The sequence below is a fragment of the Pseudomonas sp. Marseille-QA0892 genome, from assembly GCF_054950135.1.
Window position 1 is genome coordinate 3,993,203 of record NZ_CM143104.1, and the last position, 457,120, is coordinate 4,450,322.

The 457,120-nt window shown below is 61.1% G+C and carries 411 protein-coding genes, 1 tRNA gene and 7 pseudogenes (2 of these 419 cut by a window edge); 219 read left to right on the top strand and 200 right to left on the bottom strand.

The genetic code is table 11. The annotated features are described in order from the left end of the window. The 3 genes from ACY8D3_RS18500 to ACY8D3_RS18510 all read left to right on the top strand — a co-directional run. Window positions 1-671: the 3' portion of a carbonic anhydrase gene (locus ACY8D3_RS18500; RefSeq protein WP_462384442.1), read on the top strand. It extends 25 nt beyond the left edge of the window; only the last 671 of its 696 coding nucleotides appear in the window; its start codon lies off the left edge, out of view; its stop codon occupies window positions 669-671. Window positions 672-988: 317 nt separating this feature from the next. Then, the gene (locus ACY8D3_RS18505) at window positions 989-1,234 is read left to right on the top strand and encodes a hypothetical protein (protein WP_462384444.1); all 246 of its coding nucleotides are present in this window, start codon (window positions 989-991) and stop codon (window positions 1,232-1,234) included. An 87-nt stretch (window positions 1,235-1,321) separates the two neighbouring features. Next, window positions 1,322-1,951 carry an SCO family protein gene (locus ACY8D3_RS18510; RefSeq protein WP_462380286.1) on the top strand — a complete coding sequence of 210 codons (630 nt, stop codon included), beginning with the start codon at window positions 1,322-1,324 and terminating at the stop codon, window positions 1,949-1,951. 52 nt (window positions 1,952-2,003) lie between these two features. Here the strand turns inward: ACY8D3_RS18510 and ACY8D3_RS18515 are convergent, their stop codons facing one another. From ACY8D3_RS18515 to ACY8D3_RS18525, 3 genes are all read right to left on the bottom strand, one after another. Continuing rightward, window positions 2,004-2,228: a DUF1161 domain-containing protein gene (locus ACY8D3_RS18515; protein ID WP_462380287.1), complete on the bottom strand. Its 225-nt coding sequence runs from the start codon at window positions 2,226-2,228 to the stop codon at window positions 2,004-2,006. Between the two features lie 68 nt (window positions 2,229-2,296). Beyond that, entirely contained in the window at window positions 2,297-2,512 is a 216-nt protein-coding gene (locus ACY8D3_RS18520; protein WP_462380288.1) for a dodecin, read from the bottom strand. A 93-nt stretch (window positions 2,513-2,605) separates the two neighbouring features. After that, window positions 2,606-2,866, bottom strand: a complete 261-nt coding sequence (locus ACY8D3_RS18525; RefSeq protein WP_462380289.1) for a DUF1652 domain-containing protein — start codon at window positions 2,864-2,866, stop codon at window positions 2,606-2,608. 349 nt (window positions 2,867-3,215) lie between these two features. Between ACY8D3_RS18525 and ACY8D3_RS18530 the strand changes: the two genes are divergently transcribed. Continuing rightward, window positions 3,216-5,129: an alkaline phosphatase D family protein gene (locus ACY8D3_RS18530; protein WP_462384446.1), complete on the top strand. Its 1,914-nt coding sequence runs from the start codon at window positions 3,216-3,218 to the stop codon at window positions 5,127-5,129. Window positions 5,130-5,206: 77 nt separating this feature from the next. On the opposite strand, the gene ACY8D3_RS18535 is transcribed toward ACY8D3_RS18530, so the two are convergent. After that, window positions 5,207-6,784, bottom strand: a complete 1,578-nt coding sequence (locus ACY8D3_RS18535; protein ID WP_462380290.1) for an aldehyde dehydrogenase (NADP(+)) — start codon at window positions 6,782-6,784, stop codon at window positions 5,207-5,209. Between the two features lie 266 nt (window positions 6,785-7,050). On the opposite strand from ACY8D3_RS18535, the gene ACY8D3_RS18540 reads away from it, so the two are divergent. Beyond that, window positions 7,051-7,191, top strand: a complete 141-nt coding sequence (locus ACY8D3_RS18540) for a hypothetical protein (protein ID WP_462380291.1) — start codon at window positions 7,051-7,053, stop codon at window positions 7,189-7,191. A gap of 298 nt (window positions 7,192-7,489) precedes the next feature. Then, window positions 7,490-9,451: an AAA family ATPase gene (locus tag ACY8D3_RS18545; RefSeq protein WP_462380292.1), complete on the top strand. Its 1,962-nt coding sequence runs from the start codon at window positions 7,490-7,492 to the stop codon at window positions 9,449-9,451. Window positions 9,452-9,521: 70 nt separating this feature from the next. On the opposite strand, the gene norR is transcribed toward ACY8D3_RS18545, so the two are convergent. Continuing rightward, window positions 9,522-11,078, bottom strand: coding sequence for a nitric oxide reductase transcriptional regulator NorR (gene norR, locus ACY8D3_RS18550; RefSeq protein ID WP_462380293.1), 1,557 nt, complete (start codon window positions 11,076-11,078; stop codon window positions 9,522-9,524). Between the two features lie 142 nt (window positions 11,079-11,220). Here norR and hmpA point away from each other — a divergent pair, with 142 nt between their 5' ends. Then, complete coding sequence (hmpA, locus tag ACY8D3_RS18555) at window positions 11,221-12,402, top strand: NO-inducible flavohemoprotein (RefSeq protein WP_462380294.1); 1,182 nt, start codon at window positions 11,221-11,223, stop codon at window positions 12,400-12,402. A gap of 493 nt (window positions 12,403-12,895) precedes the next feature. On the opposite strand, the gene ACY8D3_RS18560 is transcribed toward hmpA, so the two are convergent. After that, window positions 12,896-14,134, bottom strand: coding sequence for a CaiB/BaiF CoA transferase family protein (locus ACY8D3_RS18560; RefSeq protein ID WP_462380295.1), 1,239 nt, complete (start codon window positions 14,132-14,134; stop codon window positions 12,896-12,898). 140 nt (window positions 14,135-14,274) lie between these two features. Beyond that, window positions 14,275-15,456 (bottom strand): acyl-CoA dehydrogenase, encoded by a 1,182-nt coding sequence (locus tag ACY8D3_RS18565; protein ID WP_462380296.1) that lies wholly within the window; start codon window positions 15,454-15,456, stop codon window positions 14,275-14,277. A gap of 150 nt (window positions 15,457-15,606) precedes the next feature. On the opposite strand from ACY8D3_RS18565, the gene ACY8D3_RS18570 reads away from it, so the two are divergent. Continuing rightward, window positions 15,607-16,512 carry a LysR substrate-binding domain-containing protein gene (locus ACY8D3_RS18570; protein WP_462380297.1) on the top strand — a complete coding sequence of 302 codons (906 nt, stop codon included), beginning with the start codon at window positions 15,607-15,609 and terminating at the stop codon, window positions 16,510-16,512. A 453-nt stretch (window positions 16,513-16,965) separates the two neighbouring features. Here the strand turns inward: ACY8D3_RS18570 and ACY8D3_RS18575 are convergent, their stop codons facing one another. The 4 genes and pseudogenes from ACY8D3_RS18575 to acpA form a co-directional block, all read right to left on the bottom strand. Next, window positions 16,966-17,742: a MetQ/NlpA family ABC transporter substrate-binding protein gene (locus ACY8D3_RS18575; RefSeq protein ID WP_462380298.1), complete on the bottom strand. Its 777-nt coding sequence runs from the start codon at window positions 17,740-17,742 to the stop codon at window positions 16,966-16,968. Window positions 17,743-17,773: 31 nt separating this feature from the next. Continuing rightward, window positions 17,774-18,451, bottom strand: a complete 678-nt coding sequence (locus ACY8D3_RS18580) for a methionine ABC transporter permease (RefSeq protein WP_462380299.1) — start codon at window positions 18,449-18,451, stop codon at window positions 17,774-17,776. Continuing rightward, window positions 18,451-19,464: a methionine ABC transporter ATP-binding protein gene (locus ACY8D3_RS18585; protein WP_462384448.1), complete on the bottom strand. Its 1,014-nt coding sequence runs from the start codon at window positions 19,462-19,464 to the stop codon at window positions 18,451-18,453. Before ACY8D3_RS18585 ends, ACY8D3_RS18580 begins: the two co-directional genes overlap by 1 nt. Before the next feature lie 571 nt (window positions 19,465-20,035). Continuing rightward, window positions 20,036-21,689, bottom strand: a pseudogene (gene acpA, locus ACY8D3_RS18590) (acid phosphatase). A 213-nt stretch (window positions 21,690-21,902) separates the two neighbouring features. Here acpA and ACY8D3_RS18595 point away from each other — a divergent pair. The 3 genes from ACY8D3_RS18595 (at window position 21,903) to pnuC (ending at window position 25,086) form a co-directional block, all read left to right on the top strand. Then, window positions 21,903-23,132: a phospholipase D-like domain-containing protein gene (locus tag ACY8D3_RS18595; RefSeq protein WP_462380300.1), complete on the top strand. Its 1,230-nt coding sequence runs from the start codon at window positions 21,903-21,905 to the stop codon at window positions 23,130-23,132. Window positions 23,133-23,336: 204 nt separating this feature from the next. Further along, a complete protein-coding gene (locus ACY8D3_RS18600; protein ID WP_462380301.1) occupies window positions 23,337-24,473 on the top strand; it encodes a phosphotransferase enzyme family protein in 1,137 nt (378 codons plus the stop codon). Window positions 24,474-24,498: 25 nt separating this feature from the next. Beyond that, window positions 24,499-25,086, top strand: coding sequence for a nicotinamide riboside transporter PnuC (gene pnuC / locus ACY8D3_RS18605; protein WP_462380302.1), 588 nt, complete (start codon window positions 24,499-24,501; stop codon window positions 25,084-25,086). A gap of 46 nt (window positions 25,087-25,132) precedes the next feature. Here pnuC and ACY8D3_RS18610 read toward each other — a convergent pair whose 3' ends face one another. Further along, complete coding sequence (locus tag ACY8D3_RS18610) at window positions 25,133-26,626, bottom strand: DASS family sodium-coupled anion symporter (protein ID WP_462380303.1); 1,494 nt, start codon at window positions 26,624-26,626, stop codon at window positions 25,133-25,135. Window positions 26,627-26,793: 167 nt separating this feature from the next. Between ACY8D3_RS18610 and ACY8D3_RS18615 the strand changes: the two genes are divergently transcribed. Next, on the top strand, window positions 26,794-27,261 hold the full coding sequence (locus ACY8D3_RS18615) for a hypothetical protein (protein ID WP_462380304.1): 468 nt from the start codon (window positions 26,794-26,796) through the stop codon (window positions 27,259-27,261). A gap of 95 nt (window positions 27,262-27,356) precedes the next feature. Here ACY8D3_RS18615 and ACY8D3_RS18620 read toward each other — a convergent pair whose 3' ends face one another. From ACY8D3_RS18620 to ACY8D3_RS18670, 11 genes and pseudogenes are all read right to left on the bottom strand, one after another. Beyond that, on the bottom strand, window positions 27,357-28,112 hold the full coding sequence (locus ACY8D3_RS18620; RefSeq protein ID WP_462380305.1) for an SDR family oxidoreductase: 756 nt from the start codon (window positions 28,110-28,112) through the stop codon (window positions 27,357-27,359). Between the two features lies 1 nt (window position 28,113). Further along, a complete protein-coding gene (gene hepT, locus ACY8D3_RS18625; RefSeq protein ID WP_462384450.1) occupies window positions 28,114-28,545 on the bottom strand; it encodes a type VII toxin-antitoxin system HepT family RNase toxin in 432 nt (143 codons plus the stop codon). Continuing rightward, window positions 28,535-28,930: a type VII toxin-antitoxin system MntA family adenylyltransferase antitoxin gene (gene mntA / locus ACY8D3_RS18630; protein ID WP_462380306.1), complete on the bottom strand. Its 396-nt coding sequence runs from the start codon at window positions 28,928-28,930 to the stop codon at window positions 28,535-28,537. Before mntA ends, hepT begins: the two co-directional genes overlap by 11 nt. Before the next feature lie 17 nt (window positions 28,931-28,947). Then, a complete protein-coding gene (gene ppnN, locus ACY8D3_RS18635; protein ID WP_462380307.1) occupies window positions 28,948-30,321 on the bottom strand; it encodes a nucleotide 5'-monophosphate nucleosidase PpnN in 1,374 nt (457 codons plus the stop codon). A 130-nt stretch (window positions 30,322-30,451) separates the two neighbouring features. Next, window positions 30,452-31,897: a cardiolipin synthase gene (cls, locus tag ACY8D3_RS18640; protein ID WP_462380308.1), complete on the bottom strand. Its 1,446-nt coding sequence runs from the start codon at window positions 31,895-31,897 to the stop codon at window positions 30,452-30,454. A gap of 200 nt (window positions 31,898-32,097) precedes the next feature. Next, window positions 32,098-33,024 (bottom strand): CHAD domain-containing protein, encoded by a 927-nt coding sequence (locus ACY8D3_RS18645; protein WP_462380310.1) that lies wholly within the window; start codon window positions 33,022-33,024, stop codon window positions 32,098-32,100. Window positions 33,025-33,164: 140 nt separating this feature from the next. Beyond that, entirely contained in the window at window positions 33,165-33,767 is a 603-nt protein-coding gene (locus tag ACY8D3_RS18650; protein WP_462380311.1) for a nitroreductase family protein, read from the bottom strand. Between the two features lie 81 nt (window positions 33,768-33,848). Continuing rightward, window positions 33,849-35,165 (bottom strand): NTP/NDP exchange transporter, encoded by a 1,317-nt coding sequence (locus ACY8D3_RS18655; RefSeq protein WP_462380312.1) that lies wholly within the window; start codon window positions 35,163-35,165, stop codon window positions 33,849-33,851. A gap of 6 nt (window positions 35,166-35,171) precedes the next feature. After that, window positions 35,172-36,097, bottom strand: a pseudogene (locus ACY8D3_RS18660) (aldo/keto reductase). A gap of 132 nt (window positions 36,098-36,229) precedes the next feature. Continuing rightward, a complete protein-coding gene (locus ACY8D3_RS18665; RefSeq protein WP_462380314.1) occupies window positions 36,230-37,024 on the bottom strand; it encodes an SDR family NAD(P)-dependent oxidoreductase in 795 nt (264 codons plus the stop codon). 96 nt (window positions 37,025-37,120) lie between these two features. Beyond that, on the bottom strand, window positions 37,121-37,543 hold the full coding sequence (locus tag ACY8D3_RS18670) for an HPF/RaiA family ribosome-associated protein (protein ID WP_462380315.1): 423 nt from the start codon (window positions 37,541-37,543) through the stop codon (window positions 37,121-37,123). A 153-nt stretch (window positions 37,544-37,696) separates the two neighbouring features. On the opposite strand from ACY8D3_RS18670, the gene ACY8D3_RS18675 reads away from it, so the two are divergent. Together ACY8D3_RS18675 and ACY8D3_RS18680 are read left to right on the top strand one after the other, a co-directional pair. Continuing rightward, window positions 37,697-38,293: a LemA family protein gene (locus ACY8D3_RS18675; protein ID WP_462380316.1), complete on the top strand. Its 597-nt coding sequence runs from the start codon at window positions 37,697-37,699 to the stop codon at window positions 38,291-38,293. Window positions 38,294-38,302: 9 nt separating this feature from the next. After that, on the top strand, window positions 38,303-40,180 hold the full coding sequence (locus tag ACY8D3_RS18680) for a M48 family metallopeptidase (RefSeq protein WP_462380317.1): 1,878 nt from the start codon (window positions 38,303-38,305) through the stop codon (window positions 40,178-40,180). A gap of 297 nt (window positions 40,181-40,477) precedes the next feature. Here ACY8D3_RS18680 and ACY8D3_RS18685 read toward each other — a convergent pair whose 3' ends face one another. Both ACY8D3_RS18685 and hslO read right to left on the bottom strand, forming a co-directional pair. Then, window positions 40,478-42,013, bottom strand: coding sequence for a phosphoenolpyruvate carboxykinase (locus ACY8D3_RS18685; RefSeq protein WP_462380318.1), 1,536 nt, complete (start codon window positions 42,011-42,013; stop codon window positions 40,478-40,480). A gap of 223 nt (window positions 42,014-42,236) precedes the next feature. After that, window positions 42,237-43,124 carry an Hsp33 family molecular chaperone HslO gene (gene hslO / locus ACY8D3_RS18690; RefSeq protein WP_462380319.1) on the bottom strand — a complete coding sequence of 296 codons (888 nt, stop codon included), beginning with the start codon at window positions 43,122-43,124 and terminating at the stop codon, window positions 42,237-42,239. Between the two features lie 221 nt (window positions 43,125-43,345). On the opposite strand from hslO, the gene ACY8D3_RS18695 reads away from it, so the two are divergent. Continuing rightward, window positions 43,346-44,152 carry a phosphatase PAP2 family protein gene (locus ACY8D3_RS18695; protein WP_462380320.1) on the top strand — a complete coding sequence of 269 codons (807 nt, stop codon included), beginning with the start codon at window positions 43,346-43,348 and terminating at the stop codon, window positions 44,150-44,152. A gap of 129 nt (window positions 44,153-44,281) precedes the next feature. Here ACY8D3_RS18695 and hslR read toward each other — a convergent pair whose 3' ends face one another. Next, window positions 44,282-44,698 carry a ribosome-associated heat shock protein Hsp15 gene (gene hslR / locus ACY8D3_RS18700; protein ID WP_462380321.1) on the bottom strand — a complete coding sequence of 139 codons (417 nt, stop codon included), beginning with the start codon at window positions 44,696-44,698 and terminating at the stop codon, window positions 44,282-44,284. Between the two features lie 196 nt (window positions 44,699-44,894). Here hslR and rimB point away from each other — a divergent pair, with 196 nt between their 5' ends. From rimB to ACY8D3_RS18715, 3 genes are read left to right on the top strand one after another with little or no spacing between them, the layout of a single operon-like run. After that, the gene (gene rimB, locus ACY8D3_RS18705; RefSeq protein WP_462380322.1) at window positions 44,895-45,362 is read left to right on the top strand and encodes a retropepsin-like aspartic endopeptidase RimB; all 468 of its coding nucleotides are present in this window, start codon (window positions 44,895-44,897) and stop codon (window positions 45,360-45,362) included. Further along, entirely contained in the window at window positions 45,359-46,264 is a 906-nt protein-coding gene (rimK, locus tag ACY8D3_RS18710; RefSeq protein WP_462380323.1) for a 30S ribosomal protein S6--L-glutamate ligase, read from the top strand. The genes rimB and rimK overlap by 4 nt, the downstream gene beginning before the upstream one ends. After that, window positions 46,264-47,166: a S66 peptidase family protein gene (locus ACY8D3_RS18715; protein WP_462380324.1), complete on the top strand. Its 903-nt coding sequence runs from the start codon at window positions 46,264-46,266 to the stop codon at window positions 47,164-47,166. The genes rimK and ACY8D3_RS18715 overlap by 1 nt, the downstream gene beginning before the upstream one ends. A gap of 14 nt (window positions 47,167-47,180) precedes the next feature. On the opposite strand, the gene ACY8D3_RS18720 is transcribed toward ACY8D3_RS18715, so the two are convergent. From ACY8D3_RS18720 to ompR, 3 genes are all read right to left on the bottom strand, one after another. Next, window positions 47,181-47,927: a SapC family protein gene (locus tag ACY8D3_RS18720; protein ID WP_462380325.1), complete on the bottom strand. Its 747-nt coding sequence runs from the start codon at window positions 47,925-47,927 to the stop codon at window positions 47,181-47,183. A gap of 175 nt (window positions 47,928-48,102) precedes the next feature. Beyond that, window positions 48,103-49,419, bottom strand: a complete 1,317-nt coding sequence (locus ACY8D3_RS18725; RefSeq protein ID WP_462380326.1) for an ATP-binding protein — start codon at window positions 49,417-49,419, stop codon at window positions 48,103-48,105. Window positions 49,420-49,498: 79 nt separating this feature from the next. After that, on the bottom strand, window positions 49,499-50,233 hold the full coding sequence (ompR, locus tag ACY8D3_RS18730) for an osmolarity response regulator transcription factor OmpR (RefSeq protein ID WP_462380327.1): 735 nt from the start codon (window positions 50,231-50,233) through the stop codon (window positions 49,499-49,501). 270 nt (window positions 50,234-50,503) lie between these two features. Between ompR and ACY8D3_RS18735 the strand changes: the two genes are divergently transcribed. From ACY8D3_RS18735 to gshA, 3 genes are all read left to right on the top strand, one after another. Then, window positions 50,504-52,828 carry a Tex family protein gene (locus ACY8D3_RS18735; protein ID WP_462380328.1) on the top strand — a complete coding sequence of 775 codons (2,325 nt, stop codon included), beginning with the start codon at window positions 50,504-50,506 and terminating at the stop codon, window positions 52,826-52,828. Between the two features lies 1 nt (window position 52,829). Beyond that, window positions 52,830-53,222, top strand: a complete 393-nt coding sequence (locus tag ACY8D3_RS18740; RefSeq protein WP_462380329.1) for a PaaI family thioesterase — start codon at window positions 52,830-52,832, stop codon at window positions 53,220-53,222. A gap of 200 nt (window positions 53,223-53,422) precedes the next feature. Next, entirely contained in the window at window positions 53,423-55,006 is a 1,584-nt protein-coding gene (gene gshA / locus ACY8D3_RS18745; RefSeq protein WP_462380330.1) for a glutamate--cysteine ligase, read from the top strand. An 80-nt stretch (window positions 55,007-55,086) separates the two neighbouring features. Here gshA and ACY8D3_RS18750 read toward each other — a convergent pair whose 3' ends face one another. The 5 genes from ACY8D3_RS18750 to ACY8D3_RS18770 form a co-directional block, all read right to left on the bottom strand. Continuing rightward, a complete protein-coding gene (locus ACY8D3_RS18750) occupies window positions 55,087-55,245 on the bottom strand; it encodes a DUF3309 family protein (RefSeq protein ID WP_462380331.1) in 159 nt (52 codons plus the stop codon). A gap of 127 nt (window positions 55,246-55,372) precedes the next feature. Continuing rightward, complete coding sequence (argA, locus tag ACY8D3_RS18755; protein WP_462380332.1) at window positions 55,373-56,674, bottom strand: amino-acid N-acetyltransferase; 1,302 nt, start codon at window positions 56,672-56,674, stop codon at window positions 55,373-55,375. A 127-nt stretch (window positions 56,675-56,801) separates the two neighbouring features. Continuing rightward, window positions 56,802-57,941: an acetylornithine deacetylase gene (gene argE / locus ACY8D3_RS18760; protein ID WP_462380333.1), complete on the bottom strand. Its 1,140-nt coding sequence runs from the start codon at window positions 57,939-57,941 to the stop codon at window positions 56,802-56,804. A gap of 110 nt (window positions 57,942-58,051) precedes the next feature. Beyond that, window positions 58,052-59,317 (bottom strand): inorganic phosphate transporter, encoded by a 1,266-nt coding sequence (locus tag ACY8D3_RS18765; RefSeq protein ID WP_462380335.1) that lies wholly within the window; start codon window positions 59,315-59,317, stop codon window positions 58,052-58,054. A 37-nt stretch (window positions 59,318-59,354) separates the two neighbouring features. Continuing rightward, window positions 59,355-60,032 (bottom strand): TIGR00153 family protein, encoded by a 678-nt coding sequence (locus tag ACY8D3_RS18770; RefSeq protein WP_462380336.1) that lies wholly within the window; start codon window positions 60,030-60,032, stop codon window positions 59,355-59,357. Between the two features lie 248 nt (window positions 60,033-60,280). Here ACY8D3_RS18770 and ACY8D3_RS18775 point away from each other — a divergent pair, with 248 nt between their 5' ends. Both ACY8D3_RS18775 and ACY8D3_RS18780 read left to right on the top strand, forming a co-directional pair. Continuing rightward, on the top strand, window positions 60,281-61,648 hold the full coding sequence (locus tag ACY8D3_RS18775) for a CYTH domain-containing protein (protein ID WP_462380337.1): 1,368 nt from the start codon (window positions 60,281-60,283) through the stop codon (window positions 61,646-61,648). Window positions 61,649-61,670: 22 nt separating this feature from the next. After that, a complete protein-coding gene (locus ACY8D3_RS18780; RefSeq protein WP_462380338.1) occupies window positions 61,671-62,381 on the top strand; it encodes a DUF502 domain-containing protein in 711 nt (236 codons plus the stop codon). 60 nt (window positions 62,382-62,441) lie between these two features. On the opposite strand, the gene ACY8D3_RS18785 is transcribed toward ACY8D3_RS18780, so the two are convergent. Continuing rightward, a complete protein-coding gene (locus ACY8D3_RS18785) occupies window positions 62,442-62,918 on the bottom strand; it encodes an Lrp/AsnC family transcriptional regulator (RefSeq protein WP_462380339.1) in 477 nt (158 codons plus the stop codon). A 129-nt stretch (window positions 62,919-63,047) separates the two neighbouring features. Here ACY8D3_RS18785 and ACY8D3_RS18790 point away from each other — a divergent pair, with 129 nt between their 5' ends. Continuing rightward, complete coding sequence (locus ACY8D3_RS18790) at window positions 63,048-63,395, top strand: hypothetical protein (RefSeq protein WP_462380340.1); 348 nt, start codon at window positions 63,048-63,050, stop codon at window positions 63,393-63,395. 240 nt (window positions 63,396-63,635) lie between these two features. On the opposite strand, the gene ACY8D3_RS18795 is transcribed toward ACY8D3_RS18790, so the two are convergent. Then, entirely contained in the window at window positions 63,636-64,565 is a 930-nt protein-coding gene (locus tag ACY8D3_RS18795; RefSeq protein WP_462380341.1) for a LysR family transcriptional regulator, read from the bottom strand. Window positions 64,566-64,649: 84 nt separating this feature from the next. On the opposite strand from ACY8D3_RS18795, the gene ACY8D3_RS18800 reads away from it, so the two are divergent. Beyond that, window positions 64,650-65,735, top strand: coding sequence for a tartrate dehydrogenase (locus ACY8D3_RS18800; RefSeq protein ID WP_462380342.1), 1,086 nt, complete (start codon window positions 64,650-64,652; stop codon window positions 65,733-65,735). A gap of 273 nt (window positions 65,736-66,008) precedes the next feature. On the opposite strand, the gene znuB is transcribed toward ACY8D3_RS18800, so the two are convergent. From znuB to ACY8D3_RS18815, 3 genes are read right to left on the bottom strand one after another with little or no spacing between them, the layout of a single operon-like run. Continuing rightward, a complete protein-coding gene (gene znuB / locus ACY8D3_RS18805; protein WP_462380343.1) occupies window positions 66,009-66,794 on the bottom strand; it encodes a zinc ABC transporter permease subunit ZnuB in 786 nt (261 codons plus the stop codon). Beyond that, window positions 66,791-67,564 carry a zinc ABC transporter ATP-binding protein ZnuC gene (gene znuC / locus ACY8D3_RS18810; protein WP_462380345.1) on the bottom strand — a complete coding sequence of 258 codons (774 nt, stop codon included), beginning with the start codon at window positions 67,562-67,564 and terminating at the stop codon, window positions 66,791-66,793. Before znuC ends, znuB begins: the two co-directional genes overlap by 4 nt. Next, window positions 67,561-68,058 carry a Fur family transcriptional regulator gene (locus ACY8D3_RS18815; protein ID WP_462380346.1) on the bottom strand — a complete coding sequence of 166 codons (498 nt, stop codon included), beginning with the start codon at window positions 68,056-68,058 and terminating at the stop codon, window positions 67,561-67,563. The genes znuC and ACY8D3_RS18815 overlap by 4 nt, the downstream gene beginning before the upstream one ends. Before the next feature lie 61 nt (window positions 68,059-68,119). On the opposite strand from ACY8D3_RS18815, the gene ACY8D3_RS18820 reads away from it, so the two are divergent. Then, window positions 68,120-69,022 (top strand): zinc ABC transporter substrate-binding protein, encoded by a 903-nt coding sequence (locus ACY8D3_RS18820; RefSeq protein ID WP_462380347.1) that lies wholly within the window; start codon window positions 68,120-68,122, stop codon window positions 69,020-69,022. Window positions 69,023-69,060: 38 nt separating this feature from the next. Here ACY8D3_RS18820 and ACY8D3_RS18825 read toward each other — a convergent pair whose 3' ends face one another. Beyond that, window positions 69,061-70,011: a homoserine kinase gene (locus ACY8D3_RS18825; RefSeq protein WP_462380348.1), complete on the bottom strand. Its 951-nt coding sequence runs from the start codon at window positions 70,009-70,011 to the stop codon at window positions 69,061-69,063. Window positions 70,012-70,023: 12 nt separating this feature from the next. Next, window positions 70,024-70,308 (bottom strand): DUF2782 domain-containing protein, encoded by a 285-nt coding sequence (locus ACY8D3_RS18830; protein WP_462380349.1) that lies wholly within the window; start codon window positions 70,306-70,308, stop codon window positions 70,024-70,026. A 72-nt stretch (window positions 70,309-70,380) separates the two neighbouring features. Here ACY8D3_RS18830 and polA point away from each other — a divergent pair, with 72 nt between their 5' ends. Continuing rightward, complete coding sequence (gene polA, locus ACY8D3_RS18835; protein ID WP_462380350.1) at window positions 70,381-73,122, top strand: DNA polymerase I; 2,742 nt, start codon at window positions 70,381-70,383, stop codon at window positions 73,120-73,122. Between the two features lie 504 nt (window positions 73,123-73,626). Here polA and ACY8D3_RS18840 read toward each other — a convergent pair. The 4 genes from ACY8D3_RS18840 to ACY8D3_RS18855 form a co-directional block, all read right to left on the bottom strand. Beyond that, window positions 73,627-74,046, bottom strand: coding sequence for a hypothetical protein (locus ACY8D3_RS18840; protein ID WP_462380351.1), 420 nt, complete (start codon window positions 74,044-74,046; stop codon window positions 73,627-73,629). 23 nt (window positions 74,047-74,069) lie between these two features. Beyond that, a complete protein-coding gene (locus tag ACY8D3_RS18845; protein WP_462380352.1) occupies window positions 74,070-74,525 on the bottom strand; it encodes a hypothetical protein in 456 nt (151 codons plus the stop codon). A 235-nt stretch (window positions 74,526-74,760) separates the two neighbouring features. Next, window positions 74,761-75,684: a D-alanyl-D-alanine endopeptidase gene (gene pbpG / locus ACY8D3_RS18850; RefSeq protein WP_462380353.1), complete on the bottom strand. Its 924-nt coding sequence runs from the start codon at window positions 75,682-75,684 to the stop codon at window positions 74,761-74,763. 205 nt (window positions 75,685-75,889) lie between these two features. Further along, complete coding sequence (locus ACY8D3_RS18855) at window positions 75,890-76,756, bottom strand: EamA family transporter (RefSeq protein WP_462380354.1); 867 nt, start codon at window positions 76,754-76,756, stop codon at window positions 75,890-75,892. A gap of 128 nt (window positions 76,757-76,884) precedes the next feature. Here ACY8D3_RS18855 and ACY8D3_RS18860 point away from each other — a divergent pair, with 128 nt between their 5' ends. Both ACY8D3_RS18860 and ACY8D3_RS18865 read left to right on the top strand, forming a co-directional pair. Next, window positions 76,885-77,202, top strand: a complete 318-nt coding sequence (locus ACY8D3_RS18860; RefSeq protein ID WP_462380355.1) for an ElaB/YgaM/YqjD family protein — start codon at window positions 76,885-76,887, stop codon at window positions 77,200-77,202. 6 nt (window positions 77,203-77,208) lie between these two features. Continuing rightward, the gene (locus tag ACY8D3_RS18865) at window positions 77,209-78,342 is read left to right on the top strand and encodes a lactonase family protein (protein ID WP_462380356.1); all 1,134 of its coding nucleotides are present in this window, start codon (window positions 77,209-77,211) and stop codon (window positions 78,340-78,342) included. On the opposite strand, the gene ACY8D3_RS18870 is transcribed toward ACY8D3_RS18865, so the two are convergent. Further along, on the bottom strand, window positions 78,300-79,214 hold the full coding sequence (locus tag ACY8D3_RS18870; protein WP_462380357.1) for a choline sulfate utilization transcriptional regulator: 915 nt from the start codon (window positions 79,212-79,214) through the stop codon (window positions 78,300-78,302). The genes ACY8D3_RS18865 and ACY8D3_RS18870 overlap by 43 nt on opposite strands. Window positions 79,215-79,371: 157 nt before the next feature. Here ACY8D3_RS18870 and betC point away from each other — a divergent pair, with 157 nt between their 5' ends. The 3 genes from betC (at window position 79,372) to choX (ACY8D3_RS18885) (ending at window position 82,947) form a co-directional block, all read left to right on the top strand. After that, window positions 79,372-80,880 carry a choline-sulfatase gene (gene betC / locus ACY8D3_RS18875; protein WP_462380358.1) on the top strand — a complete coding sequence of 503 codons (1,509 nt, stop codon included), beginning with the start codon at window positions 79,372-79,374 and terminating at the stop codon, window positions 80,878-80,880. A 49-nt stretch (window positions 80,881-80,929) separates the two neighbouring features. Further along, the gene (gene choX / locus ACY8D3_RS18880) at window positions 80,930-81,856 is read left to right on the top strand and encodes a choline ABC transporter substrate-binding protein (protein WP_462380359.1); all 927 of its coding nucleotides are present in this window, start codon (window positions 80,930-80,932) and stop codon (window positions 81,854-81,856) included. 164 nt (window positions 81,857-82,020) lie between these two features. Further along, window positions 82,021-82,947 (top strand): choline ABC transporter substrate-binding protein, encoded by a 927-nt coding sequence (gene choX, locus ACY8D3_RS18885; RefSeq protein WP_462380360.1) that lies wholly within the window; start codon window positions 82,021-82,023, stop codon window positions 82,945-82,947. Window positions 82,948-82,997: 50 nt separating this feature from the next. Here the strand turns inward: choX (ACY8D3_RS18885) and ACY8D3_RS18890 are convergent, their stop codons facing one another. From ACY8D3_RS18890 to hemF, 3 genes are read right to left on the bottom strand one after another with little or no spacing between them, the layout of a single operon-like run. Then, window positions 82,998-83,360, bottom strand: a complete 363-nt coding sequence (locus tag ACY8D3_RS18890) for a DOPA 4,5-dioxygenase family protein (protein WP_462380361.1) — start codon at window positions 83,358-83,360, stop codon at window positions 82,998-83,000. Then, window positions 83,360-84,187, bottom strand: coding sequence for a shikimate dehydrogenase (gene aroE, locus ACY8D3_RS18895; protein WP_462380362.1), 828 nt, complete (start codon window positions 84,185-84,187; stop codon window positions 83,360-83,362). Before aroE ends, ACY8D3_RS18890 begins: the two co-directional genes overlap by 1 nt. A 33-nt stretch (window positions 84,188-84,220) precedes the next feature. Beyond that, complete coding sequence (gene hemF, locus ACY8D3_RS18900) at window positions 84,221-85,138, bottom strand: oxygen-dependent coproporphyrinogen oxidase (protein ID WP_462380363.1); 918 nt, start codon at window positions 85,136-85,138, stop codon at window positions 84,221-84,223. A gap of 151 nt (window positions 85,139-85,289) precedes the next feature. Between hemF and ACY8D3_RS18905 the strand changes: the two genes are divergently transcribed. Then, on the top strand, window positions 85,290-86,267 hold the full coding sequence (locus tag ACY8D3_RS18905) for an NADPH:quinone reductase (protein WP_462380364.1): 978 nt from the start codon (window positions 85,290-85,292) through the stop codon (window positions 86,265-86,267). A 78-nt stretch (window positions 86,268-86,345) separates the two neighbouring features. On the opposite strand, the gene tsaC is transcribed toward ACY8D3_RS18905, so the two are convergent. The 3 genes from tsaC to ACY8D3_RS18920 form a co-directional block, all read right to left on the bottom strand. After that, window positions 86,346-86,897 (bottom strand): L-threonylcarbamoyladenylate synthase type 1 TsaC, encoded by a 552-nt coding sequence (gene tsaC / locus ACY8D3_RS18910; protein WP_462380365.1) that lies wholly within the window; start codon window positions 86,895-86,897, stop codon window positions 86,346-86,348. 42 nt (window positions 86,898-86,939) lie between these two features. Continuing rightward, window positions 86,940-88,031: a DNA-processing protein DprA gene (gene dprA / locus ACY8D3_RS18915; RefSeq protein ID WP_462380366.1), complete on the bottom strand. Its 1,092-nt coding sequence runs from the start codon at window positions 88,029-88,031 to the stop codon at window positions 86,940-86,942. 70 nt (window positions 88,032-88,101) lie between these two features. After that, entirely contained in the window at window positions 88,102-89,127 is a 1,026-nt protein-coding gene (locus ACY8D3_RS18920; protein ID WP_462380367.1) for a LysM peptidoglycan-binding domain-containing protein, read from the bottom strand. 153 nt (window positions 89,128-89,280) lie between these two features. Between ACY8D3_RS18920 and def the strand changes: the two genes are divergently transcribed. The 5 genes from def to ACY8D3_RS18945 all read left to right on the top strand — a co-directional run bounded on the left by def (window position 89,281) and on the right by ACY8D3_RS18945 (window position 93,896). Next, window positions 89,281-89,787, top strand: a complete 507-nt coding sequence (gene def, locus ACY8D3_RS18925) for a peptide deformylase (protein WP_462380368.1) — start codon at window positions 89,281-89,283, stop codon at window positions 89,785-89,787. 57 nt (window positions 89,788-89,844) lie between these two features. After that, window positions 89,845-90,777 (top strand): methionyl-tRNA formyltransferase, encoded by a 933-nt coding sequence (gene fmt / locus ACY8D3_RS18930; RefSeq protein WP_462380369.1) that lies wholly within the window; start codon window positions 89,845-89,847, stop codon window positions 90,775-90,777. After that, window positions 90,774-92,087: a 16S rRNA (cytosine(967)-C(5))-methyltransferase RsmB gene (gene rsmB, locus ACY8D3_RS18935; protein ID WP_462380370.1), complete on the top strand. Its 1,314-nt coding sequence runs from the start codon at window positions 90,774-90,776 to the stop codon at window positions 92,085-92,087. The genes fmt and rsmB overlap by 4 nt, the downstream gene beginning before the upstream one ends. 99 nt (window positions 92,088-92,186) lie before the next feature. Then, window positions 92,187-93,560: a Trk system potassium transporter TrkA gene (gene trkA / locus ACY8D3_RS18940; RefSeq protein WP_462380371.1), complete on the top strand. Its 1,374-nt coding sequence runs from the start codon at window positions 92,187-92,189 to the stop codon at window positions 93,558-93,560. A 12-nt stretch (window positions 93,561-93,572) separates the two neighbouring features. Next, window positions 93,573-93,896, top strand: a complete 324-nt coding sequence (locus ACY8D3_RS18945; RefSeq protein ID WP_462380372.1) for a tetratricopeptide repeat protein — start codon at window positions 93,573-93,575, stop codon at window positions 93,894-93,896. Window positions 93,897-93,928: 32 nt separating this feature from the next. On the opposite strand, the gene gyrB is transcribed toward ACY8D3_RS18945, so the two are convergent. From gyrB to dnaA, 4 genes are all read right to left on the bottom strand, one after another. Next, window positions 93,929-96,349 carry a DNA topoisomerase (ATP-hydrolyzing) subunit B gene (gyrB, locus tag ACY8D3_RS18950; RefSeq protein ID WP_462380373.1) on the bottom strand — a complete coding sequence of 807 codons (2,421 nt, stop codon included), beginning with the start codon at window positions 96,347-96,349 and terminating at the stop codon, window positions 93,929-93,931. After that, a complete protein-coding gene (recF, locus tag ACY8D3_RS18955) occupies window positions 96,346-97,449 on the bottom strand; it encodes a DNA replication/repair protein RecF (protein ID WP_462380374.1) in 1,104 nt (367 codons plus the stop codon). Before recF ends, gyrB begins: the two co-directional genes overlap by 4 nt. A 135-nt stretch (window positions 97,450-97,584) precedes the next feature. Further along, a complete protein-coding gene (dnaN, locus tag ACY8D3_RS18960) occupies window positions 97,585-98,688 on the bottom strand; it encodes a DNA polymerase III subunit beta (protein ID WP_462380375.1) in 1,104 nt (367 codons plus the stop codon). 28 nt (window positions 98,689-98,716) lie between these two features. Further along, complete coding sequence (dnaA, locus tag ACY8D3_RS18965; protein WP_462380376.1) at window positions 98,717-100,201, bottom strand: chromosomal replication initiator protein DnaA; 1,485 nt, start codon at window positions 100,199-100,201, stop codon at window positions 98,717-98,719. A gap of 552 nt (window positions 100,202-100,753) precedes the next feature. On the opposite strand from dnaA, the gene rpmH reads away from it, so the two are divergent. The 27 genes from rpmH (at window position 100,754) to ACY8D3_RS19100 (ending at window position 128,565) form a co-directional block, all read left to right on the top strand. Then, complete coding sequence (gene rpmH, locus ACY8D3_RS18970; protein ID WP_003290924.1) at window positions 100,754-100,888, top strand: 50S ribosomal protein L34; 135 nt, start codon at window positions 100,754-100,756, stop codon at window positions 100,886-100,888. A 14-nt stretch (window positions 100,889-100,902) separates the two neighbouring features. Next, entirely contained in the window at window positions 100,903-101,310 is a 408-nt protein-coding gene (rnpA, locus tag ACY8D3_RS18975; protein WP_462380377.1) for a ribonuclease P protein component, read from the top strand. Beyond that, window positions 101,303-101,548 (top strand): membrane protein insertion efficiency factor YidD, encoded by a 246-nt coding sequence (yidD, locus tag ACY8D3_RS18980; protein WP_462380378.1) that lies wholly within the window; start codon window positions 101,303-101,305, stop codon window positions 101,546-101,548. The genes rnpA and yidD overlap by 8 nt, the downstream gene beginning before the upstream one ends. A 2-nt stretch (window positions 101,549-101,550) precedes the next feature. Then, window positions 101,551-103,293: a membrane protein insertase YidC gene (gene yidC / locus ACY8D3_RS18985; RefSeq protein WP_462380379.1), complete on the top strand. Its 1,743-nt coding sequence runs from the start codon at window positions 101,551-101,553 to the stop codon at window positions 103,291-103,293. Window positions 103,294-103,351: 58 nt separating this feature from the next. Next, window positions 103,352-104,716, top strand: coding sequence for a tRNA uridine-5-carboxymethylaminomethyl(34) synthesis GTPase MnmE (gene mnmE, locus ACY8D3_RS18990; protein ID WP_462380380.1), 1,365 nt, complete (start codon window positions 103,352-103,354; stop codon window positions 104,714-104,716). A 467-nt stretch (window positions 104,717-105,183) separates the two neighbouring features. Then, complete coding sequence (mnmG, locus tag ACY8D3_RS18995) at window positions 105,184-107,076, top strand: tRNA uridine-5-carboxymethylaminomethyl(34) synthesis enzyme MnmG (protein ID WP_462380381.1); 1,893 nt, start codon at window positions 105,184-105,186, stop codon at window positions 107,074-107,076. Then, on the top strand, window positions 107,076-107,732 hold the full coding sequence (gene rsmG / locus ACY8D3_RS19000; RefSeq protein ID WP_462380382.1) for a 16S rRNA (guanine(527)-N(7))-methyltransferase RsmG: 657 nt from the start codon (window positions 107,076-107,078) through the stop codon (window positions 107,730-107,732). The genes mnmG and rsmG overlap by 1 nt, the downstream gene beginning before the upstream one ends. A 2-nt stretch (window positions 107,733-107,734) precedes the next feature. Next, window positions 107,735-108,523, top strand: coding sequence for a ParA family protein (locus ACY8D3_RS19005; protein ID WP_462380383.1), 789 nt, complete (start codon window positions 107,735-107,737; stop codon window positions 108,521-108,523). Between the two features lie 9 nt (window positions 108,524-108,532). Next, window positions 108,533-109,405 carry a ParB/RepB/Spo0J family partition protein gene (locus tag ACY8D3_RS19010; RefSeq protein ID WP_462380384.1) on the top strand — a complete coding sequence of 291 codons (873 nt, stop codon included), beginning with the start codon at window positions 108,533-108,535 and terminating at the stop codon, window positions 109,403-109,405. 154 nt (window positions 109,406-109,559) lie between these two features. Further along, window positions 109,560-109,967, top strand: coding sequence for a F0F1 ATP synthase subunit I (locus ACY8D3_RS19015; protein WP_462380385.1), 408 nt, complete (start codon window positions 109,560-109,562; stop codon window positions 109,965-109,967). A gap of 14 nt (window positions 109,968-109,981) precedes the next feature. After that, window positions 109,982-110,848 (top strand): F0F1 ATP synthase subunit A, encoded by an 867-nt coding sequence (gene atpB / locus ACY8D3_RS19020; protein ID WP_462380386.1) that lies wholly within the window; start codon window positions 109,982-109,984, stop codon window positions 110,846-110,848. Window positions 110,849-110,950: 102 nt separating this feature from the next. Further along, entirely contained in the window at window positions 110,951-111,208 is a 258-nt protein-coding gene (gene atpE, locus ACY8D3_RS19025; RefSeq protein ID WP_003097235.1) for a F0F1 ATP synthase subunit C, read from the top strand. Between the two features lie 57 nt (window positions 111,209-111,265). After that, window positions 111,266-111,736, top strand: a complete 471-nt coding sequence (locus ACY8D3_RS19030) for a F0F1 ATP synthase subunit B (RefSeq protein ID WP_462380390.1) — start codon at window positions 111,266-111,268, stop codon at window positions 111,734-111,736. A gap of 11 nt (window positions 111,737-111,747) precedes the next feature. Continuing rightward, complete coding sequence (locus ACY8D3_RS19035; RefSeq protein WP_462380391.1) at window positions 111,748-112,284, top strand: F0F1 ATP synthase subunit delta; 537 nt, start codon at window positions 111,748-111,750, stop codon at window positions 112,282-112,284. Window positions 112,285-112,305: 21 nt separating this feature from the next. Further along, the gene (gene atpA, locus ACY8D3_RS19040; protein WP_462380392.1) at window positions 112,306-113,850 is read left to right on the top strand and encodes a F0F1 ATP synthase subunit alpha; all 1,545 of its coding nucleotides are present in this window, start codon (window positions 112,306-112,308) and stop codon (window positions 113,848-113,850) included. A 50-nt stretch (window positions 113,851-113,900) separates the two neighbouring features. Further along, window positions 113,901-114,761: a F0F1 ATP synthase subunit gamma gene (gene atpG, locus ACY8D3_RS19045; RefSeq protein WP_462380393.1), complete on the top strand. Its 861-nt coding sequence runs from the start codon at window positions 113,901-113,903 to the stop codon at window positions 114,759-114,761. Window positions 114,762-114,789: 28 nt separating this feature from the next. After that, entirely contained in the window at window positions 114,790-116,166 is a 1,377-nt protein-coding gene (gene atpD, locus ACY8D3_RS19050) for a F0F1 ATP synthase subunit beta (protein ID WP_462380394.1), read from the top strand. A 48-nt stretch (window positions 116,167-116,214) separates the two neighbouring features. Further along, a complete protein-coding gene (locus ACY8D3_RS19055; protein WP_462380395.1) occupies window positions 116,215-116,640 on the top strand; it encodes a F0F1 ATP synthase subunit epsilon in 426 nt (141 codons plus the stop codon). A gap of 136 nt (window positions 116,641-116,776) precedes the next feature. After that, window positions 116,777-118,141: a bifunctional UDP-N-acetylglucosamine diphosphorylase/glucosamine-1-phosphate N-acetyltransferase GlmU gene (gene glmU / locus ACY8D3_RS19060; protein ID WP_462380396.1), complete on the top strand. Its 1,365-nt coding sequence runs from the start codon at window positions 116,777-116,779 to the stop codon at window positions 118,139-118,141. Between the two features lie 69 nt (window positions 118,142-118,210). Beyond that, window positions 118,211-118,981 (top strand): DeoR/GlpR family DNA-binding transcription regulator, encoded by a 771-nt coding sequence (locus ACY8D3_RS19065; protein ID WP_462380397.1) that lies wholly within the window; start codon window positions 118,211-118,213, stop codon window positions 118,979-118,981. Between the two features lie 11 nt (window positions 118,982-118,992). After that, entirely contained in the window at window positions 118,993-120,828 is a 1,836-nt protein-coding gene (gene glmS, locus ACY8D3_RS19070) for a glutamine--fructose-6-phosphate transaminase (isomerizing) (protein ID WP_462380398.1), read from the top strand. 334 nt (window positions 120,829-121,162) lie between these two features. Next, the gene (locus ACY8D3_RS19075) at window positions 121,163-122,935 is read left to right on the top strand and encodes an ATP-binding protein (protein ID WP_462380399.1); all 1,773 of its coding nucleotides are present in this window, start codon (window positions 121,163-121,165) and stop codon (window positions 122,933-122,935) included. Beyond that, a complete protein-coding gene (locus ACY8D3_RS19080; protein WP_462380400.1) occupies window positions 122,932-124,275 on the top strand; it encodes a sigma-54-dependent transcriptional regulator in 1,344 nt (447 codons plus the stop codon). Before ACY8D3_RS19075 ends, ACY8D3_RS19080 begins: the two co-directional genes overlap by 4 nt. A 232-nt stretch (window positions 124,276-124,507) precedes the next feature. Beyond that, entirely contained in the window at window positions 124,508-125,464 is a 957-nt protein-coding gene (locus tag ACY8D3_RS19085; RefSeq protein ID WP_462380401.1) for a TAXI family TRAP transporter solute-binding subunit, read from the top strand. Window positions 125,465-125,568: 104 nt separating this feature from the next. Further along, window positions 125,569-127,596: a TRAP transporter permease gene (locus ACY8D3_RS19090; protein WP_462380402.1), complete on the top strand. Its 2,028-nt coding sequence runs from the start codon at window positions 125,569-125,571 to the stop codon at window positions 127,594-127,596. Next, a complete protein-coding gene (locus ACY8D3_RS19095) occupies window positions 127,593-127,982 on the top strand; it encodes a DUF1850 domain-containing protein (protein WP_462380403.1) in 390 nt (129 codons plus the stop codon). The genes ACY8D3_RS19090 and ACY8D3_RS19095 overlap by 4 nt, the downstream gene beginning before the upstream one ends. A gap of 52 nt (window positions 127,983-128,034) precedes the next feature. Continuing rightward, on the top strand, window positions 128,035-128,565 hold the full coding sequence (locus ACY8D3_RS19100) for a DUF3617 domain-containing protein (RefSeq protein ID WP_462380404.1): 531 nt from the start codon (window positions 128,035-128,037) through the stop codon (window positions 128,563-128,565). Between the two features lie 22 nt (window positions 128,566-128,587). Here ACY8D3_RS19100 and ACY8D3_RS19105 read toward each other — a convergent pair whose 3' ends face one another. Beyond that, entirely contained in the window at window positions 128,588-128,941 is a 354-nt protein-coding gene (locus tag ACY8D3_RS19105) for an NADH:ubiquinone oxidoreductase (protein ID WP_462380405.1), read from the bottom strand. Window positions 128,942-129,016: 75 nt separating this feature from the next. On the opposite strand from ACY8D3_RS19105, the gene ACY8D3_RS19110 reads away from it, so the two are divergent. Further along, window positions 129,017-129,985 carry a CobW family GTP-binding protein gene (locus tag ACY8D3_RS19110; RefSeq protein WP_462380406.1) on the top strand — a complete coding sequence of 323 codons (969 nt, stop codon included), beginning with the start codon at window positions 129,017-129,019 and terminating at the stop codon, window positions 129,983-129,985. Between the two features lie 19 nt (window positions 129,986-130,004). Further along, entirely contained in the window at window positions 130,005-130,916 is a 912-nt protein-coding gene (locus ACY8D3_RS19115; protein WP_462380407.1) for an alpha/beta fold hydrolase, read from the top strand. A 59-nt stretch (window positions 130,917-130,975) separates the two neighbouring features. Here the strand turns inward: ACY8D3_RS19115 and ACY8D3_RS19120 are convergent, their stop codons facing one another. The 11 genes from ACY8D3_RS19120 to glyQ all read right to left on the bottom strand — a co-directional run bounded on the left by ACY8D3_RS19120 (window position 130,976) and on the right by glyQ (window position 143,360). Beyond that, window positions 130,976-131,422, bottom strand: a complete 447-nt coding sequence (locus ACY8D3_RS19120; protein ID WP_462380408.1) for a DUF3301 domain-containing protein — start codon at window positions 131,420-131,422, stop codon at window positions 130,976-130,978. A 104-nt stretch (window positions 131,423-131,526) separates the two neighbouring features. Continuing rightward, complete coding sequence (locus tag ACY8D3_RS19125) at window positions 131,527-132,012, bottom strand: acyl-CoA thioesterase (protein WP_462380409.1); 486 nt, start codon at window positions 132,010-132,012, stop codon at window positions 131,527-131,529. A 131-nt stretch (window positions 132,013-132,143) separates the two neighbouring features. Beyond that, the gene (locus tag ACY8D3_RS19130) at window positions 132,144-133,511 is read right to left on the bottom strand and encodes a glutamine synthetase family protein (RefSeq protein WP_462380410.1); all 1,368 of its coding nucleotides are present in this window, start codon (window positions 133,509-133,511) and stop codon (window positions 132,144-132,146) included. 37 nt (window positions 133,512-133,548) lie between these two features. Continuing rightward, window positions 133,549-134,931: an aspartate aminotransferase family protein gene (locus ACY8D3_RS19135; protein ID WP_462380411.1), complete on the bottom strand. Its 1,383-nt coding sequence runs from the start codon at window positions 134,929-134,931 to the stop codon at window positions 133,549-133,551. Window positions 134,932-135,102: 171 nt separating this feature from the next. Then, the gene (locus ACY8D3_RS19140) at window positions 135,103-135,510 is read right to left on the bottom strand and encodes an SMI1/KNR4 family protein (RefSeq protein ID WP_462380412.1); all 408 of its coding nucleotides are present in this window, start codon (window positions 135,508-135,510) and stop codon (window positions 135,103-135,105) included. A 124-nt stretch (window positions 135,511-135,634) separates the two neighbouring features. Then, window positions 135,635-136,504: a Tim44 domain-containing protein gene (locus ACY8D3_RS19145; protein ID WP_462380413.1), complete on the bottom strand. Its 870-nt coding sequence runs from the start codon at window positions 136,502-136,504 to the stop codon at window positions 135,635-135,637. A gap of 226 nt (window positions 136,505-136,730) precedes the next feature. After that, on the bottom strand, window positions 136,731-138,920 hold the full coding sequence (gene uvrD / locus ACY8D3_RS19150) for a DNA helicase II (protein WP_462380414.1): 2,190 nt from the start codon (window positions 138,918-138,920) through the stop codon (window positions 136,731-136,733). A gap of 71 nt (window positions 138,921-138,991) precedes the next feature. Continuing rightward, complete coding sequence (locus ACY8D3_RS19155; protein WP_462380415.1) at window positions 138,992-139,765, bottom strand: lysophospholipid acyltransferase family protein; 774 nt, start codon at window positions 139,763-139,765, stop codon at window positions 138,992-138,994. After that, window positions 139,762-140,304 carry a D-glycero-beta-D-manno-heptose 1,7-bisphosphate 7-phosphatase gene (gene gmhB / locus ACY8D3_RS19160; protein WP_462380416.1) on the bottom strand — a complete coding sequence of 181 codons (543 nt, stop codon included), beginning with the start codon at window positions 140,302-140,304 and terminating at the stop codon, window positions 139,762-139,764. Before gmhB ends, ACY8D3_RS19155 begins: the two co-directional genes overlap by 4 nt. A gap of 54 nt (window positions 140,305-140,358) precedes the next feature. After that, window positions 140,359-142,413 (bottom strand): glycine--tRNA ligase subunit beta, encoded by a 2,055-nt coding sequence (glyS, locus tag ACY8D3_RS19165; protein ID WP_462380417.1) that lies wholly within the window; start codon window positions 142,411-142,413, stop codon window positions 140,359-140,361. Beyond that, entirely contained in the window at window positions 142,410-143,360 is a 951-nt protein-coding gene (gene glyQ / locus ACY8D3_RS19170; RefSeq protein ID WP_462380418.1) for a glycine--tRNA ligase subunit alpha, read from the bottom strand. Before glyQ ends, glyS begins: the two co-directional genes overlap by 4 nt. A gap of 189 nt (window positions 143,361-143,549) precedes the next feature. Between glyQ and ACY8D3_RS19175 the strand changes: the two genes are divergently transcribed. From ACY8D3_RS19175 to ACY8D3_RS19185, 3 genes are all read left to right on the top strand, one after another. Next, on the top strand, window positions 143,550-144,107 hold the full coding sequence (locus ACY8D3_RS19175; protein ID WP_462380419.1) for a DNA-3-methyladenine glycosylase I: 558 nt from the start codon (window positions 143,550-143,552) through the stop codon (window positions 144,105-144,107). Window positions 144,108-144,177: 70 nt separating this feature from the next. After that, window positions 144,178-145,065 (top strand): lysophospholipid acyltransferase, encoded by an 888-nt coding sequence (locus tag ACY8D3_RS19180; RefSeq protein ID WP_462380421.1) that lies wholly within the window; start codon window positions 144,178-144,180, stop codon window positions 145,063-145,065. 312 nt (window positions 145,066-145,377) lie between these two features. Further along, window positions 145,378-146,037, top strand: coding sequence for a 7-cyano-7-deazaguanine/7-aminomethyl-7-deazaguanine transporter (locus ACY8D3_RS19185; protein WP_462380422.1), 660 nt, complete (start codon window positions 145,378-145,380; stop codon window positions 146,035-146,037). Between the two features lie 63 nt (window positions 146,038-146,100). Here ACY8D3_RS19185 and ACY8D3_RS19190 read toward each other — a convergent pair whose 3' ends face one another. Together ACY8D3_RS19190 and ACY8D3_RS19195 are read right to left on the bottom strand one after the other, a co-directional pair. Further along, window positions 146,101-147,003: a D-hexose-6-phosphate mutarotase gene (locus tag ACY8D3_RS19190; RefSeq protein WP_462380423.1), complete on the bottom strand. Its 903-nt coding sequence runs from the start codon at window positions 147,001-147,003 to the stop codon at window positions 146,101-146,103. Between the two features lie 194 nt (window positions 147,004-147,197). After that, window positions 147,198-147,605 carry an acyl-CoA thioesterase gene (locus ACY8D3_RS19195; protein WP_462380424.1) on the bottom strand — a complete coding sequence of 136 codons (408 nt, stop codon included), beginning with the start codon at window positions 147,603-147,605 and terminating at the stop codon, window positions 147,198-147,200. A gap of 315 nt (window positions 147,606-147,920) precedes the next feature. Here ACY8D3_RS19195 and ACY8D3_RS19200 point away from each other — a divergent pair, with 315 nt between their 5' ends. Then, the gene (locus ACY8D3_RS19200; RefSeq protein ID WP_462380425.1) at window positions 147,921-149,210 is read left to right on the top strand and encodes an MFS transporter; all 1,290 of its coding nucleotides are present in this window, start codon (window positions 147,921-147,923) and stop codon (window positions 149,208-149,210) included. A 75-nt stretch (window positions 149,211-149,285) separates the two neighbouring features. Continuing rightward, window positions 149,286-150,569, top strand: a complete 1,284-nt coding sequence (locus tag ACY8D3_RS19205) for an MFS transporter (protein WP_462380426.1) — start codon at window positions 149,286-149,288, stop codon at window positions 150,567-150,569. A gap of 751 nt (window positions 150,570-151,320) precedes the next feature. On the opposite strand, the gene ACY8D3_RS19210 is transcribed toward ACY8D3_RS19205, so the two are convergent. Next, a complete protein-coding gene (locus tag ACY8D3_RS19210) occupies window positions 151,321-151,584 on the bottom strand; it encodes a glucosylglycerol 3-phosphatase (protein ID WP_462384452.1) in 264 nt (87 codons plus the stop codon). 196 nt (window positions 151,585-151,780) lie between these two features. On the opposite strand from ACY8D3_RS19210, the gene ACY8D3_RS19215 reads away from it, so the two are divergent. The 6 genes from ACY8D3_RS19215 (at window position 151,781) to ACY8D3_RS19240 (ending at window position 159,912) form a co-directional block, all read left to right on the top strand. Then, window positions 151,781-152,752 carry a PstS family phosphate ABC transporter substrate-binding protein gene (locus ACY8D3_RS19215; RefSeq protein ID WP_462380428.1) on the top strand — a complete coding sequence of 324 codons (972 nt, stop codon included), beginning with the start codon at window positions 151,781-151,783 and terminating at the stop codon, window positions 152,750-152,752. A 126-nt stretch (window positions 152,753-152,878) separates the two neighbouring features. Continuing rightward, window positions 152,879-155,164, top strand: a complete 2,286-nt coding sequence (locus ACY8D3_RS19220; RefSeq protein WP_462380429.1) for an ABC transporter permease subunit — start codon at window positions 152,879-152,881, stop codon at window positions 155,162-155,164. Between the two features lie 83 nt (window positions 155,165-155,247). Beyond that, window positions 155,248-156,909 (top strand): phosphate ABC transporter permease PstA, encoded by a 1,662-nt coding sequence (gene pstA / locus ACY8D3_RS19225; RefSeq protein ID WP_462384453.1) that lies wholly within the window; start codon window positions 155,248-155,250, stop codon window positions 156,907-156,909. 52 nt (window positions 156,910-156,961) lie between these two features. Further along, the gene (gene pstB, locus ACY8D3_RS19230; RefSeq protein ID WP_462380430.1) at window positions 156,962-157,798 is read left to right on the top strand and encodes a phosphate ABC transporter ATP-binding protein PstB; all 837 of its coding nucleotides are present in this window, start codon (window positions 156,962-156,964) and stop codon (window positions 157,796-157,798) included. A gap of 302 nt (window positions 157,799-158,100) precedes the next feature. After that, window positions 158,101-158,838 (top strand): phosphate signaling complex protein PhoU, encoded by a 738-nt coding sequence (phoU, locus tag ACY8D3_RS19235; RefSeq protein ID WP_462380431.1) that lies wholly within the window; start codon window positions 158,101-158,103, stop codon window positions 158,836-158,838. A 165-nt stretch (window positions 158,839-159,003) separates the two neighbouring features. After that, on the top strand, window positions 159,004-159,912 hold the full coding sequence (locus ACY8D3_RS19240; RefSeq protein ID WP_462380432.1) for a response regulator: 909 nt from the start codon (window positions 159,004-159,006) through the stop codon (window positions 159,910-159,912). Window positions 159,913-160,071: 159 nt separating this feature from the next. Here the strand turns inward: ACY8D3_RS19240 and ACY8D3_RS19245 are convergent, their stop codons facing one another. Then, window positions 160,072-161,565, bottom strand: a complete 1,494-nt coding sequence (locus tag ACY8D3_RS19245; protein ID WP_462380433.1) for an acetyl-CoA hydrolase/transferase family protein — start codon at window positions 161,563-161,565, stop codon at window positions 160,072-160,074. 319 nt (window positions 161,566-161,884) lie between these two features. Here ACY8D3_RS19245 and ACY8D3_RS19250 point away from each other — a divergent pair, with 319 nt between their 5' ends. From ACY8D3_RS19250 to ACY8D3_RS19265, 4 genes are all read left to right on the top strand, one after another. Further along, window positions 161,885-162,796: a peptidoglycan DD-metalloendopeptidase family protein gene (locus ACY8D3_RS19250; RefSeq protein WP_462380434.1), complete on the top strand. Its 912-nt coding sequence runs from the start codon at window positions 161,885-161,887 to the stop codon at window positions 162,794-162,796. A gap of 169 nt (window positions 162,797-162,965) precedes the next feature. Beyond that, a complete protein-coding gene (locus ACY8D3_RS19255) occupies window positions 162,966-164,027 on the top strand; it encodes an HlyD family secretion protein (protein WP_462380436.1) in 1,062 nt (353 codons plus the stop codon). Beyond that, on the top strand, window positions 164,027-165,043 hold the full coding sequence (locus ACY8D3_RS19260; RefSeq protein WP_462380437.1) for a DUF2955 domain-containing protein: 1,017 nt from the start codon (window positions 164,027-164,029) through the stop codon (window positions 165,041-165,043). Before ACY8D3_RS19255 ends, ACY8D3_RS19260 begins: the two co-directional genes overlap by 1 nt. A gap of 75 nt (window positions 165,044-165,118) precedes the next feature. After that, window positions 165,119-165,802, top strand: a complete 684-nt coding sequence (locus ACY8D3_RS19265) for a YoaK family protein (protein ID WP_462380438.1) — start codon at window positions 165,119-165,121, stop codon at window positions 165,800-165,802. A 33-nt stretch (window positions 165,803-165,835) separates the two neighbouring features. Here ACY8D3_RS19265 and ACY8D3_RS19270 read toward each other — a convergent pair whose 3' ends face one another. From ACY8D3_RS19270 to phoB, 3 genes are all read right to left on the bottom strand, one after another. Next, entirely contained in the window at window positions 165,836-167,212 is a 1,377-nt protein-coding gene (locus tag ACY8D3_RS19270) for a hemolysin family protein (RefSeq protein ID WP_462380439.1), read from the bottom strand. 213 nt (window positions 167,213-167,425) lie between these two features. After that, window positions 167,426-168,727: a phosphate regulon sensor histidine kinase PhoR gene (gene phoR / locus ACY8D3_RS19275; protein WP_462380440.1), complete on the bottom strand. Its 1,302-nt coding sequence runs from the start codon at window positions 168,725-168,727 to the stop codon at window positions 167,426-167,428. Window positions 168,728-168,739: 12 nt separating this feature from the next. Further along, entirely contained in the window at window positions 168,740-169,429 is a 690-nt protein-coding gene (phoB, locus tag ACY8D3_RS19280) for a phosphate regulon transcriptional regulator PhoB (protein WP_462380441.1), read from the bottom strand. Window positions 169,430-169,580: 151 nt separating this feature from the next. Here phoB and ACY8D3_RS19285 point away from each other — a divergent pair, with 151 nt between their 5' ends. From ACY8D3_RS19285 to ACY8D3_RS19315, 7 genes and pseudogenes are all read left to right on the top strand, one after another. Next, window positions 169,581-170,363 (top strand): IclR family transcriptional regulator, encoded by a 783-nt coding sequence (locus ACY8D3_RS19285; RefSeq protein ID WP_462380442.1) that lies wholly within the window; start codon window positions 169,581-169,583, stop codon window positions 170,361-170,363. Then, complete coding sequence (locus ACY8D3_RS19290; protein ID WP_462380443.1) at window positions 170,360-171,295, top strand: 2-dehydro-3-deoxygalactonokinase; 936 nt, start codon at window positions 170,360-170,362, stop codon at window positions 171,293-171,295. Before ACY8D3_RS19285 ends, ACY8D3_RS19290 begins: the two co-directional genes overlap by 4 nt. A 14-nt stretch (window positions 171,296-171,309) precedes the next feature. Continuing rightward, window positions 171,310-171,933, top strand: a complete 624-nt coding sequence (locus tag ACY8D3_RS19295; RefSeq protein WP_462380444.1) for a 2-dehydro-3-deoxy-6-phosphogalactonate aldolase — start codon at window positions 171,310-171,312, stop codon at window positions 171,931-171,933. Window positions 171,934-171,974: 41 nt separating this feature from the next. Beyond that, a complete protein-coding gene (gene dgoD / locus ACY8D3_RS19300; protein WP_462380445.1) occupies window positions 171,975-173,123 on the top strand; it encodes a galactonate dehydratase in 1,149 nt (382 codons plus the stop codon). A gap of 733 nt (window positions 173,124-173,856) precedes the next feature. Beyond that, window positions 173,857-175,176, top strand: a complete 1,320-nt coding sequence (locus tag ACY8D3_RS19305; protein ID WP_462380446.1) for an MFS transporter — start codon at window positions 173,857-173,859, stop codon at window positions 175,174-175,176. Between the two features lie 312 nt (window positions 175,177-175,488). Continuing rightward, window positions 175,489-176,265, top strand: coding sequence for a transporter substrate-binding domain-containing protein (locus ACY8D3_RS19310; RefSeq protein WP_462380447.1), 777 nt, complete (start codon window positions 175,489-175,491; stop codon window positions 176,263-176,265). Between the two features lie 142 nt (window positions 176,266-176,407). Then, window positions 176,408-177,037, top strand: a pseudogene (locus ACY8D3_RS19315) (amino acid ABC transporter permease); the annotation flags it as partial. A gap of 57 nt (window positions 177,038-177,094) precedes the next feature. Here the strand turns inward: ACY8D3_RS19315 and ubiA are convergent. The 3 genes from ubiA to glcC form a co-directional block, all read right to left on the bottom strand. Next, window positions 177,095-178,039: a 4-hydroxybenzoate octaprenyltransferase gene (gene ubiA / locus ACY8D3_RS19320; RefSeq protein ID WP_462380448.1), complete on the bottom strand. Its 945-nt coding sequence runs from the start codon at window positions 178,037-178,039 to the stop codon at window positions 177,095-177,097. Between the two features lie 13 nt (window positions 178,040-178,052). Continuing rightward, window positions 178,053-178,595 carry a chorismate--pyruvate lyase family protein gene (locus ACY8D3_RS19325; protein WP_462380449.1) on the bottom strand — a complete coding sequence of 181 codons (543 nt, stop codon included), beginning with the start codon at window positions 178,593-178,595 and terminating at the stop codon, window positions 178,053-178,055. Window positions 178,596-178,673: 78 nt separating this feature from the next. Continuing rightward, the gene (gene glcC, locus ACY8D3_RS19330; protein ID WP_462380450.1) at window positions 178,674-179,447 is read right to left on the bottom strand and encodes a transcriptional regulator GlcC; all 774 of its coding nucleotides are present in this window, start codon (window positions 179,445-179,447) and stop codon (window positions 178,674-178,676) included. 240 nt (window positions 179,448-179,687) lie between these two features. Between glcC and glcD the strand changes: the two genes are divergently transcribed. From glcD to glcF, 3 genes are read left to right on the top strand one after another with little or no spacing between them, the layout of a single operon-like run. Further along, a complete protein-coding gene (gene glcD, locus ACY8D3_RS19335; RefSeq protein ID WP_462380451.1) occupies window positions 179,688-181,187 on the top strand; it encodes a glycolate oxidase subunit GlcD in 1,500 nt (499 codons plus the stop codon). Further along, window positions 181,187-182,263: a glycolate oxidase subunit GlcE gene (gene glcE, locus ACY8D3_RS19340; RefSeq protein WP_462380452.1), complete on the top strand. Its 1,077-nt coding sequence runs from the start codon at window positions 181,187-181,189 to the stop codon at window positions 182,261-182,263. Before glcD ends, glcE begins: the two co-directional genes overlap by 1 nt. Window positions 182,264-182,270: 7 nt before the next feature. Then, window positions 182,271-183,494, top strand: coding sequence for a glycolate oxidase subunit GlcF (gene glcF / locus ACY8D3_RS19345; protein WP_462380453.1), 1,224 nt, complete (start codon window positions 182,271-182,273; stop codon window positions 183,492-183,494). Between the two features lie 13 nt (window positions 183,495-183,507). On the opposite strand, the gene ACY8D3_RS19350 is transcribed toward glcF, so the two are convergent. The 3 genes from ACY8D3_RS19350 to ACY8D3_RS19360 all read right to left on the bottom strand — a co-directional run bounded on the left by ACY8D3_RS19350 (window position 183,508) and on the right by ACY8D3_RS19360 (window position 186,823). Further along, window positions 183,508-184,458, bottom strand: a complete 951-nt coding sequence (locus ACY8D3_RS19350; RefSeq protein WP_462380454.1) for a hypothetical protein — start codon at window positions 184,456-184,458, stop codon at window positions 183,508-183,510. Between the two features lie 75 nt (window positions 184,459-184,533). Continuing rightward, window positions 184,534-185,490 carry a hypothetical protein gene (locus tag ACY8D3_RS19355; protein WP_462380455.1) on the bottom strand — a complete coding sequence of 319 codons (957 nt, stop codon included), beginning with the start codon at window positions 185,488-185,490 and terminating at the stop codon, window positions 184,534-184,536. A 433-nt stretch (window positions 185,491-185,923) separates the two neighbouring features. Further along, window positions 185,924-186,823, bottom strand: coding sequence for a LysR family transcriptional regulator (locus ACY8D3_RS19360; protein ID WP_462380456.1), 900 nt, complete (start codon window positions 186,821-186,823; stop codon window positions 185,924-185,926). A 102-nt stretch (window positions 186,824-186,925) separates the two neighbouring features. On the opposite strand from ACY8D3_RS19360, the gene ACY8D3_RS19365 reads away from it, so the two are divergent. Beyond that, the gene (locus ACY8D3_RS19365) at window positions 186,926-188,203 is read left to right on the top strand and encodes an MFS transporter (RefSeq protein WP_462380457.1); all 1,278 of its coding nucleotides are present in this window, start codon (window positions 186,926-186,928) and stop codon (window positions 188,201-188,203) included. Here ACY8D3_RS19365 and ACY8D3_RS19370 read toward each other — a convergent pair. Continuing rightward, a complete protein-coding gene (locus ACY8D3_RS19370; protein ID WP_462380458.1) occupies window positions 188,148-189,056 on the bottom strand; it encodes a LysR family transcriptional regulator in 909 nt (302 codons plus the stop codon). The two genes, ACY8D3_RS19365 and ACY8D3_RS19370, sit on opposite strands and share 56 nt — an antisense overlap. A 163-nt stretch (window positions 189,057-189,219) precedes the next feature. Here ACY8D3_RS19370 and ACY8D3_RS19375 point away from each other — a divergent pair, with 163 nt between their 5' ends. The 7 genes from ACY8D3_RS19375 (at window position 189,220) to ACY8D3_RS19405 (ending at window position 196,384) form a co-directional block, all read left to right on the top strand. After that, window positions 189,220-189,624, top strand: coding sequence for a heme-binding protein (locus ACY8D3_RS19375; RefSeq protein ID WP_462380459.1), 405 nt, complete (start codon window positions 189,220-189,222; stop codon window positions 189,622-189,624). A 24-nt stretch (window positions 189,625-189,648) separates the two neighbouring features. Next, on the top strand, window positions 189,649-191,820 hold the full coding sequence (locus ACY8D3_RS19380; RefSeq protein WP_462380460.1) for a malate synthase G: 2,172 nt from the start codon (window positions 189,649-189,651) through the stop codon (window positions 191,818-191,820). A 290-nt stretch (window positions 191,821-192,110) separates the two neighbouring features. Next, window positions 192,111-193,814: an L-lactate permease gene (locus ACY8D3_RS19385; protein WP_462380461.1), complete on the top strand. Its 1,704-nt coding sequence runs from the start codon at window positions 192,111-192,113 to the stop codon at window positions 193,812-193,814. 114 nt (window positions 193,815-193,928) lie between these two features. Next, window positions 193,929-194,096 carry a rubredoxin gene (locus tag ACY8D3_RS19390; protein WP_462380462.1) on the top strand — a complete coding sequence of 56 codons (168 nt, stop codon included), beginning with the start codon at window positions 193,929-193,931 and terminating at the stop codon, window positions 194,094-194,096. A 5-nt stretch (window positions 194,097-194,101) separates the two neighbouring features. Then, complete coding sequence (locus ACY8D3_RS19395; protein ID WP_462384455.1) at window positions 194,102-195,262, top strand: FAD-dependent oxidoreductase; 1,161 nt, start codon at window positions 194,102-194,104, stop codon at window positions 195,260-195,262. Window positions 195,263-195,520: 258 nt separating this feature from the next. Beyond that, window positions 195,521-195,793: an HU family DNA-binding protein gene (locus tag ACY8D3_RS19400; RefSeq protein ID WP_462380463.1), complete on the top strand. Its 273-nt coding sequence runs from the start codon at window positions 195,521-195,523 to the stop codon at window positions 195,791-195,793. A gap of 201 nt (window positions 195,794-195,994) precedes the next feature. Continuing rightward, window positions 195,995-196,384: a helicase gene (locus tag ACY8D3_RS19405; RefSeq protein ID WP_462380464.1), complete on the top strand. Its 390-nt coding sequence runs from the start codon at window positions 195,995-195,997 to the stop codon at window positions 196,382-196,384. Window positions 196,385-196,386: 2 nt separating this feature from the next. Here the strand turns inward: ACY8D3_RS19405 and ACY8D3_RS19410 are convergent, their stop codons facing one another. The 6 genes and pseudogenes from ACY8D3_RS19410 to exbB all read right to left on the bottom strand — a co-directional run bounded on the left by ACY8D3_RS19410 (window position 196,387) and on the right by exbB (window position 203,231). Continuing rightward, on the bottom strand, window positions 196,387-197,787 hold the full coding sequence (locus ACY8D3_RS19410; RefSeq protein ID WP_462380465.1) for an HDOD domain-containing protein: 1,401 nt from the start codon (window positions 197,785-197,787) through the stop codon (window positions 196,387-196,389). 85 nt (window positions 197,788-197,872) lie between these two features. Beyond that, the gene (gene recG / locus ACY8D3_RS19415; protein ID WP_462380466.1) at window positions 197,873-199,948 is read right to left on the bottom strand and encodes an ATP-dependent DNA helicase RecG; all 2,076 of its coding nucleotides are present in this window, start codon (window positions 199,946-199,948) and stop codon (window positions 197,873-197,875) included. Beyond that, window positions 199,945-200,877, bottom strand: a complete 933-nt coding sequence (locus ACY8D3_RS19420; protein ID WP_462380467.1) for a LysR substrate-binding domain-containing protein — start codon at window positions 200,875-200,877, stop codon at window positions 199,945-199,947. The genes recG and ACY8D3_RS19420 overlap by 4 nt, the downstream gene beginning before the upstream one ends. A gap of 110 nt (window positions 200,878-200,987) precedes the next feature. Beyond that, window positions 200,988-201,849, bottom strand: a pseudogene (locus ACY8D3_RS19425) (energy transducer TonB). Further along, window positions 201,846-202,268, bottom strand: a complete 423-nt coding sequence (gene exbD, locus ACY8D3_RS19430) for a TonB system transport protein ExbD (protein ID WP_462380469.1) — start codon at window positions 202,266-202,268, stop codon at window positions 201,846-201,848. The pseudogene ACY8D3_RS19425 and the gene exbD overlap by 4 nt, the downstream one beginning before the upstream one ends. Before the next feature lie 3 nt (window positions 202,269-202,271). After that, entirely contained in the window at window positions 202,272-203,231 is a 960-nt protein-coding gene (gene exbB, locus ACY8D3_RS19435) for a tonB-system energizer ExbB (RefSeq protein ID WP_462380470.1), read from the bottom strand. A 185-nt stretch (window positions 203,232-203,416) separates the two neighbouring features. Between exbB and ACY8D3_RS19440 the strand changes: the two genes are divergently transcribed. Beyond that, the gene (locus tag ACY8D3_RS19440) at window positions 203,417-204,280 is read left to right on the top strand and encodes an SDR family oxidoreductase (protein WP_462380471.1); all 864 of its coding nucleotides are present in this window, start codon (window positions 203,417-203,419) and stop codon (window positions 204,278-204,280) included. A gap of 34 nt (window positions 204,281-204,314) precedes the next feature. Here ACY8D3_RS19440 and ACY8D3_RS19445 read toward each other — a convergent pair whose 3' ends face one another. The 5 genes from ACY8D3_RS19445 to ACY8D3_RS19465 all read right to left on the bottom strand — a co-directional run bounded on the left by ACY8D3_RS19445 (window position 204,315) and on the right by ACY8D3_RS19465 (window position 208,917). Beyond that, window positions 204,315-204,695 (bottom strand): RidA family protein, encoded by a 381-nt coding sequence (locus ACY8D3_RS19445; RefSeq protein ID WP_462380472.1) that lies wholly within the window; start codon window positions 204,693-204,695, stop codon window positions 204,315-204,317. A gap of 150 nt (window positions 204,696-204,845) precedes the next feature. Continuing rightward, on the bottom strand, window positions 204,846-206,951 hold the full coding sequence (gene spoT, locus ACY8D3_RS19450) for a bifunctional GTP diphosphokinase/guanosine-3',5'-bis pyrophosphate 3'-pyrophosphohydrolase (protein ID WP_462380473.1): 2,106 nt from the start codon (window positions 206,949-206,951) through the stop codon (window positions 204,846-204,848). A gap of 48 nt (window positions 206,952-206,999) precedes the next feature. Further along, the gene (gene rpoZ / locus ACY8D3_RS19455) at window positions 207,000-207,263 is read right to left on the bottom strand and encodes a DNA-directed RNA polymerase subunit omega (protein ID WP_462380474.1); all 264 of its coding nucleotides are present in this window, start codon (window positions 207,261-207,263) and stop codon (window positions 207,000-207,002) included. Window positions 207,264-207,427: 164 nt separating this feature from the next. Continuing rightward, complete coding sequence (gene gmk, locus ACY8D3_RS19460) at window positions 207,428-208,048, bottom strand: guanylate kinase (protein WP_462380475.1); 621 nt, start codon at window positions 208,046-208,048, stop codon at window positions 207,428-207,430. 5 nt (window positions 208,049-208,053) lie between these two features. Beyond that, the gene (locus ACY8D3_RS19465; RefSeq protein ID WP_462380476.1) at window positions 208,054-208,917 is read right to left on the bottom strand and encodes a YicC/YloC family endoribonuclease; all 864 of its coding nucleotides are present in this window, start codon (window positions 208,915-208,917) and stop codon (window positions 208,054-208,056) included. A 200-nt stretch (window positions 208,918-209,117) separates the two neighbouring features. Here ACY8D3_RS19465 and rph point away from each other — a divergent pair, with 200 nt between their 5' ends. Further along, window positions 209,118-209,840, top strand: a complete 723-nt coding sequence (rph, locus tag ACY8D3_RS19470) for a ribonuclease PH (protein ID WP_462380477.1) — start codon at window positions 209,118-209,120, stop codon at window positions 209,838-209,840. 17 nt (window positions 209,841-209,857) lie between these two features. Next, a complete protein-coding gene (locus tag ACY8D3_RS19475; RefSeq protein WP_462380478.1) occupies window positions 209,858-210,223 on the top strand; it encodes a DUF4870 domain-containing protein in 366 nt (121 codons plus the stop codon). Window positions 210,224-210,406: 183 nt separating this feature from the next. Here the strand turns inward: ACY8D3_RS19475 and ACY8D3_RS19480 are convergent, their stop codons facing one another. From ACY8D3_RS19480 to oscA, 5 genes are all read right to left on the bottom strand, one after another. Continuing rightward, window positions 210,407-211,375, bottom strand: coding sequence for a sulfate/molybdate ABC transporter ATP-binding protein (locus ACY8D3_RS19480; RefSeq protein WP_462380479.1), 969 nt, complete (start codon window positions 211,373-211,375; stop codon window positions 210,407-210,409). A 53-nt stretch (window positions 211,376-211,428) separates the two neighbouring features. Continuing rightward, window positions 211,429-212,283 carry a sulfate ABC transporter permease subunit CysW gene (gene cysW / locus ACY8D3_RS19485; protein ID WP_462380480.1) on the bottom strand — a complete coding sequence of 285 codons (855 nt, stop codon included), beginning with the start codon at window positions 212,281-212,283 and terminating at the stop codon, window positions 211,429-211,431. A 10-nt stretch (window positions 212,284-212,293) separates the two neighbouring features. Then, the gene (cysT, locus tag ACY8D3_RS19490; RefSeq protein WP_462380481.1) at window positions 212,294-213,106 is read right to left on the bottom strand and encodes a sulfate ABC transporter permease subunit CysT; all 813 of its coding nucleotides are present in this window, start codon (window positions 213,104-213,106) and stop codon (window positions 212,294-212,296) included. A gap of 209 nt (window positions 213,107-213,315) precedes the next feature. Then, entirely contained in the window at window positions 213,316-214,320 is a 1,005-nt protein-coding gene (locus ACY8D3_RS19495; RefSeq protein ID WP_462380482.1) for a sulfate ABC transporter substrate-binding protein, read from the bottom strand. Window positions 214,321-214,399: 79 nt separating this feature from the next. Then, entirely contained in the window at window positions 214,400-214,576 is a 177-nt protein-coding gene (gene oscA / locus ACY8D3_RS19500) for a sulfur starvation response protein OscA (RefSeq protein ID WP_462380483.1), read from the bottom strand. A gap of 192 nt (window positions 214,577-214,768) precedes the next feature. Here oscA and ACY8D3_RS19505 point away from each other — a divergent pair, with 192 nt between their 5' ends. The 5 genes from ACY8D3_RS19505 (at window position 214,769) to ACY8D3_RS19525 (ending at window position 219,590) form a co-directional block, all read left to right on the top strand. Next, complete coding sequence (locus ACY8D3_RS19505; protein ID WP_462380484.1) at window positions 214,769-215,344, top strand: RBBP9/YdeN family alpha/beta hydrolase; 576 nt, start codon at window positions 214,769-214,771, stop codon at window positions 215,342-215,344. A 463-nt stretch (window positions 215,345-215,807) separates the two neighbouring features. Further along, window positions 215,808-216,698 (top strand): TauD/TfdA dioxygenase family protein, encoded by an 891-nt coding sequence (locus tag ACY8D3_RS19510; protein WP_462380485.1) that lies wholly within the window; start codon window positions 215,808-215,810, stop codon window positions 216,696-216,698. Window positions 216,699-216,739: 41 nt separating this feature from the next. Then, window positions 216,740-217,606 (top strand): ABC transporter ATP-binding protein, encoded by an 867-nt coding sequence (locus ACY8D3_RS19515; protein WP_462380486.1) that lies wholly within the window; start codon window positions 216,740-216,742, stop codon window positions 217,604-217,606. Window positions 217,607-217,618: 12 nt separating this feature from the next. Next, window positions 217,619-218,485: an ABC transporter permease gene (locus ACY8D3_RS19520; RefSeq protein WP_462380487.1), complete on the top strand. Its 867-nt coding sequence runs from the start codon at window positions 217,619-217,621 to the stop codon at window positions 218,483-218,485. Between the two features lie 91 nt (window positions 218,486-218,576). Then, complete coding sequence (locus ACY8D3_RS19525; protein WP_462380488.1) at window positions 218,577-219,590, top strand: ABC transporter substrate-binding protein; 1,014 nt, start codon at window positions 218,577-218,579, stop codon at window positions 219,588-219,590. Window positions 219,591-219,742: 152 nt separating this feature from the next. Here ACY8D3_RS19525 and ACY8D3_RS19530 read toward each other — a convergent pair whose 3' ends face one another. Then, window positions 219,743-220,168, bottom strand: a complete 426-nt coding sequence (locus tag ACY8D3_RS19530; RefSeq protein ID WP_462380489.1) for a VOC family protein — start codon at window positions 220,166-220,168, stop codon at window positions 219,743-219,745. Window positions 220,169-220,280: 112 nt separating this feature from the next. Here ACY8D3_RS19530 and ACY8D3_RS19535 point away from each other — a divergent pair, with 112 nt between their 5' ends. Together ACY8D3_RS19535 and ACY8D3_RS19540 are read left to right on the top strand one after the other, a co-directional pair. Continuing rightward, window positions 220,281-221,138 carry a LysR family transcriptional regulator gene (locus ACY8D3_RS19535; protein WP_462380490.1) on the top strand — a complete coding sequence of 286 codons (858 nt, stop codon included), beginning with the start codon at window positions 220,281-220,283 and terminating at the stop codon, window positions 221,136-221,138. A gap of 133 nt (window positions 221,139-221,271) precedes the next feature. Beyond that, window positions 221,272-222,909: a Na+/H+ antiporter gene (locus tag ACY8D3_RS19540; protein ID WP_462380491.1), complete on the top strand. Its 1,638-nt coding sequence runs from the start codon at window positions 221,272-221,274 to the stop codon at window positions 222,907-222,909. 65 nt (window positions 222,910-222,974) lie between these two features. Here ACY8D3_RS19540 and ACY8D3_RS19545 read toward each other — a convergent pair whose 3' ends face one another. Continuing rightward, the gene (locus ACY8D3_RS19545) at window positions 222,975-223,856 is read right to left on the bottom strand and encodes a prohibitin family protein (protein WP_462380492.1); all 882 of its coding nucleotides are present in this window, start codon (window positions 223,854-223,856) and stop codon (window positions 222,975-222,977) included. 266 nt (window positions 223,857-224,122) lie between these two features. Between ACY8D3_RS19545 and ACY8D3_RS19550 the strand changes: the two genes are divergently transcribed. From ACY8D3_RS19550 to ACY8D3_RS19560, 3 genes are read left to right on the top strand one after another with little or no spacing between them, the layout of a single operon-like run. Then, the gene (locus ACY8D3_RS19550) at window positions 224,123-224,962 is read left to right on the top strand and encodes a MetQ/NlpA family ABC transporter substrate-binding protein (protein ID WP_462380493.1); all 840 of its coding nucleotides are present in this window, start codon (window positions 224,123-224,125) and stop codon (window positions 224,960-224,962) included. After that, the gene (locus tag ACY8D3_RS19555) at window positions 224,959-226,053 is read left to right on the top strand and encodes a methionine ABC transporter ATP-binding protein (protein ID WP_462380494.1); all 1,095 of its coding nucleotides are present in this window, start codon (window positions 224,959-224,961) and stop codon (window positions 226,051-226,053) included. Before ACY8D3_RS19550 ends, ACY8D3_RS19555 begins: the two co-directional genes overlap by 4 nt. After that, on the top strand, window positions 226,046-226,714 hold the full coding sequence (locus tag ACY8D3_RS19560) for a methionine ABC transporter permease (RefSeq protein ID WP_462380495.1): 669 nt from the start codon (window positions 226,046-226,048) through the stop codon (window positions 226,712-226,714). The genes ACY8D3_RS19555 and ACY8D3_RS19560 overlap by 8 nt, the downstream gene beginning before the upstream one ends. Before the next feature lie 11 nt (window positions 226,715-226,725). Here ACY8D3_RS19560 and gntR read toward each other — a convergent pair whose 3' ends face one another. After that, a complete protein-coding gene (gene gntR, locus ACY8D3_RS19565; protein WP_462380496.1) occupies window positions 226,726-227,751 on the bottom strand; it encodes an HTH-type transcriptional regulator GntR in 1,026 nt (341 codons plus the stop codon). Window positions 227,752-228,000: 249 nt separating this feature from the next. Here gntR and ACY8D3_RS19570 point away from each other — a divergent pair, with 249 nt between their 5' ends. Together ACY8D3_RS19570 and ACY8D3_RS19575 are read left to right on the top strand one after the other, a co-directional pair. After that, window positions 228,001-228,522, top strand: coding sequence for a gluconokinase (locus tag ACY8D3_RS19570; RefSeq protein WP_462380497.1), 522 nt, complete (start codon window positions 228,001-228,003; stop codon window positions 228,520-228,522). Between the two features lie 61 nt (window positions 228,523-228,583). Continuing rightward, window positions 228,584-229,960 (top strand): GntP family permease, encoded by a 1,377-nt coding sequence (locus ACY8D3_RS19575; protein ID WP_462380498.1) that lies wholly within the window; start codon window positions 228,584-228,586, stop codon window positions 229,958-229,960. 148 nt (window positions 229,961-230,108) lie between these two features. On the opposite strand, the gene ACY8D3_RS19580 is transcribed toward ACY8D3_RS19575, so the two are convergent. From ACY8D3_RS19580 to ACY8D3_RS19595, 4 genes are read right to left on the bottom strand one after another with little or no spacing between them, the layout of a single operon-like run. Beyond that, window positions 230,109-230,921 carry a MetQ/NlpA family ABC transporter substrate-binding protein gene (locus ACY8D3_RS19580; protein ID WP_462380499.1) on the bottom strand — a complete coding sequence of 271 codons (813 nt, stop codon included), beginning with the start codon at window positions 230,919-230,921 and terminating at the stop codon, window positions 230,109-230,111. A gap of 12 nt (window positions 230,922-230,933) precedes the next feature. Then, complete coding sequence (locus ACY8D3_RS19585) at window positions 230,934-232,349, bottom strand: LLM class flavin-dependent oxidoreductase (protein WP_462380500.1); 1,416 nt, start codon at window positions 232,347-232,349, stop codon at window positions 230,934-230,936. Beyond that, window positions 232,349-233,560, bottom strand: coding sequence for an SfnB family sulfur acquisition oxidoreductase (locus ACY8D3_RS19590; protein ID WP_462380501.1), 1,212 nt, complete (start codon window positions 233,558-233,560; stop codon window positions 232,349-232,351). Before ACY8D3_RS19590 ends, ACY8D3_RS19585 begins: the two co-directional genes overlap by 1 nt. 3 nt (window positions 233,561-233,563) lie before the next feature. Beyond that, window positions 233,564-234,799, bottom strand: coding sequence for an SfnB family sulfur acquisition oxidoreductase (locus ACY8D3_RS19595; protein WP_462380503.1), 1,236 nt, complete (start codon window positions 234,797-234,799; stop codon window positions 233,564-233,566). A gap of 286 nt (window positions 234,800-235,085) precedes the next feature. On the opposite strand from ACY8D3_RS19595, the gene ACY8D3_RS19600 reads away from it, so the two are divergent. Together ACY8D3_RS19600 and ACY8D3_RS19605 are read left to right on the top strand one after the other, a co-directional pair. Next, window positions 235,086-237,533 carry a membrane-bound PQQ-dependent dehydrogenase, glucose/quinate/shikimate family gene (locus ACY8D3_RS19600; protein WP_462380504.1) on the top strand — a complete coding sequence of 816 codons (2,448 nt, stop codon included), beginning with the start codon at window positions 235,086-235,088 and terminating at the stop codon, window positions 237,531-237,533. A 203-nt stretch (window positions 237,534-237,736) separates the two neighbouring features. Then, the gene (locus tag ACY8D3_RS19605) at window positions 237,737-238,660 is read left to right on the top strand and encodes an NADP-dependent oxidoreductase (protein ID WP_462380505.1); all 924 of its coding nucleotides are present in this window, start codon (window positions 237,737-237,739) and stop codon (window positions 238,658-238,660) included. A gap of 74 nt (window positions 238,661-238,734) precedes the next feature. Here ACY8D3_RS19605 and ACY8D3_RS19610 read toward each other — a convergent pair whose 3' ends face one another. Next, window positions 238,735-241,221 carry a PAS domain-containing protein gene (locus ACY8D3_RS19610; RefSeq protein ID WP_462380507.1) on the bottom strand — a complete coding sequence of 829 codons (2,487 nt, stop codon included), beginning with the start codon at window positions 241,219-241,221 and terminating at the stop codon, window positions 238,735-238,737. 275 nt (window positions 241,222-241,496) lie between these two features. Here ACY8D3_RS19610 and ACY8D3_RS19615 point away from each other — a divergent pair, with 275 nt between their 5' ends. From ACY8D3_RS19615 to ACY8D3_RS19650, 8 genes are all read left to right on the top strand, one after another. After that, window positions 241,497-242,135, top strand: coding sequence for a peroxiredoxin (locus ACY8D3_RS19615; RefSeq protein WP_462380508.1), 639 nt, complete (start codon window positions 241,497-241,499; stop codon window positions 242,133-242,135). Between the two features lie 66 nt (window positions 242,136-242,201). Then, window positions 242,202-242,786 carry an NADPH-dependent FMN reductase gene (gene ssuE, locus ACY8D3_RS19620; RefSeq protein ID WP_462380509.1) on the top strand — a complete coding sequence of 195 codons (585 nt, stop codon included), beginning with the start codon at window positions 242,202-242,204 and terminating at the stop codon, window positions 242,784-242,786. A gap of 111 nt (window positions 242,787-242,897) precedes the next feature. Beyond that, a complete protein-coding gene (locus ACY8D3_RS19625; RefSeq protein ID WP_462380510.1) occupies window positions 242,898-243,863 on the top strand; it encodes a sulfonate ABC transporter substrate-binding protein in 966 nt (321 codons plus the stop codon). A 16-nt stretch (window positions 243,864-243,879) separates the two neighbouring features. Then, the gene (ssuD, locus tag ACY8D3_RS19630) at window positions 243,880-245,028 is read left to right on the top strand and encodes an FMNH2-dependent alkanesulfonate monooxygenase (protein ID WP_462380511.1); all 1,149 of its coding nucleotides are present in this window, start codon (window positions 243,880-243,882) and stop codon (window positions 245,026-245,028) included. Window positions 245,029-245,072: 44 nt separating this feature from the next. Beyond that, window positions 245,073-245,867 carry an aliphatic sulfonate ABC transporter permease SsuC gene (ssuC, locus tag ACY8D3_RS19635; RefSeq protein WP_462380512.1) on the top strand — a complete coding sequence of 265 codons (795 nt, stop codon included), beginning with the start codon at window positions 245,073-245,075 and terminating at the stop codon, window positions 245,865-245,867. Next, window positions 245,864-246,664 carry an aliphatic sulfonates ABC transporter ATP-binding protein gene (gene ssuB / locus ACY8D3_RS19640; RefSeq protein ID WP_462380513.1) on the top strand — a complete coding sequence of 267 codons (801 nt, stop codon included), beginning with the start codon at window positions 245,864-245,866 and terminating at the stop codon, window positions 246,662-246,664. Before ssuC ends, ssuB begins: the two co-directional genes overlap by 4 nt. 30 nt (window positions 246,665-246,694) lie before the next feature. Further along, the gene (locus ACY8D3_RS19645) at window positions 246,695-246,910 is read left to right on the top strand and encodes a TOBE domain-containing protein (protein ID WP_188983059.1); all 216 of its coding nucleotides are present in this window, start codon (window positions 246,695-246,697) and stop codon (window positions 246,908-246,910) included. Window positions 246,911-247,448: 538 nt separating this feature from the next. Beyond that, window positions 247,449-248,150, top strand: coding sequence for an HAD family hydrolase (locus tag ACY8D3_RS19650; protein ID WP_462380514.1), 702 nt, complete (start codon window positions 247,449-247,451; stop codon window positions 248,148-248,150). 40 nt (window positions 248,151-248,190) lie between these two features. Here the strand turns inward: ACY8D3_RS19650 and ACY8D3_RS19655 are convergent, their stop codons facing one another. Further along, window positions 248,191-250,569: an outer membrane protein assembly factor BamB family protein gene (locus tag ACY8D3_RS19655; RefSeq protein WP_462380515.1), complete on the bottom strand. Its 2,379-nt coding sequence runs from the start codon at window positions 250,567-250,569 to the stop codon at window positions 248,191-248,193. Window positions 250,570-250,635: 66 nt separating this feature from the next. Continuing rightward, window positions 250,636-251,733: an aminopeptidase gene (locus ACY8D3_RS19660; RefSeq protein WP_462380516.1), complete on the bottom strand. Its 1,098-nt coding sequence runs from the start codon at window positions 251,731-251,733 to the stop codon at window positions 250,636-250,638. Window positions 251,734-251,798: 65 nt separating this feature from the next. Between ACY8D3_RS19660 and ACY8D3_RS19665 the strand changes: the two genes are divergently transcribed. The 4 genes from ACY8D3_RS19665 to ACY8D3_RS19680 all read left to right on the top strand — a co-directional run bounded on the left by ACY8D3_RS19665 (window position 251,799) and on the right by ACY8D3_RS19680 (window position 255,508). Then, window positions 251,799-252,221, top strand: coding sequence for a PA0061/PA0062 family lipoprotein (locus ACY8D3_RS19665; RefSeq protein WP_462380517.1), 423 nt, complete (start codon window positions 251,799-251,801; stop codon window positions 252,219-252,221). 110 nt (window positions 252,222-252,331) lie between these two features. Next, complete coding sequence (locus ACY8D3_RS19670; protein WP_462380518.1) at window positions 252,332-252,754, top strand: PA0061/PA0062 family lipoprotein; 423 nt, start codon at window positions 252,332-252,334, stop codon at window positions 252,752-252,754. A gap of 78 nt (window positions 252,755-252,832) precedes the next feature. Then, window positions 252,833-254,188, top strand: coding sequence for a cation:proton antiporter (locus ACY8D3_RS19675; protein WP_462380519.1), 1,356 nt, complete (start codon window positions 252,833-252,835; stop codon window positions 254,186-254,188). A gap of 318 nt (window positions 254,189-254,506) precedes the next feature. Continuing rightward, window positions 254,507-255,508: an LLM class flavin-dependent oxidoreductase gene (locus ACY8D3_RS19680; RefSeq protein ID WP_462380521.1), complete on the top strand. Its 1,002-nt coding sequence runs from the start codon at window positions 254,507-254,509 to the stop codon at window positions 255,506-255,508. A 132-nt stretch (window positions 255,509-255,640) separates the two neighbouring features. On the opposite strand, the gene adhP is transcribed toward ACY8D3_RS19680, so the two are convergent. After that, on the bottom strand, window positions 255,641-256,669 hold the full coding sequence (gene adhP / locus ACY8D3_RS19685; protein WP_462380522.1) for an alcohol dehydrogenase AdhP: 1,029 nt from the start codon (window positions 256,667-256,669) through the stop codon (window positions 255,641-255,643). 161 nt (window positions 256,670-256,830) lie between these two features. Next, the gene (gene exaC / locus ACY8D3_RS19690) at window positions 256,831-258,351 is read right to left on the bottom strand and encodes an acetaldehyde dehydrogenase ExaC (RefSeq protein ID WP_462380523.1); all 1,521 of its coding nucleotides are present in this window, start codon (window positions 258,349-258,351) and stop codon (window positions 256,831-256,833) included. 296 nt (window positions 258,352-258,647) lie between these two features. Here exaC and ACY8D3_RS19695 point away from each other — a divergent pair, with 296 nt between their 5' ends. Then, the gene (locus ACY8D3_RS19695; protein WP_462380524.1) at window positions 258,648-260,567 is read left to right on the top strand and encodes a sigma-54-dependent Fis family transcriptional regulator; all 1,920 of its coding nucleotides are present in this window, start codon (window positions 258,648-258,650) and stop codon (window positions 260,565-260,567) included. Window positions 260,568-260,663: 96 nt separating this feature from the next. Next, window positions 260,664-262,091, top strand: a complete 1,428-nt coding sequence (locus tag ACY8D3_RS19700; RefSeq protein ID WP_462380525.1) for an O-antigen ligase family protein — start codon at window positions 260,664-260,666, stop codon at window positions 262,089-262,091. A gap of 434 nt (window positions 262,092-262,525) precedes the next feature. Here the strand turns inward: ACY8D3_RS19700 and ACY8D3_RS19705 are convergent, their stop codons facing one another. The 21 genes from ACY8D3_RS19705 to ACY8D3_RS19805 form a co-directional block, all read right to left on the bottom strand. After that, window positions 262,526-263,560, bottom strand: a complete 1,035-nt coding sequence (locus ACY8D3_RS19705) for an acyltransferase family protein (protein WP_462380526.1) — start codon at window positions 263,558-263,560, stop codon at window positions 262,526-262,528. Between the two features lie 387 nt (window positions 263,561-263,947). Further along, a complete protein-coding gene (locus ACY8D3_RS19710) occupies window positions 263,948-264,907 on the bottom strand; it encodes a phosphoribosyltransferase family protein (protein ID WP_462380527.1) in 960 nt (319 codons plus the stop codon). Between the two features lie 181 nt (window positions 264,908-265,088). Continuing rightward, the gene (locus tag ACY8D3_RS19715) at window positions 265,089-265,871 is read right to left on the bottom strand and encodes a WecB/TagA/CpsF family glycosyltransferase (protein WP_462380528.1); all 783 of its coding nucleotides are present in this window, start codon (window positions 265,869-265,871) and stop codon (window positions 265,089-265,091) included. Between the two features lie 7 nt (window positions 265,872-265,878). After that, on the bottom strand, window positions 265,879-266,646 hold the full coding sequence (locus ACY8D3_RS19720; protein ID WP_462380529.1) for a glycosyltransferase: 768 nt from the start codon (window positions 266,644-266,646) through the stop codon (window positions 265,879-265,881). After that, window positions 266,618-267,901: a hypothetical protein gene (locus ACY8D3_RS19725; RefSeq protein WP_462380530.1), complete on the bottom strand. Its 1,284-nt coding sequence runs from the start codon at window positions 267,899-267,901 to the stop codon at window positions 266,618-266,620. The genes ACY8D3_RS19720 and ACY8D3_RS19725 overlap by 29 nt, the downstream gene beginning before the upstream one ends. Before the next feature lie 76 nt (window positions 267,902-267,977). Then, window positions 267,978-268,448, bottom strand: coding sequence for a GDP-mannose mannosyl hydrolase (locus ACY8D3_RS19730; RefSeq protein ID WP_462380531.1), 471 nt, complete (start codon window positions 268,446-268,448; stop codon window positions 267,978-267,980). 3 nt (window positions 268,449-268,451) lie between these two features. Continuing rightward, window positions 268,452-269,426: a GDP-L-fucose synthase gene (gene fcl / locus ACY8D3_RS19735; protein WP_462384457.1), complete on the bottom strand. Its 975-nt coding sequence runs from the start codon at window positions 269,424-269,426 to the stop codon at window positions 268,452-268,454. Then, window positions 269,426-270,550: a GDP-mannose 4,6-dehydratase gene (gmd, locus tag ACY8D3_RS19740; protein ID WP_462380532.1), complete on the bottom strand. Its 1,125-nt coding sequence runs from the start codon at window positions 270,548-270,550 to the stop codon at window positions 269,426-269,428. The genes fcl and gmd (ACY8D3_RS19740) overlap by 1 nt, the downstream gene beginning before the upstream one ends. Window positions 270,551-271,319: 769 nt before the next feature. Further along, window positions 271,320-272,618: a glycosyltransferase family 4 protein gene (locus ACY8D3_RS19745; RefSeq protein ID WP_462380533.1), complete on the bottom strand. Its 1,299-nt coding sequence runs from the start codon at window positions 272,616-272,618 to the stop codon at window positions 271,320-271,322. A gap of 75 nt (window positions 272,619-272,693) precedes the next feature. Beyond that, window positions 272,694-274,058, bottom strand: coding sequence for a lipopolysaccharide biosynthesis protein (locus ACY8D3_RS19750; RefSeq protein WP_462384458.1), 1,365 nt, complete (start codon window positions 274,056-274,058; stop codon window positions 272,694-272,696). 615 nt (window positions 274,059-274,673) lie between these two features. Then, complete coding sequence (gene gmd / locus ACY8D3_RS19755; RefSeq protein WP_462380534.1) at window positions 274,674-275,798, bottom strand: GDP-mannose 4,6-dehydratase; 1,125 nt, start codon at window positions 275,796-275,798, stop codon at window positions 274,674-274,676. 153 nt (window positions 275,799-275,951) lie between these two features. Beyond that, complete coding sequence (locus ACY8D3_RS19760; protein WP_462380535.1) at window positions 275,952-277,190, bottom strand: glycosyltransferase family protein; 1,239 nt, start codon at window positions 277,188-277,190, stop codon at window positions 275,952-275,954. Window positions 277,191-277,238: 48 nt separating this feature from the next. Next, window positions 277,239-278,594 carry a lipopolysaccharide biosynthesis protein gene (locus tag ACY8D3_RS19765; protein WP_462380536.1) on the bottom strand — a complete coding sequence of 452 codons (1,356 nt, stop codon included), beginning with the start codon at window positions 278,592-278,594 and terminating at the stop codon, window positions 277,239-277,241. 19 nt (window positions 278,595-278,613) lie between these two features. Then, window positions 278,614-279,960 (bottom strand): UDP-glucose dehydrogenase family protein, encoded by a 1,347-nt coding sequence (locus ACY8D3_RS19770; RefSeq protein WP_462380537.1) that lies wholly within the window; start codon window positions 279,958-279,960, stop codon window positions 278,614-278,616. A gap of 103 nt (window positions 279,961-280,063) precedes the next feature. Beyond that, window positions 280,064-281,455: an undecaprenyl-phosphate glucose phosphotransferase gene (locus tag ACY8D3_RS19775; RefSeq protein WP_462380538.1), complete on the bottom strand. Its 1,392-nt coding sequence runs from the start codon at window positions 281,453-281,455 to the stop codon at window positions 280,064-280,066. Then, on the bottom strand, window positions 281,452-282,183 hold the full coding sequence (locus ACY8D3_RS19780; protein WP_462380539.1) for a hypothetical protein: 732 nt from the start codon (window positions 282,181-282,183) through the stop codon (window positions 281,452-281,454). Before ACY8D3_RS19780 ends, ACY8D3_RS19775 begins: the two co-directional genes overlap by 4 nt. A 295-nt stretch (window positions 282,184-282,478) precedes the next feature. Next, complete coding sequence (locus ACY8D3_RS19785) at window positions 282,479-284,695, bottom strand: GumC family protein (protein ID WP_462380540.1); 2,217 nt, start codon at window positions 284,693-284,695, stop codon at window positions 282,479-282,481. Then, a complete protein-coding gene (locus tag ACY8D3_RS19790; RefSeq protein WP_462380541.1) occupies window positions 284,695-285,231 on the bottom strand; it encodes a polysaccharide biosynthesis/export family protein in 537 nt (178 codons plus the stop codon). The genes ACY8D3_RS19785 and ACY8D3_RS19790 overlap by 1 nt, the downstream gene beginning before the upstream one ends. Window positions 285,232-285,330: 99 nt before the next feature. Continuing rightward, window positions 285,331-286,542: an outer membrane beta-barrel protein gene (locus ACY8D3_RS19795; protein WP_462380542.1), complete on the bottom strand. Its 1,212-nt coding sequence runs from the start codon at window positions 286,540-286,542 to the stop codon at window positions 285,331-285,333. 51 nt (window positions 286,543-286,593) lie between these two features. Continuing rightward, window positions 286,594-287,061: a hypothetical protein gene (locus tag ACY8D3_RS19800; protein ID WP_462380543.1), complete on the bottom strand. Its 468-nt coding sequence runs from the start codon at window positions 287,059-287,061 to the stop codon at window positions 286,594-286,596. Between the two features lie 209 nt (window positions 287,062-287,270). Further along, on the bottom strand, window positions 287,271-287,765 hold the full coding sequence (locus ACY8D3_RS19805) for a transcriptional activator RfaH (protein WP_462380544.1): 495 nt from the start codon (window positions 287,763-287,765) through the stop codon (window positions 287,271-287,273). A gap of 519 nt (window positions 287,766-288,284) precedes the next feature. Between ACY8D3_RS19805 and ACY8D3_RS19810 the strand changes: the two genes are divergently transcribed. Then, a complete protein-coding gene (locus ACY8D3_RS19810; RefSeq protein ID WP_462380545.1) occupies window positions 288,285-289,301 on the top strand; it encodes a glycosyltransferase family 2 protein in 1,017 nt (338 codons plus the stop codon). Window positions 289,302-289,414: 113 nt separating this feature from the next. Here the strand turns inward: ACY8D3_RS19810 and rfbC are convergent, their stop codons facing one another. From rfbC to ACY8D3_RS19835, 5 genes are all read right to left on the bottom strand, one after another. Further along, entirely contained in the window at window positions 289,415-289,963 is a 549-nt protein-coding gene (rfbC, locus tag ACY8D3_RS19815) for a dTDP-4-dehydrorhamnose 3,5-epimerase (RefSeq protein ID WP_462380546.1), read from the bottom strand. A gap of 25 nt (window positions 289,964-289,988) precedes the next feature. Next, entirely contained in the window at window positions 289,989-291,299 is a 1,311-nt protein-coding gene (locus ACY8D3_RS19820) for an NAD(P)H-dependent oxidoreductase (protein WP_462380547.1), read from the bottom strand. Window positions 291,300-291,494: 195 nt separating this feature from the next. Then, complete coding sequence (gene rfbF / locus ACY8D3_RS19825) at window positions 291,495-292,274, bottom strand: glucose-1-phosphate cytidylyltransferase (RefSeq protein ID WP_462380548.1); 780 nt, start codon at window positions 292,272-292,274, stop codon at window positions 291,495-291,497. Between the two features lie 81 nt (window positions 292,275-292,355). Beyond that, window positions 292,356-293,399 (bottom strand): NAD-dependent epimerase/dehydratase family protein, encoded by a 1,044-nt coding sequence (locus ACY8D3_RS19830; protein ID WP_462380549.1) that lies wholly within the window; start codon window positions 293,397-293,399, stop codon window positions 292,356-292,358. A gap of 284 nt (window positions 293,400-293,683) precedes the next feature. Beyond that, a complete protein-coding gene (locus ACY8D3_RS19835; protein ID WP_462380550.1) occupies window positions 293,684-295,573 on the bottom strand; it encodes a sigma-54-dependent Fis family transcriptional regulator in 1,890 nt (629 codons plus the stop codon). A 280-nt stretch (window positions 295,574-295,853) separates the two neighbouring features. Between ACY8D3_RS19835 and ACY8D3_RS19840 the strand changes: the two genes are divergently transcribed. Beyond that, a complete protein-coding gene (locus ACY8D3_RS19840; protein ID WP_462380551.1) occupies window positions 295,854-297,683 on the top strand; it encodes an NAD(P)/FAD-dependent oxidoreductase in 1,830 nt (609 codons plus the stop codon). Between the two features lie 201 nt (window positions 297,684-297,884). Here ACY8D3_RS19840 and ACY8D3_RS19845 read toward each other — a convergent pair whose 3' ends face one another. The 3 genes from ACY8D3_RS19845 to ACY8D3_RS19855 are packed head-to-tail and all read right to left on the bottom strand — an operon-like array spanning window position 297,885 to window position 301,795. Then, entirely contained in the window at window positions 297,885-299,255 is a 1,371-nt protein-coding gene (locus ACY8D3_RS19845) for a c-type cytochrome (protein ID WP_462380552.1), read from the bottom strand. Window positions 299,256-299,266: 11 nt separating this feature from the next. Further along, window positions 299,267-301,036, bottom strand: coding sequence for a GMC family oxidoreductase (locus tag ACY8D3_RS19850; protein ID WP_462380553.1), 1,770 nt, complete (start codon window positions 301,034-301,036; stop codon window positions 299,267-299,269). Between the two features lie 39 nt (window positions 301,037-301,075). Next, window positions 301,076-301,795, bottom strand: coding sequence for a gluconate 2-dehydrogenase subunit 3 family protein (locus ACY8D3_RS19855; RefSeq protein WP_462380554.1), 720 nt, complete (start codon window positions 301,793-301,795; stop codon window positions 301,076-301,078). Between the two features lie 562 nt (window positions 301,796-302,357). Here ACY8D3_RS19855 and ccmA point away from each other — a divergent pair. The 9 genes from ccmA to ccmI are packed head-to-tail and all read left to right on the top strand — an operon-like array spanning window position 302,358 to window position 309,302. Further along, complete coding sequence (ccmA, locus tag ACY8D3_RS19860) at window positions 302,358-302,990, top strand: cytochrome c biogenesis heme-transporting ATPase CcmA (protein WP_462380555.1); 633 nt, start codon at window positions 302,358-302,360, stop codon at window positions 302,988-302,990. After that, a complete protein-coding gene (gene ccmB / locus ACY8D3_RS19865; RefSeq protein WP_462380556.1) occupies window positions 302,987-303,658 on the top strand; it encodes a heme exporter protein CcmB in 672 nt (223 codons plus the stop codon). The genes ccmA and ccmB overlap by 4 nt, the downstream gene beginning before the upstream one ends. 58 nt (window positions 303,659-303,716) lie before the next feature. Continuing rightward, on the top strand, window positions 303,717-304,472 hold the full coding sequence (locus ACY8D3_RS19870; RefSeq protein WP_462380557.1) for a heme ABC transporter permease: 756 nt from the start codon (window positions 303,717-303,719) through the stop codon (window positions 304,470-304,472). After that, complete coding sequence (ccmD, locus tag ACY8D3_RS19875; RefSeq protein WP_462380558.1) at window positions 304,469-304,645, top strand: heme exporter protein CcmD; 177 nt, start codon at window positions 304,469-304,471, stop codon at window positions 304,643-304,645. The genes ACY8D3_RS19870 and ccmD overlap by 4 nt, the downstream gene beginning before the upstream one ends. Beyond that, window positions 304,642-305,109, top strand: a complete 468-nt coding sequence (gene ccmE / locus ACY8D3_RS19880; RefSeq protein WP_462380559.1) for a cytochrome c maturation protein CcmE — start codon at window positions 304,642-304,644, stop codon at window positions 305,107-305,109. Before ccmD ends, ccmE begins: the two co-directional genes overlap by 4 nt. Then, window positions 305,106-307,079 carry a heme lyase CcmF/NrfE family subunit gene (locus ACY8D3_RS19885; protein WP_462380560.1) on the top strand — a complete coding sequence of 658 codons (1,974 nt, stop codon included), beginning with the start codon at window positions 305,106-305,108 and terminating at the stop codon, window positions 307,077-307,079. The genes ccmE and ACY8D3_RS19885 overlap by 4 nt, the downstream gene beginning before the upstream one ends. Further along, on the top strand, window positions 307,076-307,612 hold the full coding sequence (locus tag ACY8D3_RS19890; protein WP_462380561.1) for a DsbE family thiol:disulfide interchange protein: 537 nt from the start codon (window positions 307,076-307,078) through the stop codon (window positions 307,610-307,612). The genes ACY8D3_RS19885 and ACY8D3_RS19890 overlap by 4 nt, the downstream gene beginning before the upstream one ends. Continuing rightward, complete coding sequence (locus ACY8D3_RS19895; protein ID WP_462380562.1) at window positions 307,609-308,091, top strand: cytochrome c-type biogenesis protein; 483 nt, start codon at window positions 307,609-307,611, stop codon at window positions 308,089-308,091. Before ACY8D3_RS19890 ends, ACY8D3_RS19895 begins: the two co-directional genes overlap by 4 nt. Continuing rightward, window positions 308,088-309,302 (top strand): c-type cytochrome biogenesis protein CcmI, encoded by a 1,215-nt coding sequence (gene ccmI, locus ACY8D3_RS19900; RefSeq protein WP_462380563.1) that lies wholly within the window; start codon window positions 308,088-308,090, stop codon window positions 309,300-309,302. The genes ACY8D3_RS19895 and ccmI overlap by 4 nt, the downstream gene beginning before the upstream one ends. Window positions 309,303-309,347: 45 nt before the next feature. On the opposite strand, the gene ACY8D3_RS19905 is transcribed toward ccmI, so the two are convergent. After that, window positions 309,348-311,114 carry a sodium:solute symporter family protein gene (locus ACY8D3_RS19905; RefSeq protein ID WP_462380564.1) on the bottom strand — a complete coding sequence of 589 codons (1,767 nt, stop codon included), beginning with the start codon at window positions 311,112-311,114 and terminating at the stop codon, window positions 309,348-309,350. A gap of 10 nt (window positions 311,115-311,124) precedes the next feature. Further along, a complete protein-coding gene (locus ACY8D3_RS19910) occupies window positions 311,125-311,391 on the bottom strand; it encodes a DUF4212 domain-containing protein (protein WP_462380565.1) in 267 nt (88 codons plus the stop codon). Window positions 311,392-311,824: 433 nt separating this feature from the next. Between ACY8D3_RS19910 and ACY8D3_RS19915 the strand changes: the two genes are divergently transcribed. Continuing rightward, the gene (locus tag ACY8D3_RS19915; protein ID WP_462380566.1) at window positions 311,825-313,507 is read left to right on the top strand and encodes a flavin monoamine oxidase family protein; all 1,683 of its coding nucleotides are present in this window, start codon (window positions 311,825-311,827) and stop codon (window positions 313,505-313,507) included. 5 nt (window positions 313,508-313,512) lie between these two features. After that, window positions 313,513-314,295: a carbon-nitrogen hydrolase family protein gene (locus ACY8D3_RS19920; protein ID WP_462380567.1), complete on the top strand. Its 783-nt coding sequence runs from the start codon at window positions 313,513-313,515 to the stop codon at window positions 314,293-314,295. Window positions 314,296-314,318: 23 nt separating this feature from the next. Here the strand turns inward: ACY8D3_RS19920 and ACY8D3_RS19925 are convergent, their stop codons facing one another. Next, window positions 314,319-314,771 (bottom strand): Lrp/AsnC family transcriptional regulator, encoded by a 453-nt coding sequence (locus ACY8D3_RS19925; RefSeq protein WP_462384460.1) that lies wholly within the window; start codon window positions 314,769-314,771, stop codon window positions 314,319-314,321. 464 nt (window positions 314,772-315,235) lie between these two features. Between ACY8D3_RS19925 and ACY8D3_RS19930 the strand changes: the two genes are divergently transcribed. The 6 genes from ACY8D3_RS19930 to ACY8D3_RS19955 all read left to right on the top strand — a co-directional run bounded on the left by ACY8D3_RS19930 (window position 315,236) and on the right by ACY8D3_RS19955 (window position 318,635). Continuing rightward, window positions 315,236-315,382: a hypothetical protein gene (locus ACY8D3_RS19930; protein WP_462380568.1), complete on the top strand. Its 147-nt coding sequence runs from the start codon at window positions 315,236-315,238 to the stop codon at window positions 315,380-315,382. Between the two features lie 94 nt (window positions 315,383-315,476). Continuing rightward, a complete protein-coding gene (locus ACY8D3_RS19935) occupies window positions 315,477-316,094 on the top strand; it encodes a LysE family translocator (RefSeq protein WP_462380569.1) in 618 nt (205 codons plus the stop codon). Window positions 316,095-316,138: 44 nt separating this feature from the next. Then, the gene (locus ACY8D3_RS19940; protein ID WP_462380571.1) at window positions 316,139-316,594 is read left to right on the top strand and encodes a GNAT family N-acetyltransferase; all 456 of its coding nucleotides are present in this window, start codon (window positions 316,139-316,141) and stop codon (window positions 316,592-316,594) included. Window positions 316,595-317,065: 471 nt separating this feature from the next. Beyond that, complete coding sequence (locus ACY8D3_RS19945) at window positions 317,066-317,647, top strand: hypothetical protein (protein WP_462380572.1); 582 nt, start codon at window positions 317,066-317,068, stop codon at window positions 317,645-317,647. A 2-nt stretch (window positions 317,648-317,649) separates the two neighbouring features. Beyond that, a complete protein-coding gene (locus tag ACY8D3_RS19950; RefSeq protein ID WP_462380573.1) occupies window positions 317,650-317,778 on the top strand; it encodes a hypothetical protein in 129 nt (42 codons plus the stop codon). A 578-nt stretch (window positions 317,779-318,356) separates the two neighbouring features. After that, window positions 318,357-318,635 (top strand): DUF2218 domain-containing protein, encoded by a 279-nt coding sequence (locus ACY8D3_RS19955; RefSeq protein WP_462380574.1) that lies wholly within the window; start codon window positions 318,357-318,359, stop codon window positions 318,633-318,635. 94 nt (window positions 318,636-318,729) lie between these two features. Here ACY8D3_RS19955 and ACY8D3_RS19960 read toward each other — a convergent pair. Further along, window positions 318,730-318,806: transfer RNA gene (locus ACY8D3_RS19960), tRNA-Arg, on the bottom strand. Between the two features lie 349 nt (window positions 318,807-319,155). Here ACY8D3_RS19960 and gabD point away from each other — a divergent pair. From gabD to ACY8D3_RS19975, 3 genes are all read left to right on the top strand, one after another. After that, on the top strand, window positions 319,156-320,604 hold the full coding sequence (gabD, locus tag ACY8D3_RS19965; protein ID WP_462380575.1) for an NADP-dependent succinate-semialdehyde dehydrogenase: 1,449 nt from the start codon (window positions 319,156-319,158) through the stop codon (window positions 320,602-320,604). A 233-nt stretch (window positions 320,605-320,837) separates the two neighbouring features. Next, window positions 320,838-322,118: a 4-aminobutyrate--2-oxoglutarate transaminase gene (gabT, locus tag ACY8D3_RS19970; protein ID WP_462380576.1), complete on the top strand. Its 1,281-nt coding sequence runs from the start codon at window positions 320,838-320,840 to the stop codon at window positions 322,116-322,118. A gap of 130 nt (window positions 322,119-322,248) precedes the next feature. After that, window positions 322,249-323,448, top strand: a complete 1,200-nt coding sequence (locus tag ACY8D3_RS19975) for an HDOD domain-containing protein (RefSeq protein ID WP_462380577.1) — start codon at window positions 322,249-322,251, stop codon at window positions 323,446-323,448. Between the two features lie 36 nt (window positions 323,449-323,484). Here ACY8D3_RS19975 and ACY8D3_RS19980 read toward each other — a convergent pair whose 3' ends face one another. After that, window positions 323,485-324,264: an exodeoxyribonuclease III gene (locus ACY8D3_RS19980; RefSeq protein ID WP_462380578.1), complete on the bottom strand. Its 780-nt coding sequence runs from the start codon at window positions 324,262-324,264 to the stop codon at window positions 323,485-323,487. An 83-nt stretch (window positions 324,265-324,347) separates the two neighbouring features. Here ACY8D3_RS19980 and pyrE point away from each other — a divergent pair, with 83 nt between their 5' ends. Together pyrE and ACY8D3_RS19990 are read left to right on the top strand one after the other, a co-directional pair. After that, on the top strand, window positions 324,348-324,989 hold the full coding sequence (gene pyrE / locus ACY8D3_RS19985; RefSeq protein WP_462380580.1) for an orotate phosphoribosyltransferase: 642 nt from the start codon (window positions 324,348-324,350) through the stop codon (window positions 324,987-324,989). A gap of 14 nt (window positions 324,990-325,003) precedes the next feature. Then, window positions 325,004-325,591 carry a DUF4124 domain-containing protein gene (locus tag ACY8D3_RS19990; protein WP_462380581.1) on the top strand — a complete coding sequence of 196 codons (588 nt, stop codon included), beginning with the start codon at window positions 325,004-325,006 and terminating at the stop codon, window positions 325,589-325,591. A 41-nt stretch (window positions 325,592-325,632) separates the two neighbouring features. On the opposite strand, the gene argB is transcribed toward ACY8D3_RS19990, so the two are convergent. From argB to coaBC, 4 genes are all read right to left on the bottom strand, one after another. Next, window positions 325,633-326,547: an acetylglutamate kinase gene (gene argB, locus ACY8D3_RS19995; protein ID WP_462380583.1), complete on the bottom strand. Its 915-nt coding sequence runs from the start codon at window positions 326,545-326,547 to the stop codon at window positions 325,633-325,635. A 195-nt stretch (window positions 326,548-326,742) separates the two neighbouring features. After that, window positions 326,743-328,134, bottom strand: coding sequence for a phosphomannomutase/phosphoglucomutase (algC, locus tag ACY8D3_RS20000; protein WP_462384462.1), 1,392 nt, complete (start codon window positions 328,132-328,134; stop codon window positions 326,743-326,745). A 1,238-nt stretch (window positions 328,135-329,372) separates the two neighbouring features. Beyond that, on the bottom strand, window positions 329,373-329,828 hold the full coding sequence (dut, locus tag ACY8D3_RS20005) for a dUTP diphosphatase (RefSeq protein WP_462380584.1): 456 nt from the start codon (window positions 329,826-329,828) through the stop codon (window positions 329,373-329,375). A gap of 3 nt (window positions 329,829-329,831) precedes the next feature. Further along, window positions 329,832-331,046, bottom strand: a complete 1,215-nt coding sequence (coaBC, locus tag ACY8D3_RS20010; protein WP_462380585.1) for a bifunctional phosphopantothenoylcysteine decarboxylase/phosphopantothenate--cysteine ligase CoaBC — start codon at window positions 331,044-331,046, stop codon at window positions 329,832-329,834. 191 nt (window positions 331,047-331,237) lie between these two features. Between coaBC and radC the strand changes: the two genes are divergently transcribed. Beyond that, window positions 331,238-331,912, top strand: a complete 675-nt coding sequence (gene radC / locus ACY8D3_RS20015; protein ID WP_462380586.1) for a RadC family protein — start codon at window positions 331,238-331,240, stop codon at window positions 331,910-331,912. A gap of 22 nt (window positions 331,913-331,934) precedes the next feature. Here the strand turns inward: radC and ACY8D3_RS20020 are convergent, their stop codons facing one another. Further along, window positions 331,935-333,512 carry an ABC transporter substrate-binding protein gene (locus ACY8D3_RS20020; protein ID WP_462380587.1) on the bottom strand — a complete coding sequence of 526 codons (1,578 nt, stop codon included), beginning with the start codon at window positions 333,510-333,512 and terminating at the stop codon, window positions 331,935-331,937. Between the two features lie 452 nt (window positions 333,513-333,964). On the opposite strand from ACY8D3_RS20020, the gene rpmB reads away from it, so the two are divergent. Together rpmB and rpmG are read left to right on the top strand one after the other, a co-directional pair. Then, a complete protein-coding gene (gene rpmB, locus ACY8D3_RS20025) occupies window positions 333,965-334,201 on the top strand; it encodes a 50S ribosomal protein L28 (RefSeq protein ID WP_462380588.1) in 237 nt (78 codons plus the stop codon). Window positions 334,202-334,213: 12 nt separating this feature from the next. Next, a complete protein-coding gene (rpmG, locus tag ACY8D3_RS20030) occupies window positions 334,214-334,369 on the top strand; it encodes a 50S ribosomal protein L33 (protein WP_131649089.1) in 156 nt (51 codons plus the stop codon). Between the two features lie 43 nt (window positions 334,370-334,412). Here rpmG and ACY8D3_RS20035 read toward each other — a convergent pair whose 3' ends face one another. Continuing rightward, complete coding sequence (locus ACY8D3_RS20035; protein WP_462380589.1) at window positions 334,413-334,763, bottom strand: cupin domain-containing protein; 351 nt, start codon at window positions 334,761-334,763, stop codon at window positions 334,413-334,415. 179 nt (window positions 334,764-334,942) lie between these two features. On the opposite strand from ACY8D3_RS20035, the gene ACY8D3_RS20040 reads away from it, so the two are divergent. From ACY8D3_RS20040 to ACY8D3_RS20050, 3 genes are all read left to right on the top strand, one after another. Continuing rightward, window positions 334,943-336,436 (top strand): aldehyde dehydrogenase, encoded by a 1,494-nt coding sequence (locus ACY8D3_RS20040; RefSeq protein WP_462380590.1) that lies wholly within the window; start codon window positions 334,943-334,945, stop codon window positions 336,434-336,436. Window positions 336,437-336,516: 80 nt separating this feature from the next. Beyond that, window positions 336,517-337,659, top strand: coding sequence for an MFS transporter (locus ACY8D3_RS20045; RefSeq protein ID WP_462380592.1), 1,143 nt, complete (start codon window positions 336,517-336,519; stop codon window positions 337,657-337,659). Between the two features lie 130 nt (window positions 337,660-337,789). Beyond that, complete coding sequence (locus ACY8D3_RS20050; RefSeq protein WP_462380593.1) at window positions 337,790-338,221, top strand: DUF1810 domain-containing protein; 432 nt, start codon at window positions 337,790-337,792, stop codon at window positions 338,219-338,221. A 12-nt stretch (window positions 338,222-338,233) separates the two neighbouring features. Here ACY8D3_RS20050 and ACY8D3_RS20055 read toward each other — a convergent pair whose 3' ends face one another. Then, window positions 338,234-339,046 carry an OBAP family protein gene (locus tag ACY8D3_RS20055; RefSeq protein ID WP_462380594.1) on the bottom strand — a complete coding sequence of 271 codons (813 nt, stop codon included), beginning with the start codon at window positions 339,044-339,046 and terminating at the stop codon, window positions 338,234-338,236. 136 nt (window positions 339,047-339,182) lie between these two features. Here ACY8D3_RS20055 and ACY8D3_RS20060 point away from each other — a divergent pair, with 136 nt between their 5' ends. Beyond that, on the top strand, window positions 339,183-339,347 hold the full coding sequence (locus ACY8D3_RS20060; protein ID WP_462380595.1) for a hypothetical protein: 165 nt from the start codon (window positions 339,183-339,185) through the stop codon (window positions 339,345-339,347). 54 nt (window positions 339,348-339,401) lie between these two features. Further along, window positions 339,402-339,842: a YqaA family protein gene (locus ACY8D3_RS20065; RefSeq protein ID WP_462380596.1), complete on the top strand. Its 441-nt coding sequence runs from the start codon at window positions 339,402-339,404 to the stop codon at window positions 339,840-339,842. Here the strand turns inward: ACY8D3_RS20065 and queD are convergent, their stop codons facing one another. Then, window positions 339,843-340,199, bottom strand: coding sequence for a 6-carboxytetrahydropterin synthase QueD (queD, locus tag ACY8D3_RS20070; protein WP_462380597.1), 357 nt, complete (start codon window positions 340,197-340,199; stop codon window positions 339,843-339,845). It abuts the gene before it with no gap. 190 nt (window positions 340,200-340,389) lie between these two features. Here queD and queE point away from each other — a divergent pair, with 190 nt between their 5' ends. Then, on the top strand, window positions 340,390-341,025 hold the full coding sequence (queE, locus tag ACY8D3_RS20075) for a 7-carboxy-7-deazaguanine synthase (RefSeq protein ID WP_462380598.1): 636 nt from the start codon (window positions 340,390-340,392) through the stop codon (window positions 341,023-341,025). A gap of 90 nt (window positions 341,026-341,115) precedes the next feature. Here the strand turns inward: queE and sstT are convergent, their stop codons facing one another. The 3 genes from sstT to ACY8D3_RS20090 all read right to left on the bottom strand — a co-directional run bounded on the left by sstT (window position 341,116) and on the right by ACY8D3_RS20090 (window position 344,035). After that, complete coding sequence (sstT, locus tag ACY8D3_RS20080; RefSeq protein ID WP_462380599.1) at window positions 341,116-342,372, bottom strand: serine/threonine transporter SstT; 1,257 nt, start codon at window positions 342,370-342,372, stop codon at window positions 341,116-341,118. A gap of 125 nt (window positions 342,373-342,497) precedes the next feature. After that, window positions 342,498-343,097: a LysE family translocator gene (locus tag ACY8D3_RS20085; RefSeq protein ID WP_462380600.1), complete on the bottom strand. Its 600-nt coding sequence runs from the start codon at window positions 343,095-343,097 to the stop codon at window positions 342,498-342,500. Window positions 343,098-343,189: 92 nt separating this feature from the next. After that, the gene (locus ACY8D3_RS20090; protein ID WP_462380601.1) at window positions 343,190-344,035 is read right to left on the bottom strand and encodes an AraC family transcriptional regulator; all 846 of its coding nucleotides are present in this window, start codon (window positions 344,033-344,035) and stop codon (window positions 343,190-343,192) included. 393 nt (window positions 344,036-344,428) lie between these two features. Here ACY8D3_RS20090 and ACY8D3_RS20095 point away from each other — a divergent pair, with 393 nt between their 5' ends. Then, window positions 344,429-344,728 carry a hypothetical protein gene (locus tag ACY8D3_RS20095; RefSeq protein WP_462380602.1) on the top strand — a complete coding sequence of 100 codons (300 nt, stop codon included), beginning with the start codon at window positions 344,429-344,431 and terminating at the stop codon, window positions 344,726-344,728. 303 nt (window positions 344,729-345,031) lie between these two features. Here the strand turns inward: ACY8D3_RS20095 and ACY8D3_RS20100 are convergent, their stop codons facing one another. The 7 genes from ACY8D3_RS20100 to ACY8D3_RS20130 form a co-directional block, all read right to left on the bottom strand. Next, window positions 345,032-346,414: a nucleobase:cation symporter-2 family protein gene (locus ACY8D3_RS20100; protein WP_462380603.1), complete on the bottom strand. Its 1,383-nt coding sequence runs from the start codon at window positions 346,412-346,414 to the stop codon at window positions 345,032-345,034. 232 nt (window positions 346,415-346,646) lie between these two features. Then, complete coding sequence (locus ACY8D3_RS20105; protein ID WP_462380604.1) at window positions 346,647-347,090, bottom strand: DUF2846 domain-containing protein; 444 nt, start codon at window positions 347,088-347,090, stop codon at window positions 346,647-346,649. 217 nt (window positions 347,091-347,307) lie between these two features. Beyond that, window positions 347,308-349,146, bottom strand: coding sequence for a dihydroxy-acid dehydratase (ilvD, locus tag ACY8D3_RS20110; RefSeq protein ID WP_462380605.1), 1,839 nt, complete (start codon window positions 349,144-349,146; stop codon window positions 347,308-347,310). Between the two features lie 314 nt (window positions 349,147-349,460). Next, window positions 349,461-352,034, bottom strand: coding sequence for a TRAP transporter permease (locus ACY8D3_RS20115; RefSeq protein ID WP_462380606.1), 2,574 nt, complete (start codon window positions 352,032-352,034; stop codon window positions 349,461-349,463). Window positions 352,035-352,116: 82 nt separating this feature from the next. After that, window positions 352,117-353,091, bottom strand: a complete 975-nt coding sequence (locus ACY8D3_RS20120) for a TAXI family TRAP transporter solute-binding subunit (protein ID WP_462380607.1) — start codon at window positions 353,089-353,091, stop codon at window positions 352,117-352,119. A 164-nt stretch (window positions 353,092-353,255) separates the two neighbouring features. After that, window positions 353,256-353,612, bottom strand: a complete 357-nt coding sequence (locus tag ACY8D3_RS20125) for a RidA family protein (RefSeq protein ID WP_462380608.1) — start codon at window positions 353,610-353,612, stop codon at window positions 353,256-353,258. 34 nt (window positions 353,613-353,646) lie between these two features. Next, the gene (locus ACY8D3_RS20130; RefSeq protein ID WP_462380610.1) at window positions 353,647-354,888 is read right to left on the bottom strand and encodes a D-amino acid dehydrogenase; all 1,242 of its coding nucleotides are present in this window, start codon (window positions 354,886-354,888) and stop codon (window positions 353,647-353,649) included. 121 nt (window positions 354,889-355,009) lie between these two features. On the opposite strand from ACY8D3_RS20130, the gene ACY8D3_RS20135 reads away from it, so the two are divergent. Further along, window positions 355,010-355,903: a LysR family transcriptional regulator gene (locus ACY8D3_RS20135; RefSeq protein WP_462380612.1), complete on the top strand. Its 894-nt coding sequence runs from the start codon at window positions 355,010-355,012 to the stop codon at window positions 355,901-355,903. Window positions 355,904-355,978: 75 nt separating this feature from the next. On the opposite strand, the gene ACY8D3_RS20140 is transcribed toward ACY8D3_RS20135, so the two are convergent. Beyond that, entirely contained in the window at window positions 355,979-357,172 is a 1,194-nt protein-coding gene (locus ACY8D3_RS20140) for a class I SAM-dependent rRNA methyltransferase (RefSeq protein ID WP_462380613.1), read from the bottom strand. Between the two features lie 336 nt (window positions 357,173-357,508). Between ACY8D3_RS20140 and tfpB the strand changes: the two genes are divergently transcribed. Beyond that, window positions 357,509-359,293 carry a type IV pilus assembly ATPase TfpB gene (gene tfpB, locus ACY8D3_RS20145; RefSeq protein ID WP_462380614.1) on the top strand — a complete coding sequence of 595 codons (1,785 nt, stop codon included), beginning with the start codon at window positions 357,509-357,511 and terminating at the stop codon, window positions 359,291-359,293. 210 nt (window positions 359,294-359,503) lie between these two features. Here the strand turns inward: tfpB and ACY8D3_RS20150 are convergent, their stop codons facing one another. From ACY8D3_RS20150 to yrfG, 4 genes are all read right to left on the bottom strand, one after another. Then, the gene (locus ACY8D3_RS20150) at window positions 359,504-361,828 is read right to left on the bottom strand and encodes an FdhF/YdeP family oxidoreductase (protein WP_462380615.1); all 2,325 of its coding nucleotides are present in this window, start codon (window positions 361,826-361,828) and stop codon (window positions 359,504-359,506) included. Then, a complete protein-coding gene (fdhD, locus tag ACY8D3_RS20155) occupies window positions 361,825-362,679 on the bottom strand; it encodes a formate dehydrogenase accessory sulfurtransferase FdhD (RefSeq protein WP_462380616.1) in 855 nt (284 codons plus the stop codon). The genes ACY8D3_RS20150 and fdhD overlap by 4 nt, the downstream gene beginning before the upstream one ends. 235 nt (window positions 362,680-362,914) lie before the next feature. Then, entirely contained in the window at window positions 362,915-363,802 is an 888-nt protein-coding gene (locus ACY8D3_RS20160; RefSeq protein ID WP_462380617.1) for a LysR family transcriptional regulator, read from the bottom strand. Between the two features lie 100 nt (window positions 363,803-363,902). Further along, window positions 363,903-364,568, bottom strand: coding sequence for a GMP/IMP nucleotidase (gene yrfG / locus ACY8D3_RS20165; protein WP_462380618.1), 666 nt, complete (start codon window positions 364,566-364,568; stop codon window positions 363,903-363,905). Between the two features lie 69 nt (window positions 364,569-364,637). On the opposite strand from yrfG, the gene nudE reads away from it, so the two are divergent. The 4 genes from nudE (at window position 364,638) to ACY8D3_RS20185 (ending at window position 368,898) form a co-directional block, all read left to right on the top strand. Continuing rightward, window positions 364,638-365,204 carry an ADP compounds hydrolase NudE gene (gene nudE, locus ACY8D3_RS20170; RefSeq protein WP_462380619.1) on the top strand — a complete coding sequence of 189 codons (567 nt, stop codon included), beginning with the start codon at window positions 364,638-364,640 and terminating at the stop codon, window positions 365,202-365,204. A gap of 8 nt (window positions 365,205-365,212) precedes the next feature. Continuing rightward, window positions 365,213-366,031, top strand: a complete 819-nt coding sequence (cysQ, locus tag ACY8D3_RS20175) for a 3'(2'),5'-bisphosphate nucleotidase CysQ (protein ID WP_462384464.1) — start codon at window positions 365,213-365,215, stop codon at window positions 366,029-366,031. Between the two features lie 218 nt (window positions 366,032-366,249). Then, window positions 366,250-366,933: a cysteine protease LapG gene (lapG, locus tag ACY8D3_RS20180; protein WP_462380620.1), complete on the top strand. Its 684-nt coding sequence runs from the start codon at window positions 366,250-366,252 to the stop codon at window positions 366,931-366,933. 9 nt (window positions 366,934-366,942) lie between these two features. Then, entirely contained in the window at window positions 366,943-368,898 is a 1,956-nt protein-coding gene (locus ACY8D3_RS20185; RefSeq protein WP_462380621.1) for a bifunctional diguanylate cyclase/phosphodiesterase, read from the top strand. Here ACY8D3_RS20185 and ACY8D3_RS20190 read toward each other — a convergent pair whose 3' ends face one another. Together ACY8D3_RS20190 and ACY8D3_RS20195 are read right to left on the bottom strand one after the other, a co-directional pair. Next, a complete protein-coding gene (locus ACY8D3_RS20190; RefSeq protein WP_462380622.1) occupies window positions 368,899-370,284 on the bottom strand; it encodes an ATP-binding protein in 1,386 nt (461 codons plus the stop codon). Then, window positions 370,281-371,009, bottom strand: coding sequence for a response regulator (locus ACY8D3_RS20195; protein ID WP_462380623.1), 729 nt, complete (start codon window positions 371,007-371,009; stop codon window positions 370,281-370,283). The genes ACY8D3_RS20190 and ACY8D3_RS20195 overlap by 4 nt, the downstream gene beginning before the upstream one ends. 444 nt (window positions 371,010-371,453) lie before the next feature. Between ACY8D3_RS20195 and ACY8D3_RS20200 the strand changes: the two genes are divergently transcribed. The 9 genes from ACY8D3_RS20200 (at window position 371,454) to ACY8D3_RS20240 (ending at window position 380,962) form a co-directional block, all read left to right on the top strand. Next, a complete protein-coding gene (locus ACY8D3_RS20200; protein WP_462384465.1) occupies window positions 371,454-372,533 on the top strand; it encodes an ABC transporter substrate-binding protein in 1,080 nt (359 codons plus the stop codon). A gap of 122 nt (window positions 372,534-372,655) precedes the next feature. Then, window positions 372,656-373,627 (top strand): FecCD family ABC transporter permease, encoded by a 972-nt coding sequence (locus tag ACY8D3_RS20205; RefSeq protein WP_462380624.1) that lies wholly within the window; start codon window positions 372,656-372,658, stop codon window positions 373,625-373,627. Further along, window positions 373,624-374,397, top strand: coding sequence for an ABC transporter ATP-binding protein (locus tag ACY8D3_RS20210; RefSeq protein ID WP_462380625.1), 774 nt, complete (start codon window positions 373,624-373,626; stop codon window positions 374,395-374,397). Before ACY8D3_RS20205 ends, ACY8D3_RS20210 begins: the two co-directional genes overlap by 4 nt. Window positions 374,398-374,475: 78 nt before the next feature. Next, window positions 374,476-375,378 carry a formate/nitrite transporter family protein gene (locus tag ACY8D3_RS20215; RefSeq protein ID WP_462380626.1) on the top strand — a complete coding sequence of 301 codons (903 nt, stop codon included), beginning with the start codon at window positions 374,476-374,478 and terminating at the stop codon, window positions 375,376-375,378. Between the two features lie 304 nt (window positions 375,379-375,682). After that, window positions 375,683-377,749 (top strand): carbon starvation CstA family protein, encoded by a 2,067-nt coding sequence (locus tag ACY8D3_RS20220; RefSeq protein ID WP_462380627.1) that lies wholly within the window; start codon window positions 375,683-375,685, stop codon window positions 377,747-377,749. A 12-nt stretch (window positions 377,750-377,761) separates the two neighbouring features. Then, complete coding sequence (locus ACY8D3_RS20225) at window positions 377,762-377,965, top strand: YbdD/YjiX family protein (RefSeq protein WP_462380628.1); 204 nt, start codon at window positions 377,762-377,764, stop codon at window positions 377,963-377,965. A gap of 87 nt (window positions 377,966-378,052) precedes the next feature. Beyond that, window positions 378,053-379,030, top strand: coding sequence for a GTPase (gene yjiA / locus ACY8D3_RS20230; RefSeq protein WP_462380629.1), 978 nt, complete (start codon window positions 378,053-378,055; stop codon window positions 379,028-379,030). Between the two features lie 170 nt (window positions 379,031-379,200). Then, window positions 379,201-379,419, top strand: coding sequence for a hypothetical protein (locus ACY8D3_RS20235; protein ID WP_462380630.1), 219 nt, complete (start codon window positions 379,201-379,203; stop codon window positions 379,417-379,419). A gap of 349 nt (window positions 379,420-379,768) precedes the next feature. Then, complete coding sequence (locus tag ACY8D3_RS20240; RefSeq protein WP_462380631.1) at window positions 379,769-380,962, top strand: MFS transporter; 1,194 nt, start codon at window positions 379,769-379,771, stop codon at window positions 380,960-380,962. A gap of 35 nt (window positions 380,963-380,997) precedes the next feature. Here ACY8D3_RS20240 and ACY8D3_RS20245 read toward each other — a convergent pair whose 3' ends face one another. Both ACY8D3_RS20245 and ACY8D3_RS20250 read right to left on the bottom strand, forming a co-directional pair. Further along, window positions 380,998-382,890 (bottom strand): PhoX family protein, encoded by a 1,893-nt coding sequence (locus ACY8D3_RS20245; RefSeq protein WP_462380632.1) that lies wholly within the window; start codon window positions 382,888-382,890, stop codon window positions 380,998-381,000. 110 nt (window positions 382,891-383,000) lie between these two features. Then, a complete protein-coding gene (locus tag ACY8D3_RS20250; protein ID WP_462380633.1) occupies window positions 383,001-383,453 on the bottom strand; it encodes a methyltransferase family protein in 453 nt (150 codons plus the stop codon). A 343-nt stretch (window positions 383,454-383,796) separates the two neighbouring features. Here ACY8D3_RS20250 and ACY8D3_RS20255 point away from each other — a divergent pair, with 343 nt between their 5' ends. Next, on the top strand, window positions 383,797-384,342 hold the full coding sequence (locus ACY8D3_RS20255) for a DNA-binding protein (RefSeq protein ID WP_462380634.1): 546 nt from the start codon (window positions 383,797-383,799) through the stop codon (window positions 384,340-384,342). On the opposite strand, the gene ACY8D3_RS20260 is transcribed toward ACY8D3_RS20255, so the two are convergent. The 3 genes from ACY8D3_RS20260 to ACY8D3_RS20270 all read right to left on the bottom strand — a co-directional run bounded on the left by ACY8D3_RS20260 (window position 384,321) and on the right by ACY8D3_RS20270 (window position 386,008). Next, window positions 384,321-384,893, bottom strand: a complete 573-nt coding sequence (locus tag ACY8D3_RS20260) for a xanthine phosphoribosyltransferase (protein WP_462380636.1) — start codon at window positions 384,891-384,893, stop codon at window positions 384,321-384,323. The two genes, ACY8D3_RS20255 and ACY8D3_RS20260, sit on opposite strands and share 22 nt — an antisense overlap. Before the next feature lie 62 nt (window positions 384,894-384,955). Then, a complete protein-coding gene (locus tag ACY8D3_RS20265; protein ID WP_462380638.1) occupies window positions 384,956-385,630 on the bottom strand; it encodes a class I SAM-dependent methyltransferase in 675 nt (224 codons plus the stop codon). A gap of 168 nt (window positions 385,631-385,798) precedes the next feature. Then, window positions 385,799-386,008: a cold-shock protein gene (locus tag ACY8D3_RS20270; RefSeq protein WP_462380639.1), complete on the bottom strand. Its 210-nt coding sequence runs from the start codon at window positions 386,006-386,008 to the stop codon at window positions 385,799-385,801. A 339-nt stretch (window positions 386,009-386,347) separates the two neighbouring features. On the opposite strand from ACY8D3_RS20270, the gene ACY8D3_RS20275 reads away from it, so the two are divergent. Then, entirely contained in the window at window positions 386,348-388,138 is a 1,791-nt protein-coding gene (locus ACY8D3_RS20275) for a thiamine pyrophosphate-requiring protein (RefSeq protein WP_462380640.1), read from the top strand. 101 nt (window positions 388,139-388,239) lie between these two features. On the opposite strand, the gene ACY8D3_RS20280 is transcribed toward ACY8D3_RS20275, so the two are convergent. The 3 genes from ACY8D3_RS20280 to ACY8D3_RS20290 all read right to left on the bottom strand — a co-directional run bounded on the left by ACY8D3_RS20280 (window position 388,240) and on the right by ACY8D3_RS20290 (window position 389,926). Then, window positions 388,240-388,608 carry an RcnB family protein gene (locus tag ACY8D3_RS20280; RefSeq protein ID WP_462380641.1) on the bottom strand — a complete coding sequence of 123 codons (369 nt, stop codon included), beginning with the start codon at window positions 388,606-388,608 and terminating at the stop codon, window positions 388,240-388,242. Window positions 388,609-388,698: 90 nt separating this feature from the next. Further along, window positions 388,699-389,190 carry a UPF0158 family protein gene (locus ACY8D3_RS20285; protein ID WP_462380642.1) on the bottom strand — a complete coding sequence of 164 codons (492 nt, stop codon included), beginning with the start codon at window positions 389,188-389,190 and terminating at the stop codon, window positions 388,699-388,701. A 202-nt stretch (window positions 389,191-389,392) separates the two neighbouring features. Continuing rightward, window positions 389,393-389,926, bottom strand: a complete 534-nt coding sequence (locus ACY8D3_RS20290) for a Dps family protein (protein ID WP_462380643.1) — start codon at window positions 389,924-389,926, stop codon at window positions 389,393-389,395. A gap of 260 nt (window positions 389,927-390,186) precedes the next feature. Here ACY8D3_RS20290 and ACY8D3_RS20295 point away from each other — a divergent pair, with 260 nt between their 5' ends. Further along, complete coding sequence (locus ACY8D3_RS20295; protein ID WP_462380644.1) at window positions 390,187-392,082, top strand: ATP-binding protein; 1,896 nt, start codon at window positions 390,187-390,189, stop codon at window positions 392,080-392,082. Here ACY8D3_RS20295 and rep read toward each other — a convergent pair. Continuing rightward, window positions 392,072-394,081, bottom strand: coding sequence for a DNA helicase Rep (gene rep / locus ACY8D3_RS20300; RefSeq protein WP_462380645.1), 2,010 nt, complete (start codon window positions 394,079-394,081; stop codon window positions 392,072-392,074). The two genes, ACY8D3_RS20295 and rep, sit on opposite strands and share 11 nt — an antisense overlap. A gap of 388 nt (window positions 394,082-394,469) precedes the next feature. Between rep and ACY8D3_RS20305 the strand changes: the two genes are divergently transcribed. After that, complete coding sequence (locus ACY8D3_RS20305) at window positions 394,470-396,143, top strand: putative bifunctional diguanylate cyclase/phosphodiesterase (protein ID WP_462380646.1); 1,674 nt, start codon at window positions 394,470-394,472, stop codon at window positions 396,141-396,143. A gap of 14 nt (window positions 396,144-396,157) precedes the next feature. On the opposite strand, the gene ACY8D3_RS20310 is transcribed toward ACY8D3_RS20305, so the two are convergent. After that, a complete protein-coding gene (locus tag ACY8D3_RS20310) occupies window positions 396,158-397,486 on the bottom strand; it encodes an NAD(P)/FAD-dependent oxidoreductase (protein WP_462380647.1) in 1,329 nt (442 codons plus the stop codon). A 339-nt stretch (window positions 397,487-397,825) separates the two neighbouring features. On the opposite strand from ACY8D3_RS20310, the pseudogene ACY8D3_RS20315 reads away from it, so the two are divergent. Then, a pseudogene (locus ACY8D3_RS20315) lies at window positions 397,826-398,815 on the top strand (Cache 3/Cache 2 fusion domain-containing protein); the annotation flags it as partial. Window positions 398,816-398,998: 183 nt separating this feature from the next. Then, on the top strand, window positions 398,999-399,721 hold the full coding sequence (locus ACY8D3_RS20320; RefSeq protein WP_462384467.1) for a methyl-accepting chemotaxis protein: 723 nt from the start codon (window positions 398,999-399,001) through the stop codon (window positions 399,719-399,721). A 114-nt stretch (window positions 399,722-399,835) separates the two neighbouring features. Here the strand turns inward: ACY8D3_RS20320 and ACY8D3_RS20325 are convergent. After that, window positions 399,836-400,486 (bottom strand): annotated as a pseudogene (locus ACY8D3_RS20325) (ATP-binding protein); the annotation flags it as partial. A gap of 114 nt (window positions 400,487-400,600) precedes the next feature. Here ACY8D3_RS20325 and ACY8D3_RS20330 point away from each other — a divergent pair. The 8 genes from ACY8D3_RS20330 (at window position 400,601) to ACY8D3_RS20365 (ending at window position 413,413) form a co-directional block, all read left to right on the top strand. Then, entirely contained in the window at window positions 400,601-401,296 is a 696-nt protein-coding gene (locus tag ACY8D3_RS20330; protein WP_462380649.1) for a TnsA endonuclease N-terminal domain-containing protein, read from the top strand. After that, window positions 401,289-403,223 carry a transposase gene (locus ACY8D3_RS20335; RefSeq protein ID WP_462380650.1) on the top strand — a complete coding sequence of 645 codons (1,935 nt, stop codon included), beginning with the start codon at window positions 401,289-401,291 and terminating at the stop codon, window positions 403,221-403,223. Before ACY8D3_RS20330 ends, ACY8D3_RS20335 begins: the two co-directional genes overlap by 8 nt. Next, a complete protein-coding gene (locus ACY8D3_RS20340) occupies window positions 403,220-404,110 on the top strand; it encodes a TniB family NTP-binding protein (protein ID WP_462380651.1) in 891 nt (296 codons plus the stop codon). Before ACY8D3_RS20335 ends, ACY8D3_RS20340 begins: the two co-directional genes overlap by 4 nt. 68 nt (window positions 404,111-404,178) lie before the next feature. Further along, the gene (locus ACY8D3_RS20345) at window positions 404,179-405,174 is read left to right on the top strand and encodes a TniQ family protein (RefSeq protein WP_462384469.1); all 996 of its coding nucleotides are present in this window, start codon (window positions 404,179-404,181) and stop codon (window positions 405,172-405,174) included. A gap of 584 nt (window positions 405,175-405,758) precedes the next feature. Next, window positions 405,759-406,616 (top strand): hypothetical protein, encoded by an 858-nt coding sequence (locus tag ACY8D3_RS20350; RefSeq protein ID WP_462380652.1) that lies wholly within the window; start codon window positions 405,759-405,761, stop codon window positions 406,614-406,616. A gap of 833 nt (window positions 406,617-407,449) precedes the next feature. Then, the gene (locus ACY8D3_RS20355) at window positions 407,450-410,434 is read left to right on the top strand and encodes an N-6 DNA methylase (protein WP_462380653.1); all 2,985 of its coding nucleotides are present in this window, start codon (window positions 407,450-407,452) and stop codon (window positions 410,432-410,434) included. Next, complete coding sequence (locus tag ACY8D3_RS20360; RefSeq protein WP_462380654.1) at window positions 410,431-411,171, top strand: hypothetical protein; 741 nt, start codon at window positions 410,431-410,433, stop codon at window positions 411,169-411,171. The genes ACY8D3_RS20355 and ACY8D3_RS20360 overlap by 4 nt, the downstream gene beginning before the upstream one ends. 760 nt (window positions 411,172-411,931) lie before the next feature. Next, complete coding sequence (locus ACY8D3_RS20365; protein ID WP_462380655.1) at window positions 411,932-413,413, top strand: P-loop ATPase, Sll1717 family; 1,482 nt, start codon at window positions 411,932-411,934, stop codon at window positions 413,411-413,413. 515 nt (window positions 413,414-413,928) lie between these two features. Here ACY8D3_RS20365 and ACY8D3_RS20370 read toward each other — a convergent pair. From ACY8D3_RS20370 to ACY8D3_RS20385, 4 genes and pseudogenes are all read right to left on the bottom strand, one after another. After that, the gene (locus ACY8D3_RS20370) at window positions 413,929-415,722 is read right to left on the bottom strand and encodes a hypothetical protein (protein WP_462380656.1); all 1,794 of its coding nucleotides are present in this window, start codon (window positions 415,720-415,722) and stop codon (window positions 413,929-413,931) included. A 121-nt stretch (window positions 415,723-415,843) separates the two neighbouring features. Beyond that, window positions 415,844-416,689, bottom strand: a pseudogene (locus ACY8D3_RS20375) (YifB family Mg chelatase-like AAA ATPase); the annotation flags it as partial. Between the two features lie 344 nt (window positions 416,690-417,033). Next, window positions 417,034-417,180, bottom strand: a complete 147-nt coding sequence (locus ACY8D3_RS20380) for a hypothetical protein (RefSeq protein ID WP_462380657.1) — start codon at window positions 417,178-417,180, stop codon at window positions 417,034-417,036. A 363-nt stretch (window positions 417,181-417,543) separates the two neighbouring features. Further along, on the bottom strand, window positions 417,544-417,816 hold the full coding sequence (locus ACY8D3_RS20385) for an accessory factor UbiK family protein (protein ID WP_462384471.1): 273 nt from the start codon (window positions 417,814-417,816) through the stop codon (window positions 417,544-417,546). A gap of 382 nt (window positions 417,817-418,198) precedes the next feature. Here ACY8D3_RS20385 and glnK point away from each other — a divergent pair, with 382 nt between their 5' ends. The 5 genes from glnK (at window position 418,199) to sutA (ending at window position 422,267) form a co-directional block, all read left to right on the top strand. Continuing rightward, complete coding sequence (glnK, locus tag ACY8D3_RS20390) at window positions 418,199-418,537, top strand: P-II family nitrogen regulator (protein WP_165664257.1); 339 nt, start codon at window positions 418,199-418,201, stop codon at window positions 418,535-418,537. Between the two features lie 31 nt (window positions 418,538-418,568). Beyond that, complete coding sequence (locus ACY8D3_RS20395; protein WP_462380658.1) at window positions 418,569-419,888, top strand: ammonium transporter; 1,320 nt, start codon at window positions 418,569-418,571, stop codon at window positions 419,886-419,888. A gap of 94 nt (window positions 419,889-419,982) precedes the next feature. Beyond that, window positions 419,983-421,236: an ammonium transporter gene (locus ACY8D3_RS20400; protein WP_462380659.1), complete on the top strand. Its 1,254-nt coding sequence runs from the start codon at window positions 419,983-419,985 to the stop codon at window positions 421,234-421,236. Window positions 421,237-421,462: 226 nt separating this feature from the next. Beyond that, a complete protein-coding gene (locus ACY8D3_RS20405; RefSeq protein ID WP_462380661.1) occupies window positions 421,463-421,888 on the top strand; it encodes a secondary thiamine-phosphate synthase enzyme YjbQ in 426 nt (141 codons plus the stop codon). A gap of 61 nt (window positions 421,889-421,949) precedes the next feature. Further along, window positions 421,950-422,267 (top strand): transcriptional regulator SutA, encoded by a 318-nt coding sequence (gene sutA, locus ACY8D3_RS20410; RefSeq protein WP_462380662.1) that lies wholly within the window; start codon window positions 421,950-421,952, stop codon window positions 422,265-422,267. Window positions 422,268-422,498: 231 nt separating this feature from the next. Here the strand turns inward: sutA and ACY8D3_RS20415 are convergent, their stop codons facing one another. From ACY8D3_RS20415 to lptM, 6 genes are read right to left on the bottom strand one after another with little or no spacing between them, the layout of a single operon-like run. Continuing rightward, window positions 422,499-423,191, bottom strand: a complete 693-nt coding sequence (locus tag ACY8D3_RS20415) for an HAD family hydrolase (protein WP_462380663.1) — start codon at window positions 423,189-423,191, stop codon at window positions 422,499-422,501. Then, window positions 423,188-424,099 carry a tyrosine recombinase XerC gene (gene xerC / locus ACY8D3_RS20420; RefSeq protein ID WP_462380664.1) on the bottom strand — a complete coding sequence of 304 codons (912 nt, stop codon included), beginning with the start codon at window positions 424,097-424,099 and terminating at the stop codon, window positions 423,188-423,190. The genes ACY8D3_RS20415 and xerC overlap by 4 nt, the downstream gene beginning before the upstream one ends. Before the next feature lie 29 nt (window positions 424,100-424,128). Further along, the gene (locus tag ACY8D3_RS20425) at window positions 424,129-424,812 is read right to left on the bottom strand and encodes a DUF484 family protein (protein WP_462380665.1); all 684 of its coding nucleotides are present in this window, start codon (window positions 424,810-424,812) and stop codon (window positions 424,129-424,131) included. After that, a complete protein-coding gene (dapF, locus tag ACY8D3_RS20430) occupies window positions 424,809-425,639 on the bottom strand; it encodes a diaminopimelate epimerase (protein WP_462380666.1) in 831 nt (276 codons plus the stop codon). Before dapF ends, ACY8D3_RS20425 begins: the two co-directional genes overlap by 4 nt. Window positions 425,640-425,648: 9 nt before the next feature. Further along, window positions 425,649-426,896: a diaminopimelate decarboxylase gene (gene lysA, locus ACY8D3_RS20435; RefSeq protein ID WP_462380667.1), complete on the bottom strand. Its 1,248-nt coding sequence runs from the start codon at window positions 426,894-426,896 to the stop codon at window positions 425,649-425,651. Between the two features lie 13 nt (window positions 426,897-426,909). Then, entirely contained in the window at window positions 426,910-427,044 is a 135-nt protein-coding gene (gene lptM, locus ACY8D3_RS20440) for an LPS translocon maturation chaperone LptM (protein ID WP_462380668.1), read from the bottom strand. 181 nt (window positions 427,045-427,225) lie between these two features. Between lptM and cyaY the strand changes: the two genes are divergently transcribed. Then, window positions 427,226-427,558 (top strand): iron donor protein CyaY, encoded by a 333-nt coding sequence (cyaY, locus tag ACY8D3_RS20445; protein ID WP_462380669.1) that lies wholly within the window; start codon window positions 427,226-427,228, stop codon window positions 427,556-427,558. A 230-nt stretch (window positions 427,559-427,788) separates the two neighbouring features. Beyond that, window positions 427,789-428,196, top strand: coding sequence for a nucleoside diphosphate kinase regulator (gene rnk, locus ACY8D3_RS20450; RefSeq protein WP_462380670.1), 408 nt, complete (start codon window positions 427,789-427,791; stop codon window positions 428,194-428,196). 31 nt (window positions 428,197-428,227) lie between these two features. Here the strand turns inward: rnk and ACY8D3_RS20455 are convergent, their stop codons facing one another. Further along, the gene (locus tag ACY8D3_RS20455; RefSeq protein WP_462380671.1) at window positions 428,228-428,497 is read right to left on the bottom strand and encodes a hypothetical protein; all 270 of its coding nucleotides are present in this window, start codon (window positions 428,495-428,497) and stop codon (window positions 428,228-428,230) included. Window positions 428,498-428,600: 103 nt separating this feature from the next. Here ACY8D3_RS20455 and ACY8D3_RS20460 point away from each other — a divergent pair, with 103 nt between their 5' ends. Next, window positions 428,601-429,572, top strand: a complete 972-nt coding sequence (locus ACY8D3_RS20460) for a CorA family divalent cation transporter (protein WP_462380673.1) — start codon at window positions 428,601-428,603, stop codon at window positions 429,570-429,572. Between the two features lie 47 nt (window positions 429,573-429,619). On the opposite strand, the gene ACY8D3_RS20465 is transcribed toward ACY8D3_RS20460, so the two are convergent. The 4 genes from ACY8D3_RS20465 to ACY8D3_RS20480 form a co-directional block, all read right to left on the bottom strand. Next, entirely contained in the window at window positions 429,620-429,862 is a 243-nt protein-coding gene (locus tag ACY8D3_RS20465; RefSeq protein WP_462380674.1) for a DUF4282 domain-containing protein, read from the bottom strand. 84 nt (window positions 429,863-429,946) lie between these two features. Then, window positions 429,947-430,423 (bottom strand): N-acetyltransferase family protein, encoded by a 477-nt coding sequence (locus ACY8D3_RS20470; protein WP_462380675.1) that lies wholly within the window; start codon window positions 430,421-430,423, stop codon window positions 429,947-429,949. Window positions 430,424-430,536: 113 nt separating this feature from the next. Then, a complete protein-coding gene (gene argH, locus ACY8D3_RS20475; protein WP_462380676.1) occupies window positions 430,537-431,931 on the bottom strand; it encodes an argininosuccinate lyase in 1,395 nt (464 codons plus the stop codon). An 85-nt stretch (window positions 431,932-432,016) separates the two neighbouring features. After that, a complete protein-coding gene (locus tag ACY8D3_RS20480) occupies window positions 432,017-433,909 on the bottom strand; it encodes a putative bifunctional diguanylate cyclase/phosphodiesterase (protein ID WP_462380677.1) in 1,893 nt (630 codons plus the stop codon). A gap of 167 nt (window positions 433,910-434,076) precedes the next feature. On the opposite strand from ACY8D3_RS20480, the gene desA reads away from it, so the two are divergent. Together desA and ACY8D3_RS20490 are read left to right on the top strand one after the other, a co-directional pair. Further along, a complete protein-coding gene (desA, locus tag ACY8D3_RS20485) occupies window positions 434,077-435,270 on the top strand; it encodes a delta-9 fatty acid desaturase DesA (protein ID WP_462380678.1) in 1,194 nt (397 codons plus the stop codon). Between the two features lie 126 nt (window positions 435,271-435,396). Next, complete coding sequence (locus ACY8D3_RS20490; protein ID WP_462380679.1) at window positions 435,397-436,401, top strand: GGDEF domain-containing protein; 1,005 nt, start codon at window positions 435,397-435,399, stop codon at window positions 436,399-436,401. 160 nt (window positions 436,402-436,561) lie between these two features. Here ACY8D3_RS20490 and ACY8D3_RS20495 read toward each other — a convergent pair whose 3' ends face one another. Next, window positions 436,562-436,750 (bottom strand): hypothetical protein, encoded by a 189-nt coding sequence (locus tag ACY8D3_RS20495; protein WP_462380680.1) that lies wholly within the window; start codon window positions 436,748-436,750, stop codon window positions 436,562-436,564. Here ACY8D3_RS20495 and ACY8D3_RS20500 point away from each other — a divergent pair. Then, entirely contained in the window at window positions 436,749-438,068 is a 1,320-nt protein-coding gene (locus ACY8D3_RS20500) for an OprD family porin (RefSeq protein WP_462380681.1), read from the top strand. The two genes, ACY8D3_RS20495 and ACY8D3_RS20500, sit on opposite strands and share 2 nt — an antisense overlap. A 171-nt stretch (window positions 438,069-438,239) precedes the next feature. On the opposite strand, the gene ACY8D3_RS20505 is transcribed toward ACY8D3_RS20500, so the two are convergent. Both ACY8D3_RS20505 and denD read right to left on the bottom strand, forming a co-directional pair. Then, the gene (locus ACY8D3_RS20505; protein WP_462380682.1) at window positions 438,240-439,646 is read right to left on the bottom strand and encodes a GntP family permease; all 1,407 of its coding nucleotides are present in this window, start codon (window positions 439,644-439,646) and stop codon (window positions 438,240-438,242) included. Window positions 439,647-439,694: 48 nt separating this feature from the next. Further along, window positions 439,695-440,651 (bottom strand): D-erythronate dehydrogenase, encoded by a 957-nt coding sequence (gene denD, locus ACY8D3_RS20510; RefSeq protein WP_462380683.1) that lies wholly within the window; start codon window positions 440,649-440,651, stop codon window positions 439,695-439,697. Window positions 440,652-440,805: 154 nt separating this feature from the next. Here denD and ACY8D3_RS20515 point away from each other — a divergent pair, with 154 nt between their 5' ends. Genes ACY8D3_RS20515 through otnI form a run of 5 tightly spaced genes read left to right on the top strand, consistent with a single transcriptional unit; the run spans window position 440,806 to window position 445,159 of the window. Continuing rightward, window positions 440,806-441,516 (top strand): FadR/GntR family transcriptional regulator, encoded by a 711-nt coding sequence (locus tag ACY8D3_RS20515; protein WP_462380684.1) that lies wholly within the window; start codon window positions 440,806-440,808, stop codon window positions 441,514-441,516. A 45-nt stretch (window positions 441,517-441,561) separates the two neighbouring features. Next, on the top strand, window positions 441,562-442,458 hold the full coding sequence (gene ltnD, locus ACY8D3_RS20520) for an L-threonate dehydrogenase (protein WP_462380685.1): 897 nt from the start codon (window positions 441,562-441,564) through the stop codon (window positions 442,456-442,458). Between the two features lie 2 nt (window positions 442,459-442,460). Next, window positions 442,461-443,741, top strand: a complete 1,281-nt coding sequence (gene otnK, locus ACY8D3_RS20525; RefSeq protein WP_462380686.1) for a 3-oxo-tetronate kinase — start codon at window positions 442,461-442,463, stop codon at window positions 443,739-443,741. Beyond that, window positions 443,731-444,372: a 3-oxo-tetronate 4-phosphate decarboxylase gene (otnC, locus tag ACY8D3_RS20530; RefSeq protein WP_462380687.1), complete on the top strand. Its 642-nt coding sequence runs from the start codon at window positions 443,731-443,733 to the stop codon at window positions 444,370-444,372. Before otnK ends, otnC begins: the two co-directional genes overlap by 11 nt. A 4-nt stretch (window positions 444,373-444,376) precedes the next feature. Continuing rightward, a complete protein-coding gene (otnI, locus tag ACY8D3_RS20535) occupies window positions 444,377-445,159 on the top strand; it encodes a 2-oxo-tetronate isomerase (RefSeq protein ID WP_462380688.1) in 783 nt (260 codons plus the stop codon). 169 nt (window positions 445,160-445,328) lie between these two features. Here otnI and ACY8D3_RS20540 read toward each other — a convergent pair whose 3' ends face one another. Then, the gene (locus ACY8D3_RS20540; protein ID WP_462380689.1) at window positions 445,329-446,705 is read right to left on the bottom strand and encodes a glutamine synthetase family protein; all 1,377 of its coding nucleotides are present in this window, start codon (window positions 446,703-446,705) and stop codon (window positions 445,329-445,331) included. A gap of 276 nt (window positions 446,706-446,981) precedes the next feature. Here ACY8D3_RS20540 and ACY8D3_RS20545 point away from each other — a divergent pair, with 276 nt between their 5' ends. The 8 genes from ACY8D3_RS20545 (at window position 446,982) to ACY8D3_RS20580 (ending at window position 456,022) form a co-directional block, all read left to right on the top strand. Then, a complete protein-coding gene (locus tag ACY8D3_RS20545; RefSeq protein WP_462380690.1) occupies window positions 446,982-447,734 on the top strand; it encodes a gamma-glutamyl-gamma-aminobutyrate hydrolase family protein in 753 nt (250 codons plus the stop codon). A gap of 98 nt (window positions 447,735-447,832) precedes the next feature. Further along, complete coding sequence (locus tag ACY8D3_RS20550; protein ID WP_462380691.1) at window positions 447,833-449,191, top strand: glutamine synthetase family protein; 1,359 nt, start codon at window positions 447,833-447,835, stop codon at window positions 449,189-449,191. 76 nt (window positions 449,192-449,267) lie between these two features. Continuing rightward, window positions 449,268-450,620: an aspartate aminotransferase family protein gene (locus tag ACY8D3_RS20555; protein ID WP_462380692.1), complete on the top strand. Its 1,353-nt coding sequence runs from the start codon at window positions 449,268-449,270 to the stop codon at window positions 450,618-450,620. A gap of 137 nt (window positions 450,621-450,757) precedes the next feature. Further along, window positions 450,758-451,855 carry an extracellular solute-binding protein gene (locus ACY8D3_RS20560; protein ID WP_462380693.1) on the top strand — a complete coding sequence of 366 codons (1,098 nt, stop codon included), beginning with the start codon at window positions 450,758-450,760 and terminating at the stop codon, window positions 451,853-451,855. Between the two features lie 126 nt (window positions 451,856-451,981). Then, window positions 451,982-453,049: a polyamine ABC transporter substrate-binding protein gene (locus tag ACY8D3_RS20565; protein WP_462384473.1), complete on the top strand. Its 1,068-nt coding sequence runs from the start codon at window positions 451,982-451,984 to the stop codon at window positions 453,047-453,049. Window positions 453,050-453,096: 47 nt separating this feature from the next. Then, window positions 453,097-454,251, top strand: coding sequence for an ABC transporter ATP-binding protein (locus tag ACY8D3_RS20570; RefSeq protein ID WP_462380694.1), 1,155 nt, complete (start codon window positions 453,097-453,099; stop codon window positions 454,249-454,251). Window positions 454,252-454,253: 2 nt separating this feature from the next. Continuing rightward, a complete protein-coding gene (locus ACY8D3_RS20575) occupies window positions 454,254-455,159 on the top strand; it encodes an ABC transporter permease subunit (RefSeq protein WP_462384475.1) in 906 nt (301 codons plus the stop codon). Next, window positions 455,156-456,022, top strand: coding sequence for an ABC transporter permease subunit (locus ACY8D3_RS20580; protein ID WP_462380695.1), 867 nt, complete (start codon window positions 455,156-455,158; stop codon window positions 456,020-456,022). Before ACY8D3_RS20575 ends, ACY8D3_RS20580 begins: the two co-directional genes overlap by 4 nt. A gap of 24 nt (window positions 456,023-456,046) precedes the next feature. On the opposite strand, the gene ACY8D3_RS20585 is transcribed toward ACY8D3_RS20580, so the two are convergent. After that, on the bottom strand, window positions 456,047-456,331 hold the full coding sequence (locus ACY8D3_RS20585; RefSeq protein WP_462380696.1) for a hypothetical protein: 285 nt from the start codon (window positions 456,329-456,331) through the stop codon (window positions 456,047-456,049). A gap of 125 nt (window positions 456,332-456,456) precedes the next feature. Between ACY8D3_RS20585 and ACY8D3_RS20590 the strand changes: the two genes are divergently transcribed. Continuing rightward, on the top strand, window positions 456,457-457,120 hold the 5' portion of the coding sequence (locus ACY8D3_RS20590; protein ID WP_462380697.1) for an alpha/beta hydrolase. Its footprint extends 263 nt past the window's final position; only the first 664 of its 927 coding nucleotides appear in the window; it begins with the start codon at window positions 456,457-456,459; its stop codon lies off the right edge, out of view.

Consider the following 457,120-nt stretch of genomic DNA (forward strand, 5'->3'; position numbering starts at 1 on the left):
CGATGCAGATCATCGTCGACGGCTTCCTGAAGTTTCAGCACGAAGTCTTTCCCGAGCAGGAAGCGCTCTTCAAGCGACTTGCCGGCGCTCAGACTCCACGCGCCATGTTCATCACCTGTGCCGATTCGCGCATCGTGCCCGAACTCATCACACAGAGCTCGCCAGGCGACCTGTTCGTCACGCGCAACGTCGGTAACGTCGTACCTCCCTATGGCCAGATGAACGGCGGCGTATCGACCGCGATCGAGTACGCGGTAACCGCACTGGGCGTGAAGCACGTCATCATCTGCGGCCACTCCGACTGTGGTGCCATGAAGGCTGTTTTGAATCCGGCATCCCTGGAGCGGATGCCAACGGTCAAGGCCTGGTTGCGCCATGCCGAAGTGGCCAAGACCGTCGTCGCCGACAACTGCCCGACCTGCAACAACAGCCATGAAACGCTGAGCGTGCTGACCGAGGAAAACGTGGTTGCCCAGCTCGATCACCTTCGCACGCACCCTTCGGTCGCGTCTCGCATCGCCAGTGGTCAGCTGTTCATCCACGGCTGGGTCTACGACATCGAGAGCAGCCAGATCAAGGCGTACGACGCCGAGAAGGGTGAGTTCCGCCCTATCGATGGCAAGCAGCCGCTGCCGATGGCTACGCCCCGCCCCCGCTATACCCAGCTCTGAAACACCTGCAACATCCGGGAGGCGGCTCATTGGCCGCCTCCAACCTCGCGTCGAATCCCCGCCGATGTCGAGGCCCGGCTTGATAAACGAAACGCCTCACTGCTGATACCACCCCGGACCTTACATCTCGTCTGTATCAGCAAAGCACCGCGCCGGCACGCTGATCTTCAGCATCACGGTATATCCAGCTTTGAGCACCCGCGACTCGCCGCCTAGCGCTCGGCATGAACCTCGGGGCGCTCCGGGGACCCCAACAGGAAAGCACTCGCAGAGAGGGGTTTCGCGTGGATTTCATTGACTGGCTGCAGTGGCCAGCCATGCTGGCGACCGTCATCGCGGCGTGGCTCGTCGGCTCATTACGAAAAGGGCGCCGATTGGCCGGCTTTTACTGCTTCCTGTTTAGCAATGTGCTGTGGGTGATCTGGGGTTGGCATGCCAGTGCCTGGGCATTGATCGTCCTGCAGATCTGCCTCGCGGGCCTGAACATCCGTGGGGTCTTGAAGAACGATGAGCCAGCTGCCGGAGGCGAACACTCGGCGATGGATACGCGACATGGGGCGTGACAACACGCCCCATGCAGCGACTTCCGGCATGGTTTACGCTTGCATGCCGTACCGTCTCGACGTGTCCTGCCTGCAGAACGGAACCTCATGAGCCGCACCCAGAAGTTGCTTTTTCCCCTGATCGCCCTTCTTCTTGTACTGATGGGCGCCGTCCTTTACCAGGTCCTGTCTGGAAACGACGCCGATGAGCGCTCGTCATTGCTCGAGGCCGGCATTGTGTTATTGCCTCAGCCACGCGATCTGCCTGCAATGGAAATGATTGATCAGGATGAACGTCCGGTTGCCCTAAATGAGCTGAAGGGGCAATGGAGCCTGCTGTTTTTCGGCTATACGTTCTGCCCGGATATCTGTCCGACGACGCTGGCGGAATTAAGGCAACTCGACGAGCGCTTGCCAGCCGATGTGAAGGATCGCCTTCAGATGGTTCTGGTGACGGTCGACCCCGAGCGGGACACGCCCCAGCAATTGAAAGAGTACCTGGCTTACTTCAGCCCCGACTTCGTTGGGCTGAACGGCTCGATGGAGCAAATAACTGCGCTCGCATCGCGAGTGAGTATCCCCTTCATCCCGCCAGATACGTCAAAACCGGGCTACACCGTTGACCACAGCGGCAACCTGGTGGTCATCGGACCGGATGGTACTCAGCGCGGATTCATACGCTCGCCACTCGACGTCGACAAGCTCACGGAGCAGCTTCCACGTCTGATGGCTCAGTAGCCGTGCAGGCCAATTTGCAGCCCGCCTTGTTAATCGGGCTGCCAACTACGTATCAGCCGCGCTGATAAACGATTACCCGCTGGCCACCGTCGCAGCTCCCGACAACCTGCAAGCCGGACTCGCCGCCTTTTTCAACGATCTCCAGCGTGTATTGCGTCACACCGTTGGCCTGGATCTTCGCTTCAATTTCGTCCTTGAGTTCCTCGCACGGCTTGACTTGGGCCAGGCTGGTCATTGCGAAGCCCATCAGGGCAACTGCCATAAACACCTTTTTCATCGCTGACACTCCCTCGTTTGGCACGACAAAGGGGCGACGACTGCCGCCCCGGTTCTGACAACCTGCTATCAGCTGTTGGCGATACGGAAACCAACTTTCAGGGTCACCTGGTAATGGGCAACCGCACCATTCTCGATATGGCCGCGAAGCTCACCCACCTCGAACCATTCCATGATCTCGATGCTCTTTGACGCCTCCGCGAGCGCGTTATTGATGGCGTCCTCGATGCTGGTAGTGGAAGAACCGACCAGTTCCACTTTCTTGTACGTGTGATGATCTGACATGCACATCTCCCCATCGTGACGACCGCCCTATGCGGCCTCTCATGACATTGAGGCCGTCCATGCGCAACGGAAGTTCAGCGTGACGCGCCTATCTCATTCGTTGCTCTGCTTGAGCATTGCCAGGGAGGTAGGCGAGACGGCAGCGAGGTCGGCCTCGAGCGAACGGATCAGACCGCGCAACTGCGGCATGGTGGGATTATGCGGGCAGCGCAGCCCACGGACAGCAATCAGGGTTTCGCCACTCACCGGGTCACTGAGTTCGGCCTGGAACGCACCCGCACCGTCCTTGCGAACGTCCAGTCGAAACGGCTCGAAATAAATATTCAATAATTCACACGCGCGCGGAAAATCCATTGCCTTCGGCCTCCCCCTTCCAACAGGCTCGATTCATTGTCGACCAACACGCGAACTGCACAGGCGGACCGCCGGCTCTTCTCGAGCGTACGGGCGCTTCAGTGCCCGCCGGACCATTGGTTTTGCTGTACGAAGATCTCCCCTGACCACAACGCACGCAAACCTTTATCGTGCGAATGTGCCGCAGCCGTCTCGTTCGCGCAACCGGCTGCATGTCCCATTCGCGACCTGTTCGACGGACAGTCGAAAAACACCGCCGGCAGCCTTGTCCAATACAGGTAGACGGAACGGCGATCAGCCGCCGGGGTCATGTGGAGATTCGATGCCAGCTTCGCATGCAGCGCACTCAATGCCGTCTACGCTCGACTATCAGCCCCATTGCCTACCGCCCGTACTGGCCGGCCCCGTTTTGCGCCGTGTCGAGACGACACGGCTCTGCATCTGGCTCGTAGGCTCCCGACCGCTCTCGCTAACCCTGCGCCTGGACAAGGCCGAATCGCACGAATGCCCGCTAGGCCCGTCGGCGCTGCGCGTAGTGCCCCTTGGGCGACATGCCTACCTGCACCTGATTGACGTCAGGCTCACGCAGCCGCTGCCGACGGACTGCTACATCGGCTACGACCTTGTCATAGACGGCGAAGGCGGCATATGCCGATGGGCACCCCACCTGCTCTATACCGGGGAAGACGTACCTCGCTTCGTCATACGCCATCGTTTCGATAATCTGCTCTATGGGTCATGCCGCAAGCCTCATCACGCCGCACGTGATGGTCTGCTTCGAGTCGATGATCTGCTGGCAGACGAAACCGAACCCCAGGCACGTCCGGCGGCTTTGCTCATGGCCGGCGACCAGATCTACGCCGACGATGTCGCCGGCCCGACCCTGGTTGCGATCCATCAGCTCATTGACCGCCTTGGCCTTTTCGGAGAAAGCCTCGAGGAAGCCACGGTAAAAGACAGCGACGAGCTGTACGCGCATCCTTCCAGTTACTACCGGCGCGAAAATTTGTTGCCGGCCATTCGCGCCAACCGGGATCTGCGCGAACGCTTCTTTGGCGGCAAGCAGAAGCCCATCTTCACCAGTGCCAGCGCGCATAACCACCTGGTCACCTTTGCCGAGGTGATGGCCATGTATCTGCTTGTCTGGTCGCACACGCCATGGCGGCTCGTGGAAATGGACATGCCTGCGGTCACGGCAGATCTGCAGGAACGCTTCAAGGCCGAACGCCATTGCATCGAGGCCTTTCGCGACGGTCTTCCACGGGTAGCGAGGGCCTTGGCTCATCTGCCGACGCTGATGATCTTCGATGATCACGACATCAGCGACGACTGGAACCTGTCAGCGCAATGGGAAGCAACGGCTTATGGTCACCCCTTCTCGCGCCGCATCGTCGGTAATGCGTTGGTGGGGTACCTGCTTGGGCAAGGCTGGGGCAACCATCCGGAGCTGTTCGACGAACTTCTGGATGACTACACCGCACTGGCAAACACGGCCAAGGACGCCGGCAGGCTGCCTTGCGCGCCGCAGAACGCACTGATCGATCGGCTGATGCAATTTGAAGGCTGGGGCTACGTGATCGACGGCTCGCCCGCGCTCATCGTGCTAGATACCCGCACGCGTCGCTGGCGCAGCGAGTTTCATCCGAACCGGCCGTCGGGGCTCATGGATTGGGAAGCGCTCGTGGAGTTGCAGCAGGCGCTGCTGGACCAGAAAGCCGCTGTTATCGTCTCGCCCGCGCCGATGTTCGGGGTCAAGCTCATCGAGGCGGTGCAACGGGTTTTCACGTGGACCGGCAACCCGCTACTGGTAGACGCCGAAAACTGGATGGCACACCGGGGCTCGGCGCAGGTCATGATGAACATCTTCCGGCACTCCCGCACACCGGGAAACTACGTGATCCTCTCCGGTGATGTGCATTACTCGTTCGCCTACGACGTCCACGTCCGCCACCATGACCGGGGCCCGAACGTTTGGCAGATCACCAGCAGCGGCCTGAAGAACGAGTTTCCCAAACGGCTGCTGGACACCTTTGACCGCCTCAACCGTTGGCTCTACGCGCCCTGGTCGCCGTTGAACTGGCTCACCAAGCGCCGCGATTTGGAAATCGTGCCCAGGGTGCCGAGCCGGGCAAAAGCCGGAGAGCGCCTCTGGAACGGCGCAGGTATCGGGCAGGTGTACCTGAATGCATCCGGCGAACCGGAGGCGATCCTGCAGCACAACGCTGACGGCACGCCAAGCGTGCGCTTCGAACGGCGCCCCTGACTCATCCCATGCTTTCTCGACCGCAATAAAAAACCCCGAACGGCGCAACCGTTCGGGGCTTCTCTTGTGCCGACGTATTAGATCGCGTCAGTCGTGCTCTTACCGTCAACCAGACGCTGGATGCCCAGCGGGTTGCCGTTCTTCAGAGCGTCCGGCAGCAGCGCATCCGGGTAGTTCTGGTAGCAGACCGGGCGAAGGAAGCGATCGATCGCCAGGGTGCCAACCGAGGTACCGCGCGCGTCGGAAGTGGCCGGGTATGGGCCGCCATGGACCATCGCGTCACATACTTCAACACCCGTTGGGTAGCCATTGAGCAACAGACGACCAGCCTTCTGCTCCAGCACCGGCACGAGGTTGGCAAAGGCTTCCAGATCGGCAGGCTCGGCGATCAGGCCGGCAGTCAGCTGGCCGTGGAGGCCATGAAGCGCCTGCACGAGTTCAGCCTGGTCGGCCACTTCGACCACTACCGTTGTCGGGCCGAAAACTTCTTCCTGCAGCAGTTCATCACCTTCGAGCAGCAGGCTGACGTCCGCCTGGAACAGTTGAGGCTTGGCCTGGTTGCCTTCCTGAGTCTGGCCGGCCAGGTGCTTCACGCCGCTGTGAGCATGCAGTGCCGAAAGGCCCTTTTCATAGCTCTTGAGCGTGCCGGCATTGAGCATGGTCTGCGCAGGTTGGTCACCCATCGCGCCGCTCAGTTGCTCCAGGAAACGGCTGAACTCAGGCGAGCGGATACCGATGACCAGGCCCGGGTTCGTACAGAACTGGCCGCAGCCCATGACAACCGATGCAGTCAGCTCGTTGGCGATGACGTCACCGCGCTGCTTGAGCGCTTCCGGCAGCACGATCATCGGGTTGATGCTGGACATCTCGGCAAACACCGGGATGGGCTGCGGACGTGCAGCAGCCATGTCGCACAGCGCACGGCCGCCCTTCAACGACCCGGTGAAGCCTACGGCCTGGATCGAAGGATGCTTGACCAGATTCTCACCGACGCCGCTGCCGTAGATCATGTTGAACACGCCTTTTGGCATGCCGGTCTTTTCGGCTGCGCGGATGATCGCGTCCGCCACGCATTCGGCAGTGGCCATGTGGCCGCTGTGCGCCTTGAAGACGACCGGGCAGCCAGCCGCCAGCGCAGCGGCAGTGTCGCCACCGGCGGTAGAGAACGCCAACGGAAAGTTGCTCGCACCGAACACGGCGACGGGGCCAACACCGATACGGCACTGGCGCAGGTCGACGCGCGGCATGGGCTTGCGATCAGGCATGGCGGTGTCGATACGCGCACCGTAGAAGTCACCCCGGCGCAGGACCTTGGCGAACAGACGCATCTGACCGCTGGTACGGCCGGTTTCACCCTTGATGCGGCCGTTCGGCAATGCGGTTTCGCGGGTTACCAGCGCTGCGAAATCGTCCCCAAGGGCGTCGAGTTCGTCTGCGATGGCTTCGAGGAATTCAGCACGCTTGGCCGCGGGCAGCGCACGGTAAATAGGGTAGGCCGCTTCGGCGGCACGGGCTGCGGCGTCGACTTCAGCAGGGGTTGCCTGAGCGAAGTCATAGGACAACTTCTCACCCGTGGTCGCATCGTAGCTGTAGACGAACTTGCCGCTTTCGCCGCTGCGCTCGCCACCGATGTAGTTCTTGCCGGAAATCTGCATTGTTCTACTCCTCTACCTATAAGGTTTTCAGGACATGTCCGGGGTCTGGGATGACTAATACTCGGGCACCCAGCCGATGCCGTGGGATACCCAATGTAACAGCACCTTCGACTGAAGTCATCGTACAACCTTATGAATCTGCGTTTGGCCTCGCGAAGCCCGTGTAGTTCGGTCGGATTACCTGAACGTTATCGCGTTGGCAGGTACGAACTTGCTACCGGCCTTCATCTTTCATCCGCACGCGATCTGACGTGCCTGGAGTCTTCATGGCTGCACCACCGGATGAACCAACCCAAGACACCCCCGACACCGACCAGGACAAGACGGTATTGCCCGACGACGTCGTGGAGAACCTGGAAGAACTCACGCCGGTACCTGATCCCGTTCCGGATCCGGGGCCGCTATAGGTCACGACGGCGAGCCTCGAGCAGTTTCGTCCGGCATTTTCCGGGAGGCTAATCAACCAGCGGCGCGCGTCAGTGGCGAACGACCCGCGTGAGTGCAACATTCGGTAGTGACCTGAGTTCCCGATTACCGACGAGTGGCGTTTCCGTTCATCCCGGGATGTTTTAACAATGGCGGGCTGGGCCGATACGTTGGACGTAGGCAATCACGTATCGGCCCACCTTCGCCACCGTGCGCCGAAACGACACCGCCTTGCTGCCCTGCTGCCGCGGGGTGCCAGAAGTCTTCGCCGGAACCGTCATGAAAAAACCTTCTCTCGACCGCACCCGCCGCCTGGTCTGTGGCCTCTCGCTTCTACTGGCGCTCGCCGCACCCGTGGCCGGCTGGTATGTGATGAATCCAGCGTCGGCCCCGGCCGATGCCGGCATGCTTGCCGAACTCCAGCATTCGACACAGCCGTGGCGCGAAAACCGCCGCGACCTGTCCACGCTCATGGGCGACCTGCGTGACCAGCGCATCGAAAGCGCCGCACTGAGCACCGACGCCGTCTACGTCACGACCAGGGACGGCAGCCGTTACTGGCTGGCCGACCAGGCTGGGCGCGTCGGCGACATGCTTCTGCGCGACTATGGCCAGTCACAAGACGCGCTGTTTCCCGTGACTCTCTTCGATACCGACGGCGAAGCACCATGGTACCGGGGCGCCTTCGCCCAATGGCCACTGCTGTTGATCCTGCTTGGCGGTATCGCCTACCTCTTCTACCGCTACCGCCCGCTGGACAGTGGGCGTGCCAGCGAGACCGGTGTCTCCTTCGAAGACGTAGTCGGTGCCAGCGAAGCCAAGCTGGCGCTGCAGGACGTCGCGGCGTACCTGCGTGACCCGAGCGCCTATTCGGCGCTGGGTGCGCGGCCGCCGAAAGGCGTGTTGCTCACGGGCGAACCCGGTACGGGCAAGACCCAGCTGGCCAAGGCCTTGGCCACCGAGTGCAACGCGAACTTCATCCAGGTGACAGGTAGCGACTTTTCGTCGATGTATTTCGGCGTCGGCATCCAGAAGGTGAAATCGCTCTTTCGCAACGCGCGTCGTCAGGCGCCTTGCATCATCTTCATCGACGAGATCGACGGCATCGGTCGCCGTGGCGAACAGAACCGTTCCAGCGACGCCGAAGGCAACCGCATCGTCAACCAGTTCCTCACCGAACTCGACGGCTTCACCGCGGATACCGGGATCCTCGTGCTCGGGGCGACCAACTTCCCCAATGCACTGGACCCGGCACTGGTCCGCGAGGGCCGCTTCGACCGCAGCATCTCGGTCGGCCTGCCCACGCTGTCCGAACGTGAACAGCTCTTCACGCTCTATGCCGGCAAGCTCAAATCGGTCGGCGAAATCGACATTCCACAGCTGGCACGCAACTGCGTCGGCCTGACGCCTGCCGCAATTGCCTACATCGTTAACCATGCCGCACTGCTGGCCGCACGTGAGAAGGCGTCGACCGTCCTCATGCAGCACTTCGTGGACGCGATCGAAACCTGCCGTATCGGTGAATCACCGGTCGGCGTCACCGCGCTGTCGCCGAACGACCGTGTGCGTATTGCCGTGCACGAAGCCGGCCACGCAATTGTTGCCGCCGCGCTCAACACTGGCCGTGTCGAAAAGGTCACCATCCTGCCTCGCGGCCAGGCGCTGGGTGTTACGCTCGTCACGCCGGTGGAAGACAAGCGTCTGCACCTTGAATCCGAGCTGCGCGCGCGCATCAAGATGCTGCTGGCCGGTCGCAACGCTGAACAGCTGTATTTCCATGAGGTGTCTTCAGGGGCCGGCCAGGACCTTCAGGAAGCGAGCAAGCTGGCGCTGTCCATGGTTGGGCAGCTTGGCATGGGGCCCAAGGGCTCGCTGCTGAGCCTGCAGGCCATCCGCGATGCGCATCTTGAGAGCGACCCGCGCGAAGCGCTCGAGGCGGCCGACACCCTGCTGCAGAATCTCAACCAAGAGTGCTACGCCCTGCTGCAACGCCTCAAGCCGGCGCTCGATAAAGTGACCGAGCGGTTACTGGAATCCGAAACCGTCCCAGGCAGCGAAGTGCTGGAGGCTGTTTCCGCCCTGCCTTCCGAGCTGCATCCGCATCCACATGTCATCCCGGGCGGACGTCATCTGGAACGCGTAGCGGCCAGTGCATACGATCAGTTCGATCCGCTCTATGACCTTTCACTGCCGGACGCACCGGAGGAAGACGAGCGCGACTGCGGGCCTGGAATGGCCTGATCGACCGCGTGCTGACGTGGCTACGGCACGCTCAGCACGCTTACCGCCTGATATTTGCTCTCCTTCCTACCTATCCGCGCACACCGAGCCGCTTCGCCAGGCGGCTCAGGTTGGCGCGATCCATCCCCAGTGCACGGGCGGCCTCGCTCCAGTTATCAGAATGGCTCGCCAAGGCTGTTTCGATAAGCTGGCGCTGGTAGGCATCCACTGCGCTCCGCAGATCAACGGCCGCGTCCGGTATCGCGGGTAACGGCGTAACTGCCGCCTCGGGTTTTGTACTCAGCGGCAATTGCAGATCCGTCTCAGCCACCGCGAAGAGCTGTGAACGCGCGTTACCGTGGGCGGACAATGTCTTGAGCGCAGCACGCGCCATCAGATGCTCCAGCTCGCGCACGTTGCCCGGCCAGTCATGGCTGAGCAATGCGGACTGAGCACCCGCAGTCAGGCGCAATCCACGAAGGCCGAGCCGCACCCTGTTTTCCTCCAGGAAATAGCCCGCCAGCAGGAGGACATCCCGTGCCCGCTCGCGCAGCGCGGGCACGCGGAGCGGGTACACACTCAACCGGTGGTAGAGATCGGCACGGAAGCGCCCAGCGCGAACTTCCTCGGCAAGATCGCGGTTGGTCGCCGCCAGGATGCGGACATCGACCCGGTGTTCCCGATCCGAGCCCACGCGTTGAAGCTGTCCGTTCTGCAGAACACGCAACAGCGTGGCCTGGACCGGTAGCGGTAATTCCCCCACCTCATCGAGAAACAGCGTGCCGCCGTCGGCCAGTTCGAATTTGCCGGCCCGCGCCTGATGCGCGCCAGAAAAAGCGCCGCGAACATGGCCGAACAGCTCGCTCTCAACCAACGTGTCAGGCAATGCCGCACAATTCACGCTGATCAGAGGTTTGCGCGCACGGGGCGAAGCCGCATGGATCGCCTGCGCGACGAGCTCCTTTCCGACGCCTGTCTCACCTGTGATCAATACCGCGAGATCGCTCCCTGCGACCAGCGCGATCTCTTCACGCAGGGCGTTCATGGTCGTGCTGTGCCCAATCAGTTCCCGCGGCGCCTGGTGCCCCGCCGCCTGCCGATACACGTCAGCCAACTGGCGCTCGTCCTCGACGCGGCGGGTCAGGCTGTCAATACGCTCGGCCGCTCGAACAGTTGCCGCTGCAAGCGTTGCGAACGCCTCCAATAACTCCACATCGACCGTATCAAAGCGCGCTGGGTCGAGGGCATCAAGGGTCAACAATCCCCAGAGTTGGTCGTCGATATACAGCGGGCAACCCATGCAGTCATGGACCTCCAACGGCCCCTCTGGCGCCTGGATCAGGCCGTCATACGGATCTGGCAAATCGCAATCGGCTTCGAATCGTGTAACGCCACGGCGCGCCAGCAGCCGTTCCAGCCGCGGGTGCTCGCCGATACGAAACCGCCGGCCCAGCGTGTCCGGGCTTAGCCCTTCCACGGCCATGGGTACGAGTACGTTGCCTTCCAGACGCAGCAGGGCTACGGCGTCGCTAGGCAGCCATGCGCGCAGCGCAGCCAAGAGCCGTGCATAGCGCTCCTGTTCCGGCATCTCGCGAGACAGGTCCGCAACCAGTGGCAGCAGTGCCTTGAACAATGGGCTATGTGTCATTCTGACCTCATGCTTGGTCAATCTGACTCGTCAGTCGCCGAGTCGAAATGACTCTATACGCTGCAAACCCCTGATTCGTAAAGGCCCTATTGTTGGCATGGAATATGGATTGATCCCTTTATCTTCCATGGGAGCACCTCACATGCTTACTTCTGCCCAGCGCGACATCATCAAAGCCACCATTCCGCTGCTCGAAACAGGTGGCGAGACCTTGACCGCTCACATGTACCAGCGGATGTTCGCCCGGCATCCCGAGGTCAAGGCACTCTTCAACCAGACGCACCAGGCCGGTGGCAATCAGCCACGCGCGCTGGCACTGGCTGTACTGGCTTACGCCCGCAATATCGACAAGCTGGAGGCCCTGGGTCCCCTGGTAGGCCAGATCGTCGCCAAGCACGTATCGCTGAACATCCTGCCGGAGCACTACCCCATCGTGGGCGAGAACCTGCTGGCTGCCATCCGCGAAGTACTCGGCGAGGAGATCGCGACCGATGCCGTCATCGATGCGTGGGGTGCTGCATATTGGCAGCTTGCCAACCTACTGATCGATATCGAGGAAAAAGCCTATTCCACCTTCGAGGATGAAGCTGGCGGCTGGCGTGGCGCGCGGGCGTTCCGGGTTGCTCGCAAGGTGCGCGAGAGCGGTGAGATTACGTCCTTCTATCTGCAGCCTGCCGACGGGGGCCCGGTCGCTGACTTCAAACCAGGGCAGTACATTGGCCTGCGTCTGATGATCGACGGCCAGGAGGTTCGTCGTAACTATTCGCTGTCTGCCCTGGCCAATGGCCGTGAGTACCGGATCAGCGTCAAGCGCCAACCCGACGGTATTGCCTCCAACTTTCTACATGACAAGGTCAATGAAGGTGACGTCATCGATCTCTTCCCACCGGCAGGCGACTTCACGCTCGAGAACTCTGACAAGCCGTTGGTATTGATCACCGCTGGCGTCGGCATCACACCGGCGGTCACGATGCTTGAAGCAGCAAAGGACACCGGAAGGCCGATCCACTTCATCCACTGTGCGCGAAACGCCGACGTCCATGCGTTCGATAGCTGGGTCAAGGAACGCTGTGCGGAAGCCGCGAATATCCGCTATCACGTGTGCTACAGCACACCGCAGGCGGGCGATCGGTGCGATGCCGAAGGGTTCCTCGACAAGGAGCGGCTGGCGGAATGGCTACCCGAAGACCGCGACGTCGACGCCTATTTTCTTGGCCCCAAGCCTTTCATGGCCTGCATGAAGCGCTCTCTTCGCGAACTGGGCGTGCCAGACGCGCAAGCACGCTACGAGTTCTTCGGGCCGGTGGATACGCTGGACGTCTGAAGGGCCACGCGCACGGCTTATAAGCAACGAAGCCCTGCGCCAACTCGCGTATTTAGCCTTCGCCATCTCTCATCCGCTCTTCTTCCGGCGCAGCCTGCTACGCTGCGCCGTGTTCCACGTGAAACATTCCTGCAACGGATGTGAGCCGCCTGCACACGCGGCGCGCTTCCCTATGGCGCCGCCGGAGCCGCGATTTCGTTTGGCTAGCGCACCGTTACCTGCGTCGCCTCGGCATCGAAGAGCGGGTTGTAGGTCGCCTGCGTCGAGGCATTCTTCCATACTTACAGCCGGATGCAGTGACCAAAGAAGAACTGCACTAGACGGTCCCAATTCCCGGTGTCTACGCGGGTAAGTTCGGGCAACATCCGCGCCTGGTCATTGAAACGTCTGATCGAGCAGCGAAAGACTGCACTTATCCCCGACTCGCCGCCTACGGATCAGGCGGCAGCGCGCCTCTACGGCTTTGATCACCGAATGCCATCGCGATAACAGGTTATCCGTCACCCTTGGTTAGGCCACCCTGCGTGTTCAGCTCAGCGATCCCTGACTCATCGAGCCCCAACCAGTCGGCCAACACCTCGGCGGTATGTTCACCGAGCAGTGGCGGCGCCTGGCGGTAGTCAACTGGCGTCTTGGAGAGTCGGATCGGGCTGGCCACGCCCGGCGCGACACCACCGGTCGAATGCGGCAGTTCGATCTTCAAGCCTCTCGCCTGGACCTGGGCATCCTGAAAGACCTGCGCCACGTCATTGATCGGTCCGCAGGGCACGCCGGCTTCCTCCAGTGCTGACACCCACTCTGCGGTACTCCGAAACACGGTCGCCTGCCGGATCAGCGGCACCAGCACTTCGCGATGGGCCACACGCGCCTTGTTGCTGGCGAAGCGTTCGTCGGCAGCCCATTCCGGATGCCCAGCCACCTCGCAGAAACGTCGGAACTGGCCATCATTACCGACCGTCAGGATCATGTCGCCGTCAGCGGTGGGGAAATCTTGATACGGAACGATATTGGGGTGTGCGTTACCCAGGCGTCGCGGCGCGACGCCCGTCGTGAGGTAGTTGAGCGCCTGGTTTGCCAGGCACGCGACCTGAACATCCAGCAGTGCCATATCGATGTGCTGGCCGTCGCCGGTGCGATCTCGGTGGTTAAGCGCGGCAAGGATCGCCGTGCTGGAGTAAAGCCCAGTGAGGATGTCGGTCAGCGCAACGCCGACCTTGACCGGGCCAGCGCCTAACTCCTCTTCGGCCCTGCCCGTCAGGCTCATGAGTCCGCCTAGGCCCTGGATGATGTAGTCGTAGCCTGCCCGCGTCGCATAAGGGCCGGTTTGCCCGAAACCCGTGATCGAGCAATAGATAAGCCTGGGATTTACCGCTTTGAGCGAGGCATAGTCCAGGCCATAGGCGGCAAGCCCGCCCACCTTGAAGTTCTCGATCAGCACATCGCACTTCTCAGCCATGGCGCGCACGATGGCCTGCCCTTCCGGCTGAGTGAAGTCAATGGTCACCGAACGCTTGTTGCGGTTGGCACAGAGGAAATACGCCGCCTCGCTGGTGTTTTGGCCGTCCCGATCCTTGAGATACGGCGGGCCCCAGTGACGGGTGTCATCGCCCGTTCCGGGGCGCTCGACCTTGACCACGTCGGCGCCGAGGTCGCCTAGAATCTGGCCGGCCCAGGGGCCGGCCAGGACACGCGACAAGTCCAGGACGCGGATGTGGGAAAGCGCACCTGCCATGTTCTTCGCTCCAGGTTGGGTGAGGCATCCCACCTATCCGGCGGGGGATCATCGGGAATGCGTCAGCAGCAGAGCTCAGCCGCCAATGACTACAATGAGCGCTACGTCAGCAGCATCGGGAGGTGCCGCTGGCGATACGGTCAGCAGAAGGCTTGGATACCGGTCTGGGCGCGACCGAGGATGAGCGCATGCACATCATGCGTACCCTCGTAGGTGTTCACGACCTCCAGGTTGACCAGATGGCGCGCGATGCCGAACTCGTCACTGATACCGTTACCGCCAAGCATGTCGCGCGCCAGGCGGGCAACGTCCAGCGCCTTGCCGCAGCTGTTGCGCTTCATGATGGAGGTGATCTCGACCGCAGCGGTGCCTTCATCCTTCATCCGGCCCAGGCGCAGGCAGCCCTGCAAGGCGAGTGTGATTTCCGTCTGCATGTCGGCCAGCTTCTTCTGGATCAGCTGGTTCGCGGCCAGCGGGCGGCCGAATTGCTGACGATCCATCGTGTACTGACGGGCCGTATGCCAGCAGAATTCGGCTGCACCGAGTGCACCCCAGCTGATGCCGTAGCGAGCAGAGTTAAGGCAGGTGAATGGGCCCTTGAGGCCACGAACGTCTGGGAAGATGTTCTCGTCCGGAACGAACACGTTGTCCATCACGATCTCACCGGTGATGGAGGCGCGCAGGCCCACCTTGCCGTGTATCGCCGGTGCGGTGAGGCCCTGCCAGCCCTTCTCGAGTACGAAGCCACGGATGTCACCGGCATCGTCCTTGGCCCAGACGACGAACACATCGGCGATCGGCGAGTTGGTGATCCAGGTCTTGCTGCCGGTCAGACGATAGCCGCCGTCGACCTTTTTTGCGCGGCTCGCCATTGAGCCCGGGTCGGACCCGTGGTTTGGCTCGGTCAGGCCGAAGCAGCCAATCCATTCGCCCGAGGCAAGCTTGGGCAGGTACTTCTGCTTTTGCGCTTCCGAGCCGAATTCGTTGATCGGCACCATGACCAACGAGGACTGCACGCTCATCATCGAGCGATAGCCCGAGTCGATGCGCTCGACTTCACGGGCAATCAGGCCATAGCAGACGTAGTTGAGGCCGCTGCCACCGTACGCTTCAGGGATCGTCGCGCCCAGCAGCCCGGTCTCGCCCATCTCGCGGAAGATCGCCGGGTCAGTCTGCTCGTGACGAAACGCCTCGAGGACACGCGGCGCAAGCTTGTCCTGGGCGAAGCTGGCCGCGCTGTCGCGCACCATGCGCTCTTCTTCGGTCAACTGAGCATCCAGAAGAAGGGGATCGATCCAGTTAAAGCTAACTTTGCCCGCCATGTCCGGTTCCTCAGAGAGAAGGTTTTCAGCAAGGCTAGCCAAGCCGAAACGGGCAGACAAACGATAAATATGCACGCTATTGTGCGCTTTGCTCACTTCAGATAGCTCAATATCCGCCTTTATGACGTGGACTGATGAGGATTTCGCATCATGCGTCGCAAAATTCCCAGCACGGCTGCGCTGGTTGCATTCGAGTCATCTGCTCGCCACGAGAGCTTTACACGGGCAGCCGAAGAGCTCTCGCTGACACAGAGCGCGGTTTGCCGGCAAATCGGTGCGCTCGAGCAATTTCTAGGTGTAGAGCTGTTCCGCCGGTCTCGGCGCGGCGTGAAGCTCACCGAGGCGGGCATGTCTTATGCGCGACGCGTCTCGAGCCAACTGGACGCCGTGGAGCGCGACACGCTCTCGATCATGGGCCTGCAAGGCGCCCAGGCCATCGAGCTGGCGCTGGTGCCAACATTCGGCACGCAGTGGTTGCTGCCTCGGCTAAAGAGCTTTCATCAGGCGCATCCGGGCGTAACGGTGAACCTGACCGACCGAACACGCCCATTTCTCTTTGCTGATACCGAGTTCGACGCGGCGATCTACCATGGAGACGCCGTCTGGTCAGGCACCCAGGCGTATTTCCTCATGAAGGAAAACCTCATGCCGGTGTGCAGCCCTGACCTGCTGGGGGCTGAGCCCGTGACAGCGGCGCGCATCGCCCAGATGCCGCTCCTGCAACAGACAACACGGCCTTACGCCTGGCGACAGTGGTTCGCCTCGCAGGGACTGGACGTGGCCCGCGACATGACCGGGCCGCGGCTGGAGCTCTTCTCCATGCTGGCCCAGGCGGCCTGCCATGAAATGGGGGTCGCACTGATTCCGCCGTTTCTGATTCAGCGTGAGCTGGCTGAGGGCAGTCTCGTCATCGCGCTGGAAGCCCCGACACCGAGCGACCGGGCGTATCACCTGATGGTGCCCGAGCGGAAGGTCGAATCTGCCGCGCTCAAGGCTTTCAGGGATTGGCTACTCGCCGAAGCGGCGTCATACCGAGAAGCGACCGGGGAGGATTGATACGCGCGCACATCGACCCGGTAGCCAACCCGATTCGGAGCGGCAAAGCGATAGGATGGGCCAAGCCTGACCACAGTTTGCGGCATGACAAAAACCTCGCGCCGTAAACCACCGACGATCCACCCTGGCGAGGTAAACGGTGGAAGCCCTTCGGGATTCCACCTTACCCGGTTGCCCTACGAAGGTAGGGTGGGTTAGGCGCAAACACTGCCTTACGGCATCACGAACACATCGCGCCGTAACCCACCGGCGGTATTCGTGCGAGGTGAACGGTGGAAGCCCTGCGGGATTCCACCCTACCCGGTTGCCGTACGAAGGTAGGGTGGGTTAGGACTTCACCCGACTATTGACGCCCAAACACCGTACGCTCCGCACCCAGCGCATCGAGACGCCACGCAGAATTCCGGACAAAAAAAGCGGCCCGAAGGCCGCTTTTTCGCGTGATAGCCTGGCTTAGAACGCCGGGACGACCGCGCCCTTGTACTTCTCTTCGATGAACTGCTTCACCTCGGCGCTGTGCAGCACTTTGGCCAGCTTCTGGATGGCGTCGCTGTCCTTGTTATCGGGACGGGCCACGATGAAGTTCACATAAGGCGACTCGCTGCCTTCGATGACCAGCGCGTCCTGAGCAGGGTTCAGGCCGGCTTCCAGCGCGTAGTTGGTGTTGATCAGAGCGAGGTCTACCTGGCCCAGAACACGCGGCAGGGTCGCGGCTTCAAGCTCGCGGATGCGGACTTTCTTCGGGTTCTCGGCGATGTCACGCGGCGTGGCGGAGATACCTGCGTCCGGCTTGAGCTTGATTACGCCAGCCTTTTCCAGCAGCAGCAGCGCGCGGCCACCGTTGGTGGCGTCGTTGGGGATTGCGATCTGCGCGCCTTCTGGCAGCTCGTCCATGGATTTGACCTTCTTGCTGTAGCCGCCGAAAGGCTCAACGTGGACGCCCACGACGCTCACCAGCTCAGTCTTGCGCGAGGCGTTGAACTCGTCGAGGTAGGGCTGGTGCTGGAAGAAGTTGGCGTCCAGCTTCTTCTGGGCCACCTGCAGGTTCGGCTGCACGTAGTCGGTGAAGACGCGAACGTTGAGTTCCACGCCTTCCTTGGCCAGCATCGGCTTCACGAATTCCAGGATCTCGGCATGCGGTACGGGCGTAGCTGCAACGTCCAGTTTCTCCGCAGCGTGGGCGGTGGTGATGGCTGCAGCGGCAGCCAGGGCAGCGAACAGTTTTTTCATGAGAGCAGTCCCTTTCGGAGAGTTGTTTGGGTCACTTGCGGGAGAAGAACACGACCAGCCGGTCGCCAACAGTCTGGAGCACCTGCACCAGGATAATCAGCAGCACGACGGTGATGAACATCACATCGGGCTGGTAACGCTGATAACCGTAGCGCACCGCGAGATCACCGAGGCCACCGCCGCCGATCAGGCCGGACATCGCGGTGTAGGAGACCAGCGTAATCGCAGTCACCGTGATCGCTGCAACGAGGCCAGGCATGGCCTCGGGCAGCAGTGCTCGGAAGATGACTTGCCAGAGGCTCGCACCCATGGCTTGCGTGGCTTCGATGATGCCCCGCTCGACCTCGCGCAACGCCGTTTCGACCAGGCGTGCGAAGAACGGGGCCGCCCCCACCACCAGTGGCGGGATCGCGCCGGCAACGCCAAGTGACGTGCCGACGATCATTTCGGTCAGCGGAATCATGAGAATGAGCAGGATCACGAACGGGATCGAGCGCAGCACGTTGACGATAAACGACAGAACGCCGTAGAGCGCCGGCTGCGCCAGCAGTTGGCGTGGCCCCGTCAGGAACAGCACGATGCCCAACGGCAGGCCGATCAGTACCGTAAACGGCATGGAGCCGGCGATCATCCAGAGGGTGTCGGCCGTGCCTTGCCAGATCTCGTCCCAATACACGTTCGGGAAGAAGCGTGTCAGTAGTTCGTCCATCAGCGCAGTACCTCCACATGCACATCCGCCGCATGGAACATCGTCATGGCCGCCTCGATCTGGTTGTCGTCGCCGGTCAGGGCGAGGGTCAACTGGCCGTAGGGGTCGTCCTTGATGCGGTCGATCCGGCCGGCCAGGATGCTGTAGTCGATACCGCTTTCTCGCGAGACACGACCCAGCAATGGCGAATAGGTGGCTTCACCCCGGAACGTGAGGCGCAGGATCCTCCCTTCCACATGGGCGAAGTCGTCGCGTTGCGAATCCTCGTCGATGTGTTCGGACTCCATGACGAAGCGCTGCGTGGTCGGATGCTGCGGATGCAGGAACACATCCGCCACCGTGCCCTGCTCGACGATCTCGCCAGCGTCCATCACCGCAACGCGGTCGCAGACACGGCGGATCACGTCCATCTCGTGGGTGATGAGCACAATGGTCAGTTTCAGCTCACGATTGATTTCGGCCAGCAGCTGCAACACCTGCGATGTCGTTTGCGGGTCCAGTGCGCTGGTCGCCTCGTCACAGAGCAGGATGCGCGGCCCGGTCGCGAGCGCGCGGGCAATGCCGACGCGCTGCTTCTGGCCACCGGACAGCTGCGCCGGGTACTTCATGGCCTGGTCGGACAGCCCGACACGTGCCAGCAGCTGCGCCACCCGCTCGGCGATTTCGGCGCGCGAGTGCTCACCCGCGAGTTCAAGCGGCATCGCCACGTTGCCCGCGACCGTCTTGGAAGACAGCAGGTTGAAGTGCTGGAAGATCATGCCGATGCGGCGGCGATAGGCGCGCAGGCCCGTGGAAGACAGCGCCGTGACGTCTTCGTCATCGACGACAATGCGACCACCGGACGGGTCTTCCAGACGATTGATCAAGCGAAGCAAGGTGCTCTTGCCAGCGCCGGAATGGCCAATCAGGCCGAAGATTTCGCCATCGTTGATGGTCAGGTCAGTGGCCTTGAGCGCGGGGATCTCCCGGCCATTGGCCCTGTAGGTCTTGTGGACGTGATGAAACGCGATCACGAGGGTATCGAAGCTCTCGGTAAAAGGGTCGTGGCGGTAGGCCACAGGGGCCGCGCATTCTAACGGTTTTAGGGACCTACGCTTAGTGTTTGTTGTTCACCGGTCCCGCGAATTGGGCATAAGACGGCCCGCAACGCCCCTCGTCGGCCGCTTGGCTTTCGGGCCTCCAAAGCGGAACGACGCCGCCTCGTATCAGCCCCCTTGTACGCACAACGAAGCGCCGATGCCCCAACGTCGATGCCTTCCCCGAGACGAGGTACACCTGATGAACGATTTGAAGAATCCGGCCAGAGCGAAATGGCGGGGCTGGCACGCCCGATCAATAGAACGTTACGTCCAAGATCGAACAGCTGGTGCAGTACCGCTCCGATGCCACTGGTGAAGCGCTGCGCACCAATCACGGCGGGAAGATCGCCAACAATCGATACACCCTCAAGGCAGGTTCGTCCCCGCCTGACGTGGTTGGCCCGGACCTGTATCAGGCCCTGGGTATGCAAGCGCTGAACACGGCATCCAAACCGTGTCGCCTCCGGTCCGGAAATGGCGACACGGTGCGGAGAATGCAGCAGCTTCAGCCCAGATCCAACGCGCCGGTAAGGTCACCAAGCGGTGCGAGGCCCTGCCCAGCTCTGGCTGCGTCCCGATCGGCAAGCCCCTCAAGCAGGGGCAGATCATGCAGGCGGGTGATCAGCCTGAGGATCGACGTGGTGTCGTAAAGCGAATGGTCGACCGAGCCGCGCTTGGCGAGTGGCGAAATGACCAACGCCGGGATACGAGTCCCCGGCCCCCAGCGGTCGCCCTTGGGTGGCGCGACGTGATCCCACCATCCACCGTTTTCATCGAACGTAACGATCACGACCGTATCGTCCCAGTGCGGGCTCCTGCGCAGATGGTCGATGACGGTGCCGATGCGCATCCCCCGAAGCCACATCGGCATACCCCGCATGCAGGTTCAGGTTGCCCTGGGGCTTGTAGAACGTCACAGGTGGCAAGCGACCGGCATCGATGTCAGCAATGAACCGGTTCGTGGACGGATCATTTCCAAGGCCACCGTCGCGCAGATGGCGGGCACGCGCGGCGGTACCCGGTGCGAACTGCTTGAAGTAATTGAAGGGCTGATGATGGCTCTGGAAAAGGCTTTGTTTCCCCTCGCCGTCCAGCGCCGCCTGCCAACCGCCGGCATACCACGCCCAGTCCACGCCCTTGGCCGATAGCAGATCACCAATGGTGGCATGCGTCTGGGGCGGAAGCGTGGCCGGACTGCCCGGATCGGCCGACGCCGGGTCAGCACCTTCGGCTGGCGGGATTGGCGATGGCTGATAGGCCGGCATCAGGGTGTTGACCGCGTATCCGTCCGGGCTCAACGCGCCCGGATTGACGTAGGCGGGTTTGCCGCCGAGGGCCGACGGGGGGGACGTTTCCGCCGTCGCCAGACGAAAGCCTCTTGGGTCATCCCCTTCGAGCACAGCGACCCTGCCCTTCGCCGGACTGTCACGAAACCCAGGATAGATCGGCGCGCGCCCGGATATCAGGAACTGGTGATTGAGGAACGAGCCGCCGAAGGCGCTCATGAAGAAGTTGTCGCAGAGGGTGAACTCCTCTGCGAGCTTCCAAAGCCTGAGCGCAGGTGCATTGGAATACTGCCCCATGACCAGCGCGCCGGAATCACCCCACGCAACGAAACCGTCGTTCAAGCCGCCATTGATTTGCATCTGATTCTGGTAGAACGCATGAACCAGATCCCGCGTAATCAACCCCGGATGGAGCGGCTCGCCGCGGCCGTCCTTGAGGGGAAACGGCGCATTGGGAATCCCCGTGATCTGTCCTTCCGTTACATGGAAATCGCGCCCCGCTACCGTTTGAGGCGTTGGCACCAGTCCACCCCAGATTGGCGGTAGCAGCGATAACGGCCGTCCATCGCGATCGCGCTGTAGGTAGTGTTCTGGCGAAAGCGCGGAGAGCGGTTGCGCCAGCCCTGGAAAATGGCCGAACAGGTTATTGAAGCTGCGGTTTTCCGCGTAGATCACCACCACATTCTTGACGCGCTGCTGCAGCGGGTCCCCGCCGGTGCGTGCGGCGGCGTTTGCGTTGCGCGGTGCATCGAGGCCACCCAGTCCCAACCCGAGCCCCAATACGCTCGCACCAATCAGAAACTGCCGCCTCGAGGGCGCCCGCTCGTTATCGGAGCTGTCCTTGGAGATCGCGTCTTCTTTCTCGTCCTTCACGGGTCGTCCTCTGCAGAAACAAGGCCATTACCCTAGTAACGCTCTGTTACGCCTTCGCTACGCCTGCAGTCGTCAGCAGAGACAAGATCCTGAAAATCACTATCGCAGCACCTTCAACAGCGCTATCGAGTGATGTTAACGCAGGTGTCAAGATTGGCTGTCAGCCTGCATAGCGCTCAACCTCGAGCGATCCCAAGAAGGAATGCCCTGCTGATGACGTCCATCATTTCCCGCCATGCATTGGGCGGTCTCGCCCTGCTTTTGGGCAGTTCCACGAGCTTTGCCGCGTTTCAGATACCGGGGATCGAGTTGATCCATACCGTCCCTCGGGAAACCACACTGCAAACGCCGGATCTGCGGACCGCGACTGAGGCGTGGGTAGAGCTGTTCGACAAGGCGAAGACGTCGATCGACATCGGCCAGTTCTATGCCACCAGCGCCCCCGACTCCTCGCTCGAAACCGTTCTGCGCCACCTTGAGGCTGCCGGTGAACGCGGGGTCCGGATTCGCTTCCTCATGGAGGAAAAAGGCATTCACCTCTCGGATGCGGCCACGCTGGACCGCCTGCGGCAGGTACCCAACCTGACATTCAAGACGCTGCCTTACGGGAAGGTCGGCGGCGGTATCATCCATGCCAAGTACATGGTCGCGGACGGACAGCGCGCGTTCGTGGGCAGCCAGAATTTTGATTGGCGAGCGCTGGAGCATATTCATGAAACAGGCGTGCTCATCGACGACAAGGCCATCGCAAGCCAGGTACAGGCCATCTTCGACCAGGACTGGCGCGCCCTTGCAGCCATCGAGAAGGGCGATCCCATACCCGAGCCTGCCAGAGCCAATGAGCCGTCACACGTGGCGCACGGTGGCAATTACCTGGTAGCGAGCCCCGCCCGGTTCAACCCCGAGGGGGTAATGGACTCTCAGCGCGAGCTGCTTCGCTTGCTCGGCGAGGCAAAGCGGGAAATCAGGGTGCAGCTACTCGACTATGCGCCGCTGTCCCACGGACCGGACCATACCCGCCCGTTCTACGCGCCGATCGATAACGCGCTGCGCGCGGCTGCCGCGCGTGGCGTCGAGGTTCGGCTAATGGTGTCGGACTGGAATACCAAGGCACCGGACGTGGACTACCTGAAGAGTCTGGCGGTTCTCCCAAACGTACAGGTTCGCATCGTGACGCTGCCGCAGGCCTCCAGTGGTTTCATTCCGTACGGACGCGTCATTCACAGCAAGACCATGGAGATCGATGGCCAGGTCGCATGGGTAGGAACGAGCAACTGGCTGGGTGGCTACATGGATCAGTCGCGAAACCTGGAAGTCGTCATGCATGACTCGAACATGGCCGGCCGCATCCGCGCGCTCCATGAGCAGTTATGGGCAGGGCCCTACGCGCAACCGATCGCGCTCAACCACTCCTACCCCGAGCCTCACCCCGGCAGGCCCTGAGTAGGAAACGGCCAAGAGCATACGCCCATGCGAGACGCGAGCAGCATCGTAGGTCCCCCACCGGCCTGCGCATAGGCGCGTTGCCCTTTTACATCGGACGTCGAACGCGGTGGGCCGAGCTGAGGGCGAAAAGCGGCTTTTGAGCCTTCGCGCCACAGGTTCGCTTGAGGGAGAATGGACGCCTTTCCTCCAAGCGGACCCGACATGAGTGACGACCGCCACATCGCCCATGGCATGGGCCTCGACCCTGTCGAGCCGGACTGGCCACCGCTCGAGACCGACGAGGTTGAACGGCTGCTGGCGCGTTTCCCCGCTCTGGGGCCGGTGAAACACCTCGCTTGGCATAGCCCGCGTCCGTTTTCGGCCGCTGCCCACGTTTCGACTGCTGCGGGCGACGTTATCGTCAAACGGCATCATGGTCGTGTGCGAACGCGGGCATGGCTTGAGGAAGAACAGGCATTCGTTCGACATCTCCATTCCCGTGGTGCGCCAGTCGCCGCGCCCTTACGGGACAGCCACGGCCAGCATGCGATCGAGCTGGGCGAGTGGACGTATGAAGTCCTGCCCATGGCGCCCGGCCACGACCTTTATCGGCACGCGCTGTCGTGGACACCCTTTCAAAGCCTCAAGCACGCCGAAGCGGCTGGAGCTGCGCTGGCACGCCTCCATCGCGCCTCGGAGGGCTTCAGCGCTCCGGCTCGCCAGACGCCAGTACTCATCGCCAACCTGAAGGTGTTCGGCGAGGCCAAACCACTCGCCGCCGTGGCTGACTGGGCCAGCGGGTACCCGGCGGTTGAGCGCTACCTGACAACGCAGGCGTGGCGGGCCGATCTCGAAGAGGCCCTGCTGCCCTTCCAAAGACGGCTGCAGCCGCGCCTGGGCCAATTGAAACCCCTCTGGACACACAACGACTGGCACGCCTCGAACCTGCTTTGGCAGGGTGACGAGGTGGCCAGCGTTCTGGATTTCGGCTTGGCTGACCGCACCTTTGCCCTCTTCGACCTGGCGACCGCCATCGAACGCAACACGGTGCCGTGGCTCGAGCTGGACGGCACGCTTTCCGTATCCGCGGACCTCGACGCGGTGGACGCACTTCTGGCCGGCTACGCGCGTATCGCACCGCTCGATGCCGATGCCGTGGCGCTGCTGGCAGATCTGCTACCCGTCGTGCATGGGGACTTTGCGTTGTCTGAGTTGCTCTACTTCGAAGACGTGGTAGGGTCACGCGCCAACGCGGATCTCGCCTATGCCTATCTGGTCGATCACGCCCGCTGGTTCAACGCAGCAGAGGGCAGGCGTTTGCTGGATCACCTTCATCGCTGGTCTTCGGCACACGCTTAAGGCGCTCGCCGCTACAGGAACCCTCATGTCGCCTCTGGAAATCCTGGCCGTAATCGTCAATATCGCGGGCGTCTGGCTGACCGCACAGCGCATACGCTGGTGCTGGCCGGTCAGCATCGTCGCGGTGCTGCTCTATGCATGGATATTCTTCGAGGTGAAGCTGTACTCGGACATGCTGCTTCAGCTTGCCTTCGTCGGGATGCAGGCCTACGGCTGGTGGCAATGGAGCCGGGGCATGGACGATGAAGGCCGCGTCCATGTGCAACGCCTGCCGGGCGCCACCGCACGGGCATCACTCACCCTTGGGCTGATTGGCGGCCTGCTATTGGGCGCGGCCATGCACACGTTGACCGATGCGGCCGTGCCCTGGCTCGATGCGCTGCTGGCCAGTTTCAGCCTCGTCGCCAGCTTCTGGGCCGCACGCAAGTACCTGGCGAGCTGGTGGCTGTGGATCGTGCTGGATGTCATCTACGTCGGCCTTTTCGCCTACAAGGACCTGTATCTCACCGCCGCGTTGTACGGCGGTTTCATCGCCCTCGCTGTCTACGGCCTGCGCGCCTGGCAGCTCGACCTGCGTCGTAACGCCTCGACTGGCCCGGCAGCGGCCCACTAGGTTCTGTAGGAAAAGTCGTCGAGCGCAGGCACTTTTCGTACAGAGCCTAGATCCAGCCCAGCCAGGCCCACCAGGTCTTGGCAAATACCAGCATAAGCAGGTAGCCGATGACGGTGACGACAATGCCTACCTTCGCGAACTGGCGGGCGTTGAACGTATCGGTGCCCAGGCAGACCATGTTCTGCGGCGCGTTGATCGGCAGGATGAATCCATAGCTGACGACGAATCCCAGCAGCATCGTCATGCCGAGCCGATTGAAGTCGCCCGGCAGCGTCTGTAGGACCGACATCAGGATCGGAATCAGCGCGGACGTTAGCGCCGTTGCACTGGCGAAACCCAGGTGAATGAGGATGAGGAAGGCCGACAGCACGGCGAAGATACCCAGCGGCCCGAGACCGTCCAGCCCGGTACGGCTGACGACCTGCGTGCCAAGCCACTGACCGGCCTGCGTGGTCAGCAGCACCGTGCCCAGGCTGATGCCCACCCCGAAGACGATCACGGTCCCCCACGGAATCCGCGACTGCACATCTTTCCAGGCCATCACCCCCACGTGGGGAAGCATCAGAAGGACCAGCCCGGCATACGCCGTGGTCGTGGTATCGAGACTGTGAAGCTTGCCTTCGGTCGCCCAGAATGCCAGCAGGATCAGCGAGACGGCCAGCAATCGCTTCTGCGGCCCTGTCATCGGGCCCAGTTCGCGGAGCTGACCGGCGATCGCGTCCTTGCCGCCAGAGACGCCGTCCTGCTCGGGTGGCAACAGTTTCAGAACCACCACCAGCAGCACGCCCGACATCAGCACCGCCCACGGCGCGCCGGCGATGAGCCAGTCGATCCAGCTCACCCGTTCACCGAGGATCTTGTCCATGAAACCCACCGTCAGCAGGTTCTGCGCAGCCGCCGTCTGAATGCCAATGTTCCAGATGCTGGTGCCCTGCGCGACGACAATCATCATGGCGGCCGCCAAATTGGAGCGGCGGTCAATTCCGAAGGCCAGAATGACACCGAGCATGATCGGCACCACACAGGCGCTGCGCGCCGTCGCGCTCGGGACGACAAGGCTGAGCAGGATCGTGACGACGATGGCGCCAATCAGGATGTTGCGGGGGCGTGTGCCCACGCGGGACAGCGTGACCAGGGCGATGCGCTTGTCCAGGCCGGTATGGGTCATGGCCGCCGCGATGAACAGGGCGCCGGCTACCAGCGCAAGGGCCGGGCTGGAAAAGCCCGTGAGCGCCATGCCGATGGCCGCCGATGTGCCGTAGACGTGATCCGGCTGGCCAATGACGGGCGCCGTGCCCACCAGGAGCGCGATCAAGGTCGTGATGATGATGGCGCTGGCTTCGTACGACACGGCTTCGGTGATCCACACGATCACCGCGAAGACCAACACGGCAAGGACGCGCTGCCCGGCTACGGGAAGGTCTGCCGGTAAGGGCAAACACAGCACGGCGATCAGGCCGGCTACCCCGAACATCAGGCCGATGGGCAATTTGAAGCGAGTACCTTGCGGGCCGATATTGGCGGGCGTTTGCGTGGCCATGACGGCGCTCCTTTGGATCCGGACGTGATCAGCATAGGAGGTCGCGGGCGGCATAGCCTTGACTTGCATCAGACCGCGGCTGAATGGTCACCGAGCCGGTCGCTGCCAGCCGTTTTGTGCCGCATGGTAGGATGGCGCGTTTTCTGTCCTACCTTCCGAGGTCCGTGATGAGCTCGCCTTCGAGTCGTTCCGTGTGCGTCATCGCCTTCACCGTTCTTCTTTCCGCCTGCCAGCTGAGCCCAAAGGAAGCGCCCGATCCCTTGGCTGCCGACTACGCCCGTGTTGAGCAAAGCCTGGCGGCTGGGCGTTATGGCGAAGCACAGATTCGCCTGAACGCGATGCCGGCCGAAGCCGAGCACGATCCGCGCAACGAGCAATATCAGCGCCGTCTCTATGACGCGTATCTGCAGCAGGGTCGCCGTGCGCTGCAAGCGGGTGATATGGACGGCGCGACCAAGGCGCTCAGCCATGCCCGTAGCCTGAGGCCGAGCGCACCTGCCCTGACGACCGGCCTGGACGGCGCGCTGGAACATGCACGTAACGCACAGAAGGCGCAGTTCGAAGCGGACCGGGCACGCGAAGAAGCCGAGAAGGCCGCGGCAGATGCGGCCGAGGCCTCGCAGAACACGCCCTGACCTGCCGGGCGGTTCCCCCAAGGCCCTACGTCAGAAGCGATCGGACCATGCCGGTCCGGCCGTTTCCAATCACAGCTTCGATTGCCGCCTCGGGACTATCCCCGCCCTACGAACGGCATCTTCGTCGCCATCACTGTGAGTGTCTGAACGTTGGCGTCGAGCGGCAGGCTCGCCATGTAGCGCACGGCATCGGCGACATGCTTTAAATCGATCCGCGGCTCCACGGCCTTTTCACCGTTGGCCTGGAGTATGCCGGCAGCCATGGCTTCGGTCATTTCGGTTGCCGCGTTGCCGATGTCGATCTGCCCACAGGCGATATCGAATGCGCGCCCATCGAGTGACAGCGCCTTGGTGAGCCCGGCCACAGCGTGCTTGGTTGCGGTATAGGGCGCGCTAAATGGCCGCGGCGCGTGTGCCGAGATCGAACCGTTATTGATGATGCGTCCGCCCTGCGGCTGCTGCCGCCGCATGAGACGAAATGCAGCGCGGCTGCACAGGAATACGCCCGTGAGATTGGTATCGACTGCCCGGAACCAGGCGTCAAGCTCCAGCTCATCGATGGGAACGGCCGGGGCACCGACACCGGCATTGTTGAAGAGCAGGTCGAGCCGCCCGTAGGTATCGCTTATCCGGTCGAACAGCGCCTCGACGCTGCCCTCCTCGGTGACATCGCAGGCCACCGGCAGGATGTCATGCCCCTGCCCCGCTGCTTCGGCAGCCAGCGCCTGCAGCGGCTCGAGCCTGCGCGCCGCGGCCACCACGGTGTAGCCATCTTCGGCGAGCGCCAGTGCGACGGCCTTGCCGATACCCTGGGATGCGCCGGTTACGAGAGCGATTTTTGAACGTGCCATATCAGTCCTTCTTATTGTTCTGATTCCCCTGCTGGAGCAGAAGACGGGAATAGGTCAAAAAATCGTCCAGATGCCGCGTGATGATGGCGACGGTGATCGGCAGCTGCAGATCCTGGTACTGGTGCACCGCGATGTTGCGAAATCCCACCATGCGTTTGAGGGATTCACTCAGCGGCTCAGGGATATGACCTGCCCGTGCCAGTAGGCCAAAGACGTCACGCGAACTCTGCGGCAATCCCAAACGTTCGCGACGGATCAGATGCTGCCCCATATCCAGCGCCGCCTCGCAGGCGCGCTGAACATTCAGTATGGCCGCGTCCTGCCGTGTGTAGTCTTCTCCAAAGCGTGCGGGATCATGCGCATATTCCTCTCGCGCCCGCGCAACGCAGCGCTCGATGGACGCCGCCTTGTTCAACAACACATCATCGACCATATACATGTCCTTCCCGCTGAATGTCGTCGAGAAGACCGGCACGCGCTCGGTCGAGCTCGAGCTTCTCGCTCAACATGGCGCATTCGAAGAGGCCCGCCTCCACACCGGATGCCCACCAGCGCTCGCCGGTGGTCAAAACCTGGTATTGCATGACAGTGGAGGCGCGACGCAAGTCGAGCAGATCGACCGGACATCCCGTGATCTGCGCCAGATCACCCGCCAGCATCCACAGTTGCATGGGGTCCGCGTAACCCGCGACCAGGACGGCAAGGTCCAGGTCGCTGGCCGCGTTCGCATCGCCGGAAATCCGACTGCCGAATGCATAGATCCCAAGCAAATCCGATACCTCGCGGCGCAGCACATCGACCAGGGTCTGTCTGTCCATGGGAAGGTCCTGTGTACTCAGCTCACCACGCGGTAGCACGGCACGTAGGCGGAGCCGCCAGGCAGCTTCATGCGGTGCTGCTCGACGAACGCCTGCAGGAGGCGATCGAGCGGGTCCATGATGCGCTTCTCACCGCGCAGCTCGTACGGCCCATGTTCCTCGATCAGGCGGATGCCGTGTGCCTTCACGTTACCCGCCACGATGCCGGAGAAGGCGCGCCGCAGATTGGCGGCCAGCTCGTGCACGGGCTGGTTGCGGGTCAGGTTGAGGCTTGCCATGTTTTCGTGGGTGGGCTCGAACGGGTGCTGGAAGCTCTCGTCGATCTTCAGCAGCCAGTTGAAGTGGAACGCGTCGTTACGCTCGCGGCGGAATTGCTTGACTGCCTTGATGCCGGCGGCCATCTGCCGGGCAACTTCGGCGGGATCGTTCGGGATCAGCACGTAGCGCTTCTGTGCTTCGTCACCCAGCGTTGCGCCGATGAAGTCATGCAGCTGCTGCAAGTAGGGTTCGGCGCTCTGCGGGCCGGTCAGGATCAGCGGGAATGGCAGATCCTGGTTGTCCGGGTGCATGAGGATACCCAGCAGGTAGAGGAATTCCTCGGCCGTACCGGCGCCGCCCGGGAAGATGATGATGCCATGACCGACCCGAACGAACGCCTCGAGGCGCTTCTCGATGTCCGGCAGGATCACCAGTTCATTGACGATGGGATTCGGCGCCTCGGCCGCAATAATGCCGGGTTCGGTCAGGCCCAGGTAGCGAGCGCCTGTGATGCGCTGCTTGGCGTGAGCGATAGTCGCGCCCTTCATGGGCCCCTTCATTACGCCCGGACCGCAACCGGTGCAGACGTCGAGCGCGCGCAGGCCGAGCTCATGGCCGACCCGCTTGGTGTACTTGTATTCCTCGGTGCTGATGGAATGACCGCCCCAGCACACCACCATTTTCGGCTCGGCCCCTGCGCGCAGGGTACGGGCGTTGCGCAGGAGGTGGAACACATAGTCGGTCAGCCCGTTCGAGGACTCGGTATCGACGCGTTTGTTTTCCAGCTCGCTCTGGGTATAGACGATGTCACGCAGGGCGCTGAACAGCATCTCGCGGGTACTGGCGATCATCTCGCCGTCGACGAAGGCATCGCCCGGCGCGTTCAGCAGCTCCAGCCGGATACCGCGATCCTGCTGATGGATCTTGACCTCGAAATCCGGATACGCCTCAAGAATGGTCTTGGCGTTATCGCTGTGCGAACCCGTATTGAGGATAGCCAGCGCGCATTGGCGGAACAGCGCATAGACACTGCCGGATCCTGTTTCGCGCAGCTGTTGGACTTCACGCTGTGAGAGGGTTTCGAGGCTGCCTTTCGGCGATACGGATGCATTGATGGTGTTACGTAGGGGCATTGGCTATCTCGTGATCGTGACGATTGGGGGGCCACGGGTTGATCGAGCCGGGCCGGCAAGGGCGCCCGACGGTATATGGAGCCATTCGACTCCTTCGGCGCCCGGGATGCAACCGGCGTGCAACGCGGCGTCACAGCACCGGCGCAACGAGCCGCGCAACCCGCATGCCCAGCTGCTGGATACGCGCAGGCTTGGTGTCGTGGTCGGGGTCGACCTCGATCGAATCCTGGAAGTCCGCTTCGAGCATGCGCGTCACCTGATCCGCGAAGGTCGTATCGGCCGTGAGCACCATCACTTCGAAGTTCAGCCGGAATGAGCGGTTGTCCAGATTCGCGCTGCCTACGGCCGCGATCTCGTCGTCGACGAGCACCACTTTCTGATGCAGGAAGCCCGGCTGATAGCGGAAAACGCGAACCCCGATGCGCGCCGCTTCGAGTGCATACAGGCTGGACGCGGCATAGACGATGCGGTGGTCCGGGCGCGACGGCAGCAACAGGCGTACATCCACGCCGCGAAGCACCGCCAGCCGCATCGCCGAGAACACCGCTTCATCCGGGACGAAGTAGGGGCTGGTGATCCAGATGCGCTCGCGCGCCGAATTGAGCGCCTGAACGAAGAACAGCGAGCCGGTTTCAGCGGGATCCGCCGGGCCGCTGCACACGACCTGGCAGACCATGTCGTGCTGCTCGGCGTAGGCTTCGGGCAGCAGCAGCGGTGGCAACTCACGCGCGGCCCAATACCAGTCCTCCGCGAAGGATTCCTGCAGGCAGGCCAGTACCGGCCCTCGCAGTTCGATATGGGTGTCGCGCCAGGGAGATAGCTTGGGCTTGCCGCCGAGGTATTCGTCGCCCACGTTGTGCCCGCCCACGAAACCCACCTGGCCGTCGATGACGACGATCTTGCGGTGGTTGCGGAAGTTGAGCTGGAAGCGATTGATGACACCACCGCGCGCCTTGAAACCACGCACGCGTACCCCAGCTGCTTCCAGCTCTGCCACGTAGGCCCGCGAGAGCGCATGACTGCCAATGCTGTCGTATAGCAGGTACACCGCCACGCCAGCCGTTGCGCGTTCGAGCAATGCGGCTTGCAGGCGACGACCGATGACGTCGTCATGGATGATGAAAAACTGCACAAGGACCACGTTCTCTGCCTTCCCGATTGCCTCGATGATGGCGTCAAACGTTTCGGTACCATTGACCAACAGGCGCACGCTATTGCCGGCAAGGCTCGGCATGTTCGTCAGACGCGCATAGGGGCGAAACGGGTGAGGCTGTGCATCCGCATCCGGTACAGCGAGCGCCTCTTCGATCCAGGGCCGCCAGTCGAGCGCCGTCATCGCTTCGCGCATCTCGCGGTTGGCGCGACGACGCGAGCGGATATACGCATCGAATTGGCTGCGCCCGAAGACGAGGTAAGGCACCAGCGTCAGGTAGGGCATGAATACGAGGGAAATGGCCCAGGCGATTGCGCCCTGGGACGTGCGGACGGTGAAGACCGCGTGTACGGCTGCTACCAATCCCAACAGTTGGATGCTGGCGGCGAGGTAGCCCAGCAGATAGAAACTCTCTTGCACCATTCAGGCTCGGGTCCGGACAGTCGAAAGCGTGGATTGCGTACGAACCGGTGCAGATGACGCAGGCTAAGCGGCGCTCAACCCGGCCCGATCACCTATCGCCGGCCATGCAGAATCCGGTCACTGTCCAGTATGAGACCCGTTCCGTCGACAGGGGTGCTGTAACAAGTTGCAGCGGGCGCGCGCCCGCTGCGATGGGTGGATCAGACGCTATTTTCGTCGTGCCGCTCGGCCTTGTCCTGCCGGGCCTGTTCCTGTGCAATCGACCAGTAACGTGACCACCGCTCCACAAGCGCCTCGGGCCGATCCGCGTAGAGGCGATGGCCGAGCCTGACGGCGTCCACGTAGATCTCACGCTGGCGTTGAGCGATGGTTTCGCCGATGGCTTGGCGCGTATTGGGGGCGCCGAACAAGGCCGGCTGCTCGTCGATCAACGTCCTCAGCACGAACAGGTCGTGGTCCTCGCCCAGGTATTCAGCCAGCTCGTCCAGAGAGGCCTCCCAGGCATCAAACTGTGCCGGCCAGGCATCTCGCAGCAGGCGAACCTGGTACCAGTGATCCTTCACGCGCTTGCGCCAGTCGTGACGCACCTCATCGTGGTCCGGCGCCTTGCATACCGCCTTGAGCGCCTTGCGACCATCCCGATAGCTCTTCTCGACACCTGCCGCGAACAGCTTGAACCCGGAGCGCTTGAGCGACCAATCCCTGAGCCGGACGCGCATCACCTCCAGCGCCTCGGCGGTCTGTGCGCGGCTTTCTTCCGCCTCGGGCGCCGCCTCGACACGCTGCACCAAGCGCTCGCGGATACGCTTCATGGCAGGAGAGGAAAAACGACGTCGGTCCACCTCGGCAAGACGATCCCATGCCTCGACCATCGCCGCTGCGTCACGCTGCGCCGAGAGCTGTCGGCCGAGATCACGCAGATCGGTGTTCCAATCTGAAAAGGATTGCCCAAGGGGTTGGCGAACGAGACGCAGCAGGGCGCGCGTTTCCTTCAATCGCTTGCGCGCATCGTGGACGCCTTTGGGCGTATCCGTGCGGAGGGACTGTGCAGCTTTGGCAAGTCGCTTGTCAGCGACACGTACGACTTCACGGGCAGCCTTTTTGCCCGCGCGAATCCGAAACGACATGGCAGGACATCCGAAGCAAGTTAGCATACGAGCGTAACGACCCCTCTCGCCGCGAGCTAGAGGGGTTCGCCCGGTTTCATAAAAACTTCATGATTGTTACATGAAGTCTTCACGCTGCTGCGCTTCGTGTTCCCGTCGATTCAGAACGTATTGCGCAGCACGACTTCGTCGTAAGGCAGCTTACCCACGCGAGGCTTGGCCTCAACAGTACCTTTGCCTATTGCGACCATCAGACCGATCACATGGTTTTCGGGCAGCTTGATAAGTTTCGCTACAGCATCGAAATCAAAACCATCCATCGGGCAGGAATCCAGCCCCTTGCCGCATGCGGCCAGCATCAATGTCTGAGCTGCCAGACCGCAGCTGCGCATGGTTTCGTCACGCTGAACCTGCGGCTTGCCACGATAGTAGGTATCGATGGCGCCAGCCATGTAGTCCTGAACCTCCGCGGGTGCGCCTTCCCACACGCGGCGGGCATTCTTTTCCCAGCTGTCGACCTGCGCGCAAATCACGACCAGCATCGAGGCATCGGTCATCTGGGGTTGGCCCCAGCCCACTTCGCGGATCTGCGCACGCAGTTGCGGGTCGCTGACTTCGACCAGTCGTACGTGCTGCAGGTTGAATGCCGTCGGCGCATACAAGGCGGCCTTGAGCAACTCATCCTTCTCGGTCTCGCTTAGCGTGAAGGCGGGATCGTACTGCTTGATGGCGCGGCGGCTGACGATCGCTTCATCAACGGTCATAGGGCAATTCTCGGTTGTTTAGAATGGTGCGCATGCTAAGGGAGACGCCAGAAGGCGAATATTAAGATTTCGCGATGATCATCATCGATGCCGATGATCAATTGGCGTCGCGGTACGTGACTGTCGGTCCGCCCGGGCACCCAGATACCAGCCCAGCGCACCCCATAGTGCCGCGCATAGCGCGCCTACTACCGCAACGAGCCAGGCGCCCTGGCCCAGCATGTCGAGGAAGCTCTTGGCCCAACCGCTGATAGCGTCGCCCGCGCGGTAGACCACCGTATCGATGAAGTTCTTTGCCTTGTACTTGCTCTCGGCGTCCAGCGGTGCGAACAGCATTTCGCGTCCGGGCCTTACGAAGGCATATTCGCCGATGCGCCGAATGATCATGAGGCCCGCCAGCATGGCGAACGTCGGAGCCAGTGCAAGGGCTACGAAGCCGAGGCACACCAGCGCCGGGACGACGGCAAGCAGCACACGCACGCCCATGCGCTGCGCGATTCTGCCGGTGAGGAAGATCTGTGACAGCAGGGCGCCGGCCTGGACGACGACATCGATAGTGCCGAAAACCCTTACCTGCGCTTCGCGGTCAGGAAACCGTTCGGCGACGAGCCGGGCCTGCTCGAAATAGAGGAACGTACTGACCGTCGCCAGCAAGATGACGAACGCGGCGATGCCCAGCAGGTAGGGTGAGCGCAGCACACGCGTGAGCCCACTGAACGGATTGCCAGCAATGGGCCGCCTGGGACTTTCGGCCTGCGCAGCGCCGGAACGCCCTGCTCCGCCCTCTTCCCGCCAATTCATGAGGTATTGCTTGAGGCCGAGCGCTGCGAGCAGCAACGCGGCGGATATCATGACCAGGCCGCCGTTGCCGAGCACACCCACCAGTGCCGCACTCATGGCTGGCCCGACGAGCCCACCGACGCTGGCACCTGCCGCGATGAAGGCAAAAAGCCGCTTGGCCTGCGGGGCATCGAAGACGTCCGCCATCAGGCTCCAGGCGACCGAAACGACAAACAGGTTGTAGACGGAAAGCCAGACGTAGAAAACCCGTGCGATCCACACATTTTCTTCGTGCAGAAAAAACACTGCTGCAAAAACAAGGAGGTTGAGGCTGAAGAAGCCGTACACCCAGTCGATCAGCCGGGCTCTCGGGACACGCGAGCTCAGCCAGGCGAAGACCGGCACCGCCGCCAGCATCACGAAGAAGGTCGCGGTGAACAGCCACTGCAGATTGTCGACACCGCCCATGATGCCCATCGATTCGCGAATGGGCCGTAGCATGAAATAGCCGGCGAACAGGCAGAAGAACAGACCGAAGCCGGCCAGCGCGGGCGCGAACTCACCCTGCCCCGCATTAACGGCGCTGGCGAGGCGCCCGGCGAACGTTCTGGATGTCATCGGCGGTCAGGCGAAGAGCTGCGCGATACGTTCCCGCTGCTCTTCATCAGGCATGCGGCCCTGACCAGCCATGATGTTGTCAGCCATGTAACGTGGATTGGAGGTCGCCGGGATCGCTACTGTAACGCCGGGCGCAGATACCACGAACTTGAGCATCAACTGCGCCCAGGTGGTGACGTCGATCTCGGACGCCCAGTCCGGCAACGGCTTCTCGCGCACCTTGTTGAACAGGTCCCCCGCAGGAACGGCCGGTTGATGAGGGTGGCGATGCCATTATCCACACAGTAAGGCAGCAATCGCTTCTCGGCATTACGCGCGCCTACGGAATAATTGAACTGCACGAAGTCGACCTTATCGCGCTCCATGGCCTCGATCAGGTCCTCATGGGCAGAATCGACGTAATGCGTGATACCGATATAGCGGACGCGCCCTTCTTGCTTGAGTTCGCGCAACAGTGCCAACTGGTTGGCCGTGTCCTGAAGATTGTGGACCTGGATCAGATCGATCGTATCGGTACGCAGTGCCTTGAAGCTGGCTTCGATCTGGGCAGCGCCACGCTGCCTGCCCTGCGAGGATACCTTCGTGGCAAGGAACGTGCGCTTGCGCAGGCCGCCATCGGCCACCAGCGCGCCGGTCACCGCTTCAGCACGGCCATAGCTCGGCGCGGTATCGATGAGCCGTCCGCCGCCATTGACCAGCGTACGCAAGACATCACGAAGCGGGCTCATGGCTTCCTTGTCGTCCAGACCCACATTGAAGCTGGAGGCAGTGCCCAACCCGATGATCGGCAGCGCTTCATCGGTGCCCGGAATCGTGCGTGTAATCAGCCCATCAGCCGGTGCTGCCCAGACCCGGGCGGGCAGCAGCTGCGACATGGCCGCCAATGTGGCAAGGGATGCGGCCGATCGTACGAATTGGCGACGCGTCTGCATCGAAGGGTCTCCTGTCTGGCAAATCATTGCGGCGGCCAGGTTGACCGCGAACCCTGTCTCAACGTGGTCGACCCGCCACCATCTGTCTAGCCATGCGGGCCGTAAAGCCCACCAACGGATGACGGTTATGTTTCAGACAATGTCGTCGACTACGCCCCCATCCACGCGCAGCGCGGCACCTGAAGTAGCCGAAGCCTGCATGGAACACACGTAGACGATCATGCTGGCGACTTCTTCGGGCCGCGCGGCTCGCCCGATAACGGAGCTTGGCCGATTGGCTTTCACGAAATCGGTCGCGACGTCTTCCACGTCGCGGCCTTCCTGTTCGGCCTGGTCCTTGAGCATGCTACGCAGCCCTTCGGACAGTGTAGGCCCGGGCAGGACCGCGTTGACGGTGACGCCCGTGCCGGCCATGCGCTTTGCCAGGCCGCGCGAGAGGCTGAGCTGGCCCGTCTTGGTAAAACCGTAATGGATCATGTCCGAAGGGATGTTGCGGGCCGACTCGGAAGAGACGAAGACCACACGGCCCCAGCCGCGCGCCTCCATGGCCGGCAGATAGGCCCTGGCCAGACGAACCCCCGACATGACGTTGATCTGGAAGAAACGCTCCCAGACATCGTCGCCGGTCTCGAAGAAGTCCTGTGCGCCGTAGATGCCCGCGTTGTTCACGAGAATGTCCAGCTCGTCTATCGCCTCACGAATCCTGGCGACGCCGTGGGCGTCACTAAGGTCTGCGACTACACCGATGAAGTCAGCACCAGGAACCGCGTTCGAAAGGCGCGACACCGCATCGTCTACCGAGGCCTGGGTTCGCCCGTTCACTGCAACGCGAGCACCGGCTTCGGCCAGCCCCTGAGCCGTTGCGAAGCCGATACCAGCCGTCGAAGCCGTGACCAGCGCGGTCTTGCCGGAAAGGTCGATTTTCATGGTTGGATTCCACCTGTCTCGAGACCGCATGCGAACGCGTGCGGACGCTGTACAAAAGGGAGCCAGGCGGTCATGCGCCTGGCTCCGGTGACAAGGTCACTCCTTGCCCAGGGCTTCCTGCTTCTCGAGGAATTCCTTCTGCAGCAGGGCATCTGCTTCTGCGCGGCTCTCCTCGGCAAGTGGATCGTTGAGTTCGCCCGACGACATCGGTTTGGCATTGAGCCGTCCCATCATGTGCTCGAGGGCGTGATGCATCTTGTCCGCCGCGCCAGCCACGGCCAGGTCGACCGATTCAGCCTTGTGCGTCACCGAAACGGGCTGATGATTGCGCGGGCGCGCTTCGATCTGGCATCGCTTGTCATCCGCACCCGCCTTCTGGGCGTTCTCGTCGCCGATATGCACCTCCACCCGGGACAGCAGGTCGCTGTAGCGCTCAAGACGATCCGCCACGACACCACCGACCCAGGCCTGGAGGCTCTCTCCGCCTTCCATCTGAGGGCTGTTAACAAGAACCTGCATAGTGACTACCTCATTGGGGACATGTGTACATTCGAGAATCACAGCCCGCCCAAGGTTCAGCCCGGCATGTCGCAATGCGTGCCAGATCCCTCACGGGCACTGCGCGTTTTCGTTAACATCGGTGCCGCTTCGTCCAGATAGGGAAATTGTCCGATGAGCCTTACCTCCATTCTCGTGCTGGTTGCGATCGCCGCGGCCGCGCTCTATGTCATCAGCCTCTACAACCGCCTGGTGACCTTGCGGGCACGCTATCGCAACGCGTTCGCCCAGATCGAGGTGCAACTCAAGCGCCGCTATGACCTCATCCCCAATCTGGTGGAAACGGCCCGTGCCTACCTGACGCACGAGCGCGAAACCCTCGAAGCGGTAACCGCTGCGCGGGCCGGCGCGCTGGCCGGACTCGGCGCAGCCGCCGCACGCCCAGGCGATGCCGCCGCTCTGGGGCAACTGGCCACGGCCGAAGGCGCCCTGCGCCAGAGCCTGGGCCGGCTGAACGTGACGATGGAGGCCTATCCCGACCTCAAGGCATCCGAGAACATGGGGCAGCTATCGGAAGAGCTGTCGAGCACCGAAAACCGAGTGGCCTTCGCACGCCAGGCGTACAACGATGCAGTGATGGAGTACAACACCTATCGGCAGAGCTTCCCTCCCGTGGTTTTCGCGAGCATCTTTGGACATGGTGAAGATGCGGCGCTGCTGACCTTCGAAGAAGGCCAGGCGCTGCAGCAGGCGCCTCGCGTCAGCTTCTAAAGGCCCGACATGGATTTCTTCGAAGAGCAGGACCGGGCGCGTCGCAATACCGCCCGGCTGATCCTGCTGTTGGTCGCGGCCGTCGTCTCGCTGGTGCTGGTTTCGTCCGCGGCGGTGCTCTGGGCGTTTCCGTCGGCGCGGTACGACCCGCTGTTCGTCGTGTCCCGGGTGGGCGGCCTCGTAATAGCCGTCGTACTCATCGGCTGGGCCTACAAGGCTTTCCAGCTCCGACACGGCGGGCACGCGGTGGCGAACAGGCTGGGTGGGCGGCCCATCGTTTCACCGGAGACACTCGCCGAGAAGCGCGTGATTGCTGTTGTCGAGGAGATGGCCATCGCTGCCGGGATGCCGGTGCCTTCGGTGTACGTTTTGGACGATGATGCGATCAATGCTTTCGCCGCAGGCCGCTCGTCCGGCGATGCGGTTATCGGCGTGACGCGCGGCGCCATCGAATACCTGTCCCGGGACGAACTGCAGGGCGTCATCGCTCATGAGTTCAGTCATATCTTCCACGGCGACATGCGCCTGAACATGCACCTCATCTCGGTGCTCCACGGGATTCTGCTGCTGGGCCTCATCGGCCGTGTCCTCGCCGACGGAGGGCGCCATGCTAGCTTGCCCACTTCCCGGCGCAGCGACAGCAAAGACAACCCGGCGGCCTTCATCCTCCTGCTGGGTATTGGCCTGATCGTCGTCGGCTATGCCGGCACGTTGTGCGGCCACCTCATCAAGGCCGCCGTAAGCCGCCAGCGCGAGTATCTCGCTGACGCCTCAGCTGTTCGCTATACCCGGAACGCAGACGGCATCCTGGGGGCGCTGAAACGTATCGGAGGCTTCGCGGGCTCTGTGCTTCGCTCACGCCATACGGCCGAATACAGCCATCTCTATTTCAGTAATGGCGTGCCCATGCGCTTCGGTGGCTGGCTCGATACCCATCCCGCCCTCGAGGAGCGAATACGCCGGCTGGAACCTGGCTGGGATGGCTCCCTGGATGACTACCGCCGGGGCCACGGAATGCTGCCGCCTTCGAGCCTCGCGCCTGGTTTCACGGGGCTGGCGGCCGCTGTCGAGAATGTCGGTCAACCGGATGGCCTCCAGCTCGAAGCGGCCCGCGAAACCCTGAGCGGGCTACCCGAAACCCTGACCAGCGCAGCTCACCATTTGGAGGGTGCCCAGGCGCTGCTATACGGCGTGTTGCTGGGTGCGAACGCCGAGCACCGCCAGCACCGTAGGGCTCGGCTTGCGACGCATGTCGACGGTTCACTGCTCACATGGCTCGATCGGCTGGAACCGGCACTGAGCGGGCTCGACACGTTGCAGCGGTTGCCGCTGCTCGAGATGACGTTTCCCGCGCTGCGTCAGATGGAGCCATACGCACGGCAAAAGCTCGCCGCTACGCTGCGCACGGTCGTCATCGACGACGGTGACGTTGGGCTGCTCGACTGGACCCTGTTGCGCATCCTCGAACGCAATCTGGGGAGGCGCCAGCGCCTTCCCCGCCACCTACTGTCACTGACCGCACTGGAACCCGAGGTCGCTGTTGTGCTCGCTGCGCTTGCGCGCAAGGGAAATCACAGGAACACGTCGGCCGAGGGCGCGTTCCAGGATGGCTGGACGGTGCTTCCTTATCCGACAAGAAGCCTCAAGGGGTCTGATGCCCTTGATATCCGTGAGTTGGATCGTGCTGCGCAGCGCCTGGAGCGGCTCAAGCCCTTGGATAAACCCAGACTCCTTAAAGCGATGGCGCGGTGCATCGAGCATGACGGCCAGGTGAACGCATCAGAAGCCGAGCTATTCCGCGCGATCGCCGACATGCTGGACTGCCCCATGCCTCCTCTTCAGGTACCGCTCGCCCACGTCCCAACAAAGCGGACTACTACGGCTTGAGACAGCGCCGCGTATCCACCGGAGTACGCGGTGTTGCATAGGCAGCGTCATCGTCGCTGCAGATAATGTCGACCAGCCCAGGGCTAGGTCCTGACGGGTTGATGAGACAAAGCGCTACAAGCCCTGCCTGGCCCTCGGCGCCGTCTCAAAGCGCCCAGCACGCCAGCCTGCACCCTTTAATCCGTATGTTTGCTTGAGCGCGCCCATCCATTGGGTGGCATATCAGGACGTATAGAGAATGACGAGGACTAGAAACGAAAAAGCCGCCCGAAGGCGGCTCTTTCACGACGTTGCGGCTTACAGCTGCGGACCGGCGGCCTTGATAGACTCGGATACGTCGAACTTCTGGAAGTTGTCGATAAACAGCTTGGCGAGGCCTTTGGCGGCTTCATCGTAGGCGTTTTTGTCTGCCCAGGTGTTACGTGGGTTGAGCAGCTCGGTATCGACACCCGGGACTGCTTTTGGCACGTCCAGATTTATGATTGGCAGGTGTTCGGTTTCTGCACCGACCAGCGCACCGCTCTGGATGGCAGCGATGACGCCACGAGTGGTCGGGATGCTGAAGCGCTTGCCAACGCCGTAACCACCGCCGGTCCAGCCGGTGTTCACGAGGTACACCTTGGAACCGAAGGCCTGAATACGCTTGATCAGCAGCTCGGCATAGACACCCGCCGGGCGGGCGAAGAACGGCGCGCCGAAGCAGGTGGAGAAAGTGGACTTGATACCAGCGCCCGAGCCCATTTCCGTGGAGCCAACCAGCGCGGTATAGCCCGACAGGAAGTGGTAGGCAGCCTGCTCGTTATTCAGGATCGACACAGGAGGCAGAACACCGGTCAGGTCGCACGTCAGGAAGATGACAGCGTTAGGCTCACCACCGAGGTTCTTGTCCGAACGCTTCTCGACGAACTCCAGCGGGTAAGCCGCACGGCTGTTCTGGGTCAGGCTGTCATCGGCATAGTTCGGGACGCGGTTTTCATCCAGTACGACGTTCTCAAGAACGGCGCCGAAGCGGATGGCATTCCAGATGACCGGCTCATTCTTCTCGGACAGGTCGATGCACTTCGCGTAGCAACCCCCTTCCATGTTGAAAACGACGCCCGTGCCCCAACCGTGCTCGTCGTCACCGATCAGGTAACGGCTCGGGTCAGCGGAGAGGGTGGTCTTGCCAGTGCCCGACAGGCCGAAGAACAGCGTGACGTCGCCGTCTTCGCCAATGTTCGCGGCACAGTGCATCGGCAGGACGTCGGCGTCGGGGAGCAGGAAGTTCTGGACCGAGAACATGGCCTTCTTCATTTCACCGGCGTAGCGCATGCCGGCGATGAGGACCTTCTTGGCCGCGAAGTTGATGATGACGCAACCGTCGGAGTTGGTGCCGTCACGCTCGGGAACGCATTCGAAGTTGGCGACGTTCAGAACCTGCCACTCTTCGTTACCGCGCGGGTTGTAGGTCTCGGGGTTGATGAACAGGCAACGGCCGAACAGGTTCTGCCAGGCAGTCGCGGTAGTCATCTTGACCGCGAGGTAGTGATCTTCGGAGGAACCTACATGCACATGGGAGACGAAGTGCTCCTGAGCATCATTGAACGCCTTTACGCGGTCCCAGAGCGCATCGAACTTCTCGGCGGAGAAAGGGCGGTTGATGCTGCCCCAGGCGATCTGCGACTGGGTGCCGGACTCTTCGACAATGAAGCGGTCGGCAGGCGAACGGCCGGTACGGTGGCCTGTTTCCACGACCAGCGAGCCATTGGCGGCAAGTTTACCCTCGCCGCGACGGATCGCCTCTTCGGCGAGCTGGGCGGCGCTGATGTCGGTATACACGGTGGCTTGCGTCATGTGAGTTCCCCATCGGCTAACGGCCGATTTTTTAAGCGAGCTGTAGCCAAGACAGCGCCGGGCTACAAGCACAAAAGTGCGCTGGATTATGCCAGAAATGGACGTGATGGGTAGGAGCCTATGAATCGACAAAAGGTTCCGATGCCCGCAGCGCTTTTTGAAGCGCGTCACACCACAGTGCCATCTGCCCAAGCAGACAATCATCTGGGCGCGACGCGAGCGGTCAATGACGTGTCTGGGATGGGGCCTGGCTGCCGCCGCCGGCGAACAATTGGGCGACATCCGCCGCATCGAATTCATAGCGCTGGTTACAGAACTGGCAGTCAATCGTGACGGTGCCGCCGCTCTCTTCCACCAGCGCTTCAGCGTCGGCCTTGCCCAGGCTGACGAGCGCATTTGCCGATCGCTCGCGCGAGCAGCTGCATTCGAAGCGCAGCGCGAGCGGATCGAAGAGCCGCACCGCTTCTTCGTGATAGAGACGATGGAGGATCGTCTCGTTATCCAGACCGAGCAGCTCTTCCGTTGTCAGCGTGTCGGCAAGCGTGGTCAGGTGCTCCCAATTGTTGGCGCGCTCCTGTGGATCCTTCTGACGGTCCGCTGGCAACGCCTGTAATAGAAGACCGCGCGCCTGACGACCGTCAGCCCGCAACCAGAACCGCGTCGGCAGCTGTTCGGAATTCGCGAAATAGCCGGTCAGGCACTCAGAGAGGTCATTCCCTTCCAGCGGCACGATGCCCTGATAACGCTGGCCATCGCGCGGATCGACCGTGAGGGTCAGTACACCTTCGGGCATCAACTGACGCATGCCCGCATCGGGCTCGATCTGCTCGGCGTGGTAGCGCGCGATCCCGCGAACCTCCCGGTCGCTCGAGCACTCCACCATGATCAATGGCACAGCGCCTGAAGAACGCGCCTGCAGCACGAGCAAGCCGTCGAACTTCAACGTCCCGACAAGCAACGACGCTGCTGCAAGCAGCTCGCCGAGCAACTGCGCAACCGGCTCCGGGTAGGGATGCTTGGCGAGTACATGCCGATAGCTTTCGCCGAGGGTGGCCAATTCGCCACGGACATCGGTCTCGTCGAACAGAAAACGTTGGGTGATATCGGACATGCCGGTCTCGCTGGCTATTTGAAATAGCGGCCAATTTTAGGCGCAAAGCGGGCCCCGACCAAGCACCGGGTATCTTCTGCAGCAATGGTTTTCGTATCCCGAAAAAGGCCTTGTGTCGGGCATATCTGAACGGCGCCTGAACAGGCGAAACAGCTGACCTGAACGTGGATCGTTAGCTCCCTATCATGGCCGGCTCAGTTTTGTTCAGGCAGGACCGCTCAATGTTACAAACACCCGATTCGCGCTGGCGCCCCGCGTCGTGGCTGGCGCTTCATGCCCTGGCCGTCCTGGTCATGGCCAGCTGGCTCTGGTCGCCGACTCGCTCTCTGTGGGACGCCGCCGACGTGGGCGCATTCCACCTGCTGAACGGATCACTGGGCCACAATGACGCCTGGGACGTCACGTGGGCACTTGCCAGCACCCGCGTCTGGGACGTGGTCGTTGGCGGATTGATGCTGCTGCTGTTCATTCGCGAGGACTGGGTCTTTCCCCGCAGCGGCGTTCGCCGTGCCCTCTTCATTTTCCTCGGCGTGCTGCTGGTCCTTGTCGTGGTCCGTGTAGTCTTCACGAAAGTCGGCGAAGCCGTAGGTTGGCAGCATGCGAGCCCGTCAGACCAGCTTCCCGGCGCACACTTCCTGAGCCAACAATTTCCGATGTTCGAGCGCCTGCTCGAGATCAAGGATCGTTCCAGCAAGAGCTTTCCGGGCGACCATGCATCGGTGCTGCTGACCTGGGGCCTGTTCATGGCGATGTTCTGTCAGGGCGGCAAGCGCATGCTGTTCATCATGCTCGCCCTGTTGTTCTGCTTGCCCAGGCTTGTCGCAGGCGCGCACTGGTTCAGTGATGACTTCGCCAGCGGTCTGACCATCGCGCTGCTCTCTGTGGCCTGGGGCTACTTCACGCCAATCGGCGCATACGTCGCCAATGGCCTTGAATGGTGTGCAAAGCCCTTCGTCGCCTTGGCTGGCTATATTCCCGGCATCCGCGCCATGGCTGTCTTCGAACAAGAGCAAGCCACCGGCCGCTAAGCCAAAGCGCCGATAGCGACAAGACAAGAGTGCCGGTCGCTTTGACGACACGCGGGGCTCATCCGAAGACGCCCCGCTTTGCTGCGACCCATTCAACTGTTGCCACGTTACCGTTTCATGACAGACACGCTACGCCTCGTCGTCCTGCCATTCGCCGGTGCCGCCCCGCAGGTAGTAAAGCTGCCGCCGCTGCTTCTTGGTCGGCCTGCCTTCGGTCTGCACGCCGATAGCGCCCGCCTTGCGCATGGCCGCGGCCTGCTCGCGCTTGCGAATGCTCTCTTCAGTCTCTTCGTAGAGTGTCTGCGCCTCGGGCGCGCCACGCCTGACGGACGATAGGGCCTTGACCACGACCCTGCGTTCATCGAACCCGGTCCGCAGCGTCAACTCTTCGCCGATTCTGGGCTCCTTGCTGGGCTTGCAACGGTCCCCACCACAGTGCACCTTACCGCCTTCGATTGCCTCTTTGGCCAAGGCACGCGTCTTGTAGAAGCGCGCCGCCCATAGCCATTTATCGAGGCGAACCTTGCCATCGCTCTTTTCGCTCATGCAGCATCCCGTGACGTGATATATGCGCATCGCAGCACGAAACGCGCGCCGCCGCAAACGGCGAACGCCGACCGGAGCGGACGCATCCTGATCCGCCGTGATGGTCAGAGGCATGAGCGTGAATGTAGAACCGTCACGCAGCCTGCACAGGATCGTGTTTTGGCCCGTATGACAAATAGCCCGACGGAACCTTATCGTGAAGACTTTCGACCATCTGTCCGTGATCGGGCTGCGCGAATGGATCAACCTGCCTGACCTGGGCATGGTGGGCCTACGGGCCAAGATCGACACCGGGGCCAGCACGTCAGCGTTGCACGCCAGCGATATCGTGGAATTCGAACGGGACGGTCGAGCCTGGGTGAGATTCACCGCCTACATCGGTACGCAAGTGCAGCGGCGTCACCGGTGCGAGGCGGAGCTGGTTGCGGTCAAAACAATCAAGAGTTCCAACGGCCACGCCCAGAAACGTCATGTGATCCGAACATTGTTGACGCTCGGTGATCGAAGCTGGCCCGTAGAGTTTACGCTCGCGAGCCGAAAGACTATGCAGTACCGCGTTCTGCTAGGCTCGAAAGCGCTGATTGCGGGCCAGTTGGTGGTCAATCCGGCCCTCAAATACGTACAAGACAAACCTCTGCTCTCCACTCCGTCCGGTGCCCAATGAAGATCGCCATTTTGTCGCGTAACCCGCGCCTGTATTCCACGCGCCGCCTCATCGAGGCCGGCGAACAGCGCGGCCATGAAGTGCGCGTCATCGATACGCTGCGCGCCTACATGAACATCGCGAGCCACAAGCCGCAGATCCACTATCGAGGCAAGCCGCTGGAGGGCTTCGATGCGGTGATCCCGCGCATCGGTGCATCCGTGACCTTCTATGGCTGCGCTGTATTGCGGCAGTTTGAAATGATGGGCGTTTTCCCCCTGAACGAATCGGTCGCGATCAGCCGTTCACGAGACAAGCTGCGTTCGCTGCAATTGCTATCGCGCAAAGGCATAGGCCTGCCGGTCACCGGCTTCGCCCATTCGCCAGACGACGTGCCTGACCTCATCGAGATGGTCGGCGGCGCACCGCTGGTAATCAAGCTGCTCGAAGGCACTCAGGGCATCGGCGTGGTGATGTGCGAAACGGAGAAAGCGGCCGAATCGGTGCTGGAAGCCTTCATGGGTCTCAAGCACAACATCATGGTGCAGGAGTACATCCGCGAGGCGGGCGGTGCGGACATCCGCTGCTTCGTCGTGGGCGACAAGGTCATCGCCTCCATGAAGCGTCAGGCGCCTCCCGGTGAGTTTCGCTCGAACCTGCATCGTGGCGGCACGGCGAGCCTCATCAAGATCACCCCTGAAGAGCGCTCTACGGCCATCCGTGCAGCCAAGGTAATGGGTCTGAACGTGGCCGGTGTCGACATCCTGCGCTCCAACCACGGCCCGCTGGTCATGGAGGTCAACTCCTCGCCCGGCCTGGAAGGGATCGAGACGACCACCGGCAAGGACGTGGCCAGCATGATGATCGAATACCTGGAAAAGAACGCCGAACACGGCCTGACCCGCACGCGAGGGAAGGGCTGATGTACGAGCGCTTCAGCCTGCCCGGCAAGGTCGCCCTCATCACGCCAGCGTCGGCAATCGATGAAACCGTGCTGGACAACACCCTACGGCGCCTCGACGAGCTGAACATCGGCTATTGGCTCGGCGAACACGTGCGGGCGCGGCATCGCTACCTGGCCGGAACCACAGAACAGCGCCTGTCGGACCTGCATGCGGCCTTCGAGGCGCCGGACGTGACCGCCGTGTGGACGCTTCGTGGCGGCTACGGTTGCGCCCAGCTTCTGCCCGGCATCGATTGGCCCAGGCTCCAGCAGGCCTCGGCGCGCCCACTGATGGGGTTTTCCGATGTCTCGGTACTGCTGAGTGCCTTCCATCGGCATGGCCTGCCGGCGATTCACGGCCCCCAGGCTGGCGCCCTGGGCCAGCCCGTGCCGGAAGACGAAACCGAACGTGTCGAACGGGAAGGTTCACTGGCGTCGTTGCAGGCTCTGCTATCGACGGGCACGGGCCATTTCGACCTTGAGCATATCGCCGGCCCCGACCATGCGGCGGAAGGCGAGCTGATCGGCGGCAATCTCACCGCCCTGGCGAGCGCCTGCGGTTCGGATGACGGGCTATACGTCCCGGAGCAAGCCATCCTGCTGCTGGAAGACGTCGGCGAAGCGTACTACCGGCTAGAACGCAGCCTTTACCAGGTGCTGCGAGAACTCGATCCGACACGTATTGCGGCCGTCTGCCTCGGGCACTTTACCGATTGCCCGCGCCGCAATGTCGCGCACAGTCTGGAAACCATCGTGGCCGAGCACCTCGCCCCGCTCGGCATTCCGCTTTACCGCGGTCTGCCTGTCGGGCACGGCAGTGAAAACCATGCGTGGCCCTACGGAAAGCGCGCGCTCCTGAAGGCCGGCCGGCTCAGCTGGTAACGTCTGATCGCAGCTCAGTGTCGCGTTGTATTGCTCGGGCGGCGCTTGGTGGCGAGGTAGTGCTCGAACAGCTGGTTGGCATTGCCGAGCGACATCAGGTGAGCGTAGACCCAACCCAGGAAGCCATGGCGATTCAGTTCGAGTACCTGGTCATCTGCCAGCGCCAGGAATCGCTCCTCGTTGACCGCCTGGAAGTCGCTCAGCACGAACTGATTACCGCTGCGATGGGTGAGCTTGAGTGAACGAGGCTCCAGCAGATCGAGTCGCTTGAGCGTCTCGACGAATAGCCGGGTGCGCTCCATTTCCTTCGTGAAGTTCTGCAGGAAGCCAATCATCTCGTCCAGGAAGGCGCTGTTGCTGCCGTCCGCCTCGAACAATGCTTTGCCTTCGGATTCGTTCCAGCCCTCATACGCTGCATCCAGGCACACGGTGAAATTCTGCGCACCGTCCTGTGCCAGCACGAATGGATAGCGTCGGACAAAGGCGGGAATATAGGTGTTGGGCTGCCATTGTTGCGCATCGTCCAGATAGCCATTGTGGCCCTTCTCAAGGCCGAGCAACGCAATCGGCGTGGGGTCCGCCCGGTCACCGATGAACACGATGGGGTAGTGCCGAGCCGCATGGAAGAATTCGAGCCCTGCCAACGGCACCAGATGCATGCCCGACGCGAACGCGCTGTTTTCCACCGGCTTGAGCCGAAGCGATTTATGTTCGTCGCGATTCAGCGCCTTGATGTCGCGGTAGAAGAGCAGCGTCGTCATGAGGGCAGTGTCTCCTGCTGAAAAGGCAATGCTGCTATGAGTGATAGGGCCTCGATTTGTTGCATCGTCCTATCAGCCGTCGCAGTGCCGCAGCGCAGCGGCAGATGCGCTAAGCGTAGCCCATTGCACCCTCGTTACGCTGCACCACGCCCCTGATATCGCCTGAATTTCGGTGTTACGCCGCACCCCGCGGGAGCATGAGCCCAACCGGCAATAGCACCCGGGCCTCCAGCCCCCCGCCTGAGCGGTTGCGCAGCTCGACACTGCCACCATGAAGCGACGCGATACGTTTGACGATGGCCAGCCCCAGGCCGGTGCCCTTGCTGCTGCGCGCACGGTCGCCGCGGGTGAAGGGGTTGAAGATGCTTTCCAGCTCGGCCGGCTCGATCCCGGCGCCGCGGTCGAGAACGCTCAGCACGATATACGGCGCGCTGGAGTCGCCAGACACGAACGCCGCGACTTCCACGCCGTTGGCACCACCATGGTTGAGCGCGTTTTCGATGAGGTTGACCAGTAAGCGCTTCATCGAAACCCGGCGCAGGGGAAACAACGGCAGCGGCTCCAGGAAGAGCCGGACTTGCGTTTCATTGCTGTTGTAAGGCGCCGCCACCTCACGGATGAGCGCATCCAGGTCCCCGGTTTCCACGGGTTCGTCTCGGCCGTCCCGAACGAAGGCCAGGAACTGATCGAGGATCTGGTCCATGTCCTCGATGTCGCGAACCATGTCTTCAGTGAGCTCGTTGTCGGTGCTCATGAGCTCAAGTGACAGACGCAGACGGGTCAGCGGTGTGCGCAGGTCATGGGAAACACCGGCCAGCATGAGTTCCCGTTCCTGCGCGGCCTGCTCGATGTCTTCGAACATCTGGTTGAACGCCCGGTACAGATCGGCCATCTCGCTCGGCGTATCGCTGACCGGCAAGCGCACCCGCCGGCCCTGGCCGAATTCGCGCGCCGCGTTCACCAGACGTTTGTGTGGGGCGTTGAGCTGGCGAACGAAGATCCACGCCGCCGCCGTCGACAGGAAGCCAATGCCGAAGAACCAGCCCAACACGCTCCAGATCCGCTGGCCACGCAGCGGATGGGGGTACATGGGCACCTTGATCCAGTCGGGGCCAAGATTCGGCGCGTAGACCCAAAGGCTTGGAGGGCTCTGGATGCGATAACGCACTTGGGTCTCAGGTCCGAGCTCCGCCTGCATCTGCTGCTCGAAGATCGGACTGTATGGCCAATGATACTCGCCCGGAGGAACGGCCTCGCGCGATTCGACCTTGAGGCCCGCCGCCTTGGCGATCTGGGGCCTGTCCTCAGGGCTGGCTGCCCAGTAGGCACGCAGGGTCAGCCCCGCCCCATGGCTGTACTGGCGGTCGACGATCATGTCCTCGTTGGCCATGAGGTAGACCAGCGTCAGTGCCTTCGAGAACAGCACGACGACCAGAACCAGCCAGAGCGTCCGGGCGAAAAAGCTTTGAGGGAACCAGAGGGGGGTTTTCATGCGGTGCGTAGCGGGCCCGACGATGACTCAGCCCGCGCTGCGGCGCGCGACAAGCCGCGCGCCGAGCCAGGGGTGGATTTCACTTGTTGCCGTCCGGCACGAACACATAGCCAACGCCCCAGACGGTCTGGATGTAGCGCGGCTTGGACGGGTCGGGCTCGATCAGGCGGCGCAGGCGGGATATCTGAACGTCGATCGAGCGCTCCAGGGCGTCCCATTCCCGGCCGCGGGCCAGGTTCATGAGCTTGTCACGGGTCAACGGTTCACGGGCATGTTGCACCAGCGCCTTGAGCACGGCGAACTCGCCGGTGGTCAGCATATGGACTTCATCGCCCTTGCGAAGCTCACGGGTCGCCAGCGACAGGGCATAGTCGCCGAACGTCACCGTGGCGTCTTCGCTCGCCGGCGCACCGGGCACGACGGGTGCCTGCCGGCGCAGGACGGCCTTCACCCGCGCCAGCAGCTCACGTGGATTGAAGGGCTTGGCCAGGTAATCATCGGCGCCGCCTTCCAGACCCTGGATGCGGCTGCCCTCGTCGCCCTTGGCGGTGAGCATGATGATCGGTACCTGATTGTTCGATTCACGCAGGCGCTTGCAGGCAGACAGGCCGTCTTCGCCCGGCATCATCAGGTCGAGCACGATGATATGGAACAGCTCGCGGGCCAGCAGACGATCCATCTGCTCGGTATTTTCGACGGCACGGACGCGATAACCCTGCTCGTCCAGAAAGCGTTCGAGCAGCCGACGCAGACGCGCGTCGTCATCGACTACCAGGATTTTCTCGCCCTCGGCTACCGGGGTGCTGTTGCTCATAGGAACTCCCATTCAGAGATGCCGGCATTATGACGTAGCCAAAATGGCGGCGTTCCCGGCCATTGTTAACAGATTTTACGCTCGTGCCATCTATTTACTAACGAAGCCGTGCTGCCCGATGGCGCCTGACCTGTGCGAAACGCGCCGGTATACTCCCGCGCCTTTAGCGTCGTTCGTGGCTGCCGAACCCTGCCTGCTTGGTATCCGCAACCACCCTGAACGGCTCAGAGGGCGCTTTTGCCCGCTTCGTTCCTCCAACCAGGTTTTTTCATGGACAGCATCAACACGCGCATCGCCGAAGAACTGGGTGTTCGCCCGCAACAGGTCGCCGCCGCCGTAGCCCTGCTCGATGAAGGCTCCACCGTACCCTTCATCGCTCGCTACCGGAAGGAAGTCACCGGCAGTCTCGACGACACGCAACTGCGTACCCTGGAAGAGCGCCTGCGCTACCTGCGCGAGTTGGATGAGCGTCGCGCCAGCATTCTGGCCAGCATCGAGGAACAGGGAAAGCTGACGCCGGAGCTGGCACGCGAGATCAACCTCGCCGACACCAAGACCCGCCTGGAAGACCTCTATCTGCCCTACAAGCAGAAGCGCCGCACCAAGGGTCAGATCGCTCTCGAAGCCGGGCTCGGTGAGCTGGCCGACGCGTTGTTCGCAGATGCCGCCCTGGTACCCGAGCAGGAAGCCGAGCGCTTCGTCGATGCCGAGAAGGGTTTTGCCGATATCAAGGCCGTGCTCGAAGGCGCCAAGTACATCCTGATGGAACGCTTTGCCGAAGATGCCGACCTGCTCGCGCAGCTGCGGGGTTTCCTCAAGGACAATGCCACCCTGGCGGCCCGCGTAACCGCTGGCAAGGAAGCCGAAGGTGCGAAGTTCAGCGATTATTTCGAGCATGACGAGCCGCTCAAGAACGTGCCGTCGCATCGCGCGCTCGCCATCTTCCGCGGTCGTAACGAAGGCATTCTGAGCGTAGCGCTCAAGGTCGGCGAAGAAGCGCCCGGCACCATGCACCCGTGCGAAGTCATGATTGGCGAACGCTTCGGCATCGCCAACCGGGGCCGCGCCGCAGACAAATGGCTTTCCGAAGTCGTCCGCTGGACCTGGAAGGTCAAGCTTTACACCGCGCTGGAAACCGACCTGCTCGGCGAAGTACGCGATAGCGCCGAAGATGAAGCGATCAGCGTGTTCGCTCGTAACCTGCATGACCTGCTGCTCGCCGCGCCCGCCGGACCACGCGCCACATTGGCGCTCGACCCTGGCCTGCGTACCGGCTGCAAGGTTGCGGTCGTCGATACCACTGGCAAGCTCCTGGATACCGCGACGGTGTACCCCCACGCACCCCGCAACGACTGGAACGGCACCCTCGCCGTGCTGGCCAAGCTCTGCGCTAAGCACGGCGTCGACCTCATCGCCATCGGCAATGGCACCGCCAGCCGTGAGACCGACAAGCTCGCAGCGGACCTCATCAAACAGGTGCCCGGTCTCAAGCTCACCAAAATCATGGTCAGCGAAGCTGGCGCATCGGTGTACTCGGCGTCGGAGCTGGCTGCCAGGGAATTCCCGGACCTCGACGTGTCGCTGCGCGGCGCCGTCTCCATTGCACGCCGCCTGCAGGACCCATTGGCCGAGCTGGTGAAGATCGACCCGAAGTCGATTGGCGTCGGCCAGTACCAGCACGACGTTTCTCAGTTGAAACTGGCTCGCTCGCTCGATGCCGTGGTGGAAGACTGCGTGAACGCCGTCGGCGTCGACGTGAATACGGCTTCTGCCGCGCTTCTGGCGCGCATCTCAGGCCTGAATGCCACGCTGGCGCAGAACATCGTGCAGTTCCGGGATGCCAATGGCGCCTTCACCAGCCGCGCAGCGCTCAAGAAAGTGCCTCGCCTGGGTGACAAGACGTTCGAACAGGCAGCCGGCTTCCTGCGCGTCATGAACGGTGACAACCCGCTGGATGCCTCGGCGGTTCACCCGGAAACCTACCCGCTCGTACAGCGCATCGCGACCGACACCGGACGCGACATCCGCTCGCTGATCGGTGACACGGCCTTCCTCAAGCGGCTCGATCCCAAGCAGTTCACCGACGAAACCTTCGGCCTGCCCACCGTGACCGACATTCTCGGCGAACTCGACAAGCCTGGCCGCGACCCGCGCCCCGAGTTCAAGACGGCCGAGTTCCAGGATGGCGTCGAAACGCTCAAGGACCTCAAACCCGGCATGACGCTCGAGGGCGTCGTGACTAACGTCACTAACTTCGGTGCGTTTGTCGATATCGGTGTCCACCAGGACGGCCTGGTGCACATCAGCGCGCTTTCAGAGAAGTTCGTGAAGGATCCGCGCGAAGTCGTGAAAGCCGGTGACATCGTCAAGGTGAAGGTCATGGAAGTGGATATTCCACGCAATCGCGTTGGTCTGACCATGCGCATGAGCGACACCCCTGGTGCGTCGCCGTCCGGCGACAAGGCAGAGCGAACCAAAGGCGGCCGTCAGGGCCAGGCCCCGCGCAGCGAACGCCATTCCCGTCAGGACAAGCCCGCACCCGCCAACGGCGGCATGGCGGCTCTGTTCGCGAACGCCAAGCAGCTGAGGAAGTGACATGAGCCTGCAAAAGGAATCCATCGGTGCCAGCAGTGCCTTCGGGCGCTTGCTGGGCCTGAAGATCGTGCGCGCGGAAAACGGCGAAGCCGAGATCCACATGAGCATGAAGGACGAACTGACCAACCTGCACGGCAAGCTCCACGGTGGCGCCCTCTTCTCGCTCATCGACACTACTCTTGGGCAGGCCAGTCACAGCCTGACCGATGGCACACCCAGTAGCGTCACGCTCGAGTGCAAGGTCAATTACATTCGCCCGGTGACTGAAGGCGATCTGACCTGCATTGCCAAGGTCCTGCATGCCGGGCGCAAGACCCAGGTGCTCGAAGCGCGGGTCGAGCAGAACGGCAAGCTCGTCGCCCTCGCACAGTCCACCTTTGCCGTGGTCAGTTGACCCACTGAACGCCCGGGCCTGGCCGCTTGTCGGTGACACGACGGAGGCCCGAGCGAAACGCCTCATTTCGATATTGCGCGCGCGCCCCAGTGGCGAGCATGCTGTGCAGTCCGTGCGGACACCGTGTTCCGTGCAACCGACTTGTAGTGTGGCGGATCGGCCCCCATCTTGTGGGGCCCGCTGCGGAAGGAATACACATCTTGAACGAGCTTCTTTCTCGTCGCCTGGCACTGCTAGGCACGCCTGCCAACCTGCCACTGCTCGTCCAAGGCCAGCATGGAATCGAACGTGAGACGCTACGCGTCAATCCCAACGGCACGCTGGCGCTGACCGCACACCCTGCCGCGCTGGGCTCAACGCTGACCCATGACCGCATCACGACGGACTATGCCGAAGCGCTGCTGGAATTCATTACGCCCACAAGCCACCTACCTGCACAAACGCTGGAGCAGCTGGAGCAGATTCACCGGTTCGTCTACAGCAAGCTCGACGGCGAGCTGCTGTGGAGCCCGTCCATGCCGTGCCCGCTGCCGGAAGAAGCCGACATCCCGATCGCTTATTACGGCGAATCGCTAATTGGTCGCCTTAAGCACGTTTACCGCAAGGGCCTCGCGCTGCGCTACGGCAAGACGATGCAGTGCATTGCCGGCATCCACTACAACTTCTCCCTGTCCGAGGACATCTGGGCATTGCTGCGTGATGAAGAAGGCAGCGAAGCCGATGCCCAGACGTTCCAGTCCGAACGCTACATTGCGTTGATCCGCAATTTCCGTCGCTACAGCTGGCTGCTGATGTACCTCTTTGGCGCATCGCCTGCGCTGGACAAGAATTTCCTGCGCGGTAACCCACACAGCCTTGAAACCTTCGACGCCGACACACTGTACCTGCCCTACGCGACCAGCTTGCGCATGAGCGATCTCGGCTACCAGAGCAATGCGCAGAAGGGCCTGACGCCGTGCTACAACAATCTGGAAAGCTACCTGTCCAGTCTGCGAAAGGCCGTGTCGACGCCCTACGCGCCCTATGTCGAGGCCGGAACCAAGCAGAACGGTGAGTGGGTCCAGCTCAACACGAACATCATCCAGATCGAGAACGAGTACTACTCAAGCATCCGACCCAAACGCGTCGCGCGCAGCGGCGAGCGGCCGATCCAGGCGTTGCGGACCCGCGGTATCCAGTACATCGAAGTTCGCTGCATCGACATCGACCCATTCCTGCCGACCGGCATCGACCTCGACGCCGCGCGTTTCCTCGACAGCTTCCTGCTGTTCTGCGCGTTGAACGACAGTCCACTACTCGAAGATGGTGATTGCGCGGCGTGCTCCGACAACTTCCTTTCGGTCGTCGAGCAAGGCCGCAAACCCGGCCTGACGCTCCGGCGCCGCGGCGAGACCATCGGCCTCAAACAATGGGCCGACGAGCTACTCGACGCGATCACACCTGTGGCGCAGATGCTCGACCGTGCCGAAGGGGGTGATGGCCATGCGACCGCTCTGGCTGCGCAGCGCGCGAAGGTCGACGATCCGGAACTGACGCCGTCCGCCCGCGTGTTGCGCGAAATGCGCCAGCATGGCGAGACGTTCACGCAATTTTCCCTGCGTCAGAGCGAGGCGCATGCGGCGTACTTCCGCAGCAACCCCCTCGATGCGGAACAGCAGCGTCGGTTCGAAGTGATGGCACAGGAATCGATCGAGCAGCAGGCCGAGACGGAGCGCCAGGACGAAGGCGACTTCGATACCTTCGTGGCGGCCTACCAGGCGAGCATCCTGTCGGTGGCGAACTGACGCGAGGGTGCCGTACCGCCTGCCTGTCAGATAGAAAAACAGCCGCTAATGCGGCTGTTTTTCGTAGAGCCCGAACCGCGCTATATGCGCCCCAGCAAGACCAGGATCAGCACGATGATGAGAATGGTCCCGACGATGCCGGACGGGCCATAGCCCCAGCTCCGGGAATGCGGAAAGACCGGCAGGCCACCGATCAGAATGATCAGCAACACGATCAGCAGAATCGTACCTAAGCCCATGATTGCTACCTTCCCTATGCTCTGAACTCCCGTCACGCCTGTCGTAACGGGATGTTACTCATTGGAGAGCAACCGAAGCGCCAAGGTTCGATGCCGCAGGTCGGCAGATGAGTGGCTCCGCCGCTCGCTAGAGCCCTTTCTCGAATATCTTGGAGTTGCGCTGGAAGTTGTACAGCGACGCCCTTGCAGCGGGCAGGCGCTCGACACCACTCGGCTCGAAGCCGCGCTCACGGAACCAGTGCGCAGTGCGGGTGGTGAGTACGAAGAGCGTTCGGAGGCCTTTGGCGCGAGCACGGGCTTCGATACGCTCGAGCAGCTCATCGCCCCGGCCGCCGTGGCGATATTCCGGGTTGACAGCCAGGCACGCCAGCTCGCCCGCATCGGAATCTGCAATGGGATACAGCGCCGCACAGGCGATGATCAAGCCATCACGCTCGACAATGGTGAACTGTTCGATTTCGCGCTCAAGCACCTCCCGGGAACGACGCACCAGAATGCCCTGCTCTTCGAGCGGTGTGATGAGATCGATCAGGCCACCGACGTCCTGGATGGTTGCTTCGCGGATCTGCTCGAATTGCTCCTGATCCACCAGCGTGCCGCCACCGTCGCGGGTGAACAGCTCGGTCAGCAGCGAACCGTTGATCGCATAGCTCACTACATGGCTGCGCTTCACACCGGCCCTGCAGGCCTGGCCCGCCGCGTCGAGCAATTCGCCCTGATAATTGCCGGCGCCCAGGCGCTGTACGTGGGCAGGCACCTGTTGCGGGCTCAGCTCGCGAATCAGGTTCCCTGCCTCATCCATCAGCCCCGGCTCGGCGCCGAACAGGATGAGCTTGTCCGCACCCAGGTCGACGGCCGCGCGCATGGCGACGTCCTCACAGGCCAAATTGAACACCTCGCCCGTAGGCGAATAGCCCAGCGGCGAAAGCAGCACGATATTGCGCTCGTCGAGCTGCCGGCCGATGCCCTTGCGGTCGAGGCGGCGGACTTCGCCGGTGTGGTGGAAATCCACACCGTCCACCACGCCAATCGGCCGCGCCGTCACATAGTTGCCGGTGGTAACGCGTAGACGGGCGCCCTGCATGGGCGAGGCAGCCATGTCCATGGACAACCGCGCTTCGATGGCGATACGCAGGGTGCCCACCGCGTCGATCACGCATTCCAGCGTCGGTGTGTCGGTAATGCGCAGGTCGCGGTAGTAACGGGGTTCAATTCCGCGAGCCGCCAGGCGCTCCCCAATCTGCGGGCGTGAGCCATGAACGAGTACCAGCCGCACGCCAAGACTGTGCAGGAGCACGAGGTCGTGAACGATATTGCCGAAGTTGGGATGGACGACGCCCTCTCCAGGCAGCATGACGACGAATGTCCGGTCACGGTGCGAGTTGATGTAGGGCGTGGAATGACGGAGCCAATTGACGTATTCGAGCATGGACGCGTTCTGTTCAGGTCAGGTTCTCCCCCGCCGGTGCGGGAGGCATGGGCCGTAGCCCTACCGCTCAGGCAAGCGGGCCAGGTGATCATCATCGTCGCAGCACGGAACGCGGACTCCTCGGACGTTAGAGGCAGTAATGCCGGATCAGGTCGCGCAGGACGCGAACCATCGGGTCGATCCGCGCCAACTCCAGGTATTCCCCGGGTTGATGCGCGCAGTCTATATCGCCTGGGCCAAGCACGAGCGTCTCGCACCCAAGGGACTGAAAATACGGCGCTTCCGTGGCAAATGCCACCGCTTGTGCGTCATGCCCGGTCAGACGTTCCGCAATACGGACGAGTTCGGCACGTGCATCCTGCTCGAATGACGAAACGGCGGGAAACAGCGGCGCGAAGTCGATAGCGACGTGATGCTGCTCGGCGATAGGCTGCAAACGCTCGCGGATTGCGGCCCGGAGCGCCTCGGTCGCCATGCCGGGCAGCGGCCGCAGATCGAACTCCAGCGAGCATTGCCCGCAGATTCGGTTCGGATTGTCGCCACCATGTATGCAGCCCAGGTTCAACGTCGGATGCGGGACATGGAACAGCGGGTTGCGATAGGCCGTTTGCCATTCGCGACGCAGGCCCATGAGTGCGCCCATCACGTCGTGCATGGCTTCCATTGCCGAGTGGCCAAGGGTCGGATCGGATGAATGCCCGCTCTGCCCAAGGATATCGATCCGCTCCATCATGATGCCCTTGTGCAGGCGGATCGGACGCAAGGCCGTGGGCTCGCCTATGACGGCGGCACGCGCCCGCGGCCTGCCCGCCTCTGCCAACGCTCGGGCACCGGACATCGAGCTTTCCTCATCGCAGGTCGCGAGGATGATCAGCGGCTGCTTGAACGGCTGATCGAGAAGCGTCTTCGCCGCCTCGATAGCGAGCGCGAAGAAACCCTTCATGTCGCACACGCCCAACCCGACCCAACGGTCGCCCTCTTCGCTCAGGCGCAGCGGGTCAGTCTTCCACAGCTCAGCATCGAACGGCACGGTATCGGTGTGCCCGGCGAGGATCAGCCCGCCCGGCCCCGTCCCGCGGGTCGCGACAAGATTGTACTTGCCAGGCAATACCGTCTGGATATCGCAGGCGAAGCCCAAGTCACCCAGCCATGTCGCAAGGAGCTCAACGACTGCCAGGTTGCTCTGATCCCACTCCGGCTGCGTACAGCTCACGGAAGGCGCAGCGATGAGCTCGGCAAATTGCGTTTTCAGCGAGGGAATCGGCATGGCGGCTCTCCGTTCGGCCTTCCATCATGAAAGTCCAAACCGAAGCGTGCAACCGCTCAAAGACGGAACGAGCGCCCGGCGTGCCGCATGAGCGGCGCCGGGCCAACACCTCAAAGGAAAATGAAGCTGAAGATCTCGAGATAAATGATCGCCAGGACCGCACCCACGGGCAGGGTAATGACCCAGGATGTGAAGATGCGGCCAACCACCGACAGGTTGAGAGCGCCAATACCACGCGCGATACCGATACCCAATACGGCGCCCACCAGGGTATGTGTCGTCGAAACCGGCAAGCCGACGCCCGATGCCGCCACGACGGTACCTGCCGTTGCCAACTCGGCAGCGAAACCGCGGCTCGGCGTCAGCTCGGTGATGCCCTTGCCGATCGTGGCGATCACTCGCCATCCGTAGGTCGCCAGACCAATCACGATGCCAACGGCGCCCAGTAGCAGGACCCAGCCTGGAACGGCCGAACGTCCACCCAGCACCATGTCGCCACCGGCTTCGATCACGCCGACAACCGCAGCCAACGGACCGACTGCGTTCGAAACGTCACTCGCCCCGTGCGCGAAGGCCATGGAACATGCCGTGAAGATCATCAGCACCGCGAAGACACGCTCCACGCTCGCGTAATGGAACGTACGATCCGCGTCGGCATCGGCCTTGATCCGGCGCAACAGCAGCATGCCGATGCCCGCCACGACCAGGCCAACGAGCACGGCGAGCGCAACGCCCTGGGACGTCGTAAAGGACAATCCGACATGCTTCAGACCCTTGGTGAACGTCATCAGCGCCAGCATGAAGCCGGTCAGGAACATGTACACGGGCACCCAGCGCTTGGCATTGCGGAAGGGTTCATCCGTATCGATGATCAACCACTGCACGCTGCGGAAGATGAAGAACGCGATCACACCAGAAATGAACGGCGTCACGACCCAGCTCGACACGATCGGCACGAGGCCACCCCAATTGACGGCATCGAGCGAGATACCGACCGAGGCAAAGCCGATAATGGCGCCGACGATGGAATGGGTGGTCGAAACGGGCCAGCCGCGTATCGATGCGATCATCAGCCACGTTCCCGCCGCCAATAACGCGGACATCATGCCCAGTACGAACAGGTCCGGCGGGATCACATTGGCATCGACGATGCCGTTCTTGATGGTCTCGGTGACCTCTCCCCCGGCCAGATAGGCACCGCAGAACTCGAACACCATCGCAACGAGGATGGCTTGTTTGATGGTGAGCGCTTTGGAGCCTACCGACGTACCCATGGCGTTGGCGACGTCGTTCGCGCCGACCCCCCAGGCCATGAAAAAACCGAACAGGCAGGCCATCACCAGGAGTACGAAGCCGTAATCCACGATCCAAGACATAAAAGGGAATTTCCGTTTGGCAGTAAGACAGCTGGCGTCAGCGCGCCAGCAATTGTTCCAGGCGGTTGCCCACCCGCTGAGCGCGGTCGGCAACGTCACCGACCCAGTCGATGATCCGGTAGAGGAACATCACATCGACCGGAGGGAGTTCCTTTTCCAGCTTGAACAGGGCGCGGCGTACCTCGACCTGCAGCCGATCGGTCTCGTCCTCGAGGTCATCCAGTTCAAGAATCATATTTTCGACGAGTGTTGCCTCGCGTCCGGCGAAACCGGCCTCGAGCAACGCATCGAGTTCCCGCATGGCCTTGAGCGCCTGCGCACTGGCGTCGACGGAGCGCTGCACGTAGATCCGCATCTGCGGCTGCAACCCCTCCGGCACCGTCATGCAGCGCCCAAGCATGAGACCGGCGATATCCTTGGCACGGTTGGCAATCTTGTCCTGTACACTCAGCAGTTCGAGCAGATCCGACCGGGGCACGGGCAAGAACAGGCTTTTCGGCAGGTGCTGGCGGACGTCTTTCTTGAGCTTGTCGGCCTCGCGTTCCAGTGACGACATTTCGCGCTGGATCTGCTCGACACGCGCCCAGTCCTCCACCATGACGGCCTCGAAGAACGGAACCAGACACGCGGCACATTCGTGTGACTTCGCGATGTGCTGCTGCATCGGACCGATGGGTGAACGGCCGAACAGGCTGACGAAGGGGTTGGTAGGCATGAAAATCCCTGCAAACGATTCAAGCCGAAATTATAGAGCCCGTTATACGCGGCGCCACAAGGGCGCCTTCACGCAGTAGACGAGTGATCACGGAGGGCGAGGTGCAAACCGTGTCCCGCGGCGGCGATCGGCGCCATGTTAACGCGCCGAAAGCAAACACATTCTGTATGAAATTTGCGTCACCGTAGTCATTGGCCCTGGCACTTTACTCCGCCTAGGCTGCAACCAATTCAGGCTTCACCGCATTCATGAACAAAGAAACCGAGATCAAACTGCGCGCAAGCCGCGAAACGCTGGCGGCGCTACGCGACCATCCTCTGCTGAAGAAACGCAACAAGAGCGGCTGGCAGCGGCACGAGCTTTTCAACCAGTATTTCGACACTGCCGACCGTGACCTTGCCCGTGCACGCGTGGCGCTGCGGATCCGCCGCGACGGCGAGCAGTTCATCCAGACGCTGAAGAGCCGTGGCCAGAGCGTCGCTGGCCTGTCCGAACGCAACGAGTGGGACTGGTATCTCGACAAGCCCAAGCTCGACGCGAAAAAGCTTACTGACGAGTGTTGGCCGGCCGCGCTGGCCGATCTCGACAAGAAGCACCTCAAGCCCCTGTTCACCACGGATTTCGTGCGTGAGAAAGCCGAGATCGCCTGGGGGCGTGGCAAGGCCAAGGTCGTTATCGAAGCGGCACTGGATCTGGGCAAGGTCGTGGCCGGCAAGCAGGAGGAAGAAATCTGCGAACTCGAGCTCGAACTTCGCGAAGGTGAGCCTGGCGCCCTGCTGGAGCTCGCAGTCGAGCTGGCTCGCGACCTTCCGCTGATGCCGTGCGACATCAGCAAGGCCGAGCGCGGTTACCGGCTCTTCGACGCGAGCAGTTACTCGGTCCAGCTGCCGCTTCCAGTCTTTCAACCGGACACGACGGTCGATGCCGCCTTCACCGCCCTCGCCTGGCATCTGCTGGGTACGAGCCAGCGCCTTGCCGAGCAATATCGCTTCAGCGGCCACTGGAAACTGCTGGAAGACTGGCTGCGCCAGCTAACAGATCTGCGCGCCCTTCTGAGCAGCGCAGGTCAGGCCGTCCCCCGTACGAGCAGTCACGAGCTGCGCGAGCGTCTCGATACCCTGCTCGATCGCTGGCGGCCCGTTATCACCAGTGGCGCGACCGATGAAACCGTACGCCGTGAGGCCCCTGCCCGTTTTGCCGAAACCCTGTCCGACCCAGCCTGGGGCTGCCTGTCGCTAATGCTGTCCCACTGGCTCTTCGTGCAGAGCTGGACGCACGGCCGCAATGCCCGCGGCACCAAGCAGGGGCAGGCGCCGCTGGTACCCTGGCTACACCGTCAGCTGGGCGAGGAAATCGCTGCGCTTCCGCTGGAGCGCTACGCCCAGCAGCACCCGGAGGACCTGTCCGAACAATTGCCACGGATCCAGCGTCTACTGGTATGGCTGAGGCTGGCGCGCGGCGTGCTCAACGTGCCCGAAGCCGATCGGCTTTACGGCGAGCTCGACAAGCTGGCAGAACTCTCAAGCGCGCCCCTCGGCGAAGCGGTGCTGGAGGCGCGACGGGAACAAGCGCTGCAGGTGCAATCACTCAGGGCCTGGAAGGCGCTGAAACTCTAAGGTTCAAGGAGTCGTCACCACGATGTTCTTCAGACGCAGTATCCAATCCATCGTCGGCACATGGCTGACGGGGCTGATCGCCCTGCTCCCACTCGTGCTGACGCTGGCGTTGCTTGCCTGGATCGTCAGCCTGCTGAACAACCTCGTGGGCCCCGCGACGCTCTTTGGCCGGCTGCTGGCGGCCATGGGTCAGCCCATCGCCAGCAACCCGTACCTTGCTTACTTCATCGGTACCCTGCTGCTGCTCGCTAGCCTGTATCCGCTGGGCCTTGCGGTTCAACTCGGCTTGCGCCGGCCGCTGTCGTGGCTGCTGCATGTCACGCTGCGTCGTGTCCCGCTGATCGGCAACTTCTACAACCTTGCCGACCGCTTCGTTGGCCTGCTCGATCGTAACAAGGACGCCGACATTACCAGCATGAGCCCGGTATGGTGTTTCTTTGGTGGTGACGGTGCTGCGGTGCTAGCGCTGATGCCGAGCGGCCAGCCAGTGGATCTGGAAGGTCGGCCGCATGTGGCCATTCTGGTGCCGACCGCACCCATACCTGTCGGTGGCGGGCTTATCTACGTGCCTACCGATTGGATTCGGCCTGCGAACATGGGGGTCGATATGCTGACCAGTATCTACGTCTCCATGGGGCTCACGCCGCCTCCACCCCTGCTCAAGCCAGAGCCTCTGCCGCCTCCCGAGGAAGCAGCCGCACCGGACCCCGGCAATCCCCGCCCTTCGCATTAAAAGGACTGTCCCGGTTGGCACGCTACGGGTGACGACCCTGCTGGCCTTTCGTACGGGCCGTCACCTGCCCCCGGGCAGCGGTAATACCGTGGTGGACTTTATCTCCGAGAGCGCGACGATCGAATTCACTTCCTGAATGCCCGGCACCATCGACAGCCGTTCGAAGAAGAAGCGCTCATACGCTTCGATATCGTGGGTGACGATACGCAGCAAAAAGTCGACCGAGCCCATCAATACGTAGCATTCCAATACTTCGGGGAAGTCGCGAATCTTCTCGGCGAATTCCGTCAGATTCGACCGCCCATGCGCATCGAGCTTTACCTGCGCAAAGATCTGGGCATTCAGCCCGATCTTCTTGCGATCCAGCAGGGTCACCTGCCCCTTGATGATGCCTTCATCCTTCAACCGCTGGATCCGTCGCCAGCACGGCGATTGCGACAATCCAACCTTCTCGGCGATTTCCGCGGTAGAAATATCGGCCCGCTCCTGAAGGAGCGCAAGAATACGGCGATCGTAGTCGTCGAGCACCAAGGGCATATTTTTGTCTCTAATCAGTATATTTTGGATAGCTTATCTCGAGAATGGACAAAGAACAGTCGAAATAGGCACTTTTTTCCCGCTTCGACCTGAGAAACTGTGTCCTTCGTCAGTCCAGGTCTACCTGCCATGTCCCAGGCTCAACGCGCTTTCGTATTTCAATCTCTGACCAATGAAGTCGGCCCCAGCCCCGCAGGAGCCGCTCCGCTGCGTCGCGACGTTTGGATTGAGCCCGATACCGCGCGAGCGATTTTTCATGTCGAAGCGGATGCGGAGTCTGAAAGCCTGGCGCGCATTCTCAATCTCTTCTCGCTGCAACTTCTGCTACCGGATGCCTTCTTGGCACGGCGGGAGGCGGATAGGCTGTATGTCCACATCGAACAGGCAGCTATCAGCGGCCACCGTGCTGAAGTGATCGGGCAGAAGCTGCGGTCTCTCTTCTGCGTCTTAGCCGTCGATTTAATAGTCATTTGCTGAAAGATCCCCTGACGTTGACGCCGCTGCTTTGTAACGGAGTTACCGTAGGGCCATCGGCGGCTTCACCCAGCCAACCTTTTCGTGACCAGCGCAGCCATCAAGGGCGCGCGCATGCAAGGGCCGCGGATTTGCGGTTGTGGCGGACAAGGTTCCCCCACTGGCAGGGCGTACCGGTGCAGTCACTCATATCCGGATGACACCCAGCACATGCTCAGCGCGTAGAGGCTTTGCCAAGCCGCTTCACTGAGGCTTTTCACAACTCGTGCATTCGAGCCTTTCGCAGAGAAATCGGATGAAGGCCGAATAGCGCGGCGGTACATGTCGGCGATGCTGATAGACCGCATAGAGGTCCGCGCGGGGCGGCTGGTAATCAGGAAGCAGGGGGATCAAATCGCCACGTTGCAGGTGAGGGTGCACATCCCAATGTGATCTGAGCAGCAGCCCATGACCATCCAGCGCCAGGCGCATGGCGACTTCGCCGTCATTGGTCGAGAGCGTCCCGGAAACCTTCTGACTGTACTCTCGGCCGTCTCGCATGAACCGCCAAACCGCATAATCGCTTTCGTATTGCCGCAGTACGATGCAGTTGTGCTGGGCGAGCGATGCCACGCTATCGGGCGTGCCGGCGCGATCTAGGTAGGCCGGTGCCGCACAGAGCACGCGTGGGTTGGCCAATAGCCGATGCGCGATCAGCCGAGTATCAGGCGGCTCACCGAAGCGCAGGTCGATATCAATCCCGCTGTCCTGCAGGCTGACCGGCTGCGCTGAGAGGTGCAGCGAGAGCTCCAACTGCGGATGCAGGGTAGCGAAGCGGGAGAGCAGGGGAGCGATATGCCGGCGCCCAAATCCGAACGACGCGTTGATGCTCAAGCGCCCGCGAAGCACGGGCTGGTGGCGCGCCACCGCGCTCTCGAGCTCTTCGAGCTGACGCAAGATCGGCCTTGCACCTTCCAGATACAGCTGGCCCTCTGGGGTCAGATCCAGACGGCGAGTGGTACGCTGCACGAGCTGAACACCCAGGCGCTGCTCCAGTGCTGTCAGCCGCTTGCTGACGGCTGCTAGCGACAGGCCCAGATCGCGTGCGACCGAGGTCAGGCTCCCCTGGCTTGCCACGCGCTGGAAGAACGCCAAGTCTTCTGTAGAAGTGAGAGATTCTCTACCTGGATTCAACAATGCTTTTCCCTGTAGGCGGATTGTGTCGCTACAGGTGACGAATACACTGGTTTGCATCCTCCAACAACAAAAGGTTCTCCCATGACGCGTCCCCGCTACCGCATTGCCGTGATTCCCGGTGATGGCATCGGAAAAGAAGTGATGCCCGAGGGCATCCGTGTGCTCGACAGAGCGGCGCGCCGTTTCGGCCTCGAGCTGCAGTGGGACTGGTTCGATTTCGCCAGCGCCGACTACTACCTCGCGCATGGAAAAATGCTGCCTGACGATTGGTTCGACGTGCTCAAGCCCTACGACGCGATCTATTTCGGCGCTGTGGGCTGGCCCGAGGTCGTGCCTGATCACATCTCGCTGTGGGGCTCGCTGCTGCAATTCCGCAGGGCATTCGATCAGTACGTGAACCTGCGGCCCTGTCGCCTGCTTCCGGGCGTAAAGGCACCACTGGCCGGGCGCGCGCCCGGCGATATCGATTTCTATGTGGTCCGGGAAAATACGGAAGGCGAGTATTCGAGTGTCGGGGGGACAATGTTCGCCGGCACCGAGCGGGAGATCGTTATCCAGGAAACGGTCATGACGCGCGTGGGTGTCGACCGTATCCTCAAATTTGCTTACGACCTGGCCCAGAGTCGCCCGAAGAAGCACCTCACGTCCGCAACCAAATCGAACGGCATCGCGATCACCATGCCGTACTGGGACGAACGGGTTGTCGAAATGGGCCAGCGTTACCCGGACGTCAAGGTGGACAAGTACCACATCGATATCCTGACAGCGAACTTCGTATTGCATCCCGACTGGTTCGACGTGGTGGTCGCGAGCAACCTGTTCGGCGACATCCTGTCCGATCTCGGCCCGGCCTGTACGGGGACCATCGGTATTGCACCGTCCGCCAACATCAATCCCGAACGCACCTTCCCGAGCCTGTTCGAGCCGGTACACGGGTCCGCACCGGACATCGCCGGCAAGGGTATTGCCAACCCGATTGGACAGATCTGGTGCGGGGCGATGATGCTGGAACACTTGGGCCATCAGGAGGCCGGCGCTGCGGTGCTCTCAGCCATCGAGTCGGTTCTTGCCAAGGGGCCGGACAACGCGCCGCTCACCCGAGACGTGGGTGGGCAGGGCACGACCGAGGCACTTGGCAAAGCGATCGCGGACGCGTTGGGCGACTAGCGCGTCTCGAGACCGCACCAATCGAAGAGCCCATTGACCAGCGCCTTGAAACGACGGCAACCGATCGCCCAGTCACGACTGAACCTTGGCATTGCTAATAGCCATGGGAAGCGGTCTTGAGGCTGGAAAGGCTGACCTCGCGATGGGGTCAGGCCGTTAGCGATCCGTCGTGATGAGCACCGTAGCAGAACAGGATGCTCATCATGAAAAGCCGGGCAGGGCGGTCAATCCACTCGCCCTCATTAGATACGACCGCGTATCAGCCCTGTCGGGTCAGCTCCGGCGTGGCAGGGCAAAACTCAGCAGGAACATCGCGGCGGCGCAGACGACGATTGACGGGCCTGCCGGGGTGTCCTGGTACCAGGACATCGCAAGGCCTGCGCCGACCGCTGCCATGCCCAACACGCTGGCACCGATCGCCATTTGTTCGGGCGTGCGCGCATGTCGTTGGGCAGCCGCGGCAGGAATGATCAGCAGCGACGTGATAAGCAACACGCCGACGATCTTCATGGCAACAGCGATGACAACGGCAATCAACAGCATCAACGCCAGGCGGATGCCCGCGACCGGCAGCCCTTCGACCTTGGCTAGTTCTTCGTGCACGGTAATCGCCAGCAGTGGCCGCCACAGCACCGCCAACAGGACCAGCACCAGCGCACTGCCGCCGATCATCCAGGCGAGGTCGGTATTGCTTACCGCCAGGAGGTCGCCGAACAGATAGCCCATCAGGTCGACCCGCACATCACGCATATAGCTCAGGGCCACGAGGCCCAGCGACAGCGTGGAATGCGCGAGGATACCGAGCAGGGTGTCGGAGGCGAGCGGTTGCCGCCGTTGCAGGGTAACGAGAAGGATAGCGATCAATACGCACCCGACCGTTACCGCCAACATGGGCGCTATATCCAGCGCCAGTCCCAGCGCTACGCCCAGCAGCGCGGCGTGGGAGAGGGTATCGCCAAAATAGGCCATGCGCCGCCAGACGACGAAGGAACCTAGCGGGCCGGCCACCAACGCGAGCGCAAGGCCCGCAAGCAATGCGTTGAAAAGGAAGTCGATCATGAATGGTTGCAGTCCGGCCCATGGACGTGACCGCGACGGGTAACGACACTGCCGTGCAGGTCGTGGGCGTGGTCATGATGGTGGTGGTAGACCGCCAGCGAGCGCGCATCCTGGCCGAACAGCTCGATAAAGGCCGGGTCGCCGCTGACCTGCTCGGGATGGCCCGAGCAGCAGATATGGTGGTTGAGGCAGACAACCTGGTCGGTCGTGCTCATGACCAGGTGAAGGTCGTGCGAAACCATCAACACACCGCAGCCATAGCGCTCGCGCAGGCGGGTGATCAGCCGATAGAGCTCGGCCTGACCGGCCACGTCGACGCCCTGGACGGGCTCGTCGAGCACGAGCAGGGCAGGGGCGCGGAGCAGGGCGCGGGCCAGCAGGACGCGTTGTAGCTCACCACCAGAAACACTCTGCAGCGGGCTGTCGATCACACGCTCGGCGCCGACCTCTTCCAGCGCAGACAGGGCGCGGGCGCGGTCGACACCCGGTACCAGCCGCAGGAACCGCCATACCGACAGCGGCAACGTGGCGTCTATCTGCAGCTTTTGCGGCATGTACCCAATGGTTAGCTTGGGTTTGCGCCAGATCGTGCCATGGTCGGGTTTCACCAGCCCCAGTACGCTGCGCACCAGCGTCGTCTTGCCGGCGCCATTGGGGCCGATCAGCGTAACGATTTCGCCGGCACGCAAGGACAGGTTCACGTCCTGCAGAACGTCCTGCTCACCGAATCGAACCGCGACGTTCTCCAGGCGGATCAGCGCGTCGCTCATGCCGCCTTGCACCCGGCGCACAGTCCAACGACTTCCACCGTCTGGCCTTCGACCTCGAAGCCGAGTTCGCGGGCGCTACGATCGATCGCGTCGCTGATCGGCAGCTGCGCGAGCTCGATCGCGGCGCGGCAATTGCGGCAGATCAGGAACTGGCCCTGGTGTGCGCTACCGGCATGGTTGCAGCCGATGAACGCATTGAGGGAGGCGATCCGATGGACGAGCCCGTTCTCGACAAGGAAATCGAGCGCACGATAGACAGTAGGAGGGGCGGCACGTCGACCGTCCTGCTCGGTCAGAATGCCGAGGATGTCGTAGGCGCCGAGTGGCGTATGGCTTTGCCAGATGAGTTCCAGCACGCGCTTGCGCAACGCCGTCAGCCGTACACCGGCACGGGCACAGAGCGTGTCGGCGTCGCTGAGTGCCTGGGACACGCATAGGCTGTGGTCATGAGGGGTGAACGCCAACGGCGTCTTCAGAGGTTTGAGCTTTGGCATGGCGAAGACGTCTTGGGGAAATGGCGTTATTCTATAACCTTTTTACTTCCAGGTGCCTCCCGTGTTCAGACCGTTCGCTCTGCTCAGCCTGCTCCTGTTCAGCACCTTCAGCCACGCTGAAGTCCGTCTGCTGACGAGCATAAAGCCCCTCCAGCTCATGGCTGCCGCTGTTCAGGACGGCGTTGGCGAACCGGATGTGCTGCTGCCGCCAGGTGCGTCCCCCCACCATTTTGCATTGCGACCGTCCGACATCCGCCGCCTGCAGGAGGCCGACCTGTTCTACTGGGTCGGCCCGGATATGGAGCATTTCCTGATGCGCTCGCTGGATAACCGCAAGGGCCCATCCGTGTCTCTGCAGGATCTGGAAGGGATGACGCTTCGGCGCTTCGGTGAAGACGGCCATGGTCACGCGCACAGCGATCACGATCAGGACCACCGTCCCGGAAGCGTAGACACGCACCTATGGCTGCTACCTGACAATGCGCGTGTCATCGCCAGGAAGATGGCTAACGACCTGAGCGAACTCGATCCGGATAACGCCGCGCGGTACCAGCAGAATGCCGAGGCCTTCTCGTCGCGGCTCGCTGCACTCGATACGCGCCTCAAGGCGCGCCTGAAGAAAGTCGAACAGCGTCCATTCTTCGTTTTCCATGAAGGCTTCGATTATTTCGAAGCGCACTACGGCTTGCGCCATACGGGTGTATTCAGCGTATTGGGCGAGGTCCAGCCGGGGGCACGCCATGTAGCGGAAATGCGAGCGCGTCTGGAAAAAGCCGGCCCGAGCTGCGTGTTCAGCGAGCCGCCGATCCGACCCCGCCTGGCCGAAACGCTGACCGAAGGGCTGCCCGTGAAGCTCGCCGAGCTCGACGGCCTCGGCGTCCCTGTCTCGGTCGACGCGAACGGCTATGAACAGCTGTTGGAGAACATGGGCGATGCGCTGGCCGACTGCCTGGAATCGCTCTAACGAACGTAGCGCCCGGGCGGACGCCACGTGCCGCGTAGCTACAGCGCGATTGGAAGGTCGAGGGTCGCACCTTGCCGGTGTGCGAGCCGGCGCTGGAACTCGCGCGGATCATGAATCAATACGTCCTGCCCAGCGAACGCCTGGGCGGCGATCGCGCGCGACAGCCAGAAGCGAACACAGGCGACACGCAGCATGACCGGCCATAGCGTGGCCTCACTCGCGGTCAGGCGACGTTGCGCGGCATAGCCTGCCAGGAATGCCTTGCCGCGCGCGACATCCACGGCGCCTTCGTCGTCAGAGCACCAGTCATTGAACGCGATGGCCAGGTCGTAGAGCATCGGGCCGGAACAGGCGTTGTAGAAGTCGATCACACCGGACAGCTGCGGGCCGTCGAACATGACGTTGTCGCGAAAGAGGTCAGCGTGCAGGTTCGCGCGGGGCAGACGGCGGATTGCGTCCTTGTGCTCGGCAATCTCCGCCAGCGCCGTATTCAGCAGCGCCTGCTCGTCCGCAGCCAGCTGCGCCACTTGCGCCGGACCCTCTGCGAGCATCCAATCCAGACCGCGGTCGCTCTTGCGCTCGATGATGCACTCGCGGGTAGCCAGGTGAATCCGCCCCATCAGCGCACCCACCTCCCCACAGTGGAGGGGATTGGGCTCACGAATGTGCTTGCCCGACAGGCGCGGCTGCAGCAGCGCAGGCTTGCCCTTGAGTTCGCGCAAGGCCCGGTCGCTGCTATCTCGAATGGCGTAAGGCACGGGCAGATCGGCATCGTGCAGCACGTCCAGCAGATCAATGAAGAAGGGCAGGTCTGCCGCCGGGCCGCGTTCGACCAGGGTCAGGACGCACTCGGCGCCTTCCAGGCTGACGAAGAAGTTGGTGTTCTCGCTCCCCTCGGCAATGCCTTTGTAATCGCGAAGGCGGCCGAGGCTGTAGTCGGCGAGGAAGGTCTCGAGATCAGGGCGCTCGAGCGGCGTGAATACGGACATGAGAAAAAGGCCTTACCAGCTGAAGAGTTCCCACGCAGGAATGCGCATGTTCGGGTTGTCCGCGCGGACGAAGTTGCTGTCGCCGTCGGCGCGAACAAGGTAGTACGGCTTGCCATGCGTGGGGATCACCCGGACGGCGCGGAGGTAACCCTTGGTACGGTACTCCTCGAACGTGTTGTCCCCATCGATATAGGTGACCACGTCGGTTTCCTCTGAGGGCGCGGCAGTCGCTGCGGTCGCAGGCAGCGAACCCGCCAGCAGAACGCCGGTCAGCAACAGGTATGGCAGGGTTCGCATGTTAACCTTCGCCCTCGAATTCAAAGATGCGCGCATTCTACCTCCGGCCCGCGAAATAAGGTTGATCCAAGCATGAGTCAGACGCCCCTCGTCCTGGTGGACGGTTCCTCCTACCTGTACCGCGCGTTCCACGCGCTGCCGCCGTTGACCACATCGACTGGCAAGCCGACCGGCGCGGTCAAAGGCGTACTCAACATGCTGCTCAGCCTGCGCCGCCAATATCCGGACAGCCCCTTCGCCGTGGTTTTCGATGCCAAGGGCAAAACATTCCGGGACGAACTCTTCGAGAACTACAAGGCGCATCGCCCACCGATGCCGGACGACCTTCGCTCCCAGGTCGAACCGCTGCATGCCGCGATCCGCGCGCTCGGCCTGCCGCTGCTCAATATCGAAGGTGTTGAAGCAGATGACGTAATCGGCACGCTCGCCCGCGCCTGCGCCAATGGCGGGCGGGACGTGGTCATCTCGACCGGCGACAAGGACATGGCCCAGCTCGTGTGCCCGCACGTCACCCTGGTCAACACCATGACCGGTAGCATCTATGACGTGGAAGGCGTGAAGAAGAAGTTTGGGGTTCCGCCGGAGCTGATCATCGACTTCCTTGCGCTCATGGGCGACAAGGTCGACAACATCCCAGGCGTACCGGGGGTCGGCGAGAAGACGGCCTGTGGGCTGCTGAATGGTATTCCGGGCGGCTTAGAAGGCCTCTACGCCAATCTCGAAAAGGTCGCCGAACTGCCTATCCGCGGCGCCAAGAGCCTGGCCGCCAAGCTCGACGAGCATCGTGAAGCGGCGTACATGTCCTATCAGCTCGCGACCATCAAGCTGGACGTGCCGATGGAAGTGGATGCGGACACGCTGATGCCCACCGAGCCTCATCGCGACGCGCTGATCGCCCTGTACAAGGAACTCGAATTCAAGAACTGGCTGGATGATCTGCTGCGCGAGAGCAAGGAATCCGGCGAGCCGCTGCCGGCCACCGAGGCCGACGAATGCCACGGCGAGGCGCATTACGAGACCGTGCTGGAGCAGGCGCAATTCGACGCGTGGCTGGAGAAGCTCCGGGCAGCCGAACTCTTCGCCTTCGACACGGAAACCACGAGCATCGATGCTCAGCGCGCCGAGCTGGTCGGCGTCTCCTTCGCGGTGACACCTCAGGAAGCCGCTTACGTACCGCTGGCGCACAGCTACATGGGCGTGCCCAAGCAGCTCGATATGGAGGGCGTACTCGCCGCGCTGAAACCGCTGCTTGAGGACCCGAAGAAGATCAAGGTCATGCAGCATGGCAAGTATGACCTCAACGTGCTGACCCGCTACGGCATCGAGTTACAAGGCATCGCGTTCGACACGATGCTCGAATCCTATGTGCTGGACTCCACGGCAACGCGTCATGACATGGACAGCCTGGCGCTCAAGTATCTGGGCCACAGCACCATTCGCTTCGAGGACATCGCGGGCAAGGGTGCCAAACAGCTCACCTTCGACCAGATCGCGATCGAACAGGCTGGCCCTTACGCCGCCGAGGATGCCGACGTTACGCTGCGGCTGCACAACGTCCTGAAGAAAAAGCTCGACGAGACCCCCAGCGTCCGCACTGTCTTGACCGATATCGAGATGCCGCTTGTCCCGGTACTTGCGCGCATCGAACGCAACGGTGCCTATGTAGACGCCAAATTGCTCGGCCTGCAGAGCCAGGAACTGGGCGAAAAGATGGTGGCGCTTGAGCGCGAGGCGTTCGAGCTCGCCGGGCAGGAATTCAATCTTGGCTCGCCCAAGCAGCTCGGCGACATCCTGTTCATCAAACTCGGCCTACCCGTTATTGCCAAGACGGCATCCGGGCAGCCGTCCACAGCGGAAGCCGTGCTTCAGGAGTTGGCGGACCAGGACTACCCGCTGCCCAAGGTGATCATGCAGCACCGCTCGATGAGCAAGCTCAAGAGCACCTACACCGACAAGCTGCCCCAGCAGATCAATCCGCGTACGGGCCGCATCCATACGTCTTACCACCAGGCCGTAACGGCCACGGGACGTCTGTCGTCCAGTGACCCGAACCTGCAGAACATCCCGATCCGCACAGCCGAGGGCCGCCGTATCCGCCAGGCGTTCGTTGCGCCCGAGGGGTACCGCCTGGTCGCTGCGGACTATTCCCAAATTGAGCTGCGCATCATGGCGCATCTCGCCCAGGACGAAAGCCTGCTTCATGCCTTCCAGAACGATCTGGATATCCACCGGGCAACCGCTGCAGAAGTCATGGGTGTGTCGCTGGAAGAGGTGAGTACTGAACAGCGCCGTCGCGCGAAGGCCATCAACTTCGGCCTCATCTACGGCATGAGCGCATTTGGCCTTGCCAAACAGATCGGCGTGGGGCGCCAGGAAGCGCAGGCCTACATTGATCGGTATTTTGCCCGCTATCCAGGCGTGCTGGCCTACATGGAGCGGACCCGCGCAGCGGCAGCTGAACAGGGTTTCGTAGAGACCATCTTTGGCAGACGTCTGTACCTGCCCGAAATCAATTCTCGCAACGGTGCCATGCGCAAGGCAGCCGAGCGGACCGCCATCAATGCCCCCATGCAGGGTACGGCGGCAGACATCATCAAGCGCGCAATGGTAAAGGTTGATGATTGGCTGACCACGTCCGCGCTCGACGCGCGAATCATCCTTCAGGTACACGACGAGCTGGTACTCGAAGTGAGGGAGGATCAGGTTGAAACCGTCAAGGCGCAGCTTTGCCCACTGATGAGTGACGCAGCCGAGCTGGACGTTCCTTTATTGGTCGAGGCCGGGGTAGGCGGTAACTGGGACGAAGCACACTAATCCGGGGTTTTGTGCATGTGGATAACCTACCTTAAGACTTATCCACATCAGACCTCTATGATGACCGCTATCCCTCTCGTAGCGCCAATTGCTGAGTCGTGGATAAAACTCACAGGTAGATATCCACAGGCTCCCGTAGTGCTCCGTTCGGCAGTGTCCGTACCCACGAACAACCCTGTGGATAAGCTTCAAAGCTAAGTTATCCCCAACGCCACGACACTCCTCCCACAATCCACTCTGGCGGTGGATAGATTATCCACAGGTTAAGTTTGGACTTCGAGCAGCCTTACGCGAGCCCAGATTCGTGTGAACCTTGGAGCATTATCCACAGCACCTCTATGTCACTGATCGTAGCTTATACGCTGTGGATAAAATCAAATTCGGCCTCTGCGCTGTTATCCACAAGCATTCTGCTTGGGTAGGTCACTGAAATCCACATTGCCAAACCTGTCCGATGCAACCGCTGCTTGTGGATATTTCATGTTGGATCAAAGTGCATTGCCGCTACGAGGTAGGAATCAGCTTGATGACAAAATGTGGATAAGTTTGGGGTTCCATGGCAAGGGTGAACCCGTCAGGGACATCAGCCTCTGTGATATTCACACACGCCCGAAGGATGTTCTGCGTTTCCCCCATATAGCCATCTTTCAGAAATAAGTATGCGAAACGGGCCAACGTTACAGTCAGCATACCGAGTATCAGCAGGATGCCCGGATACGCCTGGACGATGGCAAAACATTTAGACCATTTAACGTTATCCTGAACCGCCATAGGCCCAAAGACCAGGCTGACCAATCCGAAGCCGAAGAGCAACGAACCTAGGATGCCGGCCATCCAAGCCCATTTGAGGTTCGGCGGCGGCAGGCTGATCTCTACCTTCGCAGGCAGGTCCTTGAGTTCGATACGGCGGTCCCAGGCCGACATGCAGATGTGCTCCTGCCAATACGTTAGCTGGCTGTTTCCGGCGCTTCTCCCTGTGCGGGCAGCTCAACGAGCTTAACTTCAAAGCGCGGGTACTCTTTCGGTTCGATCGCGAGCGTGAAGCCGGCAGGAATGTCTTCATCCAGGATCGCGATTTTTTCAAGCAACAGCGCCTGCAGCGATTGCGCATGGCTGGAAGCGATGCTGTTACCCATCATCTGCGCAAGGCCTACGATTAGAAATCCAACCGTGGTGATCGGGCCCGGATAGGCCTGGATCATCTGCAGGAAGGTCATGCCGGTCAGCATGTTGTAACGAATGGTCGACGGACCAAAGATCAATGTCAGCACGCCCACCGCCAGGACGATGACACCCACGATTCCGATGCACCAGGGAAGGCCTAGGTCCGCGTCGGGAAGGTCGATTTCGATTTCCGCGGGCAGATCCTGAACAGTAAGAGGTTTTGAATGGGGAATAGTCACGGGTGACTCCTTTCGTGTTCACACGGCGTCCTGCCGTGCAGAGTTAAGGGCGGGAAAGGATCTTCTCATCGCGTTCAGGTGTCGATGTGGCAGGCAAGGAAGTGCGGAATGGATCGCGACTCGTCCCCTGGGGTTGCAGGTCTTGTGAACGGATCGCTGGCGATCGTGAGGCAAAAAAAAGCGCCACCCACCCGAAGGCGGAATGGCGCGAAAAACCTTGATGCTGTGCGTCGAATCAGCGCTTGGCTTGGGCCTGCAATGTGGTGCTCTGGCGCTCGGCGAGACGTTGTTGCTTATAGCTCAGGGCGGATGCTGGAACGGGGCTGACCTTTCCGGTCTCCAGCCAGTTGCGCAAGCGGGTAGCATCGGCGATGTGGGTCAGCTTGCCGTAGGAATCCAGCACAACGAAGGCCACTGGCTTGCCTGCCATGCGGGTGCGCATGACGAGGCAATGGCCCGCGGCATTGGTGAAGCCAGTTTTGGTGAGTTCGATGTCCCAGCCCGAGGATCGAGTCAGCCGATTGGTATTGTTGAAGGGCAACGCATAAGCCGGCTTGGCGAACGTAACCGTCTTGGACGGCGTGGCGCTGAGTTCGGCAATCAACGGATATTGCTTCGAGGCCTTGAGTAACTTCACCAGATCGTTGGCGGTGGAGACGTTCTTTTCGGAAAGGCCTGTCGGCTCGACATAGTGGGTGCGGGTCATGCCCAGGGATTTAGCCTTGGCGTTCATGGCAGCGACGAACGCCTTCATGCCACCTGGGTAGTTCTCGGCAAGGCTGGTCGCTGCGCGGTTCTCGGAAGACATCAGCGTCATCAGAAGCATGTCGTGACGGCTGACTTCACTGCCCAGACGTACCCGCGAATAAACGCCCTGCATGTTGGGGTTGTTCTTGATGACGACCGGGATTTTTTCCGACATCGACTGCTTCGCATCGAGCAGTACGACAGCTGTCATGAGCTTGGTCACCGAAGCGATCGGTACCTGCAGGTCGGGATTGCTGGAATACAGGATCTTGTTGGTATTGAGATCGACCAACAAAGCACTGCCCGAGGCCAGTTCCTGTTGTGGATTGACTTTGATTTCCTTGGCCTGCGCAGTCGAGACGACCGTCAGACAGGCGAGCGCGAGGCTGGCCAGAGAGCGACGAAATTTCATTTTTATGGAATCCGCTGAACGAGCTGAAGCGTTGATGTCAGGCGGTCCTTGCCAGCGGCGAAGTATAGGCAGCCCGCGATGCGCTGCACAGCGGGCAAGGTGCGATTTTTCCTTTCGCATGCATATAAAACAGCATCTTGCGGAGGGAAGTGAAGGTCCAATCTAGGTCTCGGTCAAGGGAAGCCTATGCGGTCCGATGAACGGCCTATGTGATGACGGAATTTCTTGAACGTCCCAGTCGGCTAATCCATAGCGATGCCAGGATCACCGCGCCACCGGCGGCTAGCCTCGGCAGATCAGCATCCCGGTTCCATATCAACAGGTTAACGACGAGCCCGGCCGGAACATGCAGTTCATTAAGTACGGCCAGCGTACCGGCATTCACCTGCACGCTGCCCTTTACCCACCAGAACATGCCGAGCGCGGTAGCGAACAACCCCATCCAGACAAGCACGCCCCATTGGACGGCGGTCTGCGGTAACCGCGCGCTGTCGCCGAATAGCAGGAAGGAAGGGAGCGCCAGCAGCATGGCACCTAGAAAGAAATGCCCGAAGAAACGATGCAGGGGCTGATCGACGGGGTAGCGAAGCAGGAGCCGGCGGCAAAGCACCTGGCCAGCCGCGAACGTAGCATTGGCTATCTGGAGCAGAATGAAGCCCAGCAGGTAGTCACCTTCCAGCCGATCGAAGCGAATGATGATGCCGCCGCCGACCGCGACGAGCGCTGCGATCAGTGCCCACGGGTTGAACCGTCGCGCCAGCGCATCGTCAAGCAGCGTGACGTAGATAGGCGTCAGGACGGTGAAGAGGAGCACTTCCGGCACGGTCAGGACAGTGAAGCTGCGATACAGGCAGATGTACGTAATCCCGAACTGCAGCGCGCCTGCCAGCCAGAACCCTACGAGCAGCGGCCGCGGCAGGCCCCGCCATTGAGTGAACGGCAGGAAGATCACTGCCGCAATGGCGACCCGTGCCAGGACGGCGAAGTCACTATCGACACGACCCGCGAGGTATTCGCCGATGAGGCTGAAGGAAAACGCCCAAAGGAGGGTGACGACGAGAAGGTAACGCATGGCGGTTGGATTGCGATGGAGAGAGGGGGGCGGATCATAGCGTGCTGCCGCCGTTTCGGTCGCGGTTCGCACCTCTGCGTTTATGCGTGGTCACACCAATACATGCTACCCAAACGGGAGGAACCTCAATGAGCAGATCCGTATCGAGCTACACCAATGTCACCCGTGACGACATCCAGCGCGAGATTGACAGCCTGACCCGTGCATTGGAGCGGCTGAAGACGAATGCAGCGAGCGAATCGCAGGATCGCTTCGAAAGCCTGCGTGACCGCGTCGAGCACCTGTGGAACAGCGCGAATTTCGATGACACGTACTCGGACCTCTCCCAGAAGACCCGTAAGGTCAGCCGTGCTGCCTGTGAAGGCGCTCGCGAGCACCCGTTGTCGACCGCATTGATCGGGCTGGGTGTTGCCGCCGTGGTTGGATGGCTTGTCACTCGGCGCTGATCCCTTGTGACCGCCTCTAGGTATGAAGTGCTCGTCGGGACCTTTGGTCCCGGCATTCTGCACTTTCGCTACGAAACCGCCAGCGGCCGCCTTCAGGGCCCGCTGGCGGTTTCGTCTGCGAGCAACGCGTCCTGGATCATCCCCGATCGGAACGGGGCCAGGTTATATGCCGTGAGCGAGGAGGGCGCAGGGGCAGGTGAGACGTTTGGCGGGTCAGTTGCGCTTTTCGAACGTGTCCGGCCGTACGCGCCATTGTCCCCGTCAGGAAACGCCCCCTCACTGGGCGATCATCCGACTCATTGCAGCCTCACGGCCAATAGCAGCCATCTTGCTGTTGCGAACTATGCAGCTGACGGCGGTGGCGCGCTCTCCCTGATTGCGCTCGACAGTGACGGTCACCTTGGCCAGCCGACTCGAATCGAACCTCCTTCCTATCCGACGCGTCCCGGCAGCCATCCCGAACGGCAGGCCTCAAGCCACGTACACTGCGCCGTGTCGAGCCCGGACGGGAAATGGCTTTTCGAAGCCGACCTCGGCCACGATCAGGTTCGAGCTTATGCTTATGCCGAGACATGCTCGGATCGGCCAAACGCTGTCCATACACTGGAACTGCCACCCGGTAGCGGGCCACGGCACCTTCTTTTCAGCCAGGACGGCCGATTCGCGTGGCTTACCCTCGAGCTGAGCGGTCAGGTCATGGCGCTCGCGTACCACGATGGCCAGCTTCATCCGTTGCAGACCCTGACGCTGGCGCCGGCCGGGTTCCAAGGGCAATCTGCAGCCGGAGCGTTGCACGTCAGCGACGACGGGCGATTCCTCTATGTGGTCAATCGGGGCGACGATAACCACTTGTACGTCTTTGAATGCGAGCCGCATACAGGCTTGCTGATGCAGTATCAGCGCCTAGCAACCCGCGGCGCTGAAACTCGCGAGTTCGCCTTGGCACCGGATGGCCGCTTCCTGCTTCTGGCAAACCAGACCGAGAACGCCATACGTGTCTTCACGCGGGACGTGTCCAGTGGGCGAATCGGCGATTGCATTCAAACGGTATCTGTCGATGCGCCCGCATGTTTCGTTTTTCTCAAGGACGGCGATTTTCAGGCTGCGCCCGACGCACTCGCGATGCCAAGCTCGACGTGAAGCCACGATACGAAACGGTCCACCAGGGAAGCGCGGCGTTTGCGATCCGGCACGATCAGCCAATAGCCCATTGCTGACGTCGCGCTCTCAGTGCCGATCCGGCAGAGCATGCCTTGGGCGATCAGATCATCGACCAGGTAACGCCAGCCGATCGCAACGCCTTGTGAGGCCAATGCGGCCTGGATGACCAGGGTGTAGTTGTCGAACCGAAGGCCGCCAGCCACTGCCGTGCTGGGCATGTTCAAAGCCCTGAAGACGGTTTCCCAGTCGAACCAGTGAACGCGCGGATCGGGGCGCAGATGGAGCAATGGCAGATCATGCAGTGGGACGTCCGGGAAGCGCTCCAGCAGGACCGGACTGCAGACCGGGAAGACCTCTTCGTGAAAGAGGAACTGCGCCTCGCCGTGCTTGGTACGGCCGTCGCCGAAGCCGACCATCACGTCCACGGTTGACGTATGTGCCGCCAACCCGCGATCACGGGTAAGTAGCGAGACATCCACGTCGGGATGCAACTCATGGAAGCGCTGCAACCGCGGCATCAGCCAATACGCCGCGAACGCGTAGTCGGTCGCCACCTGGAGCACCTCCTGCTGGCCGTAGGACCGAACGGCGGCGAGCCCGGCAGCGAGCCTCGCCATTCCATCTTGCGTGGCCGCGTACAGCACTCCCCCCGCTTCGGTGAGCGCCAATCCGCGGTGCAGCCTGTCGAACAGCCGTACCGCCAGTATCTGCTCCAGACGTTTGATTTGCTGGCTCACGGCCGGCTGGCTCGTACCGAGCTCGGCCGCCGCCGCAGTGATGCTCAGCAAACGCGCTGTGGTTTCGAACACGCGCAGTCGATCCAGCGGAATATCGTAAGGAAGATTTGGCATAAGCCAGCCTTATCCCAAGTATGAGTCACCATGAGGTTTACGCGGGAGACACATGCGCACATGATGAAGCCTCGGCCAGGACACGGGGCTCGCCGCGCAGGCGATCATATCGTTAGTCCTGTTTGGCATAAAACAAAGATATGGAACAGGAGCTGCAATGACTCGTCCTAACATCCTCTTCATCATGGCCGACCAGATGGCAGCGCCCATCCTGCCGCTCCACGATCCTGCGTCTCCAATCCAGATCCCGCATCTGATGCGCTTGGCAAAGGAGGGTGTCGTATTCGACTCGGCCTATTGCAACAGTCCACTGTGCGCGCCCTCGCGTTTTACCCTTGTCACCGGTCAGCTGCCGTCGAAGATCGGCGCCTACGATAACGCAGCAGATTTCCCGGCCGACGTCCCGACCTACGCCCACTACCTGCGTAACCTGGGCTATCGCACCGCACTCTCAGGCAAGATGCACTTCTGCGGCCCCGATCAATTGCATGGCTACGAGGAACGGCTTACCAGCGACATCTATCCGGCGGACTATGGCTGGGCGGTGAATTGGGATGAGCCGGATGTGCGCCCGACCTGGTATCACAACATGTCATCCGTGCTACAAGCCGGGCCGTGCGTGCGTACCAACCAGCTCGATTTTGACGACGACACGATCTACCGAGCTCGCCAGTACCTCTACGACCATATTCGAAGCGGCAGTGAGCGTCCGTTCTGCCTGACCGTCTCGATGACACACCCGCATGATCCGTACACGATCCCGAAGCGCTACTGGGATCTTTACGAAGGTGTCGATATCCCCATGCCCCGGCAGACCATCAGCCAGCATGAGCAGGACCCTCACTCGCAACGGCTGTTGAAGGTGATTGACCTCTGGGACAAGCCGATGCCGGCCGAGAAGATCCGAGATGCGCGGCGCGCATACTTTGGTGCGTGCAGCTATGTCGATGAGCAGATCGGCCGGCTTCTGGAGACGCTTGCCGAATGCGACCTGGCTGATGACACCCTGATCATCTTCTCGGGAGACCATGGCGATCAGCTCGGCGAAAGGAGCCTCTGGTACAAGATGCACTGGTTCGAAATGGCCGCGCGGGTGCCGTTGATCATTCATGCACCCAAGCGCTTCAACGCCCGTCGTGTCAGCGCCTCCGTCTCGACGATGGACCTGTTGCCTACAATGGTCGACCTCGTCGGCGGAACGCTCGACCGCCATCTGCCGCTGGATGGTCGCTCTCTGGTAACCCACCTCGACGGCGGGGAAGGGCATGACGAAGTGGTTGGCGAATACATGGCTGAAGGTACCGACAGCCCGCTGATGATGATCCGTCGTGGTCCTTGGAAATTCGTCTATTCGGAGAAGGATCCCTGCCTGCTGTTCAACCTCGCACAGGACCCGCTAGAGCAGGAAAACTTGGCAGGCGCCGCCCAGTGCCGTACGGTCTATGACGCCTTCCTGAGCGAGGCGCGATCCCGTTGGGATATCGAGCGCATTCATCAGGACGTGCTGGCCAGTCAACGCCGCCGGCGTTTCGTCGACGCCGCGCTCAACAAGGGCATCCGCAAAAGCTGGGACCATCAACCCATGGTCAATGCCAGCGAGCAATACATGCGCAATCACATCGACCTCGACGACCTGGAGCGCCGCGCGCGCTATCCAAAACCATGAGCGCCATCGCCATGCACGTCCAACCCATGCACCGACAGGAGAATCGACGATGAATAAACCAGGGACGCTTTGGGCAGCCGGCGTGCTGGCCTTCGCCATCAGCAGCCAGGCATTTGCCGAGGACGCTGCCTGCAGCACCGTGCGGCTGGCCGATCCAGGCTGGAGCGATATCGCCGTCACCAATGGCGTGGCCTCGCTGCTGCTCGACGGACTGGGCTACAAGCCTCAGATCATGACACTCGGTGTCCCGATCATCTTCGCAGGCATGCAAAAGGGTCAGGTCGATGTATTCCTCGGCAATTGGATGCCGGCTCAACAGGATAACTACGACACCTTCGTGGCCAATGGTGACATCGAGAAGGTGGCGGAAAACTTGAGCGGTACCGAGTTCACGCTCGCTGTGCCGACCTACTCCTGGGAAAAGGGCATCAAGACCATCGAGGACCTTGGCAAACATGCCGACGATTTCGATCGGAAGATCTACGGCATCGCCTCCGGCGCTCCGGGTAACCAGATGATCCAGAAGATGATCGACGCCAACGAGTTCGAACTGGGCAGCTGGAAGGTGGTGGAGTCGAGCGAACAGGCGATGCTCGTGCAAGTGGGCCGTGCCGTCAAACGCGATCAGGATGTCGTCTTCCTCGGCTGGACGCCGCACCCCATGAACGTACAGTACGACATGAAGTACCTCAAGGGTGGCGAGAAGTACTTTGGTGAGAGCGGTGTCGTGAACACGCTCGCACGCAAGGGCTACACGGCACAGTGCCCGAATGTAGGCAAGCTGCTGACCAATCTGACGTTCACCCAGGACATGGAAAACGCCATCATGAACGAGGTGTTGACCAAGAATGTACGCAACGACGATGCCGTTCGCGCGTGGGTGAAAGCCAATCCTGATGCACTCGACGGTTGGCTGAAAGGCGTGAAGACCCTGGACGGTAAGGACGGGGCCGAGGCTGTTCGCGCCAAGCTCTAGCGACGCATTTGCACCACCTGAAGGCGGCCAATCGGCCGCCTTTTTTGTTGCGCTCTCATCGGTAGCCGCAACCGCGCAGTGCAGTACGAACTTACCCGTACGCAGCGCCTCGAATCCTCTAGCCAACAGCTCGCTCACGCCATCCAGAAGAAGGACATCATCGCATGATGCGATTCCCATCGATTCTCGCCGGTGCGTTGCTCGCACTCAGCAGCACCGCTTACGCCGTGACCGAACCCGACAGCTGTGCCACCGTGTCGCTTGCCGACCCAGGCTGGAGCGACATTGCCGTCACCAACGGCATCGCCAGTCTTCTGCTCGACGGCTTGGGCTACAAGCCTGAGCTGCGTACCTTGAGCATTCCGATCATCTTTGCAGGCCTACAGAAGGGGCAGATCGATGTCTTCCTCGGCAACTGGATGCCGGCTGGCAAGAATGACTATGAGAAATACGTCGAAACCGGCGAAGTGGAAAAGGTCGCGGAGAACCTGGGCGGCACCCAATATACGCTCGCCGTTCCTACCTATGCCTGGGAAGCCGGAGTGAAAACCTTTGAAGACCTGGACAGGTACGCGGATCGTTTCGGTCATCGTATCTATGGTATCGGCGCAGGCTCGCCAGCCAATGGCTACATCCAGCAAATGATCGACAGGGACGAATTCGGGCTGGGCGACTGGAAGCTGGTTGAGTCGAGCGAGCAAGCCATGATGGTTCAGGTCGGGCGCGCCGTGCGGAAGGAAGATTTCGTTGTCTTCCTTGGCTGGACACCTCACCCGATGAATGTCCAGTACGACATGAAGTACCTGAAGGGCGGGGAGAAGTACTTCGGTGAGAGCGGCTCCGTGAACACACTGGCGCGGAAGAACTACACCCGGGAATGCCCGAACGTGGGCGCATTGCTGACGAACCTCACGTTCACGCAGGACATGGAAAACACGATCATGGATCAGGTCCTGAATCACAAGGTGCGCAACGACGTCGCCATTCGCGACTGGCTCAAGGCAAACCCTGAGACCCTCGATGGTTGGTTGAACGGTGTGAGCGCACGAGACGGCAGCGACGCAGTCGAGGCCGTCAAAGCCAAGCTATAGGGCCACAAACGCATTCAGGCCGGGGAGGGCGCCCCTGCCGGAATGCGGTATCAATCAGCAGGCTCGGCCGCGAAGATTGAAAGATCGAGGGGGCGGACCGCCCCCATCCAAAGCGCTCTGTCGCGATGATCCATCAGGTCGTCACCCGTGTTCGGATGAATGAATATCACCAGCCCGCTGCGATTCAACGCAAGCCACGGCACGACCTGACCGAAGTCATGGGCAGCAAACGTCAACTGGCAGCTCCAGTCCGGGTGCGGCCCCACAGGCTTGTGATGCATTCGTCCCACCTGCACGGCGAAACGTGCCGAAACGCCCTCACACAGCAAGCGAGCCTGTTCGACGCTCGTGTCATCGAAATAGATGTGCGCGTGATAAGTCGGTGCCGTCGGGTCGACGTAGGCTTCAGCCATCACGAATTGCCCATGAGTTCGCGGCGCAGCAGCTCAAGCACCGGTTTCGAATCTGGCCGTACACCGCGCCAAAGCGCGAACGCTTCGGCAGCCTGTTCAACCAGCATCCCCAGGCCATCGATAGTCCGAGCGGCACCGTGTGCAGCTGCCCACGTGTTGAAGACAGTCATCGCGCTGCCATACATCATGTCGTAACAGACCGTATGCCCGGACTGGATCACCGTGTCTGGAATCGACGGCATCTCGCCAGCCAGGCTCGCCGACGTCGCGTTGATTATCACGTCGAAGCTGCCTTCGATAGTGGCGAAGCCGCTTGCCGACACCGGGCCCAGCGCACCGAAGAGCTCGGCTAGAAGCTGCGCGCGCTCCACCGTCCGATTGGCTATCACCAACTGGCTGGGTGTCTGCGCAAGCAGAGGTTGAAGCACGCCACGCGCCGCGCCGCCAGCACCTAGCAGCAGGATGCGTTTGCCAACCAGCGGTACCCCAGCGTTGACTGTAATGTCCCGCACCAGGCCCGCACCGTCCGTGTTGTCTCCCAGCAAAATCCCATTCGGCTGACGGACCAGCGTATTGACCGCGCCGGCACGCTCTGCACGCTCCGAGCGCTGTCCAGCAAGCCGCCAGGCGTCTTCCTTGAATGGAACCGTGACGTTCGCGCCGTGGCCCTCGGAGAAGAACGCGGTCACAGTCGACCCGAATGCATCCAGCGGCACCTGTATGGGCCGGTAGTCCATCAACTGCCCCGTTTCTTCCGCAAAAAGCGCATGTATACGGGGGGACTTGCTATGGGCAATCGGATTGCCGAATACGGCATATCGGTCCAAGAGACACTCCAGGCAGTGGGCCGCTAAGGGGATTCAGGGCGCGGTGGCAAGCCAGTCACGATCGGTCAGGTAATAATCGGTCAGCCGTGCTTCAGGGCTTCCGGGCTCGGGTTTCCAGTCGTAACCCCAGCGTACTTCCGGCGGAAGCGACATTAAGATGGACTCGGTACGACCGCCCGATTGAAGCCCAAAAAGCGTACCGCGGTCATAGACCAGATTGAATTCGACATAACGGCCACGGCGAAACGCCTGGAATTCACGCTCACGTTCGCCATAGGGCATCGCGCGGCGACGTTCGACGATAGGCAGATACGCTTCGAGGTAGGCGTCCCCAATCGCGCGGATGAAGGCAAAACTGGTGTCGAAATCCCATTCATTCAGATCGTCGAAGAACAGGCCACCGATCCCCCTCGGTTCGTTGCGATGTTTCACGTGGAAATAGCGATCACACCACTCCTTGAAGCGCGGGTACACGTCCGCACCAAAGGGCGCGCAGGCGTCGCGCGCGACCCGGTGCCAATGGACGCAATCTTCCTCGAAGGCATAGTAAGGCGTCAGATCGAATCCGCCGCCGAACCACCAGACGGGTGTCTCGCCTTCTTTTTCTGCACTGAAGAAACGAACATTGGCATGCGACGTCGGAACGAATGGGTTGGTCGGATGGATGACCAGCGATACGCCCATTGCCTGGAAACCGCGGCCAGCCAGCTCGGGGCGATGCGCACTGGCTGACGGTGGCAGGTTGTCGCCAAATACATGGGAGAAGTTTACGCCGCCCTTTTCGATCAACGCGCCGTTAGCGATAACCCGTGTCCGGCCACCACCACCCGTGGGTCGCTCCCAGGCATCCTCCGCGAAGCGGGCCTGCCCCTCAGCGCTTTCCAGCGCCTGGCAGATGCGGTCCTGAAGGTCCAGAAGGTACGCCTTCACGGCGTCAGCTTGCTCCGACATGAAAATCCTCGGGGTACGGGCGCGGTCAGACGCGAAAGAGCGCTAGGATAGCATTCGGTCCGCGTCGTGACAGTGGCGCGGCGTTGAGCGCATGAATAGGCCGGGCTTGCCGTCCGGGCAATCCAACAATTCCAAATGACAGGAGAAGGACATGGCAAAACGCATCCAGTTCTCGTCCCACGGCGGACCAGAAGTGCTCCAATACGCGGACTACACGCCCCCCGAGCCGGGTCCTAACGAAGTGCGCGTTCGCAACAGGGCGATCGGCCTGAACTTCATCGAGATCTACTTCCGTACAGGCCTGTACCCTGCGCCCAACATGCCCTCCAGCCTGGGCACCGAAGGGGCAGGGGAAGTCGAATCGGTTGGCAGCGATGTCAAACATCTCAAGGTGGGTGACCGGGTCGCGTACGCTACCGGCCCGCTGGGTTCGTATTCGGAGCTGCATGTACTGCCCGCCGAAAAGCTGGTCAAACTTCCCGATAGCATCAGTTTCGAACAGGCTGCAGCCGTCATGCTCAAGGGGCTGACCACCCAGTACCTCTTGCGTCAGACCCATCCTCTACAGGGGGGCGAGACGATCCTCTTTCATGCGGCCGCGGGCGGCGTTGGCTCGCTGGCATGCCAATGGGCCAAGGCCCTGGGCGTCAATCTGATCGGCACCGTTGGTTCGCCTGAAAAGGCTGAGCGCGCCAAGGCGCTAGGCGCGTGGGAAGTGATCGACTATCGCCGGGATGATGTCGTGGCACGCGTCCGCGAGTTGACCAATGGCAAGAAATGCCCAGTCGTCTATGACTCGGTTGGAAAGGATACGTGGGAAACCTCGCTGGACTGCCTGTCGCAGCGCGGCCTGATGGTGAGCTTTGGTAACTCGTCCGGAGCGGTTACCGGCGTTAACCTGGGCATCCTGGCGCAAAAGGGATCGCTCTTTGTCACCCGACCCACGCTGGCCAGCTATGCCGATACCGCAGAACGCCTCCAACACATGGCGGATGACCTGTTCGGGATGATCGCCAGTGGGAAAATTGATGTCGAGATCGGCCGCCAGTTTCCGCTGGAGGACGCTGCGAAAGCCCAGGAAGCACTTGCCAACCGGCAGACCACGGGCTCTACGATCCTCATTCCCTAAGTACGGTCGCCAGTAGGTGTAAGAGCGGATGGGACGAGCCACTTGAGACAAGGTGGCTCGGTTATCAAGCGATCAGTCTCAGGCGCGGTGGACCGAGCCCGTACGAAGGTCACGGATCACACTCGGACTCTTGCGCCCCCCCAATGGGCCATCGAGTACACCGTCGAGCTGACCATGAAAGTACTGCTCGATACGCAGGCGAGATCGCGCAGGTGGACGGCCGGAGCGATTGGCGGACGTCGAGACCAAGGGACCACATAGCAGGCAAAGATCCCGCACCAGCGGATGGTCCGTGACACGGAGCGCCACCGTGTCGTGATTGCCGGTGATCCATTCCGGTAGCCGCCCCTGATGGGGCACCAGCCAGGTATTGGGTCCAGGCCAAGTGCTGCTGAGCTTGTCCAGCCAGGCGTCTGGCATGTCATCGAGCAGGAAGTCGAACTGGTGAATCGAGTCGGCTACAAGAATGACGCCCTTGTCGGGCGAGCGGTCCTTTAGCGCCAGCAGCCGGTAGACCGCCTCGGCGTTCCAGGGATCGCAACCCAGCCCCCAGACCGCTTCGGTAGGGTAGGCGATTACGCCGCCGTCACGGACGACACCCGCCATTCGCTTGATTCGCCAATTCAGCATCGCCTTCTTCTCTCGCGGCTGGTTAAAGTCGGAAGTCTACCCTCAACCGGGGCGTGCAACCCATAGGCCGTTTTCGCAGGCGACGCGTCCCTCCAGCTCCAGCTCGGTCAATGCGGCCAGAACCTCACCAAGAGGCCGCTCGCTGATCTGCACCAGCGCCTCACTCGTCAAGGGTGCAGCCGACAGCTCTCGAAGCAGATAATGCTCGCTTTCGATCGCAGTTTCCGATGTCGATGAAGGTTGCGTCTGCCAACCGCGGAGCTGAACGAGGATGTCCTCGACACGCTCGACGAGTGTGGCGCCTTCACGGATCAGGTGATTACAGCCGCGAGCGCCCGGATGGTGGATGGAACCAGGAATCGCATAGACCTCTCGCCCTTGCTCGGAGGCCAGGCGGGCCGTGATCAACGAACCGCTCGACGGGCTGGCTTCTACCACCAGGGTGCCAACGGACAAACCGCTGATGATGCGATTGCGCCGTGGGAAATTGGACGCCTGCGGCTCGGTATCCAGAGGTAGCTCGGAGACAACCGCGCCGCCTCGCTCGGCAATGGCACGCGCCAGCCCGACATGCCGCTTCGGGTAGAGGCATTCGAGCCCGGTCCCAAGCACCGCTATCGTCCTGCCGCCAGCATCCAAAGCGCCGTTGTGCGCCGCACCGTCGATACCCAGGGCCAAACCGCTCGTAATGGTAAAGCCGCCTGCTGCCAGGCTCTTGGCAAAGGCGAAGGCCGTGTCCAACCCAGGCCGGCTGGCGCGCCGGCTACCGACCATGGCGAGCTGTGGAGACTCCAGAACAGCTGCATCGCCATCTACGAATAACAGGGGAGGTGCATCGGGCAGCTCGGCCAGCAAACCCGGATATCGATCCTCACCCCACATCACGACATCATGTTCGGGCGCCTCCAACCACTGCAGGGCAGTGGACGCCCGATCCCGTATTACCGCATCGCGCCGTGCATCCGCGGCAACCATAGGTAGCCCCAGCGAGCGCCACGCGGCTGCGGGTGCGCTCAGGGCAGCCGAGGCCGTTTCAAAAGCAGAAAGTAACCGCCGGAAACGGCGAGGGCCCACTTCCGGAAGAAGATGCAGGCGCAGACGCGCCTCGAGTTCAGCAGGAGAAAGCAGATACATTGTCGATCATCCATGACCGGCGCAAAGCGCATAGAGAAAGGGCGCCATTGGCGCCCTGGGAAACGTTCACTCAAGGATTGCGGACTTTGTCCATCACCTCGAGCTGGCGGGTAGCCGACAAGACCAGGCCGTAGCTCAACTTGTCATAGGTGCGGAACACCATCAGCAGACCGGAGCGTTCGTCTGGAATCTTCACGCGGTCGCCGGTGACACGGTCGCGTACCGTTTCGCCCGTCTTGTATACCGCCAGGACGCTGCCTTCAACGAGGCCGTCACGCTTGCCCTTGTTCAGCGTCACGACGTCGAACTGGCCAATATTGGTGACTCCACGTGGAACATCAAGGATGAGGCCTTCGATTTTCTCGGCAGGCTCGCTTGGGAAGAACGTCGAATTGATCGCACGTTCCTCAGTCGCGAAAAGGCGGTCGCCGGGACGGACTTCCTGTGTACTGCGCGACAAGGTCAAGGTCGTAATGTCGCCTTCCTGGGCCACGAACGTCCCAGTACCAATGTCGTCGGCGTTGATCCCGAGCAGTTCGCCCGATTCAGGATTTCGATAAGCCTTGCCCTGACGGAATACGCCGTAGACGGACTGCCCGTCGGTGAAGTCGCCGCGGGCATAGACGCGGTCACCTTTACCGGCAATCACACGCTCAGCCGTACCTGCAACGATATACGGTGCACGGTCGAACGCTTCGGCCGTATCGACGATACGGTTGCTCAGCAAAAACGAGTTGATCGCTTCGAGCGGAATGGTAGGTATTGCTTCGGCGATAGGCGTCGTGCGGACTTGCGGAGACAATTTGACCGTTCCTCGGGAACCGCCGCGCTCCACTTGAATTCGAGGCTGGCCGTCGACATATACGAGTGACAGCACGTCGCCCGGGTAGATGAGGTGAGGATTGTTGATCTGCGGGTTGGCTTGCCAGATCTCCGGCCATTGCCAGGGCTTGCTGAGAAATCGACCGGAGATGTCCCAAAGCGTGTCCCCACGGACGACCGTATAGCGGTCGGGATGCCCGTCCTTGAGCTGGACGGCCGCCTGCGCAACCCCGCTGGCCGCCAGGAGCAGCAAGGCCAGTAGTGATTTCCTCATGGAATGAATCCCTTTATGATGTGTCTTCACTGAAACGCCCTAGCGCCGCGGCCTCCATCCCCCATGGAAACCGCGACGTGAAGTCGCCTTCAAGGCTGCTGCGATGTTAGCAGCGCGTTTCGACTTTATCCTACAAGTGCATCACGAACCCATATGGCTATCCTGAACATCCTCGAATTTCCCGATCCACGGCTGAGAACGGTCGCCAAACGGGTAGACGTGGTCGACGACGAGCTCCGTCAGCTGATAGACGACATGTTCGAGACCATGTACGACGCGCCCGGCATCGGCCTCGCCGCAACCCAGGTGAACGTCCACAAGCGTGTCGTCGTGATGGACTTGTCCGAAGACAAGAGCGAACCACGGGTCTTCATCAATCCCGAGTTCGAACCGCTCACGGACGAAATGGACCAATACCAGGAAGGCTGTCTGTCGGTGCCCGGGTTCTACGAGAACGTTGATCGTCCGCAGAAAGTACGCATCCGCGCACTGGATCGCGACGGCCAGCCATACGAAATGGTGGCTGAGGGCTTGCTCGCAGTGTGCATCCAGCATGAGTGTGATCACTTGAATGGCAAGCTGTTCGTCGATTACCTGTCGTCGCTAAAGCGAGATCGAATCCGCAAGAAGCTGGAAAAGCAGCACCGCCAGCAAGCGTAAAACCGATACCCAAAGGCTTGCTCCGGCAAGCCTTTTTCTTTTGTGAAAGAGACTTCCATGCGCATCGTCTTTGCCGGCACGCCGGACTTCGCCGCCCACCATCTGCAGGCGCTTCTCGGAACCGATCACGAGATCGTCGCGGTGTACACGCAACCCGATCGTCCCGCTGGGCGCGGACAAAAGCTCGTGGCCAGCCCGGTCAAGCAGCTGGCCGTCAAGCAAGGGATTCCCGTCCACCAGCCGGTTCGCCTCAAAGATGCCGACGCCCAGTCTACGCTGGCATCGCTCGCGCCGGATCTGCTCATCGTCGTTGCCTATGGATTGATCCTGCCACAGGCCGTGCTCGATATCCCTCGCCTGGGCTGTATCAACAGCCATGCATCCCTGTTACCCCGCTGGCGCGGCGCAGCGCCTATTCAGCGGGCCATCGAAGCAGGCGACGCCAAAACGGGCGTTACGGTGATGCAGATGGAAGCGGGCCTGGACACCGGCCCCATGTTGCTCAAGGTCGAAACGGCTATCGGCGATCGCGATACCGGTGCCAGCCTGCATGACCGCCTCGCTGTTCTTGGGGCCCAAGCGGTTGTCGACGCAGTCACTCGCCTTGCACAAACCGGTTTGCAGGGCGAGCCGCAGGACGATGCGCTGGCGACCTATGCACACAAGCTCGACAAATCTGAATCCCTCCTGGATTGGCAGCGCCCAGCAATCGAGCTCGACCGACGCATCCGAGCGTTCTTTCCATGGCCCGGATGCCACACAACCCTCGGCGGTGCCGCTGTGAAAGTGCTTGGGGCCACCGTAAGGGCAGGCAATGGCCAGCCTGGGCAGATCCTCGACGCATCACGGGACGGCCTGACCGTGGCCTGTGGCGAAGGCGCGCTCACACTCACCCGATTGCAGCTGGCAGGCGGTAAGCCGTTGGCATTCAGTGACCTGTTCAATAGTCGACGCGAACAATTCGCTGCCGGCACGGTGATGGGCGAATGAACCCGCGCCTCGCCGCGGCCCGTGCGTTGGCGGCCGTCCTGCAGGGCAAGGCTTCGCTGGCAGGCAGCTTGCCGCCCGTGCTTGAGCGCGTAGATTCACGTGATAGAGGGCTCACCCAGGATCTGGCCTTCGGCACCGCGCGTTGGTATCCGCGCCTGGCGCTGATGGCCGATGCGCTGTTGCAGAAGCCTTTCAAGGCGGCGGACCGTGATGTGGAAGCGCTTCTGCTCGTGGGGTTGTACCAGCTCTTTCATACCCGGATCCCCGCGCATGCCGCAATTGGCGAAACGGTCGGCTGCGCCGCCGCGCTGAAGAAACCTTTCGCGAAAGGCCTCCTGAATGCGGTGCTGCGCAACGCGCAGCGGCAGCACGAGGAACTCCTGCAACGATTCGATCGCGACCCTGTCCTGCACACGGCCCATCCCCGCTGGCTGCAAAAGCGCCTGAAGGCAGAGTGGCCGGAGTATTGGAACCAGATCTGCGACGCCAATAACGAGCATCCGCCCATGACGCTGCGGGTGAACGTTCGGCACGGAACACGGGACAGCTACCTGGATCGCCTGGCGGAAGCAGGCATACAGGCAACGCCATGCGCATTCAGTGATGACGGAATCACCCTGGCCGAGCCAACTGATGTCAGCAGCTTGCCCGGCTTCCAGGAAGGCCATGTAAGTGTCCAGGACGAAGCAGCGCAGTTGGCCGCGGGTCTATTGGAGCTGCAACCAGGACTTCGGGTACTCGACGCCTGCGCCGCACCGGGTGGAAAGACCTGTCATATGCTTGAGCACGAGCCAACGCTGGATGTCACGGCGATCGACCTGGAGCCGGCTCGTCTGCGCCGCGTGACGGATAACCTCACCCGCCTTGGCCTGAACGCCACGCTGATCGCCGCTGATGCTCGAGACACCAAGGAATGGTGGGACGGGAAGGCCTTCGACCGCATTCTGTTGGACGCGCCTTGTTCCGCTACAGGCGTCATACGCCGCCATCCGGATATCAAGCTCACCCGCCAGCCAGACGACATTGAGGCCCTGGCCCGGCTTCAGGGCGAGATTCTCGATGCGCTTTGGCCACTTCTCTCGGTCGGCGGCGTCATGGTGTATGCGACCTGCTCGGTGATGCCAGCCGAAAACCGCGATGCAATCGAGGCGTTTCTGCAGCGCACGCCAGGTGCCCGAGAGCTCGACGTTGCCGGCGACTTCGGTCTGGGCCAACCTCACGGTCGCCAACTGTTTCCACAACTCGCCGGGCACGATGGCTTCTATTACGCCAAACTGGTCAAGATCGCCGCCGCGCCTCGCTCGTCATGAACAAACGCTGTCCCTCATCGCCCGGTGCGGATCACCGATGCTGTTCGTGACACGGCACATGGCTCACCGAGCGGCGCTTGAGCGTAACGGAGTCAATCTTTGAAGATCATCATTCTCGGTGCTGGCCAGGTAGGCGGCACGCTCGCGGAAAATCTGGCTAGCGAAGCCAACGACATCACCGTGGTCGACACGGACGCCGACCGCTTGCGCAGTCTGAGCGACCGGCTCGACATTCGCACCATCCAGGGAAAAGGGTCGTTTCCAACCGTGCTGCGCCAGGCGGGCGCGGACGACGCAGATATGCTGGTCGCGGTCACCAACAGCGATGAAGTCAACATGATTGCCTGCCAGGTTGCCTACACGTTGTTCCACACCCCAACGCGCATCGCGCGGGTACGCGAGTCGGCCTATCTGACCCGCCGGGACTTGTTCGACAACGAAGCCATCCCAGTCGATGTTCTGATCAGTCCAGAGCAGGTCGTCACGAATTACATCAAGCGCCTCATCGAATATCCTGGGGCGCTCCAGGTGATCGACTTCGGTGGCGGCAAGGCCCAGTTGGTGGGCGTGCGTGCCTATTACGGAGGCCCCTTGGTTGGTCAGCAACTTCGGCAACTGCGAGAGCACATGCCGAATGTCGATGCGCGGGTGGCGGCCATCTATCGTCGCGATCGGCCCATCGTACCGCGGGGCGACACGGTGATCGAAGCCGATGACGAAGTGTTCTTCATCGCCGCACGCAACCACATCCTGGCCGTCATGGGCGAATTGCGACGTCTGGAAGATGGCAACAAGCGCATCGTCATTGCCGGGGGTGGGCATATTGGTGAACGCCTGGCAGAGGCCATCGAAAGCCGGTACCAACTGAAGATCATCGAAGTGAGTCCATCACGCTGTCGGCACCTGTCCGAAGCACTGGACCGCACCATCGTGCTCCAGGGCAGCGCATCCGATCGCGACCTGCTGGTGGAGGAGGGTATCGGCGACACGGATATCTTCCTGGCACTGACCAACGATGACGAAGCCAATATCATGTCGTCGCTGCTTGCGAAACGCCTCGGTGCGCGCAAGGTCATGACACTTATCAACAACACCGCGTATGTGGACTTGGTGCAAGGCGGCGAGATCGATATCGCCATCAGCCCACAACTGGCCACCATCGGCAGCCTGTTGACCCACGTGCGACGCGGCGACGTGGAAAGCGTCCACTCGCTGCGCCGGGGCGCGGCAGAGGCCATCGAGGTCGTGGCGCATGGTGATTCCAAGTCAAGCCGCGTCATTGGCCGGATGATCGAGGACATCTCGCTTCCGCCCGGTGCGACCATCGGGGCGATCATCCGCAAGGATGAGGTCTTGATCGCGCATGACGACACGGTTATCGAATCCGGCGACCATGCGGTTCTGTTCCTGATGGAAAAGCAGCATATTCGTGATGTCGAACGGCTTTTCCAGGCTGGTCTCACCTTCTTCTAAAGGGAATCTGTCATGCTCGATTCGCTTGAAAAGATGCTCGCCAAGGGTAACGACAATGCCTTGCTCCGGTTTGGCCTGGGCAAGGGTTACCTGGACGCAGGCGATGCGAACGCCGCGGCCGTACACCTGCGTCGCTGCATCGAACAGGACGCCAGCTATTCCGCCGCCTGGAAGCTGCTCGGCAAAGCCCTGCAGGGTATGGGCGAGTACGATTCGGCTGCGCAGGCGTGGCGTGACGGAATCGATGCTGCCGTCGCCAAGGGTGACAAGCAGGCCGAAAAGGAAATGACGGTTTTCCTGCGCAAGCTGGAAAAACAAACGGCCCCAAAACCGTAAGGCTTGGGGCCGCTCGAATTTCGCAGTAGGGCTTAGACGTCCAGGTTGGACACCGCCAGTGCGTTGCTTTCGATGAAGTCGCGGCGCGGTTCCACGGCATCACCCATCAGCGTGTTGAAGATCTGGTCCGCAGCGATCGCGTCCTCAATCGTCACCCTGAGCATGCGCCGAACGTTCGGATCCATGGTGGTCTCCCACAACTGATCCGGATTCATCTCGCCCAAGCCCTTATAGCGTTGGATGCTGTGACGCTTGGTGCTTTCCGTCATCAGCCATTCCAAGCCTTCCTTGAACGTCGAAATCGGCCGCTTGCGCTCGCCGCGCTGCACGTACGCATCTTCCTCAAGCAGGCTGTTGAGCTGATCGCCCAGCGCCGTCACGGTCTTGTAGTCGTTGCTGGCGAAGAAATCGCGATTGAACGTGATGTAGTTCGACAGACCGTGCGCAACGATCTGGACTTCTGGTAGGTAGAGCTGGCGCTCCTGATCATGACGCAGGCTGGCGCTGTAGGTCTGACCGGATTTCTCGGATGCCTTCAGACGTGCCTGGAGCCCATCGAGCCAAGCCTTCATTGCCGCCTCGTCCGCCAATTGCTCGGTGGTAACGCGGGGCAGGTAGACGAAATGCTCGGTCAGCTCGTACGGGTACAGGCGAGACAGGCGCTTCAGCGTCTTGGTCACGGTCCGGTAATCGTTTACAAGCCGCTCCAGCGATCCGCCAGATAGCCCGGGCGCATCGGCATTCACATGCAAGCTCGCGTCCTCCAGAGCCGACTGAGTCATGTATTCCTCCATGGCCTCGTCGTCCTTGATGTACTGCTCCTGCTTGCCACGCTTCACCTTGTAGAGCGGTGGCTGAGCGATATACACATAGCCACGCTCGATCAGCTCGGGTAACTGACGAAAGAAGAACGTCAGCAGCAGCGTACGGATGTGCGAACCGTCAACGTCAGCATCGGTCATGATGATGATGTTGTGGTAACGCAGCTTGTCGATATTGTATTCCTCGCGGCCGATACCACAGCCGAGAGCGGTGATCAGCGTGCCGACTTCAGCCGAGGACAGCATCTTGTCGAAGCGCGCCTTCTCGACGTTAAGGATCTTGCCCTTGAGCGGAAGAATCGCTTGGGTCCGCCGGTTCCGCCCTTGCTTGGCAGAGCCACCCGCGGAGTCACCCTCCACAATGTAGAGTTCGGAAAGGGCAGGATCCTTCTCTTGGCAGTCGGCAAGTTTGCCCGGAAGGCCGGCGATGTCGAGAGCGCCTTTGCGGCGGGTCATCTCGCGCGCCTTGCGAGCCGCTTCCCGCGCACGTGCCGCGTCGATCATCTTGCCAACAACGGCTTTGGCTTCATTGGGGTTCTCCAGCAGGAAGTCTGCGAAGAATCGGCCCATTTCCTGCTCGACCGCTGTTTTGACCTCGGATGAAACGAGCTTGTCCTTGGTCTGGGACGAGAACTTCGGATCGGGCACCTTCACAGAAATGATCGCTGTGAGACCCTCTCGTGCATCGTCACCCGTCGTAGCAACCTTGAACTTCTTCGCCAGGCCTTCCTGTTCTATGTAGTTGTTGAGGTTACGCGTCAGCGCCGACCGGAAACCTGCCAGGTGGGTACCACCGTCACGTTGGGGAATGTTGTTCGTAAAGCAAAGAATGTTCTCGTTGAAGCTGTCGTTCCACTGCAACGCGACCTCGACACCGACGCCATCGTCTTCGCGTTGAATATCGAAGTGGAAGATCTGGTTGACCGCGGTCTTGTTGTGGTTGAGGTATTCCACGAATGCCTTTAAACCACCGTCATATTTGAACAGTTCTTCCTTCCCGGTACGTTCATCACGTAGCAGGATACCGACACCGGAGTTCAAGAAAGACAGCTCGCGCAAGCGCTTGGCTAGGATGTCCCAGCTGAACTGAATATTCGTGAAGGTTTCGGAAGAGGCTTTGAAGTGGACCTGAGTGCCGGTCGCGTCGGCCTCGCCGATAGGGCTCAATGGGGCTTGCGGCACACCATGGTGGTAAACCTGTTCCCAGACTTGGCCGGCACGACGGATCGTCAGACGAAGCTCTTCGGACAAGGCATTAACGACGGAGACACCCACGCCATGAAGACCGCCGGACACCTTATAGGTGTTGTCGTCGAACTTTCCGCCCGCGTGCAGGACGGTCATGATCACTTCTGCGGCCGATACACCTTCTTCCTTGTGGATATCCACGGGGATGCCGCGGCCATTGTCCTGAACGGTAATCGACTCGTCCTGGTGGATCGTAATGCTGATTTCCGAGCAGTAACCCGCGAGCGCTTCGTCAATGGAGTTATCCACAACCTCGAAAACCATGTGGTGTAGGCCAGTACCGTCATCGGTGTCCCCGATGTACATGCCAGGACGCTTGCGAACAGCATCCAGGCCTTTGAGAACCTTGATACTTGAGGAATCGTACGAGTTGTTCTCGCTCATGCTTCACTCCAAAAATCTTGACTGACCGTACCGTGTTCCACATGGAACATCGCGACCGGTGTTTCCGGTCGCCAGCCTTGTTTCAATACGTCGCTGTCGACACAGGTGATGAATACCTGACACTGCAAATCTTCAAGTAAGCGGCATAACGACGCTCGGTGCCCTTCATCGAGCTCGGATGGCAAATCGTCTACGAGGTAGACGCATTGCCCGCGTTTGGTGTGGTTCAACAGTCTGCCTTGCGCAATTCGCAAGGCACTTACGACCAGCTTCTGCTGCCCTCGGGAAAGTATGTCCGCCGCATTGTGGCCCTGATAACGCAACCGCAAATCGGCTCGCTGAGGCCCGGATTGAGTAAAGCCCATATGGCGATCACGTTCGAGGCTGGCAGCGAGCACTTCGGCGAGCCCGCGATCCTTATCCCACCCACGTGAGTAACTTAACACCAGCCCATCCAGTTCGATTAGCTGGGCAAGTACCTCTTCAAAAACCGGCTTCAGCGCGGCGATATAAGCGCGCCGATAAACATCGATTTCCTCGGCTGCCAAACTGAGTTCACGATCCCAGGACGCTTGGATAGCGCTGTCAAGTGTACCATGCCGAAGCCACGAATTACGCTGCCGGAGGGCCTGCTGGAGACGCTGCCAGGCTTGTAAAAAGCGCGGCTCCACGTGGAACACTCCCCAGTCCAGAAATTGGCGGCGAACCTTGGGGGCGCCTTCCAGTAGCCGGAAACTGTCCGGATTGATCAGCTGCAATGGCAACAGTTCAGCGAGCTGGGAAGCGCTTCTGGCATTCTGCCCGTCGATACGAATCGTAAGGTCGCCGTCCTTTTCTCGAGAAACGCCAAGGTTGCTTTGCCTTCCCTCAGCCAGCATAACCTGACCGAACACGGTACACGCCGGCTGCTCGTGGCCGATCACTGGCGTGAGGCGCGCACTTCGAAAAGACCGGGCCAGGCCGAGCAAATGTATGGCTTCCAGCACGCTGGTCTTCCCGCTGCCATTGAAGCCGTAGAGGATGTTGATCCTAGGAGAGGGAGATAGGGTGACCGACTGCAGATTACGTACAGCGGTGACCGAAAGGCGGGTGAGGGACATCAGTACCCATCTTTGATGCGGGCTGCCCCAATACCGGGACAGTAGTAGGGGCAGGCCATCGACCATGTATCGCGCATTAGAAGCGCGAAAGCATGACAGCTGGCGCCGATGGCCATGGCTTCCCCGAGCATTCTCTTACAGACGCATTGGCATAACGACATAGGAAGAATCGTCGTTACCCGCTTCCTGCAGCAGTGCGCTGCTGTTCGCATCCGATAATGTAAGGCGGACCTGTTCGGTCGTCATCACGCCCAGCACATCCAGCAGGTAGCTCACGTTGAAACCGATTTCCAGCGCGTCGCCGTTGTAATCGACCGCCACTTCCTCCTCGGCTTCTTCCTGCTCTGGGTTATTGGCCTGGATTTTCAGAAGGCCAGACGCCAGCGTGAGGCGGATACCCCTATATTTTTCATTCGAAAGAATCGCCGTCCGGCTAAACGCTTCTTTCAGCAGCTGGCGGTCACCGACGACCAACTTGTCACCGCCCTTGGGCAGCACGCGCTCATAGTCAGGGAACTTGCCGTCAACGAGCTTGGAGGTAAAGGTGAACTCGCCGGTATTAGCGCGAATGTGGTGCTGGCCGAGTACTACGCTGACGTCAGCATCTTGCTCGGTGAGTAGACGGGCCAGCTCGAGGATGCCCTTGCGCGGAACGATGACCTGGTGCTTGTCGGCCTGCTCGATGCCCGCCTGCATTCCACACATGGCCAGGCGATGGCCGTCGGTAGCCACCGCGCGAAGAGAACCCGCGCTGACTTCGAGTAGCATACCGTTCAGGTAGTAACGGACATCCTGCTGCGCCATCGCGAAGCTCGTGCGCTCGATCAGGCGGCGCAGCTTGGCTTGCGGCAAGCTGAACGTCATCGAGCCCGGACCCTCTTCCACCGTCGGGAAATCGTTCGCAGGAAGCGTGGAGAGGGTAAAGCGGCTACGGCCAGCCTTGATCAGGAGCTTCTGATCCTCCACACGCACGTCAATCGACGTGTCGCTGGGCAGGCTTTTACAAATGTCCATGAGCTTACGCGCAGGAACGGTGATCTCGCCTGGCTCGGCCGCATCATCGAGCGTCACGCGTCCAACAAGCTCGACTTCCAGATCGGTACCGGTCAGTGACAGCTGTTGACCTTCGACCACCAACAGAACATTGGAGAGCACCGGCAGCGTCTGGCGTCGTTCCACGACGCCAGCGACCAGTTGCAATGGTTTCAGGAGGGCTTCGCGCTGAATGGAAAAGTGCATGGTCTCGTCCCTTGCCTCGTGGGCTGCGTCAGGTAGTCAGTGTTCGCAGCAGGTTCTTGTAGTCCTCGCGGATGTCCGCGTCAGACTCCCTCAATTCGCTGATCTTGCGGCAGGCATGCAGAACGGTCGTGTGATCGCGCCCGCCGAACGCATCGCCAATCTCTGGCAAGCTGTGATTCGTGATTTCCTTCGAAAGCGCCATGGCCACCTGACGGGGCCGCGCCACCGAACGCGAGCGTCTCACCGACAGCAGGTCCGAGACCTTTATCTTGTAGTACTCCGCGACGGTACGCTGGATATTGTCGATACTGACCAGCTTGTCCTGCAGCGCCAACAAGTCCTTGAGCGATTCGCGGATCAGCTCGATGGTGATGTCGCGCCCCATGAAGTGGCCGTGGGCAATGACCCGCTTGAGTGCGCCTTCGAGTTCACGCACATTCGACCGAATCCGCTGCGCAATGAAGAAGGCCGCATCGTGAGGGAGGTCGACCTTCGCCTGTTCGGCCTTCTTCATCAAAATGGCAACACGGGTCTCCAATTCAGGTGGCTCGACCGCAACGGTCAATCCCCACCCAAACCGTGACTTGAGGCGTTCTTCGAGCCCTTCGATTTCCTTGGGGTACCGATCACTCGTCAGGATCACCTGTTGGCCACCTTCGAGCAGTGCGTTGAAGGTGTGGAAAAACTCTTCCTGCGAGCGTTCCTTGCGAGCGAAGAACTGGATGTCATCAATCAGCAGCGCGTCCACCGACCGGTAGAAACGCTTGAATTCGTTAATGGCGTTGAGCTGAAGCGCCTTGACCATGTCAGCAACGAAGCGCTCGGAATGCAGATAAACAACCTTGGCATTCGGGTTCTTCTTCAGCAAATGGTTACCCACAGCATGCATCAGGTGGGTCTTACCCAAGCCGACACCCCCATAAAGGAAGAGGGGGTTGTATCCATGCTTGGGGTTATCGGCAACCTGCCAGGCCGCAGCGCGCGCAAGCTGGTTGGATTTACCCTCGACGAAGTTCTCGAAGGTGAAGGACCGATTAAGGTAGCTCGTGTGTTTGAGCGCACCTTCTACTTGAACCGTACGCTCAGGTTTGGCCACCGGCATATCCAGCTCAGGCTGGATGACGCTCTGCTCAGGTGGGGTATCGCTATCCCGAGCGCTCGTAGGAATCGGTTTCTGGGGGACTGGGGCGGATGGCTCGACGGGTGCAGCGGCCGGCTGGGACGCCGGGGCCGACACGGGCACTGCAGTACGCGGGGCCAAAGCCGGTTTGCGGCTGCCAATGAGCAACGACAGTGCGGGTGGCATACCGTCACCGTGCTCACCCAGCAGCTCCATCAGTCGGCCGAGATACTTTTCATTGACCCAGTCGAGCACGAATCGATTAGGCGCATAAACCCGTAGCTCGCCTGCCGAGGCCTCTACCTGTAAGGGTCGAATCCAGGTGTTGAATTGCTGGGTAGGCAGCTCATCGCGCAACAGTTCCACGCATTGCTGCCAAAGTTCGACCGACACGAAATGACCCCCGGTTCCGCTTAAGGAAGCGCTAAAAACAGTCGGGCATTGTACCGGGACACCCCTGGCTTATCCACATGGACGGACTGCCGTGCAGCTGAGTGCGGCTCCACACCCGAAAAAAGCACCTCTGAACGCGCCTTTAGTCTGAATGAGCACTGTGGAAAACCCGCCTTGCGCTCGTTGGACAACCGAAGGGCAAACCCAGTGGATAAGTCACCTGTGGATAACACATCGACTTATCCACTGCATTTCCTAAGCATTCGAACACCCTCAGCACGGTATCCACACAGAGCTCATTTTCTCTGAAAGACAGTACCCTAGAGGCTTCTAGAGACTTATCCACAGAATAAGGTCTACCTAAGCATCATTACATCTTTCATCTTTTTAAAACTCTTCCCTTTTTTATTTGATTGAGCGAAGACCCTTCGTCCTGAGGGCTGAACGAAAATTGACCTTGCGCATGGCTTTCACTAGAATCGCCGGTCTATTTGAACGGGGCCACGCCAGGCTCCTCGTAAACAGCCCGTTGTGACCTTTAGGTAACGCATCATGAAACGCACTTTCCAGCCCAGCACCATCAAGCGCGCCCGTACTCACGGTTTCCGTGCTCGCATGGCTACCAAGAACGGTCGTCAAGTCCTGTCGCGTCGTCGCGCCAAGGGCCGCAAGCGTCTGACCGTCTGACTTGCTCGGTTCGGGTGGTGAATCAAGGCTTCGGCCGGGAAAGGCGACTGCTCAAGCCCCGGCAATTCAAAGCGGTCTTTGATTCACCGTCCGGCAAGGTCCCTGGCAAGCATGTCCTGATTCTTGCGCGCGACAACGATCAAGACGGTCCTCGATTAGGACTGGTGATCGGCAAGAAAAGCGTGAAGCTTTCTGTCGAACGCAACCGCCTGAAGCGTCTCATCCGAGATTCCTTTCGCCTTCACCAGCATGAGCTGGGTGGGCAGGATATTGTCGTGGTAGCGCGTCGGGGAATCGGCGATCTGGATAACCCCGAGTTGCATCGACAGTTCGGTAAAATCTGGAAACGCCTGGCACGAAGTCAGCCCCGTCCGACAACCCGAGCCGACAGCAGCGGGACGCTAGATCCCTCTCATGCGTAAACTGGTAAAGCTCCCCATCCAGTTCTACCGCTATGCCATCAGCCCCTTGATGGCAAATCATTGTCGTTTTTATCCCAGTTGTTCCTGCTACGCACTCGAGGCCATCGAGGCCCACGGCGCCGTGCGTGGTAGTTGGCTGGCAGTACGCCGTCTTGGCCGTTGCCATCCTTGGAATGCCGGTGGTTACGATCCGGTTCCTCCTGCAGAACAATCCCGACCCACTTCGATGGCCGAGTAACCATGGATATTCAACGCTCGATCCTGATCGTCGCCCTGGCGATCGTGTCCTATTTTCTGGTGCTCAAATGGAACGACGACTACGGTCAGGCTGAACTGCCGCCGCAGCAGGCAGCCACAGCACCAGCGACCCCAAGTCTGCCGGGGACTGATGGCGCCCAGGCCGGTCAGTCCGATGTCCCGACTGCTTCCTCCGGTACCGAAGCGGCAGCACTGCCACAGGGTGACACGCCTGCCAGTGCCGACCTGATCCGCGTCCGCACCGATGTGCTGGATGTTGCGATCGACCCACGGGGTGGTGATGTCGTCCAGCTGAACCTGCTTCAGTATCCACGTCGCCAGGACCGCCCCGACGTGCCGTTCCAGCTTTTCGACAACGGCAGTGAGCGTATCTATCTTGCCCAAAGCGGCCTCACCGGTACCAATGGCCCGGACGCACGCGCGAGCGGACGACCGCTTTACAGCAGCGAACAGCGCAGCTATCAACTGGCCAATGGTCAGGACGTCCTCACGGTGGATCTGCGTTACTCGGACAATGGCGTTAACTATGTCAAGCGCTTCACCTTCCACCGCGGGCTGAAAGAAAGCTGCTCTTCGGACGATATCGCGCAGCGCAAGGTCGATTGCGTGACGCAGAACGGCTACACGGTTGACGTCAGCTACCAGATCGACAACCAGAGCGGTCAGCCCTGGACCGGCAATCTGTTTGCTCAGCTCAAGCGTGACAACAGCGGCGATCCTTCTGCCACCACGGCCACCGGCGTATCAACTTATCTTGGCGCGGCGATGTGGACCGCAAGCGAGCCCTACAAGAAAGTCTCCAAGGGCGACATGGATGACCGTTCGCTCAAGCAAACTGTCGATGGTGGCTGGGTCGCTTGGCTGCAGCACTATTTCGTAACGGCGTGGGTCGCCAACAAGGATCAGGCAAACCTGGTTCAGACTCGCAAGGATAGTCAGGGTAACTACATCATTGGATTCACTGGGCCGGCCGTTAACGTTCCGGCTGGCGGCCAAGGTACTGCTTCGGCCGTGCTTTACGCAGGTCCAAAGATCCAGAGCCACTTGGGTGCCCTGTCACCCGGCCTCGAGCTGACAGTTGACTACGGCTTCCTGTGGTTCCTGGCTCAGCCCATTTTCTGGTTGTTGCAGCATATTCATGGCCTGCTCGGAAATTGGGGCTGGTCTATCGTCATGCTGACCGTGATCATCAAGCTGATCTTCTTCCCGCTATCAGCGGCAAGTTATCGGTCGATGGCGCGTATGCGTGCGGTATCGCCAAAGATCCAGGCGCTGAAGGAACAGTACGGTGACGATCGCCAGAAGATGTCCCAGGCGATGATGGAGCTGTACAAGAAAGAAAAGATCAATCCGCTAGGTGGATGCCTGCCGATCCTTATCCAGATGCCCGTATTCCTGGCGTTGTACTGGACACTGCTGGAAAGCGTCGAAATCCGCCAGGCACCGTGGATCCTGTGGATAACCGATCTTTCCATCAAGGATCCTTACTTCCTGTTGCCGATCATCATGGGTGCAACCATGTTCATTCAGCAGCAGCTCAACCCGACACCACCGGATCCCATGCAGGCCCGGGTGATGAAAATGATGCCAATCGTCTTCACCTTCTTCTTCCTGTGGTTCCCAGCCGGTCTGGTGCTGTACTGGATCGTCAACAACACGCTCTCGATTCTGCAGCAGTGGTACATTACCCGGCAGATCGAGCGGGCCACGCCTGCCAAGGCCTGATCCGGACTTGTCCACAGACGCCCCCTAGAGGGGCGTTCTGTTTTTCAGGGGAAAAGTTATGCACACTCAAGACACCATTGCAGCTGTCGCCACGGCGCAAGGCCGAGGAGGAGTCGGTATCGTGCGTGTGTCCGGGCCCCAGGCGCAGGCGATCGCCAGCGCAGTGACCGGTCGTATCCTGACGCCTCGCTACGCCCAGTACTGTTCCTTCGAAAGCAACGAGGGACAGGTCATCGACGAAGGCCTGGCACTGTTTTTCCAAGGCCCTCACTCCTTCACGGGTGAGGATGTGCTGGAGTTACAAGGGCACGGCGGTCCGGTTGTCATGGACCTGTTGCTCCGGGAATGCCTTGCACTTGGGGCGCGTCAGGCCCGGCCAGGGGAATTCAGTGAGCGCGCATTTCTCAACGACAAGCTTGACCTGGCACAGGCCGAGGCAATAGCTGACCTTATCGAAGCCAGTACCGAGCAGGCTGCCCGAAACGCCCTTCGCTCACTTCAAGGTGAGTTTTCCACAAGGGTTCATGGGCTGACGGAGCAGCTGATTGGGCTGCGAATCCATGTAGAAGCAGCCATCGACTTCCCGGAAGAGGAAATCGACTTCCTCGCCGACGGCGTCGTCCTGGCGAAGCTGGATAACGTGCGCGGGGCACTCAGTGATGTTCTACGTGAAGCGGCACAGGGCGCTCTGCTACGCGACGGGATGAATGTCGTGATCGCAGGTCGGCCCAATGCTGGCAAATCTAGTCTGCTGAATGCACTGGCGGGCCGAGAGGCCGCCATCGTGACCGACATTGCAGGCACGACGCGGGACATTCTGCGCGAACATATCCACATCGAAGGTATGCCCCTTCACGTTGTCGATACGGCGGGGCTTCGCCAGACCGAGGACACGGTCGAGCGAATCGGGGTGCAGCGTGCCCTTAAGGCTATTGAGGACGCCGACCGTATCCTGCTGGTCGTCGACGCTACCGCGCCTGAAGCTGTTGATCCCCACTCGCTCTGGCCTGAGTTTCTAGGGCATCTCCCAGTGCCATCCAATGTGACGGTTATCCGCAACAAGGCAGACCTGAGCGGTGAAACCATCTGCCTTGGAACGGATGACCATGGTGCAATAACGATAACGCTCTCCGCGCGTCAAGGGGAAGGCATCGAGCTGCTGCGTGAACATCTGAAGACATGCATGGGGTTGGAACAGACGGCAGAGAGCGGCTTCAGCGCAAGACGACGCCACTTGGATGCGCTCAGACGTGCGGCCAAATATCTTGACCATGGTCGAGCACAGCTTACGGGCGCCAGTGCTGGTGAACTGTTGGCTGAGGACCTGCGGCACGCGCAGCAGGCACTTGGTGAAATCACGGGCGCATTCAGTTCCGATGACCTTTTGGGTCGCATTTTTTCCAGCTTTTGTATCGGTAAGTAATACCGCGGACGATACAAACCCAACCCGGCGATGGCCGGGTTTTTTTTTGCTTATCGGAAAATCCCGATATCGGCATGCTTTAAGGTATGTGGATAAGGCCCGCTGGAGCCAGTCGATAACTCAAGCTGGAAACGGTGGATGAAACGACCTGTGGATAAACGGTACTTCTGTCCACAGCTTCTCACCTGCTTGCAAAGGGGATGCACCGAGCTTCGTCACAGACTTTCAACCCTCGCCAAAGCCAAGCATGTCGAGGGGTATAGCAATCTATCCACAGATATCTGCCTCTATATACATATCAACAAAAACCAAGCTTTTAAAAGTTCTTTCCCTTTTTATTTTGTTTACGTGGCAATGCCGGGATGCCACTGTCTATTTTTTATCCAAGACCCTTCATTCGGGACGCCTAAGTCCCTATACTTGGCGCCTTTTCTCTTCCCCCTTCCGGAACAGGCACGAGGTGCGTGGTGGATTTCCCTTCCCGTTTTGACGTGATCGTGATCGGCGGTGGTCATGCCGGTACCGAGGCTGCCCTGGCAGCTGCACGCATGGGCACAAGGACGCTGCTACTGACCCACAATGTGGAAACCCTAGGGCAGATGAGCTGTAACCCCGCTATCGGCGGCATCGGCAAGAGTCATCTGGTCAAGGAGATCGATGCGCTTGGTGGCGCGATGGCTCAAGCCACCGATCGAGGCGGTATCCAGTTCCGCGTACTCAACAGTCGAAAGGGCCCTGCCGTTCGGGCTACGCGTGCCCAGGCTGACCGTGTGCTGTACAAGGCTGCCATTCGTGAAGCGCTGGAGAACCAGCCGAATCTGTGGATATTCCAGCAGGCCTGTGATGACCTGATTGTCGAAGGAGCACAAGTCCGCGGTGTCGTAACCCAAATGGGGCTTCGCTTCCTGGCCGACAACGTCGTGCTCACCACCGGCACTTTCCTGGGCGGCAAGATTCATATCGGTCTGGAGAACTATTCGGGGGGCCGTGCAGGCGATCCGCCTGCGATCGCCCTGGCTCAGCGGCTGCGTGAGCTACCTCTGAGGGTTGGCCGCCTGAAAACGGGCACACCACCACGGATCGATGGGCGCTCGGTCGACTTCACTGTGATGACTGAGCAACCTGGCGACACGCCAGTCCCTGTGATGTCCTTTCTAGGGTCGGCTGACCAGCATCCCGGACAAGTGAGCTGCTGGATAACCCATACCAATTCCCACACCCACGAAATCATCGCGGCAAACCTTGATCGCTCGCCCATGTATTCAGGGGTCATCGAAGGCATCGGCCCACGCTATTGCCCATCGATCGAGGACAAGATCCATCGATTCGCGGACAAGGACAGCCATCAGGTCTTTCTGGAACCCGAAGGCCTGACGACCCATGAGCTGTATCCAAACGGTATTTCGACATCGCTGCCTTTTGACGTCCAGTTACAGATCGTTCGCAGTATCCGAGGCATGGAGAACGCCCACATCGTTCGTCCCGGCTATGCCATCGAATACGACTTCTTCGATCCGCGCGATTTGAAGTACAGCCTGGAGACCAAGGTTATCGGAGGGCTGTTCTTTGCAGGTCAGATCAATGGGACAACCGGGTACGAAGAGGCCGGTGCCCAGGGTCTGCTAGCTGGAGCGAACGCAGCGCTACGGGCTCAGGGCAAGGACAGCTGGTGTCCGCGGCGCGATGAAGCCTACTTGGGTGTGCTGGTGGATGACCTGATTACTCTCGGGACGCAAGAACCGTATCGCATGTTCACGTCCCGCGCGGAGTACCGTCTGATCCTGCGCGAGGATAACGCGGACCTGCGCCTGACCGAAAAAGGCCGGGAACTGGGTCTTGTGGATGACGCACGATGGGCGGCGTTCCAAGCCAAGCGTGAAGCGATAACGGTGGAAGAGCAGCGCCTCAAGACATCCTGGGTTCGGCCCGGTACTCCGGAAGGGGAAGCGATTGCTTCACGCTATGGCACGCCGCTTACCCATGAATACAATCTCCTCAACTTGTTGAGTCGCCCTGAGATTGACTACGTTGGGCTGACACAGTTGACCGGAGGCGGCGTTGCGGACCCGCAAGTCGCCGAGCAGGTTGAGATCAAGACGAAATACGCCGGTTACATCGAGCGTCAGTACGACGAGATCGAGAAATTACGGGCGAGCGAAAATGTCCGTCTGCCTGATGCACTCGACTACACGGTAATCTCGGGTCTATCTCGTGAGATTCAACACAAGCTCAGCCAGGCGCGCCCCGAGACACTGGGGCAAGCGTCGCGGATACCAGGCGTCACCCCTGCAGCCGTGTCGCTGTTGATGATCCACTTGAAGAAACGCGGCGCCGGACGCCAACTGGAGCACAGCGCCTGATGGTCATTGCGCAACGGCATGCCGAGGAGCTGTCAGAAGGTATCGACGCGTTGGGGATAACCGTCGGGCAAGCCCAACAGGCGCAGTTGCTCGACTACCTGGCGCTGCTGATCAAGTGGAACAAGGCGTATAACCTCACGGCCGTCCGCAATCCAGATGAGATGGTGTCTCGCCACTTACTGGACAGCCTGAGCGTCGCTTCGCATGTGGATAAGTACGGCAGCCGATGGCTAGATGTGGGCAGCGGCGGCGGGATGCCTGGGATACCTCTGGCAATTCTTTATCCACAGCTGGACTTTACGCTGCTGGATGGCAACGGCAAGAAAACGCGATTTCTTACACAGGTGAAATTGGAGCTCGGTTTGTCCAATCTGGAGGTTATCCACAGCCGCGTGGAAGCCTATTCGCCCCCGTATCCCTTCACTGGGATCATTTCCCGAGCGTTCAGCAGCTTGTCCGACTTCACCTCTTGGACAAGGCATTTGGGTGACGGAGAGACCCGGTGGCTTGCCATGAAGGGCATACATCCTGATGACGAGCTTCAGGCCCTGCCCTCGGATTTCCAACGTGAGGCGACGCATGTCCTTCAGGTCCCAGGTTGCCAAGGTCAGCGCCATCTGCTGATACTGCGCCGCACGTTTTTGGAGGGACATTGAGCATGGCCAAGGTATTCGCGATCGCCAACCAGAAGGGCGGTGTCGGCAAGACGACAACCTGCATCAATCTGGCAGCGTCGTTGGTGGCCACCAAACGCCGTGTGCTGCTGATCGATCTCGACCCGCAGGGAAACGCCACCACCGGAAGCGGTGTGGACAAGGTTTCGCTGGAGCACTCCATCTACGATGTTCTGGTCGGCGATTGCAGTCTCGTGGATGCGATGCAGTTCTCCGAGCATGGTGGCTACCAGTTGCTGCCCGCCAACAGAGATCTGACGGCGGCCGAGGTGGCGCTGCTCGAGATGCCTGCTAAGGAAAATCGCCTTCGCGAAGCGTTGGCGCCTATCCGTGAGAACTACGACTACATCCTGATCGACTGTCCACCTTCGCTGTCGATGCTGACGATCAATGCGCTGGTTGCATCCGACGGGGTGATCATCCCGATGCAGTGCGAATATTACGCGCTCGAGGGTTTGACTGATCTTATCAACAGCATTCAGCGCATCGGGGCACTGCTCAATCCCAACCTGAAGATCGAAGGATTGCTGCGCACGATGTACGATCCACGGATCAGCCTCACCAACGATGTTACCGCCCAGCTCAAGCAGCACTTCGGTGACAAGCTATACGACGCGGTCATTCCGCGTAACGTCCGCCTGGCGGAGGCCCCCAGCTTCGGCATGCCGGCGCTGGTTTACGACAAATCATCCCGCGGGGCGGTTGCCTATCTGGCGCTGGCCGGTGAGCTGGTAAGACGCCAGCGTGCCCGCCGCAGAACTGCTACAGCTTAAGGAACCTGCATGGCTGTGAAGAAACGAGGGCTCGGCCGTGGCCTGGATGCCCTACTGGGCAACTCCAGCGTCCCGAAGCTGGAGGAACAGACGCTTCAGACCGACAGGCGCGAATTGCAGGACATTCCACTGGAACGTATTCAGCGCGGGAAATACCAGCCGCGCCGAGACATGGATCCCACTGCCCTCGAAGAGCTTGCCCATTCGATCAAGGCACAAGGCGTCATGCAGCCCATCGTCGTAAGGCCGATTGGCAAGGGTCGCTACGAGATCATTGCGGGTGAGCGTCGCTGGCGTGCAAGCCAGCAGGCAGGGCTTGAACGAATCCCTGCGGTCGTTCGTGAGGTTCCGGATGAAGCAGCTATCGCAATGGCGCTTATCGAGAACATCCAGCGTGAGGATCTCAATCCGTTGGAGGAGGCGCTTGCGCTTCAACGCTTGCAGCAGGAATTCCAGCTAACTCAGGCTCAGGTCGCCGATGCGGTAGGGAAGTCCCGCGTGACAGTAAGCAACCTGCTACGCTTGATTGGGCTACCGGAAGACGTCAAGACGATGTTGTCTCACGGCGATCTGGAAATGGGGCATGCTCGCGCGTTGTTAGGCCTGCCTGCCGATCAGCAATCCGAAGGGGCGCGACACGTTGTCGCACGAGGCCTGACGGTACGGCAGACCGAAGCCTTGGTACGTCAATGGCTTAGCGGGAAGAAAACCGGTCCGGAAGCAGCGCCAGCCGACCCGGACATAAGCCGTCTGGAACAACGCCTGGCAGAGAAACTGGGCTCTCCGGTACAGATCAAACATGGGCAGCGTGGCAAGGGACAGCTGGTGATTCGCTACAGCTCGCTGGACGAGCTCCAAGGTGTGTTGGCTCACATTCGCTGAAACAATTGGCGGTGTAGCGCCAATCGGAAAAGACTACCCAGCAGTTGAACAGGGGGGATACGACCCCTATACTCTGCGCGCATTTTGGCCGTCGCATTCGACGCCAAATCACGAACTGGCGCGCATTTAGGACAAGCCAGAGGAACCTGCCGAGATGGACATTCGCACGCCTCAACGCCTGCCGCTCCATCGCCTTCCGGTATTCCCCGTATTGTTGGCTCAACTGGGCATCGGCCTGGCTGCGTCTGTCGTGATTTGGGTGTTGGCCGGTAGGGTCGCCGGCTATTCGGCACTCATCGGTCTGGGTATCAGCTGGTTGCCCAACGTGTATTTTGCCCGCAAGGCATTCCGCTTTGGCGGTGCGCGGGCGGCTCAGGCCATCGTCCGGTCGTTCTACGCTGGCGAGGCCGGGAAACTGATTTTCACGGCAGTGCTGTTTGCACTGGCGTTTGCTGGAGTGAAACCGCTTGAACCGCTGGCCTTGTTCGGCGTGTTCGTCCTGACTCAGTTGGTCAGCTGGTTCGCTCCGCTGCTGGTGAAGAAAAGAATTTCAAGACCTTAGACGTTGAGGGATATATGGCTGAACAAACTGCCTCGGGCTATATCCAGCATCACCTGACCAACCTGACCTTTGGTCAGCACCCGGTGAACGGCTGGAGCTTTGCTCACACCGCCCAAGAGGCGCAGGAAATGGGCTTCTGGGCCTTCCACGTGGATACCCTGGCTGTTTCGGTCGTTCTCGGATTCCTTTTCATCCTGCTGTTCCGCGCAGGGGCCAGCCGTGCGACTTCCGGACAACCCGGTGCACTCCAGAACTTCGTCGAAGTTATGGTCGAGTTTGTGGACGGTAGCGTGAAGGACACCTTCCACGGCCGTAACGCACTGATCGCGCCGCTGGCATTGACGATCTTCGTCTGGGTGTTCCTCATGAACCTCATGGACCTTGTGCCGGTGGACTGGCTGCCAATGGCTGCTGCGAAGATCGCAGGCGACGAGCACCTGTTCTTCCGTGTCGTCCCGACGACCGATCCAAACGCTACGCTGGGCCTGGCTCTGTCCGTATTTGCTCTGATCCTGTATTACAGCATCAAGGTCAAAGGTATTGGCGGCTTCCTGGGTGAGCTCACACTTCATCCCTTCAGCAGCAAGAACGTCCTGGTACAGATCATTCTGATCCCGGTTAACTTCCTGCTCGAATTCGTCACCCTCGTCGCCAAGCCCGTATCCCTGGCACTGCGACTGTTCGGTAACCTGTACGCTGGCGAGTTGATCTTCATCCTCATCGCCATCATGTTCGGCGGCGGCTTGTTGTTGGGCGCTCTCGGTATCGCATTGCAGTGGGCGTGGGCAGTCTTCCACATCCTGATCATCGTGCTGCAGGCCTTCATCTTCATGATGTTGACTATCGTCTACCTGTCGATGGCACACGAAGACAGTCACTAAGGGTTTTGCCTCCAGCCTTGCGTGCCGGGGCTGGGGCTGACGAAAAACGATTCAAACGCTTCACCACAACTAACCAATACGACGCACAAGTCGGGAGGAAAAATGGAAACTGTAGTTGGTCTGACCGCGATCGCCGTTGCTCTGCTGATTGGTCTGGGTGCCCTGGGTACCGCTATCGGATTCGGTCTGCTGGGCGGCAAGTTCCTGGAAGGCGCTGCACGTCAGCCGGAAATGGTTCCGATGCTTCAAGTCAAGATGTTCATCGTGGCGGGTCTGCTCGACGCCGTAACCATGATCGGTGTTGGTATCGCCCTGTTCTTCACCTTCGCTAACCCCTTCGTTGGTCAGATCGCCGGCTAATTCTTCTCTTTCCGAGAAGATTGGTTTGGATGGACAACGAACGAGCGAGGTGTTGGCGTGAACATTAATGCAACCCTGATTGGCCAGTCCGTTGCCTTCTTCATCTTCGTGCTGTTCTGCATGAAGTTCGTGTGGCCTCCGGTCATCACGGCTTTGCGCGAACGCCAGAAGAAGATTGCTGATGGCCTGGACGCTGCCAGCCGTGCGAATCGCGATCTGGAGCTAGCCCAAGAGAAAGCGGGCGAGCAACTGCGCGAGGCGAAGGCCCAGGCGGCGGAAATCATCGAGCAAGCCAAGAAGCGCGCGAACCAGCTCGTCGACGAAGCCCGTGAACAGGCTCGTGACGAAGCGGAGCGTGTGAAAGCGCAGGCTCGAGCCGAGATCGAACAGGAACTCAACGGCGTCAAGGATGCGCTGCGTGCCCAGGTGGGCGCGTTGGCGGTCAGCGGTGCTGAAAAGATCCTAGGTTCGAGTATCGATCAAAACGCGCATGCGGAGCTGGTTAACAAACTGGCAGCCGAAATCTAAGCGAGGGCGACATGGCAGAACTGACCACGCTGGCCCGACCTTACGCCAAGGCTGCTTTTGAGCATGCCCAGGCCAACCAGCAGATGGCCCCATGGTCGGACATGCTGGCCCTGGCTGCTGCCGTGTCGCAGGACGACACCGTGCAGCGCATGCTCAAGGCTCCGCGTCTGACGAGCACAGAGAAAGCCTCCGCCTTTATCGAGGTGTGTGGCGATGCACTCAACGCGCAGGTCCGGAACTTCATTCAGGTTCTAGCCGAGAACGAGCGTCTCCTGCTTTTGCCTGAGATCGCCGCCCTGTTCGAACTGTACAAGTCCGAGCGGGAAAAGTCGGTAGACGTGGAAGTGACCAGTGCCTTCGCATTGAGCGCAGAACAGCAAGACAAACTCGCCAAGGTTCTCAGCGCACGGCTCAGCCGGGAAGTGCGTCTGCACGCCGCGGAAGACCCCGCCCTCATCGGTGGTGTCGTGATCCGCGCCGGCGACCTGGTTATCGATGGCTCGGTTCGCGGCAAGATCGCGAAGCTGGCCGAAGCGTTGAAATCTTGAGTTTGAAGGGGCAGCAGAGCAATGCAGCAACTCAATCCTTCCGAAATTAGTGAAATCATCAAGGGGCGTATCGAGAAACTCGACGTCTCTTCCCAAGCCCGTAACGAAGGCACGATCGTCAGCGTATCCGACGGTATCGTGCGTATCTTCGGTCTCGCTGATGTTATGTATGGCGAGATGATTGAATTCCCGGGCGGCGTCTATGGTATGGCGCTGAACCTCGAGCAAGACTCTGTCGGTGCCGTAATCCTGGGTGATTACACCGGCCTACAGGAAGGCATGAGTGCGAAGTGCACCGGCCGTATCCTCGAGGTTCCGGTTGGCCCTGAACTGCTCGGCCGCGTCGTCGACGCACTGGGCAACCCGATTGACGGTAAGGGCCCGATCGCCGCGACCGCTACCGACGCTGTCGAAAAAGTTGCGCCTGGCGTGATCTGGCGCCAGTCGGTCGACCAGCCGGTACAGACCGGTTACAAGTCGGTCGATGCGATGATCCCGGTCGGCCGTGGCCAGCGTGAGCTGATCATCGGTGACCGTCAGATCGGTAAGACGGCTCTGGCTGTCGATGCGATCATCAACCAGAAGAATAGCGGTATCCGCTGCGTCTACGTTGCGATTGGCCAGAAGCAGTCGACCATCGCCAACGTCGTGCGCAAGCTGGAACAGCATGGCGCGCTGGAAAACACCATTGTCGTTGCGGCTTCGGCATCCGAATCCGCTGCGCTGCAGTTCCTGGCACCTTACGCCGGCTGCACCATGGGTGAGTACTTCCGTGACCGTGGTGAAGACGCGCTGATCGTTTACGATGACCTGTCCAAGCAGGCTGTTGCGTATCGCCAGATTTCCCTGCTGCTGCGTCGTCCGCCAGGCCGCGAAGCCTACCCAGGTGACGTGTTCTATCTCCACAGCCGTCTGCTCGAGCGCGCATCGCGTGTATCGGCCGACTACGTCGAGAAGTTCACCAACGGTGCGGTCACTGGCAAGACGGGTTCGCTGACGGCGCTGCCGATCATCGAAACGCAGGCGGGCGACGTTTCAGCGTTCGTACCGACCAACGTGATCTCGATCACCGACGGCCAGATCTTCCTCGAGTCCGCCATGTTCAACTCGGGTATCCGTCCGGCCGTCAACGCCGGTATCTCGGTATCCCGTGTAGGTGGTGCTGCTCAGACCAAGATCATCAAGAAGCTGTCCGGCGGCATTCGTACCGCTCTGGCCCAGTATCGTGAACTGGCGGCTTTCGCCCAGTTCGCATCGGACCTGGACGAAGCGACCCGTAAGCAGCTCGAGCACGGTCAGCGCGTTACCGAGCTGATGAAGCAGAAGCAGTATGCGCCCATGTCCATCGCCGAAATGGCGCTGAGCCTGTACGCAGCCGAGCGTGGCTTCCTCACCGACATCGAGATCGCCAAAGTTGGCGCTTTCGAAGCCGCCCTGATCGCCTACTTCAATCGTGATCACGCCGACCTGATGGCGAAGATCAACGTGAAGGGTGACTTCAACGACGAAATCGACGCCAGCATGAAAGCCGGTATCGAGAAGTTCAAGTCCACCCAGACCTGGTAAGCCGCAGCGGGCATCGATAGATGCCCGCTTGCTAACCTGATAGGTGTGAAATGGCAGGCGCAAAAGAGATTCGAGGCAAGATTGCGAGCATTAAAAGCACGCAAAAGATCACCAGCGCCATGGAAAAGGTCGCGGTCAGCAAGATGCGCAAGGCTCAACAGCGCATGGCCGCCAGCAAGCCATACGCTGAGCGTATCCGGCAGGTGATCGGCCATTTGGCCAACGCCAACCCGGAATACCGCCATCCCTTCATGATCGAACGCGAGATGAAGCGCGTCGGCTACATCGTGGTCACTTCTGACCGTGGTCTGGCCGGTGGTCTGAACAGCAACCTGTTCAAGGCCCTCATCAAGGACATGAGCAGCAAGCGTGACCAGGGTACGGAAATCGACCTGGCCACCATTGGTAGCAAGGGTGCTTCGTTCTTCCGTAGCTACGGCGGAAACGTAGTCGCGGCGATCAGCCACCTGGGTGAAAACCCGTCGATCAGCGATTTGATCGGCAGCGTCAAGGTCATGCTGGATGCCTATCTTTCGGGCCGCATCGATCGTCTGTACGTTGTATCGAACAAGTTCGTGAACACCATGACGCAGAAGCCAACCGTGGAGCAGCTCGTTCCGCTGGTGGCTGAAGACAGTCAGGAGCTCAAGCACCACTGGGACTACTTGTACGAACCCGACGCCAAGCAGCTGCTTGATGGCCTGCTGGTACGTTACGTGGAATCGCAGGTTTACCAGGCGGTTGTCGAGAACAACGCAGCCGAACAGGCCGCGCGCATGATCGCAATGAAGAACGCCACCGACAACGCCGGTGAACTGATCAGTGATTTGCAGCTGATCTACAACAAGGCGCGTCAGGCAGCGATCACCCAGGAAATTTCGGAAATCGTCGGCGGCGCTGCCGCGGTTTAAGAACGGTTCAACTATTGAGGACCATGAGATGAGCAGTGGACGTATCGTTCAAATCATCGGCGCCGTCATCGACGTGGAATTTCCGCGTGATCAGGTACCGAGTGTTTATGAAGCGCTGAAGGTAGTCGGCGCTGAAACTACCCTGGAAGTCCAGCAGCAGCTAGGCGACGGCATTGTCCGTACCATTGCGATGGGTTCCACCGAAGGCCTCAAGCGTGGCCTTGACGTCGCCAACACAGGTGCTGCGATCCAGGTTCCGGTCGGGGTCAAGACCCTGGGCCGTATCATGGACGTACTGGGCAACCCGATCGACGAAGCGGGTCCTATCGGCGAAGAAGAGCGTTGGGGCATTCACCGCCCAGCACCGAGCTACGCTGAGCAGGCCGGCGGCAACGATCTGCTAGAAACCGGCATCAAGGTTATCGACCTCGTCTGCCCGTTTGCCAAAGGCGGTAAAGTCGGCCTGTTCGGCGGCGCCGGTGTCGGCAAGACCGTAAACATGATGGAGCTGATCCGTAACATCGCGATCGAGCACAGCGGTTATTCCGTATTCGCTGGCGTGGGTGAGCGTACTCGTGAGGGTAACGACTTCTACCATGAGATGAAGGACTCCAACGTTCTCGACAAGGTAGCCCTGGTATACGGTCAGATGAACGAGCCGCCGGGCAACCGTCTGCGCGTGGCACTGACTGGCCTGACCATGGCCGAAAAATTCCGTGACGAAGGTCGTGACGTACTGTTGTTCGTCGACAACATCTACCGTTACACCCTCGCCGGCACCGAGGTGTCCGCACTGCTCGGCCGTATGCCTTCTGCAGTAGGTTATCAGCCAACTCTAGCCGAAGAGATGGGCGTTCTTCAGGAACGTATCACGTCGACGAAGTCCGGTTCGATCACCTCGATTCAGGCCGTTTACGTACCTGCGGATGACTTGACTGACCCGTCGCCTGCAACCACCTTCGCCCACTTGGACGCAACAGTGGTTCTGTCCCGTGATATCGCGTCGCTGGGTATCTACCCTGCGGTTGATCCTCTGGACTCCACTTCGCGCCAGCTCGATCCGAACGTGATCGGTCAGGAGCACTACGATACCGCGCGCGGCGTGCAGTACGTTCTGCAGCGCTACAAGGAGCTCAAGGACATCATCGCGATTCTGGGTATGGACGAGTTGTCCGAGCAGGACAAACAGCTCGTGTCCCGTGCGCGTAAGATCCAGCGCTTCCTGTCCCAGCCGTTCTTCGTGGCCGAAGTCTTCACCGGCTCGCCAGGCAAGTACGTGTCGCTCAAGGACACCATCGCGGGCTTCAAGGGCATCCTCAATGGCGACTACGATCACCTGCCCGAGCAGGCGTTCTACATGGTCGGCAGCATCGAGGAAGCCGTCGAGAAGGCCAAGAAACTCTAAGGCAACCCGGGCGTCCTCCGTGACGCCCTGGTCGATACGAGGTTAGAAATGGCTATGACTGTCCATTGCGATATCGTCAGCGCTGAAGGCGAAATCTTCTCGGGTCTGGTCGAGATGGTGGTGGCGCACGGCAACCTGGGTGATCTGGGCATCGCGCCCGGCCACGCGCCGTTGATCACCGACCTCAAGCCGGGTCCGGTTCGCCTCGTCAAGCAGGGCGGAGAGGAGGAAGTGTTCTACATTTCCGGTGGTTTCCTCGAGGTCCAGCCATCCATGGTGATGGTGCTTGCCGATACCGCTTCGCGTGCGGGCGATCTCGATGAAGCTGCGGCGCAGGAAGCCGTCAAGGCTGCCGAAGCGGCCCTGGCTGGCAAGAGCACTGAGTTCGACTACGGTACCGCTTCTGCCCAGTTGGCTGAAGCCGCCGCACAGCTGCGTACCATTCAGCAATTGCGCCGTCAGGCCAAGCGCTAATCGTCCGCGAACAGGAAAGGCAGCCTCGGCTGCCTTTTTTGTTGCCTGAAAGAAACCCGAGCAGTGCGCTACTCATGCGCAGGGTGCACCTTTAGAATCCAGGCTTTTGGATCTTATCTGTCTTCAGGAGAAGCTCATGTCACTGGATATCGTCATTCTTGCCGCCGGCCAGGGGACGCGTATGCGGTCCGCACTGCCAAAAGTGCTTCACCCTGTGGCGGGTAAATCCATGTTGGCCCATGTGCTCGATTGCGGACGAAAACTCGAGCCCAGCGGAATGCACGTTGTGATTGGCCATGGCGCTGAGCGCGTGCGCGAGGCGGTCGGAGCAGACGACGTTCGGTTTGTGGTTCAAGAACAGCAGCTCGGAACCGGCCATGCAGTTGCTCAAACCCTGCCCAACCTGGGCGCTGAGCGGGTATTGATTCTTTACGGCGACGTGCCTTTGGTCGAACGCAGTACCCTGGATCGACTGCTAGGGAAGGTGGCGGATGATCGCATCGCACTGTTGACCGTCGTCCTTGAAGACCCCACGGGGTATGGCAGGATCATTCGTGACGCGTCGGGCGCAGTCCAGGCTATCGTTGAGCAGAAGGATGCATCGGAAGCCCAGCGCCAAATCAGGGAGGGCAATACCGGCATCCTGGCTGTCCCAGGTGCGCGTCTTGCCGATTGGCTGCAACGCCTTTCCAACGATAACGCACAGGGCGAGTATTACCTGACCGATATCATTGCCATGGCGGTGGCGGATGGTTTGGTAGTCGACACTGAGCAAGCCGCCGACCCTATGGAAGTGCAGGGGGCGAATGACCGGGCCCAACTGGCCATGCTGGAGCGGCATTATCAGAGCCGTGCCGCGCGACGCCTGATGGCACAAGGCGTGACACTGCTCGATCCCGCTCGCTTCGATGTGCGAGGTGAAGTCACGGCGGGGAGAGATGTTGAAATCGACATCAATGTCATCCTGGAAGGCCGCGTAGTGATCGAAGACGGCGTCCGTATTGGCCCAAATTGCGTCATCCGCGACAGCATTTTGCGTCGCGGCGCGATCGTGAAGGCCAATTCCCATCTTGAGGGCGCCGAAGTGGGCGAGGGGGCGGACTGTGGGCCGTTTGCTCGACTACGCCCCGGTGCGGTCCTGGGCGCTCGCGCGCATGTGGGCAACTTTGTCGAACTCAAGAATGCGCGTATGGGAGAGGGTGCCAAAGCCGGCCACCTGGCGTACCTGGGCGATGCTCAGATCGGCGCGCGTACCAACATCGGCGCTGGAACCATCACCTGTAACTATGACGGCGCAAACAAGCATCAGACTGTGATGGGTGAGGACGTCTTCATTGGCTCGAACAGCGCGCTCGTTGCACCGGTCACGTTAGGTGACCGTGTCACCACGGGAGCCGGATCGGTCATCACGCAAGACGTGGGTGCCGACACGCTCGCAGTAGGGCGAGCACGGCAACGCAATATCGAAGGGTGGCAGCGCCCAGTTAAGGCCAAAAAGTGACCAGCGCTTGCGTTTCGGTGTGCCAAATGTTTTGATTCGCGGACTTATCTTTCGAAACGAAACTTAGACGTGTCGAAACGCAATACCCCCCAGCGACGTCATGCGATCCTCGCCCTATTGGCCCAACAAGGCGAGGTCAGCGTAGATGACTTGGCTCGGTCGTTCTCAACCTCCGAAGTCACCATCCGTAAGGACCTGGCCGCACTCGAGGCCAACGGTCTCCTTCTACGGCGTTACGGTGGCGCAGTACCGCTCCCGCAGGAATTGCTCGCCGAGCCCGGACAGCCCGTTTCAGCATACAAGCAAGCAATTGCCAAGGCGGGTGTCGGCTGCATTCGTGAGCATGCGCGAATCATCATCGACAGCGGGAGCACGACCGCCGCGATGATTCCCCATCTGGGTCATAAGCCTGGTCTCGTGGTCATGACGAACTCGCTGAACGTCGCCAATGCCCTTCGCGATCTCGAACACGAACCCATGCTGCTGATGACCGGGGGTACGTGGGATCCCCATTCCGAATCCTTCCAGGGACAGGTCGCCGAACAGGTGCTGCGCGCCTATGACTTCGACCAACTGTTCATAGGCGCTGATGGGATCGATCTGGCGCGAGGCACCACGACCTTCAACGAGTTGCTCGGCCTTTCCCGCGTCATGGCGGAAGTCGCGCGGGAAGTCATCGTGATGGTCGAGTCCGACAAGATCGGACGACGGATCCCCAACCTCGAGCTTCCTTGGGAGCGCATTCATACCCTGATTACAGACGAGCGTATCACCGATGACGCTCGCCACGAGATAAGCGCGCGCGGCATTCGATTGATCTGCGCGTCGCTGGACAACTGAGGAGACAGCTCATGTGCGGAATCGTAGGTGCCGTAGGCGAACGTAACGTTACCCCCATTCTCGTCGAAGGGCTTCGGCGGCTCGAATACCGGGGGTACGATAGCGCTGGCGTTGCGCTGATCGACGCCGAGTGTGGCCTCCAGCGTCGTCGCCAGACAGGCAAGGTCAGCGAACTGACCGCATTGCTCGAGCGTGAGCCACTTACTGGCCGAATCGGCATTGCACATACCCGGTGGGCCACCCACGGTGCACCGACTGAAAGCAACGCACATCCTCACTTTTCCGGGCACGAACTGGCCGTGGTCCACAACGGCATCATCGAAAACCACGATGCGCTACGCGACCGGCTGAAAGGGCGGGGATACGTCTTCACATCGCAGACCGACACCGAGACCATCGTTCACCTTTTGCACCTGCGCCTGGGCGAGTTGGGGGACCTTACGGCTGCGCTCAAGGCAGCGGTGAAGGAACTGCACGGTGCCTACGGCCTTGCGGTGATCAGTGCCAAACAGCCGGATCGTGTGTTGGCCGCGCGTAGCGGGAGCCCGCTGGTTGTGGGATTAGGTCTTGGGGAAAATTTCCTGGCATCCGATCAGCTCGCGCTGCGTCAGGTCACGGATCGCTTCATGTACCTGGAAGAAGGTGATATCGCCGAAATTCGCCGTGACGAGATAAGCATCTGGGACGTGGACGGCAAGCCGGTCTCCCGCGAAGTGGTTCAATATCACGAAGGTGCCGAGGCTGCAGACAAGGGCGAGTATCGTCATTTCATGCTCAAGGAAATCCATGAGCAGCCAAAAGTCGTGCAGCGGACGCTGGAAGGCCGCCTGGCCCAGGACCACGCGCTGGCGCAGGCCTTCGGTCCTGCGGCTGCCGAGCTGTTTGCCAAGGTGCACAATGTTCAGATCGTCGCCTGCGGCACCAGCTTCCATGCGGGCATGGTGGCTCGTTATTGGCTCGAGTCGCTGGCGGGTATCCCTTGCCAGGTCGAGGTAGCCAGCGAGTTCCGTTATCGCAAGGTCGTCGTCCAGCCCAATACCTTGTTCGTCACCATTTCGCAGTCTGGCGAAACGGCTGATACGCTGGCTGCGCTGCGTAATGCCAAGGCGTCGGGTTATCTGGCGAGCCTTGCGATCTGTAACGTCGGCACGAGCTCGCTCGTACGCGAATCGGATCTGACCCTACTGACGCAGGCGGGCCCGGAGATTGGTGTGGCCTCGACGAAGGCATTCACCACCCAACTGGTCGGCCTGATGCTGCTGACCCTGTCCCTGGGCCGTGCTCGTGGGCTACTGGATAGCGCTGTAGAAGCCGAATTGGTGGAAGAGCTTCGTCGCCTGCCGACCCGCCTGGGTGAAGCACTGGCGATGGACAAGACGATCGAGAAAGTCAGCGAGCTGTTCGCAGAGAAGCACCACACGCTGTTCCTGGGCCGGGGTGCGCAGTATCCAGTTGCGATGGAAGGCGCCTTGAAACTCAAGGAGATTTCCTACATACACGCGGAAGCCTACCCGGCTGGAGAGTTGAAACACGGGCCTCTGGCACTGGTGGATAGCGACATGCCTGTCGTGACCGTAGCGCCCAACGATGAGTTGCTCGAGAAATTGAAGTCCAACCTTCAGGAAGTCCGCGCGCGTGGTGGTGAGCTGATTGTTTTCGCAGACACGCAGGCGGCCATGAGCAACGGAGAGGGCATCGAGGTTGTGAACATGCCGCACATCCATGAAGCGCTCGCCCCCGTCCTCTATACCATCCCGCTTCAGCTGCTCTCGTACCATGTAGCTGTACTGCGCGGCACGGACGTGGACCAGCCACGCAACCTCGCCAAGAGTGTAACGGTCGAGTAAGCCCAGTAGCCCCCATCGCAGCGAAACAATCATGCGCTTCCATGATCGAGTCTGGCTGCGACGGCACTACGGCCGGCCATTACTGTTGGGGCGAACGCTGGACAGGCTTCGGGGTAGGACCTTGGTTTCATAGACGTCCTGCGGATGTGGCATGTATACCGTGGTGACTCTGCCTAGGCGTTCAAGCGCTACGCGTGCGCATTCACCCAATTCTGGCGACTAGGCTTCACACAATGGCCGTCTGGTAACGTCATGGTCCAGCTGGCTCATACCGCAACGTATCTCGCCAATACCTTGCTACGATGGCGGCATTCGAAGAACAAACGAGTGGCGCATGCAGGGTACGTTATTCAAGCCAAGGATATGGCTAGGCGCAGCAGCGGCGATCTGCATGTTGTTCATCGGCCTCTGGCTGGCTGATCGGTTTGCCGAGCAGCGGACGTTGGAGTCGCGTCGTGATGAAGCGCGCGCTCAGCTTCAACTTTATGCACAGAATATCCACATTCTGGTCGAGCGGTTCCGAGCCGTGCCGGCGTTACTCGCGCTCGACGGCGATATCCACAGGCTACTCCGGTTGCCAGAAAACGAAGGGCACCGCGATTTCGTCAACCGTCGCCTGGACGTACTGAACCGCACCGGCGGCTCCGCCGTGCTCTATCTTCTCGACTCGACCGGTCGGACGCTTGCGGCCAGCAACTGGAACGAGGCGAGCAGTTTCGTAGGCCATGACTATGCTTTTCGCCCCTACTTCCAAGACGCAATCGCCCATGGATCGGGACGCTACTTTGCGGTCGGCGTCACCACGGGCGTACCGGGCTATTTTCTATCGCATGCGGTACGCGATGGGGAAGGCGAGGTCATCGGTGCACTGGTGCTCAAGCTGGAACTCGAAGAGTTGCAGCGTGAATGGCTCCATCAGGACGGTGTGCTGCTTGTCACCGATGCCCACGGCATTGTCATCCTGTCCAACCGTCCGGCTTGGCGATTTGGTCATCTGAACGCGCTGACGGATGCTGACCACCAGCGCATCGCCGATGCGCGTAAATATGCACGCCAGACGCTAAAACCGATCCCCAACCGGCAGCTGCAGGCGCTCGAAGCGGGTGCGACCTTCAGCGAACTGGATACGCCTGATGGGGCAGCTCGCTATCTATGGCAACGCCAGGTCCTGCCTGATGAGGGCTGGGAGTTGCACCTGCTGTTGGAACCACAGCCGCTACCAGCTACTCGCAGCAGCTTCCGCTTGGCGGCTTTGGGCCTATGGGCCACGCTGGCTTTCTTGCTGCTCTACCTTTATCAGCGCCGCAAGAACCAGCGATTGCAGGCACGCAATCGCGAAGAGCTCGAACATTTGGTCAATGCACGCACGGCGGAGCTTCGTATGGCGCAGGATGAACTTGTTCACGCTGCGAAAATGGCTGCGCTCGGACAAATGTCTGCCGCGCTGGCGCACGAGATCAACCAGCCACTGACCGCAATGCAATTTCAGCTCGGCACCCAGCGACTGTTGTTGGACGCGGCGCGCTACGAAGATGCTCGGCAAAACCTGCTTCAGATCGACGCTTTGCTGGCACGCATGGCTTCGCTGACGACGCATCTGAAGACATTTGCACGGAAAAGCCCCGGCGGGCTGCGCGAACGTCTGAGTCTGGAGCATGTTGTCGACCAGGCCCTGGCGCTGTTGGGGCCAAGAATTCGACATGAGGCTGTGGATATCATTCGGTCTGTGGATAACCAGGCCGAGGTATGGGGCGATGCCATTCGCCTAGAGCAAGTTGTGCTGAACCTGCTGCACAATGCGCTCGATGCGCTTCAGCATCGGGACCTGCGTTGGATGCGGATCGAAACGCGTCGTACCGGCAGTGACTGGATCCTCGAGCTGGAAGATAGCGGCGGCGGTATATCGCCCGAAAACCTCACCAGTGTCTTCGATCCGTTTTTCACGACCAAACCGGTAGGGGAGGGCCTTGGTCTTGGACTGGCCGTCTCCTATGGCATCGTGCGGGATCTGGGCGGCGCACTTGAGGTTCGCAACGGCGACTACGGTGCCCTGTTCACCTTACGTCTTCCCGCCTCCTCACCAGAGCCCATAGAGGTACATGCATGATTCAGGAAGTCGTTTTCATCGATGATGAATCTGCCATTCGCGAAGCGGTCCGGCAGTGGCTCGAACTGTCGGGCGTCACTGTGAGGACCTGCGACAGCGTGGCCCAGGCATTGCGCCTGATCGATGCCGGTTTCCCCGGGGTGGTCATCTCTGACGTACGTATGCCGGGGCAGGATGGATTGCAATTGCTCGACAGCCTGATGGCGATGGACCGTGATCTGCCTGTAATCATCGTTACGGGCCACGGTGACGTTCCCATGGCGGTTCAGGCGTTGCGCCAGGGGGCCTACGACTTCATCGAAAAGCCCTTCACGCCGGAGCGTCTGCTGGAAAGCTACAAGCGCGCGCAGGACAAGCGTCGCCTTGTACTGGAGAACCGCCAACTGCGCCAACAGGTCGCAGCGAGCGGCCGGATCGAGGCGCAGTTGCTCGGTATCTCGCCGGCCATGGAGCGCCTGCGTCGGCAGGTTGCGGAGCTAGCGCAGACCTCGGTGAACGTGCTGATCCGCGGCGAGACTGGCAGTGGCAAGGAGCAGGTTGCCAGAGCCCTGCACCAATTTGGGGTGCGCGCGGATGGGCCGTTCGTGGCGCTCAATTGCGCGGCCATTCCCGAATCGATATTCGAAAGCGAGCTGTTCGGGCATGAAAGTGGTGCGTTTACCGGAGCGACGGCGCGTCGGATAGGGCGTATCGAATATGCGCATGGCGGTACGTTGTTCCTCGATGAAGTTGAAAGCATGCCCCTGGGGCAGCAGGTCAAGCTGCTACGGGTAATCCAGGAGCGGACGCTCGAACGTCTGGGCTCCAATCAAAGCATCACGGTCGACTTGCGAGTGGTGAGCGCGGTAAAGCCTGATCTTGCCGACGAGGTGCGCCAAGGTCGTTTTCGAGAAGACTTGCTCTATCGCCTTAACGTTGCTGAGATTCGTATTCCGCCGCTGCGGGAACGTCGCGAGGACATTCCGCTGCTCTTCGAGCATTTCTCGAACGAAGCTGCCCGACGACATGGTCGAGAAAGCCGGGTCATCGGTCCAGCCACGCTGAACCGTCTGCTGGCCCATGATTGGCCAGGCAACATTCGTGAATTGATCAATGCGGCTGAGCGTCATGCGCTTGGACTGACTGCCGGTGACCCATCGGAAGATGCCGCGCTTTCCCTAGCAGCGCGCCTGGAGGCGTTCGAAGCGCAATGCCTTCATGATGCCTTGTTACGGCATCGCGGGAATATCACAGCTGTCATGGAGCAGTTGGGACTGCCTCGTCGTACGTTGAACGAAAAGATGCAGCGGCATGGGCTGAATCGTAGCGATTACCTACCCATCGGGGCTGCACCCGAATAAGCGGAAATTCGCCGAAGCCATAGCTCCATGTAGGCGGATTCTTGCCGATGCTTTCGGTTCCAAGACTCGCGCGCCTGTCTGGCGCGGGGATTTATGAGTGTGGCATGAGTCATGCCTAGCTTGATCTCGGTTGCTGAACAAAGATAATCAGGAGCGACCTGACTTCGGCCTGGCCAAGGGTTGCGGTTCGAAGCGGTACTTCCAATAAATCCAACAAGAACGGAGATACACCATGCGCTTGAGCAAGCGTTTTTCCTTGATGGCGGCTGCTGCCGCGATCGTTACCGCCAGCACTGCTGCCGTTGCGGCGCCCACCTTCATCAATGTCCTCACAGGTGGAACGAGCGGCGTCTATTACCCAATCGGCGTGGCCCTGTCCCAGCTCTACGGTTCGAACATCCAGGATGCCAAGACGTCCGTTCAGGCAACCAAGGCCTCTGTGGAAAACCTGAATCTTCTGGCTGCTGGTCGCGGCGAGCTGGCGTTCGCACTGGGTGATTCGGTGGCTGACGCATGGGAAGGCGTTGCCGACGCCGGCTTCCAGAAGCCACTGAAGTCGATCCGTGCCATTGCGGGCATCTACCCGAACTACATCCAGATCGTGGCGAGCGCCGAATCCGGCATCAAGACGCTGGAAGACCTCAAGGGCAAGCGCATCTCGGTAGGTGCGCCCAAATCCGGTACCGAACTCAACGCACGGGCCATCTTCAAGGCGGCAGGTCTGAGCTACAAGGACATGGGCTCGGTTGAATACATGCCGTTCGCTGAGTCGGTGGAATTGATCAAGAACCGCCAGCTCGATGCGACCCTTCAGTCTTCCGGACTCGGCCAGGCGGCCATTCGTGACTTGGCTTCGACCATGAAGCTGAACTTCGTGGCAGTACCGGCTGACGTTGTCACCAAGATTGGCAATCCGGTCTATCAAGCCATGAACATTCCGAAGGAAACCTATGACGGCCAGACCGAAGACGTACCAACGGTCGCCATCATGAACATCCTCGTCACTAGCGAGAAGGTCGATGACGAGACGGCGTACCAGATGACCAAGCTGATGTTCGAGAACCTGCCGCGCCTGGCGAACTCGCACTCTGCTGCCAAGGACATCCAGGTGGAACACGCCACCGAGAACCTGCCAATCCCACTGCATCCGGGCGCTGAGCGCTACTACAAGGAAAAAGGCGCCCTCTGATGCGCCTCGGCGCTGGCCTTCCTGCCGGCGCCGCTTCACGACCCTAAAGGTTCCGCCTGGTCAGGCGTATGGCTCGCCATGCGCCGTTTTCCGAGAGTGCTCTCATGAACGACCCCCAACAAGGCCTGGAAACGAAGCCCAACGAGTGGCCGAAGGCGCTGTTCTACGTCGCGCTGGCGTTTTCCATCTATCAGATCATCACCGCCGCGTTCCATCCCGTTTCGAGCCAGGTGTTGCGCGCCGGTCACGTCGGCTTCCTGCTCATGCTCGTCTACCTGGCGTTTCCATTGCGCGGCAAGGGTACGCCCTGGCAGCCGATGGCCTGGGTATTGGCCGCCGCTGGCATGTTCACTGCCTTCTACCAATGGTATTTCGAAGCCGACCTCATCCTTCGTTCCGGTGATCTGAGTACCGCCGACTTCGTCGTCGGGATCATGCTGATGGTCCTGATTTTCGAGGCGGCGCGCCGTGTCATGGGCATTGCGTTGCCAGTCATCTGTGCACTCTTCCTCGCATACGGTCTATTGGGTGAATACCTGCCCGGAGATCTGGCCCATCGAGGGTATGGCTTCGACCAGATCATCAACCAGCTGGCCTTCGGCACCGAGGGTTTCTACGGTACGCCTACTTACGTCTCGGCCACCTATATCTTCCTGTTCATCCTGTTCGGCGCGTTTCTCGAGCAGGCGGGCATGATCAAACTGTTCACGGACTTCGCGCTTGGCCTGTTTGGTCACAAGCTCGGCGGGCCGGCAAAAGTGTCTGTCGTGTCGTCCGCGCTGATGGGTACGATCACAGGCTCTGGCGTCGCCAACGTGGTGACCACGGGTCAATTTACGATCCCGCTCATGAAGCGCTTCGGCTATCGCCCCGCCTTCGCGGGTGCGGTAGAGGCCACCTCGAGCATGGGTAGCCAGATCATGCCGCCGGTGATGGGTGCCGTCGCATTCATCATGGCCGAAACCATCAACGTGCCCTATGTCGAAGTCGCCAAGGCTGCATTGATACCGGCCCTGCTGTATTTCGGCTCGGTGTTCTGGATCGTTCATCTGGAAGCCAAGCGCGCGAACCTGCGTGGCCTGCCGAAGGATCAATGCCCCAGCGCGCTGGCTGCCGTAAAGCAGCGCTGGTTCCTGCTGATTCCCTTGGCGGTCCTGGTCTATCTGCTGTTCTCGGGGCGCACGCCGATGTTCTCCGGTACGGTCGGACTCGCGCTGACGGCCATCGTGATCCTGGGGTCTGCGATCATCTTGCGTGTGTCGTCCATGGGCCTTCGCATGGCGTTCTGGATTGCCCTGGGTGTGCTATGCGCCGGTTTCTTCCAGCTTGGAATTGGCGTGGTCTTCATGGTCATCGGCGCGCTGGTTGTCGCCTGCTGGTTCGTCAAGGGCGGCCGCGAGACGCTGGTGATCTGCCTGCACGCCATGGTCGAAGGCGCTCGCCACGCGGTGCCAGTCGGTATCGCCTGTGCGCTCGTGGGCGTGATCATTGGTGTGGTCTCGCTGACCGGGATCGCAACGACATTCGCCGGTTATATCCTCGCGGTCGGGCAGGACAACCTGTTCCTATCGCTGGTGTTGACCATGCTGACGTGCCTCATCCTTGGCATGGGTATTCCGACGATCCCCAACTACATCATCACGAGTGCCATTGCCGCACCGGCGTTGCTGGATCTGGGCGTACCGCTTCTGGTCTCGCACATGTTCGTGTTCTATTTCGGCCTGATGGCCGATCTGACGCCACCGGTTGCCTTGGCCTGCTTCGCCGCTGCACCGATTGCCAAGGAGAACGGGTTCAAGATCAGCCTGTGGGCGATTCGCATCGCAGCGGCGGGCTTCGTCGTACCGTTCATGGCGGTGTATGACCCGGCGTTGATGATGCAGGGCGATTCGTGGACGCATACCCTGTATATGTTATTCAAAGCGGCCCTTGCGGTCTGCCTGTGGGGCGCGGCAGTCGTAGGACACTTCCAGAATCGCCTGGGCGTACTCGAGCGTCTGTTCGCAGCCGTGTGTGGCGTGATGCTGGTGCTGGCAATGCCGATAACCGATGAAGTCGGCTTCGGACTGGCGGCCCTCTTCTTCGCACAACACTACTGGCGGCATCGCCGGACGGCTCCGGCAGCCGCGTGATCGGGCTCTGTCTTGGGTTAGCCGGGGTGGTGTGGGCCGAAGTGGCCACGCCCCGGTTCACGCTGGCCTGGAACCACACGATCGAGAAGATTCGCTGGGAAGAGGATTATCAGATTCGGGACGAAGGCCTCGAACTTGGCGAAGCCCGCGTGCGAGGTACCGGTGCCGGCATGGAAGTCCCTGACGATGCCGTGCTCCGGGACGGCGCCTGGCATTACCACCGTCGCATGCCTCCCCTTCAGCCGCTTCGCGTGGGCCGAACGCCGGAAGCCGGCGATTATCAGGTCTGCTTTGATGGCGCCTGTCACCCAATGGCCAAATGGCTCGGCCCGCCCAGCATCGATCGGCCTTTCCTCGAGCTGTGGAGTTGCGGCCTGGGGCAGTGAACATCGCATCGCTTCGGCGTTCCAATCTGCAACGCCTACCAGGGAGACATCCATGATCAATCGTGTCGCGTTGCTGGCTTTGACGCTCGCCGCATCGGCTGCAGTTCAAGCCGAGCAACTGGTGAAGCCGGGCCTGTGGGAAATGTCGACGTCCAACATGCAGATCAGCGGGCAGCAGGTGCCAAGCCTGGATAGCCTGATGTCGCAGATCGGTTCACTGCCACCGGAACAGAGACAGCGTATGGAGCAGGTTTTGGCCCAGCAGGGCATGGCGCTGGGTGATAAGGGCATGCGAGTTTGCCTGAGCGAAAAACAGGTCCAGCGCGATACGTTGATGCTTCATGATCAGGGCCAGAATTGCAGCCAGCAAATCAAGGAAGAGCAGAAGGGCCATCTGGCGTTTACGTTCCAGTGCCCCGATGCTCAAGGCGAAGGGACTGCGCAAATCTTGAGCGACCAGGAATTCGTCAGCCATGTGAAAGGCCAGTTCTCGGTGCAGGGTGCAGGTCCCCAGCGGGGAAGCATGGATTACCGTGGGCGGTGGGTGTCAGCGGACTGCGGAGATCTGAAGCCGGCGCGTTAAGCGCCGTGTTTCACGTGAAACACTATTTACCCATCCAGGTACCGTGGCTTTGTCGCTCGCAGGCCGGTTTCAGGTAGGCGCCGTCGCTGGCCACGCCGTAGTAGTGGATATCCTGCCGGTACGGTGTACCGGCAACCTTTGCATCACGACAAACGCCGAACGCACCCTGTGGGCAAATTTCTGCGTATTCCACGGTGACCTTCTGCCCCTTCAATTGCGGCTGACAGAACCCCGTGCGGAACAGATTGGCCGGAATACTTCGGTTTTGCTGGCATAGCTTTACATCGAGACGCTCGGCCTGACTGTGGATGATGCAGGCTTCAGCGAAGGCCTGACCTGACGCCACAAGAAGAAGGAACATTGGCACGAGTCGCATGGTGGCGTAAGCCTCCTGTTGAAAGGACGATCCGGAAGTGTCAGCGTGATAGCTTGGTAGCCAGGCATTCAGCACATGTTGTCCCACATTCCGACGCATATCATCGGCGGCCCGCTCGGTGCGGGCAAGACCAGTCTTATTCGCCACCTGCTAACGCAACGCCCGAACGGCGAGCGTTGGGCCGTGCTCGTAAACGAATTCGGTGCGATTGGCCTGGACGCGGCGCTCATGGCGAGCTCGGATCGGGGTATCACGATATCTGAAGTGGCGGGTGGCTGCGTGTGCTGCGTTAATGGCGTGCCGTTCCAGGTTGCCCTGACGCGGTTATTGAGAAAAGCCAAACCTATGCGACTGTTCATCGAGCCGTCTGGGTTGGGGCATCCGATCGAACTTCTTCAGCAGTTATCCGCTGCTCCGTGGACAGGCGTATTGACAGTTCAGCCGTTGGTGACCGTTCTCGACGCACGCGCGCTTGATGCTGGTGAGCCGTTACCACCCGTTCAGCTCGACGCGGTCGAGCGGTCCGGTCTGCTGGTGCTGAACAAGACGGATCAAGTCGACGAGCAGCGGCTCAAGTGGCTGACCGAGCAGTTTGCCCAACCTGTCCATTCTACTGTGCACGGTACGTTGGAGCTGCGCGACCTACCCCTGATATCGGCTTCGGATCTCGTCCCGGGCGAGCTGCCAGGGACTGATTCGGTCAAGATGCCCACCGTTTGGCGAGACGAGCGTGTGCCATTCCGCCAGTCGCATGCGGCAGAAGAGGGCTGGAGCATTGGCTGGCGCTATCATCCGTCCGTTCGCTTCGATCCTGTTGCGTTCGGGCACTGGCTGGCGTCGCTTGATTGGCGCCGAGCCAAGGTCATATTGGCGACGAATACCGGCTGGCAGTCAGCCAATATGCTAGGGGGAGCTGCCATCGAGTGGCACGTGTCGGCGTGGCGGCGGGACAGCCGAATTGAATTGATCTTTCAACGACAACAAGACGAAGCGTGGCTTCAGGCCGGCCTGGATGCCTGTCGCATGGATGGCCCGCCTAGCTGATCGCAACGAACGGACGTTTATGGCCACATTCATTCCCTGGTCGCATTCAGGTTCAGCAGGCTTCACGCTGCGCGGCTGGTATACCGAACCCAGCGGCAAGCCCCTGCTTCATTTCCTTCATGGCAACGGATTCTGCGGCCGGACCTACGAACCAATGTTGTCGATCCTCGCCGAGCATTTCGATCTCTGGCTGAGTGATGCGCAGGGTCATGGTGGGAGCGATCCAGGCGATCGATTCGTAGGCTGGAACCGTTCCGCAGCGCTCGCGGTGGAGGCATTCGAAGCGGGGCGGGCGCGATTTGGAGACGTGACGCAGGTGGCGGTCGGGCACAGCTTCGGTGGTGTGCTGACGGGTCTCATTCTGGCGGAACACCCAAGCCTATTCGATCGTGCGGTGCTGCTTGATCCCGTACTGTTCAGCCCGACCATGCTCGGCATCATGGCGTTCTCGGACGTGCTCGGGCTCTACCGCCGAAACAAGCTGGCGACTCGGACCCGACGCCGTCGACGGCAGTGGCCTACTCGAGCGTCTGCAATCGATTCCCTGCGAGGCCGCGGGATGTTTGTCGGATGGACAGAAGAAGCCCTAGAGGCTTATGCCAAATCAGCCCTGCGGCCTACGGCCGAAGGTGTTGGATTGTGTTGTCCGCCAGAATTGGAAGCCGCAATCTTCTCGTCCTTCCCAAAGCGGCTGTGGCCCGCATTGGCGCAGATACAGACGCCAACGCACCTGCTCGTCGGCGTGGACAGCTACCCATTCGTAGGGCAGGCGGCGCGGCGTCTCGCGAGCCGAAATGCATCCGTATCCTACGAGCAGATCTCAGGTGGGCATTGCTTCATGCAGGAAAAGCCCCGCTTGAGCGCTGAGCGAGTCTCGGCCTATCTACTGGCTAATGCCGAGACGCCACCCGCTCTATCCGTCGTGGATTGAGTCGGTGACCAAATGCTCGAAGGGTGGTGGACGGACAGCCCTGCTCTGACCGAGGCGCATCATTCCCGGTGCCAAGGCTCTGTGAGGTCGGCATCCCGTTCTGTAGCGTGCTGCTTTCGCCAGTCCGAGAGCTGGATGACCTGCGCGGTGCGTTGCTGGGTTTGCACAGGAGGCCGTGCGTCCACGGGTTCGTGGTAGGGGTGAGGCGCAACCTCAATACGACCCAGGTGCATGCCAAACATGGCAATCGTGCCCGGATGTCGTTGCTCTCCCGTGACCGTAAATTCAAAACCGTAGACCCGCGCGAAGCGCTTGCGGCCTTTTGCGTCGGCAATTCGAGCGAAGCGCTTGAAGGCAACGTTATCGTCCAGGAGCTCGAGTTCCTGTCGCTCGCAGTGTTGGCGTACCAGGCCATACGCACGCTCACGGACGCCATGGCCGTGCCAGAACCAGGCACCGACTGCGGCGGCGAGCATCAGCAGGGTCATGTCGAACAACGTGAACATGGGGGCAGCAGACTCCGTGGGGCCAGGTGCGGTCGCACCGTAAGCGCTCTCGCGAGCGCAGGGTCTAGAGTAGCCGATCCCGGCCCCCCTGCGCGCGGTCGGTGTCAGTCGTTGGTCGTCTTGAGCTGCGCGTAGCGCTCTTCCAGCTCCTCACGGATCTTGCGTCGCTGAGCAGCCTGGGCAAATCGGCGCTTTTCGTCCGGCGTGCGCGGCTCACGTGGGGGCACAACAACCGGACGTCGATCGCCATCGACAGCCACCATGGTGAAGAAGCAGCTGTTGGTGTGTCGGACGGACCGCTCCTGAATGTTTTCCGTGATCACCTTGATGCCGATCTCCATGGATGTGCGACCGGTGTAGTTCACCGTGGCGAGAAAGGTCACTAGCTCACCGACGTGCACTGGCTCGCGAAAGATGACCTGATCGACGGATAGTGTTACCACGTAGCAGCCGGCATACCGGCTGGCGCAGGCATACGCCACTTCGTCCAGATACTTCAGCAGCGTGCCTCCGTGGACGTTTCCGGAAAAATTCGCCATGTCTGGCGTCATCAGGACAGTCATCGTCAGTTCGGCGTTACCGGGTTCCATGTGTGCATCGTTCCTGAATAAAGATCGGAAAGTGAGACGCCCGGCCGTGCCAGGCCGGCACATCATGCCCGGAATCAGCCGACGCGGTGAGCATCCGGCCTATCGCCACGCTCAATTGGACGCAGCCGCGATCATGCGTTAGGTAGGTACCAGCGCCAATCCTGCTCGCCAACCTCGCTCATGAACTGACGGTATTCCGCACGCTTGATGGCAAGGTAGACCTCGATGAACCGCTCGCCGAGTGCTTCGCGTGCCCAGGAAGACTGGTCGAGGGCACTCAGTGCCGTCAGCCAGTCGGTTGGCAGTGCATCGCCGGGTTGCGCGTAGCCGTTGCCTTGGACCGGTACGCCTGGGTCGAGCCGATGTGCGATCCCGTGATGCATACCGGCGAGGATGGCTGCGGCAGCCAGGTAAGGGTTCGCATCAGCGCCGCAAATGCGATGTTCAATATGCCGGCTCCCCGCAGGTCCGCCCGGAACACGGAACGAGACCGTTCGGTTGTTGATGCCCCAGTTCTGGGCAAGGGGTGCATAGCTGTTGGCCTGGAAGCGTCGGTAGGAATTGGCGTTCGGACAAAACAGCGCCAGTGCATCGCCTAATGTCGTCGCCATGCCAGCAACCGCGTGGCGCAGCAGAGGCGTACCGGCAGGATCTTCACTGGCGAACAGGTTGTTTCCGTTTTCATCCGCGAGGCTTACATGCATGTGCAGACCGCTGCCGGCGAGGTCCGCGAACGGCTTGGCCATGAAGCAGGCCTGTAGCGCGTGCGCGTTGGCAACGCCTTTTACAAGGCGCTTATAGCGAATGCCTTCGTCCATGGCCTGGAGGGCGTCGTAGCGGTGGTCCAGAGTAATTTCGACCTGCCCGGGCGCGTATTCCGAAATGGCGGTACGGGCCGGTAAGCCCTGTATCTCGCAGGCGTGATAGAGATCGTCCAGAAACGGCTGCAGCTGCTCGAGCTCGTAGACACCGTACACCTGCGTAGCGCTGGGGCGGTGCCCGTTCATTTGTAACGCGGGTAGTGGACGGCCGCCTTCGCCGCGGCACCGGTCAAGCAGATAGAACTCCAGCTCGGTCGCCATCACCGGGTGAAAGCCATCTGCCTTGAGGCGATCGATAACCTGGGCAAGCACGTGGCGTGGGTCCGCCGGCGTGGCGGGCATTCCTGTCACAGGATGCATGCTTACCTGGACCTGCCCTGTGGGCCGTGCTCGCCATGACTGGAGCGTCAGACTATCGCGTAACGGGTAGGTCCAACAGTCGGCATCGCCGACGTCCCATACCAGCCCGGTTTCGTTGACGTCTTCGCCGTGGATGGTGAGCGCAAGGATCGTGCTCGGCAACGGCCGCCCGTTCTCGTACATCGCAAGCAGCTCGTTGCGGTGCAAAAGCTTGCCCCGAGGAATGCCGTTGGCGTCGATAATAAACAACTCGATATGGCGTACGTCCGGATTGGCAGCGAGAAAGCGCTGGGCTTCCTCGAGTGGCGCAAAGGTCATGGCGAATCCTTGTGCAATAACCGCTGATAGCGAAATGTCAGGCTTCGGTGCTGCGTAACGTGTTCACTGCTTGGTCGAGCGTCTGTAGCAATCGATCCACATCGGCTTCCCGCGTGTCCGGGCAACACAAGGTCATGTTGTGGAACGGCGTGATAAGGATGCCGCGGTTGATCAGGTACAGGTGGAGCGTCATCTGCAGGCTGTCATGGAACGCCGCCTCCGCTTCTGCACCCGTGCGAGGGGCTTGAGGGCAGAACTGAAATTCGCAACGCGCCCCGAGCTGGGTAACTGACCAAGCCAGGCCGTGGCGGTTGATGAGTGCCCGGAATCCGTCCGCCAGTCGCTCTGCCAGGGGTAGCATCTGGGCGTACGCATCATCCGTCATGACATGCTCAAGGTTGGCACGTACGCAATGCATGGCTAGCGCGTTGGCTGAAAGCGTTGTGCCCATTCCGCTGTGGCCGTGCCCATGGACCATTTCTCGCGCGTGTTGCTGGGCGATCCGCATGGCCTGTGCCATCTCACTGGTGAAACCGTATACCGAGCAAGGGACGCCACCAGCGATCGGTTTGCCAAGGGTGAGGAAGTCCGGCTCCAGATTCCAGGCCCGCGTGCAACCACCGGGGCCGGTTGAGATGGTATGGGTCTCATCGATGATCAACAGCGACCCATAGCGGCGAGTGAGTTCGCGGGCCTTCTCCAGGAATCCCGGTTCAGGCAGGACCATACCGATGTTGGTCATCGCCGGCTCGCAGAGCAGGGCGGCGATATCGTTCTGGGCGAGGGCCTCTTCAAGCGCATTCAAGTCATTGAACGGAATCGCTCGGGTGTGCTGAGTCAGATTTCGCGCCTGTCCGATCAGACCCGCGCGGTGGATGGTCCGTCCGTCACGGTAGCGCACCATCGCTTCGTCCACGGTACCGTGGTAACAGCCGTCGAAAACGAGGATTACTTTGCGGCCCGTGATAGCTCGAACCCAGCGAAGCACGAAGCGGTTGGCATCCGTTGCGGTCGTTGCGAACTGCCAATAGGGCAGGCCAAAGCGCTCGGCCAGACGCTCGCCGCAGATGACCGAATCCTCGCCGGGCAGCATGGTTGTCAGGCCTTCAGTCGCCTGCTCGCGGATCGCTTGGGCAATGGGAGCGGGCGAGTGACCGAACATCGAACCGGTATCGCCGAGGCAGAAGTCCACGTACTCGTTACCATCGATGTCGGTAAAGCGGGCGCCTTGGGCCTTTTGGACGAACAGCGGAACGGGCGTTGACCAGTCACTCATCCAGTGCATCGGCACACCGTCAAACAGCGATTGGCGGGCGCGGTTGGCCATGGCGACTGAGGCCGGATGGGTGTCGATGAAGCGTTGGCGCTCAGTTGCCGCCAACACATCGATAGCCCGCTGTGGGATACCGCTGACTGTCATGTTGAACGCCTCGTTCGGTTTTTCGCACACATTGCGATTACCGCGAGGCGCTGTCAATCGTCCTTATCGAACGACTGAAACGCATTGGGAGCGTTGCATTTGTGTCGAGTCTGGAAATGGCCAAGTGTGGGCGTCTACAGCGCGCTCTGGCGTGAACCCAGGCATGATTTATCAGCTTTCGAGCCAGACATCTCGCACCCAATGCCAGACCGAATCCCAGGTCTGATCGGTCATCTCGCCACTGTCCCCGTCGAACAGCATTACTTGGTTTTCCAGATCTACAACGTAGTAGTCGTTCCCGTCCTGGCAGATCGGCACGAGGTCTCGGGCGACCCCAGCGTCCCATGCGTTGGCCGCGACTTCGGGCAGGTAGGTATGGGCATGCGAGTCTGTAACGGTCACGGGCTCAAGCTTTCCATAAACTACATCGCTGACGGTCAGCAGAAACTCGCGCAACTCGAGCGGCATGTTGATAAGCAGCTCTTCCTCGATCTCCACGAGAAGGTCTTCATCCGGTAACTCGAGGGGTACCGGAACCGGTTCATTCAGCTCGCGCAGCTGGTCAATCACGTCTTCCACAAACAGCTCCTCCGGCCCGTTGGTACGTGCAAAAGCCTAGCGGAGACGGGCGCATGGGAACAGGCATCCGTCGGAAAAAAGAAAGCCCGGGTAAAAACCCGGGCTTCGATGGCGCTTGATACGATCAGCTGTTCTGACGGATACCCGCAACGAGCCAAGGCTGGTTATCGCCCTGGGCACGTTCCATGCGCCAGCTTTCGCTGAAGGCTTCACCCTGGTCGAAGCGCGAGGTCTTCGAGACGCCAGTGAAGGTCAATGTAGCGGTTGTTTTCTCGGCATCATCGTCCACGCCATCAAGTTGCACGACCAGGTCGTCGATGTAAGTGGATTGATAACCTTCGCCCAGCTCGGCACGTTCACGCTTGAGGAATTCATGCATCTTGGGCGTGACGAACTCGCTGATCTTGTCCATCTCGTTCGAGTCCCAGTGCTGCTGAAGCGACATGAAGTGCTCACGCGCCGCTGCCAGGAAGCGTTCTTCATTAAACCAGGCCGGTGCATTGATAACCGGCGCGGCACCCGCGGCCGGAGACAGGGAGCCTCCGAAGAAATTGCGGTTGGCTGCCGCCGGCTGTTCATTTTGCGCTTCGCGCTGGAACGGCGCGTGGCCGGCCGGAGCAGGTTGCTGCTGCTGTTGCTGGCGTCGACGAGCCGCCAGGAAGCGGAAGATCAGGAAGGCGATCAAGCCGAAGATCAGGATGTCCATGAACTGGATGCCTTCGAAGGCGCCCCCCATGAACATGGCAGCCAGCAGGCCACCGGCGGCGAGGCCGGCGAGCGGACCCATCCAGCGGGACGCACCGCCAGCGGCAGCGGCTTGACGGCCGGGCTGAGCGGCAGCCTGGTTCTGGTTGGCAGGCGGTGTGGCCTGACGTGTTTGGTGGCTCGGCGCGTTGCCGAAGGACTTGCCACCGCCGAAGCGCTTGGCATGGGCGTCCAGCGCCAGGGTCATGCCCAGGCACATGGCCAGAGCGATGCTGAGAAAACGTTGCATCGAGATTCCCCGTAAGGTTGATGACTCACGCGTCATGGTGCACGCGAGGGTGTATGAAGACCAGTGACGATGTGTTTCGTCGTTTTGCCCTGTGATGCGCGACGCGAGTTTGCGCAGTGAGCGAATCAGCTGGGGTACTGTAGCGTTCGAACCATGGGAGCGTCTGCTTGTTCAAGCGCAGCGCTCCCGATCCGATCTTAGGTAGCAGACCTGTGCAACGCCTGGCTTAAAGCGGTTCAAGTTTGGCGTACGCCGCCATCAGCCACTTGCTGCCTTCGTCATCGAAATTGACCTGGACCCGCGCCTGAGCTGCGGAGCCTTCGAAGTTGAGAATGACGCCTTCGCCAAAGAGCGGATGGCGTACGCGCTGGCCAAGACTGTATCCGGTATCGGGCACCTCGGCGTTGGCAAACATCGATCCGGTGCTACGCGAGCCGGCGTAAGGTCGGCTGACGCTATTGGACAGACGTACTTCCTGCAGGAGAGAGGGTGGGATCTCGCGAACGAAGCGCGATACCTTGTTGTACGTCTCGCTGCCGTGCAAGCGCCGTGTCTCGGCGTAACTCAGGACCAGCTTCTGCATGGCGCGGGTAATACCGACATAGGCGAGACGGCGCTCCTCTTCAAGCCTTCCCGGCTCTTCGAGGCTCATTTTGTGAGGGAAGAGCCCTTCCTCCATGCCGACCAGGAACACCAGGGGGAATTCCAGGCCCTTGGCGCTGTGCAGCGTCATGAGCTGGACGCAGTCCTCATGTTCACCTGCCTGTTGTTCGCCCGCTTCCAGCGAGGCGTGGTCGAGGAAAGCAGCCAACGGGGTCTGCTCTTCGTCGCCTTCCTCGCCCTCGTAGTGGTCGAACGCGCGGGCAGCCGAGACGAGTTCCTCAAGGTTCTCGACGCGGGCCTGAGCCTTCTCGCCCTTTTCGTCCCGGTGATAGGCCAGCAGGCCCGACTGCTCGATAACCAGCTGCACCATGTTGTGCAGCGGCATGCCTTCGGTCTTCAGTGCCAGGGTATCGATGAGCTCCACGAAGCCATTGAGTGCCCCAGCCGCGCGGCCCGACACCACCTTGGTGCCGACCGCCTGATGCAGGGCTGCCCAAAGCGAGAGATCCTGGCTACGCGCGAACTGCCGCAGTGTCTCGACGGTTTTTTCGCCAATGCCGCGTGCCGGGACATTGATCACGCGTTCCAACGCCGCGTCGTTGCCCCTTTGCTGGATCAAACGCAGGTACGCCATCGCATTCTTGATTTCCGCACGCTCGAAGAAGCGCTGGCCACCGTAAATGCGGTAGGGAATCTTCTCGCGTAGCAGGGCTTCTTCAAGCACGCGGGATTGGGCGTTGGAGCGGTAGAGGATGGCCATTTCGCGGCGCGCCATGCCCTCCTTGATGCCGCGCTCGATGCCCTCGACGACGTAACGGGCTTCATCGTGTTCATTGAAGCCTGCGTAGAGCGCAATGGACTCGCCGTCGCAGCCCTCGGTCCACAGCTCCTTACCGAGGCGGCCCTGGTTATTGGCGATCAGGGAATTTGCTGCCTTTAGAATGCACGCGGTCGAGCGATAGTTCTGCTCGAGGCGGATCGTCACGGCATCTGCAAAGTCGTCGCAGAACTGTTGGATATTTTCGATCTTCGCGCCACGCCAGCCGTAGATCGATTGATCATCGTCGCCTACGACCATCAGGCTGTCGCCGCCTTGGGCGAGGAGCCGCAGCCAGGCGTACTGCACCGAGTTGGTGTCCTGGAACTCATCTACCAGGATGTGGCGGAAGCGGCGCTGGTAGTGCGCCAGCAGGCCGGGGTGATCCCGCCAGAGGTCCAGCGCCCGTAACAGCAGTTCGGAGAAGTCGATGACGCCGGCTCTGGCGCAAGCGGCTTCGTAGGCTTCATAGATCTGTCTCATGGTCGCGAGGAACAGGTCACCGGATGCCTGGATGTGCTGCGGGCGCAGCCCCTCATCCTTCTGGCCGTTGATGAACCACTGCGCCTGGCGAGCGGGCCATCGTTGTTCGTCGAGACCCAAATCGCGGATTACCCGCTTGACCAGGCGTTGCTGGTCGTCCGAATCAAGGATCTGGAAGTTCTGGTCCAGCTTCGCTTCCTGCCAGTGAGCGCGCAATAATCGGTGGGCAAGGCCATGGAAGGTGCCAACCCACATGCCGGCCGGGCTCACCCCGAGCAGCTGCTCGATACGGTGCCGCATTTCGGCTGCGGCCTTGTTGGTGAACGTCACGGAGAGGATCGAGTGCAACGATGCACCCTCCGTCAGGTTCAGCCAGGCGATTCGATGGACCAGCACACGCGTCTTGCCGGAACCGGCGCCTGCGAGCACGAGTTGACGCCCCAGCGGCGCCGTAACGGCCTGGCACTGGGCATCGTTGAGGGAAGCGATGAGGAGTTCGGGGTCTTTTAGCATCGCGACATTCTAGCAGTCGGACGCGGGGAAGGGGTGGATGGATGACCAGCGTGGCATCCATCTACGGCGTATTACTGCAGGACGTCCTGTACTTCGACCGGCGCTGCGTCTGGCGGCAGGTCGCCGATCTCGCGCTGGGCCTGGCTGACCCAGGCGAAGGCGCGGTCATTGAGTTCGGCAATGGCGCGCGGGCCGGTGGCTTCAGCGTACATTGGCGCGCCAATGACGACCTGGATAGTACCGCTGCGCTTTCCCCAGCCATCACGTGGCCAAAACCGGCCGGCATTGTGAGCGATAGGCAGCACCGGCAGCCCCGCATTCACGGCAAGCGCAGCACCGCCCCGCGAGAACTTGCCGATCTGTCCTACCGGTACCCGGGTGCCCTCGGGAAAAATCAGCACCCAAGTGCCCTGCTGCAGACGATCATGCCCCTGCCTGGCCAATTCCTTGAGCGCCAGCTTCGGGTTATTACGGTCGATCGCGATAGGACGCAGCAACGCCATTGCCCAGCCGAAGAACGGCACGAACAGCAGCTCCCGCTTCAACACCTGGCTCAGCGGCTGAAAATAGCCGGACAGGAAGAATGTTTCCCATGTGCTCTGGTGCTTGGAAACGATCACGCATGGGGTCTGCGGGATGTTTTCCAGGCCTTTCACTTCGTAGCGGATACCGACGATGACGCGCGCCAGCCCGATAGCGAATCGGCACCAGGCAACCACAACAAAGCGATAGCGTGTCTTGAACGGCAGAAATGGCGCGATCAGCAGGCTTACGGTGCCCCATAGGAAGGCGCTGAGGCTCAACAATAGATAGAACGCACCGACGCGAATCGGATTACAGCTCATGGCGTGTCCTGCAAAAGATGATCAGCGAAAGCGGCAAGGTCATCGAAAACCACGGTGCCCTCGGGAAGGGGCTTTTCCAGTGTGCGCAGACCTTTGCCCGTGCGGACAAGATATGGCACGCAGCCTACGGCGATGCCGGCCTCCAGATCGCGAAGCGAATCGCCCACCACGGGTACACCCTTGAGGTCAGGCAGGCGGAAATGGCGCGCAATGGTGCGAAAAAGACCAGGCTTCGGCTTGCGACAATCGCAACCATCGTCCGCGCCATGTGGGCAATGGACGATGAGGTCGATGCGACCGTCCAGCGCCATCAACTGTTGCTGCATGGCGAAGTGCATGTCGCTTAGTGTCGCGGCGTCAAACAATCCTCGGGCGAGCCCGGACTGGTTGGTAGCCACCGCGACGGTCCATCCTGCCTGATTCAGCCGCGCAATGGCCTCGAGGGAGCCGGAAATGGGAACCCATTCCTCGACCGATTTTACGAAGGCGTCGGAGTCCACGTTGATGACCCCGTCGCGATCCAGTACGAGTAGTTTCATAAAATGCTCGAAACACGGTTGCAGGGCGCGCCGCGCGGTACGCCCTGCAACCGATCAGCCCAACGCCGAAATGTCGGCGACGCCCAGGAAAAGGCTACGCAGTTGCGCCAGCATGGCATAGCGATTGGCGCGTATTGAAGGCTCCTCGACGTTGACCATGACGGCCTCGAAGAACGCATCCACCGGCTTGCGCAGTGCCGCCAGGCGCGCCAGTGCCGCTTCATAGTCGCGTGCTTCCGCGAGTGGCCGCACGTCCTTGTCGGCCTGCTGCAATGCCGCGTACAGCGCGAATTCGCTCGGGCTGTCGAAGTAGTGAGCTTCAACGCCGGATGGCAGCTTACCTTCGTACTTGCTAAGCAGGTTCCAGACGCGTTTGTTGGCAGCTGCCAGCGCTTCGGCTTCGGGCAGGCGGCGGAACGCCTGGACGGCTTGCACGCGCTGCTCGAAGTCCAGTGGTGAGGTCGGCTGCAGGGCGCGGACCGCCAGATAGACGGCTGTCTCGGTGCCCTCGTCTTCATAGCGTGCACGCAGGCGGTCGAAGACGAATTCCTGAACCTGATCGACAAGCCCGTCAGCCTTCACCTTGTTGCCGTACTGGCGCACAGCGAACTCGAGCGTGTCGCGCAGATCAAGCTCAAGGCCCTTCTCGATCAGGATGCGAAGTACACCCAGTGCGGCACGTCGCAAGGCGTACGGGTCCTTGCTCCCAGTCGGCAGCATGCCGATACCGAAGATGCCTACCAGGGTGTCCATCTTGTCAGCCACGGCGACGGCTGCCCCAGTCAGGGTCGACGGAAGTTCGGCACCGGCTCCGCGCGGCATGTACTGCTCGTTCAGGGCCAGTGCGACGTCTTCCGGCTCTTCATCGTTCGTGGCGTAGTAATAGCCAGCGATGCCCTGCATCTCAGGGAACTCACCCACCATTTCCGTGGCCAGGTCGCACTTGGACAGGAGGCCAGCGCGGGCAGCGCGTGCCTTGTCGCCACCAATACGCTCGGCGATGTAGCCTGCCAGTGCGGACACGCGCTGCGCCTTTTCGAAGACGGTACCCAGTTGCGCCTGGAACACGACGTTCGAGAGGCGCTCGTTGAAGGCTTCGAGCGGCTGCTTCTTGTCCTGGTTGAAGAAGAATTCAGCGTCCGTCAGCCGAGGGCGCACGACTTTCTCGTTACCTTGGACAATCTGCGACGGATCCTTGCTTTCGACGTTCGCGACCGTAATGAAGCGCGGCAGCAGCTTGCCGTCGGTATCCAGCAGACAGAAGTACTTCTGGTTGTCCTGCATGGTGGAGATAAGCGCTTCCTGGGGTACATCGAGGAAGCGTTCTTCGAACGAGCACACCAACGGTACAGGCCATTCGACGAGGGCGGTGACCTCATCCAGCAGGGCAGGAGGCACAACGGCCTTGCCGTGTTGCTCCTTGGCCAGCTCGTCCACCCGCCGCGCGATCAGTTGACGGCGCTCGGCAAAATCCGCGATGACATGAGCGGCGCGCAGCTCTTCGGCATAACGGGCCGGTGCGGAGATGCGAACAGCCTCGGGATGATGGAAGCGGTGGCCCCGCGACTCACGGCCTGCCGTTTGGGTGAGAATCTCGCAATCGATTACCTCGTCGCCAAACAGCATGACCAGCCATTGTGTGGGACGTACGAATTCGTCCCGGCGCGCAGCCCAGCGCATGCGCTTTGGAATCGGCAGCGCGTCGAGGGCTGCTTCGACGATGCCCGGCAGCAAGTCGCGCGCCGGCTGACCAGGAATGTCCCGGGCATAGCGCAGCTTGGGGCCGCTACGATCGACTTCAGCGAGATCCACGCCGCACTTTCGCGCAAAGCCCAATGCCGCTTGTGTGGGATTACCTTCTTCATCGAAAGCCGCCTGAATAGGCGGGCCGTCGAGATTCACGCTGCGGTCCGGCTGTACGGTCGCCAGGCCTTCCACAAGGATGGCGAGACGGCGCGGCGCGGCATAGACCTTGGTGTTGCTGCAGTTCAGGCTGGCAGCGGCCAGTCCTTTTTCGACGCCGGCCAGAAAGGCGTCGCCGAGGGACTTGAGCGCCTTGGGTGGGAGCTCTTCGGTGCCTAGTTCGACGAGAAAATCCTGAGTGCTCATTCCGAAGCCTCCTCGAGCTTGGCCAGTACTTCGTCACGCAGTTCGGGTGTAGCCATCGGGAAGCCGAGACGTGCGCGGGCCTGCAGGTAGCTTTGCGCGACAGCGCGTGCCAGTGTGCGAACACGCAGGATGTAACGCTGGCGTTCGGTCACGGAGATGGCCCGGCGGGCATCGAGCAGGTTGAAGGTGTGCGACGCCTTGAGCACCATTTCGTATGTCGGAAGTGGCAGCGACTGTTCGATGAGGCGGTTTGCTTCGGATTCGTAGAAATCGAACAGTTCGAACAGCTTCTCGACGTTGGCATGCTCGAAGTTGTAGGTCGACTGTTCCACCTCGTTCTGGTGGAAGACGTCGCCATAGGTCACCTTACCGAACGGACCGTCGGTCCAAATCAGGTCGTAGACCGAATCGACGCCCTGCAGGTACATCGCCAGGCGTTCAAGGCCGTAGGTGATCTCGCCGGTGACGGGGTAGCACTCGATGCCGCCAACCTGCTGGAAGTACGTGAACTGGGTCACTTCCATGCCGTTGAGCCAGATTTCCCAACCCAGGCCCCACGCACCGAGCGTGGGCGACTCCCAGTTGTCTTCGACAAAACGAATGTCGTGGACCAGCGGATCGAGCCCGATTGCCCTGAGCGAGCCGAGGTACAGCTCCTGGAAATTCTCCGGATTGGGCTTGAGCACCACCTGGAACTGGTAATAGTGCTGCAGGCGGTTCGGGTTCTCACCGTAACGGCCATCCGTTGGGCGGCGGGACGGTTGAACGTAGGCCGCGTTCCAGGTTTCAGGACCGATGGCGCGTAGAAATGTGGCGGTGTGGAAGGTGCCGGCACCGACCTCCATGTCATAGGGCTGCAGAACCACGCAGCCCTGTTCCGCCCAGTACTGCTGCAGGGCGAGGATCAGATCTTGGAAGGTGCGCACGGCGGGCTGGGTCTGGCTCACGAGATATCACCCGTTCTGTCTGCGACGAAAAGCCGGTGAGTATATCTGAAACCGCGGCCAGCCCGCATTTGGCGCATTCAGGGTGCAGCGCTCATTTGATCCGGTCGCTCGGCGATATGCGATCAGCTTCGCTTGAATGGGGCTGTATTTACATACAGTATCTGCGTATCGAGGATTTGGGTTTCTTTCATGCCACGCTGCTTCTGGTGTACCGACGATCCGCTCTATCAGGCCTACCATGACAAGGAGTGGGGCGTACCGAGTCGCGATGCCCATGGGCTTTTCGAAATGCTGCTGTTGGAAGGATTCCAGGCAGGGCTCTCATGGATAACGGTATTGCGCAAGCGTCAGCATTACCGTGAGGTCCTGTTCGGTTTCGATCCGCAGCGTCTGGCCCAGATAACCGATGAGGACATCGAGCAACTCATGCAGGATCCCGGGATCATCCGTAATCGTCTCAAGCTACAAGCCGCACGGCGTAATGCGCACGCCTGGCTCATGCTCGAGGACCCGGTCGATTTTTTATGGTCCTTCGTAGGCGGCATACCGCGGATCAATCATTTCCGCGACCGAAGCGAGGTGCCGGCTGTTACGCCGGAGGCCGAGGCGATGAGCAAGGCGCTGAAGAAGGCAGGATTCACCTTCGTGGGCCCGACAATCTGCTACGCGTTCATGCAGGCGACAGGCATGGTGATGGACCATACGCAGGACTGCGATTGTTATCAGGTGCTTGCTTCGGAGCGCTGATCGGTCACGCATTCGGGGCGGAGTCGGCTAAAATGGCCGGCTTTTTTGATCTGATCAGGAGTCGTGGTACGTGCGAAACCTCAAAGGCGCAATTGCGGTCGGCTTTCTGCGCCTGCTGGCCTTGCTGCCCTGGCGAATGGCCAGCGCGCTGGGTGCATTCTTCGGTTGGCTGAGTTGGCGTATACCTGGGCGCTCTCGCGACGTGGCGCGGACCAACCTTTCCCATTGCTTTCCAGAACTCGACGAGCCGGCGCTCGACGCGTTGCTCAAGCGCAGCCTTTGCGACATTGGTCGCACGCTGACCGAAAGCGCATGCGCATGGATCTGGCATCCCCGCCGGTCGATTGCCCTGGTCAAGGAAGTAGAAGGCCTGGATGTGTTGAAAAGCGCATTGGCGTCTGGCAAGGGTGTCGTTGGCATCACCAGCCACCTGGGCAACTGGGAAGCGCTGAACCACTTCTATTGCGACCAATGCAAACCCATCATCTTTTACCGCCCGCCCAAGTTGAAGGCGGTGGACGACCTGCTGAAGAAGCAGCGGGTACAGATGGGAAATCGCGTCGCACCCTCTACGAAAGAGGGGATCCTGAGCGTCATCAAGGAAGTGCGGCGAGGCGGAGCTGTCGGCATTCCCGCCGATCCCGAACCCGCGCCGTCTGCGGGCATATTCGTTCCGTTCTGCGGCACCATGGCGCTGACGAGCAAGTTCGTGCCGAACAGGCTGGCCGGCGGCAAGGCGGTGGGTGTATTCCTTCATGCCGTGCGGCTACCGGACCTGAGCGGCTACAAGGTCATCATCGAAGCGGCCCCCGAGGCTATGTACGACACGGATACCGAGAAGGCGGTGGCCGCCATGAGCGGTGTAATTGAAAAGTACGTGCGCGCTTACCCCAGCCAATACATGTGGACGATGAAGCGCTTCAAAAATCGTCCCGAGGGTGAAGCACGCTGGTATTGATCCATTCGGCGGTCTTGTAGGGCCGACGTTGAAAAGGCTGTACCCGGCGATCACGCGTCGAATCGCTAAGGTCGGTTCGATAATGTCGTTGCGCTGCAAGGGTGCTCGTCATGAATGGCAATGGCGCTGCGCCGGTGGTTTTCTTCGGGGGCCAGCTTCGCCTGTGCTTCTCCGCGTATTTTGGTTCTGATTCAACTGGCGACCGATAGCCTGTCCAACAGCGGGCTCGGTCGTTAGAATGCGCGCCGCTTATAGCCCCGTACGGGCAATGGGTTCCCTCACCCCATTCGATTTTTCAAAAAGGATCATCTGATGCATTCCGTTTCCGACACGGTCAATCGACCGGCCTTGGCGTTGCTCATCGCATTTCACGTGCTTGTGATCATCGCCAGCAATTACCTCGTTCAACTGCCCATGACGATCTTCGGGTGGCATACCACCTGGGGCGCGTTCAGTTTCCCATTCATCTTCCTCGCAACCGACCTTACCGTAAGGCTGCTCGGCAAAACGGCCGCTCGCCGGGTGATCGCCCGCGTCATGCTGCCGGCTCTGCTGGCGTCCTATGTGGTGTCCGTGCTGTTTCACGATGGGGTCTATAGCGGTCTCGCCGCCCTGGGCGAATTCAACATGTTCGTCTTTCGTATCGCGCTCGCCAGCTTCCTGGCGTACGTGTTGGGGCAGCTTCTGGATATCCAGGTGTTCGACCGGCTTCGGCGCCTGAAGCACTGGTGGATCGCGCCTACCGCATCGAGTGTGTTCGGACAGGCAATGGATACGCTCGCGTTCTTCTTCATCGCGTTCTGGCAGAGTAGCGACCCGTTCATGGCCGGGCACTGGGTAGAGATTGCGTTCGTCGACTACGTGATCAAGCTCGGCGTCAGCCTGATGCTTTTCGTTCCGCTTTACGGCGTGCTGTTGAAAGCCATCATCCGGCTGTTGCCGTCAAATCAAGCGGCCTCGTCGCGCGCCTGAGTTTGTCGCTGATTTAGGTGTTGGCCCAAGGCAACTGAAGCCAACACCGTGCAGTACAGCCGCTTAACTCAACATCTCGCTACGCAACGTTACGCCGAGTTGATGCATCTGGCCGGGCTTGAGCAGGACGCGGTCGTCCATGACGTTGGCCGTTTCGATGCAGAGCATTTCCTTCCAGCCATCATCAGGGAATTGCGGCGTGCGGGCGGCTTTGTCGATCCAGGGGTTCCACACCACGGCCGACGCCGAGCCACGGCTTTCGAGGGTTATGCGGCGCTCGAAAACGGGGTCGATGATGCTCAGTTCACCCGGGACATCCATGTAGATCCGGTCGGTCTCGGCGGTAAACCGTACCTCGTCAACCTGAAGCTGTTCCTCTTCCCAGCTTTCGAGCGTGTTCAGGTAGCGGCAACCTGCCAGACCATCGATGTGCACCTGATGGATGTCGCCGATGCGGAAGTAGGTATGCAGCGCTTGGCTAAGCGGGAGCGGAATTTCGCCGTCGTTCGTGGTGAACAGGTCGAGGTGCAGGGCATGGTCCAGGCGAATGCGTAGACGGAGCGTCGATTGATGTGGCCAGTCGGCAAATGAAGTGGGCGCATCGAAGGTAAGCTCGACGGATGCGTCGGTTTCCTCGATTTCGCCGAGCTGCCATTCCAGCTGGCGAACCAGGCCATGCTGAGGCGGCTCCGCTCCGTTGTACTGGCCCTGCACATCCATTGGGTTGCGCGCCAATGCACCAAACCATGGCCAGCAAACCGGCACCCCGCCACGGATCGGGCGGCCTTTCTGGCCATCTTCCTCGGGACTCAACCAGATGATAGGAGGTGCGCTCACGCCCCGGCGGTAGCTCATGACCTGAGCACCCTGACGCGCAATGACCAGTTCAGCATCGCCCAGCGTGATACGCAGGCAGGGCAGGGAGCCGTGTTCGACGTGTTCGATGAGCGGAGCGGCGCGGGTCATGGCGTAATCCTGATCGTGGCGAATGGGTGGGTGGCTGCACGGCAATCAACAGGGCTGAACGCTTGCGATATTTCCATATTGGCGCCAGCGGCGGAGGCCATGCCGGGCGCAGCGGACATCGGATCGGGTGCGCCCGTGATTATCCGACTGCCACAAACTGATGCTTGCTGGGAGTCCTGGCAAGTGGGTCGAGTTCAACGCTCGCGGCGTGGCGGCACTGGCCGCGTGCGCCCACTGCCGTCGATGGCGACGAAAACGAACGTCGCTTCCGTGACCTTTCGCCATTCGCTCGAAAGCGGATCGTCGCTCCAGGCTTCGACCAGCATCTTGATCGAGCTGCGGCCGACCTGCAGCGTCTGGGTATAGAACGATAGCTGGGCGCCGACCGCCACCGGTACCAGGAATGCCATGCGATCGATCGATACGGTCGCGACACGCCCCCCGGCCACCTTGCTGGCCATCGCCGTTCCGGCGAGATCCATCTGTGATACCACCCAGCCGCCGTAGATATCGCCGAAGCCATTGGTTTCGCGGGGCAAAGCGGTGATCTGTAACGCCAGGTCGCCCTGTGGCGTCAGGTTCTCGTCTTCGATCTCGATCATGCGGAACGTCTACCTTGGAATTGTGTTTAGGCGTGAGCGCGGTTCTGCTCGAGGCACGGTTTCAGTATATAGACCGATACCCACTGCTTCGACAGTGACGCGAATAATTCACGGGACGCCGTCAGGCGCCCGAAAGGCACACGGTTGAGCTTGCGGGCGCAAAAAACAATGACGCTAAAACGCATAACGGACGTCGCATAAAAGGCTGTTGTTGTTTTATGTCAAGCAGTTGCCATATTTGCTATGGTGTGGTGCCCACAAGTCCGCCAGCGAAGCGGGCTGTGACCCGTCTGCCAGCACTCAAGAGAACAACTCATGGAATCCGCAAACGCCGGAACGCCGTCTGCGTCTCGTCCCCTGACGCGCAGCGACTACAAGACCTTGTCCCTCTCCGCCCTTGGTGGAGCGCTAGAGTTCTACGATTTCATCATCTTCGTCTTCTTTGCCGCCGTCGTTGGAAAGCTGTTCTTTCCCGCCGACATGCCCGAGTGGCTTCGCCTGTTCCAGACCTTCGGCATTTTTGCTGCGGGCTATCTGGCGCGTCCGCTGGGCGGCATCATCATGGCGCACTTCGGCGACCTGCTCGGCCGCAAGAAGATGTTCACGCTCAGCATTTTCATGATGTCCGTGCCGACCCTCATCATGGGTCTGCTGCCGACCTACGAGCAGATCGGTATCCTTGCTCCGATCCTTTTGCTGATCATGCGCATCATCCAGGGTGCGGCGATTGGCGGTGAGGTGCCGGGGGCATGGGTATTCGTCGCCGAGCATGCGCCGCCGCGTCATGTCGGTTACGCCTGCGGCGTGATGACCGCCGGTATCGTCGCCGGCATCCTGCTTGGCTCGCTGATGGCCACCGTGATCAATACGGTCTACACCCCGGAAGAGGTTTCCGCCTGGGCCTGGCGCGTACCGTTCCTTGTTGGCGGTGTGTTCGGTCTGTTTGCGGTGTACCTGCGCCGTTATCTGCACGAAACGCCGGTATTTGCCGAAATGCAAAAGCGCAAGTCGCTGTCAGCCGAGCTGCCGCTCAAGACCGTTGTGCGTGGCCATCTGGGGGGCGTGACCTTGTCGGTTCTGGTGACCTGGTTCCTGACGGCGGCTGTCGTCGTTGTGATCCTGCTGACGCCAACCTTCCTGCAGAGCCTTTACAAGATGAGTGCCGTAATGACGCTCAAGGCAAACAGCCTGGCGATCATCTGTGCATGCCTCGGCTGCATAGTGACCGGGTTCGCCTGTGACCGCATCGGTGGCGGCAAGACACTGATCGCCGGTGCAGTCGGTCTGGGTGTATCCGTCTGGCTCTTCTACAGCAGTATGGCGATGCAACCTGAGCTACTGTTCCCGCTATATGCGCTCTGCGGTTTCTTCGTCGGTACGATCGGTGCCGTCCCGTTCATCATGGTGCACGCCTTCCCGCCTATTGTTCGTTTTAGCGGTCTGTCGTTTTCCTACAACATGTCGTATGCCGTGTTCGGAGGCCTGACGCCCATGGTGGTGTCGCTGCTGGTGAAGTGGTCGCCACTTGGCCCGATGTATTACGTGGTTTCCACATGTGCGCTTGGCGTTGTCCTTGGCCTGTACATGGTCAGCAAGGGACGCTGATCCACAGCCCGTTGTCCTGCATCCATGCCTGCTTCGGCAGGCATGGCACTGCTCCAGACCATAAGAATAAATGTCATGTCATCAGTCTCTGCTGAACCGACCTCGCGCCCGTTGTCCCGCAACGATTACCGAACCCTGACACTGTCTGCGCTGGGCGGTGCGCTCGAGTTCTATGACTTCATCATCTTCGTGTTCTTTGCCGCGGTCGTCGGCAAGTTGTTCTTCCCGCCGGACATGCCCGAATGGCTGCGCCAATTCCAGACCTTTGGCATCTTTGCCGCGGGTTATCTGGCGCGCCCCCTGGGCGGGATGATCCTGGCCCACTTCGGCGACCTGCTGGGCCGGAAGAAAATGTTCACGCTCAGCATCGTGCTGATGACCGTTCCGACGCTTATCATGGGCTTGCTGCCCACCTACGAGCAGATCGGGATCTGGGCGCCGCTTCTTCTGCTCTTGATGCGCCTCATCCAGGGCGCTGCCATTGGCGGCGAGGTACCTGGGGCCTGGGTATTCGTCTCCGAGCACGTCCCGGCCCACAAGGTCGGCCTGGCATGCGGCACGCTTACATGCGGTCTGTCAGTCGGCATCCTGCTGGGTTCGTTGATGGCAAGCATCATCAACTCGTTGTTCACGCCGGAAGAGGTGCTCGCCTGGGCATGGCGTCTGCCGTTCCTGTTGGGCGGCGTGTTCGGGATCCTCGCGGTGTACCTGCGTCGCTGGCTGCATGAGACGCCGGTGTTCACCGAGATGAAAGCGCGGAAGGCGCTCGCCGAAGAGCTGCCCATCAGGACAGTCGTGCGTGAGCATCGCAAGGGCGTCATCGTGTCGATGCTGCTCACCTGGCTGTTATCAGCCGGCATCGTCGTTGTGATCCTGATGACGCCTACGTTCCTTCAGACCCTGTACAAGTTCGACGCGGCGACTGCTCTGCGGGCGAACAGCCTGGCAATCATCTGCCTGGCAGTAGGATGCGTCATCTCGGGTGCGTTGAGCGATCGGTTGGGGGCAGGGCGGGTGATTCTGGCTGGTTGCGGCGCACTCGCCGTAATGTCCTGGGTGTTCTATACCCAGCTCTTCAACTACCCGGAGGCGTTGATCGCGTTGTATGCGGTCACGGGGCTTTGCGTAGGGGTGGTGGGTGCGGTGCCCTATGTCATGGTGCGGTCATTTCCGCCAGTGGTGCGCTTCAGCGGTCTTTCGTTCTCATACAACCTGTCGTATGCCATCTTCGGAGGGCTGACGCCCATGGTGGTATCGCTGCTGGTCAAATGGAGTCCGCTGGGCCCTGCATATTACTTGCTGGGGCTGTGTGCGATCGGCGCGCTGGTCGCCATCTCGTTGATAAGGACAGGGCGCTGAGGCGTCCTGGTTTCCTCCAGGCAACAAAAAACCCGCCGTAGCGGGTTTTCTGTCGATCCAACTCAACGTCCTGTCAAGCTGCCGTCCTGGCGGGATCCATCTTCCTTGAGCGTCTCAGCACGTCCTGTGCCTCACTGACGAAGCCTAGGTTACGGATCGGGCCGGCCGTAGCCAATGGCGAAGTGGATCGACGCCGTGTAAGCCTTTGGCTATTCGTGAGTAAGCCGGCCAATTCGAAGGATGTTCAGGCTTCTCGAGTCTGGACACGGGCTGCTTTTCCCCAGGCAACAAAAAACCCGCCGTAGCGGGTTTTCTGTCGATCCAACTCAACGTCCTGTCAAGCTGCCGTCCTGGCGGGATCCATCTTCCGTGAGCGTCTCAGCACATCCTGTGCCTCACTGACGAAGCCTAGATTACGGATCGGGCAGGCAGCGGCCAATGGCGAAGTCGATCGATGTCGTGTAAGCCTTTGGCTATTCGTGAGTAAGCCGGCCAACTCGAAGGATGTTCAGGCTTCTCGAGTCTGGTCACGGGCCGCTTTTTCCCAGGCAACAAAAAACCCGCCGTGGCGGGTTTTTTGTCGATCCAACTCAACGTCCTGTCGAGCTGCCATCCTGGCGGGATCCTCCATCCTTGAGCGTCTCAGCACGTCCTGTGCCTCACTGACGAAGCCTAGATTACGGATTAGGCGGGCAGTGGCCAATAGCGAAGTGGATCGACGTCGTGTAAGCCTTTGGCTATTCGTGCGCGATCAGTGCGAGGCGCGTCGTACCGCTGGCCCGACACGCCGCCACCGCTTCCAAGAAGGGATCCCATCCAATGCTGCCCAGGGCGCAAGCGAAGCATCGGCCCGGCAGGAACGCCGGTGGTCTGCGTCGACGCCGGGACGGCAAACCTCAGCCAGTACCATCGATGTAAGCCACGACGCATTACCAGTTTTGAAAGCTTCGCCAGGCTGTTGGACAACGGTCAGAAACCCGCGGTCGCTACCGCCACGCTGGGCGCTTGCCCTGATTCAGATCGGCCTGAGGTGTGGCCGTGTCGCCGACCGCCAAGGGCGGGGCATATGTAATCGGTTGTCCCGGCGTCGTTGGGATTGTTCAGAGGGACTAGTGGCCTTTCATCCAACTGTCACATTTGATTCATAGAGTAGTCACACGGCCTCCCGATACTGGCCTCCGCTGACCAACCCAGCCTGCTAGGAGCTAGGAATGAAAATGAATCGTGTGATGGCGGCATTGACTCTGGTCGCCGCCAGTGTGGGCGCGGCGTCTGCCGTAGCCGCTGTCGACCCGGCACTGCCTTCTTATCAGAAGACGTCAGGCGTTTCCGGCAACCTGTCCAGCGTCGGCTCCGACTCCCTGGCCAACCTGATGACCCTCTGGGCCGAAAACTTCAAGAAGGATTACCCCAGCGTCAACGTCCAGATCCAGGCAGCAGGCTCCTCGACCGCGCCGCCGGCCCTGACCGAAGGCACTGCCAACATGGGCCCGATGAGCCGTCCAATGAAGGACAGCGAAATCCAGGCTTTTGAAGACAAGTATGGCTACAAGCCGACCGCCGTTCCGGTTGCCATCGACGCCCTGGCGGTGTTCGTCCACAAGGACAACCCCATCAAGAGCCTGTCGCTGCAGCAGGTCGACGCCATTTTCTCTAGCACCCGCCTGTGCGGTGGTGAGAAAGACATCAAGACCTGGGGCGATCTCGGTCTGACTGGCGAGTGGGCTCAGCGTCCGGTCCAGCTCTTCGGTCGCAACTCGGTGTCCGGCACCTACGGCTACTTCAAGGAAGAAGCCCTGTGTAAAGGTGACTTCAAGTCCAACGTAAACGAGCAGCCAGGTTCGGCCTCGGTGGTGCAGTCCATCTCCAGCACCGTTAACGCCATCGGCTACTCGGGTATCGGCTACCGCACAGCCAGCGTTCGTGCTGTACCGCTTTCGAAGAAAGATGGTGGCGAGATCGAAGAAGCGGACGAGAAGAATGCACTGTCGGGCAAGTACCCGCTGGCTCGCTTCTTCTATGTATACGTCAACAAGGCGCCTAACAAGCCCCTGGCTCCGCTGGACGCCGAGTTCCTGAAGTCTGTTCTGTCCAAGCAAGGTCAGGAAGTGGTCGTGAAAGACGGCTACATCCCGCTGCCGAAGGCAGTGGTCGAGAAGACAATGAAGGAACTGGGTCTGTAAGACCCCCCAAGGGCGGCGACTTCGCTGCCCTGGCAACGAGCCCGCCATCGGAGCAATTCGGTGGTGGGCTTGGTTGTGTCACCAGGCTGTAACTTTTCTGTCACGAAGCACCGCTAGGGTGTGCGCATGAATGACTTGGCGAACGACACCATGACCGCGTCTTCCGCTGGCGATAGCCAGCAAATCGACTTCAATACGCCCAAACTGCGCCGCAAGCGCCGCATCCGTGCACTCAAGGATCGTCTGACGCGTTGGTACGTGTCGATCGGCGGGCTTGCCGTACTGGGTGCGATCACCCTGATTTTTTTCTACCTTGCCTATGTGGTGCTGCCCATTTTTCAGGGCGCGTCCGTCGAGGCACGCGATCCGCTCACGCCAGACTGGCTGCGCAACGAAAGCCGTCCCTTGCTGATGGCCGTCGAAGAGCAGAACGCCGTCGGCATGCACCTGAGCCAGGAAGGATTCCTCCAGTTCTTCGATGTGCAGACGGGCAATGCGATGAACCGCATTCAGCTACCGTTGCCCGAAGGTACTAGCATCACGTCCGACAGCGAGGGCACACCCGGCAGCCGCCAGATCGTGCTGGGCCTTTCCAACGGGCAGGCGCTGTTGTTCCAAGTGGACTATCGCGTCACTTATCCGAATGATGTTCGAGTCATTACGCCGCAGTTGTCCTTCCCGTTCGGCGAGGCACCGATCGATGTAGACGCCCAAGGCCGTCCGCTCGAGCAAATCGCAGTCAGTGCAGGCACCTCCGAGCTGGTCGTCGCCGGCGCGAATGGTCGCGAATTGTCCGTGGTGAAGGTCAGCAGCTCGACGAACCTGATCACTGGCGAAGTCGCCCTTGAAGAAGAGCGCGTGAACCTGCCGCAACTCTCTGAGCCGATCAAGCGCCTTGTACTGGACCCACGCCAGATGTGGCTTTTTGTCATCAATGGACGGGCGACGGCCGACGTGTTCGATCTGCGTCGCGGGGATCTGAATGGGCGTTATCAGCTGCTGGAGGGCTCGGCAGAAGTAACCGAGGTCCATCCGCTGCTTGGCGGCATTTCGCTGATGGTGGGCTCGTCCGATGGCCGTATCGACCAGTGGTTCATGGTCCGCAATGAGCAAGGGCGTTCCGCTCTAACGCATATCCGTGACTTCAAACTGGCGAACGACCCGATCATCCAGATCCTGCCGGAACAGCGACGCAAGGGGTTCGTAGCCCTCGATGAGGGCGGGCGTCTTGGCCTGTTCCATAGTACGGCCGAGCGTACCCTGCTGACCGAGAAGATCGCGGACGGCCCGATCTCGGGCGCACTGTCGCCTCGTTCCAGCTTGCTGTTGCTTGAGTCCGGCAATTCGCTGCGTGCCGTGGATATCGATAACCCGCACCCGGAGATTTCCTTCAAGGCGCTGTGGGGCAAGGTTTGGTACGAGAATTATGGCGGCCCGCAGTATGTCTGGCAGTCGACGTCCGCCAACACTGACTCCGAGCCCAAGCTGAGCCTGGCGCCGCTGACCTTCGGTACGCTAAAAGCCGCGTTCTATGCCATGTTGCTGGCGGCACCGCTCGCGATCTGTGCGGCTATCTATACAGCGTACTTCATGGCGCCGGCGATGCGTCGCAAGGTCAAGCCGGTGATCGAGCTCATGGAAGCATTGCCGACTGTGATCCTGGGCTTTTTTGCGGGCCTGTTCCTTGCGCCCTACCTCGAGGGCCATCTGCCCGGCGTATTCAGCCTGCTGCTGCTTACGCCAATCGGCGTATTGCTGTTCGCGTTTGCCTGGAGCCGCCTGCCAGAACGTATTCGTCTGGCCGTTCCCGATGGCTGGGAAGCCGCGTTGCTTATTCCGATCATCTTGCTGGTCGGCACTGGCTCGCTGTACATGAGTGGGTATCTCGAGAACTGGCTGTTCGGCGGTAACATGCGCGGCTGGCTGGGCGATCACGGCATCAACTTCGATCAGCGCAACGCGCTCGTTGTCGGCATCGCGATGGGCTTCGCAGTCATCCCGACGATCTTCTCGATCGCCGAGGACGCGGTGTTCAGCGTGCCGAAGAGCTTGACCCTGGGCTCCCTGGCACTGGGCGCCACGCCCTGGCAGTCACTGACGCGCGTTGTGATTCTTACCGCCAGCCCTGGCATCTTCTCGGCACTCATGATCGGCATGGGCCGCGCGGTCGGCGAGACGATGATCGTGCTCATGGCCACCGGCAACACGCCGATCATGGACGCGAACATCTTTGAGGGCATGCGTACGCTGGCAGCAAACGTCGCGGTCGAGATGCCTGAATCCGAGGTGGGCAGTACCCACTATCGCGTGCTGTTCCTGGCCGCGCTGGTGCTGCTGTCGTTCACCTTCCTGATGAATACGCTGGCTGAGGTCATCCGGACTCGCCTGCGCAAGAAATACGCGTCGTTGTAATCATGGCCGAGACACGAAACGAACAGAACGCTGCGGGTGGAACGCCGCGGCACGAGCAGACGAAGGTGACGCGCGTGAAACAAATGACCGTCAAGAGCTGGTTCAAGAGCGGCTCGCCCTGGATCTGGATGACCGGCGCCGGCGTCTCCATCGCCGTCATCATGACCATTGGGTTGCTGGCGCTCATCACGGTCCGCGGCATGGCGCATTTCTGGCCTGCCGATGTGATCCAGGCTGAATACACCGTACCGGGCGAGGCGCCACGCCTCCTGGCGGGTGAGCGTGTCGAATCCGAGCAGGTGCCTCGTGCACGTCTCGCCTCGGCCGGCCTGCCGGTGAACGTTGAAGGCGGCGAGTTCATGACCCGCGAGTTGCTCAAGGTCGGCAACCGCGAGGTCTACCCGGCCGACTTCTCCTGGGTAGTCGGCGAGTGGATGGGACACGAAAGCACGCCGCGCGACCTGATGGTCATGGAGCGCCGCGATTGGGGCAATTTCTACGGCTACCTGGTGGATGTTCGTGAGGGGGATCGCGTCATCGCCAGCGGTGAGGCTGCATGGCCGGAGCTACTCAAGCGTGTGGACCGCGTCTCTGAGCTGAACGATCAGATCCAGCGCCTGCAGCGTGTCGAGATCGGCGCCATCAACTATGGTCTGGAGCGGCTACGTCTTGAAGGGCGCCGTCTGGAGCTGAATGACCGTCTGGATGCCACGGCACAAGCCGATCTTGATGCACGCCGTGCCGAGTACGACGCGCAGTACAAGGATCTTGAACAGCGCCTGGGCGAACTCAATCAGGCATTCAACCGCGACTCGGCCACCATCCGCACGGCGGATGGGCATGAGCAAAAGCTCAACCTGAGCCATGTGGTGCGTGCTTACCAGCCGAACGCAATGTCGACGGGCGAAAAGCTTGGCTTCTACTTCAAGAAGATCTGGGAATTCGTCAGCGATGAGCCGCGTGAGGCCAACACGGAAGGCGGTATCTTCCCGGCCATCTTCGGCACCGTGATCATGACGCTGATCATGGCGGTGATTGTGACGCCGTTCGGTGTACTGGCCGCGATCTACCTGCGCGAGTACGCCAAGCAGGGACCGATGACCCGAATCATCCGCATTGCCGTGAACAACCTGGCCGGTGTACCGGCAATCGTATACGGCGTATTCGGCCTCGGCTTCTTCGTGTACGTGCTCGGAGGGTCGATTGATCGGCTGTTCTATCCGGAGGCGTTCCCGGCACCCACCTTTGGTACACCCGGTCTGTTGTGGGCCTCGCTGACGCTCGCGATTCTGGCTGTGCCGGTCGTGATCGTGGCGACCGAGGAAGGTCTTGCTCGTATCCCGCGTTCCCTGCGTGAGGGTTCGCTGGCGCTGGGCGCGACCAAGGCCGAAACGCTCTGGCGCGTGGTCCTGCCAATGGCGAGCCCGGCGATGATGACCGGCCTGATTCTGGCAGTAGCCCGCGCAGCGGGTGAGGTTGCGCCGCTGATGCTCGTGGGCGTCGTGAAGCTCGCCCCGACGCTGCCGGTGAACGGCAACTACCCTTACCTGCACTTGGATCAGAAGATCATGCACCTGGGCTTCCATATCTTCGACGTGGGCTTCCAGAGTCCGAACGTCGAGGCGGCGCGTCCGCTGGTATACGCCACCGCCCTGTTGCTGGTACTTGTAATCGCGTTGCTCAACCTGAGTGCGGTGTTCATCCGTAACCACCTGCGCGAAAAGTACAAGGCGCTGGATCATTAACAGTTGATAGCGGGGCCCGGCCGATTGTCGGGCCCGCGAATCGGAGTGAGACATGCAGCACGAAACCCCTACTCACGGCATCGACATGGCGGCCCTCGGCCGCACCGAGCGCCAGGCGCTGGACCTCAGCCGTGAACCGGTTGCTCTGGATGTACCTGGCCTGAACCTGTTCTACGGCAGTAAGCAAGCGCTGCACGACGTCAAGATGGTCATCCCCAAGCAGCGCGTGACCGCGTTCATCGGCCCGTCCGGCTGTGGCAAGTCCACCTTGCTGCGGACCTTCAACCGCATGAATGATCTGGTGGATGGTTGCCGCGTCGAGGGCGAAATCCGGCTCGACGGCAAGAACATCTACGAAAAGGGCGTCGAAGTCGCTGAATTGCGTCGCCGCGTCGGCATGGTGTTCCAGAAGCCAAACCCGTTCCCCAAGAGCATCTACGAGAACGTGGTCTATGGCCTGCGGATCCAGGGCGTTAACCAGAAGCGCGTACTCGACGAAACCGTGGAATGGGCGCTGAAAAGCGCGGCCTTGTGGGATGAGGTGAAGGATCGCCTGCACGACTCCGCACTTGGTCTCTCCGGCGGCCAGCAACAGCGTCTGGTGATTGCGCGTACCGTCGCGGTCCAGCCGGAAGTTCTGCTACTCGACGAACCCTGCTCGGCACTCGACCCGATCTCGACCTTGAAGGTCGAAGAACTGATCTACGAGCTCAAGAGCAAGTACACCATCGTCATCGTGACCCACAACATGCAGCAGGCGGCGCGCGTGTCGGATTACACGGCGTTCATGTATCTGGGCAAATTGATCGAATACGGGGACACCGATCGGTTGTTCACCAATCCGGAGAAGAAGCAGACCGAGGATTACATCACCGGTCGCTACGGTTGATCGCACCGGCCATGAGAATGGGCGCCATGCGGCGTCAGCGCCGCTTGCCGTACGCGAGTGTACTGCCTGCGCGGCGCTTCCTTGCCTGACACCCCTTCTCAAGGGCCGGACCTTGAGATTGCTGGGTGCAGAGCAAGGGCGGAGGCGTTCATGTGACGCGTGACGCGGTGGCAAGAACGGTAGGGCGCGTGTACGTTGATTGCAGAAAGACTCGCGTGCATGACGAGGCGCTTGCGGCATCAGTTGCGGGCGCAGAGCCAAATGGATAGTTCGTTAGAACCTATACCCGTAAGGGGATCGAGATGATCAATAAAGACGGCCACACACAGCACATTTCGCAGCAGTTCAATGCCGAACTCGAAGAAGTCCGCAGCCATCTGCTCGCGATGGGCGGGCTGGTCGAGAAGCAGGTCAATGACGCGGTCAATGCGTTGATCGACGCCGACTCGGGTCTGGCGCAACAAGTGCGCGACATTGATGACCAGATCAACCAGATGGAGCGCAACATCGACGAGGAATGCGCCCGCATTCTCGCCCGCCGTCAGCCGGCGGCCTCGGACCTGCGTCTGATCATCAGCATTTCCAAGTCCGTGATCGACCTTGAGCGTATCGGCGATGAAGCGACAAAGATCGCGCGTCGTGCCATCCAGCTGTGTGAGGAAGGTGAGGCGCCACGGGGCTATGTCGAAGTCCGCCACATCGGCAATCAGGTGCGCAAGATGGTGCAGGAAGCGCTCGACGCGTTCGCGCGATTCGATGCCGACCTGGCCCTGTCCGTTGCCCAGTACGACAAGACGGTCGACCGTGAGTACAAGTCTGCCCTACGCGAACTGGTCACGTTCATGATGGAAGATCCGCGCTCGATCTCTCGTGTGTTGAATGTGATCTGGGCGCTGCGGTCGCTTGAGCGTATTGGGGACCATGCACGCAATATCGCTGAGCTGGTGATCTACCTCGTGCGTGGCACCGACGTCCGCCACATCGGCCTGCGCCGCATGAAGGAAGAAGTGCAGGGCAGTGCGACAGGCGATCAGGCCTGATCGACCTTTAGCCGGCGGGCTCCGACCCGCCTGGGGCCCGGCGGGTGGTGCCTTTCATCGGGTGCCGCTGTCCCTTCAGCGGGGCGACAGTGACGCCCGGCGGTTCGAATTGGCCATCATTCGCGAAGCGAGGCTATTCTGTACTCCTGATTTCAGGAGTAGCCGATGAGCAAAGTCAGTGTATTGATCGTGGATGATGCATCCTTCATTCGGGATCTGGTGAAGAAATGCCTTCGCGACAATTTCCCCGGTATCGGGCTGGATGAGGCTACCAATGGGCGCAAGGCCCAGCAGATGTTGACCCGCCAGTCGTTCGACCTGATTTTGTGTGACTGGGAAATGCCGGAAATGTCGGGTCTCGAGCTCCTGCAGTGGGTCCGCGAGCAGGATGCTACCCATAAGACACCCTTCATCATGGTGACCAGCCGGGGTGACAAGGAAAACGTTGTCCAGGCGATACAAGCTGGGATTTCCGATTATGTAGGTAAGCCGTTCACCAATGAGCAGCTTGTCACGAAGGTCAAGAAGGCCCTTCACAAGGTCGGCAAACTCCAGGCACTGATGTCGGGTGGCCAGGCGAAGCCCTTGGCGACCAGCGCTTTCGCCAACGATTCCCTGAGTGCATTGACAGGCGGCAAGCCTACTCAGGTCAGTGCGCCCGCACGGGCTGCTGCGCCAAAGGCTGCCCCCGTATCGCCTGCATCGAAGGCATCCAAACCGCCTGTGGCGGGTCGGGGCCAGGCTCAGCTGCGTCTGGCCAGTGGCGCAGCGATGTGCGTCATCAAGGCGCTCAGCCTTCGTGATGCACAGTTGGTGGTCAAGCGTACCGACACCCTCCCGCAGATCCTTGAAAGCGCGGTGCTTGATCTTGAGCAGGGCGAAGCAGGGGATGGCGCCGAAGTGGCGCGTCTCAATGGCTACCTGCACGCCATCTCCGCGCTGGAAGCGAAACCTGACAGCGATTGGTTGCAGATCGTCTTCAGATTCGTCGATCAGGATGCGCAGAAGCTCGATTACCTGTCACGGCTCATCGCGCGCGGTACGGCGCAAAAGCACTTCACCCCCGGCGCCTGAGCCCGATAGGTATGAAGCAGGGGTGGGCCACCCCACGTCGAACGGTACAGAACCGGCAGGATGGGCTTCAGTGGGGAGGCTGAGCTTCAGGGCGCCGCGTCCTTGGTTGGAAGCCTCAAAGGTGGATAGCGCCATAGCCTATCCACCGGTACGTAGCGGTCAGACGGCGATCATTCGGCCCGTTTCTTCCAGATTGATATGCCACTCCATCGCTTCACGCAGGATGTGCGGGGTATGGCCGCCGCGCTGACAGGCACGCTCGAAGTAATCATTGAGCGCAGCGCGATAGTCCGGGTGGACGCAGTTGTCGATAATGACGCGTGCGCGTTCACGGGGCGCCAGGCCTCGCAGGTCCGCCAGGCCCTGCTCGGTAACGAGGATGTCGACATCGTGTTCGGTATGGTCAACATGGCTGACCATCGGAACCACGCTGGAAATAGCGCCCCCCTTTGCAATCGATTTGGTCACGAACACGGCCAGATGGGCATTGCGCGCGAAGTCACCTGAACCACCAATCCCGTTCATCATGCGCGTGCCGCCGACATGAGTGGAGTTCACGTTGCCATAAATGTCGAACTCCAGCGCGGTATTGATGCCGATGATGCCCAGGCGGCGCACGACTTCCGGATGGTTCGAGATTTCCTGTGGACGCAGCACGAGCCGATCCTTGTAATGCTCCAGATTGCCGAACACATCGGCATTGCGACGCGGCGAAAGGGTAATCGAGCTCCCTGACGCGAAGCGCAGCTTGCCGGCGTCGAAGAGGTCGAACGTCGAATCCTGAAGGACTTCGGAATACATCGTCAGGTCGGTGAAGGGCGACTCGATCAGGCCACACATGACCGCATTCGCAATGCTGCCGATCCCGGCCTGCAGCGGGCCCAGGCTGTTGCTCATGCGGCCTGCGTCCACTTCCGCTTTCAGGAAGCCGATCAAATGGTCGGCAATGGCCTGGGTTTCGGTGTCGGGCGGCAGCACGTTGGAGGGTGAGTCCGGCTTGTCGCTGACCACGATGGCAACGATCTTTTCAGGCGGGATCGGAATGGCCGTCGCGCCGATCCGATCATCCACACGGGTCAATGGAATCGGCGTGCGCGTTGGGCGGTAGGTCGGAATATAGATGTCGTGCAGCCCCTCGAGGTTGGGGTTCACCGAGAGATTGATCTCAACGATGACCTGCTTGGCAAAGATCGCGAAGCTGGCCGAGTTGCCCACGGAGGTGGTCGGTACGATATGGCCGTCCTCCGTAATGGCCACCGCCTCGATCACGGCGATGTCGGGACGGGTAAGTTGCAGGTTGCGTAGCTGCTCGACCGTTTCGGACAGGTGCTGGTCGATGAACATGACCGTGCCGTCATTGATGGCCTTGCGAAGCGTGCTGTCCACCTGGAAGGGCATGCGGCGGGCCAGCACCCCGGCTTCGGTCAGCTCCTTGTCCAGATCATTGCCGAGGCTGGCTCCGGTCATGAGGCTGATTTTCAGCGGTTGCGTGCGGGCGCGTTCGGCCAGGGCATGGGGTACGGCCTTGGCTTCGCCGGCGCGGGTAAAGCCGCTCATCCCGACGGTCATGCCGTTCTGAATCAATGCGGCAGCGGCTTCTGCCGTCATGACTTTGTCCCGCAGCGCAGGCAGGCGGACTCGCTCAGCAATCATCTCGTTATCCTCGTACAGCAGGCAATCAGGTCGCGGAGTCTAGTCCTGGGCGCGTCGGACGCCAGCGCGACCTTGGTCGTATTGGAAAATGCCAGGCACAGGCGCGACCGCAAAACGATACGCCTATTGCTATTCAGCCATTCGTCGCGTTTATAAGGCGTTTCGGCCGGGCGTGCCGATAGTATTCCCGTCGTGGCGCCAAGGCCACTGGTTGGCATTTCCGGCCGTTTGCTTTTCTTAAGCACGCGCCATGGCCTGTCTTTTGCTATCTGCCTTGGCTGCATTCGGAAAATGCATTTTTGCCAGGGATCTCCAGTTCATGTTCGGTCGCATATTGTCAGGTTGTCTGCTTTTACTCGTGGCGAGCACATCGTCCGCGGGGGCAATCTACAAATTCGTCGATGCCAACGGCGTGGTGACCTACACAGACCAGAAAACACCCGGCGCGCGGGTCTTCAACCTTCAGGAACTGAAGATGGAGCGGGTGATGGAGAAGAGCATGGACAAGCAGGTTCGGCTCGAGACCAAGAAGCATCCCGCCGGTGAAACCTTGATCGTGCACAACGACCTTTTCGCCCCTGTCGAGGTTGAGCTAAAGCTGACAGGACTGGTCAACGTCAGTGGCGCCCCGGACAAACCTATCAGCTGGGTTGTGCCGCCCCGTAGCCAGATCCGCCTGGCGAGCCTGGCCCCCCGTATAGCCGGCCAGGCAATGCGGTATACCCCCGGCTTTACCTATGCGCTGGGTGACCCGCGCCTCCTGGCCAAGCCTTATGCCTACCCGCATCCCTGGCTCGGTGGGCCCTTTCGCATGACGCAGGGTCCGAACGGCAGCTTCAGCCATAACACCCCCAAGGGCCGTTACGCGGTGGATATCGGTATGCCTGAAGGCACGCCGATCCTTGCGGCACGTGCCGGAGTCGTGGTGAAGGTCGAGAACGACCAGGTGGGTCGGGGTAACAACCCGGCTGGTAACTTCGTTCGAATAATGCACGATGACGGGACGATGGGCGTTTACCTGCATTTGATGCATGCCTCGGTGAACGTCCGGGAAGGCCAGCACGTGGCCGTCGGCGAGCAGATCGCCCGTTCCGGCAATACCGGTCACAGTACGGGGCCGCACTTGCATTTCGTGGTTCAGCGCAACGTTGGGCTGGCAGTTGAGTCGATCCCATTTGACTTCAATCGCCCGGTGGATAGTGGAACGGCTTACGCCATCGGCAGCGAGTAATTGTCCCCCGCAGGGGTCCAAACAAGCGGCATTGGGCTGACTGTCGCATTGGAGTAACACTGCGTTGTCAGGCCGTGGATCGGTCGATTCGTAAAGACCCGTTACAATAGCGCCTATTTCCGACCAGGACGCTCGGTCTTGGTGGCTTTCCGATTCTCCGAGGAACCCAATGACTCCAGATCAACGATTCGCCCGGCGCGTGCGAGTCGCGATTGCCGCATTCATATTGCTGTTTGTTTATTTCCTGATCGCCGATCTCTGGATGCCACTCACCCCTCAGGCCCAATTGACGAGGCCAGTGCTCCGCGTAGCGCCACAGGTAAGTGGTCAGGTAATTGCGGTCGAGATCGCCAACAATCAACATGTGACAGCGGGGCAAGTCCTGTTTCGGCTGGATCCCGAACCCTTCGACCTGGACGTTCGCGCAGCCGAATTGGCGCTCGCACAGGCTGGCCAGAACAATCGCCAGCTCGATGCCGGGCTAGCGGCTGCCCGCGCAGACGAACGCGCGGCGCAGGCGGAGGCGTCCGAACTTGCCCGCGAGTTGCAACGCCTGTCGCGCCTGCTGAGCAGCCAAAACGTGTCACGGCAGCAATACGAGCAAACCGAGGCGCGCCGTCGTGCCGCCGATGCCCGGTTGGCGTCCGCCCAGGCGCGAATCAAGGAGCTCGAAGCCCAACGCGGTGAACACGGCCGGGACAACCTGGCCATCCAGCGGGCCGAGAACAGCCTAGCCCAGGCAAGGCTACGCCGAGCCTATAGCGAGATTCGGGCAGATCGCGACGGCACGGTGAGTAACCTGCAACTGTCCACAGGCGCTTTTCTCGGTGCGGGCACGCCTGTCGCGGCGCTGGTGAGCGACGAGGTCGACATCAGTGCCGATTTCCGCGAAAAGAGCCTGCGACACGTACTACCGGGTGATAAGGCGGGTGTCGTCTTCGATGCCTTGCCTGGTCACGTCTTTACCGGACACGTATCGGCGTTGGATGCCGGTGTCCGCGCCGGCCAGTACGATGCAAACGGTGATCTCGCTGCACCACCGAATTCGGATCGCTGGGTGCGCGATGCCCAGCGTCTGCGGTTGCATGTGGTACTCGACGAACCGCTCGCCGTACCGCTGCCGAGCGGTGCACGCGCAACCGTGCAGTTGTACCCGCATACGTCGGCGGTCGGCGGTTTGTTTGGGTGGTTGCAGATCCATTTCATCAGTCTGCTGCACTACATCTACTAATGGCAGCCAAGGCGCTCGACGAGAACGGCCTGAGGCAGTGCTTGCGCATTGCTGGCGGCGGTACGCTGGGCCTCACGATCAGCAAGTTGGCCGGTTGGGACTTCGGTTCGTTTTTCTGCGTGATGCCGATCCTGCTGCTTGGCCTGGTGCCGATGCTCACCGCCCACGTGGTGCGGCAGTTCCTCGCGCTGACGGCACTGGCATGCCTCGAGACGCTGGTGATCTACGGGCTCTTCGGCGACAGGCCCGGCCTGATGATTCTGTTGGCGTTTGCCTCGTTCTTCTGGCGGTTCTGGCTCATGGCGACGGGGCCGCTGTTCCTGTTTGGGGCGATGGGTATCGTCTTTCTGTCGATCCTTCTGCATTTCGCGAGCTATCCCGACACGCACCTGTACGACATGATTGCCAGCCAGCTCGTGGCGGCGGTACTGACAGTCGGTATCGCTTTCCTGATGTTCTATCTGTTCCCGGATGTCGAACCTCGCAAGCCGCCGCAGCCGCAACCCAAGGACGTCGCCACCCGACGCCACCAGGCGCTGCTGGGTGCCATGATCGCGACACTGTCCTTCGTGGTGTTTCAGGTGTTCAACCTGCGTGATTCGCTGTCGGCGCAGGTGGCGTCCATCCTCGTGCTCTTTCCCATGCACTGGCACGGTATCCGCTTTGCCGGGCGAATCAGAGCGCTGGGGACGCTGGTAGGCTGTGCCATCGGCCTGGCGCTTCAGATGATCCTGATCGATCACTTCAATGTGCTGCCGCTGGTGACCCTCATCTACTGGCTCGCACTGATGTACTGCGCGCGCATACACGTCCGGGAGGGCACACAGGGTATTGGCTTCGGCGCACTGACCACTCTCGCGATCGTGTTCGGGCAGTACCTCACGCCGAACCAGGACGTCGTCTATGCCATCGCCTACCGGTTGAGCTCAGTGAGCGTGGCGGTGCTATTGACGCTGCTCACGGTTTATGTGGTCCACACAACGCTGAATCGCTTCGAGTCGACGCGGCACGCCTGACACGTCGATGGCGTGGTTGTTCGCTGTCGGCTTGTGCGGCGAGAATGCGGGATGCTAACGGCCCCAGGATCACCCATGCCCTCTACCAGTTCCGTCCCCGAGCCACACCGAACCCATCAACACCGGGTGGGTGTAACTCTCGTGGCGCTGCTCTCGGTGTTGGCTGGCATGACGGACGCCATCGGCTTTCTCGCCACCGGCGACTACGTGTCATTCATGAGTGGCAACACCACCCGGCTGGCGATCGGTGTCGGTGAATGGCGACACGAAACGACACTGCGCCTGGCGCTCGCGGTATTGGCGTTTGTGTTCGGAAACGCGCTGGGTGTCGTGATGGTGCGGGTCTGCGGGCGACGAGCCTTTCCGATGTTGTTGCTCATCGGCGCCGTGCTGATTGCAGTGGCCTTCGCGCCTGCGACAAGTTGGCCCGCGCTGATGGCGGCGATCGTCAGCATGGGCATGCTCAATGCTGCAGTGGAGCAGGTGAACGGTTCGCCTGTCGGACTGACGTACGTCACAGGTGGGCTGTCACGGCTCGGGCGCGGTATTGGCCGATGGATCCTGGGTGAAGGGTCAACGCAATGGCTCAACCAGCTGGTGCCCTGGTTTGGCATGTTCGGCGGCGCCGTCCTTGGAACCGTCCTGCACACGCACTACGGCACGCTGGCCATGACGGGTAGCGGCGCCCTGGCCATATTACTCGCCTTGATCTTCATGGTCGTGCCGCGTACCTGGCAGCTGCAGTACCTGTCGCGCTAGATGGCTGTGTGGCGGCCTCAGGGCTTGCAGCGATCAGTCGTCCTGCTCGGCACGATGCCGGCCGCCATCCCGGTTCTTCGGGTCGACCTTCAGGACCTTCGCCAGGACGATCTTGGGCCCCTTCATCTTCTTGATGATGATGCGTAGACCTTCGGTCTCCAGCACCTCGTCCTCTTCCGGCACGCGCTTGAGCGCGTCGTAGACCATGCCTGCCAGTGTTTCGGCTTCCAAATGGTCAAGATCGATGTCCAGCAGGCGCTCGACCTTGAATAGCGGTGTGTCACCCCGCACGAGGAGCTTGCCGGGCTTGTACGCCACGATGCCGCGCTCGGCCTTGCGGTGCTCGTCCTGGATATCTCCTACGAGGGCTTCGAGTACGTCTTCCATGGTGAGGTAGCCGACGACCTTATGGTCGGCCTCCTCGACGAGCGCGAAGTGGGCGCCACCCTTGCGGAACGTCTCGAGAAGGTCGGACAGTGGCATGTTGCGCCACACGCGCTCGACCGGATGCATCAGCTCGGTCGGGTCGAAGGCCGATGGCAGCATTTCCAGCAGGGACAGTTCGAGCAATAGGTCCTTCACATGAAGGACGCCCACAAACTGGCCCTTGGCTTCGTCGTAGACCGGATAGCGGCTGTACTTGTGGCGCCGGAAGATGGCGAATAGCTCGTCCAGCGGCGTATCGGTATGAATATAGACGAGGTCCTCGCGAGAGTTTGCCCAATCCACCACTTCCAGTTCACCCAATTCCACGGCTGAAGCCAGCACGCGCATGTCCTGGTCGCTCGGATCGTGAGCGCGGCTGGAGTGCAGGATCAGCTTGAGTTCTTCGCGACTGTAAAGGTGTTCATGGGATACCGCATCCTGACCGGCAATACGCAGGATCCCGTTGGCGCTGGCGTTCAGCAGGTAGATCGCGGGGTACATCACCCAGTAGAAGGTATAGAGCGGCGCAGCCGTCCACAGGGACAGGGCTTCGGGTTTGCGGATCGCCCACGATTTGGGTGCCAGCTCACCTACCACGATGTGCAGGTACGAAATGATGAAGAACGCTGTGAAGAAAGCGGCGGCATGCACCAGTGCCGGCGTATCCAGACCAATGTGGGCGAACAGCGGTTCAAGCAGGTGCGCAAAGGCCGGCTCACCGACCCAGCCCAGCCCCAGTGACGCCAGCGTGATCCCCAGCTGGCAGGCGGAAAGGTAGGCATCGAGCTGATTGTGCACCTTGCGCAGGATGCGACCGCGCCAACCGTGAACCTTGGCAATGGCTTCGACACGCGTGGCGCGGAGCTTGACCATGGCGAACTCGGCGGCAACGAAGAAGCCGTTGAGCAGGACCAGGAAGAGGGCGAAAAGGATCAGGCCGAAATCGGCGAGGTAGACCGAAACAAGACTAGGAGAAGGGTCCATGGGCGTAGGAGGTAGAACGTCCTTTCAGGTGAGAACGGAGTAGGGCAGTCCAGCGCAGTTCCTTGCCGGGTGCACAGATGTAGCTGCCGGAAAAGGCCTGGTCGCGCGCGCGGAGGCCTGTCTTTCGGACAGCTCTACAGATACGGGTTGTAACACAGGCTTTCAAGCCCTTTTGTCGTACAACGGCTTTGTATACGCGTACAGGTTGGGATCTCAGCCCTCGATCACCTGCGACAGAGGGAAGCAGCACGTGAAGGTACTGCCCTTTTTGAGGGTGCTTTGAATGTCCAGCTTGCCCTTGTGGCGCAATAGCACGTGCTTGACGATAGCAAGCCCAAGCCCCGTTCCGCCGGTCTTGCTGGCACGGCTGGAGTCCACACGGTAGAAACGTTCGGTCAGCCGAGGCAAATGCTTTGCCTCGATGCCGGGGCCGTTATCTTCAACGGACAGATACGCACCTTTTTCATCTCTCCACCAGCGGATGCGGATCTCACCCTTGTCCGGCGTGTACTTGACCGCGTTGAAGACGAGGTTGGAAAACGCGCTTCGTAGCTCGGTCTCGCTGCCCTTGAGATTCAGCGCAGCATCGGCATCGAGGGTGATGCGATGAGCACGCTCACCGGAGAGTGCCTGGGCATCGGTCTTGATCGCACTCAGCAGACGGACGACTGGAATGGGCTGATTGTCCGAGGGGTAATCCGTGGCTTCCAGCTTCGCGAGCAGTAGCAGGTCATTGAGCAGATGCTGCATGCGGGTGGCCTGCTGCTGCATTTGTTCCATGGCGCGACGCCACCGCGGATGCACGCCTTCGCTGTTGTCCAGCAGGGTTTCAAGATAGCCCGTGATGACGGTTAGCGGCGTGCGCAACTCGTGCGAGACGTTGGCGACGAAGTCCTTGCGCATCTGCTCGAGCTGATGCATGCGCGTGACGTCACGGACGATCAACAGGTGTTCGTCGTTGCCGTAACGTGTGATGGTGAACTGTACGCGAACCGCATCATTGACTGGCGATGCGATCTCCAGCGGTACCGAATGGTTGCCGTGCTCGAAGTAGTCCTTGAACTGTGGGTGCCGGAGAAGGTTGGCGATCGGCTGCCCGACATCCTGTTTCTCCTTGAGCCCTAGCAGGCTTTCCGCTGCCGGGTTCCACCATTCGAGGTTACCGGCGTTGTCGACCATGATGACGGCGTCACGCAACGCGGTCGTCGATTCCTGTGCCCGGTCGATGATGGCCTGCAGGCGGTCGCGCGCCTGGCGGCTGCGACGCTGCAGGTGGTAGACGTGATCGAACAGCTCTTCCCAAAGGCCCTTGGCTTCAGGCACGTCCGCTTCGAGATCGGCCTTTTCCAGCCAGGCCCGCAAGCGCATCAGGTCACGAAGGAGCCAGGCAATATAGGCCGCCAGTACGGTAGCCATGCTCCAACCGTACGCGCCGGTAATAACACCGAGTACCAGTGCAACGACGACGATAATGATGAGATGGCGTGTCAGCAGGCTACGCCAGTTGCTGTTCAAGTGGACTTCTCTTTAGACCTTCACGGAGAAACGATAACCGGTCCCGCGAACGGTTTGCACCAGATTCTCGTGGGCTTCGCCCAACGCCTTGCGCAGGCGGCGGATATGGACGTCCACGGTGCGCTCTTCGACATAGACGTTACCGCCCCAGACCTGATCGAGCAGTTGACCGCGGGTGTAGGCGCGTTCCTGGTGCGTCATGAAGAATTGCAGCAGCCGGTATTCCGTAGGCCCCATCTCGGCCGGACGGCCATCGATGGTGACGCGGTGGCTGATCGGATCCAGTAACAAGCCACCGACCTCGATCGGCGTTTCGTTATCCGCGTGGCCGGTCCGGCGCAGTACCGCCTTCAGGCGTGCAACCAGCTCACGTGGCGAGAACGGCTTGGTGATGTAGTCATCAGCGCCAACTTCGAGGCCCTGAATCTTGTTGTCCTCATCACCCTTGGCCGTGAGCATGATGATGGGGACGTCGCTGGTCAGCTCGTCGCGCTTCAGGCGCCTGGCCAGCTCGATGCCGGACGTGCCAGGCAGCATCCAGTCGAGCAGGATCAGGTCGGGCTTGCGATCCACGATCAGGGCATGCGCCTGTTGAGTGTTCTCCGCTTCGAGGCAGTCATAGCCCGCCATTTCCAGCGCTACAGCGATCATTTCCCGGATGGGCGCCTCGTCGTCAACGATGAGGATGCTTTTTCCCGCCATGCTCCTGCCTCAAGTCCATACATTTCAGCGATGCATTAGATAACGGTTTTGTTGCAGTGATGTGACAAGTGTAACCTACGATGTGTCCCATATATTGGGATGAACTTTCATATATTGAGATTATCGAAGCAGAACCCTAGGATGAGTGCCTATGACTGAACACAACAACAATGCACCGGCTGGCGCCCAGGCTTTGTTTCGTGGCCTGGCGGTGATCGAAGCTGTCGCCGGAGGCGCGCGCAGCCTGCAGCGCATCGGTGAAGCCATCGGTTGCACACGCAGCACAACGCACCGCCTCGTCTCGGCCCTGTCACAGGCGGGCTACCTTCGCAATCTGGACGGTGAGTACGTGCTCGGTGCTCGGCTGATCGAACTGGGCTTCCGGGCACAGGCGCAACTGCCGCTGGTCGACCTCGCCCGTCCACACCTGCGAGCCCTTTCGAATCACTGTGGTGACACCGTCCACCTCGGCGTGCGCGAGCACGACGATGTGTTCTACCTCGACAAGATGTCCGGCGGACGCGGCCTTGAAATGCGCTCGCGTATCGGCATGCGCATGCCGCTCGCCCTCACGGGGGTCGGCAAGGCCCTCATGCTCGACCTCGGCGAAAGCGAATGGGCACGGCTCTACGACGCGGGCGTGTCGCGTCGCAGCGGCCCGGGGCTGCGGGACGAGTTCACGCCCTGGGCGGATTACCTGAGCCAGATGAAGCGCTACGCGCAAGGCGGATACAGCCTGGATCTTGAAGAGAACGAGCTGGGTATCCGCTGCGTTGCGGCGCCGATACGGGACGCGTCCGGCGCAATCGTCGCGGCCCTGTCCGTCGCCAGTGCCATCACCTACATGCCCGAACCCCGTCTTGAAGAGTTGCGTCCCGCTGTCATCGAGACGGCTGGTGTCATTTCACGCGAACTTGGCTGGAGGCCGTCATGAGTGCGCTCATCGCTCTGGATTGGGGCACCTCGTCGCTGCGTGCGCAGCGCCTGAACGCAGACGGCCAGACCGTCGAAACCCGCTCACGCCCCTGGGGCATCATGCATACCCCGAATGGCGACTTCGCTGCGGCCTTCCGTACGTTGGTCGGCGACTGGCGCGAAGCGTGGCCGGACATGCCGGCGCTCGCCTGCGGCATGATCGGCAGCCGTAACGGCTGGCGCGAAGTGCCCTACGTCGACGCGCCCGCCGATGCCGTGCAACTCGCGGCCGGCCTGCTGCACTTCGATAGCGGTTGCGGCGGCCTTCATCTCGTACCGGGGGTGATGCAGCGTGGATCGCTGCCGAATGTACTTCGCGGCGAAGAAACCCAGGTATTCGGCGCGCTGCAGAAGTGCCCTGAACTGGTCGATCATGGATTGCTGCTCCTGCCCGGTACGCACAGCAAATGGGTGACCGTGCGCCAGGGGCGACTCGAACACTTCTCAACCTTCATGACCGGTGAGTTGTTCGCCGTATTGCGTGATCACTCGATTCTGGGTCGCCCCGCGCGCGACGAAGCGGCGGTAGCGTCCGTGGAGGCCTTCCACCGAGGCCTGGCGATCGCGCGTGATGCGGGGCCGGAAGGCATCGCGTCGCGGCTCTTCAGCACACGCAGCCTGTATCTCGCAGAACAATTACCGGCTTCACATACGCTCGATTTCCTCTCAGGGCTATTGATCGGCGAGGAAATGCGCAGCGTCGTGGCCTCGCTGAAAGGCGAGCGGTGCCCACCGCTGGTGCTAATTGGCGATCCATCGCTCTGCGACCGCTATCGAGTCGCCCTCGATTTCTTTGCCCTGGGCGAGTCTCGCCATCTCGAAGACGCCACCCGCGCCGGCCTTTGGCGCATCGCTGGGGCCGCCGGCCTCGTGGCGCCGACCGCGCCCTGACCTGGAGACGCACCATGATCCATGACTATCTTTCGTCCCTTCCTTTGATTGCCATCCTGCGCGGCGTTACCCCCGACGAGATCGTGCCCGTTGGGCGTGCGCTGTACGAGGCTGGTTTTCGTGTCATCGAAATCCCACTGAATTCGCCCGACCCGCTGGAAAGCACTCGCCGTCTGACGGCGGAGCTGGGCGAACGCTGCCTCGTTGGCGCCGGAACCGTTCTGACCGAACAGCACGTTGCGGACGTCGCCGCCGCCGGCGGCCGCCTGATGGTATCGCCCAACGCCAATCCCGCCGTGATACGAGCCACCAAGGCCGCCGGCCTGGTGAGTGCGCCGGGCGTGGCGACACCCAGTGAAGGCTTCGCCGCCCTCGAGGCGGGCGCGGACGCCTTGAAGCTGTTTCCTGCCGAACAGCTCGGTCCGGCTGTACTGAAGGCCTGGCGTGCGGTGTTCCCGAAAAACCTGCCCATGCTGCCCGTAGGTGGCATTACGCCGGACAACATGACGCCCTACGTCGATGCCGGTGCCAACGGCTTTGGCCTGGGCTCCGCCCTCTACAAACCTGGCCTGACCGCCGAACAGGTCGGCGCAAACGCCGAAGCGTTCGCGTCTGCCTGGCGCTCGCTTCGCGCCTGACGCCACGTCAATCACCCCTTACAAGAACAAAGGGACCCCCCATGAAAATCACCAAGCTTACGACCTACATCGTTCCGCCGCGCTGGTGCTTCCTCAAGATCGAAACCGATGAGGGCATCAGTGGGTGGGGCGAGCCGGTGCTCGAAGGCCGCGCCCATAGCGTCGCGGCCGCCGTCGAAGAACTCGGCGAGTATCTGATCGGCAAAGATCCTCGCCAGATCGAGGATCACTGGACGGTGCTCTACCGCGGCGGTTTCTACCGGGGTGGTGGTATCCATATGAGCGCGCTGGCCGGAATCGACCAGGCGCTCTGGGACATCAAGGGCAAGGCCCTGGGTGTGCCGGTACACGAACTGCTCGGCGGCCAGGTACGCGACAGCATCCGCGTCTATTCCTGGATCGGTGGCGACCGTCCGGCCGAAACCGCAGCGCATGCCCTCGAGCGCAAGGAGAAGGGCTTTACTGCCATCAAGATGAACGCATCCGAAGAGATGCAGTTCGTCGATACCTACGACAAGGTCGACCAGGTCATCGCCAACGTCGCGGCGATTCGTGATGCCTGTGGCCCGCACTTCGGCATCGGCGTTGATTTCCACGGTCGCGTTCACAAGCCCATGGCGAAGGTGCTCATCAAGGAGCTCGAGCCCTACCGCCTCATGTTCATCGAAGAGCCCGTGCTCAGCGAGAACTACGAAGCGCTGAAGGAAATCGCGCTCATGTCCAATACGCCAATCGCCCTCGGCGAGCGCCTCTATTCCCGCTGGGACTTCAAGCGCATCCTGCAGGACGGGTACGTCGACATCCTCCAGCCCGATCCTTCCCATGCCGGCGGTATCACCGAAACGCGCAAGATCGCCAACATGGCCGAGGCCTACGACGTCGCTATCGCCCTGCATTGCCCGCTCGGGCCCATCGCCCTGGCCGTGAACCTGCAGCTGGACGCCAACTGCTACAACGCCTTCATCCAGGAGCAAAGCCTCGGCATCCACTACAACCAGGGCAACGACCTGCTCGACTACATCAAGAACCCGGAAGTCTTCGACTACGCCGATGGCCACGTAAAGATCCCGCAGGCGCCCGGGCTGGGTGTCGAGGTGAACGAGGAATTCGTGAAGGAAAGGGCCGCTGTTGGGCATCGCTGGCGCAATCCCATTTGGCGGCATAAGGACGGCAGTTTTGCCGAATGGTGAAACATGGCTTCTGAGCTGCTGCGCTTGACGATGCTGCGTTGGAAGGGTTTTCGGACTGCTCATGCACTCCATGTGCACTGCGCTTCCTCGACTGTTTCCGCCTTGCCTCGTCTGCGCTCGCGACGCCCAGAAGCCATGTTTGAGAACGGCGGGCTGCTGCGCTTGACGATGCTGCGTTGGAAACACGCTCGGCGTGCTCATGCACTCCATGTGCACTGCGCGTCCTCGCCTGTTTCCGCCTTGCCTCGTCTATGTTCGCGACGGCCAGAAGCCATGTTTGAAAACGGTGGGCTGCTGCTGCCCTTGACGATGCTGCGTTGGAAACGCGCTCGGCGTGCTCATGCACTCCATGTGCACTGCGCATCCTCGACTGTTTCCGCCTTGCCTCGTCTGCGCTCGCGACGCCCAGAAGCCATGTTTGAGAACGGCGGGCTGCTGCGCTTGACGATGCTGCGTTGGAAACACGCTCGGCATGCTCATGCACTCCATGTGCACTGCGCGTCCTCGCCTGTTTCCGCCTTGCCTCGTCTGCGCTCGCGACGCCCAGAAGTCATGTCCGGTCGCAGTGCCGCGCCGAGGATGACCTTGGCAGCGCAGGGCACGCGATCCCTCAGGTCAGCCTCGATGAACAGGACTGTACCGGGCACTGGGCTTGTACCGAGTTAACGTCCGCAACCTTCACTTAAACGCTCACTAGATCCGCTCGCAACAACTCCAATACAGGTATCGAGCAATGCAAACCTCCACCACACATTCAGCTGCGTCAGCGGCGGCGGGCCAAGGCAAGCCGACACGTTCACGCTTTTTCATCATGGTGCTGCTGTTCGTCACGGTGGTCATCAACTACCTCGACCGTAGCAACCTTTCCATCGCCGCGCCGCACTTGGCGAAGGACCTGGCCATCGATCCGGTGCATATGGGTCTGGTGCTGTCGGCCTTCGGCTGGACCTACGCCGCCATGCAAATCCCTGGCGGCTGGCTGGTGGACAAGGTGTCGCCGCGCGTGTTGTATCCCTTGGCCATCGGGCTGTGGTCGCTGGCGACCGTTGGGTTGGGCTTCGCCGGTAGCTTCATTGCATTGATCGTATTGCGCCTCGCCGTGGGCGCGCTGGAGGCCCCGGCATATCCGATCAACAATCGTGTAGTAACGACCTGGTTCCCGGAGAGCGAGCGGGCAACCGCTATCGGTTTCTACACCTCTGGACAGTTCGTGGGCCTCGCGTTTCTTACGCCCGTATTGATCTATTTGCAGCAGACGTTCGGCTGGCACATGGTCTTTGTCGTAACCGGCGGCATCGGCATCGTCTGGGCGGTGATCTGGTACGCGGTCTACCGCGAGCCAAAGGATTTCAAGGGTGCGAACGCAGCCGAAATCGAGCTCATCCAGCGCGGCGGTGGCCTGGTCGACCTGGACAAGGCCAACAGCACCAAGCAGCCATTCCAGTGGCGCGATCTGGGTATCGTGCTCACCAAGCGCAAACTGTGGGGTGTCTACCTCGGACAGTTCTGTCTGACCTCCACGCTCTGGTTCTTCCTGACGTGGTTCCCGACTTACCTTGTCCAGTACCGTGGCATGGATTTCATCAAGGCCGGCTTCCTCGCATCAGTGCCGTTCCTCGCGGCGTTCGTCGGCGTGATCTGCTCGGGGCTGGTGTCCGACTGGCTGGTGCGCCGCGGCTACTCACTGGGCGTTGCACGCAAGCTCCCCATCATCAGCGGGTTGCTGATCTCAACGAGCATCTTTGGTGCGAACTACGTCGATACGCCTGCGCTTATCATCACCTGCCTCGCCTTGGCGTTCTTTGGCAACGGCCTGGCGTCGATCACCTGGTCCATGGTGTCGGCCCTGGCACCTGCGCGGTTGCTGGGCCTTACCGGTGGCGTGTTCAACTTCGTGGGTAATCTGTCGGCAATCTGCGTACCGATCGTGATCGGCTTTCTCGTCGAGGGTGACAATTTTGCCCCCGCCATCACCTACATCGCTGTCATGGCCCTGATGGGCGCCTTGAGCTACGGACTGCTTGTGGGCAAGGTCGAGCGGATCGAGGAGTGATCGCCACTCGCGATCGGTAAATCTCCGCAAACCAGATCCGGGCGGCGCCTGTTCCGCTCGGATTTGAACGCTGCTTTTTTAACCCGTGAACCCTCGCAGCGATCACTGCAATCCGCAACGCCCCGGCGCCTGCCGGCCGACCGCGTGGTTTCCAACCCTGAAACTGCTACATTTCCCGGACCGAACCATCGGCCCGGTCGGTTGAGCGCGCTGCAGATGTCCGTTTCGCCCTCAATGGACCTTGTTGCCGCCGCGCCACTCTAATGCGTCCTGGCGGTAGCCACTCCCATCTTGCCCTCATGAGGAACGCACATGCGCCTGATCCACGGGTTCGCTCTTCTGCTTTCGCTGTTCATCGGCACGGCTCACGCCGAGGCGCTGGACGATATCAACAAGCGTGGCACGCTGCGCATTGGCCTGGAAGGCACCTACCCGCCGTTCAACTATCGCGAAGGCGGTCAGCTGACGGGCTTCGAAGTGGAGCTGGCCGAGGCCATCGCCAAGGAGATGGGCGTGAAGCCGGAATTCAGCACCGCCGAGTGGAGCGGGCTGCTGGCGGGACTGCAGGCCAACAAGTACGACGTGGTGCTGAACCAGGTGTCCGTATCCGATCAGCGCCGAAAGGTGTTCGATTTCAGCCAGACCTACACCTATTCAAGCCCGCAACTGGTCGTCCGTGAAGATGAGACGCGCCACTTCGGATCGCTTGAAGACCTAGTTGGATTGAAGCTCGGTGTAGGGCAGGGCACCAACTACGCCGAACAGGCGCGCGCAGTGAAGGGCATCCAAGTGCAGACGTATCCGGGCGCCCCCGAGTACCTGCAGGACCTCGTCGCCAAGCGTATCGATGCTGCACTCAACGACAGCTTGCTCATTCCCTATGCCATCAAGCAGGCGAAGCTGCCGCTCAAGGCCGGTTCACCGGTCGGCGCGCCGACGGAGATGGCGATTCCGTTCCGCAAGAAGAATCCCAAGCTGGAACAAGCGCTCAACGATGCGCTGGATACGCTCAAGGGCAACGGTGAATTCGCACGTATTTCGAACAAGTGGTTCGCCCAGGATGTGAGCCGACCCGCCACGGCCGACTGAGGTCGCGTTACGGCTGCCCGCCTTATGTTTTTGTGATTGACCGCGCGCCTGCCGGGCGCGCCATGCTGGAGTACGCATGGACTGGAGCACCTTCGCACCGACCGAGGTACTGGATAATTGGCTTGGGCTGATGGAGATCGGCTGGCCCTTGCTGATGCAGGGCACGCTGTACACCCTGATGTTCGCCTCCGTCTCCATGGTGCTGGGGCTTACGCTCGGGTTCATCACTGCCGTGGTTCGCGTGGTCAAGGTCCCGCTGCTGGCGCCGCTCTTCGCGATCTACGTGAGCGCCATGCGCGGCACGCCGCTATTGGTGCAGATATTTGTCATCTATTACGGCCTACCCAGCATCGGGATTGAATTCAGCCCCGTGACCGCGGGCATCCTGGCGTTGACGTTGAACGTGGCAGCCTATCTTTCAGAGTCGATGCGCGGCGCGATACTCGGAATCGACAACGGCCAGTGGGAATCGGGTATTTCGATGGGGATGACCTGGTTTCAGGTGCTTTGGCGCATCGTAACGCCGCAGGCGCTTAGGCTCGCGGTGCCGAGCCTGTCGAACAGCCTCATTAGCCTGATCAAGGACACCTCGCTCGTCTCCGTCATCACGGTGACGGAACTGATGCTGGCTACCAAGGAGCTGATCGCCGAGACGTTCCAGCCCCTGCCGCTCTATCTCACCGCGGCGGCTATCTATTGGACCCTCTCATCGCTGTTCGAGCGTCTTCAGCGCTTCCTCGAGCGCCGGCTGACGGCACCCATGAAGCGCTGATCCCTTCGGGCGCTCGCGCCTCGGCCTGCCTGCTCAAGCGGAGTCGTAAGCGTTCGATTACCGGGTAGCGTAGTGCAGGGCGATCCCGACAAGAATGGCGAGGCCTGCCCAGTGGTTGTGCAGGAAGGCCCGAAAGCAGACCATTGGTTCGCGCTTGCGGGTCTTCCAGAACTCCCAGATGAAGCAGCCAGCCGCTACAGCGAGGCCCAGGTGGAACCATCCGCCCAGCTTGAATTGCACGCCGGCCAGGATGAGGCAGAAGAGCGCCAGGAACTGTAGGCCCAGAATGATCGGCCGGTCCGCGTCGCCGAACAGGATGGCTGTCGATTTGATGCCAATTTTCAGGTCGTCTTCCCTGTCCGCCATGGCGTAGTACGTGTCGTAACCTACCGTCCAGACGACGTTCGCGATGAAGAGCAGCCACACCGCTGCCGGCAGCGCGTTCGTTTCAGCGGTGAACGCCATCGGCATGCCCCATGAAAACGCGGCTCCCAGCACGGCTTGTGGGAAATAGGTATAGCGTTTCATAAATGGATAGAGCGCAGCGATTGCGACCGCGCCGAACGAAAGTGCGATGGTAAACGGGTTGGTCATCAGGGCCAGCCCAAAAGCGATCAGCGTCAGGAGTGCCGCGAACCCCAGTGCTTCCTTGGGTGTGACGCGGCCGGTTGCCAGCGGCCGCTCGCGGGTTCGGCTGACATGACCATCGAAATTGCGGTCAGCATAGTCATTGATGACGCACCCGGCGGCGCGCATCAGCACGGTGCCCAGCACGAAGATCACGAGATTCTTGAGGCTTGGAATGCCTTCGGCCGCGATCCACAGTGCCCAAAGCGTGGGCCAGAGCAGCAGGTAGATACCGATTGGCTTGTCCATTCGTGCCAGCACCCAGAAATCGCGCCAACGATGCAGGTACTTGCCCTGGCGAGTAGGGGGCGTTGCGAAAGCCTGGCGGGTGGAAGGCTTGGCCGGTTGGGCAGGCGTTTTGCGCTTTCGGGTCATGATCATGCTCTTGTCATTCGATGGCGTGCGCCGTGTTCGTGTAACGCCACAAGGCAGGTAGGAAAACTTCCATCACCAGGATGCCGAGGCCGTTGCGCTGGAACGTCGAACGACGCGCCCAAAGCGACGCCTGCAGACCGTTAGGCAACCATTGGGGCGGGCAGCACGTAGCAGTTAGAGGGCCGCGCGTGAAGGCGCTGTCGCTGAAAAGCAACTGACCCAGCGATCGGTTACCTAGCGTCGCAAGCGCGACGGGCTCCTGCTGGAGCGCGGTCTCGCCGGCCACGCTACGTGCAAATACCCAAGGCTCTTCGTGGCCACGCAGCAACACTTCCCGGCACCAACCAAGGCTGCCGCTGGGCAGATTCAGCGCATGGCATTCACCGTCCCTGAGCACTTGCCATCCTTCCTGAAGCGGCAGCACGTCGAAGGCCCCACTGGCCAGGTTGGTCAAGCGCTGGGTGAGCGAATCCTGGTCGAAAAGCCAGGAGCGAATCTGAGGTTCCACGTGGAGCAGGGCAGCTTCGGCCTCCCACCGTGGGGGTAAATCCGGCATCGTCACGTCGGCGTCTGGATGAAATGAAGGTGGCGCGAGTGTATCAGGTCGACCGTTCGTTCCGAGCCGGGCAGTAGGTCACTCCCACCCTTCGAGCCGCATGCTTGCGCGTACCAGGCGCTGTTCTTCCTGTTCGATCTCCAGAAGGCTGTCCCGGATGCCGTGGATGTGATCACGCGCGGCGCGCTGTGCCTGGTCGGGTAGCCGATGGATGACGGCATGGTAGAGGCGAGCATGTTGGCGGCCGATCTGCTTCATTCGCGGCGGGCGGTGGTAGAGGTTGTTGACCGAGGCATAAACGGTATTGAGCAGCAAATCCGTCAGGGAGCGCAGCGTGTGAACCAGCACCGGGTTGTGGGACGCCTCGCAGATGGCAAGGTGGAACGCATGGTCGCGTCGGGCATGCTCCCGTGGGTCCAGGCTTTCAAGCTGGTCATGCGCGGCGATCATCTCGTTGTACCGGCGGCCCAGGAGGATGAAATCGGCCTCTGTTCCACGTAGCGCCGCCAATCGGGCAGATTCGGCTTCCAGCAGCACGCGCACCTCGAGCAGATCATACAGCGTGCGCGGCTGGGCGCTGAACAGATGCATCAACGGGCTGGTGTCGCTGGGCGACGATAACTGCGCGACATACGAGCCCTTGCCATGGGCGGTCTCGATAATGCCGCGCCCTCGCAGTACGCGTAGCCCCTCGCGTAGCGCTGATCGCGAAATGCCGAGGCGATCGCAAAGGCGTCGCTCGGAGGGAAGCGCCTGCCCCGTTTTGAGCACGCCGTCCAGGATCAATTGTTCGATGCGCTCGGCGACAACGTCGGCAAGCTGGCGACGATCACCGGTCAGATTGGCTGCCATTGAATGTTTCCTCCAGTGGTCCGACCAGTAAATCGCTATCTAGACCCCGCGTCTAGTTGCCTCTTCGAAGTGCTCTAGAACAAGCTTTGTATTCGGAATGCGTAGCCGTTGGCCCCAATAAACTGGTCGGACCAGTCGATATGGAGATAGCTATTCGCGCATGGCTGAGGTCTATTCAAAGCATAAGACGCCCGCACCTCATCCAGTGCTGGGTCAGCACAACAAGCGACGGATATCCTCATGAACATCCTCTACGACGCTCGCGTCGATGGCCCGCTGCCGCAGGTAGACAAGGCCGCATTACTGAATGCGCTGCGTTCGCGTGTACCCGATCTCACGCTATTGGTAGAACCTGAAGAGCTGCGTCCCTACGAGTGCGATGGGCTATCGGCCTATCGAACCGCGCCGATGCTGGTCGCTCTGCCTGAGCGCGTCGAACAGGTCGAAGCGCTCCTAAAAGTCTGCCATGAGCAGAACGTCCCGATCGTCGCCCGCGGTGCGGGTACAGGGCTATCAGGCGGCGCACTGCCGCTGGAGCAGGGCGTACTTCTGGTTATGGCGCGCTTCAACCGCATCCTGGAAGTCAATCTGGGTGGCCGCTTCGCCCGTGTTCAGCCTGGCGTGCGCAATCTGGCGATCTCCCAGGCGGCCGCGCCCCATAACCTCTACTACGCCCCGGATCCGTCTTCGCAGATCGCCTGCTCGATTGGCGGCAACGTCGCCGAGAACGCCGGCGGCGTGCATTGCCTCAAGTACGGCCTCACGGTTCACAATCTATTGAAAGTGGAAATCCTGACCATCGAGGGCGAGCGCCTGACGCTTGGGGCCGATGCACTGGATGCACCCGGTTTCGATCTGCTGGCCTTGTTCACCGGTTCCGAAGGAATGCTGGGCATCGTCACGGAAGTGACGGTCAAGCTGCTGCCGAAGCCGCAGGTGGCGAAAGTGCTGCTTGCGGCGTTCGACTCCGTGGAGAAGGCCGGTGCGGCGGTGGCGGATATCATTGCGGCCGGGGTGATACCCGGAGGGCTCGAGATGATGGACAACCTGTCCATCCGCGCAGCCGAGGATTTCATTCACGCGGGCTATCCGATCGAGGCTGAGGCGATCCTGCTTTGCGAGCTCGATGGTGTCGAGGCAGATGTGCATGCCGATTGCGACCGCGTGCGCGACGTCCTCGAGCGGGCGGGGGCTACCGAAGTACGCCTCGCCCGCGACGAGGCCGAGCGCGTGAAGTTCTGGGCCGGCCGCAAGAACGCCTTTCCTGCAGTAGGACGCATTTCGCCGGACTATTACTGCATGGACGGCACCATCCCCAAGCGTGCGCTGCCACAGGTGCTCCGCGGCATTGCCGAGTTTTCCGAAACCTACGGGTTGCGCGTTGCCAACGTGTTCCACGCCGGTGACGGCAACATGCACCCCTTGATCCTTTTTGATGCCAATCAGCCGGGTGAGCTGGAGCGCGCGGAAGAGCTGGGCGCAAAGATCCTAGAGCTATGCGTGTCGGTCGGCGGCAGCATCACCGGCGAGCATGGCGTCGGTCGCGAAAAGATCAACTCCATGTGTGTCCAGTTCAACCCTGACGAAATCACGCTCTTCCATGCCGTGAAGGCGGCGTTCGATCCTGCGGGGCTTCTCAACCCGGGCAAGAACATTCCTACCCTGCACCGTTGCGCCGAATTCGGTGGCATGCACGTGCACGCCGGCAAGTTGCCATTCCCTGAACTGGAGCGCTTCTAATGAATACCGCAACGCGTGTGGAGCGCTCACACGACCAGGCCGATGCGCTGCTCGAAACGGTTCGAGACGCCGTGTCGACCGGGCAGCCCCTGGCGATCCGTGGCGGCGACAGCAAGGCCTTCCTCGGAAAGAAGGTCGAAGGCCATGCACTCGATGTACGCGCCCACGCGGGCATCGTCCAATACGACCCGACCGAACTCGTCATCACCGCACGGGCCGGGACGACATTGGCTGAACTTACCGCTGCGCTCGATGCAGGCGACCAGATGCTGGCATTCGAACCGCCCCTCTTCGATGGCGAAGCGACCCTCGGCGGCACGATCGCCAGCGGCCTTTCGGGGCCCCGCCGGCCGTGGGTCGGATCCGCGCGCGACTTCGTCCTGGGAACACGTGTCCTCACTGGCCAGGGCAAGCACCTGCGGTTCGGAGGTGAGGTCATGAAGAATGTGGCGGGTTATGACCTGTCCCGACTCATGGCCGCCAGCTTCGGCTGCCTAGGCGTGATTACCGAGGTGTCGCTGAAGGTGCTGCCGAAGCCGCGCATGTGCCGCACGCTCAGGCTGGAAGTGGATGCCGAGCGTGCGCTCGCACGGTTGGCGGAATGGGGTCAGCAGCCGCTGCCGATCAGCGGCGCAAGCCACGACGGCACTGCGTTGCACCTGCGTCTCGAAGGGGGCGAGGGCTCGGTCGAAGCCGCATGCGACCGGCTCGGTGGCGAGACGCTTGATGGCGAATACTGGGAAGCGCTGCGTGACTGGCGGCTACCCTTCTTCAGCGATGCGCGTCCGCTATGGCGCATCTCGGTACCGATCGCCACACCGTGCCTCGCGCTGCCGGGCGACCAGCTTATCGACTGGGGCGGGGGCCAACGCTGGCTGAAGTCGGATGCAGACGAAGACACCATCCGACGCATCGTCGAGGAGGTCGGTGGCCATGCAGCCTGCTACACGGCCGGTGCTGCGCGCAGCCCGTTCCATCCGTTGCCCGCAAGCCTGTTGCGCTATCACCGCCAATTGAAGGCACGGCTCGACCCGAAGGGCATATTCAACCCGGGTCGTTTGTACGCGGAAATATGAGGTCGCCATGCAAACCAATTTGAGTTCAACCGCGCAGCGCCTCGAACACGCCGCCGAAGCCGAGCGCGTGCTGCGTACCTGTGTGCATTGTGGTTTCTGTAACGCCACCTGCCCGACCTACCAGCTTCTCGGTGATGAACTGGATGGCCCGCGCGGGCGTATCTATCTGATCAAGCAATTCCTCGAGACGGACGAGGTTTCGGAAAAGACCCAGACGCACCTGGATCGTTGCCTCACCTGCCGAAACTGTGAGACCACATGCCCTTCGGGCGTCGAGTATCACAAGCTTCTGGACATCGGACGCGCCGCCGTCGAAGCGCGCGTCGAGCGTACGGTCGGCGAGCGTCTGCTCCGGACTGGCCTGCGCGCAGTCTTGCCGCACCCGCGGCTGTTCGGCGCCCTCACACGTAGCGGCCAGGCGTTCCGTCCGCTGCTGCCGGATAGCCTGAAGGCAAAGTTGCCTGCCACGATCAGCGCCCCGGGTGCACGGCCAGCAGTGCACCATGCACGGCGAGTGCTGATGCTGGAAGGCTGCGTGCAGCAGAGCCTGTCGCCCAATACCAACGCCGCGACCGCTCGGGTTCTCGACAAGCTGGGCATCAGTGTCACGGCCGCGAGCGAAGCGGGCTGTTGCGGTGCCGTTGATTATCACCTCAATGCTCAGGCGACTGGACTGGACCGTGCGCGTCGAAACATCGATGCCTGGTGGCCAGCGGTAGAGGGAGGCGCGGAAGCGATCGTGCAAACGGCCAGTGGCTGCGGCGCGTTCGTGAAGGAGTACGGCTACTTGCTGCGCGATGATCCTGAATACGCCGTCAAAGCAGAACGCGTGTCAGCGTTGGCAAAGGATCTGGTCGAGGTGCTTCGCGAGACGCCGCTGGAGACGCTGTCGATCCAGGCCGGCAAACGCCTCGCGTTTCATTGCCCCTGCACCCTGCAGCATGCGCAAAAGCTCGGTGGCGCGGTGGAGGATGTCCTCACGCGGCTTGGCTTTCACCTGACCCCTGTACCCGATGCTCATCTCTGCTGCGGCTCGGCCGGCACCTACTCCATCACGCAGCCCGAATTGTCGCGGCAACTGCGCGACAACAAGCTGAACGCATTGGAGAGTGGAAAGCCGGAGGAAATCGTCACGGCCAATATCGGCTGCCAGACACACCTCGGTGGTGCCGGTCGGACAGCCGTCCGGCACTGGATCGAGGTGGTGGACGAGGCGTTGAGCGCACGCTGAAGGACGCGTCGGGTCACGGCTTTTGTAGCGTGATCTGCGCGTCGATATTCAAGGTCGAGATGGAATACGCACTACCGATTCCCGGCATGTTTAGATCCTTGCGATAGGATTGCCCCAGCGCCAGTTTGGCGCTGGCAAGGGCGTCATGGGCATTGCCTCGAATGTAGCTGGTGTAGCGGGTGCCGTCCTTTTCATGGCCGAACTTCGCCTCGTAAATGGCGCGGTTGGTGCTGGTGTCGATGATGTCGAACACAACCGGTTCAGCATCGCAGCGGCCATTCCACTGTGTACCCGGTTTGACCGTGGCGGGCTGATGGGGCGGGAACATCATGCAGAGCATCGTGGCAAGTCGGTTCGGCGCAAGCAGGTTCAGGCTGTCCGGCTCATCCGTTCGGGGTGCGTAGCCCTTCATGCTTATGAATCCACCGTCGGCATCCAGCTGGACCTGGAAGGGCTCCTCGGTCAGCGACTTGAGGCGCTTCCAGCCTGCGTTGAGTGGATGATCCACATCCTCGAGGCCCGGATGTACGAGTTCGTAGTCATCGATGGGTTGCGCGTCCATCAAGGTGTGCGGCTGGCGAGTGTCGATAGTGAATTCCATGAACGCAAGATTTGCCTTGGCCGCTACGTAATCAACCTGAGCGCCCAGGGTTACTTGATCGTTATCTACGGACACTACTTCGAATCGCAGGCCGAACTCTGTCGGGCTTTTGCGTGGTTCATAGCGCGATAATGGCGGGTAAAAGGCGATGTGGCTGGTGGCTTCCGAATCGATCCGATAGTAGAAGGTCCTGCCGACGGAAAACGCGGCTGGGAGATGGGCCGCAACGATCTGCTTCACAGGCGCTTGGGTGTGATCGGTCTGTGGCGGTGGAGCCGGATCGCAAGCGGTCAGCGTCGTCAGAACAGCCAGCAGGGAGCACGCGCCGAAGCGGCGGGCGGTGGGAATATAGAAGAAAGGCATTATTGGATTCACGTCATGGCATCGGACACGTGCTTGAGCCCACGCGCCCAATGCGAAACAGGCATTTTTTGGATTTCAACGGTCGGCTGGGCGGACCGTGGTCAGATGGGTGAGGCGTGTCGCCAGCGCAGACGAATAGGGTTCACCCAGGGCAACGGCTTTCGCGCGGCAGGCGTTTTCCAATTCAGCGAAGCGCTCAGGCGACACCCCTCCGTCAGTTATCCACACGGAGTCGTCGACCGATCCTAGTCCCAGCAAAGGTCCCATGCGCCCGTAGAAGGTGGAGGCCGCAGCGGCGTCTGCCGTAAAGCTCAAAGCGTTGTTCTCGTAGCTTGTCTGTAGTGCCTCGTTATCGAATAAGAGGCTTGCCGCATACTCCTCCGGGCCGTCGCTTTCGCTCATCACTGCCCAGTTGATGCCTGGAACAAGCGCCGCCATGACTGCGCCGAAACCGGTGAAATTGAACGATGAAAGCGTATGCTCACCGGTCAGCTTCACTGAAACGTTACAACCAACCGCCAGCGTGTCGCTTCTGGGCGGCGGCAGGCTATCGGTGAACGGATTTCCCGACTTCTGAGGCGGCTTTTTGGTATAGGTGAGCACGACGTCATCGAGGATGAAGGTCACCGGGATTTCTTTCGTCGACGCTTCATTGGCTTGGGACGTTGCGTCAGTCGCCTGCTCCGACGCGATGGTCGTTATGGTGGCGGACAGCGGCACCGGCTTGCGATCAACGTATGCGCTAAACGCAGCTTCGGCCGCCTTGATCTGCTCCGGCTCCAGCGAGCCTCGGATCTGTATTGCATGCGTAGAACCGTCGTCTAGCGCCAGTTCGATGTTTGCCGGGTCTAGCCCCTGATCCTCCAGCACGCTGCGAATGTCATCGGCGTACCCCGAATCGATGCCGTGCTCATTTCCTGATGCCGCGCTGACCACGACTGACCGGTCGAACTCGAGCGTGAGCAGATGCTCCTTGCAGCCCGTCAGGAGCGAAGTGGTCAGAAGAGCGGCGGGTAATGTCTTGCGGTGCACGTGCCACGCCTCCCTGCGTGAAAAATGGCCGCGAAGAATGGCGCCTGGTATCCACGCGTTCAACGCGTCAAATCGCTGATCAAGGCGTCTGTCACGGCGCTCGTTATCCGGCGGCCCGGACTGTGCGAGCGATGCAGTACCGACACCGAAGGGTTCACATATTGATGGGCTGTTCGTACCAAGACGCCGGTAGGTGATGCCGTCAGTGCGCGCTGGGAGCCGGTTGCGGATAGCGTGTCGCGTACACCGACGTCTGGTGCCGCCAAGGCCTCAATCGGCGGCCGTGACTGACGTCAGCCGGTCGAGACCTGTACCGAAGTAGAAGGTGAATGGCTCGCCAAGCTCACGCGCGCGTTCTCGGCACCCTTCTCAAGCGTCGCAGCCGAGCGGCAATAGGCCTTGTCCGCATCGAGCCCAGGCCCGCCGGACGACGTCAGTCGAACCCGTAGTGAGCGCGGAGCGTATCCAGCAGGAGCGACTCGAGAATATCGGCCGAGGCGTTCGCCTCAGTTCGATTACGGTGCAGGCTCAAGGACACGGAAGGCAAGCGGGGTAATGAGGACTCGGGGCCGTCGATCACCTGCAGGTGGCGAGGCAAATCGAGCGCCGTTCGAATCATCACGCCAAGGCCTGCTCCGGCGGCGGCGAACAGTCCGCCAAGGCTGCGGCTGGTGAATGCCGTGCGCCAATGAAGGCCCTGTCTGTCCAGTGCAGCAATAGCGCAGGTCTGAAGCGGGCAAACGTTGTCGAAGAGCACGAGCGGTAGTGGGTCCTGTTCTTGCCAGGGCCAGGCCTCTGGCGCGAAGTTACCTATCCAGCGGATCGGCACCTCTCCCAGGGTCTCATGGTGGATGCCGGGTAGGATGGCCGGGCGGTCAACATGCCAAACCAGCGCCAGATCGAGCGCCCCTGTGGCGAGACCGTCGAGAAGTTCCACGCTTCGTGCCACTTGTGCCTCCACGCGAACGTCCGGGTACGCCCGGGCGTATTGCCCCAGCACCTGCGGTAGGAGGCGCTCACCAAAATCTTCCTGCAAACCAAGCCGTACGCGACCTTGCAGGGTAGGTATCCGAATGGCTGCAAGTGCCTCGTCATTCAGGGCGAGCAGCCGTTGGCCATATTGGAGAAGACGCTCGCCCGCCAGGGTTGGTTGGAGGTGGCGTCCATTCTTGCTGACGAGAGGAACCCCCAGCTGCTGTTCCAGCTTTCGCAACTGCGCGCTCACAGCGGACGTGGACCGTCCGAGGCGATCCGCAGCCCGACTGAAGCTGCCGAGTTCGATACCGAGCGTAAAGCTTCTAAGCGCATCAAGGTCCAAATTCTGGTAAGGCATGGAATGTCCCGTTTTTCGGGAATGTGAGTAAAGAATTATCTGATATTCAGGATGGTGCCTGGCCGCAAGAATAGCGCGTTCTTATTTAAAAGGAGCGCATTCGTGAAGGTGCACAAGCAGTCAGAAAGACGCCCGGACGCCCACCGCTGGAAGGTGCTGGCAACCGGCGTCACGGCGAACGTTGCGTTCTCGGCCGGGCTTAGTGGCCTGCCCGCAACGGCTGTCTACATGCGCGCGGACTACGGGCTCGATACCGCAGGCCTTGGCCTCATACTCGGGATCATGGGGCTTGGCCTTGCGATCAGCGAACTGCCTTGGGGTGTCGCGGCCGACCGCTGGGGCGACCGCCCGGTGCTCTTGATCGGTGTTGGCTCAGTGGCCGCCTTCTTCCTCTGGATGATGGGTTTTGCTGTTCCTGACGCGGACCATCTGCCCGTAGTTGCGCTCTCGATTGGACTGGTTGCGGTTGGGCTCTTTGGCGGCAGTGTCAACGGCGCCAGCGGGCGGGCAATCATGGCGTGGTTTGCAACGCACGAGCGGGGACTGGCCATGAGCATCAGGCAAACCGCAGTCCCGCTCGGGGGAGGAATGGGTGCATTGGGGCTACCCTGGATTGCCAGCCACTATGGTTTTGCCGGGATATTCGGTGCATTGGCGGCAGGCTGTGCGTTTTCGTTCGTCATGACAGCGTGTTGGTTGCGCGACCCGCCTCAGCGGGTGAGCGGCCTACTTGGGGCACCGTCACGGGCGGCCTGGAAGGATTCCGGACTCTGGCGAACGGCAGGGGCAATTGGGATACTTTGCCTTTCCCAGTTCGCGGTTATCAATTTCACCGTCCTGTTCCTCCATGACTACGCAGGGCTCGAGATCATGTGGAGTGCCATGACGCTGGCGGCCATTCATTTGATGGCTGGCGCAGCGCGTATCTGGAGCGGATATCTGACGGATCGTCGCGGCAACCGCAGGGGCTTCTGGCGGCGTTGCGTGTACCTCGCGTTTGGCGCGTTTCTGATACTGGCGTTTGCAAGCTGGGTATGGCCGGGCAGTAGGGCGATCGCGCTCCCTATGTTGATTGCCGGCGTACTGATTTCGACGTGGCACGGCGTGGCCTACATCGAGATCGCCAGTGCAGCCGGCACTCGGCGGGCCGGCACAGCGCTGGGCATGGCCAACACCTGCGTTTACATGAGTCTGTTCATCGCGCCCCTGGGTATCGGTCGTCTGCAGGAAGGCCTCACCTGGCCTGCCATCTGGACGATCGTGGCCCTGACGACGTTACTCGCCATCCCGCTAATGCCAAGGACGCAGCGGGTGGCGGCGCCTGTCATGCCTTCGTCCAATAATCCGGGTGACTGTAGATCTCCTTCAGGTACTCGATGAACAGACGGACTTTCGCGGGCTGGTATCGGTGCTGTGGATAGACCGCCTGGACGTCGTAGTCGGGCAGGGCGTAGTCATCCAGAACCGTCACCAGGTCGCCGCGCTCGAGTTCGGCCTGGATTTCCCAGGTCGACCGCCAGCCAAGGCCGAGTCCCTGCCGTATCCAGGCGAACAGTAGCTCGCCGTCATTGCATGACAGGTCGCCCGACACACGCACTGCCAAGGGTTTGCCGCCGCGCTGGAAGGTCCAGCTGCGCTGGTTGCCCGCCTGTGGATTGAAGGCAAGGCAGTTGTGGCCGGTGAGCTCTTCTGGCGTGACCGGGCGACCATGGCGGGCGAAGTAGCCGGGTGTGCCGCAGACGACCCGGCGGTTGCCGGCGAGCTTGATGGCCACGTAGTTGGGGTCGATGACCCCGCCGATGCGAATGCTCATGTCGAAGCCTTCAGCGACGAGGTCGACGACGCTGTCGGTGAAGTTGAAGGACAGGCGCAGCTCAGGGTAGCGCTGGCGAAAGCCCAGGACGTGCGGGGCGATATGGCGGCGTCCGAATCCTGCGGGCGCCGAGACCATCAGGTGCCCGCTGACCGAGGTGCTGCTGCTGGCAATGCCGGCTTCCATGTCGTCGAACTCGCGAAGCAGCAGCCGGGCCTGTTCCAGTAGTTGTTCACCGGTCTCGGTCAGGGTAAGGCCACGGGTCGAGCGATGCATGAGCTTTACACCCAATCGCTTTTCCAGCGCGTCGAGGCGGCGCCCCAGAATCGCGGGTGTCACACCCTCGGTCAGTGCGGCGGCGGCAAAGCTGCCTTTCTGGGCGACCTGAACGAAGCTGTGCAACTCGGTATAACGCGGCATTCGATACCTCAGGTATGGACAGAAACCGATTTTGAGCGCTTCACGGGTACCAATAGTACCGGCATGCTCAGCCTTACCGATAAAAATGTATCGATTCGAGTGGGTGCGTCGTTACGACGGCCCGCTTCGCCTCAGATCAAGTCCCGACCCCATAGGAGTCCCCATGCAATCCAAAGCCGTCCTGACCCAGCAAGAAGTCTCTCGAATGCTCGCCGCCGCACGCGACGAAGCGCAGAAGAACGACTGGAAAGTCGCGATCGCGGTCGTCGATGACGGGGGCCATCCGCTGGCGCTGGAGCGGCTCGATGGCTGTGCACCGATCGGTGCCTACATCGCGATGGAAAAGGCGCGCTCTGCGGCGATGGGTCGCCGTGAAACCAAGGGCTACGAAGAAATGGTCAATGGGGGTCGTACGGCGTTCGTGACCGCTCCTATCGTCACGGCGCTGGAGGGCGGCGTACCGGTCGTGCATGACGGCCAGGTGATCGGTGCCATCGGCGTGTCCGGCGTCAAGGCTGACCAGGATGCCCAAATCGCTACTGCCGGCGCTGCCGCGCTGGGCGCCTAAGTCGAACAACACGAGGAATTCGCCATGACCGAACGACTGACTTGCGAGCGGCTTCAGGTTGCCGCCAATCTCAAGCGCTTCCTGGAAGAGGAAGCCCTGCCCGGTACCGGGATCGACGCGGCCGCCTTCTGGAAAGGGTTCGACGCATTGGTCCACGACCTTGCACCGCGCAATCGCGAGCTGCTGGCCGAGCGTGACCGCATCCAGACCGCGATGGACGAATGGCACCGCGCCAATCCCGGTCCCATCAAGGACATGGCCGCCTATCGCACCTTCCTCGAGTCGATCGGCTATCTGCTGCCGGCCCCCTCAGGGGTGAAGGCAAACACCGCCAATGTCGACCTCGAGATTGCCCAACAAGCCGGCCCGCAGCTGGTCGTGCCCGTCATGAACGCACGCTATGCGCTCAATGCCGCCAACGCGCGATGGGGCTCGCTGTATGACGCGCTCTATGGCACCGATGTCATCAGTGAAGCCGATGGAGCCGAGAAGGGGCCGGGCTACAACGAAGTGCGCGGAGCCAAGGTCATTGCTTATGCCCGTGGCTTCCTGGATCGTGCTGCGCCGCTGGCGCAGGGCTCGCATGCCGACGTGACGGCCTATCGCATCGTCGATGGCGCCCTGCAGGCCAGCCTGAAGGCGGGCGGCACGGGTCTGGCACAGCCCGAAAAGTTCGTTGGCTATCAAGGCCAGGCGAGCGAGCCGGATGCGGTGCTGCTCAAGAACAACGGGCTGCACTTCGAAATCCAGATCGACCCGACCAGTGCGATCGGCCGGAACGACCTCGCCGGCGTGAAGGACGTGCTGATGGAGGCCGCGGTGTCCACAATCATGGACTGCGAGGATTCCATCGCCGCCGTCGATGCGGACGACAAGGTTCTGGTCTACCGCAACTGGCTCGGCCTGATGAAGGGCGACCTGGTGGAAAACCTCGAGAAAGGCGGCCAGCGCATCACGCGTCGTCTCAATCCGGATCGCCAATACACCGCAGCCAAGGGAGGCGAGCTGAGCCTGCATGGGCGGTCACTGTTGTTCATCCGTAATGTGGGTCACCTGATGACCAACCCGGCCATTCTCGATGGAGAGGGCAACGAGATTCCGGAAGGCATTCTCGATGCCGTGTGCACCAGCCTGATCGCCATGCACGACCTCCAGCGCAAGGGCAATTCCCGCACGGGCAGCGTCTACATCGTGAAGCCGAAAATGCACGGGCCGAAGGAAGTCGCCTTCGCCAACGAGCTGTTCGGCCGTGTCGAACAGGCGCTTGGACTGCCGGCCAATACCCTGAAGATGGGCATCATGGACGAAGAGCGCCGTACCAGCGCCAACCTGCAGGCCTGCATCGCCGAAGCGTCGGAGCGTGTTGCATTCATCAATACGGGCTTCCTCGACCGGACCGGCGATGAAATGCATACCGCCATGGAAGCCGGCCCGATGCTGCGCAAGGGCGACATGAAGTCCACGCCCTGGATCCAGGCATACGAGCGCAGCAACGTACTGGTTGGCCTGGCGAGTGGGCTGCGTGGCAAGGCTCAGATCGGCAAGGGCATGTGGGCGATGCCGGACCGCATGGCGGACATGCTGACCCAGAAGATCGGCCACCCCAAGGCGGGTGCCAATACGGCGTGGGTACCGTCGCCGACGGCCGCGACGCTGCACGCGATGCATTACCACGAAGTCGACGTACAGGCCGTTCAGCGCGAGCTCGAAGCCGTGGACCTTGCGGCTGAGCGCGACAAACTGCTGAACGATCTGCTGACCGTTCCGGTGGCTGCGGATCGCAACTGGAGCGCCGAGGAGATCCAGCAGGAACTCGACAACAACTGCCAGGGCATCCTCGGCTACGTCGTCCGTTGGGTTGAGCAGGGCGTGGGTTGCTCGAAGGTCCCGGATATTCACAACGTCGGCCTCATGGAAGATCGCGCGACACTGCGTATTTCCAGCCAGCACATCGCGAACTGGCTCCACCACGGTGTGGTGAGCGAGGGGCAGGTGATGGAAACGTTACAGCGTATGGCAGGCGTGGTGGACGGCCAGAACGCAGGTGACCCCATCTATCGCCCAATGGCGGCTGATTTCGAGCGCTCGTCTGCCTTCCAGGCCGCGAAGGATCTGGTACTCAAGGGCCGTGAGCAGCCTTCGGGTTACACCGAGCCACTGCTGCACGCATGGCGCTTGAAGTTCAAGCAGCAGTAATCGCGCGTATGCAGCGTGTCTGGTTGCCGCCCGCGTCCCAGACACGCTGTTAGGCTCTGTACGAAAAGTGCCTGCGCTGGGTGATGCTGGGTTGAAATCGCTCTCAGAATGCTCGTTTACAACACGTAAACTGCGCTTCTTCGAGCGATTTCGCCTTGCCTGACCTTCGCTCGACGACTTTTGGTACAGAACCTAGGCTGAGAACGCTTTAGGAGGGACGCTGTCGGAGCTTTGAAGCCAAGGTTGCGCCTCTGGCGCTGTGGTTCGATAAAAACAAAAAGGGACCCGCAATGAATCAAACCGCGCTGTCGTTAATGGCGTTTCTCCCCCTCGTGCTCGCGGGGGTCTTGTTGATCGGCTTTCGTTGGCCAGCCAAGGTCGCCATGCCACTCGTGTTCGTCGTCACGGCGATCATCGGCCTCACCGTGTGGGACATGTCCCTGGTACGCGTCGTCGCGTCCAGCCTCCAGGGCCTGATCCTGACCGCATCGATCCTTTGGATCATCTTTGGTGCGATCCTCCTGCTCAACACGCTCAAACACTCCGGTGGCATCGCAGCCATTCGCCGTGGCTTCGCCGGGGTCAGCCCGGACCGTCGCGTCCAGGTCCTTATCGTCGGTTGGCTCTTTGCCTGCTTCATCGAAGGCGCATCGGGTTTCGGCACGACGGCGGCGGTGGCTTCACCGCTGCTCGTTGCACTGGGCTTCCCGGCCCTGCCGGCCGTGACCATGGGCCTGATCGCACAGTCCACACCCGTCTCGTTCGGTGCAGTCGGTACGCCCATTCTGGTGGGGGTCGGCACCGGTATGGACCAGGCCGGAATCGGCGCGCAGCTGGCGGAGGTCGGCAGCTCCTGGGCGGTGTTCTTCCAGATGGTCACCGCACGTGTGGCTACCGTTCACGGCCTGATCGGGCTGACCATGCCGCTGATCCAGGTCATGATCCTGACCCGCTTCTTCGGCAAGAACGCCTCGTGGCGTGAGGGGCTGGCCATTGCGCCGTTCGCGCTCTTCACCGGCCTGGCCTTCTCGATTCCCTACATCGCGGCTGGCGTATTCCTCGGACCGGAATTCCCGGCCATGCTCGGTGCCCTTGTCGGGCTCGCGATCGTGGTGCCGGCCGCCCGTGCCGGCTTCTTGCTGCCCAAGGAACGATGGGATTTTGCCCCGGCTTCGGAGTGGCCAGCAGAATGGATGGGCCAGCTCGAGATGAAGGCCGAAGAGGCTGTCGGCCGCGCGCCGATCAGTGTGGGCATGGCCTGGGTACCTTACCTGCTGCTGGCAGCATTGCTCGTGCTGACTCGTGTCATCCCTGACCTCAAGGCATGGCTGATGTCGCTGAGTTTTGGCTGGCGCAACATTCTTGGCGAGACAGGGGTGTCTGGGCAGATCGAGCCGCTCTACCTGCCGGGCGGCATTCTTGTCGTCGTGGTGTTGATCACGTATTTCCTGCACGGCATGAAGCCGGCAAGCCTCATGCGCGCCGTCAGCGAGTCGAGCCGTACGCTGCTTGGGGCCGGGTTCGTCCTGATCTTCACCATTCCCATGGTGCGGATATTGATCAACTCTGGGGTAAACGGCAGTGACCTTGTGTCCATGCCGGTGGCAATGGCGCAGCTGGTAGCCGACAGCGTCGGCGACGTCTATCCCTTCTTCGCGCCCACCGTCGGTGCGCTGGGGGCGTTCATCGCCGGCTCCAACACCGTGTCGAACCTGATGCTGTCGCAGTTCCAGTTCAACACGGCTGAGCTACTCGCGGTATCAGGGGCCTTCATGGTGGCGTTGCAGTCGGTGGGCGCCGCCGCTGGCAACATGATTGCCATCCACAACGTCGTGGCAGCCTCCGCGACCGTGGGCCTGCTGGGGCGCGAAGGGGTGACGCTGCGCAAGACCATGCTGCCAACGCTCTATTACATCGTACTGGCAGGGGTGATAGGCCTGATTGGCTTCTACGTGATCGGGATTACCGACCCGCTCGTCGCAGGCTCGCCCTGATTTCACCGTTCATCGCCTTACAAAACGCCCGGCCGGTCAACGGCCGGGCGTTTGGCTTGGCGTCGTGGGCAGTTTGTTATAGCGTGCCTGCGCATCGTTTAGCCGAGGATGATCATGAAAAAGTGGCAGTGCATCGTATGTGGCCTGATTTATAACGAGGCCGAAGGTTGGCCGGATGATGGAATCCCGGCGGGTACGCGCTGGGAAGACGTGCCGGCCGACTGGCTTTGCCCCGACTGCGGCGTGGGCAAGAGCGAGTTCGAAATGATCGAGATCAACTGATGAGCATGGCTGGTACGGCACCGCTCATCATCATCGGCAGTGGCCTGGCCGGCTACAACCTGGCCAAGGAATGGCGCAAGCATGACGCTGAGACGCCGCTGCTGATCGTAACGGCCGATGACGGCCGTTCGTATTCCAAGCCCATGCTTTCGACCGGGTTCGGCAAAGGGAAGGATGCCGAGGGGTTGGTCATGAATACGGCCGGCGCCATGGCTGACTTGCTCAAGGCCGAAATCCGTACGCATACGCAGGTGACCGGGATCGATCCAGGGCACAAGCGCATCTGGATTGGTGAAGAAGCTGTCGAGTACCGGGATCTGGTGCTGGCCTGGGGCGCCGAGCCGCTGCGGGTTCCGGTACCGGGCGATGCGGAGGCACGCATCTATCCGGTCAACGACCTCAAGGACTATCACCAGCTGCGCCAGGCTGCCGAAGGCAAGCAGCACGTTCTTATCCTGGGTGCAGGGCTGATCGGCTGCGAGTTCGCGAACGATCTTCGCGCCGGCGGGCTCGAGGTTGACGTTGTCGCGCCGTGCGAGCAGCTGCTGCCCGCGTTGATTCCATCGGAGGCCGCAGTTGCCGTCCAGCAGGGCCTTGAAGCAACGGGCGTCCGGTTCCATCTTGGGCCAACCCTTTCGAACCTGAGCAAGGCAGGCGACCGCCTCGAGGCGCACCTTTCGGACGGTACTCAGATCAGCTGTGACCTGGTTGTGTCGGCCATCGGCCTGCGCCCACGTGTTGCACTCGCGGCTGCGGCCGGACTGTCGATCAACCGGGGCGTATGCGTGGACCGTCGTCTGCAGACCTCGCATGCCAATATCTACGCGTTGGGGGATTGTGCCGAGGTCGAAGGCATCAACCTGCTTTACGTCATGCCGCTCATGGCGTGCGCGCGCGCCTTGGCACAGACGCTGGCTGGCAACCCGACGGCGGTGGCCTATGGGCCAATGCCCGTTACCGTAAAAACGCCGGCGTGCCCATTGGTGGTTTCGCCACCACCGGTGGGCAGAACCGGCACGTGGCGCGTCGAGGGGCAGGCACCCGATATTCGCGCGGTCTGTGAAGACCCGGATGGGCAATTGCTGGGCTATGCACTGACCGGCGCCGCCGTGCAGGAAAAGCTCGCCCTCAATCGTCAGCTCCCTCCGTTGATGCCACACGAGTGACACCGCATCGGCCGGCGTTTGAGCCGGTCGAGCGACCTTCAGGCTTCTGACCGATCCGTCGATTATCGACCTGTTTCAGTCGTGCGAGTCAGCGTGTCCCGTACACGCAAGAATCTGTCGCGCTATTCGTCCGCAAGGCTGGCATCACGCCGTGCGGCGTGCCATTCTGCGCTTGCATGCCGCGTCACAGAGCCGTCGCGGCGCCCCTGTCATGTGAAATGACACGGCACAACAACAACAAACGTACATGAGGCAACCATGCGCAAACCGGAACTCGCAGCCGCGATCGCGGAGAAAGCTGACCTGACCAGGGACCAGGCGAACCGTGTCCTCAATGCTCTTCTCGACGAGATCACCAATGCCCTGCATCGCAAGGATACGGTGACACTGGTCGGTTTCGGGACCTTCTTGCAGCGCCATCGCGGCGCGCGTACTGGCAAGAACCCACAGACGGGCGAACCCGTGAAGATCCGGGCGAGCAATACCGTATCGTTCAAGCCCGGCAAATCGCTGCGCGACGCCATCGGTTGACCTGTCGCCTACGGGGCGATTCAGACACATCTGAAGGCGGAGTCATCACCTGCATGGTTCCGCCTGAATCTTACGCGCCTATCTTCCATTCCTGCACATTGCCCTTGATGCTGAATTCAAGCGGCTGATGCTGTCTGTGCAGGTCTATCCGTCACGTTTCATTCCCTATAATCGCCACTCGTTCGGCTTACAGGACCTGTCATGAAATTCCGTTTTTTGCTGTGGATGCTCGCCCGCCTCATGCGCAAGGCATCGCAAAACGACCAAGCGTTTCGCGATCAACTGGGGGACAAGGACCTGTCGTTCCGCCTCTATACGCTGGACGGCAAGGTGTCTCGCGTGTTCACGGTACGAAACCAGCAGGTGGCAAGTCGTGCCGGCGACGTTGAGAATCCCGCGTTCAGCATCGGCTTTCGGGATGCTGCCTATGGGTTCGCGACCCTGACGGCGAAGAACAAGCAGCTGGCGTTCATGCAGGGGATTCAGGACAAGCACATCCAGATCCAGGGCAACCCGGCGCTCGTGATGTGGTTCCAGGGCCTGGCCGGACGGCTCAAGCCCCGTAAGAAGAAGGCGAAGACGCCTGCCTGAGGTCAGCCCTTGACCTGAGTGGCCAGGTCCCGGAGTGCTGCCTCGGCTTCCATGACGCGTGCGACGGCTTCATCGGCCTTTTCGCGCGTCAGCTCCAGACGATCCAGCAGGGACTGCGGAATCTCCGCTTCAGCCGTGCCACCAATACCGTGCGCGTGGAGCAGTCGTGTTGCCAGCGTCACGAGATTTGCGTATTCGGCATGATCGCCCGCGTAATCGGGATCGTGCTGAAAGCGCAGCGCGTCGGCAAGTTCGTCCGGCATGTCCCAGAAGCGCATCATCCACGACCCGATCTGTTCGCGGGTAATGCCGAGCAGATGCTGTTCGATGTAGATGTGGCTGAGATGCGGGTTCACTTCGAGGTGACGGCAGATCAGCGAGTAGTGTGGCGGGAAGACGTGTGCCAGCACGAGGTTGCCGAAGTTGTGCAGCAGGCCCGCAAGGTAGGTCAAGCCCGCCTCCGGCCGGCGTACCCGAGGCATCGCGCGGGTCAGGCCCTCGATGACGGCGGCCGTATAGATCGCCTGCTGCCAGTAGGGCGTTGCGTGTTGCGGCTGATCCTTGGGCAGGCTCAGCGTCTTGCCCAGTGCTAGGCCGAGCGCCAGGTTGATCACCAGGTCGAAGCCCAGCACACGAACGATGGCGTCTTCCACTGAGCGAATCTTGCCGGGCGCGGCATAGTAGGGCGACGCCGCCCAGCTCACGACCTGGGCCGCGAGTGCCGGGTCCGTTTCGACGACACCGGTGATGTCATCGATTGTGGCGTTGGGATCGACGCGCAGCTTGATAATCTTCTGCGCACTTTCCTGCAGGGGCGGAATCTCGATCGTTTCCTCCAGGCGCTGCTGGATGCGGCGCGCGGTGAACGCTTGGACCGCGCGCGTGATTTCGCTGCGGTCGTCGTCCGGACGGTCGAGGTTCAAATGAATATTGGCAATCGGCTCACCGATCAGCGCCGCGCTGCATTTCATCAGCAGGGCCTTGTAGTCCTCGCTCGGGACTTCCAACAGCACACCCGGCTGGCCGGATTCGATCAGAACCTGGGGAACCTGAAGCAAGCGCTCATCGTAGAGGCAGGGAGAGCTGGTCAGCTGCGGGATGGCCGGCAGGCTGCCCAGCTGGTGCTTGCCCAGCATCCGCTGCAGGCGATCCGGCTTGATAGCCGTGAGCTTGCGCCCGGTCAGCTCGGCCAGTCGGTTCAGATCAAGGAGTTGATTTTGCGGGAACAGGACCAGCAGGGTGCCGACGCCGTCTTCGAGCAGAATGGCCTGCGCACGCTCCGCAGCCGGTAATCCAGGGCGTGCGGCGATCTCGCGATAGGGGACGGCGAGCTTGTCGAGCAGTTGCAGGATGACTTGCGGCGCTCGGGGTGCCGATTCGTGGGCGTGGGCGGCGTCGATCATGGTGTAGTCCTGATAATTACAGCGGCAGTATAACCAGCCTGTTTCTCCAGCAGAGACGTGAGTCTCTTAGGCATTGTGACATGCATCACACCTGGCCGTAATGCTGGCCATGGCGAAGCCAACGGGAAACCAATGGACTGACGTGATCCGGCCAACGTTCCAGCAATGTTTGTGCGGCATCGCGCACCTGCGGCAACAGCTCCGCATCGCGCATGAGATCAGCGACCTTGAATTGAAGAAGGCCCGTTTGCCGGGTGCCCAGCAGTTCGCCTGGCCCCCGTAGCTCAAGGTCCTTTTCCGCAATGACGAAGCCGTCGTTGGTCTCACGCATGATTGCAAGGCGCTCGCGACCGAGCTGGGAGAGAGGGGTGTGATACAGCAGGACGCAGTGACTGGCTGTGCTGCCCCGGCCCACGCGCCCACGCAGCTGGTGCAGCTGCGCCAGGCCCAGGCGCTCCGGATTCTCGATCACCATGAGGCTGGCATTCGGTACGTCTACGCCCACCTCGATGACCGTCGTCGCGACCAGCAGCTGCAGTTCGCCCAATTTGAAACGATCCATGACGGCTGCTTTTTCCGCGGGCTTCATACGGCCATGAACGAGGCCGACCTTCAGTTCATCCAGTGCACTGGTGAGCTCTTCGAAGGTCGTCTCGGCAGCCTGGCAGGTCAATTCTTCGGATTCCTCGATCAGCGTGCAGACCCAATAGGCCTGCCGGCCTTCGCGGCAGCCGGCCCTGACCCGCTCGATCACTTCCATGCGCCGGCTCTCGGCAATGACCAGTGTGTTCACGGGTGTACGGCCGGGCGGCAGTTCGTCGAGGATGGACGTGTCCAGGTCGGCGTAAGCACTCATGGCCAATGTGCGCGGAATGGGCGTAGCGGTCATGATCAGCTGGTGCGGGCAAAGGCGCCCGTCGACACCTTTCTGGCGCAACGCCAGGCGTTGTTGAACGCCAAAACGGTGTTGTTCATCGATGATGGCAAGTGCCAGCCGAGCAAAGCGCACCTCTTCCTGAAACAGCGCATGGGTGCCCACCACCATAGGCGCACCTGCCACGATTTGCTCAAGCGCGGCGGCGCGGGCCTTGCCCTTGAGCTTGCCGGCAAGCCAGGCCACGTCGATCCCGAGCGGTGTGAACCAGCGGGTAAAGTTCAGGAAGTGCTGTTCGGCGAGGATTTCGGTAGGCGCCATCAGCGCAACCTGATACCCCGCCTCGATGGCCTGCAGGGCGGCCATGGCCGCTACAACTGTCTTGCCGGCGCCAACATCGCCCTGTACGAGGCGCAGCATCGGTTCGTGCTGGGCCAGGTCATAAGCGATCTCGCCGCCGACACGCTTCTGCGCGCCTGTAGGGGCAAAGCCAAGATTGGCAAGGAACTGCGCCGGCAGCCGTTTCGCGGGCGGCAGAACTGGCGAGCTCTGGCGGCGGACCTGCTCTCGAAGGCGCTGGAGCGACAACTGATGGGTCAGCAGCTCTTCGAATGCCAGGCGGTGCTGGGCCCAGTGATGCCCTTCGGCCAGTTCTTCGAGATCCGCGTCCGGCGGCGGTCGATGCAGGTAGCGGATTGCCGCCTCGAGCGGGCCAAGGCTGTATTCCTGGGCAATCTCGGGCGGTAGCCAGTCCGGCAGGCTGTTAGGGCCGAGACGGGCCAGTGCCTGGCTGCTCAACTGCCTGAGGCGCTGCTGAGTCAGCCCTTCGGTACTGGGATAAATCGGTGTCAGCGTCTGTTCGACTGGCGCTGGTTCGTCACCGGTCTGAGCCCGGTATTCAGGGTGGTAGATCTCCAGCCCCGTCGCGCCGGGCCTGACCTCGCCGTAGCAGCGAAGGGCGGTACCACGCTTGAGCGCTTCCTTCTGCGCCTGGCTGAAGTGGAAGAAGCGCAGACTCAGCGTGCCGCTGCCGTCCTGCAACCTGACCAGCAAGCTGCGACGGCGTCCCATGACGACATCGGCCCCGGCCACGATGCCTTCGACGACGGCGTCCTGCCCGGGGCGTAGCGCGCCGATGGGGGTGATACGTGTGCGGTCCTGATAGCGCAGGGGCAGGTGAAAGAGGACATCCTGCAATGTCTCCAGGCCTACCTTGGCAAGCTTCTCCGCCAGGGCGGCGCCGACCCCTTTGAGCGCAGTGACCGGTACGTCGGCCAGTCCGGTCATGCGTGTGGTTTGGTGCCTGCAACCGGTGGGCGTGCAACCGAGCATAGGCGAATCGAATCGGCGAGGATTTCGATGGCCTTCGGACGCGGGAAACTCGCGCGCCAGGCGATGGCAACGGTGCGGTAGGGAACCGGCGGTACGAATGGACGTACCTCGATCACGCCGGGCGCATAGTGATGGCTGTCCACCGCCGAGAAGGGCAGGACCGAAACCCCCATGCCCGACGCGACCATGTGGCGGATCGTTTCGAGCGAGCTGGACTCGATGGTGGTGTGCTTGGCCTCGTCGGTACGGCGCGCGGTCGGGCAGGCCTCCAGCACCTGATCGCGGAAACAGTGGCCTTCACCCAGTAGCAAAAGGCTCTTGTTATTGAGCAGCTCACCTTCGATGGCAGGCTTGGCTGTCCAGGAGTGGGACGCCGGCATGAGCACATAGAACGGCTCGTCATACAGCGGCATCGTCAACACATCCGCTTCGCTGAAGGGCAGCGCAAGGATGACGGCATCGAGTTCGCCCGTTCGCAGTTTGTCACGCAGCGTATGAGTGAAGTTTTCCTCGATATACAGGGGCATGTCGGGTGCGACCCGGTGCAGCTGCGGAATCAGGTGGGGAAACAGGTAAGGGCCGACCGTATAGATCGCGCCGATCTTGAGTGGAGCTGTGAGCTGATTCTTGCCGGCCTGGGCGAGTTCGCGAATGCCTTGTGCCTGCTCGAGTACCTTCTGCGCCTGCGCAACGATCGACTCGCCCGTTGGCGTCAAGCGCACTGCACTCTTGCTGCGCTCGAAAATCAGGATGCCCAGCTCGTCCTCCAGCTTCTTCACGCCGACCGACAGGGTCGGCTGGCTGACGTGGCAGCGCTCTGCAGCGCGGCCGAAGTGCTGTTCCTGGGCTAACGTGACGATATAGCGGAGTTCTGTCAGGGTCATAGGAAAATCCGATCGTAATGCCGGCAAGCATAGCCGTTGTAAACGATGGAACCAACCGTTCCCATGAGGGCGCGAAGCGGCGCCGGACGAATGCCGTCGCCGCTGTGCTGCTAGCCTCGTTCGAGCGAATACACGAACGGTGCGACGATTTCCAGGCTGCCACCTTTCAGCAACTCGGCCGGTGGAGCCGGCAGGGGTTGCGCCCGGCGAATCATTTCGAGCGTTGCTCGGTCGAGCGCGGCACTGCCAGAGGCGCCTACGATCTCATACGAGAGAACCTTGCCGTTGGCATCGACCACGAAGCGCAGCTTGTTCACGCCCTCCGTACCCCGGCGGCGTGCAGCCTCCGGATACTTCTTGTAGCGGCCCAGATGGCTGAGTAACTCGCTCTGCCATGTCCGCTGCGCATTCGACGGAGCACTCGATGAGCTCGGTGCGGCCTGCTTCGGCGCAGACGCCGTTTCAGCCGGCGGCGCAGGCGTGGGCGGTGCCTCCTCGGCTGGCTTGGCGTCGGGCTTGGGCGGCTCCGTTCGCGGCGGCTCGGGCTTACGCTCCGGCTTGGGTTTTGGCTTGGGTTTGGCTCTTATACACATCTCCGAGCCCACGAGACGCTCATGAATCTCGTATGCCGTCTTCTGCTTGAAAAAAAAAAAAAAAAAAAAAAAAAAAACATCAGCAGTCACAATTATCCTAAAGTTCATAATATTCAAGTGCAAATGGCACACCACCCCCCACAGGTGGTAGTTCCGGTTCCGGTGGTGGAGGAATGTCCTCCGGGGGTGGTGGCGGCGGTGGCGGTGGAGGGGCTGCAGCCGGCAGTGGCGCGAGCTCGACCATCATGGCTTCGGGCGGCAACTGGACCGGCGGCGGCTCGCTACGCCAGTACAGCGCAGCCAGCACGACCGCCGCGTGCACGGCGAGTACCAGCGCGAGGCTTGCGGTCCAGCGCAGGAGTTCGGAACGGTTGCTCATTTCTGGACCGACTCGAGTCCCACAAGGCCGATCTTGAGATAGCCCGCCCCACGCAGCGCATTCATCACGTCCATCAGGTCGGCGTAGTCGACGCCCTTGTCGGCCTGGAAGAAGATGGTCGTGTCCTTCTTGAATTGCGTCGTGTCATCCAGCAGTTTGCCGAGCGCCTCGCGCTGTACTGGCGTATCGCCCACGAACAGGCTCTTGTCCTGCTTCACGCTGACAAAGACCGGTTTCTCCGGTCTCTGCTGAGGCTCGGCAGTGGATGCCGGCAGGTCGACCTTGACGTCTACAGTAGCCAGCGGTGCGGCCACCATGAAGATGATCAGCAGAACCAGCATCACGTCGATGAAGGGGGTGACGTTGATCTCGTGGTTTTCCTGAAGATCGTCGGCGTTCTCGTTGAGATGCAGACCCATGGATCACTTCACCTTGACCATGTGGGGTTGGCTGCGCTCGCCGACCGGACGGTCGAGATCACGGCTGACCAGCAGGATGACCTGTGCAGACGCATCGCCCACCTGCGCCTTGTAGGCACCGATCGAGCGTGAGAACACGTTGTAGATGACGACGGCAGGAATGGCGGCGACCAGACCCAGTGCGGTCGCCAGCAACGCTTCGGCGATGCCCGGGGCGACGACCGCAAGATTGGTTGTCTGCGATTTGGCGATGCCGATGAAGCTGTTCATGATGCCCCAGACTGTACCGAACAGGCCGATGAAGGGGGCAGTGGAGCCGATCGTGGCGAGAATACCGGTACCCTGGCTCATCTTGCGGCCACTGGCGCCAACCAGGCGCTCCTGGCGAAACGCAACGCGCTCCTTGATGCCTTCCTTTTCGGTGCTGTGCGCGGAGAGCTGCAGCTCCTCCTGCGCATCTTCGATCAGCATCTGGCTAAAGCTGTTCTGGGTCCTGGCCTGCTCTGCGGCCTGATTCAGCGTACGGGCCTTTTTCAGGTCTCCCAGTTCCGCCTTCAGGCGGCGCCGCGCCCGGCTAAGTTCGAGGCCTTTGCCGACCCAGATTGTCCAGGTGAGGATCGAGGCCAGTACGAGGCCGATCATCACCGCCTTTACCACTACGTCAGCCTGTTGATACATGCCCCATGGCGACAGGTCGTGTGTCATGGCGGGTTCACCCTCGTCCGAGAGCGCCGGCACTGCGCCGTCGACCGGGACAGCCGTGTTCTGTTGCGCATCGGAAACCGTAGGGGATGCGGGGCTGTCGGTATTCGGGGCGACTGCGGCGGCCGGTTGGTCGTTGGCCGCCGGCACGTTGCTATCGGCGCTACCAATCGGCGTGAACAGCAGGCAGGACAGCGACAGGGTGACCAGCGAGAGCAGCCGTGTCAGAGAAGTCGAAGGGCGGGTTTCGATGCGTTTCATGATGACCGGACCTGGATAATGTACTGTGTCAGACCGCAGTGCGGACGCGAATGCGAGGCATTATTGCAATTAATTCTTGTTTGTAAAAGCAATGGCAGCACCGCACCGGACCAATCGGGTTACCATCCGGTCAGGCGTCACATCGCTCTGGGGCGATAAATCCAGGGCATTCAGAGGGTTAGTGAATGAATAGCAAACCGACGCTGCTCGTCGCCGGATGTGGCGATGTAGGGAGCGCGCTCGCCAAGCGCTTGCTCGGAGAGGGCTGGGATGTGTACGGCTTGCGTCGAACGGTATCAGCCCTTCCGGCTGGCGTACGGCCGGTGGAGGGCGATCTGCAGCGGGCCGAGTGTCCGCAGGACTGGCCGTCAGCGACGCCTGACTACGTGGTTTTCGCTGCAGCGGCGGATCAGCATGACGAGGAAGGCTACCGTGCCACGTATGTGAACGGGCTGCGAAACGTACTGGGCTGGCTGGATTCGAGAGGCCAGCGCCCACGGCGCCTGGTTTTCGTCTCGAGTACGGGCGTCTATGGACAGTCGGGCGGCGAGTGGGTCGATGAAACCTCGCCAGCCGAAGCCAGCCGCTATTCGGGGCGACTCCTGCGCGAGGCCGAAGCACTGGCGCAGTCGTCCGGTATTCCGGCGACCGTCGTGAGGCTGGCCGGCATCTACGGGCCCGGCCGGGAATGGATGCTGCGGCAGGCGCGGCAGGGCGTGCAAGCCGATGCCTCGCCGCCACTCTATGCCAATCGGATACATCGCGACGATGCGGCCGGACTGCTGGCGTTTCTGCTCCAGCGTGACGCCGCCGGGGAGCCAGTCGACGAATGCTATCTGGGAGTGGATGACGATCCGGCGCCGCTGCACGATGTGCTGGACTGGCTACGGGCGCGCCTGAATGTCACCCAGACATCCGACGAAGGTCCGAAGCGCCGCAGCGGCAGCAAGCGCTGCAGTAACGCACGGGCACGCGCCCAGGGTTGGAAGCCGAGCTATCCCAGTTTCCGGGACGGCTACGCCGAATTGATCGACGAACTCAAGCAATAGGCGGGTCGGCACCGTTGCCTACCCGCCAGGGTGCTTACTCGATGACGAGGATGGCGTCCATCTCGACCATCGCACCCTTGGGCAGGGCTGCAACGCCGATGGCGGCACGCGCGGGGTAGGGCTGCTGGAAGTAGCGGCCCATGACCTCGTTGACGGTGGCGAAGTGAGACAGGTCAGTCAGGAAGATGTTGAGCTTGACCACGTCCTTGAATGAGCCGCCCGCCGCTTCCATGACGGCTTTCAGGTTCTCGAATACCTGCACGGTTTGCGCTTCGAAGCCTTCGACCAGTTCCATGGAGGTCGGGTCCAGGGGAATCTGGCCGGACAGGTAGACGGTATTGCCCGCCTTGATCGCCTGGGAATAAGTACCGATGGCGGCCGGGGCCTTGTCGCTGTTGATCACAGTCTTGGTCATGGGAGCTCCTGCAAGGACGATGGAAAGATCAGGAGGCTGAACGAAGACGTGCGAAAGGTCCAGAGCCCAGTGCATTGTCCTGCGGGACAGATCCTGGGCGCATAACTTTCATGCCGGCTTGGGGAAAGAGGAGAGATTTTCGCGAGCCGGTCAGGCGCGCGCTCGCGTGATCTTGATGATGCCCGCCAGCTTGCGCAGCTTGCGAATAACATGCGCCAGATGGATACGGTCACGGACGCTGACCACGAGCTGGACGACGGCAGTTCGTCCGTCTCGCTCGTCCATGCTGATCTTCTCGATGTTGGCATCGGCCGCGTTCACATGCGTGGCAAGCAGCGCAATGAGGCCGCGCTGGCTTTCCAGCTCGATGCGCAGCTCGACATTGAACTCGCCGTTGACGTCCTTCGCCCACGCCAGCTGGACGCACTTCTCCGGGTTGTGCCGGATCTCGGCAATGTTCCGGCAGCTTTCGAGGTGAACCACCATGCCCTTGCCGGCCGAAAGGTGGCCAACGATGGGGTCGCCTGGAATCGGCGTACAGCAGCGTGCATAGCTCAGCACGAGGCCTTCGGTGCCGCGAATCGCGAGCGGACCTTCGTCGCTCGTTGCGGCTTCGTCTTCACGGGCCAGCAGCCGTCGCGCCACGAGATAAGCCATCCGGTTGCCGAGGCCGACGTCCTCGAGGAGGTCCTCGATGACCTCCTGGCTATACTCCGCCAGCACATGATCGAGCCGCTCTTGCGGGATCTTGGCCAGCTCCGTATCGAAACCGGCCAGCACCTTGTTCAGCAGTCGCTCGCCCAGACTGATCGATTCGGACCGGCGCTGCTGCTTTAGCGCGTGACGGATATGCGTGCGCGCCTTGCCGGTCACGATGAAATTCAACCATGCCGGGTTCGGACGTGCGCCCGGTGCGGTGACGATCTCGACGGTCGACCCGCTTTCGAGCGGCTGCGACAGGGGTGCCAGGCGGCGATTGATACGGCAGGCGATGCAGCTGTTGCCCACGTCTGTGTGCACGGCATAGGCGAAGTCGACGGCCGTCGACCCCTTGGGCAGCTCCATGATGCGGCCCTTGGGCGTGAAGACGTATACCTCGTCCGGGAACAGGTCGATCTTTACGCTTTCGATGAATTCCAGCGAGTTGCCGGCCCGCTGCTGCATCTCGAGCACACCCTTCACCCACTGACGCGCGCGGATGTGCGTGGACTTCGGCGCTTCGTCCTCACCGGACTTATACAGCCAATGCGCGGCGATACCGTTGTTGGCCATCTCTTCCATCTCCTGCGTGCGGATCTGGATCTCGATGGGCACGCCGTGCATGCCGAACAGTGTCGTGTGCAACGACTGGTAGCCGTTGGCCTTCGGGATGGCGATGTAATCCTTGAAGCGACCCGGCAGCGGCTTGTACAGGCTGTGAACGGCGCCGAGGACGCGGTAGCAGGTATCGACCTTGTCGACCACGATGCGGAACGCGTACACATCCATGATCTCGCTGAAACGCCGCTTTCCGCGCATCTTCTTGTAGATGCTGTAAAGGTGTTTCTCGCGGCCCATGACCGATCCCTGGAGGCCTTCGCGCTCCAGGCAATGCGTAATGGACTCTTCGATCTTGGCGACGATTTCCTTGCGATTGCCGCGAGCGGCGCGGACCGCGTGGCGAATGCGCTCGGAGCGCATTGGATACATCGCCTTGAACCCCAGATCCTCGAACTCGACGCGCATGTTGTGCATGCCGAGGCGATTGGCGATCGGCGCGTATATTTCGAGGGTTTCCTTGGCGATGCGGCGGCGCTTCTCGCCAGAGAGGACTTCCAGCGTGCGCATGTTGTGCAGGCGGTCGGCGAGCTTGACCAGGATCACGCGGATGTCGCGTGCCATGGCCATGGCCATCTTCTGAAAGTTTTCCGCCTGCGCCTCGGCCTTGGTCTGGAAGTCCATCTGGGTCAGCTTGCTGACGCCATCGACCAGTTCGGCAACGGTTTCGCCGAATTGTGTGGTCAGGGCTTCCTTGGCGATGCCTGTGTCCTCGATGACGTCATGCAGCATCGCGGCCATGAGGCTCTGATGGTCCATGTGCATGTCGGCGAGGATGTTGGCGACGGCGAGAGGGTGGGTAACGTAGGGTTCGCCGCTACGGCGGCGCTGGCCGTCGTGGGCTTGTTCGGCATAGTAGTAGGCGCGACGGACCAGGTTGACCTGGTCCGGTCCGAGGTAACTGGACAATCGCTCAGCGAATGCTTCTATGCCGCGCATGGGCATTCACCAAGGTTGTCTGTCGCTCGACGTCGCTGGGGCATCGCGTCAGATTGCTTCGTTTGCCTCGTCGTCGAACGACGCGAACAGCGGCTCGTCTTCGACGATTTCTTCCTGGGCAATTACGTCATAGTCGACGAGGCCGGCCGCGATTTCACGCAGAGCGACGACGGTGGGCTTGTCGTTTTCCCACGCAACCTTTGGCTCTTTGCCGCCTGTGGCCAGCTGGCGCGAGCGCTTGGTGGCGAGCATGACCAGCTCAAAACGATTGATGACGTTGTCCAGGCAATCTTCTACGGTGACGCGGGCCATGGTGTTCCTCGATGTTCACAAGAGCGTAATAGGGGGCTTGCACCCGGGGCTGGGGTCGGCCGGCACAGCGGAGGCGCGTGCCGGGAACCTCGCTGACGGAGGGTGGGCGGACTGGGCAGTCTACGGTGGCGCGTGCCGCGCTTCAAGCAGCGCAGGCGGAACGGTCAGCCAAGCAGATTCTGCAGGAGTTCTCCATAGCGCTGCCGCTGCGAGGGCTGATGCAACTGATTGGCTCGGAAAATCGCCTTGAGATCTTCGAGCGCATGGGCGAAATCGTCGTTGATCAACAGGTAGTCGTACTCGTCGAAGTGCGTCATCTCGCTGACCGCCTCGCGCATACGCCCATCGATAATGTCCTCGCTGTCCTGGCCGCGGTTGGTCAGACGCTGGCGTAGCGCTTCGCGGCTCGGCGGCAGGATGAAAATGGAGCATGCCGCAGGCAGCAGCTTGCGCACCTGCTGGGCGCCCTGCCAGTCGATTTCCAGTATCAGGTCATGGCCTTCCTCGAGCGTACGGGCCAGGGCTCTTATGGAGGTGCCATAGAGGTTGCCAAAAACCTCGGCATGCTCCAGGAAGTCGTTGTGCTCGAGCATCTCGAGAAACTGTTCCCGGGTGACGAAGTGATAGTTCACGCCGTCGACCTCGCCGGGACGCTTGGCCCGGGTGGTGTGTGACACCGATACCCGTATGTGGGGCATGGCTTCGAGCAGCGCTTTCACAAGGCTGGTCTTGCCTGCGCCGGAGGGGGCGGAAACGATGTAGAGCGTGCCGGGGACGGGAGTCATGAAATTTACTCGATGTTCTGGACTTGTTCGCGCATCTGTTCGATCAACACCTTGAGGTTGACCGCTGTCTGCGTGGAGCGGGGATCGAATGCCTTCGAACCCAGGGTATTGGCTTCCCGGTTGAGCTCCTGCATGAGGAAGTCGAGCCGGCGGCCCGAAGCACCGGCGCTGGACAGTACGCGGCGCACTTCGGTGACGTGGGTCTTGAGGCGATCGAGTTCTTCGGCGACGTCGCTCTTCTGGGCGAGCAGGACCAGTTCCTGCTCCAGACGTTGGGGATCGAGTTCGATCTTCAATTCATGGAAGCGATCCAGGATGCGCTGACGCTGATGGCCCAGCATCTGGGGCACGAGTGCGCGAAGTTGGGACACTTCCTCAAGGATGCTGTCGAGGCGCTCATTGAGCAGCCTGGCGAGTTCGGCACCCTCTCGCGCCCGGCCATTGCGAAGTTCCTCCAATGCCTGGCCGAAGGCTTCGAGCGCTTGGGCATTCAGCGCCTGGGGATCGGCGGAGTCCGCGACCAGTACGCCGGGCCACGCCAGTACATCCATGGGGTCGACCGGTGCCGGGCTGTCCATGAGCCCCGCGACGGTGCTTGCTGCCGCGATGAGTTGGCGAGCACGCTCCTGATCGACCTGCAGGCTCTTGTCCGCGCCCGCCTCGCTGTAGCGCAGGGTGCATTCCACCTTGCCGCGCGACAGCCCCTGGCGCAGCGCGTCACGCACGGCACCTTCGAGGTCACGGAAGGCGTCCGGCAAGCGCAGGTGCGGTTCGAGATAGCGATGGTTGACCGAGCGCAGCTCCCAGCTCAGGGTGCCGTGCGCGACGACGCGCTCGACTCGGGCGAAAGCGGTCATGCTGTGCACCATCGGATCTCTCCAGCGTGTGGGGTAAAGGGCCGAATTGTAGCGCACAGGCACGGGACGCACCCAGCCCGTGTTGGCGTTGTCGACGGGCTCATATGACCTACCCGAGCCGGGTAATGCCGCATCGGTCCGACGCAGCGGTCGTGAAAGCGTCGTCTGGTCCCCCTATAATGCGGCGGACATTCCTCGTACAGGTAAGCCCGATGAAGCGTCCCAGTGGCCGCGTTGCCGATCAACTACGCCAGATCCGCATCACCCGCAATTACACGAAGCATGCCGAAGGGGCGGTGCTGGTGGAATTTGGTGACACCAAGGTCATCTGTACAGCAAGCGTCGAGAGCGGCGTACCGCGATTCCTCAAAGGTCAGGGCCAGGGTTGGCTGACGGCTGAATATGGCATGCTGCCCCGCGCGACCGGTGATCGCACCCAGCGCGAAGCCAGCCGTGGCAAACAGGGTGGCCGCACGCTCGAGATCCAGCGCCTGATCGGCCGTTCGCTGCGCGCATCGCTCGATATGCGCAAGCTGGGTGAGAATACGATCTACATTGACTGCGATGTGATCCAAGCCGATGGTGGTACGCGGACCGCATCCATCACCGGGGCGATGGTTGCTCTGGTCGACGCACTGAGCGCGCTGAAGAAACGCGGTGCGTTGAAAGGGGGCGACCCGCTCAAGCAGATGGTGGCGGCGGTTTCGGTTGGCATCTACCAGGGCGAGCCGGTGCTGGATCTGGACTATCTTGAAGATTCTGCGGCCGAGACCGACCTCAACGTGGTCATGACCAATGCCGGTGGCTTCATCGAGGTTCAGGGTACCGCCGAAGGCGAGCCCTTCCAGCCTGAAGAGCTGACAGCCATGCTCGAGCTCGCCCGCAAGGGCCTGACTGAACTGTTCGAATGCCAGAAGGCGGCGCTCGCCGACTAAGCCATGAGGCACGCGCGATGAACGAACCCGACCTGTACACCCAGCCAAGCCGATCTGCGCGGCAGTGGGCGATGCTGTGTCACTTGTCGGCGTTGCTGGGATTCGTCTTTCCCTTCGGGCATCTGCTGGGGCCGCTCGTGCTCTGGCAGCTGAAAAAAGAAGACGACCCTTTCATCGACGCGCACGGCAGGGAAGCCCTCAATTTCCAGATCACCGTCAGCCTCTGGCTGGCGGTGAGCTTTCTCCTGATCATCGTATTGATCGGTTTCGCGATGATGGCCTTCTTCACTGCAGTGGGCGTCGCCCTCGCCATTGTTGCAGCCATCAAAGCCAATCAGGGCCGCGCCTACCGCTATCCGCTCACGCTTCGGCTGGTGAAGTGATTCGGCACACCCCGGTGCGTGGCTAAGGCGCGGGCGGTGGTTTCTCGCGGCGAGCGGTGGATTACGCCTTTGGCTAATCCACCCTACCCAAACGCTACGGCGGCGCTGCGATCAGTCCTTGTAGGGCGCAATCCCGTAGGGCTTGCGCCGGAACCGCGCGTAGGCCGTTTACCAGCGCCTTTACTACACCCTTGGTCGGAAGTAGATCGTTTCGCCCTTGGCCAACCCGGCCAAACTGGTGTGGTCCTTGGCGACTTCGGTTTCGATCAGTGCATCCTGGCCCTCGGCCCTGAGTGTTACGCGGGTCACCGCGCCCAGCAGGCGAATGTCCTTCACCTCACCAGCGTGATAGCCCGGTACTGCCGTACGGTCCAGGTCGACCTCATGGGGGCGGAACAGCACCGGCTCGCCAGCGCCTAGATCCAGCCGATTGGCGTCGCCCAGGAAGTGGTAGACGAACTCACTGGCGGGATGCTCGTAGACCTCTGCCGGTGTGCCGATTTGCTCGATCACGCCCTTGTTCATGACCACGATGCGATCAGCGACTTCCATGGCTTCTTCCTGATCGTGGGTCACGAACACGCTGGTCAGGTGGACTTCATCATGCAGGCGCGCCAGCCAGCGGCGCAGCTCCTTGCGAACCTTCGCATCGAGTGCACCAAAGGGCTCATCGAGCAACAGGATCTTGGGCTCGACTGCCAGCGCACGGGCCAGCGCGATCCGCTGACGCTGGCCGCCGGACAACTGTTCCGGATAACGGTCCGTGAGCCAGTCGAGCTGCACGAGGTTCAGCAGTTCATGCACCTTCTCGGCGATTACCTTTTCGCTGGGGCGCTCTCGGCGCGGCTTCATGCGCAGGCCGAAGGCGACATTGTCGAAGACCGTCATGTGGCGGAAGAGGGCATAGTGCTGGAAGACGAAACCGACGTTGCGATCACGAACGTCATGGGTGGAGACGTCCTCCCCATGGAAGACGATGTTTCCCGTATCGGGCGTTTCGAGGCCCGCGATGATGCGCAGTAGCGATGTCTTCCCGCAGCCCGACGGGCCGAGCAGGGCGACGAGCTCGCCGCTCTGGATATGCAGATTGATGTCCTTCAGCGCCTGGAACTGGCCGAACCGCTTGTTGATGTTCTGAACTTCAATACTCATGGTGTCATTCCGTCCTGTCGGCGCGGTCGTTCCCACGCGCCGGGATCATCGATTCAGTGGTCGTCTTTCACGGTCAGTTGGCGTGCGAGCCGGGCCTCGGCCCACTGCCGAAGCAACAGCACGACCAGCGCCATCGCCAGCAGGAGGATGGCCACGCTGAACGCGGCGACGATGTTGTATTCGTTGTAGAGGATCTCGATGTGCAGCGGCAGCGTGTTGGTCATGCCGCGGATATGGCCGGACACCACCGATACCGCGCCGAACTCACCCATGGCGCGTGCCGTACACAGCACCACGCCGTAGACGAGGGCCCACTTCACGTTCGGCAGCGTGACGTGCCAGAACATCTGCCAGCCGTTGGCGCCGAGCAGACGCGCGGCTTCCTCTTCAGTCGTCCCTTGCTCTTCCATCAGGGGAATGAGCTCACGCGCCACGAACGGGAATGTCACGAATATCGTCGCCAGGACGATGCCGGGGACGGCGTAGATGATCTGCAGGTCGTAGGTGTCCAGCACCGGTGCGAACCATCCCTGCGCCCCGAAGAGCATGACGTAGATCAGGCCGGCAACGACGGGGGAGACCGAGAACGGCATGTCGATCAGCGTGATCAGCAGGCTTTTGCCGCGGAACTCGAATTTCGTCACGGCCCAGGCCGCCGCTAGCCCGAATATCAGGTTCAGCGGAACGGATATGGCGGTCGCGATCAGCGTGAGCTTTAGCGCGGCGATCGCGTCCGGCTCGCTGATCGCTTCCCAGAAGGTCGCAAGGCCCCGTTGCAGGCCCTGTGTGATGACGATGTACAACGGCAAAACCAGGATCAGCGCGAAAATCACCCAGGCCAGGGCAATGAGCAGATTTCCGGCGACGCCGCGCGGGCGCGTATTGCCTTTGAGGTGTGCGAGGCTCATGGCGCGTTCCTTACAGCTTCGGCTGGATGCGGCGCTGCAGCAGATTGATCAGCAGCAGCAGGATGAAGGAGACCGCCAGCATGATTACGCCGATACCTGTCGCGCCGGCGTAGTCGTATTGGTCCAGCTTCGAGACGATCAGCAGCGGCAGGATCTCCGTCTTGAACGGAATGTTGCCGGCGATGAAAACCACCGAACCGTATTCGCCGACGCCACGCGCGAACGCCAGGGCAAAGCCCGTCAGCCAGGCGGGAAGCAGTGTCGGTACGAGGATGTAGCGAAAGACCTGCCAGGGTTTGGCGCCCAGGCAGGTGGCGGCTTCCTCGACTTCCTTGGGAATGTCCGCCAGCACCGGCTGCAGCGTCCGCACCACGAAGGGCAGGGTGACGAATACCAGGGCCAGGGCAATACCCAGCGGGGTGTAGGCAATCTTGAAGGGGAACAGCGAGCCGATGAGACCGTTGGGCGCATACAGGGCCGTCAAGGCAATACCCGCCACGGCAGTCGGCAGCGCGAACGGCATGTCGACCATCGCATCGATGAGGCGTTTGCCGGGAAATTCATAGCGCACCAGTACCCAGGCGAGCACCGTACCAAGCACCCCATTGAGCAATGCGGCAAACAGCGCAGCGCCGAAGGACAGCTGGAGGGAATAGAGCACCTGCCGACTGGTGATCAACGCCCACCATTGGGCAGCGGTCAGGTTCAGAGAGTAGAGCAGCATGCCTGCCAGCGGAATCAATACGATCAACGCCAGGTAGGTAATGGTGTAGCCCAGGGTCAGCCCGAAGCCGGGTATGACCGGGGAGGTACGCCGAGCCATGAAGGGTCCTTAGGGTTTCGTTCCCGTGTGGTGGTTTGTCCCGCTCCCGGTGTCGCCGGGCCGCGGGAGCAACGCCGTCAGGTTGCCGTATGCAGTGGCCGTTCGATGGCTTGGCATGACGACGTACCGGCGCGAAGCCAGATATGTGCGTCGCCTTCCCTGACGACCCGATGCCACCGGGCAGAATGACTGCCCGGTATGCGATGCACTTACTGATTGATCTTGTTGAAGATGCCGTCGAATACGCCACCGTCATCGAAGAATTTGGGCTGAGCTTCTTTCCAGCCGCCGAACTCCTTGTCGATGGTGACCAGCTCCAGATCCTTGAATTGGTCCTTGAACTCGGCAGCGATCTTCTCGTTACGCGGGCGATAGAAGTTCTTCGCCGCGATGCGTTGGCCTTCATCGCTATACAGGTAGTTCAGATAGGCCTCGGCAACCTTCGCACTTCCGCGCTTTTCGACGTTGCGGTCCACGACGGCGACTGGCGGTTCGGCGAGGATCGACAGGGACGGCGTAACGATTTCCAGCTCGTCCCCGCCTTCCTCGGCAAGGGACAGGTACGCCTCGTTTTCCCAGGCCAGGAGCACGTCGCCCAGCCCGCGCTGTACGAAGCTGATGGTGGCACCGCGCGCCCCGGTATCCAGAACCGGGGCGTGGCGGTACAGCTCCGTCACGAACTCCAGCGCCTTGTCATCGTCACCCAACTGCTTGCGGGCATAGGCCCACGCCGCCAGAAAATTCCAGCGTGCGCCGCCGGAAGTCTTTGGATTCGGCGTGATGACCTCTACGCCATCGCGCACCAGGTCGTTCCAGTCCTTGATGTTCTTGGGATTACCCTTGCGAACCAGGAAGACGATGGTCGAGGTGTAGGGTGTGCTGTTGTCGGGCAAGCGCGCCTGCCAGTTCGGGTCGATCAGCTTCTGCTTGATATTCAACGCGTCGATGTCGCCGGACAGCGCCAACGTCACGACATCCGCCGGCAGGCCGTCGATGACCGATCGCGCCTGCTTGCCTGAGCCGCCATGGGATTGGCGAATGCGGACCGTCTCGCCGGTCTCCGTCTTCCAGTGCTCGGCAAATGCCTTGTTGAATTCCACGTAGAGCTCACGCGTTGGGTCATAGGACACGTTCAGGAGTTCAGTGGCGGCGAAGGCAGGGGAGGCGATCAGGGCGCTGGCGACGGCAGCAAGCGCGAAACGGCGGATGGACATGTACGGCTCCTTGAGCGTAGCAACGGCGTACGCGACTGGGGTGCGAGATGTAGTTGTGTTTGTTAGCGGCGGGAAGGGATTACTTGCCGGTAGGGGTCTGCAGCCGGAATTTTTCCTTGCGCTCGATCTGCACCACATGTGCGTTGTGCACCGTGATCTCGACCGACCCGAAGCGCAGGTCCCGCAGCGCGTTCTGAATCTCACGCAGGATGGTGGCTTCATCCTGGCCATCGATGCTGCGGATATTCGCACTCATAACCTGGCTCCCCTGTCGTTAACTGTGTTGGATCGGACTATAGGCGAGCGCTGGTTATACTGAAAAATAATGTTTAGAAATTTTCTTATTCGATTTGGAAATTACCGAACGCTCTAAGTACATTCCGTTTTATTCCTTCAGCTGGCGACGCTGCCTGCCTAGACTGGCCCTACTTCATTCGAGGGCACAGCGATGCAGCCGACCCGATACCTCATCATTCCTGGCTGGCACGGATCGCCGGACAATCACTGGCAAAGCCATTGGGAACGCACGCTTCCCTATGCATCGCGCGTCGAGCAGGCGGACTGGTTGCGACCGGACAGGGACCTGTGGATTGCTGCGCTCCAGCATGCGGTGATGAGCGATGCGTCACCCACTGTATTGATCGCCCATAGCCTCGGATGCGCAACGGTTGCGCACTGGGCGCGGCAGGCGCCCATCGTATTGAAACGACGCGTACTGGGCGCACTGCTGATCGCGCCCGCCGATGTTGAGCGGCCGGGCTGCCCAGAGGCCCTGAGACCTTTCGCGCCACTGCCTGACAAAGCACTGCCTTTCCCTGCCTTGCTTGTGGGATCGGATAATGACCCCGCCGCAACTGCCGAGCGTGCACTGCACATGGGCCGTCTCTGGAGCGCGGAGACGGAGATTCTTTCAGGCGTCGGCCATTTGAACGTTGCCTCCGGCCACACCCAATGGCACGAAGGTTTTGTCTATCTTGATCGGTTGCGGCGACTGATCGAGGAGCGAACGCTGCGGCGGGCGTAGAAGTGCCGGCACGTTGGACACCGGTGGGCTGAAGTCCACCGTCCTTTCCTTCGCTGGTGCTCTGCAGCGAGAGCTTCAGCGCCAGTGCCGTGTGCTCAGCGGTCCAGCCCTGATGCATGCTCACCTCGAAAGGCACGCCCTCGCTTAGGGTGATGCCTCGGTACTCTGCCTATACAAACCCGATGGATGCCGGCGCTTGCTCCGGGCGCAAGACGCATGTCGTTCTGCCGTCCTGGCGTCGTTCGATTCAAATACGGCATCGACATATCTTTATTCGCTAACGATATTTAACGAACGTTTCTTATATCGATATCTTATTTTCATCGCGTACTCGCCGACCAATCGGCGCGCCGCACACTGACCGCCGGCACCCAGCCGGTAACCGCCTCCCTTCGAAGGGCTACTACCCGGATACCCCCGGGCGTACCCCTCCAACCAAAGGGCGCATGTGTGGAGCGCTTGCATGACCGCTGCAACCAACGTATCCCTCATCTCTCCGGACCAATCGTTCGAAATCCGTCCCCTCGACGGTGGCCTGGGCGCTGAAGTCATCGGGCTGGACCTTACCGTTCCAGTGAATGACCGCGATTTTGCCCGCATCCATCGCGCGCACCTTGATCATCACGTCCTCGTCTTTCGTGACCAGGTGATCACGCCCGTGCAGCAGATTGCGTTCAGCCGCCGCTTCGGCGTGCTGCAGATTCATGTGCTGAAGCAGTTCCACCTGGCCGGCCACCCGGAAATCCTTATCGTCTCCAACATCATCGAGCGTGGGCAGCCGCTCGGACTGGGCGATGCCGGCAAGTTCTGGCATTCGGACCTCTCCTACAAGGAGCTGCCTAGTCTGGGGTCAATGCTGCATGCGCAGGAGTTGCCGGCAGAAGGGGGTGACACCCTTTTCGCCGACCAGCATCGCGCCTGGGACACACTGCCCGAAGCACTCAAGCGCGCCGTCGAGGGCCGTCAGGCGGCACACTCGTACACTGCGCGTTATGCCGAGCCCAAGTTCGAGGGCAACTGGCGCCCAACGCTGTCGGCCGAGCAGCTCGCTCAGGTGCAGGAGGTGATACATCCGGTGGTCCGCACCCATCCGGAAAACGGTCGAAAGGCGCTGTTCGTCAGTGAAGGCTTCACGACCCGGATCATCGACGTACCCGAGGATGAGAGCCGACAGATTCTTGCTGAACTGCATCTGCACAGCACCCGCCCGGAACTCATCTATCGCCACCGTTGGCAGTCACGCGACATGGTCTTCTGGGACAACCGGTCCCTGCAGCACCTGGCTACCGGCTGCCCGGCGCACCTGCGTCGCAAGCTCTACCGAACGACGATCCAGGGCAATGCCCCGTTCTGATCGGCTTACGTACACACCTTCCGACGTATCAGGAGCTCGCCATGAGTACCGTCCTGCAAGGCCACGCGGCCAGCGCCTCGGTCTCCTCGTTTCCGCCCCCTGCGCTACTGCAGGTGGATAAGGTCAGCCTCGAGTACCGCACGCCCCAGCGTGTGGTCAGGGCGACGCACGAGGTCAGTTTCGAAGTCGATCCCGCAGACCGTTTCGTACTGCTCGGCCCGTCCGGTTGCGGCAAATCCACCCTGCTCAAGGCCGTTGGCGGCTTCATGAGCCCGATTGGGGGCGAGATTCGACTCGACGGTGCACGGGTGACGGGGCCCGGTCCCGATCGCATCGTCGTTTTTCAGGAATTCGACCAGCTTCCACCGTGGAAGACCGTCAAGCAGAACGTCATGTTTCCGTTGCTGGCTTCCCGGACCCTTGGCCGGGCCGAGGCGGAAGCCAGGGCCTTGCACTACCTTGGCAAAGTCGGCCTCGCCGCGTTCGTCGATGCGTATCCGCACACCCTGTCCGGTGGCATGAAGGCACGTGTCGCCATCGCCCGAGCGCTGGCCATGCAGCCGAAGATCCTGCTGATGGATGAGCCGTTCGCAGCACTGGACGCACTGACACGGCGCAAGATGCAGGAAGAATTGCTCCAGCTGTGGGACGAGGTGCGCTTCACGCTGCTTTTCGTCACGCACTCCATTGAGGAGGCGCTGGTCGTGGGCAATCGCATCCTGCTGCTCTCGCCCCATCCCGGGCGCGTCCGGGCGGAGATCAATAGCCATACGTTTGATCTCCATAGCCTGGGCGGTGTTGAGTTCCAGCGCACCGCACAACGTGTCCATCGATTGCTGTTCGGCGAGAACGAATCGATGGCGTCCCACGACGAACTCGGCTTCGCCGATGTCCGCATCGCCTACTGACGGAGCCTTGCCATGACACCAACATCCGCGCGTCGCCAGGAATACGAACTCGACCTGGCACCCGTGAACGACTTGCCGCTGGAGCGTGATGTTCCGTTCGCAGCTCGTCTTTGGCAGCAGGGCTGGCTACGCAAAACGCTCATCCTGATCGTGCTTGCCGTCGTCTGGGAAATTGCCGCTCGAATCCAGGCCAACGACCTGCTGCTGCCCAGTTTCATGCAGACCGCCAACGCCTTCGTGACAGGAATGCTCAATGGCGAACTGCCGGCCAAGGTCTGGGTATCACTGCAAGTATTGGTCAAGGGCTACCTGATTGGGCTCCTCCTGGCGTTCATTCTCACCACGCTGGCGGTATCGACCCAGTTCGGTCGCGATGTGCTCTCAACCCTGACGTCCATGTTCAACCCCCTTCCCGCGATCGCGCTGTTGCCGCTGGCGCTGCTGTGGTTTGGGCTGGGCGAAGGCAGTCTGATCTTTGTGCTGGTGCATTCCGTGCTCTGGGCGCTTGCACTGAACATGTACTCAGGTTTTCTCGGCGTGTCCGACACGCTGCGTATGGCGGGGCGCAACTACGGACTCAAAGGCCTGCGTTTCGTGGGTTACATCCTCATTCCCGCCGCGCTGCCGTCAATCCTGGCCGGGCTGAAGATCGGCTGGGCGTTCGCTTGGCGCACCCTGATTGCCGCAGAGCTAGTGTTCGGCGCAAGCAGCGGAGAGGGCGGTTTGGGCTGGTACATCTTCCAGAGTCGCAATGAGTTGTACACCGACAACGTCTTTGCCGGGCTCGCCGCCGTGATCCTGATCGGGCTGCTCGTGGAAAACCTTGTCTTCGCCAGCCTCGAACGCGTGACCGTTAAACGCTGGGGGATGCAACGCTAGCGCCTTGAGCGCTGGGCCTACCGAGTGATTCCGACCTGGCCGCGTGCATACCCGCGCGGCATAACCCGATCGATAAAAAAAGGATTTGCCCATGAAAACACCCCGCACATTAAAACGCCTGGCCGGCGCATTGGCGTTGTTCGGTGCACTGTCGCTACCTCTAGCTGCTCATGCTGAAGGGGAAATCAGCATCGCCCAGCAATTCGGCATCGGTTATCTGATCCTCGATGTGGTGAAGGACCAGAAACTCATCGAAAAACACGGAAAGGCCCAGGGCCTCGATATCAAGGTGGACTGGCGCACCATCTCCGGGGCAACAGCGATGAACGAAGCATTGCTCGCCGGCAGCCTCGACATCGTATCCGCCGGCGTTCCGCCCATGTTGACCGTCTGGGACCGTACGAAGGGTCGCCAGAACGTGAAGGCCGTTGCCGCGCTGGGCTCGCTGCCCAACTACCTGTTGAGCAATAACCCGGACGTGAAGACGGTGGCGGACCTGTCCGATAAGGACCGCATTGCGGTACCTGCCGCCGGCGTCGGCTTTCAGTCCCGGACGCTGCAAATCGAGACCGCCAGGCTATTTGGCAACGATGACTTCAAGCGTTTCGACAAGATCAGCGTGAGCCTGCCTCACCCTGATGCAACCGCAGCACTCATATCCGGCCACTCGGAGGTGACCGCGCATTTTTCCAGCCCGCCATTCCAGTACCAGGCGCTGGAAAATCCCAAGGTGCACAAGCTGATCAGTTCGTACGACATCCTCGGTGGTCCGGCTACATTCAACGTGCTCTACACCACCGAGAAATTCCATGACGCTAATCCGAAGACGTACAAGGCGTTCTATGACGCCCTGGTGGAAGCGGCGGAAATCATCAACGCAGACAAAGCCAAGGCCGCTGAGACCTACATCCGTGTGGAGAACTCGAAACTCGATCCGGCACTCGTCCGAAGGATCGTCGAAGATGGGGAAAACAACTTCACCGTCTCGCCACAAAACACCTTCATATACGCTGAAAAACTGCATGAACTGGGCGTGCTGAAAAACAAAGCCGAATCCTGGAAGGACTATTTCTTCGAGGAAGCGCATTCCCTGCCGGGCAGTTGAAGCCACTGCGATCAGGCGAGATGGGTAGGGCAGTTGGATGCGCTCGGCAATGTGCCGCCCGCCGGGCGATAGGCCGGCGGGGAGCTGGCGCCCAGGTGGGCCGAAGCCCGCCCTGGCTGCCTTGCCTCAGGCCGCGCTTCCAGCGCTTGCCCTCACTTCGCGAACAGCTGGCTCATGTCCTTGAACGCCTTGAACTCCAGCGCGTTGCCGCAGGGGTCGAAGAGGAACATCGTGGCTTGTTCGCCAACCTGTCCCTTGAAGCGGACGTACGGCTCGATCACGAATTGCGTATTGCGAGCCCGCAAGCGGTCGGCGAGGGCTTCCCATTCAGGCCAGCTCAGGACGATCCCGAAGTGGGGCACCGGGACGTCGTGGCCGTCAACAGCGTTGGTGTGCGCCGCGTCCTGCGAGGCGGTCTTGGGGTGTTCGTGGATCACGAGTTGATGGCCGTAGAAGTCGAAATCGACCCAATGGTCGCTGGAGCGCCCCTCAGCGAGGCCAAAAACATCGCCATAGAAGGTGCGGGCTGCCGGAAGGTCATAGACGGGAATAGCAAGGTGAAAAGGCGAAAGGCTCACGGTCGGCATCCAGGTGGGTTGTTGTGGACGATCATTATTGGCGCTGTATCGGATGGGGCAAAGCGGATAAATTTGGCGCCGAGCCTCAAAATTTTTGATCAGTCCAAATGCCATGATTCGCGAGCTCAAGACGTTCCTGACCGTTGTACGCTGCGGGACCTTTGCCGCGGCAGGCAAACAGATCGGGCTGACCCAGTCGGCCGTCAGCGCCCAGATGAAAAATCTCGAGGCGGCGCTCGGATTGCGTCTGTTCGATCGCTCCGGTCGCACTGCGACGCTCAATGCCGCAGGGCAACGTGCAATTGCCCAGGCTGACCAGATCCTCGCACTGTTTGCAGCGATGGGAGCGCCAGAGCACCCAGAGGAATATCGAGGTGAATTGCGCATAGGCGCCATTGGGTCGGTCCAGACCTGCCTTATGCCGGCCATCCTGCAGCGGTTGCGTGAGCACGCGCCGGGTATCGAGCCCACGCTGGTGCCAGGCGTCTCGCTGAACCTGCTCAACGGAGTAGACAGCGGTGAGCTGGACCTTGCGATCATCATTCAGCCGCCGTTTGCATTGCCCAAGGAGCTGTCCGTCGAGCGCGTGCGCAGCGAGCCCTTCGTGCTCATTGCGCCACCGGGAACGCCCGAAAGAGACCCACTCGCCGTGTTGGCCGAGTCTCCCTTCGTGCGGTACGACCGGACCTCGTTCGGGGGCCGACTGGTGACCCAGTTCCTTCGCAAGCACCGCATCCAGCCCAGGCAGGTGCTGGAATTGGATGAACTCGATGCCATCGCCAGAATGGTCGAACGAGGGCTGGGCGTTTCGCTGATTCCGCAAGCGGGGCTATGGGCGGAACGTGAGACGCCGCTTACCGTGATTCCGCTGGGCACCCATCTCTTCCATCGCGAGCTGATCCTGGTGTCGCGCCACGGCGCTCGCCAGTCCGCGGCGCTGAAAGTGTTTCGCGATTGCCTCCACGGGTGACTTCCTGCCGCTTTGCACGCTGCTCTTGTCTGGCCGCCTGAACGGCCTGGACAATGGCGCAGTCTGAAACACCCTGTTACTCGCCAGGCATGGCCGCCCGCCGTGGTCGCGGCAGGCTTAGAAGGAGTCGTACATGGAAACCATCACCCTGGTTCTGGTGATGTTCGTCGCGGTGATCGGCAGCAGCATGCTGGTCAGGATGTTGCCGTTTGCGTTACCGCTGCCGCTGATACAGATTGCGTTGGGTGCTTGCATTGCCTTGGCATCGGACTGGCGGCTGGAGCTTGAGCCGGACGTCTTCTTCCTGTTGTTCCTGCCGCCGTTGCTGTTCCTCGATGGGTGGCGAATCCCCAAGGAAGGCCTGCTGCGTGACAAGGAGATGATCCTTGCGCTGGCGCTAGGGCTTGTGGTGTTCACTGTCGTCGGGGTCGGGTACTTCATCCATATCATGATTCCGTCGATGCCAATGCCGGTGGCCTTTGCGCTGGCCGCGGTCATTTCGCCCACGGACCCGATTGCCGTTTCGGCCATCGCCAAGCGAGTACCGATCCCCAAACGCCTGATGCATGTGCTCGAGGGTGAGTCGCTGCTTAACGATGCATCGGGCCTGGTGTGCCTGCGCTTTGCGATCGCCGCCACGCTTACAGGCAGCTTTTCGCTGTCCGAAGCCGGCATCAGTTTCATCCAGCTGGCCCTTGGCGGCGTGGCGATCGGCGTCTCGGTGACCTGGGTCATTACGCGCTTCAAGGAGTGGGTGTCGAAGCGCTTCGGCGAAGAAACGGGTGCGCAGATTCTGATCAGCCTGCTTATCCCCTTCGTGGCCTATCTGGCCGCGGAGCATGGAGGTTGCTCGGGGATTCTGGCGGCCGTCGCGGCCGGTATCAGCATGAGCTACACCGAGCTGTCCGGCCGCGCGCTGGCCGTTACCCGGGTTCGCCGGACTGCCGTCTGGGACCTGCTGCAGTTCGCCTTGAACGGCCTGATCTTCGTGCTCCTGGGCGAGCAGCTCCCCGGCATCGTGTCTGGCGCAGCGGAGGTGGTACGCGAGACGGGGCACCACGAGCCGATCTGGCTACTGGTATACGTGGTCGTGATCAATATCGCGCTGGGCGCATTGCGCTTCGCGTGGGTCTGGCTGTCGATTCGCTTCACGCTGTACCGCCGTCGTGCCGACACACCTCGCGGCCTCTGGCGGGTGGCGGCGGTCACGTCCGTGGCGGGCGCCCGCGGCACGATCACCCTGGCGGGTGTGCTCACGCTGCCGCTGGTGATGACCGACGGGACGCCTTTCCCGGCCCGGGACCTTGCGATCTTCCTGGCGGCAGGCGTGATCATCGTCTCGCTGGTCATGGCCAGCATCTTCATGCCCATGCTGCTCAAGAACGGCCTGGACCTGCCTGCCGAGCCTGAGCATGAAACCGAAATGGATCGGGCGCGAGACATTGCGGCGCGCGCCGCCATTCGGGCGATCGAAAAGGCACAGCACCAGATGAGCGAAGGGCGGCCCGACGCCGACCGCTATATCGAGGCTGCCGGGCGCATTGCGGATCTCTATCGCTACCGGATCGATACCCGGGCCAAGCAGGTATTGGGTGAGGAGCGGCAGAATGCGGCCAAGGTGGAAGAGATCGAGCGGCAGTTGCGCCTGGCAGGCCTGCGGGCGGAGCGCGACGAACTGTTCCGCCTCGTCCGCCGCAACAGGCTCGATGAAGAGCTGGCACGCAAGCTGATTCGAGAGATCGATCTGATGGAGGCGCAACAGGCGGGATAGACGTTGCACGCCTCGACCTGCGACAGCGAGTCGAGGCGGCAAAAGGGCTCGATGATGGCCCGGTGTTACTTCCGGCTGTCGATGAACGGGACCGCGCTGTTGGGCAGTACCGTGGTTGGCAGACGGCCGTCCCAGCGTTCGGCCTTGGTGAGTTCGACCAGTGCCTGGTTGGCCTTGAGCGCATCGGCGCGCGCCTGGATGGCGGCCGCTTCGGCATCACCCCGCAAGCGGGTTGCCTCAGCCTCGGCACGTGCGCGCGCCAGGGCGGAATCCGCGGCCGCTTTGGCTTGGGTCACGGCGATCTCTGCATTAACCCGCTCGCGCGCCAGATCCTGTTCGCGGGTTTTCACGGCCACTTCTGCCTTCATGCGCTCCTCGATGGAGCGCTCATAGGCATCGCTGAAGTCGATGTTCTCGAGCTGTACGCTGTCGATCACGACGGGGCCCGAAATCGCATGGGTGAAGGCATTGGCGTAGTCGATGCCCAACTGGCCCCGCTCCTGCACGGCGCGAACCGCGGTATAGCCACCGAAGATGCGCTCGGCCTGGGTGCTGACCTGGCGGCCAATCAGGCGCTGCTCCAGCGATGCTTCGCTGCCGAAGCGCTTGTAGACCTGCTCCACGTCGTCTGGGGAGACGTGCCAGGAAACCGAAATCGACATGGTCGCGCTCTGCTGGTCACGGCTGTAAGCCTGCACGTTCTTGTAAGTGGACGTCTGGTTCTGCACGGAAATGATCTTCACCGTGTCGATCCAGGGCAGCTTGAAGCCCAGGCCAGGCTCGGCCACGTGGACGAACGCACCGTTACGCAACAGGACGCCACGCTCCTTTTCATCAATGGTGTACCAGCTGCTCATCGCTGCGATCAATACGAAGACGATGATCACGCCAGCGATAATGAGGCCGCGGAACGCCTGAATCTGGCCGTTGAGGGGGGCAGGTTTCATGCTACGACTCCTTGTGCGGGGGCTTCCAAAAAACGGGGCGCGGATTATACGGACACGAGGGGCCCAAGGCATGACGAGAGCGCCACAGCGGTGGCCTTCTGGGAAGCAGCGCACAGTCGGTATGAATGCCGGAACGAGCGACCATATCGTTAGAACAAAACTGTATTTATTCCGGGCTGGTTATTCCGATAAGTTGAAGTTAACCGTTCGACCGGACCGCCGGAGACGAATCGCCCTCGCGGGCTTTCATTTTCGGAGTGGCTCCCATGCATTCATCACGCGCCATCGGCCACCTGCTGGCCGCCCTATCACTATCAATTTCCCTCGCCACCTCGGCTCATGCCGATACCGTTCGGCTGGGGATCAATGACAGCCCCCAAAACGCTGCCATCGAGCTGGCGGCAGGGTTGGCCAAAGAGCAAGGGGTGGATGTGGAGGTGTTGTCGTTCAGCGACTGGAACACCCCCAATCTGGCGCTCGCCAATGGCGATATCGACGTCAATTATTTCCAGCATCAGCCGTTCCTCGAGAATGCAGTCGAGCAGAACGGCTACGACCTGGTGCCCATTGCCTATGGCGTGGAGAACAAGGTCGGCCTTTATTCGAAGAAGGTCACAGGCTTCGATCAGGTCAAGGACGGCGACACCGTTGCCGTAGCGGACGATCCGGTGAATCAGGGACGGGGGCTCCATCTGTATCAACGGGCCGGCCTCATCACCCTGCGTGAAGGCGCCGGACCCAAGGCAAGCCTGGCGGACATCGCCGCCAACCCCAAGCATCTGAAGTTCATCGAGCTACCCGGCCCCCAGCTTGCGCGAGTGCTCGACGATGTCACCCTCGCTCAGAGCTATCCATCGCACATCCTGGCAGCCGGTACGGCAGATCCAGGCAGCGCGCTGCTGTTCAGCCGTGACGAAGAGAGCGGCCATCTTTACGCCCTGCGCTTTGTGGTGACCTCGAAGAACGTCGATAACCCTGCGATCCGAACCTTCATCGATATCTTCCAGACTGACCCGCGCGTACGCGCCGCCATCGATAAGGCGTACGGCAATCCCGACCTGTATGCGCTTGCGTGGCTGCCGGTTCGCAAGGAGGCCGCACGATGAGCGTCGTTACCTTACGCAAACCGCATCCTGAGACGACGCCCGTTGAGGAGTCGATCCAGGCGGTGCCGCATATCCGGGTCGAAGGGGTAGGCAAGACCTACGCCACACCGCGTGGCACTTTGACCGCCTTGGCGGGCATCGACCTGACGATCAATCGAGGCGAAGTGTTCGGAATCATCGGGCGCAGTGGGGCGGGCAAGTCCAGCCTCATCCGTACGTTCAACCGGCTTGAGGACGTCAGCGAAGGACGAATCGTCATCGATGGCGACGATATCGGTCGGTATCGCGGGCATCGGTTGGTCGAACTACGGCGCCGGGTCGGCATGATATTCCAGCATTTCAACCTGCTGAGTTCGCAGACCGTGCTGGAGAATCTGGCGCTGCCGCTCAAGGCGGCTGGCCGGAAGCGCGCAGAGATCGAACGCAAGGCACGTGAGCTGCTCGCGCTGGTCGGCCTGGAAGGCAAGGAGCATGTCTATCCGTCTCGCCTTTCGGGCGGGCAGAAACAGCGCGTCGGCATTGCCCGTGCGCTGATGCTCGAGCCACAAATCCTGCTGTGCGACGAAGCCACGAGCGCGCTGGATCCGGAAACCACCCAGTCGATCCTTGCGCTGTTGAAGGCAATCAACGAAAGGCTGGGCCTTACGATCGTGCTCATTACCCATGAGATGGCAGTGATCCGGCAGGTTTGCGACCGTGTCGCGGTACTGGAGCAGGGGCGCGTCGTAGAGCAGGGGCCGGTGTGGCAGATTTTCGGCAGGCCGCAGGCGGCGGCCACGCAGGCGCTGCTGGCGCCGCTCGCCACGCACCGGCCGTCGGATTTGCGCAACCGTCTGGATGCGCCGACCAGCGAGGGTCGAACGCTGCTTGAGTTGGTGTTTGATGGCGCCACGGCCCGCGAGCCGGACCTGAGCGCGATCTCGCACGTGCTGGGGGCGCATGTTGAATTGCTGCACGGCACGATAGACCGGATCCAGGGTCACGCGCAGGGCAGGCTGCTGATCGCAACGACTGCACCGTCCTCACGGATCAGCACCTTCCTCAAGGCGCGCGAGTTGTTCAGCACAGCGGAGGTCGTCGGTCATGTCTAGCCTCGGATTGTCGGACTTCATGCTCAGGGCGCTGTGGAAGGCGTTCCTGGATACGGTCACCATGGTGGGTATTTCCGCAGTGATCGTCTGGTTCGCCGGAATCGCTTTGGCAATGGTGCTCGTCACGACCGCGCGGGGCGCGATCTTTTCGGCGCCGACACTGAACCGGGTATTGGGCGGTGCCATCAACGCCTTTCGCGCGACCCCCTTCATCATCCTGCTCGTGGCACTGATTCCGCTGACGCGGCTGCTGGTGGGGACCACGATAGGTGTCTGGGCAGCCGTTGTGCCCATCACGCTGTCAGCCACGCCATTCTTTGCGCGCATTGTTGAAGTCAGCCTGCGCGAGGTCGGCGGCGGGGTAATCGAGGCCGCGCAGTCGCTGGGCTGCGAGCGACGGCACATCATCTTCAATGTCCTGCTGCCCGAAGCGCTGCCGGGCATCATTGGCGGTTTCACGATCACCATCGTTGCCATGATCGGAGCGTCCGCCATGGCCGGTGCGATCGGCGCCGGCGGTCTGGGTGACCTGGCGATTCGCTATGGCTACCAGCGCTACGACACGACCGTGATGCTTGCGGTAATCGCCATCCTTATCGTGCTTGTCTGCGGGATCCAGTATGCAGGCGATCGCTATGTCGGGTATCTGCGGGCGCGATAAGGGCGCAGGGATCAGCTGCTTTCCCGCACGCGCAATTCGAAACCGACATCCATCGTACGAGGCGAGGCGCGGCCATCGAGCAGCGCCAGCAGCATCTGGGCGGCATGATGGCCGACTTCGGCGCGGGGTGTGTGAATGGACGTCAGGCGCGGCACCATCCAGGCGGAGGCGGGCAGGTCGTTGAAGCCTACGAGGGCGACTTTTCCAGGGATCGACAGGCCCATGCGCTGGGCTTCGAAGGCGGCGCCCTGCGCAAGATCGTCGTTACAGAAAAAGATTCCGTCGACGTCGGGATGCTGCGCCATCAGTTGGCGAAACAGATAGCCGCCCAGCTCGATGGAGGAGGGCGCAGGATCGAGGCGTTCCAGCGTAGGGTCGTGGCGTCCCGCCGCTTTGAGCGCATCGCGGTAACCGGCACCACGTTGCAGGACACGGGGATCGAGCTGCGCCGCGATGTAGGCTGGTCGGCGGCAGCCGCGGGCCAGAAGGTGCCGTGCGGCCGCTTCGCCCGCGGCGTATTGGGAGAACCCCACGGTATGGACGTCGGGCGACTCGCTTAGCTCCATCATGTGTACGCATGGGATGCGGCTGGCCTCGAGCAACTGGCGCGACCCCTCGGTACGATCGAAGCCGGTCAGCAGCATGCCCATGGGTTGGTGCGGCAGATAGTTGCGGATCAGCCGCTCTTCTTCGTCGGGCGAGTAGTGATGGTTGCCGATCAGTACTTCCAGGCCACGCGGACGCAGCACATCGTGGATCGCTTCCAGCGTATCGATGAAAAGCTGGTTGGACAGCGATGGAATGAGCACGACCACGGACGCACTGCGAGAAGAGGCGAGCGCGCGCGCCGCTGGATTGGCCACGTAACCCAGGGCCACGGCCGCTTCGCGAACGCGCTCGGCCATCTCCGGGTTGACGGTCTCAACGCCGCGCAATGCGCGTGACGCCGTGATCTGCGAGACACCAGCGTGCTTCGCCACTTCGGCGAGCGTTGGCCGGCCGGTGGTACGGGATCGAGTACGTGACGTGCGAATCATCGAAAGGGGGTTGCCAAGTGTGGCCAGGGGTACTTAAGTTAGCGCTGTCTCTCAGGCCCCGCAATCTGCTTAGGCAGGCTGACCGGGCATCCGTCCACCGAACAAAAAGCGACAAGATATGAGACGGCCGATTTCCCCCTCGACTCCACGGTCGAAAGATAGCGCTGTCTTACAGGATGATTACAGCGCTCGGCGCGGCGAAAGCCCCTGCCGGTTCCGTCGCGAACATCCAACCGCTGGAGGTCACATATGCAAACCCCGATCCCTGCCCTAATCGTCATGGGCGTCTCTGGTTGCGGCAAGAGCAGCGTGGGCGAAGCCATCGCCCGCCTTGGCGGCGGTACGCTGATCGAAGGCGATCGTTACCATCCCGAAGCCAACATCGCCAAGATGCGAGCAGGCATTCCCCTCGATGATGAAGACCGTGCCGGCTGGCTCCAGCAGCTCGGCGAAGAACTTTCAAGGGCGGTCGAGGCCGGGAAGCGCCCGGTGCTCACGTGCTCGGCGCTCAAGCGCAAGTACCGGGACATGTTGCGCAGCGCCGTCCCGGGCCTGGGTTTCGTGTTCCTCGAGCTAAGCCGTGACGTAGCGGGCGACCGCGTTGCGCAGCGTCCGGGGCATTTCATGCCTGCCAGCCTCATCGACAGCCAGTTCGCCACGCTGGAGCCGCCAATTGGCGAGCCCTCGACACTGGTACTTGATGCCACCGTGCCCGTGGAAGCCCTTGGCCTTAAGGCTGCGCAGTGGTGGCAGAGCTCACGTTCCAACTGATCGCTCATCCCGGCAGGGAGAGGCGCCCCGCGTTTAACTACAACAACAAACGAGATCCGACATGAACGAATTGGCTACCGCGCCTAGCGCGACCTGGTTGCTCTCAATCGCTGCAGGTGCCGTGTTGCTCCTGTTGCTGCTGATCATGCGTTTCAAGATTCATGCGTTTCTGGCGTTGCTCGTGGTCAGCGTGGCCACGGCGCTAGCCACTGGCATTCCCTATGACAAAGTGGTGCCGACGCTGCTGACCGGCTTCGGTAACACGCTTGCGGCAGTAGCGTTGCTAGTCGGCCTGGGCGCGATGATCGGCCGCTTGCTGGAAATGACGGGTGGGGCGCAGGTGTTGGCCGATACGCTCATCAATACGTTCGGCGAGAAGCGAGCCCCATTGGCGCTGGGCGTGGCGTCGCTGCTGTTCGGTTTCCCGATCTTCTTCGACGCGGGCCTGGTCGTGATGCTGCCGATCATTTTCAGCGTTGCGAAGCGATTCGGCGGTTCCACGCTGACCTACGCGTTGCCGGCCGCAGGTGCGTTCGCCGCCATGCATGCCCTCGTACCGCCACATCCCGGTCCTGTCGCCGCGGCTGATCTGCTCGGGGCGAACATTGGTCTTTTGGTGATCGTGGGTACCATCATCGCCATTCCAACCTGGTACATCGGCGCCTATCTGTTTGGCCTTTGGGCAGGCAAGCGCTTCCATGTGAACCTTCCCGCGAGCTTCCTGACCGACGTGCCGCGTGATGCAAACGCGACGCCGCCGCGCTTCGGCACGGTGCTCAGCATCCTGCTGCTGCCGCTCGTACTCATCTTCCTCGATACCGGTCTCAATACCCTGACCGTCATGGGGGCGATCGATGGCGGCAACCCCGTGGTGCAGTTCCTGCGCATGATTGGTAAAACGCCGATAGCGCTGCTGATCACAGTCTTCTTTGCGCTGATCGTGTTCAGTGGCCGCAACAGCATGAAACATATGGAGAAGGTCTGCGACGGTGCGCTCGGTCCGATCTGCGCCATCGTGCTGGTAACCGGCGCGGGCGGCATGTTTGGCGGCGTGTTGCGTACCAGCGGGATCGGGGACGCCCTGTCGAGCACGCTGTCCGACACCGGCATGCCGGTGATCGTCGCCGCGTTCGTGATTTCAGCGGCGCTACGCGTGGCGCAGGGTTCAGCGACGGTCGCACTGACCACGGCGGCGGCGTTGATTGCGCCGACCGTTGCGGCGACGCAGGGGCTCAGCGCCTTCGATCATTGTTTCATCGTGATTGCGATCGCTGGCGGCGCAACGGTGCTGTCCCACGTAAACGACTCGGGCTTCTGGTTGGTGGGCCGCTTCCTTGAGATGGATGAGAAAACCACGCTCAAGACCTGGACTGTGATGGAGACCCTGCTCGGCGGCATCGCCTTCATCCTGGCGTTCCTCGGTAGCCTCATTCTCTGACCGGTGGGTTGCAGCCGCCCTACGGATAGCGTGCACGGTAGGGCGGGTATAACACGCGGCTTGTCTTTCTTGATTGCAGCGGCCGTACGGCAAGCGCCGGTGTGCAATGCCGTTAAAGCCCAAATCGTCGACACCTACGGTGTCGGACTCAGTCCTTCCAGCCAGCTTGATAGAGGTTGCCGTGGGCGTCGTCCAGAGCTTTACGGACCTCCGGCGAGTGCTGGTATACGTCGATAAACGTGCGCAGCTTCGGATCATCCTTGTTGTCCGGACGCGAGACGAACTGGATGACGTATTCCGGGTTGTCGATTCCGTCGAAGAGCAGCGCGGATGCGGGGTCGATCGTCTTCGCCAACCGGATGTAGTGCGGATAGCCCTGAGCGAGATCGACGTCGTCCAGTGAGCGCGCCAATTGCACCGCCTCGAGTTCGATGATCTGCAGGTCCTTGGGATTCGAAGTAATGTCGTTCACTGTTGCGCGATAGCCGATCCTGGGCGTCAAGGCAATCAGGCCGGCCTTCTGCAACAGCTGCAGGCCGCGGCCACCATTGATGGCATCGTTGGCAATGGCGACGCGCGCGCCTTCGGGGATGTCTTCAAAACGCCTGTATTTCTTTGAATACAGGCCTACGTTGTTGATGATGCCCGGTGCGACCGCAACAAGGCTGTAGCCTGCTGCCTTATTGGCGTTCTCGAGGAAGGGGATGTGCTGGAAGTAATTGGCATCGATGTCCCTGTTCGCCAGGCTTGAGTTTGGCGCGATCCAATCCGTGAACTCGACGAGCTCGACGTCCAACCCTTGCTTGCGTGCCTGCTCCGCTGCGACCTCCAGCGGCGGTGCGAACGCCGCTGTGGTGCCAATCTTCAGGGGGCCTGCCTGAACGATACCTGCCAGGGTCGTCAGTGCGGCGAAGGCGAACGGCGTGAGCCAGCGGTTGAGTGGCGATGACTGATATGGCATGGGCGGGTCCTTTCATGTAACAGCAGTCGATTCGTTTTCAAGCGTATTGCTTGCGTGCGGATAAGGTGCTGCCGGGTTCCGGTAGCTGGCGCCGGTATGGCTGGCAGGCAATCGATCTCCGGCTCCAAACAGCTTGTATCGCAGGGAGCCTTCGTCGTAGGCGGTCTTGTATAGGCCTCGGTCCTGTAGCTCCGGTATCACGTAATCGATGAAGTCGGCATAGCTTTCGGGTGTGACGATACGGGTCAGGTTGAAGCCATCCAGTCCGGTGTCTTCCACCCAGCCCTGCAGCGCGTCTGCGATCTGGCCAGGCGAGCCGACCAGGGCGGGGTATCGTCCCCCCAGTGCGTTTTCCTGAAGCAGACGCCGCACGGTCCACTCGCTATTGGCCGTAAGCGTTTTTACGGCCGATTCAATGGCATTGTTCTTCTCGTAGCGGATCGGCTCGTCCAGACCGTAGCGCGCCAGATCGATCCCCGTGGATGCCGCGTAGTGCGCAAGGCCTGCCTCGGGATTGGCATAGCACAAGTACTCAGCCTGTTTATCCAGCGCTTCAGCCGCCGTTGTCGCTGTGATCACGCTGATACCCATGAATACCTTCACCGCGTCTGGGTCCCGTCCGGCCTGTCGGGCACTGTCGCGGATGGCCTGGACCTGGCGCGCGGTAGCCGCCTTGTTCTGGCCTGAAATGAAGACGCATTCGGCGTGCCGACCGGCGAATTGCAGGCCGCGGGCTGACGAGCCGGCCTGGAACAGCACGGGCGTGCGCTGTGGCGAAGGTTCGCTGAGGTGGTAGCCGTCCACTCGATAGAACTCACCCTGATGGCGCACCGGATGGACCTTGCCAGGCTCCGCGTAGATTCGCGCTGTCCGGTCGGCTCGCACGGCGTCGTCTTCCCAGCTGCCCTCCCACAGCTTGTAAAGCACTTCGAGGTACTCGTCCGCCTGGTCGTAACGCCGGTCATGATCGACCTGGGCCGGGTGGCCCATCGCCCGCGCCGCACTCTCCAGATAACCGGTGACGATGTTCCAGCCCACGCGGCCCGCGGTCAGGTGATCCAATGTCGAGAACCGTCGTGCGAAGGGATAAGGCGCCTCATAGCTCAGGTTGGCGGTGATGCCGAAGCCCAGATGCCGAGTCACGCCAGCCATGGCTGAGACGAGCATCATCGGATCGTTGACGGGAAGCTGGATGCTCTCCTTCAGGGTGAGGTCCACGCCGTCGTTGTAAACGTCGTAGACCCCCAGGATATCCGCCAGGAACAGCCCATCGAACAAGCCGCGTTCGAGTAGCTGGGCAAGTTCCGTCCAATAGCTCAGCGATCTGTACTCCGTCGAGCGGTCGCGCGGGTGCGTCCAAAGGCCATGGTTGATATGGCCAACGCAATTCATGTTGAACGCATTGAGCAGGATCTTCTTGCGTGCCATCAGATGTACCCCTTGCGCGGTGGCAGCACATCATTGAGGTGGTAGTTGCCAATGGCGTGGTATTTCCACCGGACCGGGTCGTGAAGCGTATGGGTTCGCGCGTTGCGCCAGTGGCGGTCGAGCCCGTGCTCGGCAAGCGAAGCGCGTGCGCCACCCAGTTCGATCAGCTTGCTGCCAGCCGCCAGCGAGATCTCGGTGCTCAACGCACGGGCCTCGGCGACGGCCAGCGATGCGGCGGCGACGCTGTATTCATCCGGCGCGGCGCGTGCGATATCCAAGTGGGCGCCGGCGCGCTGAAGGAGTGCTTCGGCGGCGTGCAGGCGGATGGCCAAGCGTCCGATATCACTGATCGTGAGCGGATCGTCGGTGGCCTTCTCGATACCGGAATCCGGCCACGGGCGCGCATGTTCGCGTACGAAACGCAACGTGTCCTCATAAGCGCCCTGCGCTATACCGGTATCGATGGCTGCATGAAGGATCTGTGCGAAAGGGCCGACGCTGGTGGGGCGCTCGAATGACGCCTGGAAGGGCACGACGTCATGCGCGTCTACCCAGACGTTATCGAAAACTACCGAGCCGCTGCCTGTGGTCCGCTGCCCGAAACCGGACCAATCGTCGATGATGCTAAGGCCCTCGGTATCGCGAGGGACATACGCCATGTACTGCTTGCCATCGGCGGCCATCACCGCAGTCGGGATGCGTTGCGCGTAGAGGGCACCCGTCGAGTAGAACTTGCGCCCGTTGATGCGATAGCCGCCGCCCTCGGCAGTGATCGAAGTGGCACGAATTTGAGAGGTCTTCGTACCGATCTCGGCCAAGGCGTTACCGAAGCGAACGCCGGCGAGGGCCTCGGCAAAAAGCCGCGCCTGCTGCTCCGGTGTGCCGTTCACCCGTAGCACTTCGAGCGCGTAGAAATGGTTCTGCGGGATCTGCCCGAGGGAGCCGTCCGCCTGCGCCAGCCGGGAGATTACCTTCGCCAGCGTCGTGGTCGATACGCCCGCGCCGCCGTATTCGCGTGGCACCGTAATCGCCAGGAGCCCAGACGCGGCCAGTTGATCGAGCTCGGCATAAGGCAGGCGGCGTTCGCGATCCCGGACAATCGCCTCCGGAGCGAAGGCATCGGCGAGGCGCTCGGCGGCGGCCAGAGCTTCCTGGTCGTCCAGGACGAGGGCGGCGCGGGGGCCTGTTTCTGTTTTCAAGGGTGCATTCATGGTTCAAATCCAGGAATGGCGGGCCGGGCGCGCGCCGTTTAGGTGATAGTTGCCGACGGCGTGGACTTTCCAGCGCACAGGATCGTGAAGGGTGTGCGTACGTGCGTTGCGCCAGTGGCGATCCAGACCGAACTCGGCGAGCGTTGCGCGGCTGCCAGCCAGTTCGAACAGCTTTTCACTGGCATTCAGGGCGATCTCGGTAGTGAGCACCTTGGCCTCCGCAACCGCTATCGAGGCATGTGCTGCGCTATCGGCATCGACGGGCGCTGCGGCGACCTCGTCGAGCGTACGTCCCGCTCGTTCGAGCAGTGCCTGAGCGGCATGCAGTTCCAGCTCGAGCTTGCCGATCTCAGCAATCACATAGGGTTCGAGGCGTGCTTCGTCGACGGCCGCTTCGGCCCAGGGGCGCGAACGGGTACGAACGAAGGCAATGGTGTCGGAGATAGCGGCCGCGGCGATCCCTGCGTCGATGGCTGCCTGAATGAGCTGCGCGTAGGCGCCCTGGATGTTGGGTATCTCGACAAGACGCCCGCTGGGGATGACGTACTTGGCAGACACCGCCGCCTTTTCAAGCAGGACGGTGCCGCTCGCCGTCGTCCGCTGGCCGATGCCGGACCAATCATCAACGATACGCAGACCGGGGGTGCCCCGCGGTACGAAGGCCGTGACTTGAAGGCCTTCATCGTCCAGGGCCTTTACCGATACCCAATGGGCGAAAAGCGCGCCGGTGGAGTAGAACTTCGTGCCCGTGATTCGGTAGCTGCCATCAGCTTGCCGGACCGCGCGGGCCCGCACGTCCAGCGTATGCCGCGCACCTCGTTCCGGGCCGGCATTGCCGATACGCGCACCGTTAAGAATCTCACCGAAGAAATGCGTTTTCTGTGCAGCGCTCGCCGTGTGTTGCAATACGCTGATTACACCGAAGTGGTTCTGTGGAATCTGCCCGAGTGAGGGGTCGGCCGTGCAGATGATTCGAAATACCTCTGCAATCGTGGCGTAGCGAACGCCAGCGCCACCAAAGGTTTTCGGGATGGAGATGCTTCCGAGCCCGCTCGCCGTGAAACGCTCGAGTTCAGCCCAGGGGAGGCGGCGCTCGCGATCGCGCAGGATGGCATCTTCGGCCGCATAGGCTGCAAAGTCGCGCGCTGCCTGGAGCGCCTCCGCGTCGGTGCGGATGACGTGGGCCGGGTATCGAACCGGTGCACGATCCGATGTGGAATGGAGATGAAGAGACGTCACGTCGAACCTCGCTCTGCAGAGAGGCCGGCGTGCGGTTGCCTTGGAATGCTATGCAACGCAGCAGACGCGCCCGGCCATCGTGGAAAGTGAATGCGATGTCCGGTGGTCCGGTGCGACTACGTTATTCTGGAATAAGCGCAAGGCGAAATAGTTAATTCGAATATATATAGACCCTTCGTCCGCGGAATCCATAATGATGCAGTCATCTGTATGACTCGAACCCTCGGATTCCCTATAATCTGCGCCCGCTTTTTTAGGCGAATGTCACTTTTCGAATAGGGTCGAGATGGATACGAAGCGTACTTCCATACCTGTCATTGCGCGCATATGGTTGGCCCTGCTGGGCCTTGCCGTACTTGCCTCAGGTATTTTCTTCCTGGTGTTTGGTGTCAGGCTCGCCACGCTGCATGGCAGCCTGTACTTCACGGTAGGCGGTCTGGCGTTGGCAGCGTCCGGTATACAGATCGTCCGCGGACGCCCTTCAGGCGCGCTGCTGTTTGCGGTGTTCTTCATTGGAACACTCGTCTGGTCGCTCGTAGACGTCGGTCTCGATTTCTGGCCGATGATCTCGCGTGTGATGACCTTTGCGGTCATGGCGATCTTCGTCGCACTCTCCTATCCCCTGATGCAACGTGTAGTGGGCCGCGCGCCGGCGTGCCGCAATAGCGCTGCGGTTGCGGCTGTGCTGGTAGCCGGGTGTGGCGCCGCCTTCTGGGGCATGTTCCAGCCGCATCCCGTCGTGGCTGCGAAGGGCGATGCGCCAGCCGTTGTACCGGTGGAAAACGGCGACGCCGAAACCAGCTGGGAACACTACGGCAACACCCCCGGGGCATCGCGCTTCGCCGCGCTGGACCAGATCAACCGGGATAACGTGAGCGAGTTGCAGGTCGCCTGGACCTACCGTACCGGCGACGTCCCGCTCAGCCCGGGCGGCAACGGTGCCGAAGACCAGCAGACGCCCCTGCAAGTCGGCAATCGCGTATTCCTCTGCACGCCACACAACAACGTGATCGCAGTTGATGCAACCTCGGGCAAAGAGCTGTGGAAGCAGGAGATCAACGCGCAGCAGAAGAAGTGGATGCGCTGCCGCGGCATGGCGTACTTCGACGCGACGCGTCCCATCGAGCAACCCCATGTAGACGGCTCGACACCGATAAAACCGGTCCAAGTCGCCGATGGCGCGCTTTGCCGTCAACGAATCCTGATGAACACCATCCAGGCCGAGCTCATCGCGCTTGATGCTGAAACGGGCGCGTTCTGCCCCGATTTCGGCGTGAATGGCCGGGTTGACCTCAAAGCCGGGCTGGGCAAGGGCGCCGACGCCGGCCAGTACTCGACGACGTCTGCCCCGACGCTCGCGGGTACCACCGTTGTGGTTGGCGGCCGTGTTGCGGATAACGTTGCCACTGATATGCCGGGCGGTGTGATGCGCGGCTATGACGTCGTGACCGGTGAAATGCGCTGGGCATTCGATCCGGGCGTGGACGGTGTGACCGAGATGCCGGCCGAGGGTGAGACGTACGTGCGTTCTACCCCGAACGTCTGGGCGCCGATGTCCTACGATCCCGAGTCCAACACCGTCTTCATGCCGGTGGGCAGCGCGGCGATCGACCTGTGGACCGTCAAGCACACCGAGCTGGACCGCAAGTACGGTGCGTCCATGCTGGCGCTGGATGCGACAACAGGTGCGGAGAAGTGGATCTATCAGGTCGTCCATACCGACCTGTGGGACTTCGACGTTCCGATGCAACCCAGCTTCGTCGATTTTCCGAACGAGGACGGTACCACGACCCCGGCACTGGTCTTTGGCACCAAGGCTGGCCAGCTGTTCGTGCTCGACCGCGTGACGGGCGAACCACTGACGCAGGTGGATGAGGTTCCGGTGAAGGCCGGCAAGATTCCGAACCAGGTCTATTCCCCGACCCAGCCGGTCTCCGTGGGCATGCCACAGATCGGCGTGGACAAGATGAACGAGTCGGACATGTGGGGCGCGACCCCCTTCGACCAGTTGATCTGCCGCATCAAATTCAAATCGATGCGCTATGACGGCTTGTTCACCCCACCAGGTACGGACAAGTCGCTCAACCTCCCCGGCTCGCTGGGCGGCATGAACTGGGGCGGTCTGTCGGTTGATCCAACGGCCGGTTACCTGTTCGTGAACGACATGCGCGTCGGGTTGGAAGTCCAGCTTGTCGAGCAGGCCGAAGCGGCCGGTGGCACGAAGAAGAACGACGGCGGCGAAGCCGCGAACGTGGCCGGTGCGCCAGTCGCCATGGCGGGTACGCCCTATGCGATCAACGCCAAGCTGCGCTTCGTGTCGCCGCTCGATATCCCGTGCCAGAAGCCGCCTTTCGGCACGCTCACGGCGGTCGACCTGAAGACCCGGCAGATTGCCTGGCAGGTTCCGGTCGGCACGGTGCAGGACACGGGCCCGATGGGCATCAAGATGCATGCGCAAATGCCGGTTGGTATGCCCACCATCGGCGGGACGCTGGCCACCCAGGGCGGCCTGCTGTTCATCGCGGCTACGCAGGATTATTACCTGCGGGCGTACGATAGCCGCACCGGCGAGGAAGTGTGGAAAGGGCGTCTGCCGGTTGGCAGCCAGGGGACCCCGATCAGCTACCGCTCGCCTGTCGATGGCAAGCAGTACATCGTTATCTCCGCAGGCGGTGCGCGCAACTCGCCCGACCGGGGCGATTACGTGATTGCCTACGCCTTGCCGGATCGTTGATCGGGCACTGCAATAAGACACGGCCGACGTTCACGTCGGCCGTGTCGTTTCTGCTTCGTCATTGTCCGGTTCGACGGGTCGTCCAGTAGCAGACGTCTCGCGCCCTGACCGAATTGCGGCACCATTGGCGCGGTGCCTGCTCAAAAGACGAGTGAGCGTCGACCCTTGCGGCGCCTTTTTTCTGACCCCTCAGGAGGCATTCGATGAAGGCAGTGACCTATGACCAATACGGTGGTCCCGAGCAGCTGAAGATCACCGATCGTCCCAAACCCAAGGTCGGCCCCGGTGAAATCCTGGTTCGCGTGCGACGGACCTCGGTCAATCCCGTGGACTGGAAGATCCTGCAAGGCAAGCTCGACCCGGTCATGCAGGTCTATTTCCCGGTAACGCCGGGCTGGGATGTGGCTGGTGTGGTGGAAGCCAAGGGCTTCGATGTGCCCGAGTTCGAAGAGGGTGACGAGGTGATCGCCTACGCTCGCCGCGACTTTATTCACGACGGTACCTTCGCCGAATACGCGACCGTGCCTGCCCGCACGGCAACGCGCAAGCCGGCCGGGCTTAATTGGGATGAGGCGGCCAGTATTCCGCTCGCCGGTCTGACGGCGTATCAGGTGCTCAAGCGCATGTCGCCGCAGAAGGGCGAAACCGTGCTGGTGCATGCGGCCACCGGCGGCGTCGGTATCCAGGCGGTGCAGATCGCGCGGGACATGGGCTTGCGCGTCATTGGCACGGCATCGGAAAAGAACCACGACTTCCTGAGCAATGCAGGCGTCGAGCCGGTGACATACGGCGACGGCCTGGTCGAGCGCGTTAAGGCCTTGGCGCCAGAGGGTGTCGATCTTGTGGCCGACTTCATTGGCGGGGTGCTGGACAGCACGCTGGCCGTACTGAGCGCCAAGGGTCGACATGCCTCCATCGTCGACGCCACTGTGGCGGAGCAGGGCGGGCACTACGTCTGGGTTCGTCCGGACAGTGAAGACCTGGCGGCGCTCGCGAAGATGGCTGGGGAGGGCCGCTTGAACGTGCCGATCGCCCGCGTGTTCCCGCTTGAGGAGACGGCCGATGCCTTCCGTTTGAGTCAGGAAGGGCACACTCGCGGCAAGATCGTCATCCGGGTCAGCGACTGACCCGACGGAACGTTGGGGCTCCGTCTCGCTGGAGCCTCAGCGGGGCGGGACGCCGCATCCGCGCGGGGTTACTGCTATCCGTTCCGAGCCTCCTGCTCGAGGCCATCGATCATTTCGTGAATGCGATCAGCCAGTGCGTCCATCGTGAATGGCTTGGTGAGCACGCGCATACCGGGCGCGAGGTGGCCGTTACCAATAACGGCGTTCTCTGCATAGCCGGTGATGAACAATACCCTTAGATTCGGTCGCGTGAGGCGGGCGGCATCTGCGAGCTGGCGGCCATTCATGCCACCGGGCAGCCCTACATCGGTCACCAGCAGATCGACGCGAACATCCGATTGCAGGATCTTCAGCCCGGCGCTTCCATCTGCCGCTTCGATGGCGGTGTAGCCAAGTTCCTCCAGCACCTCCGTGACCAGCATCCGGATGGACGGCTCATCGTCCACCACCAGGATGGTCTCGCCCACGCCGGCCCGGCTGGTGATAGCTGGGAAGGGCAGCTCTGAGTTGCCCTCATCCTCTTCGTAGTGGCGGGGCAGATACAGGCACATGGTGGTGCCTTGGCCAATCTCGGAATAGATCCGCACCTGGCCGCCGGACTGACGTACGAAGCCGTACACCATGGACAGGCCCAGCCCTGTGCCTTCACCCAATGGCTTGGTGGTGAAGAACGGATCGAACGCGCGGTCGATCACCTCAGGCGTCATGCCGGTGCCCGTATCAGTCACGCACAACGATAGGTACTGCCCTGGCGTCAGGTTGCGTTCGCGCGCGGCAATGTCGTCGACCCACTTGTTCGCGGTTTCGATGGTGATGCGACCGCCATCGGGCATCGCATCACGCGCGTTGATGCACAGGTTGAGCAGTGCGTTCTCCAGCTGCGGTGCATCCACGAAGGTGGACCAAAGCCCCGCTGCCAGCGCAACCTCGACAGACATGTGGGGGCCGACACTGCGACGGATCAGTTCCTCCATGCCCACGACCAGTCGATTGACGTCGGTGGGCTTGGGGTCGAGCGTTTGGCGACGAGAGAAGGCGAGCAACCGGTGCGTCAGGGCCGAGGCACGCTTTGCGGCTGTCTGAGCGGCTGTTACGTAGCGATCCACGTCCGTAAGCCGGCCCTGCGCCAGGCGTGTCTGAAGCAGCTCCAGCGAACCGGCAATGCCGGTCAGTAGGTTGTTGAAATCGTGAGCGATACCGCCGGTAAGCTGGCCTACGGCTTCCATCTTCTGCGATTGGCGCAGGGCTTCTTCTGCCATCCGCAAACGGTGCTGCTGCTCGATGCGGTCCGTAACGTCATAACCGAAGAGGTAGGCACCGATGTGTTCGCCATCCGGCGCGCGCAACACGCTGAACTGCATTTCGTAGTGCCGCTCACTGCCGCCCCTGTCGAGCGACGCCACCTCGGTAAACTCCTCGCCGCTCAGTGCACGCGACCATAGCGTGCGCACGATCTCGACGTGATCCGGGTTGCCTGCGACGACATCCAGCACGCTTCGGCCGATTTCCGCTGGCACGCCAAAGACCAGTTCGAACTCCCGCGCCCCCGTGCCGTTGATCGCCAGGCAGCGATAGTCGAGGTCGAGCACCTGGATCATCGCCTTCGCGCCGTCCACCACGCCGGACAAGACGCGGCGGGCGGCTGTCGCATCCTGAACGCGCGCTTCCAGGGTGGCATTGAGCGTACGAAGCGCTTCTTCGGCGCGCGTGCGCTGGGTGATGTCCTGAAAAAGAACGGCGACCTGCTTGCGACTTGCAGGCTCCACCCGAAATGCGCTGACTTCGAGCACGCGTCCGGTAGCGACGAGTTCCTGCGTGAAGCGGATCGATTGGCCCGTACGTAATACCGCGCCATAGCGCTCCACCCAGCGATCGGCTTCCTCACCCACCATTTCTCGCAGCTTCTGCCCAACGACATTAGGAATGCCCGCGTGCTGCGTGTAGGCCGGGTTCGCCTCGATGTGAATGTAATCGCTCAGCGGACCGTGCGGGCCGTCGAAGAACTCGATGATGCAGAAGCCCTCGTCCATGGCGTTGAAGAGAAACTCGTAACGCTCGCGCTCCTGGGCGAACGCGTTTTCCGCCATGCGTTGCTCGGCTACATCGATTTCCTGGATGAAAACGCCAATGACGGTGCCGTTCGTCTCGTGGCGCAATGGGTGGTAGATAAAGTCCACCATCCGCTCTTGACGCGAATCGCCAGCGCGCAGGTACCGGAAATTGCGGGCACGTACCGGTTGTCCGCGCCGGTAGGCTTCTTCCATGAGGTCGATGAAACGCCGCTCCACGCGGCCATCGAGCACAGTGCGAGCCGGTAGGCCAGTGACGTCCGTGAGGCCGATTGCCTTGAGGAAGGTCGGGTTGATGCGTTCGAAGCGCAGCTCGGGCCCATGGAGGATCGCCATCGAAGTGGGCGCCTGATCGAACAGCCGGCGTAGATCGTCTTCCGGCGCACGTAGCGGGGTATCGCTCGAATCGTCGAGTCGGCCACGGAGATCGGCATTTTCCTGCTCGAGGCGGCGTAGCTGCCGTTGAAGCGCGTCTACTTCAGCTGGCTTCACGATGGGGTCCGGTTCATGTGTGGCAAGGGGGTCTCGTCAGGCCAGGGCGCTGGAATGCGGCGTGTGGGGTGGATTTCTCTATCGGACGGCCATGCGGGCTGCAAGTGCCATTCGCATCGAAAAGTGAAGTTAACACCGGCGCGGTGTCTAGTCTTGAACCGCAGCCCACATCTCATTGGTAATTCCATAAAGGAATAAATAAATCGAAATTTATTCTTTTTAATATTGGTGGAGGGTTGCGCATAGTACGTCCATCCCTTTCCAAGGAGCTTGATATGAGCCTAAAACTTGGGGACATCGCCCCCGACTTCGAACAGGATTCCAGTGAAGGCCGCATCCGTTTCCACGAGTGGCTGGGTAACAGCTGGGGCATCCTCTTTTCCCATCCGGCTGACTTCACCCCGGTCTGCACGACTGAGCTGGGTTTCACGGCAAAGCTGAAGGATGAATTCGACAAGCGCGGCGTGAAGGCCATCGCGCTGTCGGTTGACCCGGTCGAGTCCCATGTGAAATGGATCGACGACATCAACGAAACCCAGAATACCCGCGTCAATTTTCCCATCCTGGCGGATGCGGACCGCAAGGTCTCGGATCTCTACGACCTCATCCATCCGAACGCGAACGACACGCTGACCGTGCGTTCACTGTTCGTGATCGACCCGAACAAGAAGATTCGTCTGACCATCACCTATCCGGCCAGCACCGGACGCAATTTCCACGAAATTCTGCGGGTCATCGACTCCCTTCAGCTCACCGACAACCACAAGGTCGCGACACCAGCCAATTGGCAGGACGGCGAAGAGGTCGTGATCGTGCCTTCGCTCAAGGACGAAGACGAGATCAAACAGCGCTTCCCTAAAGGCTACCGTGCGGTGAAGCCCTATCTGCGGCTCACCCCTCAACCCAATCGCTGAGACGTATGGGCACTCGTTAGGCGAGTGCCCACTTCTCGAACAGGCCTAGCCAGGAGGCGTGAATCGATGTTGATCGTGACCCTCGCCGGAAGTCCCAGCCTGCGCTCGCGTTCCGGCGTGCTGCTGGAGCGGGCGCGGCGTGTGTTGCAGGCCCATGGGCATGAAGTGGTGAGCTACGGTATTCGCGATTTCGTGGCTGAAGACCTGCTGCACGCGCGTTTCGATAGTCCACAGGTGCAGGGCATGGCTGCGCACGTCGAGGCCGCCGATGGTCTCGTAGTCGCCACTCCCGTGTACAAGGCGTCGTATTCCGGTGCACTCAAGACGCTGCTCGACCTTCTGCCAGAGCGGGCACTGCAACACAAGGTGGTGCTGCCCCTGGCCACCGGTGGCAGCATCGCGCACATGTTGTCGGTCGATTACGCACTCAAGCCCGTCCTCGGAGCGCTCAAGGCACAGGACCTGCTGCAGGGGGTCTTCGCCGATGACAGCCAGGTGAGCTATGACGAGGGTGGCACACTTTCGTCCGGGCTCGAACAGCGTCTACTCGAAGCGCTGGAAACGTTTGAAGCGTCGCTCGCGCGTCGTCCGCGGCCTGTCGCGCCGCATCTGCTCAACGATCGGCTGCTGACTGCTCGCTGGAGCATCTGATCGGTCGCCTGACGTGGTCCGTCACCTGATGGAGCACAGATAGACCCCGCCTTACTCGCCCGCCAACGGGCAAGCAGGCCACCACACACTCACACGTACTAGGAGCATGCCATGGGCATCCTTACCTTGCGTCGGAGTCTGGTCGCCCTGTTTGCCGCGACCCTCGCTTTCGGCGCCTTCGATGTTCAAGCCGATACCCTACGGATCGGTTATCAGAAATACGGCACGCTGACCCTCCTCAAATCGAGCGGTGCGTTGGAGAAACGCCTGGCCGAACAGGGCGTCGATGTGAAGTGGACCGAGTTCCCGGCCGGGCCGCAGCTGCTCGAAGGGCTGAATGTCGGTTCCGTCGACTTCGGCACCACAGGGGAGACTCCGCCCGTCTTCGCCCAGGCGGCGGGCGCCGATCTGCTCTACGTCGCCCATGAGCCGCCTGCCCCGAAGGGCGAAGCGATCCTCGTACCCAAAAGCTCACCGATCACCTCTGTTGGCGAACTCAAGGGCAAGAAGGTCGTGCTGAACAAGGGCTCGAATGTGCACTACCTGCTGGTGCGCGCCTTGGAAGAGGCAGGTCTTGCCTACAGTGACATCCAGCCCGTCTACCTTCCCCCGGCAGATGCCCGGGCGGCGTTCGAGCGCGGCAGCGTGGATGCCTGGGTGATCTGGGATCCGTTCCAGGGCGCGGCGGAGACGCAACTGGGGGCGAAGGTGCTGCGCGACGGCGAAAAACTGGTCAGCAACCACCAGTTCTATCTGGCCGCGAGGCCCTACGCCGACACGCATCCGCAGGTGCTTGCCGCGCTCATCGATGAGATTCGCAAGATCGGTGAATGGACCCAGGCGAACCCGGATGAGGCCACTGCGCAGGTCGCACCGATCCTGGGACTGCCAGCGGACATCATGCGCCTCGCGGTGACGCGCCAAGCCTATGGTGCACGGCCGATCACACCCGAGGTCACGGCGGCTCAGCAGAAAATCGCCGACACCTTTGCCGACCTCAAGTTGATTCCTCGACGGCTCAACGTCAGTGACGTCGTCTGGAAAGCCCCGGCGGATCTCGCCACGGCCCATCCCTGATCACAAGGAGACCCCCATGAGCCTCAATGTATTCTGGTTCCTGCCCACCCACGGGGACGGGCACTATCTCGGTACGACCGAAGGTGCGCGGGCCGTCGATCATGGCTACCTCACGCAAATCGCCCAAGCCGCCGACCGGCTGGGATATGGCGGAGTACTGATCCCGACGGGCCGCTCCTGCGAAGACGCCTGGCTCGTTGCCGCCTCGCTGATCCCCGTCACGCAGCGTCTCAAGTTCCTGGTTGCGTTGCGGCCCGGCATCATTTCGCCCACCGTCGCGGCCCGCCAGGCGGCAACGCTGGATCGGCTGTCTGGTGGGCGCGCATTGTTCAACCTCGTCACGGGCGGCGATCCCGACGAACTGGCGGGCGACGGGCTGAATCTGTCGCATGCCGAACGCTATGAAGCGTCTGTCGAGTTCACCCGCATCTGGCGCCGGGTGCTGGAAGGCGAAACGGTGGACTACGCCGGAAAGCACATCCAGGTGAAAGGCGCCAAACTGCTTTATCCACCCCTGCAGCAGCCACGGCCGCCGCTGTATTTCGGCGGCTCTTCGGAAGCGGCGCAGGATCTCGCCGCCGAACAGGTCGACCTTTACCTGACCTGGGGCGAGCCACCAGCGGCCGTAGCCGAGAAGATTGCGCAGGTGCGCCAGAAGGCCGCCGCCCAAGGGCGCGCCGTACGCTTCGGTATTCGTTTGCATGTGATCGTGCGGGAAACGAACGATGAGGCATGGCGCGCCGCCTACCGGCTGATCGCAAACCTCGACGACGACACCATCGCCCGTGCGCAAGCGGCGTTTGCCCGCTTCGATTCAGTGGGTCAGCAGCGCATGGCGGCACTGCACAACGGCCGCCGGGACAAGCTGGAGGTCAGTCCGAATCTGTGGGCGGGGGTCGGTCTGGTTCGCGGTGGTGCCGGTACGGCGTTGGTGGGTGATGGTCCGACCGTAGCTGCGCGGGTCAGGGAATACGCCGAGCTGGGCATCGATACCTTCATCTTTTCAGGTTATCCACACCTGGAAGAGTCCTACCGTGTCGCTGAGCTGCTCTTTCCCCATCTTGACCTGCAGCGCCGGCAGCACGGCGACGGCCTGGGTTACATCAGCCCGTTCGGTGAAATGGTGGCCAATGACATCCTTCCGAAGGCGACGTCCGCGAGCTGAAGTCTCGTGTCGACCCGGACAACCTGGAGAGGCGTTGACCATCCATGAACGAAACGGCTATCGAACGCTTGAGCAAACGACTGGCGCCGTGGGCGTTACCGGCGGTGCTGCTCGTCGTCTGGCAGCTCGCAGTGAGCACCGGCTGGTTGTCCAGCCGCATCCTGCCAGCGCCCAACGCCGTGGTCACGGCAGGCTGGACGCTGATGGCCAGCGGTGAACTCTGGACTCATCTGGCCATCAGCGGCTGGCGCGCCGCCGTGGGCTTCATCATCGGCGGTAGCATCGGGCTGCTGCTGGGCTTCATCACCGGGCTGTCGAGGTGGGGCGAGCGTCTGCTCGACAGTTCGATCCAGATGATCCGCAATGTTCCTCACCTGGCGCTGATCCCGTTGGTCATCCTCTGGTTCGGCATTGATGAGAGCGCGAAGGTGTTCCTCGTCGCACTCGGAACCTTGTTCCCGATTTATCTCAATACCTACCATGGCATCCGCAACGTTGACCCGGCACTTGTGGAAATGGCACGCAGTTACGGGGTGTCCGGCTTTGCGTTGTTTCGCCAGGTGATCCTGCCGGGCGCGCTGCCTTCGATCCTCGTCGGGGTGCGCTTCGCGTTGGGGTTCATGTGGCTGACGCTCATCGTGGCAGAGACCATTTCGGCCAGCAGTGGCATCGGTTACCTCGCCATGAACGCGCGCGAGTTCCTGCAGACCGACATCGTCGTGGTCGCCATCCTGCTCTACGCCGTGCTCGGCAAACTGGCCGATCTGGCTGCACGGGGCCTGGAGCGGGCGTGGCTGCGCTGGCATCCGGCCTACCAGACGCGGGAGGCTGCGGCATGACGGCTTTGCACAGTATCAAACAGGGCGCGCCGCTGACCGTACGTGGTATCCGCAAGGGCTTTGGCGGGCGTGAAGTGCTCAGAGGGATCGATTTGGACATTCCCGCTGGGCAGTTCGTCGCGGTCGTCGGCCGAAGCGGCTGCGGCAAGAGCACCTTCCTGCGGTTGTTGGCAGGTCTCGATTCGCCTACGGACGGTGCGCTTTACGCCAGCGGCAGGCCGTTGGGGGAGAGCCGTGCGCAAACGCGGCTGATGTTTCAGGACGCCCGCCTTCTTCCCTGGAAGCGCGTCATCGATAACGTCGGCCTGGGGCTGTCGGGCGACTGGCGAGGTCGCGCAGAAGAAGCGCTGGCGGCGGTAGGTCTGGCCGAGCGCGCGAATGAATGGCCGGCTGCCCTGTCCGGTGGGCAGAAACAGCGGGTCGCACTGGCGCGCGCGCTGATTCATAGACCACAGCTGCTGCTGCTCGACGAGCCGCTCGGTGCACTGGACGCCCTGACGCGTATCGAGATGCAGCAACTTATCGAACGGCTCTGGCAGCAGCATCGCTTCACGGTGCTGCTCGTCACGCATGACGTCAGTGAAGCCGTAACGGTCGCCGACCGCGTCATTCTCATCGAGGACGGCCGTATTGGGCTCGATCTCGCAGTCAATCTGCACCGGCCGCGACCGCGAGCCTCCGCCGAACTGGCCCGCTTCGAAGCCCAGGTGCTTGCCCGCGTTCTCGAACAGCCCGGCAATGACGCGAGACCTGAACCCCTTCAACCACTACCGACGCAATTGCGTTGGGCACTCTGAACCTATCGATCCACACTCAGGAGAACCATCATGACCATCAAAGCCATCAACGTTCGCAACCAGTTCAAAGGCACCATCAAGGAAATCGTCATCGGCGACGTCCTCTCCGAAATTGACGTACAGACCGCGGCTGGCATCGTCACATCCGTCATCACCACGCGCTCGGTACGCGAACTGGAGCTGGATGTGGGCAGCGAAGTGATCGCCTTCGTGAAATCAACGGAAGTGTCGATCGCCAAGCTGTAGGCCTGGCTGATTATCCTTGTGACTAGCGGGCAGCGGTTCCCAAGCGAGCAAATCCTCACGAGGGTGAGGATTTCCGGGGTCTAGGTAGCCATTGGCGGTGTAATCCTCACGCTCATGAGGATTACACGCTGCCGGCAAGCCAGGGTCCGGATGCCTGCGGTGGGCGGCCGGGTGCTGCTGTATCTGCCCAGGCAATCGAGGCTGATCTGTTCGTACCGCATCGTCTAGACCGCTGCGCTGGCACGTACGTTTAGCCAGCCCAGCGGAATCGGTTTCATAGCCGGCACGCTCCGGGCTTTGCATGCGTGGGGCGTATCTACGCTGCATTGATCGCGAAGGATAGCCGGCGCTCGCCGTGTGCCATCCGCTTTGCCCGCCGATTGCGCTCGACGTTGGGACTGTCCCGAGTGCCGGAAATTGGGTTGCGGATTCATTGCAATTCAGGGAGCGTAGTCGTCATTGAACGGGACGCTCCGCATTTACCCGCGACTTGCCCTGTCTGCCACAATGGCGCCTTTCACAGCCCGGACGCCTGCCCATGCACTATCGCAATATTCTTTTCGATCTGGACGGTACGCTGACCGACCCCCGTGAAGGCATCACGCGCTCGATCCAGTATGCGCTGGCACAATTGGGTATCGACGAGCCGGACCTGACGAAGCTCGAGCCCTTCATTGGGCCGCCGCTGAAGCAGGCTTTCATGCAGTTTTACGGGTTCGACGAACAGAAGGCGTGGCAGGCGGTCGAGCATTATCGCGAGCGGTTCAAGGTCACCGGTCTGTACGAAAACCTGCTGTTCGAGGGCATTCTCGAACTGCTCGATCTGCTACGCGGCCAGGGCCGGACGTTGTACGTCGCGACCTCCAAGCCAACAGTGTTCGCCAAGGAAATCGCCCGGCATTTCGCCTTCGATCACCACTTCACGCTGATCTACGGCAGCGAGCTCGACGGCACGCGCACCGACAAGGTCGAATTGATTGCTCATATCCTGACCGAGCAGGGGCTCAATCCGTCCGAGACGCTGATGATCGGTGACCGCAAGCACGACATCATCGGCGGCATCCGCAATGGCCTGGATGTCGCGGCGGTGGGCTATGGTTTCGGGACCGAAGCCGAGTTGCTCGCCGAGAGTCCCACCTATCACTTCAGGACCCTAGCCGAATTGCGCCAGGCATTCGAACGAGCCGAGCGTCTCTCGCAGGCCGCCAGCGATCTGGATCTCGGCGACAAAGTGAGCTGAGCGGCCAGCTATCAACGCCCCATTCGGGGGCGTTGATACGTCAGGGCAGGGCGTAGGCGATCAGGTAGTCCGCGCCGTCGTCACCCAGGCCCCCCGCGGCCACAACCACGTATTGGCGGCCATCGGCGCCCACGTAGGTCATCGGCGTGGCTCGCGCGCCGGCGGGCAGCGCCGTTTTCCATAGCTCGCGGCCGCTGCCTGCTGCAAAGGCGCGCAAGGCATGGTCGTCACGCGATCCGACGAAGACCAGACCCGAGCGTGTCAGCAGGGTACCGCCAAGGTCGAACGGCTCCACCCGCAGCGGCAGGCTGAAGGTCAGGCCGAACAGACTGTAATCCCGTGCCGAGCCGATGTTGTGCCGCCATACAATGCGACTGTCCTCGAGATCGAGCGACACCAGCTGGCCCCACGGTGGCGCTTTGCAGGGGGCGCCGAATATGCCCCGCCAAGGCTGCACCCGCGCCACATAGGGCGTGCCGTGTTGCAGGTGGGCATAGCGCGTTCGGGGAAGTGAAGGTTCACTCCCCACCGTCGATTCCGGTAGCAATCCGTTGGCTTCAGCCTCTTCACGCTTGAGCAGCTCCGCCGTATAGGGCATGTAGCGTAGCGTGCTGTAGAACAGCCCGCGCTCGGGATCGTAGGCGCCGCCCTGTGGCCCGAATATGCCCTCTATACCCGGGTTGTATAGGGTGCGCTGGCCCGGCAGCGGTGGTGTGAATGCGCCGAGATAATGCATGCGCCGATAGTCGATGCGGCACATCAACTGATCGAATGGTGTGATGCCCCAGGCGTCCTGTTCCACCACAGTCGGCGGCGCGAGGCGAGGCATGCTCATGGCGTACGGTTGAGTGGCCGCAATCGGGTCTTCCGGCAACCCGCCGGCCGGCGCAGGCCGCTCGGTAATTTCTGAGAGCGGTTCGCCCGTCTCCCGGTTCAGCATGAACAGCTCGCCGCGCTTGGTAGTCTGCACCAGCGCCGGCAGGCTCGTGCCGTCTTCCTTCGGCAGGTCCAGCAGGGTTGGCCCTACCGCCACACCCATGTTCCAAAGGTCATGGTGGATGGTCTGGAAGTGCCACCGCGGCTCGCCCGTCTTGATGTCGAGCGCGACCAGCGCACTGGTGTATTGCTCCTCGTAGGGCGCCCGCTTTCCACCATAATACGCCGGGATCGCCGTGCCGATCGGGAGGTAGACGAGGCCGCGCGCCAAATCGGCCGTGTAGGTGCCGGTTGCGACAGGGCTACCGGGCGTGAACGGTCGATCGGACTTGAACGCGTTCACCGGCTCGTCTGGTTGGCCGATGTCCCAGGCCCAGATCGGCTTTCCGGTACGCGCATCGAAGGCGCGAACGGCGCCCGCATTGGTGTCAGCGCGATGGCCTTCATGGCTCCAGCCGCCAATGATGACGCGATCGCCTGCTACCAGTGGCGTCGATGGGATGAACGTCAGGTTACGGGGGTTTTCGCGGGACAGCTGGTTGAGGGCGACGAAACCTCGATCGCCAAAGCTCCTGCAGGGCTGGCCCGTGCGAGCATCAAGCGCGACGAGGCGGCCGTCACCAGTGGTCGAGAAAATCCGGGCGGGGCAGTCGCCGCGCGTGTCGTCCAGATCGTAGTGGGCAACCGACGGGCAGGACAGCGGGCTCATGCCCCAACTTTCGGGACCCGGGTCGAAGCGCCATTTCTCTCGACCTTCCACGGCATCCAGGGCGATGACCTGACGATGCGGCGTACAGAAGTACAGGCTGTTGCCTACCTTGATGGGCGTGGAATCGAAGCTGAAACCCCGGCGATCGGCTCGCTCACCTGGGCGGGGCAAGTCAACGCTGCGAAACCGCCACGCTTCCTTGAGTAGGGTGACGTTGTTCTGATCGACCTGTGTGAGCGGCGACCAGCGTTCGCCGCGTTCGGTCCGGGTCTGTGTCGGCCAGTCAGCCGGATGGCCGAGTGCTTCCAGATCGACGCTGAGCTTGGGAACCGGTAGCGCCTGCGGGGAAGGTTGCCAGCGCACGAATAACAGCCCCGCGACGATGGCGATCGCCACGGCCGGGCAAAGCAGATAGCCGACCGGGGAGACACGACGAGGTGGGCCGAGCCGCCCGATCACGTGCGGCATGAAGATATACAGGCCCAGCAGCGTGGGCAGGAGCATTCGGGGTTCGAGCGGCCAGGTGTCGATGCCGACTTCCCAGACGGACCAACCCAACGTGCCCAGCCAGAAAGCCGCGTACGACCACAACGCGGCGCGGCGCCGCTTGTACAGGCAGGCCGCGCACACCAGTAGCGTGACGCCTGCAATGACGTAGTAAGGACTGCCGCCCAGCCAGACGAGCCAAGCACCCCCGAGGGCGAAGGCAAGGCCGTAAAGTAGAACGAGGGTGGCCAAAATCCATGGTGGCGACCGACGTGGAAGGCGGGGCATGGTGCTGCTCACGTTACCTGTGACTGACCTTCGAGAGTAAAGCGACGAATGGGTTCGCCGCGATCGTTAATTATTTTGCGTGGGTCGTGATTTTGCAGATGCCAGCAGTAATTTCAATGCCGTCAGGCGCTCTACATCCGGCTTTCTGCCCAAGGCCTCGACCGCGCGGAAAAAGGCTTTCCAGTTCCGGCCATGCTGCTCGAAGAGCTGCGCGAACGCCGGCACCCATTGATCATAAAGCCCAAAGGGTAGCAGCCTGGCGTTATTCAACGGGCCTTCGACCCATGCATCGAAGCGTTTCTCGCCCGGCCATTCGCGGTCACGTAATGAGCGGTATCGGCTTCGGAAGTCGTCGAATTCCGCTTCCTTTCGGGCGCGCATCGTATCCGCATCCAGCGGCGCCCGGTACAACGTCTCCAGGCGCTCGCGCAGATCCAGCACCAATCGGGTGAACAGGTCGCGCTGGCGGTGCAGGTCGGAGCCCGTCGCTGGCAGGCCACGGTATGCCCGCCATTGGCGCAGGCCTTCCTGCTCCACGAACGTGGCATAGGATTCGTTGAATGCAGTGTCGCCTGGCAAGTAAAAGCGCTGGTGCGCGAGTTCGTGGAAGATCAGCGCGCTCAGCCGATCATCACTCCAACGCAGCATGCTGTTCAGCAGGGGATCGTCGAACCAGCCCAGGGTCGAGTACGCCTCGATGCCGGCGACGTAGGTGTCCTTGCCTTGGAGTTGCAGTATCGCCGCGGCGCCCCGGGCCCGATTCGGGTCATAGAAACCGCGGTAGGCGACGCAGCCTGCGATAGGGAAGCAATGCGTAAGCGGCTCCAGGGAGAACTCGTCCGTGGCGAAGAGGTTCCAGATCACATAGGGCCGCCCAAGATCCGCATACACGCGATAGCTTCGATTGTCGGGTAGGAAGAGGTGCCCGCTCGCAAAGGTGCGTGCGACCTGGGACAGGGCCAACTGCGTCCGCACCCGCTCCGGTGTGTTGGGATCGGCAATGACCTTATCGACGGGCTCGCGTGCCGCGAGCAGCGTCATCTGGCCCTTGGCCAACTGGCCATAATAGGTTGCCGTCGAGCACCCGTTCAGCACGAATGCGAGGGCCAGCGGAACCCAAAGGGGGCGAACGCGGTCGAGTAGCCCATTGTTTGGTCGCGGCATCGCGTGACCCAGCCGACAGTGATCGGCCGCTCCAGTTACCAACAAGAACGGCAGGATATCCCCGCATGCGCGTCCCCGCTTTGCTTTGTTTGCCCCTGATGCTCACTGGCTGCGGCCTGATGATGCCGTCTCCGGATCCGAACCAGGCGTGGGTGGAACTGGTGAGCGACGACCTGGAGGCCGCTGAGGTGGATCAGCTGCCCCTCGACGATGGTCGCTACTTTCAGGTGATGCCGGGCAAGCACGAGCTGGGGATGCGCTACGCCTTCGAGGTTAGCGCCCGCAACGTCGGCGCGGACGCCGAGCCGCTTCGTCGCGAATGCCGGCTGTCCTTGCACTATGACGATTTTACCGCCGGCGAGCGCTATCGCCTCGTGACGGGGCAGTACGGCTTCCGCCCCTGGGCGCGCCTGTATGACGAACGCAACCGCATCCTGGCAACGGGTGAAGAGCGAGGCTGCGGGCGTTCCGACGTCGCCGTTCGTTAGCGGGACGCCCGCACCGGCAGCCGCGTGCCGTGGTCTGATGGAGACAATCGCGATCGCCTTGGTTACGGTGCTCGCTCCGTCCGTGTCGCTCCATCGGGAGGCGTTCAACCATGCACCGTCTGCTTCTGTTGTTTCCCTTGCTCCTGCTGGGTGCCTGCGCAGGCCCAATGCCGTCCCCGGACGCAAACAAGGCGTGGGTCGACATGCATTCCTGGTCTCCAGGTGACATGCTCATGGCCGAGCGACTCGACGGTAAACGCTGGCCAGATGGGCGTTACTTCCAGGTGCCGCCCGGTGCGCATGAGCTCGAAGTTCGCTATCGCTTCGAAATCTATGCGGGCGGTGGTACCGGCTTTCGTGACCCGACACGCCTGACCTGTTTCATTCGCTACCGCTTCGACAACTTCCAGGCAGGCGCGCGCTACCGCATCGAGGCCCGGGAAGCGGCCATGCGCCCGCAATCCTGGCTGTATGACGCCGACCGCAATATCGTCGCTGATGGCGAAGTGCTCAACTGCGGACCGTATGGATAGGTAGTCGGGCGGCAGGAGTGAACCCCCGGCGCGGGAATGACTTCCAACGTCGGGTATCCAGCCCTATGACGCTCCCCCATGACTTTCATTGAATGGATGGCCGTGCTGGGCATCCTGCTGCTCGCGCTGGCGCTGGCATCCGCTTACCTGCGCTGGCTTCCGGTCACCACGTCCATCATCTATCTCATCTTCGGCATCAGTATCGGCATGCTGGGCTTCGAGGTGTCGGATCGCAGCTTCGGGGAGGTCTCGGACTGGCTCGAACACCTGACCGAAGTCGCAGTACTGGTCTCGCTCTTCGTCGGCGGCCTGAAATTGCGGCTGCCACTACGGCATCCGTCCTGGATCGGAGCCTACCTCATGGCGGGGCCGGTCATGGTCCTGAGTGTCGGGGGCGTAGCGCTGGTCGGCCATTATGGGCTGGGCTTCGATTGGGGTGTGGCCATTCTGCTGGGCGCGCTGCTTGCTCCGACGGACCCTGTGCTGGCAAGCCTCGTACAGGTCAACGACGCGCGCGACGATGACCGAATGCGTTTCGCACTTTCAGGCGAGGCCGGCTTCAACGATGGCGTGGCGTTCCCGTTCGTGATGCTTGGGCTCGCGATTATCCTGGGTAATGGCATCGACGGGGAGGGACTGGCGCGGTGGTTCGGTGTCGATCTGATCTGGGCCGTTGCGGCGGGCCTTGCATGTGGGTTCTTCATGGGCAAGCTGGTGGGCTGGATCGTTATCCGGCTACGCGCCCGACATGCCGAAACCGGTATCTCACCTAACGATTTTCTCGCATTGGCGCTCATTGCGCTGTCGTACGTCTGCGCCGATGCGATTGGCGGTTGGGGCTTCCTGGCTACTTTTGCCGCGGGTGTCGGCCTGCGTCATGCCGAAGCGATGTCGTCCAGCCTGGAGCTCCCGCCTGAAGAGCTTACCCGGCAGGCATTGCCGCGGTTGGCGGGCGACCTTCCCAGCGAGCTGCACGTGGACGGACAGCGATTGGGGAAATCCAATATCGCGGCTGGCGTGATGATGAGCGACATCCTGAGCTTCGGAAATTTGCTGGAGCGGGCGGTGGAAGTGCTGTTGGTGACCATCATTGGGCTGCTGGTCACTACCCATTGGGACTGGCGCGCTGTGTTCTTGGCCCTGGCCCTGTTCTGCGTGATACGCCCATTGGCCGTCTTTATCGTAATCCCGGGGCGCATCGCGACACCGCTGCAAAAGGCGCTGATGGGCTGGTTCGGTATCCGCGGTATCGGCAGCCTCTACTACCTTTGCTTTGCACTCAATCATGACCTGCCCGAGTCCATGCACCACGATATGGCCGGCCTCGTGCTGTCCACCATGGCGCTGAGCATCCTCGTCCATGGGTTGAGCACCCAGCCATTACTAGGGTTCTATGAGCGCCGGCTTACCCGTCCTCGGGCCGACCGGGAGTAAGGCAGCACCTTTCGGAATGACGTAACGGTGCTGACCGAGCGCGTGCGGGCCGGGCGGTAGGCGAGTGAGAGACTCGCGTTATCGCTGGCCCGGATCGCTCGGACAAGCGCGGCCGCGGCTGCGCTGGGCCTCGCGGGTACCGGCTCGGCTGGGGAGCGACGCGTAATGGCGCTGGCGGTCCTTGGCCGGCGCCAGGAGATAGCCGGTCCTGCGCGTGCCTTGTAATGGGATGAGTTCGCCTATATCTGAGCGTTATACTCAACTTTTTTCGTCCGGCCGCCTTCTCCACTCGCCATGGCCGGGCCTGGAGGTCGCTTCATGTCCCGTCTGCAACAGACTCAATTCTCCATCCTCGATCTCGCTCCCATTCGCGCCGGTGAAGATTCCCCGGTGTATGCGCTGCATCGCTCGCTGTCACTGGCGCGGCAGGCCGAGGCGTTGGGCTTCAACCGCTTCTGGGTTGCCGAGCACCACAACATGGACGGCATCGCCAGTGCAGCTACCAGCGTCGTCCTCGGCTATCTGGCTGCCAACACTGATCGCATCCGCCTGGGATCAGGTGGCGTCATGCTGCCCAACCATGCGCCGCTCGTGGTCGCCGAGCAGTTCGGTACGCTGGCCGCGCTCTACCCGGGCCGGATCGAGCTGGGGCTGGGCCGCGCGCCGGGCGCAGACCAGGCGACTGCGCATGCGCTACGCCGGGATCGCCTGGGTAGTGCGGACGACTTCCCGGCTGACGTCGAGGAGCTGGAGCGCCTGCTCGGCCCGCGCCAGCCTGGCCAGCGCGTTATCGCCATGCCCGGCGTGAACAGCAACGTACCGATCTGGCTGCTCGGCTCGAGCCTCTTCAGCGCTCAATTGGCTGCCGCAAAAGGCTTGCCGTATGCCTTCGCCTCGCACTTCGCCCCTCGCTACGTGCACGAGGCCATTCGGATATACCGTGAAAATTTCCGTCCTTCCGGCGTACTGGCCGAACCCTACGTGATGCTGGGGGTGCCGCTGGTGGCTGCCGAGACGGATGAAGAGGCGGAATCTCTCTCAACCACGTCCATGCAGCGTGTGCTGAGCCTGATGCGTGGCCAGAGCCTCGTCATGCAGCCGCCGGTACCGAGCATGCAGGGGCTTTGGTTGCCGCATGAACAGGACGCAGTGGGCAGCTTCCTTGGCATGTCGGTAGTCGGTGGCCCGGAAAAGGTTCGGGCCCGCCTCGACGTGCTGCTCGAGCAGACCAAGGCCGACGAGTTGATCTTCACTGGCGATATCTATGACGAAGCCAAGCGGGCGAAGAGCTTCGAAATCCTGGCAAGCCTGAAGGACTAGGCTACGAGCGGGGCCGCTGCTGCGCATCTTCGGTAGCGGCTCAGGTATTACTCACGAAAGCCGAGCTCAATCGACGGTTCATGCTGACGCGCCTGCTCGAAATCGGCGCGCCAGCCTGGGCAGTGCGGCGTTCTAGGCTTCCATATCGATCACGATACGGCCTTCGATCTGCCCTTTATGCATGCGCTCGAAGATGCTGTTGATATTCTCGAGTGGTTCGGATTTCACCGTCGCCTTCACTTTGCCTTCACCCGCGAAATCGAGGGCTTCCTGTAGGTCCAGGCGAGTGCCGACGATTGAACCGCGAACCGTGGTGCCGTTGAGCACCATATCGAAGATCGACATTGGGAAATCGCCCGCCGGCAGGCCGTTCAAAGCGATCGTGCCGCCCCGTCGCGTCATGCCCATGGCCTGCTCGAATGCCTTGGGCGATACGGCCGTCACAAGTGCGCCATGGGCACCGCCGATTTCCTTCTTCAGGTACGCAGCCGGGTCGGTAGTCAGTGCATTGACCGTAACGGTGGCACCGAGGCGACGGGCAAATTCCAGCTTGCTGTCATCCACATCCACCGCGGCGACGTTCATCCCCATGGCGGTTGCGTACTGAACGGCCATGTGGCCAAGGCCGCCGATGCCTGAAATGACGACCCATTGACCCGGCCGCGTCTCGGTCATCTTCAGGCCCTTGTACACCGTGACACCCGCACAGAGCACCGGTGCGATCTCGACGAAGCTGACGTTGTCGGGCAGGCGGCCGACGAAGTTGGCATCGGCCACCGTGTATTCGGCAAAGCCGCCGTTCACCGAGTAGCCCGTGTTCTGTTGGCTTTCGCAGAGCGTTTCCCAACCACCCATGCAGTGCTCGCAATGTCCGCAGGTCGAATACAACCACGGGACTCCGACGCGATCACCTTCCTTCACGTGTGTGACGCCGGCACCTACCGCGACGACATGGCCAACACCCTCGTGTCCGGGAATGAAAGGCGGGTTGGGCTTGACCGGCCAGTCACCTTCGGCTGCGTGCAGGTCAGTGTGGCAAACCCCTGATGCGGCGATCTTCACGAGAACCTGGCCGGGGCCGACCTCGGGTACCTTCACTTCCTGGATTTCCAACGGTTTGCCGAATGCGTGTACGACGGCAGCTTTCATGGTTTTGGGCATGACAGGATCCTCCTGCGTTCATGACAACGATGCGGTTTGGAAAAACTGCGAGCGAACGATCCCGCGCCGCGCGATGACGAGCATCGCGCGACGACAGCCAGGACGGTTTGATCTACCTCAAGGAAACGCGGCGTGGGCGTTTCCCTGAGGATTAGGTGGCGTCAGAAGAACCCGAGCGGGTTGACGTCGTAGCTGATCAGCAGGTTCTTGGTCTGCTGGTAGTGGTCCAGCATCATCTTGTGCGTTTCGCGACCGATACCGGATTTCTTGTAGCCGCCAAATGCCGCGTGGGCCGGGTAGAGGTGATAGCAGTTCGTCCACACGCGCCCGGCCTTGATGCCTCGGCCAACGCGGTAGGCGCGGTTGATGTCACGGGTCCAGACGCCCGCACCCAGACCGAACTCGGTGTCGTTGGCAATGGCCAGTGCTTCGGCCTCGTCCTTGAAAGTCGTCACGCCGATGACCGGTCCGAAGATCTCCTCCTGGAACACGCGCATCTGGTTGGTGCCCTTGAGGATCGTTGGCTGGATGTAATAGCCGTTGGCCAGGTTGCCTTCAAGCTTCTCGACGCCACCGCCAGTGAGCACCTCCGCGCCTTCCTTCTGGGCGACTTCGAAGTAGGACATGATCTTCTCAAACTGCTGTTGCGAGGCCTGGGCGCCGACAGTGGTCTCGGTGTCCAGGGGATCGCCACGCTTGATCGCCTTGACCTTCTTCATTACTGCTTCCATGAACGGTGCGTAGATGGATTCCTGCACCAGTGCACGTGATGGGCATGTGCAGATCTCTCCCTGGTTCAGGAAGCCGAGCACGACGCCTTCGGCGGCCTTTTCGATGAATTCGGGTTCGGCCTGCATGATGTCTTCGAAGAACAGGTTCGGGGACTTGCCGCCCAGCTCGACCGTCGACGGGATGATGTTCGTGGCAGCGCAGCTGAGGATGTGCGAGCCGACCGGCGTAGATCCGGTGAAGGCGATCTTGGCGATGCGCTTACTGGTAGCCAGCGCTTCGCCCGCTTCACGGCCATAGCCCTGAACGACGTTGAGCACGCCAGGCGGTAGCAGGTCGCCGATCAGTTCACAGAAGAGCGTAATGGACAGTGGCGTCTGCTCGGCAGGCTTGAGCACCACGCAGTTGCCTGCGGCCAGGGCAGGGGCGAGCTTCCAGGCGGCCATGAGCAGCGGGAAGTTCCACGGGATGATCTGCCCGACCACGCCCAGCGGTTCGTGGAAATGATAGGCCGCGGTGTGCTCGTCGATCTCGGCACTGCTGCCTTCCTGAGCCCGGATGCAACCCGCGAAGTAGCGGAAGTGGTCCACGGCGAGCGGTACGTCTGCAGCGAGCGTCTCGCGCACGGGCTTGCCGTTGTCCCAGGTTTCGGCGACGGCGAAGCGCTCCAGGTTCGCTTCCAGGCGGTCGGCAATCTTTAACAGGGTGAGCGAGCGGGCCTGGACGGAGGTCTTGCCCCAGGCGTCGGCGGCGGCGTGGGCAGCGTCGAGCGCACGGTCGATGTCTTCGGCAGTCGAGCGTGGGAATTCCCCGATCACGGAGCCGTTCACGGGCGAGGTGTTGGTGAAATATTGACCTTTGACCGGCGCGACGAACTCGCCACCGATGTAATTCGCGTAACGGGACTCAAGCGTGAGCAGCGCACCTTCGGTGCCGGGCTGGGCATAGCGCATGACTATCTCCTTGGATTTGTTGAATGACGGAGAGACGCACGACTTCATAGCAAGGGGCGGGCCATGCGGCAGAAAGCCACACGGCGTCGCGCTCGCCTCTCCAGCGTAGCGCCGAATGCGTATCGATGTCGGGCCAAGGCCGTTACAGCGTGTGCCATATTCGATACAGGCGTTGCATTGTGGGGTGCACAGTAGGATGCTTCGGGGAGCCGCCCGGGGGCTGGCAGGCAAATGCCTGAAAGCCGAGCGCCCGCCAGCGGACGATTCGTCATCCACCCACCGTGGAGAAGACAACAATGATTGCGAACGCCGAATCACCTCACGCCCAACATGTGCTCGACGTAATCCATGGCAAGGCAGTGCCGGTAGGGCAGGGCGATGCGTCGATTGCCCGTTCGTGGCGCCGCTGCTTCGAGGACCATGCACTGGACCCTGCAACCCAGGGCGAACCCTGTGTGTTGGAGGCGCACCACCTTGCAGAGCGCCGCGCTGCGATGGAGCGGCTGCGCGATGTCTCGACCAAGGCGCTGCAGCGGTTGCAGCGGCACCTGCGTAACGCCAGCCAGGCCGTTCTGCTCACGGACGCCAAGGGCGTGATCCTCGACTGCCTGGCGCATGACAGCCAGCAGGCTGCCTTCAACCAGGCCGGGCTTTGGCCAGGTGCGGACTGGAGCGAGGGGCGGGAGGGTACGAATGGCATCGGCACCTGTGTCGTCGAATGCCAGCCTGTGATCATCTATCGGGACGAGCACTTTCGTACCCGCCACACCCCGCTGACCTGCACGGCATCTCCGGTATTCGATCCCCAGGGTCGGCTACTCGCGGTGCTCGATGTCTCCTCGGCCAGCGCGCATCTCACACGGCAAAGCCAATTCCATACGCTGGCGCTGACCAACGTGTCGGCCAAGGCCATCGAAGCCGGCTATTTCCTGCGTGAACACGCGGCGCACTGGATCCTACACCTGCAGGACGGCGCTGACGGTTTCGGCGGGCTGTCGCAGGGCCTCATCGCGCTTGACGGCGACGGCACCATCCTTGCGGCTGACCAGGGCGCGCTGCACCTGTTGGGCCACGATCGCGCCCGTGTCTGCGGAGCGTCGATTGGCACCTTTTGCGATATCTCCCTGACTGCGCTGTTCGAGCGCGCCCAGGCCCAGCCCGCCGCCGGGTGGACGCTCCGGTTGCACACCGAAGAAACACTGCATGCCTGGTTGCGCCAACCGGTGGGACATAAGCCCGAGCGGACAGTGCCGCAGCCACGACGCGGGGACTCGTCGGCCCCGGTGTTTGCCGATAAGCGGCTTGAGGAAGCACTACGGCGTGCCTGTCGCGTTCATGCCAACGATATCCCCGTCGTGCTCTCGGGCGAGACGGGCGTCGGCAAGGACGTTTTCGCAAAAGCCGTCCATGCGGCCAGTGAACGCGCGAGCAAACCCTTCGTGGCGGTCAACTGCGCTGCGATACCCGAGACATTGATCGAGAGCGAACTGTTCGGCTACCGCCCTGGCAGTTTCACCGGCGCCCGCAAGGAGGGCATGACCGGCAAGCTCGCCGAGGCGCACGGCGGCACGCTGTTTCTCGATGAGATCGGCGACATGCCGGCGGCGATGCAGACTCGTCTGCTGCGGGTTCTGGAGGAACGCCAAGTAGCACCGCTGGGAGGCGGGGCGCCCCAAGCACTCGACATCCGGCTAATCAGCGCCAGCCATCGGGACCTGGACCAGCTGGTGGCAGAGGGTACGTTCCGGGAAGATCTCTACTACCGGATAGGGGGACTGCGCATCGATCTGCCGCCACTGCGCGCACGCACGGATAAACAGGACTTGCTTCACGCCGTGCTGCAACAGGAGACTCATGGCCGCACGTTCGGCATCGAGCCGGCGGCCGAGAGGGCGCTGCTCGATTACGAATGGCCCGGCAACGTGCGCCAATTGAGAACCGTCGTGCGGACGCTGGTCGCGCTATGTGAAGGTGCAACGGTGCGTTGGAGCGACTTGCCCGAGTCGATTCGGCGACCTGCGCCGGTAGTTGAAGCGGACGGTCCCGCGGAAAGCCCGCTGGCCCTGTCCGAGCGTGAAGCGCTGCAACGCGAACTGGACCGCCACGCCTGGCAGGTCAGCCAAACGGCGGATGCGCTGGGTGTCAGCCGCAATACGCTCTATCGCAAGATGCGACGGCATGGAATATCTCGGCCGGACCGCCGGTTCGGCGGGTAGCACATTGCCATTGATCATTTTGGGATGGATGAGGTCCAACGCGGACGTCATGGAGTAAAGCGGCTTACGCCGCTGTTGGTGCAAGGACGCTGAATTATGAAATCGCTGCCCCGCGCGCTTGATCGCACGCTTTTCCTTTTCCTGCTTATTCTGCTTGTCTGGCTGCCGCTGCCAGTGGGGAGTAACCGGGACTGGTCCGTCGGCCTCTTCTCGATGCTCACCTGCCTGCTGGTTGCCGGCTGGATGGGCCTGCAGCTTTTAAGTCCACGACCGCTGAGTCGCAACATTCGCCACGCCAAGCTACCGCTGGCCCTGCTAGGGCTTGCGCAAGGCTGGGTGCTGCTTCAGCTCGTGTTCGGCCTCAGCATGGATGTAGGCGCGAGCTTTAGATACCTGATTCTGGGCATTACCTATTGCGGGCTATACCTGCTCGTCGTGGCGCTGGTTAAAACGCGCAAACGGCTGACGCTGCTGCTCGGCACGCTGGTATGCAGCGGTGCATTTCAGGCGTTCTTCGGCGCGTCAATGACGCTCTCTGGCGTCGAGCACCTGCTGTTTACCGAGAAGCACTTCCACATTGGCCACGCGACTGGAACCTATGTGAACCGCAATCATCTTGCGGGCTACCTCGAACTGACCATCGGCTGTGGCATCGGGCTGTTGCTGGCATTGCGGGACTCAAGCGAATTTCGCTGGCGGCGGCTGCTGGAAACCATGATGGGGCCGAAAGGCCGGCTGCGGCTGGCGCTGGTGGTGATGGTCATCGCCCTGGTGATGAGCCATTCGCGGATGGGCAATACGGCGTTTTTCGCCAGCCTCCTGATCGTGGGCGGCATTTTCGTGTTGATGGACCGCGAAAATCGAATCCGTAATGGCCTGATCCTGGCGAGCGTGCTGCTGATCGATACGCTCGTGGTCAGCCAGTTCTTCGGCCTCGACAAACTCAAGAATCGCATCGTCGAAACGCGCCTGCAGGACGTCGTTGTCGACGGGCAGGTGGTCGAGCAGGCCAACGAGCTGCGTGGCGGCGTGTTTGAGCAGGCACTGCTTCTTGCCCGCGAGCGGCCGCTGACCGGGCAGGGTGCCGGCGCTTTCGAAGCGGTGTTTCCGCCCTATGCGGGCAACATTCCGCTGCACTTCGACCATGCTCACAACGATTTCCTGCAATTTTGGATCGAGTATGGGCTGATTGGCAGTGCGCCGCTGTTGGCGTTCGTGCTGGTATCGCTGGTGTTCGCCATTGGTGCCATGCGTCGGCAATCATCGCTGTACCGCAGCGGGGTCGGATTCGGTACGGCGCTGGCCCTCATCTCCCTGGCCATCCACTCTTTCACAGACTTCAATCTGCAGATCCCGGCGAACGCCGCGACGTTTGTCGTGGTTGCAGCGCTAGCCGTAGTCGCCAATCACCACAGGGTGCCGATGGCGCGGCGCAAGCGCGCCAGCCATACCAGTCGTTTCCATGAACTCGAGCTAAATGCCCGCGAGGGTGACAGGATCCTGCGTCTCGGGACGCAGGGCTGATTGCTGACCAGTTGTCTCACCGCGGCATCCTTAAGGGCCGTTTCTAACCGGGGGACTGCGGTGCCGCCGCAGGCTACGCCGGAAGGCGCAGTGTGAAGCCAGCGGCTGATTTGGGCGTAGGCAGATCCAGTTGCGGGCCTCGCAACAACGCATCTGCATTGCCCGAGGGGCGGGCTGTGATCTATGTCCATCAGGTAGGCATTAAGTCCACGTGCTCATGTCGGCCGCGCCTATCGCTCGAGCGGTGCTCCGTCTGAAGACGTGAGATGCTCGCCGAGATTGGCACTGGATAGGGTCGCCCGGAATAGGGCCGCCCGGACAGGGCCGCCCAGACATGGCGTATCGATTAGCAGGCTACGTGGAGTCGCCACCGGGAACACCCGTCTGCCTACCCGGATGAAAAGGCCGCCCGAGTTCGGGCGGCCTCATGCCGATCAGGTCGCTACGGCACGACTGGACGGAGCAGCCCAGCGCTTGGCCAGCGATAGCCTGTCGGGGATGGCGAACAGGAAACCGAAGTTCATCTTCAGCAGTATCTGCGCGGCGACAATGGGAATGATCACGCCGGCGAGCGTGCCCAGCACCATGTGCACCGCCGGATCATCCACGCCGAACAGGCGATCCAGAATCACTCGTACACCACTGCCCGTAAGAATGTGCATCAGGTAGATGTGCATCGACATGGTGCCGATGAGCAGAACCCAGCGCTTGGGCTGCGCCGCGGCCCACATCGAAACGACGACGGTCAGGTAAATTCCAAGGACTGCAACGGCCAGGGACACAGCGCCACGGTCGACATACTTGCGTTCCAGAACCCCGTGGAACATGTATTCGGCAATGATGAACAGGCCGCCGATGACCAACGTCCACAGAGCAGGACGACGATCAAGGGCCACCGGGTAGGCAGCGAAGCAAACGCCCAACGAGAAGAACACGGCGTTCTGGACGAGAAAATCGCCGACGCCCATGTCGGGCAGGAAGCGCTGGAACGTATAGATGATCGCCCAGAACACCAAGATCGGCAGGTACAGCACACGCGAGCGATACATCACCACCGACACCAAGAACACCATGAACAGGGCATAGAGGAACCAGAATTGCGCCCGCGGGTGCCACAGCAGCTCGAACACCCGATGAAGCGTGAGGTCCCCGTTGGTATAGCGTGCCAGTACCACCTCGATCGTGCCTTGGAGAATGGACCACAGAACGAACGGATAGAACACCGTATCGATCTTGCTGAGCAGGGTGCCACCAGCGCCGCGGCGGTTCATGGTCTGGATGAAAAAGAGTCCGGAAAGGAAGAAAAAGAGAGGCATGTGGAAGCTATAGATCACGCTGTCCATCAGTGCCTGGAGTACCGAAGGCGAGAGTATGCCCGCGCTGACGAGGCCGCGCTCAACATGGCCGATTACAACCAATACGATGCCGATGGCTTTGGCGTAATCGACCCAGTCATTTCTACTGTTCATAAATCCGTCCTTGATCTGGTGAAAGATCGCCCGAAATTCCCGGACACCGGGGTCGCCGGGCATCATCCTTGGACAAAGCTGACTGAACGGAAGGAAGGTCGTTCAAATGGCCAGCCAAGGTCCACCGCCGCGTTCAAGCGGAGGTGTAACGCGTCTTGCGTATCGGGTGCCGGGCCCCTGCGAGCGGCGCTTTGCGAGAACGTCGAGATAGGAAAAAAGCGAGTGGAAGATAACTACGACCCGGGGGTCATCGCCGATCAGACCGCGCTTTTTTCAAATTGCTCCATAGGGAGCTGCGTCCGTTCGTCTGGTGAGAAAAGGAGGGCTGAACGGCAGTGGAGGAGGACGTTTTAGGCAGCGGAAACGCTCGTCCTTGAGCGGTCGGAGTCAGGCTTGCCGTGGCTGTAGACGGCCGAGCAGGCGCTTGACCTTGTGGCGCAGGCTGGATGCTTTCTTCTCAAGCGTGACCTGTAGCGTGCCCAGGTTCATGCCAGGGGTATACATCACGTTGTTCTCGGTGCAATAGACCGGCTTGTTGGCCGCACGCATGATTTCCAGCGCCTGCCGCGGTTCGCTCTCGACGAACAGGGTAGCCTGGGGGTCACTGCGATACACCTTGGCCTTGAACTTGTGATGCATGTTCAGCCGGCGACGTTCGGCGGCGGTCGGCAGGTCGATCATATGCAGCTGTTCGTATTGCACACCGTGGCGTGCCAGCCAGGCTTCGGTCTGCGGACGATACTTTTCCAGGCGGCTCGTGACCACATGCTTCACCTTCACTGAAGGGATTGTCATGGGCAACGTGCGCTCCAGAAACTCGATGTACTTCGGCCCGTCGTCGTTTTCGTCACTGGTCGGGTCGACGCATAGCACGCCATCGATGTCGAAGCAGGCATTGGCCAGACATGGGTGATGCATGATGTTCCATTCGAACACGCGTGGCTGAGGCACCATCTCCAGATGCAGGTCTACGAGCGAGCGGCTGTCGCTCTGCACGAATGCCGCGAGTGTCACGACTTCGCCGGTATACACCGACTTGAGATCTGCCAGAGCTTTCTTGAGAGAGTTGCCGGACGCCACGCTGTCATCGACCAGCAGGATCTTGCGGGCTTCCTGAGGGTGTACCAGATGGCCAAGCTTGTAGCTGCGTGTACTGCCTTTCTTGAGTTCATCGTTGCGGATGAAAGAGTACAGATCAGTCAGGGGAAGGTTCGCCTTGAGGGCAATGATGCTGGCAGCGAGCATTCCGCTCCTGGGGACGCCGACCACCACCTCAATATCACGCGGTAGTTGACTTGCATGCTGGCTGACCAGCCTGGCCAGGTCATTCACGCTTCTGTAGTTCATGGACGTTCCCACTATGCAAATTGACGAAATTAATGCGAATTACGAAGGTCACTTCCGACTCGGTTAAACGAGAATTGTTTCCGGTCTTTCGTTACTGGATGTGAGCGTCCGGCCCATTCGCGGCAATGCCGGCCGTGGCATTGCCTTTTCCATCGTCGTCGTGGGGGCACATTTTCGTGCGTCAGCGAAACTGCCGAAGAATGATTGGCAGCATCTGCATGGCATCGCCGACATAGCGCTTCACGAGCCGCTTGGGTTCCATGCACATGCGATGAAGCCACTCGAGCGACATTTTCTGCATCCACAACGGAGCGCGCTTGACCCTCCCCGACAGGAAATTGATCGAGGCCCCTACACACAAACCAACCCCGGTCGAGCGGCCTTCGTCGAAAAGCATACGGGCCAGCATTTCCTGGCGCGGACATCCGACCGACAGGACGACCAGGTGCGCCGGGTTATCAGCCACGAAATCCAGGCAGGCGCGGACATCATCCGGCCGGTTGATGAAGCCCATCGGCGGATTGTGATGAAGGAAGGTCGCGTTCGGATAAAGCGTACGCATCTTCGCGATATCCTCGACGGCTGCGCCGATCACGCACACCCGCCAAGCGCGTCGCTGGGCGACGCCCATGAGCAGCGCTGTCAGGTCACTGCCCGGGATGACCTCTTGCACAGGTTTGCGCATCAGGGCCAGAAGAGCCTTGAGGACGCGGCTGTCGCACGTGCGGTGGCTCGCCGCCGCATAGGCATGTCGCAGCTTTTCATCGTGCTCCAGCTGAACGATGTGGTTCACGTTGGGTGTGACGATGTAGCTGAACGGCCGTTCGCTCGCATGAATGACATCCTGTACGAGGTCATCCCGGGAGCCATTGAAGAAGTTGATGTCGAACGCGTTCACTTCTGTGGGCTGCGAGCCGTAGGAGAGATCCACGTTGGCGAATTCCGTTTCCTTTTCGTTTTGCATACCTGACCTATCGTCCTAGGTTCGCGCGAAGCATCTTGGTGTGGGTATGCACGTAGTGCAGCACATACAGGAGGAAGCTGTGCGGTGAGGACAGCTTCAGGAATTGGCGGCGGATTTGAAGGTCCTCCTTGAGGGCCTTGAAACGCTGGCGCTCGGAAATACCGGACATGTCGAACACGCACAGCGGGAACGACAATTTCAGCAGCTCTTCGGGCGGAAGGTCCTTCACGAATTCGATGAGCATGCAGTAGTCAGCCGAAAGACGATAATTCTCGCGGAACCGTATCCGATGCCAGCGGATACGGTCGTTGTTGAAGTACATCGACTGGTGGCTCGACAGCATGCCGACCCAAAGCTTGTCCGCATCCTTGGCGGAGTGCGGCACAAGCGGGCCATCATCGCGCTGGGTGTAATAGTCACCCCAAATGAACGAAGGCATCCGCGGTGCCTGCTGAACGGCTGCGGCGACGCGCTCGAGCACATGTTCGTCGGCGAAGGTATCACCGCTGTTCATGAACAGCGTGAACCCGTCCGAGCGAGTGGACTGGTCCAGCCCCTTGTTCATGGCATCGTAGATGCCCTTGTCCTTTTCGGACGTGATCTCGGCACGTGGATCAGAAAGGCTGTTCAGCCATTCCACGCCGCCGTCGGTGGACGCACCGTCAATCACGATCCAGCGGAAGTCGCTGTGGGTCTGGGAAGCGACGCTACGGTACGTCTTCTCCAGCCCAGCGAGGTTGTTCCAATTAATTGTGACGATATTGAACAGCGCCATAATTCACCCAATCGCGGCTTCGGTTAGTGGAGCGCTCCGCCAGGGAGACCTTCGCGTAATACAGGAATAGCGCAGCAGCCAGTCCAAGAATGTCCCCGCCGTACATCAGCGAGTTCGACAGCACCATGTTGAGCAACTGGAACCAGAAGCTCAGTTGCAAGGCGAGCAACAGGGGCCCCTTGTCCTTGCAGCGCTTGATGATGCGCAGGTAGCCGCCGTAGAAAATCAGAGCGATGAACGGCGTCAGGAAGCCGTAGCGGTAATAGACCCCGACGATGCCCACGTCGGAAAGGTAGAACTGTGGGTTGTAGATGGTCGAGAAACCGCCCTGCCATTGCAATGACAATGCACCGAGCCCGATGTACATGTTCTCGGCGACGGCACGCATGGAGATGGAGATCGTCAGATCTCGTACGCTCGGGCCGCCAGTCGCTTCATCGAGCAACGCATGGAACTTGTTGAACTGCGCGGCGTAGAAGTCCGGCATGATGAAATACGACGCCACGAGTACGGTGGCCAACAGCAAGCCCATCTTGAGCAGCGAGTCGATGCGGTTGCGGAAGATCCACAATCCGGCCAGTGCCCAAACGAGCATCGTCTGGCGTGTCTGCATCACAAGCCAGAGATAGGCTGCGAAGAACAGCAGAAGGCCCAGGCGCTTGACGCTGACGTTGTCGCGGAGCTGATACATCAGCATGAACGCTGACAGGCTGACGAAGCTGCCGCCGATACGGTAGCGGTCAGGACGCAGCAGCTCGGCGTTCTCGCCAAGCTCCTTTACGTCGACGTGGAAGCTCACCCCGGCGTTTTCGGGAATGATCTTCAGGTAGTACATGAAGCCAATCGTGGCGCAGAGGCAGCCCACGTAGAGCACGAAGCGTTCTACCTGCTGCTGCGTGGGGTTGGTCTTGAACAACAGGAACAGGGCCGGGAAAAAGATCAGGAAGGCGAAGCTACGCCGTTCCTCCAGCAACCCGTAAATGATCGGTTGGCCCCAGTTCAGCTTCGCCAGAATGGCGGAGGAGAGGGGCAATGCCACACCCATGAACAGGATCCAGAGCGTGGTCTTGGAAAAATAGATGCGCTTCCAGCAGGCGAAGAGCAACGCCGTGGCGCCTAGAATCCCCATGAGATAAAGCTCACGCAGGTAGGGCAGGCCCGCCTTCTTGTCGTCCGTCAGGAAGATACAGCCCGACGCCGCCACCATCAGGAGGAACAGCAGGTTTCGGTATGCGAACAGTTGCCGTAGCAGCACGTCTATCGCTCCATGGTTGATCGTGCAACCGAGCACTTTCCGGGCGCTCGGCGTAGGGGACCTGGCGTTGGCAACGTCAAGTCAATGCGTCCAGGTAAGCCTGGGTATTACGGTGGACACGGTTATCGGCGCGAATCCTGTCCAGCGACCACCACTCGTACTGACCGTGCTGGACGGTCGGCGGCTCGAGCGGAAAATCCTCCGGTAGATCGAGCTGATATCCCATGACCACGTAGTGCGTATTGGGCGAATCATCGTCCTCGCCGAATACGCTGTCTTGATAAAAGTGTTCGTAGATACCCAGCAGGCGGGCGTCGTCCCGGGCAAAGCCGGTCCCGAGTTCGGTCAGCGTGAGACGCGCGAATGCTGCGTCCAGACCTTCGTTCTTCAGGATACGACCGCCAGGCACAAACCAGCACCCCTGAGCAGGACGATTGATCCTCTGTCCCAGCAGGAGTTCCCCGCTCGGCCGACGAACGATGAGATCCATGGAGACCAGCGGTGTACTGGCGACGACTGTCTTGAAGACTTCGTTCTCGAGAAACACGTATCAACCCCTGACTTGATCCTGGTGTTCGACGAACCAGCGATAGGCATCGCGCAGACCGTCTTCCAACCCGATGGTCGCTTCCCAGCCCAGAGACTTGAGGCGCGAGACGTCCATCAGCTTGCGCGGCGTACCGTCCGGCTTGCTGGCGTCGAACACCAGCTTGCCTTGGAATTCGGTCACTTTCGCGACCGTTTCGGCCAGCTCGCGGATCGTGCAGTCGCGGCCGGTGCCCACGTTGATGTGGGAGAGCATCGGCTGGGTATTGGCCTGGTAGGTCTCATCGTCCAGGTTCATGACGTGGACGCTGGCGGCAGCCATGTCATCGACGTGCAGAAATTCACGCATTGGCTTGCCGCTGCCCCAGATCACGACTTCTTCGTCACCGCGCGCTGTCGCTTCGTGGAAGCGGCGCAACAGTGCTGGAATGACGTGGCTGTTCTCGGGGTGATAGTTGTCGTGCGGACCGTAGAGGTTGGTCGGCATGACGCTGCGGTAATCCCGGCCATACTGGCGGTTGTAGCTTTCGCACAGCTTGATGCCGGCGATCTTGGCGATCGCGTACGGCTCGTTGGTTTCTTCGAGTACGCCGGTCAGGAGTGAATCCTCGCGGATCGGCTGGTCGGCATATTTCGGGTAGATGCACGATGAACCCAGGAACAAGAGCTTCTGCACACCCGTGGTGTGGGCGGCGTGCACGATGTTGGCCTCGATCATCAGGTTTTCATAGATGAATTCGGCCGGGTAGGTGTTGTTCGCATGGATACCGCCGACCTTCGCCGCGGCGAGGTACACCTGATTGATGCGCTGCTCTTCGAAGAAGCGCTGTACGGCGGCCTGGTCGAGCAGGTTCAGCGTGTCGCGGCCTGCCGTGACGATGTCGGTGTAGCCCAGGGCCTCGAGGCGACGCACGATGGCCGAGCCGACCATCCCACGATGGCCGGCGACGAAGATGCGCTGGTTTAGGTCGGTCATGATCAGTTCTCCAGGCTAACAGGTACTTCGTGGCCCAACTCCTTGAGCAGGGCATGGCGCTTGGCGGTCTTGAGGTCTTCGCGGACCATCTCCTCGCACATTTCCTGCGCGGTGATTTCCGGTACCCAGCCCAGCTTTTCCTTCGCCTTGGCCGGATCGCCCAGTAGGGTTTCCACTTCGGCCGGACGGAAGTAGCGTGGATCGACACGGACGATCACATCGCCCACGTTAACGGCCGGGGCGCTGTCGCCGGTGATGGCTTCGACCACGGCCTTCTCGTCCACACCGCTGCCTTCGAAGCGCAGGGTGATGCCCAGCTCCTTGGCCGACCAGGTGATGAACTCGCGCACCGAGTACTGCACGCCGGTGGCGATGACGAAGTCTTCAGGCTGCTCCTGCTGCAACATCATCCACTGCATGCGGACGTAGTCCTTGGCATGGCCCCAGTCACGCAGCGCGTCCATGTTGCCCATGTACAGGCACGGCTCGAGGCCCTGCGCGATGTTGGCCAGGCCGCGGGTGATCTTGCGGGTCACGAAGGTCTCGCCACGGCGTGGGGACTCGTGGTTGAACAGCACGCCGTTGCAGGCGTACATGCCGTAGGACTCGCGGTAGTTCACGGTGATCCAGTAGGCGTAGAGCTTGGCGACCGCGTAGGGCGAGCGCGGGTAGAAGGGGGTGGTTTCCTTCTGCGGGATTTCCTGAACCAGGCCGTACAGCTCGGAGGTGGAGGCCTGGTAGAAGCGGGTCTTCTTTTCCAGGCCCAGCAGGCGGATGGCCTCGAGGATGCGCAGGGTACCCATGGCATCGACGTCGGCGGTGTATTCAGGTGCTTCGAAGCTGACCGCGACGTGGGATTGCGCGCCGAGGTTGTAGACCTCGTGCGGCTGCACTTCCTGGATGATGCGGGTCAGGTTGGACGAGTCGGAGAGGTCGCCGTAGTGGAGGGCGAAGTTCTGGTTCTCGACATGCGGGTCCTGGTAGATGTGGTCAACACGCTGAGTGTTGAACAGCGAAGCGCGGCGCTTGATGCCATGCACTTCATAGCCTTTCTCGAGCAGCAATTCGGCGAGGTAGGAGCCGTCCTGACCCGTGATACCTGTGATGAGTGCCCGCTTCTTATCCATTTCGTATACCTACATCCGAGTTAGAAGTTACTAGGTCAATTTCAAATGACTACTGCCGTGCCGGCGCTTGCAGGCAAGCCGCTGGCATCGCCCGATAACGGGCGTCCGAACCATTCGTGGACCTTTCAGATGCCGTGCTGGCGAAGGCCTTGTCATTATCGTGCGGGGCGTTCCGCTCAGCGCCGCTGAGGCGATGGAGTCGAACGGTACCGCCCTGAAGCCGTCTTGCGCTGCATGCCATTGCCAAATGGGCGGCATGGTTACAGACCTGCGGTAGGCGCCGTCGCGTGCGTCGGCGGTGCCTTGTCGAGATCATCCACGCGAGGCTTGTAACCCACCTCGACACAGGCCCCGGAATGATGCATCACGCACTCGCTGGGGTTGTCTGCATCGATCGCGCCAGCCGCTACTGAACCCCGATTAAGGGAAATGCGCTGATGCCGTCTGACCGTTCATCGGGGCAAACGCTGGGATAATCTCGTGCAGTCGGACAACGCCCTTCGCCGTATATTCGAACCGTCAGTAAAAATTAATGTTGAAAAGTGCACATCGAGCAGGTTGAGCCTTCTATTTCAGTGATTTGCAGGCGTTACAAATTTTTCCCGCACGTAGCGGGGCAATGCTCCGTTTCTTGATCCGTAGACGCTTTGTGGGACTTGAGCGCCCCGCATCGGCGATGCTTCCTATGTGACCTCGACGCCCGATTGGATCGGCACTTCTGCATCTATTGCTTGCCTCTCCCTGCGTCCACGCACCGAATTGGAGCCGGCTATCCATTGGGTATCCGCATATCCGGGGCGGATCTGACCACATCGAATGCCTGGGGCAAGTGCGGGACCATGACCTCTTGGTAAAGCTGCTGGTATTGGCGTGCAATGACGCGGGTGTCGAAGCGTTCACGGACCTTCTCGATCGCGCGTTGGCGGAGGGTTCGGTAATCCTCGTGCCGCGCGATCCAGTCTATGCCCTCCGCAAGGCTGACAGGGTCGAAGGGGTCTGCCGCGAAACCATCGTGCCGGTGCGTCACGATGTCCTTCGGACCCGTCGCACCGAAGCAGACCACCGGCGTACCGCAGGCCATTGCCTCAACTAATGTCTTGCCGAACGCCTCCATGACACTCGGGGCCACGAACATGTCGGCTGCGGAATACACCAGCCTGAGTGATACCTCATCGTGGAGGAAGCCGAAGCTCGTGCAGTCGAAGCGAAGCGCGAGGGTTTCTGCAATGCGGGCTTCCAGCTTGCCGAAGAAACACAGGTGGTAACGCGCAGGGTCCAACTCGTTCAATGCGTCCAGATAATGGCCAAAGCCCTTGTAAGGATCCCTGGCGTTGGTCGAACCGCAGAGCACGATCGTTTTGTCGGTATCGAGCCCGAGCAGATTGCGTGCAACGCGTTTGTCGAGGGGAAAGAACGCGGACAGGTCGACCGCATTGCTGATCGTGCGCACGTCGTGATGCTTGAACAGGCCACTTCTGCGCGCTTCCCCCGACAACCAGTCGCTGATCCCCACGAGCTTGAGTGCCTTGGGCAGGTATTTGCGCTTGCGGCGCCATAGGAGGTGCGAGAGGTCAACCTTCGATCGGCTAGCCAGGTGCTTGCATTCACCACAGGCGGACGTGAAACGTTCGCATCCCATGGTGTAATGGCATCCCCCCGTCATGGGCCACATGTCTCGCAAGGTCCAAATCACAGGTTTATCGATCCTCGCCAGATGCCGCAGGTTGACGAGGCCGCCATTGATCCAGTGAAGGTGAATGATGTCCGCCGCTCGATAGGCCGCTGACTGCAGGAAATCGATGCCGACCAGGCCAGTGCTGAAATAGCCTGGCGCCTTGTGGCGATAGAGTTCGGCGGGCAGGACATCCAGTTGGGCGCGCACCATGCCGATGACGCGGCCGCGCCTGCCCACGCAGACAGAGCTCACCGAGTCGTCGCCGTGCGTGTCATGGCTATTCGTGAGCAGGTGGGAGTTCACACCGATGTCCCGAAGCCCGCGGTGCAGCCAGTAGGCGCCTCTGGCCGCGCCCCCGTTCAGATCACCTGCGACGATGTGCAGTACATTCATGACATTCACCGTCCTTCAATGGATAAGGTTTCCAATCCTTGAGCGGTCCGTACGGTGTTGCCTCGGCTCGGACGTTCAGCGTGTGTTGCGAATCTCCTGTCGCGTGTACCAGCGATGCGAGGCGATCATCGCGATGACCACCAGCGCGGTGTAGATCAGAACGCTCGCCATGGCAAAGGCGGCGACGGTCGAAAGGGCAGCACCCAGCCAGAGCGCGCCGATCATCAAGGCACCGACTCGAAGCACCGTGCTGACGATTTCAAACGCGAGAAACTTTCCCTGCAGAGAAAGCGCCGGCACCGCGACCGTGCAGGGCCGGCTGATGAAGACGGCGTATTCGGCGATCGCAAGCCAGCGTGCCTGCTCACCTGCGGCGTACCACTGCGGTCCAAAAACAAAGGCGAATAAATCTGGCCCAAGCACGACGACTGTGCCGAACGGGATGCAGCCAACCAGGGCAAGACCCGCCACCGCCTTGCCCAGCATACCGGCAATGGGCTGCCGCTCATGGATCGCGCTGACGATCCGCGGGTAATACACATCGGTCACTGACTTGCCAATCAACTGGGTCGGCATCGTCAGCGCCTGCCGACACAACGCGAAGAATCCGGCCGCAGCCGGACCGAAGAAGCCTGCGAGAACGAGGGTCGGTAAATGTTGTGATACCGCATTGATCAACATTTGTGGTGCGCGGTACAGGGGGAAGTCATGATAGCGGCGAGCAATCGTAGCGAGCGGGGCGGGGCGTTCACTCGGATTCTCGCCAGTCGGAAGAGGGCTCTTCGATGCGCTCCGTTGGTAGGCGAGCCCGAGCATCGCGGCCTGCAGCGCAGGTCCGAAGCCGGTCGTTACGATAAGCATGCCAGGTGTGGCATGCAGTAGCCCGCCGAGAACCCGCAATCCGTTGTGCACAAGCGAGTGGGACACGGCGACCTTAGCCGTCAGAACATATCGTTGTTGGCGGATCATCCATTGCTGTGCGATCTCCAGCGCGCATCCGGCAAGCATGACGAGCGGCAGCAGCCATAGGTAGGTTTCGACCGCCTGGACCCCAAGGCTATCGACCCATGCGGGGCCGGCCGTGAGGCAGACGAGCATCGTCAGCGAGGTCACGACCAGTGCCACGAGCACCGAAAGCCGAATGATCGCCCGCGCGTCGTCATCGTGCCTTGGCAATACGATAGCCATGGGATAGGTCAGTGCGGCGACCGGGGTCAGCATCCACACCAGGCCCATGAATACACCCAATGCGCCATAGGCATCGGGACCGTACAGGCGCGTAATGATTGGCATGACCGCCAGCGTGACCGCCTGCGCACCGGCGGTGCCAGATACGACGGTGAGGATATTACGCAGCACACGATTGCCGAGCAGGCCGGCCACCAGGCCAGGTCGCTGACGCAGGGGGATATCGCCAGGAAGGTCGTCTGCCGTTCGCATGTTCACGTCCATGTCCACGACGGCGTGCTCACGGGGCGGACGAGTAGCCCTTCGCCCCGCATAACGGCCGTTTGGAATACCGGTATTACGTCTGTGTGCCTAGAGACAGCCGCTGGATTCAGGCCACCGCTGGCGATACGTCAGATTGCGCGAAGCACGAGCAACATCGAGCGCAGACACGGGACGTCAGGTGCCTACCGCTGGCAATGGGGTATCGGGAGAAAGGCTGGGCTCGACCCTACCCAAAGCGTAGGAAGAGGCTAGCCGATCTTTCTAAATCCGCCGCAACCGTTGGTCGGTTGGCGATATCGGTGTGGCAGCCTGGAGAAGCGGCGTGAAAGGACATGGTCCGTTGTCACGGAAAAGCGGGCAGCCCGGCGGGTACACGATCGAGCAGGCGACGTGTCTAGGGCGAAGGGGGGCGCAAAATCCGGCGTCGCCGGTATAGATGGGAGAGTGCTTATCGATGAATCAGCACGGATTCAATCCGATTGTTCTCGTGCTGCAGACGGACAGCCGGTGGGCTTCGGCCCATTAAACGTGTCGCTACCTCTGGGAGGTCTACGCCGCCTGGCAGGCGACTGCATGTGCAGCCGCCTGCCAGAGCGGCCTGGATCAGTTCTCCAGGCTAACAGGTACTTCATGACCCAGCTCTTTGAGCAGGGCATGGCGCTTGGCGGTCTTGAGGTCTTCGCGGACCATCTCCTCGCACATTTCCTGCGCGGTGATTTCCGGTACCCAGCCCAGCTTTTCCTTCGCCTTGGCCGGATCGCCCAGTAGGGTTTCCACTTCGGCCGGACGGAAGTAGCGTGGATCGACACGGACGATCACATCGCCCACGTTAACGGCCGGGGCGCTGTCGCCGGTGATGGCTTCGACCACGGCCTTCTCGTCCACACCGCTGCCTTCGAAGCGCAGGGTGATGCCCAGCTCCTTGGCCGACCAGGTGATGAACTCGCGCACCGAGTACTGCACGCCGGTGGCGATGACGAAGTCTTCAGGCTGCTCCTGCTGCAACATCATCCACTGCATGCGGACGTAGTCCTTGGCATGGCCCCAGTCACGCAGCGCGTCCATGTTGCCCATGTACAGGCACGGCTCGAGGCCCTGCGCGATGTTGGCCAGGCCGCGGGTGATCTTGCGGGTCACGAAGGTTTCGCCACGGCGCGGGGACTCGTGGTTGAACAGCACGCCGTTGCAGGCGTACATGCCGTAGGACTCGCGGTAGTTCACGGTGATCCAGTAGGCGTAGAGCTTGGCGACCGCGTAAGGCGAGCGTGGGTAGAAGGGCGTGGTTTCCTTCTGGGGGATTTCCTGCACCAGGCCGTACAGCTCGGAGGTGGAGGCCTGGTAGAAGCGGGTCTTCTTTTCCAGGCCCAGCAGGCGGATGGCCTCGAGAATACGCAGGGTGCCCATGGCATCGACGTCTGCGGTGTATTCAGGTGCTTCGAAGCTGACCGCGACGTGGGATTGCGCGCCGAGGTTGTAGACCTCGTGCGGCTGCACTTCCTGGATGATGCGGGTCAGGTTGGACGAGTCGGAGAGGTCGCCGTAGTGGAGGGCGAAGTTCTGGTTCTCGACATGCGGGTCCTGGTAGATGTGGTCAACACGCTGAGTGTTGAACAGCGAAGCGCGGCGCTTGATGCCATGCACTTCATAGCCTTTCTCGAGCAGCAATTCGGCGAGGTAGGAGCCGTCCTGACCCGTGATACCTGTGATGAGAGCTCGTTTCTTTTCCATGGTTTTACCTGCGTCCGAATCGTGTAAATAGGTCATTTGCAACGTACGTTCACGCTGCAATCAGAAGAATGGAACTGGGGCATCCGCAAACTGCTGCCGGTCAGACAGCGAAAATCTCGATTGGCTCCTTGGCGCGATTACTTAAACCACGGACTAACGCCCGCGGGTTTGCAATGCAGCGTCCTTGGTGGCGCTGGGCGTCGAACGTATCGGCTCTGCCTTTTTTTGTTGCTTGGCCTGACGGGCCCGGCGCAGCTTTTCTTCGATCAGGCCCCGAATGCGCTCCGCAAAGCCAAAGAGGATCATCCTCGGCGTCGGGAATCGATAGAAGAACCGGTAGATGTCGTATTCAGCCTTCGCCGCCGATGCGCTTGTTTCGGGCTGACGGACCAGGCCGATGCCTTCACCTTCGATATCGTGTGCCACGCTCAACTCCATCGGCTTCATCGCCAGGCTGAAATTGAGTTCGCCGCGTGAAGCCGTACGTGTCAGCTGCAGCTGGTTGCCGCAGGTCTTCGCGCCATAGAGATTGACGACGAAGTCGTAGTTGGCGAGACGCGGGTTCATTCGCTTCAGGCTGTCGGGATGCAATTCGCAGTAGGCGTCATAGATCGCAAGGGCATCATCGAATTTGCCGAAGCGGTATTCCCGTGGCTGTTGCTGGATCGGCACCTGGAAGCGCGATGATGCGTTGCTGAAGTGCTGCCCTGGATCACCGAAGTTGGTGCTCAGCGCCAGGTACGGGTAGGCGAAATAGAGGTTGTGGGTGATGAGGTAAGCGTTGTGCAGCTTAAGCCATGAAGATTCCGGCCAGTTGCGGATGTCCTGTGGGATACCCTCGACCTTGGTCAGATCCGTGCCGTGTTGGGCAAGCCATGTGCGGAATTCGCGCCAGCGCTCGCGGGACCATGCCTGGCCCCAGGACGCCGCCAATTGCAGGAAGTAAACGTCCGAATCACCATTGTCGATCGGCATGAACGGCAGTGCAGCGGTCTGGTTGAACTGTTGGCTGTACAGGCTGATGCCGGCAACCCGGGGATCATGCTCATAAGCCGTCAGGGCCCGGTGCGTGTAATCGTAAAAGTAGGGCGACACGAACAAGTCATCTTCCAGCACGATGACGTCGCCGTATTCCTCGGTCAGGTCGCCGCATGCCAGGACGTGCTGACGCAGACCCATACGTGTTTCACGACGAATGACGCGCTTTTCACCGTAGGGCCAGTCGAACGCATCCGCGACGTGCCCCGGCTCCGGGTCGCCGCTGTTGTCAAGACTGATGACGAGCCGTATGCCACCTTCCGGGTAATGCGCGCGCTTTAGCGATCCGAGCAGACGTGTCAGGCTCTTGGGCCGGTTGTAGCCGATAACGATGAGGGTCGGGTTCGGTCTCATGGTGCCTGTCCTGATGTCCATAAACGTTGTATCCAGTTCGGTCCTGGCTCAAGCCGCCCGCAGCGTGCGTTTGCGATGCGCCTGTACGAGCACGATGAGCATCAATGCGCTGTAGATGACGATGCTTGACACAGCAAAAGCCATGACCGTGTATAGCGCTTCGTCCAGCAACAACACGCCTAGCATCAGGGCGCCGATGCGCAGGGCTGTGCTGACCACTTCGAAGACGAGAAACCATCCCTGCATGTTCAACACGGGCACCGCGACCGTGCACGGGCGGCTCACCAGAATCAGGTATTCAGCCAACGCCAGCCAGCGCGCGAACTCACCTGCAATTTCCCACTGGTGGCCGAATACGAGTGCGAACAGCCAGGGGCCAGCCACGAAGACCGTGCCGAAGGGCAGGAGTCCGACCAGACCCAGCGCCAGGGTTGCCTTGAGCAGCAGGCCGCCAATGGCCTCCCCATCATGGGCTGCCTTCGAGAGGCGGGGGTAGTACACGTCCGCAACGGATTTGCCGATAAGGTTGGTCGGCATGCTCAGCGTCTGCTTGCAGAGTGCGAAGAAACCAGCCGCCGCCGCGCCGAAGTAGGCCGCCAACACGAGTGTCGGCAGGTTCTGTGACAGCGTGTTGATCAGCAGCTGTGGAAAGCGATAACAGGGAAAATCAATGTGCCGCTTCGCCATTTCCCACATCGTGGCGGGTGGCGGTTCGTTCGGTTCCGTAGGCTCGCTGCGTGCATTGCGGTCCTTGTCCGCCACGCGCTTGACCCCGACCATCAACATCAGCGCCTGAAGCGCCTGGCTGAACGCGGTGGTGCACAGCAATACGACAACCGTCGGGTGAATCAGACCGGCGAGGCAGCGCCCGCCATTGAACAATATCGAGTGCAGGATGCCGGTCGTGGCTGTGACACGGAACGCCTGCTTGCGGAACAGCCATTGCTGGATCATCTCCAGCACGGCTGCACTGAACATGGTGAATGGCAGGAGAAGAAGGTAGGGCTCGACCGCCTGGACATCCAGGACGCTGGCGAGCTGGTGCCCCCAGAGCGTTAGACCGATGCCGGCAAGCACGGAGAACACCGCACCTGTGACCAGCGAGAGACGTATGAGGCTGAGCGCATCGGCATCCCGTTTGGGGAGCACGATACCCATCGGGTAGGTCAGGGCTGCGACCGGTACCGTCATCATGACGAGGCTGAGGAAAACCCCAAGTACCCCGTAGGCTTCAGGTCCGTACAGACGCGTGATGACGGGCATCAAGGCCATGGTCACGGCTTGCGCGCCTGCCGTACCGGTCACCACCGTCAGAATGTTGCGAAGCAGCTTGTTGCCTGACGCCCTCGCCATCAATCCGCCGAGGCGGCCCTGTCGGCCGCCTTCGGCTACATCGTGAGCCATCCCCACCTTCGATTCCTTATCAGGCACTGAGCGCCTTTCGCCCCATACCGTAGTAATCGAAGCCGTCGCGGTTGATCTGGACGGGATCGTACTGGTTGCGGCCGTCAAAGATCAGCGGCTGCTTGAGCAGCTTCTTCAGAGCCTTGAAGTCGGGGCGACGGAACGGCTTCCACTCGGTGACGAGCAGCAGGGCGTCGGCGTCTATGGCCGCCTCGTATTGACCCTCGGTGATCTCCAGTACGCCATCCTTGAAGTAGGCCTCAGGGAATTCGCGAACGGCGGTCTCGGAGGCGATCGGGTCGAAGGCACGGACCTTGGCGCCAGCCTTGATCAGACTGTTGATCAGCACCACGCTCGGCGCTTCGCGCATGTCGTCGGTCCCGGGCTTGAAGGCCAGGCCCCAGACGCAGAACGTGCGGCCTTCGAGATTCCCGTTGAAGTGGGCATTGATCTTGTTGAACAGCGACTGCTTCTGCTGTTCATTACGCGCCTCGACGGCCTCGAGCAACTTGGGCTCGAAATCATTCTGTTGGGCGATGTTGATCAGGGCCTTCACGTCTTTCGGGAAGCAGGAGCCGCCGTAGCCGAGACCGGCGTAGATGAAGTGGTAGCCGATACGCTGGTCGGAGCCGATGCCCAGGCGAACGTTTTCCACGTCCACGTCCAAACGATCACACAGGCTGGCGATTTCGTTCATGAACGAGATCTTGGTCGCGAGCATGGCGTTCGCGGCGTACTTGGTCATTTCCGCATCGCGAATACCCATCATCATCATGCGTGGATGGTTGCGGATGAAGGGTGCGTAGAGCTCGGTCATGACCTTGCGCGCCCATTCGCTCTCGGTGCCGACAACGATGCGATCCGGGTGCATGAAGTCGTCGACCGCGGCGCCTTCCTTCAGGAATTCAGGGTTCGAGACAACATCGAATTCGATCTGTACGCCGCGCTCCTGAAGCTGTTCGGCGATGGTGGCACGTACCATGTCGCCGGTCCCGACCGGAACGGTCGACTTGTTGACGACGATGGTGGGGCGCTCCATCAGGCTGCCGATCTGGCGAGCCACTTCGACGACATAGCGCAGGTCAGCGGAGCCGTCTTCGCCTGGCGGGGTGCCAACGGCGATGAACAGCAGGTCCGAATGCGCCATGGCATCGGAAAGCTGGGTCGTGAAGTGCAGACGCTTGGCTTCGAAGTTCTCGGTTACAACGGTTTCGAGACCCGGCTCATAGATCGGCAGGATGCCCTTCTTGAGGTTCTCGATCTTCTTGGGGTCGACGTCGACGCAATGGACGGTGTTGCCCATCTCCGCGATGCATGCGCCGGTAACAAGTCCGACGTAGCCGGTTCCGATAACTGTGATGTGCATGAAGAGGTCCTCTCCTTGAAACTAAGCCATTGCGTCAACCGCCATGCCATCGTGGCATGGCGGTATGGTTCGTGGTGGGGCAGGCCGTATCCGACCGAGCAGATTAGTAGATGTTTCGTGAGAACAGCGTAAAAGGCGTTTTTATAAGGATTTTGAAGTCCAGCCACAGAGACCAGTTGTTGATATACGCCAGGTCCTGCTCGACGCGCTGTTGCATCTTTTCCAGCGTTTCGGTCTCGCCGCGGTGGCCGGTCACCTGAGCCAGACCGGTAATGCCGGGCTTGATTCGGTGACGCGCCATGTAGGCGAGGATCTTGTCGCTGTAGAAATCATTATGAGTTACAGCGTGCGGACGCGGGCCCACCAGGGACATCTCACCGCGCAGCACGTTGAACAGCTGTGGCAGTTCATCGATAGATGTCCGGCGGATGAAGCGCCCAACGGGTGTCACGCGGTCATCGTTGCGCGTTGCCTGCTTGACCACGTTGTCGTCGTGCACACGCATGGAGCGGAATTTGAAGATCTGGATGACTTCACCGTTCCAGCCGTGTCGTGGCTGGCGGAAGAAGACAGGGCCGGGCGATGACAGTTTCACAGCGATCGCAGTCCCGATCAGGAGCGGGCTAAGCGCCAGGATGGCCAAGAGGGCGATGCTGCGGTCGATAAGGCCTTTGCTAAACACTGCCGCCGGGTGCGAGCTCAGCGGCGCCTCGTTGAGATAGATTGCAGGGAGCTGTTCGATCTGCCCCATGGACTGGTTGAGCAGCGGCATGTTGCCGAAGTCGGGCACCCAGACGACGTCCACGCTCATGTCCAGCAGGCCGAGGTAAAGCTGCTCGATGCGCGCCATCTCTTCGAGGGTCACGGCGATATACACCCGGCGAACGCCGTACTGTTCGGTGATTTCACGTAGGTTCGGCAGGTTGCCAAGCACTGGGAAACGGCCGTCGCGGGTGTGGTCTTCCTCCGCGGAAGGCACCATGCCCATCAGTGGAATGCGGTTGGATGCATGCAGGCGCTCGGCCAGGTCATAGGCTCGCGGGCTGCTGCCGACGATGATGGCGGTACGTTCGCGGTTCAGCCTGCGGGCGTGAAGCATCGCGATGTAGCGCAATGGCACGAAGGCGATAGCCTGAGCGACGAAGCCCAATAGTGCCCATTTAAGGATGATCTCGGTTGCGAACAGGTTGACGCTTGCGCTCGCGTAGACAATGACGGCAAGGCCAGCCAGAAGGGTAAGCCAGCCTCCGGCCAGGTGCAGCAGGCCGGACACATAGCTGTAGCGCTTGTGATACACGCGCATCAGCATGTAAGCCGGTACGGAGCCGAGCACCGTGAGTGCTATGAGAAGCCGGTACTCGGTAGGGACCACACCGAAGCGATCGATCACGAGGTAGCAAAGCACTGCGCTGACCAGCGTGATGCCGCACAACCATTGACTCCAGAACGTGAGGCCATGGCGATTGGCCGCAGGATTGGTACGTGGAGCAATCATTGAAGCGCCTCCTGGCAGATTTGCTGTCGAGTCTTGAGGGTTGAAGCCAGGCTCCAACACAACGGAGCCGTAGTACCGGTGCCTTGGGCAACGGCATAAATGAATTTCGCGATTTCGGAGCTGTGCGACGCTGCGCGAGAGGCCGCCTTCAGGATTCGTGCACGGTCCTCGACGGAGAGGTCGGCCCATGCGCGCAAGCCGATCTGGGCAAGTTCACGGTCGACTTCGTGATGACCGCCTCCCGTTTCGATGGCGCGTTGCAGCGCATGACTGAACGACGCATCGACTTCGCCGAGTTGCCATTTCGCATAGACCATACGTACCCACGTCCAGGGCCAATCAGGCCGCGCCTCCAGTGATCGTTCAAAAGCCATGCGGGCTGCGACCATGTCGTCATGGTCGGGCGCCGCGTCTCTGTTCCAGGCATAAACCCGACCGAGTCGGTCGAGGTATTCACCATTGGCGACCGGGTATGAATCGGCGGCCTCGAGCGCGGCTTCTTTGGCTTTTGTTCGCGCGCTTTCTGAAGGAGCTTCCTTCAGCGTTTCCCAGTACTGCAGATACCGCTCTGCGCGGTAGCTGGCGATCCCTGCCTTAAGCATCGAGAATGCGAGCCCCGCAATGACGAGGGCGCCAATCAGGCCGGCGATCGCGGCGAAGCGATAACGCGGTGGCAAGTCGGTCGCCGACACTTGCGAAGTTCGTGATTCGCTGACACTGATCTCCATGTCTGGTTCCCGAAAATCATCCGTAATGTGATTTTTCCGACAAAAGCTGCCTCTTATTCCGCTGATCGGTAGCGGATATCAGCAGAGTCTCGTAGGCAGATGAACGCTGTGCGTTGCCGGTTTGTTGCACCGACGAATGGGCGCTTGGGGACGTGCGCTCTCGGTGGTTGGAGGCAGTGGCCCGGCTGGGCCTCTGCGTCCCTCGCGAGGAGCATGCCGCCGAAACGAACGCCGGCGGACACCTCGCTGAATGGGCCGCACCGCTCATCTATCGAGCGCTGCGGCCAGGCGGCTGTTAAGCCTTGGCTTCGCTGTAGCCGTGGTGGTCGTAGTAGCCGACGTACTTGCCGTACTTGGCGGCTTTCTTGATGTCCACCTGGTTCAGGATCACACCGGTGATCGAGGCATTGTTCTGCAGAAGCTGACCAATGCTGCGCTGTACCAGCGGGATCGAAGTCGCTTCGGACTTGACCACGTAGACCACGGAGTCGGCGATGGTCGAGAGCAGGACCGAGTCGCTCACCGCCTGGCTTGGCGGGGAGTCGATGATGATGCGCTCGTAGTGACCCTTCGCCATTTCCAGGAACTTGGCGAAACGCGGCGAGGCGAGCAGTTCCAGCGGGTTCGGCGGTACGACGCCGGCCGGCAGGATATCGATGCTGCCTACGGTACGGATGCAGTCGTCGGCCTTGGCCGTGCCTGCCATGAGGTTCGCCAGGCCCGGAGTACCGGCCGGGAAGTCGAACGCCTTGGCGATCGTCGGGCGGCGCATGTCCGCATCGATCAGCAGGACCTTGTGCAGCTGGCCCATGGCGAAGGCCAGGTTGGCTGCAACCGAGCTCTTGCCTTCGCCGGGAACGGACGAGGTGACAACCACGACCTGCTTGGGACTGTTCATGTCCGCCAGTGTCATGCTCGTACGGATCGTCCGCACCGCTTCGCAGAAGCGTTTGTCCTCGCCCTTCTCGAACAGGTGCTGAACCTGCTTGGCCTGCTTGCGGTTGACCAGCGGCAGGATGCCCAGTACCGGCAGGTTGAGCTTGCTCTCGATGTCGTCGGTGCTCTTGAACGTGTTGTTGAGCACGTCCAGCGCCAGCGCAGCGATGATGCCGATGATCAGCGACAGCGCGAAGGCAACGGCAATGATCAGCTGCTTGTTCGGCGCGGCAGGTTTGGCAGGCGGGATGGCCTTGTCAACGATACGCGCATTGGTCGAGCCCATATCGGCTGTGGCAGCGGTTTCACGCAGACGCGTCATGAAGGTGTCGTAGAGCTGACGGTTGCTGTCCACGTCGCGCTGCAGTTCGCGCAGCTTGAACTCCTTGCGGGAGATGTCCTGGATCTGGTCCTTGTTCTTGTTGAACGAGGCGCGCAGGGACTGCTCATTCGCCGCGGCCAGCTGGTAGTTACGCTCGATACCGGCAACGACCTGCTCCACCTGTGCCTTGAGGCTGGCAGTGGCAGCGCTGAGCTCCGTACGGGCGGCAACCATCGCAGGGTGGCGATCACCATAGCGGCGCGAGACTTCTTCCACCTGTGCCCGTGCACGGGCTTGCTCAGCCTTGAACTGCTGGATCAGCGGATGGCCCAGAACCGCTGGCACGCTGGCCAAACGTTCCCAACCCAGGCTTTCCATGCGACGAACCTGATCGTACTGGCTCTGCGCTTCGGCGCGCTGGCGAGCAGCGTCGATCATGCGATCGCCCGTCAGGGACAGCTCGTTTGCGCTGATGGTGGACACGCCACCGACGTCAACCAGGCCTTCGGCTTCGCGGTAGGCCTGCAGGCGATCCTCGGCTTCCTGCAGCGAAGCGCGCAGTTCGGTTAGACGGCCATTCATCCAGTTCGACGACGACATGGACATTTCCATCTGCGCTTCGAGCTGGCTGTCGATGTAGTTCTGTGCGATCGAGTTCGCGGCGGCAGCAGCGCTCAGGCTGTCACCCATGTCCACCGATATATAGACCAGTTGGCTCTTGCCTTCGATGGTCGCGCTGGTACGTGCCATGAGGTTGTTGACGACGTGGTCAAAGATCTCGGCTTCGGTCGCTGCCTTGTTGCCGCCGAATTCGTCATCGCTGAACAGGTTGCGGACCCAGCTGACGATGGCCGAGAAGTCGATCAGCGGCGCGGGCTGCTGGCGCGGATCGAGATCAGGATGCTCGGTCAGGTTCAGTTCACGCACAACGCGCTCTGCGACGCCGCGGCTCTTGATCAGGCCGAGCTGCGTTTGCAGATACTCGCTGATCTGATTACCGGCGTCATAGGTCGGCTGGAAGTTGATGACCTGGTTGTTGCGGCTCTCGATCATCACCGAGCTGGTGCCGCGATAGGTTGGCGCCATGCTCATGACCACGAGCGCGGCCAGCATGGTGATGATGGCTACGAGTGACAGAATGCTGAGCTTGCGGGACCAGATGGCTCGCCAGATGCGCTTGAGGTCGATGTAGTCGCTATCGTCCTCGGACGATTGCACCTGCCAGGGCAGGTCGGTGCGAACTGGGCTGTTCATCAAAAGAATCCCTGCTCGATAGTGATGGTGTCGCCGGGCGATACCTGGCTGCTAAGGGTGGCTTTCTCGATCTTACGATCGGAGTCGGAGCCACGGATGATGGTGATTCGCTTGGTGGATGCGCGCTCGGTCAGGCCGCCGGCCAGCGCGATGGCGCGGTCCAGGGTCAAGCCAGGCTGATAGGGATAGCCACCAGGCGCTTTCACTTCACCGCTGATGTAGAACTCGCGGTAGGTGATGACGCTGACCGATACGCGAGGATCGACCAAGAAGCCTTTCTGCAGTTCTTCGGCGATGAGGCGCTGGATCTGGCCCGGCGTTTTGCCGCTGGCGTCGATCTCGCCGATGAAGGGATAGGTGAAGGTGCCAGCGTCGTTGAGTCGGATCTCGTCATAGCTGAGATCGGGCTCACCGAATACATGGATTTTTAGAATATCGCCGGAACTTAACTTGTACTGAGCGTTAGCGTGGCCGTAGCCCGCCAGGCACATCATGAACAACAGCGATAGCGCACGAATGACGGTTTTCGCAGACATAAGATCATTCCCTCCTTGACGGGTGTCTCCCAATGGAACCGGCGAAACTCAGACCGGGATAGAAGGACCGCTTGTGCGGCCCTTCGTTCCCAACAATGGTCAGAGACTGAGCGCGACGCCCAGTGTGTAAATGTTGCGTTTGTAGTTGCGGAAATCGACGTTCGAGTCGTTGTCCAGGTGGCGGTAGCCGAGCGTTACGTCTACCCAGCGTACGGGCGAGTAGGTGATACCCGCGCCATAGGCAGTCAGGTCGTCATCACGGCCAGAGCTCTTGTACTCACGGTCGGCGACGCGGTATTCCAGTTCGGTGCTGATGAACGGCGACCATTCGTGTTTCCAGCCCAGCGCGGTGGTCTGGGTGCGCACGGTGCTTGCGCCGCTGTCGCCTTCGTCGAAGGCGCGACGGCTGGTCAGACGGAACGTGGAGTAGGTGCGCGGGCTGTACGCGACCCCCACTTCCCACATCGGCGTGGTGTAGTCGCTACGCGTGCTGCTGTCGAAGTTCTTGCGCTGTGCGCCCAGTCGAACCGTACCCGAGGTCTTCGCGGTCGCGTCCCATGTCGCACCACCCAGAATCGCGTAGTTGGTGCTATCGCGGCGGGCCGAGCTCAGCTTGTAGTCATAGTCGGTGATACGGCCTTCGAGCAGCGTACGGGTACGTGCGCCCAGGCGGTGGTACCAGACGGTGTTGAACTGTGTGCTGTCGAATTCACGGTCATCATTCAGTCCGCCGCCGTTGTAATAGCGACGGGCCTCGTAGTTAGCGCCAAACGCTAGCTGGTTTTGAGCTTCGCGCGCGCCAAAGGTGTAGGTAGCACCGGCAAGCGCCCGGCTGTATTTGTCGTTCTCGTCCGTTGACTGAACAATGTACTCGGTGCTGTTATCGCCGTCGACCGGGTTGTCGTTCATCCAATAGAACTTGTCCGCGACATCTTCGACGCGGTGGTATTGCAGGTTCCAATCCAGGCGGTGACGGGACGTGAACTCCATGACGCTACGCAGGACCAGGTGGTGGTCCGTATTGGTAGCTTTAGAATCGGAGTGATAGATATCCCTGCTGAGACTGTATTCGAGCTGATAAGCGCTGTTGCGGTCTTCGGCGCTGAGCAGGAACGTCGGGTTGATTGTGGTAATCCACGAGGAGGTCTTGTCACTGCGACGAGCCCGGATGTTGTCATCGTAGGACTCGCTTACCTGGAGCGTGGGGGTGAACTCGAAACCCTGGATGTTCATGCTCGCGGGTTCGATGGCCATTGCGTTGGCCGAGACGGTGCCGACAACAGAGGCGGCGAGTAGCTTGGGTAACTTCATCTGTTGAATCCGTTCTAATTAATAGGAAAGTGTTGGCATGGCTCTGCGACGTCAGCTCGCGCTGGCCGTCGTGCGAACTGCCGAGCCGCCACCGGATCCACCTGCGGGGAGTGCCACATCCTGCCCCGTGCCGAAGCGTGACTCCCGCGCGCCTGCGGCGGTCGGTTGCTCTTCGGTCAACGCGGCAACCACGAGCTCGAGTTGGTCGGGCGCCAGGCTGGCTATGACCTCGATAATCTCGTTTAGTTGATCCGGTGCTGCTGTAAATGCGGCTTTCGCCACAGTTACAGCCTGGTCAGGATATAGGGTTACCGCAGCGCCGACGATTTCCGCCGCATTTCCGTCGCATCGCTTTACCCAGTCGGTCACGGTACGTTCGAGTGCCGCGGCATCGGCACCCTTCGGTACAAACGCTTCGGCGGGCTGTTCGCACTGGACTACCGGCTCGGCGGTCTGGGCGAATGCATGGCCTGCAGAAAGGGCCATGCTTACAGCTACGGCAAATATGGTCTTACGCATGATCAACATCCTTTGTCTGACGGCTGCTGTTGGCGCACTTGCCCTTTCGGCTGCCAGAAGTCCGGAAGCGCGACTTGGACAGCGGACTGGCTGAAAGGTGCCCTTCGGCACGCTACCGCCCATGGGCCAACTTCCAGAGGCGATACAAGCAACTGCATTCCGCCATGGCGGGCTGCAGGGAAATCGATATTCGAGTAGGGCCTTCAGCGTCAGGCTGAAAGACTCATTATTGGGGCCATCACCGCGGATGGGTGCGCGAGCATGTTCATCAGTAGAACCACTCGCTGTGTGCCATCGGCTACCTTGAACAGCGCGTCCATGTCCGGGCACGGCCGGTTTTCTTGCGCGCCGTAGGTGTAGGGCGTCAGCGAGGCCTGGATGGACGCGGCGCAGCGCTGTCGAATACCCGCAATGAGTTCATCACTGACGGGGCACGGCTGGCCGTTGAATGCCACGACGCGCGCGACACCACGGGTCGCGCGCAGCGACGACCAGTTGGTTTCCGCTGCGAGGTAGACGAAGAGATAACCAGGGAAGAGGGGCTGTGACGACGCTTGCGCCCCGGTGGCCTTGCGGCTAGGGATGATCGGGCAGTAGGTTTCGAACGATTGCCGTGTCAGGTGTTCCAGCGCGCGCATCTCCTGACGCGGCTTGCACTGGATGACATACCAGGCCCATTCGGCATTGGCCGAAGATCGAAACATAAGCACTCCTTGCACTGTTACTACTCGTCGCGGACGTGGTCCCGATGAAGGCCAGATCAATTCAGGCCTATTCCATGGGTGCTGTGACCACTTCGCGAAATCGAAAGTTCACGATTTGGAAATGTGACGAGGAGCCGCTCGGGCGGGTGTCATCAAAACTGCGCTATCGCAGCGCAGCCAAGCTGACGCTGAGTTACGCATCCACCGCAGGCCAGGCCAGCGCTGTTTGCGGCCTCCCTTGCAGTCGCTGCGCCAATGAGCTCGGCAGAGGACAGCGTTTGGTGACGAGACGTGGCGCCTGTGAAAGGAAAAATAATTTTCTGACGAGCGGAGCACATCCTCATTAGAACGGTCAGAGCGACGGCCTGTCGAAGGTTTTGCCCAGGAGGTCTCGGTCAGGGCATCGAGGCCTCAATAGCCGTTACCGTCGTGTCACTCCCTTTTCATACGGAATGACTGAGTCCTAAGCCGTCCTATCAGACGCCGCGATTCTATGATGGTCTTTCAAGGAAGGTTGCCATGCAGAAAATCTACGCCGTAGTGCTTACCTATAACCGTAAAGAGTTGCTCGAACGCTGCCTGAAGGCGGTGTACGCGCAAACGCACAAATGCGACGGCGTCATCGTTGTGGACAATGCCAGTACCGACGGTACCGAGCAGATGCTGGCCGAAGCCGCGTTTCCGGGGCTCAAGTTTTATGTGCTGTCGAAGAATATAGGCGCTGCGGGTGGCTTCAATGCAGGTTTTCGTCTCGCCTACCAGGCCGGCGCCGATTACGTCTGGATGATGGATGACGACGTCATCCCCGACCCTGATGCGCTCGAGCAGTTGATGAATGCCGAGACGATGCTGAAGCGAAAGGAAGTGGATCATTCCTTCGTGCTCTCGACGGCGTTCACCGAGGAAGGCGAAGTCACCAACGCCCCTGCCTGCGATGCTCGTCTCAACAAAGTCGGTTATGAGCGCTGGCCAGCGCTGGTCGAGCACGGCCTGGTGCCGGTCGCCCGTGCAACGTTCGTATCGATTCTGGTGCCACGCGCAAGCCTGACCGAGTACGGCGTGCCAATGGCAGGCATGTTTATCTGGGGTGAGGATTCCGAGTACACCATGCGCATCAGCCGGAAATCGCCAGGTTTTCTGGTTGGTGCAAGCAAGGTCCAGCACCTGCGTCAGAAGAGCGGGACCCTGAGCATCCTGACCGAAGAGAACCCGGCGCGTATCCGCTACCACCGCTATCACGTCCGTAATCAGATCTATGTGCTGCGCAAGTACGGGCGCAAGGCCAAGGTATGCACATTCATCTGGGGCAAATTGAAGCTATTCGGCCGGCTTGCGCTGCGGGGGCAGTTTGGCAAGGCATCGGTCGTAATGCATGGACTGGTGTCCAGCATTGGCTTCAACCCTGCGATCGATGCGGCTGACGCACCGATCGAGACCCTGGGTATCACGGTGCGCTCGCCTTTTCAGCCAGTGATCCCTGAAAAACCGGCCAATGACGAGCAGCCCCAGGTCGTCGGTATGTTGCAGGGAGCCTGACGCGGCTGAGTAACCGGCGGCGCCTGCCGCCGGGCCCGCTTAGCGCTATGCGCGGACGATGGGCAAAAACAAAAAAAGGGAGCCATCTGGCTCCCTTTTCTATTTCCGCCTGGTCAGAACAGCGGGTCCGTACGCTCCGAGATCAACGGCCAGGCCGCGTCTTTGTCGGAGATGGTCGTAACCGGTAGCGGCCATTCGATGCCCAGCTGCTCATCGTTGTAGCGCAGCCCGCGCTCGGCGGAGGGCGTATACGGCGCGGAAACCAGGTAGCTCACTTCCACGTCATCCGTCAGGGTCTGGAACGAGTGGGCAAAGCCCGGCGGTACGTACAACTGATGCATATTGGTATCAGTCAGCTCGAACGCCTGATGTTTCAGGTAGGTCGGCGAGTCCTCGCGGATATCGACAATGATGTCGATGATCGCGCCACGCAGGCAGCGGATCAGCTTCGCTTCGGCGTTCGGTCGCAGCTGGTAGTGCAGGCCACGAAGCGTGCCCTTGTGGGCCGAGACGGACATGTTCTGCTGAACGAACTGCGTAACCATGCCGTGCTTGGCGAACTCTTCCTGGCACATGGTCCGCGCGAAAAAGCCACGGTCGTCACCACGCTTTTCCAGCTCGATGAGCCAGGCGTCCTTGAGTTCTGTCTGATGGAATTTCATCGAATCTCTCCGTTGAAGCCCGCTATCAGCGGGCAAACATGCGTTCTTGCTCGGCGTAAAGCGTATCGACCAGGCGGCCGGCCGGGATGACCACGTCATCGAAGGTCAGCGGCTTGTCTTTCGGTACGCCATGCTTGAGCGTGCAACCCAGGGCCAGTCCGACTGGCAGCAGATTTTCGGCACGTACCGCATCCATGTTCTCGGCCACGCCATAGACCTCGTAGCCGCCGAAATCCTGAATGGTCTCACCTTCGGCGAGATCCTTCTTGGCGACGGCGATGACGCCCACCTTCGGACCGCCGTCCGGTGTCAGTACCGGGTCCTGGAACAGGACGGCACGAGCGACGGATGTCGGGACTTCGAAGTGGCACAGGTGGTAGGGCGTGTAGAAGCAGTAGTACGGTCCCTTGCCCAGCTTGTAGAGCTCGAGGTAGTGACGCTGACGGGCGTTCTCGATGGTGCCGAGGACGAAGACGCCTGGGCCCGGGCGCGCGCCCACCACGTAGTCCACGATGCCGGGGCCGTTCGGGTCGATGTGTTCTTCGAACGCCTGAACCGTTTGCTCGATCGGTACCAGCGGAGCGCCCGGATCGCCACCGGAGAAGTCCGGGCCGATCATGCCCCGACGCGCAACCTGCATGCCGGTGCCGTTGGCGACGATGGCCTGCTCGAAAGAGATCTTCGTGCCGTCGGCGAAGGAAGCCACCATCGCGGGCTTCTGGCCCCAGCGCTTGGCAAATGCTTCCTGGGTCGTCGGGTTACGGTACGGGTCGTGCAGGCCCTTGATGTTGCCGCACAGAATGGGGCGTACGCCGATGCCGGCGGCGAAGCGGTACAGGTTCATCTGCACGCCTGGCTGGTCACCATCCGAGAAGGTGTAGACCACGCCTGCGGCATCAGCTTTGGCCTTGAGGATCGGGCCAATAGTGCCGTCGAGTTCGGCATTCATCTGGACAACATGCTTGCCGGTTTCGATGGCGGCGAGAATCGCGTGCGCGGCGAACTCGATGGAGCCGGTCACTTCGATGATGGCGTCAAGGCCTTCGGCTTTTGCGAGCGCGACGGCATCTTCGGTCACGGCGGGGCGGCCCGCAGCGATCGCGGCTTCGATCTCGGCCTGGGTTTCGCAGCGGACCGGCTCGATGCCGGCCTGGTCATACACGCCGAAGGCGGGCGCGATGTTGCGGTTGGCTACCGCGCACAGCGTCATGCCGGGCGTGGAAGTCAGAATCTGGAGTGCGATGCCGCTGGCCTGGAAACCAGCGCCGATCATGCCGACGCGAATCGGTTTGCCTTCTGCCTGACGGCGGGCGAGGGCGGTATCGACGATTATCATGAAGCCTCCTTGGGCGTCTTGAATCCTTGTCCACCGCAAAAGAAAGCCAGGGGAGAGCGTCGACGCTACCGGACTGATGTCCAGCAGGATCGGCGCGACGCCTGGCCGGGTTCCGCGCGGGGGAGCAACGGTTACAACGAAAAGCGAATGAGTGCCCAGGGTTGCTAAAGCCTTCACAGGGCGCTCGAAACGACATCAGTCCTGCCAGACTTTCCAGGGCGCGTTGCCCTTTTCCCAGAGGCCTTCGAGCACCATCTTGTCGCGCAGCGAGTCCATGCTCTGCCAGTAGCCTTCGTGGATGTAGCTACCCAGTTTGTCCTGCGCGACCATGCGATCCATGGGCTCGTTTTCCCAGGTCGTCTGGTCGTCATCGATCATTTCGAAGACTTCCGGTTCGCAGACGAAGAACCCACCGTTGATCAGGCCGCCGTCAGTGGCGCCCTTCTCACGGAAGCCTTCGACGTGCTTGCCGTTCTCGCTCAGGCGCAGCGAGCCGTAGCGGCCGGGCTGGACGACGGCGGTGAGGGTGCACCAGTTCTTCGACGCGCGGTGGCTTTCGATGAGGTGCGGGATATTCACGTCGCTTACGCCGTCACCGTAGGTGAGGCAGAACGGCTCGTTGCCCAGGACATGACGCGCGCGCTTCAGGCGGCCGCCGGTCATGCTGTCCGGGCCGGTATCGAGTACGGTCACGCGCCAATCTTCATTGGTGGCCTGCAGCCAGTCGACGTGCCCGGTCTTGAGATCGATGGTGTAGTCGGTCCGCGTGCCACGGTAGTTGAGGAAGTAGTCGCGGATGTAGTCGACCTTGTATCCGCCGAGTACGACGAAGTCCTTCAGGCCGTGGTGCGCGTACATCTTCATGATGTGCCAGAGGATCGGGCGACCGCCCACTTCGACCATCGGTTTAGGTCGAATGGACGTTTCTTCGCTCAGCCGGGTGCCGAAGCCACCCGCAAAGATTGCGACTTTCATGTATGCCTTCCATGTACGAAGTTATCGGAGAGGGAAGGGGCCGTGGTCCGACCCCTTGTTGCTACCGCATGCGCGGCTGGCTTATTGCCAGACGAGTTGCTCGGACAGCCGACCCTCACCGATGTGGCCCTGCAATACGTGCAGGCGCATCAGTGGCGAAGTCCGGAACTGGCTATCGGAGAACTTCATGCGCTTCAGGCCTTCGATCAGGCCCTGGATGGAATCGTCCAGCGTCATCACTGGCTGGTGGTTCGGCGCAAGTTCTTTGAACAGGCTGAAATCGACCTGGTAGGAGCGGCTGTCGACCGGTGCGTCGGTGTTGATGCTGACCGTGGTGCCTGGAACGGCAGCGGCAACGGCGTTCGCCAGATCGCGGACCTGATGGTTGCGTTCGTTGTTGCCGGTGTTGATGCGCAGGTAACGGCCGCCGTTATCGGCCGGGCGCCCTACGGCCCAGTCGATGGCGCGCGCCATGTCCTTGACATCGATCAGTGGGCGCCATGGCGAACCGTCGCTGAGCACGGTGATCTTGCCTTCGCTCAGTGCGCAGGCAACGAAGTCGTTCAGGACCAGATCGAGGCGCAGTCGGTCGGACATGCCGCATGCAGTGGCGAAACGCAGACAGGTGATGACCATGTCGCCAGGAATGTCGGCCAGCTGGTCTTCGGCACCAATCTTGGACTTGGCATAGGCCGTGATGGGTGCGACTTCATCGCGCTCGGTGCGCGGGGCGCCCAGGGCAACGCCGTAGACGCTGCAGCTGGAGGCAAAGACGAAGTTCTTTACGCCCGCTTCGGCCGAGGCCTTGGCAATGCTGACGACTGCGTTCTGGTTGATGTCGGCAGTCACTTCGGCGAAGCGGCTACCCATGGGGTCGTTCGAGACCGCCGCGAGTTCGACTACGGCGTCATAACCTTGCAGGCGTTCGGCAGTGAGTTCGCGGACGTCACCGTAGAATTGCTTGTCCAGCAGACGCTCGGGAAGCATGCCGGAGCCGGTGAGGCAGTGGCCGAAATAGGCGTTGTCGAAACCGTGGAGAATGGCGTCGGGGTGTTTTTCCGCGAGTTCCTTCACTACGGAAGGACCCACATAACCCATATTGCCGACGATAAGAATCTTCTTCACTAGAGGGCCTCCTTGCGCCTGCGCCCGTGGCGCTAAATTCGGTGGGGTCTTCCCACCCTTCGCATGGATGGGAAAGTAGAGTCATTAGTTCCTTGAACGCGACAAGCGGCTCCCGGAACGGTTGCCAGAGACGTCACCAAGTGTTGCCGTTCTGAGGCACCGTTATGACAAGCGTCTTTCCAAATCGATCGCCGGTCATGAAAAATTTTTTCGAAGTGTGACGTAAGGGTCTTTGGCACCGTGTCCTGGGTTCGACGGATGTCCCGCGGATCCGCCGCGTCCCCTTATCGACGGCAAATGCCGTGCGCGCGCAATTTTCGATAAAGGGTATTGCGGCTTACACCCAGCCGTTCTGCGACACGACTCATGTGCCATCGTTCCTCTTCCGCCAGTGCGAGGAGCGTATCCCGCTCGGCGGCGGCCAGCGGTGCGGCGGGCACGGTACGCGTTGGTGCGGAGCGCAGCACATTCGCGACATCATCTGCCGTTATTACCGCCGCTTCGCATAGGGCGATCAGTGTGCGAAGCGCCATCCGGAGCTGACGGACGTTGCCGGGCCAAGGCTGTGCGGCAAGCGACGCACGTGCGTCGGACGTCAACTGCAGCGCCTTACCCGCCGCCTCCTGACCGAAGAGTGCCTGGATGAGCGCTGCCTTGTCGGCTCGCTCCCGTAGCGGTGGGAGCCTGACGGTGAAGCCGGCCAACCGGAAGAGTAGGTCATTGCGGAACGTGCCCTGCTCGACGGCGACATGCAGATCCTGGTGACTGGCGCAGATGACTCGGATATCGAGGGCACGGGCGCTCGCGCCACCCAGCGGCACGACCTGCCGCTCTTCAAGCACGCGAAGCAGGCGTGTCTGCAGCGCAATTGGCATGTCACCTATTTCATCGAGGAACAGGATGCCGCCGTGCGCCTGCTCCAGCTTACCGACCATCCCCTCCTTACGTGCGCCCATGAAGCTGCCGCCTCGATAACCGAACAGTTCGCTCTCGATCAACGCCTCGGGAATGGCGGCGCAGTTGATCGCCACAAAAGGCCGCTTGGCGCGGCTGCTGGCCCGATGCAGCGCAGCGGCGAAGGCCTCCTTGCCAGTACCGGTTTCGCCGTGCAGAAAGACCGAAACGTCATGTTCAAGAACGCGCAACGCTTGCCCGAAGCCTTTGCGTAACGTGGGATCTTCGAGGCAACAGTCAGATTTTACGCTGGGCATCGCCCTGTTCTTGGCCGGTCGAGGCGTCGCCAGCGGAAAGCGAAGCTGAGCATGAAGCGTGCGGCCATCCGCCAGACGGATCGGCCAGGCATGGGCCGGGGACGTGTGCGCCTGCGCTGCCAGCTGTTCCAGGGTGAGGCCTATCAGGCGAGTGGTTGGCTGACCTACCACCAAAGGGCGGTCAGCACCCAGCAGGGCCAGGGCGGCGTCGTTGGCCGATGCAATGAGGCCATTGTCATCGAGATGGATCAACCCTTCGCCAAGCAGCCCAACGAAGCCGGGGTCTGGATGCAAGCGCAGCAGATAGCTGCGCGGGTCGTGTTGAAGGAAATAGCAGCTTTCAATGAGCTTTGCCGACAGGTTCGTCAGCGCCATCGCGTGGAAGCGGGCCTGCGGCGTTTCCGATATGCGCGCCGAAGAGACATTGAGCACGGCGAGTACATTGCCGGCCCCATCGAAAATGGGGCTCGCCGTGCAGGTCAGCCCAGCGTGGCGACCACGGAAATGCTCGCCACGATGGATCGTGACCTGCTGGCGCTCGACCAGGCACATGCCAACGCCATTCGTGCCTTCGCATTCCTCGCGCCACACCGCGCCGAGCCAAAGCCCTGCCTGCTGAAACGCGGCGCGCTCGGCATCGTTGTAGACACTGTCGATCACCACGCCGCGCGCGTCCGTGAGCAGTATTACGTGGCCGTCGCGGCCGAGTTGCCCGTGGAGATTATTCATTTGCCAGCGGGCGGCCGCGATGACGTGTTCCAGGGGCGCCCGATGGTCTTTCAGCCGTGGGTGTTCGATGACACAAGGGGCCTGGCGGGTACCGGGATCAAGCTGATGCTGGTCGACACAGCGGCGCCAGGATCGGGTGATCGCAGGGTCGATTGCATTCGGATCACAGTGGGTCAGACCGTGCACGGCCTGCAGGACATGGTGCGCGTGGGCGCTGATCAGGGCGGATGACATTCTTGTTGTTCTCCCAGCACGTGCGACGGTGGGCTATCTCGACAGCCTAGATGAAAAGCCGCTCGCCTGCCCGCCGTGACAGTTTGTCATCCTGTGACACACCACATACGTGACAGTCCATGCGAAGCACGCCGTGAGCCTTCCTGGTCGAACCGCTCTGCGGCGGGCACCTGTGGAAGGTGGCGCGCGCCTTGCTGGGAGGGTGCAGGCAGACGCGTTGCCGAGCCGCGATGTACGGCGCGTGATCGGGCACGACAACAACAAGAACGGAGAAACACCCATGAACATCGCAGTCGAAACCCCACCGGCCTTGCAAACACCAACGGACGAGCTGGCGCGCTGGGTCGAAACGCTCGGTCAACGGCTGGCCGAGCGCGATCTGGATGGCACGCTCGAACTGTTCGCCGAGGAATGCTACTGGCGTGATCTCGTCCTGTTCAGCTGGAACCTTGTCACCCTTGAAGGCAAACCGGTCATTCGTGACATGCTCGAAGCGCGCCTCGAAGCCACCCGTCCGGAGCAGTGGCGCCTGGAGGGCGACGCGACATTCAAGGACGGCGTGCTGGAGGGCTGGATTAGCCTGGAAACCGATGTGGCGCGCGGCAAGGGCTATGTCCGCCTCAAGGATGGCTTGTGCTGGACGCTCCTGACCGCCATGCGTGAACTCAAAGGGCATGAGGAACCGACAGGGCGCCGTCGGCCGATAGGCGCGGTGCACGGCCACGGCCATGCCGACAAGCGTAATTGGCTCGAACGCCGCCGTGACGAGGAAGCCTCGCTCGGAATCACGACGCAGCCGTATTGCCTGATCATCGGCGGCGGGCAGGGTGGGTTGGGGCTCGGCGCCCGTCTCAAGCGTCTGGGTGTGCCGACGCTCATCGTGGACAAGGCTGATCGTCCGGGCGATCAGTGGCGTGGCCGATACAAGTCACTCTGCCTGCACGACCCGGTCTGGTACGACCATATGCCGTATCTGCCTTTCCCCGATCACTGGCCGGTGTTCACCCCCAAGGACCAGATTGGCGACTGGCTTGAGATGTACACGAAGGTCATGGAGCTAAACTACTGGCCGCGCACGGAGTGCGTGAGAGCGAGCTACGACACGCAGGCAGGCCAATGGACCGTCGAGGTTGAACGTGACGGCGAGCGCCTGGTGCTGCGACCCACCCAATTGATCCTGGCGACCGGTATGTCAGGCGTGCCAAACGTACCCCAGTATCCTGGCGCGGACCGCTTCAAGGGCCAGCAACACCACTCGAGCCGCCACCCAGGCGGCGATGCGTGGCGTGGCAAGCGCGCCGTAGTGATTGGCTCGAACAATTCGGCGCATGACATCTGTGCTGACCTTGTCGAAAACGGAACCGACGTCACGATGGTGCAGCGCTCCAGTACGCATATCGTGCGCTCGGACACGCTGATGGAAGAGGTCTTCGGGCCGCTCTACTCCGAAGATGCGCTGGAGCAGGGCATGACGACCGACAAGGCCGACATGCTCTTCGCCTCGATCCCTTACAAGGTCATGCCGACGTTTCACAAACAGGCATTCGACGCTGTAAAAGCACGAGACAAGGAATTCTATGAGCGCTTGGCGAACGCTGGCTTCATGCTCGACTTCGGCGACGATGAATCCGGGCTCTTCATGAAATACGTACGGCGCGGCTCGGGGTACTACATCGACGTTGGCGCGTCGGAGCTGATCGCCAACGGCACCATCAAGCTCAAAAGCGCGCCGGGGCTAGGGGTGGATCACCTTGAGGAAGATGCCGTGGTGCTCACGGATGGCACGCGCCTGCCAGCCGATCTGATCGTCTATGCCACAGGCTACGGGTCCATGAACGGATGGGCCGCCAGGCTCATCTCGCAGGATGTAGCAGACAAGGTGGGACGCTGTTGGGGGCTGGGCTCCGGCACAACCAAGGATCCGGGCCCCTACGAAGGTGAGCTGCGCAACATGTGGAAGCCCACGCAACAGGAAAACCTGTGGTTCCACGGTGGCAATCTGCACCAGTCGCGACACTACTCGCTGTATCTGGCGTTGCAGCTCAAAGCACGCTTCGAAGGCCTGGACACTCCGGTCTACGCCTTGGCACCGAGTCACCACCAGGGCTGACGGCAGCGGCGCAGGGATCGCGCCCGTCTTGTCTTGGTACGGTTCGGATTGGCCGCTGGGCAGACGGTTGGCTAGGTCGAGCGACCTTCCCGAGGAAGAGCGACGCCGTGCCGGCCTTGCGGTGACACGGTTGCAACCGGATAACCATCGAGCGGCAACCGCAAGGCGGCACCGTCCCGATGGCTTCCGGCCGCGAGCCCATCAACGACCGTCGGTGGGCTCTACGGTGCGTTTGACTTGCTTGTCGTGCTTTTCCAGCGTGCTGCGGACATCGTGCACCTGAGCCGCGGTTACCGCTGGCGCCTCGTTGGACCAGCCCTGACGGAGGAAGGTGGCGAGCTCTGCAACTTCGTCATCATTCATCCGGTAGGCGAAGCCTGGCATCGGCAGTACTGCTGGCGCGCGTTCCGTGGATGGCGTCTGGGCGCCCGCCAGGATCACATGGATAAGCGCGGTCGGATTGTCGGCGTTGATCACCGAGGCACCGTCCAGCTGCGGGAACACATGGGGTGCACCCTCGCCGGAAACGAAGTGGCACGCGTTGCAGTTATCCAGGTACAGGCGTTCGCCCAGCGTCAGGTCCTTCGCGGCGGTCAGCTTGCTCGTCGTGGCGTTGCTTTGCGCAGGCTGTGCAGCGGGTTTTTCCCCGGTCGCGAGTGACTTCAGATAGGCCGCCATTGCATTCAGGTCCTCGTCGGACATGTGCGACGTGCTGTTGGCCACGACATCCGTCATCTCACCGGCAACCGAGGCCTTGGCATTTCGGCCCGTGCCCAGGTAGTCGACGATCTCTTCCTGCGACCAGCGCGCCATGCCACGAATGGACGGCACCGCCCACGCATTGAGTTCGCCGCCGGTAAGGTAGGCGTCGTTACTCTCGTCCAGGCCTTTTTCCTGCATTGTCACCGCGCGGGGCGTATGGCAGGAACCGCAGTGGCCAAGCCCTTGTACCAGGTAGGCACCACGCGCGATTTGCGCGTGGGAATCCTTGACGGACGCGGCCACCGATTTGGCTGCAGCGTCGGGCAGGGGCGAGAAGAACGTCCGCCAGTAAGCCAGGGGCCAGCGGATCGACAGCGGCCAGGGAATATCGTTGGCCTTGTTCGCCTGCTCGACCGGCGCAATACCCTGCATGAAGTACGCATACAACGCCTCCATGTCCTCATCCGTTACGCGCGCATAGGACGGGAACGGCATCGCCGGGTACAGCGCGCTGCCGTCATGGTTGATGCCACGGCGTACAGCGCGCTCGAACTCGCCGTAGGTCCAGTCGCCGATACCCGTCTTTTTGTCCGGCGTGATGTTGGTGGAGTAGATCGTACCGATTGGCGACTCGATACCCAGGCCACCGGCGAACGGCTTTCCTCCGTGGCTGGTGTGGCAGGCCACGCAGTCGCCGGCGCGGGCGAGGTATTCGCCCTTGCCGACAAGCTCGGGCGTGACGGCGTGCGTCATCTTGGCGTCGGGATCACCGGAGCGGTTGAGCACCATGCTGATCGCCCATGCCAGCAATGCCAGCACAGCTGCAACCGCCAGCACGATGAACAGGATGGAACGGGATCTGTTTTTCATCTGGCAGTTCCTTATGCCTGTACCAGCGGGCCGGGGTTTTTCAGGTACTGCTCCTTGATGGCTTGTGCCGAGAACAGCGTGAGCGCCCCGATAAGCGCGGTCGGGTTGGACTGGAAGTTCTGCGGGAACGCGTTGCCACCCGGGACGAAGACGTTATGAACGTCCCAGCTCTGCAGGTAACGATTCAGCGCGCTCGTTTCTGGCGTTTCGCCCATCACCGCGCCGCCCACGTTGTGGGTAGACACGTACTTGGTGATGTCCCAATGCGAGTCCATCGACAGGAAGCTTTCGGAGTAGCTGTCCGGGTTCAGCTCCTGGGTGATGTCCATAACGATCTTGCGCAGGTGCTGCTGGAGCTTCAGTTCGTTCTGCTTCCAGTCGAAGGTGATGCGCAGCAGCGGCTGGCCCCATGGGTCCTTGTAGGTGGGGTCCAGGTCCAGGAAGTGCCCGCGATAGGACATGCAGCCGGTGGAGATGCTGATCTTCATGGAATGGCCGTACCAGTCCTGCATGCCTTCCTTCCAGCCCTGGCCCCACTTCGGTGTGCCTGTTGGCAATGCCGTGCCGATTGGCGTCCCGGTGGCTTGCGAGCTGTGGATCTTCGCGCCGCCGATGAAGCCGAGCGCATTACCGTCGTAGTTGCCTGGCGAGACATCGTTGAACATCTGCCCGGTCGCGCCCGCTGTGGCGAATGGGTTGAAGTGCTTGTCCTTGAAGAACAGGGTGGTGCCGCCATTGCTGAGGTAGGCGTAGTTACGGCCGATGGTGCCCGTCTCGGTAATCGGGTCGTACGGCTTGCCAATACCCGACAGCAGCATCAGACGCACGTTGACGAACTGGAAGCCCGCCAGCACGACGATCTTCGCGGGCTGGAAAACGATGTTGCCGTCAGCATCCGCGTAGGTCACGCCTCGTGCGGTCTTGCCATCCGGATGCAACTCCACCTTGAGGACGTTTGCGTTCACGCGGTAGTCAAAGTTGTCCATGCCCTTGAGCGCATCCATGACCGCCGTCTGAGGCGAGGCCTTGGAGTAGTTCAGGCACGGATACTTGCTGCAATAGCCGCAGTAGTTGCACGGTGCGATCTGGTTGCCGTAAGGGTTTTTCCAGGCGCGCGTCACGTTGGCGGACGGGTTCGGGAAGGGGTGATACCCGAGCTTGCGTGCCGCTTCCGCGAACATGGAGCAGTTCAGCGTATCTTCCATCGGCGGCAGCGGTGCCGGGTTGGAACGCGGGCCTTCGAAGGGGTCGCCGCCCTCGAAGATCTGGCCGCGCAGGTTGCCCGTTTTGGCGGAGAGGCCGCAGATGTTGTCGAACTTGTCGAGGTAGGGCTCGATTTCATCCCAGGTGAAGGGGAAGTCGCCCAGGCGCATGTCTTCCTGGAGAACGCCGGGCTTGTAGGCTTGATCCGCGTAGGTCTTGAGCTTCAGGTCTGTCGGCGTCGGACGGATTAGTACACCGGTCCAGTGCAGGCCCGAACCGCCCACGCCGGTGCCTGGGACGAAGGCACCCCATTTGCGAGTCGGCAACGCCGTGCTGTTCATGTTGTGCCGCACGGTCAGCGCGCCGTCCTTCGGGGTGACCATGATCTTGTTTCGTACGCCATAGGCGTATTGGTCGGCGGGTTTCGGATACGCGAAATCGGCGTTGCTGCGATCTTCGCCACGCTCGAGCGCGCGTACTTTCAGGCCGGCTTGAGCGAGTTCGATGCTCATCAGGGAGCCAGCCCAGCCGAGGCCGACGACAACTACGTCGACTTCGTCATTGGTGATGTTTGCCATAAAAACCTTGCTTGCGTGGGACGCTGTACGAATGGGGGATCAGGCGCGGTCGCCGTTGAGGCTGACCGGTCCGAGCGGGTACTTCACGTTGTGCTGCGTGACCCACTCCAGGTAGCTCGCGCGTGCGCCGGGAAAGCCAATGGCGATCCACGCCTTCATGCCCTTGTTGCCGCCGTAGATCGGATCGGCCAGGTAGCCTTGCTGCGAGTTGGCGAGGACTTCATTGAAGAATTGCGTCGACTTGAGGATGTCTTCACCGAACGCGGTGAAATCCACCTCGCCTGCCTGGAGCTTGGTCAGGACTGCATCCTGGGTGGCGCGGTCCAGTGCGGCGAAACGCTTGCCGTGGTTCTCGTCGCACCAGGCATCCGCAGCCTTGATGCCATTGCGATAGATCTGTTGAGGCAGGTAGGGAATCTGGTAGCCCAGCGTCGCGGGTGCGTTCAAATCGAACGGGCCTTCGAGGTAGATATCGCTACCAAGATCGTGGGCCAACTGCTGGTCGAGGAAGACCGGGACGTTGGTTTCAATTGCGCCAGGGCCACGGCCGTCGGCGGGAATCAGCCGATCGCAGGCGGCCATGATGAACGCCCATTCATCGGCACTGAAGAACGTAGGGGCATAGGCGTCTAGGCTCGGCGCGATCATCTCGGCGGCGACAGCTGCGCTTAGTCCTTTGATGGACACACCCAGCGCAGGCAATGCGATCAACGACGAAAGCAGAAACTTTCTCCGTGACGTTTGCTTGGACAACAACATGAAGGGGGCTACCTGTTTTCGGCTCTTTGGGAGTCCGGACGAGGCGATCCCATCACAGGGAACAAGATCAGCAGATTGCGCCGAGAAAAACGAAAAGCGGCAGGCCGCCCTCTGGGGCGAAGCTGGTTGGAACGTGGCGTCAGCTATCCGAGGAGCGGCGAGCGCCCTGTGGGACAGCGGACGGTGGTTTTTCCAACATGGACCGAAACGTATCCGGCGGCTTCACTGCTGCTCTGTTTCGTCTCGTTTATACTGGCGCGCCGAACGATGGATCACTTTGCACAACACTGGGCAGGTCTGGGACCGGCTCATCACGGGTTTCCGATGGTAACAGTTTGTGCCAAATGTGTAACAATTAGTTTCTTGCTAGGTGTCAAGACGGTACGCTGTCGCACCGTTGCGTTCGACATGCAAGCCGCTTCGGCCGTTGCCCTGACACGTAGTCAGCGAACGAATGAGATCTTGCCGTGACTTCCACTGTTGCGCCGTACATACAGCCTTTGGGCGCACACGACTCGATCTGCTCATGCCGCTCATCCTCTACCCAGCTCCGTAACGTGTCGTGAATAGCCCTTACCTCGAAGCCATTTCGCTCAGTTGCGAGCGAGACCATCGCCTATTGTTCGAGGGCCTCGCCATCGCGTTGTATCCAGGCGAAATGCTTCACGTGACCGGACCGAATGGCAGCGGAAAGAGCAGCCTACTGCGATTGCTCAGTGGACTGATGCGGCCGGCTGATGGCGAGGTACGGCTGCGAGGGTCGGCGCTGGGGCGTGCTTCGAATCGCTCCAGAGATCTGCTGTGGATCGGCCATGCATCGGCTATCAATGGCCTGCTGACGGCAGAGGAAAACCTGGCCTGGCTTGGCTCATTGCATGCCTCAGGCGACAGGCAGCGCATCACGCGTGCGCTGGATCAGGTAGGTCTTCGAGGGTTCGAGGACGTGCCTTGCTACACGCTTTCGGCAGGGCAGCAGCGCCGCGTGGCTTTGGCGCGGCTGTTTCTTGATCCGCCGCCGTTATGGATCCTTGACGAGCCCTTCACAGCGCTGGACGCCGCCACGACTGATTTCCTCGAGCGCCATCTGGTCGCGCACTGCGAGCAGGGTGGCTTGGCTGTTCTGACGACCCACCATGCCTTGAGCAGCAGGGCGCAGAACTACCGAACCCTATCGCTCGGACAAACCACGTCATGAACGGCATGTTCATGGCGTCCCTGCGCCGAGAAATGACGCTGCTGTACCGCCGTCCCGCTGAGCTGGCCAACCCGCTCGTGTTCTTCGGCATCGTGATAGCGCTGTTCCCGTTGGCGATCGGACCGCAAATGCAGTTGCTGCAGACGTTGTCGCCGGGGCTGATCTGGGTGGCCGCATTGCTGGCGGTGCTGCTGTCGCTCGATGGCCTTTTTCGCAGTGACTACGAAGACGGCTCGCTCGAGCAGTGGGTGGTGTCGTCTCAGCCGCTGCCGTTGCTGGCCCTAGCGAAGATAGTGGCGCACTGGCTGTTCTCCGGGTTGGCACTGGTGCTGCTGGCACCGCTGGTGGCGTTGATGCTGGGCCTGCCCGGGCGATGCCTGCCGGTGCTGCTGGCGTCGTTATTGCTCGGTACACCCATACTGAGCCTCGTGGGCGCCATCGGTGCGGCACTGACCGTAGGGCTCAAGCGCGGCGGCGTATTGCTCGCGTTGTTGATCCTGCCGCTGTACATCCCGGTACTGATCCTGGGCAGCGGTGCACTTCAGGCGAGCCTGCAGGGCTTGCCGGTCGCAGGTTACCTGTTGTGGCTGGGCAGCCTGCTGGTATTGACGATCACGCTGGCGCCGTTCGCCATCGCAACCGGGCTGGCCATCAGCGTAGGCGAATGAATCAAACCCTATTTCGAACAGGCACTGAATGCGCCGGTTCGGCACGTGACGAGTAACGATGAACTGGACTTGGTTTCACAAGCTGGGCTCGCCCCGGTGGTTCTATGACATCAGCGGGCGCTGGCTGCCCTGTCTGAGCATCGCGGCGGCAGTTCTGCTGCTGGTGGGAGCGGTATGGGGGCTGGCTTTTGCGCCGCCCGACTATCAGCAGGGCAACAGCTTTCGCATCATCTACATCCACGTGCCAGCGGCGTTTCTTGCGCAGTCCGCCTACGTGATGCTCGCGGTGGCTGGTCTTGTCGGCCTGGTCTGGAAGATGAAGCTGGCAGACATTGCGCTCCAGCAGGCTGCACCGATTGGCGCATGGATGACCGCCCTGGCACTGGTGACGGGCGCGATCTGGGGCAAACCCACCTGGGGCACTTATTGGATCTGGGACGCCCGGCTGACGTCCATGCTGATCCTGCTGTTCCTGTACCTGGGCGTGATTGCGCTGGGCCAGGCCATTCGTAACCGGGAAAGTGCAGGGCGGGCGTGCGCGCTGTTGGCGATCGTCGGTGTCGTCAACATCCCGATCATCAAGTACTCCGTCGAGTGGTGGAACACGCTGCATCAGCCGGCCACCTTTACGGTAACGGCCAAGCCCGCCATGCCGGCTGAGATGTGGCTGCCCCTGTTGATCATGGTCATCGGTTTCTACTGTTTTTTCGCTGCCGTGCTGTTGGTGCGCATGCGGCTCGAGATCCTGCGTCGTGAATCGCGGGCCCGCTGGGTCAACGAGGTCATCCAGGCGCAGGTAGAGGACAAGCAATGAGTTTCGCGTCGTTTTCCGACTTCCTCGCAATGGGGCATCACGGGTCGTATGTCTGGTCGGCCTACGGGCTGTGCGTGGTCATCCTGATGCTGAATGTGATCCTGCCGCTGCGCGCGCGGAGCCGGTTCATGCGCGATCACGCCCGGCGCCTGCGTCGGGAGGCGGGCCGATGAACGCTGTTCGCAAGCGCCGCCTCATCATCATCCTGGCCATCCTTGCGGGGGTTGGCGTTGCCGTTTCGCTGGCGCTCAGTGCGTTGAGGCAGAACATCAACCTGTTCTACACCCCAAGCCAGATTGCAGCGGGTGACGCGCCCACGAACGTTCGTATTCGTGCCGGCGGCCTGGTGGAGATGGGCTCACTCAAACGCGCGGACGATTCCCTGCAAAGCGAATTCACCGTTACGGACGGCACTTCGCAGGTTCGCATTCAGTACCACGGCATGCTTCCGGATCTTTTCCGCGAAGGGCAGGGCATCGTGGCCCTGGGCACGCTGAATGAGAACGGGCGGCTGGTGGCGGACGAGGTACTTGCCAAGCACGATGAGAACTACACGCCGCCTGAGGTGCAACAGGCACTCGACAAGGCAAACAGCGCCAAGCCTGTCGCTACGCGGGGCGAGGAGAGCGCTCAATGATTCCCGAACTTGGCCATCTGGCGCTGATCCTGGCGCTGTGCATGGCGGTGGTCCAGGCGACGTTGCCACTGATTGGGGCGTGGCGCGGGGATCGCCACTGGATGGAGATTGCACAGCCGGCGGCCTGGGGCCAGTTTGGTTTTCTGGCGTTTGCATTCGCTTGCCTGACGCATGCCTTTCTCAGCGATGACTTCTCGGTCGCCTACGTGGCGCAGAACTCGAACAGTGCCTTGCCTTGGTACTACAAGTTCAGCGCGGTCTGGGGTGCGCATGAAGGATCTCTTCTGCTGTGGGGGCTGATCCTGAGTGGCTGGACGTTCGCCGTTGCGCTCTTTTCGCGGCAGCTGCCACGGGAGATGCTGGCGCGCGTGCTGGGCGTCATGGGCCTGATAAGCGTTGGGTTCCTGCTCTTTCTGATCATCACGTCCAACCCCTTCGCGCGCCTATTACCCAACGTGCCAGTGGACGGCCGCGACCTCAATCCATTGCTTCAGGACTTCGGTCTCATCATTCACCCGCCGATGCTGTACATGGGCTACGTCGGTTTCTCGGTGGCGTTTGCATTTGCGATCGCTGCACTGCTGGGCGGCAACCTGGATGCTGCCTGGGCGCGTTGGTCGCGGCCCTGGACGCTGGTGGCATGGGCCTTCCTGGGCGTCGGCATCGCGCTCGGCTCCTGGTGGGCGTATTACGAACTGGGCTGGGGCGGCTGGTGGTTCTGGGACCCGGTCGAGAACGCGTCATTCATGCCGTGGCTCGTCGGTACTGCACTGATCCATTCGCTCGCCGCCACCGAGAAGCGGGGGGTGTTCAAAAGCTGGACGGTGTTGCTCGCGATCGTGGCGTTTTCGCTGAGCCTGCTCGGCACCTTCCTCGTACGCTCCGGCGTTCTTACGTCTGTCCATGCATTTGCCAGCGACCCCGAGCGCGGCGTGTTCATTCTGGCGTTCCTGCTTGTCGTGGTGGGCGGGTCGTTGGCGTTGTTTGCCATTCGCGCGCCGGTCGTTCGCAGTCAGGCCGGTTTCGGCCTGTGGTCGCGCGAGACCTTCCTGCTGGCGAACAACATCATTCTCGTCGTCACCGCCGCGATGATCCTGCTGGGCACGCTCTACCCGCTGCTGCTCGATGCGCTGAGCGGCGCGAAGCTGTCGGTCGGTCCGCCCTATTTCAATGCGCTGTTCGTCCCGCTGATGGCGGTGTTGATGGCCGTTCTGGCGGTTGGGGTGGTCGTCCGCTGGAAGGACACACCGGTGCGCTGGCTGTTCGGTTTGCTGGGGCCGGTGCTGGTCGCGAGCGTGCTCGTCGCCTTCGCCGCGGGTGGCATGCTGGGTGACTTCCATTGGACGGTGCTGAGCGTCTGCCTGCTCGCTGCCTGGGTAGTACTTGCAGGCCTGCGGGATATCGCCGACAAGACGCGCCACAAGGGTATACGCAAGGGGCTCGCTAGCCTTGGCCGAAGCTATTGGGGCATGCAGTTGGGCCACCTGGGCTTGGCGGTTTGCGCACTGGGCGTCGTGTTGACGAGCGCGAATGGGATGGCGCGCGACCTGCGCATGGCACCAGGCGATGCGGCCGAGCTGGGAGGTTACCGATTCGTCTTCGAGGGAACACGGCATCACGAGGGCCCCAACTTCACATCGGATCGCGGTACCGTTCGGACTTTCGATGAGGACCGCCCGATCGCCGTCCTGCATCCGGAGAAACGTCTCTACACCGTACAGGGTGCGGTCATGACCGAAGCAGGCATTGACGCCGGCCTTGGTCGCGATTTGTTCGTTGCCCTTGGCGAGCCGCTGGAACAGGGTGCCTGGGCCGTCCGGCTTCAGGTCAAGCCTTTCGTTCGATGGATCTGGCTTGGCGCACTGCTGACGGCGATGGGTGGCCTGCTTGCAGCGTCGGACAAGCGCTATCGCATGAAGTTGAAAGCGCGCGTGACCGGAGCGGCACGCGCTGGGGAGGCCCACGCATGAGGCGCGCACTGCTGTTGTTGCCGCTCGCGCTTTTCCTCTGCGTCGCGGTATTCCTTTATCGGGGCCTGTTCCTTGATCCGACAGCCTTGCCGTCCGAGCTGGTCGGCAAGCCGTTTCCGACGTTTTCGCTCATGTCGGTCGATGGCGACCGGTTGCTCACCCAGCATGACCTCAAGGGCAAACCTGCCCTGGTGAATGTCTGGGGAACGTGGTGCGTCGCCTGCCGTGAAGAGCACCCCGTGCTCAATGCGTTGCGCCAAGCGGGCGTGAACATCCACGGTATCAACTACAAGGATGACAATGCCGCCGCGCTCAAATGGCTCTCCGAGTTTCATAACCCCTATGTGCTCGATATCAGCGATCCGGACGGCACGCTAGGGCTGGACCTTGGTGTCTATGGCGCACCGGAAACCTTCCTGATCGATGCCCGGGGCGTCATCCGCCACCGTTATGTAGGGATCATCGATGCAGACGCCTGGCGCGAAGAACTGGCGCAGCTGTACCAGCAATTGGTCGATGAGGCAGCGCCATGAGCCGTCTGTTTCAGGCCGTATGCCTTGCGTTGATGCTATGCGGCGCGGCCCATGCCGCCATCGACACCTACCGCTTCGACAACGAGGCGGATCGAGTCCGCTACCGCCATCTCGTCGAAGAACTGCGCTGTCCCAAGTGCCAGAACCAGAACATCGCGGACTCCAACGCCCCGATTGCCAAGGACCTGCGTGGCGAGATCCACCGCATGCTGGTGGCGGGCCGCAGCGATGGAGAGATCATCGACCACCTCGTCCTGCGCTATGGCGACTTTGTCCTCTACAAGCCGCGGTTGACGACGCGCACGCTCCTGCTGTGGTACGGGCCAGCAGGGCTGCTGGTGCTCGGGCTCGGGGTGCTGGCGATCATCGTTCTGCGCCGCCGTGGCTATCGCAAACGTGCCGCGCAGGGCCTGACGGATGAAGAACGGCGCCGTCTGGCTGCGCTGTTGGAAAAGACCTCGGATAAGCACGTTTCATGATTGAACTCGAATTCTGGATAGGCGCCGGACTGCTTTGTCTGGCGGCGCTGGGCCTGCTGTTGATCCCGTTGCTGCGGAAACGCACGCCGGCCCATGACACCGACCGCACCGCGCTGAACGTTGCCCTGTACGAGGAACGGTTGCGCGACGTGGAGGAAGCGTTGAAGGCTGGCACCGTCCGCGAGCCCGATGCGCAGGCCGCGCGCGATGAAGCGGCACGCACCCTGCTGACCGATACCGATAGGGCGGAGCCATCCACGCGAGGCCGCACCCTCGGGCGCACCGTCCCCATTGCCATGGCGATGTTGGTGCCGGTCTGCGCCGTACTGCTGTATGCCCATTGGGGCTCGATCGGCGAGGTGCAGCGGGCGCATGAAATGGCCAACACAGCGCAGAGCCAGCCACGATCGGTCGAGGACATGACGGCCCGGCTCGAACAAGCGGTGAAGACGCATCCTGACGCGCCCGAAGGCTGGTACTACCTGGGCCGTCTTTACCTGGCGCAAGGCAGGCCAGCGGAGGCGGCGGATGCGCTTGAGCAGGCCGTGGCGCTCTCGGGACGTACGCCGAACCTGCTTGGGTTGTGGGCCCAGGCCCAGTATTTCGCTGCCGAACGTCAGTGGAGCCCCCAGATCGAGGCGTTGACCCAGGAGGCGCTGGCGGCGGACCCCAACGAAGTCTCGAGCCTCGGCCTGATCGGTATCGCTGCCTATGACCGGCGCCAGTACCAGAAGGCAATCGACTATTGGCAGCGGCTGGCCACGGTGATGCCGGCGGGCGATCCGGCTCGACAACCGATCCTTGAAAGCATCAACCGCGCCCGCCAGCAGTTATCGGACGGGCCTGCAGACACGGCAGGCAGCCCGGTCGTACAGGTGCGCATCGAGCTCGCCGATACCGTGCGGGGCCAGGTCGAACCCGTCGAGACCGTATTCGTCTTCGCCCGCGCCACTGACGGCCCGCCGATGCCGTTGGCCGTCAAACGTCTCCGCGTCGCGGACCTGCCGACTATAGTCCGTCTGACCGACGCTGACGCGATGATGCCTGACCTCAAGCTGTCAGCCTTCCCTCGCATCGAAGTCGTTGCCCGCGTCTCTCGCAGCGGCAACGCGCAACAAGGCGAGTGGATCGGATTGGGTTCACCGATCGATATGGGTTCGACCGGCATCCAGCAGGTAGTTATCGACAGGGCAGACACGGACAAGCCGTAATAAAAAACGCCGGATCTCTCCGGCGTTTTTTCCTTTCAGCTCAGGTTAGTGGTCGATGGCAGCACCAGCGCCACGGGGGACGCGGATGTCTTCGACCAGATGCTGGATATGGTCCGGCGGTGGCGCCGTGAAGCGGGAGACGACGAAGGCCACTACGAAGTTGAAGATCATCCCGAGCGTACCGATGCCTTCCGGCGAGATGCCGAACCACCAGTCCTCAGCGGTCGCCGTCGGATTGATGAACTTGTAGTACACGATGTACCCGAAGGTGAAGGCGAGGCCCACCACCATCCCGGCAATCGCGCCTTCCTTGTTCATGCGCTTGTAGAAAATGCCCATCACGATCGCCGGGAAGAACGACGCGGCGGCAAGGCCGAAGGCAAACGCCACCACCTGCGCGACGAAGCCGGGCGGATAGATGCCGAAGAGACCTGCGATCACCACGGCGACCCCGGCGGCGATCCGTGCCGCCAGCAGCTCCTGTTTCTCCGAGATCTTCGGCATCAGGTTGCTCTTGAGCAGGTCATGGGAAATCGACGTCGAGATCACCAGTAGCAGACCAGCCGCCGTGGACAACGCGGCAGCCAGCCCGCCCGCGGCAATCAGCGCGATCACCCAGCCTGGCAGATCGGCGATCTCAGGGTTGGCCAGGACCATGATGTCGTTGTCGACGTACAGCTCGTTCGCCGCAGCGGTTGGCTGGTTGGTCAGGACGCGCTCGCCGGCTTCACCACGCTCGGCGGCGTAGGTCGGCTTGCCGGCGAAGGCCGCACCCGGGCCGTACTGGACGACGCCGTCGTTGTTCTTGTCCATCCAGCCGATCAGGCCTGCGTTTTCCCATGTCTTGAACCAGCCTGGCAGCTCCTGGTAGCTCACGTTCGGAACGCTGGTGAGCAGGTTCGTCCGAGCGAAGGCCGCCACAGCGGGCGCGGTGGTGTAAAGGATGGCGATGAACAGCAGTGCATAACCTGCCGACTTGCGCGCATCTCTCACGGTCGGCGTTGTGAAAAAGCGAACGATGACGTGCGGCAGACCCGCCGTCCCGACCATCAACGCCATCGTAATGAAGAAGATATCGGTCGTGGATTTACTGCCGTCCGTATAGGGCGTGAACCCAAGCTCGGCGCCCAATCCATTGAGGCGTTCAAGTACGGTCTGGCCGGTGCCCGTCACCTCGCTACCAAAGCCCAGCTGCGGAATCGGGTTGCCGGTGATCATCATCGAAATGAAGATCGCGGGGACCATGTAGGCAAAGATCATCACGCAGTACTGCGCCACCTGGGTGTAGGTGATGCCCTTCATGCCGCCGAGCACGGAGTAGAAGAACACGATGGCCATGCCGATGATCACGCCCGTCTCGATGCTTACTTCGAGGTAGCGTGAGAACACGATGCCGACCCCGCGCATCTGCCCCGCGACGTAGGTGAACGAAATGAAGATCACGCAGACCACCGCCACAAGCCGAGCGGTTTGCGAGTAGTAGCGCGCGCCGACGAATTCGGGAACGGTGAATTTGCCGAACTTGCGCAGGTAGGGTGCCAGGCACATGGCAAGCAGCACGTAGCCGCCGGTCCAGCCCATGAGGTAGACCGAGCCGTCGTAGCCTGCGAAGGCGATGATGCCGGCCATGGAAATGAAGGAGGCGGCGGACATCCAGTCCGCACCGGTTGCCATGCCGTTGAGTACCGGATGGACGCCCTTGCTGGCCACGTAGTACTCGCTGGTGGAGCCGGCACGAGTCCAGATGGCGATGCCGATGTAGAGCGCGAAGGTCGCGCCCACGAAGAGATAGATGAGGAACTGCGTACTCATGGTCGGCTCCTCACTCTTCGTGCAGGTCGTATTTGCGATCGAGCTGGTTCATCTTCCAGATGTAGAAGAAGATCTCGAGCACGAACACGTAGATGGAGCCTTGCTGGGCAAACCAGAAGCCGAGCGGGAAGCCGAATGCGTGGATATTGTTCAAGGCGTCGACGAACAGCACACCGGCACCAAACGATACTGCGAACCAAACGACCAGCAGCCAGATCATCAGCCGCACGTTTTCCTTCCAGTAGGCTGCCGCAGCCTCTTGCTTGGATAGGGACATAAGTCCTCCGATTTATTGTTGTTATAGCCCGGTTGAACCTAGCAGCGTGGGCGCTACGGAGCGTACGACTTTAGTCGTAGATCATGAGGTCTCCGCGGCGAAATCATTGACTTTGAAAGGAAACTTCGACGCGGCTAATTGCCACAGGATGTGTACGGTGTCGCTATGGCCGGCTGGCGTTCACGCATCGGCTTCATGACATCGCGAGGAAGCGAAGCGGCCTGGAGATGTGGGCGACGCCGGCCTGTTGCATAGCATCATGTTGATGAACGGGCGAGCAGATTGAGCGGTTTCGCCGGAACGACGAAACCATCGTCAATTCGCAGGTAAAGCGAGACGCTTTTCGCCGCTATTCGCCTTATGTTCGAGCGGGCCACTTTTCACACTAGGCGTACCTTTTTTCCGAAACCCCCGCCTGTTCGAGAGCGTTTCCATGGCCCATATCAACCGTCATCCTGTCAGCCAGGAGCCCCCCGTCACTGTCTTTGGTCCGGACTTTCCGTTCGGCTTCGACCACTGGCTGGAGCATCCGGCCGGCTTGGGCAGCATTCCGCCCGAACGCCACGGGGAGGAGGTTGCGATCGTGGGCGGTGGCATCGCCGGATTGGTCGCGGCGTACGAGTTGATGAAGCTGGGCCTGCGTCCGGTCGTCTACGAAGCGTCGCGGCTGGGCGGCCGCCTCCGATCGCAGGAATTCGAAGGCGCCGAAGGCATCGTGGCCGAACTGGGCGGGATGCGCTTCCCTGTGTCATCCACGGCGTTTTTTCACTATGTGGATAAGCTTGGACTCGAGACCCGACCGTTCCCCAATCCGCTGACGGGCGCATCGGGCAGCACGGTGATCGATCTGGAAGGTCAGACGTACTACGCCGAGCGCGCGCAGGACCTGCCGACGATCTTCAGTGAAGTCGCGGACGCCTGGGCGGATGCGCTCGATGAGCGTGCGCACTTCAAGGATATTCAGCAGGCGATTCGCCAACGTGATGTCGTCACGCTCAAACACCTGTGGAACGAGCTGGTGCCGTTGTGGGATGACCGCACCTTCTACGACTTCGTTGCGACCTCACGCTCGTTCGCCAAGTTGACGTTTCAACACCGCGAAATCTTCGGGCAGGTGGGTTTCGGAACGGGTGGCTGGGACTCAGATTTCCCGAACTCGATGCTGGAGATCCTGCGTGTCGTGATGACCAACTGCGACGATAACCAGCATTTGGTCGTGGGCGGTGTCGAGCAGGTACCGCTTCGGCTGTGGCGCCATGCGCCGGAACGCTGCGCACACTGGCCGGCGGGCACGAGCCTGAGCAGCCTTCACAGCGGCGCGACACGTGCCGGCGTGCAGCGCATTGCGCGCGAAGGCGAAAGCGCGTTTCGCATTACCGACACCTGGGGCCACGAGCGCATCTATCCTGCCGTGCTGGTCACCTGTCAAAGCTGGCTCATGACTACGCAGATCGACTGCGACGAATCGCTCTTTTCGCAAAAGATGTGGATGGCGTTGGACCGGACACGTTACATGCAGTCGTCGAAGACATTCGTGATGGTGGATCGACCGTTCTGGAAGGACAAGGACCCCGAGACCGGTCGTGACGTGATGAGCATGACGCTCACCGATCGCCTCACACGCGGGACGTACCTGTTCGACAACGGCGAGGGCAAGCCGGGTGTCATCTGCCTGTCCTACTCGTGGATGAGCGATGCGCTGAAAATGCTGCCGTATCCCGTCGAAAAACGCGTAAAGCTATCGCTTGAAGCGCTCAAGAAGATTTATCCGAAAGTGGACATCGCCGGGCACATCATCGGCGACCCGATCACTGTTTCCTGGGAGGCGGACCCACATTTCTTGGGCGCCTTCAAAGGGGCACTGCCAGGGCACTATCGCTACAACCAGCGCATGTATGCGCACTTCGTCCAAAAGGATATGCCTAAAGAGCAACGCGGCATCTTCATCGCGGGCGATGACGTGTCGTGGACGCCCGCCTGGGTGGAGGGTGCCGTGCAGACTTCACTCAACGCCGTGTGGGGCATCATGGCCCACTTCGGCGGCCGTTCGTTTGCAGAGAATCCAGGCCCAGGGGATGTCTTCGCCGAACTGGGGCCCATCGCCTTGCCGGAGTAATACCCATGAAGATTGCCCTTTGCCAATGCCTGCCGGGTTCACTGGACGTCGATGGCAACCTGGCCCGCCTCGAACGTTTCGCCGTCAACGCTGCGGGGCAGGGCGCCCAGCTTCTCGTCCTGCCCGAACTGTTCAGTACCGGCTATGCGATCGGCGCAGAGGCCGTGCGACGCTTGGCAGAGGCAACCGACGGCCCCTTCGCACAACAGGCGGCGCGGATCGCTCGCACGCATGGAATTGCGCTTTGTTATGGCTATCCCGAGCGGGGCCGCGACGGGGCCATCTATAACAGTGCGCTGTTGCTTGGCATCGATGGCGAGCCGCTACTCAACTACCGCAAGTGGCAGCTGTTTGGTGAGCTGGACCGCCAGCAATTCAGCGAAGGGGCCAGCGCGCCGACCGTCGCGAACCTGCTGGGTTGGCAGGTGGGCCTGCAGATCTGCTACGACGTGGAGTTCCCTGAGGGTGTGCGGCACCTGGCACGCTCCGGTGCGGAGCTGGTGCTGGTGCCAACCGCCAACATGCGCGGTTTCGAATTCGTTGCGGACGTCACCGTGCGCAGCCGGGCCTTCGAGAACCTTTGCTTCGTGGCCTATGCGAACTACATCGGCGTAGAAGGCCCCTTTGAATACTGCGGCCGCAGCAGCGTCAATGGCCCCAAGGGCAGCCGGTCCGATCTGCCGGCAGACGAAGAAGGGCTTCTGGTCGTTGAGATCAGCCGCGACGAGCGCGAGGCAGCACTACGGGATAATCCCTACCTGACCGACCACCGGGCATTCGACCGGTAGCGACTGCCGCGGCTGGGCCGGTGTCAGGTTGAACCGCTACGTCGGTCGATCTTGCGGTTGAGGATGATCGACGTTTGCGTGAGTTTGACGCCTTCGAGATTGCCGATGCGATCGAGTAACTCGTCCAGCTTTTCATGCGTGGTGCAGCGCAGAAAAGCCACGTAGTCGAAGTGGCCGCTTACCGAAGAGACTTCTTCCACTTCCTTCATCTTTTCCAGGGCCCGGATCACGCTGGCCGTGCTGCGCGGAAACACGCTTATGCTGCAATAAGCACGCACGGCCGCCTGCTCCAGACCCCCGCCGAGCCGCACGCTGTAGCCAAGCAGAACGCCCTCGCGCTCAAGGCGCGCCATGCGCGCGGCCACGGTCGTGCGCGCGAGGTCCAGCTTGCGTGCCAGTGTTGCCGTGGATTCGCGGGCGTTCTGCTGGAGCAGATGGATCAGCTGCGCGTCGGTCTCGTCGATCTTCGTGTACATCAGGGCTCCGGCACAAAAGGGCAGCACGCCTTGGCGGCGGGTCTGCCACCGCATTCCAGCCTCTTGCAGCAGCCAGTCGCGGAACGGAGCGGCCTGCCCGTCGTGCGACTTGCGCTAGGGGCTGACCACCCAATAGGAATCGCTGGAGCGTACCGGTTTTGCGAAGGGCAAGTGAAGCGCGGCGCGCGCCCAATCCCGTGCTACGAGTGGGTAGGGGACACGGCCAGCCCAAGCCGGCTCGCGGCGACCAGACGTTTTGCCGCGCCATGGCGTGTTGTCAGGTTCATGCGGTGGTAGGTCCGGCTATACGTTTTTTTCACGTTCAGCTTTCTACGATCCTCCCGCAAGCATTTGCACGCGATTTGAAACCAGAAACGACGCAGGAGCGAAAACGGGACATGGGAGCGGGAATCGCCTTTTGGGCGCCGATCGGCGCAATGGCGGCCATAGGAGTCGTGGTCGGTTTGAAAGCCACCTGGGAGCTGACGCGAAGCCGTCGAGTGGAGATTCGTGAATGGTTGGCGCGCCCGACCAACTATGGATTGGGCTTCGGCGCCCTCGGCCTGCCGGTAGGGTTTGCGCTGTTCGTGGTGGCGAATAGCGGTATTTGAACAAGGTGGCCGGTCGAGCCGCCGCGAGTACAGGCCATGACGTGTATGGAAGGCGCGGCGGTGCTAGATTGATGCTCCTTGCGGAGTCCGGCTCATGCCCTTCATCGATAACCTGCTCGCGTTCACCCTAGCGGCTGCCCTGCTTACGGTCACGCCCGGGCTCGACACTGCGCTTGTGCTGCGCACGGCTGCGGTGGAGGGCAGGGCGCAGGCAGTGCGTGCCGCGCTGGGGATCAACGCGGGGTGCTTCCTCTGGGGCGCGGCGGTTGCGTTTGGTCTTGGCGCGCTGCTGGCCGTTTCGGAGCTCGGCTACACCGTTCTCAAGTATTGCGGAGCGGCCTATCTCTGCTGGCTCGGCCTGAACTTGCTGTTGCGCCCGCGCGCCTCGCTTACCGCGGTCGAGCCTGGCCAGCGCAGGGGCAACTGGTTCGTCAGAGGCATGCTGGGCAATGTGCTCAATCCCAAGGTCGGTATTTTCTACGTGTCCTTCCTGCCGCAATTCATCCCGGCAGGGCAGCCGCTGGTGACATGGACGTTCGCATTGGTCGGCATACACGTCGTGCTCGGTTTGGCCTGGTCGGCAATGCTGATCACCGCGACACATTCCCTGGGTGACTGGTTACGCCGCGAGCGGATCATTCGGTGGCTCGATCGCACGACCGGGGCTGTCTTCCTGATGTTCGCGGCGCGCCTGGCGCTGAGCCGGCGGTGACGCTTGTCCGTACCGAGGCCGATCGAATTGTCCCGGCGTCCACAATGCTGACATTCGAGCGGTACAACCCGTCCACGAGGACGGCGTGCCTCGGCCTGTTCGACGCCAATACGCCGCGCTTCTTCGCGGCATCCGAACGGCCCGACTTCGAACGCTTCCTTGATCATCACGCCTCAGCACGGCACTTCGAAATAGGCGTGCTCGACGGCGAAGTCGTATCGTGCGGGGGCTTTCGCGTAGACGCCGCCACCGGAACGGCCGCGTTGGCTTGGGGTATGGTGGCGCCTGAATTCCACGGACGTGGCATCGGCCGGGTGATGACCCATTCACGGCTGGGCGCGGCCAGCCGCCATCCGGGCGTTATACGCATCATTCTGGATACGAGTCAGCATACCCAGGGTTTCTACGCCCGACTGGGCTTCAAGCCCGTGTCGCTGACCCGTGACGGCTACGGTCCAGGGCTGGATCGCTGGGATATGGTGCTGGCGGCTGGCGAATAGACGCGTCTCGTACGTGCCGCGCTATCGTTCAGGGCCGAAATTCGGTTAGGGGTCTACAGCCCTGATGCGGCGAGGTTGATGCCAGATGCCAGTCTGGTCCAGCAAAGCGTCATTGAAGGATGAACGTGTCTATTGAAACGTTGCAGCGTTGCGGAAAGAAGTGGCCGGCAGGCCAGTAAATAGATTCGATTAGGTCGCCTCTGCATTCGTTCCGATAGAGCCTGATGGCTCCCGTTTGTTTACCGGTCTCGTTGAAATAGTCTTGGCGAGCCCATTCCAAGTTGCCGGAGGGAATGGACCATAAGATATGGCGTGGGCGATGCATCGCACCTTACACAGTAAGTTCGAATTTTCCCGCTTCGTTCTATGAATGTGCTGAACCACGATTCGTCGCTTTTGCGGTTCCGCACGGCTTTGTACTAGCCACCGAAGTATCATCGGCATGTCCAGCACAGTTTAGTAGGAAAGCTCATGAAGAAATGGATCTTCACCATTGCGTTGGTCTGCACCATGGCCAGTTACGCACAGAGTGAGCCATGCGGCTATACCCCGCCCGAAGCGGTTGAGCATTCACCTAATCCCATCAGCTCTCAGCGCCTGGTTCTGGGAGGTCCAAACCGGCTTGAGTTGGGACTGGTGCAAGCGCCTCATACATTCGCGCATAGCCGCGATATCTTGATCGCCAAATATGCCAACGGTGCGACCTTCGCCAGCCGCCAGCTCGCTGAGTCCGAGGTAAGGACTGAATCGAACAGCGCACTTTCCTTGCCCGATTTCGTACGTCTCATGTTTCTCGGTGCTGCGCCTGCTGCGTCCAGACAGGATCAGAAGGAAGCGCAGGTGCTGCGTGATGCACTGCGCCTGGGCTGCAGTGATCCGTCCTATCGGTGGCTCGATGGGGTAGACGTGTTCGGCTATATCCAGACCCGGCAGGGCGGCGAGCGATACCACGCCTATTACGTCATTGATGGTGACATCGTTCATTACCTGGATATCAGCGGTACGGATGCGTTCGCCGAGCAGATCATTTCGACTCTACACAAAAGGAATTGAGTATGACCCCCTATGAACAGGAAGACATCAAGACGATTTTGATGAGGATCTACCCGGCCAGTGTGGTAGGTCGGTGGGATATCAATGATCAAGTCGCTGAAACGCTCTTGGAAATGAGCGGGCATCAGTAATTGCTCCAAGCTGATGGCGCTCGTACCACGTCCGCTGCCAAGCGGGTCGCGGCCGCTGCAGTACATTAGCAAGGAGGCCCGCCGCTTGCTGATGAGCCAGTTGAAAGACAATGAAACCTACCTCTCATGTATCAGATCCGGCGCAGTGAGTTATCGCACTCGCTTTGAGGAAGCGAGCCTCGGGCTTTGATCTACATACTCCGATAGGTCTGCTCCACCTGCGAGGTCAAGTCACGGATTGAGCGCAGTTATAGGGCGGCCTTACCGAAGGAAGGACTTCGCCATGAGCGTGTCTCACCCTTACTAATAATGGGCTTGGCGACATCTTCGGAACACGAATATGCGCATTCTGCCTTACGCCAGTGTGGCCTCATGCGTAATCGGTACACCGCGAGTGGGTGACTATCCACGCAGTGTGGTGGCCCAAGGATTAACATTTGATCATGTCGATTCTTGCGCCGAACCGTACGTGCCTCGCTATCGTTCAGGGTCGAGATTCTATTACGGCCTACAGGCCATGACCCTGCTGCGATGCCGATACCAGGTTTCGCTGTCTTCCCCCCCATAGAGGAGCTGCCATGTTCAGTTGCCACGCCGATGTCACCATCACCGATCCGCAACGCTGCCTGCTGCGTCTGTGCCGCCACTGGAGCCACAAGTTCCAGGTGCAGCACGACGAGACCAGCGCGCACATTCCGTTCGACCCATCGGTCTGCGACCTGAAAGTGACCGAAACCGGGCTGCACGTCAGCATCCAGGCGCCCGACGAGGCGGAGCTCGTCGAGTTGCAGGGCGTGGTTCTAGATCACCTACAACGTATGGCTGGGGAGCCGTTGCAGGCGGAGTGGCGGAGGTAGTATTGGGATCGGACAGCCAGTTCTGCGGATCGAGTATCCGTTAGGCTTTCGCATACAAAAAAGCCCCAGGCCAAGGGCTTGGGGCTTTCGTATATGGCGCACTTGGCGGGATTCGAACCCACGACCCCTGCCTTCGGAGGGCAGTACTCTATCCAGCTGAGCTACAAGTGCGTTTCGCGGGCGCATGATACGCATGTCGGGCGTGGTCGTCCATGCTGGCCGTGTGCATGAACGAAATCCATGAGGTGGCCTCGAAACAGGGCGGGGCAGGCGCGAAACAGGCGAGTCGCGGACGGGTGTTAATTTTTTTGAACGACCTATTGTCACGGACTGGGGTCTGGCCCTAGGATTCGTTCGATATTCAGAACGCGGCGCTGGCCCTGATGGTGTCCAGCGGGCGTCTCGACCCAATTCCGCCAAGGCGCTCGTCGCATTGGCTTACTGTTCCGACCAGGCGGCAATCCAGCCCCCGATCACATTCAATCCTCTGCATCGCCTGATGCAGCTCCAGGAGATCGCCATGCAATTGAAAGACGCTTCGCTTTTCCGGCAGCAAGCCTACATCGATGGGGCTTGGGTTGACGCGGACAGCGGCCAGAAGATCCAGGTGAACAATCCGGCGACCAACGAGATCATCGGTTCGGTACCGAAGATGGGCCGTGAAGAGACCCGTCGTGCGATCGAGGCGGCCGACAAGGCGCTGCCGGCATGGCGTGCATTGACCGCGAAAGAGCGCGCACAGAAGCTGCGTCGCTGGTTCGAGCTGATGATGGAGAACCAGGACGACCTGGGTCGCCTGATGACGCTGGAGCAGGGCAAGGCACTGGCCGAAGCCAAGGGCGAAATCGCCTATGCCGCGTCCTTCCTGGAGTGGTTCGCTGAAGAAGCCAAGCGTGTGTACGGCGACACGATTCCCGGCCACCAGGCCGACAAGCGCATCATCGTCATCAAGCAGCCTATCGGCGTCACCGCTGCCATTACGCCGTGGAACTTCCCGGCGGCCATGATCACCCGTAAAGCCGGCCCTGCACTGGCCGCCGGCTGCACCATGGTCCTCAAGCCCGCCTCCCAGACCCCGTACTCGGCGCTGGCGCTGGCAGAACTGGCTGAGCGCGCCGGTATCCCGAAAGGCGTGTTCAGCGTTGTGACGGGCTCTGCCGGCGAAGTCGGCGGCGAGCTGACCAGCAACCCGATCGTTCGCAAGCTGTCCTTCACCGGCTCGACCGAGATCGGTCGCCAGCTGATGGCCGAATGCGCCCAGGACATCAAGAAGGTGTCGCTGGAGTTGGGCGGCAACGCGCCGTTCATCGTGTTCGACGATGCGGATCTCGACGCTGCCGTGGACGGTGCCATCGTTTCCAAATACCGCAACAACGGCCAGACCTGCGTCTGCGCCAACCGCATCTATGTGCAGGATGGCGTGTACGACGCGTTCGTCGAGAAGCTAAAAGCCGCGGTAGCCAAGCTCAAGATCGGTAACGGTCTGGAAGATGGCGTGACCACCGGCCCGCTGATCGATGACAAGGCGGTGAAGAAGGTCAAGGAACACATCGAGGACGCCGTCAGCAAGGGTGCGAAAGTGGCGTTCGGCGGCAAGGAGCACCAGCTGGGTGGCACCTTCTTCGAGCCGACCATCCTGGTGGATGTGCCCAAGAATGCGCTCGTTTCGAAAGACGAAACCTTCGGCCCGCTGGCGCCGTTGTTCCGCTTCAAGGACGACGCCGAGGTGATCGCAATGGCGAACGATACCGAGTTTGGCCTTGCGTCCTACTTCTATGCAAAAGACCTGTCGCGCGTCTTCCGTGTGGCTGAAGCGTTGGAATACGGCATGGTCGGCATTAATACAGGTCTGATCTCCAATGAAGTGGCGCCGTTTGGTGGCGTCAAGGCGTCGGGGCTGGGTCGTGAGGGTTCGAAGTACGGGATCGAGGACTACCTCGAGATCAAATACCTCTGCCTGAGCGTTTGATTGGCTGTGCGTTGGTAATACGGCCTTGAAAGCTAGCGGGAGTGCCGGTCCAGATCGAACGGCGCATTCCCGCCCTTTCACGGCGCAGCATGACGCCAGTACCGCTATGAGATGTACTGCTTTCCATCGCGCCTGAGCGCATACCTTCGGTCGATCATCGTATGCCGTCGGTGTGTTAACGGGCGCATTTTCATCCTTGAACAGGGCCGGCGATGAACGGCCAAAGAGGAGCTATGAGCAAGACCAACGAATCCCTGATGCAACGCCGCATGGCCGCCGTTCCGCGCGGTGTCGGCCAGATCCATCCGATCTTCGCCGAGAAGGCCGAGAACTCGACCGTAACGGACGTTGAAGGACGCGAGTTCATCGACTTCGCCGGTGGTATTGCAGTACTGAACACCGGCCACCTTCACCCGAAGGTGGTGGCGGCTGTGCAAGAGCAGCTGACCAAGCTGAGCCACACCTGCTTCCAGGTATTGGCGTACGAACCTTATGTGGAGCTCGCCGAAGAGATCGCCAAGCGTGTGCCCGGCGACTTCGCCAAGAAGACGCTGCTCGTCACCAGCGGCTCGGAAGCGGTTGAGAACGCCGTGAAGATCGCGCGTGCCGCGACCGGACGTGCCGGCGTTATCGCCTTCACCGGTGCTTACCACGGACGGACGATGATGACCCTGTCGCTGACGGGCAAGGTGGCGCCTTATTCGGCAGGCATGGGATTGATGCCGGGCGGTGTTTACCGTGCGCTGGCGCCGTGTGAGCTGCACGGCGTGAGCGAAGACGAGTCGATCGCCAGCATCGAGCGGATCTTCAAGAACGACGCGCAGCCGCAGGATATCGCGGCCATCGTCATCGAGCCTGTACAGGGCGAGGGCGGCTTCTACGTCAACTCGCCTGCCTTCATGAAGCGTCTGCGTGCACTGTGCGACCAGCACGGCATCATGCTGATCGCGGATGAAGTGCAGACCGGTGCAGGCCGTACCGGCACGTTCTTCGCCACTGAGCAGCTTGGTATCGTTCCGGACCTGACCACCTTCGCGAAGTCGGTTGGCGGCGGTTTCCCAATCTCCGGCGTTTGCGGCAAGGCCGAGATCATGGACGCCATCGCACCCGGTGGCTTGGGTGGTACGTACGCAGGCAGCCCGATCGCTTGTGCTGCCGCGCTGGCCGTGCTGAAGGTGTTCGATGAAGAGAACCTGCTCGAGCGCAGCCGTGACCTCGGTGAGCGCTTGAAAGGCAGACTGCGTGAGATTCAAGGCAAGCACAAGGTCATCGGTGACGTCCGTGGCCTGGGTTCGATGGTCGCCATCGAACTGTTCGAGGGCGGCGATACCCACAAGCCGGCTGCCGAACTGGTTGGCAAGATCGTCGCGCGTGCGCGCGAGAAAGGTCTCATACTGCTGTCATGCGGCACGTACTACAACGTGATCCGCTTCCTGATGCCCGTCACGATTCCTGATGAGCAGCTTGACCAGGGTCTGAACATCCTCGCCGAGTGCTTTGACGAGCTTGCCTGACCAAACGTGGCGCGCCTTGGCGGCGCGCCACGTTTCCTTCTATCGGTTATGGCGCAGTGATATCAAAAAGCCATTTATCTTGTCGCATGAAGGGACTATTCTCCTGAGATAGTCTTCCTGTGCGACCTCCATGTCTCGTCCGTTATCCTCGGCTTCGATCCTGATTGCTGATGCCGATCAGCGTTCGGCTGACCTGATTTGCCAGCTGATTCGCGCTATCCACAAAGATATGGACCTGACGGTCTGTGGCGACAGCGCTACGGCTATTGCATCCATACAGCAGGTACGTCCTGCGCTCATCATCGCCGACCATGGACTGCCGGGTATGGGTGGCGTTGGACTGCTCCAGGCATTGCGCCAGCCTCCTTTCGCCGAGCCGATTCCCTTTGTGCTTATCAAGGGGCGCGCAGATGTGCGAAGCGTGCGCGAGGCGTTACCGCTTCAGCCAGCAGCGTATCTTACTGAGCCGTTCGACGCTGAGCGGCTGATGGCGCGGATTGCTCCGCTTCTGGGGCAACTCTGCGAGGATGCCGAACGAATTCTGCCGGCCTCAGAGCAAAGGAATCTTGATGGTTTCCTGATTAATCGACGCAGCCTGAGCGAGGGCGCGCCCATGCCCGGCAGCATTCACCAGCTGGTTCAGCTATTGCTGGACCATGAGTGCGACCTCGGTACGATCGAGCGGGCGTTCTCAAGCGATCCACAGATTACGGCAGTGCTTATCAAGGCGGCGAACAGCGGCGACCGCCATAGCGCGAGAGCTTGCCAGACGTTGGCCCAGGCGTTGCCACGGCTTGGGGTAAAGCACAGCATCAACCTGGCCATGGGGCTTTCCTTGCGCAACGGCGCTCGCCTCGAAGATCCCGCACTTTCCGTTATTGCCGAGGAATTCTGGGGGGTGTCCCAGCGAACGGCAGAGATAGCTCGTAGCCTTGCGACGACCCTACAGGCTGACGCGGATCGTTGTTACACAGCGGGACTCCTTCATTGCCTGGGGGATCTGACGGTGCTGCGCGTACTTCAGGACTGGCGTAACGAAGGCGGTGAACTCGATGATGCGCAAATAGCGGAGAGTTTGCGCGCGCACGCTGCTGGCTTTGGAGGGGCGCTGCGCGTCCGCTGGCGACTGCCGCTGGAGCTCAGGGAGATCATCGGCGCCGCATGGGTGCTGGGTGGCGGCGTCTACACGCGAGAGGTGTTGATCCTTCATGTCGCTGCACGTTATGCGCGAATGGACGGTGATGATCTTGAGGCGATACTCGAGACCAAGGCGGCGCGAATGCTAGGTTTGAAAGCGGACATGCTCGAGCGCGTTCCCGCGGCGGCTTAGCTGAGGTGCCGGCCCGGGCGCGCTCGATGTCGAGCCTTACAGGCTCAACGTCCAGTCGTAGTCGACGATCAGCGGTGCGTGCTGTGAGAAGCGCGGCTGACGCGGCAACTTGGCGTTGCGCACAGAGCGGCGCATGCCAGGCGTAAGGATGTGATAGTCGAAGCGGAAGCCGAGGTTCAGTAGTTCAGCCTGTTCACTGTCGGCCCACCAGCTGTACTGCTCGCCTTCACGGCTGACTTCACGCAAGGCATCGACATAGCCCATGTTGCCAAAGACTTCGTCCAGCCAGGTGCGCTCAGGCGCCAGGAAGCCAGGCGTTTGCTGGCACTCACGCCAATTCTTCACGTCCATCTTCTGGTGTGCGACGTACAGCGAACCGCAATAGATGTACTCGCGACGCTTGCGGCGCTGCTTGTTCAGATACTGGGTGAAGTCGTCCATGAACTTGAATTTCTGATTCAGGTTCTCGTCGCCGCCCTGCCCGGATGGCAGCAGCAAGCTGGCGATGCTTACCTTGTCGAAATCCGCTTGCAGGTAGCGCCCGTAGCGATCCGCCATCTCGAAACCCAAGCCGTAGATCACTGCCTTGGGTTGCAGGCGCGAGTACAACGCGACGCCTCCCTGGGCAGGTGATTCGGCATCAATGGAGTACTGGAAGTAGCCGTCCAGCTGGAGGGCTTGTTCTTCCATTTCGACGATGGAGGCTCGGGTGTCCTGCAAGCAGATCACGTCGGCATTCTGCGCCTGAAGCCAGCTGAGCAGACCCCGCTCGACCGCAGACTGAATGCCATTCACGTTTACACTGATGATCCGCATAAATGGCCCCCAAAAACACGTGCGTGTATGATAACCGAGCTCGCTCCAATTAGCTAAATCCGTGCCGCCCGAGAGATTTTTTCATGCAGGACTATCAACGCGACTTTCTTCGTTTTGCCATTGATCGCGGTGTACTGCGGTTCGGTGAGTTCACGCTCAAGTCAGGACGCGTCAGCCCCTATTTCTTCAATGCCGGCCTGTTCAACAGTGGCCTGGCGCTGGCTCAGCTCGGGCGTTTCTACGCGTCTGCCATCGTCGACAGCGGTGTCGAGTTCGATGTCCTGTTCGGGCCGGCCTACAAAGGCATCCCGCTGGCTTCAGCAACAGCCGTCGCATTGGCCGAACAGCATGGGCGCGACGTGCCATGGGCGTTCAATCGCAAGGAAGCCAAGGCCCATGGTGAAGGCGGTACGCTGGTAGGTGCACCGGTGGAGGGCCGCGTGCTGATCGTCGATGACGTCATCACTGCGGGTACGGCAATCCGTGAAGCCATGCAGATCATCGAAGGGCAGAAGGCCACTGCGGCTGGCGTGTTAATTGCACTGAATCGTCAGGAGCGCGGCAAGGCCGAGCTGTCGGCGATCCAGGAAGTCGAGCGTGACTTTGGGTTGTCCGTGATTAGCATCGTGTCGCTGGACCAGGTTCTGGAGTACCTGGCTGACGATGCGTCTTTGAGAAATTTCCTGCCGTCGGTGGAAGCGTACCGCCAACAATACGGCGTCTAGCAAGGGATTCACGAATGATCCGGTCGATCCTGGCAATGGCTGTTCTGGGTATCGGCGTCACCTGTGCCTCCGGCGTTCACGCCGAACTCTACCGTTATGTGGATGATCGCGGCGTCACCGTGCTCGATCGCCAAGGCGTACCGCCCGAATTTGTCGGTAAGGGTTATGAGGTGCTGAACGAGCAGGGGCGAGTGCTCAAGGTCGTTCCGCCAGCGCCTACGGCTGAGGAGCGGGCCAAGCGTCAGGCTCGTGCGCTGCAGACCACGGCCGACCGGCGCCTGCTTCGACTCTATGCGAGCGTCGCCGATGTGGACCGCGCGCGGACACGCAAGCTGGCCGAACTGGATGGACTTATCGGCGTTGCCAACGGCAACCTGCAGTCCTTGCGTCTGCAGGAAAGCACGCTGCTGTCCCAGGCTGCCGAATACGAGCGTGCGGGGCGTGAAGTCCCAGCCAATATCGTGGCGCAGCTCAAAAGCATCGGCGGGGAACAGGCGCACCTGGCCAAGGAAATTGAGCGTCACCAGCAGGCACGTGCGCAGGCAGAAAAGAACTTCGAGGCGGACCGCGCCCGGGTAGAAACGCTGCTCCACGGACGCTAGCAATCGACCTACAAAAAAGCCGGCAATGCCGGCTTTTTCGTTTATGCCGTCGCTGGACGGCTACGGTTGGTGATCAGCGTACCGACACCAATATCTGTGAAGATTTCAAGCAATACGGCGTTGGGAACGCGGCCGTCCACGATATGGGCGCTGTTCACGCCATTCTGGACGGCTTCGAGTGCGCAGCGAATCTTGGGCAGCATGCCGCCGTAGATGGTGCCGTCGGCAATCAGACTGTCGACCTGCTCGGTGGTCAGGCCTGTCATGACCTGACCCTGCTTGTCCATCAGGCCCGCAATGTTTGTCAGGAGCATCAACTTCTCTGCCCGCAGCGCCTCAGCCACCTTGCCGGCAACGAGATCGGCGTTGATGTTGTAGGACTCACCTTCCGGGCCGACGCCAATTGGCGCGATGACAGGAATGAAGTTACCCCGAACCAGCATGTTCAACAGCTCGACATTGACGCCGGTGACTTCGCCGACGTGCCCGATGTCAACATTTTCCGGTTTCGTCATCTCCGGTGTCTGGCGCGAAACGGTCAGCTTCTTGGCGCGAATCAGGTCCGCATCCTTGCCTGTGAGGCCAATCGCGCTGCCGCCATGGCGGTTGATCAGGCTGACGATGTCCTTGTTCACCTGGCCGCCGAGGACCATCTCCACCACGTCCATGGTCTGGGCGTCGGTAACACGCATCCCGTCAACGAAGCGGCTCTCGATGTTCAGACGGTTGAGCAGATCACCAATCTGCGGCCCGCCGCCGTGAACGACTACAGGATTGATGCCCACCGCCTTCATGAGCACCATGTCGCGTGCGAAGCCAGCCTTGAGCTCTTCGCTCTCCATGGCATTGCCGCCGTACTTGACGACCAGCGTCTTGCCGACGAACCGGCGGATGTAGGGCAATGCTTCCGAAAGGACAAGTGCTACCTGGGAAGCGGCGTCGCGGCTTAATGTCATGTTGGGCTCCATAGAGGGGTGACAGGCCGGGGAAGGAAAGACGAAGGAGACCGAAGGCTGCCGTGTCAGGCGTCGATACGTCCGGCATATCGACGCCTGAGAGGAGATGCGCACCCCGGCGCTCGCTGCCAGAGGCGAACGAAGGCCAGTCGCAGTCGCGAACGGAGGGCCTGGCGATCAGGCCCTCCGACGACGTCAGAACGGTACGTTCAGGTCAGGGGCGACAGTATAAAGCTGCTTGCGGAATACGTCTTTGATGCGGGCGAGCTCTTCCTCGGTTTCCGCTTCGAAGCGCAGGACCAGGACGGGCGTGGTGTTCGAGGCGCGCACGAGGCCCCAGCCCTTTGGATAGTCCACGCGCACGCCATCGATGGTCACAAGGTTCGCATCACCCCACTGTGCATCGCTGCGCAGCGCGTCGATGATCTCGAACTTGCTCTCTTCGGTAACCGTGATGTTGATTTCCGGAGTAGCGACGTCGTTCGGGAAGGCCGCGAACACCTTCTCGGCGTCGCGGTTATCCTGACTCAGGATCTCCAGCAGGCGCGCAGCGCTGTAGATGCCGTCATCAAACCCGTACCAGCGTTCCTTGAAGAACACGTGGCCGCTCATTTCGCCGGCCAGAAGAGCGCCGGTTTCCTTCATCTTCTTCTTGATCAGCGAGTGGCCGGTCTTGTACATGACCGGACGGCCACCGTAGCCGCTGATGAGCGCGGTCAGGCGACGGGTGCATTTCACGTCGTAGATGATGTCCGAGCCGGGGTTGCGCGAGACGACGTCCTTGGCAAACAGCATCAGCAGGCGATCTGGGTAGATGATGGTGCCCGCGTTGGTCACCACGCCGACGCGATCGCCGTCGCCGTCGAACGCCAGGCCAAGGTCGGCACCGGTTTCGCGGACTTTCGCGATCAGGTCTTCCAGGTTCTCGGGCTTGCCCGGATCCGGGTGGTGGTTCGGGAAGTTGCCGTCGACTTCACAGAAGAGCGGTACGACTTCGCAGCCCAGCGCTTCGATCAATTGCGGCGCGATCACGCCGGCCACACCGTTGCCGCAGTCAACGACAACCTTGAGTTTGCGGGCAAGCACGATATCGCCACGGATCTGCTCGAAATAGCGCTGGAGTACGTCGACCTGTTCGACGGTGCCGTTACCGCTCGCCAGGTTACCGGTCTCGATACGCTCACGCAGGACCTGGATCTGCTCGTTGGCCAGCGTGTCGCCTGCAATGACGATCTTGAAGCCGTTGTAGTTCGGCGGGTTGTGGCTGCCCGTGAGCATCACGCCGGATTTGCCGGCCAGGATGTTGGCGGCGTAGTAGAGGACAGGCGTGGGCACCATTCCGATATCACTGACGGTGCAGCCGCTTTCGGCGATGCCCTGAATGAGGCCCTGGACCAGCTCGGGGCCGGACAGGCGACCGTCGCGGCCGACCGCCACGTTCGGCTCGCCCTTGGCGAGGCTTTCGGAGCCGATGGCACGACCGATCCAGTAGGCTGCCTCGGCGGTCAGGCTTTCGCCGACCACGCCGCGGATGTCATAAGCGCGGAAAATGCTGGCTGGCAATGCGGGGGCTTGAACGGTGCTCATTGCGGGGTCTCGCTCCTGAGTGTCGAGGCCCAGCAGGTGCTGGTCCTCATCGAGAAAATCCATGTCGAGGAAGTCGACGTCCAGAGGATCGACTTCGCCAACACGCGGGCTCGGGCCCGTCGTGGTGGCGGGGGCCGAGGACGGCTCCTGAACTTCTGTAGCTGCCGGCGCTTCGGGTTGGGCCACCGAGGTTGTCTGTGGTCGACTGCGCGAAAGGCTGACAAGGCGCTGCGCCAACGTATCGAGTGCTGGCAGGCTCAGGCCCGGCACTTTGATAGCGCGTCCTGCAGAGAGTTCCAGCACCGCACGCTCCAATATCGAGGCGTCTTGGGTAATGCGTCGGGCCTCGGCGCGGCGGTTCAGTAACAGACCAAGGAGCGCACCGGCGAGCGCGACGATACAGGCGATTCCGATCCAGATCGGGGAGGCTGGAGGGCTTAGTGACGGGCCAGGCCGGAAGCCCAGGAACCAGTGCGGGTTGCCGGTCTCGCGTTCGACACGCCCGCCGCCAGCTGCCGCCCCCGTGCGATAGAGGGTTTGCGCGGGGTTACTGCCGAAGCGCTGCTCCAGTTCGATCTGGCCTGTGCCGGGCGGGATCGGCGGTAAATAGCGCAACAGGTTCGCCAGTTCCGTCACCCGAAGTACGGTTCCGACGACCGGCGCTTCGGGTGATTCACGTACCGCTGAAGCGCTATAGACCAGCCAGCGCTCGCCGACGCGGTAGGCTTCCGCGGTTGGTCGCTCGCCTGCTTCAGCGCGGCGGATGAGATCGAGCGCGGCGTAGCCGATAGGGGCGGGTGCCGAGTTCTCCTGCGCTGCTGCGCCGCGAGGGAAGAGGCGCATGCTGACTGCGCCAGGCACCGTCGAAAGGCGCTGCTCCTGCCGAAGAATCGCGTCGGGGCCTTCGTTCAACGCATTTCGCAGTTCGGCCTGGCGGGCGGTCTGTTGCAGGTCGTCATGGGCGGCAGCCAATACCTGACGCAGGGCACCGGCCTGGCTATCTGCCCAGATGGCAGCCAGCGCCTGCCGCTGCGTATGGTGCTGGCCATCGAGAGCCATGAACCAGAGGATCGCACCGGCGATGGCGACACTGACTACGACCGCCAGCGCTCCAGGCAGGAGCGTGCTCTGGCCGGTGGCGTTTCTGGAAGGGTTGGCGGACGCGGCGGGCGCGTCCTTGGCCTTGCGCTTGAAGAGCTTCACGGCGGTCTCCCGGTATCGCGTCCGCGCCTTGGGTTTCAGCGTGTGCCTGAGTGGCCGAAGCCGCCTGCACCTCGTTGACTCTGGTCGAATTCCTCAACGATGTCGAAGCTCGCTTGCACGACAGGTACCAATACCAGCTGAGCAATCCGCTCACCCACAGTAATCGTGAACGGTGTCTCACCGCGATTCCAGCAGGACACCATCAGTTCGCCCTGGTAATCCGAGTCGATGAGCCCGACCAGGTTGCCCAGCACGATGCCGTGCTTGTGACCGAGGCCGGAGCGAGGCAGGACGACAGCGGCCAGACCGGGATCTGCAATATGAATCGCAAGCCCCGTTGGGATCAGGAGGGTTTGACCCGGCCCAAGCACCGTGTCTTCCTTGAGCATGGCGCGCAGGTCCAGGCCCGCCGACCCTGGGGTGGCATAGGCTGGCAGGGGGAAGTCCTGGCCGAGGCGGTGGTCAAGGATCTTGGCTTGAAGGCTGTGCATGGTTCAGTTCCGGGTCTGTGCAAAGCGTAGGCGAATGAAGTCGATCAGCTGGCGAGCAATCTTGGTCTTGCTGGTCTGCGGGAAGCGGGTCTCGTGCAACTCCCGGTCGATGACGCTGCAGGCGTTGTCTTCGCTGTTGAAGCCAATGTTGGGGTTGGCCACGTCATTGGCGACGATAAGGTCGAGGTTCTTGTCACGCAGCTTGCGGGCCGCATACTCGATAAGGTTCTCGGTTTCGGCGGCAAAACCTACGCTGAAGGGGCGATCCGCCCGCTGCGCCAGCGTCGCGAGGATGTCCGGATTGCGTACGAGCTCCAACAACAGGCCGTCACCGCGGGTGGGGTCCTTCTTGAGCTTCTGTGGCGCGATGACTTCGGGACGATAGTCCGCGACTGCAGCAGAGGCGATCAGCACGTCGCATGGCATGGCGGCTTCACAGGCGGCCAACATGTCGCGGGCACTGATCACATCGATGCGGTTGACGCGATCTGGCGTCGGCAGATGCACCGGGCCGGTTACGAGCGTGACCTGAGCGCCTGCTTCGACCGCGGCTTCGGCGAGGGCGAAGCCCATTTTTCCCGAGCTATGGTTGGTGATGTAGCGCACCGGGTCGATGTTTTCCTGGGTCGGCCCGGCCGTGATGAGCATACGGACGCCATCGAGGATGCGGCTCTCGAAACAATCGGCAGCGCGCAGCGCCAGTTCGTCAGGTTCGAGCATCCTGCCCATTCCCACATCGCCACAGGCCTGGCTTCCAGCCGCAGGGCCGAACAGACGAATGCCGCGCGCCTGGAGTGCTCCGGCATTCGCCTGGGTGGCCGGGTCGCGCCACATGGCCTGGTTCATGGCTGGGGCGACGGCGACTGGAGCATCGGTGGCCAGTACCAGTGTGGTCAACAGGTCGTCGGCTACGCCCTGGACGAGCCGTGCCATCAGGTCCGCGGTGGCCGGGGCAATGAGCACCAGGTCTGCCCAGCGCGCCAGCTCGATATGGCCCATGGCAGCTTCGGCCGCAGGGTCAAGCAGATCGAGGTGGACGGGGTTGCCGGAGAGCGCTTGCAAGGTAAGCGGGGTGATGAATTCGCGTCCGCCCTTGGTCATGACGACCCGGACGTCGGCGCCCTGATCGCGCAGGCGGCGGACCAGTTCGGCGCTCTTGTAGGCGGCGATGCCACCGCCCACACCCAGAATGACGCGTTTGCGATACAGCCGTTGCATAGGCCTGCCTTGTTGGAATGAGAGTCGCGTCTCGCTGCGGGCATGTCCGCCCGGGCGGGGCGCGGGAGTCCGCTAAGATATCACAGCGCCCCCAGACGATAAGAAGGCGCCGGTTTCGGTTACGTAATGGGGCGGGCACCGGTTTGGTAAAAGCCAGGCTAGGCGAGGTAGAGCAACGACAAGGAGTGTCGATGAGTATTCGAAACTGGCCCGCGGCAGAGCGGCCCCGAGAAAAGCTGCTCGAGCATGGGCCAGCTGCGCTGACGGACGCGGAGCTTTTGGCTATCTTTCTGCGTACGGGTGTGGCGGGCTGTAGCGCAGTGGACCTGGCGCGTCGGTTGTTGAACGAATTTGGCAGCCTGCGGGCCTTGCTCGAGGCGGACCTGGAACGCTTCAGTCAGCACATGGGCCTGGGGCCTGCCAAGTTTGCCCAGCTGCAGGCGGTACTGGAGATGGGGAAGCGCCATCTTGCCGAAGGGCTGCGTCGAGATTCGGCCTTGGAAAGCCCGCAAGCGGTCCGGGATTACCTAAAAGCTCAGCTCCGGCATGAGCCGCACGAAGTATTCGGCTGCCTTTTTCTCGATTCAAAGCATCGCGTACTGGCGTTCGAGGTCCTGTTTAGGGGCACGATCGACAGTGCTTCGGTCTATCCCCGTCAGGTTGTGAAGCGCGCGCTTTCTCATAACGCTGCTGCGCTGATCCTGACGCACAATCATCCGTCGGGCGTATCCGAGCCCAGTCAGGCGGACCGCGTCCTCACGCAACGGCTAAAGGACGCGTTGGGATTGATCGATGTGCGGGTGCTGGACCATTTCATCGTGGGCGATGGCGAACCACTGTCGATGGCCGAGCTGGGCTGGATGTAGTCCTGCCCGGTTCCGCTGAAGGTCAGGAGCCGACTTTCACCTTTGAGAAGTCGACGCGGCCGAAGGGGCTGGCGTCAAAGCCTTCGACATCCGAGCGCAGCAGCGTGGCTGCGGTTGGATGCGCCAGCGGCAGCCACAGCGCCTGGTCATGAATGATGCGCTGGGCTTTTTCGTAAAGCGTGCTGCGCTCGCTCTGCTCGCGCCTCTGTTTACCCTCTGTGATGAGGGTGTCCAGCTGTTTGTCGCAATAGCGCGCGAAGTTCAGGCCGGACTGTACCGACGCGCAAGCAAATTGCGGCGTCAGGAAGTTGTCCGGGTCGCCGTTGTCGCCCGCCCAGCCCATGAACAGCAGGTCGTGCTCGCCGGCCTTGGCGCGGCGAATCAGTTCGCCCCATTCGATCACACGGATCTCCGCCTTGATGCCGACCTTCGCCAGGTCCGCCTGCAGCATCTGGGCACCCAGGCTGGGGTTGGGATTGAGCACGCTGCCGGTAGGGCGCGTCCAGATAGTCGTGCTGAAGCCCTCGGCTACGCCTGCTTCGGCCAGCAGTGCCTTGGCCTTTTCCGGATCGTGGCTGTAGGCCGGCAGGCTCTCCGCGTAGCTCCAGGTGTTGGGCGGGTAGACGCCTTCGGCTGGCGTGGCGCTGTCCTCGAAGACAGCCTTCACATAATGCGCACGGTCAAACGCATGGTTGATCGCCTGGCGTACCTTTGGATTGTCCAGCGGCGGGTGGCTGCTGTTGATACCGACGAACGCCGTCATGAACGCGGGCGTTTCAGAGACCTTGAGGTTGCTATCCTTACGGGCTTCGGCGACGTCCAGTGGCTTGGGCGACAGCGCGACCTGACATTCGCCGCGGCGCAGCTTCTGCAGGCGTACATTCGTGTCCGGCGTGATCGCGAAAAGCAGCGGGTCGACATCCGGCTTGCCGCCGAAGTAATCCGCATTAGCGGTATAACGGACAACCGCATCCTTCTGGTAGCGGCGGAACACGAACGGGCCGGTACCGATGGGTTCGGCGTTCAATTTCTCCGGCGTCCCTGCGGCCATGAGCGCGTCCGCGTATTCCTTGGAATAGATGGAGGCGAAGCCCATGCTCAGCGTGGCCAGGAAGGTGGCGTCCGGATGCGTCAGCGTGATCGTGACGGTCGACGGATCGGCCGCTTCAACCGACTTCACCAGGCTCGGCCACTGCATCGATTGCGCATGTGGATAGCCGCTGGCGGCGGTCTTGTACCAGGGGTGCTCCTTGTTCAGCATCCGTTCGAAGCTGAACACCACATCGTCCGCGTTCATCGGGCGCGATGGCTTGAAATAGTCGGTCGCGTGAAACGTCACACCCTCGCGCAAATGGAACCGATAGGTCAGGCCGTCTTCGGAGATGTCCCAGCGCTTGGCCAGGCTTGGCACCAGGGCCTGGGCCTTGGCGTCGTAGTCAACCAGGCGGTTCATCAGCACGTCAGCTGAGGCATTGGTCGTGGTCAGCGCGTTGTACTGGACGACATCGAAACCATCCGGGCTGGCTTCGGTGCAGACGGTGAGCGCAGCGGCGTTGGCGAAGGTAGGCGCGAGTAGCAGGGCGAGGGCGGCTAGGCGCATGACAGGACTCCTGAAAGAAATACCGACCCATCCGGCTGGGGTAAGGTCATGCAAGGCGCTGAACACGCCTCGGAGCGTCTACCCTAGACCATGCTGACCAAGCGGACAATGAAATCGGCTGACGAACGGCGCAGGCCGGCGATAGCGCCCGTGGCCCGTGGTGCCTGGGGTGCCTCCTGCTTTTCCGCCGACGGCATGTGTTGTCGCGGGATGACCTTTCTGCTATAAAGGCGCGCTCTTTTCTGGGGCCAGCTATCCGGGCCGCTCAGGCTGCATCGCGAACGGGTCGTTTGGAAGACGCGGCGAGCGATGGTCGGGCCAGGCGCGACAAGCGCTAGAGCCGGACGCCATGACCGTTTAACGGTCGCTAATCCCCGGCAAGATTAACGTTCATAGAGTCAATAGCAGCCAACCCATGCCGGGTTGGGCATGTGGTAACAGAGGGCTGAGGCATGTCGAGAGTCTGTCAAGTTACCGGTAAGGGTCCGGTAACCGGGAACAACGTTTCCCACGCGAACAACAAAACCCGTCGTCGTTTCCTGCCGAACCTGCAGCATCACCGTTTCTGGGTTGAAGCTGAAAAGCGTTTCGTGCGTCTGCGCGTATCTGCCAAGGGCATGCGCATCATCGACAAGCGTGGCATCGAGGTCGTACTGGCCGAACTGCGTGCCCGCGGCGAAAAGTTCTAAGGAGAGGCAAACATGCGTGATTTGATCCGTTTGGTGTCCAGCGCCGGTACCGGCCACTTCTACACCACCGACAAGAACAAGCGCACCACCCCCGACAAGCTCGAGATCAAGAAATTTGATCCGGTGGTTCGTAAGCACGTGATCTACAAGGAAGCCAAGATCAAGTAATTGATCGACGCTTTCGAAAAAGCCCGCCAATTGGCGGGCTTTTTCATGCCTGTTCGAAGATCACATAGACCTTGCGGCACGGCTCGATGACTTCCCATGTGCCGCTAAAGCCTGCCGGGACCACGAAGCGGTCGCCCTTGCGCACCGTTCTGGCTTCGCCCATATCGTCACGCAGAATCGACACGCCTTCCAGAATCTCGCAGTACTCGTGCTCGGTGTAATGGACCTTCCACTGGCCAACAGCGCCTTCCCATTCGCCCACGTTGAATTGGCCGCAAGCGCTGGCGTAGTGGTTACGTACGGTCTGGTCTGGCGTGCCGGAAAGAATCTTGTGTTCGGCGGGGCGGTAGGCTTCGACGGCAGAGGCCGCCTTTGCAAGATCGATGATGGGCATATCGGCCTCTCGGTACGCAAAAAAGCAGTCTATGTTTGAGAAATTGCACAGTTCAAGGCTGCGCAGCGCCTGTTCGTAAAAAATATTGAAAATCGACGAGTCGCTGATTTAGGGTGGCTGACGTCTTGTTCATCACATTCTGCGGCGCGACGCGTTCGCGTCCCTTGGAGGACTCCAGCATGGCCGATATTACCTTCGCTCAGTGGCAGGAGCGCGCCCAGTCGCTCACGATCGAAAGTCGCGCCTTTATCGACGGTCAGTACCGCGATGCGGCGTCCTCCGAGCGTTTCGATTGCATCAGCCCTGTCGACGGTCACGTGTTGGCCCAGGTCGCCAGTTGTGACGCTGCGGACGCTGACGCCGCTGTTGCCGCGGCGCGTCGCGTGTTCGAAGCCGGCACTTGGTCACGCATGGCGCCCGCCAAGCGCAAGAGCATCCTGATTCGCTTCTCGCAGCTATTGCTAGATAACGCCGAGGAGCTGGCGCTGTTGGAAACGCTGGATATGGGCAAGCCCATCAGCGACTCGTCCGGCATCGACATTCCCGCCGCAGCCAATGCGATCCGCTGGAGCGCCGAAGCGATCGACAAGGTCTACGACGAAGTCGCGCCGACGCCACACAATCAGCTTGGCCTGGTCACGCGTGAGCCCGTAGGCGTGGTAGCGGCGATCGTGCCTTGGAATTTCCCCTTGCTGATGGCGAGCTGGAAGCTGGGTCCGGCACTGGCGACGGGGAATTCGGTCGTTCTGAAGCCGTCCGAGAAGTCCCCGCTGACGGCGATTCGTGTCGCTCAACTGGCGGTCGATGCCGGCCTGCCTGCTGGCGTTCTGAACGTGGTGCCCGGGTATGGCCATACGGTAGGCAAGGCGCTGGCCCTGCACATGGATGTGGACACTGTCGTGTTCACCGGCTCTACACGCACCGCCAAGCAGCTGATGGTGTACGCCGGCGAATCCAACATGAAGCGCGTGTGGCTCGAAGCCGGCGGCAAGAGCCCGAACATCGTGTTCGCCGATGCCCCTGACCTCAAGGCCGCAGCCGAGTCGGCGGCCAGCGCCATCGCTTTCAACCAGGGCGAAGTGTGCACAGCCGGGTCCCGCCTGCTGGTCGAGGCGTCGATCAAGGACCAGTTTCTGCCCATGGTGGTCGAGGCGCTGAAGGGCTGGAAAGCCGGCAACCCACTGGACCCGGCAACCAACGTCGGCGCGTTGGTCGATACCCAGCAGATGAATACCGTGCTGTCCTACATCGAAGCCGGGCACAGCGATGGCGCGAAGCTGGTGACGGGCGGCAAGCGTGTTCTGGAGGAAACCGGCGGCACCTATGTGGAGCCGACCATTTTCGATGGTGTGACCAATGCCATGAAGATCGCGCAGGAAGAGATCTTCGGCCCCGTGCTTTCGGTGATCACCTTCCAGGATGCCGAGGAAGCCGTTCGCATCGCCAACGACACCCAGTACGGCCTCGCGGCGGCCCTGTGGACGAGTGATATCTCCAAGGCGCACCTGACGGCCAAGGCCCTGCGCGCGGGCAGTGTCTGGGTAAACCAGTACGACGGTGGCGACATGACCGCGCCGTTCGGCGGCTTCAAGCAGTCCGGCAACGGTCGTGACAAATCGCTTCATGCCTTCGACAAGTACACCGAGCTCAAGGCCACCTGGATCAAGCTGTAACCTTCACGGCCCCGGCACCCCGCCGGGGCCGTGTCATTCTGCACATCTGATCGCGAGGCCCGGGCGCGCCCGGACATTCCATGCGTTGGTCCAGCTACTTTGCTGTTTGCGCCGCCGTCATTACCGTCGGACTGGCACTCGGCGTCAGCATGCCTCTGGTGTCATTTCGGCTCGAAAGCTGGGGCTATGGCCAATTTGCGATTGGCGTGATGGCGGCCATGCCAGCCGTGGGCATCCTGCTCGGTGCGAGCGTTGCGACACGCCTCGCCGCCTGGCTGGGTACACGCACCGTGATGCAGACCTGCCTGGTCATTGGCGCCTTGTCTGTTGCGTTGCTTACCGTCTTCCCCAGCTACGGGCTCTGGCTACTGTTAAGACTGTGGCTGGGCATGGTGCTGACGGTGATCTTCGTGCTCGGCGAAAGTTGGATCAATCAGCTCGCGGTCGAGCACCTGCGGGGGCGCCTGGTTGCCCTGTACGGAACCGGCTACGCCTTGAGCCAACTGGCCGGCCCGCTTTTGCTCACCGTCATCGGTACCGACGGCGACACGGCGTTCTGGCTGGGCATGGGGCTGATGATTGGCGGGGCTGTACTGTTGGTCGGTCGGCAGGGCGCGCCCGCGGTGAGCCCCGGGGCGGGTGGGCGCGGATTAGGTCAGTTCTGCCGCGGCATGCCATCGATCGCCTCTGCCGTCGTTCTTTTCGCAGCGTTCGAATCGATGGTGCTGACACTGTTGCCGGTGTACGCGCTGCGCCAGGGTTACACACAGGAGATCGCGCTGACCATGGTCAGTGTCGTCGTCGTGGGTGATGCACTCCTGCAACTCCCGGTGGGCTGGCTGGCTGATCGCTTGCCCCGCCAGCGCCTCTTCATGACCTGCGGAGTCGTACTTGCGGCATCCAGCCTGGCCATACCTTTACTTATCCACACCCCCGTTATCTGGCCGCTGTGGGTGCTGTTCGGCGCCAGCGCTGGCGGACTGTTTACCTTGTCGTTGATTCTGATTGGTGAACGTTTCCGTGACGAAGCGCTGGTGAAGGCGAACTCGCATGTTGCTCAGCTCTGGGGCATCGGGTGCCTCATTGGCCCGGTGGTCACAGGGGCGGCCAGCCAGTGGGTCAGTGGCCACGCGTTACCATTACTGATGGCAGTCGGTGCGGTTGGGGTCATTGTGGCCGCACGCTTGCACCCGATGCCTGCATCCGAGGCCGTTCGCGCCTGAGGTTTTGCTGCAAATCGTTGCAGAGGGCGGTCACACGTCGGACGTGCCAAGCGCACGCTATGTCCTCGTGTCGAAAGGACAAGCGGCGCCCTATCAGGGGTGTCTGCGCGCGAAACGAACAGGAGGCCCCATGCACGATCCCTACGATCTCGAGCGTTTCGTGGACGCGCAACGCACCACGTATGACCGCGCGCTTGAAGAAATCGACGCCGGACAGAAACGTACCCATTGGATGTGGTTCGTCTTTCCACAGCTGGCGGGGCTCGGTCAGAGCGAAATGGCCTGGAAGTACGGCATCTCCAATCTCGATGAAGCGAAAGCGTATTGGGCACACCCCGTACTGGGACCACGCCTGGCCGAATGCGCACGCGCGGCTCTTCCTCATGCCTCCCGGGGCGCCCGACAGGTCTTTGGCACGCCTGATGATCTCAAGCTGTGCTCGAGCATGACGCTGTTTCGTGAGGCCGTGCCCGAAGAGCCGGTCTTTGGGTCGATGCTCGATGCCTATTTCGCCGGCAAGCCGGATACCCGAACGCTCTCGCGCCTTCGGGCAACGGTTTAGCCGGCGAACCGATCAGCGACCCGAGCTGACGTTCTTCTTCTGCTCGCTTGGGGACGTCGTGCGGGTAGGGTGATGGTGGTCGGAACCGGTCGGGTCCTGGATCTGAATCACATTGCCCTTTTGCCAGGCGTCCGCGCCCGCCTTGACGGGTTCGGCTGCAATATCCTCTCGCTGCTTGCGCTTCTTGCGAAAATCGATGCCCATGCGGCGATCGCGCTGTTCGACCATCGCTTCGTCAATCTGGCCGTCGGCCGTGAAGCTCATCATCAACTGCGGGACACCCAGCGGTAGTGTCTTGTCCCGATCCGTGTGCCAGGTGTGCCATGTCTTCCCGTAGGTAGTGACGAGCTTGGTCATCAGCGCGTGCTCGGCCGCATCGGGAATGCCGGGCGCCACCAGTTGGCCAGACTTCACTTCATGGAGATGGCTATGCCAGAGGGCCTTTTCCTTTTCCGGCAAACCTTCGAACAGCCGTGCACTGATGATGTATTCCACGCCCATGATCTTCGCGTCTGAGACATTGCCGTCATAGATGACGCATTGGTGCACTTCTTCGTTGAGCATGGAGCAGTAGTGGTGCGCTTCCATCTGCTCGCCGATTGCGCCGTTATAGAAGTGGAAGCCATCGAGATAGGTGTTCAACGCGTCGAGTGGAGGCTTGTCCTGGAGCGTCGCTGCTCCGGCTTCCAGCGTTCGGCTCATGGCAGACTTGTCGCGGCCTGGTTCTTGTACGGGCGATTGGGTGTTGCCTCCCGCGCAGGCGGTCAGCATGGCGGCCAGGCCGATGACCGAAAGGTTGGCCGGGACAAAGCGGGGGGAAGACATGTGCGCTCTCCATTTCGACGTGTCAGGGTTCGAAGCCTTCGGCTTGGTGGATGTTCGACTGACGCGACGGCTGGACGCCAGGGCGGCGAACCGCGCTGGACCCGCCGTTGCCCAAGCTAGGCACAGGAGGACATTCATGAACCGAGAAACCGCACCCGATTATGACGAATACGGCGACGTCCCCGACTCCGCCGACACCACCACGACGGACGAGCGCGAAGATCAGGATGACAGCCCCTTGAGCGAAATCCCGCCTGGGCGCGAGCGTACCGGCCACGGCCAACCGGGACAGGGTCGCTGATTTAGGGCACGCTGTTGCCGTCGGCGGCGAGACCGCTTTTCATACCGGCGGCAGATGATCCAGACATCCGGCTATTTCGGCCTCATGCTCGCCGCCTTCCTGGCGGCGACGCTATTTCCCTTCCAGTCCGAAGCCCTGCTCGTCGCCCTGCTGACGAGCGAGCACTACTCCGCGTTCGGATTGATCGTTTTTGCGACGGTGGGCAACGTGGCGGGCTCGTGGGTGAATTGGCTGTTAGGGCGCTCCATCGAGCGTTTCAGCGAGCGTCGCTGGTTTCCCTTCAAGCCCACCACGCTGGAAGCCGCGCAGCGCCGCTATGGCCGGTTCGGTTTCTGGAGCCTGTTGCTGAGCTGGATGCCGGTGGTCGGTGACCCGCTGACGCTGATCGCGGGGATGATGCGCGAGCCACTCTGGCGGTTCCTGCTGATCGTTTCTATCGCCAAGGCCGGACGCTATTTAGTGATCGCCCTGTTCGCCATGGGATGGCTGGATTGATCAGTCGCCGCGGTATTCGCAGCCACTGGTGCAGGTCTCGTGGATGCGAACACGCGACAGCTCCGGCAGGATCGGCTTCATCTGCGCCCAGATCCATTTCGCCAACACCTCACTGGTAGGGTTTTCCAGCCCTGGGATGTCGTTCAGATAGTTGTGGTCCAGTCGTTCATAGAGCGGCTTGAACAGCGCCTTGATCTCGGAAAAGTCGCGAATCCAGCCCGTGTGCGGATCGGGCTCGCCCGCAATGTACAGCGCGACCTTGAAGGAATGCCCGTGCAGGCGTCCACACTTGTGGCCTTCTGGAACATGAGGAAGACGATGGGCGGATTCGAAGGTGAATTCCTTGAAGATTTCCATGGTGACCTGACTTGAAACGGTGACGCGCCGGCTGAGCGTCGGCCTGCGCAAAGGGGCGCCATTCTGAGGCCAGGGGCCTGTACCCGCAATAACGCCTCGTCCGTCGCCGCCGGCGCAGCAGCGGGCGGAAGGTTGCTACAATCCGCGCCCTTTTTTTGCGATGCCGCTGCTGGCCTGGAGTTGAGTTGTCATGACCTACAGCGTCAAGGAAATGTTCTACACGCTTCAGGGCGAAGGCAATCAGGCCGGCCGCCCTGCCGTGTTCTGCCGTTTTACCGGCTGCAATCTCTGGTCTGGGCGCGAGGACGATCGTCAGAAAGCCATTTGCCAATTCTGCGATACCGACTTCATCGGCACAGACGGCGAGGGTGGCGGCAAGTTTCGCACGGCGCAGGCACTGGCGGACGCCATCCTGCATACCTGGCCCGAGGCAGGCGCCGAGCATCGCTACGTTGTGCTAACGGGGGGCGAGCCGCTGCTGCAAGTGGATGCGGAGCTCATCGAGGCGCTGCACGCGCGCGGTTTCACCATTGCCGTGGAAACCAACGGCACGGTCGAGCCGCCGCCCGGCTTGGACTGGATCTGCGTCAGTCCGAAGTCGACCGCAGACCTGGTGTTGCAACAGGGCGATGAATTGAAGCTCGTGTATCCGCAGGTGGACGCGATGCCCGAACGCTTTGCGGCGCTCGACTTCATCCATTTCTACCTGCAGCCCATGGACGGACCGGATGTGCAGCGCAACACCGAGCTCGCCATCGAGTACTGCAAGGCCCACCCACAGTGGAAGCTGGGCCTGCAGCAGCACAAGATCCTTATGATTCCCTAAGACTGTAAAGAGGAAGGTCCGTTTTCCAGATCAGTCCACGGGGCGTCCGGCTCGGGGCGCCCGGCTCGGGCGAGCCGGACGAAGGGAGGATCAAACCACCGGATTGGGCACGTCGCCCTGGGCTTCGCAGGCGGCAGCGACAAAGACGATGTCCGTCGAGGAGTTCAAGGCAGTCTCGGCCGAATCCTGCAGGATGCCGATGATGAAGCCGACACCGACCACTTGCATGGCGATCTCGTTAGGGATACCGAACAGCGCGCAGGCCAGCGGAATCAGCAGCAGCGAACCGCCGGCGACGCCTGACGCGCCACAGGCGCTGACGGAGGCGACCAGGCTCAGCAGAAGGGCGCTGATCAGGTCGACTTCGATTCCCAGCGTGTTGACCGCCGCCAGGGTCAGCACGTTGATGGTAATTGCGGCGCCCGCCATGTTGATGGTTGCGCCCAATGGAATGGCTACCGAGTAGGTTTCCTCATGCAGGCCGAGGCGCTTGCACAACTGCAGGTTGATCGGCACGTTGGCGGCCGAGCTGCGGGTGAAGAACGCCGTCAGGCCGCTTTCACGCAAGCAGGTCAGTACGAGCGGGTAGGGGTTGCGGCGGATCTGCCAGGCCACGATCAGCGGGTTGACCACCAGGGCCACGAAAAGCATGCAGCCGACCAGCACCGCCAGCAGATGGGCGTAGTCCCAGAGAACGTCCAGGCCGGACGACGACAGGGTGCCAGCGACGAGGCCGAAGATGCCGAGCGGGGCGAAGCGGATTACGAAGGTAACGATGCGCGTCACGGCCATGGACAGGTCAGCGAGCATCGCGCGGCTTGTGGTATTGGCATGACGGAACGCGATGCCGAGGCCTACGGCCCAGGCGAGAATACCAATGAAGTTGCCGTTGAGCAGCGCGTTGATCGGGTTATCCACAGCGCTCAGTGCCAGGCCTTGCAAGACTTCGGCAATGCCTTCAGGCGGCGTCAGCGCAACGTCCGCGGAGTTCAGCACGAGCGTCGAGGGGAAGAACGAACTGGCCGTTACGGCGACCAGAGCTGCCGTGAACGTCCCCAGCACGTACAGGAACAGGATCGGACGAATATGCGTCTGCTCGCCCTGATTGTGGTTCGCGATCGAGGCCGCCACTAGTACGAATACCAGGACGGGCGCTACCGCTTTCAGCGCCGAAATGAAGACGTCGCCGAGCATGGCGAGGCTGCTGGCGGCACCGGGTGCGACCAATGCGAGGACGATGCCTGCGACCAAACCGATGACGATCTGGGTAACCAGGCTGACGCGATCGAGCAGCGCGAGCACCGGATTGCGGCGCGGTTGATTAGGGGCAGATTTGCGGGAGGTCATGGCTCTCTTGTCTTCTATGTGGCCCGGATGCCCAGGCGTTCGAAACGGCGCGACAGACTACAGGGAAAGTGCCATCAGGGCACGCCCTGAAGATAGGTGGTTACGTCGGTAAACACATTCGAACGTCATCGAATCAGCGTGCTCCACGCCGAAAGCAACAGTAGAAACGCAAGGGTGCGGTTAAAGGCGGAGCGTCTGGCAGGCGTGTCCAGCCAGCGGTTTGCCGCGCTCCCTAGCATCGCCCAGCACGTCAGGCAGGGCAGAGATGCCACGAAGAAGATGCCTGTTAACAGCGCAAGTTCCTGCACGTGCGAGCCATCCGAATGGCTGAATACGGCCACGACAGCAAGCGCCATCATCCAGGCTTTTGGATTGATCAGCTGAAGCGCCGCAGCGCCCAGAAAGCCGAGGCGCGCGCGGTCATCCTTCGTTTCGAGCGTCGCATTCACCGGGCTGCGCCAAAGCTGCCAGGCCAGATACGTCAGCCATGCGATCCCTGCGCCTTGCAGCCATAGGCGTACGGTGACGTGCGTAGTAAGTGCATCGCCGATACCGAGGCCGGCGGCCAGCACGACGAGCGCGGCCCCGACGCATCCGCCGAGTACGACCGGCAGCGTAGCCACGATGCCGTACCGCACGCTTTGACTCAGCACGATGAGATTAGTCGGGCCCGGCGTGATGGAGGCCGCGATGGCGAACAGCGCGAAGGGGATGAATTCGATCATTCCGCACCTCGGTTTTCACGGGTGCGGGTAGACAGTTTTAGGCGCATGTTGGGCTCCAGAAGGCATATGTGCTCAGTCTGAGAGCGAGCCGCTCAGGCGTCTGGAAGATTCGAGCAGCGATTTCGATAATGAGCGGGCGTCAGGCCATAGGCGCGGCGGAACCACCGGCCGAGGTGACTCTGGTCGGCGAAGCCCAGGGCGAAGGCAACGTCCGCTGGCGTGTCGCCTTTCGCGAGCAGCTGACGCGCGCGAGTTAGGCGCAGCTGGATCAGGTAGGCGTGGGGTGGCAGGCCGAACGCCTGCTTGAAGGCGCGTGAGAGCTGGAAGCGACTTGCACCGCTGATGGCCGCCAGGTCATCCAGGCCTACATCCTCATTGGGGTGGGCATGCAGGTACTCCCGGGCGCGCACGGCAGCGATTGGAAGGTGAGCAGAGGTGCGCACCGGCTTGGCCCAACGCAGATGCTGGCTAAGCTGGACCAGGAGCGTATCCAGCGCCGTCTGGCGGACTATCCGCAGCTCATTCGAGGACAGCGCCGTTACCACATGGGCGATGGCAAGGAGCAGCTCTGGACGTTGGATCAGTGTCGAGGCGAACCCCGGCGAGCCGGGATGCATCGGCGCGTCATTGAGGCTTAGCAACGCGCGTTCGAGCCATGCGGACTCCAGATAGAGCATGGAATAGGTAAAGCCGCCTTCGGTCGGGGCGTCTCCATCGTGGATTTCCCCAGGTTCGAGCAGAAAGATCTGGCCAGGCGTGCTTCGATGGATCTTTCGTCGGCAATTGAACTGCTGCACGCCTTGCTCGGTGAAACCGATGAGATAGCTGTCGTGCCAGTGCGGATCGTAGGCATGCCCTTCGAAGTGAGCACGAAGGGTCTCGATACCCGTGTCGGCATCCTGATGGAGTGAGATCCAGCTACGGTCGTCAGGCTTCATGGCATCGGCAGAATTGTTGGCTTAATGGCATTCTTGGCGGGCTGCGAGCGGTTGTCTGGAACATTCGTGCATGGGCTGCGTGCCCCGCACCAGCGATGCGTGCCAGTCGACCAACAACAACGATACCATCGTGGCTTGCCGCGAGAACCGTATGGCCAAAGAGCCATGGAGAGGCTTGGAGGCGCACCGCCTCTCGGCGGCATCCTGCGCTCGTGCAGACCGGCTTATGAAGGTCGTCCCAGGTGCGTTCGGCGCGCAGCGGATGCCCAGTAGATGGACCCTCCAGTGGATTGCGGCTAGGTCGAGAGGCGCAGGGTGCTAGCGCTGCCTGTACTAAACCAACCGTCGAGTTTGATAGCCTGCGCGCCTGCCTCCGCCCCGTAGGAACATACCGTGCTGGTCCGTCGTTCACTATCCGCGTCGATCTGCCTGTCCGCGCTTCTTGCGGGATGCCAGAGCACGACGCCGCTGGAGCGGGACCTGACGTCCCGGCCAATCCCGGCGGATGCCACCGCGCGTGAGGCCGAATGTCGGCCACTGGCTGAAATCTATGCGGCAGCCTATGTGGCGCGCGCGACATGGAACGATGCACGAACAGTCAACAAGGCCTCCAAACCCGAGTTGGAAGGCGCCATGCGTGGTGCCGTGGCCCGTGCCAAGCGACTGGGCTGCCCTGCGTTCTGGGATGAATAGCGCCACAAAGCGCAGATACGGCTTTATCGGCTATCAAGCAACCGCCGAATTTGGACGGAGGGCATGCGGGCCTGATCGCGCATAAGCGATGGTTGAGGCCGTAGGGCGGTTGAAACCCGCGTATCGTTTTCAGCCGGGCAATCAGCCTTGGGTAGGCGGGAAGCCCGGAAGCTTCCACCTTTTGTGCTTTTTCAAGAAAGGTGGTGCATCTGTGAGGAGCAACAGCTGCACATCGCCGGACTGCCTCCAGATGCTCAGCCATTCAATACCGCATGGGCTAAAGCGGTGGCACAGATGTCCTGTTCACGCCGCGCGATCTGCGCGCTGCTGCTCCGGCAGGAACCAGTTCATGATCAGCGCACATAGCCCGCCCGTGGCGACACCGGATTCCAGCACGTCACGCAGCGCCGACGGCATATGCGCGAGGAACTCGGGGACCTGAGAGATGCCCAGGCCCAGCGCGAGCGAGACGGCAATGATGAGCAGGGCACGCCGATCTAGGTTTACACCCGCCAGGATGTTGATCCCGGACGCTGCCACTGCGCCGAACATGACCATGGCGGCGCCTCCTAACACGGGCTCGGGCACCGCCTGGATAACGCCCGCTACCGCCGGAAACAGACCGAGCAGCACCAGCATGGCGGCGATCCACAAGCCGATATGGCGGCTGGCGATACCGGTCAACTGAATGACACCGTTGTTCTGCGCGAAAATCGAGCTCGGGAAGGTGTTGAAGATCCCAGCGAGGAAGGAGTTGGCGCCATTGACCAGCACACCGCCCTTTATCCGGGACATCCACACCGGGCCTTCGACGGGCTGGCGAGACACCTTGCTCGTCGCGGTGATGTCACCGATCGCTTCGAGAGAGGTGACCAGGTAGATCACCAGCATCGGTACGAACAGCGACCAGGAAAATCCCAGGCCGAAGTGCAGGGGTGTCGGGATCTGGAAGAGCGGTGCCTCATGCATGCCGCTGAAATTCAGCCGGCCCAGATAGCCGCCGAGCCCGTAGCCCAGCCCGAGCGCAATGACGATGGCGCCGCTGCGCATCCAGACGACGGGTATACGGTTCAGGATGATGATGGTCGCCAACACCAGACCGGACAACATCAGGTTCTCGCCATTGGCAAAGGTGCCGTTGGCCATGGCTGAAAAGCCGCCGCCCATACTGATCAGGCCCACCTTGATCAGTGTGAGCCCGATCATCAGGACGACGATGCCCGTCACCAGCGGCGTGATCAGGCGCTTGACGAAGGGAAGGATGCGCGACACGCCCATTTCCACGAACGAACCTGCCATGACTACCCCGAAGATAGCGGCCATGACCGCTTCCACAGGCGTGCCGTTCTTTACCATCAACGCACCGCCGGCGATGAGTGGGCCGACGAAGTTGAAGCTGGTGCCTTGCACGATCAGCAGGCCGGTCCCCAGAGGGCCGAATCGACGGCACTGCACGAATGTTGCGATGCCTGAAATGACGAGGGACATCGATACGATCAGGTTGGTATCGCGCGCCGAGACGCCCAGCGCCTGGCAGATCAGCAGGCCAGGCGTGACGATGGGCACGATGATCGCGAGCAGATGCTGGATCGCTGCCAGCAGCGCCACGACCGGCCGTGGCTTGTCTTCCAGCGCGTAAAGCAGCTCGTTGCGATCAGAGACAGGGGTAGGGCTTTCCTGGGACATGGCAGCGGTCCGGGCGAAAAAGGCCGCGATTTTACCGGCGTGGTAAGGATGGGGGAACGCATTAATCGCTGAGGGCGACGCGCTTCGTCGCAGAACGTGGGGTCAGACCGGATGTGAGCGCGGGGAATGGCCGCGGGTCCCCTTTTGCCCGTCAGTTGGGGGCGTTCCGGGCACGCAACGATACGTGCCCGGAGCCAAGTGCGTGCTCGACAACGGCGTGTTCTAGCGCCGGTTATTTCGCAAGCTTCGCGTCTAGAACGGCCTTCTTGCCTTCGTCTTCAGAGAGTTCGGTTAATTTGGCCCCTCCGACGAATACGCCCATCTTCATTGACTGGCGAACAAAGTGATTTTTCCCAGGCGCAGCTTTCAAAACCAAAATGTTGTCGCTGAACTCAGATTGTGTGGCGAGTGTGTGCTCGCCCGGCGTGATCAATCGGTAGAAATAGGTGTGGGGTGCTGACTCGCCTATTTGTTCGCCATCAACCTTGATTGCCTTTTTGAGCGCGCCGCCGAAAGACGAGTCGCGGACGACATAGAGGCCGGCTTGGCTCTGGGGCGGTGTGGGAAATGCTTTCGCAGCAGCGTCGTTCTCCGCTGACTCCATTGGCACGGATGCGCAACCGGTAAGTAGGGCCAGGCTGAGCATTGCCGAACCAAGAATCGCTTTTCTGAACATTCTTCACTCTTCCAAATTGAGACTGCGGGCAGCCCGCGATAGGCACGAAGAGGCAAAGCCGCTTCGATCGGGTGCGAATTGTAGAAGCTCATTTGGAATGATGGCTGTTAGCTATCTAGCTATTTGTGCCTTTCGTCGATCCGGTTACGACCCAAAGCGGGTACTGCCCGGCATGAAAAAGCCCGGCGCATGGCCGGGCTTTTGGGTTGCAGGCCGCTTAGTCGTCCAGCAGGGCCTTGTTGCGCACCGCGCCCTTGTCGGCGCTGGTGGCCAGCAGGGCATAGGCCTTGAGGGCCGTGGTGACCTTGCGTGTGCGGGGCTGGGCGGGCTTCCAGCCTTTCTTGTCCTGCTCGATACGGCGATGGGACAGCTCTTCATCGCTGACCAGCAGGTTGATGCTGCGGTTTGGGATGTCGATGAGGATCTTGTCACCGTCCTGGACCAAGCCAATCGCACCGCCGGCAGCCGCTTCAGGCGAGGCATGGCCGATGGACAGGCCGCTGGTGCCGCCGGAGAAGCGGCCATCGGTCAGCAGCGCACAGGCTTTGCCCAGCCCCTTGGACTTCAGGTACGACGTCGGGTAGAGCATCTCCTGCATGCCCGGGCCGCCTTTTGGTCCTTCGTAACGGATGATAACGATATCGCCTTCCTTCACCTCGTCACCCAGGATGCCCTTTACCGCGCTGTCCTGGCTTTCGAACACCTTGGCGTTGCCTTCGAAGACGTGGATGGATTCGTCCACCCCGGCCGTCTTCACCACGCAGCCATCCAGGGCGATGTTGCCGTACAACACGGCCAGGCCGCCTTCCTGAGAGTACGCATGCTCGACGCTGCGAATGCAGCCATTCGCGCGGTCATCGTCCAGCGTGTCCCAGCGCGTCGACTGGCTGAACGCCGTCTGGGTCGGGATGCCGGCGGGGCCCGCCTTGTAGAAGGTTTTCACGGCTTCATCCTGGGTCACGGTGATGTCCCAATGCTCGATACCGGCGCCCAGCGTCTTGCTATGGACGGTAGGCAGGTCGGTATTGAGTAGGCCGCCGCGGGCCAGTTCGCCGAGGATGCTGATGATGCCGCCGGCGCGGTGCACGTCTTCCATGTGGTACTTCTGGATGTTCGGGGCGACCTTGCACAACTGCGGAACCTTGCGCGACAGCGCGTCGATTGCGCGCAGGTCGAAGTCCACTTCCCCTTCCTGGGCGGCAGCCAACAGGTGGAGGATGGTGTTCGTCGAGCCGCCCATGGCGATGTCCAGCGTCATGGCGTTTTCGAATGCGGCGTAACTGGCGATGTTGCGCGGCAGAACGGACTCATCGCCTTCGCCGTAATAGCGCTTGCACAACTCGACGATGGTTCGGCCAGCCTGGAGGAACAGTTGCTCGCGGTCGGCATGGGTCGCCAGCAGCGAGCCGTTGCCCGGCAGCGCGAGACCAAGGGCTTCGGTGAGGCAGTTCATGGAGTTGGCCGTGAACATGCCAGAGCAGCTGCCGCAGGTGGGACAGGCGCTGCGCTCGTACTCAGCCACCTTCTCGTCCGAGGCGGAGCTGTCGGCGGCGATGACCATGGCATCGACAAGGTCCAGGCCATGGCTGGCCAGCTTGGTCTTGCCGGCTTCCATCGGGCCGCCGGATACAAAGACAACCGGGATGTTCAGGCGCAGGGCGGCCATGAGCATGCCGGGGGTGATCTTGTCGCAGTTGGAGATGCAGACAATGGCATCGGCGCAGTGCGCGTTGACCATGTATTCCACGGAGTCGGCGATGATCTCGCGGCTGGGCAGCGAATAGAGCATGCCGTCGTGGCCCATGGCGATCCCGTCATCCACGGCAATGGTGTTGAATTCCTTGGCCACGCCACCGGCCTTTTCGATCTCACGGGCAACAAGCTGCCCCAGGTCCTTCAGGTGCACGTGACCCGGGACGAACTGGGTGAACGAGTTGGCGATCGCGATGATCGGCTTCTTGAAATCTTCGTCCTTCATGCCGGTGGCGCGCCAGAGTGCGCGGGCGCCGGCCATGTTGCGGCCGAAGGTGGATGTTTTGGAGCGATAGTCAGGCATGACGGGTTCCTGCGGCTGATCAGGTCGGATGGGATCACCCGTGACGATGGCGGGACTGCATCGGGCAGTCGCAAAGGCCATCGGCCGGGGCCCCTTGGGGTTCGTTCAACGAGCGTCGCTTGGGCCGTTTGACGGTCGACTCTGTGCCTGCGACAGGCCTTGGGTACGCGGGATCGCCGCTGCCGAGGCCGGGCTCTGGGTCCGCCGAAGATGAGTGGCAGAAAGCACTGGATTCTACGCCGCCATCTCCGCTTGGGGAAAGCGTGGCGGGACAGAGGGCAAACCGGCGCCCGTTGCGGACGCCGGCATTTGGCTTAGACGGTCGCAGCAGCGCCCGGCGTCTGCCGTAGGCGACGTCGCTGCAACCAGGCCACGAGGCCAAGCAGCGCAAGCGCCGGGATCCACATCAGCTGACGCGGCGGACGATGGTTAGGCATCTGCAGTTGGAGGATTTCCTGATCGAACTGCAGGCCTGCCGCTTCAGCCGGGCTGCTGAACGCCACGTTGTCGATGATCGTCTTGCCATCTTCCTCGAACAGCGTGATGCCGAGCGTCTCGAGGCGTTCCTCACCCGAGCCTTCCGGGATGGGCAGGAGGATGGTCAGCGTCTGTTCGGCGCCGCCGACGGCTTCGTTGCGCACGACCATGCGCAGTTCATCGCCGGGCTCGGCATCGGCCAGCGCCTGGGCAAAGTTGGCCGCTGGCTCATCGCGGAACGGTGGCTCGATCATGTCCATCCAGAAGCCGGGCCGGAACAGGGTGAACGAGATCAACAGCAGCAGGATGCCTTCGTACCAGCGGTTCTTCGCCAGGAACCAGCCTTGTGTCGCCGACGCGAACATCAGCATGGCGATCGTGGCCGTGATGAAGGTCACGATGCCCTGTCCGAGGGTCACACCGATCAACAGCAGGTCTGTGTTGAAGATGAACATGAACGGCCAGATGATGCTGCGCGACTCGTAGAGGAACGCCTGCACACCGGTGCTGATCGGGTTGTCCTTGGAGATCGCGGCCGCTGCGAATGAGGCGAGGCCCACGGGCGGCGTCGCGTCGGCAAGCAGGCCGAAATAGAAGACGAACATGTGTACGGCGATCAGCGGTACGACCAGGCCGTTCTGCTGGCCCAGGGCAACCACGACGGGCGCCATGAGCGACGACACCACGATGTAGTTGGCGGTGGTCGGCAGGCCCAGACCGAGGATGAGGCAGAAGATACCGATGAGGATCAGCATCAGCAGCAGGTTGCCCATCGACAGCGCTTCAACGAGGTCCGCCAGTACCAGGCCAACGCCCGTCTGCGAGATCGCGCCTACCACGATGCCCGCAGTCGCCGTGGCGATGCCGATACCGATCATGTTGCGCGCGCCGTTGATGAGGCCGTGATAGAGGTCGCCCAGCCCTTCACGGAAGGTGCCGTTGGTGGCTCCCCCATCCTTGCGCATCCAGCCCAGCAGGGGACGCTGGGTGACGAGGATGAACATCAGCATCACGACGGCCCAGAACGCTGACATGCCGGGAGACAGGCGCTCGACCATCAGGCACCAGACCAGCACGACGACTGGCAGCATGAAATGCAGACCCGAGAGCAGCACGGCGCGCGTGGAAGGTAGCTCCTCGAGCGGCTTGTTCGGGTCCTCAGCCGGCAGCGGCGGCACACTGGCTGCGACTTTCACGAGCGCCAGGTAGACGATCAGGATCAGGCCTGCAATCACCCAGGCGGCACTGTCACCGAGCAGCGGCTTGAGCCAGCCCAGGCCGTAGTAGACGGCCATCGACAGGCCACTGATGAAGGCTACGCCGAAGCAGAAACCGATCAGGCGACGCATGAACGGGCGTGTTTCGCGACGCGGCAGGCCTTTCAGGTCCAGTTTCACCGCCTCGAGATGCACGATCCAGAGCAGGGTGATGTACGAGATGGTCGCTGGCAGGAATGCGTGGCGCAGGACGTCCGCATAGGGGATGCCGACGTACTCAACCATCAGGAACGCTGCGGCGCCCATCACCGGGGGCATCATCTGGCCATTGGTGGAGGAAGCGACTTCGATCGCGCCGGCCTTGGTGCCGGGATAGCCGACCTTCTTCATCATCGGAATGGTGAAGGTGCCGGTCGTCACTACGTTCGCGATCGACGAGCCGCTGATCAGGCCGGTGAACATGGAGCCTACGACCGACGCCTTCGCCGGGCCACCGCGGTAGTGGCCCAGCATCGAGAAGGCCAGCTGAATGAAGTAATGGCCTGCACCGGCCCGTTCGAGCAGTGCGCCGAACAGCACGAACAGGAAGATGAAGCTCGTCGAAACGCCGAGTGCCACGCCGAACACGCCTTCCGTGCTCAACCACTGATGGTTGGCGAGGCCTGTGAAGCTCACGCCACGGTGGGCGAGCATACCGGGCATCCAGGGGCCGGCCAGTGAGTAGACCAGAAAAACCAGCGCGATGATGGCCAGCGGTGGGCCGAGCGTGCGGCGTGTGGCTTCCAGCAGGAGTGGGATGCCGATGAGGGCTGTCATCAGGTCCAGCGTCGTCGGGTTGCCCGGACGGGTGGACAGCTCACGATAGAACACGCAGAGATAAAGCGTGGCGGCGCACACGAGCAGGCCCAGGACAAAGTCCGTGGCGGGCACCCGATCGCGCGGCGACCGGCGAAAGGCCGGGTAGGCAAGGAACGCCAGCGCCAGGGCGAACACCAGGTGAATGGCGCGGCTTTCGGTGTCGTTGAGCAGGCCGATGCCGAACACGAACGGCAGCGGCGAGGCGATCCAGAGTTGGAACAACGACCAGCCAAGGGCGAGCACGGCGATCAGCGCCCCGACGGCGCCAGCGGGGCTACGGGCTCCCGTTTCCTGGGCCGCAAGCTCCTCGGCAGAAAGTGATTTGATGTCGGTCATGAAAAGATCCGCAGGCGACACAACGAAAACGGCTGGGCGCATCAGCGACCAGCCGCAGTTTCAGCTCATGGAGCGGGGCGTCTTACAGCCAGCCGCGCTCTTTGTAGTAACGCTCGGCACCTTCATGCAGCGGCGCGGACATGCCGGTCGAGATCATTTCTTTCTCGTTCAGGTTCGCGAACGCAGGGTGCAGACGCTTGAAGCGATCGAAGTTCTCGAACACCGACTTCACCAGCAGGTAGACCATCTCGGGATCGGTCTCGGCTGTGGTGGTCAGCAGCGCCTTCCCGCCCAGGGACTGCACGGGCTTGTCGACGCCCTTGTACAGGCCAGCTGGGATTTCGGCCTTCACGTAGTAGGTCTTCTCCTCGAGCATCTTGTCGATCTCGGGGCCTTCGACCGGCACGATGTGCGACGGCACGACGGACAGGCCTTCCTGGATCGCGCCACTTGGGTGACCGACCACGTAGGTCATGACGTCGAGGTTATTGTCGGCGAGTGCAGAGGCCATCTCTGCCGGGCGCAGTTCCGCAGCCAGCGAGAAGGTGCCGTTGTTCCAGCCCTTGGCCTGCATGACTTCTTCGAAGGTGTCGCGGCTGCCCGAACCCGGGACGCCAATGTTGACGCGCTTGCCCTTCAGGTCGTCGAAAGACTTGATGTTGGCGCTGTCGCGGGCGAGTACGGTCAGCACTTCGGTCTGCATCGAGAAGACGGCGCGCAGGTTCTCCATGGCGCCTTCGTTCTTGAAGGGCGGCAGACCTTTCATGGCCTTGTACTGGTGGTCCGACTGGGTGAAGCCGAAGTTGAATTCGCCGCTACGCAGCGCATTGACGTTGAACACGCTGGCCGCGGTAGAGGGCGCGTTGCACTTGATGTTCTGGTCGGCGCCAGTGCGGTTCAGGAAGCGGCAGATTGACTGACCGGCAACGTAGTAAACGCCCGTCTGGCCACCGGTGCCGATGGTGACGAAGCGCTCTTGCGCCTGGGCCCCGACGCTGGCGAGCGTCGATGCGGCGGCGAAAGCAGCCAACGTTGCGGAGAGTGCAAATTTCTTCATGGCTGAAGTCCTTGTTATCGAGTTGTTATCCGTTGCGCCAATCTTGTGGTCAGCGCGATCTGCGGGCCTGCGTCGCCACCCCCGGGACGCGCCGCCTTCGAGTCGGACAGCGCGATAGGGCAAGTAGCGTCAACAGGCCTCCTTTCCGCTTCCCGACGGGTGGGTCAGGCGGCGGTGGTGGCGGTGATCATGATCTCCACCAGTACGTCAGGCGATGCCATGGGTGCCTGTACGGTGGCCCTTGCGGGGGCGCAGCCTTCAGGCAACCACGCGGACCATACCTCATTCATGGCACTAAAATCCTTATCGATATTTTTCAACCAGATCTGAGCGCTGAGCAAATGGCTTTTGTCGCTGCCTGCCTGGGCCAGTAGATCATCGATCTTGCGTAATACTTCACGTGTCTGCCCGGCGCAATCCAGGCTGCGATCATCGGGCACCTGACCCGACAAAAAGACCAGGCCATGGCTGACGACGGCGCCGCTCATGCGGGCATTGGGGGCGATACGCTGGATGGTCATGGGAGCTCCTTGGTTGTGTGATTCTTGAGTTGCTTCAATGGGACAGCATCAGGCCGTCGAGTGCGATGGGGGCGGGCCGCCGATCGATCAAATGCGTTACGACTGCCGCGCTGGCGCAGGACAACGTGAAGCCGAGACTGCCATGGCCAACGTTGAGCCAGAAATTGGCCAGTGGCGTTGCACCCAGGACCGGTGGGCCTTCGGGTGTCGAGGGGCGTTGGCCGGCCCATTCCTCGGCGCGGTCATAGTCGCCTGCCGCCGGGAACGTGCGTTTGCACAGCGCTCTCAGGGCCGCCATGCGCGCCGGTGAGACGCGCGTGTCGGTCGCGCCTATATCCACCATGGCGGCCACCCGAAGGTGATCACCGAGGCGAGCATAGACGACCTTGTTGTCGAAATCGGTGACACTTACGGACGGGCAGCCCTCGCCGGCCGGCACCGTGAGGCTATAGCCCTTGAGCGGATAGAGGGGGAGCTCGATCGCCAGCTTGCGTGCCAAAGCGGCACTGGCATTGCCCGCTGCCAACACCGTTTCGTCCGGTCGTAGGGTTTCGCCGCTTTCGAGAGAGATGCCGTGGACCCGGCCACTGCCATGCTCGAAGGCGACCACGCGATCCGTGAGGCGCTGATACCGGCCACTTTCAATCAGACGCTGTTCGAGCGCTTCGCAAAACAGTCGGCAATCGCCCGCTTCATCGGAGGGGCTGAGCACGCCTCCCACAATTTGATCAGCGATGGCTGACAGCGCAGGTTCGTGCTCGACGCATGCTGTCGGGGACAGCATCTGACGTTCGTCTTCCGGGCCGATGCCGCTCGCGGCGCGCTTGAAGCTTTCCGATTTGCGGTAGATCACCAGCTTGCCATTGCGTTGCCAGGCGAATCCGTCCAAGCCATCCTGTTCACGCCATTCCTGCAGCACTTTCTGACTCAACAGCGAAAGGCGCAGCAGATGCGCGCCGTTGCGCTCGTTGACGGAGCGCCGGCAAGCCGCAAGGAAGCTCAGCGACCAGCGCCACTGCGTTGGGCTCAGGCGCGGGCGAAACTTGAGGGGCGCATCAGCCCCTTGCAGCATCCAGCCGAGTGCCTTCAGCGGAACACCGGCGTCAGCCAGCGGCGCGACATAGCGGTAGCTGAGCTGACCGCCATTGGCATAGCTGGCCTCGCGTGCGGGGCCCTCATGAGGCTCGATGACGGTGACTGAGTGGCCGGCGCGGACCAGGGCATACGCCGTCGTCATGCCGACGACGCCTCCGCCGATGATGGCAACCTGAGGCATGGCTGCAGACTCCAGAGTAGTGTCCTGGCACCGTACCGCCGCGCCCTGTGCTGCCGCCAATGAACAAATGACGCTACGCTATGCCCTTTGGTTATGGATTGGTGCAGGAACGGAGTGCCTCATGCGATTGCGTCACATCGAAATCTTCCAGGCCATCCTGCAGACGGGCTCGGTCACCGGCGCTGCCAGCCTGCTCAATATCTCGCAGCCTGCGGCGACAAAGGCGCTCCAGCATGCCGAGGCGCAACTGGGCTTCATGCTATTCAACCGTATACGGGGGCAGCTGGTGCCCACCGCCGAAGCGCGAATTCTCGAGAAGACTACCGCCAAGGTGTTCGAAGAATTGCAGGCAGCGCGGCGATTGGCGGGCAATTTGCGCCGTCATGCGGCTCGCGCCCTCCGGATCGTCGCCACACCCAGCTTGGCACAGACTTTATTACCTAAGGTTATCCCTGAATGGCGTGAGCTCTACCCCGAGGCCCCCTGCGAGCTGATCACCCATCACACGCCGCAACTGATCGATAGCCTGTTGCTCCATGATGCTGATATTGGTCTGACCCTGCAGGACCCCAAACACCCTGGGCTGAAGGTGCGCAGCCTGGCGCAAGGGCACATGGCCGTGATCGCGCCGCAGGGACGGTGGTCCGAGGCGGAGCGGGTCGCTCCATTGTCCATTGATGAATTGGGCCAGCAGCCCTTGATTGCTCTGGATACCCGCGACGCGTTGGGCGCGCTATTGGAGCGGCATTTGTCCGAAAGTCGCAGCGAGCCGCAGATCATGGCGCGGGTCCAGACCTGGCAGCTGGCACGAGCGCTGGTATCGAAGGGGATGGGGCTGGCGGTTGTCGACCCGCTCACGGCGTATGGTGATGGCCCTCCGGTACAGCCGCGTGCGCTGACGCCGGCGCTGGCCGTGAATTGCTACGCCGTCACGCGGCTCGACGAGGGCGAAGCCGAAGCGCCAAAGCGCTTGTTGGCCATGCTCGCTGATGTCGCGCGGCCCCTGATGCCATAGGCGATGCAGTCGAACGCTGCGGCACGAACGCCGAAGCGCCCGCACCGCAGATCGCACGTTGCACGCCGCGAAGAATCAGCTGGGCAGGATGCGGCAGGTGATGCTCTTGATGTAGCGGGTCTCGCCGATAGCGGGGTGCACCGGATGATCCGGCCCCTGTGCGCCGCGCTCGAGGATCTGGATGTGGCGATCCAGATGGCGGGCGCTCCCGAGCAGAATGTTTTGCAGGTCGTCCTCGGGCAGGTGCATCGAGCACGACGCACTGACGAGGATGCCGTCCTTGTTGAGTAGGCGCATGGCCTGCTCGTTTAGACGGCGGTAGGCCGCTTCGCCGTTCTTCAGGTCCTTCTTGCGCTTGATGAAGGCGGGTGGGTCGGCAACGATCACGTCGAAGCGTTCTTCGGCCGCCTTGAGCTCCTTCATGGCCTCGAACACGTCGCCTTCCACGCAGGCCATCTTCTCGGCGACGCCGTTAAGTGCCGCGTTACGCTCGACGCCATCCAGGGCGAAGCCGGAGGCATCCACGCACATCACTTCGCTGGCGCCGAACGCGGCGGCCTGCACGCCCCAGCCGCCCACGTAGCTGAACAGGTCCAGAACACGCTTGCCGGCGACATAGGGGGCCAGCCGCGCACGGTTCATGCGATGGTCATAGAACCAGCCCGTCTTCTGGCCTTCGCGAACCGGCGCTTCGAACTTCACGCCGTTCTCGACGAGCGGCAGGAAGTCCGGGACCTCGCCATAGGCGTTCTCGACGTAGCGGGGCAAGCCTTCGGCGTCCCGGGCGCTGGAATCGTTCTTCCACAGTACGCCGGCGGGCTTGAGCACCTGTAGCAACGCTGCCAGCACATCGTCGCGATGACGCTCCATGGTGGGCGAGGCGATCTGGACGACGAGGTAGTCACCGAAACGATCCACCACCAAACCTGGCAGCAGGTCCGAGTCGCCGTAGATCAGGCGGTAGTCGGCCGTTTCGAACAGCCGCTCACGCAGGCTGAGGGCGACCTTGACGCGGTGGACTAGCAAGGACTTGTCCAGTGGATGCTTGAGGTCTCGGGACAGCACGCGTGCGCAGATCAGGTTATTTGGCGACATCGCCACAATGCCCAGCGGCTTGCCGCCTGCGGCTTCGAGAATCGCTTGGTCGCCTGGCTCGAAGCCGCCCAGTGGTGTCGCTGCCACGTCGATCTCGTTGCTGTAGACCCACAGATGGCCGGCGCGCAGGCGTCGATCGGCGTTGGCTTTCAAACGCAAGGCAGGCAGGGTCATGGCGGGCTCCAGGATAAAGGGGCGAGATTGTAGGCAATGGGCGGTTGCGGCTCCAGTGCCAACGGGCGTTTAACGAACGGGCGAGCGTCGATGCATGAGGCGGATGGCCGCGCCGGCTACCGAATGCCGCCTACGATCGTCGCCAGGCAACATGCTGCGTAGAACCCTTTGGTTGTCCTGCGAATCCGAATCTCGAAGGTCAAAGTATTTAATGCGTGTTGCCAAGCCCCAAAGCTTTCACGCAGGCGGACCTACACCGCAGGCTCGACGCGCCGAGGTTTCGGCCTCGAGTCGATTGCGGCATCCTTGCCCGTCGATTGATCAACAGGAGTTCGCATGTCCGCACATCCACAGGCTGCCCCCGATCGTTGGCTCGACCTCGGTGAGGTGCTGCGCGAGCTCGTCGCGCAGGGGCGTGTGGACCAGGATATCGCCGAGCAGTGCCTGGCCATCCGCCGCAGCGTGATGAATAACCAGCAGCATCCGCTGGAGTTCCTGGCGTCTCAGCAGGTCGACGATCTGTCGCGGCCGGGTCGCAAGCTGGACCTTGAGGCGCTGACGCGCTGGCTGGCGGACTACGCGGGGCAGCCCTATCTGCGCATCGATCCCCTGAAGATCGATGCCGCGGCCGTCACGCCACTGATGTCCTACGCCTTCGCCCAGCGTCACAAGATTCTGGCGGTGGACGTCGATGCCGAGAGCGTGACCATCGCCAGCGCCCAGCCCTTCATCAGCAGCTGGGAGCCAAACCTGACGCATGTGCTGAAAAGGCCCATCAGGCGCGTTGTCGTAAACCCTGCTGACCTTGAGCGTTTTACCAACGAGTTCTACCGGCTGGCCCGCTCCGTGAGCGGCGCGACATCGTCCGATCAGAAGATCAGCAGTATTGGCAACTTCGAACAGCTGCTGAGCCTGGGCGCGCAAGACAAGGAGCCCGATGCCAACGACGCGCATATCGTCAACATCGTGGATTGGCTGTTCCAGTACGCGTACCAGCAGCGCGCCAGCGACATCCACATCGAGCCGCGACGTGAGGCCGGCACGGTCCGCTTCCGCATCGATGGCGTGCTGCATAACGTCTATCAGTTCCCCGCGCAGGTGGCGATGGCGGTCATCAGCCGCTTGAAGAGCCTGGGCCGAATGAACGTCGCGGAGAAGCGCAAGCCACAGGACGGCCGGATCAAGACGCGTACGCCAGACGGCGGTGAGGTCGAGCTGCGCTTGTCGACCCTGCCTACGGCGTTCGGCGAGAAGATGGTGATGCGGATTTTCGACCCGGAGGTCTTGCTCAAAAGCTTCGATGCCCTGGGTTTTTCCGCGGAGGACCTACGCCGCTGGCAGAGCATGACGAGCCAGCCCAACGGGATCATTCTCGTCACCGGCCCTACCGGCTCCGGCAAGACGACCACGCTCTACACCACCCTCAAGCAGCTCGCGACCAGCGAGGTGAACGTCTGCACCATCGAAGATCCGATCGAGATGATCGAGCCGGCCTTCAATCAGATGCAGGTGCAGCACAATATCGAACTGACCTTCGCCAGCGGCGTCCGGGCGCTGATGCGGCAGGACCCGGACATCATCATGGTGGGCGAGATACGCGACCTGGAAACCGCCGAGATGGCGATCCAGGCGGCGTTGACCGGCCACCTCGTGCTCTCCACGCTGCACACGAATGACGCCCCAAGCGCGATCTCCCGTCTGCTGGAGCTGGGCGTGCCGTATTACCTGCTGCGGGCCACGTTGCTGGGGGTAATGGCGCAGCGACTGGTACGCACGCTGTGCCCGCATTGCAAGGCGCCGGTGGAAGTCTCCACGGACGACTGGCAGACCCTTACCCGTCCCTGGAGCGCGCCGGTACCGACCGGGGCGCATCGTGCCGTGGGCTGTACCGAGTGCCGCGAGACGGGATACCGGGGCCGGGCCGGTGTGTATGAAATCATGGTGCTCACCGACAACCTCAAGCCGGCCATCACCGCCGACACTGACCTCATCGCCCTCCGCCGGACGGCCTTCAAGGAAGGGATGCGTAGCCTGCGCCTTTCCGGCGCGCAAAAGATCGCAGCGGGCCAGACGACAATTGAAGAAGTCTTGCGCGTCACGCCGCAAAGTGAGCAGCGGTAGCAACGCACTGGTGGGCTCCGCGAACACTCGTTGATACGACAGCCCACTCCGCAGGCAACGGCGTAATCCGCCGCTCACCTCGCCTCAGGCAACCCGCGCGGTCTGCCGGGCTATGCTGGACCATCAGGGCAACACGCTTCCATACGGACGTGAACGCACCACCCGTAGGGCGGATTAGCCGGAGGCGTAATCCGCCGTTCACCGCGCGCCTCAGGCGATACGCGCGGTCTGCTGGGCAGGCTGGATCTTGATGGCAACGAACTTGGACGTCGGTGTGAAGCTGCCAACGCCATAGCTGTCCAGCGGGACCAGCGGGTTGGTTTCCGGGTAGTAGGCGGCTGCCTGGCCCTTCGGCATGTCGTAGGCGAGCAGGGTGAAGTTGCTCACCTTGCGCTCGATGCCGTCGTCCCACAGGGAGACAACATCTACCTTCTGGCCCGACTCATACCCAAGGCGGCGAATGTCTTCTTCATTGGCGAAGATGACGTCGCGCTGCCCGCGGACCCCGCGGTAACGGTCGTCGAGACCGTAGATGGTGGTGTTGTACTGGTCGTGCGAGCGCATGGTTTGCAGCACGAGGTCGTGCGTCTGGCCACTGTTGCGGACACGTTCCGAGATCAGGTCGGCCGGCAGCGGGTTGGCCTTGAAGTTGGCCTTGGCGCTGGCGGTGGTCCACTTACGCGCACCCGCGGCGTTGCCCAGGTAGAAACCACCGGGGTTGGCGACACGCTGGTTGAAGTCCTTGAAGCCCGGGATGGTGTCGGCGATCAAATCACGAATGCGATCGTAGTCTGCGATCAAGGTATCCCACTTCACCGGGAAATCACCCAGCGTCGCCTTTGCGATACCGGCGATCACAGCCGGCTCGGACTTCATCTGCGCACCGCGAATCGGCTCGAGCTGGCCGAACGACGCATGAACCATGCTGAACGAGTCTTCGACGGTCACGGCCTGTGGGCCATCGGCCTGGCGATCGATGTCGGTACGGCCGAGGCAAGGGAGAATAAGCGCATCGGTGCCCACGGTCAGGTGGCTGCGGTTGAGCTTGGTGCTGATCTGTACCGTCAGGTTGCAGTTTTGCAGCGCTTTGTGAGTGCGCGGGCTGTCTGGCGTTGCCTGTGCGAAGTTGCCGCCCAGGCCGATGAACACCTTGGCGCGTCCTTCGATCATGGCTTCGATCGCTTCGACGGTGTTGTGGCCGTTATGGCGCGGTACCTTGAAGCCAAAGCGCTTTTCGATCGAGTCGAGCAGCGCCACCGGGGGCTTGTCGTTGATGCCCATCGTACGGTCGCCCTGAACGTTGCTGTGACCACGGACAGGGCAAAGGCCCGCGCCGGGGCGGCCGACGTCTCCGCACAGCAGCTGAAGGTTGACGATCTCCTGAATGGTCGGCACCGAATGGCGGTGCTGCGTGATACCCATCGCCCAGCAGATGATGACGTTCTTGCCGCGACGGTACATGCGCGCCGCCTGCTCGATTTCTGCCAGTGTGAGTCCCGATTGCGACTCGATGAGATCCCAGGGCGTGGCATCGACTTCGGCCAGGTACGCATCCATACCGTCGGTGTGCTCAGCGATGAACGCATGATCGAAAACCGGTGCGTCACCCTTGGCCTGCGCATCGCGCTCCCACTGCAGCAGGAACTTGGCCATGCCGCGCAGCGCGGCCATGTCGCCACCCAGGGCGGGGCGGAAGAAGGCGGTGTTCAGCGGTGCGGAGCCGTTGGTCAACATCTCCAGGGCATGCTGCGGATGCTGGAAACGCTCCAGGCCGCGCTCCTTGAGCGGGTTGAAGCAGACGACCTGCGCCCCACGCTTGACCGCTTCGCGCAGGGGCTCGAGCATGCGTGGGTGATTGGTGCCTGGGTTCTGGCCAATGACGAAGATCGCATCAGCATGCTCGAAGTCGGCGAAGGTCACGGTGCCTTTGCCAACGCCCACGCTCTGACCGAGGGCAACGCCGCTCGCCTCGTGGCACATGTTCGAGCAGTCCGGGAAGTTGTTGGTACCGAAGGCGCGCACGAACAGTTGATACAGGAACGCCGCTTCGTTGCTCGCCCGGCCTGAGGTATAGAACTCTGCCTGATCCGGGTTATGCAGGTTCTTCAGGTGCTTGGCAATCAGGGCGAACGCGTCATCCCATTCGATCGGTACGTAGTGATCGGAGGCCGCGTCATAGCGCATGGGCTGGGTCAGCCGGCCCTGGTATTCGAGCCAATAGTCGCTCTGGTCGCGTAGCTGGCTAACGCTGTACTTGGCGAAGAAGGCGGCATCGACGCGGCGCTTGGTCGCTTCCCAGTTCACCGCCTTGGCGCCGTTCTCGCAGAACTTGATGCGGCCGTCTTCGGGCGAGTCGCCCCACGCGCAGCCAGGGCAGTCGAAGCCACCATTCTGGTTGGTCTTGAGCAACGCACGCAGGTTCTTGAAAGGCTGCTTGCTGTCCAGCCAGAAATGCGTGACGGCTTTCAGCGCACCCCATCCGGCGGCGGCGCCCTTGTAAGGTTTGTAGCGTGGGTTGATCTGCTGCAGGCTCATGGCGACTCTACTTCTTCTTCGCTGGGCGCCGGGCTATAGACCCGGGGCGCACTGTGATGAGGGATATGGATAAGGTTCAGGTGGTGGCGGCGCGCCCATTGCACGGCGAGCCCGGTGGGTGCGGAAAAGCTGACCAGGGTTCGCAGGCCCGCACGCAGTGCCTTGTGGATAAGCTCCAGGCTGCAACGGCTGGTCACGACAGCAATACCGTCTGCCGGGGAAAGCCCCTGGCGCAGAAGCGCGCCGATGAGCTTGTCGAGTGCGTTGTGCCGACCAATATCTTCTCGGCCGAACTGCAATTCGCCCTCTGCATTCATGAACACCGCCGCGTGCACGGCGCCGCAGTGCTGGCCCAGCGGCTGGAATTCGCTCACCCGCTGACGCAAGCCCTCAAGCCAGGCGGCTGGAGGCAGTGGGGCGGGGGTTAGTACCGGAAGTTCAGGGAGCGCCTGGTCGAGCGCTTCGACACCACACAGGCCGCAACCGCTGGTCCCGGCGAGCTGACGCCGTTGTTGCTTGAGCTCCCAAAATGCACGGTTGGCGATCTGGACTTCGGCATTGCGCGACTCGCCTTCGCCGGTAAGGGTCAGGTCGTAGATGTCATCAATCGATTCTACCGTCCCGTTTCCCAGGCTGAACCCGACGACGAAATCTTCCAGGTCGGTTGGGGTGACCATCATCACCGCCTGGCTGATGCCGTTATAGGCGATTGCCAGCGCACACTCTTCGGCCAAATCGACTGGCAGGGAATCTGCGTCCGCCAGTGGTTGGTAGCGGTATTCACGGCTGGCAGCGACGACGGGAGCGTCCACGGCCTTGAGGGGAGCGTGAGGGCGACGCGAGGCAGGCATAATCTGGCACCGATCTATATTGATCGTTATTTGAGCAGGTTATGCCTCGTCGGTTCGGTCGTCCAATCGGTGCTGCCGATGTTTTGATTGACAGTGTCGATCAAGGTTGCTGCGACAAGCTGCCACGGGGCTTGCGGTCCAGCCAGCGGTATCGTTGGAATTCAGAAATGTGGCGGCCGCCTTCAAAAAGTGCGAAATGCCAGGCGGTCATAAATACGCTTTATCACCGACAGGCTCAGCCCAGGCCCAGCAGGCTTTGCATTTCCCTGAAGCAGACGTCTGCCAACGGCGAGCGTGGCGCATGACGGCGCATGATCAAGCCGACCGGCGCGATGGTGTTCGCATTGTCGATCGGGTGTAGGCGCAGGTGCTCGGTGAGCGCGTCGAGGCCACTCTCAAGCGGCATGATGGCGCAGCAGAACCCGCCATGTACGGCCTGTAACAGCTGGTGAACGGCATCGGTCTCGAGCAGTGGCGCAAGGGTCAGCCCGCGTGAGCGAAAGCCATGGTCGATCGACTGGCGGAAATGCATACCTGCCGACAGGACGCCAAGGGGCAGTTCGCCCAGCTGTTCCCAGACGAGCGCTTCTCCCTCGAACGTGAAATGCCGCTGGTCATACAGCAGACCCATGCGCGTTGCGGCCAGGTTCAGCGATTCGAAGTGGGCCTGGTCGAGCCGATCCAGGTAGGAGACGCCCATGTCGAGGCGATTGCTGGCGAGCCCTTCCAGGATGTCATCCGAGCTCAGCGCAGACAGCTCGAAGCGCAGGTGGGGATGGCGTTCATGCAGGCGTTGCAGCAGGGGGAGCGGATCGAATGCGGACAGCGGCACTACGCCCATGCGCAGGGTGCCGCTCAGGTTGCCGCGGGTGATTGCAGCTTCCGCCAGCAGGCCGTCGTGGGCCGCCAGCACGCTACGCGCCCAGGCAAGAATACGTTGGCCCGGCTCGGTGAAACCTTCGAAGCGCTGGCCGCGCTGCACCAGTTCCAGCCCCAGTTCCTCCTCAAGATTGCGCAGCCGCATCGATAGCGTGGGCTGCGTCACGTGGCAACGCGCGGCGGCCTGACCGAAATGGCGTGTCTCGTCGAGCGCGATGAGGAATTTGAGCTGTTTGATGTCCATCAGCCGAAGCTACAGCGATCAAGGAAGGCGCTCAAGCGTTAACGCGATGGAAGCCCCGCCAACCGGGATATACGGCTTCGATTCGCAGGCAGCAGGACGGTCAACGCATGCCGTCCACGAGCGTCCGGTAATCCACGACTGCGTCAAACTCCTCGGTATCTTTCGGGCCGCGGCGACTGTCCGGCTCGCTCACCGCCAGCAAATGGCCGATGCCATAGCGCTGAGCGGCGCGGAGTACGGGCAGGCTGTCGTCGATGAACAGTGCGCGCGACGGATCGAAGCGAAGATCGGCCTGCAGGCTGTCCCAGAACGCAGGTGCTTCCTTGGGGAAGCCATAGTCATGTGAGCTGATCATCCGGTGGAAATAGGGTGCCAGTTCGACGCGTTCGAGCTTGAGGCTGAGCGAGTCACGATGAGCGTTGGTGATCATCACGACGTGCTTGCCGACGTCGCGCAAGGCCTGGAGGAACAGATCGGCGTCGGGGCGAAGCGCAATGAGATTCGCGATTTCACGCTTGAGCGCCACGATGGGCAGGTCCAGTTCGCGGGTCCAGAAATCCAGGCAGTACCAGTTGAGCGTGCCGGCGTTTTCATGAAAAAGAGGCTCCAGCTCCATTGCCGCCATCGCTTCGCTGATACGGTGGTGTTCGGCATAGCGGCGCGGCAGGTACTCGAGCCAGAAGTGATTATCGAAGTGCAGGTCCAGTAGCGTGCCGTCCATATCCAGCAGGACGGTATCGATCTGGTGCCAGGGCAGGGTGCTCATGTCGTGTTGCGGTCCGCGACGCCGGTAAAGGCAGGTATGATACCGGGACTCGTTTGCCGGAGCCGCCCCATGCGCCAGAAACCTACCGTGCTCTCTCGCGACATCGTCGCCGCCAGCCGTCTGTTCCGCGTGGAGGCTGTGCAACTGCGCTTCTCCAATGGTGAGGAGCGCACCTACGAGCGTCTCGTGGGCAAGGGCACGGGGCACGGGGCCGTCATGATCGTCGCGCTGGCCGATGCCGAGCATGTACTGCTCGTCGAGGAGTATTGTGGAGGCACCGAGGATTATCAGATTTCCCTGCCCAAGGGGCTGATCGAACCCGGCGAGGATGTGCTGGTTGCTGCGAATCGCGAACTCAAGGAAGAAGCCGGTTTTGGCGCACGCACACTTGAGTACCTGACCGAACTGAGCCTGTCACCGGGCTATATGAGCCAGAAGATCCAGGTCGTCCTGGCGCGTGACCTCTATCCTGAAACCTTGCCTGGCGACGAGCCCGAACCGTTGCGCGTGGATAAGGTGAACCTGCGCGAGCTGTCCAGCCTCGTCCAGCACCCCCAATTCAGTGAAGGACGTGCGCTGGCGGCGTTGTACCTCACCCGGGACCTGCTGGTGCAGCGTGGAGAGCTGGTACTGTGAAGGCTCTGATGCATGCCGTGATTCCACTGGTTCGTGAAGCCGGCGAGGCTATCCTGCCATTCTGGCGCAACAACACGCAGGTCATCGAAAAGGCCGATGCGTCACCGGTTACCGAAGCCGACTACGCCGCGCACCGCGTGTTGGCTGAAGGGCTGAAGCGCATCGCGCCGGATATTCCGGTGTTGTCCGAAGAAGACTGCGATATCCCTCTAGGCGAGCGATCGGCGTGGACGCGGTGGTGGCTCGTCGACCCACTGGACGGCACCAAGGAGTTCATCGCTGGAACGGACGAATTCACGGTCAATGTTGCGCTCATTGAAGCCGGCCGCGTCGTATTCGGTGTTGTCGGCATTCCAGTGAGCGGCCAATGCTTCTTTGGCGGCGACGGTATGGGCGCCTGGCGCCAGGACACGCCCGACGCGCCTGCGAGTGCTATCCAGGTTCGGCAGCAACCTGTCGACGCGTTCGAAGTGGTCGCCAGCCGCCGTCATGGGAGTGAGGCCCAGGCACGATTGCTGGAAGGGTTGTCGGCCGAGGTCGGCGGGCTTAGCCGAGTCAATGTGGGCAGTTCGCTGAAATTTTGCCTGCTCGCGGAGGGCCGCGCAGATTGCTATCCCAGGCTCGCGCCAACCTCCCAATGGGATACGGCGGCTGCGCAAGGTGTTCTGGAGGGCGCGGGAGGGGAGATTCTGGAGACGCACGGGACGCCCCTTCGCTACGACATGCGTGAAGACTTTCTTAATCCCGATTTCCTGGCGCTGCCTAAAGGGGTCGCTTGGCGCGATGCGTTGGTCGCCCTGGCGCGAGAGGCGGTCGCCAACCGGTAAAGTACGCGACGGCGAGGCCGATAACCCGTCACGGCCTGGGTCAACACAGACAGTGCGATCCCTGGTGCCTTAAAGACACGCGGCGTCTTGCCGCCTATCCCTATCTGTCACGTACACCCACCTGTTGGTGGTGAGGATGCCGCCCTGAGCGCTCTCGCCCGTCGTTCCGCTGTCTTCCGGCCTGATGCTCAAAAATGCGTCTGGCGAGCGGCTGCCCGATGAGTTTGCTGCGCTGGCCGGTCAGGCGTCTGTGTTGGATCTGGCTCGTCTTGTTGGTGCTCGCAGGCGGCCTGCGAGCGGACCTGCAGACCGGTGCGCTTTTACAGCGAGCCGAGCAGCTGTACGGGCCTTTGGGGGACGGACGTGGTCGGATCATCGCCTGGCGTGAAATGCTCGACGCGAGCCGCAAGCTCAGCGCCGAGGATCAGCTCCAGGCCGTCAATCAGTTCTTCAACCGTGTGGTGCTCTGGCGCGACGACCAGATCGTCTGGAATACCGCCGACTATTGGGCTACGCCTATCGAGGCGTTGATGAAGGGTGCCGGCGATTGCGAGGACTATGCGATCGCCAAGTACGTGAGCCTGCGTGAACTGGGAGTCCCGGACGACAAGCTGCGGATTACCTACGTCAAGGCGCTGCGCCTGAATCAGGCGCACATGGTGCTGACTTACTACGCCACCCCGACGTCGACGCCACGAGTGCTGGACAACATCATCAACGACATCCTGCCTGCCAATGAGCGTCGCGACCTGCTGCCGGTGTATTCCTTCAACGGTGGTGGCTTGTGGTTGCCCGGGCGGCCCGGAAACGAAAAGGTTGGAGACAGCAAGCGCCTCTCGCGCTGGCAGGATCTCCTCGGAAAAATGCGCGCCGAAGGCCTCTTGGCCGACGCCCCACGGTAAGGAGACGGAATGTCCCTCTTCAAGCAACTCTTTCTTGGCATCTGCCTGTTTCTGGTGATCGCCTTCACCGGCAGCTTTCTGGCCAGCCTGGAGAGCTCGCGTGGGCAATCCGTCGAGCAGCTACGCTCGCATGCGCAGGATGCCGCAACTGCATTGGCCATGACCCTGACGCCGAACATCGACGATCCGGCAATGGTGGAGTTGCTTGTCAGCTCCATTTTCGACAGCGGCTATTACGATCGCATCCGGGTCTATGACCTGCAGCAGGACGGCCACCTGATGGTCGAACGCAGCGCTTCGCCACAAACGCCGGAAGTACCGGACTGGTTCGAACGACTGGTGCGTATCGACCCGCAGCCGGCAGAGGCTGTGGTCATGCGAGGCTGGGATCAGGCGGCAAGGGTCGAAGTCCTCAGCCATCCGCGCTTTGCGATCGCGCGCCTGTGGAGCGCTGCGTTGGGTAGCCTGTTCTGGCTGCTCGGCTGTGGCGTCGTCGCGATCGTACTTGGCGGCATTCTGTTGCGTTTGCAGCTGCGCCCGTTGGATTACCTGGTGCGCCAGTCGCAGGCGATTGCGGACCGTCAATTCATCAGCTTGCCCGAGCTTCCCCGCACACCCGAGTTTCGTCGCGTCGTTGGCGCCATGAATTCAATGGTCGAGAGGCTCAAGGCCGTCTTCCAGGAACAGGCTGAGCGGAGCGAGCAGCTTCGTGATGAAGCCTACGTCGACAGCCTCACCGGCCTGGCAAACCGTCGGCGTCTCGACCTGGAGATGCAACAGCTTCTGAGCAACGAAGAGCAGGCCAGCACCGGCGCGTTTTTCATGGTGCGTCTGGATGACCTGGCCGGCATCAACCAGCGCCTGGGTGGTCACGCCACGGACGACCTGCTCCAGCGCATGGCGAACGTACTGCGCGAGCAGGGGACGCCGGCGGCGGGTACTGAGGGCCTGATCGCTCGCAGCCGCGGCGCCCAGTTCGCCTTGCTTGCGCCTGGCCTTCTTCGCGAGGAGGCCGAGCGCTTGGCCGAACGGCTGGCGCACGCGTTTCAAGCGCTACTGCAGAGCGATGAACGAACCCGCAACGCACGAGTGCACGTCGGAGCGACACTGTATCGCGCAGGTGAAAAGCCGACCGCCTTGTTGATGCGCGTCGACGAAGCGCTGGGTGTGGCTACGGTGCAAAGTGGTTACGGCTGGTCGCTGGTGCTCGATGGCTCCGCCTATCGACCTGCCCACGACCAGGGCGTTTGGCGCGCGCGGCTGGAGGCGGCACTCACCGCGCGTCGCTTTGAGCTTCATTTCCAGCCCGTGCAGACCCTGCCCATAACGGGGCAAATCCTGCACTACAAGGCGCTCGCCCGGTTGCGAGACGAAACGGGCAGCATCATTGCTGCAGGTGGCTTCCTGCCCTGGATTGAGCGTTTCGGCTGGAGCGCCCGGCTGGATCTGGTGATGGTGGAGCTGCTGCTCGAGCAGATGGCGTCGCATGACTCTCCGATGTCGCTGAGCGTTTCACACGCGACGGTAGGCGACGCCGCCGCACGCCAGGCCTTGTTGCAGCATCTGAGCGCACAGCCGGCAGCCGCCGCCCGCCTGACCCTTGAGCTTGATGAGCGCCACCTGCCAGATGCACGCGAGCTCGAGTCACTGGCCAAGGCGTTGCGCGACCTCACCAGCACTGGCCTGGCCATTCAGCATTTCGGCGGCCGCTTCAGCCTCATCGGTAACCTGGCCCGCCTTGGCCTGGCCTACCTGAAGCTCGACGGGAGCTACATTCGCAACCTTGATGTCGAGGCCGACAAACGACTGTTCATCGAAGCGGTCCAGCAGGCGGCAAGCAGCATTGACCTCCCCGTGGTTGCCGAGCGGGTCGAGACCGAAGGCGAGTTAAGCGTCCTGACCGAGATGGGCATCGCCGGCGCTACCGGCGCCCGCTTGGGGATGCCGGAGCCTTGGCCGCACTGATCATGTCCGGGCGTGCGGCAACGCCAGGACGGCATCCAGGCCGGTGCCGTCCTGGCGATTGAGGAGGGTGAGGGTTCCGCCATGGGCGCGGGCAATGCCATCGGCGATGCTCAGGCCCAGCCCATAGCCGCCGGAGTCAAAGTTGCGGGAGTCCTCCAGCCGGTGGAACGGTTTCATGACCTGTTCGAGCTGGTCCGCAGGCAAGCCGGGACCGTGGTCGGAAATCACGATGCGCAGGCAGTCGGGCTTATCGTCGACGATGATTTGCGCCCACTCTCCATAGCGCACGGCGTTATCCAGTAAATTTTGCAGGCAGCGTTTCAGGCTCTGTGGATAACCCGCGAATGCACGGGAGGCCGAGCCCCCGATCTCGACGCGCGCGTCCATGTCCGCCAGGTCTGCCCGGAGGCTGTCGAGCAACGCATCGATGTCGACGGCCTCTCGCGATTCCTGACGCTCGCCGCTGCGAACGAACGTCAGCGTGGCCGAGACGAGGTCTTCCATGTGCTGCAGGTCACTGCGAAAGCGTGCCCGTGAATTCTCATTCTCGAGCATCTCGGTCCGCAGCCGCATGCGCGTAATGGGGGTGCGCAAGTCGTGAGACACGGCGGCAAGAAAGCGTGTCCGCTCGGCGAAGGTGTCGATCAACCGCTGCTGCATGAGATTGAACGCCTGGGCCGCAGCCATGACTTCGCGTGGCCCGTCGACATCCAGTGGCGGGCGATGAATGTCGGCGCCGAGGGCTTCGGCGGCAGCCGTCATCTGTCGCAGCGGCCTGATGACGAAATGCACGGCGAGCATCGCGATGGCCACGATGACCAGAATTCGCAGCAGGTAGACACGCCAGAAGACGTCGAGCAATACCTCGGCCGGCGCCTGGCTGGTCCAGCCCTGTGACTCGCGCACATCGATGCGCGCAATCCGGCCGTCGGGCAGCGAAACGCTAAGCGCAAAATGACCTACCGCAGTATCCGTCCCGAGCAGGGTGCTTAGCCCTGCACGTTGACCGTCCACGTCGACCAACTCGATGGTGTGCATCTGCAGGGCGACTTCTGCGCCTGTGCGCTCTCGCAGCAGGTCGCGGATGAGTCGCTCGGTGGGCGGTGGTATCCCTGTCGGCGCTGCTCGGCCCGTGCCCGATGAAATCTCGACCCTGAATCCCGGATGGTTCATGGCGCGGACGAGCGCATCCAGTTGGTCTGGCGCTTCACGTGCGGTGATCAGGATATCGGCGACCCGTGCAGCGGTGAGTCGGGCAGGAATCTCCAAGCTCTGTGTGTGCCTGATGTCGTACCAGATGCTGCTGGTCAGCAGTTGGGCGGCCAGCATGCCGCCGACCAGGATGATCACCAGACGCCCGTACAGCGAGCGCGGCCAGAGCTTCATGCCTGCTTCTCTATTCGACCTGCCGTCAGCATGTAGCCCTCGTTGCGAACGGTTCGGATAAGGCCAGGTGCGCGTGGATTGGGCTCGAGGTGCTGGCGAAGCCGGCTGATGCAAACGTCAATGGAGCGGTCGAACGGCGAGCGCTCCTTGCCAAACACCTGGCTGAGCAGAAAATCGCGGCTCAGGGGCCGGTTGGGATGTTCGAGCAACAGACGTAGCACGCGGAAATCGGAGTTGCCGAGGCTGACGATCAACCCGGTGGGCGAGCGCAGCTGACGTGTACGTGTGTCCAGCAGCCAGCCCTCGAAGACCAGTGAGCGCGTGTCATCTGGGCGATTGTGGTCGGGGAAGGTGCGGGTCCGGTTGAGCACCGACTTGATCCGTGCGAGCAATTCTCGCGGATCGAAGGGCTTGGGCAGGTAGTCATCCGCACCCATTTCCAGGCCAATCACGCGGTCGAGCAGCTCGCCGCGCGCAGTGAGCATGACGATCGGTAGCGTGCTACGTGCGCGAATCTCACGGCACAAGGCCAGGCCATCTTCGCCAGGAAGCATGATGTCCAGCACGAGCAGGTCAATGACACATTCTTCCAGACGCCTACGCATTTCCCGGCCATCTGCTGCCAGTGTCGTTCGAAAGCCTGCCGCTTGAAGGTAGTCGGCTAGCAGCTGCCGAATGTCAGGGTCGTCGTCCACGATCAGGAGGTGGTCAGTGTGAGCTTTCATCGGGTCCATCGATACGCAGCCTTCAATATGGATTGGCGTGCCCGCCAAGGCAGAAACCTCGTAGGCCTCCGAACTTCGTAAGCAAATTGTAATGGTATGTAACGGAACGGCAGCTGACGCAACACGATTACATTTCGAGGCGCCGGAGCGGCGAATGGGGTCGATAGACTCCGCCGATGTAAATGCGAGTAATTATCGTAACAGTAAGCGTCCGTCGTTACCCATGCCAGCGCGAGGCAGAGTGACAACACTCGGTCGAGGCGCGTGGATGGTTATGGATGTTGCTCAGCTTTCCAGACTGCTACGTCGGACGTGACTGCCGACCGGCCGTTTCGGTTGAGATCCGGTACCGCTTGAGCTGCTGATCTTCTTCGTTTCATCTGTCGTGGAGAAAGTATTGTGTCCCTGATCTCGTTATTGCGGCGTGCCGCACTGCCGGCCCTGATGCTGGCAGGCATTTGCCTTTCGGCTACTGCACATGCGGTGGAAGTCACCGATGTGTTGGGCCGCAAGGTCGAGGTTACGTCCGAGCCCAAGCGTGTGGTGCTGGGCGAAGGGCGGCTGTTCTATGCGCTGGCGCTGTTGGATCGCAAGGAGCCCTTCAAACGCGTCGTCGGCTGGCAGAACGACATGCGTTTGCTCGATCCGCATACCTACGCGGCTTACGAAGAGAAGTACCCGCAGATCAAGGATATTCCGGTGATCGGCCAGGCCTCCGAGCAAAGTGTGAGCGCTGAGCAGATCCTCAAGCTCAAGCCCGATCTGGCCATTTTCAGCATCGCGGGCGAAGGCCCGACCCAGCACAGCCCGGTCGCGGATCTGCTGGCCCAGGCAGGCATCCCGGTGGTCTTCATCGACTTCCGCGTCCACCCGATCAAGAACGTGCGCACGAGCCTTGCCGCGCTCGGCAAATTGCTGGGCCGCGAGCAGGAGGCCGGCGAATACCTGTCCTTCTATGATCGCCATCTCGATCGCATCACGAATGCGGTCGCAGGTATCGACGATGACAAGCGCCCCTCCGTGTTCCTCGAGCTGCTCCCGCTTGTCTGGCAGGCGCCGGGCCATACGACTGGCAAGAGCGGCCTGGGTAGCGTGGTCGAGGCCGTTGGTGGCCATAACATCGCAGCGGATGTGGTGCCAGGCGCGATCGGTGACGTAAACGTCGAGTACGTTCTCAAGAAGGACCCTGACGTGTACATCGCGACAGGCAATCGCGCACCCGGGTTGTTGCTAGGCGCTGACGTGAGTGAAGCGGATGCACAGGCGAGCTTCGCCAAGGTATTGGCCCGCCCCGAATTTGCACCGTTGCGCGCCGTTCGTGAAGGCAACGCCCATGCCCTGTGGCATGACTTCTACAACTCGCCCTACAACATCATCGCGATCGAGGCGATGGCGCGCTGGGTTCATCCCGAACTGTTTGCGGACCTCGATCCGCACGCGACGATGAAGGAAATCAGTGGCTTCCTGAGCAACGACCTGTCCGGCGCGTACTGGATTGACAAGCCTGCTGCCAGCCATCCATGACTTCAACCTCGGTTCCGGAACGAGGCACCCTTTCGGCCGCTGGCCAGAAGGGTGAACTCGAGCGCCTCGGCACTGGATACCGTCGCCTCGTATGGCGGCGGTTTTTGCTTGTTGCGCTATTGATGACCGGGCTGGTCGGCTCGGTCTTGGTGGACCTCGCCAGTGGGCCGTCCGGGATGGGCCTCGGCCGCCTGATCGAAGGCATCTTCGACCCGAGCGCGCTCGAATTGACCGAGCGCGTCATCGTCTGGAATGTGCGGCTGCCGTACTCATTGATGGCGGTGCTCGTCGGTGCGGCGCTGGCACTGGCCGGCGCCGAAATGCAGGCCATTCTCGACAACCCCCTCGCCAGCCCTTTCACCCTGGGTGTTTCGTCGGCGGCTGCATTGGGCGCATCGTTGGCGATCGCCTATCCCATTGCGAGTGTGTGGTTATCACCCAACGTGCAGGTCACCATCGCTGCGTTCATCTTCGCCTGCCTGTCGGTCTTTCTGCTGCAGGCCATGTCCCGATTGCGTGGCGCCGGGGTGGAAAGCCTGGTGCTGTTTGGCATCGCCCTGGTTTTTAGCTGCAATGCTGTGGTCTCGCTGCTGCAGTTGCTGGCCACCGAAGACGTTCTTCAGCAACTTGTATTCTGGACGCTTGGCAGCGTTGCCCGTGCGAATTGGGGCAAGCTCGCCATCCTGGCGCTGGTGATTGCGGTGGTCCTGCCGTTCTCGTTGCGTGCAGCGCCGAAGATGACGCTGCTGCGTATGGGCGAGGACCGCGCGCGCAGCTTCGGTGTTGATGTGAAGCGGCTGCGGTTTGCTTCCCTGATGCGCGTCAGCCTGTTGGCCGCTACGGCGGTGGCGTTCGTCGGCACCATAGGCTTCGTGGGGCTCGTCGGGCCGCATATCGCGCGGTTGCTCGTTGGCGAGGATCAGCGCTTCCTCTTCCCGGCCAGCGCATTGGTCGGGGCTCTGCTCATGTCGCTGTCGTCCATTGCCAGCAAGATCATCCTGCCGGGTGTGATCGTGCCGGTCGGCATCGTGACTGCACTGGTTGGCGTGCCGGTGTTCGTGATCCTGGTTTTCAAGCGTGGGAGAAAGCTGTGACGGGCCTCGCCATCCATAACGTGAGCGTGGCCTACGGACGTCACCGGGTGATCGAGGATGTCTCGCTGCCCACGCTCGAGCGCGGGACACTCACCGCCCTTGTAGGCCCGAACGGGGCCGGCAAGTCCACCCTGCTGCGGGCAATCGCGGGGCTCGAGCGCATGGACGGCCGTGTCGCGCTGGACGGTCAGGATCTGTCCGCGCTGAACGCCACCGATCGGGCGCGCCGGATGACCTACATGCCACAGCAACTGCCACCGGGCATCGCGCTGGGTGTGCTTGAAGGCGTCGTTGCGGCGCTGCGGGTATCCGATAACGCAGGTACGGGTGATTTGCTGGCCCAAGCGCATGCCGCTCTGGTTCGTGTCGGGATTGCACACCTTGCCGATCGTCCGCTGGACAAGCTTTCCGGCGGCCAACGCCAGCTGGTGGCCCTGGCCCAGCTGATCGCTCGGCGCCCCCAGGTGCTGCTGCTCGACGAGCCTACCAGTGCGCTAGACCTCCACTATCAACTCCGGGTGATGGACTGCGTACGTGAGCTCACCCAAGCGCATGGGTTGGTCGCGGTGATCGTCCTGCACGACATCTCGATGGCAGCGCGGCATTCGGATCAGCTCGTGGTACTACGCAACGGCGGGGTGGTGGATCAGGGGCCGCCGCGCCAGATCCTGACACCCGGTTTGCTGGCTGACGTCTACGGCGTCGAGGCCCGTGTAGAGTGCTGTTCCAGGGGACACGTGCAGGTACTCGTGGATCGCCCGCTCGCCTGAGCATTATTTGCACTGGGCCTCTTGAACGTCCGTTTTGCGCCGCTGCCTATATCGGATTCCCAAACGGCGGTGGCGATCATGGTTGACCGAAGCAAGGATGAAAGACGGGAGGCGGATGATGCGGATCGCCGTGCCCAGCGGGACAGTGAATTCGTAGAGCGCGAACTCGATCCCGCAGATGAACTCACCGAAGGTGAGAAGGACCAGGCCGTCAGCGGCCAGCCACCGCGCCCCCAGGTCCTGCACGAGATCATACGGCTTCAGGGTCGCCACGAACTGGAGCGCAGCGCCGGAGCACTGTTCTGGTCGGCATTGGCAGCGGGGCTTTCGATCGGGCTTTCGATGATGGCGCTTGGCTTGCTCAGCGCCTACACAGGCGAAAGCGAAATGGCTCCCATCATCTACAGCTTCGGTTACCCGGTGGGGTTTCTTGCAATCATCCTGGCGCGGCAGCAACTGTTCACCGAGAACACCCTGACGGCTGTCCTGCCCGTGATGAGCGATCCTTCGGTCAGCATGGCGATCAAGCTATTGCGGCTCTGGGCGGTCGTACTGGTCGGCAACATGGTGGGCGCCATGATCTTCGCCTACGGGGCGCTGACCTTGCCTATCTTCAGTGAACAAGCGGACGAAGCCTTCCTGACCATTGGGCGCGAGGTCATGCATAACGATGCCTATGCGATGTTCGCCAAGGCGATCGTTTCTGGGTGGATGATCGCCACGATGGTCTGGCTGATCCCGGCTGCCGAGGGTGCCAAGATCTGGATCATCATCATTATCACCTACTGCATGGCACTGGGCAGTTTTGCGCACATCGTGGTCGGTACGGCGGAGGTGAGCTACCTGGTGTTTGCCGGTGAGCTAGGCTGGTCGCAGTTCTGGTGGCCGTTCGCCCTGCCGACGCTGGCCGGTAACATCGTGGGTGGCAGCCTGATCTTCGCGATCATCAGCCACGCGCAGATCCGCAGCGAGGTGCCATGACCTCGTATCACGTGGGTAGCTGGACTTTCGTCGAGTGGACAGCAATGGCCTACGGCGTATGGTGGCGCCCGCGCTTATACGGCGCTGGCAGCCATGGCGGTGAAAACGGCCCGGAAGCCGCGACGTAGACGCCACGGTGCAGGTTGTCGCCCGGATCGCGTGCTGCTTGTCACAGAATGATACGGGTGATATCTAACTAGCGCGGGCCACAGGGACGCAGGTTTCGGCGACCTCAGTGGCGCTCGCGCCTATGCGGACTACACGTGTGGGGCGCTCCTCGGCGCCTCCGATGCCGGAGTGAAAGATGAATAACAACAATAGTGTCGCACGCCACCTGCCCTGGGCAGCGCTGGCCGTGCTGGGTGCCTGTGCGCTCGGTGTCGTCGCCCTCAGGAGGGGTGAGGCCATCAACGCGCTCTGGATCGTCGTCGCGGCCGTTGCTCTCTATCTGGTCGCTTATCGCTACTACAGCCTGTTCATCGCCACCAAGGTGATGCAGCTGGACCCCACCCGAGCGACGCCCGCCGTCCTCAACAATGACGGCCTGGACTACGTCCCGACCAACAAACACATTCTGTTCGGCCACCACTTCGCGGCGATTGCCGGTGCAGGCCCGCTGGTAGGCCCGGTACTGGCGGCGCAGATGGGTTACCTGCCCGGCACGCTCTGGCTGATTGCCGGTGTCGTCCTGGCCGGCGCGGTGCAGGACTTCATGGTGCTGTTCATGTCCACGCGTCGCAACGGCCGCTCATTGGGCGACATGGTGCGCGAGGAGATGGGCCGGATCCCGGGCACCATCGCGCTGTTCGGCTGCTTCCTGATCATGATCATCATCCTCGCGGTGCTGGCCCTGATCGTGGTCAAGGCCTTGGCCGAAAGCCCGTGGGGCATGTTCACCGTGATCGCGACCATCCCGATTGCGATGTTCATGGGCATCTACATGCGCTATATCCGCCCGGGGCGTATCGGCGAGATTTCCCTGATCGGCGTGGTACTGCTGCTGGCCTCGATCTGGCTTGGTGGCCTGGTCGCTGCCGATCCGGTATGGGGTCCGGCGTTCACGTTCACGGGCGTACAGATCACCTGGATGCTGATCGGTTACGGCTTCGTCGCGGCAGTGCTGCCCGTGTGGCTGGTACTGGCGCCGCGTGACTACCTGTCGACCTTCCTCAAGATCGGCACCATCGTCGCCCTGGCGATCGGCATCCTGATCACCATGCCGATGCTGCAGATGCCAGCGCTGACCCAGTTCACCGACGGCACCGGCCCGGTGTGGAAGGGCACGCTGTTCCCGTTCCTGTTCATTACCATTGCCTGTGGTGCGGTATCTGGCTTCCACGCGCTGATTTCGTCGGGCACCACGCCGAAGCTGCTGGCGAATGAAACCCATGCACGCTACATCGGTTACGGCGGCATGCTCATGGAGTCCTTCGTGGCCATCATGGCCATGGTGGCCGCGTCGGTCATCGAGCCAGGCGTGTACTTCGCCATGAACAGCCCTGCTGCGGTTGTCGGCGGCGATGTCGTTTCGGTCGCCGCTGCTGTGAGCAATTGGGGCTTCACCATCACGCCCGAGCAGCTCGAAGCCACTGCGCGCGATATCGGTGAGCACAGCATCCTGGCGCGTGCAGGCGGTGCGCCGACACTGGCGGTGGGCATCGCCCAGATCCTGCACAACGTGCTCCCGGGTGAAAACACCATGGCGTTCTGGTACCACTTCGCGATCCTGTTCGAAGCACTCTTCATTCTGACGGCTGTGGATGCCGGTACCCGTGCGGGCCGCTTCATGCTGCAGGATCTTTTGGGCAACTTCGTACCGGCGCTCAAGCGTACCGAATCGTGGGGCGCGAATATGCTTGCCACGGCAGGCTGCGTCGCGCTCTGGGGCTGGTTGCTCTATCAAGGCGTAGTCGATCCGCTGGGCGGCATCAACACGCTGTGGCCGCTGTTCGGCATCTCCAACCAGATGCTCGCAGGTATCGCGCTGATGCTCGGCTGCGTGGTGCTGATCAAGATGAAGCGCCAGCGCTACGTCTGGGTCACCCTCGTTCCGGCCGTCTGGCTGCTCATCTGCACCACTACGGCCGGCCTGATCAAACTGTTCGATCCGAACCCGGCCGTGGGCTTCGTTGCGCTGGCGAACAAGTACAGCGCGGCGATGGCGCAGGGGCAGGTGATTGCACCGGCCAAGACCATGGATCAGATGCAACATATTGTCTTCAACGCCTGGACGAATACCACACTGACGGTCTTGTTCCTGTTCGTTGTGATGAGCATCCTGTTCTTCGCGATCAAGGTTGGCCGTGCAGCGCTGGCCAAGCCTGAGCGCACCGACCGCGAAGCACCCTTCCAGCCGGTTCCTGACGTTTAAGAGGGTAAGACGATGTTCAACGACCTCGGCCGTATGGGCAAATATCTGGGCCAGGCGGCGAAGATGCTGGTCGGCATGCCGGACTACGACAATTACGTGGACCACATGACGCGCAAGCATCCGGACCAACCGGTCATGACCTACGATGAGTTCTTCCGCGAGCGTCAGGAGGCCCGCTACGGCGGGGGCAAGTCCGGCGCGATCCGCTGCTGCTGATCGCTCTCTGTCGGACGGTGGACCCACCGTCCGACGCTGATTTCCTGCGCCACGGCTTGCCGTGGCGCATTTCATTTCGAGGTACGCATGTCCCAGACCCCCATTCCCGTGACCGTGCTGACCGGCTTTCTCGGCGCCGGCAAGACGACGCTGCTTAAGTACCTGCTGCAGGCCGAGCATGGTTTGAAGCTGGCGGTAATCGAGAACGAGTTCGCCGAGACCGAGATTGATTCGACGTTGCTGGGCGGGGCGCCTGCCGAGGTGCTGACGCTCGCCAACGGCTGTGTCTGCTGCTCCATGAACGGGGATTTGAAGCGTGGACTGATGTACCTCTACGAACGCCGCGAGAACGGCACCATTGCGTTCGATCGTCTCGTGATCGAATGTACCGGCCTTGCCGATCCGGCGCCTGTCGCGCAGACGTTCTTCATCGACGAAGACCTTTGCGAACTGTTCGTTCTGGACGGTGTGATCACGCTGGTTGACGCGGTGAATGCCGAGCGCCACCTGAAAGAGCCCATCGCGCAGGCACAGGTAGGATTTGCCGACCGCATCCTGCTCAGCAAGACAGACCTGGCGAAACCCGAGGGCATCGATGCGCTGACCCAGCGGCTTCAGCGCATCAACCGTCGCGCGACGGTGCACACCGTCGATCACGGCCACATCGAGCTTTCCCAGCTGCTGGATGTTCGCGGCTTCAACCTCAATGCCGATTTCGGTCCGGCTCTGACGTTCAGACCGCTCTCGCCTGCGCATCCGGTGGATCGTATCCGGACGCTGGTGCTGCGCACCGAGGCGGCGCTCGATCTCGACCGACTGAGCGCGTTCATGGAGAGCCTGCTGGAAACACACGGCAGGTCATTGCTGCGCTACAAGGGCGTGCTGAATATCGCCAGTGAGCCGCGGCGAATGGTATTCCAGGGTGTGCTTCGGCTGTACGGGTTCGATTGGGATGCCGAGTGGGAAGAGAGCGGTCCGCGCGAGAGTGTGATCGTGTTCATCGGTGACGACCTGCCGGAAGACCACATTCGGACCGCTTTCGAAGCGTTGGCGGCGTCTGCCTGAGATTGACCGCTATCTACTCCAGCCGGCGGCTGGCGGGAGGTCTGACGACCGTCCAGCCGATTGTTGCGATCTGATGTCTGTCTTGATGGTCAGTTTTTACAGGTGCAGCGCTTCGCGTGCCCAGAGTCCGACGCGCCCGCATCCGACCAATAAGAACGGAGGTTTGTCGCATGAGCTATCCGAAGATGCTGGAGGAACGGGGGTTCGAGGTCGTTGACGGACGTCGGCGATTTTCTGCGCTACTGACACTGCATGCCACGGTGAAAGCAATTGACCAGGATGGCCGCCCCTACCGGATCTGGCGGGATCATGACGGACTGCAAATTGAACCCTCGCCGGACGAGAACGGTGACGTTGCCACGCCAATTGTCATCCGCTCGGTGCATTAGGCCTCGGCTGAAATAGGGATTCATCGCGGAACGCTGGGGCCATTCAATCAGAACAGCAGCGTGCCGCGCGGTAAACGGCGGATTATGCCCTTGGCTAATCCGCCCCACGGATACCGCTTTCTGCGACTGCGCTTGACGTGATAAATCTCCGGCAGGAAGAGTAGGGCACTTCGGCATTGCTACGCCTGGTTGCGGCTTGGCCGGCCAAGTTCGATTCCGGTGTCTTACGTTCGCACCGGTGCGCGCACCTCAGTCCTTTTCTCGTTTTCCATCGCATCGCCAGAACTCGGCTGCCTCCAGAGCGACCAAGTTACACTCACCCGTTTATCGTTTCGCCTAGGGGGCCTTCTTGGACATTCAGGTCCGTCGGCGGCGTGCCGCGTTATGTTTGCTGTTCCTCATCCCAGGGTTGTTGCTGGCGTCCTGGGTGACCCGTACACCCGATATCCGCGACCTCTTGCTGGCCTCCACCAGTGAAATGGGGCTGATCCTGTTTGGCCTGTCGTCCGGCGCCATGTGTGGCGTATTGGCGTCGGGCAAAGCCGTGCAGTTGCGCGGCACGCGGCCGGTCGCTGCGATAGGGACAGCGCTCGTGTTCGTCGGTACGCTCGGCGTTGCCCTGGGTGCCTCGGTCTCGATGGCGCCAGGGGTGTTCCTGGGCCTCTTCTGCATCGGTGCCGGGATGGGATTGGGCGAGATCGCGATCAATATTGAAGGCGCGGAAGTGGAGCGCATCACCGCGCGGCCGCTGCTGCCTGTGCTGCACGGTTGTTTCAGCCTCGGGACGCTCTGCGGCGCATTGTTGAGCATGGGCCTTGCGCATTTGGCGCTATCGGTCGTCGCTCACCTCATCATCATGGCCGGGCTGTGCGCGCCGGCCGCGATTTGGGCGTGTCGCCAGATTCCGGCAAACGTGGGTCGCGAAACCCCGCGGGCGGCGAACGATACAGGGGTCCGATCGGGCTACTGGGCGGTATGGAGGGACCGGAAACTGGTTTTCATCGGGCTTATCGTCCTGGCGCTTGCGATGGCGGAAGGCTCGGCCACTGACTGGTTGCCGCTGCTGATGGTCGACGGCCATGGGTTCGACCCGGCTTCCAGCGCGTTGATCTATGCGGGGTTTGCGGGCGCGATGACGATAGGCCGCTTCTGCGGAAACTTCGTGCTGGCCCGCGTTGGGCGTGAAACTGTCATCCGCGGGTGTGCATTGTTCGGTGGAGCTGGCCTTGCGCTGGTCATTTTCTCGGATAACGCCTGGCTGGCGGCGGCTGCGGTGATCCTGTGGGGGATCGGTGCATCGTTGGGCTTTCCGGTTGGCATCTCGGCGGCTGGTGACGACCCGCAGCATGGCGCGCGGCGGGTGTCTGCCGTAGCGACGCTGGGCTATCTGGCGTTTTTGGTTGGCCCGCCGTCATTGGGCTTTCTGGGCGAAGCCTATGGGCTGCGCTCGGCCTTGCTCGTGGTGATGGTGCTGGTCGCGAGTACCTTCCTGATGGCCCCTGCGGTCAAGGCGCGCCCACGCGCCGAAGCTTCGCCCGGCTGAACAACGTCACCCTGGGCGAAGCGCCACCGGTGGGATCAGGCGCCGATCACGCCACCATCCGTGCGGGTGATGGCCATGACGGAGGAGCGCGGTGTGCCATCGGGTTGATGATCGGGAAAGGTCGAGCCACCTTCTTCGCCCGGATGCTGGATCCCGACGAACATCGTGCGGTAGTCCGGTGAGAACGCAAGGCCGGTCACCTCGCAGCCGACCGGCCCCACCATGAAGCGCCGGATTTCGCCAGTCCCTGGATCGGCGCAGAGCATCTGGTTGTTGCCCATACCGACATAGTCGCCCTTATTGCTGTATTTGCCGTCCGTGAGGACCCAGAGCCGGCCGCTCGGATCGAAGCCAAGGCCGTCCGGGGAGTTGAACATGTTGTCGGCATTGATCTCGGGCGAACCGGCGTTGGGCGTATCCGGGTGGGCAACCGGGTTGCCGGCGATGATGAACAGGTCCCACTCGAAGCGAGGCGCCGCCGCGTCGTCGTCCTGCTCTCGCCAGCGCAGGATCTGCCCATAGAGGTTGTTTGCGCGGGGGTTCGGTCCGCCAACGGGCTGGCCGTCTTCGCCGCGCTTGGAGTTGTTCGTCAGCGTGCAGTAGACCTGGCCGTCCTTGGGGCTCACGGCAATCCACTCCGGGCGGTCCATGCGGGTTGCGCCGACGAGTGTGCCCGCCTGGCGCGCACGAATAAGCACGTCCGCCTGGCTCGCAAATCCGTTGGTTTCGTCCAGTCCACCCTGGCCGTGAACCAATGGAATCCACTCACCCTGGCCCTTCGGGTGCGCCTGGTCACGGTCGCCCTCGTTGTAGCGAGCGACATAGAGCGTGCCGTGGTCGAGGATGTGCCGGTTGGCTTCGGTATTGTTCGGATCAAGGCGATCCCGCGTGACGAACTTGTAGATGAATTCGCCGCGCTCATCATCACCCATGTACACCACCACGCGGCCGTCGCGCGTGGTCGCCAGAGCGGCATTCTCATGCTTGAAGCGCCCCAGCGCCGTGCGCTTGACCGGTGTGGATTTCGGGTCGAACGGATCGATCTCGACAATCCAGCCATGCCGGTTGAGTTCGTTGGGATGACGGGACACGTCGAAGCGCTCGTCGAAGCGGTGCCATTCGTTTTCGACGCTGGCGTGCTTTACGCTGAAACGCTTCTGGTCTGGCGTGAAGGAGAGGTTCGCGTCGCTGCTGCCGAAGCAATCGGTGAAGTTTTCTTCGCAGGTGAGGTAAGTGCCCCACGGCGTTTGCCCACTCGAGCAGTTCTGGAACGTGCCTCGCACATCCACCCCGAGGGGGTCGGCGGCCGTTTTCAACAGGTCATGGCCACGGGCAGGACCGCTGACCGAAATCGGCGTATTCGCATGGATACGGCGGTTATAGGGCGAGCCGGGTTGAAAGCGCCATTCGCCATCCTGCTGACGTACCTCGATCACGGTCACGCCTTCGGCTGACTGCGCCTTGAGGACGTCCTCGGCAGAAGCCGGCAATCCGCCGTGGCCGAGCAGGTAGCGATAATTCACGTATTCATTGTTGATCGCCATGAGCGCACGGTTCGGATCGTCCGGCCATGGGAAGAAGCTCATGCCGTCGTTATTGTCACCGAACTGGAGCAACTGCTCGGCGGCACTGTTGCCGCCCTGGGGCTTGAATTCGGGCCCGTTGATACCCAGCGGCTGTCCCCAACTGATGAGCACCTTGGCCTCGTAGCCCAGTGGCAGCGTAACGGTGTCGGCCGTAGAGGCGGGCAGGTTCTGGAAGCCAAGCAACGGGCTCTGGTTGGCATCGCTGACGGCTTTTGCCAATGCCGAGCGGGCAAGCGGTCCGCCCGCGAGAAACAGGGCAGCACCGGCAAAGGTGCCCATGCCGATAAAGCGGCGGCGCGAAAGCGCCATGCGTTCGAGATCGGTGGGAAGGTCGTCATGCATTGCGGGCAGCTCCGGCGCGTCGATTTCGCGGACGCTACCCGCCACACATGACGGTTAGATGACAGCTGCACGCACGGACAAAGCCTACGCGAGCCACAGGACCGCTTCGTTTAGATCCAGCGGCGTACGCGCGATTTGTATTCCAGGAACGCTTCCCCGAACTTGCGCTCCAGAACGCGTTCCTCGGGGAGGATCTGCCAGTGGTACAAGCAAGCCCCGAACAACGGCACCAGGATGGCAGAGAGCGGATGCGCGAGTAGCACAGCCCACGCCGCCAGCAGCAGAACGAAACCGAGGTACATGGGATTACGGCTCAGCCGATAGGCACCCGACGTGACGATTCGGGAAGCATTGCCGGGGCGGCGGGGATTCATGCTGGTGCGGGCCTTCAGAAAGCCGGCGAGTGCGCTCAGCAGCAGCACACAGGACAGCGCCAGCAAGCCCAGCGCGAGAGGAATCTGCCCGGTGAATCGCGTTGCGCCAGGGGGCAACGCCGTGGCAACGAGCATCAACGCGGCGAACAGCAGCATGAGAAGCAGCGGAGGAATTTTCGACGTGCTCATTCAGCGAGGGTCTCCCGAGTTGAAGGTGCGGGGTATATCGCCAGTGTCCACCGGCTATCCCATCTGCTTCTGCAGGATGGGTCGCGTCCATTCACGGGCCGATCTACTGACAGGTAGCCATCGATCGAGTCCCCTTCGATCCGCTAAATGGCCGTCGGTTCCCGTCCTCTCATGCGTGATGATTAATGGTCGGGCCGCGTAGGTCGGGCCGCGTAGGTCGCGCCACGCCGATCGCGCTGCGCAGGGTTTCGCTTCGAGCGCCGTTCGGAGCAAAGCGGGAATTTCCGTTGTAAAGGCAAGGGTCTGAGGAAGACACCCATTTGTTGAAATCAGAGGAACACACATGCCCAGCACCGCGCCCAGCCCCGAAACGCTTACGCTCAGCAGCGACGGGCGCGTGCCCAACAGTGTCTTGCCCGTGCTGATCTATCGCGATTTGCCGCTGCACGGCGATCGCGCCGAAGCATTTGAAAGTCTGTTTTGCAGCCACCTGTGGCCGCCACGTTGGCGCTATGGCATCTACGACTACCATCACTACCACTCGACCGCGCATGAAGCGCTGGGCGTGGCGCGGGGCTGGGCGAAGGTCAGGCTTGGCGGGGAAGGCGGGCAAACGGTCGATTTGCGCGCCGGTGACGCAGTCGTACTGCCCGCCGGGATCGGTCACTGCCAGATCGAAGGGAGCGATGACTTCATGGTAGTGGGTGCCTACCCGCCGGAACAGGAGCCGGATCTGCTGCGCCCCGAGCGTGATGATCACGACGCAGCGCAGCAACGCATCGCCGAGCTGCCGTTGCCCATCAGCGACCCGGTGGCCGGGACGCAGGGTGCATTGGTTCAGCTCTGGCGCGATGCTGCGATACAGGGTCAGTCGACGAAGGTGACCTGACCGCTGGCCAGGGCTTTGACCCGGGCGAGCGACTCGATCCGGTAGCCGGCCTCTTCAAGCTCGCGCCGGCCGGTCTGGAAGGATTTCTCGATCACAATACCGAGGCCGGCAATGCTCGCACCCGCCTGGTCGATGATGGAGATCAAGCCCTTTGCAGCTTTGCCGTTGGCCAGGAAGTCATCAATGATCAGGACGCGATCATCAGCCGAGAGGTGGTTTGTGGACACGGCAATCGTGCTTTCCACCTGCTTGGTGAACGAATACACCGACGCGGTCAGCAGGTTGTCGGTCAGTGTCAGCGATTGGTGCTTGCGTGCGAATATCACCGGGACGCCCAGTTCGAGACCGGCCATGACGGCAGGGGCAATGCCCGAGGCCTCGATGGTCACGATCTTGGTGATGCCGTCATCGCGAAAGCGCTCGGCGAAGGCATGGCCGATTTCACGCATGAGGGCGGGGTCGATCTGGTGATTCAGGAAGGCATCGACTTTCAACACCTTTTCAGACAGCACAACGCCCTGCTCACGGATGCGTTGTTTCAAAAGTTCCACGTTGAGGATTCCTCGGCTTCAGCAAGCGCGCATTCTCCTTCATTGAGGCCCGCGGAAAAAGCCTAGGCGTTCGACGGCTGTCGGCTCTCCCGTCGAAAACGCAGGAAAGACCCCTTGTACGCTTCGCCGCTTCCCAGCAGGCAGTCCGCCGAGGTGGTTTCCACACGATACCCACGTTCGGTCATGGCCTGGCGAAATTTCCCGCGGTTGCTGCGGTTCGGGTCGACGATGAGCACTTCCACCTGCGGTGACGAATGCCGGTCGATGAACGATGCGAGTGTCGAGGGCTGGTCGCGCTCGTAAAGCAGATCGCTGCCGATGATGAGGTCGAAATGGCCCAGGGTTTCGCTGGCCAGTCCCCAGTCGGCCTGATGGTATGGCAACGGGCCCAGGCCATTGAGGCGCAGGTTATGTTTGAGGAATGCCGGAATCAGCGGATGGTAGTCGCTCGCGGTCATGTCCCCACCGCGGCGGTGGACGACCAGGCTTGCCAATGCGAGGCCTGCGCCGAGTTCGAGTATGCGACGGCCGCCAAGCTCAATGGTCCGCATGGCGTTGGCGAGCACCCACCCTGAGGGCCAGATCTGGCCGAACAATGGCCAGCTTTCGGGGGATATGCCCAGGCGTTCGGCTTCGCCGTCCGGATCGTGGTACTGCAAATGGTCCAGCAATGACTGCATGCGGAAATGCTGGTCCCCGACCTCGATGGTCTGGACGCGCGTGGTATAGCCCGACATGGCGGGTCTCCGTGGTGAAGCGTGCAAATCGAAACAGGGCACGACGTACGGACGACCATCCGGGGCGATGGCAGGCGGCAGGGGGGCGATGTCAGGAAGCGGCAGGCTTTAGGGAATAAAAAAAGGCCCTGTGGTTACAGGGCCTTCTTTGACGGTTCCAGCGGGATCTTAGATCACCTGGACCTGGTCGGCTTGCAGACCTTTCTGGCCTTTGACGACCAGGAAGGAAACCTGCTGACCTTCGCTCAGGCTTTTGAAGCCAGCGCTTTCGATCGAGCGGTAGTGAACGAACAGGTCAGGACCTTCGCTCGGAGTGATGAAGCCGAAGCCTTTCTCGTCGTTGAACCACTTAACGGTGCCGGTTTGACGTGTGGACATTGTGTGTCTCCCTGGAGATTTGAAATGTACTCAGGCAAATCCTGGGTACTTGAAACTGAGTGCAGAAGTGAAACGAACCGGGGAGATGAATATCAAGACATCACGCTAGGCATCGTGGACCAAAGCAGGCAGTGCGCACACCATACGCGCTTTCTCGCTCCTGTGCTGATTTATCTCACATCCTGTCGAAATACCGCCGAACGGTGTGCTCGGGGATGCCGCCGAACACCGCTCATGTACGCAAGCGAAACCTACGGGGCCGCTCGTCAGTCCAGACCAAAGAGGGAGCGTCCCGCATGTCGCCCGGGCGCCGCGTGTTTCGCAACGGTGAGGTTATTCATGTCCATGACGGTCGGTGATTTTCTGGTCGAGCGCCTCTATGAATGGGGTGTCAGGCGTATCTATGGTTATCCGGGAGACGGCATCAACGGCGTCTTCGGTGCGCTGAACCGTGCTGAGGGCAAGATCCGTTTCATCCAGGCGCGTCATGAGGAAATGGCAGCGTTCATGGCGGCCGCCGATGCCAAGTTCACGGGCGGGCTGGGCGTTTGTATCGCGACGTCAGGCCCCGGCGCTTCCCACCTGCTGACGGGGCTGTACGACGCCCGCATGGACCACATGCCCGTATTGGCCATTTCGGGGCAGCAGGCGCGTACGGCGCTCGGCAGTCACTACCAGCAGGAGCTGGATCTTGTATCCATGTTCAAGGATGTGGCCGGAGCCTTCGTTCAACAGGCCAGTGAGCCTTCGCAGGTGCGCCATCTGGTCGACCGCGCCATCCGCACCGCATTGGGCGAGCGCCGGGTTACCGCGCTGATCCTGCCCAATGATCTCCAGGAACTGCCGTATCAGGACCCGCCGAACAAGCACGGAACGTCACACTCCGGCGTCGGGTACCAGCGACCGAAGGTCGTGCCGCACGATGAAGACCTGCGCCGCGCCGCGGAGGTGCTCAATGCTGGCAAGAAGGTCGCAATCCTCGTCGGAGCGGGCGCACTGGGTGCATCCGATGCCGTGCTGCAGGTTGCCGAAACGCTCGGCGCCGGCGTCGCAAAGGCACTGCTCGGCAAGGCCGTGCTGCCTGACGCGTTGCCGTGGGTAACCGGTTCGATTGGCCTCTTGGGCACCGAGCCGAGCTACAAGCTGATGCAGGAATGTGACACGCTGTTGATGATCGGCTCCGGTTTCCCTTACTCGGAATTCCTCCCGCCGAATGGCCGCGCACGCGGCGTTCAGATCGATATCCAGCCCGACATGCTGAGCCTGCGCTATCCGATGGAGGTGAACCTGCATGGCGATACGGCCGATACCCTGAAAGCGCTATTGCCGCTGCTCGAGGAGAAGTCGGACTCCAGCTGGCGTGACCGTATCGTGAGCTGGCGGACCGACTGGGACGAAGTGATTACCGCGCGGGCGAAGGTACACGCCGATCCGATCAATCCGCAGCGGGTCGCATACGAGCTGTCCCCACGGCTGCCCGATCGCGCCATCGTCACCAGCGACTCCGGTTCCTGCGCGAACTGGTATGCCCGGGACGTGCGGCTGCGTAGCGGCATGATGGGCTCGTTATCCGGCGGTCTGGCCTCCATGGGCGCCGCGGTTCCTTATGCGATCGCGGCGAAGTTCGCTCACCCGGATCGCCCAGTGATCGCGATGGTGGGCGATGGCGCCATGCAAATGAACAACATGGCCGAGCTGATCACGGTCGCGAAATACTGGAGAACCTGGGACAACCCGATCTGGATCTGCGCCGTCTTCAATAATGAAGATTTGAACCAGGTGACCTGGGAACAGCGCGTCATGGAAGGTGACCCCAAGTTCGAAGCGTCGCAGGATATCCCCGATGTGCGTTATAGCCAGTTCGCCGAATCCATTGGCTTGCGTGGGATCTACGTGAAGGATGACGAGTCCGTAGCCGCCGCGTGGGAGGAGGCCATGGCCTCGGATCGGCCGGTGCTGCTGGAATTCAAGACCGATCCGAACGTGCCGCCGCTTCCGCCGCACTTCACGGTGGAGCAGGCCAAGCAGTTCGCGACGTCACTCATGAAGGGCGATCCGGATCGGGCCGGCATCCTGGCGCAGACGGCCAAACAGGTCATGAATTCTGTCCTGCCCAAGTCGAAGAAATGAGGTGCAGGCTGGCGGATGCAGTATTCGTCAGCCAAGCCCTCTGGGCGCACAACGAAATCAGCCCGCACTAGGCGGGCTGAAGGGCAAATCGGGGGGGCTGTTTACTCAGCCTGGATGATCTGCTGAATGGTGCCGGTTTCGTTGTTGAGCAGCACGTAGTCCGTGCCCATCTTCACCCAGTGCTGGTTGCCATGCTCTGGCTTGGGCAGGTTGTGCTTCTCCAGATCCTTGATCGCATAGTCTTCACGCCAGTACTTATGCGGCGCTGGGGTGCCCACCTTGTGGCCGCCGATGTGCATCGGATCGGTCGCTTCGGCATCGTCGCTTTGCTTCGGCAGTGGCTTGAGCACCTGATTCTGGTACTCCTCACGGTTGGGTTCCTGTTGCTTGTCTTTGGCATCGTCCGCGTACACGGTGCCTGCGATGAGTAGTGCGCCCAACAATGCGGTGATCGGCTTGGTGGTCTTCATGTGGCCTCCTCGGGATAGTTATGTACATGAGACCGGCGGCAGCGGCCGGAAAATCCGTTCCGCTGTCGAAAGGTCGTTGGTCAGCGCGTCTCAGGGGTGCGCGCCCTTGAGCCGTCGAAGGATGTCCTTGGGAATGTCGCTAAGATCCTGGGGGTGGACCTGTCGCTCGGTCCCGAGCTCAAACCCCTGTTCGTAGAGCCAGGCCTGTGCCTCTTCGCGCAAGCGGACGCTTTTGAAACGCAACCAGGCCGTCTGCGCCTGAGGGAACTGTTCGAGCTCATAGTCGAAAGTCCGCAACGGTTTTCGTCCGCCGAGCGCAAGGGCCAGCAGCGGGTGGGCGTGCGGGTCGCGCAACTCATGAAGGAACGCTTCGCGTAGGGCGATTCGTGCATCGAGGTCCAGGCGCGGTACGGCCACATACCGGTCCGGCCTGGCTTCCAGTGCTTCACGTTCATCGAAGGGCAGGGTATCCATCCTCAACGCCCGCAGCTCACCGGTTTCGAAATCGAGAATTCGATCGAAACGGTCCTGGGCATCGAAGGCTTCGGCGAGGCGGTCGAGATCAATGGTCAGTGCAGGCATGGCGATCGTCTCCCGTAGCAATGCATCCTGGTGTCTCTGTACGAAACGAAACGGCGCGCACGTATGCAGTGCGTCCGCGCTGGCACGTTTCCTACGGACCGTAACAGAAGACCGCAGCCAGCGGTCACGGTGCCCATGTCGGTTGGCCTTCTGAAACGACGAAGCCCCGCAATGTGCGGGGCTTCGCTTGTTACGCTATCGCTTAACGAACCATCACGCTTTCGCGCAGGAACCAGGCGCGGCGCTCGGCCTGATCGATCCACTCTTCGAGCATGCTGGTGGTAGCGACGTCTTTACTGTCGTCCGTCAACGTGTGCGTAGTGCGCATGAAAGCGGCGAACGCTTCGTTGTCGGCCTGCAGCTCGCGGAGCATTTGCTCAGCTGTCAGGTCGGTGGCTTCGCTACTGGCCAACCGCTTGTTAGCGACCATTTGCTCGAGCGAGCGGATGGTCGGTTCGCCGATCTTGCGCGCGCGCTCGGCGATATCATCGGTAATCGCGAAGATTTGGTCCGCCTGCTCTTCGAGCAGCAGGTGATAATCGCGGAAGTGTGGACCGGCGATATGCCAGTGGTAGTTCTTGGTCTTCACATAAAGCGCGAACGCATCGGACAAGAGCACCGCGAGCGCCTGGCCAATTTCGGCGCGGTTGGTGACGCCTGCATCCTGTCCCGCTTTGGCCTTGTCTGCGACGCTCTGTACGCTTTTGAGTTCTTGCTTGGCATTGGCAACTGCCATCATGAGCCTCCTACAGTAGCTTATGGTTACAGAAAAAATCATCGATCTTTAAGTGTGACCGCATGCAGGGCCAATCCGCTCATTACTAAACTGCATCGACTCGATGGATGGTTTATCGTCGGCGTCGTCAAGGCTTCGTATAATCGACCGATAGCCAGCGGGTAGTTTTCGACCCTTCCGCTGATCTCCTGGGAGTACTCGGCATCCGCTCGCTCATCAAACCTCTCGCCCGGCTCCTGCTTCCGCTCTGGCATAAACCATTGTGGTTTCGGCTGGCACTGGCCGTGCTGGCTGTCGCCGCCGCTGCCGGGTCGCGCCTCATGCTGCCCATCCTGGGTCTGCCTTACCTGTTGTTCATACCGCTTTTGATGGCGATTGCCTTCTTTCTTGGTCTGTGGCCAGGGCTTGTGGCAACTGTGGTATCGGCAATGGCGGCCGCGTATCTATTCGTGGGTCCGGCTTGGAGCTTTGACCTGCACCTCGAGCAGTGGCTGGGCGCAGTGCTCTATTCATTGGTGAACTTCGGCATCGTAGCCGTTTGTGCAACCCTCAGGATTATTTATACGCAGCTCAAGGAAGCGGCTGCCGCACTCGAGCGCCGCGCCGAGGTTCGTACGCGCGAGCGTGACCTGATCTGGGAATCGTCCCCGGACATGCTCTGCACCGCCTCGCCGGGTGGGTTGATGCTGAGCGCAAACGCCGCCTGGACGCAGACGCTCGGGTGGAACGAAGAAGAGCTGCGCGCAGGCGGATACCCTCAGTTGGTCCATCCTGAAGACCGCGAGCGAACGGAGCGGTCCCTTGAAGAACTAAGGGCGCACGGGAAGCTGATGGGCTTTGAAAACCGCTATCGCTGCCGAGACGGCCAGTACCGCTGGCTGTCCTGGAGTTCGGTCATGCGCGACGAGGTCATCTACTGCAACGTGCGCGACATCACCCAGTCCAAGCTCCAGGCCGAGGCGTTGGCGCGGGCCGAAGACCAGCTGCGCCAGAGCCAGAAGATGGAAGCGGTCGGTCAACTCACCGGCGGTATCGCCCATGACTTCAACAACCTCCTGACCAGTATCACCGGCAGTCTCGACCTCATGCAGATGCGCCTGCGGCAGGGGCGGGTTGGCGATATCGACCGCTACGTCAGCACGGCCCAGGGCGCTGCGCGGCGCGCGGCGTCGCTTACCCACCGGTTATTGGCGTTTTCCCGCCGCCAGACCCTGGACCCATCGATGACCGACGCGAATGGGTTGGTCACTGGAATGCTTGAGCTGATCGAGCGGAGCGTTGGGCCCGGCATCCGGATCGAGACGCACCTGGATGTGATGCTGTGGACGACCCTGTGCGATGCTAACCAGCTGGAAAATGCGCTGCTCAACTTATGTCTGAACGCACGGGATGCCATGCCCGACGGCGGTCTGTTGACTATCTATACGCAGAACCTGCGCCTGGATGCCCATGCGGCCGCCCAGCTCGACCTGGCGCCTGACGACTATGTCTGCATTGCCGTGCGTGACACCGGTACCGGCATGTCGCCGGAGGTCGCTCGGCGCGCCTTCGATCCGTTCTTCACGACCAAGCCGATCGGCGCCGGAACGGGGCTTGGCCTGTCCATGATCTATGGTTTCGCGCGGCAGTCAGGGGGTGTCGCACGGATTGAGTCTACGCTGGGTGAAGGCACCTGTGTCCGCCTGTACCTGCCGCGCTATCTCGGCCTGCCGGCATCGATCGGGCCGGTCCGTGAGCGGGAGCCAGTGGTGCGTACGCAGCGTGCATGCACCGTGCTGGTCGTGGACGACGAGGCGAGTGTCCGCGAACTTATCGTGGAAGTGCTGGGCGAGGCGTCATATACCGTGCTCGAAGCCCACGACGGGGAAAGCGGCCTGCAGTTGCTGCGCTCGGACATACATATTGACCTGCTGGTCTCCGATGTCGGCCTGACGGGCGCACTGAATGGCCGGCAAATGGCGGACGCGGCGCGGCACGTGCGCCCGTATCTACCCGTACTGTTCATCACCGGCTATGCCGAGTCGTCGGTCATCGAAGGCGGTAGCCTGCCGCCCGGCATGGAGGTGCTGACGAAACCCTTCGCGATGGACGTGCTGTGTGCACGGATCGAGTCGATGCTGTCGTCAGCACCGCGTGCAGCCTCGCCTACTTCTTGAGCATCGCCCGCATGGCCGCAAGAGCATCATTGCCTCTGGCGGCCTTCTGCTCAACGGGCGCGTCTTCGACGTTTTCCCACTCCAGGTCTTCCTGTGGCAGTTCGTCCAGGAACCGGCTCGGCAGGCACTCGATGATTTCGCCGTACTGCTTGCGCTTGCTGGCGTAGGTCATCGCGAGGTTCTGCCTCGCCCGGGTAATGCCCACGTAGGCCAGCCGGCGTTCCTCTTCGATGGTGTCTGCTTCGATGCTGGAGCGATGTGGCAGGATTTCCTCTTCGACGCCCATGATGAAGACATAGGGAAATTCCAGTCCCTTTGACGCGTGCAGCGTCATCATCTGGACCCCTTCGGCGCCTTCTTCTTCCTCTTGCTGGCGTTCGAGCATGTCGCGCAGTACCAGCTTGGCGATGGCCTGTTCGATGGTCATGTCGCCGTCCTCGTCGCGCTCAAGCGTGTTCTTCAGCGCGTCGATGAGGAACCAGACATTACCCATGCGGAAGTCAGCAGCCTTGTCGCTTGAGGTGTTCTGGCGGATCCAGTTCTCGTAGTCGATATCCATGACCATGCTGCGCAATGCGCCGATGGGATCTTCACCGGCGCATTGCTCGCGCAGCTTGTCCATGTACCGCTTGAAGCGGGAGAGCCGCTCGGTGAAACGTGCATCCATGACTTCAGACAGGCCAAGCTCATCGCTCGCCGCGTACATGCTGATCTTGCGTTCGGTGGCATAGTTGCCCAGCTTTTCAAGCGTCGTCGAGCCGATTTCCCGGCGTGGGACGTTGATGACCCGCAGGAACGCGTTGTCGTCGTCCGGGTTCACCAGTAGCCGGAAATAGGACATCAGGTCCTTCACTTCCTGCCGGCCGAAGAAGCTGGTCCCACCTGACAGCCGATAGGGCACCTGATGGTGCTGCAGCTTGAGCTCCATGAGCTTGGCCTGGTGGTTGCCACGGTACAGGATGGCAAAATCGCTGTAGGGCCGCTGCGTACGCAGGTGGATCGTCAGGATCTCCGTCGCGATGCGCTCGCATTCGGCATCCTCGTTGCGGCAGCGGATGACACGAATCGGATCGCCGACGCCCATCTCACTCCATAGTTGTTTCTCGAACACGTGCGGGTTGTTGGCGATGAGCACGTTCGCGCATTTGAGAATGCGGCTGGTAGAGCGGTAGTTCTGCTCCAGCATCACGACCTTCAGCGAGGGAAAGTCCTCCTTGAGCTGCATGAGGTTTTCCGGCCGTGCACCCCGCCAGGCGTAGATGGACTGGTCGTCGTCCCCCACCACGGTGAACTGAGCGCGATCCTTCACCAGCAGTTTCACGAGCAGGTACTGGCTGGCGTTGGTGTCCTGATATTCATCCACGAGCATGTAGCGGATGCGGTTGCGCCATTTCTCCAAGACATCCGGATTGTCCTGGAAGAGTTTCACTGGCTGCAGGATCAGGTCGTCGAAGTCGACGGCGTTATAGGCCTTGAGCGTCCGCTGATAGTGCATGTACACGACGGCAGCGGTCTGCTCCTTGGGTCCGCGTGCGTTGGCCAGCGCTTCTTCGGGCAGGATGAGGTCATTCTTCCAGTTGCCGATGTAGCTCTTGATCTCATCGACGCCATCGTCGCCCGCGTATTCCTTTTGCATGATGTCGGTCAGCAGCGACTTGATATCGCCTTCGTCGAAGATCGAGAAGCCCGGCTTGTAGCCCAGGTGCGTGTACTCACGGCGGATGATGTTCAGCCCGAGGTTGTGGAACGTCGAGACCGTCAGGCCCTTGCCTTCGCCCTGACGCAACAGGGTGCCGACGCGCTCCTTCATCTCGCGAGCCGCCTTGTTGGTGAAGGTGACGGCGCAAATGTACTGGGCGCGAATGCCGCATTGCTGGATGAGGTAAGCGATCTTGCGAGTGATCACGCTGGTCTTGCCGGAGCCGGCGCCAGCGAGTACGAGCAGTGGGCCGCTCACGTAATGGACGGCTTCCTGTTGGCGGGGGTTGAGTCGCGACATGCTGGAAGGATGAGGTCTCGGTATGGCGAAGAGCGCGCGGCCACGTAGATCGAAGGAACGTGCCAAGCGGGCCGGAACGATCGGTCTGGAAGGGGCCGGATCGGTGACGCGATAGTCTACCAGCCCGACGCCTGGATGCCGTTACCAGCCGACAGATCGAAGCGGAATGGAGCTGTGGATTTGCAGTGGTGGCGATGTGCCGGCCTTGGTTATTTGTTGGAATAGGTTAGGCTTGCGCGATCCAGTGGTAGGAAGCCGGTCTCGGTAAGGCCCCGACGGGGTCTGGAAAAAACGGAAGTATCCCTCGCTTTGCGACGAGACTTGCCGGCCCAAAGAGGCGTACCGAGGCCATCATGTGCCTTGTGTGGGTGGTCGAAAGGGGAGTCGTGTGCCCGCAAAGCCGACGCGTCTGATCTTGCTGTGCGATACACCCGAATGGGCGGGGCGCCTGCGGCTGCTGCTGCCCGAAACAGGGCGATTTCAACTGGTCGAAGCGCGCGACTGGTCCCAGGCCGAGGCGCTGGCCGGCCAACGCGGTGCGCATTGCCTGCTCGCGCCTCCGCAGCTGCTACCCAATAGCGTCGACCCTGGTATTCCAGTGATCTACCTGCTCGATCGCGAGCCCGAACAGCCAGTGGCTGATGGCCGCGACTGGTTGATACCGGAAGGGCTCGAGTCCCACGGGCTACACCGATGCCTGCGCTACGTGGATGAGCGCAGGCATCAGCAACGGCTGCTGGAAGGGTTGGCCTTGCAGGACCCGCTCACCGGCATTGCGAACCGACATGGCTTTCTTGCACTGCTAAAGGCGCGGCTGGCAGAGTCTCACGGTGAAGGCCTGGTGCTCGGCCATCTGGACCTGGACAACTTCCGCCACGTCAACGACGCGCTGGGCTATCAGCGCGGTGATCACCTGATCAACCAGGTCGCGTCCCGCCTCAAGGACCTGCTGGCACCGGATGATCTGCTGGCCCGGCTTGGTAGCGATGAATTCGCCATTCTACTGGACACCCATGATGATCCGGCCAGGGCAGGGCAACTGGCGACACAGATCGTCGATGCGCTCTCGGAGCCGTTCCGCGTCGATGGGGAAAGCCTGCTGCTGGGCTGCAGTCTGGGCCTTGCGAGGGCGGAACCTACGGTCGAAGCTGATCCGCTGATGTGGCATGCCCACATTGCGATGCGACGGGCAAAAACGCAGTCTGGCTGTACCTTCCACGTCTATGACGAATGGCTCAACCGCAGCGAGCGCAACCTGGCGGACCTCGAATCCGAATTGCGCCGTGCACTCCGTCGCGACGAACTGGAATTGCACTATCAGCCCCGGCTTTGCCTCAAGACGGGGCAGGTCATGGGGCTCGAAGCGCTTGTTCGATGGCGCCACGCCGAGCGCGGGTTGCTCAGCCCAGGTGAATTCATACCGTTGGCCGAAGACACCGGGCTGATCATTCCGCTGGGTTACTGGGTCATTGACCGCGCGCTGCGCGACATGGCCTGGCTGCGCGAACGCGGCATTGCACCGCTGCACATGGCCGTCAATCTGTCGTTCCGCCAATTCCAGGACAGCAAGCTGTTGCCCACGCTCGGCCGACTCATCGAGGAGCGGGGCATCGATCCTGGCTGCCTGGAATTCGAACTGACCGAAACGTCCGTGATGCGCCGGACCGAAAACGTCATCAACACCATGCGCACGCTTCGCGGGCTTGGCGTACGTTTCTCGCTGGACGACTTCGGTACCGGCTATTCCTCGTTCGTGCACCTCAGCGCGCTACCTATCGCCTTGCTCAAGATCGACCGCAGTTTCGTCAGCGGCATGGCTGCCAACGCCGACAATCGGCGATTGGTCCGAGCGATGATCCATCTGGCACAAAATCTTGACCTGAACGTGGTGGCCGAGGGTGTTGAGACGCACGATGAACTGGCGCTGTTGCGTCAGTTCGGTTGCGATCAGGCGCAGGGCTACCTCATCAGCAGGCCGCTTCCGTTGACCGAACTGGTGCGCTTCCTGGTCTTCGGTGCGCGGCGCAGCCCGCTCAGCCAGGGCGATTCCGGCGGCAAGTAGGCGCGGGCAGCAGCTCAGAACAAAGAGTATGGTCGGCCGGCGCTGCCGTCCGGGAAGCGGCTGAAGCGAAAAGCCGACAGATCGATGTCCGTCTTGCCCTCATCAGCCCACTGAGCCATTTGCTGGCCCACGATCGGTCCCATTGCAAAGCCATGTCCGCAGAAGCCCGTCGCGACGAGCAAGCCATTCAAATCGCTGGGGGCATCAAGCACGGGTATGCCGTCTGGCAGCACATCGATGTATCCGGCCCAGCTTTCAACGACCCGAACACCGGCAAGACAGGGAAATGCACGCCGAAGCGATTGCTCTGAGCGTGCCACCCGGCTGGCTTCCGGGGCGGCGTGCGGGTCACGCTCGCCTATCGCTGGGTGATGGCCAGCAAAGCGCTGGCGGATGTCATGGACCCAGGCGCCGTTGAGGCGGAAGCGGAAGCTGGCATGATGCTCCGGTAATAAAGGCAGATACCATTTGGCAGCTCTCAGATAGCCGAGACTGAGGTCGATATCGGCCTGGGCTTCGTCAGCAATGTTAAAGCTGCCGTCCGCTCGCTGACGAAGCCCCACGCCATGACCGATGAAACTGTCTGCGCCGATGTGCGGACCCGGGCTGGTGCGCGAGACGGTACAGCGTACGGCCTGTTGCGGCAATTCCAGCCCCAGCGTGTGGAGCAGGCGCCAGGTCGTGGCGCCGGCGGAAACAAGGACGCGGCGAGTACGAACATAACCGCGCTCGGTCTGAACGCCGCACACCGAGCCGGCTGCGCGCTCGATCGCCGTGACGCCGCACCCTTCAGCGAAGATCGCGCCGCGCTCCTTGGCCCGCAGGGCGAAGGCGGGCGCGACACGGCGCGGTTCAGCCTGTCCATCGGTTGGCGTGAACATGGCTCCATGGCCGGTATCCTTTAGTCCAGGAAGGCGTTGCGCGACTTCGGCGGGGCTCAGCAAACGAGTATCCAGTCCGTGGGCTTGCGCCACGTTGAGCCAGTCCCGGTACTCCTGAAGCTCCGTCTCATTATGGGCCAGGTAGGTGCAGCCGCCCTGTCGCCATTCAAGCGGGATCTGCAGCGTGGTTTCCAAATTCTCCCAGAGCTTCATGGACGCCATCATCAACGGCACTTCGGCTGGATCTCGCGCCTGCTGGCGGACGAAACCCCAGGCCCGCGTGGACTGCTGGCTCGCAACGCCTGCCTTGTCGCATACCAGTACGGACAGCCCGCGCTCGCACAAGTAGAACGCCGTTGCGCAACCCATGATGCCAGCGCCGGCAATGACGACATCGACCTCATCTGGAAGCGGAGCGTCGCACGAGAGTTCGGAGTAGAGAGGGTAGGCTCCGTGAGACATCCGCCGATACCGAATAAATAAAAGTCAGTCACACAGTATGGAAACGTGCATCGCATCACGCAAGAAGTGCGGCAGCCGCCAGGCAACGAGGCGTTCAGGCCAGGGTAATGGCACAATGCCTCTTGGGCGATTCAAACAACCGTTGGGCGGCAGCCCTTAATGCTGTTGCAAGGTCGCGCCGATACTCTCACCGACGGCCCGTTCAGAGAGGCCCACCTTCGTGCCGGCACTGGATGCCGAATTTCTACCTAAAGGACCGCCATGACGCGTTCACGTATTTCACTACAGATAGCGCTAGCTCTCGCACTGGTTTTACTGCTTCTGATCAGCGCCAGCACGATGTTCGCGCTGCATTCACTGGGTAAGGCCTCGCGCGATACCCGTGAGGAACACCTCGGCAGTGAGGCTCGGTTGATCGTCCAGCAGCTCTCCATATTCCACGGCGAGCTTCGACAGAGCACCCAGAAGCTGAAGACGCTCTTCGAAGGCCGCTTTACCGCAGGGCTGCGGATCGCCAGCGACGAAGTCGTGCCTGTGGGCGGGGCCCGGGCGCCAGCTTTATATCTGGGCGGCGACACGCTGCTGAACAATGACTTTACGCTGGTGGATGAATTTCGTGCCCTTACCGGCGGCACTGCGACCGTGTTCGTACGGAGTGGTGACGACTTTGTCCGTGTAACGACCTCTGTCATGAAGCAAGACGGTACACGCGCTATCGGTACGACGCTGGATCGCGCCCATCCGGCCTACAGCCGGTTGCTCAACGGCGAGCCTTACATTGGCCGCGCCGTACTGTTCGGGCGCAACTTCATGACCCAGTACACCCCGGTCCGCGGGGCCGACGGCCGTGTGATCGCCGTGCTGTATGTGGGCTTCGACTACACCGATACGCAGGCCCAGCAGTTTGCCAAGCTCGGCGCGTTTCGTATCGGCGATGGCGGCACCATCGCGCTGCGCGACGAAGCGGGCAACTGGCTGATCCCACCGGCAGGCGTGACGCTGGACGCATCCGCCAGCGAATCTCTGCTAGCGCTCGCCAAGCAGCGCCCTGAAGGCTTCGATTATCAGGTAGGCAATGCTGAGTTCGTCGCCGCCTCGGCCACTTTCGAGGATGGTCCCTGGACTGTCGTCGTTAGCCTGCCGATGAGTGAGGTCGATGAGCTTACCCACTCCGTGGGCTGGCAGCTGGTGGCCGGCAATCTGCTTGCCATGCTGGTGGCCGTGGGTGCTGTTGGCTGGTACCTGCGCCGTCGTCTGCGGCCGCTCGGCATGCTTGTCGTGCAGGCGCAGGCACTGGGCGACGGTAACCTGCACGCGCGCTCGTCTATCGACAGCAATGACGAAATCGGTGAACTCGCCACAAGCTTCAACCAGATGGGCGAAGCGCTGATGAGCATGGTCGCGCGCATTCGTGAAGCATCCACCCAGGTGGGCAACCGCTCTCGAGAACTGGCGGAGCTCTCAGGTGACGCCCTTGCGGGTATCGAGCAGCAGGCCAGTGAGCTCACTAGCATGGCTGGCGCCGTGGAGGAGTTCAGCGCTACATCGCAGAACATCGCCGAGAACATGCGCACCACGCAGCATCTGGCCAGCCAGAACGCCGAGCAGGCGCAGGGCGGTCATGCGGCGATGGGCGAAGCATCGAGTGCTTTGCAGGAAATCGCTGCATCGCTGGCAGCCACCAACGAAATGCTCGGCACGCTGGGCCAGCGTTCGCAGGAAATTGGCGGCATCGTGGGGGTGATCACGTCAATTGCCGAGCAAACCAACCTGCTGGCACTGAACGCCGCAATTGAAGCCGCCCGGGCGGGCGAGCAGGGGCGTGGCTTCGCTGTGGTAGCGGACGAAGTCCGTAGCCTCGCTGCCCGTACCCGCGAGGCGACAACGGAAATCTCGGAAATGATCGGCAGCATTCAGAGCGAGACCGGTACCGCGATCGACACGATGCGCCGTGGCAATCAGATGATGGAAGAGGGCTTGCACCTCAACGCGCGCGTAGCCGAGGCACTTTCGCACATTACCCAGCAGACGCAGGAGGCTGGTGAGCAATTCAGCGCCATCACCCAGGCGGCCAACGAGCAAAGCACTACCGCGACGGTACTCAGTGGCAACCTGCAGGGCGTAGACGCCAGTAATCGTCAACAGCGTGGGCGTTTCGTCGAACTGGATCGCACGGCAAACGAGTTGGAAACACTCGCTGCGAATCTGCGGAACGAGGTTGAGCGCTTCCGTTGATTGAAGCGCATCGATCGATTGAAAAGAGCGGCGTTGCCGCTCTTTTTTTGCCAGAGAAAAGCCGCGTGGGCTAGAACGCGAGCGTTCGTTGCTCGGCTTGACCGAGGGCGTCCGTTAGCCCGCGACGCCTCGATACTGCAGCGCTTCGGCAAGATGCTGGCGGCCGATGTCGGAGGCACCTTCAAGATCCGCCAAGGTACGAGCCACCTTGATGATCCGATGTGCAGAGCGCAGTGAAAGCCCGAGGCGCTCACAGGCATTTTCCAGCCAGAGACGGTCGTCCTCCTCCAGCGCGCAATGCTGGTGCAGGCTCGCGGGGCTCAGGGAGGCGTTGGCGCAGCCCTGGCGCTGCATCTGACGATGCTGTGCTTCCGCCACGATGGCCGCCGCCTCGGCGGTGGTCATCCCGCTCTCGTTCGGGCGTTTCAGCATGGTGCCTTCACGCGCTACGGTCAGGTGCAGGTCAATCCGGTCCAGTAACGGTCCGGACAGTTTGCCGCGGTAACGCTGGATTTGATCTGGCGTGCAGCGGCAGCGGTTGGAGCTGTCCCCGAGGTAGCCGCAGGGGCAGGGATTCATCGCGGCGACCAGTTGGAATTGCGCAGGGAACCGGACCTTGTCCCGCGCGCGGGCGATGACGATCTCGCCGCTTTCAAGGGGCTCGCGAAGAACCTCGAGCACGCGGCGATCGAACTCGGGCAGCTCGTCAAGGAATAGCACCCCCTGGTGCGCCAAGGTGATCTCGCCGGGGCGAGGCCGGCTGCCGCTGTAAGATTCTCAAATAAATGCGACTGTGGGGTGCATACACCGCCGGTTGGCGTAGGGATTTGTGAAATTAAATGCGACGGTTTTCTCCTATTTACTGCGACTGGATATGAGATGGATGACAATAGCTGCGATCAGATAGTTGTCCGGCAAACACGGCGCATTGGTCCGACACGACGAAGCGTCTCCGGCATCTACGTTTTTCGTCGGGAGGCGTCTATCCCATTCGAATCGACGCTGGAGAGGGACTTCCTGATCCGAGCCGAATTCATGTCGGATGTGCTTGCTGTGACTGCTCAACCGGTCAGCATCCCATTTATCGACCCACAGGGACGTTCTAGCGTCTACACGCCGGACTTTTTGGTTCATTACCGGCTTGGCAATCGCTCCTATGAGGATTACCCACGACCATTACTGGTTGAGGTCAAACCAGCCAAGGCATGGCGCGCCAACTGGAGGGCCTGGGCAGGTAAGTGGAAGGCTGCGCGCCAGTTCGCGCATGTGCAGGGTTGGCAGTTTCGGATCTATGACGAGTCGCGTATCCGCGATCAGACACTACAGAACATCCGTTTTCTGGAGCGATACCAGCGGATGGAGTTTGCGGTGGAAGAGTCACGTTGGATCATCGACAACCTACAGAAGATGGGCGCTACGCCTTTTCACTACCTGCTATCTAGACACTTCATGGGCGCATACCGCGTAAATGGTGTTGCGCATATTTGGCACCTCCTTGCGAGCCGGAAAATCGAGTGTGATATGAGCCGTCCACTTAGCGATCAGACAGAGTTGTGGGTGTCTAGCTATGCATGACATCGACGATGAAGCGCACCTAAATCCTGCGTTTGAGCCATGCCGCCAGCGTGTCAGCCTAGAGATTGGCGCTTTTGTGCAGCATGGCAGCGCCATCTATAAGATCGTCCAGCATCTAGATTTTGAGTCAGCGATTGGTCTTGATGTCGAAACTGGGCGCAGCATGGCTTTGCGGTTAGGCGAGCTACGGCCTGTAGAAGCTGGAGTGCAGTCGTCAACGCACAATGTGGATCTGGCCGAGATCGCGGATGAGGACTGGAGGATTGCCGAGAAGAGGTTTGCCGCAATCAAGCCACTATTAGGTAGTTTCAGCGGAGGGCGCGAGGCGGTTACACGGCGGGCAGAGGAGGTGGGCGTTGACGCCGGGACCTTGTACCGCTGGATGAAGCGGTACCGGGCCTATGAGGTTATCTCTGCACTCATTCCCCGTAAGCGGGGATGGCAGCAGGGGAAGGGGCGCATTTCTGCCCAGGCCGAAGAAGTCATCGGCGCGGTCTTGTCCGATTTCTATCTAACCAGCCAACGGCCCAGCGTACAGAAAACCATTGTAGAGATTCAGCGACGCTGCTCGGATCGGGGTATCAATGCTCCTGGTGAGTCCGCCATCCGTGCGCGAATCGCAAACCTCAGTGAGCGGGACCGTCTGCGTGGGCGTGGATATAAGGAAAAAGCGAAGAATCGTTTTCTTCCCGCAGCAGGTAGCTTTCCTAATGCCGACTATCCTCTTGCCGTCGTGCAAATAGACCACACACCCGCCGACATCATCCTTGTAGACGATGTCTACCGTAAGCCTATTGGTCGCCCATGGATCACCTTGGCGATGGATGTTCACAGCCGCATGGTGACGGGTTATTACCTCTCCTTCGATCCACCATCAGAAACCTCGGTAGCTATGTGTGTCGCCCATTCGGTACTACCGAAGGAAGACTGGCTCGCGCTGCACAAAGTAGATGCGCAGTGGCCAGTCTGGGGTGTACCGAAAACAATTCATGTCGACAACGGTGCGGATTTTCGCTCGAACAATTTTCAGCAGTCGTGCCTCATGTACGGTATCAATTTGGAGTTCAGACCTGTTAAGCAACCGCGTTATGGCGGACACATTGAGCGAATGCTCGGCACGTTGTTGCGCGAAATTCATGGCTTACCGGGAACCACGTTCTCATCGATTAAGGAGCGTGACGGGTACGATGCCGAGAAGCATGCGGTACTGACCAAGTCTGAGTTCGAGGAGTGGTTGGTAACTCTCATCTGCAAGGTTTACCACCAACGCCTACATTCGACCCTAATGATGTCACCATCCCGCAAGTGGGAGATTGGGATCTTCGGGAGCGCAGAAGCACCGGGTGTTGGCATCCCCCCACGGCCTGTCGGTGGCCACAGCATCTTGCTGGATTTCCTACCCGCTTTCAGGCGTACCGTGCAGACCTTTGGTGTGACAATCGATGGTATGAGCTATTACGCCGAAGCGCTGCGCCCTTGGATAAATGCGATCGAAAAGGAGACCGGTGCGAAGCGTGAATTCACCTTCCGGCGAGACCCGCGCGACATTAGTACGCTGTGGTTTTTCGATCCGGATATTAAGCAGTACTTCAAGATCCCATTCGCCAATCAGGCACTGCCAGCCATGAGTGTTTGGGAGTACCGCCAAGCCAAAGAAAAGCTCAAACAAGAGGGACGTGCTGGTGTAGATCACCATCAGATCTTACGTGCAGTTACGGAGCTGCGTACCAAGGTTGATGAGGCTCGAGAAAAGACGAAGCTTGCCCGAAAACAGGCTCAGCGCCGTAAAGATCACGCGAACAAGGTGTCTCCGGGAGCACCATTGGCTGGTGTGCTTCCTCGGCCGCCAGCTTCTACACCAGCACCGACGAACCCTGCCATTTCCGGCTTATTGGATGACATAGATCCATTCGGAGATATCGCATGACCAAGTATGAGCATATACATCCAGATTTTCGTCATGTGATGTCCTTGTCGGACAAGGAGCGGATTGCCTTTCTGGATATGCCACGCTGGATTGGCTATGCAAAAGCGCAGCAGATGCTCGAGACCCTTCAGGGCCTTTTGCACAAGCCTCAACGACCGCGCATGCCTAATCTTCTGATCGTGGGCGAGCCGAACAACGGCAAGACCACTATCGTGCGCCGCTTTGTCGATCTTTGCGGAAAGGGTTATGTGAATGAGGAGTCGGACCCGGTCAAGCCTGTAATCCTTGCCGAGGCACCGCCGAGTGCTGACGAGAAAGGGTTGTACATTTCCATCCTGGAGCAGTTCTTTACGCCTTATCGAGCTACTGACCCGTGCGCCAAGCTGCGCTACCAGGTTATCCATCTGTTCCGTGCCTGCCATGTGCGCATGTTAGTGATTGATGAGTTCCACTCCTTGTTGACTGGGTCCCCGATCAAGCAGCGCGAGGTCATGAATGCCATCAAGCTGCTGTGCAATGAACTTGCAATCCCCATTGTCGGCGTTGGTACACGTGAGGCAGTACGTGTACTGCATACCGATCCGCAACACGCGAGTAGATTTGACGTCTTTAGCCTTTCAACTTGGACGCTGGATAAGGAGTTCCAAGCGTTGCTGGCTAGCTTTGAGCGTGTTCTGCCCTTACGCCAACCTTCACGTCTCCATCAGCCAGAGCTTGCGTTGACCTTGCATTCAATATGCGATGGCAATATCGGCAACCTGCATCGTTTGCTTGTTGCATGTGCTTCCGATGCGATCCAGAACGGGCATGAATGCATCGACAGACAGGTGATCGAGGCGAAGGCTTGGATGCGTCCAACCAGCGGTATCCGAGAGTTCATCGCGTAGCCCCGGTGATGCAATTCATCTCCCGTTTACCAGATGAGCTGTTGTCGTCCTGGCTGGTCCGCGTGGCCATGAAGCAAGGCTGCGATCCGCTAGCGCTCACCTCCTGCTTTTGGCCCCAGCGCCGCGTTTGGGCGACTGATCTAGATCGGGGGACAATTGGGCGTCCACATGATTGCGCCGGTCTTTCAGAGAGCGATTTCTTCGAGCTCACCTTAGCGCCAATCGCATCAAAAGTTGCATGTGGCGCAGGGCCAGGCGAAGCCGTCTGGCCATGGATACTTGCTGCGGGTTGCCGCAACCGTCGTAGGCATGGCGGGCTGCAGTTCTGCCCAGAGTGTTTAGCAGCAGATACCTGGCCGTACTATCGTCGATGCTGGCGGCTGGCATGGCATACCAGTTGCCTAAAGCACGGCTGCATGCTGATGGATCGCTGTGGCGTGTGTGGTCGCACTCCTGAGCCGCATCGATTGACGCTCGCGAACCCAAACCTTGCGCTGTGTGCTACGTGTGGAGCTGACTTTCGCACTCAAATATCACCCCTCTATGACTTGCAGGCAGCGCGCTTTCAGCTGTGTGCAGATCAAGCCGTGGAGCATGGTGAAGCGCGCTATGGAGACACTGTTGTTCTGACGGCAGAGTGGTTTAGGTTGGCACGCTTTCTAGTCGCTTTGCTTCGAGCTGCGGGTCGTGCAGGGCATCAGTGTTTTAGCCAAATGTTTGAGCGAGTCGGTATGGGGCAAGCCAGCACTTGGTCTCCGGTAACTGGGCTCTCTTTAGAGCTGCTACCAACATATGAACGTATGGCTTTGTTAGCCCCTGCATACCAAGTTCTCAATGTGGAGCTAGATGCATTGGTGGATGCCGCCTTATCTTCGGGCATTACCCGCAACGCGTTACTTTCTGTTGGTGGTCACGCGCCGCCTTGTCTCAATGTATTGGTTTCTGCTCTTCCGCAGGGCACCTCAATATGCTCTAGAAAGCCATCAGAGAAGCAGTGTCGTCCGCGCTCTCGCGTCGCTGTTGAGCGGATGGTGGCGCGCCTCAAGAGAAAGGCAAGGTGGTAATGCATGCCGCTGATGCGGCTTCCGCGCTTTACTGCAGCGGCTGTGGCCGTTCGATGGCGAAGGCGCATCGGAAACATAACGGTGAGCGCTTTTGTGCAACCTGCTATGCGCGTTTGTTCACGCGGCGTTTGTGTTCGAGCTGTGGAAGATTTGCTCGATTGCCACCCGGAGACGGATCGATATGCCGTAAATGTGAAAGCGCTAGACCCTGTGTACGCTGTGGCACAAGCGGACGGAGTGTTGGGGTGATGACGCGCTATGGTCCTGTGTGTAATGCGTGCCGCCCACACTTCGTCGATCCCAAGCCTTGTGGCGAGTGCGGAAAACCATCCAATAGGCTATCCCGAGTCTCGCGCTTGGGGCTGGATGTGCAGGTATGCCCTGTATGTGCACGACGTGACTTCGCTACCTGCCAGAGCTGTCGACGACATCGAATTTTAGCTGAGAGCCGAGACGGTCGCTTACTGTGCAGCCTATGTATGTCTGTTGGAACAGTGAGCTGCCGAGACTGCGGAGAGCATATGCCAGCAGGGCGGGGGATCAGGTGTGAATCCTGTTACTGGCGTGGCCTGCACAGTAAACGTGTGCAGCTTGATCAAGCTGCATTTGCTACGCCGCAATTTGCAGCCTTGTTCGCTGAATATGCTGCATGGCTACAAGAGCGAATTGGTTGGCAGCGTGCGGCGCTGCGGATTCATCGATACTTGCCATTTTTCATCGAGATCGAGCAGCGTTGGCGTGATGTTCCTATTTACTCCGTCTTGCTAGCTCACTTCGGTGCGGAAGGTTTACGGCATGTCCGGTTGCCCATGATGTGGTTTACCGAAGCCCAATGCATGGAGGTAAACGCAGTAGCGCGTGAAGCAGACTCCGAAAACAGGCGCATCCGCAGGCTGCTCGGCACTATGCCAGCTGGGACTGTTGGTGCGTTGGCGCTTACAGCGTATCGAGACCTACTGCAGGCAAAAGTCGATGCGGGGAAATCAACAAGTCGCTCGATGCGGCTAGCGCTTCGCCCGGCGGTGAGTTTGTTGCTCGTTGCGGATGGCTCTGGGAATACATTGCCGAATCAAGCCTCCGTAGATCGCCTGCTGCGCGAAACTCCTGGCCAGCTAGCGGCTTTAATCGGCTTCATCTGCTATCTCAACAAGCACTATGCGTTGGGCCTTTTGCCTGTTGTAGATGAGCAGCACGCTGCGGCACGCCGTCGACAAAGTCTGGAGGCCAAACTGCTGGCTTTGGCGCGGGGTGGTGGCGACGGTGATAGCTTTCGGCGCAAATGGGTCGGCATCGGGCTGATGTATTTCCACGGGCTTTCAAAAGTACCGAGCGGAAAGGTACTAAGTGACGCAATTTCTATTGATGCCGATGGCTATCGTATTTCCATTAGGGGGCAGGAGTACTGGCTGCCAACCCCTGAGTCTATAGCCGCTACTGAATAGCCCCTCATTCCGTTCAAAAGCGGCCGCTAGAAGCAGGCCGCCTTTGACCCCGATCCGACCTTGATTACTGTCTACGAAATTTGGGGGCGATTTGACGGGCACCAACTCCTTGCGTACCCACAGCAGATGCTGGGCGACACCGGCGATCATCTGTGTGGTACAGGCACTTTCTGCACTGGCTCGCGCGGTGGGATGTATTGCCTGGCTCTTACAGGAAAGAAGAGCTGCCGGCGGGCCAATGTGAGCTGTGACTAAGCTAAAGACCACAGAGATCGCACCTGTCTAGCCCCTCCAATTCCGCAACCTCTGCGCTCGGTTATCACTTGCTGGAGTCTTTAAGGGGCAAATTCGGTACCGCATCCGCAATCACTAACAACGCTTCGTGAAGCTCGGATGTGAGCCAACTTCCTTTTTCCTGCCCTGATGACCTCCCCATGAGAATAGGCCGCCCTTCACCTACCAGAAGCCAATGGAGATTCACGGGTTTCCCACGGGACCTTGACCAGCTTGCCAACGATGCCAACCGATCCAAGTCGAGCCCGCAACGCCCAGCCATAGCAGAGCGCAATGTTGAACCATCTTGATAGCCGAGCGCTTTAGCAACCTCCGACAACGAGGCCTTGACCTCCACCTCAATGAGCCTACGGAGACGCTCACCAAATGCACGCCGGTATGCTTCATCCCTAGGGCCTCTGCTCATTTTGATCCAATAACTCACTACATTATCAGTTGGTATATTATCCTCAAGGCGTGGATAATATACCAATAAAATAAACCTGTCGTTCTTAGATTCAATAGGTTAGGATTGACTTCAAAACTGGAGCTAAGCATTCGTGGATGCAACTCTCACCGCCAAAGGCGTTGCAGCTGCCCTGAGTGTGCCCGAGGACAGCGTACTTGAACTCCGGCCGACTGCTCTGTCCCCCCAGCATTTAGACTTTGTTGGCTTGGTTCGAGCCGGCGAGCAAAATCAGCTCGTTCCCGACGCAGTGGTACTGCATGAAGGCCAACCCTTCATCTACGTCCTTGATTACAAAGATACTCGGGGCATTTCCGAGGCTAAGCTACAGAGCAGTATGCGGCTCCTGGGGCTTCGCGCTGATGCACCCTATGTAGCGGTCGTCAGGCCAGGGGCTGTCCAAGTCTATGCCCTCGCAAACATTCGAGATGACCGAGCTCCCGTATTAGAAGCCGATCAGCTGGAACCTGGCATTCTCGCCCGCCTGATCGTAGGTGCCGTTCCGCTTAGAGCGACACGAGAGATCAACTGCGGGGCGCATGAGCTCATGCTCGCGCTACTCAATGCGGTCACCGACCATCTTGTTCGCAACAGGCGTGTCAATCCGGCCGAGGCCCTGGCCTTGGTTGGTCGCGCACTTTTCATGCGTTTTTTGGGCGATCGAGAGATTGTGCCTTCGACCAACCCGTTCCCGGGCGTGACGAACATCCAAGAGTGCTTCAGTACTCCAACTGCCGCCGCAGCGACTTGTCACTGGCTGGACACAACCTTTAATGGAGACCTGTTAGAGCTCCCTGACAAGGGGTCTACCGGATATTTCCAAAACCTCAATGCGAACTCGGAAGCGACGGCATTAAGCGACCTTACCGCAATCATGCGCGGAGACCGCCCTCTGGGTGAAGGCGTTTACCAAACTCAGTTTTCGTGGGGCGACCTTCACTTCTCCTACCTGCCAGTTGGACTTCTTAGCCAGGTCTATGAGGTATTCGCCCATCGTTTCGACAAGCGATCTGCGAAAGGGAACAGTGTCTACTACACACCCAGGCACCTGGCCGAATATCTAGTAGATCACTCGTTTCAGCTGCTTGGGGCAAAAGCACATAGAGCACGCATTTTGGATCCCGCTTCCGGCGGCGGAGTTTTCTTGCTGGCCGCATTCCGACGCCTAGTCAAGGCTCGATGGCAAGCCACAGGTATTAAGCCGACCACCAGAGTTATCCGAGATATTCTCAACACTCAGTTAGTAGGGTTCGATATTAACCCTGCAGCCCGGCAGTTGACCGCACTGGCACTCTATCTGACTGCGCTAGAGCTCGATTCGGACGCCCCAAAACTGAAGGATCTTGTGTTCACCCCCCTGCAGGACACAGTACTGATTCCCGCAGAGCAGTGGGATGAGCAGCAGCCCGTCGAGCTTGGCAGTCTCTCCCCGGCGGCGATTACGCAATATAACGAACAGTTCGATCTGGTCATCGGGAATCCGCCTTGGACTGCGACTAAAAACCCTGAGCGCCGACAAGCGTTGAGTAACCTTGTTGCAGAACACATGAGCCACCACGGACTGGAACCTGTTGCGAACCCGGACGGAGTGCCCGATCTACCATTCGTTTGGGCAGCGACTCGCTTCGCGAAACCTGATGCAGTTCTGGCCTTCGCACTACATGGCCGATTGCTCACCAAGATTTCCCCCATTGGGCATGCCGCACGCACTCGACTCTTTCAAGGAGTGGAGGTGAACTACATCTTGAATGGCATGGAGCTGCGTAACACGCCAGTGTGGCCCAGCATGACCGCCCACTTCTGCCTACTGATTGCACATAACAGACGAGCAACTAAACAAAGCGAATTCTTCGCCGTCACTCCTGTTGAGGATCGGAGCCTCAACCGCGAAGGGCGTGTTCGCATCGATAGCAAGGATGCGTGGACATCAGATGTCGCAATGGTAGAGAAAACCAGCTACCTGTTTAAAGCGCTCGCCAAGGGCAACGCACTGGATGTCGAACTGCTGGAGCGCATTGGTGAGCTCAATTTCAAACGCCTGGACAGCTATCTGCAAGAGCTTCGGATCCCCGCCACTCATGGCTATCAAACCCAGCAGGCGGACTCTGATGGCGTCGACGCTGACTTTCTTCGAGGCATGTACAACATGCCGAAGCCGCAGGAAGCCACATGGCGTGTAGCCCCTGTAAAGGATTTTGAAAGCCTAACCTTCAACAGGGTGCATCGCACCCGAGAACGTAAAAACTACGAAGCCCCTCTGGTACTACTCAGAGAGTCGCCAAGCTCAAAAGCAAACTGCCCTATGGCAATACTTGCATTTGAGGACGTCGCTTACAGCCGATCGTTTATCGGATATAGCTGCAAAGAAGCGCCTGAACCTGAATTGCTGGCAACATATCTGAGTGTGATATTCAATAGCAAACTATTCTTGTACTTTACCTTGATGACTAGCAGCAAGATAGGTTGTGAAAGAAGCACTCTACAGAAAGCCGAAGCAGAGATTTTTCCAGTCTGCCCAATTAGCGATTTATCATTAGATTTAAAACGCCAGCTTATAAATATATATTCGGTAGTCTTAACTGGCGGCCGGGGACTTGAAGAGTTAAGCGAAGATTTTATCCAGAAACTCTATCGTCTTCGTGTTGCTGATCGAAATCTGATCAGCGATCGACTTGCATTTGCGCTACCTTATAAGGCGGTTCGCACCAATGCAATGAAGACCGCTGACGTTAAAACCGTCAAGGCCTTTCAAGAGACACTAATGTCTGCATTGACGCCCTTTGATATGAGCGATACGCCGTTGACGGTGCAGAGTTTCTCGCAAAGCTCTCTTTCCCCTTGGCACTTTCTCCGATTAGGGCCTGAGTTAAATGATGGCGTACCTAGCGATAAATACATGATGGCAACAATTGGGCTCGGCGACCTCTTAGATGCATCTCTCGTCGAAATAACTTATAAGGACTCTCTTTACGTCGGCATATTGAATCAGCGCAGGTATTGGACATGTACGTCTGCTCGAACACTCGCGCTAGACCTCATAAAACGTGGCCATCCAGTACTCAGTAGAGGGTTCCAATGACTGCTCTCGTTGGAAATCCATTGCCGCACATAAGCAACCAGTCAGGCTATCCGGTACCACTTCCACCGAACATTGTTCGGGTTGTTGCGCGTGCGATCAAATACGCATGGAATGAGATCAGCGCCGACCCAGCCACACACCTCGTAAGTGTTACTCCAGGGGCCCCGGAAGAAGACGTATATACCGATGCAATTTGCAACATGCTTCTTCAGATGTTGGACATGGTGCATCCTGCTGTCCCAGGCTTCACTAGCGAGACGTTCCAGACAGTTTCCCGCGGCGAAAATATTTCCAACTACAATGGTAAGCAGCTTAATAAGCAACCCGATTTGGTAATTCGCCTAGCCAATAGCCCGCTTTCATTCACCCGCCGACTTGTGGGGATCTTCATCGAAAGCAAGGTCGTGTGTATGTCTAAGCCTATTGATCTTTACACGACCAAGGGATTGTCTCGCTTCATTGAGGGCCACTATGGGTGGACGATGCAGGCGGGGATGATGCTCGCATACCAGAAGCCTAAACACCGTTCAATTTCATGCCTCGAAGAACAACTTGATAAAGAAGCTGCTTTATCCAGCGTAGCAATCGCTGGAAAGCACTTAGACATGCGAGCCGTGTATGCGCCAATCACAGCAGCTAGTTCACATAAGCGATCTTGGCAATATGTCGGAGGTGGGTCTCCTGGAGACATCCGTATTTGGCATATGTGGGACCTGTTCACACCCAGTACCCCATGACAGACTAAAAAATCTAGATCAACTAAAACTCTAACTTCAGGCCGAGCCGACTCAGAAGCTATGGTGAGAAGCCGAAATAGCCTACCGAGCGAACGTTCTACCTACTGACCTGCAGGGCGTTTACAGCAGGACGCATTCGACCGCTCAGGGTTCGCGACGTTGAATAGGGATTGGTGAACGCTTGAGAATTTCGAGCAGCACGAGCACTGGAGGATGTGCTGGGAGAGCAGAAAAAACTAACCCCCTGGTGCGCAGTGCGAGAAAAATCTCGCCCGAGGCGTGGGGGGTTACTCTTGCTGCCAAGCCTAATGGTGAAGGGCTATGCCGTCAACCTCACTGCACACCGGCGGTCAGGTATACGGAACATCGCTTGCTGCTCACTGCTTTGCCGTGGACGAGGCTGGGTGAGGTGAAAATGCGGGTGCATTGCCTTGGAGAGCGGCACGATCTTGCATGAGTGAGTATTGGCATCGACACTGCCTCGCACTCAAAATCGACACCAAACAGCGCCCGCTCTTGGCCGAGACAGGCGCTGGTGGCAGGCAGCTAACTGCCAGAAGCGGACAGTGATCCCAATAAATAAATCTGTCCTTTTTGCCGTTGGTGGCGTGCTATCTCATAGCTACAGCTGGATCAGATTGCACCAACACAAAGGCTTCGTGCCGCCGGCGGTTGCGGAGTAAAATCAATTTTCGACCCCTACACCAGTTCCTCGCAACGCTCACATCTAAAACCACGAGTACCGTAGGATTCATTGCGCATGGCCAACCTTGATCATCTTGATACTTTTTTCTTCGGTGGAGAGGCGGAAGCCGAGGCCGATATCCGGAATGATATTTTCGTCGAGCCGGGTGCAATTGATGATCTTCTAAGCTTCCGCCGATCCAGATACAAGGTTTTGATTGCCCCGAAAGGAGTGGGGAAAACAATCTTACTGTCGGTACTGAATGAGTCGATACTGGAGCATGACCAGATTTCGATGCTGTTGACGCCACGCGATCTGGATTGCAAGGATATATTCGATAAAGATGCGATCGCGGACCGAATAAGCTGTTCATATAGACAGTTATTACTCGCCGCCGCAAGCCATGTTGGATCCTTGAGTAAGGATGTTGCCATCTCAGATGCTGTTGTTAATTTGCAGGCGCTGAGTGTTGAACAGGGGCTTACGCGTCCTGATCTGATTTCCAGGGTTGCTAATTTCTTAACAGCTGTTACACCCAAAGGAAAAGATATTGCTGAGGCTGCAAGGGGGATCCAGCGTCTAAATAAGTCGGTGGGTATTCTTAAAAGTGATGTGCAGTCAGTGCTAGCGCGAAATAAGAACAAGCTCTGGCTTCTGATCGATGATATCGATCTTGCCGCCGTGGATGACGGCGGTAAGTACGACTATTCGGCGTGCTGGGCGATTATAAGTGCGGCAATGGATTTGGCTAACGATTTTGACGGGGTGCGATGCATGATCTCCGTCCGCTCTGACATTTGGCATGTGATGACTAAAGTAAAGCGATTGGGCTCAGAGCGGCTTGATAAGATCAAGAAGAATACAGTGGTTCTCTCCTTTAATGAGGACGAGCTACGAAGCATGTTTATTCGTCGAGTCGAGCTGGCGAGCCAAGCAGCAGGAGCAAAAACTATCGAGATGGATATGTTCTTCGCTGATCGGTGGCTAGTATTACCTGGCGTCCAGGAGGAGAGAAGGACATGGGATCAGTGGATTGCAAAAAATTCTCGGGACAAACCTAGGGATATGGTCCAGCTAGTTCAGTCTCTCATTGAAGAAGCGCGACGAGAAAAGTCCGAAAAAATTGGCGACTCTCATGCGCACAAAATCGTCTTGGAGTATTCAAAGGATTTAGTGGGAAATATATCTGCTGAATATCAGCAAATCTGTCCTCAAATTGAAGGGTTAATGAGGTTTGTTTCTCGAAAAACATTATTTGATTTTGAAGAGATTGTTGATTTACTAAAGAGGTCGCCATCAGCTCAAAGTATTGAGATTGACGGAATTAGAATGAAGGCGAATGACAAAGGAAGTGCGATGAAATTGCTTGCCATATTGCATATGGCAAATTTCATAAATCCTAGGGTGCAGAATGGCGCACGCTATGACCACTTGTCGTTCTCGGATTTTCCAGATTTCGTAAGCGAAGAAAATTGGAACGAGATGCAAAAGGCACAGTGGGAAATACATCCGGCCTTCCATGCGTTCGTCAATGATACAAAGTCGAGTCGACGATAGTTTTTTTGAGCCACCCTCCCTCGAGGCGGGGGAGGATGAGAGGAGCTTCTCAATTAATTTTCAGCGACAGAAAGGGTGCAGTTTTTATTGGACCCACTGTCCGCTTGTGGCCGATTCTGTTGAAAAAGTATCGTCGCGGTTTTTGCCCATGAAAAAGCGTTAGCGGTGTTGAAATCTGGTTCGCTCAGAAGACGGAACTGTCTTGGTTTTTACGTAGCAACGCCAAAGTCGAGCGATTTTTGAGCTCCCGAACAACAGCTCTTTCAGAATCCGACTTTTTCAACAGAATCGGCCGGTAGCGGTCGTCCATGAGAGGAGGCACCAGCACGAGCGAACGGCACGATCTCGTCTTGCTCTGCTGTGAATCACAAGATCGGCTCTATGGCCTTGATGGTCCGTGCTGTTTCAACGGTTGATCAATCAAATTGGCGGTGTACACGAATCAGTGGTGGGGATGCGAGTAAGCGTCGGGGGGGGCGGATGGCTGGCGATCCGGGAGCAGCCCGAGCTCGGGGTTAAGATAAGGGAACATTCACTTTTCCCAGTGCGTTACGCACGGCGGCTTCGCCTGCGACTTCTTCACTTTTGGTTCGCGAGTGGGAGAATGACATGCAGTTTTCAATTTGCTTACCTTCGAGAGGCTGCACAATCCCTTTCAAATAACGAATTGATTCTAGGGTAGCTGTTAGCCATTTCTTGAACTCATCCATATTGGGAGGAATACAAACCAATCCTTTGAAGTTCTCCTCGGATTCCTTGGGCGCGCCACTCGCATCTTTCTTCATTCTCGGTCGCCGCTGAATTTCCAAAATACATACCCATTTATCTCGAAATATTAAGCGGGCCACTAGGATTCCGCGGACTTTTCTGCTGACGGTGTCAGAGTAAAGCCAGTTACGAATAGTGGTGCTGACCTCTTCTTCTTTATCGAATTCGGTCAGCCCAATAAGCTGGGGCTCTGGATCGTTTTTGAACCCGCCCTCCCATGTAAACCACTGAACCTTTTCAATTTTATCTGGATGCTTTTTTTGCAGGAACAACATGGCGTTCCAGACGTCTCGTAAGGTTCCTTGCGACTCAAGCACTGGCTTGGCGTGAATTGACGCATAGCCGACACCTTTTCCATCCCCGGACGGCTCTCCACCAGAGTATTTGTCGGCACAGGTTCCCTGCTGTTTAGCTCCTGCCTTGCTTTCCGCTTTTTCGCGGCGGCGGTCGATAATCAAACGCTTCTCGCCAAGCTCTTCAAAATCATCGTCTTCAATCTCGATAGAGGCGGCGCTATGGTCCGGCTCTTCATCGCTAGTGAGGTCAACAATTTCCGGGGATTTGATTAGCTGCCGCTCAGGAGTGCCTGCCCATGCCTCGCGAGCGCCTGGGTCGGCACCTTCGTTTACACGGTTGGAGTTTTCTCGATCTCTAACGATCAGTGCCCCCTGAGGGTTGGAGCATCCATTTACTTGCAGAGCGAGGAAAGATTTGCCGTTGTTGAAGCGGATACCGGAGACCTTTAACTCTGCATGCCCTTGGAACCACGGGGCCACTTTAATGAACGCGGGCAATCTACCCCTAGGATCATGCTCTGCTTCTATCTGTGCATAGATGCTTTTCGCTGCGGATCGTGTATAGGGGTCGTACTTAGCGTGAGCAAGAAAAACGATATCGCCATTGACCATTCGGCTGCGTAGTTTCACCTTCCATTGCCCAGGTTCTTCTGGCTCACCAAGTGGTGCGTAAAGTCTGCTGTTATGGATGTCTGTTGGTTCGCACCAAGGATAGGTAGCTAGTACGCGTTTTAACTCTGCTGACCGGCCATAGCATCGGGTGAAGAATTCGATGCATGGAATCAGTAATTTCCCTCCTGACTGAAGATCAAATTCGATCATCCAGTTCTTGTCTCTTTCATATTGCAAAGGATGAATTTCAGAAGGGTATGGCGGCGCATTGCCTTGTAGCAGGGCCTCATTGAACGAGACCACTCGCCAAGTGTTTCTGCTGATCATCACGTCGAACTTATCGACTTCGAAGATAGCTTCGGACTGGCATTTCTGATCTTTCCAGATACTGCCGATGCGAACTTGGCCAAGTTCAGTAATAGGGATGCGGCGAGGAATGATCTCGTCCCCTAGGCCCTCAGGCCCTATTTCTCTGAACGCGACGAGGGCATGGGGCTGAGAGTTAGCAACCGGATTTTTGTAGATGCCGCAATACCACCACGCGATCATCGCGTGGTCGCTTATTCCTAGGTCGCTTTCGAGTCGGATAACCCGACTCAATGGCTTAATCGGTTGCTCGAGCCTGATGGGCATCGTTCTTCATCCTCAAAACAGCAACGCCACGATGGCTGCCTGATCGTGGCGCTGATTCTGAGTCTTTTTCGTGCTTGTCGCAGATTATTTCGCTGTGTCGCATTAATTCCCGTAAGTCACAGCCGCCGCCCACCAGCGCCGGGCCCGACGCGCTGTGGTGAGGATGGCGAAAGGGGCGCTGTGGCCACGCCTTCAGAGGAACATGGCTAGCCACCGACTGAATGGCCGCTACTTCCATGGCTTCACGTTCATCCAGGGGCGGTAATAGACCCGGCAGGCGGCTCGCGAGCAACGTCTTGCCGGTCCCCGGCGGCCCGCTCAGCAGGAGATTATGCCGGCCGGCTGCTGCAACGAGCAGCGCGCGCTTGGCCGCCAGTTGGCCCTGGACGTCGGCAAGGTCCGGGTAGGGTGGCGATTGCCGAAGCAGGCCGTTGGCCTCATAAGGCGCGATGGGCGTATGGCCATTGAAATGCGCGGCTAGCTCCAGCAAGTGGCCTGCTGCGTACACTTGAAGCCCGCTGGCGAGACAGGCTTCCTCGGCGTTTTCCTGTGGCACGATCAGAGCGCGGCCCGCATCACGCGCAGCCAGCGCAGCAGGCAGTACACCCTGTACCGGCCTGATTGCCCCTGAGAGCGCAAGTTCGCCAAGACATTCGATTGATTGCAGGGCTTCAGAAGGGATCTGGCCGCTGGCTGCCAGCAGCCCCAGCGCGATGGCGATGTCGAACCGACCGCCGTCCTTGGGCAGGTCCGCTGGCGCCAGATTCAAGGTTATGCGACGGCTGGGGAATTCGAAGCCGGAGCTCTGGATCGCGCTTCGTACGCGATCCTTGCTTTCCTTCACGGCCGTTTCAGGCAACCCGACGAGGGTCAGGGAGGGTAGCCCATTCGCGAGATGAGCCTCGACCGTTACGGACGGCGCTTCGACGCCGACCTGAGCACGGCTGTGGATAACAGCGAGAGACATGAGATCGCTCCTTGATCACGCGCCCCGCAGTCTCGGTCGCGGGGCGGCTCGGGTGCCTTTACGGCTTGGGCTTCCAGTGCCAGGAGTTTGCGCTCCGGCGCATCAATGTGCGCTCGAACAGGTTCCAGAACGCGTATTCGGGTGCAGCTCCGTGGCCCATGGTTCCACACCTCCGAACCTCAAAGCCTCACGCGCACCCTGCGCAATGCCCTGCTGCAGGCTTGTCGTAGTAAAGGCATCCACGCGGCCAGGACATGCTGCGTTTGGCATCGCTGAAGCAGCGCACGAATAGGCCATGGCTATTCATGCCGGCAGGGGAGGGTGAGCGGTCGTCTAGTTAAACGTCATGGTCGTTCAGCCGTTTCGAGTTCGATGAGCAAGCTTTGAGGGCCATGCATGTTCAGGTTGAGCCGAAGGTCAGCAGTGCGGTGGATATCTTTATGAACGACCTGAAGATCCTGCTGGGTGCAGGGCAGGATGTAACGCGGCATGCCGCTGGCGCCGCGGCCTGTAAGCTGTCTTCTCGCGGCTTCGGGCGAGGCGACGGACGAGCCAGCGACAGCCAGATTATCCGCAACGTTAAACGGGAGCAGCCGCTAAACGCTGAGCTTCGGCCATGCTATTCCCGCTTTTGCACGCGCACGGGCGCGCTCCCGCTACGCCTGGCCTGGGTGGCGGCAGCGTGCAAACTCACGTGTCGCGGTACTTTGGACGTCCGGCAATAAGGGGAATGCTTGCCGCTAGGCAATGCGCGGGCCTAACGAGCTCGGCCCACCTATGCCTGTCATGCACCGGATCTGGCGGTGGGGCGCCGGCCAAGCGCAGTCAGCTGGCGCCTTTTCTCGAGTCTGATATCAGCTGCGGGGCACTTCAGGTGCCTTAGCGGTCTGTGCCTCCAGCGCCTCCAGTTTGCGCTCAAGCGCTTCCAGCCGTGTGCGAGTGCGCTCCAGAACGACCATCTGGGTATCGAATTCCTCACGGCTGACCAGATCGAGACGACTGAACGCGCTCTGCAGCAGCATCTTGAGCTGGGATTCCACTTCTCCACGCGGCAGGGAAGGGGCCTCGGTCAGTAGGCGCGATACCTGGGCATTGACCGTTTCGAACAAAGACTTGGGAGGCAGCATGAGCAGTTCCGTCATTCAGGTTTGTCGGCATGGTAGCACGCTCGCTATAGCCGATCTGGCGACATGACTGCACCGATCTGGTGCTCCCATCTCAATGGATGTGATCGCTAATGGTGCGCCCGCACCGCTTGATTGATTGGGAATCCTGATCGCTATCCACGCGACGAGGCGCGCGCGTTGGTTTCAGAATATATGGCAAGGATTCTGCTTAGGAGAGGTCAGAAGGACGCCAGCGCCGCTGGCGTTCCGCGAAGCGGGGGCGCTTCGCTGTGGCAGCTGGTTCTTCGATGCCTTGGGGCTCGAGCGTTACAAAGCCAGACACTGCGCTTAGACTTGATCCGGGTTCGTGTCCTGGGCGAGTCCACCTTCACGGGAGATCGTTATGAAATTAGTCACTGCCATCATCAAGCCATTCAAGCTCGACGATGTCCGCGAATCCTTGTCCGAGATCGGTGTTCAAGGCATCACCGTTACCGAGGTCAAGGGTTTCGGCCGTCAGAAAGGGCACACCGAGCTCTATCGTGGCGCAGAGTACGTTGTCGACTTCCTTCCGAAGGTCAAGATCGACGTCGCAATTGCTGACGACCAGCTTGATCGCGTTATCGAGGCGATCACCAAGGCCGCCAACACCGGCAAGATCGGTGACGGCAAAATTTTCGTAGTCAGTCTGGAACAGGCTATCCGTATCCGTACCGGCGAAACCGGCACAGACGCGATCTAAGCTTTTCTACCCCGCCCAGGAGCACTTTCTCATGACTCTGCGAAATTTCGCGGGGCTAGGAGCCCTTGCGTCTCTTTTTTGCCCAGGCATTGCCCTGGCGCAGGAAGAGGCGACTCTCAACAGTGGCGACACTGCCTGGATGCTGGTATCGACGGCACTGGTGCTGTTCATGACCATTCCAGGTCTGGCGCTGTTCTACGGCGGCATGGTCCGCTCCAAGAACATCCTCTCGGTCATGATGCAATGCTTCGCTGTCACAGGGCTTATCAGCATCCTCTGGATGGTCTACGGCTACAGCCTGGCGTTCGACACGACAGGTATGGAAGCCGGCGTGTTGAACCTCAATTCCTTCATCGGTGGGTTCTCCAACGCCTTTCTCGTCAATGTCACCAAGGAAAGCCTGACCGAGGCATTTCCCGAAAGCGTATTCGTCACGTTCCAGATGACCTTTGCGATCATCACGCCTGCGCTCATCGTGGGCGCGTTCGCCGAGCGAATGAAGTTCTCGGCCATGCTGATCTTCACAGGCGTCTGGTTCACTCTCGTCTACATTCCGATTGCCCACATGGTCTGGAGCGGCGACGGTGCCCTGATGTGGGACTGGGGGGTGCTCGACTTCGCCGGTGGCACCGTGGTGCACATCAATGCCGGTATTGCAGGCCTGGTCGCATGCCTGATGATCGGCAAGCGCAAGGGCTTCCCGACGACGCCCATGGCACCGCACAACCTCGGCTACACCCTGATGGGCGCGGCCATGCTGTGGGTAGGCTGGTTCGGTTTCAATGCGGGCTCTGCGGTAGCTGCAGACCAGACGGCCGGCATGGCGATGCTGGTGACGCAGATTGCGACGGCGGCTGCAGCGCTGGCGTGGATGTTCGCGGAATGGGTGGCACACGGTAAGCCAAGTGCATTGGGCATCGCGTCTGGTGTCGTGGCAGGCCTGGTAGCCATCACGCCAGCCGCCGGTACGGTTGGCCCGGCAGGCGCCATGGCGATCGGTATTGCCTCTGGCGTCATCTGCTTCTTCTGCGCCACCAGCCTCAAACGCAAGCTGCAGTATGACGATGCGCTGGACGTGTTTGGCGTCCATGCGGTTGGTGGCATCGTGGGCGCGATCCTGACAGGCGCCTTTGCATCGCCTGCCCTGGGCGGTTTCGGCGAAGTTGAAAGCATCGCAACGCAGCTGTGGATTCAGTTCGAAAGCGTTGCCTTCACGATCACCTACACGGTTGTGCTGACCTACATCATTCTGAAGGTGATCGACCTGGTCCTCGGGCTGCGTGTCACCGAAGAAGAAGAAACGGTGGGCCTGGACCTGGCCCTGCACAACGAGCGCGGCTACAACCTGTAAGCCGCCTGTCACCGAAAACGAGGGAAATGCGCCCGGCGCTGCCGGGTGCATTCACTGATGGCGTCCGCAATGGACGCGACAGCAAGAGGTGAATATGGAAACTGCAGCAGTCATTCCCGTTCAGTACGGGCTGGATACCCTTTACTTCGTTGTTTGTGGCGCGCTGGTCATGTGGATGGCCGCAGGCTTCGCCATGCTTGAGGCCGGTCTCGTCCGCGCCAAGAACACGACCGAGATCCTGACCAAAAACATCGTGCTGTTCGCCATTGCGTCGGTCATGTATCTGTTGGTCGGCTACTACATCATGTATTCGAGCCCCGCAGGGGGCATCCTCCCAAGCCTGGGCTTCCTGATCGGTGATGAGCACACTGCGGATGCAGTCATGGCCGGTGGCGACGATGCGCCGTACTACTCGGCGCGTGCCGATTTCTTCTTCCAGATCGTCTTTGCCGCGACCTGCATGTCGGTTGTCTCGGGTGCGGTCGCCGAGCGGATGAAGCTTTGGGCATTCATCGCGTTCGCCGTGGTAATGGTTGGCTTCATCTACCCGGTGCAGGGCTACTGGAAATGGGGCAGCGGCTTCCTGGACAAGGCCGGGTTCATCGATTTCGCCGGCTCCGGCATCGTGCACATGGCTGGCGCTACCGCTGCACTGGCGGGCGTGCTGCTCCTGGGTGCCCGTAAAGGCAAGTACGGCCCCAACGGACAGGTGAATGCAATCCCGGGTGCAAACCTGCCGCTGGCAACACTGGGTACGTTGATTCTCTGGATGGGCTGGTTCGGCTTCAACGGCGGCTCGCAGCTGCGTATCAGCACGCTCGATGACGCCAACGCGGTCGCGCAGGTGTTCACCAATACCAACATGGCAGCCGCTGGCGGCCTGTTAGGTTCGCTGATCGTGGCGCGCATCCTGTTCGGCAAGGCGGATCTCACCATGGTATTGAACGGCGCTTTGGCTGGGCTGGTTGCGATCACTGCCGAGCCACTGACGCCAAGTGCGCTGCAGGCCACCCTGATTGGTGCAGTCGGTGGCGTCCTGGTCGTGTTCAGCATTCTCGCGCTCGACAAGCTCCGTATCGATGACCCCGTCGGCGCCATCTCGGTTCATGGTGTTTGCGGTATCTGGGGCCTGCTGGCCGTCTGCCTGACCAACCCGGACGCGACGCTCGGTGCGCAGCTGCTGGGTATCGTCTGTATCTTCGGCTGGGTTTTCGTCATGAGCCTGATCGTCTGGGGCATCCTCAAGGCGACAATGGGGCTGCGCGTCAGCGAGGAAGAAGAATACGACGGCGTGGACGTGGCCGAGTGCGGCATGGAAGCGTATCCAGAGTTCACGCGCAAATCCTGACTGAGTCCCTGTTGCCACAAACGCCCCGACTCGTCGGGGCGTTTGCGTTTCAGTTAGTCCGGATTCGCGACGTGTATTCAAGCGGTCGTTTGGCTGTTCGAGGGAACGCTTGCAAGACGCCAATGGTCGGTTCTGTCGCGGCTTGTATTCGCTGTAAAGCCCACTAGAATGCGCTCGCCGAGACGCGATCAAGCACTTTTGGTTCGATAATTGGAACTGACGAATCATGTGGCGACAGACCCTGATCCAATTGGCCCCGAAGCCACGAGGATTCCACCTCATCACGGATGAGGTGCTCGAGCGGCTGCCGGAACTGCGCCGATATCGGATCGGTCTTTTGCATCTCTGGCTTCAGCATACTTCGGCATCCCTGACCATCAATGAAAATGCCGACCCTTCGGTGCGGCGCGATTTCGCACGTTTCTTCGATGGATTGGCGCCGGATGGCGAGCCGGGTTATGAACACGACTACGAAGGTCCGGACGACCTGCCAGCGCACTTCAAGTCCAGTCTGCTGGGCTGCAGTGTGACCCTGCCAATCGCTGAGGGGCGACTGGCAATGGGCGCCTGGCAAGGGCTGTACCTGGGAGAGCACCGTGACCATGGGGGGAGCCGGAAGGTGATGGCCACCCTGCAGGGTGAGGCCGACTGAGGCCAGCGAACCTGATCTGGAACACAACATAACTTGCATGGCAAAAGATGTGAGGTAGAGCATGAGCGACGAAGAACTCGAACAAGACGATCTGGAAAACGGTGAGGAAGAGGATGAAGGCCTGGGTGCGGCTGATGCCGATGAAAGCGATGCCGGCGACGACAGCGAGCAGGCTCCTGCCCCCAGCGGCAAGAAAGCCAAGGCGGTAGAGCCTGAGGAGCTGCCATCCGTTGAGGCCAAGCAGCGCGAGCGCGATGCACTGGCGAAGGCGATGGAAGAGTTCCTGTCGCGGGGTGGTCGGGTCCAGGAGATCGAACCCAACGTCGTCTCTGACCCGCCCAAGAAGCCTGACGGCAAGTACGGCAGCCGCCCTATCTGATCGCATCACTTCTGGCGCCCATTGGTTGAAAGCATTAGCCAAGGGCGTTGTGATTTCGGTCCGTCACTGGTCGCCGTGTTCGCACGGTTCGTGACGGGCCGATGCCGATGTTATCGGTAAACGGTCCGATCGATTGCGACGTGTTGGCGGGTTCTTAAGCGATCTGCCAACGCGCCTTCGGTGTTTTCTTTTGTAGACTTTGCACTTCTGAAGGCGGGCCCGCCGCCGCCACTACCAGTTGTCGAGAACCTCAGGCAGTTCGGCAAGGCTGCAAATCTCGCGGTCGGGCGCCTTGGTGCCTGCCCATGGCTTGCCCATTGGATTGAACCAGACCGTAGCGATGGATGCTGCCTGCGCGCCAGCCACATCATCCAGCGGGTTGTCGCCGACATGCACCGCCTTTTCAGCCGTGACACCCGCGCGACGCAATGCTTCCTCGAATGGCCTCGGGTCCGGTTTTCCTACGCCGACATCTTCAGCACTCAGTGCGAATTCGAAGTAGTCAGCCAGTCCAAGCCGGCGGATGTCGGCATTGCCGTTCGTGAGGACGGCGAGGCGGTAGCGGTTCGCCAGCTGCTCCAGCGCGGGTTGTGCTTCCGGAAAGAGCTCGATTTCATGACGCGCGGCGAGGAAGACCTCGAAACCTGTTTCAGCTAGCGACTGCGCTTCGCCGGCCGGGTAGCCTGCATCGGTCAACGCATGGCGCAGTACCCGACGACGTAATTCACTGATGCGATGCCGCAGTGCCGGTTCGTCCTCGACCAGGCGTGTGCGGATAGCCCCAAGATGTTCAACGGGCATGTCGCCCAATCGGGGCGCCTCCCTGGCCAGCCATTCGCGTAACGCGGCTTCCGCATTGAGGATGACGGGAGCGACCTCCCAGAGGGTGTCGTCCAGATCGAAGGTGATCAGCTCGATTGTCATTCTTCCGTACCTGTTGGCGTAGCGGGTTTGCGGCGGGCCCGCGGGTGTGCGGCGTCATAGACGCTGGCAAGGTGCTGGAAGTCCAGGTGCGTGTAGATCTGCGTCGTGGAGATGTCGGCGTGGCCGAGTAGCTCCTGCACGCCGCGTAGATCCTGGGACGACTCCAGCAGATGGCTGGCGAAACTGTGGCGAAGCATGTGCGGATGTAGATGTTGCCCTAGTTCGCGTACACCGGCCTGCCGTAGCCGCAACTGGACGGCACGAGCCCCGAGGCGTGTGCCCTTCCGGGTAATGAAAAGTGCACCGCCCGATGGGTTGGCCAGCGTGCGCAGCGGTAACCACGCGTCGATTGCTTCGCGTGCCTTTCGGCCTACGGGAACGATGCGGTCCCGGCCGCCTTTGCCCTTGACCCTGACCAGGCCTTCACTCGCGTCGAGCTGGTCCAGATCCAGGCCTACGAGCTCTGACAGACGCAGTCCAGAGGAGTAAAGCAGCTCGAGCATCGCCTGGTCACGGCGGGCAAGAAAGTCGTCTTCGACCCCGCCATCAAGCAGCTGCTTGGCGAGGTCGACATCCAGCACCTTGGGCAGGCGCTTCTCGCTACGCGGTGGGCGCAGCCCGGCGGTGGGATCGTGTTCGCAAAGGCGTTGGTGGACGAGATAACGGTACAGACCGCGAGCGGCCGACAGCAGGCGTCCGATGCTGCGACCCGAGAGGCCCTGATGGTGAAGCTTTGCCATCAGATGGCGCAGGTCGGGTGCGCTGACTTCTGCCCAACGGGTGCGCCCTACGCTGTCGCACAACGTACGCAGCTTTTCCAGGTCTCGCGTATAGGCGCTTAGCGTATGGGGCGAACATTGGCGCTCGTGCCGCAGGTGACTGAGATAACGGTCGATGTCTGCCTGCACGAAGCGCCTCCTGTGACGGGTCAGGGTGTCTAGCGAACCGAGCGCAACGGTGTGGCGAAACCCGGCAATACGCGCACCATGACGTCGGCGATATAACTGAGGAATAGCGTGCCGACCGAGCTCTTGTAGTGCTGGGGGTCACTGCTACCGATGGCCAGCAGGCCATGATGATTGAGGGTTACCAGTGCCGTCGAGCCGACCTTGCTGCCTTCGTCGCCAAACAGGAAGTTCAGCTCATGGGGGCGCAGCGCGCCGCAGACCGTCTTGCCACCGGCGAGCAGGCTGCCGATAGCATGCTGGGCCTCGGCCTGGGTGACCGTGCGCCCGACGGGGTGTGGCGTTTCGCTGTACAGAATGAGACTGACGAAGGGCACCTTGAAGCCATGGCGCAGGCTGTCTTCCACGCTGCTGACCACTTCCTCGAGGGTCGATGCATCGAGCAGGTCCAGTACAAGGCGGCGGGTCTTGTCGAACAGCCGGTCGTTGTCGCGTGCGACATCCATCAGTTCGGACAGGCGATGGCGCATCTCGATATTGCGCTCGCGGAGCAGCTTGACCTGGCGCTCTACCAGCGAGACCGTCGTGCCCATCTGGTGGGGAATGCGCAGCTCCGGGATCAGTTCTTCATTATCGACGAAAAACTCCGGATGCTGACGCAGGTACTCGGCAACGGCAGTGGCGTCGAGTGTGGAAGGGGTCGTTGTCTCGGTCATAAGCGGATCTGGCCTTCGTACACGCGTGCGGCAGGGCCGGTCATCATAACGGGCTTGCCGGGGCCTGCCCACTCGATGGTCAGGCGGCCGCCATTGAGTTCCAGTTGGACAGGCGAATCCATCCAGCCCTGGCTGATCGCGGCCACGGCTGCTGCACATGCACCCGTTCCGCAGGCTTGCGTCTCGCCGGCACCACGTTCCCAAACGCGCAGGCGCCCTCGCTTGCGATCCAGTACCTGCAGGAATCCCGCATTGACGCGCTGCGGGAAGCGAGGATGGTTTTCAACCTTTGGACCGAGCTCGCGAACGGGCGCCTGCTCGGCATCCGGTACGCGGATGACGGCATGGGGATTACCCATCGACAGTGCGCAGATCTCGAGCGTTTGTTCATCGACATCCAGCGCGTAGACGGACGCCTGTTCCGGTGCCTCGAATGGGATCTGCTCGGGCGCGAAGCGCGGAGGGCCCATATCAACGGTGACCTGGCCGTCCTGGCGCGTCTGCAGTTCGATGATGCCGCTCTTGGTCTGGACGCGTATTACTCGCTTGGCAGTGAGGCGCTTGTCCAGGACGAACCGAGCAAAGCAGCGAGCTCCGTTGCCACACTGTTCCACTTCCGATCCGTCTGCATTGAAGATCCGGTAGCGGAAGTCGACGTCCGGGTCGCTTGGGGCCTCGACGATGAGAAGCTGGTCGAAGCCCACACCCGTGTGACGATCGCTCCACTGGCGAACGTGCTTGGGTTGGATATGCGCGTGCTGGCTGACGAGGTCCAGGACCATGAAGTCATTGCCCAGCCCGTGCATCTTGGTGAAGCGCAGTAGCATGGGAAGACCTCAGGCCGGCAGCAGGCTTTCACCCGCGTACAATTCCTCGAGCGTTTCACGGCGACGGACTTCGAACGCTTGCTCCCCGTCCACCATGACCTCGGCGGCACGGCCGCGGGTGTTGTAGTTGGAGCTCATGACGAAGCCGTAGGCACCGGCGGAGCGCACGGCCAACAGGTCGCCTTCGGCCAGCGACAACTCGCGCTCCTTTGCCAGGAAGTCGCCCGTTTCGCAGATCGGGCCCACCAGATCGTACGAGCGGGATTTGCCCTCGCGCGGGGTGACCGGCACCACGTCCATCCACGCCTGATACAGAGCGGGGCGGATGAGGTCGTTCATGGCCGCATCGATGATGGCGAAATCCTTGTGCTCGGTGTGCTTGAGATATTCCACCTGCGTGAGCAGCAGGCCGGCATTGGCCACCAGGTAGCGCCCGGGTTCGAACACCAGGGTGAGCGCACGGCCTTCGATGCGCTTGCGCACCGCTGCAATGTAGTCTGCGGCTGGCGGGGGCGTTTCATCCTTGTAGCGCACACCCAGCCCACCACCGAGATCCAGGTGGCGAATCACGATGCCGCGCTCGGCCAGGCGGTCAACCAGCGCCAGCAGGCGGTCGAGGGCATCTAGGAATGGCGGCAGTGTGGTCAGCTGCGAACCGATGTGGCAGTCCACGCCGATGATCTCAAGATTCGGCAGTTCGGAGGCGCGCGCGTACACCGATTCGGCGTCCGCGATATCGATTCCGAACTTGTTTTCCTTGAGCCCGGTGGAAATGTAGGGGTGTGTGCCCGCGTCCACGTCCGGGTTGACGCGCAGGGAGATGGGCGCCTTGACACCCATCTGCTCGGCAACCTCCTGCAAGCGCTCAAGCTCGGCGGCGGACTCCACGTTAAAGCAGTGGACGCCCGCTTCCAGTGCGCGGCGCATGTCATCACGGGACTTGCCTACGCCTGAAAAAACAACCTTCGCCGGATCGCCGCCAGCCGCGATGACGCGCTCGAGCTCACCCGCCGAAACGATGTCAAAGCCGGAGCCCAGGCGAGCGAGCACATTCAGAACGCCCAGGTTCGAGTTGGCCTTGACCGCATAGCAGACAAGATGAGGCACGCCTGCGAGCGCATCGGCGTAGCTCGCATACTGCGCTTCGATATGCTGGCGGGAGTAAACGTAGGTGGGGGTGCCAAAGCGGTCCGCGATCGCGGACAACGCGACGCCTTCCGCGAAGAGCGTGCCGTCGCGGTAGTCAAAAGCTTCCATGGTGCGCTCCTCGTTATAGTTCGAACCGGTCTTTGCTGTTGCCGGCCTTGTTGTCGTCCGGAAGATACAATGGGCCCTTTTGGCCACATCCGGCGAGAGCGCCGCAAAGAACGGCGAGAGCGAGGAAGGGAAGCAGGACGCGCTTCATGAAGGAATCCTTTGTCATAAGCATGATTGCGACCGAGTATACCGACGCCCTGTCCCCTTGCCTATTCGGCAAAGGCCCGTACGGCGGGCGTTGCGGCAGACGGATGCGGCGCCAGATGGGCGCTTTGGAATTTCGTCAGAAAAGCAGATCCACCATTCCCATTGCCTTGGAGTACCACACGATGACCCTTACTGAAGCCCAGTTTCACGCCTTGGTCGACGAGGTCCAGACCCGCGTCGAAGACGTCTTCGACGATGCCGATTCCGATGTCGATCTCGAGAATGCGGGTGGCGTCCTCACGGTTCGCTTCGAGAACCGCAGCCAACTGATCCTGAGCCGCCAACCGCCATTGCGGCAGCTCTGGGTGGCAGCACGTTCGGGTGGGTTCCACTTTGACTATGACGCCGATGCCGGCGGCTGGGTGTGCCAGGGTAGTGGCGAACTGCTGGGTACGTTGCTGAGTCGTGTCGCAGAGGAGCAGGGTGGCGAGGCACTGAATTTTTCCGGGATCTGATCGCCCGATCAGCGGTCGACGACCGCGGCTCCTTGCTTATTTGATGTGCTGTGTTACGGTCCGGGAGTCGGCTATGGTCGACCCTGACACCGTAAACGTGACCCCGCTTCTTGCGAACGGCAGCTTCTCGCCTGCATCGCCCGCCGGACCCGATCCGTGCGCCGCAGGCATGCCGATTCCGTGAGCGGGGTTTTTGCTTTTCCGAACTAGCCAAGGAGCGTGTTCTCGTCATGACTACCGCACCCGCCATTACCGTTACCCGCCTGGACCTGAAACGCCTGGAGAATCTGCTCGACAGCCTGGAGGACTTTGGCCCTGCCGCCGAAGCGCTCGATGAAGAGCTGGCGCGGGCCAATGTGGTAGCGCCGGAAGAAGTACCGCCAAAGGTGGTGACCATGAATTCACGAGTGCATTGCCGTGAGGAAAGCAGTGGGAAGGACTACCACCTGACGCTCGTCTATCCGCAGGACGCGCGAACCGACGGCAACGTCTCCGTGCTGGCCCCGATGGGCAGCGCCTTGCTTGGGCTCTCGGTCGGTCAGCGCATCGATTGGCCCACGCCGGCCGGGAAGCAGATCAAGCTGACCTTGCTGGATGTCGAGTACCAGCCTGAGGCCGCGGGCGACTTCAATCGTTGAGATGACCCTGCGCCGGCCGCAGGGTCGGCGCTCAGGCGTCTTCTTCGGGCAACTCCGGCAGCGCGCGCAGCGCCAACTCGTAGCGCTCACCATCGAAGGCTCGGTTGTCGGCCATCATGGCTCGAATTTCCCAGGCCAGCACGAGCGCCATCATCTGCAGGATGTCCTCGCGTTCGTATCCCACCAGGCTCAGCTTGTTGTAAACCGCCTGCGTCGCGGGCGGTTCCCCGCTTTCGAGCTGGTTCTCGATCGCCTGGATCAGTTGTGTTTCGGCAAATGCTTCATCGTCTTCTTCGTGCACGGTTCGCTCCTCCAACGGAGTAAACAGTCTGCCACGCCGGTCGTATGCTTGGCCAAGCCCAGCGCCAGTTCGAAGCGCAGGGCGCTGTTCGAACGGATTCCAGATGATCACTTATTACGCCTTGCGTCACGGCACCTTGCAGCGTCAGGACGTGCACGACCTTTCGTCGATACCGGAGGAGGTCCTCTGGATCGACCTCATGTGCCCAACGGCTGACGAGGAGCACTTTGTCGAATCCTCACTCGGGGTCAGGATTCCGACCCGGGAAGAGATGGCAGAAATCGAAGACTCCTCCCGCTTCTACGAGGATAGCGGCACCCTCTATCTCACGCCGACCGTCATCAGTGGCATCAGCGAAGGCGCGCCAGCCAGCGAAGAGCTTTTCTTCGTCATTGGCCAATCCATCCTGGTGACCGTTCGCTACGCCGAGATGACGGCAATACGCAGCTTTCCGACGCGCGTGGGCCGGCAGCCGGAGCGGCACCGCAGTGCCGATGCCATCTTTGCGTCCCTGGTGGATGCATTCATCGACCGTATCGCTGACACGCTGGAAGACATGCAAACGCAGCTGACGCGGCTGTCCGAGCGCATATTCAGGGAACCCAACGGTAATCATGAAGAGGGTGAACTGCAGCGCGTCATCAAGCACCTGGGGCGGCACAATGCACTGCTGTCCATGCTCAGCGAGAGCCTTCTGACGTTCGGCCGACTGATCACGTTCACCCGCCTTGGGAAGAAGGAGTGGCTGGGTGAACAGGCCAGAGCTTCACTCAAGGCCGTCGAGCGCGACCTGCGCGCGCTGAGTGTCTACCAGGATCGGATGTCCGGAGAAATCGCGTTTCTTCTGGATCTGACCCTGGGCCTGATCAATATCGAGCAGAACAATATCATCAAGGTGTTCTCGATCGCCGCCGTCCTGTTCTTGCCACCGACCCTCGTGGGCACCATTTACGGGATGAACTTCGAGATCATGCCCGAACTGGAATGGACCTACGGTTACCCGCTGGCGCTGGGTGCGATGGCGGCATCGGCGGCGCTTTCCTACACCGTCTTCAAGATCAAGCGCTGGCTTTGATCAGGGCTGGATAGCATTACGGCACCCGAAGGTGCCGTAAGCAGGGATCAAGGCTTGTCTGCAAGCCGCTGCAGATTACCGTTGATCTTGAACAGCACGATCATCAGCTCGCACCAGATGCGAGCGCCGATGCAGCCGAAGAAAATCATCATCAAGCCCTGGATCAGGCTGCCGTATGGCGAGAAGATCGATGTGAGCCCGCTGATGACGGCACCGGCCAGCAGAAGCCAGTATAGGATCGTGATGATTTTCGGCGTGATCATCGAATCGAAGAAGAACAGGTCGCGCATGCGCAAGGCTCCTTTTGCTGAAGCGTGAAGCGAAGCATCAGCCCCGCGGGGTGGCGAGCTTAACAAAATGTGACAGCTGTACGCTCACTGCGCAGCATCGACTAATGCCTGCCCTGTCAGGCGATAGGTTGTCCATTCATCCTGTGGTTTTGCGCCCAGTGACTCGTAAAACTCGATCGCAGGCGTATTCCAGTCCAGCACCGACCACTCCATGCGACCACACCCGCGTTCGACGGCGTGTCGGGCAAGATACTTCAGCAACGCCTTGCCGGCGCCCAGGCCTCGGGCCTCCGGGCTGACGTAAAGGTCTTCCAGGTACAGGCCATGCTTGCCGAGCCAGGTGGAATAGTTGAAGAAATAAACGGCGTAGCCGATCGGTTCGCCGGCCCGCTCGCAAATCAGCGCGTACGATGTGCTCTCTTCACCGAAGAGGCTATCAGCAATGCCGGCAGCGTCGGTCTTTACTTCGTGCTCGGCTTTTTCATAGATAGCCAGTTCAGTGATGAAGCGCAGAATCAGCGCTGCGTCGTCGACCGTAGCGGGCCGGATGGTAACTGTCATGGGAATCTCGGCTTGTATGTGGAACGGTTTGCGAGGTGCGCCGCTCAGGAAGTGTTCGACATCAGCCAGCGAGCACCGGCCACCGATATCCGGTGGCCGGTGCTCGATACCTGTCAGCGCGTAGACAGCAGATCCCGCCCGCGTGCGACGGCCGCGCGAACTTGCGCGGGCGCAGTGCCGCCGATGTGGTCGCGTGCGTTGACCGAACCTTCCAGCGTCAGAACGGCGAAGACGTCCTCGCTGATCTGGTCGCTGAACTGCTGCAGCTCGGCGAGCGTCATTTCGGCAAGGTCCTTGTTGTTCTCCACGCCATAGCGGACGGCATGGCCGACAATTTCGTGGCAGTCGCGGAAAGGGAGACCCTTGCGTACCAGGTAATCGGCCAGGTCCGTAGCGGTGGAAAAACCGCGGCGGGCAGCCTCGCGCATCTGCTCGTGGCGCGGCTTGATCGCAGGCACCATGTCGGCGAATGCACGCAGCGAATCGCGCAAGGTGTCGGCGGCGTCGAACAGGGGCTCCTTGTCCTCCTGATTGTCCTTGTTGTACGCCAATGGCTGGCCTTTCATCAGCGTCAACAAGCCTTGGAGCGCACCGAATACACGGCCGGTCTTGCCGCGTACGAGTTCGGGTACATCGGGGTTCTTCTTCTGCGGCATGATCGAGCTGCCCGTGCAGAAACGGTCCGGCAGGTCGATGAACTGGAACTGGGCGCTTGTCCAGAGCACCAGCTCCTCGGAGAAGCGCGACAGATGCATCATTGCAACCGAGGCCGCCGCGCAGAACTCGATGGCGAAGTCGCGATCGGACACGCTGTCCAGCGAATTGCCGCCGACCGCTTCGAAGCCCAGGAGCTCGCAGGTCATCTGGCGATCAATCGGATAGGTCGTACCCGCTAGCGCGGCGGACCCCAGTGGCATGCGATTGGCGCGCTTGCGGCAGTCGACGAGTCGCTCGTGATCGCGCGAGAGCATCTCGAACCAGGCCAGCAAGTGGTGGCCGAAGGTCACGGGCTGCGCCGTCTGCAGGTGCGTAAAGCCGGGCATGATGGTTTCAGCTTCGCGCTCTGCCAGGCCCAGCAGGCCATCCTGCAGGCGCGTGATCTCCGCAAGGATGGCGTCGATCTCGTCGCGCAGCCATAGGCGGATGTCCGTCGCGACCTGGTCGTTGCGGCTGCGACCCGTGTGCAGCTTTTTGCCCGTGATGCCAATGCGTTGGGTCAGGCGGGCCTCGATGTTCATGTGAACGTCTTCGAGGTCGACGCGCCATTCGAACTGGCCGGCTTCGATCTCCGTCTGGATCTCGCGCAGCCCGGCATGGATGGCGTCACGTTCTTCTTCGGTCAGTACGCCAACCGCGGCCAGCATGGTGGCATGGGCCATCGAGCCCATGATGTCGTGGCGGTAGAGGCGTTTGTCGAAGTCGACCGAGGCGGTGAAACGGGCGACGAAAGCGTCCACGGGCTCGCTGAAGCGGCCTCCCCAGGACTGGTTGGTCTTGTCGGTGCTCATGTAGGACGGCTCGTACGATGGCGGGCTGGAAACTGCCGATGATAGCAGCCCCAGCGTCATCGAGTCGGCTACGGCGAGCCCTTGTTCACTCGGTAATGGTGTTCCATTGGCGTGCCTCGGCGGGCGCGGGGCGGCCGAACCAGTAACCCTGCCCGGCATGGCAATTGAGGTCACGCAGGAAATTCGCCTGCGCCTCGGTTTCGATGCCTTCGGCCAAGACATCCAACCCCAGGTTGAGCGCCAATGTAATCACTGATCGCGTAATAGCCACGTCTTCGGCGTCGTCTGGCAAGCCGGCAATGAAACCCTGGTCGATCTTCAGTTTCTGCACGGGAAGTCGCTTCAGGCGAAGCAGCGATGAATAGCCGGTGCCGAAATCGTCGATGGACAACCGGACACCCAGCTCTCGCAGCCGATAAAGGCTGGCCAGCGCCTGGTCAGGGTTCATCATGATCGCGCTTTCGGTGACCTCGAGCTCGAGGTAACGAGGTGGTAGACCGGATTGGGCAAGGGTGCGGGCGACACGTTCGTGAAGATCGCCCTGTCCGAAGAGCCGACTCGAAACGTTCACGGCGATGAAGTCCAAGGCGCGCCCTTCACCCAGCCATTTCTGCATCTGCCGGCATGCCTGCACCAGCACCCAGTGGTCGATGTCACCAATCAGCCCGCTTTCCTCGGCGATGGGAATGAATTCGCCTGGCGGAATGATGCCTAGCTGAGGGTGTTCCCACCGTACGAGGGACTCGAAGCCCGTCAGGCGGTGATCCGACAACCGATGGATAGGCTGATAGTGCACGCGAAGCTCATCGTTGCTGAGCGCCACGCGTAGTGCACTGGTCATCTCCACGCGGCGGCGTGCGTGTTCCGTTAGCTCCTGACTATAGAAGGCGAAGCCCTCCCGGCCGCTGGCCTTTGCCTTGAATAACGCCGAGTCGGCATTGCTCATGAGCTGCTCGACAGTTTGTGCGTCGTCCGGGTAGAGGCTGAGGCCGAGGCTGGCACTGACGAACAGTTCTCGATCGTCGACAAGGAAGGGAGCGCGGAATCCTTCCAGCACGCGCTCGGACAGCGCCGCAGCCTGGCTCAGGCGTGTGCACGGTTCATAGAGCACTGCAAACTCGTCCCCACCCAAGCGGGCCATGGAGGTCCCTGGCTGGAGTCTGGACAGCAGGCGGTCGGCCACGGCTTTTACCAGCAGGTCCCCCTTGGCATGGCCGAGGCTGTCGTTGATGTGCTTGAAATGGTCGAGGTCGATCAGCAGGACCGCAGCGCCGCCATCAGCACCTTGTCGGTCCAGCGCCAACTGGACGCGCTCGCTGAAGAGAAGTCGATTCGGCAGTTGCGTCAGGGGGTCGTGGTGGGCAAGGAAGGCGAGGTCCCGTTCGGAGCGTTTGCTCGCCGTAATGTCTGAAAACACCGCAACATAGTGCGTTACCTGGCCCTGCTCATCGGGCACGGCACTCAGCGTCTGCCAGAGCGGGAAGAGGGTTCCATCCTTGCGGCGATTCCAGATCTCCCCACTCCAGGACCCCGTCGCGTGCAGCTGATCCCACAGTGCCTGGTAGAAATGGCCAGGGTGTCGGCCGGACTTCAGAATGCGTGGGTTCTGGCCGATGATATCGTCGGGAGCGTACCCGGTGATACGGCTGAACGCCGGGTTCACGTGGACGACGCGCGAGTGGGCATCTGTCACCAGTACGCCTTCCTGTGTGCTCCGAAAGACCGCTGCCGCCTGTCGGAGCGTGTCGTGCTGCGCGCATCGTTTCTGCCGCTCCGCTTCGGCCTTGGCGGCGCTGCTTCGTAGCAGCCCATAAGCAGCACCCGCCGAGGCCAGTACGAGTGCGAGGGTAAGCGGTGTATGCCAAGCGGCCAGGTCGCTCGAAAGCCCCGTGGTTAGCGCATCTCCGTAGAAGATCCAGGCTGTGGCTATGGCTACATATATAAGGCAGCAGGCAAGGGCACGGCGAGGAACTGACATGAATACCTGATCGAAGTGGTGGGAAAAGAGTCGACGGGGACGGATTATAAGGACGCTTCCGACACATTCTCATCAAAAAGACGGACTGGTAATCCTGGAGGGCTCAGTGATAATGCGGACACGCTCGTTCTCGAGCCCTGTTCCAACCACCGAGGGCTACCCTATTCATGTGGTACAACGGTCTACTTGATCTCTCCGTCTGGCAGCTGGTTGCCGTCACGCTGGTGGTCACGCATATCACCATCGTCAGCGTCACGGTTTATCTGCATCGCTATTCGGCGCACCGCTCGCTGGAGCTGCATCCGGCACTCAAGCACTTTTTCCGCTTCTGGCTGTGGCTTACCACGGCCATGAACACCCGTGAGTGGACGGCTATCCACCGCAAGCATCACGCAAAATGCGAAACCGAAGACGACCCGCACAGCCCTGTCGTCAAGGGTCTGGGTACGGTCATGCGCCGTGGCGCAGAGCTTTACAAGGCCGAAGCCAAGAACGAAGAGACGCTACGTATCTACGGCAAGAACTGCCCGGACGACTGGATCGAGCGCAAGCTGTACAGCCGCTACCCGAACCTGGGTATCGTTTTCATGCTCTTGATCGACCTTGCGTTGTTCGGTGCGCTGGGCCTTACCGTCTGGGCCGTTCAAATGATCTGGATTCCATTCTGGGCGGCCGGTGTCGTCAATGGTCTCGGTCATGCCATTGGTTACCGCAATTTCGAGTGCCGGGATGCCGCCACCAACCTGGTGCCATGGGGCATCATTATTGGCGGTGAAGAGCTGCACAACAATCACCACACGTATCCCAACTCAGCGAAGCTGTCCGTACGCAAATGGGAGTTCGATATGGGCTGGGCCTGGATCCGGCTCTTCAGCATCCTGAAGCTCGCGAAGGTGCAACGCGTGGCGCCCATTGCGCATCGCGTCGAGGGCAAGGGGCAGCTGGACATGGATACGGCGATGGCCATCCTTAATAACCGGTTCCAGATCATGGCGCACTACCGCAAGACGGTGATCGCACCGCAGGTGAAGCATGAGCTGTCGCTCGCCGACAAGTCGTCCCACCACCTTTTCCGCCGCGCAAAATCCTTGATGTCCCGCGAAACGAGCCTGTTGCGCGAGCAGCATCACACCCGCTTGCAGGCCGTGCTCGAGCAGAGCCACGCGCTAAAGGTGGTCTATGAGAAGCGTCTGGCGCTGCAGTCGATCTGGGTGCGCACCAGCAGCAACGGGCACGAAATGCTGGCAGCGATCAAGGAGTGGATCCAGGAAGCGGAGGCCAGCGGAATCAATGCGCTGACCGAGTTCGCGGATCAACTGAAGACCTATTCACTTCGTCCGGCATCAGCGCCCGCACCTTAAAAGTGAGCGGTGTGTCACGTTCCGGATAGGCGGCACCGTTCGACTGATAAAAAGCCCGCGAAAGCGGGTTTTTTTTTGGGATTTTGCTGTCAGAGCCACATTCGATCCGTAGTAGAGAGTCGCGCCATGGATGATGCCGCCGGCCATTCAACAGAACTGGAACAATTGACACTTGCCTTGCTGCACAGCAGGGGCGAGGTCGAGCGGCTGCGTGAACGTGAAGAAATGTTCAGCAGCCTGCTGGGTAGCGTAAATGCGGTGCTGTGGGCCTTCGACTGGAAGGCCCAGCGCTATACGTATGTCAGTCCCGCGTATGAACGTGTTTTTGGCCGCTCCGCCGCGCTGCTGCTTGCAGACTATGGCGAGTGGCGCAACAGCATCTATCCGGATGACTTGGATTACGCCGAGCAGAGCCTCGCGGAAGTGCTGGTGAAGGATGCGATGGAGGGGCGCGAGTACCGGATCATTCGTAGCGATGGCCAGGTCCGCTGGCTGAGCGACAAGTGCTTCGTCAGCCGCCGCGAAGGCGATAGCGATAGCGACGTCGTCATCGTCGGCATTGCCGAAGACATCACTGAAAAGAAGCAGCTCGAGGGCGAGTTGCATCGGCTCGCGACTACGGACGTGCTGACCCAGAGCAGCAACCGGCGGCATTTTTTCGATTGCGCGCTACGTGAGTTCGAGTTGGCCCGCGAGTTCGGTAGCCCGCTGGCGTTCCTGCTGCTCGATATCGATGACTTCAAGAAGATCAATGACCGCTACGGTCACCAGATGGGCGACCAGGTGCTGCAGCGCATCGCGCAGTCGGGATCCAACGTGCTACGTCGCGGCGATCTCTTCGGGCGCATTGGTGGGGAGGAGTTTGCTGCGCTGCTCCCTGGGTGTACGCCCGACCTGGCCTTGCAAATTGCTGAGCGCCTGCAACGGGAAGTTCAGCGTCTTCATTTCCCAACCGAGCAGGGCGGCTTTGGCGTCACATTGAGCCAAGGACTGACCAATTTGCGTGCAACCGACCTGTCTCTCGACGCCATGTTTGGCCGCGCGGACGCAGCCATGTACCAGGCCAAGCGTTCGGGCAAGAACCAGATCATTACGGCCGAAGACGACATCGAGCATCCCGGCGGCGGATGACGCCAGTCGGCACCTTAAGTTCAGCAAGACTTCTTTTTTTCCCAAAAGATGGCATGCTAGGCGCGTCTCGAGCTCTGACAGGGGGTTTTGTCAGGCTTGGATAGCGCCTAATGCTGGGCGTTGCGCTGAATAAGAGGATGTCGGGACGTAACGTCGTGAGTCAGGCAACCGCGACTTCGCACTCTGCAGACGCTGCCATGGGTTCGCCCTGGTCGTTGTCGGGGAGCGGGCGCTGGTCAGGGCTGACCATGTAGTCACGATTCGCAGCCAACAGCGATTGACCGCCCCGGTAGATGCCGGGTCCGTTGCACGTGATCTCTACACACACCATTGGAGACAACAAGAACATGCTCAAGACGAAACTGGGATTTGCCATTTCCGCAGCGACGCTTGGAATGGCCTTGAGCCAGACCGCATCTGCCGACTTCATTGGCGACAGCAAAGCCAACGTCAGCCTGCGTAACTTCTACTTCAACAACGACAACCGTAGTGGCACCGCTGCTCCGTCCAAGACGGAAGAGTGGGGTCAGGGTTTCATGGTCGACTACAAGTCGGGCTTTACCGAAGGCACCGTTGGCTTTGGCCTGGATGCGCTGGCACTCGTAGGCCTCCGTCTGGATGGCGGCCGCGGCCACCACCAGGGCAGCTCGATGATCCCTGACAAGAGCGACGGATCCGCGCGTGACGAGTGGAGCCATGCTGGCGCCAACGCCAAGGTGCGTTTCTCCAAGACCACTGCGACCTACGGCAATGCACTAATGCCGAAGCTGCCGATCCTGGTAGCGAACGACGGTCGTCTGTTGCCACAAACCTTCGAAGGCGGCATCGTCACTTCGAACGAGATTGATGGTCTGACGCTGACTGCTGGCCAGATCGAGCACGCCGTAGGCCGTGCATCGACCAACCGTACCAGCCTGTCCGTTGCCGGTGCTTCTCAAGACAGCAACCAGTTCCGCTTCGCTGGCGCCGACTGGAAGCCGATGAAGGACCTGACCGCTCAGTACTACTTCGCCAACCTGGACGACTTCTACAAGCAGCACTTCCTGGGCCTGACCCACACGCTGCCGATCGCTGACAAGCAGTCGCTGAAGACCGACCTGCGCTACTTCCGCACCCGCGGCGAAGGCGAGAACAGCAAGGGCACCGCTGGCTATCGTTTCGGTGGTTACACCCACAACAACGACGGCAAGATCGACAACAACACCTGGAGTGCTGCATTCACATACAGCATCGACAGCCATGCCATCATGCTGGGCCACCAGCGTGTGTCGAACAACAGCAACTTCGCTCAGCTGAACCAGGGCAACATCGGCGAAGGTGCTGGCGGTGCCAGCGTTTACCTGCTGACTGACCGTCAGATCAACTCCTTCAGCCGCGCTGGCCAGAACACCACGTTCGGTCAGTACAGCTATGACTTCGCTGCCCTGGGTGTACCGGGTCTGAAGACATCGCTGGCTTACCTGAAGGGCGTCGACGGCCGCGCCAACAACGGCAACCGTGGCGACGAGTGGGAGCGTGACCTGACCGTTGAGTACGTCATCCAGAATGGCGCTGCGAAAGGTCTGGGCTTTGCCTGGCGTAACGCGTCGTACCGTTCGGGTATCGACGGTGTTCGCGATCAGGACCAGAACCGCGTAATCGTCAGCTACACCCTGTCGCTGCTGTAACAGGCAACGCATGAAGAACCCGCACCGGCCTCGGCCGATGCGGGTTTTTTTATGCCTTGTTGATTTGAGGTAACGTCGTAATCATTGTGAAAGTTGGACGTCTACCAAAAGAGGCGTGCTGTTCAGGGTGTTCAAGTGGAAGGAAGCCCCTAATGGGACTCCCTCGTCTCGTCAGCCGAGAATCGCGTTGAAGATCAGCAGGGTGACCAGCGCGGTAGACCAGCCGAGGGTCGACGGAACGGACCACGTCAGCAATTGCTGTTTCGCCTGCGTAACGCCGAGCAGCCGGTTCACTACCCAGAAGTAGCTATCATTGAAATAGCTGAACATCATCGAGCCGATGGCGGCAGCCTGTGCGGCGAAGACGATATTCACGTCGGGTATCGTGGCGAGGATTGGGGCCGAGATCGACGCGCCGGTGATCATCGCAACCGTACCGCTGCCCTGAATGAGTCGGACCAGCGAAGAAATCACAAACGGGATCAGCACCGCAGGCAGGGGAAGGGTCGCTACCCACTCGCCAATGTACTGCCCGGCACCGCTGTCGCGCAGGACGGCGCCCATCGCGCCGCCCGCACCGGTGACCAGCAGGATGATGCCGGCGCTTTCGACGCCCTTTTCCATCTCCCGGATCACTTCTTCGCGCGGCATTCTCGGTACCAGCCCATAGATGGCGACAATGACGCCAAGCCCTACGGCGATGACCGGGTTTCCGATAAACGTGATGATCTGCCCAACCGTGCCCTGAGTCACCGCGGTCGCGATGCCTTGCTTGCCCAGCGCAGTGGCGAGTGTGTTGATAAAGATGAGGAGGATAGGCAAGGCGATAGGCAGCGCAGAAAGCCACAGAGGCGGTAGCTTCGCTTCGCGTTCTTCCGCTCGCGCCAGGATCTGCTGATACGCTTGGCGGGTTTGCGCTTCGTCGGGCGCCGCGCCGAGGCTCGCTTCGATGCGCGGGCCCATATAGCGGGCATAGGCGATCAGCACGAACATCGCCGGAATGGTGAAAATGACGCCCCAGAGGATCATCAGGCCGATATCGATCCCGAAGATACCTGCAACGCCCAGCGGGCCGGGGGTGGGCGGGACGGCATGGTGGGTCAGCATCAGCCCGCCTGCGAGGGCGATGCCGAGCGTGACCATCGACTTGCCGCTCGTACGGGCGAGCGCCCTGACCAGCGGATTGAGGATGACGAATGCCGAGTCGCAGAAGATAGGCACCGAAACGATATACCCGGTGATGAGCATCGCCCACTCCTCGCGCTTGTTTCCCAGCCAGCGAATGAAGCTGTAGGCCATGCGCTCGGCAGCGCCCGAGATTTCCAGTAGGCGCCCCATCATGACGCCGAAGCCGATCACCAGCCCGATCGTGGACAGCGTGGCGCCGAAACCCGTCGTGATGCTTTTGACCAGTGCATCCGGCGCCATGCCGCCCACGAGGCCGGCAATGGAGGTGGCGATGACCAATGCCAGTAGCGCGTGGATACGTGTTCGGAGAACCAGGACGATCAGGATAACGATAGCCAGTACGAGACCGACCATGAGTTGCGGCCCAGCCGCGGCGGATGCACCTGTCATGACATACCCTCTTGTTCTTATTGGTGGGAACGGTGTCTCTGTGGTCCGCTACGCCGCGGACGCACGTTGATGAGCCTGGACGAGCGCGTCGATGCCATCGTCAACCGCAAAGCCCAGCTTTAACGGGCGGTCGATATCGAAATCGCCGGGCCAGCTACAGACGATGCGCTGAATACGTTCATCGGGTTCCAGTGTTACGCGCGCCCGAGCTTCAGGTCCGGCGAGGCGCTCTAGGCTCTCGAGCATGTCGCTCACGGTCACACATATGCCCGGTAGATTGAGGGTACGGTGAGCGCCCAACGCCTCACCATCCACGCGCCCCGCATGGACGAGGTTCCGGATGACGGTCTGAGGCGAGCACAGCCACAGCTGAGTATCCAGCGGTACGGGGCAGGCGCTCGGCTCACCGGCTAGCGGCTCGCGAATGATGCCACTGGCGAAGGATGACGCGGCCGCGTTTGGCCGCCCCGGGCGAACCGAGATGGTCGGCAGGCGGCATACGCGCCCGTCGATGAAACCCTTTCGCGAGTAATCGTTGACCATGAGTTCGCCAATGGCCTTCTGCGCGCCATATGACGATTGAGGCATGGGGGCCTGCGTTTCAGCGACGCGCTCCGGGAGCGTGCCACCGAAGACCGCAAGGGAGCTGGCAAAGACGAATTTGGGTTGTCGTGCCCGCTGGCGGCAGGCTTCGAGCAACGCACGTGTCGCGTCGAGATTCACCCGCATGCCCAGATCGAAATCGGCCTCGGCCTGGCCGCTGACGATCGCCGCCAGGTGGTACACGTGGGAGACCTTCGTGTCGATGCAGCCCGCAAGCCGCTCAGGATCTGAGACGTCGCCGGTGATGGAACGGACCCGCGGGTCGTTAACCGGGCAGGGGGCGAGATCGATGGAAACAATGTCAGGCGTAGGGCCAGCGATATCGCCTGCGTCTGTTTGGAGCAGAGCTTGGATCAGTTGGCTGCCGAGAAAGCCAGCGCCACCGGTAACGACGATTGTCATCGAGCGGTCTCCGTGCGAGGAGAATGCCGGGTACTGCTGCGTGAACGCGTCCCGGATTCTTGTTGTTGTGGGTAGACGTGACAAACAGTTGTCAGGTTGTATGATGAATTTATGCGCGGTGCAACCGGTACCGCAAGAGGACCTTCTTCAAGACATGAAAAACATGCTGGGCTCGATGACGCAAACGCCGAAATTAGCGGAGCAGCTGGCGGGTTCACTCTCCCAGGCGATCCATGACGGTGAACTTGCGGCGGCGAGTCGCCTGCCGACCGAGCAGGCGCTATGCGAGCAATACGGCGTAAGCCGCACCGTCGTCCGTGAGGCCATATCGATGCTCAAGCGCGAGGGCCTCGTCGCGTCTCATCAGGGGCGCGGTACCTACGTCGCAGCCGAGCCATCGGTCTCGTTGCGGTTGCCATCGCCGGGCGGCCAGCTCGATGCGGTGGTCGATATTCTTGAGATTCGCAGTGGGCTCGAGGTCAAGGCGGCTGGCCTCGCTGCGGAGCGCCGTACCGACGCCCAGCTGCGTGGGATGCGTAACGCGCTGGAAGAGCTGGCTGATGCCGTTGCACGTGGCGAGGATGGCGTTCGTGAGGATCTTGCTTTCCACCGCACTGTGGTAATGGCCACGGGCAATCGCCATTTCGTGGCAACCATCGAGTTTCTGCACCAGCTCCTCTTTCATGCAATCAGCGTTACTCGCCGCAATGAAGCCCGTATCCCTGCCTACATGATGCAGGTGGATCAGGAGCACTCAGCGTTGTACGAGGCGATCGCAAGGCAGGATGCAGACGCGGCGCGCCTGGCTGCCGCGACGCATGTTGCCAGCGCTGAGCGCCGCCTGAGGGAGGGCGCCGGCAGCTGAATACGCGCGTCTCATTCCATTCATAAGAACAAGAGGACTTCGAAGATGACCGAACAAATGATCGGCGTGATCGGGCTTGGCTCGATGGGATCTGGCATGGCGCGCTCACTGTTGAGCGCAGGGTTGCCGGTCTGGGGATACGACGTACTACCGGCCGGGCGTGAGCGCTTTGCCAAAGACGGCGGTCATGTTCCGTCTGCACCGGGTGAGCTCGCATCGCGCACCGAAGTCCTTTTCATTGTCGTCGTGAACGCCGCGCAAACGGAAAGCCTGTTGTTTGGTGAGGAAGGTCTGGCGCCTTTGCTGACGCCCGGTACTGTCGTGGTGAGCTGCGCGACCGTGTCCGCCACCTCGGCGCGCCTTATCGCCGAGCGCCTGGCGGAGCGCGAAGTGTACATGCTCGATGCGCCCATTTCCGGCGGTGCTGCGCGCGCCGCCAGTGGTGATCTGACGGTGATGGCGTCCGGTGCGGCTGTTGCATTCGACCGCGCAGCCAAGGCGCTGGATGCGGTTGCGAGCAAGGTCTACCGATTGGGTGATGCGCCCGGCCAGGGTTCGCAGGTGAAGCTCGTGAATCAGCTACTTGCGGGTGTGCACATTGCGGCTGCAGCCGAGGCCATGAGCTACGGTATTCAGCAGGGCTGTGATCCCCAGGTGCTTTACGACGTGATCAGCCACAGCGCTGGCAATTCCTGGATGTTCGAAAACCGCGTCCCGCATCTGCTGGCCGGTGATTATAGCCCACGCTCGGCCGTGGATATCTTCGTGAAGGATCTGGGCCTCGTATTGGAAACGGCGCAACAGGCACCGTTTCCTTTGCCCTTGTCCGCCGCAGCGCATCAGATGTTCAAGCAAGCATCGGCGGCAGGCCTCGGCCGCGAGGACGATATCGCCGTCGCAAAGATATTTCCGGGCATCCGCTTGCCTGGACAGGAGCGTTGATCATGCCATTGCTTGGTTGCATTGCAGATGACTTCACTGGGGCGACGGACCTGGCAAGCATGCTGGTTCGCGGCGGTGCCCGTTGTGTACAGACCATCGGGGTCCCGAGTGACGATGTCGTGCTGGGCGAGGTGGACGCTATCGTTGTGGCACTCAAGACGCGCACTGAGCCCAAGGAACATGCCGTTCAGGAGTCACTGAACGCGCTCCAATGGTTACAGCGCCAGGGTTGCCAGCAGTTCTACTTCAAATACTGTTCGACCTTTGATTCGACGTCCGAAGGCAACATCGGCCCCGTGACCGACGCGCTGCTCGACGCGCTGGGCGAGTCCTTTACCATTGCCTGTCCGGCGCTACCTGAGAACCGTCGAACGGTGTTCAACGGGTATCTCTTCGCCAACGATGTTCCGCTCAACGAAAGCGGTATGCAGGATCATCCGCTAACCCCCATGCGTGACGCGAACCTCATGAGAGTGCTGACCCCACAGACGCGCCACTCGGTAGGCCTGATCGACTATCGCTGCCTGGAAGCGGGCCCAGAGGCAGTGCGCGTACGAATTGAGTCGCTACGCGCCGAGGGCACCGGGATTGCCGTTTGCGATGCGATCGAGAACCGCCATCTGGACGTGCTTGGCGCTGCGTGTGAAGGGCTCAGGCTGGTGACCGCCGGGTCCGGGCTCGCGCTCGGCCTCGCCTCCCGATGGCGAGCGTGCGGTGCGCTTGGCCAGGGCGATGACATGCAGAGCCTTGCAGCGCCGGTCGGGCGGCAGGCCATCCTGAGCGGAAGTTGCTCACGCATGACCCTGAGCCAGCTCGAGCAGGCCAAGGCGCATTATCCGGCTTATTACCTCGATCCTCATGCGCTGATGGCCAAGCCTGAAGGCGCTATCGAAGACGCCCTTGCCTGGTCAGCGGCACAGCGCCCTGACAAGCCTGTACTGCTCTATGCAAGCAGTAACCCCGAACAGGTCCAGCATGCTCAGCGTCAATATGGTGTCGCGCTCGTTGGCGAGCGCATCGAGTCCGCCATGGCTCAGATTGCTCAGCGCTTGGTAAGGGAGCAGGGCGTCGGCCAGCTGCTGGTGGCCGGCGGCGAGACCTCCGGTGCAGTGGTCCGCGCGCTGGGCGTGCAGGCGCTGCATATTGGCCCGTCGATCGCGCCAGGCGTTCCCTGGACACAATCTCGAACAGACTCGATGCCACTGACGGTGGCGCTTAAGTCGGGCAACTTCGGTGGCCTGGATTTCATGGTCAAGGCCTGGGAGGTGCTGGATGGCAAATGAACACCAGTTGCGCGAACGCATTGCGGACCTCGGGCGATCGCTGTATCTGCGCGGATTGAGTCCCGGGGCCTCGGGCAACATCAGCGCACGGCTCGATGACGGTTGGCTGCTCACGCCGACGAATGCGTGCCTGGGCGAACTGGACCCCGCCGATATCGCAAAGCTGGATTGGGACGGGAATCACCTGGCCGGCAAGCCGGCGTCGAAGGAAGCATTCCTCCATCGGGCGATGTACGAAGGACGTGAGTCTTCCGGTGCTATCGTTCACCTGCACTGCACACATTCAGCCGCCGTCTCCTGTTTGGACTGTCTGGACCCGGCTTCTTGCCTTCCGCCGCTCACGCCCTATTTCGTGATGCGGGTAGGGCGCCTGCCGCTCATTCCCTACCATCGCCCTGGTGACGCGGGCCTGGGCGAGGCCATTCGCGGGTTGGCCGGCAAGCACAGCTCCGTCCTGTTGGCGAACCACGGTCCGGTTGTTTCCGGCAAAGACCTTGAGTCGGCGACCTACGCCATCGAGGAGCTCGAAGAGACGGCCAAGCTTTACCTGCTTTTGAGACAGCAGCCGGCACGGGTGCTGAACGACGAACAGATCGAAGAGCTTCGCCAAGCCTTCGGCGCCGAGTGGTGACCTTATGCCCCGATTCGCTGCAAACCTCAGCATGCTGTTCAATGACGCGCCCTTCCTGGACCGTTTCGAGCGCGCCGCCGCCGCGGGCTTCAGGGGTGTCGAATACCTGTTTCCCTATGAGCATTCCGCGTCGGAAATCGGCCAGCGTCTACAGACTTATCGCCTGGAGCAAGTGCTCTTCAACCTGCCGCCTGGCGACTTTGCCGCGGGAGAGCGGGGCATTGCAGCGTTGCCTGGCCGCGAGACCGAATTCCGTGAAAGCGTGGGAGAGGCACTGGAATATGCGCTGGCGCTCGGCTGCAAGCGGCTGCACGCCATGGCCGGGCTCGTTGCTGACGATGAGCAGCGAAGCCGGATGCGAGACTGCTATCTGGAAAACCTGCGATACGCGGCGCGCACCCTTGCGCCCCATGGGATTACATTGCTGATCGAGCCTATCAACACCCGCAGCATGCCGGGCTATTTCCTCAATCATCAGGCTGACGCGCATGCCATTCGCGCCGAGCTGGATGAGCCGAATCTACGCGTGCAGTACGACTTTTTTCATGCGCAGATAATGGAGGGCGATCTGCTCGAAGGTTGGCGTCGTGGACGCGATGCTATCGGGCACATCCAGATCGCAGGCGTGCCAGATCGGCACGAGCCTGATGAGGGTGAGGTGAATTACCCATGTCTCTTCCAGGCGCTGGAGAGGGAGGGATATGACGGCTGGATTGGGTGCGAATACATGCCACGCGGGCGCACCGAAGATGGCCTGGGTTGGTTCGCGGCCTGGCGCGGGCGATAGTCGCTCCCCTTACGCCGGGACGCCAGGGCCCGTTACCCACGCGGTCATAGTTGGAAGATTCCAGCACAGGCGGCACACAGCGGCCGGCTGAAGCCAAACCTACAGGCATGAGGACGAGGGCTGGAACAAAAACGCCATGCATCAGCATGGCGTTTTTATGCGTCGATCATCACACCGTATGCAGGTACCAGTTGTATTCGAGGTCCGAGATCGAGTGCTCGAATTCCTCCAGCTCGCTTTCCTTGCACGCGACGAAGATGTCGATGTACTCGGGGCTGATATAGCGGTTGATGATCTCGCTGTCGTCGAGCTGCCGGAGCGCGTCGCGCAGGTTGTTCGGCAAGCACGGTTCCATCTGCTCGTAGGCGTTGCCCACCACCGGAGCGCCGGGCTCGACCTGGTTGGTCAGGCCATGGTGGATGCCGGCGAGAATCGCGGCCATCATCAGGTAAGGGTTGGCATCGGCCCCGGCAACACGGTGCTCAAGCCGGACGGCCTCGGAGGCCCCCGTTGGTACGCGCAGGGCAACCGTGCGGTTATCCAGGCCCCAGCTCGGTGCATTGGGCACATAGAATTGCGCGCCGAAACGGCGGTACGAGTTCACGTTAGGGCAGAGGAAGGCCATTGAAGCCGGCATGGTCTCGAGCACACCGCCGACCGCGTGGCGCAACGCGGCGTTCTGCTCGGGATCATCACTGGCGAAGATGTTGTTGCCGTCCTTGTCCAGTAGCGAAATATGTACGTGCAGTCCGTTGCCCGCCTGGCCCGGGTAGGGCTTGGCCATGAAGGTGGTATCCATCTCATGGTCGTAGGCGATGTTTTTCACGAGGCGCTTCAGCAGCACGGCGTGATCGCAGGCCTTCAGCGCATCTTCGGTGTAGTGAAGGTTGACCTCGAATTGCGCAGGTGCACTTTCCTTGACGATGGCGTCGGCCGGCAGGCCCTGCACTTTTGCCCCTTCCAGCATGTCCTGCAGGCAGTCCGCGTACTCGTCCAGGTCGTCGATCAAATAGACCTGCGTCGAGTGCGGGCGCTTGCCTGAGATGGGAGAGCGTGGCGGCTGTGGGCGCCCGTTCACGTTTTCCTGGTCGATCAGGTAAAACTCGAGTTCGAACGCGGCGCAGATGGTCAGGCCCATCTCGTCGAACTTCTCGACGACGCTACGCAGGACTTCACGGGGATCGGCAAAGAAAGGCCGACCATCGAGTTCGTGCATGGTCATCAGTAGTTGGGCGGTGGGGCGTTTCTGCCAGGGCTCGCTGCTGAGCGTGCCGGGGATGGGATAGCAGATTCGGTCCGCATCGCCGATATCCAGCCCAAGGCCGGTGCTTTCGACGGTGGAGCCATTGATGTCGAGGGCAAAGAGTGAAGCGGGGAGATTGATGCCTTTTTCGTAGACCTTGGTGAGACTGGCGCGCTCGATGCGCTTGCCACGAACCACCCCATTCATATCTGCAATGAGGAGATCTACGAACTGCACCTCGGGATGTTCCTCAAGGAACGCGTTCGCTTCTTCCAGCTGAACGGCACGCGGGGGTACCGACATGATGCAACACCTGTGTTGTTAAAAATTTCAATCATTCGAACCGCTGTATGGAGTCAATCCGAAACCCCATGGCCTGTCAATAGCGGTCCAGTGCGCCCCAAAAATGGGCTCGAATGGCCTTTTTTGGAGCAACAGCCGAAGCCGGTCCATCTGGCTTGGGCGCTACGGTTGGCGGGCCTTGGCGTGGGTGTGTTCAATTTTTTACACCCGTGTTGTGGAAAAAAATGAACGGCGCTAAGCTCGATTCAGACCCACAACAGCACAGATCGGTGCCTCATGTCTCGCCCGCCCATCGTTGGTGTGACCGCATGCAGCAAGCAACTCGGTCCGCATCCTTTTCATATTGCCGGCGACAAGTACGTACGAGCGGTCTCGCTCGGCGCCGGAGGCATGCCCCTGATCATACCCGCTCTTGGTGACCTTCTGGACGTCGACGCGCTGCTGGAGAGTCTCGACGGGCTTTTGTTCACCGGGTCCCCATCCAATGTGCAGCCATACCTCTATCACGGGCCTGACAGCGATCCCGGCACGCTCCACGACCCCGAGCGGGACAGTACGACACTGCCGCTGCTCAAGCGCGCGGTAGCGCTTGGCATCCCTGTACTTGGCGTATGCCGGGGCTTTCAGGAGATGAACGTGGCTTTTGGTGGGTCTTTGTATCAAAAGGTTCATGAAGTCGGGTGCTTCATGGACCATCGTGAACCCCACGATGAGCCCATTGAGGTTCAATATGCGCCCGTGCATTCGCTGAAGGTGCAGCCGGGCGGGGTGCTCGAATCCCTTGGCTTGCCTGGCGAGTTCCAGGTCAATTCCATTCATGCTCAGGGCATTCAGACACTGGCGCCCGGCTTGCGCGTCGAGGGGCTCGCGCCTGATGGCTTGATCGAGGCCGTATCCGTAGAAGGCGCGCCTGCCTTTGCCTTGGGGGTGCAATGGCACCCAGAGTGGCAAGTGCGCTCCAATCCGCAGTATCTCGCCATCTTCCAGGCCTTCGGCGAGGCCTGTCGCGAGCGGGCGAGGTCGCGCTGAGCCGGCGCCGAGCGCCGGTATCCGGGGTGGCCTGGCAGACGAATGCGGCAGCAGCCGGATGCGTCGCATAACGGGTACCTCAAAAACTAGAGGTCTTTATGACTACCACGCTAGACCAGCTAACAAGCTGGCTGAAAGAACGAAAGATCACCGAAGTGGAATGCCTGATCAGCGACCTGACCGGTATCGCCCGCGGCAAGATCTCGCCTACCAACAAGTTTCTCGACGAGAAGGGCATGCGGCTGCCGGAAAGTGTACTGCTGCAGACCGTGACCGGCGATTACGTCGAGGATGACATCTACTACGACCTGCTCGATCCGGCGGACATCGACATGTTCTGCCGTCCCGATGCCGGGGCCATTTACATGGTGCCCTGGGCGATCGAGCCGACAGCGATGGTCATTCACGACACCTTCGACAAGATGGGCAATCCCATCGAGCTGTCGCCGCGCAATATCCTCAAGAAGGTCCTCAAGCTGTACGCCGACCACGGATGGCGCCCAATCGTCGCGCCGGAAATGGAGTTCTACCTGACCAAGCGCTGTGAAGACCCGGACCTTCCGTTGCAGGTCCCACTCGGCCGCTCTGGCCGTCCGGAAACCGGTCGCCAGTCCTTCTCCATCGATGCGGCCAACGAGTTCGACCCGTTGTTCGAGGACATGTATGACTGGTGCGAGATGCAGGAGCTCGACCTGGATACCCTCATCCATGAGGAAGGCCCTGCGCAGATGGAAATCAACTTCCGTCACGGCGATGCGCTGCACCTGGCTGACCAGATCACCGTATTCAAGCGCACCATGCGCGAAGCCGCACTCAAGCACAACGTGGCCGCGACCTTCATGGCCAAGCCCATCACGGACGAACCCGGCAGTGCAATGCATCTGCACCAGAGCGTCGTTGATATGGAGACGGGCAAGAACATCTTCTCGACCGAAGACGGGGCGATGAGCGAGCTGTTCCTGCACCACGTCGGCGGCCTTCAGAAGTTCATTCCGGAGCTGCTGCCGCTATTCGCGCCGAACGTGAACTCGTTCCGTCGCTTCCTGCCGGATACCTCAGCGCCGGTGAACGTCGAATGGGGTGAAGAGAACCGTACGGTAGGCCTTCGCGTACCTGACGCATCACCTCAGAACCGCCGGGTGGAGAACCGCCTCGCCGGTGCGGACGCCAACCCCTATCTCGCCATTGCCGCGAGCCTGCTCTGTGGCTACATCGGGATGGTTGAGGGGATTCGGCCCAGCGCCCAGGTCAAGGGCCGTGGTTACGAGCGGCGCAATTTGCGGCTGCCGCTGACCATCGAGGATGCGCTGGAGCGCCTCGAAAACTGCAAGGCGATCGAAAAATACCTCGGCGAAAAATTCATCCGCGGGTACGTCGCGGTCAAGCGCGCCGAGCACGAGAACTACAAGCGAGTCATCAGCTCATGGGAACGCGAGTTCCTGCTGTTCTCGGTATGACGTTCAGGCGGTGTCGCAGGCACCGCCTCTTTCTCTCAAGGACATGATTCGTCCAATTAGAAGCAGGAGGCCAGACATGACCAACCAGACGCGCGAATGGCAAGACCTCAGCCGCGACCATCACCTGCCGCCCTTCACCGACTACAAGCAGCTCAACGCCAAGGGCGCACGCATCATTACACGTGCCGAGGGCGTGTACCTCTGGGACAGCGAGGGCAATAAGATCCTCGACGGGATGGCCGGGCTCTGGTGTGTCAATGTCGGCTATGGACGCAAAGAGCTGGCTGACGCGGCGTATCGCCAGATGCAGGAGCTGCCGTACTACAACCTGTTTTTCCAGACCGCCCATCCACCGGCACTTGAGCTTGCCAAGGCGATCGCAGATGTCGCGCCGGAAGGCATGAACCATGTGTTCTTCACGGGTTCGGGCTCCGAGTCCAACGATACCGTGCTGCGCATGGTGCGCCATTATTGGGCAACCAAGGGTCAGCCTCAGAAGAAGGTCGTGATCGGTCGCTGGAACGGTTACCACGGCTCCACCGTCGCCGGCGTTAGCCTCGGCGGCATGAAAGCACTGCACGGACAGGGTGATCTACCGATCCCGGGTATCGAGCATATCCCGCAGCCGTACTGGTATGGCGAGGGCGCCGACATGTCGCCGGACGATTTCGGCGTCTGGGCCGCCGAGCAGCTTGAGAAGAAGATTCTGGAGATTGGTGAGGACAACGTGGCCGCGTTCATCGCCGAGCCGATCCAGGGCGCAGGCGGCGTGATCGTTCCCCCTGAAACCTACTGGCCGAAGGTGCGCGAGATCCTTTCGCGGTACGACATTCTCTTCATCGCCGATGAAGTGATCTGTGGCTTCGGGCGCACCGGCGAATGGTTCGGCTCCCAGTATTACGGCATCACCCCGGATCTCATGCCCATCGCGAAAGGGCTTACCTCCGGCTACATCCCCATGGGGGGCGTGATTGTGCGTGACGACGTCGTCGCGACGTTGAACGAAGGTGGCGAGTTCTATCACGGGTTCACCTACTCCGGGCACCCAGTAGCCGCCGCGGTGGCATTGGAAAACATCCGGATTCTCAAGCAGGAAGGTATCGTCGAACGTGTGAAGACCCAGACGGCACCTTATTTGCAGCAGCGCTGGCGGGAGCTTGCAGATCATCCGCTGGTCGGCGAGGCGCGCGGTGTGGGCATGGTCGGTGCACTGGAACTGGTCAAAAACAAGGACACACGCGAGCGTTTCGAGGGCGGCGTCGGCATGCTCTGCCGCGAACACTGCTTCCAGAATGGCCTGATCATGCGCGCCGTCGGCGACACCATGATCATCTCGCCTCCACTGGTGATCGGGAACGCGGAAATCGATGAGCTGATCGACAAGGCCAGAACCTGCCTCGACCTGACGGAACGGGCCCTGCGATCGTGATGAATGGACGAACGCCGAAGTTGTAAATCGGCGTTCGAACTTACAGACTTCGCGCTGCGCTGGCTCCTTTGCAGAAAGGGGGACAAAAAAAGGCGTGGCGGTGACCGCCGGACCAATGAGAATCACAGGAGCTGTACATGAAGATTTTCGGCAAGACCTTGCTCGCCATGGCGCTAACGAGTGCCATCGGTGGCGTCGCACAAGCCCAGGAAAAGGTGTTGCACGTTTACAACTGGTCGGATTACATCGCCGAGGACACCCTGGCGAACTTCCAGAAAGAAACGGGCATCAAGGTGGTCTATGACGTCTTCGACAGCAACGAGACGCTCGAAGCCAAGCTCCTGTCCGGCAATTCCGGCTACGACATCGTCGTGCCGTCCAACCCGTTCCTGGCCAAGCAGATCAAGGCTGGCGTGTTCCAGAAACTGGACAAGTCCAAGCTGCCGAACTGGAAAAACCTCGATCCGGCATTGCTGAAGGCGCTCGACTCAAGCGATCCGGGCAACCAGTACGCCATTCCATACATGTGGGGCACCATCGGCATCGGCTATAACGTCGAGAAGGTGAAGGCCGCTCTGGGTACCGACGCGCCCGTTGATAGCTGGGATCTGGTGTTCAAGCCCGAGAACATGGAAAAGCTGAAATCGTGCGGCGTATCGTTCCTCGACTCGCCAACCGAAATCATTCCGGCTGCGCTTCACTACCTGGGCTTCGCCGAAGACAGCGGCAAGGCCGACGAGCTGAAGAAAGCCGAAGAGCTGTTCCTGTCGATCCGGCCGGACGTCGCCTACTTCCATTCGTCCAAGTACATTTCCGACCTCGCCAACGGCAACACCTGCGTAGCGATCGGTTACTCCGGTGACATCTACCAGGCCAAGTCGCGCGCCGAGGAAGCCAATAACGGTGTGAACATCAGCTACAACATTCCGAAGGAAGGCGCCGGTGCCTTCTTCGACATGCTCGCTGTGCCTGCCGATGCCAAGAATGCCGAAAACGCCCACGCGTTCCTCAACTACCTGATGGAGCCGAAGGTGATGGCGGATATCACCAACTACGTTCAGTTCCCGAACGGCAACAAGGCCGCCACTGAGCTGGTAGATGAAGCCATTCGCACCGACCCGGGTGTCTACCCGAGCGAGGATGTCATGGCGAAGATCTACACCTTCCCGGATCTGGATCCGAAAACGCAGCGTGCCATGACGCGCAGCTGGACGCGTATCAAGTCCGGTCAGTAAGCCTTGACCCGGGCCTTCGGGCTCGGCGTGTTCCCGCCGGTGCGCCTCGTGCGCGCCGGTGCCCTGCGTGACACACGTTCAACAAAAAGGAGCTGACGAGTGCGATCGTCTACCCGCCATAGCCTGATGGCTGCCGCGCTTGGCCTGGTGTTTACCGGTGCTTCCCACGCCCAAGGGGTGGTGCACATCTACAACTGGACCGACTACATCGGTGAGAACACACTGGAAGACTTCCAGAATGCCACGGGTATCAAGCCTGTCTACGACGTGTTCGATTCCAACGAAACGCTCGAAGGCAAGCTACTTGCCGGTCGCTCCGGCTACGACGTGGTCGTGCCCACGAATCATTTCCTCGGCAAGCAGATCAGGGCGGGTGCGTTCCGCAAACTCGATCGCGGCCAGTTGCCGAATTTCAAGAACCTGGATCCGGCGTTGCTAAAGCAGCTGGAGAAGAACGATCCAGGTAACCAGTATGCTGTGCCGTACCTGTGGGGTACGAACGGGATCGGCTACAACGTGGAGAAGGTCAAGGAAGTGCTTGGGGTCGACACGCTCGATTCCTGGTCGGCTATCTTCGAGCCGGAGAACATGAAGAAGCTCAGCAAGTGCGGCGTGTCGTTCATGGATTCGCCGGACGAAGTGCTTCCCGCGATGCTGCGCTACCTGGGGCTCGATCCCAACACCACGAGCGCGGACGACTATGCCAAGGCCGAGGCCAAGCTGATGGAAGTCCGCCCGTACGTGACCTATTTCCATTCCTCGAAATACGTCTCGGACCTTGCCAACGGCAACATCTGCGTGGCCTTCGGCTATTCGGGTGATGTTTTCCAGGCGGCCGACCGTGCCGAAGAGGCCGGAAAGGGCGTCGAAATCGCTTATGCGATCCCGAAGGAGGGTGCGAACCTGTGGTTCGACATGCTGGCGATCCCGGCGGATGCGAAGAACGTGAAGGAGGCGCATGCCTTCATCGACTATCTGCTGCAGCCCGAAGTGATTGCCGAGGTCAGTGACTACGTCGGCTATGCCAACCCGAACCCGGCATCCGACGAATACATGGACCCGAGCGTGCGCGAGGACGATTCCGTCTATCCGCCGCAGGCGGTACTCGACAACCTGTATATCCAGGCCGAGCTGCCACCCAACATGCAGCGGATCGCAACCCGCAGCTGGACAAAGATCAAGTCCGGTCAGTAACCGATACAAGGGCCTGTGTGACAGGCCCTCTTTAGGAGTCCCCGCCTATGGCAGTCGCTACCAGCGCCTTTAAGAAGGCCGTCGAAGGCAGCCAGCAACCCAAGGAAACGTTGGTCAGGATCGACCGGGTAACCAAGAAATTCGATGAAACGGTGGCGGTGGACGATGTTTCGCTGAGCATCAACAAAGGCGAAATCTTCGCGCTGCTGGGTGGTTCCGGTTCCGGAAAGTCCACTCTGCTGCGCATGCTTGCCGGCTTCGAGCGGCCCACCGAAGGGCGCATTTTCCTCGATGGCCAGGACATCACCAACATGCCGCCTTACGACCGGCCCATCAACATGATGTTCCAGTCCTATGCCCTGTTCCCACACATGACGGTTGCGCAGAACATCGCGTTTGGTCTCAAGCAGGATCGGATGGCCAAGGCCGAGATCGACGAGCGTGTCGCCGAGATGCTCAAGCTCGTGCACATGTCCCAGTACGCAAAGCGCAAGCCGCATCAGCTCTCGGGTGGCCAGCGCCAGCGCGTCGCGCTTGCCCGCTCGCTGGCTAAACGGCCGAAGCTGTTGCTGCTCGACGAGCCCATGGGCGCGCTGGACAAGAAGCTGCGCTCGCAGATGCAGCTGGAACTGGTCGAGATCATCGAGCGGGTCGGTGTGACCTGCGTGATGGTGACGCACGACCAGGAAGAAGCCATGACCATGGCTCAGCGCATCGCAATCATGCACCTTGGTTGGATCGCTCAGGTCGGTAGCCCCATGGATATCTATGAAACACCCGCCAGCCGCCTGGTGTGCGAGTTCATTGGTAACGTGAACCTGTTTGACGGCGAGCTGACCCACGATGATTCGGACCACGCGATCATCACCTGCCCGACGCTCGAGCGACCCATCTATATCGGCCATGGCATCAGTACACGCGCCGAAGACAAGCGCGTGACCTACGCGCTACGCCCGGAGAAGGTACAGGTCAGCCTCAGCAAGCCCGAGGACCTTGAACACGACGGCTACAACTGGGACCAGGGCATCGTCTACGACATCGCCTACCTGGGTGGCCATTCGGTGTATTACATCAAGCTGAACTCAGGCCTGGTGGTACAGGCGTTCATGGCCAACTCCGAGCGACACGTGAAGCGGCCAACCTGGGATCAGGCGGTGTACGTCAGCTGGTATGACGACAGTGGCGTGGTGCTGCAGTCATGAGCATGCGCGGAGGCCTGCTCAAGCGTCTGTTCGATGGCCGCCGCCTGGTCATCGGGATTCCCTTCGCCTGGTTGTTCCTGTTCTTCCTGCTGCCGTTCTTCATCGTCCTGAAGATCAGCTTCTCGGAAGCCGCCGTAGCGATTCCGCCCTATACGGATATCTTTACGTGGGCCGACCAGCAGCTGACGGTGGTGCTCAACCTGGGCAACTACCTCTTCCTGACCGAAGACGACCTGTACCTGTATGCGTACCTGGGCTCACTGAAGATTGCACTCATCAGTACGTTGCTCTGCTTGTTCATCGGCTATCCAATGGCCTATGCCATTGCGCGCTCCAGTCGTCAGGCGCAGACGGTGCTGTTGCTGCTGATCATGATGCCGACATGGACTGCGATCCTCATTCGTGTGTATGCATGGATGGGATTGTTGAGCAGCAGTGGCCTTATCAACCAGTTCCTCATGGGAATCGGTCTGATCAGTTCGCCCTTGCGCATGCTCAACACGGATTTCGCCGTATACGTGGGCATCGTCTACTCGTATCTGCCGTTCATGATCCTGCCGTTGTTCGCCAACCTGGTGAAGCACGACGAGAGTCTGCTCGAAGCGGCGTCCGACCTGGGCGCCAGCCGCTTTACCAGCTTCTGGCGTATCACCGTGCCACTCTCGAAGAACGGCATCATTGCCGGCTGCATGCTGGTGTTCATCCCGGCGGTCGGTGAGTTCGTGATCCCTGAACTGTTGGGTGGTCCCGAAACGCTGATGATTGGGCGGGTGCTGTGGCAGGAGTTCTTCGCCAACCGCGACTGGCCAATTGCGTCGGCGCTGGCGGTGATCATGCTGCTCATCCTCATCATTCCGATCATCCTGTTCAACCGGAACCAGGCCAAGGCGCTGGAGGGCAAGGCATGAAGCGTATCGGTTTCGCCGAGGTCATGCTCTGTCTGGGGCTGATCTTCATCTACCTGCCCATGGTGATCCTCGTCATCTACTCGTTCAACGCGTCGCGCCTGGTGACGGTGTGGGGCGGGTGGTCGACGCACTGGTACGCGGGGCTGCTGGACAACGCCCAGTTGATGGGGGCGGTGTTCCGCTCCCTCACGATCGCGTTCTACACGGCCATCAGTTCGGTGTTCCTGGGTACGCTGGCGGCTTTCGTGCTGACACGCATCCCGCGCTTTCGCGGGCGCACGCTGTTCGGCGGGATCGTGACAGCGCCATTGGTCATGCCGGAAGTGATCACCGGTCTGTCGCTGTTGCTGCTCTTCGTGGCGATGGCGCAGATGATCGGCTGGCCGGCCGAGCGGGGGATGACGACGATCTGGATCGCGCACACCAGCTTCTGTGCATCCTACGTCGCCGTAGTGGTGTCATCTCGCTTGCGGGAGCTGGACCTGTCTATCGAGGAAGCCGCGATGGATCTGGGCGCGCGCCCCTGGAAGGTATTCGTGTTGATCACGATTCCAATGATCGCGCCGTCACTGATGGCAGGCGCCATGATGTCCTTCGCGCTCTCGTTGGATGACCTGGTGCTGGCGAGTTTCGTTTCCGGACCCGGTTCGACCACGCTCCCCATGGAGATCTTTTCGGCGGTGCGCCTTGGCGTGAAGCCGGAAATCAATGCGGTAGCAAGTCTGATCCTGCTGGCGGTGTCACTGTTCACCTTCATGGCCTGGTACTTCACGCAGCGCGCTGAAAAGCGCCGTATCCAGGCGATGCGCCAAGCGATGGAAGAGACCACTGGCGCTGCGCAGGCCCAGCCCGCTCAAGCCTGACGGGAAGACCGCCCCTTGATCGGTTCAGGGGCGGCGACCTGGAGAGGCGGGCGCGTTCGTCGAGCCCGGCGCAACCTCCGGAGGCAGCCGCTCACTACGTGGGCGCTGCTGATTTTCCTGCTCCAGCGTCTGGTCTTCAGCGGGTGGCGCGGATGGCCGCGTTGTCCGCTCGGGCTCCATCCGATGTTGCTCACTGTCCAGGGGGGCCGGTGGCGTATCCGGCACGGTCGGACCGGTACCCTGGGCAAATGCCATGGTTGTCATCAAGCCCAAACCGATTCCCAGCCATCCGCTTCGTGCGCCTTTCATGGCATGCTCTCTACGCTGTCGATAAAGATTGGGCTTCGCCTTGCCGGTGTTGGTTCTTTTCACCGGCGTCGTTCCGAGGAGCGGCGCCTGCTCGTGGTTGCGGGCAAAAAGTCTATGGATTACGCATGCCTTCCATTTTCGATCCGTCCGCCCTGCGAGATCTCGTAGCCGCCGGAACGCCACCTGATGGGCGCCTACTGCACGTGTACCGACAGTACTACGGCATTGCGCCTGCGGACGTGTTCATCGAGTTCTTCATGTTTCAGGCCGCCAGCTACCGCATCGCTGGGCAGGCGTGGCTGCCCGAGCAGCCAAAGGGCACCTGGGTGCTCCTGCATGGCTATTACGATCATATGGGGCTTTATGGCCACCTGATACGCTGGGCACTTGGCCAGGGTTTCGCCGTCATTGCCTGCGATTTGCCCGGGCACGGCCTGTCCGAAGGCGCACCGGCCAGCATCGAGGATTTCGGGCACTACCACGATGTGCTCATAGCCTTGTTGGGTGAGGCGGACCGGCTCAATTTGCCAGCGCCGTGGCACCTCTGCGGGCAGAGTACCGGCGCGGCGATCGTGGTGGACCATTTGCTGCGCGGCGACGTCCGCGACGAGGTAGGGCGATCGATTCTGTTGGCACCCTTGGTGCGCCCACGTGCCTGGGTACGGTCGCGCTTGAGTTACCACGCATTGAGCCCGTTCGTGCGCGAGTTGCCACGGCGTTTTACGGTCAACTCGACGGACACCGCATTCATCGACTTCGTGCATACGCGGGACCCGCTCCAGGCCAAGG

Bases quoted from the DNA above. Each gene is read 5' to 3' on its own strand.
- ACY8D3_RS18505 (WP_462384444.1), top strand. From the start codon at position 989: ATGCTGGCGACCGTCATCGCGGCGTGGCTCGTCGGCTCATTACGAAAA.
- ACY8D3_RS18510 (WP_462380286.1), top strand. From the start codon at position 1,322: ATGAGCCGCACCCAGAAGTTGCTTTTTCCCCTGATCGCCCTTCTTCTT.
- ACY8D3_RS18515 (WP_462380287.1), bottom strand. From the start codon at position 2,228: ATGAAAAAGGTGTTTATGGCAGTTGCCCTGATGGGCTTCGCAATGACC.
- ACY8D3_RS18520 (WP_462380288.1), bottom strand. From the start codon at position 2,512: ATGTCAGATCATCACACGTACAAGAAAGTGGAACTGGTCGGTTCTTCC.
- ACY8D3_RS18525 (WP_462380289.1), bottom strand. From the start codon at position 2,866: ATGGATTTTCCGCGCGCGTGTGAATTATTGAATATTTATTTCGAGCCG.
- ACY8D3_RS18530 (WP_462384446.1), top strand. From the start codon at position 3,216: ATGCCGTCTACGCTCGACTATCAGCCCCATTGCCTACCGCCCGTACTG.
- ACY8D3_RS18535 (WP_462380290.1), bottom strand. From the start codon at position 6,784: ATGCAGATTTCCGGCAAGAACTACATCGGTGGCGAGCGCAGCGGCGAA.
- ACY8D3_RS18540 (WP_462380291.1), top strand. From the start codon at position 7,051: ATGGCTGCACCACCGGATGAACCAACCCAAGACACCCCCGACACCGAC.
- ACY8D3_RS18545 (WP_462380292.1), top strand. From the start codon at position 7,490: ATGAAAAAACCTTCTCTCGACCGCACCCGCCGCCTGGTCTGTGGCCTC.
- norR (WP_462380293.1), bottom strand. From the start codon at position 11,078: ATGACACATAGCCCATTGTTCAAGGCACTGCTGCCACTGGTTGCGGAC.
- hmpA (WP_462380294.1), top strand. From the start codon at position 11,221: ATGCTTACTTCTGCCCAGCGCGACATCATCAAAGCCACCATTCCGCTG.
- ACY8D3_RS18560 (WP_462380295.1), bottom strand. From the start codon at position 14,134: ATGGCAGGTGCGCTTTCCCACATCCGCGTCCTGGACTTGTCGCGTGTC.
- ACY8D3_RS18565 (WP_462380296.1), bottom strand. From the start codon at position 15,456: ATGGCGGGCAAAGTTAGCTTTAACTGGATCGATCCCCTTCTTCTGGAT.
- ACY8D3_RS18570 (WP_462380297.1), top strand. From the start codon at position 15,607: ATGCGTCGCAAAATTCCCAGCACGGCTGCGCTGGTTGCATTCGAGTCA.
- ACY8D3_RS18575 (WP_462380298.1), bottom strand. From the start codon at position 17,742: ATGAAAAAACTGTTCGCTGCCCTGGCTGCCGCTGCAGCCATCACCACC.
- ACY8D3_RS18580 (WP_462380299.1), bottom strand. From the start codon at position 18,451: ATGGACGAACTACTGACACGCTTCTTCCCGAACGTGTATTGGGACGAG.
- ACY8D3_RS18595 (WP_462380300.1), top strand. From the start codon at position 21,903: ATGACGTCCATCATTTCCCGCCATGCATTGGGCGGTCTCGCCCTGCTT.
- ACY8D3_RS18600 (WP_462380301.1), top strand. From the start codon at position 23,337: ATGAGTGACGACCGCCACATCGCCCATGGCATGGGCCTCGACCCTGTC.
- pnuC (WP_462380302.1), top strand. From the start codon at position 24,499: ATGTCGCCTCTGGAAATCCTGGCCGTAATCGTCAATATCGCGGGCGTC.
- ACY8D3_RS18610 (WP_462380303.1), bottom strand. From the start codon at position 26,626: ATGGCCACGCAAACGCCCGCCAATATCGGCCCGCAAGGTACTCGCTTC.
- ACY8D3_RS18615 (WP_462380304.1), top strand. From the start codon at position 26,794: ATGAGCTCGCCTTCGAGTCGTTCCGTGTGCGTCATCGCCTTCACCGTT.
- ACY8D3_RS18620 (WP_462380305.1), bottom strand. From the start codon at position 28,112: ATGGCACGTTCAAAAATCGCTCTCGTAACCGGCGCATCCCAGGGTATC.
- hepT (WP_462384450.1), bottom strand. From the start codon at position 28,545: ATGGTCGATGATGTGTTGTTGAACAAGGCGGCGTCCATCGAGCGCTGC.
- mntA (WP_462380306.1), bottom strand. From the start codon at position 28,930: ATGGACAGACAGACCCTGGTCGATGTGCTGCGCCGCGAGGTATCGGAT.
- ppnN (WP_462380307.1), bottom strand. From the start codon at position 30,321: ATGCCCCTACGTAACACCATCAATGCATCCGTATCGCCGAAAGGCAGC.
- cls (WP_462380308.1), bottom strand. From the start codon at position 31,897: ATGGTGCAAGAGAGTTTCTATCTGCTGGGCTACCTCGCCGCCAGCATC.
- ACY8D3_RS18645 (WP_462380310.1), bottom strand. From the start codon at position 33,024: ATGTCGTTTCGGATTCGCGCGGGCAAAAAGGCTGCCCGTGAAGTCGTA.
- ACY8D3_RS18650 (WP_462380311.1), bottom strand. From the start codon at position 33,767: ATGACCGTTGATGAAGCGATCGTCAGCCGCCGCGCCATCAAGCAGTAC.
- ACY8D3_RS18655 (WP_462380312.1), bottom strand. From the start codon at position 35,165: ATGACATCCAGAACGTTCGCCGGGCGCCTCGCCAGCGCCGTTAATGCG.
- ACY8D3_RS18665 (WP_462380314.1), bottom strand. From the start codon at position 37,024: ATGAAAATCGACCTTTCCGGCAAGACCGCGCTGGTCACGGCTTCGACG.
- ACY8D3_RS18670 (WP_462380315.1), bottom strand. From the start codon at position 37,543: ATGCAGGTTCTTGTTAACAGCCCTCAGATGGAAGGCGGAGAGAGCCTC.
- ACY8D3_RS18675 (WP_462380316.1), top strand. From the start codon at position 37,697: ATGAGCCTTACCTCCATTCTCGTGCTGGTTGCGATCGCCGCGGCCGCG.
- ACY8D3_RS18680 (WP_462380317.1), top strand. From the start codon at position 38,303: ATGGATTTCTTCGAAGAGCAGGACCGGGCGCGTCGCAATACCGCCCGG.
- ACY8D3_RS18685 (WP_462380318.1), bottom strand. From the start codon at position 42,013: ATGACGCAAGCCACCGTGTATACCGACATCAGCGCCGCCCAGCTCGCC.
- hslO (WP_462380319.1), bottom strand. From the start codon at position 43,124: ATGTCCGATATCACCCAACGTTTTCTGTTCGACGAGACCGATGTCCGT.
- ACY8D3_RS18695 (WP_462380320.1), top strand. From the start codon at position 43,346: ATGTTACAAACACCCGATTCGCGCTGGCGCCCCGCGTCGTGGCTGGCG.
- hslR (WP_462380321.1), bottom strand. From the start codon at position 44,698: ATGAGCGAAAAGAGCGATGGCAAGGTTCGCCTCGATAAATGGCTATGG.
- rimK (WP_462380323.1), top strand. From the start codon at position 45,359: ATGAAGATCGCCATTTTGTCGCGTAACCCGCGCCTGTATTCCACGCGC.
- ACY8D3_RS18715 (WP_462380324.1), top strand. From the start codon at position 46,264: ATGTACGAGCGCTTCAGCCTGCCCGGCAAGGTCGCCCTCATCACGCCA.
- ACY8D3_RS18720 (WP_462380325.1), bottom strand. From the start codon at position 47,927: ATGACGACGCTGCTCTTCTACCGCGACATCAAGGCGCTGAATCGCGAC.
- ACY8D3_RS18725 (WP_462380326.1), bottom strand. From the start codon at position 49,419: ATGAAAACCCCCCTCTGGTTCCCTCAAAGCTTTTTCGCCCGGACGCTC.
- ompR (WP_462380327.1), bottom strand. From the start codon at position 50,233: ATGAGCAACAGCACCCCGGTAGCCGAGGGCGAGAAAATCCTGGTAGTC.
- ACY8D3_RS18735 (WP_462380328.1), top strand. From the start codon at position 50,504: ATGGACAGCATCAACACGCGCATCGCCGAAGAACTGGGTGTTCGCCCG.
- ACY8D3_RS18740 (WP_462380329.1), top strand. From the start codon at position 52,830: ATGAGCCTGCAAAAGGAATCCATCGGTGCCAGCAGTGCCTTCGGGCGC.
- ACY8D3_RS18750 (WP_462380331.1), bottom strand. From the start codon at position 55,245: ATGGGCTTAGGTACGATTCTGCTGATCGTGTTGCTGATCATTCTGATC.
- argA (WP_462380332.1), bottom strand. From the start codon at position 56,674: ATGCTCGAATACGTCAATTGGCTCCGTCATTCCACGCCCTACATCAAC.
- argE (WP_462380333.1), bottom strand. From the start codon at position 57,941: ATGCCGATTCCCTCGCTGAAAACGCAATTTGCCGAGCTCATCGCTGCG.
- ACY8D3_RS18765 (WP_462380335.1), bottom strand. From the start codon at position 59,317: ATGTCTTGGATCGTGGATTACGGCTTCGTACTCCTGGTGATGGCCTGC.
- ACY8D3_RS18770 (WP_462380336.1), bottom strand. From the start codon at position 60,032: ATGCCTACCAACCCCTTCGTCAGCCTGTTCGGCCGTTCACCCATCGGT.
- ACY8D3_RS18775 (WP_462380337.1), top strand. From the start codon at position 60,281: ATGAACAAAGAAACCGAGATCAAACTGCGCGCAAGCCGCGAAACGCTG.
- ACY8D3_RS18780 (WP_462380338.1), top strand. From the start codon at position 61,671: ATGTTCTTCAGACGCAGTATCCAATCCATCGTCGGCACATGGCTGACG.
- ACY8D3_RS18785 (WP_462380339.1), bottom strand. From the start codon at position 62,918: ATGCCCTTGGTGCTCGACGACTACGATCGCCGTATTCTTGCGCTCCTT.
- ACY8D3_RS18790 (WP_462380340.1), top strand. From the start codon at position 63,048: ATGTCCCAGGCTCAACGCGCTTTCGTATTTCAATCTCTGACCAATGAA.
- ACY8D3_RS18800 (WP_462380342.1), top strand. From the start codon at position 64,650: ATGACGCGTCCCCGCTACCGCATTGCCGTGATTCCCGGTGATGGCATC.
- znuB (WP_462380343.1), bottom strand. From the start codon at position 66,794: ATGATCGACTTCCTTTTCAACGCATTGCTTGCGGGCCTTGCGCTCGCG.
- znuC (WP_462380345.1), bottom strand. From the start codon at position 67,564: ATGAGCGACGCGCTGATCCGCCTGGAGAACGTCGCGGTTCGATTCGGT.
- ACY8D3_RS18815 (WP_462380346.1), bottom strand. From the start codon at position 68,058: ATGCCAAAGCTCAAACCTCTGAAGACGCCGTTGGCGTTCACCCCTCAT.
- ACY8D3_RS18825 (WP_462380348.1), bottom strand. From the start codon at position 70,011: ATGTCCGTATTCACGCCGCTCGAGCGCCCTGATCTCGAGACCTTCCTC.
- ACY8D3_RS18830 (WP_462380349.1), bottom strand. From the start codon at position 70,308: ATGCGAACCCTGCCATACCTGTTGCTGACCGGCGTTCTGCTGGCGGGT.
- polA (WP_462380350.1), top strand. From the start codon at position 70,381: ATGAGTCAGACGCCCCTCGTCCTGGTGGACGGTTCCTCCTACCTGTAC.
- ACY8D3_RS18840 (WP_462380351.1), bottom strand. From the start codon at position 74,046: ATGTCGGCCTGGGACCGCCGTATCGAACTCAAGGACCTGCCTGCGAAG.
- pbpG (WP_462380353.1), bottom strand. From the start codon at position 75,684: ATGAAATTTCGTCGCTCTCTGGCCAGCCTCGCGCTCGCCTGTCTGACG.
- ACY8D3_RS18855 (WP_462380354.1), bottom strand. From the start codon at position 76,756: ATGCGTTACCTTCTCGTCGTCACCCTCCTTTGGGCGTTTTCCTTCAGC.
- ACY8D3_RS18860 (WP_462380355.1), top strand. From the start codon at position 76,885: ATGAGCAGATCCGTATCGAGCTACACCAATGTCACCCGTGACGACATC.
- ACY8D3_RS18870 (WP_462380357.1), bottom strand. From the start codon at position 79,214: ATGCCAAATCTTCCTTACGATATTCCGCTGGATCGACTGCGCGTGTTC.
- betC (WP_462380358.1), top strand. From the start codon at position 79,372: ATGACTCGTCCTAACATCCTCTTCATCATGGCCGACCAGATGGCAGCG.
- choX (WP_462380359.1), top strand. From the start codon at position 80,930: ATGAATAAACCAGGGACGCTTTGGGCAGCCGGCGTGCTGGCCTTCGCC.
- choX (WP_462380360.1), top strand. From the start codon at position 82,021: ATGATGCGATTCCCATCGATTCTCGCCGGTGCGTTGCTCGCACTCAGC.
- ACY8D3_RS18890 (WP_462380361.1), bottom strand. From the start codon at position 83,360: ATGGCTGAAGCCTACGTCGACCCGACGGCACCGACTTATCACGCGCAC.
- hemF (WP_462380363.1), bottom strand. From the start codon at position 85,138: ATGTCGGAGCAAGCTGACGCCGTGAAGGCGTACCTTCTGGACCTTCAG.
- ACY8D3_RS18905 (WP_462380364.1), top strand. From the start codon at position 85,290: ATGGCAAAACGCATCCAGTTCTCGTCCCACGGCGGACCAGAAGTGCTC.
- tsaC (WP_462380365.1), bottom strand. From the start codon at position 86,897: ATGCTGAATTGGCGAATCAAGCGAATGGCGGGTGTCGTCCGTGACGGC.
- dprA (WP_462380366.1), bottom strand. From the start codon at position 88,031: ATGTATCTGCTTTCTCCTGCTGAACTCGAGGCGCGTCTGCGCCTGCAT.
- ACY8D3_RS18920 (WP_462380367.1), bottom strand. From the start codon at position 89,127: ATGAGGAAATCACTACTGGCCTTGCTGCTCCTGGCGGCCAGCGGGGTT.
- def (WP_462380368.1), top strand. From the start codon at position 89,281: ATGGCTATCCTGAACATCCTCGAATTTCCCGATCCACGGCTGAGAACG.
- fmt (WP_462380369.1), top strand. From the start codon at position 89,845: ATGCGCATCGTCTTTGCCGGCACGCCGGACTTCGCCGCCCACCATCTG.
- rsmB (WP_462380370.1), top strand. From the start codon at position 90,774: ATGAACCCGCGCCTCGCCGCGGCCCGTGCGTTGGCGGCCGTCCTGCAG.
- ACY8D3_RS18945 (WP_462380372.1), top strand. From the start codon at position 93,573: ATGCTCGATTCGCTTGAAAAGATGCTCGCCAAGGGTAACGACAATGCC.
- gyrB (WP_462380373.1), bottom strand. From the start codon at position 96,349: ATGAGCGAGAACAACTCGTACGATTCCTCAAGTATCAAGGTTCTCAAA.
- recF (WP_462380374.1), bottom strand. From the start codon at position 97,449: ATGTCCCTCACCCGCCTTTCGGTCACCGCTGTACGTAATCTGCAGTCG.
- dnaN (WP_462380375.1), bottom strand. From the start codon at position 98,688: ATGCACTTTTCCATTCAGCGCGAAGCCCTCCTGAAACCATTGCAACTG.
- rpmH (WP_003290924.1), top strand. From the start codon at position 100,754: ATGAAACGCACTTTCCAGCCCAGCACCATCAAGCGCGCCCGTACTCAC.
- yidD (WP_462380378.1), top strand. From the start codon at position 101,303: ATGCGTAAACTGGTAAAGCTCCCCATCCAGTTCTACCGCTATGCCATC.
- yidC (WP_462380379.1), top strand. From the start codon at position 101,551: ATGGATATTCAACGCTCGATCCTGATCGTCGCCCTGGCGATCGTGTCC.
- mnmE (WP_462380380.1), top strand. From the start codon at position 103,352: ATGCACACTCAAGACACCATTGCAGCTGTCGCCACGGCGCAAGGCCGA.
- rsmG (WP_462380382.1), top strand. From the start codon at position 107,076: ATGGTCATTGCGCAACGGCATGCCGAGGAGCTGTCAGAAGGTATCGAC.
- ACY8D3_RS19005 (WP_462380383.1), top strand. From the start codon at position 107,735: ATGGCCAAGGTATTCGCGATCGCCAACCAGAAGGGCGGTGTCGGCAAG.
- ACY8D3_RS19010 (WP_462380384.1), top strand. From the start codon at position 108,533: ATGGCTGTGAAGAAACGAGGGCTCGGCCGTGGCCTGGATGCCCTACTG.
- ACY8D3_RS19015 (WP_462380385.1), top strand. From the start codon at position 109,560: ATGGACATTCGCACGCCTCAACGCCTGCCGCTCCATCGCCTTCCGGTA.
- atpB (WP_462380386.1), top strand. From the start codon at position 109,982: ATGGCTGAACAAACTGCCTCGGGCTATATCCAGCATCACCTGACCAAC.
- atpE (WP_003097235.1), top strand. From the start codon at position 110,951: ATGGAAACTGTAGTTGGTCTGACCGCGATCGCCGTTGCTCTGCTGATT.
- ACY8D3_RS19035 (WP_462380391.1), top strand. From the start codon at position 111,748: ATGGCAGAACTGACCACGCTGGCCCGACCTTACGCCAAGGCTGCTTTT.
- atpA (WP_462380392.1), top strand. From the start codon at position 112,306: ATGCAGCAACTCAATCCTTCCGAAATTAGTGAAATCATCAAGGGGCGT.
- atpG (WP_462380393.1), top strand. From the start codon at position 113,901: ATGGCAGGCGCAAAAGAGATTCGAGGCAAGATTGCGAGCATTAAAAGC.
- atpD (WP_462380394.1), top strand. From the start codon at position 114,790: ATGAGCAGTGGACGTATCGTTCAAATCATCGGCGCCGTCATCGACGTG.
- ACY8D3_RS19055 (WP_462380395.1), top strand. From the start codon at position 116,215: ATGGCTATGACTGTCCATTGCGATATCGTCAGCGCTGAAGGCGAAATC.
- glmU (WP_462380396.1), top strand. From the start codon at position 116,777: ATGTCACTGGATATCGTCATTCTTGCCGCCGGCCAGGGGACGCGTATG.
- glmS (WP_462380398.1), top strand. From the start codon at position 118,993: ATGTGCGGAATCGTAGGTGCCGTAGGCGAACGTAACGTTACCCCCATT.
- ACY8D3_RS19075 (WP_462380399.1), top strand. From the start codon at position 121,163: ATGCAGGGTACGTTATTCAAGCCAAGGATATGGCTAGGCGCAGCAGCG.
- ACY8D3_RS19080 (WP_462380400.1), top strand. From the start codon at position 122,932: ATGATTCAGGAAGTCGTTTTCATCGATGATGAATCTGCCATTCGCGAA.
- ACY8D3_RS19085 (WP_462380401.1), top strand. From the start codon at position 124,508: ATGCGCTTGAGCAAGCGTTTTTCCTTGATGGCGGCTGCTGCCGCGATC.
- ACY8D3_RS19090 (WP_462380402.1), top strand. From the start codon at position 125,569: ATGAACGACCCCCAACAAGGCCTGGAAACGAAGCCCAACGAGTGGCCG.
- ACY8D3_RS19100 (WP_462380404.1), top strand. From the start codon at position 128,035: ATGATCAATCGTGTCGCGTTGCTGGCTTTGACGCTCGCCGCATCGGCT.
- ACY8D3_RS19105 (WP_462380405.1), bottom strand. From the start codon at position 128,941: ATGCGACTCGTGCCAATGTTCCTTCTTCTTGTGGCGTCAGGTCAGGCC.
- ACY8D3_RS19110 (WP_462380406.1), top strand. From the start codon at position 129,017: ATGTTGTCCCACATTCCGACGCATATCATCGGCGGCCCGCTCGGTGCG.
- ACY8D3_RS19115 (WP_462380407.1), top strand. From the start codon at position 130,005: ATGGCCACATTCATTCCCTGGTCGCATTCAGGTTCAGCAGGCTTCACG.
- ACY8D3_RS19120 (WP_462380408.1), bottom strand. From the start codon at position 131,422: ATGTTCACGTTGTTCGACATGACCCTGCTGATGCTCGCCGCCGCAGTC.
- ACY8D3_RS19125 (WP_462380409.1), bottom strand. From the start codon at position 132,012: ATGGAACCCGGTAACGCCGAACTGACGATGACTGTCCTGATGACGCCA.
- ACY8D3_RS19130 (WP_462380410.1), bottom strand. From the start codon at position 133,511: ATGACCTTTGCGCCACTCGAGGAAGCCCAGCGCTTTCTCGCTGCCAAT.
- ACY8D3_RS19135 (WP_462380411.1), bottom strand. From the start codon at position 134,931: ATGACAGTCAGCGGTATCCCACAGCGGGCTATCGATGTGTTGGCGGCA.
- ACY8D3_RS19145 (WP_462380413.1), bottom strand. From the start codon at position 136,504: ATGCAACGTTTTCTCAGCATCGCTCTGGCCATGTGCCTGGGCATGACC.
- uvrD (WP_462380414.1), bottom strand. From the start codon at position 138,920: ATGCTAAAAGACCCCGAACTCCTCATCGCTTCCCTCAACGATGCCCAG.
- ACY8D3_RS19155 (WP_462380415.1), bottom strand. From the start codon at position 139,765: ATGAGCTGTAATCCGATTCGCGTCGGTGCGTTCTATCTATTGTTGAGC.
- gmhB (WP_462380416.1), bottom strand. From the start codon at position 140,304: ATGAAACTACTCGTACTGGATCGCGACGGGGTCATCAACGTGGACTCC.
- glyS (WP_462380417.1), bottom strand. From the start codon at position 142,413: ATGAGCACTCAGGATTTTCTCGTCGAACTAGGCACCGAAGAGCTCCCA.
- ACY8D3_RS19175 (WP_462380419.1), top strand. From the start codon at position 143,550: ATGCCACGCTGCTTCTGGTGTACCGACGATCCGCTCTATCAGGCCTAC.
- ACY8D3_RS19185 (WP_462380422.1), top strand. From the start codon at position 145,378: ATGCATTCCGTTTCCGACACGGTCAATCGACCGGCCTTGGCGTTGCTC.
- ACY8D3_RS19190 (WP_462380423.1), bottom strand. From the start codon at position 147,003: ATGACCCGCGCCGCTCCGCTCATCGAACACGTCGAACACGGCTCCCTG.
- ACY8D3_RS19195 (WP_462380424.1), bottom strand. From the start codon at position 147,605: ATGATCGAGATCGAAGACGAGAACCTGACGCCACAGGGCGACCTGGCG.
- ACY8D3_RS19200 (WP_462380425.1), top strand. From the start codon at position 147,921: ATGGAATCCGCAAACGCCGGAACGCCGTCTGCGTCTCGTCCCCTGACG.
- ACY8D3_RS19205 (WP_462380426.1), top strand. From the start codon at position 149,286: ATGTCATCAGTCTCTGCTGAACCGACCTCGCGCCCGTTGTCCCGCAAC.
- ACY8D3_RS19215 (WP_462380428.1), top strand. From the start codon at position 151,781: ATGAAAATGAATCGTGTGATGGCGGCATTGACTCTGGTCGCCGCCAGT.
- ACY8D3_RS19220 (WP_462380429.1), top strand. From the start codon at position 152,879: ATGAATGACTTGGCGAACGACACCATGACCGCGTCTTCCGCTGGCGAT.
- pstA (WP_462384453.1), top strand. From the start codon at position 155,248: ATGACCGTCAAGAGCTGGTTCAAGAGCGGCTCGCCCTGGATCTGGATG.
- pstB (WP_462380430.1), top strand. From the start codon at position 156,962: ATGCAGCACGAAACCCCTACTCACGGCATCGACATGGCGGCCCTCGGC.
- phoU (WP_462380431.1), top strand. From the start codon at position 158,101: ATGATCAATAAAGACGGCCACACACAGCACATTTCGCAGCAGTTCAAT.
- ACY8D3_RS19240 (WP_462380432.1), top strand. From the start codon at position 159,004: ATGAGCAAAGTCAGTGTATTGATCGTGGATGATGCATCCTTCATTCGG.
- ACY8D3_RS19245 (WP_462380433.1), bottom strand. From the start codon at position 161,565: ATGATTGCTGAGCGAGTCCGCCTGCCTGCGCTGCGGGACAAAGTCATG.
- ACY8D3_RS19250 (WP_462380434.1), top strand. From the start codon at position 161,885: ATGTTCGGTCGCATATTGTCAGGTTGTCTGCTTTTACTCGTGGCGAGC.
- ACY8D3_RS19255 (WP_462380436.1), top strand. From the start codon at position 162,966: ATGACTCCAGATCAACGATTCGCCCGGCGCGTGCGAGTCGCGATTGCC.
- ACY8D3_RS19260 (WP_462380437.1), top strand. From the start codon at position 164,027: ATGGCAGCCAAGGCGCTCGACGAGAACGGCCTGAGGCAGTGCTTGCGC.
- ACY8D3_RS19265 (WP_462380438.1), top strand. From the start codon at position 165,119: ATGCCCTCTACCAGTTCCGTCCCCGAGCCACACCGAACCCATCAACAC.
- ACY8D3_RS19270 (WP_462380439.1), bottom strand. From the start codon at position 167,212: ATGGACCCTTCTCCTAGTCTTGTTTCGGTCTACCTCGCCGATTTCGGC.
- phoB (WP_462380441.1), bottom strand. From the start codon at position 169,429: ATGGCGGGAAAAAGCATCCTCATCGTTGACGACGAGGCGCCCATCCGG.
- ACY8D3_RS19285 (WP_462380442.1), top strand. From the start codon at position 169,581: ATGACTGAACACAACAACAATGCACCGGCTGGCGCCCAGGCTTTGTTT.
- ACY8D3_RS19290 (WP_462380443.1), top strand. From the start codon at position 170,360: ATGAGTGCGCTCATCGCTCTGGATTGGGGCACCTCGTCGCTGCGTGCG.
- ACY8D3_RS19295 (WP_462380444.1), top strand. From the start codon at position 171,310: ATGATCCATGACTATCTTTCGTCCCTTCCTTTGATTGCCATCCTGCGC.
- dgoD (WP_462380445.1), top strand. From the start codon at position 171,975: ATGAAAATCACCAAGCTTACGACCTACATCGTTCCGCCGCGCTGGTGC.
- ACY8D3_RS19305 (WP_462380446.1), top strand. From the start codon at position 173,857: ATGCAAACCTCCACCACACATTCAGCTGCGTCAGCGGCGGCGGGCCAA.
- ACY8D3_RS19310 (WP_462380447.1), top strand. From the start codon at position 175,489: ATGCGCCTGATCCACGGGTTCGCTCTTCTGCTTTCGCTGTTCATCGGC.
- ubiA (WP_462380448.1), bottom strand. From the start codon at position 178,039: ATGACCCGAAAGCGCAAAACGCCTGCCCAACCGGCCAAGCCTTCCACC.
- ACY8D3_RS19325 (WP_462380449.1), bottom strand. From the start codon at position 178,595: ATGCCGGATTTACCCCCACGGTGGGAGGCCGAAGCTGCCCTGCTCCAC.
- glcC (WP_462380450.1), bottom strand. From the start codon at position 179,447: ATGGCAGCCAATCTGACCGGTGATCGTCGCCAGCTTGCCGACGTTGTC.
- glcD (WP_462380451.1), top strand. From the start codon at position 179,688: ATGAACATCCTCTACGACGCTCGCGTCGATGGCCCGCTGCCGCAGGTA.
- glcE (WP_462380452.1), top strand. From the start codon at position 181,187: ATGAATACCGCAACGCGTGTGGAGCGCTCACACGACCAGGCCGATGCG.
- glcF (WP_462380453.1), top strand. From the start codon at position 182,271: ATGCAAACCAATTTGAGTTCAACCGCGCAGCGCCTCGAACACGCCGCC.
- ACY8D3_RS19350 (WP_462380454.1), bottom strand. From the start codon at position 184,458: ATGCCTTTCTTCTATATTCCCACCGCCCGCCGCTTCGGCGCGTGCTCC.
- ACY8D3_RS19360 (WP_462380456.1), bottom strand. From the start codon at position 186,823: ATGCCTTACCAGAATTTGGACCTTGATGCGCTTAGAAGCTTTACGCTC.
- ACY8D3_RS19370 (WP_462380458.1), bottom strand. From the start codon at position 189,056: ATGCCGCGTTATACCGAGTTGCACAGCTTCGTTCAGGTCGCCCAGAAA.
- ACY8D3_RS19375 (WP_462380459.1), top strand. From the start codon at position 189,220: ATGCAATCCAAAGCCGTCCTGACCCAGCAAGAAGTCTCTCGAATGCTC.
- ACY8D3_RS19380 (WP_462380460.1), top strand. From the start codon at position 189,649: ATGACCGAACGACTGACTTGCGAGCGGCTTCAGGTTGCCGCCAATCTC.
- ACY8D3_RS19385 (WP_462380461.1), top strand. From the start codon at position 192,111: ATGAATCAAACCGCGCTGTCGTTAATGGCGTTTCTCCCCCTCGTGCTC.
- ACY8D3_RS19390 (WP_462380462.1), top strand. From the start codon at position 193,929: ATGAAAAAGTGGCAGTGCATCGTATGTGGCCTGATTTATAACGAGGCC.
- ACY8D3_RS19395 (WP_462384455.1), top strand. From the start codon at position 194,102: ATGGCTGGTACGGCACCGCTCATCATCATCGGCAGTGGCCTGGCCGGC.
- ACY8D3_RS19400 (WP_462380463.1), top strand. From the start codon at position 195,521: ATGCGCAAACCGGAACTCGCAGCCGCGATCGCGGAGAAAGCTGACCTG.
- ACY8D3_RS19405 (WP_462380464.1), top strand. From the start codon at position 195,995: ATGAAATTCCGTTTTTTGCTGTGGATGCTCGCCCGCCTCATGCGCAAG.
- ACY8D3_RS19410 (WP_462380465.1), bottom strand. From the start codon at position 197,787: ATGATCGACGCCGCCCACGCCCACGAATCGGCACCCCGAGCGCCGCAA.
- recG (WP_462380466.1), bottom strand. From the start codon at position 199,948: ATGACCGGACTGGCCGACGTACCGGTCACTGCGCTCAAAGGGGTCGGC.
- ACY8D3_RS19420 (WP_462380467.1), bottom strand. From the start codon at position 200,877: ATGACCCTGACAGAACTCCGCTATATCGTCACGTTAGCCCAGGAACAG.
- exbD (WP_462380469.1), bottom strand. From the start codon at position 202,268: ATGGGTCTGCATCTCAACGAGAACGCCGACGATCTTCAGGAAAACCAC.
- exbB (WP_462380470.1), bottom strand. From the start codon at position 203,231: ATGAAACGCATCGAAACCCGCCCTTCGACTTCTCTGACACGGCTGCTC.
- ACY8D3_RS19440 (WP_462380471.1), top strand. From the start codon at position 203,417: ATGAATAGCAAACCGACGCTGCTCGTCGCCGGATGTGGCGATGTAGGG.
- ACY8D3_RS19445 (WP_462380472.1), bottom strand. From the start codon at position 204,695: ATGACCAAGACTGTGATCAACAGCGACAAGGCCCCGGCCGCCATCGGT.
- spoT (WP_462380473.1), bottom strand. From the start codon at position 206,951: ATGCGCGGCATAGAAGCATTCGCTGAGCGATTGTCCAGTTACCTCGGA.
- rpoZ (WP_462380474.1), bottom strand. From the start codon at position 207,263: ATGGCCCGCGTCACCGTAGAAGATTGCCTGGACAACGTCATCAATCGT.
- gmk (WP_462380475.1), bottom strand. From the start codon at position 208,048: ATGACTCCCGTCCCCGGCACGCTCTACATCGTTTCCGCCCCCTCCGGC.
- ACY8D3_RS19465 (WP_462380476.1), bottom strand. From the start codon at position 208,917: ATGGTGCACAGCATGACCGCTTTCGCCCGAGTCGAGCGCGTCGTCGCG.
- rph (WP_462380477.1), top strand. From the start codon at position 209,118: ATGAAGCGTCCCAGTGGCCGCGTTGCCGATCAACTACGCCAGATCCGC.
- ACY8D3_RS19475 (WP_462380478.1), top strand. From the start codon at position 209,858: ATGAACGAACCCGACCTGTACACCCAGCCAAGCCGATCTGCGCGGCAG.
- ACY8D3_RS19480 (WP_462380479.1), bottom strand. From the start codon at position 211,375: ATGAGTATTGAAGTTCAGAACATCAACAAGCGGTTCGGCCAGTTCCAG.
- cysW (WP_462380480.1), bottom strand. From the start codon at position 212,283: ATGAGCCTCGCACACCTCAAAGGCAATACGCGCCCGCGCGGCGTCGCC.
- cysT (WP_462380481.1), bottom strand. From the start codon at position 213,106: ATGGCTCGGCGTACCTCCCCGGTCATACCCGGCTTCGGGCTGACCCTG.
- ACY8D3_RS19495 (WP_462380482.1), bottom strand. From the start codon at position 214,320: ATGTCCATCCGCCGTTTCGCGCTTGCTGCCGTCGCCAGCGCCCTGATC.
- oscA (WP_462380483.1), bottom strand. From the start codon at position 214,576: ATGAGTGCGAATATCCGCAGCATCGATGGCCAGGATGAAGCCACCATC.
- ACY8D3_RS19505 (WP_462380484.1), top strand. From the start codon at position 214,769: ATGCAGCCGACCCGATACCTCATCATTCCTGGCTGGCACGGATCGCCG.
- ACY8D3_RS19510 (WP_462380485.1), top strand. From the start codon at position 215,808: ATGACCGCTGCAACCAACGTATCCCTCATCTCTCCGGACCAATCGTTC.
- ACY8D3_RS19515 (WP_462380486.1), top strand. From the start codon at position 216,740: ATGAGTACCGTCCTGCAAGGCCACGCGGCCAGCGCCTCGGTCTCCTCG.
- ACY8D3_RS19520 (WP_462380487.1), top strand. From the start codon at position 217,619: ATGACACCAACATCCGCGCGTCGCCAGGAATACGAACTCGACCTGGCA.
- ACY8D3_RS19525 (WP_462380488.1), top strand. From the start codon at position 218,577: ATGAAAACACCCCGCACATTAAAACGCCTGGCCGGCGCATTGGCGTTG.
- ACY8D3_RS19535 (WP_462380490.1), top strand. From the start codon at position 220,281: ATGATTCGCGAGCTCAAGACGTTCCTGACCGTTGTACGCTGCGGGACC.
- ACY8D3_RS19540 (WP_462380491.1), top strand. From the start codon at position 221,272: ATGGAAACCATCACCCTGGTTCTGGTGATGTTCGTCGCGGTGATCGGC.
- ACY8D3_RS19545 (WP_462380492.1), bottom strand. From the start codon at position 223,856: ATGAAACCTGCCCCCCTCAACGGCCAGATTCAGGCGTTCCGCGGCCTC.
- ACY8D3_RS19550 (WP_462380493.1), top strand. From the start codon at position 224,123: ATGCATTCATCACGCGCCATCGGCCACCTGCTGGCCGCCCTATCACTA.
- ACY8D3_RS19555 (WP_462380494.1), top strand. From the start codon at position 224,959: ATGAGCGTCGTTACCTTACGCAAACCGCATCCTGAGACGACGCCCGTT.
- ACY8D3_RS19560 (WP_462380495.1), top strand. From the start codon at position 226,046: ATGTCTAGCCTCGGATTGTCGGACTTCATGCTCAGGGCGCTGTGGAAG.
- gntR (WP_462380496.1), bottom strand. From the start codon at position 227,751: ATGATTCGCACGTCACGTACTCGATCCCGTACCACCGGCCGGCCAACG.
- ACY8D3_RS19570 (WP_462380497.1), top strand. From the start codon at position 228,001: ATGCAAACCCCGATCCCTGCCCTAATCGTCATGGGCGTCTCTGGTTGC.
- ACY8D3_RS19575 (WP_462380498.1), top strand. From the start codon at position 228,584: ATGAACGAATTGGCTACCGCGCCTAGCGCGACCTGGTTGCTCTCAATC.
- ACY8D3_RS19580 (WP_462380499.1), bottom strand. From the start codon at position 230,921: ATGCCATATCAGTCATCGCCACTCAACCGCTGGCTCACGCCGTTCGCC.
- ACY8D3_RS19585 (WP_462380500.1), bottom strand. From the start codon at position 232,349: ATGGCACGCAAGAAGATCCTGCTCAATGCGTTCAACATGAATTGCGTT.
- ACY8D3_RS19590 (WP_462380501.1), bottom strand. From the start codon at position 233,560: ATGAATGCACCCTTGAAAACAGAAACAGGCCCCCGCGCCGCCCTCGTC.
- ACY8D3_RS19600 (WP_462380504.1), top strand. From the start codon at position 235,086: ATGGATACGAAGCGTACTTCCATACCTGTCATTGCGCGCATATGGTTG.
- ACY8D3_RS19605 (WP_462380505.1), top strand. From the start codon at position 237,737: ATGAAGGCAGTGACCTATGACCAATACGGTGGTCCCGAGCAGCTGAAG.
- ACY8D3_RS19615 (WP_462380508.1), top strand. From the start codon at position 241,497: ATGAGCCTAAAACTTGGGGACATCGCCCCCGACTTCGAACAGGATTCC.
- ssuE (WP_462380509.1), top strand. From the start codon at position 242,202: ATGTTGATCGTGACCCTCGCCGGAAGTCCCAGCCTGCGCTCGCGTTCC.
- ACY8D3_RS19625 (WP_462380510.1), top strand. From the start codon at position 242,898: ATGGGCATCCTTACCTTGCGTCGGAGTCTGGTCGCCCTGTTTGCCGCG.
- ssuD (WP_462380511.1), top strand. From the start codon at position 243,880: ATGAGCCTCAATGTATTCTGGTTCCTGCCCACCCACGGGGACGGGCAC.
- ssuC (WP_462380512.1), top strand. From the start codon at position 245,073: ATGAACGAAACGGCTATCGAACGCTTGAGCAAACGACTGGCGCCGTGG.
- ssuB (WP_462380513.1), top strand. From the start codon at position 245,864: ATGACGGCTTTGCACAGTATCAAACAGGGCGCGCCGCTGACCGTACGT.
- ACY8D3_RS19645 (WP_188983059.1), top strand. From the start codon at position 246,695: ATGACCATCAAAGCCATCAACGTTCGCAACCAGTTCAAAGGCACCATC.
- ACY8D3_RS19650 (WP_462380514.1), top strand. From the start codon at position 247,449: ATGCACTATCGCAATATTCTTTTCGATCTGGACGGTACGCTGACCGAC.
- ACY8D3_RS19655 (WP_462380515.1), bottom strand. From the start codon at position 250,569: ATGCCCCGCCTTCCACGTCGGTCGCCACCATGGATTTTGGCCACCCTC.
- ACY8D3_RS19660 (WP_462380516.1), bottom strand. From the start codon at position 251,733: ATGCCGCGACCAAACAATGGGCTACTCGACCGCGTTCGCCCCCTTTGG.
- ACY8D3_RS19665 (WP_462380517.1), top strand. From the start codon at position 251,799: ATGCGCGTCCCCGCTTTGCTTTGTTTGCCCCTGATGCTCACTGGCTGC.
- ACY8D3_RS19670 (WP_462380518.1), top strand. From the start codon at position 252,332: ATGCACCGTCTGCTTCTGTTGTTTCCCTTGCTCCTGCTGGGTGCCTGC.
- ACY8D3_RS19675 (WP_462380519.1), top strand. From the start codon at position 252,833: ATGACTTTCATTGAATGGATGGCCGTGCTGGGCATCCTGCTGCTCGCG.
- ACY8D3_RS19680 (WP_462380521.1), top strand. From the start codon at position 254,507: ATGTCCCGTCTGCAACAGACTCAATTCTCCATCCTCGATCTCGCTCCC.
- adhP (WP_462380522.1), bottom strand. From the start codon at position 256,669: ATGCCCAAAACCATGAAAGCTGCCGTCGTACACGCATTCGGCAAACCG.
- exaC (WP_462380523.1), bottom strand. From the start codon at position 258,351: ATGCGCTATGCCCAGCCCGGCACCGAAGGTGCGCTGCTCACGCTTGAG.
- ACY8D3_RS19695 (WP_462380524.1), top strand. From the start codon at position 258,648: ATGATTGCGAACGCCGAATCACCTCACGCCCAACATGTGCTCGACGTA.
- ACY8D3_RS19700 (WP_462380525.1), top strand. From the start codon at position 260,664: ATGAAATCGCTGCCCCGCGCGCTTGATCGCACGCTTTTCCTTTTCCTG.
- ACY8D3_RS19705 (WP_462380526.1), bottom strand. From the start codon at position 263,560: ATGAACAGTAGAAATGACTGGGTCGATTACGCCAAAGCCATCGGCATC.
- ACY8D3_RS19710 (WP_462380527.1), bottom strand. From the start codon at position 264,907: ATGAACTACAGAAGCGTGAATGACCTGGCCAGGCTGGTCAGCCAGCAT.
- ACY8D3_RS19715 (WP_462380528.1), bottom strand. From the start codon at position 265,871: ATGCAAAACGAAAAGGAAACGGAATTCGCCAACGTGGATCTCTCCTAC.
- ACY8D3_RS19720 (WP_462380529.1), bottom strand. From the start codon at position 266,646: ATGGCGCTGTTCAATATCGTCACAATTAATTGGAACAACCTCGCTGGG.
- gmd (WP_462380532.1), bottom strand. From the start codon at position 270,550: ATGGATAAGAAGCGGGCACTCATCACAGGTATCACGGGTCAGGACGGC.
- ACY8D3_RS19745 (WP_462380533.1), bottom strand. From the start codon at position 272,618: ATGAATGTACTGCACATCGTCGCAGGTGATCTGAACGGGGGCGCGGCC.
- ACY8D3_RS19750 (WP_462384458.1), bottom strand. From the start codon at position 274,058: ATGCGAACGGCAGACGACCTTCCTGGCGATATCCCCCTGCGTCAGCGA.
- gmd (WP_462380534.1), bottom strand. From the start codon at position 275,798: ATGGAAAAGAAACGAGCTCTCATCACAGGTATCACGGGTCAGGACGGC.
- ACY8D3_RS19760 (WP_462380535.1), bottom strand. From the start codon at position 277,190: ATGAGACCGAACCCGACCCTCATCGTTATCGGCTACAACCGGCCCAAG.
- ACY8D3_RS19765 (WP_462380536.1), bottom strand. From the start codon at position 278,594: ATGGCTCACGATGTAGCCGAAGGCGGCCGACAGGGCCGCCTCGGCGGA.
- ACY8D3_RS19770 (WP_462380537.1), bottom strand. From the start codon at position 279,960: ATGCACATCACAGTTATCGGAACCGGCTACGTCGGACTTGTTACCGGC.
- ACY8D3_RS19775 (WP_462380538.1), bottom strand. From the start codon at position 281,455: ATGATTGCTCCACGTACCAATCCTGCGGCCAATCGCCATGGCCTCACG.
- ACY8D3_RS19780 (WP_462380539.1), bottom strand. From the start codon at position 282,183: ATGGAGATCAGTGTCAGCGAATCACGAACTTCGCAAGTGTCGGCGACC.
- ACY8D3_RS19785 (WP_462380540.1), bottom strand. From the start codon at position 284,695: ATGAACAGCCCAGTTCGCACCGACCTGCCCTGGCAGGTGCAATCGTCC.
- ACY8D3_RS19790 (WP_462380541.1), bottom strand. From the start codon at position 285,231: ATGTCTGCGAAAACCGTCATTCGTGCGCTATCGCTGTTGTTCATGATG.
- ACY8D3_RS19795 (WP_462380542.1), bottom strand. From the start codon at position 286,542: ATGAAGTTACCCAAGCTACTCGCCGCCTCTGTTGTCGGCACCGTCTCG.
- ACY8D3_RS19800 (WP_462380543.1), bottom strand. From the start codon at position 287,061: ATGCGTAAGACCATATTTGCCGTAGCTGTAAGCATGGCCCTTTCTGCA.
- ACY8D3_RS19805 (WP_462380544.1), bottom strand. From the start codon at position 287,765: ATGTTTCGATCTTCGGCCAATGCCGAATGGGCCTGGTATGTCATCCAG.
- ACY8D3_RS19810 (WP_462380545.1), top strand. From the start codon at position 288,285: ATGCAGAAAATCTACGCCGTAGTGCTTACCTATAACCGTAAAGAGTTG.
- rfbC (WP_462380546.1), bottom strand. From the start codon at position 289,963: ATGAAATTCCATCAGACAGAACTCAAGGACGCCTGGCTCATCGAGCTG.
- ACY8D3_RS19820 (WP_462380547.1), bottom strand. From the start codon at position 291,299: ATGATAATCGTCGATACCGCCCTCGCCCGCCGTCAGGCAGAAGGCAAA.
- rfbF (WP_462380548.1), bottom strand. From the start codon at position 292,274: ATGAAAGTCGCAATCTTTGCGGGTGGCTTCGGCACCCGGCTGAGCGAA.
- ACY8D3_RS19835 (WP_462380550.1), bottom strand. From the start codon at position 295,573: ATGTCATCCGCCCTGATCAGCGCCCACGCGCACCATGTCCTGCAGGCC.
- ACY8D3_RS19840 (WP_462380551.1), top strand. From the start codon at position 295,854: ATGAACATCGCAGTCGAAACCCCACCGGCCTTGCAAACACCAACGGAC.
- ACY8D3_RS19845 (WP_462380552.1), bottom strand. From the start codon at position 299,255: ATGAAAAACAGATCCCGTTCCATCCTGTTCATCGTGCTGGCGGTTGCA.
- ACY8D3_RS19850 (WP_462380553.1), bottom strand. From the start codon at position 301,036: ATGGCAAACATCACCAATGACGAAGTCGACGTAGTTGTCGTCGGCCTC.
- ACY8D3_RS19855 (WP_462380554.1), bottom strand. From the start codon at position 301,795: ATGTTGTTGTCCAAGCAAACGTCACGGAGAAAGTTTCTGCTTTCGTCG.
- ccmB (WP_462380556.1), top strand. From the start codon at position 302,987: ATGAACGGCATGTTCATGGCGTCCCTGCGCCGAGAAATGACGCTGCTG.
- ACY8D3_RS19870 (WP_462380557.1), top strand. From the start codon at position 303,717: ATGAACTGGACTTGGTTTCACAAGCTGGGCTCGCCCCGGTGGTTCTAT.
- ccmD (WP_462380558.1), top strand. From the start codon at position 304,469: ATGAGTTTCGCGTCGTTTTCCGACTTCCTCGCAATGGGGCATCACGGG.
- ccmE (WP_462380559.1), top strand. From the start codon at position 304,642: ATGAACGCTGTTCGCAAGCGCCGCCTCATCATCATCCTGGCCATCCTT.
- ACY8D3_RS19885 (WP_462380560.1), top strand. From the start codon at position 305,106: ATGATTCCCGAACTTGGCCATCTGGCGCTGATCCTGGCGCTGTGCATG.
- ACY8D3_RS19890 (WP_462380561.1), top strand. From the start codon at position 307,076: ATGAGGCGCGCACTGCTGTTGTTGCCGCTCGCGCTTTTCCTCTGCGTC.
- ACY8D3_RS19895 (WP_462380562.1), top strand. From the start codon at position 307,609: ATGAGCCGTCTGTTTCAGGCCGTATGCCTTGCGTTGATGCTATGCGGC.
- ccmI (WP_462380563.1), top strand. From the start codon at position 308,088: ATGATTGAACTCGAATTCTGGATAGGCGCCGGACTGCTTTGTCTGGCG.
- ACY8D3_RS19905 (WP_462380564.1), bottom strand. From the start codon at position 311,114: ATGAGTACGCAGTTCCTCATCTATCTCTTCGTGGGCGCGACCTTCGCG.
- ACY8D3_RS19910 (WP_462380565.1), bottom strand. From the start codon at position 311,391: ATGTCCCTATCCAAGCAAGAGGCTGCGGCAGCCTACTGGAAGGAAAAC.
- ACY8D3_RS19915 (WP_462380566.1), top strand. From the start codon at position 311,825: ATGGCCCATATCAACCGTCATCCTGTCAGCCAGGAGCCCCCCGTCACT.
- ACY8D3_RS19920 (WP_462380567.1), top strand. From the start codon at position 313,513: ATGAAGATTGCCCTTTGCCAATGCCTGCCGGGTTCACTGGACGTCGAT.
- ACY8D3_RS19925 (WP_462384460.1), bottom strand. From the start codon at position 314,771: ATGTACACGAAGATCGACGAGACCGACGCGCAGCTGATCCATCTGCTC.
- ACY8D3_RS19935 (WP_462380569.1), top strand. From the start codon at position 315,477: ATGCCCTTCATCGATAACCTGCTCGCGTTCACCCTAGCGGCTGCCCTG.
- ACY8D3_RS19940 (WP_462380571.1), top strand. From the start codon at position 316,139: ATGCTGACATTCGAGCGGTACAACCCGTCCACGAGGACGGCGTGCCTC.
- ACY8D3_RS19945 (WP_462380572.1), top strand. From the start codon at position 317,066: ATGAAGAAATGGATCTTCACCATTGCGTTGGTCTGCACCATGGCCAGT.
- ACY8D3_RS19950 (WP_462380573.1), top strand. From the start codon at position 317,650: ATGACCCCCTATGAACAGGAAGACATCAAGACGATTTTGATGAGGATC.
- ACY8D3_RS19955 (WP_462380574.1), top strand. From the start codon at position 318,357: ATGTTCAGTTGCCACGCCGATGTCACCATCACCGATCCGCAACGCTGC.
- gabD (WP_462380575.1), top strand. From the start codon at position 319,156: ATGCAATTGAAAGACGCTTCGCTTTTCCGGCAGCAAGCCTACATCGAT.
- gabT (WP_462380576.1), top strand. From the start codon at position 320,838: ATGAGCAAGACCAACGAATCCCTGATGCAACGCCGCATGGCCGCCGTT.
- ACY8D3_RS19975 (WP_462380577.1), top strand. From the start codon at position 322,249: ATGTCTCGTCCGTTATCCTCGGCTTCGATCCTGATTGCTGATGCCGAT.
- ACY8D3_RS19980 (WP_462380578.1), bottom strand. From the start codon at position 324,264: ATGCGGATCATCAGTGTAAACGTGAATGGCATTCAGTCTGCGGTCGAG.
- pyrE (WP_462380580.1), top strand. From the start codon at position 324,348: ATGCAGGACTATCAACGCGACTTTCTTCGTTTTGCCATTGATCGCGGT.
- ACY8D3_RS19990 (WP_462380581.1), top strand. From the start codon at position 325,004: ATGATCCGGTCGATCCTGGCAATGGCTGTTCTGGGTATCGGCGTCACC.
- argB (WP_462380583.1), bottom strand. From the start codon at position 326,547: ATGACATTAAGCCGCGACGCCGCTTCCCAGGTAGCACTTGTCCTTTCG.
- algC (WP_462384462.1), bottom strand. From the start codon at position 328,134: ATGAGCACCGTTCAAGCCCCCGCATTGCCAGCCAGCATTTTCCGCGCT.
- dut (WP_462380584.1), bottom strand. From the start codon at position 329,828: ATGCACAGCCTTCAAGCCAAGATCCTTGACCACCGCCTCGGCCAGGAC.
- coaBC (WP_462380585.1), bottom strand. From the start codon at position 331,046: ATGCAACGGCTGTATCGCAAACGCGTCATTCTGGGTGTGGGCGGTGGC.
- radC (WP_462380586.1), top strand. From the start codon at position 331,238: ATGAGTATTCGAAACTGGCCCGCGGCAGAGCGGCCCCGAGAAAAGCTG.
- ACY8D3_RS20020 (WP_462380587.1), bottom strand. From the start codon at position 333,512: ATGCGCCTAGCCGCCCTCGCCCTGCTACTCGCGCCTACCTTCGCCAAC.
- rpmB (WP_462380588.1), top strand. From the start codon at position 333,965: ATGTCGAGAGTCTGTCAAGTTACCGGTAAGGGTCCGGTAACCGGGAAC.
- rpmG (WP_131649089.1), top strand. From the start codon at position 334,214: ATGCGTGATTTGATCCGTTTGGTGTCCAGCGCCGGTACCGGCCACTTC.
- ACY8D3_RS20035 (WP_462380589.1), bottom strand. From the start codon at position 334,763: ATGCCCATCATCGATCTTGCAAAGGCGGCCTCTGCCGTCGAAGCCTAC.
- ACY8D3_RS20040 (WP_462380590.1), top strand. From the start codon at position 334,943: ATGGCCGATATTACCTTCGCTCAGTGGCAGGAGCGCGCCCAGTCGCTC.
- ACY8D3_RS20045 (WP_462380592.1), top strand. From the start codon at position 336,517: ATGCGTTGGTCCAGCTACTTTGCTGTTTGCGCCGCCGTCATTACCGTC.
- ACY8D3_RS20050 (WP_462380593.1), top strand. From the start codon at position 337,790: ATGCACGATCCCTACGATCTCGAGCGTTTCGTGGACGCGCAACGCACC.
- ACY8D3_RS20055 (WP_462380594.1), bottom strand. From the start codon at position 339,046: ATGTCTTCCCCCCGCTTTGTCCCGGCCAACCTTTCGGTCATCGGCCTG.
- ACY8D3_RS20060 (WP_462380595.1), top strand. From the start codon at position 339,183: ATGAACCGAGAAACCGCACCCGATTATGACGAATACGGCGACGTCCCC.
- ACY8D3_RS20065 (WP_462380596.1), top strand. From the start codon at position 339,402: ATGATCCAGACATCCGGCTATTTCGGCCTCATGCTCGCCGCCTTCCTG.
- queD (WP_462380597.1), bottom strand. From the start codon at position 340,199: ATGGAAATCTTCAAGGAATTCACCTTCGAATCCGCCCATCGTCTTCCT.
- queE (WP_462380598.1), top strand. From the start codon at position 340,390: ATGACCTACAGCGTCAAGGAAATGTTCTACACGCTTCAGGGCGAAGGC.
- sstT (WP_462380599.1), bottom strand. From the start codon at position 342,372: ATGACCTCCCGCAAATCTGCCCCTAATCAACCGCGCCGCAATCCGGTG.
- ACY8D3_RS20085 (WP_462380600.1), bottom strand. From the start codon at position 343,097: ATGATCGAATTCATCCCCTTCGCGCTGTTCGCCATCGCGGCCTCCATC.
- ACY8D3_RS20090 (WP_462380601.1), bottom strand. From the start codon at position 344,035: ATGAAGCCTGACGACCGTAGCTGGATCTCACTCCATCAGGATGCCGAC.
- ACY8D3_RS20100 (WP_462380603.1), bottom strand. From the start codon at position 346,414: ATGTCCCAGGAAAGCCCTACCCCTGTCTCTGATCGCAACGAGCTGCTT.
- ACY8D3_RS20105 (WP_462380604.1), bottom strand. From the start codon at position 347,090: ATGTTCAGAAAAGCGATTCTTGGTTCGGCAATGCTCAGCCTGGCCCTA.
- ilvD (WP_462380605.1), bottom strand. From the start codon at position 349,146: ATGCCTGACTATCGCTCCAAAACATCCACCTTCGGCCGCAACATGGCC.
- ACY8D3_RS20115 (WP_462380606.1), bottom strand. From the start codon at position 352,034: ATGACCGACATCAAATCACTTTCTGCCGAGGAGCTTGCGGCCCAGGAA.
- ACY8D3_RS20120 (WP_462380607.1), bottom strand. From the start codon at position 353,091: ATGAAGAAATTTGCACTCTCCGCAACGTTGGCTGCTTTCGCCGCCGCA.
- ACY8D3_RS20125 (WP_462380608.1), bottom strand. From the start codon at position 353,612: ATGACCATCCAGCGTATCGCCCCCAATGCCCGCATGAGCGGCGCCGTC.
- ACY8D3_RS20130 (WP_462380610.1), bottom strand. From the start codon at position 354,888: ATGCCTCAGGTTGCCATCATCGGCGGAGGCGTCGTCGGCATGACGACG.
- ACY8D3_RS20135 (WP_462380612.1), top strand. From the start codon at position 355,010: ATGCGATTGCGTCACATCGAAATCTTCCAGGCCATCCTGCAGACGGGC.
- ACY8D3_RS20140 (WP_462380613.1), bottom strand. From the start codon at position 357,172: ATGACCCTGCCTGCCTTGCGTTTGAAAGCCAACGCCGATCGACGCCTG.
- tfpB (WP_462380614.1), top strand. From the start codon at position 357,509: ATGTCCGCACATCCACAGGCTGCCCCCGATCGTTGGCTCGACCTCGGT.
- ACY8D3_RS20150 (WP_462380615.1), bottom strand. From the start codon at position 361,828: ATGAGCCTGCAGCAGATCAACCCACGCTACAAACCTTACAAGGGCGCC.
- fdhD (WP_462380616.1), bottom strand. From the start codon at position 362,679: ATGCCTGCCTCGCGTCGCCCTCACGCTCCCCTCAAGGCCGTGGACGCT.
- ACY8D3_RS20160 (WP_462380617.1), bottom strand. From the start codon at position 363,802: ATGGACATCAAACAGCTCAAATTCCTCATCGCGCTCGACGAGACACGC.
- yrfG (WP_462380618.1), bottom strand. From the start codon at position 364,568: ATGAGCACCCTGCCCTGGCACCAGATCGATACCGTCCTGCTGGATATG.
- nudE (WP_462380619.1), top strand. From the start codon at position 364,638: ATGCGCCAGAAACCTACCGTGCTCTCTCGCGACATCGTCGCCGCCAGC.
- cysQ (WP_462384464.1), top strand. From the start codon at position 365,213: ATGCATGCCGTGATTCCACTGGTTCGTGAAGCCGGCGAGGCTATCCTG.
- lapG (WP_462380620.1), top strand. From the start codon at position 366,250: ATGAGTTTGCTGCGCTGGCCGGTCAGGCGTCTGTGTTGGATCTGGCTC.
- ACY8D3_RS20185 (WP_462380621.1), top strand. From the start codon at position 366,943: ATGTCCCTCTTCAAGCAACTCTTTCTTGGCATCTGCCTGTTTCTGGTG.
- ACY8D3_RS20190 (WP_462380622.1), bottom strand. From the start codon at position 370,284: ATGAAGCTCTGGCCGCGCTCGCTGTACGGGCGTCTGGTGATCATCCTG.
- ACY8D3_RS20195 (WP_462380623.1), bottom strand. From the start codon at position 371,009: ATGAAAGCTCACACTGACCACCTCCTGATCGTGGACGACGACCCTGAC.
- ACY8D3_RS20200 (WP_462384465.1), top strand. From the start codon at position 371,454: ATGCTGGCAGGCATTTGCCTTTCGGCTACTGCACATGCGGTGGAAGTC.
- ACY8D3_RS20205 (WP_462380624.1), top strand. From the start codon at position 372,656: ATGACCGGGCTGGTCGGCTCGGTCTTGGTGGACCTCGCCAGTGGGCCG.
- ACY8D3_RS20215 (WP_462380626.1), top strand. From the start codon at position 374,476: ATGGTTGACCGAAGCAAGGATGAAAGACGGGAGGCGGATGATGCGGAT.
- ACY8D3_RS20220 (WP_462380627.1), top strand. From the start codon at position 375,683: ATGAATAACAACAATAGTGTCGCACGCCACCTGCCCTGGGCAGCGCTG.
- ACY8D3_RS20225 (WP_462380628.1), top strand. From the start codon at position 377,762: ATGTTCAACGACCTCGGCCGTATGGGCAAATATCTGGGCCAGGCGGCG.
- yjiA (WP_462380629.1), top strand. From the start codon at position 378,053: ATGTCCCAGACCCCCATTCCCGTGACCGTGCTGACCGGCTTTCTCGGC.
- ACY8D3_RS20235 (WP_462380630.1), top strand. From the start codon at position 379,201: ATGAGCTATCCGAAGATGCTGGAGGAACGGGGGTTCGAGGTCGTTGAC.
- ACY8D3_RS20245 (WP_462380632.1), bottom strand. From the start codon at position 382,890: ATGCATGACGACCTTCCCACCGATCTCGAACGCATGGCGCTTTCGCGC.
- ACY8D3_RS20250 (WP_462380633.1), bottom strand. From the start codon at position 383,453: ATGAGCACGTCGAAAATTCCTCCGCTGCTTCTCATGCTGCTGTTCGCC.
- ACY8D3_RS20255 (WP_462380634.1), top strand. From the start codon at position 383,797: ATGCCCAGCACCGCGCCCAGCCCCGAAACGCTTACGCTCAGCAGCGAC.
- ACY8D3_RS20265 (WP_462380638.1), bottom strand. From the start codon at position 385,630: ATGTCGGGCTATACCACGCGCGTCCAGACCATCGAGGTCGGGGACCAG.
- ACY8D3_RS20270 (WP_462380639.1), bottom strand. From the start codon at position 386,008: ATGTCCACACGTCAAACCGGCACCGTTAAGTGGTTCAACGACGAGAAA.
- ACY8D3_RS20275 (WP_462380640.1), top strand. From the start codon at position 386,348: ATGTCCATGACGGTCGGTGATTTTCTGGTCGAGCGCCTCTATGAATGG.
- ACY8D3_RS20280 (WP_462380641.1), bottom strand. From the start codon at position 388,608: ATGAAGACCACCAAGCCGATCACCGCATTGTTGGGCGCACTACTCATC.
- ACY8D3_RS20285 (WP_462380642.1), bottom strand. From the start codon at position 389,190: ATGCCTGCACTGACCATTGATCTCGACCGCCTCGCCGAAGCCTTCGAT.
- ACY8D3_RS20290 (WP_462380643.1), bottom strand. From the start codon at position 389,926: ATGGCAGTTGCCAATGCCAAGCAAGAACTCAAAAGCGTACAGAGCGTC.
- rep (WP_462380645.1), bottom strand. From the start codon at position 394,081: ATGTCGCGACTCAACCCCCGCCAACAGGAAGCCGTCCATTACGTGAGC.
- ACY8D3_RS20310 (WP_462380647.1), bottom strand. From the start codon at position 397,486: ATGTCTCACGGAGCCTACCCTCTCTACTCCGAACTCTCGTGCGACGCT.
- ACY8D3_RS20320 (WP_462384467.1), top strand. From the start codon at position 398,999: ATGGCTGGCGCCGTGGAGGAGTTCAGCGCTACATCGCAGAACATCGCC.
- ACY8D3_RS20330 (WP_462380649.1), top strand. From the start codon at position 400,601: ATGGATGACAATAGCTGCGATCAGATAGTTGTCCGGCAAACACGGCGC.
- ACY8D3_RS20335 (WP_462380650.1), top strand. From the start codon at position 401,289: ATGCATGACATCGACGATGAAGCGCACCTAAATCCTGCGTTTGAGCCA.
- ACY8D3_RS20340 (WP_462380651.1), top strand. From the start codon at position 403,220: ATGACCAAGTATGAGCATATACATCCAGATTTTCGTCATGTGATGTCC.
- ACY8D3_RS20345 (WP_462384469.1), top strand. From the start codon at position 404,179: ATGAAGCAAGGCTGCGATCCGCTAGCGCTCACCTCCTGCTTTTGGCCC.
- ACY8D3_RS20360 (WP_462380654.1), top strand. From the start codon at position 410,431: ATGACTGCTCTCGTTGGAAATCCATTGCCGCACATAAGCAACCAGTCA.
- ACY8D3_RS20365 (WP_462380655.1), top strand. From the start codon at position 411,932: ATGGCCAACCTTGATCATCTTGATACTTTTTTCTTCGGTGGAGAGGCG.
- ACY8D3_RS20370 (WP_462380656.1), bottom strand. From the start codon at position 415,722: ATGCCCATCAGGCTCGAGCAACCGATTAAGCCATTGAGTCGGGTTATC.
- ACY8D3_RS20380 (WP_462380657.1), bottom strand. From the start codon at position 417,180: ATGCCGCGTTACATCCTGCCCTGCACCCAGCAGGATCTTCAGGTCGTT.
- ACY8D3_RS20385 (WP_462384471.1), bottom strand. From the start codon at position 417,816: ATGCTGCCTCCCAAGTCTTTGTTCGAAACGGTCAATGCCCAGGTATCG.
- glnK (WP_165664257.1), top strand. From the start codon at position 418,199: ATGAAATTAGTCACTGCCATCATCAAGCCATTCAAGCTCGACGATGTC.
- ACY8D3_RS20395 (WP_462380658.1), top strand. From the start codon at position 418,569: ATGACTCTGCGAAATTTCGCGGGGCTAGGAGCCCTTGCGTCTCTTTTT.
- ACY8D3_RS20400 (WP_462380659.1), top strand. From the start codon at position 419,983: ATGGAAACTGCAGCAGTCATTCCCGTTCAGTACGGGCTGGATACCCTT.
- ACY8D3_RS20405 (WP_462380661.1), top strand. From the start codon at position 421,463: ATGTGGCGACAGACCCTGATCCAATTGGCCCCGAAGCCACGAGGATTC.
- sutA (WP_462380662.1), top strand. From the start codon at position 421,950: ATGAGCGACGAAGAACTCGAACAAGACGATCTGGAAAACGGTGAGGAA.
- ACY8D3_RS20415 (WP_462380663.1), bottom strand. From the start codon at position 423,191: ATGACAATCGAGCTGATCACCTTCGATCTGGACGACACCCTCTGGGAG.
- ACY8D3_RS20425 (WP_462380665.1), bottom strand. From the start codon at position 424,812: ATGACCGAGACAACGACCCCTTCCACACTCGACGCCACTGCCGTTGCC.
- dapF (WP_462380666.1), bottom strand. From the start codon at position 425,639: ATGCTACTGCGCTTCACCAAGATGCACGGGCTGGGCAATGACTTCATG.
- lysA (WP_462380667.1), bottom strand. From the start codon at position 426,896: ATGGAAGCTTTTGACTACCGCGACGGCACGCTCTTCGCGGAAGGCGTC.
- lptM (WP_462380668.1), bottom strand. From the start codon at position 427,044: ATGAAGCGCGTCCTGCTTCCCTTCCTCGCTCTCGCCGTTCTTTGCGGC.
- cyaY (WP_462380669.1), top strand. From the start codon at position 427,226: ATGACCCTTACTGAAGCCCAGTTTCACGCCTTGGTCGACGAGGTCCAG.
- rnk (WP_462380670.1), top strand. From the start codon at position 427,789: ATGACTACCGCACCCGCCATTACCGTTACCCGCCTGGACCTGAAACGC.
- ACY8D3_RS20460 (WP_462380673.1), top strand. From the start codon at position 428,601: ATGATCACTTATTACGCCTTGCGTCACGGCACCTTGCAGCGTCAGGAC.
- ACY8D3_RS20465 (WP_462380674.1), bottom strand. From the start codon at position 429,862: ATGCGCGACCTGTTCTTCTTCGATTCGATGATCACGCCGAAAATCATC.
- ACY8D3_RS20470 (WP_462380675.1), bottom strand. From the start codon at position 430,423: ATGACAGTTACCATCCGGCCCGCTACGGTCGACGACGCAGCGCTGATT.
- argH (WP_462380676.1), bottom strand. From the start codon at position 431,931: ATGAGCACCGACAAGACCAACCAGTCCTGGGGAGGCCGCTTCAGCGAG.
- ACY8D3_RS20480 (WP_462380677.1), bottom strand. From the start codon at position 433,909: ATGTCAGTTCCTCGCCGTGCCCTTGCCTGCTGCCTTATATATGTAGCC.
- desA (WP_462380678.1), top strand. From the start codon at position 434,077: ATGTGGTACAACGGTCTACTTGATCTCTCCGTCTGGCAGCTGGTTGCC.
- ACY8D3_RS20490 (WP_462380679.1), top strand. From the start codon at position 435,397: ATGGATGATGCCGCCGGCCATTCAACAGAACTGGAACAATTGACACTT.
- ACY8D3_RS20500 (WP_462380681.1), top strand. From the start codon at position 436,749: ATGCTCAAGACGAAACTGGGATTTGCCATTTCCGCAGCGACGCTTGGA.
- ACY8D3_RS20495 (WP_462380680.1), bottom strand. From the start codon at position 436,750: ATGTTCTTGTTGTCTCCAATGGTGTGTGTAGAGATCACGTGCAACGGA.
- ACY8D3_RS20505 (WP_462380682.1), bottom strand. From the start codon at position 439,646: ATGACAGGTGCATCCGCCGCGGCTGGGCCGCAACTCATGGTCGGTCTC.
- denD (WP_462380683.1), bottom strand. From the start codon at position 440,651: ATGACAATCGTCGTTACCGGTGGCGCTGGCTTTCTCGGCAGCCAACTG.
- ACY8D3_RS20515 (WP_462380684.1), top strand. From the start codon at position 440,806: ATGAAAAACATGCTGGGCTCGATGACGCAAACGCCGAAATTAGCGGAG.
- ltnD (WP_462380685.1), top strand. From the start codon at position 441,562: ATGACCGAACAAATGATCGGCGTGATCGGGCTTGGCTCGATGGGATCT.
- otnK (WP_462380686.1), top strand. From the start codon at position 442,461: ATGCCATTGCTTGGTTGCATTGCAGATGACTTCACTGGGGCGACGGAC.
- otnC (WP_462380687.1), top strand. From the start codon at position 443,731: ATGGCAAATGAACACCAGTTGCGCGAACGCATTGCGGACCTCGGGCGA.
- otnI (WP_462380688.1), top strand. From the start codon at position 444,377: ATGCCCCGATTCGCTGCAAACCTCAGCATGCTGTTCAATGACGCGCCC.
- ACY8D3_RS20540 (WP_462380689.1), bottom strand. From the start codon at position 446,705: ATGTCGGTACCCCCGCGTGCCGTTCAGCTGGAAGAAGCGAACGCGTTC.
- ACY8D3_RS20545 (WP_462380690.1), top strand. From the start codon at position 446,982: ATGTCTCGCCCGCCCATCGTTGGTGTGACCGCATGCAGCAAGCAACTC.
- ACY8D3_RS20550 (WP_462380691.1), top strand. From the start codon at position 447,833: ATGACTACCACGCTAGACCAGCTAACAAGCTGGCTGAAAGAACGAAAG.
- ACY8D3_RS20555 (WP_462380692.1), top strand. From the start codon at position 449,268: ATGACCAACCAGACGCGCGAATGGCAAGACCTCAGCCGCGACCATCAC.
- ACY8D3_RS20560 (WP_462380693.1), top strand. From the start codon at position 450,758: ATGAAGATTTTCGGCAAGACCTTGCTCGCCATGGCGCTAACGAGTGCC.
- ACY8D3_RS20565 (WP_462384473.1), top strand. From the start codon at position 451,982: ATGGCTGCCGCGCTTGGCCTGGTGTTTACCGGTGCTTCCCACGCCCAA.
- ACY8D3_RS20570 (WP_462380694.1), top strand. From the start codon at position 453,097: ATGGCAGTCGCTACCAGCGCCTTTAAGAAGGCCGTCGAAGGCAGCCAG.
- ACY8D3_RS20575 (WP_462384475.1), top strand. From the start codon at position 454,254: ATGCGCGGAGGCCTGCTCAAGCGTCTGTTCGATGGCCGCCGCCTGGTC.
- ACY8D3_RS20580 (WP_462380695.1), top strand. From the start codon at position 455,156: ATGAAGCGTATCGGTTTCGCCGAGGTCATGCTCTGTCTGGGGCTGATC.
- ACY8D3_RS20585 (WP_462380696.1), bottom strand. From the start codon at position 456,331: ATGAAAGGCGCACGAAGCGGATGGCTGGGAATCGGTTTGGGCTTGATG.